Source organism: Emergencia sp. JLR.KK010 (assembly GCF_037018265.1).
GTDB classification, from domain to species: Bacteria; Bacillota; Clostridia; order Peptostreptococcales; family Anaerovoracaceae; genus Senimuribacter; species Senimuribacter intestinalis.
Genome location: NZ_CP143550.1, coordinates 518,380 through 979,752, shown reverse-complemented (window position 1 = coordinate 979,752; position 461,373 = coordinate 518,380). Strand labels below are relative to the sequence as shown.

General features: G+C 44.4%; 411 protein-coding genes, 3 tRNA genes, 2 pseudogenes and 2 riboswitches (2 of these 418 cut by a window edge). Of the genes and pseudogenes, 104 read left to right on the top strand and 312 right to left on the bottom strand.

Annotated elements, in window-relative coordinates; all coding sequences use genetic code 11:
• Together V1225_RS04565 and V1225_RS04560 are read right to left on the bottom strand one after the other, a co-directional pair.
• On the bottom strand, positions 1-323 hold the start of the coding sequence (locus V1225_RS04565; protein WP_338547672.1) for an energy-coupling factor transporter ATPase. The gene continues 535 nt to the left of window position 1, outside the view; the window shows 323 of its 858 coding nt (coding positions 1-323); its start codon is at positions 321-323; its stop codon lies off the left edge, out of view.
• Positions 308-1,147: an energy-coupling factor transporter ATPase gene (locus tag V1225_RS04560; RefSeq protein WP_338547671.1), complete on the bottom strand. Its 840-nt coding sequence runs from the start codon at positions 1,145-1,147 to the stop codon at positions 308-310. Before V1225_RS04560 ends, V1225_RS04565 begins: the two co-directional genes overlap by 16 nt.
• A gap of 87 nt (positions 1,148-1,234) precedes the next feature.
• On the opposite strand from V1225_RS04560, the gene V1225_RS04555 reads away from it, so the two are divergent.
• Entirely contained in the window at positions 1,235-1,363 is a 129-nt protein-coding gene (locus V1225_RS04555; RefSeq protein WP_275557599.1) for a hypothetical protein, read from the top strand.
• 87 nt (positions 1,364-1,450) lie between these two features.
• Here V1225_RS04555 and V1225_RS04550 read toward each other — a convergent pair whose 3' ends face one another.
• The 3 genes from V1225_RS04550 to V1225_RS04540 all read right to left on the bottom strand — a co-directional run bounded on the left by V1225_RS04550 (position 1,451) and on the right by V1225_RS04540 (position 4,555).
• On the bottom strand, positions 1,451-3,136 hold the full coding sequence (locus tag V1225_RS04550) for a serine hydrolase (RefSeq protein ID WP_160201984.1): 1,686 nt from the start codon (positions 3,134-3,136) through the stop codon (positions 1,451-1,453).
• A 229-nt stretch (positions 3,137-3,365) separates the two neighbouring features.
• On the bottom strand, positions 3,366-3,896 hold the full coding sequence (locus V1225_RS04545; protein ID WP_338547670.1) for a DUF2284 domain-containing protein: 531 nt from the start codon (positions 3,894-3,896) through the stop codon (positions 3,366-3,368).
• A gap of 104 nt (positions 3,897-4,000) precedes the next feature.
• A complete protein-coding gene (locus V1225_RS04540; RefSeq protein WP_160201986.1) occupies positions 4,001-4,555 on the bottom strand; it encodes an ECF transporter S component in 555 nt (184 codons plus the stop codon).
• Between the two features lie 118 nt (positions 4,556-4,673).
• On the opposite strand from V1225_RS04540, the gene V1225_RS04535 reads away from it, so the two are divergent.
• Positions 4,674-6,059 (top strand): PLP-dependent aminotransferase family protein, encoded by a 1,386-nt coding sequence (locus V1225_RS04535; protein ID WP_160201987.1) that lies wholly within the window; start codon positions 4,674-4,676, stop codon positions 6,057-6,059.
• Between the two features lie 347 nt (positions 6,060-6,406).
• On the opposite strand, the gene V1225_RS04530 is transcribed toward V1225_RS04535, so the two are convergent.
• Entirely contained in the window at positions 6,407-7,195 is a 789-nt protein-coding gene (locus V1225_RS04530) for a hypothetical protein (RefSeq protein ID WP_338547669.1), read from the bottom strand.
• Between the two features lie 77 nt (positions 7,196-7,272).
• The gene (locus tag V1225_RS04525; protein WP_338547668.1) at positions 7,273-8,292 is read right to left on the bottom strand and encodes an FAD:protein FMN transferase; all 1,020 of its coding nucleotides are present in this window, start codon (positions 8,290-8,292) and stop codon (positions 7,273-7,275) included.
• A gap of 31 nt (positions 8,293-8,323) precedes the next feature.
• Here V1225_RS04525 and V1225_RS04520 point away from each other — a divergent pair, with 31 nt between their 5' ends.
• The 7 genes from V1225_RS04520 to V1225_RS04490 all read left to right on the top strand — a co-directional run bounded on the left by V1225_RS04520 (position 8,324) and on the right by V1225_RS04490 (position 16,832).
• On the top strand, positions 8,324-8,695 hold the full coding sequence (locus V1225_RS04520) for a NusG domain II-containing protein (RefSeq protein WP_160201780.1): 372 nt from the start codon (positions 8,324-8,326) through the stop codon (positions 8,693-8,695).
• Positions 8,679-9,203: a Gx transporter family protein gene (locus V1225_RS04515; RefSeq protein WP_161909039.1), complete on the top strand. Its 525-nt coding sequence runs from the start codon at positions 8,679-8,681 to the stop codon at positions 9,201-9,203. Before V1225_RS04520 ends, V1225_RS04515 begins: the two co-directional genes overlap by 17 nt.
• A 13-nt stretch (positions 9,204-9,216) precedes the next feature.
• Positions 9,217-10,932, top strand: coding sequence for an aminopeptidase P family protein (locus V1225_RS04510; RefSeq protein ID WP_338547667.1), 1,716 nt, complete (start codon positions 9,217-9,219; stop codon positions 10,930-10,932).
• A 198-nt stretch (positions 10,933-11,130) separates the two neighbouring features.
• On the top strand, positions 11,131-12,411 hold the full coding sequence (locus V1225_RS04505; protein WP_160201777.1) for an MFS transporter: 1,281 nt from the start codon (positions 11,131-11,133) through the stop codon (positions 12,409-12,411).
• 18 nt (positions 12,412-12,429) lie between these two features.
• Complete coding sequence (locus V1225_RS04500) at positions 12,430-14,319, top strand: Xaa-Pro dipeptidyl-peptidase (protein ID WP_251613354.1); 1,890 nt, start codon at positions 12,430-12,432, stop codon at positions 14,317-14,319.
• Positions 14,320-14,754: 435 nt separating this feature from the next.
• Complete coding sequence (locus tag V1225_RS04495) at positions 14,755-15,291, top strand: LuxR C-terminal-related transcriptional regulator (protein ID WP_160201774.1); 537 nt, start codon at positions 14,755-14,757, stop codon at positions 15,289-15,291.
• A 32-nt stretch (positions 15,292-15,323) separates the two neighbouring features.
• Positions 15,324-16,832: a carboxypeptidase M32 gene (locus tag V1225_RS04490; RefSeq protein WP_160201773.1), complete on the top strand. Its 1,509-nt coding sequence runs from the start codon at positions 15,324-15,326 to the stop codon at positions 16,830-16,832.
• A 94-nt stretch (positions 16,833-16,926) separates the two neighbouring features.
• Here V1225_RS04490 and V1225_RS04485 read toward each other — a convergent pair whose 3' ends face one another.
• From V1225_RS04485 to V1225_RS04425, 13 genes are all read right to left on the bottom strand, one after another.
• Positions 16,927-18,204, bottom strand: a complete 1,278-nt coding sequence (locus V1225_RS04485; RefSeq protein ID WP_251613352.1) for a DUF4143 domain-containing protein — start codon at positions 18,202-18,204, stop codon at positions 16,927-16,929.
• A 170-nt stretch (positions 18,205-18,374) separates the two neighbouring features.
• The gene (gene pepT, locus V1225_RS04480) at positions 18,375-19,592 is read right to left on the bottom strand and encodes a peptidase T (protein ID WP_338547666.1); all 1,218 of its coding nucleotides are present in this window, start codon (positions 19,590-19,592) and stop codon (positions 18,375-18,377) included.
• 10 nt (positions 19,593-19,602) lie between these two features.
• Positions 19,603-21,783: a transglutaminase domain-containing protein gene (locus tag V1225_RS04475; RefSeq protein ID WP_338547665.1), complete on the bottom strand. Its 2,181-nt coding sequence runs from the start codon at positions 21,781-21,783 to the stop codon at positions 19,603-19,605.
• Positions 21,773-22,864 (bottom strand): DUF58 domain-containing protein, encoded by a 1,092-nt coding sequence (locus V1225_RS04470; protein WP_251631442.1) that lies wholly within the window; start codon positions 22,862-22,864, stop codon positions 21,773-21,775. The genes V1225_RS04475 and V1225_RS04470 overlap by 11 nt, the downstream gene beginning before the upstream one ends.
• A 10-nt stretch (positions 22,865-22,874) precedes the next feature.
• Complete coding sequence (locus tag V1225_RS04465; protein ID WP_338547664.1) at positions 22,875-23,822, bottom strand: MoxR family ATPase; 948 nt, start codon at positions 23,820-23,822, stop codon at positions 22,875-22,877.
• Positions 23,823-24,203: 381 nt separating this feature from the next.
• Positions 24,204-25,088 carry a YitT family protein gene (locus V1225_RS04460; protein ID WP_160201767.1) on the bottom strand — a complete coding sequence of 295 codons (885 nt, stop codon included), beginning with the start codon at positions 25,086-25,088 and terminating at the stop codon, positions 24,204-24,206.
• Positions 25,089-25,183: 95 nt separating this feature from the next.
• Positions 25,184-26,077, bottom strand: coding sequence for a YitT family protein (locus V1225_RS04455; RefSeq protein WP_251613340.1), 894 nt, complete (start codon positions 26,075-26,077; stop codon positions 25,184-25,186).
• A gap of 150 nt (positions 26,078-26,227) precedes the next feature.
• Positions 26,228-27,433: an L-serine ammonia-lyase gene (locus V1225_RS04450; RefSeq protein ID WP_338547663.1), complete on the bottom strand. Its 1,206-nt coding sequence runs from the start codon at positions 27,431-27,433 to the stop codon at positions 26,228-26,230.
• A 102-nt stretch (positions 27,434-27,535) separates the two neighbouring features.
• Positions 27,536-28,417: an EamA family transporter gene (locus V1225_RS04445; protein ID WP_338547662.1), complete on the bottom strand. Its 882-nt coding sequence runs from the start codon at positions 28,415-28,417 to the stop codon at positions 27,536-27,538.
• A gap of 68 nt (positions 28,418-28,485) precedes the next feature.
• Positions 28,486-29,865 (bottom strand): aminopeptidase, encoded by a 1,380-nt coding sequence (locus V1225_RS04440; RefSeq protein ID WP_338547661.1) that lies wholly within the window; start codon positions 29,863-29,865, stop codon positions 28,486-28,488.
• A gap of 287 nt (positions 29,866-30,152) precedes the next feature.
• Positions 30,153-30,446, bottom strand: a complete 294-nt coding sequence (locus tag V1225_RS04435) for a HepT-like ribonuclease domain-containing protein (protein ID WP_161909052.1) — start codon at positions 30,444-30,446, stop codon at positions 30,153-30,155.
• Positions 30,447-30,480: 34 nt separating this feature from the next.
• A complete protein-coding gene (locus V1225_RS04430) occupies positions 30,481-30,780 on the bottom strand; it encodes a nucleotidyltransferase domain-containing protein (protein ID WP_161909053.1) in 300 nt (99 codons plus the stop codon).
• Between the two features lie 59 nt (positions 30,781-30,839).
• Positions 30,840-31,757, bottom strand: a complete 918-nt coding sequence (locus V1225_RS04425; RefSeq protein WP_251631446.1) for a DMT family transporter — start codon at positions 31,755-31,757, stop codon at positions 30,840-30,842.
• 187 nt (positions 31,758-31,944) lie between these two features.
• Here V1225_RS04425 and V1225_RS04420 point away from each other — a divergent pair, with 187 nt between their 5' ends.
• Both V1225_RS04420 and V1225_RS04415 read left to right on the top strand, forming a co-directional pair.
• Positions 31,945-33,264: an ATP-binding protein gene (locus V1225_RS04420; RefSeq protein ID WP_350339726.1), complete on the top strand. Its 1,320-nt coding sequence runs from the start codon at positions 31,945-31,947 to the stop codon at positions 33,262-33,264.
• A gap of 58 nt (positions 33,265-33,322) precedes the next feature.
• Positions 33,323-34,000 carry an amino acid racemase gene (locus V1225_RS04415; protein WP_251631447.1) on the top strand — a complete coding sequence of 226 codons (678 nt, stop codon included), beginning with the start codon at positions 33,323-33,325 and terminating at the stop codon, positions 33,998-34,000.
• 82 nt (positions 34,001-34,082) lie between these two features.
• Here V1225_RS04415 and V1225_RS04410 read toward each other — a convergent pair whose 3' ends face one another.
• From V1225_RS04410 to V1225_RS04375, 8 genes are all read right to left on the bottom strand, one after another.
• Positions 34,083-35,834: a hypothetical protein gene (locus tag V1225_RS04410; protein WP_338547659.1), complete on the bottom strand. Its 1,752-nt coding sequence runs from the start codon at positions 35,832-35,834 to the stop codon at positions 34,083-34,085.
• 36 nt (positions 35,835-35,870) lie between these two features.
• Positions 35,871-36,734, bottom strand: a complete 864-nt coding sequence (locus V1225_RS04405; protein WP_338547658.1) for an SHOCT domain-containing protein — start codon at positions 36,732-36,734, stop codon at positions 35,871-35,873.
• Positions 36,735-36,921: 187 nt separating this feature from the next.
• The gene (locus V1225_RS04400) at positions 36,922-38,085 is read right to left on the bottom strand and encodes a pyridoxal phosphate-dependent aminotransferase (protein WP_338547657.1); all 1,164 of its coding nucleotides are present in this window, start codon (positions 38,083-38,085) and stop codon (positions 36,922-36,924) included.
• Positions 38,075-39,445, bottom strand: a complete 1,371-nt coding sequence (locus tag V1225_RS04395; protein ID WP_251613326.1) for a Na+/H+ antiporter NhaC family protein — start codon at positions 39,443-39,445, stop codon at positions 38,075-38,077. The genes V1225_RS04400 and V1225_RS04395 overlap by 11 nt, the downstream gene beginning before the upstream one ends.
• An 11-nt stretch (positions 39,446-39,456) precedes the next feature.
• Complete coding sequence (locus tag V1225_RS04390) at positions 39,457-40,743, bottom strand: aminotransferase class V-fold PLP-dependent enzyme (protein WP_338547656.1); 1,287 nt, start codon at positions 40,741-40,743, stop codon at positions 39,457-39,459.
• Between the two features lie 18 nt (positions 40,744-40,761).
• Positions 40,762-41,625 (bottom strand): MurR/RpiR family transcriptional regulator, encoded by an 864-nt coding sequence (locus V1225_RS04385; RefSeq protein WP_338547655.1) that lies wholly within the window; start codon positions 41,623-41,625, stop codon positions 40,762-40,764.
• 267 nt (positions 41,626-41,892) lie between these two features.
• Positions 41,893-43,197: a phosphomethylpyrimidine synthase ThiC gene (gene thiC, locus V1225_RS04380; RefSeq protein ID WP_338547654.1), complete on the bottom strand. Its 1,305-nt coding sequence runs from the start codon at positions 43,195-43,197 to the stop codon at positions 41,893-41,895.
• An 84-nt stretch (positions 43,198-43,281) separates the two neighbouring features.
• A riboswitch (TPP riboswitch) is annotated at positions 43,282-43,391 on the bottom strand.
• 115 nt (positions 43,392-43,506) lie between these two features.
• On the bottom strand, positions 43,507-45,807 hold the full coding sequence (locus tag V1225_RS04375) for a vitamin B12-dependent ribonucleotide reductase (protein WP_161909057.1): 2,301 nt from the start codon (positions 45,805-45,807) through the stop codon (positions 43,507-43,509).
• Between the two features lie 241 nt (positions 45,808-46,048).
• On the opposite strand from V1225_RS04375, the gene V1225_RS04370 reads away from it, so the two are divergent.
• Positions 46,049-46,312 carry a helix-turn-helix transcriptional regulator gene (locus tag V1225_RS04370; protein ID WP_160201758.1) on the top strand — a complete coding sequence of 88 codons (264 nt, stop codon included), beginning with the start codon at positions 46,049-46,051 and terminating at the stop codon, positions 46,310-46,312.
• A 60-nt stretch (positions 46,313-46,372) separates the two neighbouring features.
• Here the strand turns inward: V1225_RS04370 and V1225_RS04365 are convergent, their stop codons facing one another.
• The 7 genes from V1225_RS04365 to V1225_RS04335 form a co-directional block, all read right to left on the bottom strand.
• Positions 46,373-48,223 (bottom strand): S8 family serine peptidase, encoded by a 1,851-nt coding sequence (locus V1225_RS04365; protein WP_338547653.1) that lies wholly within the window; start codon positions 48,221-48,223, stop codon positions 46,373-46,375.
• Complete coding sequence (locus V1225_RS04360; RefSeq protein ID WP_338547652.1) at positions 48,220-49,335, bottom strand: MraY family glycosyltransferase; 1,116 nt, start codon at positions 49,333-49,335, stop codon at positions 48,220-48,222. Before V1225_RS04360 ends, V1225_RS04365 begins: the two co-directional genes overlap by 4 nt.
• Positions 49,336-49,365: 30 nt before the next feature.
• On the bottom strand, positions 49,366-49,839 hold the full coding sequence (locus V1225_RS04355; RefSeq protein WP_160201755.1) for a cytidine/deoxycytidylate deaminase family protein: 474 nt from the start codon (positions 49,837-49,839) through the stop codon (positions 49,366-49,368).
• Positions 49,832-50,641, bottom strand: coding sequence for a tRNA pseudouridine(38-40) synthase TruA (truA, locus tag V1225_RS04350; RefSeq protein ID WP_338547651.1), 810 nt, complete (start codon positions 50,639-50,641; stop codon positions 49,832-49,834). Before truA ends, V1225_RS04355 begins: the two co-directional genes overlap by 8 nt.
• Positions 50,642-50,657: 16 nt before the next feature.
• Positions 50,658-50,954: a ribosome assembly RNA-binding protein YhbY gene (gene yhbY, locus V1225_RS04345; protein ID WP_160201753.1), complete on the bottom strand. Its 297-nt coding sequence runs from the start codon at positions 50,952-50,954 to the stop codon at positions 50,658-50,660.
• 147 nt (positions 50,955-51,101) lie between these two features.
• Positions 51,102-60,728 carry a DUF4430 domain-containing protein gene (locus tag V1225_RS04340; protein WP_338547650.1) on the bottom strand — a complete coding sequence of 3,209 codons (9,627 nt, stop codon included), beginning with the start codon at positions 60,726-60,728 and terminating at the stop codon, positions 51,102-51,104.
• Positions 60,729-60,876: 148 nt separating this feature from the next.
• Positions 60,877-61,068, bottom strand: a riboswitch (cobalamin riboswitch).
• A gap of 77 nt (positions 61,069-61,145) precedes the next feature.
• Complete coding sequence (locus V1225_RS04335) at positions 61,146-61,853, bottom strand: A24 family peptidase (protein ID WP_338547649.1); 708 nt, start codon at positions 61,851-61,853, stop codon at positions 61,146-61,148.
• A gap of 138 nt (positions 61,854-61,991) precedes the next feature.
• Here V1225_RS04335 and V1225_RS04330 point away from each other — a divergent pair, with 138 nt between their 5' ends.
• The gene (locus tag V1225_RS04330) at positions 61,992-63,398 is read left to right on the top strand and encodes a basic amino acid/polyamine antiporter (RefSeq protein ID WP_338547648.1); all 1,407 of its coding nucleotides are present in this window, start codon (positions 61,992-61,994) and stop codon (positions 63,396-63,398) included.
• Between the two features lie 344 nt (positions 63,399-63,742).
• On the opposite strand, the gene V1225_RS04325 is transcribed toward V1225_RS04330, so the two are convergent.
• The 3 genes from V1225_RS04325 to V1225_RS04315 all read right to left on the bottom strand — a co-directional run bounded on the left by V1225_RS04325 (position 63,743) and on the right by V1225_RS04315 (position 66,685).
• Positions 63,743-64,540, bottom strand: a complete 798-nt coding sequence (locus tag V1225_RS04325) for a hypothetical protein (RefSeq protein ID WP_251631355.1) — start codon at positions 64,538-64,540, stop codon at positions 63,743-63,745.
• Between the two features lie 149 nt (positions 64,541-64,689).
• Complete coding sequence (locus V1225_RS04320) at positions 64,690-65,022, bottom strand: cupin domain-containing protein (protein WP_160201748.1); 333 nt, start codon at positions 65,020-65,022, stop codon at positions 64,690-64,692.
• 13 nt (positions 65,023-65,035) lie between these two features.
• Positions 65,036-66,685 (bottom strand): glutamine--tRNA ligase/YqeY domain fusion protein, encoded by a 1,650-nt coding sequence (locus V1225_RS04315; RefSeq protein ID WP_338547647.1) that lies wholly within the window; start codon positions 66,683-66,685, stop codon positions 65,036-65,038.
• 145 nt (positions 66,686-66,830) lie between these two features.
• Between V1225_RS04315 and V1225_RS04310 the strand changes: the two genes are divergently transcribed.
• Entirely contained in the window at positions 66,831-67,511 is a 681-nt protein-coding gene (locus tag V1225_RS04310; protein WP_160201746.1) for a TIGR00266 family protein, read from the top strand.
• Positions 67,512-67,572: 61 nt separating this feature from the next.
• Here the strand turns inward: V1225_RS04310 and V1225_RS04305 are convergent, their stop codons facing one another.
• From V1225_RS04305 to V1225_RS04295, 3 genes are read right to left on the bottom strand one after another with little or no spacing between them, the layout of a single operon-like run.
• Positions 67,573-68,697, bottom strand: coding sequence for a DUF917 domain-containing protein (locus tag V1225_RS04305; protein WP_338547646.1), 1,125 nt, complete (start codon positions 68,695-68,697; stop codon positions 67,573-67,575).
• Positions 68,698-68,725: 28 nt separating this feature from the next.
• Positions 68,726-69,667 carry an aminopeptidase gene (locus V1225_RS04300; protein ID WP_338547645.1) on the bottom strand — a complete coding sequence of 314 codons (942 nt, stop codon included), beginning with the start codon at positions 69,665-69,667 and terminating at the stop codon, positions 68,726-68,728.
• A gap of 3 nt (positions 69,668-69,670) precedes the next feature.
• Positions 69,671-70,960 carry a cytosine permease gene (locus V1225_RS04295; protein ID WP_161909064.1) on the bottom strand — a complete coding sequence of 430 codons (1,290 nt, stop codon included), beginning with the start codon at positions 70,958-70,960 and terminating at the stop codon, positions 69,671-69,673.
• A 256-nt stretch (positions 70,961-71,216) separates the two neighbouring features.
• Between V1225_RS04295 and V1225_RS04290 the strand changes: the two genes are divergently transcribed.
• Positions 71,217-72,836, top strand: a complete 1,620-nt coding sequence (locus V1225_RS04290; protein ID WP_338547644.1) for a PucR family transcriptional regulator ligand-binding domain-containing protein — start codon at positions 71,217-71,219, stop codon at positions 72,834-72,836.
• A 242-nt stretch (positions 72,837-73,078) separates the two neighbouring features.
• Here the strand turns inward: V1225_RS04290 and V1225_RS04285 are convergent, their stop codons facing one another.
• The 28 genes from V1225_RS04285 to nhaC (V1225_RS04150) all read right to left on the bottom strand — a co-directional run bounded on the left by V1225_RS04285 (position 73,079) and on the right by nhaC (V1225_RS04150) (position 104,657).
• A complete protein-coding gene (locus V1225_RS04285; protein WP_251631353.1) occupies positions 73,079-73,882 on the bottom strand; it encodes an EFR1 family ferrodoxin in 804 nt (267 codons plus the stop codon).
• Positions 73,879-75,045: a hypothetical protein gene (locus V1225_RS04280; protein ID WP_338547643.1), complete on the bottom strand. Its 1,167-nt coding sequence runs from the start codon at positions 75,043-75,045 to the stop codon at positions 73,879-73,881. The genes V1225_RS04285 and V1225_RS04280 overlap by 4 nt, the downstream gene beginning before the upstream one ends.
• Positions 75,046-75,390: 345 nt before the next feature.
• Positions 75,391-75,939: a 2-oxoacid:acceptor oxidoreductase family protein gene (locus V1225_RS04275; protein WP_160201739.1), complete on the bottom strand. Its 549-nt coding sequence runs from the start codon at positions 75,937-75,939 to the stop codon at positions 75,391-75,393.
• A 3-nt stretch (positions 75,940-75,942) separates the two neighbouring features.
• Positions 75,943-76,692 (bottom strand): thiamine pyrophosphate-dependent enzyme, encoded by a 750-nt coding sequence (locus V1225_RS04270; protein ID WP_160201738.1) that lies wholly within the window; start codon positions 76,690-76,692, stop codon positions 75,943-75,945.
• Positions 76,692-77,774, bottom strand: coding sequence for a 3-methyl-2-oxobutanoate dehydrogenase subunit VorB (vorB, locus tag V1225_RS04265; RefSeq protein ID WP_338547642.1), 1,083 nt, complete (start codon positions 77,772-77,774; stop codon positions 76,692-76,694). Before vorB ends, V1225_RS04270 begins: the two co-directional genes overlap by 1 nt.
• A 5-nt stretch (positions 77,775-77,779) precedes the next feature.
• A complete protein-coding gene (locus V1225_RS04260; protein WP_160201736.1) occupies positions 77,780-77,995 on the bottom strand; it encodes a 4Fe-4S dicluster domain-containing protein in 216 nt (71 codons plus the stop codon).
• 366 nt (positions 77,996-78,361) lie between these two features.
• Positions 78,362-79,054 carry a hypothetical protein gene (locus V1225_RS04255; RefSeq protein WP_338547641.1) on the bottom strand — a complete coding sequence of 231 codons (693 nt, stop codon included), beginning with the start codon at positions 79,052-79,054 and terminating at the stop codon, positions 78,362-78,364.
• A gap of 118 nt (positions 79,055-79,172) precedes the next feature.
• Positions 79,173-79,607: an EamA family transporter gene (locus V1225_RS04250; protein ID WP_161909070.1), complete on the bottom strand. Its 435-nt coding sequence runs from the start codon at positions 79,605-79,607 to the stop codon at positions 79,173-79,175.
• 601 nt (positions 79,608-80,208) lie between these two features.
• The gene (locus tag V1225_RS04245; protein WP_161909071.1) at positions 80,209-81,027 is read right to left on the bottom strand and encodes a polysaccharide deacetylase; all 819 of its coding nucleotides are present in this window, start codon (positions 81,025-81,027) and stop codon (positions 80,209-80,211) included.
• 2 nt (positions 81,028-81,029) lie between these two features.
• Positions 81,030-82,658, bottom strand: coding sequence for an amidohydrolase (locus tag V1225_RS04240; protein ID WP_160201732.1), 1,629 nt, complete (start codon positions 82,656-82,658; stop codon positions 81,030-81,032).
• A gap of 5 nt (positions 82,659-82,663) precedes the next feature.
• Entirely contained in the window at positions 82,664-83,623 is a 960-nt protein-coding gene (locus tag V1225_RS04235) for an arginine deiminase family protein (RefSeq protein ID WP_251613284.1), read from the bottom strand.
• A gap of 31 nt (positions 83,624-83,654) precedes the next feature.
• On the bottom strand, positions 83,655-84,599 hold the full coding sequence (locus V1225_RS04230) for an arginine deiminase family protein (RefSeq protein ID WP_338547639.1): 945 nt from the start codon (positions 84,597-84,599) through the stop codon (positions 83,655-83,657).
• A 159-nt stretch (positions 84,600-84,758) separates the two neighbouring features.
• Complete coding sequence (locus tag V1225_RS04225) at positions 84,759-86,156, bottom strand: sigma 54-interacting transcriptional regulator (protein WP_251631347.1); 1,398 nt, start codon at positions 86,154-86,156, stop codon at positions 84,759-84,761.
• Between the two features lie 4 nt (positions 86,157-86,160).
• Positions 86,161-87,540, bottom strand: a complete 1,380-nt coding sequence (locus V1225_RS04220) for a sigma 54-interacting transcriptional regulator (RefSeq protein ID WP_338547638.1) — start codon at positions 87,538-87,540, stop codon at positions 86,161-86,163.
• Between the two features lie 120 nt (positions 87,541-87,660).
• Positions 87,661-89,052: an amino acid permease gene (locus V1225_RS04215; RefSeq protein WP_338547637.1), complete on the bottom strand. Its 1,392-nt coding sequence runs from the start codon at positions 89,050-89,052 to the stop codon at positions 87,661-87,663.
• Positions 89,053-89,314: 262 nt separating this feature from the next.
• Entirely contained in the window at positions 89,315-90,670 is a 1,356-nt protein-coding gene (locus tag V1225_RS04210; protein WP_251613276.1) for an amidohydrolase family protein, read from the bottom strand.
• Between the two features lie 20 nt (positions 90,671-90,690).
• Entirely contained in the window at positions 90,691-91,671 is a 981-nt protein-coding gene (locus tag V1225_RS04205) for an ABC transporter ATP-binding protein (RefSeq protein WP_338547636.1), read from the bottom strand.
• Positions 91,664-92,644, bottom strand: coding sequence for an ABC transporter ATP-binding protein (locus V1225_RS04200; RefSeq protein WP_338547635.1), 981 nt, complete (start codon positions 92,642-92,644; stop codon positions 91,664-91,666). The genes V1225_RS04205 and V1225_RS04200 overlap by 8 nt, the downstream gene beginning before the upstream one ends.
• 13 nt (positions 92,645-92,657) lie before the next feature.
• On the bottom strand, positions 92,658-93,491 hold the full coding sequence (locus V1225_RS04195; RefSeq protein WP_160201724.1) for an ABC transporter permease: 834 nt from the start codon (positions 93,489-93,491) through the stop codon (positions 92,658-92,660).
• Positions 93,492-93,501: 10 nt separating this feature from the next.
• Positions 93,502-94,431, bottom strand: coding sequence for an ABC transporter permease (locus tag V1225_RS04190; protein WP_251613266.1), 930 nt, complete (start codon positions 94,429-94,431; stop codon positions 93,502-93,504).
• A gap of 61 nt (positions 94,432-94,492) precedes the next feature.
• On the bottom strand, positions 94,493-95,623 hold the full coding sequence (locus V1225_RS04185) for an AraC family transcriptional regulator (RefSeq protein ID WP_338547634.1): 1,131 nt from the start codon (positions 95,621-95,623) through the stop codon (positions 94,493-94,495).
• Positions 95,624-95,916: 293 nt separating this feature from the next.
• Positions 95,917-97,377, bottom strand: coding sequence for an ATP-binding protein (locus V1225_RS04180; protein ID WP_160201719.1), 1,461 nt, complete (start codon positions 97,375-97,377; stop codon positions 95,917-95,919).
• A 148-nt stretch (positions 97,378-97,525) separates the two neighbouring features.
• Positions 97,526-98,419: an NAD(P)-dependent oxidoreductase gene (locus V1225_RS04175; protein WP_251613260.1), complete on the bottom strand. Its 894-nt coding sequence runs from the start codon at positions 98,417-98,419 to the stop codon at positions 97,526-97,528.
• 32 nt (positions 98,420-98,451) lie between these two features.
• On the bottom strand, positions 98,452-98,733 hold the full coding sequence (locus V1225_RS04170; RefSeq protein ID WP_251613259.1) for an antibiotic biosynthesis monooxygenase: 282 nt from the start codon (positions 98,731-98,733) through the stop codon (positions 98,452-98,454).
• A 14-nt stretch (positions 98,734-98,747) separates the two neighbouring features.
• Positions 98,748-99,668, bottom strand: a complete 921-nt coding sequence (locus tag V1225_RS04165) for a glycyl-radical enzyme activating protein (RefSeq protein WP_160201716.1) — start codon at positions 99,666-99,668, stop codon at positions 98,748-98,750.
• Between the two features lie 19 nt (positions 99,669-99,687).
• A complete protein-coding gene (locus V1225_RS04160) occupies positions 99,688-102,063 on the bottom strand; it encodes a pyruvate formate lyase family protein (protein ID WP_338547632.1) in 2,376 nt (791 codons plus the stop codon).
• A gap of 143 nt (positions 102,064-102,206) precedes the next feature.
• The gene (locus V1225_RS04155; RefSeq protein ID WP_160201714.1) at positions 102,207-103,085 is read right to left on the bottom strand and encodes a LysR family transcriptional regulator; all 879 of its coding nucleotides are present in this window, start codon (positions 103,083-103,085) and stop codon (positions 102,207-102,209) included.
• Positions 103,086-103,241: 156 nt separating this feature from the next.
• Positions 103,242-104,657 (bottom strand): Na+/H+ antiporter NhaC, encoded by a 1,416-nt coding sequence (nhaC, locus tag V1225_RS04150; protein WP_251613255.1) that lies wholly within the window; start codon positions 104,655-104,657, stop codon positions 103,242-103,244.
• Positions 104,658-104,944: 287 nt separating this feature from the next.
• Between nhaC (V1225_RS04150) and V1225_RS04145 the strand changes: the two genes are divergently transcribed.
• Entirely contained in the window at positions 104,945-105,682 is a 738-nt protein-coding gene (locus V1225_RS04145) for an FCD domain-containing protein (protein WP_251613253.1), read from the top strand.
• 165 nt (positions 105,683-105,847) lie between these two features.
• Here V1225_RS04145 and V1225_RS04140 read toward each other — a convergent pair whose 3' ends face one another.
• From V1225_RS04140 to V1225_RS04110, 7 genes are all read right to left on the bottom strand, one after another.
• Positions 105,848-106,213: a hypothetical protein gene (locus tag V1225_RS04140; RefSeq protein WP_251631335.1), complete on the bottom strand. Its 366-nt coding sequence runs from the start codon at positions 106,211-106,213 to the stop codon at positions 105,848-105,850.
• Positions 106,198-107,304, bottom strand: a complete 1,107-nt coding sequence (locus tag V1225_RS04135; protein ID WP_338547631.1) for a C47 family peptidase — start codon at positions 107,302-107,304, stop codon at positions 106,198-106,200. The genes V1225_RS04140 and V1225_RS04135 overlap by 16 nt, the downstream gene beginning before the upstream one ends.
• A 267-nt stretch (positions 107,305-107,571) precedes the next feature.
• A complete protein-coding gene (gene proC, locus V1225_RS04130) occupies positions 107,572-108,372 on the bottom strand; it encodes a pyrroline-5-carboxylate reductase (protein ID WP_160201988.1) in 801 nt (266 codons plus the stop codon).
• Positions 108,373-108,394: 22 nt separating this feature from the next.
• Positions 108,395-109,810 carry a 2-amino-4-oxopentanoate thiolase subunit OrtB gene (gene ortB / locus V1225_RS04125; RefSeq protein WP_338547630.1) on the bottom strand — a complete coding sequence of 472 codons (1,416 nt, stop codon included), beginning with the start codon at positions 109,808-109,810 and terminating at the stop codon, positions 108,395-108,397.
• Positions 109,810-110,112 (bottom strand): 2-amino-4-oxopentanoate thiolase subunit OrtA, encoded by a 303-nt coding sequence (ortA, locus tag V1225_RS04120; RefSeq protein ID WP_251613241.1) that lies wholly within the window; start codon positions 110,110-110,112, stop codon positions 109,810-109,812. Before ortA ends, ortB begins: the two co-directional genes overlap by 1 nt.
• A 22-nt stretch (positions 110,113-110,134) precedes the next feature.
• Entirely contained in the window at positions 110,135-112,492 is a 2,358-nt protein-coding gene (locus V1225_RS04115) for a pyruvate formate lyase family protein (RefSeq protein WP_338547629.1), read from the bottom strand.
• The gene (locus V1225_RS04110; protein ID WP_338547628.1) at positions 112,489-113,409 is read right to left on the bottom strand and encodes a glycyl-radical enzyme activating protein; all 921 of its coding nucleotides are present in this window, start codon (positions 113,407-113,409) and stop codon (positions 112,489-112,491) included. The genes V1225_RS04115 and V1225_RS04110 overlap by 4 nt, the downstream gene beginning before the upstream one ends.
• Before the next feature lie 387 nt (positions 113,410-113,796).
• Here V1225_RS04110 and V1225_RS04105 point away from each other — a divergent pair, with 387 nt between their 5' ends.
• Both V1225_RS04105 and V1225_RS04100 read left to right on the top strand, forming a co-directional pair.
• Positions 113,797-114,807 (top strand): proline racemase family protein, encoded by a 1,011-nt coding sequence (locus V1225_RS04105; protein WP_251613235.1) that lies wholly within the window; start codon positions 113,797-113,799, stop codon positions 114,805-114,807.
• Positions 114,800-115,984, top strand: a complete 1,185-nt coding sequence (locus tag V1225_RS04100) for an MFS transporter (RefSeq protein ID WP_338547627.1) — start codon at positions 114,800-114,802, stop codon at positions 115,982-115,984. The genes V1225_RS04105 and V1225_RS04100 overlap by 8 nt, the downstream gene beginning before the upstream one ends.
• 471 nt (positions 115,985-116,455) lie before the next feature.
• On the opposite strand, the gene V1225_RS04095 is transcribed toward V1225_RS04100, so the two are convergent.
• Genes V1225_RS04095 through V1225_RS04085 form a run of 3 tightly spaced genes read right to left on the bottom strand, consistent with a single transcriptional unit; the run spans position 116,456 to position 120,549 of the window.
• The gene (locus V1225_RS04095) at positions 116,456-117,376 is read right to left on the bottom strand and encodes a DMT family transporter (RefSeq protein WP_338547626.1); all 921 of its coding nucleotides are present in this window, start codon (positions 117,374-117,376) and stop codon (positions 116,456-116,458) included.
• Positions 117,377-117,392: 16 nt separating this feature from the next.
• On the bottom strand, positions 117,393-119,144 hold the full coding sequence (locus tag V1225_RS04090; protein ID WP_251613230.1) for a cobalamin-dependent protein: 1,752 nt from the start codon (positions 119,142-119,144) through the stop codon (positions 117,393-117,395).
• 13 nt (positions 119,145-119,157) lie between these two features.
• Positions 119,158-120,549, bottom strand: coding sequence for a glutamate mutase L (locus V1225_RS04085; protein ID WP_338547625.1), 1,392 nt, complete (start codon positions 120,547-120,549; stop codon positions 119,158-119,160).
• A gap of 315 nt (positions 120,550-120,864) precedes the next feature.
• Between V1225_RS04085 and V1225_RS04080 the strand changes: the two genes are divergently transcribed.
• Positions 120,865-122,667, top strand: coding sequence for a sigma 54-interacting transcriptional regulator (locus tag V1225_RS04080; RefSeq protein ID WP_338547624.1), 1,803 nt, complete (start codon positions 120,865-120,867; stop codon positions 122,665-122,667).
• Positions 122,668-122,732: 65 nt separating this feature from the next.
• Here V1225_RS04080 and V1225_RS04075 read toward each other — a convergent pair whose 3' ends face one another.
• Together V1225_RS04075 and V1225_RS04070 are read right to left on the bottom strand one after the other, a co-directional pair.
• Positions 122,733-123,053 (bottom strand): AzlD domain-containing protein, encoded by a 321-nt coding sequence (locus V1225_RS04075; RefSeq protein WP_338547623.1) that lies wholly within the window; start codon positions 123,051-123,053, stop codon positions 122,733-122,735.
• A complete protein-coding gene (locus V1225_RS04070; RefSeq protein ID WP_251613218.1) occupies positions 123,046-123,744 on the bottom strand; it encodes an AzlC family ABC transporter permease in 699 nt (232 codons plus the stop codon). The genes V1225_RS04075 and V1225_RS04070 overlap by 8 nt, the downstream gene beginning before the upstream one ends.
• A gap of 582 nt (positions 123,745-124,326) precedes the next feature.
• Between V1225_RS04070 and V1225_RS04065 the strand changes: the two genes are divergently transcribed.
• The 6 genes from V1225_RS04065 (at position 124,327) to V1225_RS04040 (ending at position 131,191) form a co-directional block, all read left to right on the top strand.
• Positions 124,327-125,193 (top strand): nitroreductase family protein, encoded by an 867-nt coding sequence (locus tag V1225_RS04065; RefSeq protein WP_251613215.1) that lies wholly within the window; start codon positions 124,327-124,329, stop codon positions 125,191-125,193.
• A 71-nt stretch (positions 125,194-125,264) separates the two neighbouring features.
• The gene (gene allB, locus V1225_RS04060; RefSeq protein ID WP_338547622.1) at positions 125,265-126,629 is read left to right on the top strand and encodes an allantoinase AllB; all 1,365 of its coding nucleotides are present in this window, start codon (positions 125,265-125,267) and stop codon (positions 126,627-126,629) included.
• The gene (locus V1225_RS04055; protein ID WP_338547621.1) at positions 126,630-127,286 is read left to right on the top strand and encodes an aspartate/glutamate racemase family protein; all 657 of its coding nucleotides are present in this window, start codon (positions 126,630-126,632) and stop codon (positions 127,284-127,286) included.
• The gene (locus tag V1225_RS04050) at positions 127,283-128,500 is read left to right on the top strand and encodes a M20 family metallo-hydrolase (protein ID WP_338547620.1); all 1,218 of its coding nucleotides are present in this window, start codon (positions 127,283-127,285) and stop codon (positions 128,498-128,500) included. Before V1225_RS04055 ends, V1225_RS04050 begins: the two co-directional genes overlap by 4 nt.
• 1 nt (position 128,501) lies before the next feature.
• On the top strand, positions 128,502-129,911 hold the full coding sequence (locus V1225_RS04045) for a cytosine permease (protein WP_338547619.1): 1,410 nt from the start codon (positions 128,502-128,504) through the stop codon (positions 129,909-129,911).
• A gap of 62 nt (positions 129,912-129,973) precedes the next feature.
• Positions 129,974-131,191, top strand: coding sequence for an AraC family transcriptional regulator (locus V1225_RS04040; RefSeq protein WP_338547618.1), 1,218 nt, complete (start codon positions 129,974-129,976; stop codon positions 131,189-131,191).
• Positions 131,192-131,293: 102 nt separating this feature from the next.
• Here the strand turns inward: V1225_RS04040 and V1225_RS04035 are convergent, their stop codons facing one another.
• Genes V1225_RS04035 through V1225_RS04025 form a run of 3 tightly spaced genes read right to left on the bottom strand, consistent with a single transcriptional unit; the run spans position 131,294 to position 135,010 of the window.
• Entirely contained in the window at positions 131,294-132,793 is a 1,500-nt protein-coding gene (locus tag V1225_RS04035; protein WP_251631308.1) for a carboxypeptidase M32, read from the bottom strand.
• A gap of 14 nt (positions 132,794-132,807) precedes the next feature.
• Complete coding sequence (locus tag V1225_RS04030; RefSeq protein ID WP_251631306.1) at positions 132,808-133,269, bottom strand: RidA family protein; 462 nt, start codon at positions 133,267-133,269, stop codon at positions 132,808-132,810.
• A 7-nt stretch (positions 133,270-133,276) separates the two neighbouring features.
• On the bottom strand, positions 133,277-135,010 hold the full coding sequence (locus V1225_RS04025; protein WP_338547617.1) for an amidohydrolase family protein: 1,734 nt from the start codon (positions 135,008-135,010) through the stop codon (positions 133,277-133,279).
• 410 nt (positions 135,011-135,420) lie between these two features.
• Here V1225_RS04025 and V1225_RS04020 point away from each other — a divergent pair, with 410 nt between their 5' ends.
• Positions 135,421-136,650 carry a M20/M25/M40 family metallo-hydrolase gene (locus V1225_RS04020; protein ID WP_338547616.1) on the top strand — a complete coding sequence of 410 codons (1,230 nt, stop codon included), beginning with the start codon at positions 135,421-135,423 and terminating at the stop codon, positions 136,648-136,650.
• 167 nt (positions 136,651-136,817) lie between these two features.
• On the opposite strand, the gene V1225_RS04015 is transcribed toward V1225_RS04020, so the two are convergent.
• Complete coding sequence (locus V1225_RS04015) at positions 136,818-138,191, bottom strand: aminopeptidase (RefSeq protein WP_161908329.1); 1,374 nt, start codon at positions 138,189-138,191, stop codon at positions 136,818-136,820.
• A 58-nt stretch (positions 138,192-138,249) separates the two neighbouring features.
• Positions 138,250-138,849: a GntR family transcriptional regulator gene (locus V1225_RS04010; RefSeq protein ID WP_338547615.1), complete on the bottom strand. Its 600-nt coding sequence runs from the start codon at positions 138,847-138,849 to the stop codon at positions 138,250-138,252.
• Positions 138,850-139,099: 250 nt separating this feature from the next.
• Here V1225_RS04010 and V1225_RS04005 point away from each other — a divergent pair, with 250 nt between their 5' ends.
• On the top strand, positions 139,100-140,515 hold the full coding sequence (locus tag V1225_RS04005; RefSeq protein ID WP_338547614.1) for a hypothetical protein: 1,416 nt from the start codon (positions 139,100-139,102) through the stop codon (positions 140,513-140,515).
• A gap of 37 nt (positions 140,516-140,552) precedes the next feature.
• A complete protein-coding gene (locus V1225_RS04000; RefSeq protein ID WP_338547613.1) occupies positions 140,553-142,481 on the top strand; it encodes a CocE/NonD family hydrolase in 1,929 nt (642 codons plus the stop codon).
• A gap of 285 nt (positions 142,482-142,766) precedes the next feature.
• Here V1225_RS04000 and V1225_RS03995 read toward each other — a convergent pair whose 3' ends face one another.
• The 22 genes from V1225_RS03995 to V1225_RS03890 all read right to left on the bottom strand — a co-directional run bounded on the left by V1225_RS03995 (position 142,767) and on the right by V1225_RS03890 (position 165,314).
• On the bottom strand, positions 142,767-143,600 hold the full coding sequence (locus tag V1225_RS03995) for a hypothetical protein (protein WP_161908325.1): 834 nt from the start codon (positions 143,598-143,600) through the stop codon (positions 142,767-142,769).
• A gap of 94 nt (positions 143,601-143,694) precedes the next feature.
• On the bottom strand, positions 143,695-145,194 hold the full coding sequence (locus tag V1225_RS03990; RefSeq protein ID WP_251631296.1) for an ABC transporter substrate-binding protein: 1,500 nt from the start codon (positions 145,192-145,194) through the stop codon (positions 143,695-143,697).
• Between the two features lie 67 nt (positions 145,195-145,261).
• Positions 145,262-146,221, bottom strand: a complete 960-nt coding sequence (locus V1225_RS03985; RefSeq protein ID WP_251631293.1) for an oligopeptide/dipeptide ABC transporter ATP-binding protein — start codon at positions 146,219-146,221, stop codon at positions 145,262-145,264.
• Entirely contained in the window at positions 146,214-147,200 is a 987-nt protein-coding gene (locus V1225_RS03980) for an ABC transporter ATP-binding protein (RefSeq protein ID WP_251631292.1), read from the bottom strand. The genes V1225_RS03985 and V1225_RS03980 overlap by 8 nt, the downstream gene beginning before the upstream one ends.
• Before the next feature lie 43 nt (positions 147,201-147,243).
• Positions 147,244-148,128: an ABC transporter permease gene (locus V1225_RS03975; RefSeq protein ID WP_161908321.1), complete on the bottom strand. Its 885-nt coding sequence runs from the start codon at positions 148,126-148,128 to the stop codon at positions 147,244-147,246.
• Between the two features lie 14 nt (positions 148,129-148,142).
• The gene (locus V1225_RS03970; protein ID WP_161908320.1) at positions 148,143-149,075 is read right to left on the bottom strand and encodes an ABC transporter permease; all 933 of its coding nucleotides are present in this window, start codon (positions 149,073-149,075) and stop codon (positions 148,143-148,145) included.
• Between the two features lie 76 nt (positions 149,076-149,151).
• The gene (locus V1225_RS03965) at positions 149,152-150,327 is read right to left on the bottom strand and encodes an aminotransferase class V-fold PLP-dependent enzyme (protein WP_251631290.1); all 1,176 of its coding nucleotides are present in this window, start codon (positions 150,325-150,327) and stop codon (positions 149,152-149,154) included.
• A 262-nt stretch (positions 150,328-150,589) separates the two neighbouring features.
• Complete coding sequence (rhuM, locus tag V1225_RS03960) at positions 150,590-150,754, bottom strand: RhuM family protein (RefSeq protein WP_251631363.1); 165 nt, start codon at positions 150,752-150,754, stop codon at positions 150,590-150,592.
• 67 nt (positions 150,755-150,821) lie between these two features.
• Complete coding sequence (locus tag V1225_RS03955) at positions 150,822-152,003, bottom strand: acetyl-CoA C-acetyltransferase (RefSeq protein ID WP_160202013.1); 1,182 nt, start codon at positions 152,001-152,003, stop codon at positions 150,822-150,824.
• A gap of 117 nt (positions 152,004-152,120) precedes the next feature.
• On the bottom strand, positions 152,121-152,423 hold the full coding sequence (locus V1225_RS03950) for a phosphatidylglycerol lysyltransferase domain-containing protein (protein WP_338547612.1): 303 nt from the start codon (positions 152,421-152,423) through the stop codon (positions 152,121-152,123).
• Positions 152,417-153,076, bottom strand: coding sequence for a phosphatidylglycerol lysyltransferase domain-containing protein (locus tag V1225_RS03945; RefSeq protein WP_338547611.1), 660 nt, complete (start codon positions 153,074-153,076; stop codon positions 152,417-152,419). Before V1225_RS03945 ends, V1225_RS03950 begins: the two co-directional genes overlap by 7 nt.
• Positions 153,073-153,828, bottom strand: a complete 756-nt coding sequence (gene surE, locus V1225_RS03940; RefSeq protein ID WP_161908316.1) for a 5'/3'-nucleotidase SurE — start codon at positions 153,826-153,828, stop codon at positions 153,073-153,075. The genes V1225_RS03945 and surE overlap by 4 nt, the downstream gene beginning before the upstream one ends.
• Positions 153,825-154,550, bottom strand: a complete 726-nt coding sequence (locus tag V1225_RS03935; protein WP_251631285.1) for an NAD-dependent protein deacylase — start codon at positions 154,548-154,550, stop codon at positions 153,825-153,827. The genes surE and V1225_RS03935 overlap by 4 nt, the downstream gene beginning before the upstream one ends.
• Positions 154,551-154,693: 143 nt before the next feature.
• Positions 154,694-155,632 carry a 2-dehydropantoate 2-reductase gene (locus V1225_RS03930; protein ID WP_338547610.1) on the bottom strand — a complete coding sequence of 313 codons (939 nt, stop codon included), beginning with the start codon at positions 155,630-155,632 and terminating at the stop codon, positions 154,694-154,696.
• A 144-nt stretch (positions 155,633-155,776) separates the two neighbouring features.
• Positions 155,777-157,474, bottom strand: coding sequence for a Na+/H+ antiporter NhaC family protein (locus V1225_RS03925; RefSeq protein WP_338547609.1), 1,698 nt, complete (start codon positions 157,472-157,474; stop codon positions 155,777-155,779).
• A gap of 18 nt (positions 157,475-157,492) precedes the next feature.
• Positions 157,493-159,229: a M28 family peptidase gene (locus V1225_RS03920; protein ID WP_338547608.1), complete on the bottom strand. Its 1,737-nt coding sequence runs from the start codon at positions 159,227-159,229 to the stop codon at positions 157,493-157,495.
• A gap of 11 nt (positions 159,230-159,240) precedes the next feature.
• Positions 159,241-160,185 carry an arginine deiminase family protein gene (locus V1225_RS03915; RefSeq protein ID WP_160202020.1) on the bottom strand — a complete coding sequence of 315 codons (945 nt, stop codon included), beginning with the start codon at positions 160,183-160,185 and terminating at the stop codon, positions 159,241-159,243.
• A gap of 15 nt (positions 160,186-160,200) precedes the next feature.
• The gene (locus V1225_RS03910; RefSeq protein WP_160202021.1) at positions 160,201-161,154 is read right to left on the bottom strand and encodes an arginine deiminase family protein; all 954 of its coding nucleotides are present in this window, start codon (positions 161,152-161,154) and stop codon (positions 160,201-160,203) included.
• A gap of 184 nt (positions 161,155-161,338) precedes the next feature.
• Positions 161,339-162,724, bottom strand: a complete 1,386-nt coding sequence (locus V1225_RS03905) for a sigma 54-interacting transcriptional regulator (protein WP_160202022.1) — start codon at positions 162,722-162,724, stop codon at positions 161,339-161,341.
• Positions 162,725-163,166: 442 nt separating this feature from the next.
• Positions 163,167-163,242 (bottom strand) — tRNA-Val (locus V1225_RS03900).
• Positions 163,243-163,331: 89 nt separating this feature from the next.
• Positions 163,332-164,402, bottom strand: coding sequence for a butyrate kinase (gene buk, locus V1225_RS03895; protein WP_338547607.1), 1,071 nt, complete (start codon positions 164,400-164,402; stop codon positions 163,332-163,334).
• Entirely contained in the window at positions 164,403-165,314 is a 912-nt protein-coding gene (locus V1225_RS03890; RefSeq protein WP_161908310.1) for a bifunctional enoyl-CoA hydratase/phosphate acetyltransferase, read from the bottom strand.
• A 192-nt stretch (positions 165,315-165,506) separates the two neighbouring features.
• On the opposite strand from V1225_RS03890, the gene V1225_RS03885 reads away from it, so the two are divergent.
• Together V1225_RS03885 and abc-f are read left to right on the top strand one after the other, a co-directional pair.
• On the top strand, positions 165,507-166,172 hold the full coding sequence (locus tag V1225_RS03885; RefSeq protein WP_160202025.1) for a helix-turn-helix transcriptional regulator: 666 nt from the start codon (positions 165,507-165,509) through the stop codon (positions 166,170-166,172).
• Between the two features lie 368 nt (positions 166,173-166,540).
• The gene (abc-f, locus tag V1225_RS03880; RefSeq protein WP_338547606.1) at positions 166,541-168,097 is read left to right on the top strand and encodes a ribosomal protection-like ABC-F family protein; all 1,557 of its coding nucleotides are present in this window, start codon (positions 166,541-166,543) and stop codon (positions 168,095-168,097) included.
• Positions 168,098-168,163: 66 nt separating this feature from the next.
• On the opposite strand, the gene V1225_RS03875 is transcribed toward abc-f, so the two are convergent.
• A complete protein-coding gene (locus V1225_RS03875; RefSeq protein ID WP_160202027.1) occupies positions 168,164-168,943 on the bottom strand; it encodes a hypothetical protein in 780 nt (259 codons plus the stop codon).
• Positions 168,944-169,093: 150 nt separating this feature from the next.
• Here V1225_RS03875 and V1225_RS03870 point away from each other — a divergent pair, with 150 nt between their 5' ends.
• The 5 genes from V1225_RS03870 (at position 169,094) to V1225_RS03855 (ending at position 172,840) form a co-directional block, all read left to right on the top strand.
• Positions 169,094-169,789, top strand: a complete 696-nt coding sequence (locus tag V1225_RS03870) for a transposase (RefSeq protein WP_338547605.1) — start codon at positions 169,094-169,096, stop codon at positions 169,787-169,789.
• Complete coding sequence (locus tag V1225_RS14735; protein WP_350339732.1) at positions 169,762-170,202, top strand: transposase; 441 nt, start codon at positions 169,762-169,764, stop codon at positions 170,200-170,202. The genes V1225_RS03870 and V1225_RS14735 overlap by 28 nt, the downstream gene beginning before the upstream one ends.
• 438 nt (positions 170,203-170,640) lie before the next feature.
• The gene (locus V1225_RS03865; RefSeq protein WP_160203299.1) at positions 170,641-170,982 is read left to right on the top strand and encodes a hypothetical protein; all 342 of its coding nucleotides are present in this window, start codon (positions 170,641-170,643) and stop codon (positions 170,980-170,982) included.
• A 48-nt stretch (positions 170,983-171,030) separates the two neighbouring features.
• Positions 171,031-171,780, top strand: a complete 750-nt coding sequence (locus V1225_RS03860; protein ID WP_160203300.1) for a hypothetical protein — start codon at positions 171,031-171,033, stop codon at positions 171,778-171,780.
• A 262-nt stretch (positions 171,781-172,042) separates the two neighbouring features.
• Entirely contained in the window at positions 172,043-172,840 is a 798-nt protein-coding gene (locus V1225_RS03855) for a transposase (protein WP_338547604.1), read from the top strand.
• A gap of 192 nt (positions 172,841-173,032) precedes the next feature.
• On the opposite strand, the gene V1225_RS03850 is transcribed toward V1225_RS03855, so the two are convergent.
• The 6 genes from V1225_RS03850 to V1225_RS03825 form a co-directional block, all read right to left on the bottom strand.
• Positions 173,033-174,271: an aminopeptidase gene (locus V1225_RS03850; protein ID WP_251614757.1), complete on the bottom strand. Its 1,239-nt coding sequence runs from the start codon at positions 174,269-174,271 to the stop codon at positions 173,033-173,035.
• Positions 174,272-175,243 (bottom strand): ABC transporter ATP-binding protein, encoded by a 972-nt coding sequence (locus V1225_RS03845; protein ID WP_161908538.1) that lies wholly within the window; start codon positions 175,241-175,243, stop codon positions 174,272-174,274.
• Positions 175,236-176,234, bottom strand: a complete 999-nt coding sequence (locus V1225_RS03840; RefSeq protein WP_338547603.1) for an ABC transporter ATP-binding protein — start codon at positions 176,232-176,234, stop codon at positions 175,236-175,238. Before V1225_RS03840 ends, V1225_RS03845 begins: the two co-directional genes overlap by 8 nt.
• A 3-nt stretch (positions 176,235-176,237) precedes the next feature.
• A complete protein-coding gene (locus V1225_RS03835) occupies positions 176,238-177,113 on the bottom strand; it encodes an ABC transporter permease (protein ID WP_251614763.1) in 876 nt (291 codons plus the stop codon).
• A 5-nt stretch (positions 177,114-177,118) separates the two neighbouring features.
• A complete protein-coding gene (locus tag V1225_RS03830; protein WP_160202559.1) occupies positions 177,119-178,051 on the bottom strand; it encodes an ABC transporter permease in 933 nt (310 codons plus the stop codon).
• Positions 178,052-178,156: 105 nt separating this feature from the next.
• Complete coding sequence (locus V1225_RS03825; protein WP_338547602.1) at positions 178,157-179,686, bottom strand: ABC transporter substrate-binding protein; 1,530 nt, start codon at positions 179,684-179,686, stop codon at positions 178,157-178,159.
• 203 nt (positions 179,687-179,889) lie between these two features.
• On the opposite strand from V1225_RS03825, the gene V1225_RS03820 reads away from it, so the two are divergent.
• Positions 179,890-180,690, top strand: coding sequence for an IclR family transcriptional regulator (locus V1225_RS03820; protein ID WP_160202557.1), 801 nt, complete (start codon positions 179,890-179,892; stop codon positions 180,688-180,690).
• A 297-nt stretch (positions 180,691-180,987) separates the two neighbouring features.
• Here the strand turns inward: V1225_RS03820 and V1225_RS03815 are convergent, their stop codons facing one another.
• From V1225_RS03815 to V1225_RS03765, 11 genes are all read right to left on the bottom strand, one after another.
• Entirely contained in the window at positions 180,988-181,770 is a 783-nt protein-coding gene (locus tag V1225_RS03815) for a hypothetical protein (protein ID WP_160202556.1), read from the bottom strand.
• 205 nt (positions 181,771-181,975) lie between these two features.
• Positions 181,976-182,815 carry an RnfABCDGE type electron transport complex subunit B gene (locus V1225_RS03810; protein ID WP_160202555.1) on the bottom strand — a complete coding sequence of 280 codons (840 nt, stop codon included), beginning with the start codon at positions 182,813-182,815 and terminating at the stop codon, positions 181,976-181,978.
• Positions 182,816-182,832: 17 nt separating this feature from the next.
• Positions 182,833-183,411, bottom strand: coding sequence for an RnfABCDGE type electron transport complex subunit A (locus V1225_RS03805; protein ID WP_160202554.1), 579 nt, complete (start codon positions 183,409-183,411; stop codon positions 182,833-182,835).
• Positions 183,405-184,112 (bottom strand): electron transport complex subunit E, encoded by a 708-nt coding sequence (locus V1225_RS03800; protein WP_160202553.1) that lies wholly within the window; start codon positions 184,110-184,112, stop codon positions 183,405-183,407. Before V1225_RS03800 ends, V1225_RS03805 begins: the two co-directional genes overlap by 7 nt.
• A complete protein-coding gene (locus tag V1225_RS03795) occupies positions 184,112-184,693 on the bottom strand; it encodes an FMN-binding protein (protein ID WP_160202552.1) in 582 nt (193 codons plus the stop codon). The genes V1225_RS03800 and V1225_RS03795 overlap by 1 nt, the downstream gene beginning before the upstream one ends.
• A complete protein-coding gene (locus tag V1225_RS03790) occupies positions 184,683-185,672 on the bottom strand; it encodes an RnfABCDGE type electron transport complex subunit D (protein ID WP_160202551.1) in 990 nt (329 codons plus the stop codon). The genes V1225_RS03795 and V1225_RS03790 overlap by 11 nt, the downstream gene beginning before the upstream one ends.
• Positions 185,672-186,988, bottom strand: coding sequence for an electron transport complex subunit RsxC (rsxC, locus tag V1225_RS03785; protein WP_160202550.1), 1,317 nt, complete (start codon positions 186,986-186,988; stop codon positions 185,672-185,674). Before rsxC ends, V1225_RS03790 begins: the two co-directional genes overlap by 1 nt.
• A 338-nt stretch (positions 186,989-187,326) precedes the next feature.
• Entirely contained in the window at positions 187,327-187,539 is a 213-nt protein-coding gene (locus V1225_RS03780; protein ID WP_160202549.1) for a hypothetical protein, read from the bottom strand.
• A gap of 131 nt (positions 187,540-187,670) precedes the next feature.
• Positions 187,671-187,988, bottom strand: coding sequence for a LytTR family DNA-binding domain-containing protein (locus tag V1225_RS03775; protein ID WP_338547601.1), 318 nt, complete (start codon positions 187,986-187,988; stop codon positions 187,671-187,673).
• Positions 187,989-188,142: 154 nt separating this feature from the next.
• Entirely contained in the window at positions 188,143-188,661 is a 519-nt protein-coding gene (locus V1225_RS03770) for a helix-turn-helix transcriptional regulator (RefSeq protein WP_160202547.1), read from the bottom strand.
• A gap of 76 nt (positions 188,662-188,737) precedes the next feature.
• Positions 188,738-189,439: a DUF3990 domain-containing protein gene (locus V1225_RS03765; RefSeq protein ID WP_201759591.1), complete on the bottom strand. Its 702-nt coding sequence runs from the start codon at positions 189,437-189,439 to the stop codon at positions 188,738-188,740.
• A 227-nt stretch (positions 189,440-189,666) separates the two neighbouring features.
• On the opposite strand from V1225_RS03765, the gene V1225_RS14730 reads away from it, so the two are divergent.
• Entirely contained in the window at positions 189,667-189,963 is a 297-nt protein-coding gene (locus V1225_RS14730; protein ID WP_160202567.1) for an ATP-binding protein, read from the top strand.
• Positions 189,964-190,189: 226 nt separating this feature from the next.
• Here the strand turns inward: V1225_RS14730 and V1225_RS03760 are convergent, their stop codons facing one another.
• The 4 genes from V1225_RS03760 to V1225_RS03745 form a co-directional block, all read right to left on the bottom strand.
• Positions 190,190-190,579, bottom strand: coding sequence for a DUF2500 domain-containing protein (locus V1225_RS03760; RefSeq protein ID WP_160202546.1), 390 nt, complete (start codon positions 190,577-190,579; stop codon positions 190,190-190,192).
• A 628-nt stretch (positions 190,580-191,207) separates the two neighbouring features.
• Positions 191,208-192,140, bottom strand: a complete 933-nt coding sequence (gene speB / locus V1225_RS03755) for an agmatinase (protein ID WP_160202545.1) — start codon at positions 192,138-192,140, stop codon at positions 191,208-191,210.
• A 137-nt stretch (positions 192,141-192,277) separates the two neighbouring features.
• Entirely contained in the window at positions 192,278-193,636 is a 1,359-nt protein-coding gene (locus tag V1225_RS03750) for a sigma 54-interacting transcriptional regulator (RefSeq protein ID WP_161908547.1), read from the bottom strand.
• 79 nt (positions 193,637-193,715) lie between these two features.
• Positions 193,716-195,149 carry a hypothetical protein gene (locus V1225_RS03745; protein ID WP_160202543.1) on the bottom strand — a complete coding sequence of 478 codons (1,434 nt, stop codon included), beginning with the start codon at positions 195,147-195,149 and terminating at the stop codon, positions 193,716-193,718.
• 523 nt (positions 195,150-195,672) lie between these two features.
• Between V1225_RS03745 and V1225_RS03740 the strand changes: the two genes are divergently transcribed.
• Positions 195,673-196,566 (top strand): radical SAM protein, encoded by an 894-nt coding sequence (locus V1225_RS03740; RefSeq protein ID WP_160202541.1) that lies wholly within the window; start codon positions 195,673-195,675, stop codon positions 196,564-196,566.
• 54 nt (positions 196,567-196,620) lie between these two features.
• Here V1225_RS03740 and V1225_RS03735 read toward each other — a convergent pair whose 3' ends face one another.
• The 8 genes from V1225_RS03735 to V1225_RS03700 all read right to left on the bottom strand — a co-directional run bounded on the left by V1225_RS03735 (position 196,621) and on the right by V1225_RS03700 (position 209,064).
• Complete coding sequence (locus tag V1225_RS03735; protein ID WP_338547600.1) at positions 196,621-197,487, bottom strand: methyltransferase domain-containing protein; 867 nt, start codon at positions 197,485-197,487, stop codon at positions 196,621-196,623.
• Positions 197,488-197,784: 297 nt separating this feature from the next.
• Complete coding sequence (gene cls, locus V1225_RS03730) at positions 197,785-199,320, bottom strand: cardiolipin synthase (RefSeq protein WP_160202539.1); 1,536 nt, start codon at positions 199,318-199,320, stop codon at positions 197,785-197,787.
• Positions 199,321-199,416: 96 nt separating this feature from the next.
• Entirely contained in the window at positions 199,417-200,508 is a 1,092-nt protein-coding gene (locus V1225_RS03725) for a hypothetical protein (protein ID WP_160202538.1), read from the bottom strand.
• A gap of 18 nt (positions 200,509-200,526) precedes the next feature.
• Positions 200,527-201,801, bottom strand: coding sequence for a serine--tRNA ligase (gene serS / locus V1225_RS03720; RefSeq protein WP_160202537.1), 1,275 nt, complete (start codon positions 201,799-201,801; stop codon positions 200,527-200,529).
• Between the two features lie 23 nt (positions 201,802-201,824).
• A complete protein-coding gene (locus V1225_RS03715) occupies positions 201,825-203,744 on the bottom strand; it encodes a glutamine synthetase (protein WP_160202536.1) in 1,920 nt (639 codons plus the stop codon).
• 102 nt (positions 203,745-203,846) lie between these two features.
• Positions 203,847-206,732 carry a UPF0182 family protein gene (locus V1225_RS03710; RefSeq protein ID WP_338547599.1) on the bottom strand — a complete coding sequence of 962 codons (2,886 nt, stop codon included), beginning with the start codon at positions 206,730-206,732 and terminating at the stop codon, positions 203,847-203,849.
• 11 nt (positions 206,733-206,743) lie between these two features.
• Entirely contained in the window at positions 206,744-208,582 is a 1,839-nt protein-coding gene (locus V1225_RS03705; RefSeq protein ID WP_160202535.1) for a zinc ribbon domain-containing protein, read from the bottom strand.
• A gap of 26 nt (positions 208,583-208,608) precedes the next feature.
• Complete coding sequence (locus tag V1225_RS03700; RefSeq protein WP_160202534.1) at positions 208,609-209,064, bottom strand: hypothetical protein; 456 nt, start codon at positions 209,062-209,064, stop codon at positions 208,609-208,611.
• A 406-nt stretch (positions 209,065-209,470) separates the two neighbouring features.
• Here V1225_RS03700 and V1225_RS03695 point away from each other — a divergent pair, with 406 nt between their 5' ends.
• Positions 209,471-210,418: an AEC family transporter gene (locus V1225_RS03695; RefSeq protein WP_338547598.1), complete on the top strand. Its 948-nt coding sequence runs from the start codon at positions 209,471-209,473 to the stop codon at positions 210,416-210,418.
• Here the strand turns inward: V1225_RS03695 and V1225_RS03690 are convergent.
• The 5 genes from V1225_RS03690 to V1225_RS03670 form a co-directional block, all read right to left on the bottom strand.
• Positions 210,413-211,297 (bottom strand): ribokinase, encoded by an 885-nt coding sequence (locus tag V1225_RS03690; protein ID WP_338547597.1) that lies wholly within the window; start codon positions 211,295-211,297, stop codon positions 210,413-210,415. The genes V1225_RS03695 and V1225_RS03690 overlap by 6 nt on opposite strands.
• Positions 211,294-212,211, bottom strand: coding sequence for a ribonucleoside hydrolase RihC (gene rihC, locus V1225_RS03685; protein WP_201759590.1), 918 nt, complete (start codon positions 212,209-212,211; stop codon positions 211,294-211,296). Before rihC ends, V1225_RS03690 begins: the two co-directional genes overlap by 4 nt.
• Positions 212,212-212,251: 40 nt before the next feature.
• Positions 212,252-213,235: an aminotransferase class V-fold PLP-dependent enzyme gene (locus V1225_RS03680; protein ID WP_338547596.1), complete on the bottom strand. Its 984-nt coding sequence runs from the start codon at positions 213,233-213,235 to the stop codon at positions 212,252-212,254.
• A gap of 588 nt (positions 213,236-213,823) precedes the next feature.
• The gene (locus V1225_RS03675; protein WP_160202528.1) at positions 213,824-214,972 is read right to left on the bottom strand and encodes a site-specific integrase; all 1,149 of its coding nucleotides are present in this window, start codon (positions 214,970-214,972) and stop codon (positions 213,824-213,826) included.
• 184 nt (positions 214,973-215,156) lie between these two features.
• Positions 215,157-215,354: a helix-turn-helix domain-containing protein gene (locus V1225_RS03670; protein WP_160202527.1), complete on the bottom strand. Its 198-nt coding sequence runs from the start codon at positions 215,352-215,354 to the stop codon at positions 215,157-215,159.
• 135 nt (positions 215,355-215,489) lie between these two features.
• Between V1225_RS03670 and V1225_RS03665 the strand changes: the two genes are divergently transcribed.
• Together V1225_RS03665 and V1225_RS03660 are read left to right on the top strand one after the other, a co-directional pair.
• Entirely contained in the window at positions 215,490-216,227 is a 738-nt protein-coding gene (locus V1225_RS03665; RefSeq protein WP_338547595.1) for a hypothetical protein, read from the top strand.
• A gap of 14 nt (positions 216,228-216,241) precedes the next feature.
• The gene (locus V1225_RS03660) at positions 216,242-216,982 is read left to right on the top strand and encodes a hypothetical protein (protein ID WP_338547594.1); all 741 of its coding nucleotides are present in this window, start codon (positions 216,242-216,244) and stop codon (positions 216,980-216,982) included.
• 41 nt (positions 216,983-217,023) lie between these two features.
• Here the strand turns inward: V1225_RS03660 and V1225_RS03655 are convergent, their stop codons facing one another.
• On the bottom strand, positions 217,024-217,266 hold the full coding sequence (locus V1225_RS03655; RefSeq protein WP_160202524.1) for a helix-turn-helix transcriptional regulator: 243 nt from the start codon (positions 217,264-217,266) through the stop codon (positions 217,024-217,026).
• A gap of 163 nt (positions 217,267-217,429) precedes the next feature.
• On the opposite strand from V1225_RS03655, the gene V1225_RS03650 reads away from it, so the two are divergent.
• Positions 217,430-217,645, top strand: a complete 216-nt coding sequence (locus tag V1225_RS03650; RefSeq protein ID WP_160202523.1) for a helix-turn-helix transcriptional regulator — start codon at positions 217,430-217,432, stop codon at positions 217,643-217,645.
• A gap of 43 nt (positions 217,646-217,688) precedes the next feature.
• Here V1225_RS03650 and V1225_RS03645 read toward each other — a convergent pair whose 3' ends face one another.
• From V1225_RS03645 to V1225_RS03625, 5 genes are all read right to left on the bottom strand, one after another.
• Positions 217,689-219,062, bottom strand: a complete 1,374-nt coding sequence (locus V1225_RS03645) for a type IV secretory system conjugative DNA transfer family protein (protein ID WP_338547593.1) — start codon at positions 219,060-219,062, stop codon at positions 217,689-217,691.
• Positions 219,063-219,064: 2 nt separating this feature from the next.
• Complete coding sequence (locus tag V1225_RS03640) at positions 219,065-219,733, bottom strand: plasmid recombination protein (RefSeq protein ID WP_338547592.1); 669 nt, start codon at positions 219,731-219,733, stop codon at positions 219,065-219,067.
• Between the two features lie 221 nt (positions 219,734-219,954).
• Positions 219,955-220,773 carry a DUF6017 domain-containing protein gene (locus V1225_RS03635; RefSeq protein ID WP_338547591.1) on the bottom strand — a complete coding sequence of 273 codons (819 nt, stop codon included), beginning with the start codon at positions 220,771-220,773 and terminating at the stop codon, positions 219,955-219,957.
• A 153-nt stretch (positions 220,774-220,926) separates the two neighbouring features.
• Positions 220,927-221,002: transfer RNA gene (locus V1225_RS03630), tRNA-Lys, on the bottom strand.
• Positions 221,003-221,403: 401 nt separating this feature from the next.
• Positions 221,404-222,141 carry a hydrolase gene (locus V1225_RS03625; RefSeq protein WP_243151081.1) on the bottom strand — a complete coding sequence of 246 codons (738 nt, stop codon included), beginning with the start codon at positions 222,139-222,141 and terminating at the stop codon, positions 221,404-221,406.
• A 139-nt stretch (positions 222,142-222,280) separates the two neighbouring features.
• On the opposite strand from V1225_RS03625, the gene V1225_RS03620 reads away from it, so the two are divergent.
• Both V1225_RS03620 and V1225_RS03615 read left to right on the top strand, forming a co-directional pair.
• Positions 222,281-222,541 (top strand): TIGR03905 family TSCPD domain-containing protein, encoded by a 261-nt coding sequence (locus V1225_RS03620; RefSeq protein ID WP_161908556.1) that lies wholly within the window; start codon positions 222,281-222,283, stop codon positions 222,539-222,541.
• A gap of 2 nt (positions 222,542-222,543) precedes the next feature.
• Positions 222,544-223,722: a cation diffusion facilitator family transporter gene (locus tag V1225_RS03615; RefSeq protein ID WP_338547590.1), complete on the top strand. Its 1,179-nt coding sequence runs from the start codon at positions 222,544-222,546 to the stop codon at positions 223,720-223,722.
• 134 nt (positions 223,723-223,856) lie between these two features.
• Here V1225_RS03615 and arcC read toward each other — a convergent pair whose 3' ends face one another.
• From arcC to V1225_RS03470, 29 genes are all read right to left on the bottom strand, one after another.
• Positions 223,857-224,801, bottom strand: a complete 945-nt coding sequence (gene arcC / locus V1225_RS03610; RefSeq protein ID WP_338547589.1) for a carbamate kinase — start codon at positions 224,799-224,801, stop codon at positions 223,857-223,859.
• Positions 224,802-225,038: 237 nt separating this feature from the next.
• A complete protein-coding gene (locus V1225_RS03605) occupies positions 225,039-226,262 on the bottom strand; it encodes a M20 family metallopeptidase (RefSeq protein WP_338548152.1) in 1,224 nt (407 codons plus the stop codon).
• A 42-nt stretch (positions 226,263-226,304) separates the two neighbouring features.
• Positions 226,305-227,357, bottom strand: coding sequence for an ornithine carbamoyltransferase (gene argF, locus V1225_RS03600; protein ID WP_338547588.1), 1,053 nt, complete (start codon positions 227,355-227,357; stop codon positions 226,305-226,307).
• Between the two features lie 39 nt (positions 227,358-227,396).
• A complete protein-coding gene (locus tag V1225_RS03595; RefSeq protein ID WP_338547587.1) occupies positions 227,397-228,221 on the bottom strand; it encodes a polysaccharide deacetylase in 825 nt (274 codons plus the stop codon).
• Positions 228,166-229,077, bottom strand: a complete 912-nt coding sequence (locus V1225_RS03590) for a polysaccharide deacetylase (protein WP_338547586.1) — start codon at positions 229,075-229,077, stop codon at positions 228,166-228,168. The genes V1225_RS03595 and V1225_RS03590 overlap by 56 nt, the downstream gene beginning before the upstream one ends.
• 40 nt (positions 229,078-229,117) lie before the next feature.
• Positions 229,118-229,837 carry an aspartate/glutamate racemase family protein gene (locus tag V1225_RS03585; RefSeq protein WP_338547585.1) on the bottom strand — a complete coding sequence of 240 codons (720 nt, stop codon included), beginning with the start codon at positions 229,835-229,837 and terminating at the stop codon, positions 229,118-229,120.
• On the bottom strand, positions 229,834-231,411 hold the full coding sequence (locus V1225_RS03580) for an amino acid carrier protein (protein ID WP_338547584.1): 1,578 nt from the start codon (positions 231,409-231,411) through the stop codon (positions 229,834-229,836). Before V1225_RS03580 ends, V1225_RS03585 begins: the two co-directional genes overlap by 4 nt.
• A 258-nt stretch (positions 231,412-231,669) precedes the next feature.
• Positions 231,670-233,724, bottom strand: coding sequence for a sigma 54-interacting transcriptional regulator (locus V1225_RS03575; RefSeq protein ID WP_338547583.1), 2,055 nt, complete (start codon positions 233,722-233,724; stop codon positions 231,670-231,672).
• Between the two features lie 229 nt (positions 233,725-233,953).
• Positions 233,954-235,417 carry a HAMP domain-containing sensor histidine kinase gene (locus tag V1225_RS03570; RefSeq protein ID WP_338547582.1) on the bottom strand — a complete coding sequence of 488 codons (1,464 nt, stop codon included), beginning with the start codon at positions 235,415-235,417 and terminating at the stop codon, positions 233,954-233,956.
• On the bottom strand, positions 235,410-236,108 hold the full coding sequence (locus V1225_RS03565; RefSeq protein WP_160202516.1) for a response regulator transcription factor: 699 nt from the start codon (positions 236,106-236,108) through the stop codon (positions 235,410-235,412). The genes V1225_RS03570 and V1225_RS03565 overlap by 8 nt, the downstream gene beginning before the upstream one ends.
• 139 nt (positions 236,109-236,247) lie before the next feature.
• Complete coding sequence (locus V1225_RS03560) at positions 236,248-236,856, bottom strand: ABC-2 transporter permease (RefSeq protein WP_338547581.1); 609 nt, start codon at positions 236,854-236,856, stop codon at positions 236,248-236,250.
• Entirely contained in the window at positions 236,850-237,713 is an 864-nt protein-coding gene (locus V1225_RS03555; RefSeq protein ID WP_161908560.1) for an ABC transporter ATP-binding protein, read from the bottom strand. The genes V1225_RS03560 and V1225_RS03555 overlap by 7 nt, the downstream gene beginning before the upstream one ends.
• Before the next feature lie 4 nt (positions 237,714-237,717).
• On the bottom strand, positions 237,718-238,089 hold the full coding sequence (locus V1225_RS03550) for a GntR family transcriptional regulator (RefSeq protein ID WP_251630839.1): 372 nt from the start codon (positions 238,087-238,089) through the stop codon (positions 237,718-237,720).
• A 567-nt stretch (positions 238,090-238,656) separates the two neighbouring features.
• The gene (locus V1225_RS03545) at positions 238,657-239,319 is read right to left on the bottom strand and encodes an RDD family protein (RefSeq protein ID WP_161908562.1); all 663 of its coding nucleotides are present in this window, start codon (positions 239,317-239,319) and stop codon (positions 238,657-238,659) included.
• Complete coding sequence (gene sppA, locus V1225_RS03540) at positions 239,309-240,268, bottom strand: signal peptide peptidase SppA (protein ID WP_160202511.1); 960 nt, start codon at positions 240,266-240,268, stop codon at positions 239,309-239,311. The genes V1225_RS03545 and sppA overlap by 11 nt, the downstream gene beginning before the upstream one ends.
• A 15-nt stretch (positions 240,269-240,283) precedes the next feature.
• Positions 240,284-240,889, bottom strand: a complete 606-nt coding sequence (locus V1225_RS03535; protein ID WP_338547580.1) for a lactate utilization protein — start codon at positions 240,887-240,889, stop codon at positions 240,284-240,286.
• A 13-nt stretch (positions 240,890-240,902) separates the two neighbouring features.
• A complete protein-coding gene (locus V1225_RS03530) occupies positions 240,903-242,120 on the bottom strand; it encodes an MFS transporter (protein ID WP_251630837.1) in 1,218 nt (405 codons plus the stop codon).
• Between the two features lie 16 nt (positions 242,121-242,136).
• On the bottom strand, positions 242,137-242,922 hold the full coding sequence (thiD, locus tag V1225_RS03525; RefSeq protein ID WP_160202508.1) for a bifunctional hydroxymethylpyrimidine kinase/phosphomethylpyrimidine kinase: 786 nt from the start codon (positions 242,920-242,922) through the stop codon (positions 242,137-242,139).
• A 3-nt stretch (positions 242,923-242,925) separates the two neighbouring features.
• Entirely contained in the window at positions 242,926-243,600 is a 675-nt protein-coding gene (locus V1225_RS03520; protein ID WP_338547579.1) for an HAD family phosphatase, read from the bottom strand.
• Positions 243,597-244,241: a thiamine phosphate synthase gene (gene thiE, locus V1225_RS03515; RefSeq protein ID WP_338547578.1), complete on the bottom strand. Its 645-nt coding sequence runs from the start codon at positions 244,239-244,241 to the stop codon at positions 243,597-243,599. Before thiE ends, V1225_RS03520 begins: the two co-directional genes overlap by 4 nt.
• 274 nt (positions 244,242-244,515) lie before the next feature.
• A complete protein-coding gene (locus V1225_RS03510) occupies positions 244,516-245,079 on the bottom strand; it encodes a cysteine hydrolase (protein ID WP_160202505.1) in 564 nt (187 codons plus the stop codon).
• Complete coding sequence (locus V1225_RS03505) at positions 245,063-246,046, bottom strand: DMT family transporter (RefSeq protein ID WP_161908569.1); 984 nt, start codon at positions 246,044-246,046, stop codon at positions 245,063-245,065. The genes V1225_RS03510 and V1225_RS03505 overlap by 17 nt, the downstream gene beginning before the upstream one ends.
• A gap of 125 nt (positions 246,047-246,171) precedes the next feature.
• Positions 246,172-247,578: an alanine/glycine:cation symporter family protein gene (locus V1225_RS03500; protein WP_243151011.1), complete on the bottom strand. Its 1,407-nt coding sequence runs from the start codon at positions 247,576-247,578 to the stop codon at positions 246,172-246,174.
• A 170-nt stretch (positions 247,579-247,748) separates the two neighbouring features.
• Positions 247,749-252,524, bottom strand: coding sequence for a right-handed parallel beta-helix repeat-containing protein (locus V1225_RS03495; RefSeq protein WP_338547577.1), 4,776 nt, complete (start codon positions 252,522-252,524; stop codon positions 247,749-247,751).
• A 447-nt stretch (positions 252,525-252,971) separates the two neighbouring features.
• A complete protein-coding gene (locus tag V1225_RS03490; protein ID WP_251614865.1) occupies positions 252,972-254,345 on the bottom strand; it encodes an MATE family efflux transporter in 1,374 nt (457 codons plus the stop codon).
• A 78-nt stretch (positions 254,346-254,423) separates the two neighbouring features.
• Positions 254,424-255,191 (bottom strand): 4Fe-4S binding protein, encoded by a 768-nt coding sequence (locus V1225_RS03485; RefSeq protein WP_251614869.1) that lies wholly within the window; start codon positions 255,189-255,191, stop codon positions 254,424-254,426.
• Positions 255,188-255,424 carry a hypothetical protein gene (locus V1225_RS03480; RefSeq protein WP_338547576.1) on the bottom strand — a complete coding sequence of 79 codons (237 nt, stop codon included), beginning with the start codon at positions 255,422-255,424 and terminating at the stop codon, positions 255,188-255,190. Before V1225_RS03480 ends, V1225_RS03485 begins: the two co-directional genes overlap by 4 nt.
• A gap of 2 nt (positions 255,425-255,426) precedes the next feature.
• Positions 255,427-256,332, bottom strand: coding sequence for a precorrin-6B methylase (locus V1225_RS03475; protein WP_161908573.1), 906 nt, complete (start codon positions 256,330-256,332; stop codon positions 255,427-255,429).
• A 302-nt stretch (positions 256,333-256,634) separates the two neighbouring features.
• Entirely contained in the window at positions 256,635-256,928 is a 294-nt protein-coding gene (locus V1225_RS03470; RefSeq protein WP_160201162.1) for an antibiotic biosynthesis monooxygenase, read from the bottom strand.
• Between the two features lie 188 nt (positions 256,929-257,116).
• Between V1225_RS03470 and V1225_RS03465 the strand changes: the two genes are divergently transcribed.
• Positions 257,117-257,680 carry a peptidoglycan recognition family protein gene (locus tag V1225_RS03465; RefSeq protein ID WP_160201161.1) on the top strand — a complete coding sequence of 188 codons (564 nt, stop codon included), beginning with the start codon at positions 257,117-257,119 and terminating at the stop codon, positions 257,678-257,680.
• A gap of 73 nt (positions 257,681-257,753) precedes the next feature.
• Here the strand turns inward: V1225_RS03465 and rpsI are convergent, their stop codons facing one another.
• Positions 257,754-258,149, bottom strand: a complete 396-nt coding sequence (rpsI, locus tag V1225_RS03460) for a 30S ribosomal protein S9 (protein ID WP_160201160.1) — start codon at positions 258,147-258,149, stop codon at positions 257,754-257,756.
• Positions 258,150-258,168: 19 nt separating this feature from the next.
• Positions 258,169-258,597, bottom strand: a complete 429-nt coding sequence (rplM, locus tag V1225_RS03455) for a 50S ribosomal protein L13 (RefSeq protein WP_160201169.1) — start codon at positions 258,595-258,597, stop codon at positions 258,169-258,171.
• Positions 258,598-259,289: 692 nt separating this feature from the next.
• On the opposite strand from rplM, the gene V1225_RS03450 reads away from it, so the two are divergent.
• Positions 259,290-260,087, top strand: coding sequence for a hypothetical protein (locus V1225_RS03450; RefSeq protein WP_338547575.1), 798 nt, complete (start codon positions 259,290-259,292; stop codon positions 260,085-260,087).
• Between the two features lie 251 nt (positions 260,088-260,338).
• On the opposite strand, the gene cysK (V1225_RS03445) is transcribed toward V1225_RS03450, so the two are convergent.
• Positions 260,339-261,265, bottom strand: a complete 927-nt coding sequence (gene cysK, locus V1225_RS03445) for a cysteine synthase A (protein ID WP_160201158.1) — start codon at positions 261,263-261,265, stop codon at positions 260,339-260,341.
• A gap of 240 nt (positions 261,266-261,505) precedes the next feature.
• On the opposite strand from cysK (V1225_RS03445), the gene V1225_RS03440 reads away from it, so the two are divergent.
• Together V1225_RS03440 and V1225_RS03435 are read left to right on the top strand one after the other, a co-directional pair.
• Positions 261,506-262,219 (top strand): radical SAM protein, encoded by a 714-nt coding sequence (locus V1225_RS03440; protein WP_338547574.1) that lies wholly within the window; start codon positions 261,506-261,508, stop codon positions 262,217-262,219.
• Entirely contained in the window at positions 262,212-262,922 is a 711-nt protein-coding gene (locus tag V1225_RS03435) for a queuosine precursor transporter (protein WP_161908575.1), read from the top strand. Before V1225_RS03440 ends, V1225_RS03435 begins: the two co-directional genes overlap by 8 nt.
• Before the next feature lie 253 nt (positions 262,923-263,175).
• Here the strand turns inward: V1225_RS03435 and V1225_RS03430 are convergent, their stop codons facing one another.
• Positions 263,176-263,496: an LPS biosynthesis protein gene (locus V1225_RS03430; protein WP_338547573.1), complete on the bottom strand. Its 321-nt coding sequence runs from the start codon at positions 263,494-263,496 to the stop codon at positions 263,176-263,178.
• A 282-nt stretch (positions 263,497-263,778) separates the two neighbouring features.
• On the opposite strand from V1225_RS03430, the gene V1225_RS03425 reads away from it, so the two are divergent.
• The 3 genes from V1225_RS03425 to V1225_RS03415 all read left to right on the top strand — a co-directional run bounded on the left by V1225_RS03425 (position 263,779) and on the right by V1225_RS03415 (position 265,979).
• The gene (locus V1225_RS03425) at positions 263,779-264,264 is read left to right on the top strand and encodes a helix-turn-helix transcriptional regulator (RefSeq protein ID WP_338547572.1); all 486 of its coding nucleotides are present in this window, start codon (positions 263,779-263,781) and stop codon (positions 264,262-264,264) included.
• A gap of 738 nt (positions 264,265-265,002) precedes the next feature.
• A complete protein-coding gene (locus tag V1225_RS03420) occupies positions 265,003-265,383 on the top strand; it encodes a TnpV protein (protein ID WP_160201083.1) in 381 nt (126 codons plus the stop codon).
• Positions 265,384-265,604: 221 nt separating this feature from the next.
• Complete coding sequence (locus V1225_RS03415) at positions 265,605-265,979, top strand: DUF3795 domain-containing protein (protein WP_160201697.1); 375 nt, start codon at positions 265,605-265,607, stop codon at positions 265,977-265,979.
• 260 nt (positions 265,980-266,239) lie between these two features.
• Here V1225_RS03415 and V1225_RS03410 read toward each other — a convergent pair whose 3' ends face one another.
• The 7 genes from V1225_RS03410 to V1225_RS03385 form a co-directional block, all read right to left on the bottom strand.
• On the bottom strand, positions 266,240-266,503 hold the full coding sequence (locus V1225_RS03410) for a TnpV protein (RefSeq protein WP_285813829.1): 264 nt from the start codon (positions 266,501-266,503) through the stop codon (positions 266,240-266,242).
• Between the two features lie 180 nt (positions 266,504-266,683).
• On the bottom strand, positions 266,684-266,890 hold the full coding sequence (locus tag V1225_RS03405) for a PAS domain-containing protein (protein ID WP_251614884.1): 207 nt from the start codon (positions 266,888-266,890) through the stop codon (positions 266,684-266,686).
• A gap of 55 nt (positions 266,891-266,945) precedes the next feature.
• A complete protein-coding gene (locus V1225_RS03400) occupies positions 266,946-269,327 on the bottom strand; it encodes a cation-translocating P-type ATPase (RefSeq protein WP_251630826.1) in 2,382 nt (793 codons plus the stop codon).
• Positions 269,328-270,031: 704 nt separating this feature from the next.
• Positions 270,032-270,898, bottom strand: a complete 867-nt coding sequence (locus V1225_RS03395; protein WP_161908581.1) for an Rpn family recombination-promoting nuclease/putative transposase — start codon at positions 270,896-270,898, stop codon at positions 270,032-270,034.
• Between the two features lie 156 nt (positions 270,899-271,054).
• Positions 271,055-272,230 carry a DUF2130 domain-containing protein gene (locus V1225_RS03390; RefSeq protein ID WP_251630823.1) on the bottom strand — a complete coding sequence of 392 codons (1,176 nt, stop codon included), beginning with the start codon at positions 272,228-272,230 and terminating at the stop codon, positions 271,055-271,057.
• Entirely contained in the window at positions 272,196-272,522 is a 327-nt protein-coding gene (gene cas6, locus V1225_RS14725) for a CRISPR system precrRNA processing endoribonuclease RAMP protein Cas6 (protein ID WP_161908582.1), read from the bottom strand. Before cas6 ends, V1225_RS03390 begins: the two co-directional genes overlap by 35 nt.
• 95 nt (positions 272,523-272,617) lie before the next feature.
• On the bottom strand, positions 272,618-272,869 hold the full coding sequence (locus V1225_RS03385) for a hypothetical protein (protein WP_251630822.1): 252 nt from the start codon (positions 272,867-272,869) through the stop codon (positions 272,618-272,620).
• A 222-nt stretch (positions 272,870-273,091) separates the two neighbouring features.
• On the opposite strand from V1225_RS03385, the gene V1225_RS03380 reads away from it, so the two are divergent.
• The gene (locus V1225_RS03380; protein ID WP_338547571.1) at positions 273,092-273,328 is read left to right on the top strand and encodes a helix-turn-helix transcriptional regulator; all 237 of its coding nucleotides are present in this window, start codon (positions 273,092-273,094) and stop codon (positions 273,326-273,328) included.
• 116 nt (positions 273,329-273,444) lie between these two features.
• On the opposite strand, the gene tyrS is transcribed toward V1225_RS03380, so the two are convergent.
• The 5 genes from tyrS to prfA form a co-directional block, all read right to left on the bottom strand.
• Entirely contained in the window at positions 273,445-274,773 is a 1,329-nt protein-coding gene (gene tyrS / locus V1225_RS03375) for a tyrosine--tRNA ligase (RefSeq protein ID WP_338547570.1), read from the bottom strand.
• A gap of 56 nt (positions 274,774-274,829) precedes the next feature.
• On the bottom strand, positions 274,830-275,459 hold the full coding sequence (gene upp, locus V1225_RS03370; RefSeq protein ID WP_161908585.1) for a uracil phosphoribosyltransferase: 630 nt from the start codon (positions 275,457-275,459) through the stop codon (positions 274,830-274,832).
• Between the two features lie 30 nt (positions 275,460-275,489).
• Positions 275,490-275,921: a ribose 5-phosphate isomerase B gene (rpiB, locus tag V1225_RS03365; RefSeq protein ID WP_161908586.1), complete on the bottom strand. Its 432-nt coding sequence runs from the start codon at positions 275,919-275,921 to the stop codon at positions 275,490-275,492.
• Between the two features lie 5 nt (positions 275,922-275,926).
• Positions 275,927-276,934, bottom strand: a complete 1,008-nt coding sequence (locus V1225_RS03360) for an L-threonylcarbamoyladenylate synthase (RefSeq protein ID WP_338547569.1) — start codon at positions 276,932-276,934, stop codon at positions 275,927-275,929.
• 298 nt (positions 276,935-277,232) lie between these two features.
• On the bottom strand, positions 277,233-278,297 hold the full coding sequence (prfA, locus tag V1225_RS03355) for a peptide chain release factor 1 (RefSeq protein WP_160201680.1): 1,065 nt from the start codon (positions 278,295-278,297) through the stop codon (positions 277,233-277,235).
• Between the two features lie 209 nt (positions 278,298-278,506).
• Here prfA and V1225_RS03350 point away from each other — a divergent pair, with 209 nt between their 5' ends.
• Positions 278,507-279,868, top strand: coding sequence for an amidohydrolase family protein (locus V1225_RS03350; protein WP_338547568.1), 1,362 nt, complete (start codon positions 278,507-278,509; stop codon positions 279,866-279,868).
• Positions 279,869-280,267: 399 nt separating this feature from the next.
• Here V1225_RS03350 and rpmE read toward each other — a convergent pair whose 3' ends face one another.
• From rpmE to V1225_RS03335, 3 genes are all read right to left on the bottom strand, one after another.
• A complete protein-coding gene (gene rpmE / locus V1225_RS03345) occupies positions 280,268-280,465 on the bottom strand; it encodes a 50S ribosomal protein L31 (RefSeq protein ID WP_160201678.1) in 198 nt (65 codons plus the stop codon).
• Between the two features lie 133 nt (positions 280,466-280,598).
• Positions 280,599-282,050: a dipeptidase PepV gene (gene pepV, locus V1225_RS03340; protein WP_338547567.1), complete on the bottom strand. Its 1,452-nt coding sequence runs from the start codon at positions 282,048-282,050 to the stop codon at positions 280,599-280,601.
• A gap of 16 nt (positions 282,051-282,066) precedes the next feature.
• Entirely contained in the window at positions 282,067-283,347 is a 1,281-nt protein-coding gene (locus V1225_RS03335) for a cytosine permease (protein WP_338547566.1), read from the bottom strand.
• A 291-nt stretch (positions 283,348-283,638) separates the two neighbouring features.
• Here V1225_RS03335 and V1225_RS03330 point away from each other — a divergent pair, with 291 nt between their 5' ends.
• Complete coding sequence (locus tag V1225_RS03330) at positions 283,639-284,670, top strand: aminopeptidase (RefSeq protein WP_160201675.1); 1,032 nt, start codon at positions 283,639-283,641, stop codon at positions 284,668-284,670.
• Positions 284,671-284,761: 91 nt separating this feature from the next.
• On the opposite strand, the gene V1225_RS03325 is transcribed toward V1225_RS03330, so the two are convergent.
• The 9 genes from V1225_RS03325 to V1225_RS03285 form a co-directional block, all read right to left on the bottom strand.
• Positions 284,762-285,895 (bottom strand): PucR family transcriptional regulator, encoded by a 1,134-nt coding sequence (locus tag V1225_RS03325; RefSeq protein ID WP_161908590.1) that lies wholly within the window; start codon positions 285,893-285,895, stop codon positions 284,762-284,764.
• Between the two features lie 128 nt (positions 285,896-286,023).
• Positions 286,024-286,800, bottom strand: coding sequence for an enoyl-CoA hydratase/isomerase family protein (locus tag V1225_RS03320; protein ID WP_160201673.1), 777 nt, complete (start codon positions 286,798-286,800; stop codon positions 286,024-286,026).
• On the bottom strand, positions 286,800-287,996 hold the full coding sequence (locus V1225_RS03315) for a CoA transferase (RefSeq protein WP_201759548.1): 1,197 nt from the start codon (positions 287,994-287,996) through the stop codon (positions 286,800-286,802). Before V1225_RS03315 ends, V1225_RS03320 begins: the two co-directional genes overlap by 1 nt.
• 117 nt (positions 287,997-288,113) lie before the next feature.
• Positions 288,114-289,307 carry an amino acid carrier protein gene (locus tag V1225_RS03310; protein ID WP_330588318.1) on the bottom strand — a complete coding sequence of 398 codons (1,194 nt, stop codon included), beginning with the start codon at positions 289,305-289,307 and terminating at the stop codon, positions 288,114-288,116.
• Positions 289,308-289,574: 267 nt separating this feature from the next.
• Positions 289,575-291,179, bottom strand: coding sequence for an amidohydrolase (locus tag V1225_RS03305; RefSeq protein ID WP_338547565.1), 1,605 nt, complete (start codon positions 291,177-291,179; stop codon positions 289,575-289,577).
• 18 nt (positions 291,180-291,197) lie between these two features.
• Positions 291,198-292,463, bottom strand: a complete 1,266-nt coding sequence (locus V1225_RS03300) for a hydroxymethylglutaryl-CoA reductase, degradative (RefSeq protein ID WP_160201671.1) — start codon at positions 292,461-292,463, stop codon at positions 291,198-291,200.
• 4 nt (positions 292,464-292,467) lie between these two features.
• Positions 292,468-293,448 carry a hydroxymethylglutaryl-CoA lyase gene (locus V1225_RS03295; RefSeq protein WP_160201670.1) on the bottom strand — a complete coding sequence of 327 codons (981 nt, stop codon included), beginning with the start codon at positions 293,446-293,448 and terminating at the stop codon, positions 292,468-292,470.
• Positions 293,449-293,640: 192 nt separating this feature from the next.
• Complete coding sequence (locus tag V1225_RS03290) at positions 293,641-294,792, bottom strand: sigma 54-interacting transcriptional regulator (protein WP_160201669.1); 1,152 nt, start codon at positions 294,790-294,792, stop codon at positions 293,641-293,643.
• The gene (locus V1225_RS03285; protein ID WP_160201668.1) at positions 294,780-295,058 is read right to left on the bottom strand and encodes a hypothetical protein; all 279 of its coding nucleotides are present in this window, start codon (positions 295,056-295,058) and stop codon (positions 294,780-294,782) included. Before V1225_RS03285 ends, V1225_RS03290 begins: the two co-directional genes overlap by 13 nt.
• Before the next feature lie 546 nt (positions 295,059-295,604).
• On the opposite strand from V1225_RS03285, the gene V1225_RS03280 reads away from it, so the two are divergent.
• The gene (locus tag V1225_RS03280) at positions 295,605-296,285 is read left to right on the top strand and encodes a hypothetical protein (RefSeq protein ID WP_160201667.1); all 681 of its coding nucleotides are present in this window, start codon (positions 295,605-295,607) and stop codon (positions 296,283-296,285) included.
• Positions 296,286-296,346: 61 nt separating this feature from the next.
• Here V1225_RS03280 and V1225_RS03275 read toward each other — a convergent pair whose 3' ends face one another.
• The 5 genes from V1225_RS03275 to V1225_RS03255 all read right to left on the bottom strand — a co-directional run bounded on the left by V1225_RS03275 (position 296,347) and on the right by V1225_RS03255 (position 300,391).
• Positions 296,347-297,573, bottom strand: coding sequence for a Fic family protein (locus tag V1225_RS03275; RefSeq protein WP_160201666.1), 1,227 nt, complete (start codon positions 297,571-297,573; stop codon positions 296,347-296,349).
• 129 nt (positions 297,574-297,702) lie between these two features.
• Entirely contained in the window at positions 297,703-298,599 is an 897-nt protein-coding gene (locus V1225_RS03270) for an ABC transporter permease (protein WP_160201665.1), read from the bottom strand.
• On the bottom strand, positions 298,596-299,510 hold the full coding sequence (locus tag V1225_RS03265; RefSeq protein ID WP_160201664.1) for an ABC transporter ATP-binding protein: 915 nt from the start codon (positions 299,508-299,510) through the stop codon (positions 298,596-298,598). Before V1225_RS03265 ends, V1225_RS03270 begins: the two co-directional genes overlap by 4 nt.
• Positions 299,494-299,940 carry a hypothetical protein gene (locus V1225_RS03260; protein WP_160201663.1) on the bottom strand — a complete coding sequence of 149 codons (447 nt, stop codon included), beginning with the start codon at positions 299,938-299,940 and terminating at the stop codon, positions 299,494-299,496. The genes V1225_RS03265 and V1225_RS03260 overlap by 17 nt, the downstream gene beginning before the upstream one ends.
• Positions 299,941-299,953: 13 nt before the next feature.
• Entirely contained in the window at positions 299,954-300,391 is a 438-nt protein-coding gene (locus V1225_RS03255) for a LytTR family DNA-binding domain-containing protein (RefSeq protein WP_160201662.1), read from the bottom strand.
• A 231-nt stretch (positions 300,392-300,622) separates the two neighbouring features.
• On the opposite strand from V1225_RS03255, the gene V1225_RS03250 reads away from it, so the two are divergent.
• Complete coding sequence (locus V1225_RS03250; RefSeq protein ID WP_160201661.1) at positions 300,623-301,852, top strand: ATP-binding protein; 1,230 nt, start codon at positions 300,623-300,625, stop codon at positions 301,850-301,852.
• Between the two features lie 315 nt (positions 301,853-302,167).
• Here the strand turns inward: V1225_RS03250 and V1225_RS03245 are convergent, their stop codons facing one another.
• The 5 genes from V1225_RS03245 to hslO form a co-directional block, all read right to left on the bottom strand.
• On the bottom strand, positions 302,168-303,736 hold the full coding sequence (locus V1225_RS03245; RefSeq protein WP_251630808.1) for a ClC family H(+)/Cl(-) exchange transporter: 1,569 nt from the start codon (positions 303,734-303,736) through the stop codon (positions 302,168-302,170).
• Position 303,737: 1 nt separating this feature from the next.
• Positions 303,738-305,252, bottom strand: a complete 1,515-nt coding sequence (locus V1225_RS03240; RefSeq protein WP_338547563.1) for a DUF1846 domain-containing protein — start codon at positions 305,250-305,252, stop codon at positions 303,738-303,740.
• A gap of 171 nt (positions 305,253-305,423) precedes the next feature.
• On the bottom strand, positions 305,424-305,837 hold the full coding sequence (locus tag V1225_RS03235; RefSeq protein WP_160201658.1) for a DUF1934 domain-containing protein: 414 nt from the start codon (positions 305,835-305,837) through the stop codon (positions 305,424-305,426).
• Complete coding sequence (locus tag V1225_RS03230; RefSeq protein ID WP_338547562.1) at positions 305,806-306,849, bottom strand: D-alanine--D-alanine ligase family protein; 1,044 nt, start codon at positions 306,847-306,849, stop codon at positions 305,806-305,808. The genes V1225_RS03235 and V1225_RS03230 overlap by 32 nt, the downstream gene beginning before the upstream one ends.
• A gap of 15 nt (positions 306,850-306,864) precedes the next feature.
• Positions 306,865-307,779 (bottom strand): Hsp33 family molecular chaperone HslO, encoded by a 915-nt coding sequence (gene hslO, locus V1225_RS03225; protein WP_251614955.1) that lies wholly within the window; start codon positions 307,777-307,779, stop codon positions 306,865-306,867.
• A 156-nt stretch (positions 307,780-307,935) separates the two neighbouring features.
• On the opposite strand from hslO, the gene V1225_RS03220 reads away from it, so the two are divergent.
• From V1225_RS03220 to V1225_RS03205, 4 genes are all read left to right on the top strand, one after another.
• Positions 307,936-309,243, top strand: coding sequence for a trypsin-like peptidase domain-containing protein (locus V1225_RS03220; protein WP_161908603.1), 1,308 nt, complete (start codon positions 307,936-307,938; stop codon positions 309,241-309,243).
• 518 nt (positions 309,244-309,761) lie between these two features.
• Positions 309,762-310,421 (top strand): TetR/AcrR family transcriptional regulator, encoded by a 660-nt coding sequence (locus V1225_RS03215; RefSeq protein WP_160201655.1) that lies wholly within the window; start codon positions 309,762-309,764, stop codon positions 310,419-310,421.
• Between the two features lie 6 nt (positions 310,422-310,427).
• Positions 310,428-311,678 carry an MFS transporter gene (locus V1225_RS03210; RefSeq protein WP_160201654.1) on the top strand — a complete coding sequence of 417 codons (1,251 nt, stop codon included), beginning with the start codon at positions 310,428-310,430 and terminating at the stop codon, positions 311,676-311,678.
• A 121-nt stretch (positions 311,679-311,799) separates the two neighbouring features.
• Positions 311,800-312,507 (top strand): GntR family transcriptional regulator, encoded by a 708-nt coding sequence (locus V1225_RS03205; RefSeq protein WP_160201653.1) that lies wholly within the window; start codon positions 311,800-311,802, stop codon positions 312,505-312,507.
• Between the two features lie 581 nt (positions 312,508-313,088).
• Here V1225_RS03205 and hypB read toward each other — a convergent pair.
• The 4 genes from hypB to V1225_RS03185 are packed head-to-tail and all read right to left on the bottom strand — an operon-like array spanning position 313,089 to position 317,969.
• Entirely contained in the window at positions 313,089-313,760 is a 672-nt protein-coding gene (gene hypB, locus V1225_RS03200; RefSeq protein WP_161908606.1) for a hydrogenase nickel incorporation protein HypB, read from the bottom strand.
• A gap of 8 nt (positions 313,761-313,768) precedes the next feature.
• Positions 313,769-314,818: a DUF5692 family protein gene (locus tag V1225_RS03195; RefSeq protein ID WP_160201650.1), complete on the bottom strand. Its 1,050-nt coding sequence runs from the start codon at positions 314,816-314,818 to the stop codon at positions 313,769-313,771.
• A 36-nt stretch (positions 314,819-314,854) separates the two neighbouring features.
• Positions 314,855-315,199 (bottom strand): hydrogenase maturation nickel metallochaperone HypA, encoded by a 345-nt coding sequence (locus tag V1225_RS03190; protein WP_338547561.1) that lies wholly within the window; start codon positions 315,197-315,199, stop codon positions 314,855-314,857.
• A 1-nt stretch (position 315,200) separates the two neighbouring features.
• Positions 315,201-317,969 (bottom strand): FAD-dependent oxidoreductase, encoded by a 2,769-nt coding sequence (locus V1225_RS03185; RefSeq protein WP_338547560.1) that lies wholly within the window; start codon positions 317,967-317,969, stop codon positions 315,201-315,203.
• Positions 317,970-318,536: 567 nt separating this feature from the next.
• Between V1225_RS03185 and vanR the strand changes: the two genes are divergently transcribed.
• From vanR to proC (V1225_RS03155), 6 genes and pseudogenes are all read left to right on the top strand, one after another.
• The gene (vanR, locus tag V1225_RS03180; RefSeq protein ID WP_161908608.1) at positions 318,537-319,235 is read left to right on the top strand and encodes a VanR-ABDEGLN family response regulator transcription factor; all 699 of its coding nucleotides are present in this window, start codon (positions 318,537-318,539) and stop codon (positions 319,233-319,235) included.
• A 307-nt stretch (positions 319,236-319,542) separates the two neighbouring features.
• Positions 319,543-320,319, top strand: a pseudogene (locus tag V1225_RS03175) (HAMP domain-containing sensor histidine kinase); the annotation flags it as partial.
• Positions 320,320-320,456: 137 nt separating this feature from the next.
• Complete coding sequence (vanW, locus tag V1225_RS03170; RefSeq protein WP_251630796.1) at positions 320,457-321,278, top strand: glycopeptide resistance accessory protein VanW; 822 nt, start codon at positions 320,457-320,459, stop codon at positions 321,276-321,278.
• A 3-nt stretch (positions 321,279-321,281) separates the two neighbouring features.
• Positions 321,282-322,331: a D-alanine--D-serine ligase VanG gene (vanG, locus tag V1225_RS03165; protein WP_160201645.1), complete on the top strand. Its 1,050-nt coding sequence runs from the start codon at positions 321,282-321,284 to the stop codon at positions 322,329-322,331.
• 18 nt (positions 322,332-322,349) lie between these two features.
• The gene (locus V1225_RS03160) at positions 322,350-323,075 is read left to right on the top strand and encodes a M15 family metallopeptidase (protein ID WP_160201644.1); all 726 of its coding nucleotides are present in this window, start codon (positions 322,350-322,352) and stop codon (positions 323,073-323,075) included.
• A 493-nt stretch (positions 323,076-323,568) separates the two neighbouring features.
• Positions 323,569-324,363 (top strand): pyrroline-5-carboxylate reductase, encoded by a 795-nt coding sequence (gene proC / locus V1225_RS03155; RefSeq protein ID WP_161908611.1) that lies wholly within the window; start codon positions 323,569-323,571, stop codon positions 324,361-324,363.
• A gap of 56 nt (positions 324,364-324,419) precedes the next feature.
• Here proC (V1225_RS03155) and V1225_RS03150 read toward each other — a convergent pair whose 3' ends face one another.
• The 8 genes from V1225_RS03150 to V1225_RS03115 form a co-directional block, all read right to left on the bottom strand.
• A complete protein-coding gene (locus V1225_RS03150) occupies positions 324,420-325,607 on the bottom strand; it encodes an amidohydrolase family protein (protein WP_251630790.1) in 1,188 nt (395 codons plus the stop codon).
• A 104-nt stretch (positions 325,608-325,711) separates the two neighbouring features.
• Positions 325,712-326,281: a stage II sporulation protein R gene (locus V1225_RS03145; protein ID WP_251630789.1), complete on the bottom strand. Its 570-nt coding sequence runs from the start codon at positions 326,279-326,281 to the stop codon at positions 325,712-325,714.
• A gap of 55 nt (positions 326,282-326,336) precedes the next feature.
• Positions 326,337-327,965: a LysM peptidoglycan-binding domain-containing protein gene (locus V1225_RS03140; RefSeq protein ID WP_161908612.1), complete on the bottom strand. Its 1,629-nt coding sequence runs from the start codon at positions 327,963-327,965 to the stop codon at positions 326,337-326,339.
• A gap of 153 nt (positions 327,966-328,118) precedes the next feature.
• On the bottom strand, positions 328,119-328,787 hold the full coding sequence (locus V1225_RS03135) for a GntR family transcriptional regulator (RefSeq protein ID WP_338547559.1): 669 nt from the start codon (positions 328,785-328,787) through the stop codon (positions 328,119-328,121).
• 14 nt (positions 328,788-328,801) lie between these two features.
• Positions 328,802-329,746: a 4-(cytidine 5'-diphospho)-2-C-methyl-D-erythritol kinase gene (ispE, locus tag V1225_RS03130; protein WP_160201638.1), complete on the bottom strand. Its 945-nt coding sequence runs from the start codon at positions 329,744-329,746 to the stop codon at positions 328,802-328,804.
• 53 nt (positions 329,747-329,799) lie between these two features.
• On the bottom strand, positions 329,800-330,678 hold the full coding sequence (locus V1225_RS03125) for an Ig-like domain-containing protein (protein WP_161908615.1): 879 nt from the start codon (positions 330,676-330,678) through the stop codon (positions 329,800-329,802).
• Entirely contained in the window at positions 330,675-331,151 is a 477-nt protein-coding gene (gene tadA, locus V1225_RS03120) for a tRNA adenosine(34) deaminase TadA (RefSeq protein WP_201759546.1), read from the bottom strand. Before tadA ends, V1225_RS03125 begins: the two co-directional genes overlap by 4 nt.
• 138 nt (positions 331,152-331,289) lie before the next feature.
• Entirely contained in the window at positions 331,290-332,132 is an 843-nt protein-coding gene (locus V1225_RS03115; RefSeq protein WP_251630782.1) for a hypothetical protein, read from the bottom strand.
• Between the two features lie 194 nt (positions 332,133-332,326).
• On the opposite strand from V1225_RS03115, the pseudogene V1225_RS14720 reads away from it, so the two are divergent.
• From V1225_RS14720 to V1225_RS03075, 9 genes and pseudogenes are all read left to right on the top strand, one after another.
• Positions 332,327-332,500, top strand: a pseudogene (locus V1225_RS14720) (helix-turn-helix domain-containing protein); the annotation flags it as partial.
• A gap of 409 nt (positions 332,501-332,909) precedes the next feature.
• Positions 332,910-333,566, top strand: coding sequence for a CvpA family protein (locus V1225_RS03110; RefSeq protein WP_161908617.1), 657 nt, complete (start codon positions 332,910-332,912; stop codon positions 333,564-333,566).
• A gap of 85 nt (positions 333,567-333,651) precedes the next feature.
• Positions 333,652-334,932, top strand: coding sequence for a dihydroorotase (locus tag V1225_RS03105; RefSeq protein ID WP_160201634.1), 1,281 nt, complete (start codon positions 333,652-333,654; stop codon positions 334,930-334,932).
• On the top strand, positions 334,913-335,641 hold the full coding sequence (locus V1225_RS03100; RefSeq protein ID WP_160201633.1) for a dihydroorotate dehydrogenase electron transfer subunit: 729 nt from the start codon (positions 334,913-334,915) through the stop codon (positions 335,639-335,641). The genes V1225_RS03105 and V1225_RS03100 overlap by 20 nt, the downstream gene beginning before the upstream one ends.
• On the top strand, positions 335,635-336,546 hold the full coding sequence (locus tag V1225_RS03095) for a dihydroorotate dehydrogenase (RefSeq protein WP_161908619.1): 912 nt from the start codon (positions 335,635-335,637) through the stop codon (positions 336,544-336,546). The genes V1225_RS03100 and V1225_RS03095 overlap by 7 nt, the downstream gene beginning before the upstream one ends.
• A gap of 191 nt (positions 336,547-336,737) precedes the next feature.
• Positions 336,738-337,436 (top strand): orotidine-5'-phosphate decarboxylase, encoded by a 699-nt coding sequence (pyrF, locus tag V1225_RS03090; RefSeq protein WP_160201631.1) that lies wholly within the window; start codon positions 336,738-336,740, stop codon positions 337,434-337,436.
• Positions 337,437-337,470: 34 nt separating this feature from the next.
• Positions 337,471-338,109, top strand: a complete 639-nt coding sequence (pyrE, locus tag V1225_RS03085) for an orotate phosphoribosyltransferase (protein WP_160201630.1) — start codon at positions 337,471-337,473, stop codon at positions 338,107-338,109.
• The gene (pyrB, locus tag V1225_RS03080) at positions 338,110-339,039 is read left to right on the top strand and encodes an aspartate carbamoyltransferase (RefSeq protein WP_160201629.1); all 930 of its coding nucleotides are present in this window, start codon (positions 338,110-338,112) and stop codon (positions 339,037-339,039) included. It begins immediately after the preceding gene.
• A 31-nt stretch (positions 339,040-339,070) separates the two neighbouring features.
• The gene (locus tag V1225_RS03075) at positions 339,071-339,487 is read left to right on the top strand and encodes an aspartate carbamoyltransferase regulatory subunit (RefSeq protein WP_160201628.1); all 417 of its coding nucleotides are present in this window, start codon (positions 339,071-339,073) and stop codon (positions 339,485-339,487) included.
• A 468-nt stretch (positions 339,488-339,955) separates the two neighbouring features.
• Here V1225_RS03075 and V1225_RS03070 read toward each other — a convergent pair whose 3' ends face one another.
• The 6 genes from V1225_RS03070 to deoD all read right to left on the bottom strand — a co-directional run bounded on the left by V1225_RS03070 (position 339,956) and on the right by deoD (position 345,285).
• Positions 339,956-341,251 (bottom strand): ATP-binding protein, encoded by a 1,296-nt coding sequence (locus V1225_RS03070; protein ID WP_161908620.1) that lies wholly within the window; start codon positions 341,249-341,251, stop codon positions 339,956-339,958.
• A gap of 142 nt (positions 341,252-341,393) precedes the next feature.
• Positions 341,394-342,164 (bottom strand): ABC transporter permease, encoded by a 771-nt coding sequence (locus V1225_RS03065; RefSeq protein WP_251630774.1) that lies wholly within the window; start codon positions 342,162-342,164, stop codon positions 341,394-341,396.
• Positions 342,161-343,063, bottom strand: a complete 903-nt coding sequence (locus V1225_RS03060) for an ABC transporter ATP-binding protein (protein WP_160201625.1) — start codon at positions 343,061-343,063, stop codon at positions 342,161-342,163. The genes V1225_RS03065 and V1225_RS03060 overlap by 4 nt, the downstream gene beginning before the upstream one ends.
• Positions 343,063-343,263, bottom strand: a complete 201-nt coding sequence (locus tag V1225_RS03055; protein ID WP_338547558.1) for a PLDc N-terminal domain-containing protein — start codon at positions 343,261-343,263, stop codon at positions 343,063-343,065. The genes V1225_RS03060 and V1225_RS03055 overlap by 1 nt, the downstream gene beginning before the upstream one ends.
• A complete protein-coding gene (locus V1225_RS03050) occupies positions 343,260-344,387 on the bottom strand; it encodes a helix-turn-helix transcriptional regulator (protein WP_160201623.1) in 1,128 nt (375 codons plus the stop codon). Before V1225_RS03050 ends, V1225_RS03055 begins: the two co-directional genes overlap by 4 nt.
• A gap of 184 nt (positions 344,388-344,571) precedes the next feature.
• Complete coding sequence (gene deoD / locus V1225_RS03045; protein ID WP_160201622.1) at positions 344,572-345,285, bottom strand: purine-nucleoside phosphorylase; 714 nt, start codon at positions 345,283-345,285, stop codon at positions 344,572-344,574.
• A 693-nt stretch (positions 345,286-345,978) separates the two neighbouring features.
• On the opposite strand from deoD, the gene ansA reads away from it, so the two are divergent.
• The gene (gene ansA / locus V1225_RS03040; RefSeq protein WP_338547557.1) at positions 345,979-346,992 is read left to right on the top strand and encodes an asparaginase; all 1,014 of its coding nucleotides are present in this window, start codon (positions 345,979-345,981) and stop codon (positions 346,990-346,992) included.
• 117 nt (positions 346,993-347,109) lie between these two features.
• Here the strand turns inward: ansA and V1225_RS03035 are convergent, their stop codons facing one another.
• The 12 genes from V1225_RS03035 to V1225_RS02980 form a co-directional block, all read right to left on the bottom strand.
• Positions 347,110-348,405 (bottom strand): ATP-binding protein, encoded by a 1,296-nt coding sequence (locus V1225_RS03035; protein WP_338547556.1) that lies wholly within the window; start codon positions 348,403-348,405, stop codon positions 347,110-347,112.
• A gap of 159 nt (positions 348,406-348,564) precedes the next feature.
• The gene (locus V1225_RS03030) at positions 348,565-349,719 is read right to left on the bottom strand and encodes a BTAD domain-containing putative transcriptional regulator (RefSeq protein ID WP_338547555.1); all 1,155 of its coding nucleotides are present in this window, start codon (positions 349,717-349,719) and stop codon (positions 348,565-348,567) included.
• Positions 349,720-349,762: 43 nt separating this feature from the next.
• Complete coding sequence (locus V1225_RS03025) at positions 349,763-351,298, bottom strand: amidohydrolase (RefSeq protein ID WP_160201618.1); 1,536 nt, start codon at positions 351,296-351,298, stop codon at positions 349,763-349,765.
• A 28-nt stretch (positions 351,299-351,326) separates the two neighbouring features.
• Complete coding sequence (locus V1225_RS03020) at positions 351,327-352,964, bottom strand: amidohydrolase (protein WP_160201617.1); 1,638 nt, start codon at positions 352,962-352,964, stop codon at positions 351,327-351,329.
• A gap of 20 nt (positions 352,965-352,984) precedes the next feature.
• Positions 352,985-354,163, bottom strand: a complete 1,179-nt coding sequence (locus V1225_RS03015; RefSeq protein WP_160201616.1) for a M20/M25/M40 family metallo-hydrolase — start codon at positions 354,161-354,163, stop codon at positions 352,985-352,987.
• A 5-nt stretch (positions 354,164-354,168) separates the two neighbouring features.
• Complete coding sequence (nhaC, locus tag V1225_RS03010) at positions 354,169-355,611, bottom strand: Na+/H+ antiporter NhaC (protein WP_160201615.1); 1,443 nt, start codon at positions 355,609-355,611, stop codon at positions 354,169-354,171.
• 729 nt (positions 355,612-356,340) lie between these two features.
• Positions 356,341-356,416, bottom strand: a tRNA-Thr gene (locus V1225_RS03005).
• Positions 356,417-356,467: 51 nt separating this feature from the next.
• Positions 356,468-359,791 carry a PD-(D/E)XK nuclease family protein gene (locus tag V1225_RS03000; RefSeq protein ID WP_338547554.1) on the bottom strand — a complete coding sequence of 1,108 codons (3,324 nt, stop codon included), beginning with the start codon at positions 359,789-359,791 and terminating at the stop codon, positions 356,468-356,470.
• A gap of 16 nt (positions 359,792-359,807) precedes the next feature.
• Positions 359,808-360,449, bottom strand: a complete 642-nt coding sequence (locus tag V1225_RS02995) for an HAD-IIIA family hydrolase (protein ID WP_338547553.1) — start codon at positions 360,447-360,449, stop codon at positions 359,808-359,810.
• 15 nt (positions 360,450-360,464) lie between these two features.
• Positions 360,465-362,636, bottom strand: coding sequence for a Tex family protein (locus V1225_RS02990; RefSeq protein ID WP_338547552.1), 2,172 nt, complete (start codon positions 362,634-362,636; stop codon positions 360,465-360,467).
• 1 nt (position 362,637) lies between these two features.
• A protein-coding gene (prfB, locus tag V1225_RS02985) for a peptide chain release factor 2 (protein WP_161909429.1) occupies positions 362,638-363,745 on the bottom strand; the annotation gives its coding sequence in 2 pieces (ribosomal slippage) (positions 362,638-363,678 and positions 363,680-363,745; 1,107 coding nt in all).
• 472 nt (positions 363,746-364,217) lie between these two features.
• Positions 364,218-364,604 carry a helix-turn-helix domain-containing protein gene (locus V1225_RS02980; protein ID WP_251614179.1) on the bottom strand — a complete coding sequence of 129 codons (387 nt, stop codon included), beginning with the start codon at positions 364,602-364,604 and terminating at the stop codon, positions 364,218-364,220.
• Positions 364,605-364,768: 164 nt separating this feature from the next.
• Between V1225_RS02980 and V1225_RS02975 the strand changes: the two genes are divergently transcribed.
• Positions 364,769-365,158, top strand: a complete 390-nt coding sequence (locus V1225_RS02975; protein WP_160201607.1) for a pyridoxamine 5'-phosphate oxidase family protein — start codon at positions 364,769-364,771, stop codon at positions 365,156-365,158.
• 53 nt (positions 365,159-365,211) lie between these two features.
• Here V1225_RS02975 and V1225_RS02970 read toward each other — a convergent pair whose 3' ends face one another.
• The 3 genes from V1225_RS02970 to V1225_RS02960 all read right to left on the bottom strand — a co-directional run bounded on the left by V1225_RS02970 (position 365,212) and on the right by V1225_RS02960 (position 370,323).
• Positions 365,212-365,772 carry a 5-formyltetrahydrofolate cyclo-ligase gene (locus tag V1225_RS02970; protein WP_338547551.1) on the bottom strand — a complete coding sequence of 187 codons (561 nt, stop codon included), beginning with the start codon at positions 365,770-365,772 and terminating at the stop codon, positions 365,212-365,214.
• A gap of 496 nt (positions 365,773-366,268) precedes the next feature.
• On the bottom strand, positions 366,269-369,028 hold the full coding sequence (gene secA, locus V1225_RS02965) for a preprotein translocase subunit SecA (protein WP_251630751.1): 2,760 nt from the start codon (positions 369,026-369,028) through the stop codon (positions 366,269-366,271).
• 8 nt (positions 369,029-369,036) lie between these two features.
• A complete protein-coding gene (locus tag V1225_RS02960; RefSeq protein ID WP_160201604.1) occupies positions 369,037-370,323 on the bottom strand; it encodes a hemolysin family protein in 1,287 nt (428 codons plus the stop codon).
• Positions 370,324-370,491: 168 nt separating this feature from the next.
• On the opposite strand from V1225_RS02960, the gene V1225_RS02955 reads away from it, so the two are divergent.
• Positions 370,492-371,466: a biotin--[acetyl-CoA-carboxylase] ligase gene (locus tag V1225_RS02955; RefSeq protein ID WP_160201603.1), complete on the top strand. Its 975-nt coding sequence runs from the start codon at positions 370,492-370,494 to the stop codon at positions 371,464-371,466.
• Positions 371,467-371,750: 284 nt separating this feature from the next.
• On the opposite strand, the gene V1225_RS02950 is transcribed toward V1225_RS02955, so the two are convergent.
• The 5 genes from V1225_RS02950 to cobT are packed head-to-tail and all read right to left on the bottom strand — an operon-like array spanning position 371,751 to position 375,223.
• Positions 371,751-372,377 carry a histidine phosphatase family protein gene (locus tag V1225_RS02950; protein WP_160201602.1) on the bottom strand — a complete coding sequence of 209 codons (627 nt, stop codon included), beginning with the start codon at positions 372,375-372,377 and terminating at the stop codon, positions 371,751-371,753.
• Between the two features lie 13 nt (positions 372,378-372,390).
• Positions 372,391-372,771, bottom strand: coding sequence for a bifunctional adenosylcobinamide kinase/adenosylcobinamide-phosphate guanylyltransferase (locus V1225_RS02945; protein WP_207709516.1), 381 nt, complete (start codon positions 372,769-372,771; stop codon positions 372,391-372,393).
• Between the two features lie 18 nt (positions 372,772-372,789).
• A complete protein-coding gene (locus V1225_RS02940; RefSeq protein WP_251614168.1) occupies positions 372,790-373,548 on the bottom strand; it encodes an adenosylcobinamide-GDP ribazoletransferase in 759 nt (252 codons plus the stop codon).
• A complete protein-coding gene (locus V1225_RS02935) occupies positions 373,545-374,090 on the bottom strand; it encodes a bifunctional adenosylcobinamide kinase/adenosylcobinamide-phosphate guanylyltransferase (protein WP_251614166.1) in 546 nt (181 codons plus the stop codon). The genes V1225_RS02940 and V1225_RS02935 overlap by 4 nt, the downstream gene beginning before the upstream one ends.
• The gene (gene cobT, locus V1225_RS02930) at positions 374,090-375,223 is read right to left on the bottom strand and encodes a nicotinate-nucleotide--dimethylbenzimidazole phosphoribosyltransferase (protein ID WP_161909421.1); all 1,134 of its coding nucleotides are present in this window, start codon (positions 375,221-375,223) and stop codon (positions 374,090-374,092) included. The genes V1225_RS02935 and cobT overlap by 1 nt, the downstream gene beginning before the upstream one ends.
• A gap of 342 nt (positions 375,224-375,565) precedes the next feature.
• Between cobT and V1225_RS02925 the strand changes: the two genes are divergently transcribed.
• The 3 genes from V1225_RS02925 (at position 375,566) to V1225_RS02915 (ending at position 377,814) form a co-directional block, all read left to right on the top strand.
• Positions 375,566-376,492, top strand: coding sequence for a DMT family transporter (locus V1225_RS02925; RefSeq protein ID WP_338547550.1), 927 nt, complete (start codon positions 375,566-375,568; stop codon positions 376,490-376,492).
• Between the two features lie 197 nt (positions 376,493-376,689).
• Positions 376,690-377,259, top strand: a complete 570-nt coding sequence (locus tag V1225_RS02920; protein ID WP_201759545.1) for an HDIG domain-containing metalloprotein — start codon at positions 376,690-376,692, stop codon at positions 377,257-377,259.
• Between the two features lie 3 nt (positions 377,260-377,262).
• Positions 377,263-377,814, top strand: a complete 552-nt coding sequence (locus V1225_RS02915) for a phosphoribosyltransferase family protein (protein ID WP_160201595.1) — start codon at positions 377,263-377,265, stop codon at positions 377,812-377,814.
• A 50-nt stretch (positions 377,815-377,864) separates the two neighbouring features.
• Here the strand turns inward: V1225_RS02915 and V1225_RS02910 are convergent, their stop codons facing one another.
• The gene (locus V1225_RS02910) at positions 377,865-378,638 is read right to left on the bottom strand and encodes an arginine deiminase-related protein (protein ID WP_338547549.1); all 774 of its coding nucleotides are present in this window, start codon (positions 378,636-378,638) and stop codon (positions 377,865-377,867) included.
• Positions 378,639-378,767: 129 nt separating this feature from the next.
• Positions 378,768-379,526 carry a class B sortase gene (gene srtB / locus V1225_RS02905; RefSeq protein WP_161909418.1) on the bottom strand — a complete coding sequence of 253 codons (759 nt, stop codon included), beginning with the start codon at positions 379,524-379,526 and terminating at the stop codon, positions 378,768-378,770.
• A 93-nt stretch (positions 379,527-379,619) separates the two neighbouring features.
• Between srtB and V1225_RS02900 the strand changes: the two genes are divergently transcribed.
• Positions 379,620-379,991: a hypothetical protein gene (locus V1225_RS02900; protein ID WP_161909417.1), complete on the top strand. Its 372-nt coding sequence runs from the start codon at positions 379,620-379,622 to the stop codon at positions 379,989-379,991.
• Between the two features lie 22 nt (positions 379,992-380,013).
• Positions 380,014-381,540 (top strand): phosphomannomutase/phosphoglucomutase, encoded by a 1,527-nt coding sequence (locus V1225_RS02895; RefSeq protein ID WP_338547548.1) that lies wholly within the window; start codon positions 380,014-380,016, stop codon positions 381,538-381,540.
• 27 nt (positions 381,541-381,567) lie between these two features.
• On the opposite strand, the gene V1225_RS02890 is transcribed toward V1225_RS02895, so the two are convergent.
• The 10 genes from V1225_RS02890 to hutH form a co-directional block, all read right to left on the bottom strand.
• Entirely contained in the window at positions 381,568-382,419 is an 852-nt protein-coding gene (locus V1225_RS02890) for a hypothetical protein (protein ID WP_338547547.1), read from the bottom strand.
• 539 nt (positions 382,420-382,958) lie between these two features.
• Positions 382,959-384,029: a butyrate kinase gene (gene buk / locus V1225_RS02885; protein WP_160201589.1), complete on the bottom strand. Its 1,071-nt coding sequence runs from the start codon at positions 384,027-384,029 to the stop codon at positions 382,959-382,961.
• Positions 384,030-384,032: 3 nt separating this feature from the next.
• Entirely contained in the window at positions 384,033-384,893 is an 861-nt protein-coding gene (locus V1225_RS02880; protein ID WP_338547546.1) for a deoxyribonuclease IV, read from the bottom strand.
• A gap of 148 nt (positions 384,894-385,041) precedes the next feature.
• Positions 385,042-386,406 (bottom strand): YjiH family protein, encoded by a 1,365-nt coding sequence (locus V1225_RS02875; protein WP_338547545.1) that lies wholly within the window; start codon positions 386,404-386,406, stop codon positions 385,042-385,044.
• 328 nt (positions 386,407-386,734) lie between these two features.
• On the bottom strand, positions 386,735-387,400 hold the full coding sequence (locus V1225_RS02870; RefSeq protein WP_160201070.1) for a GntR family transcriptional regulator: 666 nt from the start codon (positions 387,398-387,400) through the stop codon (positions 386,735-386,737).
• A gap of 47 nt (positions 387,401-387,447) precedes the next feature.
• Positions 387,448-388,356, bottom strand: a complete 909-nt coding sequence (gene ftcD, locus V1225_RS02865; protein WP_161908836.1) for a glutamate formimidoyltransferase — start codon at positions 388,354-388,356, stop codon at positions 387,448-387,450.
• A gap of 31 nt (positions 388,357-388,387) precedes the next feature.
• Positions 388,388-389,014: a cyclodeaminase/cyclohydrolase family protein gene (locus tag V1225_RS02860; RefSeq protein ID WP_251614144.1), complete on the bottom strand. Its 627-nt coding sequence runs from the start codon at positions 389,012-389,014 to the stop codon at positions 388,388-388,390.
• Entirely contained in the window at positions 389,011-390,258 is a 1,248-nt protein-coding gene (gene hutI, locus V1225_RS02855) for an imidazolonepropionase (protein WP_161908834.1), read from the bottom strand. The genes V1225_RS02860 and hutI overlap by 4 nt, the downstream gene beginning before the upstream one ends.
• Positions 390,259-390,543: 285 nt before the next feature.
• Positions 390,544-392,568, bottom strand: coding sequence for a urocanate hydratase (locus V1225_RS02850; RefSeq protein WP_338547543.1), 2,025 nt, complete (start codon positions 392,566-392,568; stop codon positions 390,544-390,546).
• Between the two features lie 15 nt (positions 392,569-392,583).
• On the bottom strand, positions 392,584-394,125 hold the full coding sequence (hutH, locus tag V1225_RS02845; protein ID WP_338547542.1) for a histidine ammonia-lyase: 1,542 nt from the start codon (positions 394,123-394,125) through the stop codon (positions 392,584-392,586).
• A gap of 424 nt (positions 394,126-394,549) precedes the next feature.
• On the opposite strand from hutH, the gene V1225_RS02840 reads away from it, so the two are divergent.
• Positions 394,550-396,073, top strand: a complete 1,524-nt coding sequence (locus tag V1225_RS02840) for a L,D-transpeptidase (RefSeq protein ID WP_338547541.1) — start codon at positions 394,550-394,552, stop codon at positions 396,071-396,073.
• Between the two features lie 91 nt (positions 396,074-396,164).
• Entirely contained in the window at positions 396,165-396,755 is a 591-nt protein-coding gene (locus V1225_RS02835) for a VanZ family protein (protein ID WP_161908830.1), read from the top strand.
• 333 nt (positions 396,756-397,088) lie between these two features.
• Here the strand turns inward: V1225_RS02835 and ppdK are convergent, their stop codons facing one another.
• A complete protein-coding gene (ppdK, locus tag V1225_RS02830; protein ID WP_338547540.1) occupies positions 397,089-399,716 on the bottom strand; it encodes a pyruvate, phosphate dikinase in 2,628 nt (875 codons plus the stop codon).
• A 275-nt stretch (positions 399,717-399,991) separates the two neighbouring features.
• Here ppdK and V1225_RS02825 point away from each other — a divergent pair, with 275 nt between their 5' ends.
• Positions 399,992-401,008: a hypothetical protein gene (locus tag V1225_RS02825; RefSeq protein WP_338547539.1), complete on the top strand. Its 1,017-nt coding sequence runs from the start codon at positions 399,992-399,994 to the stop codon at positions 401,006-401,008.
• A 46-nt stretch (positions 401,009-401,054) separates the two neighbouring features.
• On the opposite strand, the gene hisD is transcribed toward V1225_RS02825, so the two are convergent.
• From hisD to V1225_RS02795, 6 genes are all read right to left on the bottom strand, one after another.
• A complete protein-coding gene (hisD, locus tag V1225_RS02820; RefSeq protein WP_338547538.1) occupies positions 401,055-402,314 on the bottom strand; it encodes a histidinol dehydrogenase in 1,260 nt (419 codons plus the stop codon).
• 270 nt (positions 402,315-402,584) lie between these two features.
• Positions 402,585-402,818, bottom strand: coding sequence for a 30S ribosomal protein S18 (gene rpsR, locus V1225_RS02815; protein WP_160201059.1), 234 nt, complete (start codon positions 402,816-402,818; stop codon positions 402,585-402,587).
• An 18-nt stretch (positions 402,819-402,836) separates the two neighbouring features.
• The gene (locus tag V1225_RS02810; RefSeq protein ID WP_160201058.1) at positions 402,837-403,289 is read right to left on the bottom strand and encodes a single-stranded DNA-binding protein; all 453 of its coding nucleotides are present in this window, start codon (positions 403,287-403,289) and stop codon (positions 402,837-402,839) included.
• A gap of 17 nt (positions 403,290-403,306) precedes the next feature.
• Complete coding sequence (rpsF, locus tag V1225_RS02805) at positions 403,307-403,594, bottom strand: 30S ribosomal protein S6 (RefSeq protein WP_161908826.1); 288 nt, start codon at positions 403,592-403,594, stop codon at positions 403,307-403,309.
• Between the two features lie 118 nt (positions 403,595-403,712).
• Complete coding sequence (locus V1225_RS02800; RefSeq protein WP_338547536.1) at positions 403,713-404,633, bottom strand: sugar phosphate nucleotidyltransferase; 921 nt, start codon at positions 404,631-404,633, stop codon at positions 403,713-403,715.
• A 462-nt stretch (positions 404,634-405,095) separates the two neighbouring features.
• Positions 405,096-406,034, bottom strand: a complete 939-nt coding sequence (locus V1225_RS02795) for a LysR family transcriptional regulator (protein WP_338547535.1) — start codon at positions 406,032-406,034, stop codon at positions 405,096-405,098.
• Between the two features lie 163 nt (positions 406,035-406,197).
• Between V1225_RS02795 and V1225_RS02790 the strand changes: the two genes are divergently transcribed.
• From V1225_RS02790 to V1225_RS02780, 3 genes are all read left to right on the top strand, one after another.
• On the top strand, positions 406,198-407,370 hold the full coding sequence (locus V1225_RS02790) for a M20 family metallopeptidase (protein ID WP_251614123.1): 1,173 nt from the start codon (positions 406,198-406,200) through the stop codon (positions 407,368-407,370).
• Between the two features lie 28 nt (positions 407,371-407,398).
• On the top strand, positions 407,399-408,634 hold the full coding sequence (locus V1225_RS02785; protein WP_338547534.1) for a hypothetical protein: 1,236 nt from the start codon (positions 407,399-407,401) through the stop codon (positions 408,632-408,634).
• Positions 408,635-409,207: 573 nt separating this feature from the next.
• Complete coding sequence (locus V1225_RS02780) at positions 409,208-409,756, top strand: DUF2148 domain-containing protein (RefSeq protein WP_161908823.1); 549 nt, start codon at positions 409,208-409,210, stop codon at positions 409,754-409,756.
• A 26-nt stretch (positions 409,757-409,782) separates the two neighbouring features.
• Here V1225_RS02780 and V1225_RS02775 read toward each other — a convergent pair whose 3' ends face one another.
• The 9 genes from V1225_RS02775 to V1225_RS02735 form a co-directional block, all read right to left on the bottom strand.
• Positions 409,783-410,013, bottom strand: coding sequence for a hypothetical protein (locus V1225_RS02775; protein ID WP_275557416.1), 231 nt, complete (start codon positions 410,011-410,013; stop codon positions 409,783-409,785).
• Between the two features lie 34 nt (positions 410,014-410,047).
• Positions 410,048-411,265 (bottom strand): membrane dipeptidase, encoded by a 1,218-nt coding sequence (locus V1225_RS02770; protein ID WP_251614116.1) that lies wholly within the window; start codon positions 411,263-411,265, stop codon positions 410,048-410,050.
• A gap of 576 nt (positions 411,266-411,841) precedes the next feature.
• Positions 411,842-412,435 (bottom strand): flavin reductase, encoded by a 594-nt coding sequence (locus tag V1225_RS02765; RefSeq protein WP_161908822.1) that lies wholly within the window; start codon positions 412,433-412,435, stop codon positions 411,842-411,844.
• A gap of 26 nt (positions 412,436-412,461) precedes the next feature.
• Entirely contained in the window at positions 412,462-412,626 is a 165-nt protein-coding gene (rd, locus tag V1225_RS02760) for a rubredoxin (RefSeq protein WP_160201050.1), read from the bottom strand.
• A gap of 14 nt (positions 412,627-412,640) precedes the next feature.
• Positions 412,641-413,807, bottom strand: a complete 1,167-nt coding sequence (locus V1225_RS02755) for a PucR family transcriptional regulator (protein WP_338547532.1) — start codon at positions 413,805-413,807, stop codon at positions 412,641-412,643.
• A 27-nt stretch (positions 413,808-413,834) separates the two neighbouring features.
• Complete coding sequence (gene cysK, locus V1225_RS02750; RefSeq protein WP_338547531.1) at positions 413,835-414,761, bottom strand: cysteine synthase A; 927 nt, start codon at positions 414,759-414,761, stop codon at positions 413,835-413,837.
• Complete coding sequence (locus V1225_RS02745; protein WP_161908818.1) at positions 414,751-415,389, bottom strand: phosphatase PAP2 family protein; 639 nt, start codon at positions 415,387-415,389, stop codon at positions 414,751-414,753. Before V1225_RS02745 ends, cysK (V1225_RS02750) begins: the two co-directional genes overlap by 11 nt.
• A 13-nt stretch (positions 415,390-415,402) precedes the next feature.
• Entirely contained in the window at positions 415,403-415,714 is a 312-nt protein-coding gene (locus V1225_RS02740) for a YbjQ family protein (protein ID WP_160201046.1), read from the bottom strand.
• A 96-nt stretch (positions 415,715-415,810) separates the two neighbouring features.
• A complete protein-coding gene (locus tag V1225_RS02735; protein ID WP_338547530.1) occupies positions 415,811-416,668 on the bottom strand; it encodes a YitT family protein in 858 nt (285 codons plus the stop codon).
• A 432-nt stretch (positions 416,669-417,100) separates the two neighbouring features.
• On the opposite strand from V1225_RS02735, the gene V1225_RS02730 reads away from it, so the two are divergent.
• Together V1225_RS02730 and trxA are read left to right on the top strand one after the other, a co-directional pair.
• Positions 417,101-417,868, top strand: a complete 768-nt coding sequence (locus tag V1225_RS02730) for a lysophospholipid acyltransferase family protein (protein ID WP_161908816.1) — start codon at positions 417,101-417,103, stop codon at positions 417,866-417,868.
• 2 nt (positions 417,869-417,870) lie between these two features.
• Complete coding sequence (gene trxA / locus V1225_RS02725; protein ID WP_338547529.1) at positions 417,871-418,179, top strand: thioredoxin; 309 nt, start codon at positions 417,871-417,873, stop codon at positions 418,177-418,179.
• Between the two features lie 178 nt (positions 418,180-418,357).
• On the opposite strand, the gene V1225_RS02720 is transcribed toward trxA, so the two are convergent.
• The 7 genes from V1225_RS02720 to V1225_RS02690 all read right to left on the bottom strand — a co-directional run bounded on the left by V1225_RS02720 (position 418,358) and on the right by V1225_RS02690 (position 427,322).
• Entirely contained in the window at positions 418,358-420,709 is a 2,352-nt protein-coding gene (locus tag V1225_RS02720) for a hypothetical protein (RefSeq protein WP_338547528.1), read from the bottom strand.
• Complete coding sequence (locus V1225_RS02715) at positions 420,687-421,430, bottom strand: ATP-binding cassette domain-containing protein (protein WP_160201041.1); 744 nt, start codon at positions 421,428-421,430, stop codon at positions 420,687-420,689. Before V1225_RS02715 ends, V1225_RS02720 begins: the two co-directional genes overlap by 23 nt.
• Before the next feature lie 12 nt (positions 421,431-421,442).
• The gene (locus V1225_RS02710) at positions 421,443-422,822 is read right to left on the bottom strand and encodes a hypothetical protein (protein WP_160201040.1); all 1,380 of its coding nucleotides are present in this window, start codon (positions 422,820-422,822) and stop codon (positions 421,443-421,445) included.
• Positions 422,823-422,903: 81 nt separating this feature from the next.
• A complete protein-coding gene (locus tag V1225_RS02705) occupies positions 422,904-424,184 on the bottom strand; it encodes a HAMP domain-containing sensor histidine kinase (protein ID WP_160201039.1) in 1,281 nt (426 codons plus the stop codon).
• Positions 424,181-424,864 carry a response regulator transcription factor gene (locus V1225_RS02700; RefSeq protein ID WP_330588324.1) on the bottom strand — a complete coding sequence of 228 codons (684 nt, stop codon included), beginning with the start codon at positions 424,862-424,864 and terminating at the stop codon, positions 424,181-424,183. Before V1225_RS02700 ends, V1225_RS02705 begins: the two co-directional genes overlap by 4 nt.
• A gap of 132 nt (positions 424,865-424,996) precedes the next feature.
• Positions 424,997-426,148 carry a PepSY domain-containing protein gene (locus V1225_RS02695; protein WP_251614093.1) on the bottom strand — a complete coding sequence of 384 codons (1,152 nt, stop codon included), beginning with the start codon at positions 426,146-426,148 and terminating at the stop codon, positions 424,997-424,999.
• Positions 426,149-426,347: 199 nt separating this feature from the next.
• Entirely contained in the window at positions 426,348-427,322 is a 975-nt protein-coding gene (locus V1225_RS02690) for a DUF4143 domain-containing protein (protein ID WP_338547527.1), read from the bottom strand.
• Positions 427,323-427,601: 279 nt separating this feature from the next.
• Here V1225_RS02690 and V1225_RS02685 point away from each other — a divergent pair, with 279 nt between their 5' ends.
• A complete protein-coding gene (locus V1225_RS02685; protein WP_160201036.1) occupies positions 427,602-428,279 on the top strand; it encodes a response regulator transcription factor in 678 nt (225 codons plus the stop codon).
• Positions 428,280-429,671: a HAMP domain-containing sensor histidine kinase gene (locus V1225_RS02680; protein WP_338547526.1), complete on the top strand. Its 1,392-nt coding sequence runs from the start codon at positions 428,280-428,282 to the stop codon at positions 429,669-429,671. It begins immediately after the preceding gene.
• Between the two features lie 100 nt (positions 429,672-429,771).
• Here the strand turns inward: V1225_RS02680 and V1225_RS02675 are convergent, their stop codons facing one another.
• From V1225_RS02675 to V1225_RS02620, 12 genes are all read right to left on the bottom strand, one after another.
• Positions 429,772-430,119, bottom strand: a complete 348-nt coding sequence (locus V1225_RS02675) for a HepT-like ribonuclease domain-containing protein (protein WP_251630695.1) — start codon at positions 430,117-430,119, stop codon at positions 429,772-429,774.
• Positions 430,097-430,399, bottom strand: coding sequence for a nucleotidyltransferase domain-containing protein (locus V1225_RS02670; protein WP_160201033.1), 303 nt, complete (start codon positions 430,397-430,399; stop codon positions 430,097-430,099). The genes V1225_RS02675 and V1225_RS02670 overlap by 23 nt, the downstream gene beginning before the upstream one ends.
• A gap of 91 nt (positions 430,400-430,490) precedes the next feature.
• Positions 430,491-431,165, bottom strand: coding sequence for a hypothetical protein (locus V1225_RS02665; RefSeq protein WP_160201032.1), 675 nt, complete (start codon positions 431,163-431,165; stop codon positions 430,491-430,493).
• Positions 431,166-431,542: 377 nt separating this feature from the next.
• Positions 431,543-431,710 carry a hypothetical protein gene (locus tag V1225_RS02660; protein WP_160201031.1) on the bottom strand — a complete coding sequence of 56 codons (168 nt, stop codon included), beginning with the start codon at positions 431,708-431,710 and terminating at the stop codon, positions 431,543-431,545.
• A 92-nt stretch (positions 431,711-431,802) separates the two neighbouring features.
• Complete coding sequence (locus V1225_RS02655; RefSeq protein WP_251614077.1) at positions 431,803-432,648, bottom strand: hypothetical protein; 846 nt, start codon at positions 432,646-432,648, stop codon at positions 431,803-431,805.
• A 143-nt stretch (positions 432,649-432,791) separates the two neighbouring features.
• Positions 432,792-432,989 (bottom strand): hypothetical protein, encoded by a 198-nt coding sequence (locus V1225_RS02650; RefSeq protein ID WP_251614075.1) that lies wholly within the window; start codon positions 432,987-432,989, stop codon positions 432,792-432,794.
• 109 nt (positions 432,990-433,098) lie between these two features.
• Positions 433,099-433,551, bottom strand: a complete 453-nt coding sequence (locus tag V1225_RS02645; RefSeq protein ID WP_251614073.1) for a hypothetical protein — start codon at positions 433,549-433,551, stop codon at positions 433,099-433,101.
• A 310-nt stretch (positions 433,552-433,861) separates the two neighbouring features.
• Complete coding sequence (locus V1225_RS02640) at positions 433,862-434,074, bottom strand: PF20097 family protein (protein WP_160201027.1); 213 nt, start codon at positions 434,072-434,074, stop codon at positions 433,862-433,864.
• Between the two features lie 349 nt (positions 434,075-434,423).
• Positions 434,424-436,424: a hypothetical protein gene (locus V1225_RS02635; protein WP_338547525.1), complete on the bottom strand. Its 2,001-nt coding sequence runs from the start codon at positions 436,422-436,424 to the stop codon at positions 434,424-434,426.
• A gap of 2 nt (positions 436,425-436,426) precedes the next feature.
• Positions 436,427-437,293, bottom strand: a complete 867-nt coding sequence (locus V1225_RS02630) for an ABC transporter ATP-binding protein (protein ID WP_160201025.1) — start codon at positions 437,291-437,293, stop codon at positions 436,427-436,429.
• Positions 437,294-437,302: 9 nt separating this feature from the next.
• The gene (locus V1225_RS02625) at positions 437,303-438,706 is read right to left on the bottom strand and encodes a hypothetical protein (RefSeq protein WP_160201024.1); all 1,404 of its coding nucleotides are present in this window, start codon (positions 438,704-438,706) and stop codon (positions 437,303-437,305) included.
• A gap of 261 nt (positions 438,707-438,967) precedes the next feature.
• Positions 438,968-439,438 (bottom strand): hypothetical protein, encoded by a 471-nt coding sequence (locus V1225_RS02620; RefSeq protein WP_160201023.1) that lies wholly within the window; start codon positions 439,436-439,438, stop codon positions 438,968-438,970.
• 497 nt (positions 439,439-439,935) lie between these two features.
• Between V1225_RS02620 and V1225_RS02615 the strand changes: the two genes are divergently transcribed.
• Genes V1225_RS02615 through V1225_RS02605 form a run of 3 tightly spaced genes read left to right on the top strand, consistent with a single transcriptional unit; the run spans position 439,936 to position 441,160 of the window.
• On the top strand, positions 439,936-440,298 hold the full coding sequence (locus V1225_RS02615; RefSeq protein WP_160201022.1) for a PadR family transcriptional regulator: 363 nt from the start codon (positions 439,936-439,938) through the stop codon (positions 440,296-440,298).
• Positions 440,285-440,671, top strand: a complete 387-nt coding sequence (locus V1225_RS02610; protein WP_160201021.1) for a DUF6120 family protein — start codon at positions 440,285-440,287, stop codon at positions 440,669-440,671. The genes V1225_RS02615 and V1225_RS02610 overlap by 14 nt, the downstream gene beginning before the upstream one ends.
• 15 nt (positions 440,672-440,686) lie before the next feature.
• A complete protein-coding gene (locus tag V1225_RS02605) occupies positions 440,687-441,160 on the top strand; it encodes a DUF2083 domain-containing protein (protein WP_160201020.1) in 474 nt (157 codons plus the stop codon).
• A gap of 98 nt (positions 441,161-441,258) precedes the next feature.
• Here the strand turns inward: V1225_RS02605 and V1225_RS02600 are convergent, their stop codons facing one another.
• The 3 genes from V1225_RS02600 to V1225_RS02590 are packed head-to-tail and all read right to left on the bottom strand — an operon-like array spanning position 441,259 to position 443,824.
• The gene (locus V1225_RS02600; RefSeq protein ID WP_160201019.1) at positions 441,259-442,203 is read right to left on the bottom strand and encodes an aminopeptidase; all 945 of its coding nucleotides are present in this window, start codon (positions 442,201-442,203) and stop codon (positions 441,259-441,261) included.
• Positions 442,204-442,212: 9 nt separating this feature from the next.
• Positions 442,213-442,884: an AroM family protein gene (locus V1225_RS02595; RefSeq protein ID WP_338547524.1), complete on the bottom strand. Its 672-nt coding sequence runs from the start codon at positions 442,882-442,884 to the stop codon at positions 442,213-442,215.
• A 1-nt stretch (position 442,885) separates the two neighbouring features.
• Positions 442,886-443,824 (bottom strand): DUF1177 domain-containing protein, encoded by a 939-nt coding sequence (locus V1225_RS02590; protein ID WP_338547523.1) that lies wholly within the window; start codon positions 443,822-443,824, stop codon positions 442,886-442,888.
• 266 nt (positions 443,825-444,090) lie between these two features.
• Here V1225_RS02590 and V1225_RS02585 point away from each other — a divergent pair, with 266 nt between their 5' ends.
• Positions 444,091-445,254 (top strand): PucR family transcriptional regulator, encoded by a 1,164-nt coding sequence (locus tag V1225_RS02585; protein ID WP_251614047.1) that lies wholly within the window; start codon positions 444,091-444,093, stop codon positions 445,252-445,254.
• Between the two features lie 14 nt (positions 445,255-445,268).
• Here V1225_RS02585 and V1225_RS02580 read toward each other — a convergent pair whose 3' ends face one another.
• Entirely contained in the window at positions 445,269-446,975 is a 1,707-nt protein-coding gene (locus tag V1225_RS02580) for an OPT/YSL family transporter (protein ID WP_243151005.1), read from the bottom strand.
• A 215-nt stretch (positions 446,976-447,190) separates the two neighbouring features.
• Here V1225_RS02580 and V1225_RS02575 point away from each other — a divergent pair, with 215 nt between their 5' ends.
• Together V1225_RS02575 and V1225_RS02570 are read left to right on the top strand one after the other, a co-directional pair.
• The gene (locus tag V1225_RS02575) at positions 447,191-448,279 is read left to right on the top strand and encodes a DUF917 family protein (RefSeq protein ID WP_338547522.1); all 1,089 of its coding nucleotides are present in this window, start codon (positions 447,191-447,193) and stop codon (positions 448,277-448,279) included.
• 11 nt (positions 448,280-448,290) lie between these two features.
• A complete protein-coding gene (locus V1225_RS02570) occupies positions 448,291-449,019 on the top strand; it encodes an aspartate/glutamate racemase family protein (protein WP_338547521.1) in 729 nt (242 codons plus the stop codon).
• Between the two features lie 41 nt (positions 449,020-449,060).
• On the opposite strand, the gene V1225_RS02565 is transcribed toward V1225_RS02570, so the two are convergent.
• From V1225_RS02565 to dnaA, 7 genes are all read right to left on the bottom strand, one after another.
• Positions 449,061-449,795 carry a sigma-70 family RNA polymerase sigma factor gene (locus V1225_RS02565; protein ID WP_160201013.1) on the bottom strand — a complete coding sequence of 245 codons (735 nt, stop codon included), beginning with the start codon at positions 449,793-449,795 and terminating at the stop codon, positions 449,061-449,063.
• Positions 449,792-450,190, bottom strand: a complete 399-nt coding sequence (locus V1225_RS02560) for an ATP-binding protein (RefSeq protein WP_160201012.1) — start codon at positions 450,188-450,190, stop codon at positions 449,792-449,794. Before V1225_RS02560 ends, V1225_RS02565 begins: the two co-directional genes overlap by 4 nt.
• A gap of 383 nt (positions 450,191-450,573) precedes the next feature.
• On the bottom strand, positions 450,574-453,081 hold the full coding sequence (gene gyrA / locus V1225_RS02555) for a DNA gyrase subunit A (protein ID WP_338547520.1): 2,508 nt from the start codon (positions 453,079-453,081) through the stop codon (positions 450,574-450,576).
• A gap of 17 nt (positions 453,082-453,098) precedes the next feature.
• Positions 453,099-455,030, bottom strand: a complete 1,932-nt coding sequence (gene gyrB / locus V1225_RS02550; RefSeq protein ID WP_338547519.1) for a DNA topoisomerase (ATP-hydrolyzing) subunit B — start codon at positions 455,028-455,030, stop codon at positions 453,099-453,101.
• 205 nt (positions 455,031-455,235) lie between these two features.
• A complete protein-coding gene (recF, locus tag V1225_RS02545; protein ID WP_160201009.1) occupies positions 455,236-456,333 on the bottom strand; it encodes a DNA replication/repair protein RecF in 1,098 nt (365 codons plus the stop codon).
• A 2-nt stretch (positions 456,334-456,335) separates the two neighbouring features.
• On the bottom strand, positions 456,336-457,451 hold the full coding sequence (gene dnaN, locus V1225_RS02540; RefSeq protein ID WP_161908787.1) for a DNA polymerase III subunit beta: 1,116 nt from the start codon (positions 457,449-457,451) through the stop codon (positions 456,336-456,338).
• Between the two features lie 145 nt (positions 457,452-457,596).
• Positions 457,597-458,934, bottom strand: a complete 1,338-nt coding sequence (gene dnaA, locus V1225_RS02535; RefSeq protein WP_160201007.1) for a chromosomal replication initiator protein DnaA — start codon at positions 458,932-458,934, stop codon at positions 457,597-457,599.
• 285 nt (positions 458,935-459,219) lie between these two features.
• Between dnaA and rpmH the strand changes: the two genes are divergently transcribed.
• The 5 genes in view from rpmH to jag are tightly spaced (at most 13 nt apart) and all read left to right on the top strand, a layout consistent with a single transcriptional unit that may run on beyond the window.
• On the top strand, positions 459,220-459,354 hold the full coding sequence (gene rpmH, locus V1225_RS02530) for a 50S ribosomal protein L34 (protein WP_160201006.1): 135 nt from the start codon (positions 459,220-459,222) through the stop codon (positions 459,352-459,354).
• Between the two features lie 7 nt (positions 459,355-459,361).
• Complete coding sequence (rnpA, locus tag V1225_RS02525; protein WP_160201005.1) at positions 459,362-459,703, top strand: ribonuclease P protein component; 342 nt, start codon at positions 459,362-459,364, stop codon at positions 459,701-459,703.
• Positions 459,700-459,930 carry a membrane protein insertion efficiency factor YidD gene (yidD, locus tag V1225_RS02520; RefSeq protein ID WP_160201004.1) on the top strand — a complete coding sequence of 77 codons (231 nt, stop codon included), beginning with the start codon at positions 459,700-459,702 and terminating at the stop codon, positions 459,928-459,930. Before rnpA ends, yidD begins: the two co-directional genes overlap by 4 nt.
• A gap of 13 nt (positions 459,931-459,943) precedes the next feature.
• Positions 459,944-460,648 carry a YidC/Oxa1 family membrane protein insertase gene (locus V1225_RS02515; RefSeq protein WP_160201003.1) on the top strand — a complete coding sequence of 235 codons (705 nt, stop codon included), beginning with the start codon at positions 459,944-459,946 and terminating at the stop codon, positions 460,646-460,648.
• Between the two features lie 8 nt (positions 460,649-460,656).
• Positions 460,657-461,373, top strand: the 5' portion of a protein-coding gene (gene jag, locus V1225_RS02510; RefSeq protein ID WP_338547518.1) for an RNA-binding cell elongation regulator Jag/EloR. The gene runs 105 nt beyond the window's last position; only the first 717 of its 822 coding nucleotides appear in the window; its start codon is at positions 460,657-460,659; its stop codon lies beyond the right edge, outside the window.

Genomic DNA, 461,373 nt, shown 5'->3' with positions numbered 1-461,373 from the left:
CCAAATGCCACATCCAGCGCTACGGTTTCTTCAAAAAGCTGATACTCTGGATACTGGAACACCAGCCCAACCTTTCTTCGGATGTCCCGCATGCTGACGCCGGGCTTTGTAATATCGACGCCGTCAATTTCGATGGAGCCGCTGTCCGCTTTTAAAAGTCCGTTGAGGTGCTGCAAAAGCGTCGATTTTCCAGAGCCGGTGTGTCCGATGACACCGACAATTTCGCCGTCGTATATGTTAAAGTTAATATTGTCCAGCGCCTTCTGCTCGTCCGGCATACCTTTGGAATAAATATGGGATAAATTTCTTACTTGTATTGACATATGAATTCCACCAATCCTTCAGCGGTAATGATTTCCTTTGGAATTTTGATTCCGCGTTTTCTCAGCTTCTGGGCAAGTTCCACCGCAAGAGGCAAATCCAGGCTCGCTTCTCTGATCGTTTCTTCCTGTGCAAAGACTTCCTCCGGCGTGCCGTCAAGCAGCACATGTCCTCTATCCATAATAATGATTCGGTCAGCCTGCACCGCTTCGTCCATAAAGTGGGTAATCAGCACTACAGTAATACCCTCATCGTGGAGCTGTCTGATAATCTCCATGATTTCTTCTCTGCCTTTTGGATCCAGCATAGCAGTCGGCTCATCGAAAATGATGCATTCTGGTTTCATCGCTACTACTCCGGCAATAGCAATTCTCTGTTTTTGTCCTCCGGAAAGCATATGGGGAGATTTTTTCTTATATTTTCCCATATTGACTGCTGTCAACGCATCATCCACCCGTCTTCGGATTTCGACAGGGTCTATGCCCAGATTCTCAGGTCCAAAGGCCACATCATCCTCAACGATGGAGGAAACCAGCTGGTTGTCAGGATTCTGAAAGACCATCCCGGCGCTCTGCCGCACATCCCAGATGTGGTTGTCATCGCTGGTATCCCAACCTCTTACGAAAATCCTGCCGCCGCTTGGAAGAAGAAGTCCGTTCAGGTTCTTTGCCAATGTCGACTTGCCGGAGCCGTTTCTGCCGATAATCGCAGTAAAACTGCCCCGCTCGATAGAAAGCGACACATCGTCAATAGCGCGGACCTTTTCGTCATCCTCTCCCGTCATATATTCAAAGATTAAATTCTCAATGTGAATGATATTTTCCATATACGCCTCTTGGTAATTATTGTTTAACAATTTATTTTACCACAATTACAAAAAATTTGCCATACTATAATTAGGAGGTGATAAAGTATGGAATTCAACAAGTTTGCGGCGATTTCTCCAAGTGAGATGAAAATCATCGATGACGCTGAAAGAAAGCTCTCTGACCAGTGCGGTTGCCAAGTGGCTTTGATTGCTTATGATGTGAAGAGGGACTAATTTCACAAAAAGAAGTCCCTAGAAAAAGACGGTAACCTGCTTCCAGATTACCGTCTTTTTTCAATTGGTGTATTTATTATTGCTAGCTTACCGTTTCTGTGCTACTTTGTCAGACCATGGTGTATATACTGTGTGACCGTCAATTTTCTTGTAGCCTCTTACTTTGTAATAGTAAGTTTTTCCCTTTGTTGTGCTCTTGTTGAGCGCAGAGAGTTTCTTTGTTGTAACGATTTTCTTATAAGTTCCGTTCTTTTTCGTTGCTCTGTATACCTGATAGCCATCTACTGCGCTTCCTGTCTTTTTCCAGGAAATCGTAATTCCGCTGGTTCCAGTCTTTGTAGAAACTTTAACCTTGACTGCTTTCACCGCATCTTTTGCAGCATAGTACTGTTTTGCATATTCAATCAGCATGGTACTCTTTTCGTAACGCTCAGCTGTGCCTTCTGCTCCGAAAATTACAGAAACAATATTCTGAGTTTTACCCTCGATTGTCACAGGCACTGCAGTAACCATGTTTGCACCGGATCTATTGGTTGTTCCGGTTTTCAATCCGATTGCACCCAGATTGTAAATCAGCGTTCCATAAGTTGAAGTTGCAACAACACCTTCTCCAAAGGTTGGAAGTTCAATTTGTGTCTGTCCTGTAAATGCAGTCAGTTCCTTCTGATAGTTCTTCAGCAAATAGGATGCCAGTTTGAACATATCTTTTGCACTCATGGAATTCTGACGCTTTGCAGTTACTGCGCTGCTGTCATAGTTTGGAAGACCATGTACATTGTAAAATACAGCTGAGGAAAGCCCCAGTGCTTTTGCTCTTTTGTTCATCAGTTTTACAAATGCCTCTTCGGATCCGCTGACAGCTTCAGCCAGCGCAGTTCCACACTCATTAGCAGACGGCAACAAGAATCCTGCCAAAAGATCACGAACAGAAACTTCTTTTCCAAGTTCAAAATTATTTCTGCAAATACCGGTGCTGTCTTCGGAGTTTGCTTCCTCCATCACTGCTTCAGAAATTTTTACTTTCGTATCCAGTGAAATTTTACCTTTGTCAATTGCTTCCTGCACCAGCAGATAAGTCATCAATTTTGTAGTGGACGCCAGCTGGGTCTGTACATTTTCGTTACTTGCGTAAAGGATTTCTCCCGTGTCAGCGTTGCCGACAATCGCACCGTGCAGAAAACTGAAATAACCATTTTTGTCAAGCTGATCGATGTCGATGCTGAAGTTCTTCTTCGTATTCACCGACAATGCATTTTTCCCAGTCAGCTTAGTTTCCAGACCAAAGGCAAATCCCAGATCTAAAATTTTCATGTAGATATCGTCTCCAGCTTTATACACGCTGTAGCCATAAGGCTTTCCGTCGATCTCCATGTTGGTCGGCGTTGTCATTCCCGGCGTGCTCAGGCTAATATCGTCCTGCCCTTCTTTTGGATTCTGGCTATATGTTACATCAAATGCTGCATTCTCTCCACCGACAGCTTCATAAGCTTTTCCCGTGGTGAAGATGTACTTGCCACTTTCTTCATCGTATTTAAAATTCATCTGCTTCTCACTTCCACTCAAAGCACTGCATAGATCTTTGACAGAAACATACATGTTATACGCATAGGACGCATTGTACGCTTTTACGGTCACAGGTTCATTTCCATCTACGCTGACTGCCAGATTGACTCTCTGCATCTGATCTCCTGCATAGACGGTTCCCATCGCGCCAAAACACATCGTCATGACGACAGATAAAACCAGGATTACACTGATTAGCTTTTTCTTCATTTGATCATCTCCTTTTCTTTCGTGGTATCTCACACTAGAAAGGACATGCAAATGTTGTGCCAGAAAAAGGTTATTCTGAAAACTCTTTTATTTTAGGAGATTCGGATTTTTTCTGCTGCTTTCCCCTCATCTTTTCGTCCGAAATTCCGTTTAAAGAATCCGAATTTTAGAACATGCGTCCGCTGTGTACTTTAATATTAAAATTCTATGTTTTTCAAAGTCCTGCTTTCTAATCCATCATATAAATGCCAAAGAACCCCACCTTATCCTTCCCATGATCCCAGGAAAGTCCGCAGGTTTTACATAATTCTGCCACATTGATTCCGTAAGCAGAAAGGCAGGAAGCTCTCTTCTCCGGAAATCTACATGGCTCACCGCTCACCTTTGCACAAGCGCTGCATGGTCCTGCCATAATTGCCATACCTTTAATGCCCTTCGCCTCAAGTTCATTGATAAAAATTCTGATTTTTGCGTTATGTCTTTTCTTCAGCGAACCGGTCTCTACGGAATCGGTGATGTCTCCTACCGGCTGAATGGTCTGCAAAACCAAGGCACGGCTGTATTTCATCACCTTGTCCTTCATTTCGGCAGGGGTACCGCAATCCGGCGGACAGCCATAATTTTTCCCAAAATTACCGCATTGGTTCATCTCGCAGTATTTACGAAATTCAAATTCAAAGACCAAATCCTTCGCATTCATAAATGCGCTGTTTTCAATACCTACCTCTTTAGCAATCCGTAAAATTTCCTGTTCTGTCATAATAGTACCTCATTCAAATATGTTTCCACTGCGGTAATTATACCACAATCTCCCCAAAGAAAAAAGGAATCTTCCCCGCTGAAGATTCCTCTGTCCGTCGCAATTTATTTATAAGCAAAGAATTTTTTCGCCGGTGTTTTGCAAAGGGCGCTTGCTAATATGCAAGCAAGGACCATGCCCACTGCAAACTGTCCGATATTCCACGGCACACCCGAAAGCGGCGCAATGAAATTTCCATACATGACAGCTTCGGTCACATAATAGCCTGCTGTCATTTCAAGGCCTGCGATGACCATTCCGATAACTTCCCCCACAGAAATTCTACCCTCTTGCTGGTTTTTCCCTGACTTTTCCATTCTCTCCACAAAACTTCCCAAAATCCATGCCATAACCAGCTTAATCAGCAGCGTCCACGGCGCCCAAAAAGCATAACCGCCGATGATGTCACCCAAAGCCGAGCCGGCGCCTGCTGCCAGTGCACCGCTTTTTTTGCCAAGAATCAAAACGGCCAGAAAAATCATGGAGTCCCCCAAATGAACGTACCCCTGGGTAAACGGAATCGGCACTTTGATAAACATGGTCGCAATCATCACAAGGCACATCATCAAGGCCGTCATTACCATTGTCGCTATTTGATTTCTATTTTCATTTCTAATCATAATTTCACCTGTTTCTATTGACTTTCTCTCTGTCAGTATTATAATAGCACTAAAGTGTTCTTAAAGAAACAGTCAGAATATATTATTTTTATATATACACTTTGGAGGTTTTTGCGAAATGAAGCCAATTACAATAGAGTTCAAAGACAGTTCTAAAACGCCTTTATACATACAGTTGTACAGACACATAAAAAGTGAAATTACCTGCGGCAATATGACCGCCGGAGAGAAACTGCCTTCACTCCGCAGACTTTCTGCAGATTTGTCCATCAGCATTACCACCACCGAGCAGGCGTACAACCAGCTTTTGGTAGAAGGCTACATCATCAGCAAGCCGCAGTCCGGCTACTATGTTGCCAATGTGGCTGGCGGCAGTTCAGACAGAGGACTAACCCCAGAGACTGGTCTTGACCTCTCCTCTTATGCGGTACAGGAATCCCCTTACAAACAAGATTTGTCCTGCTTTGACTTTGGAAAATGGAAAAAATGCATGGCCCGTGTGCTTAACGACTACTCCCGTCTGCTGCTCTTTGAAAGCGACCCGCAGGGAGAAGGCGCCTTGCGCTTTGAGATTTCAAAGTACATCTATAACTCTCGCGGTGTTATCGCAAACCCGGAGCAGATTGTCATAGGCGCGGGTACCCAGCAACTGACCAGTCACCTTTGCCGGATTCTGCGCAAAATCAGCGTAGACCATATCGCAACCGAGGATCCCGGTTATCTTCCAGTGCAAAACATTTTCCGCGACCACGGTTTTAGTATTACGAAAATTCCTGTATCAGACGACGGAATCCATATAGAAAAACTGCCGACCAATATTCCTTCGGCAGTCTACGTCAGCCCCTCTAATCAGTTCCCTACAGGCTCCGTTATGCCGGTGGGCAGACGCTACCGGCTTTTAGAGTGGGCAAAAGAAAATCACAGTTTTATATTAGAGGACGATTACGACAGCGAACTGCGTTACTTCGGAAAACCTGTGCCGGCGCTACAGGGTCTTGACGACAGCGGCAGGGTTGTCTACCTGGGCTCTTTTTCGTCCACTTTATTTCCCGCAGTCAAAATCAGCTACATGGTGCTGCCGGAATCAATGATGGAAATTTTCAACACCATTAAAACCGACTACACCCAGACCTGTTCCAAAACAGAGCAGCTAACCCTCGCCCTCTTTATGGAAGATGGGCTTTACTACACCAATATCAAAAAATTGCGCAAGCTTTACGGTCAAAAACTACAGATCGCACTTACCGCTTTTGCGTGTTTTGGCGTCGGCTTCGTCACACCGACCAATACCAACTCAGGAATCAACATCATCTTAAAAGTCCGCACAAAAAAATCCCCTGCGATCCTTTCTGAAATGGCTCGCTCCATCGGACTCAATGTACAGCCGGCTGCCAGCCTGACTGACCAAGATACCGCCGCCCTCATCTTTTATTATAATCAGATTCCGCTCGGCGAAATGGAATCCAGCATTGCGGCTATGATCACATTGTGGAAAAGCTGCTGATGTATCGCTTCGATTTTGCTAAATAGCTGCGAAACCTGCACCATTTTCTTTAAATTTTAAGGCTATGGTGCAATTTTTCATCTCGACGCTTCTATTCTTGCACCATTTCCTTTCAAAATCGAGTCAATGGTGCGAATTTGACCGTCAACAGCTAGTTCAATAAGCGCTATGTTGAAAGTCATCTTAATTCAGCTTCCATTATTCCCCTTTTATTTCCATTATATCCATTATCATGCATACAATTCTGCCTTGTAGGTTATGCTCGACGCACCATACGCCCGATAAAAAGCAAAAATGGTGCACCTTTAGAAGCAGCCAACTTCAAATCCGCACCATTGGCCATCTATTTAAAGAAAATGGGGCAAAAGTTGTGTTCTGACGACTTCATCAATCCAAGCGCTGTTACAACTGCCCTTGTTATCATCCTGTGTCAAAATTAAATCCTTGCCGATTACAAAACCATTCATCTGATAAGTGTACAGCTTATTTGCAGTGTTTTCGCAATATGTCATTTCACTTAAAAGCCCTAGATGCTCCCAGATTTTATAGCCGCCTAATGGCAATTTGATGCGAAAATCCGGATAGAAATACTGCCCTGTAAATGACAAACGTTCCTCATATCGAAATGGAATGTGGTAATAGAACAATGTATTTGCAATAATGACTTCCGACTTAGAACGCACGAAAATTCCGCTTAAAGTTTCGTGAACCAGGTGCTGCGGTTCATACTCGCACTTTGGATAGTCAGCACTCGCCCAGTCCTGCAGTTTCTTCGCCGTAAATCTGCAGAATGCTCTTTGATAAGCCGGCGATAAGCCATGCAAAATATCCTTTTGTTCTGTGCTTTGATAGCTCTCCTGCAAATCTTCCAGCAGAATAATATTTTTTTCTGCTCGCCGATTTACCTCCTGCTGGATTCTTTTATCCAAAAGGCACCTCACTATCTGCGGATTCTTTGAGATATTTTCCTCAAGATATCCATTTTCAGTCCTATATTTGCGATAAAACACCGCATCGACTTTCCTCTCTCTCATTTTCAAAAATCCGTCCGGCGCTCTATTTAAAAACTGCTTACTTTGATATAGCTGCTGCTTCTGCTGTTTCAACTCATTTTCAATCAAAAAAGAAAAACTCACTCTAATCACCTCCATCTTTATTGTGACATAATCGAGGCGAGATTTCAAGAAAGTTTTTCCTTATTTTACATTTTTTGCTATTTTTCTTCCGCGAACCCTATAAATCCGCTGGTCTTCGTCAGTACGCCGTCCTTGTCCACAAAAAGCGCTTCCACACCGTCAATACCCTCAATAAAGTCGACACCCTCTTCCACGCCCAACATGAGGCATATAGTCGCCATAGCATCACAGTCGGCAGAGGTTCCTTTATCACCCACGAGACTTACACTAACGACATCGTTATTCACCGGCCATCCGGTTTCCACATCCAATATATGATGGTAATAAGTTCCGTCCGCTGCTTCAAATCCGCGCTCGTAAATGCCGGAAGTTACCACCGTTTTATTTGCAGCTTCCACATAGCCGACAATTTCTCCACTATCAGAAAACGGCTTTTCAATACCAATTTTAAAGGCATCGCCGCCCTTATCGCCAATTACGATAATATTGCCGCCAAAGTTGACGACGGCGCTGGTAACGCCCAATTCTTCCAGACACTCCGCCGCACGGTCAGCCACATAGCCCTTTCCTATGCCGCCTAAGGTAATCTCTGCCTTAGGATTTTCCAGCGTCACATCATTTCCGTCAATCTTCACCGCCCGGTAGTCAACACCCTGCATAGCTTCCTCCACTGCCGCCGTAGAAGGCACCTTCGGCTCCGACTCATGAAAATCCCACAAAGCAGCTGCTTTTCCGATGGTGATATCAAACTTTCCGCCTGAAAGATCGCCATAATACAATGCCTTTTTCAGCAAAGAAACAGTTCGCAGGTCGCATGCAGCAGCCTTGCCGCCCGCATGATTTACCTTGTAAATATCACTGCCCTCAATGGTCGCACTGATCAGCGACTCGTACTCCACACATAATGCAAAAGCTGTGTTAATGGCATTCTCCGCATTCTCCTGCCCCATAGCTTCCATATCGTAAATTGTAATCTGACATAGAGTGTCCATGTAGTAACTTGTTTTTGATACCGGCTTTTCTGTACAGCCAGTCTGTGTTATAATAACAGAAGCAGTCATTATCGCAATGACCGCAATAGAAAGAAATTTTTTCATTACATATACCTCAAACTTTATTGGAGTTTTTATGTTCAAAATCATCAACAAGGCTGATATCGTGCTCTTTTTCTGCCTGCTTCTCATAGGTCTTGGCCTTTCTGCGTGGTCCCTCACATCGGGCGGCGCCGGTCAACAGGTCATCGTCACGGTGAACGGACAGCACTATGGCACCTACAGCCTCTTCGAAAATCAGACGATAGAGATTCAGCAAAAGAATCATCTTAATAAGATTACCATAAAAGACGGCACGGTGCAAATGACTTATTCCGACTGCCACAACCAGGTGTGCGTCAAAGACGGCAAGGTTCGCATGGCAAATCAGAGCATTGTCTGCCTGCCAAACAAAGTCATGGTCGAAATCGTCGGCGGAGAGGGGGAGCTTGATGCAATCTCAAATTAGTACTCGTACCAGAAGAACTAAGGCGCTAGCCCTTTCTGCCATGTTTGCCTGTCTTGCGCTGATTTTTTCCTATGTAGAAGCAATAATTCCTTTTAACATCGGAATCCCCGGTGTCAAACTGGGGCTAGCCAATCTAGTCATTGTCATCGCCCTGTACGAGCTGAATTTTCGCTACGCCTTTGTCATCAACATGATCCGAATCCTGCTGGCAGGACTTTTGTTCAGCGGCGTATTCGGTGCGCTTTACTCACTGGCTGGCGGCATTTTGTCCCTACTCGTCATGTGGATTTTGAAAAAGACCGAACTGTTCAGCATGGTCGGCATCAGCATGGCAGGCGGCGTGGCGCACAACATGGGGCAGCTTTTAGTCGCCGCCGCCATCGTATCCAATCTGCGCATGTTCCTGTATTTTCCGATATTGATGTTCAGTGGGCTTGTAACCGGCATTCTCATGGGCATTGTCGCATATGTCATCGACAACAAAATACCAAAAAGTATATTTAGATAGAAAGAGGTTTTTTATGAAACAGCAATTAATTGACCTGCGCACACGCATGCAGCAGGCAGGCGTTGACGCCTACACCATTCCAACCACAGATTTTCACGGCTCCGAATATGTCAATGACTACTTCAAATGCCGCAAATTCCTTTCAGGTTTCACAGGCTCCGCGGGAACCGTGGTTGTCACACAGGAGGAAGCATATCTCTGGACGGACGGCAGATATTTTCTACAAGCGACGGATCAGCTAAAAGACACCGGTATCGGCCTGATGAAAATGGGGCAGCCGGGGGTTCCGACCATCGACGCTTATTTAAAAGAAAAGCTAACACCGGAAAGCACCATCGGCTTTGACGGCAGAGTCTGCGATTACGCCTTTGGCTGCAAACTGGAAAGCATCTGCAAAGTAAACTACGAACTGGATCTGGTCGGTGACATCTGGAAAGACCGCCCCGCTATCAAACCGTCTAAGATTTACGGGCTGCCGTCCTCTGTCACCGGCGAAACAGCTGCTTCCAAGCTGGCGCGAGTTCGCAGCTATATGGAAAAAAAGGGCGCTGACTATCATCTCATCACGAAACTAGAAGAAATCGCATGGCTTTTCAACGTGCGCGGCGACGATGTCGCCAATACCCCAGTATTCTTCAGCTTTGCGCTGATTGCCAGAGATCACGCATACCTTTATGTCATGGACGAAACTTTTAAAGAAGAAGACGTCCGTCCATATTTCCAGATTTTTGAAGACATCAAGACGATTCCGCAAGGTACAATCCTGCTGGATGAAGATGTAGTCAGCTATGCTCTAGTGCGTTCTCTGCCTGAAAAAGTACAAATCATCAACAGCAGCAGTCCTGTTACCATGATGAAAGCCCTAAAGAATGAGGACGAAATCAGAAGCACAAAAAATGCCCATCTAAAAGACGGCGCTGCTATGGTAAACTTTATCTATTGGCTGAAGCAGACCGTCGGCAAAGAGGAAATCACAGAAATTTCTGCTGCTGATTACCTGGAACAATGCCGCAGAGAGCAGGAAGGCTGTTATGACCTCAGTTTTACCACCATTTCCGGCTATATGTCAAACGGCGCTATCGTCCACTACGAAGCGACGCCAGCAACCAACAAGACACTAAAACCGGAAGGGTTTCTTCTGGTGGATTCCGGTGGACAGTACGAGGACGGCACCACCGATATTACTAGAACCATCGCCCTAGGACCTTTGTCGCAGAAAATGAAAGAGCACTACACCACAGTACTTCGCTGTCACATTCGTCTTGCCATGGCAAAATTCCCCGTGGGTACTACCGGCAGTGAGCTTGACACTTTGACCAGACAGCCGCTTCATGCCATCGGTCTTGACTACAACCACGGCACTGGGCACGGCGTCGGTCATCTGCTCAGCGTCCACGAAGGGCCCCAGACCATCAGCGGTAAACCTGGCTGTGATGTGCCGTTTTATCAGAACATGATCACTAGCAATGAGCCGGGCGTTTATCTGGAAGGAGAATACGGAATCAGGCTGGAAAATGAAATTCTCTGTGTTGACGCTGCAAACGGAAAACTGGGCTTTGAAAACCTGACTTTCTGCCCATTTGACAGGGAGGCAATTCTTCCAGAGCTTTTGACAGAAGAGGAACTGGCATGGCTCAACAACTACCACAGAGAAGTCTACGAAAAAATCGCACCGCGGGTATCCGCAGAAACTTCCGCCTGGCTGAAAGAGCAAACAGAGAAGATATAAAAGAATATATAAAATTCAAAGCAGCGGCTGGTTTTCCAGTCGCTGTGTTTAATTTATTCTGGTTTCTCGAAATTCTCTTGACATCCAAAACATATTGTAGTATCGTTTGTTTATAAATAAACGTTTTATAAATTTGTTTATTTATAACAGCACATGTCATTATAAATCTATCATTATTGAAGAAAGGACAAGAGAACTATGCAAAAACTACTTCAAAAAATTGGTTTAGGCGAAAAGATGTCAAGGAATTTCTGGGCAATTCTAATCGTCGCTTTCGGTGGCGCCATCATCTATGGTCTGCCATATTTCAGATTTGACTATTACGATGTTTATCTGGAAACCTATCATCTGACCAATACCCAGATGGGTGTATTCGGCAGTGTACTGGGTATCTTCGGTATGATTTCCTACCTATTCGGAGGAATTGTCGCCGACAGATTCTCCACCAGAATGATTCTGACCGTATCGCTGATCGGAACAGGTCTGGGCGGATTTGCTCATCTGCTCCCGCTAAACTACACTGCTCTTCTATGTCTCTACGCATTCTGGGGAATTTCCTCCCTGTTTGCATTCTGGCCTGCCTGTGTTAAAGCAGTGCGTATACTCTCCGGTTCCGGCGACCAGGGTAAAGCCTTCGGCTTCTTTGAAGGCGGCAGAGGCATCGGCGCCGCTTTAATGGCGATGGGCGCAGTAGTCGCATTCAGAATCGGTATCGGTCAAATTGACAATCAGGCACAGGGAATGAAATACGTTATCATATACTACTCTGTTCTGACTATTCTGATGGGAATTTTAGCATTCCTCACCGTTAAAGACGGCAAGATGGAAGCCAGCGACAGAATCTCCTTCAAAGGCATTGGTCAGGTTCTGAAGCTGCCTGCAGTATGGATTATCGGATTCGTTACCTTCTGCAACTATGTATTCACCCTTTCCCTGTACTACTTCACACCGTATGCTACAGGTATTTTAGGCGCTACCGTTACTTTTGCTGCAACTCTAGCCGCTCTGAAGAGATGGCTTGGTACTGTCAGCAGTGTGGCAGGCGGCTATATGAGTGACAGAATCGGAACAGGCAAAACGATTTTGATATCCTTCTTAATTATGGCTGCAGGTACCGCAGGCATTTTACTGCTGCCAACTAACGCTAAAAGCATCATTGCATTCACTGTCATTTTCATGATCATTTATATCTTCTACAGTGTAAACTATGCGCAGACTTGGGCAATGATGGACGAAGGCGCAATCCCTGAAAAATATTCCGGCACTGCGGCAGGTATCATCTCCACCGTTGGTTATCTCCCTGAAATCTTCGTGTCCGTCATGGCAGGTATCATGATTGACCAAAACCCAGGCGTTGGCGGCTACAGACAGTTCTTCGGATTCATGATTGGCATGCTGCTGCTTGGCGCTGTCATCACCGTAGTATGGATTAAATTCCTGAAGAAAAACAACGCAAACACAACAAATCAAGAAGCATAAGCAATTAGAATGGTAACTATGATGAAAAAAGAAAGTGTAAACAAAGAAATATTATTTGAAAGGGTCTATGTAGAAACGCCTGTCGATACTGACGGCGACGGCAGGTATGACCTGATTGCCGTTTACATCAGACGACCTGTATCAACACTTCACGGCGAAAAAGTTCCTGCTATCTATGTGGCCAATCCGTATATGCTGTCCTGTAATGAGAACTGGTATGCGCCGCACAATGTAAATCAGGAAGTAAAAGTATATCCTGCACAAAACATTGCCGAGGAAGATATTCGCTACGACTTTTCCAAGGAGCCAACCTTTGCAGTCACGGAGCATCGTAAGACCAGCGGCTATGCTAAGACCTCTCCCTGCACGGAAGAGGTTGAACTGGAAGGCATCAATCCCATTTACAATCATTTTAACGCAAGAGGCTATGGCTGCGTATTCTGTGGCGGACTGGGCACTAGAGGCTCCGAAGGCTTTACACTGTCGGGTTCGCGCGAAGAGATTCTTGCTTTCCGTTCCGTCATAGACTGGCTCTGCGGCAGATGTCGTGCTTTTACCAACAAAACCGACAACATTGAGATTAAAGCAGATTGGTGCACAGGTAAAGTCGCTATGTCAGCGAAATCCTACCTCGGAACTATGTGTATCGGCGTAGCGGCTACCGGCGTGGAAGGACTGGAAACCATTATTCCCGAAGCAGGCATCTGCAACTGGTACGACTACTATCGATACAACGGGCTGACTGTACCTGCCCTTGACTGGCAGGGAGACGATCTGGATATCCTTGCAAAGTACTGTTTTAGCAGGGCTAAAGATCCAGATGACTACGAAAAAATCAAAGACGCTTATGCCCAGCAGCTGGAAAATCTGTTCATAAACGAAGATCGGGATTCCGGCAATTACAACCTGTTCTGGGATCAGCGCAACTATCTGAGACAAATTGAAAACTTCAAAGCCTCAGTATTTATCATTCATGGTCTCAACGACTGGAATGTAAAGACAAATCAGTGCATTCCCCTTTTTCAGGCTTTGGAAAAGCAAGGAGTTGAGCGAAAGCTTCTGCTTCATCAGGGTGAGCATGTCTACATATATGCGCTGAAAGACGCAGGGGTGCTCTCTATGCTGGAACGCTGGCTGGATCACTATCTAAAGGGCATCGATAACGGCGCTGAAAAAGAACCAAAAGTTTTGGTAGAAAGCAACACAGATCAATCCCGCTGGTTTGCCTCTGATACATGGCCTCCGGCAGACTGGTCTTATGTGGACTTCCCGATTCGCAGCGCTAGCAATCAAAAGACTTCCGTTATCGTCGATGATCTATCTAAAACAGCCTACGACAAAGCTTCCGACAATCAGAAAGAGTGGCTGGACAACTTGGTTTTAGCCGAAGAAAAAGACGCACCATACCGCTGCAGATTTTTCTGGGATCCGTGGGAAGCAGATACCTCAGCGCAGAAAACAGCTCACTGCAGCGCCGATGAACTGCGCATCTCCGGCACCATCAAAGTATCCTTTGATGCAGCCATCGATAAAAAAACGGCTATTCTCAGCGCTATGCTGGTAGATATAGGCGCAGACTGCCGAATTACCGCTGAGCAAGTGCCTGTCGAAGGGGATAATACTTTCGTCTTTGGCACGGAAGCCTCCCCATCTGCATATAAAGTGATCAGCCGCGGCTGGCTCAATGCGCAGAATCGAACCTGTCTCTGGAGCAAGGAAGATATTATAGCTGGACAGATTTACAGCTACGATTTTGATATGGTTCCGACAGATCACAGCTTGAAAAAAGGTCATAAACTGGCGCTTATTCTATACGGCATCGATGCCCAGCAGACATTGCGACCGGATACAGTCACCAGAATTGAAATTCCTACAGGCAGCATCCGGGTACAAATTCCTCTGCTTTAGGCACATAATTAAAACTATTACAAAGGCTGCCTTCCCGGCGGCCTTTGTTCATACGCCAAAATCTATAGCCCTTGTGGCTGCCGCAGCCGTATATAGCAGCATGGCAAAGGCATGAAAAATATCATTAGCCATCAATACTGACAAAATGATAGCAGAATGCAGGATTTTGTCAGTAAATCGTAAAGAATCCATCTTAATACGCCTGAAATCCTGACAGAACTGACAAAATCAAAAATAATTGTCAGTATTGGCAGGAATTTTGAAAGAAACACTGACAAAACTGACATAAATCTAAAAAGCTGTCAGTTTTGTCAGTTCCAGAAAATCATTAAACGTTTTTCGTGCGTTTGCCGTGTATAGCAGGAAGAACACTTGCCATTCAAAGCAAAATATGATATCGTTTTTGTATAGACTTTTGCATTCAGGAGGATTTTAATGGAATTAAAAGAATTAACAGTCTCCGAACTTTCTAGCGGCTATTACCGTTCAAAGGAAACCGGACAGCTTACCTGCATCTTCTGCGGCGAAGCTTTTGAGGAAGGACTTATCTATAATTCCCGAGGAAGAAATGTCACGGCTCAGCGCGCCATAGCAGAGCATATCTTCGACCGACACGGCGGCGTATTTCACGGGCTGATTCAGCTGGACAAGCAGATTAACGGTCTCTCCGAAGTGCAGAAAGATATTCTCACCGGCATGTATGAAGATATCGATAACAAAACCTTGGGCGAAGAACTTCACATCAGTACCGCTACAGTTCGCACCCACAAATTCAATATACAGAAGACGAAGCGTCAGGCACAGATTCTGCTGGCAATTCTCGCACAAATTGAGGACGAGGAACTGGTAGCAGCCAGAAAACAGCTGTCAGATGAGAGTGCAGAAAAGGCACCGATAGATTTTCCAAAGCCAAATCAGGATTTCTGCCGCAACACCCTGCACCCGTTCTTCACTACATTTGACTTAAAATAGCGACATAAGAGTTTCAGGAGGTAGTTAAAACTATGATCGGATATTACAACAAACTCGCAGAGTTTAAAAAACTGATCAGCCGCATAGAGTATTTATCCTATACGCAAAATTCTCTGATTTACTGGGATAAGCTCACCTATATGCCGCCTGGCGCCATCTCCTATCGTGCCAAAGTCCTCGCTTTTCTGGCAGATGAGCAGTACAGATTTATGTCTTCTGCAGAATTCAACAGCTACATGGCTTACTTTGATCATCACAAGAAAAATGATGCTCTGACCAAGTCCATGATTGCGCAGATAAAGCAGAGCGCCGAATACGTACGGCGGATTCCCGAAGATGAATACCAGGCATATATCCAGCTGATTGCCGTTTCTGAGCAAGTTTGGGAAGAGGCAAAGGCTAAGTGTGATTTTGCCTTATTTCAGCCATATTTAGAAAAAATCTTCAGCACTTTTAAAAGTTTTACGAAGTATTGGGGATATGAAAAAGATCCTTATGACGCTCTTTTGAACTATTATGAGCCTGGACTCACAACAGAAACGATTGATAATTATTTGGTGAAGCTAAAGCCTTTTCTCATAGATCTCTACAGTCAGATTCAGCAGTTAAACCGTTCCTCCCTTTCTTCCTGCGAAATCCTTCCAGTCATGGGCGGCAGCAGCCAGAAAGCCCTTTGGGAGCATCTTCTTAAAAAAATGGGGTTCAGCTTTCATACTGGGCGCGTGGATATCGGTTCACACCCCACAGTTCTTGCTAATTCTCCTGATGACGTGCGCATTGTCAACGCCTACCGCGAAGATAATACAGTTTTCGGTCTGTTCAATGTCATGCACTCTGCAGGCAAAGGCATCTACCAGCAGTCCATCAGCAAGGATCTGCTGGGTACTTTTCTCGCAAAGGTACCTTCTTTCGCCTTGGAAGAAGGAATCGGGCGGTTCTACGAAAACATCATCGGAAGGAGCAAAGGCTTTGCTGAATTTTTTACACGGGAACTTTCGGTTTTCTCTGGCGGCAGTCACTTGCTTTCCGCTCAGCGTTTCTATGAAGATGTCAATGCAGTAACACAGGCCCCAATCCGTCTGCAGGCAGATGAACTGACTTATCTGCTTCACGTTATCATTCGCTATGAAATCGAGCGGGATCTCATCAATGACCGTCTTAAGGTTTCCGATCTGCCTGAGGTTTGGAATCAAAAATACCAGGAAATGCTGGGCTGCACACCTGCCAACGATGGAGAAGGCGTGCTGCAGGATATCCACTGGGCTGCCGGTTATGTCGGATATTTTCCGACCTATCTGGTCGCAAATCTTGCAGCTGCACAGCTGGCAACTGCTATCGATACCAGCTGCGGCCATCTGGACGATCTGATAGCAAAAGGAGATTTCGCTGCAATCAACCAATGGCTGAAAGAAAATATCTTCACCTACGGAGCACAGTATTCCACCAGCCAGCTCCTAAAATCAGCTTCCGGCAGCTCGCTGTCATCCCAGCCCTACATGGATTATCTGCAGAAAAAATATACAGAAGTGTACAAATTATAATTTCCAAGGCGCAGTGAGTATATCATGGCAGCATCCTTTGAGAAATCTATGCTAAACAAAAACCGGCTTCATGCCGGTTTTTATTAAATCGTTATCAATTTTTCAAAGCAGTAATGGGTACAACATATACACCATCTTCCCTTTGATATGCTGCATTTGACATACCGCATATCACGCACAAAATTGCAGGCAGTTTCCCTTTGGGCTCTTTTTCAATATCTTTTTTAAGGCGAAGTAAGGCTTCTGCTGCTGCTTCTATCTGATTGGCACCCAGCTTAATCTCAAAAGCACTCCACTTTCCATCAGGCATTTCAACAACAGCGTCAATTTCGCCGCCTCTATAATCCTGATAATGATAGAGCTTTCCGCCAAAAGACTCCGCATAAATCTTTAAATCCCGCTCGCATAGAGACTCAAAGAGAAATCCCAACGTCTCTAAATCGCCGAGAAGTCTTTCCGGTGTAGCTTTCAGCAAAGCACACGCTAAGGAAGGGTCCGAAAAATGCCTCTTCACCGCCTGTTTTACACGAACAGAGGAGCGAATTTCAGTTGAAAACGGAGGCTGATTATCAGTAATAAACAGTCTTGCAAAAATATCCAGATATTCTTTTACCGTTTCGATATCAATATCCTCATCATCTATTTCTTTCATATCATTTTTTAAGGTTTTATTTGTAACAGTTGTGCTCTCATTTCGGGCAAGGGAGCGCAGCAGTTTCTCCATTTTAACAGTATTTCGCTTTACCCCATCTATGCGATATACGTCATCTTCAATGACCGCGCTTAAATATTCCTCAGGTATGATTGCTGCCTGCTCCTGTGATAATCCCAAACTACCCGGCCATCCTCCACGAATGATATAGAAAATCAATTTTCGCAAATCCACGTTTCCTGTCATTACAGCTTGGAAGTCACCCTTACAGAGTTTCTCCAAGGAAACTTCTCCTGAAGAATCACCCGACTCATACAGCGACATCGGACGCATTCGCAATCTCGCAATTCGCCCTGCCCCACTATGCAGAATCCCTTTGTGATTAGGCGTCGCTGAACCGGTCAAAATAAATTGCCCCTTTTCCCCCGTCTGATCCACCTTATATCTAACTGCGTCCCATATAGGCGGCACTTCTTGCCATTCATCAACAAGTCTAGGTGTTTCCCCCTCTAAAACCAACTCCGGCGATAACTCTGCCAATTTCCTGTTCTGAAAATTACCTTCCGGATTGCCAATTAAAATTTCACTATTGCTATGAAAAGAAGACGTCCAAGTCTTCCCGCACCATTTAGGTCCTTCTACGCATACCGCTCCGAAAACTTGCAGATATTCTTCAATGGTTTTATCAATGATTCTCGGCATATAATATTTCTTGTCCATGCTCTCACCTCTACCATTATTGTACCCCAATCCGATAGATTTTACAACCTTATTCCTATTTATTTTATTTTTTTAACCTGATTGATTTCACATTTTCAACCATACTAATTTTAAAAAAACAACCGGATTCCTGCAAGGTCGCCGGTTGTTTTCTATTTATATTCTACCTCTTATCTCTCCGCATACTTTCCGATAATCGCCAGTATCAATTCCGCGGTTTTCTCCATATGGTCGATATTGGCAACTTCGGTCACGGAGTGGTGATTCCAAGAGCCAGTTCCAAGGTTCGGGCAAGGCACGCCTTTGAAAGAAAGCTCCGCACCGTCTGTACCGCCGCGAATAGCCGGCACACGAGGTGTAATGCCAAGCTCAGCAATCGCTTCTTTAGCGTAGTCAATCAAGTGCATGTGAGGTCTTACCATCTCCGTCATGTTGCGGTAGCCGTCGGTCACTTCTGCAGTCACTGTGCCATCACCGTACTTAAAGTTGAGCAGTTCCGCCACTTTGCGCACTGTATCTTTTCTCTTTGCAAACTTTTCAGCATCGTGTTCTCTGATGATATAGCGCAAGGTCGCGGTACTGCAATCGCCGTCCATGTGCATGAGGTGATAAAATCCCTCGTAGTTTTCCGTGTGCTCCGGTCTTTCAAACGGCGGCAGCATAGCGTTAAACTCCATAGCAATGAGCATGGCGTTCTTCATTTTGTCCTTAGCTTCTCCCGGATGGGTTTCTACACCCTGCACGGTGATTTTGGCAGAAGCGCCGTTGAAATTCTCATATTCGATATCGCCAAGATCTGCCCCGTCCACCGTGTAAGCAAACTCTGCGCCGAATGCTTCCACATTGAAGTTGTCCTGACTTGTGCCGATTTCCTCATCAGGCGTAAAAGAGAATGCAATCTTGCCGTGTTTCGTCTCAGGGTGAGCCGTAAGATATTCCAGTGCCGTCATAATTTCTGCAACGCCGGCTTTATCATCACCGCCCAGCAGGGTTGTTCCATCAGTTACAATCAGGCTGCATCCTTTAGCATTTCGCAGATTTTCATCAGTTTTCGGATCCAGCACAGCCCCTGATTCCAAGGTAATTATACCGCCGTCGTAGTTCTCAATGACGCGAGGCATTTTTACCGGTGACGGATGAGCGTCAGCCGTGTCCATATGCGCAATAAAACCGATGGTCGGCACATTTTTATCCAAATTTGACGGAATACTGCCGTAAATATATCCCATATCATCAAGGCGCACATCGGCAATGCCAAGGTCCTTCAACTCATCTACCAGTGCCTGCGCAAAATCCTTCTGTCCCGGCGTGCTCGGCACCGTACCGGTCCCCTCCAGCGACTGGGTGTTCATCATCACATACTTCAAAAATCTTTCCTGTAGTTTCATACTTTTCCTCCTATAAAATCTTTTTATTTTTCTTTGCCCATGCAGCAATTTTCCTGTAAAGCTGTCTGACCGCTTCTTCCTCTTCTTCGCTTACTGGCGTATTTCCAAAAGCTGCCCTGCTGACGATTTCCGTCGCCCGCTGCGCTTCCTCCTCGCTGACTTCCGCTACCGCTATCGCCAGTTTCTGCGCAAAATCCTCTTCACTGCCGTCATAACCGGAAAGTACTCCCGCACCCTGCAGTTTTTCCAGCATTTTCGCAAATGCCTTTCGGCAGTTCATTTTCTCAAGAGAGCGCAAATATATTTTTCTTCCTAAAACTCCTGACGCAGCAATCATCGCCGCTAACAGTGCAACAAGACTTCTGCCAAGAGGCGTGCTTCCTGCCTCTTGGTCCCCGCTCGGATTTTGATTCTGTTCCTGCCGATTGTCTTTCTCCGAGCCGTCCTGTGAATCAGGTTTATCACTGCTTTCCGGTTCCTTCTGTTCACGGCCTGCGCCCTCAGAATCCTGCTGACCGGCTCCTGTGCCCTCGGCTTCTTCATCAGCAGGCGTTACTTCAACCGGCGTCCAGCCCAGTTCTTTGTCGAAAATCTCCGGCCATGCGTGAGCCTCCTCATCGGTAACGACTGCATAATACATTCCATCTTCTTTTTTCACAAAATCCGATGGTCTCACCGCAAATCCCATGGAATAACGGGCAGGCACACCATACATACGATAAAGCAGCGTCGCCGCCGAAGCAAAATGCTGGCAGTATCCTTGCTGGCTTTCAAAAAGAAAATATTCTATCGGCTCACGCCCCAACGGAATTCTTCCCGGAGACTGCGTATATGTACCGTGAGTCAGCAGATAATTTTTGATAAAGGCTGTAATATCCGCTTCCCCTTTCATAGGATTCTCCTGCTGCAGGCTGCTCAGCTTTGGAAGACTCTTCCTGTTCACCTGTGTGTAGGCACGCTGCGCCGCATCTGCGTATTTCCTATGCAGACTGCGCTCTCTTTCAAAGAGAAGATTTTGCCGCTGGCTATATATATTATCGTCATTTTCATCAAATCCCACAACAAAGCGAGAAGTCACTATCGCATCCCAATCCGGCTCCATATCCTTTTTCTCAAAATATGCATAGCCCTCTTCCCCGGCTTGCAGCACGTGGTTCTCCCAGGATGCATTGTGCCACTGACCATAGTAAATCCCGTAAGACGGCGAGTCCTGATCTGCACGTCTTACGTAGAGAATCCGTTCCTTCTCTGCGCCTGCACGGTTCACGTCGTAATACATATTAATAAAACGATTTACCGTATCGGCTCTGCTATCTATCTCATTCAAAATCTCCCTGTCCGCAGCAGGGAGCCAAGTTCCGTTGCTATATGTACCTCCGCTGAAATCCCGCAGATAGATGGTCTCCGTCGGCTTTTCCTCAGCACGGACTTCCATGACCACCGTGTCTGATGTGTACAGATTTCCTCTGTTAATTCTCCGCACGTTCTGCCGGTTTTTCACAGTAATTGTAATTTCACTCTCAATCTGCTGCAAAGTCGGGTCAATTGCTTCCGCCCAGCGATACAAAAAACCATCGCCGCTCCCTGCGATTCCATAGGAAACCAGCAGCAAAACAGCCAGCATCCCTGCCGTAATACCTCCGGCTTTTCGCATCACCTTTGGACTTCCTTCTGCCTTTTCTCCAAAGTGAACCACTGCAAAAAGCACCTGATACACTCCCAGCAAAATAATACAGAGCCAGCCAGGGTCGATTCCCGTAATAGGCACGCTGAGCAGAAGCGCCATGGACAGCCCCCACATGATAAAATGCCAGCCCAAAACGCACTCTGTCAAAAACAGCAATACAGAAAGTCCGCCAAAGACGCAGACCAAAAATCCGGTCATGTCGTACATGTACCAGTAAAGCCTACCCTCTATACAGCCGAGAAAATATGGGAACATTTGAATTTGTGCTAAAATCCAGTCGTCCCAAATGAGAACACACCCTGCAAAAAGCACAGCGGCTGCAACAGGCAGCGCTTTCGCCTTAATCCCGTAAATGCTCCAAAATAGCAGGCATGGCGCAGCCGCCGCAAAGAGAACCAGCTGCCTTTGGCAAATTAAGTCCTCTATGTCAAACACATAAGTTAATATTCCCAAGATTCCAATCAAGAGAAGAATCAGATGGAAAACGGTATTTCTATTTTTCATCAAATCCCTCCCCGATATAAACGGTCTGCGCCAGCTGTTCGCTGAGCTTTTCCGCCTCAAAAACCGCAACCCTTTTCTTTCCATAGAAAAGATTCAGCTCTAAATCCAGACAAAATCCTTTTGCACAAGCCGCCTCATCGCCGGCTGTCAATCCATTAAACCGGTCTTCTTCACGGTAAAGTCTGCATAAAAGCAGGTCGATTTCCCTCTCAGAATCAATCTTAGCGCTCTGCAGCGTGTTGTTCTCACACCGCCAGCACACTCTTAGAGACCTTCCCACCGCCAAGAGTCCGGCAACTACCCCATACAGCACCTGATAAAAGGCACTGATTTTTTCCGGTTCATACTCGTCACACCCGGCTAAATCCAGAAACAGTTCACTGCATGCGTCACTGATTTCACGATATTCCTTTACGAAGAGATTATCTGAACGAACACTCTGCTTCCATGCGATATCCCTGGCTCTGTCGCCCTGCTGATATTCGCGAATCTGAAAAAGTTCCCGCTCTGTCTCTTCCTCCGCTGCGCTGCTCCCTTCAAGGCAAATACGCAGCACATGTTTTGGCGGAAGTACTGCGATTTCTATAGATGTCTTCTGCGCAAAGCGCCTTCTGAAAAGTCCCAAATAATCCCAAAGATACGCCTTTTTTATGGTTACATCTAAAAGACCGCAAAGTTCCGCACGAGCCGGCAGTTTCAGCAGCAGCGCCTCCTTTGTATCTAAGGAAATACTCCGGCTTTCCTTTCTCCTGCGGCAACTCTTATCTCGCCTCATCTTTTTGGACGCCGTCTGATTTCTGCGATATCCCCACTGCCATTTCAGCTGCGCCTTTGTCACTGGCAGCACGCCGGTATTTTCCACTGTCACAGAGCAAAGGGCATCCTTTTCTGTATGAAGCCGCAGGTTCTGCAGTGACTCCGCGCTCAGTTGCACACGACTTCGCAAATACCAACTGAGAGGATACATGGCAAGAAATAACATCGTTTCCGCTGCTGCCAGCACCATGATGTGCGCTGCATGGAAAAATCCTGCCAAATACCAGCTGACCAAAAAGAGTGAAATTAAAAACACTTTTTTCATAGCTTGGCTCCTATTTTTTACCCATGGCAGGTTTCTTGGTTCTCGTTAGAATTTCCGATAAGATTTCAGCCTTTTCCGCCTGATTCTCTTCGTCGCTGCGGTCTGTCCGAATACGATGCCCCATCACATAAGGGAACACTTCCTGTACATCCTTTGGCATAACAAACTCCCGTCCGTCAAGCCATGCAGCTGCCTTTGCCATCTGACAAAGGGCGATACCCGCTCTGGGACTTGCTCCCTGAAGGAGTCTTTGATGCACTCTGGTTCCTCGCACCAGATTGACAATATATGCAGAAACCTCTTCACCGGCAAAGACTTCGTCGACCTGCTTCTGCACCATCTGCAGAGTCTGAATGTCGAGGTTTTGTTTTACTGTTTCAATCGCAGTTCTTCCGCCTTTTCCCATAATCATAGCAAGCTCGCTGTCAAAATCCGGATAGCCCAAAGACAGACAAATCATAAAGCGCTCCATCTGTGATTCCGGCAAAGGCTGCGTTCCGGCGCTTCCCTCCGGATTTTGCGTAGCAATGACAAAGAAAGGACTCGGCACTTTTCTGGTAACACCCTCCACACTGACCGTACCTTCCTCCATGACCTCCAAAAGGGCTGACTGCGTTTTCGGCGAAGTCCTGTTAATTTCGTCCGCCAAAAGCAGATTGCAGAAAACACTGCCCGGCTGATAAACAAACTGCTCCGTTTCCTTCTGATACATGGAAAATCCCGTCAAATCCGAAGGCAGCACATCGGGCGTAAACTGCACCCGCTTATAGTCCAGTTCCATTTCCCTTGCAATGGTCTCTGCCAAAGTAGTCTTTCCAGTCCCCGGCAAATCCGTAAGCAGGACATGTCCGCCGGAAAGCAGTGCTAAAATTATCTGCTTTACCTGCTCCTCTTTTCCTAAAATTATACTGTTTACATCCTTCATTACCTGCTGCAACGCAGTTCTTGCTTCATTCATGGTAGCACCCCTTTTCTATTCAGACTTGTCTGATAACTATATTCTTATTTTATCATATATTATCTTCTGCTTTCAAGGCACTTCTCTCCTTTTGATTCTATTTTAAAAAAGGGGCGGGTACTCTGAGACGAAAACTTAACCCAAATCAAGAAATGTTCAAAAAAATGTATAAGAACGCTGTTCTGAAAGCGCAGTAGACTTACATCATTTGCAAGATATGCAGCAAATCCGAAATTTTCTTGCATAAAACGCAAAAATGCATATAAGTTTAGCCGCCGCTGCCTACCGACGACAAATACTTTTATACATTTTTATGACATTTTACGATTCTCGGTTAAGATTTGCCCTTTCACTTATACATTTTAAGGAGAAAAATCTGTTTTAAGTTAAATTTGATTTTTCCCGCCTTATCCGTTTCGCTGCGCCCGTCTCAAAGGAAAAGCCCCTGCCCTTCACTTCCTTGACACTGCTTATAGTAAAAAAGGCTTCCGGATCAATGCTTAAAATCGCTCGCTGCACTCGGTTCAATTCCCGAGCAGGGAGCACACAAAGCAAAATATCCTGCTTATTCTCCTGATAGCCGGATTCCCCATAAAACACTGTATTTCCAATGACCATATCGGCAAAAGCCCGTCTCATCTGCTGATGCTTTTCACTAATAATAAAGATCTGCACCGAGCTTCCGCCCATGAGAACCACTTTGTCCGCCACCATAGAATAGAAAAAGGTCAGCAGAATCCCCAGCAGGATTTCCTCCATGTTCCTTGCAAAAATCACCTGCGTCAGAAGAATCGCAAAGTCGATGAAGTACATGGGAAGTCCCACTGAAATGCCCAGCTTACGATTGAAGATAATCGCTAAAATATCCGTGCCTCCAGTGGATGCGCCGCATTTTATTACAATCCCCATGCCAACGCCTGCCAGTACCCCGCCGTAGATAGTCGCCAGCATTACATTGTCCGTAATTCCGTCTGCAAATCTTGTATGCTCAAAGAGATTGATGAACATCGGATACGCAAAAGTGCTGACAATAATCGAGCCGGCAAACTTTTTCCCCAAACAAATCCAGCCTGCCAGAAACAAAATCCCGTTAAATGCCATTACCGTATACGATACCGGAATCCCATAAAAGTGCTCCATTACTCTGCCTACACCCGTGGAACTTCCAATCATAACACCGCTAGGCAGCACAAATGCCACGATTCCAAATGCTGCGATGGCAAGTCCTGCAAAAACTGCAATATAGTTAATGATGATCCGTTTCATGATATTTCCCTTTCTCTTATAAAGTCGTCCGAAAAGGATTATATCACAACTTTTGGTCTATTAAAACAAATTTAATCCGTATTTTGATTGATTTTTTATTCATCTTTTACAGTTTTGCTTTTCTTATATTCTTTCCCCATAGAAAATCCTCTGCCGCTGACTTGACTGACTCTGCTGACTGTCATAAAGCACGCAGGATCGATACCATGAACAATCCGTTCCACCTTGGGCACTTCTCTGTTTGAGACTACAGTAAAGACCATCTCTGTCTGATGTGCAAGATAACCGCCTCTCGCAGAAAGGAGTGTCGTTCCTCTGTCAAGCTGCACGCCGATTGCCTCATTGATTTCTTTTGACTTTTCGCTGATAATTTTAATCTCTGTCTGGGTCGTGCCTATGAGCATCAGCTTATCAATAACCATCGTATAAATCATGACCAGCACAATACCATAAAGGATTTTTTCTGAACCGGTAAAAAATGCCTGTGCCAGCAAAATACAGGTATCAAACACATACAGACTGACTGACACCGGCACCTTGCAGAACTTCTGCAAAATCAGTGGCGGCACGTCCATACCCCCGGTAGAGGCGCCCGCGCGAATCACCACGCCAACTGCAATACCAATACCAAGACCTGAAAACAGCGTGCACAGAATCACATCGTCTGTAATAAATGCGCCCGGAAACAGTCTGTCAAGCCCTTCCAGAGCCAACGGATATGTAAAGGTGCTGATAATGGTGGTCAGCGCAAAGCGGCTCCCCAGCACAAGGAATCCCGCCGCCAGCATAATCACATTAAACACCAGCACAAAACCTGAAATCGAAATTCCACTCAAATGATTAACCGCCAGGGCTATGCCAGTACTGCCACCTGTCACCAATCCGCCCGGAATCAGAAAAAATTTCACCGCCAGCGCATAAATAACATTACCTGCAATCACGCAAAGGACTCTCGCCGCATGATCCCTTAAACTTAATTCTTTTTTCAACACCATGCCTCCTCACATCATAACTGAGACCTATCCTAAAGCAAAGCCTCGCCCTTGTCAATAGACCCCCATTAGCATGGTAAAGAGATAATATAATATAAAACTGCTGCAAGCTTACCTCGCAGCAGTTTCTTCATACTGTTTTAAACTTTATTCAAAATACGTCTTTGCCAGGCCGCCTTCACTGGTCTCCCTGTATTTGCTGAACAAATCACAGCCTGTCTCATACATGGTCTTTATCACCACGTCAAAGGATATTTTTCTGGTGTGAGTCAAAAAGTTCGCCAAGCTTACCGCATTAATCGCACGCATAGCCGCAACAGCATTTCTCTCAATACATGGAATCTGCACCAATCCGCTGATAGGATCGCATGTCAGCCCAAGGTGGTGTTCCATAGCGACCTCAGCCGCATATTCGATCTGGTCAATTTCCATACCGAAAAGCTCTCCAAGTCCTGCAGCAGCCATAGAGCAGGCGCTTCCTACCTCTGCCTGACAGCCGCACTCAGCTCCGCTGATAGAGGCATTGGTCTTAATCAGATTTCCGATAAGCCCCGCCGTTGCCAGCGCATCCACAATCTGCTCATCGGAATACTTTCTGTTTTTCTGCATGTAATAAAGGGTTGCCGGCACCACACCGCAGGAGCCGCAGGTCGGTGCAGTTACCACCATACCACCGTCCGCATTTTCTTCACTGACCGCATAGGCAAAAGCACATACCAGCCTGTTTTCTCTCGTCTGCGGGCTTTCATCAATATGATTCTGGCGATACAGATACCTGGCCTTTCTCTGAACGGAAAGCCCTCCCTGTAAAGTGCCTTCTGCAGAAAGCCCCCGGCGCACAGTTTCTTTCATCTGGTTCCAGATTTCATGCAGATAATCACGAATTTCTTCGCCTTCCGTCTCATAAACATATTCACAAAGGCGAATATCCCTCTCTCTGCAGTAAGCATGTATTTCCTCAAAGGATTCCAGCTTATATACATCCTGCGGCTTTGCAGGCTTTTGCCCTTTGACGGCAATACGTCCGCCGCCCACGCTGTAAATTTCCATCTGACATGTCACACTGCCCGCAGCGTCCAGCGCTTCAAAAAACATGGTGTTAGGGTGCGGCAGCTCTTCGTCCGGTGTATCACTAAAAATCATTTCACACTTGTCAGAGCCAAGTACATCTAAAATCGCTACATCGGTCATATGACCCTTTCCCGTCTTTGAAAGAGAACCATATAACGTGACTCTGTAGCCGGCAGCATCTTTTGTCTCCGCTGCAAAAATTTCCGCCGCTAGGGTCGGCGCAATGGTGTGGGAACTGGACGGTCCTCTGCCGATTCTGTATAGTTCACGAAGTGATTCCATAGTATTTCCTTTCCTTTTTCTAAAACCTAATTCAAATCATTTCCCTAAGCATTATATACGAAAATCCCCTCATTGCACAACCCTCAAATTATCTGCGCAAAATTATCTTCCAATGGCAAATAATACCACACCGCAAACCAGCAGTCCAAACCCGCCCCAGCCTTTTGCTGAAAGTTTTTCCTTCAAGAAAATCCGGGACAGAATGATGGAAATCACCATGCCCATACGGTAAATAGTCATAATGACCGCCGCTTTTCCAAGGAAAAGAGCCTTATACACCAGCACATGACCGGCTCCGGAAGCTGCTGCGCCCAGCAGAATAAACAGCCATGTCTTTGGGGAAATTTCCCCAAACTCTCTGCCCTTTCCTTTCTTCGCCAGCAAAAGCCAGAGCATTACAACCACGATGATGTAACGAAAAGTGGAAGTCACATTGGTGTCGATAGGCTCAGTATCCGACTTTACGATGACATAGGAAATGGACGCACAAACCGCGGAAAGTCCTGCAAAAAGAATCCATCGCTGCTCACTTTTCCAAAGACCTTTGCCCGAGAGTGCCGCAAGCTCCTGCCTGTCCATCATCAGCAGCGTACCTGTGATAATCAGCGCCGTTCCCAAAAGCATAAAAATCGTAATTTTCTCTTTGATAAATACCGCACAAAGAATCATGGAAATGACGATGGTAAGACTTTGAATGGCAAGAAATACGCTGACACTGCCGCCTTTGAGTCCCAGAAAATAAAATGCCCATGAGATGGACAAGACAATGCCGGACGCAAGTACCGAAAGCCATGTGCTCATGGTCATATCACTGACCTGCCCGAAGCTGCCAGAAAAAAGTGCTGTTCCTGCAAAAGCCGCAAGAAGCACCGTATTTGTCACCGCACCGGTCACATAAGCATCGGCGTCCTTAATTCCGATTTTAGAAAGTATGGTTGATACACCGATAAACAGCGTAGAAATCACCGCAAGTAAAAGCCACATAAAAACAGGCTCCTTTCGTTTTGTTTCCAGTAGTTTAAACGAAAAAAGCCCGTTTTATGTCATTTTAATTACATTCTTTTCAGAAATACTTCATAGCCTCTCTTGGTTTCGTAAACGTCAGCTTTGCTGGTTACTTCCCAAGGTGCGTGCATGTTCAGTACCGCTACACCGCAGTCGATAACGTCCATGCCGTAAAGCGCCAGAATGTACGCAATCGTACCGCCGCCGCCGATATCGACTTTACCCAGTTCTGCCAGCTGATAGTGGATTCCTTCATCGTCCATGATATTTCTGATTTCAGCAATATACTCAGCGTTGGCGTCGTTGGAGCCGGATTTGCCGCGAGAACCTGTGAACTTACTGAATACCATACCGCGGCCTGCAAAAGAAGCGTTCTTCTTTTCGTAAACGTCTGCGAAGAGCGGGTCGTAAGCAGCATTTACATCAGAGGAAAGCATTTTGGAGTTAGCCAGCACTCTGCGCAGCGTAAGCTCGCTATACTGCCCCATTCTATCAAGAAGTTCTGCTACTGCATTTTCAAAGAACTTGGATTCCATACCGGTTGCACCTACGCTGCCGATTTCTTCTTTATCTACCAGAATGCAGCATGCCGTTTTTTCTATATCTTCCACGTCTAGCAGGGCTTTCAGGGAAGTAAACGCGCAAACTCTGTCATCCTGACCGTAGGACATAATCATGCTGCGGTCAAGCCCTGTATCTCTTGCCTTTCCTGCCGGAACGACTTCCAGTTCAGCAGAGAGAAAATCCTCTTCTTCCATGTCATATTTTTCTTTTAACAGCTTCAGAACTGTAGCCTTTACTGCGTCTTTTTCTTCACCCTCAAGAGGTTTGCTTGCGATGAGCACATCCAGATTTTCACCCTCGATGACAGAGCCCGCCTTCTTTTCCATCTGTTTTGCTCCAAGGTGCGGCAGCAGGTCTGTAATACTAACGACAGGATCATTTTCATCTTCACCGATTACGACATTGACTACCTGTCCGTCTTTCTTAGCAACTACACCGTGAATGGCAAGAGGCATTGCTACCCACTGGTATTTCTTCACACCGCCGTAGTAGTGCGTATCCAGATATGCAAAATCGGAGTCCTCATAAAGCGGATTCTGCTTCACATCCAGTCTCGGAGAGTCTACGTGAGCGCCCAAAATGTTCATGCCGTCTTCGATATTCTTTTTGCCGATGTGAAACAGGGCAATGGTCTTGCCCATGCAAACCGCATAAACCTTATCGCCAGCCTTCAGACTTTCTCCAGCTTTGATTACGTCCGCCAGGTCTTTATAGCCCGCAGCTTTTGCCATTTCGATGGTATTCTTTACACACTCTCTTTCGGTCTTGCCTTTGTCTAAAAAATCCTTATACTCTTCGCAAAGAGTCTCAAGAGCCTTTAAATCATTTTCCTTATAGCTTTTCCAAGCGTTTGGTCTTTCCATTTGACATTACTCCTTTACTTCTTTCTAGTATAGCATTCGGCAAATAACCGGTTCAATCATGCCGAATACTTTTTCAAGTGTGCCAGGCAAAAAACGCAAGGCGTAGCGAGACTATGCTGAGGCTTTTTGCCCAGTGCAAGCGGGAAAGCAGGCAAGTGATTTGGGCTGGTTATTTGCGAAATGCTATACTCATCTTTATCTTAGCCTAAAGACAGAAATAATGCAAGGAAAGATTTGGTAAAAAATCCACGGCAATTAGAACCGTGGATTTACAAGAAAATCAATTTTTATTTCTGCAATATAGTTTCACAGGCATTTTTCAGCTCCGGAATATCGTAAAGCAGCGTGTTCCATACAGAGGAGACATCAATAGAGCCATAGGAGTGCACATAAAAATTTCTCGTATCTTTGATTATACGCCAAGGAATGGCACTGTTCTGCTCCTTAATTTCTTCTGAAAGCTGAGAAACCAATTCTCCAATTTGAACAACACACATGCAGCAAGCATCTTGAAACAGATACTCTCTTTCAAAAGATTCAAAGTTATATGCATAACGACTAAGATTATTCTCAATACGCAAGCAATATTCTACTATCTTATTAAGGACCAACCTATCACGCGTTTTGATAAAGCAGCACCTCTTCCTTTTTTATCATATCTAAGAATTCAATATCAGAAGACTCACTTGTTATTATATCGACCGACAGGCTTAATGCATCCTCAACTGCCAGCCGGAAGCCACTTAGCTGAAATAACGAGCGAAGTTTTCCTTTTTCAATTTTCAAGTCTACATCACTGCCAGCCGTTGCGGTACCCTTTGAATAAGATCCAAATAGAGACACACTTTTTACACCGTGTTGTTCCGCTATCGGCGATATAATACGTTTTAATTCCTCAATACTATATGGAAGCATAAAATCACCTCATCTATATTCAGTATACCACGCTGTCTGCAAGAATAAAAGCTTTTCCTTTATTCCTCCCCATTTTTTCCAAACCGATTTACCCCATAAACACCTGCAAGTACCAGCACCGTTGCTATAATCTGGGTTTTCGTAAAAGTTTCACCCAGATAAAATACGCCGCCAAGGACTGACGTTACGGAAGCTATGCTTGCGAAGGCGGCACGCTTTGTCGCACCGATGATAGAGATGGAATAATTTGCGCAGAGAAACGCAATCAGATTGCACCCCAGAGACAGATACAAAATGCACACCAAAAAACCGCTGTTATGTAAAGGCAGGGTCAGAAATTCGACAACCGTTCCGTTCATTGCATGTTCCACAAGGGCGCAGCCGGTAAACACTACCGCGCCGCTGACAATCATCGCATAAGTTTTTTCTGCACTGTTAAAGCCTTTGATATTCTGGGAAGTAATAGCGTACGCTGACTCGCTGCACATGGCAACAAGCAGAAACAAATATCCAAGGAAGCTGCTGGAAGTCGTCAGCTCACCACCCATTCCAATCATCACTGCGCCGGCTACAGTTACTACCATGCATGCAATCTGCAGCTTGGTCGGCTTATCCCGCAGAAATACTGCACTAAACAGCATAGTAATAATAGGAATGCAGGCAAGAAGCACTCCGCTTTCCGCCGCCGTAGTTCTCTGCACGCCCAGAGTTTCCATGATGAAATATAAAACCGGCTGAAAAAAGCTGAGAAGCAGAAGCGGCTTCAAATTTTTTCCTTTTAAATCGATTTTAATAATGCCCAGCACTGCGCAAATGGTCATGGCGAAAAACGCTACGATGGTACGCCACGACAGCAGTGTAAATACCGACACATCGTTGACGCACATTCTAATAAAAATAAAGCTTAGTCCAAAGAGAACTTCGCTGAAAACTGCAATAATAATTCCCTTGCTGTAAACGCTCTTTCCCTGATTCATGACAGTTCCTCCTAACACTGGCTTTATTTTATCATGACCCCGGACCTTTTGATATAATGAATTATAGAAAAATTGGTATAACACATTTTTACGTCGTAAAAAATGTAGTTTCAATACGTTTTTACGTTGTAATTTTTGTCAATCCGTGGTATACTACCTGTACAAATACATGAAAGTGAGGCTAAAAATGTACCGTAGCGCAATGGAAACCCTTCATCGATGGAAAGAAAGCAAATATAGAAAACCTCTTATTTTACAAGGTGCACGTCAAGTCGGAAAAACCTGGCTAATGAAAGAATTCGGCAAAACCGTTTATAAAAACACGGTTTATATCAATTTTGACTCCAATTCTCAAATGCAGGAGCTGTTTGCATCCGATTTAAATGTTGAGCGAATTCTTCTTGGGCTGGAACTATACAGCGGCATCAAAATCGACTTTCATAATACGCTTATTATTTTCGATGAAATTCAGGAAGTGCCCGCCGCCTTAAAAAGCCTCAAATATTTTTACGAAAATGCGCCTCAGTATCATATCATTTGCGCTGGTTCCTTACTTGGTATCGCTTTACATCAAGGCACGTCTTTTCCTGTCGGTAAAGTGGATTTTCTCCATTTATATCCCCTTTCCTTTGAGGAGTTTCTTCTTGCTACAGGAAAGGAATCTTTTGTGCAGCTTTTGCACAAGCAGGATTTTGCAATGATATCTACCTTTAAACAAACTTACATTGATGCGCTGAAACACTACTATTATGTTGGCGGCATGCCTGAAGTCGTGCTGCGATTTTCTGAGAATAAAGATTTTAATGAAGTCAGACAAATACAGCAGCGCATACTAACCGCTTACGAACAGGATTTTTCTAAACATGCGCCCCTTGAAATTGTTCCAAAAATCCGCATGCTTTGGAACAGCATTCCTTCGCAGCTGGCAAAAGAAAACAAAAAATTCTTATATGGTCTGGTTCGAGAAGGCGGAAGAGCCAAAGACTTTGAAACAGCTATTATGTGGCTATCAGACTGCGGACTGATTCACAAGATAAGTCGTATCACCTCTCCGAATCTTCCTTTGCGCGCCTATGAAGATTTGAAGGCATTTAAACTGTTCATCCTCGACATAGGTCTTCTTAGCTGTATGACCGGGCTCAGACAACAAACACTCCTGTCCGGCAATGATTTGTTTGTCGAGTTCAAAGGCGCTTTGACCGAGCAATACGTTTTGCAGCAGCTGATTTCTAACTCTGCATTAAAGCTTTACTATTATACCAATGACAGAGGTTCCTGTGAAATCGACTTCTTAATCGATACAGGAAATGCCATCATTCCTCTCGAGGTAAAAGCCGAAATCAACTTAAAGGCAAAAAGTTTAAAGACTTATCGTGAGAAGTATAATCCTATCTTTGCGGTGCGTTCCTCCATGGCAGATTACCATAATGAAAATGGATTGCTGGATCTTCCTCTGTATGCAGTCAGCCAATTAGAACCCTTTTGCACAGACTCTTCCCCGCATTGACTTTTCTCACTTCCTACAGTAAACTAAAGAAAACAAAAATCCCATCGGAGGTGTTATCATGAAAACCATCGGCATGATTGGAGGTCTGTCCTGGCATTCCTCTCTGCAAATGTACGAATACATCAATCACTATGTCGCAAATGCACTGGGCGAATACAACTGCGCCAAAATGGTTCTCGCCAACGTCAACCTGCAAGATGTCTTCATCAACCGCAAAGATGAACAGGAGCAGGTACTTTTGGAAGGCGCGCGCCAAATTGAAGCCGCTGGCTGTGATTTTTATATTATCTGTTCCAACACCATGCACAGGCATGCTCCATTCCTGCAGGCGCACATAAAAACGCCGCTGCTGCATATCGCAGACGCCACTGCTGACGCAATTCTCGCAAAAGGTATTTCCTGTATTGGTCTCATGGGAACCCGTATCACCATGGAAGAAGATTTTTATCGCGGTAGACTGGAGGAAAAAGGTCTGAAAGTCCTCATCCCTGAAGAAGACGACCGGGCGTTTATCGACAAAGTACTCTTTGAGGAAACTGGCTTTGGTATTGTCAAAGAAGAATCCTCAAAGAAATTTTACAGGATTGCCGAAAAGCTGACTGCTTCCGGCGCAGAGGGCGTTATCCTCGGCTGTACCGAAATCGGCATGCTGATGCAGCAGGAACACACCGAAATCCCACTCTTTGATACGACAATCATACACGGAGAAACCGCCGCAAAGATGGCGATAGAATAAGCAGCAAGCGGGTATCACGGAAACAGTGATTTAGCTGTTTATGTGATGCCCTCTGTTTTGTAGTCTTGAAACCTTGATTCTACTATTTACTTGCCGGCGTATTCGCAAATTGCCCCTTAAATGCTGCATTGAAAACAGCTGCCACCTCTTCACTGAGTTCTTCTCGATGCGCTCTAAAAGACTCGACCAGTGCCTCACCACTTTCTGCCGACACGTGAATGTCAATATTACAGTTTTCTATAATCGGGCCACTGCCTCCAAATCCACTTCCACCTGAAATACTGCCTCCTGCAATTCCTCCTGAGGCAAAAGCTTTCGGAGAAAAACCCGGTGCTTCAATGTATTGCCCTACCTGAGAAAAAAGTTCAAGCGCACGTTTTCGTCTGTTTCTTCCAAGTGGAATAATTGCCTCAGGAGTTCCTTCTTCTGCTACTGTAATAAGCTGTGCGCCTCCATAGACATATCCTCCATCAGCAAAACCGGTATGATGAGTATCTCCAACTAGTCCACCTCTATATTGCTTAGGTATCGAACTCCAATTCTCCGGTCTTTTTCCTTTTCTTCCCTTTGTGTTCTTTGTTCCAGTTACAATTTCGTTAGCCAAAAGATATATATTTACATTTCCATAAATTTCATCAGCCACCCCGAAATCGCGGGGTGTTAAATTAGCCATCTTTTCAATTCTTTTTTCTCCCGTTAGCGTAATCATTGTTGAAGAATCCATATCCGCCCCGGAAAAAATATCACTGGTCGCCTTCTGTACAGCAATATCTCCAATCATATTTCCAATTTCAGTCGCCTGCTCAAAACTATTTACGATATATGGATTCTTTCCGTCATTGACATATTGACTGGTTGTTTTATCGTCCCAAGCAAGCCAATCGGCTACTTTATCATCCCAAATCTTTCCGCTTAGTTTTCCAAATCCAGCCCCAAGCGCGCCACCTATTGCCATTCCTCCTGGTCCCGCAGGTGCGCCGGCATATATGCCTAACCCCGTTCCTAAAAGGGTTGCAGTTCCTCCTGCGATATCATGCCATTTGTCGTATTCATTTTCTGCAGTAAGCCCATTTGCCAATTGTTCAGATCCATTTAAAATACCATTTATAGTGCCTGCTGCCCCTAAGCTTGTCAATGCTCCCGCAATGGCACTTCCGCCAAACAGAAAACCACTGGCTTTTCCAAATGCATCCAGTCCAAATCGCTTAGCCATATCGCTTTCAAGTGCAGCTGAACCAGGAATTTCACCAAAATATGAACCAATATCGGAAAATACTTTCTTTCCATATTTACCGACTTCTTTCACTTTTTCATTTTTTAATATAGACTTTCCTAATTTTCCAAATGTATTCATCGCCTCAAGCACTTCCGCAGATTTTAAAAATCCGTCAAAAACCGTTCCCAAAGGATCTTCCTCGAATTGCTCGCCCCAGCTTTTTTCGTCTGCAATTCCTGGCATTTGTCCCGGTATATTTTCATACTTTACAACGATAGCTCCATGGAAAGACAGTTTTCTCTGTATCTCCTGCGTCCGTTTCTCCACTTTATCCAGTTCCCGATAGGCTGCACTAGCATCAAGTTCCAGCGGTATCACATTCTGTTCCCTCATGGGAATTTCTGCTTTTTTCGGCATTTTAAATAAACTTTCTACTGCCTGAGGCGGCGCCAGTAGGGCTTCCATTTGCGCCTCCCTTTTCTTCATTTCCTTTATGAATGGGCCCCCTTCTGCCCACTCTTCAGCAATCTTTGCTACGCGCTCCATATCTTTTCTGATTTTCATGGCACCAGAATCTAGATACCTTTCCTCATCACATTCAATAATAATTCTCTTCATCTTAACTCCTCTCTAACCTCAAACATTTTTTAATACTTACCCCTTAATTACATCTACTACGAAGACCATTCCTGCCACGAACAGAATCCAGAAAACAATAAATCCACCAATATCTAAAACCATCTGCTTCAAGGTTCTTTTGTTTGCTTTATCTAAAAAATAATCATTTCTTAGAACTCTCTCTTCCATCTCCTCATAGTCCATATTCTTACTATGAATTGGTCTTCGCTTTCTCACATGATATACCTTTCCTGGCTGAAATCTGGCTGCTTTTTCATATTCCTGCTCTTTCTCATCAAAGAGAAATCCTTCTTCCGCAGGATACAACAGCAATGCCTTCTGTTGTTGAAATTCTTGTTCCGTCAACAGCCCCCTTTCCCTTAAATTCGATAGCTTTGTTAACTCGTCAGCAATGCTTCCTCCAAAGCTCTTTTGTCTCTCTCGCGCTGCTTTTTGGTGCATGATGATAGGCCAGATAACGTTAAGCTCATCTTGAATACGCTTTGCATCATTGTAACCAACACAACTATTAGGAACTTTTTTGGAAGTATCAATGAGCACTTCATCCTTTACGATTTTAATTTCATTTATGTCATCATACCTGATTGCAGATATCCCAACCTGCATCAATCCCTCTCTAGCGATTAGTAGTCTCTTATTCGTTAGTGCTTCCACATGCGCCTCACCTCCCTGATGAATGCTTTGAACGTGATACGTTGCCGCAAAACAACACATTACATATTCGTCTTTCCCCAAGGCTTCTTCAATCAGACTAAAATGCTCTCTTAGTTTCCATTTAGTCCGCCCGCTCGCAGTCCCTTTCCTCTTGCAATACTCCACCATCTCTTCTGCTGTTCGCATTCTTTCCATAAGTACCCTCCCAGTTTTTTCCTTAATCACATTATACAAAACCTCCAAAACTAATGCAATCCTCTTTGCTCCCTGCTGCTGCACTCATTCTAGCATAAATTTAGGGTGCTTTTGCACACAAATTGAGTAGGGGCTAACAAGTAGTTCCTCAAACTGACGGTATGCCTGTCATAAACAAACAGCAGCGATACGAAAGTGTATCACTGCTGTTTGTTACCTATCTAAAAATCTCCATTTTCTCAATTCTATCAAAGGCTTCTTTTAATTTTTCCAGACTTACCGTACACGCAATTCTTATGTACCCTTCTCCACAGGTTCCAAAAGCATTGCCCGGCAGTACTAGCACATGTGCCTCCCGAAGCATTAAGTCTGCAACCTCTTCGGAGTTTTTTCCTGTTTCCTTTATACTTGGAAACAGATAGAAAGTTCCCTTTGGTGGATATAACACATGCATACCGGAGATTTTATTAATGCGTTCCGCCGCATAGTATACCCGCGTTCGATATTCCTCAATCAGTGTCGGCTGCAGCTCATGTCTATGCTCTAGAGCATAGATTGCTCCCCTTTGCGAAATAGACGGCGTCGTAAAACAGATATTCTCATTTACATCTTTAAAGACATCTATCAAATACTCCGGCGCTATGATTTGCCCTACTCTCCAACCAGTCATGTTAAATCCCTTAGAAAAACTGTTTAAAGTAATTGTTCTCTCCCACATACCTGGCAAACTCGCAAATGGAATAAAAGGATTCTCGTAACTGTAATCTGTATAAATATCATCTGCGATCACAATCAAATCATACTTTTCTGCAAGAGCAGCAATTTTTTTCATAGTGTCAAAATGCAGACAACTTCCTGTAGGGTTGTTTGGTGTATTAATGACAAGGGCTTTTGTTCTCTCGGTAATTAAACTCTCCAGCCTATCTGCATTGATTTGAAATTCATCTTCCTCATAGGTCGGAAGTTCCACGGGAACCCCTCTGGATAGTTTTACCTGTTGTGGGTACGGTGTAAAGTACGGTGTCTGCAAAATAACTTCATCCCCATCGTCCAAAATGCTTTCCAACACTACGTGCATGCCGACCGTGGCTGATGAACATACGAACACCTGCTCAGCGCTGATATTCATGTCGTATTCTTCTTTATAAAATTTGCAAATTGCACCTATAAGTTCAGGATCACCCTGAAACGCCGTATATTTAGTATGACCTTGATATGCCGCTGCTAATGCTGCATCTATGATAGGTTTTGGAGTATTGATATCTGGATCTCCCAAACTGAGATTAATTACATCATCATAGGATTTTGCAATCACATCAGACTGTCCCATGGCATTTTTATGAGATTTCCAGTACCGTTTTGAAATATACTTATGCTTCATTTTCTTCTCTACTTTCGTATTTTCTTCCAACACCGGTTAAGATACTTCCCAGGAATAAAACAACCAAAAGCATCGGGTGAAGCACCCACTTGAGAATACTCACATAACCATAATCATCTGGAATACCCTCAATTTCAGGTCCAATACTCAATGACAACAGGTACGGTGTGCAAATTGGAACAAATCCACATGTTGCGCAAGCTGTTGCATCAAGAATATTTGCAGAACGTGTTCCTGCAATATGATATTGCTTTGAAATTCTATTAGCAATAGGGCCTGCAAATAAAATTCCTGTGGAACTGCCTGCTGTCACAATTGTTCCAAGGGCTGAAGAAATCATAATAATCAGTTCTACCGAACGTGTACTCTTACAGTACTTGATTAGGACGTTCCCGAGACGTTCCAGGGCACCGCTTTCTTTAATCGTCTGCATCACGATGAACAAGAAGAAACAAAATACAATAATATCCAGCATACCGTTCATACCGTTTACCAAAGGTCCTTCTGCGCTAAACATTTCTGCAGAATCAACAAGTCCAAAAGCAAGACACAAAATCAGTGCTCCCAAATCGCAGACAATCAGGGTTCCACCCAAATCCCAGCCAATTCTCATCATAACAATCATAAGTACCGGGATTACTAGAAGTACCAATGCTACCGGATTTGCCTCCAAGGAATCCAACGCCACCGGTGCATCGCTTGTTGTCATTTTCCCGAAAATAACAAACAGTATTGCAGAAATACCTCCCGCAATTAAAGAATATGGTAATCTTGATTTTACAACCTCTCCTACCTGTGATTCCTGCGTCAAAGAGGAGGCAATAGTTGTATCTGAAATTGGTGCTAAATTATCTCCAAAGATAGCTCCACTGATTACCGCTCCAGTTAAAAGTGACGCGTCACATCCTAGCTGAATTCCAATTGGCAGCATAATCGGAAGTACCGCAACAATTGAACCTGATGAAGTTCCGCAGGAAGTTGAAATCAGAGCACACACGATAAATGCCACTACGGGAATAAAACCTGCGTCCAAATTCATTTCACCAGACAGCCATACCAGCGCGTCCACAAGTCCGCTAGCTCTCAAAAGCTTTGATAAAATACTCGCAAGAATAAATGCAATAATCAAAATTGAAAGCATAGAGTCCTGCAAGCCGCGAACTGCAACATCGCCGAACTGTTTTTTCTGTTTTACCAACAGAAAACAAATCACAACCGCCGCAAGCATAAGCAGATTATATACCCAAAAATCCGTATAATCGAATAACACCGCTACCGTCATTCCAATAACCAGCAATATCATAGAAATCCATGGACCAAAACTTCCACCATAAAAATCAAGTTTTTTATTTGCTTCCATCTTCATTCTCCTTATCTTCTCTGTGCAATAATCGCACGGGTTATATCCAAAAATTCATCAATTTCTTCCATCGTGTTACAGTGCAATGGTGACACACGAATAATCCCAGAAAGTCCGAAAGACTCCACCATTCGTTTCGAGTATTCGCTGGACGCAACTCTCTCATAAACGATAACACCTCTTTCCTCATAGGCTCTCGTCGTCTCATAAAAGTCATAATCCGAAAGTTTCATTGCCAAAATCAAGTCTCGATTTGCAAGGTTTGAATAGTCAAAGAAAGTGTCCACGCCATCCATCGCAAGCAGACCAGAGTTTCCATCTTTTCCATAAAGGAGCCTTTCAAGCAGCGCCTCTTCCTGCATGTGAATTCGCTTCATACCTTCTTCAATTAGAGATCTTCTATCACCATTTTCTGTAAAATGTGTTCCTATCCATGCAATATAATCTACCATTTCACTCATCACTGCATAATGCGCCGGCACAATACTTCCCATTTCCCACTGAGAATCACCGTCTGCAAAGATATGCTTATGAGGTAGGTTTTTCACACGGTCAGATACATAGCCAAAGGCAATGCCTCTGTTTCCAAAGAATTTGTAAGGAGCGATATTTAAACCATCAATTCTGATTTTTTCCACATCCAAGAGTCCGTGGGGCGCATGCTGTACTGCATCGGTTACGATAAAGATATCCGGATTAATTTTTCTTGATTCCTCCACAATTCTTTCTAAATCTGTCATTGCACCAGTCATGTTGGATGCAGAAGTCACATTCACCATTAGTGTATTTTCATCTACTAAAGAAAGTACCTCTTCCGCCGCGACACCTCCGGTTTTAGAATCGGACCCTGCAACCCTTACTTCTTTTCCAAATTTTTCTCCGTAAAATTTGCAAGAATCAAAAACTGATGGATGTTCAAGTACGCTGGTTACAATATTCGTTCCTTTTCCATATTCTACAATTGGACCCACAATATCAAACATCAGCATAGTCGCAGTCAGGCTGGTCAGAATTTCTCCATGCTTTGCATTGATTAGCGCACGAAAATCCTCTCTTCCTTTCACTTCATACTGATGAAGTACTTTGGAAGACTTATGGTCTCTTGCAAAACAATCCGGGTAACAATTCAGTTCATCCGAAACTTTCACCGCAGATTTCAGTCTAAGAGAGCCTCCTGCGTTCTCAAAAAACAACCGTCTGCTTCCATCGGCATCGGTATCAATCCTGCAAAATCTATCTCTCACCTCAGCCAGTAAAGCTTCATCAAAGCTCAATCCTTCTCTTGGATTTTTACTCATTTTCCTCATCTCCTACGATTAATACAATCCGTGACGTGATATATACGTTTCCAGCTCTTTCATTTTAGTTCGCTGTTCGTCTCCAATAGAGCGATATACCGTTGCCACTAACATCTCTGCAAGCGCCACTGGCGCAACGTAAGAATTGTTAATTGTCATACCATCTACACTGGACAATAAAGCAACATCTGCATTTTTACAAACAGGTGCTGTAATTTTATCTGTCAGCACAATTACCTTGGCACCCTTCCTTAAAGCGATTTCAAGCACTGTCATTGCCATCTCCGCATATCTTGGAAAACTACTTAAAATAAGACAATCATCCTCTGTAATATCAACTATGGTCTCAAGGGCACTGGACTCAGCCTCATCAATAATTCGCACATCAGAAAAAACATCGCTCAGTGCACGTAAGATATGCACTACTGATACAGACCCACGAAAGCCTGTGATGAATCTACGATTGGCTGAAAGAATCAAATCACTTGCACGTTCAAATGACTGTATACCATTTCTCTCAAAAATACTTTCCAAATTTTCCTGCATGTTATGCAACATTTGTTCATATAAGTTTTCCGATAAAATGATAGAACGCTTTTTGTCAAACCGTTTGTATGGTGGCATGCTGTTCACGCCTCCATTATGCTTGATGTCCTCCTTCATAAAATCAACAATAAAACTCTGCATATCACTGTACCCAGTGAATCCCAGTTTTTTCGCCGTTCTTATGACAGATGCATCACTGGTTCCAATTAACCTTCCTAGTTCTAGCGCCGAGGTCAGACAAACATTATAATAATGCTCGGAAATATACTCGGCAATTTTACTTTCCGTTGCGGTCAGCTTTGCTTTTTTAATTCTGGAATCAATTCCCTTATTCATAGAAGCTCCTGTAGTGTATACAACAAAATATCGATAAATTGTTTTCTTCGTCAGTATAAATTCTGTCGTGTTTGTTGTAAATATAAAAATTCAAAATTTTTAAACTCTATATTTTTATAGTATTTTCCCCATTTAATCTCAAAAACACGCATCCTTTGCTCTTATATTATTTCACTTATTCGGATATTCAATCGTTTTGTAGCGGTTGTAGTGCAACAAAAAACAGCCACTCCACGGTGACTGTTTTTCTAACTTTAATTCTTTTAATTACAATATATCAATATGCTCTCCTGCCAGTGCCTTGTTCATACTGCGCACAGCGCAGAATTTTCCGCACATGGAGCAGGTATCCTCATGCTCTGGTTTTCGTTCTTCACGGATTGCCTTCGCTGTTTCCGGGTCAATGGCACATGCCCACTGTGCCTCCCAATCCAGTTCTCGTCTTGCATCCGCCATGCGGTCGTCCATTTCACGAGCGCCGCGAACGCCCTTTGCGATATCCCCTGCGTGGGCTGCGATTTTGGAAGCGATAATCCCCTGTTTTACGTCTTCCACGTTTGGCAGAGCTAAGTGCTCTGCTGGAGTTACATAGCAGAGAAAAGCTGCGCCGGAAGCTGCTGCGATAGCCCCGCCGATAGCAGAGGTAATATGATCGTAACCCGGGGCAATATCTGTAACAATCGGACCCAGCACATAAAATGGTGCGCCGCTGCAGATGGTCTGTTGCAGCTTCATATTCGCCGCAATCTGATCCATCGGCATATGTCCAGGTCCTTCTACCATTACCTGCACATCTTTTTCCCAGGCACGCTTTGTCAGTTCACCCAGACGCACCAGCTCTTCAATCTGGCAGACATCGGATCCATCGGCAAGACAGCCTGGACGGCAGGCATCTCCCAGAGAAATAGTTACGTCGTACTCTCTACAGATATCCAAAATTTCATCAAAGTACTCGTAAAACGGGTTTTCCTCACCGGTCATAGTCATCCATGCAAAGACCAGAGAGCCGCCGCGGGAAACAATATTCATCTTCCGCTTATGCTTTTTAATCTGATCGATGGTCTTTCGGGTAATGCCGCAGTGCAGCGTTACAAAATCCACGCCGTCTTCTGCGTGCAGTCTCACTACATCGATAAAATCTTTCGCAGTCAGCGTATCCAGATCCCGCTGGTAATGAATCACGCTGTCATAGATCGGCACCGTTCCAATCATGGCAGGGCATTCCGCTGTCAGTTTGCGGCGAAAAGGAATTGTATCTCCGTGAGAAGATAAATCCATGATGGCATGGGCGCCCATATGAACCGCCGCCATGACCTTTTCCAACTCTACGTTCATATCCTTGCAGTCTCTGGAGACACCCAGGTTTACGTTTATTTTCGTCTGCAGCATAGAACCGACTCCCTCCGGATCGATACATTTGTGATTTTTATTGGCGCAAATCGCCACTTTGCCAGACGCCACAAGAGGCAGCAGTTCTTCTGTCGTCATGCGCTCTTTCTTTGCTACAATTTCAAGTTCCGGGGTTACAATCCCTTTGCGTGCAGCTTCCATCTGTGTTGCATATGCTCTCATTTTCGTTTTTCCTCCTTACGTATCTTCGGACATCTGCAGCCGCCGCAAAAAAACAAACTGCCAATGTCCCCGCAGGTCCATTGGCAGTAAATCGTCCATATTTCCCTACGTTGGCATTATCCAAATCAGGTTGCAGGTCGAAGCAGTATCAGCTCCCTCTCAGCCCATTACTATGAGCTCCCTTTTTTATATTTATATATTTATCTTAGCACTGTATCTTACAAATTGCAAGAAATTCTTTACAATCTGATGCGGTGGCACGCGACTGCGGTATGCGTTACGCAGCTCGCCATCCGCAAGACGCATTTATCAGCCGCACTTAGAAAATCCACAGTTTCTGCAGATCACACAGCCGCCTTCATGTTCCACTACACTTCCGCATTCCGGGCAAGCATGAATCTCACTGGCAGATGCTGGTACTTTCTGGCTCTGCTGTGCAGGTACTGCTGCAGCAGTTGGTGCTGCCGACGCTGCGGTTTCACCTGACTGTTCCTCAATAATCTTAGAAACTTTCATAATCACCCTTGCGATAGCGTCTGGACAGGATGTGCAGCCCATACCCTGCTGTCTGATGGTAGACGGACATCTGATTCCCTTCAGCTGATCATAAACTTCCTGAATAGAGATACCGCTGCGCAGCGCTACCGATACCAATCTCGCTGTAGCTTCGCTCTGGCTTGGGCAGCCGCCGGCTTTTCCCGTACTGGTAAACACTTCGCAAATGCCGTTTTCGTCGTAGTTGGTCGTCACATAAAGGCTTCCGCAGCCGATTTTCATCTTTTCTGTAAAGCCGCGGGTTACGTCAGGACGCGGACGCGGTTCGATATGACCGTAGCGTTCCTCCTGGCAGGTCGGGCAAGCTGCCGCAGTCTGCGCAGATGCACCTTCTCTGTTTACCTTGCCGATATTAAGTACCTGCTCTTCTCTGCTGCCGTCACGATAAATAGTCACACCCTTGCAGCCTTCTTTGTATGCCAGAAGATATGCCTCTCGCACTTCGTTTCTGGTGGCTTCCTTAGGGAAGTTTACAGTCTTTGAAACGGCGTTGTCCGTATGGCGCTGGAAAGCTGCCTGCATTTTAATGTGGTCAATCGGCTTGATATCGTGTGAGCAAACGAAAACATCGCGCACTTCCTGCGGGATTTCCTCACAGTGAGCGATAGTTCCCTCTGATGCAATTCTGCGAAGCAGTCTATCACTATAAAGCCCCAGTTCTTTCAATTTCTCTGTTAGAACCGGATTCACCTCAATCATCTCTGTGCCATCCATAATATTGCGGATAAATGCGTAGGCGAAGACCGGTTCTACACCGGAAGAACATCCGCCGATGATAGAAAGCGTACCGGTCGGAGCAATGGTAGTCACCGTCGCATTTCTCATAGCCGCCCCATCCTTTAAAGTGCTGACCGAGAATAACGGGAAAGTTCCGCGCTTTGCTGCCAGCTTACTGCTTGCCGCATGACCTGCTGTATTGATATACCCCATGACTCTTTCAGCAAGCTCCACAGCTTCATCAGAATTATATGGAATACCCAGCATTAAAAGAGCATCTGCCCATCCCATTACGCCCAGTCCGATTTTACGGGACGCACGGGTCGTTTCTGCAATCTTATCCAGAGGATAATTATTGGCGTCAATGACGTTGTCCAGAAAATGCACTGCCTGCTCTACAGTTTCTCCCAAAAGACGGAAGTCAAATTCATAGCCCGTCAGCGTTTTTCTCAGCATCTTCACCAGGTTAATGGAGCCCAAGTTGCAGCTTTCATATGGCAGCAGCGGCTGTTCTCCGCACGGATTGGTACTTTCAATTTCACCCTGCGTCGGGGTCACATTATCGCGGTTAAGCCTGTCCAGGAAAATAATGCCCGGCTCTCCGTTTTTCCACGCATGGTCAACGACAAGGTCGAAGACCTTTTCTGCGCTGAGATGTCCTACCGCTTGCTTTGTCTTCGGGTCGATGAGATCATAATCACTCTGGCTCTCTACCGCTTCCATAAAAGCTTCCGTAATACCAACACTAATGTTAAAATTTGTAATCTCTTTATTGTCTGCTTTGCAGTTGATAAAGTCCAAAATATCCGGGTGATCAATTCTAAGTACACCCATGTTAGCACCTCGTCTAGTGCCACCCTGTTTCACAGCCTCCGTTGCCGCATTGAATACCTTCATAAAGCTGATAGGTCCGCTGGCAACGCCGCCCGTAGATCTAACGGCTGATCCACTCTGACGAAGTCTTGAAAAAGAAAATCCCGTACCCCCACCAGACTTATGAATCAATGCCGCATTCTTTACAGAATCAAAGATTCCTTCCATACTGTCTTCCACCGGCAAAACAAAGCAGGCTGAAAGCTGCCCCAAAACTCTACCCGCATTCATCAGAGTCGGGGAGTTTGGTAAAAAGCGCAAATCCGTCATCAGTTCGAAGAACTGATCGCTGAGCGCCTTCGTATCCGTCGTGTTATCGTATTTTGCATCTGCTGCAGCGATGGTATCTGAAACTCTGCGAAACATACCTTCTACTGTTTCCGTCAGGTTACCTTCTCCATCTTTGCCCAGATATCGTTTTTCCAGTACTGTTAAAGCATTCTTGCTGATTTCTGAAATTGCCATATTTTCCTCCGCTATACACTTTATATATTGTCACAGAGATAATTATATCACTATATGTAGTGTATAGCAACAAGTTCTTCCAACAAATTCACGATAGCTTTATAAGAAGACTGCGCACGCCGCAATTTATCCTATTTCTTAAAAGACTAGCAGCGGAACGAAAGAAATTCTAAAATAGGTCAATTTCCCCTATTTTTTGTAGGTCAATTTGCCATAATAGTTCTAGAAAGGAGGCGTGACAGTGAATAGACTCAAAGAACTTCGAAAGAAAAAAGGTCTTACTCAGGTCAAAGTGCAAATCGAAACCGGTATAGACCAGGCTGACTATTCAAAGATGGAGCATGGCAAACGCTATCCTACAACGGAGCAGGCAAAGGAACTGTCCTTTCTCTTTGAAACCAGTCTCGACTATATCTATGGCATCACTGACGATCCCACGCCTTATCCCAGATCAAAGAACGCCGTACCGAAAAAGAAGCGAAAGGATTCAGAGCCTAAAATATAAAACCTCCAGAAGCTGCACCATACAGGGTGTCATCTGGAGGTTTTTGTTTTGTTTCAGGAATTATTTTACTGTCACTTTGCACGTTTTGGAAAGTCCGTTACTTGTTTTTACAGTTATGGTTGCTGTACCTTTCTTTTTCTTTGCAGTAACCACTCCTTTGCTGTTTACGACAGCAATAGTCCTGTCTGAAGAAGTATAGGTCAACTTTCTGCCGTTGACGCCACTCTTAGAAAGAGTCGCTTTCAAGGTAAAGGCTTTCCCCTTTGCGAGACTCTTCTTCGAATAGTTCAGTTTTAGACTGCTAACCGCATTAACAGTGCAGGTTGCTTTCACCAGTACATCATTTCCTGCTGCGTCCACCGCATATACCGAATAAATGCCCGGAATGGTTAGGGTTTTGCTGACCGTCCCATCTGCACTCAAAGAAAGCTTGGTGCCTGCCCCGCTTCGGAAGTAGGAAAGAGACTGACTGCCCCTAGCATATCGCACAGTTGGCAAAAGACCACTGTCATCGCTTGCTGCGATTTTCAGTTTCTGTTTATAGGAACCGCTGATTTTAGATACCGATGCTTTTAGCTGCGGTGCCTTGACATCAATCTGATAATCATCTTCACTGTAATCTGTCAGCGACTTATATAAATCCAAAAATCTTCCCGACACCACTCTTCCGTTTAGAGAACTCTTTCTCTGGGCGCCGGAAAGAAGCAAATGGCGGATACCTGCTGCGCTGATATCTTTATAGTAGGAATGCAGCACCGCTGCCGCCCCCGTTACAAAAGGAGCCGCCATGGAGGTTCCTGACATATCATCATATTTATTGTTAGGAATTGTACTGTGAATCACGGTTCCCGGCGCCGCAATATCTACAGATTTACTGCTGTAATTGGATTTACTGTTCAGTCTGCCATTGCTCTGTGCATTGCCGACACAGATTACATTGCTCAAGTCATAGCAGCCCGGATAAATCGGCTTATTGTCCAGATTCAGTCCATCATTTCCTGCTGCGCAGACAAACAGCATATCTGATGCCGCAATGGTCCTATACAAAGTCTCATCGTCGACATAGGAACCCATGCTCAAGTTGCAGATATCTGCACCGTTTCTCTCTGCATAGCGAATAGCTCTAACCACATCGTAGCTGTCTCCAAGTCCCTTCGGACCTTCCAGTACCTTTAAATCCATGATGGAAACTTTGCCTGTAGCAGAGGCAATTCCGGCAATCCCATTCCCATTATTAGTAGCTGCGCCGATAATGCCTGCACAGTGAGTTCCATGCGCATAGTAGTTGTTGATTGCGCCATCGCTGAGAGGTCTGTTTTTGGCAAAATCATATCCATGAACATCATCCCGATAGCCGTTTCCGTCATCGTCCCTATCATTTCCTGGGGTTTCTCCAGAATTTACCCAGATATTTGCAGCTAAATCGCTATGCGTATAGTCCATACCGGTGTCGATAACTGCCACTACAGTTTCGCTCATTTCATTCAGATGTTCCATGATAAAATCATAGCTTTCTTCAAAACCGATATCCACGCCGGTTTCTTCATTATGCAAGCCCCACTGCAAGCCATAAAAAGGATCATTAACCCTTGTCGCTTCATATACAAAATTCGGCTGTACAGAAAAGTTCTCTGCCTGCGCCTCCAAATCCTCTCTAATCTGATCTTCTGTAATACCGTTTTTGACCTTAATCAGTGCCAAATCGGTTCCATCAAAGCTGATGTCCTCTACATAAGACGGCAGCTTCAGCTCTGACAAATCTGAAGTGGCTGTTAAGATATATTCCTGCTTTCTGACCTCTGCAGAGGTATCTCCTGCTGTATCCGTACCAAAAGAAATCACCGGCACCATAGTTACACCCAGTGCCATGGCTAAAAATAAAACTATGCCTTTTTTCTTTAACCTTTTCATTCTGTTGCCTCCGATTTTTCGCTTCTTTTCTCCTCCATCCGCTCCTCTTTTGCAATATTGACTGCCTTGATGTGCGGCATTTTATGATTCGGATCGGTGAGGAATACGTACAAATATATAGTCGCAATCCCTACCAAAACAAAAGCGTCTTTATAAAGCTCTCTGCTAATCAGCACAGCCGCCATTCCCATGGTTGCACTAACGCCGTAAAGCATCAACACAGCTCTTCGCTGTCCGTATCCCGATGCCATCAGCCTGTGATGCAGATGACCTTTGTCCGCTTCCATAATCGGACGCTTGTTGACAACTCTGCGCAGAATCGCAAAGAATGTGTCAAAGATTGGAATACCAAGCACTACAACCGGCACCACAACAGCAATGATAGTCGACCGTTTCAGCGGTCCTACCACCGACAGCGCAGCAATCATAAACCCGAGAAACAGCGAGCCTCCGTCTCCCATAAAAATCTTTGCCGGAAAAAAGTTAAAGGGCAAAAATCCCAAACATCCGCCGGCAAGAGTCAGCATAGCAAGGCAAACAATCATCATACCATACTGATCTCCATGAATATAGGCAACATAGGCAATGCAAAGGGCAGAAATCGCTGCGTTTCCAGCCGCAAGTCCGTCCAGTCCGTCAATGAGATTGATGGTATTGGTAATCCCTACAATCCAAAGCACCGTCACGATAAAGCAGACCACTTCCCCGAAAAGGAGCTTTCCTTCTCCAAAATAGTTTGCAATGAACTTAATCCGAAGCCCCATATAATACATCAAAATCGCAACCAAAAGCTGCCCGCCGAACTTCAGTTTCGCGTTCAGATTCTTTAAATCGTCAACCACGCCCAGAATATAGATCATAGTGCCGCCGATCAAAACCGGTATCATCTTTTCATTATCGCCTGCATAAATTGCAAGAGAACCGATAGTTCCCACGAAGATTGCCAGCCCGCCAAAGCGAGGCATCGCCTTAGTGTGCATCCTTCGTCCGTCCTTCGGCACGTCAATCGCACCGATTTTAGGAGCAATCTTAATCGCAACCGGCGTAAACAAAAGTGCAAGCGCAAAAGCTGTTACAAAAGCCGCCAGCAGCGTCAGTCTCGTAATTTCCATAAATCCGTTATCCTTCGTATTTGTATTCTATTAGTCCAGCATGACGATCTTAAGACCCGCTTCATCTAAAATCTCTACAGAAAGCTCATCTGGATAACCCTCTTTTACCACAATGCGTTTAATTCCTGCGTTGATGATCATCTTTGCACAAATTACGCAAGGTTGATTGGTAACATAGATGGTCGCATCTTCGATGCTCTGGCCCAGCGTTGCCGCCTGGATAATCGCATTCTGTTCCGCATGAAGCGCTCTGCAAAGCTCATGGCGCTGTCCCGATGGAACTCCCATCTTCTGACGCAGGCAGCCACCCTTTTCGTCGCAGTGGGCAATGCCTCTGGGCGCGCCGTTATATCCTGTGGCCACAATATGTTTGTCCTTTACAATAACCGCTCCAACCTGTCTGCGCAGGCAGGTAGAGCGCTTTGCTGTCAGCTCTGCCATCTGCATAAAATATTCATCCCATGTAGGTCTGTTATCTTTTGCTAAAATCTTCGTATCAGCCATGATCGTCGTTCCTTTCTTTCATTGGTTTTTCATCGTAATATATTTCCACCAGGTACAAGCCCTGGGGTGGTGCTGTGTGCCCCGCTCTCTGTCTGTCTGCCGACTGCAGAATTGCCGGAATGTCCTCTGCAGACTTCTTCCCTTGTCCAACTTCTACTAAAGTACCCACAATAATCCGCACCATATTGTAGAGAAAGCCATCGCCGGTCACCTCTATGTGCATCTCTCCTGCCACAGGTTCTTTGATCTGAAGGTCATATATCGTGCGCACGGTAGTCTCGCGCACGGTTCCCCCCGCAGCCTGGAAACAAGCAAAGTCATGAGTTCCCTCGATAAAAGCTGCTGCCTTACGCATAGGCTCTGCTGCCAAAGCGGCTTTCAGGTGGTAACAGTAATTTCGCGAAAACGCGCTGGCTGCGCTGCCATGTCTTAAGATATACCGATAAGTCTTCCCCTTGGAGTCAAACCGTGCATGAAAGTCTGCCGGCATTTCTTCTGCCCTGATAATCCGCACATCACCGCAGGCGTATCCGCTCCCCAGACTCCCTGCCAAATAGTTATTGACTGCCAAAGGGATTCTGTCAGTAGGAATCCCAAACTCACCCCGGAAAGACGCCCGCTGGGAAAGCGCATGTACACCGGCATCGGTACGACTGGTACCGTTTATCTGTACTGGCTTTCCGCACACATAGCTCAGCGCCTTCTCCAGTTCGCCCTGCACCGTCCGCACGCCGGGCTGTCTCTGCCAGCCGGAGAAACCTGTTCCGTCATATTCAATCGTCAAAAGAATATTTCTTTCCATGTTTGATTCTAATGCCTTACTTTCTCGGAAGCTCAATCTGCTTGTTGTCCTTAGACTCTCTGTACAGGGTGAATTTTCTTCCAATGGCCTGAACAAACTCTGCTCCCAGTTTCTCGGCAATTTCATTGGCGGTTTCCTTCGGGCTCAAAGTGCAGCCCTCCTGAATCTTCACTTTTACCAACTCTCTGCAGTAAAGTCCGGTGTCAATTTCCTTGACGATATTCTCCGTCAGTCCCTGTTTTCCAATATATACCGTAGGGTCTGTGGTTTGTGCAAGTCCTCTCAAAAAACTCCTCTGCTTGCTTGTAATCATAAATCTATCCTCATTTCATCTTAATTCTGCATTCAGTCCGTTATAGTATACCATAAAACTTGTCACTTTGTGCGAAGAAAACGTAAAGTTTAGAAAAAAAGAGGACAGTTCACATCGGAACTGCCCTCTCTTCTATAAGGAAGCATATTATTTTATTGTTCTCCACGCTTTGGTAGACCACTGTGTATAAATTTTCTGCTCATCAATCTGCTTATATCCTCTAACTTTATAGTAATATCTGCTGCCTTTTTTCAGTTCTTTGTTATTGATATAAGTCTTCCTTGTCGTCTTGAAGTACGGAGTCTTTCCAAAACCGGAATATCTCTTTGTGGATTTGAATACTTCATAGCCGTCAAGACCCAGCGCATCTACGTTCGTCGGAACCTTCCAGGTCAGTTTTACTGCCTTTTTGCCATGCAAAGTCGTCAGCGCAGAAGTGAGCTTAATCTTCGCATCACGAACCGCTGCAATAATCTCATCGGAAGGCAGAGGATCCAGTGGTGTGTCAGGCTCTTCAATATCGGTATCATCTCCGTTACCTCCGCCTATAATACCGCCTGCTGACGGATCCTTCTGATAATCTGCGGTATAGTACCAGAGAATTTCATCTCCCTGCTTGATCTCATAGCTGGTCAGTCCCCTGTCAGGCAAAATGCCATTGACCTTATAGAGCCAGCCGGAATTTGCGCCCATGGTCATTTCTCCCAAGGTCACGCCGTCTTTAGTCATAGACTTTACATAGCCCTTTTCAGCGCCTACCTGCGTAATTCCGCTGCCGTCCAGCGCTTTTACAAAGGCATGGTAAACGGTGCTGCCTTCTTTTACGGTGACGGTTTTCTTTTCCATCCATATGCCGTTATGACTCTCAACGCTTACAGACACGGTGATATCCTTGTGACTGTCATCCGGTGCCGGCGGTACCTCTACAGTGCCCTGACCGGTTGCATGACCTGGACTAACAGCTGCATTCCCAAAGTCATAGAAGTTGTACGCATTCTGTCCGTCATACTTTTCCAGTGCAATCAGTGCACGGAAACCCTGTTCCGTCGCCAGAGCATTGTCACTTCCTCCGTAGGTAAACTTCAGTGTTTCCTCGTTGACATAGCTCAGCATGCCATCCACGACGCTGGCACCAGAGGCTGCTTTCCATGCAAATGGATTTTCACCTGCTGCCAAAAGTCCGATGATCACCATAGCGTCCGCATTGGCATTGCCAAAGGAACCGTTATCCTGCTGCACCGTTTTCAGCGCCGCAAGAATCTGTTCTACGACCGCCTTCGCCTCTGCGTCTGTATCACAGTAAGGTGCCAGAGCCGCCAAAGCTGCTGCTGCCGTGTCTACATCGTGGTAGGTCTCGCCATTCCACTGATAGCTGAACAGTCCGTCCTGCATGTTGTCCTTCAAAATCTGTACCAGAGCGTCCCTCTGACCATCGGTCAACTTTACATTGCCCTGATATTCACTAAGCAGAATCCAAGGCGCACCGTAATAGCCACCCTGCAGAAGATCCATAGCAGTCAGCTTCTTGCCGTTGTCAATCGGAGTCAGACTGTTGACTTCGTAAAGTTTGCTGCTGTCAATACCCATAGCGCGCAGCACGATTTCCAGTCTTGCTCGATCAGAAGCAGTTGCCTCATCGCCGGCAGCCTCTGCAATCAGCAGGTTCAGTGCATTCTGCAGCGTTTCTTCATCGGTCTTTGCCGTCTTTCCTTCTAAAGTCTCATAAACCGCCATATCCATTACGGTCCATCCATCACTGGTCTTTTCATAAGAGGCAGCGATTGCATCCATCAGTGCAGCTCTCTTTTCACCGCTGACAGGAAGCACTACTGTCATCTTCTTAGTATAGGTGCCGTTTACCTCGTCAGTCAGCTTCAGTTCCACCGGAATGATAATCGGTTTTTCCGTATCATTGTTCATCCTCAAAGTCAGGCTCTCACCTCCGGCAAGATACTTATCATAAGCACTATCTACAGTGTAGACCGCTGTAATCCCCTCTTCCGGTGTTTCTCCCTCTTTCAAAAGGGTCAGTACAGTTTCTGCTTCTACAGACTCAGAAACCGATAAATTATCATATTTCTTCGCTTCATCCTCTAAATTCTTTATTGAAAGATTTACGCCGAACATTTCGTACAGCTTTTCACTGACGTCTTTCATAGTTGAAAGCGTCATATCGCTTAGTTTTTCCTTCTCTGCCTCGCCGGTAAACTTGCTCTGATTTCCGCAGATATTCAGCACACCATCTGCGCTTACGCAGTTTCCGTAAGCATCCTTTATGGTTACCTGATTTGCCATACCAGAAAGCTGACCACCTAGTTCGCCTGCAAAGCCTGCATTATAACCCTGTCCCGATGTTCCATTTACAATAACCTTTCCTGCACCGATGACAAAGTCTGCTTTGCTGATTGCGCCGGCAAAGCTTCCTGTATATTCCGTACCAGTAACAGTACCAATACTGTAGCAGTTCTTTACGGTTCCGTCACTGAATCCTGCAAAGCCACCGGTGTGGTTGTCACCTGTTACATCGCCATCTGCATGGCAATTGTAGATATCGCCGGTGTTATCTCCTACAAAACCGCCAGTATATACGCCTTTTTCTGCCGTAACTGTACCGACAGCCGCACTTTCTGTAATGATACCGCCGTTTTCGCCGACCAGACCGCCGACCTTGTAAAGACCTGTCACAGCAACATCAGCACTGCACTTGTCGATAGCACTTGCAATAGTAAAGAGCGTATCTTTGTCATACTCGCTGCAGTTCTGCCCTACAAGACCACCTGCGCCGCCCGGATTCTTTCCAGCTGCGCTGACTTTTCCGCTGACCGTGCAGTTTCCAATCAGATTTGCCTTATTGTTCGCAACATCTTCTTTATCAAGCTGCGCACCTGCAATACCTACAAGACCGCCGACCTGATTCTCTCCAGTTACATCCACATTCACAAGGTGCAGATTCTTAATCGTCGCACCATAGATCACATTGAAGAAACCTGTTCCGTTTCCGCTGCCTACTATTTTCACATTGGAAACAGTATAATTTTGCCCGTCAAAGACGCCGGTAAACGGAGTGTTTCCACTTCCAATGCCGGAGAAGTCTACACCTGCAAAATCCAAATCACAGGTCAAACGATAATTCTTTGACAGCGTATCTGCGTCACTGCTTGCCGCCAGAGCCTGCAGTTCTTCAACAGATGAAATATCAATCCATTCAATCGCTTCGCCCTTTGTCAAGGCATCCCAGGTCGGTCCTTTGAAAAGATTTTCTGTGGTGCCTTCGTACCACAAAAGCTTATCGCCGTCCTTGACATTAGCAAGGGAGGCGCTGACATTGGAAAGCTTGTCGTTAATACTAAACATCCAACCATCCGGAGATTCCACAGCATAATCATTGATGGTGTGAATATACCGTCCGAAGGTTTCTGTCGTTTTATAAGCATAGGTCAGCTTTTCCTGTTCCACTGCAGCATCCATCAAATCGACTACTCGTGTATTTCCGTTGCTGTCCATAGTAACAGAAATTTCATCACCCAGCTGTGAGAAAGTATAGCTGTTCTTGTCGTAAACCGCTAACGCAATCTTTACTGTAATCTCAGTCGTCTTTGCCTTTTCAGGTGCCTTTACAGCAACCAGATATGGCATACCGTCGTTCTTTTCTTTATCCTGTGCAAAAATACCTCTGCCTTGATCCAAAAGGCGCAGGAAAGCGTTTTGACGCAGCTCGTCTGCTGTTTTAGCCTGCGCATAATCATCCGGCAAAGACTCACTGCTATAGTAGCAGTTTTTCACTTCTTCACTGATATCGGTCGAAAATGCCGAATCTGGCTTTCTCGGACTGATAAAACCATGACCTTCGGTGCCGCTTGCAACAGTCACTTTACCCGCAGCGTAGCAATTTTCATAGATATTACCTTCAAATACAGAACTTCCCACAAAACCGCCAGAGTAGCTTCTTGCAGAAACATTGCCCAGCGCAAAGCAGTCACGAATGGTTCCGCCATAGCCCAGACCCAAAAATCCGCCTGCATATTCGCTGCCCGTGGTTACATCCATGGAAGTCCAGCACCGCTCAATGACAGCCCCCTCTTCATTAGCACCAACAAAGCCAGCATGACCGGTTGCAGAACTAGCGTTAGAAGTCAGGCTGCCGCCTTCCACATAAGAGTCTCTGATAACACCATAGTTTCTGCTGACCATACCGCCCAGCACCGCACCAGTATCCGCAGTAATATTACAGTTGATAACACCGCAGGAAGCGATGGTACCAAAGTTGTTCAGCGCCACAACTGCCGCATTGTCAGAGAACAGCACGTTGGCATTTTCGATGGTTAAATCGTATACCAGCCCTGTTGCACCGATATAGGCAAACAGTCCTGCGTCATTGTTGCTCAAAGTCAACCCCTTGATTTTATATCCGTTACCATCCATGGTTCCCATAAACCGGTTGGTCACGTTACCGATGGACTTGGTCTTTGTCTGGTCTGCTGCTGCAAGTTCTGCGAAGTCGATGTCTGCTGTCAGATAATATTTCTTGCCCCAAGCGATTGTCTGCTGACTGGTCTTATCTTCCTGGCTTACCGCTTTGTCTTCCACATTGGCAAGGTCAATCCACTCTTTTGCAGAAGAAATCGCAATCCAGTCAGATCTATCTGTATCCGCACCCGGAATTTCCGGATTTCCAACCACATATTCAGGGCTGTACGCAGACTGCGCACTCATAGCGTAGCCCGCAATCATGCCGTTTTGTCCCGATTCTGCACGAACTGCAAAAGCGTATCGCTTATCAGCTGTAAAATATCTGCCGAAATCGGCGCTGGCAGCATCCGGCGCCAAAAGTTCCTGCGTCAGCACAGTATATGTCGGATTTTCTTTAGTACCTGTGACCTCATACAAAATCAAAGAAAGGAAATCCGCTTTTTCGCTGTCAGAGGACCATTTTGCGACAGCGCCGTCCCATCTCAGATTGTACGGTTGTCTCAAATGGTTATAGCACGCATCTTCGTTTTCTGCATTTAGATCAGCTGCCATCGCTGTATCTAAAAGGATCATCTCAGGTGTTACGTAGTTACTATCCTCTTCTGCCACAGGGTTTACTGTTACATAATAACGCCCTTCACCTGCTTCTATAATATCTTTGCTGAAATCATACGTTTCTTCAGTGACACCTGACACATCCTTGATCTTCTCCACACCTGGAACATAGTAACCCAGAGCGATATCATGCTTGCCATCATTCACAAGTCCCAGCAGAAATTCTGCCCGTTTATTCTCAGCGCTTTCTGTCTTTCCATCAGCTTCCTTTGCCTGCTGTACTGCATCTTCCAGCTGCTCAAAGAAGGCATATTCAGCTTCGGTCATGGCATCAATAATCTTCTGTTCATCAATGCACATGAGTTTCTGTCTTGCATTTAAAGCTTCACTGCGAAATTCTGCCAGTTCCTCTTCCGACAGATTTTTCCATACAAAGCCTTCCCTCCAAAGGGATAAAGTATAGCTTTCTGCATGGGCTACTTTATCCCATCTTACGACCTGCCGATGAAGACGCATCATACCTTCTTCCAGGCTGTCAGGATTAAGGTACCTTTCCTCAAAAGCTTCCCAAGCTACATTCTGTGCCGCTTCCAGGGTGATCGGAGCCTCTGGTTCACTTGCTTTCTGCCAAGCCAGGATTGGATATCCATCGTTAGTGCCCGCTGCAGTTTTCCAAAGTACCGGCTGCCTGTCACCGTTCAATGTATCCGCCAATTCCTGCAGCTGCGCTGCACTTACTGCCTGCGCCTTGCTATCTGCAGAAAGGGTATTCAGATAGTAAATATCCGCTATAGAAGCACTGTAACTGCTCACTGTACCAAAGGCTGCGTTTCCGCCATTTACCTGTCCTATGGTATAGCCTTTTTCAATGTCAGCAGCTGCATAAGCGACCAGACCGCCCACATTGCCGCTGGTACCGGTAACTGTGCCTGTGTTGTAGATGTCGGAAACTTTGCCATTGGCATGACCGATGACGCCGCCTACATTTTGCTTTCCGGAAACTTCGCCTGCATTATAACAAGAAGATACGACTGCATAATAGTTATATCCAGTAATGCCACCGATCTTTTCTGCCTGACTGCCGCTGATGGTTCCATAGTTAGAGCAGTTTTCCACGCTTCCGTCTTCCACTTCACCTACAATACCGCCGACATAATATTTATAGGCAGTTGCTGTTAGCGTAACATTTGCATAGTTATGGCAGTTTACTATATCAACATAATCACCATAACCCAGGATTCCGCCCACAAAGCCGTAGCTGCTGCTGACGTCGCCTTCTATTGTCAGATTTTCAATCACCGCATGTTTACTGCTGGTACCCTTGATATAACCGAAAAGTCCCGCATAATTGCTGTCTTTTTCGACTTTCAGACCAGTAATCTTATGCTCTGCACCATCAAAAGTGCCTGCATAGTTACAGCCTGTCGTGCCAATAGGCTGCCAAAGATTTTCACCCAGATTGATATCATCGGTCAAAACCGCATCATAATTCTTGCCGGTTCCGTTATTGACCTGTGCTGCAAACCACGCCAGTTCTTCTCCGGTAGAAATCTGATATACGCCATCCTTCTGCACCGGTTCATCCATTGACTCCCCGTCCCAGGCAGTGGAAATCACCATAAAGACAGGTACAGCAGTATCGCTGTCTTTGATGGATATGGTTCCTTTGACGGTTGCATAGCCTTTTGCCTTTACGGTATATGTATAGGTTCCTTCCGGCAAAAGGTAGCTTCCATCTTCTGCTGCCATGATATTTTCGCCGTTCATCACCGTGATAACCGCTGTCACACCGTCAGGGATTCCCATAAAGGTTACACGATAGCGCAGTGCATCCTGCAGAATGATATTCTCTGAAATGCCGGTTTCACCAGCTTCCGCCGTCACGTGAATGGTTCCAGTTTCAGTAGTTTTTCCGAAGGCTTCTGCCGTATATTTGTAATCTCCTTCTGTCAGGGAATAAGTGTAAGTTCCGTCCTTTTCATCTGCTGCTGCAACGGTTTCTCCTTCAGCATCTTTTAAAATCAGCTGTGCGTCCTTAGGCTCCACCGATAATACTACCTGGTATCTTGGCGTGGTATCCTGCCAGCTTAAAATCGGATATCCATCGTTGATCTGTGGTTCCATATCTTTTAGGAATCCTGATCCCAAAAGCGCCACAAAATCACCTGATTTTAATTCCGCATCGGTCTTTGCTTCTGCATTGGTGTCACTTCCGACAATATCCAGATAATACAGATTGCTAACCGCTCCAGAATTTTTCTTTCCCACTGCAGGGTGCGTATTGGAGCCTGTTGAAATCACGTTTCCTATAGTATAGCAGTTGGTCACCGATGCGCTGTAGTCGTCGATCAATCCAACTAAACCGCCCGTCTGACCTACTGTATTAATCACATCACCTCTATGGTAACAATCTGTGATCGTTGTTGCATAATAGATTCTGCCAACCAGACCTCCAACATTAAAGCCATTGCCGCTGACAGTTCCTAGATGTGCGCAGCCCGTCATTGTCAGCATGCGTCCGCCGACATAGCTGACTAAACCGCCGACATGCCCTTTACCGCTTACATTAACACTGCTCAGACAATTTTCTATTACAGTATTAGCCCCTGTCTGCGCTGCCAAGCCTGCTGTATAGTCTCCGCCTTTTACACTTCCGCTAATGGTCAAATTTTTTATCTCTGCTTCACTGACATATCCAAATAGCCCCTGATAACTGCTTTCAGAATCAATAAAGAGTCCGGAAATCGTATGTCCGTTGCCGTCAAAGACACCCTTGAACGTTCTGCTGCTGGAGCTTCCAATCGGCGTCCACTGTTCTTCTCCTAAATCGATGTCCTTTGTCAGTATGACCTGCATTCTGCTGTTATAAACGCCGTTAACCTCCTGTGCCAGCCATGCCAGATTTGCTCCGCTTGCAATTTCATAGAAGCCGTCTGCATTTTTATTAGGCTCTTCCACATCATCGCTGCCACCCCAGGCAGTCTTTGCGGTCAGCGGAATGGTGATAGTTTTTGTACCGTCAGCTGTTTCTTCCGCCAGACTGATTTCGCCTGTTACTTTCGCATAATTACTGCTTCTAAAATTATAGCTGTAGTCGTATCCAACAGGCAATTTATAAGTCAAGCCATCGGTTTCCGGCTCTATTGACCTATCACCTGCTGTTACGGTCAATTTGCCATTTTCAATTTCCTGTCCGTAGAGCTCATCGCCATAATTAAAAGTAACTGTGTATATAGGGTTTGCTTTTAACGCAATTTCCGTCTCTTTTGCAGCTCTGTCAATTGTGACTTCGCCTTCCTTCGGAGCATAGCCAAAGGAGCTCACTGCATAGGTATACGTACCGTTTACTACTTCGTAAATGTGCTTCTGTGCATCCTTTGGCGTCAGAGCTTCTCCATCAGCATCCTTTACCAGAAGGTCTGCTTCCCCCGGAACCAGACTGAAGGACATATCATAAACATTTTGTTCCAGCGTAATCTTCTGAGTGATGTCTTTTTTGCCTATGACGATAGTGCCTTCCCTGTCGCCGTAATCTGTAATGTCATCTCTCTGAGACACACAGTAAGAATGAGAACTTCCTGATGGAAGAGATGAGAAGGTGTACACGCCGTCTTCGTTTTCTTGCTGTTCTTCACCGTCAAAGATGAGTTTAGCATTTTCCGGCACTAACTGCAGAGTGATACTGTAAGTAGCATTGGGATCCTGCCATTTCAGAATCGGATAGCTTCCCGTCTGATTCTGAAAGCTGCCGCCCAGTTGTCCTGCAAGACTCTCCATTTCTTCTGTAGATTTTCCCTCAATAGCTGCCAATCTCAGATTTGTCGCTTGATCTCCTGTATACTTCGTACTGTCATAGTAACAGTTTTCAATATCTACAGCACAAGAAGAAGATCCAGCATAGGCAAATCCATAAAGATACGCATCTTTTCCTACCATGTCCGCTGCTGCATAAGAATTTTTTATAGTACGAGTATATGCGCTGTACGAATTACCAATCTGTCCAATAAGTCCCGCGCCTGACCCGTTTTTTGTGTCGATGGAAACATCCGCATAACAATCTGCCACAGTCCAGCTGCAGTAGCCGCTGATATTTCCCACAAGTCCGCCCAGATAGGAAGAACTGTATGCGTAGCTGCCCGCTGTCAGTTCTGCCCTTGCAAAGGAGCTTTCTATGGTGCAATTATCTCCGATATAGCCAACTAAACCGCCCATATTAACCGCCTGACTGGTGGTACACACAATAGTTCCATTTAAAACACCGCAATTACTGATACTCGCAGCGCCGCTTATTTTTCCTGCCAGTGCGCCAACGCCATAGCCGGAGCCGCTGGATACTGCATTGGTAATACTGCAATTCTCCAGCATTACTCCGGTAACCTCTGCGCCGCTTCCCAGTTCTGCAAACAGTCCGGTATTTCCCGAAGACGTAATGCTGAGATTTTTAATCGCAAATCCGCCTCCGTCAAAGGTTCCGCTTCTCAAGCCGTTAATCGGCCGCATATCGATACCCTCCATATCGATATCCGCCGTAAGACGATAACAGCCGGTCAGTGTGGTTCCACCCAGCGATGACAACTGCCGCCCGTCAGAAATTAAATAAGGATCTGCTTCTGTACCCGATCCTGTTATCTCTGATACAGTCTGTGCTTCTGGTATATCTGCAGCAAAAACGCCTGCCGGCGCCATACTGATCAGCATCGTCACGATTAGAAACACTACCAGAAAACGGTTCCCTGTTTTTCTTCTCATGTCCTTTCCTCTCTTTCTTCAATTCATCATTTATCTAAACACCTTACCGGTGATCTATACAAAATAAAAAGACTGTAAAAAAGCATTCTCCACTTTCTCACAGTCCGTATTCCTGTACAAAAAATACTTCTAAATGTTCCTCCGACATCTACAAGTTGTCCTCTCGTGCATGTCTCCTGGCTCAACGCTAAACCGTTCTGTCTTCCTTCCCAAAGGCCATATTGGCTCCAGTGGCATTATAGGCAGAACTCACGTCTCACAGTGGCGGGACCGCGCAGGACTCTCACCTGCTTCCATCTTAGCTTTCTCAAGACGAAGTACAAACACTTAAGTCTTGGAAAGAACACGAAATTATTCTGACATTTTATTCAATTGTAATATATTCTACCCTTATCAGAGAAGATTGTCAAGGCTCTCTTATAGCAGTAGCACCAGCATGTAATCCCACAAAAAAATCAAATGGATTGCCGCGGCCAGTGCAATATACGGCGCCATCGCAACAGTATCAGTGCGTTGGATTTTCTTTCTCACAAGAAGCCAGATTAGATGCCCAGCACTAAAGAGTGTAGTCATCACAAATATCAGCAGTATTCCCCGAAGCCCGGCAATCAAACCCAGCGCCGCAAAAAGCTTGATATCTCCACCGCCAAGAGTATCTCTGCGATACGCCAGCTTGCCAAGTAGTGCAGTGGCACCCATACTACCAAATCCGGCAAGCCCTCCGTACAAACAGTCTTTCCATCCATCATGAAAGGCAATAAATCCCATGGCGGTTACCGCAAGAAGCAGTACCAGCTGATCTGGTACAATCCGATACTTAGCATCAGCCACAGCAATTTCCAAAAGCAGCCAAAGACTGCAAACTGCCGCCACCGCAAACTGCCAATCGTCTATTACCAATTTAATATCAATGACAACAAACAGCATGGTAAGGATAAATTTCCATGGGTAACTTTTGATGCGCTGTGTATATGGATCTTTCAGTGCATCGGATGGCTCCTCGTCATAGTCGCAAAGCCACTGCGCCGGCATTTTGTTAAAGAAATATACTGCGCCGTTTCCTGCGAAAACGCCGACCAAAACCGCCGCAAGACATTTTATAATTATGATTAATGTATCAGTCATATTTCTTCTCTCTTTCTCACTTGGTATCTTACCACAAAATTGTATCTCGCAAAACAAGTTTCTGCGTCTTTCTACGTATAAGCAATTCGCCTTCTGCACATAGTATCAGTAACTTTATTTGATTGCGAGGAATTTATCATGCAGGACAAACAAGGTCTTGGACTTTTTAAACTAACTTTTTTTGCCATCGGTACAACGCTGGCAAGCGGCGTTTTCAACATGTTCAGCGATATGGCAAGAAACGGCGCAGGCACTCTTTCTGTACTTATTGGCTGGGCCATCGCCGGTATCGGCATGTACAGCCTTGCCATGTGCTTCAACAGGCTCAGTATCGTAAGACCCTCTCTGAAAAGCGGCATTTTTGCCTATGCAAAAGAGGGTTTCGGCGCTTACATCGGATTTAACTCCGCCTGGGGCTATTGGATTAGTGCGATTCTATCGCAAGTGTCTTTTGCGACACTGCTCTTCGCTGCGTTGGGTCAGTTCATGCCCTTGTTTGCCGGCGGCAACAATCTGGCTTCCATCGTCTGCGCATCTATTGTGGTTTGGGGCTTTACTTTTCTTGTGATGGGAGGCGTGCAGGAAGCGGTTACCATTAACACGATTATCGTCATCGCCAAAATCATCCCCATTCTTGCATTTATTCTATTTGTTATTTTTCTCGGTGCTTTTGATCTGGATATTTTTCTGGACAATTTTATGGGCGAGGATACCGGCTATTCCCTGGGCAAACAAGTGCTGGAAACCACCTACACTACAGTTTGGATTTTTACGGGAATTGAGGGAGCGGTCGTCATTTCTGCCCGTGCAAAAGCGACTGCTGTCTCTGGGAAAGCCACTACTCTTTCCTTCCTGTCACTGCTGATTCTCTATGTACTAATTTCTATTCTCAGCATGGGTATTATGCCAAGGAGCGAACTTGCCGCTCTGGGCGACCCTGCTATGGCTGGACTTCTTTCCTATGTTGTCGGACCTTTCGGCGCAACCCTTATCAACATCGGTGTAATTATTTCTATCGCCGGCGCCATGTTTTCTTATACGATTGTTACCGCCGACAGCGCCTATGCGCCAGCACTGCATGGCTGTTTTCCTGCTTTTCTCCAGAAAGAAAACCGGCGCCATGCGCCCAGCGCAGCGCTGCTTCTCACCGCAGCCATCATTCAGGTGCTGCTGATTATCATTTATTTCCAGTCCTCTACCTATCAGGCTCTGTACACACTTGCAACCAGCGCCATTATGATTCCGTTTGTGCTGTCTGCCCTGTACTGCCTGAAAACCTGCTTCGAAGACAGCCGCACCGGTCACAGCGCTCCTGGCTTCAAAGACTGGCTCATTTCCGCCCTCGGTGTCATCTACGGCTTCTGGATGCTGTACGCCACAGGCATCAGCAATATCATCATCTCAGCCCTGATGTTTGCACCTGGTGCCTTATTTTACTTCTGGGCTCGCCGCGAATCTCACAAGAAATTCTTTGAAAGCGCGCTGGATGTCGGTGTCTTTGTCATCATCATGGCGGGATTTGTGTATTCCTTGGTGTGGTTTTAGGCGAAATGACACTTTCGTTCAAAACTTAACTTAAAGTGTCATTTTTAAAAATCGTGTAATCGATAAAATGGCACTTTTATTTTAATTCTATTACCATTGTGTCACTTTTCAATTGAATAGAGAGATTTCTCCTATACGAAATGTATTTTCTTCAGTTTATACCACAACCAAAATCTCTCATTTCCGAGTTTTTCCCGGTAACTATGCACTTCAACCTTAAAATTATGACACTATCTCCAGCTAATTCATTGCATTGTGTCACTTCCCCAAAAACCAGATTCTAAAAAATGACACACCCATATCAAAGCTTTACCAAAAGTGTCAAATCTGCAAAAACCAAAACTCTATCTGAAGTAAGGCAGCAGTTGCGTCCTTACAATTTCATCGATATATTTACTGCTGCAGTTTCCCTTTTCATCATCCTGCGTCAAAATCAGGTTTCGCCCGATTAAAAAACCATACTTCTGATACAGCATTAGCTTTTCACCAGTGCGAATGCTATATTCCTCGTCCTTTAAAAGTCCTAAATGTTCCCAAATAATAAATCTTCCATCAGGAAGTTCAATGGTGAAGTCCGGTTCAAAATAATAACCTCTGTTATTTTTGTAAGGAAATCTCCTTTCATAGAAAAAGGGAATTCCATATTTAACAAGAGTATTCACAATAATCACCTCCGATTTTGATCGAACGTATAGCCCACAAGCGGTTTCATGGATATGATATTTTTCATCAAAATTCAACTGAACCGGCTGGTTTTCCTCTGTTGTTACCCTCTTCATTCCTACATACTTAAATGCGTCCCTATAAGTTTGAGGAAATCTCCCCATTAGGTCCGCTAATTGATTTTCTCTATAGGCTTTCTGCAGTGCCTCCAGCGCTGCAATATTTTTCTCTGTAGTACGAAATATTTCTTCATTCAGTTTTTTCTTCGCAAGCCGTTCTATTCGTTTAAAATCATCTGTGATATTTTCTGCACGACTTCTTCCAGTTTCATTCCTGCACGCGTAAAACGCCACGCCATTCTTCCGCGGTCTGCTTTTCAAATAGCCTTCCGGCGCACGTGCACGCGCCCGCTCGCTTTGATAAAGCAGTCTTCGCTGCCCTTTCAGTTCTTCTTCTACCAAATCTAAGAATGCTCCCATAATCACACCTCCTTTTCTACCATGATACCACAATCCCCTTCCAAGCGCAAGTTTTTATTTCCATAAATGTAAATAAAAACCATTTCAACCTCGATAGAAAACCCCCTTGCGGGTTTTAGGCGCAAAGGGGTTTCAGCCTTCTCTAAACTCTAAAATACTACAGTCAGCAGCATTTTAAAGCGTTCCTGCCCATATACTGCATGGGGCGTTTTTGCAGGCATCACGATGGTCTGCCCACATTCCACGACAAAGACTTCTCCATCTATGGTAATCCGTCCGGTTCCGTCAAGCACCGTTACCATGGCGTCGCCCCCGGACTCATGGGTGCTGATTTCCTCGTCCTTCTCAAAGGCGAAGAGCGTCAAGCTCACCGCATCGTTTTGTATCAGTGTCTTACTGACTACCTGTCCCTGCTGATACTCAATTTCTTCAGCCAGCGCCAGGACTTTGGATTTTTCGATATTTTTCATCTTGCCGCTCATTTTCTGTTTCTCCTTATTTTGCAGGCTTCCAGGAACTCTTCAAATCGACAATCCGATTGAAGACTTTTTCAGTATCTGTCGTCAGTTTGCTGTCTGCTACATAATAGCCGTGACGGAAAAATTGGAACCGCTCGCCCGGCGCCGCCTCCGCCAAAGAAGGCTCAGCGTAGCCCCAGGTTTCCTCAATAGAATCAGGATTGAGAACATTCTCGCCATTTTCATCCGGCACCATCAGGTAACTGTAGTTGCGAATCTTTACCTTAACTGCAGTCTTCGCGTCTACAAAGTGAATGGTTCCCTTGACCTTGCGACCTTCAAATCCGCTGCCGCTTCTTGTTTCCGGATCATAGGTACAGCGCAGTTCCTTGATGGAACCGTCTTCGTTCTTGACGACCTCTTCACACTTGATGAAGTATGCGCCCTTAAAGCGAACTTCGTTACCCGGGAACAGTCTGAAATACTTCTTTGCCGGCACCTCCATAAAGTCTGCACCATCCACATAAAGTTCTCTGGAAAACGGAATTTCACGCACACCCATCTCCGGCACTTCTTTGTTATTTTCAAGTTCAATCATCTCAGTCTTATCTTCCGGATAATTGGTGATTATGACTTTAATCGGATTTTCAATCACATTTCTGCTCTGTACTTTGGTCTTTAGGTCCTCACGAATGCAATGTTCCAGCAGGGAAATGTCCACTGTGCTGTTGGATTTTGCAACGCCTACTCTCTCGCAGAAATCGCGAATGGATTCCGGCGTATAGCCTCTTCTGCGCATCCCTGCCAAAGTCGGCATTCTCGGATCATCCCAGCCGTCTACCACGCCATCCTCTACAAAGCTGCGCAGGTAGCGCTTGCTCATCACGGTATTGGTAATGTTCAGTCTTGCAAATTCAATCTGCTGCGGCAGGTTTTCCCACCAGCCGACCTCCTTCAGCACCCACTCGTAAAGTGGCCTATGATCCTCAAATTCCAAAGAACACAGGGAATGCGTAATACCCTCGATGGCATCCTCAATCGGATGCGCAAAATCGTACATTGGATAAATGCACCATTTATCTCCCGTGTTGTGATGCAGCGGGCTGTGGGCGATTCTGTAAATAACAGGGTCTCTCATATTGATATTAGGCGATGCCATATCAATCTTCGCGCGAAGCACGCGCTCGCCGTCTGCAAACTTACCCGCTTTCATCTCCTCAAAGAGACGCAGGTTTTCTTCCACGCTCTGGTTTCTGCACGGACTCTCCTTGCCCGGCTCTTTCAGAGTGCCGCGGTATTCCTTAATCTGCTCAGCATTCAGGCTGCAGACATAAGCCTTGCCCTTCTTGATTAGCTCGACCGCTGCCTCGTACATCTTGTCGAAGTAGTTGGATGCCCAAAGGAGCTTATCCCACTTAAAGCCTAGCCAGTGAATATCCTCTTCGATTGCACTGACATATTCTACATCTTCCTTGACCGGATTGGTATCGTCATAGCGCAGGTTGCACATGCCGCCGTACTTCTCAGCGGTTCCGAAATTGATGCAAATCGCCTTAGCATGCCCGATGTGCAGGTAGCCGTTAGGTTCCGGTGGAAAACGGGTATATACCTTGTCGCCGTTCTTCTGCGATTCCAAATCCTTATCAATAATGCTATGAATAAAATTCGTTGAAACAGGTTCTGTCATAGTTGTTTCCTCCAAATATTGTTATCAATAGACTTAGTATACCATAATTATATCCCAATTCAAAACAAATTTTTCACCTTTACAGCACTTTCCGCCTCTGCTAAAATAAAAGTTACGAACATGTTTGTGAAAGGAGATTGAAGCAATGAAATATAATATTGTCGGTGAACCGCTTCCTGCTGTCATCTGCGACGTGGAAGCAGGCGAAACCTTAATCACAGAAAGCGGCGCCATGAGCTGGATGACCCAGAACATGAAGATGGAAACTACCAGCAACGGCGGTATCGGAAAAGCCCTCGGCAGAATGTTTTCCGGCGAAACCCTTTTCCAGAATCGATACACTGCACAGGGAGGTCCTGGACAGATTGCCTTTGCGTCCAGTTTCCCAGGTTCCATCAAAGCTGTAGAAATCACCCCGGGCAATGACCTGGTTGTACAGAAAAAGGCTTTCCTCGCCAGCGAATCCACTATAGAACTGTCCATATTTTTCCAGAAAAAGGCAGGCGCTGGCTTCTTTGGCGGCGAAGGCTTTATCATGCAGAGGCTCTCAGGTCACGGCACTGCCTTTATTGAAATCGACGGCTATGCCGTAGAATACAATCTGCAGGCGGGACAGTCCATGGTCGTAGACACAGGATATCTGGCTGCCATGGATTCCACCTGTTCCATCGAAGTGGTCTCCGTTCCCGGCGTAAAGAATATGCTCTTCGGCGGCGAAGGCATCTTCAATACGTTGGTAAAAGGTCCGGGGAAAATCATTCTGCAGACCATGCCGATTAACGTAGTTGCAGGTGCAATCAATCCGTTTATTGTAACCAGCAATTAATCAATCACATATTAATTGAAAAAGGACGGAATTCACTTCCGCCCTTTTTATTATACTCTATTTACCAGAACTTCACTTCTGGTTTTGCATTTCTGTAATCGGCGCTGACCATGACTTCGTTCCAGCATTCGTAGCATTCTGGCATGTCATACCAGCGATCGTCTGCTTTCACTGCGGTCAGTGCAATTCTCTGCCCCACGTAGGTTTCACTGTTGGATACAGGAACTGCGTGTTTTTCGTCGCTCAAATCTAAAGTGGAGATGATGCTCGGAATGGTAACCAGCGTCTTTTCGCCAGCTTCCACGTAGAGGTTCTCGTTCTGGAATACAACCTTAAATTCCTCGCCGTTATCTGCGCGAACCGTCGTAACACCTGTATCAAAACCGCCTGCTGAGTCAATCTGAATATCCACAATGGTTCCTGCAGACACAATTGGACTAAACGGAATTTTTTTCTCGCCAAAGTAGCTTTGCAGTTTTTCCACAGCCTCTGCAGCAGGCGTTTTCATCAGAATATCGCCCACTTCAATTGCCAGGGTCATCTGGCCCAGTGCGGAAGCATCCTTGTGCTGGTCTTTGTTCATCATCCATGCAGCAAAGCCGATGCCCTGGTCGAATGCCTGACACATGTATCTTGCGATTTTTTCACAGGCGGCGCCATCCATCGGATCTTCTGTCCTCGCAACGATGGTGTCACCAGCTTCACTGGCTAAAATAACCGGACTGGTTGGCACGCCGTGTACCGGCAGAAGTCCTGTATTCAGCTCCGGAACGGCACGACCGTTTCCATCTGTATCGATAATCGGCAGTCCGCATTTCCAAGCTGCGTAAAGTGGAAGCATGGTGTTTCCGCCGCCCATTTCGCCGGAATACACATATTTCAATTCTTTGCCCAAAAATCTTGCTTCTTCGCTCATCCCCTTTACAGCGTTGACAGATTCGTCCTGGAAAGTTCTGCCCTTGGTTGCTACCGGAGAGCCCAGCGCTGCAATCATCGTGGAAACAACATTTGGATCGTCCTCCATCTCTACAATATCAATCATTTTGATAAATGCATCAGGGTCTTCCGCATACATAGCTTCAATCAGCGCCAATCCCTCTTCAGCACTACCGCCACCGCCACCGCCATAAAAGCTGGAGCCGTAAACAATACTTGTCAGTTCCTCACGTCTTAATTCTCTTGCCATTTTTTTACCTCTCAAATCTATTTTCTCTTTAATAAACGTGTTTTCCCTTTTCCATCACGCATTCGTCATCAATCCAGACAGTCGGTGCGTTGATAATCATGTCGTAGTGCATATCGCAGTCCTGCTGTCCGCCCATGAACAAGTTGTTGCCGCAGGCGATATGAATGGTGCCGAACACTTTTTCGTCGACCAGGCCATTGCCCATAATTTCACAGGTTGGATTGGTGCCGATACCGAATTCGCATACATTCTTTGCAGTGTCTTCAAACTGACCGACAAATTCCTCAAACATCTCTGCGTCAGCGCCTTCTGTCTTCACAATTCTGCCGTCTGCAAAGGTCAGGGTCAACGGTTCTTCCATCACCTTAAAATCTGCGATAACGCCGTCAACCACCAGCACACCGTTGCCTTTTGTTTCAATAGGCGCGACCATGGCTTCGCCTGCCGGAAGATTGCCAAATGCGCCGGACTCTGTCAGTTTTCCGGTATCCGCAATGCCTTCTCTGCCGCCGCAGTAAAGGGTTAAATCAGTGCCAGCCTCTGTTGTAATATGTATCTTTTCAGCCCTTGTCAGCTTTTCTGCCAAGATACTTCCGATGCGCTCTACCTCATCGTAATCAGCGCCCAAAGTCATTTTTACGATGTCTTCGGTGATGCCCGGCATGGAAGCAATTCTGCAGCCTCTTTCTGTAGCTTCGGCTCTGCCTTTTGTATGGGTGTAAGAGCCGGTGGTAATCATCATGCACACCTGCGCCTCGTCGAGGGCCGCTTTACAAAGCTGCGGCATTTCTCCGCCTTGATGGACAGGTCCCACTGCCATAATCGTTTCAATTCCCAAATCATTTCCTGCTTTTACAAATTCCTTCGCAAGATCCAGCTGCTCGATATCGGTAAGAATCAGAAATTTTTCTCCCGCTTTTACGCCCATACAGGATGCAATAGAAATTTTTGCTGCTTCATAAGTATTCATAGTTTACGCCTCCTTAACAAATGGATTGTATTTCGGATTCTTCACTACAGTGCAGAGAATCCAGTAAACTACGATTGTTACTGCAATACCGATCAGCTCTGGAATGAAGAATTTATCGAAGTATGTAGTCAGCGCGCCGCAGATCCATGCGATAATGCCAAGCCAGTTGACACCCGGGAACGGCTCCCAGCCTTCAGCCTTGCCGCGACCCATAACCCAGTAATCTGCAATCAGAACGGCGCAGATTGGAGTAATGAGATAGCTGAGAATGGACAGGAAGTCTACGAAATAGTAAACGATACCGCCCAGAGAAAGCAGAATCCCGATGATACCGCAGATTGCTGTCACGATGGCTCTTCTGTCATCTCTCATTTTAAAAATATCTACGACTGCGATACCTGCTGAATAAGCGTTTCCTACGTTGGTTGTCCATGTTGCCAGAATCAGAACCAGCATGCCTGCCGCCGGAAGACCTACATTGGCAAACATTACTGTAATATCTGAATCGCCGGAACAAATGGAAAGAATTGCACCGCATGCCAGCGCACCAACGCCTGCAGGGATGACGCCAAATAGACAGGACAGCGCAGCGCTTTTTCCGTCTTTGCTGTAACGGTTATAGTCACCGCAGGTTGCCGCACCAGAGATGAATCCACCAACAGAAATGGTAATGCCGACCATCATGCCGCCGCCACCTTCCGGCTGATACGCTGACAGAACAGCAGCTCCGCCATCACCCAGGGCAATGGACACACCATAAATCAAAAATACGAACAAAAGTGGTACGCTAACAACGTTGAGAATCTTTGTCAGACCAATGCCGTAGAAAGCAGTCACCAGCATTAGAGTGCCCCAAAGCACGCATGCCAGCCACTCAGGAAATGCGATACCAAAACTGGACTGCATGAGTGAGCAGAATGAAGACGCACAGACAATAGTCTGATAGCCGTACCATCCAATCATAGAAATGGCGATAATCAGAGACAAGGTATACTGAGATCCTCTGTCTCCCAGCGCTCTTGATACTGCCATTACAGTCGGTCTTCCCGTCTGTGCAGACTGCGCTGCAATTAACATCATCAGCACTACGACGATTCCGTAGCCGATAAACATCGCCAAAATGGAATCTTTAAAATTCAGCCCAGCCGATACCATAGCGCCTACCATCAGCGCAGGTACACAAATGACATTTCCTGCCCAGATAAAGGCAATGGAAGGCCAGCTTTTTTTCTCACTGTCCGGAACCGGTTCCAGCGTGATGGTTTCAACATGACTTTTCTTTGCTTCAGCCATATCGTTTCCTCCTTTCAGGATAAACAAAAGTATTATTGCGTTGTAGTAAGTATAGCAGCAGGGGATATCCCCTGTCATTGGCATAATTGCGGAAAAAGTTTTTATATTTTTATGCACGTAAACAATCATGAAATAATTTCTCAGCGAATATACGGAAAAATTTCACGATTATTTATTTATATTTACAATTATTTCTTGCGTTTCCCTTTCCCTTGGAATAGAATATAGACATTACAATTAATATGGAGGTAATCTAATGAGCCTTACTGTTTCCGACTGTCTGAAACTCCCTTCTCTGCGCAGCGCCAAAGTCATCGCAGGTCATAAAGGGCTTTCCCATATCGTCAACAATGTTTCTGTACTGGAAATTTACGATGCCGAACTCTTTTCGCTGGAAGCCCCGGTCAACGACAGCGACATGACGCTGACCTCTTTCCGCGCTATCGCAGATAACTATGAGCTGCAGTGCAAGCATATTGAGCAAATGCACAGTCTGGGTGACGCCGCCGTAGTGATTTACTACGTAGGAATTTACCTGAAAGAGATTCATCCTTCTCTCATCGAAACTGCTGACCGCCTTGGATTTCCCCTAATTATCATGCCCGAAGGTCGGATAGACTGCTTCTATCGGGAGGTTCTTTATGATGTTTATAAAGCGATTTTCCATGCAAAAAATAAAGAAAAAGACCTGATTAATAACGTGGTAGCCCTATTTTCGAGACTGCCGGAGGACCGCAAAAATCTGACGAATCTGCTGCGTCTTATCAGCGATTCGCTCAAGTGCACAGTGCTTCTTTCTGATACGGTCATGAACAACGTCTGTCTGTCCAAATATCCCGCTTCCAACGACATCACAGCCTCTGACATACACCAGCTTTATGAAAAAACTGGATGTTCAGATTCCCACGGCGCAGAAAGTCTTTGGCAGGGACGGGTGCTGCGCATTTTTCGCCTGCCTTTCACTGTCTTTGAATACCGTAACTTCTCGATTTACGCCATCGACGAATTCGGCTCTCTCACTATGGACGACATGTACGACGTCGTCGAACTACTGGAAATTTTCTCCAAGCTTTGGAACCTGGACGCAGACAACATTCTGGAAAACTCATTGATTTCATCCATTCTGGACGGCGACTCGGAAAAAATGCGCCAGATTTCCACAAAACTTTCTATCGATATTCGCACCATCAATACTTCAGTATTTTTGCGCCCTTCCCTCATCGGTCTGGAGCCCCAGGGCAAACTTCGCCTGCAGAGAGAAATGGTGCAGCAGATTAAATCCTGCTCTGAAGGCTGGGGCAAAACTGTCATCGTAGATACCTATGAATCCCTCATCGTCAGCTTCATTATGTACTCCTCCACCGACAACACGGACAGGGAATATCTCCAGGAGATGACAGAACGGCTGGATACGCTCTGCACAAACTATACTATCTCCTTCTTCCCGTGTGACAACAAAGCAGAGGAAACCCGCAAAACCTATCTGCTGTACAGCGAAACCATTCCTCTCGCCATTTCCATCTTCCTAGACCGGAAATTATTCTCCTACGGTGACATTCTCTTCGCCCACCAATGCGAAACCATCTGCCGCGAAAAGAATGATTCTTTCCGCATCTGCCGCAACATTCTAAAGCCGCTGCTGGAGGACGCTGACAGTGACGCACTGCTAGAAACCCTCAGCGTTTATTATCTGGACGCCAGCTGTGAAGTCAAGGCTACCGCCAGCCAGCTTTTCGTCCACAGAAATACCATTCAATACCGGCTAGCAAAAATTCACGCAATTACCAATTTCAAGACCGACGATTTTCTGTCCAACAACCTCATGTATCAGGCCATCGCCTGCTACAGACTCCATCCGGAGCTGTTTGAGGTGTAGGTTTATTCGTGAAGCTCAATGTATCTTTCTGCCAGTTTTCAGTTTTTTAAGAGATGGTTTTCAAAATCGCAATTTTGTTTGTAAAAAGAAACCCTTTTTACCGACTTTGAAAACGTTGAAAATCGAACAATTGTAATGGTTTTCCGAAACAAGTTCCAGCAATTACAAGGGATTGCACGGTTTTCAAAATGGCGATTTTGTTTGTAAAAAAGCAAACTTTTTCGCAGATTTCAAAAACCACATTATATCCAAATCTGACTTTCCACCCTGTTGTCGGCAAAATCCCGCTCCAGCATGGCTTTGTGACTGAGGAATGCCCCATCGGTAAAGTATTTTGCGCTTTGCGGGCAAACAGCGATACATGCCTGACATTTAATACAAATGCCATCCGTTCCAATGCTCCCCATGGGACAGTGCTCCGCACAAAGACCGCAGCCGGTGCATTTACCCGAATCGGTCACTGGCTTGGCTTTCAGGAAAACTGCCGGCGTGCCCTCGAGTCCCTTCGGCACATAATAAGGTCCTGCCGGATGATTTCCCGGAAATACTTCTGCACTGAGGGTATGACCTGTCTGCAAGTTCTTCATCGCACCTTCTCCCAACTCTGCCGCTTTTTCAAAGTCTGCTCTTCCCGGTCTTCCCTCCGCCACCTTTGCAAAGGCGTGACGGCACACAAATGCCCCGCCGCCCGCCAGTTTAAAGCCTGTTTCTTCCAGCAAATCCGAAAGTTCAGCCAGACTGTCATCAAAACTACGACCACCGAAAGTTACTACAGGTACGCAGGAAGCGCCTGCACTTTTCACCGAATCTCTGATATAGGGCATGATTTTGTTGGGCAATCTGCCCGCATAAGTGGGCATGCCGAATATGACAAAATCTCTCGCTCCGAATTCCGCCCTGCTCTGCCGATTTTCCGGCTTTGTGATATCAAATTCCTGCACCGCAGCAGCGCCCAGTGCTTCTGCTGCGGCTTTTGCTATGCGAACAGTCAGCCCCCTCGTGCTGCCCGTCGGGCTGAAGTATACTGCCCAAACATTTCTTATCATAGAACGACCCTTTCCCTGGCATAATCCAGCAAACTACCGCTGGAATTTTCCAGCTTTCCTTCTATTACCAGTTCCAGCATTTCATCTAGTATGCTGCCGATGGCGGGTCCGGGCACTGCGCCCAGCTTAATTAAATCTCCGCCGCTGACGGCAAGCTGCTGCAAACTCCAGCATGCGCCGTCTGCGATTGCGTCCTTCACCTCTGCTTCCCTTCCAAAGATGCTGTAATACAGAAAACTCGTTTCTTCTCCGTACTGTCGTAAAAGCCGTAGAATTGCACTTCTCTCCCCAGACGGCGCTTTTTTCTCCGCGCAAAGCTTCGCGATATCCGATGCCTGCTCCACCGTGCGATGATCGTATTTCACTTCCCGCAGGGCTTTTTTTGTATCCGCAGGAAACAGTACCGCAAGGCGAACGGAAAGCGCCGGCGGAAGGTTCTTTACAGATGCCGGGACTAGTTTAGGGCAGCAAATCTGCAGCACCTCCGCATATCCGTCAATCACACTGTTAGCCTCTTTTCCCAGCACCAGCTTGGAAAGTTCCGCGTTGATTCGTTCCTTTGAAATCTGCGTTAGAAGCGGCGCACAGACACGAACCGCCTTTGCCGTTTCCATTTCCAGCTTAAAACCAAGCACCGCCCGAAAGCGAAGGGCGCGCAAAATCCGCAACGCATCCTCTTCAAATCGTTTCTGCGGTTCACCCACACAGCGGATCAGCTGACACTGGATATCCTTCATGCTGCCGTAAAGATCTACCAGCTTTCGCTGCGGATGATAAGCGATAGCGTTCATAGTAAAATCCCGCCGTTTTAAATCTTCTGCCAAACTCGGTGTAAATACCACCGCCTCCGGATGACGCCCATCCCGATAGTCTCCGTCAATGCGATAGGTAGTTATTTCTACTGGCTTTTCTTCTGTCAAGACCGTAACCGTCCCATGCTTTACACCGGTCTGTACAGTGTTCGCCGCTCCAAAGCAAACTGTCGTCTCTGAGGGAAGTGCCGATGTACATACATCCCAGTCGGAAGGCTGGCGCCCCATGAGTATATCGCGCACGCAACCACCCACGATAAAAGCTTCGTGACCTGCCTCATTCAATAGACGCAAAACTTCCCGCACATAAATTGGTATATTGCTGTTCAACTGTTCTTCCCTTTTCTCCACCAAATAACCTCCTGCCGCATATAGTGTTTATTTATACACTACCGCTGCAATAGGCTTTTGTCAATGTATATTCTCCTTTTAAAAACGAATTTCCTCTTTGCAATATAAGTGATATTGCACTGAAAAATATCCAAGTCTAATGCGGTAGTTCCTGCTGCAGAGAAGCCGATGCGCCATAATCTAAAGCTTTTTTGTATCTATGGCGTTCACCCTCTGAAAATCGCCATATTTTAAACGTTTTTCTGTATACATGGCGGCAGTCATCCGTCAAACGCCAAGTACTCCACCATACAAAAACCACCTGCAAACGGTTTCCCGTCTGCAGGTGGTTTTGAAATACATATTTTATTTTGCAGCTGCGCCAATCGCAAATCCTTTTTCGAAAGCTTCTAAGTTCATCGGCAGGAACTCTGGTTTTTTCTTACCCAGTTTGTTCTTGATAGTTTCGATGATAACTTCTTTTGGAACAACTTCTGTTGCGCCGATGTAAGCGCCCAGCATGATGATGTTCAAAACTTTCGGATTTCCCATTTCCAGAGCCATTTCAGTTACAGGAACTTTGATGACCTTGATGTCGTCTCTCTCGATTGGAGAGATTACGATGGAGCTATTAATCAGCAGGTTTCCGCCTGGTTTCAGCTTGTCAAGGAATCTATGCAGGGAAGGATCGTTCATGACAATCATATCTTCCATTGCTTCCATAACAGGCGCACCGATTTCGTCATCGGAGATTACAACGTAGCAGTTAGCTGTACCTCCACGCATTTCTGCGCCGTAGGATGGGAAATATGTTACGTGTTTATCAGTTGATTCGCAAGTTGCCTGAGCCAAAAGAGTTCCTAGCATCATGACACCCTGTCCGCCAAATCCGGCAACAAGTAAATTTCTTTCCATGTTCTATTCCTCCTTTGATTTATCTCTGAATACACCCAGCGGGAATTCTTTCAGCATTTTTTCTTCTAAGAAATCCAGTGCTTTTGCTTCGCTCATGCCCCAGTTTGTTGGACATGTAGTGACAATTTCAACCATGGAGAAGCCTTTTCCGTCAATCTGGTTCTGGAATGCTTTCTTGATAGCCGCTTTTGTCTTACGAACGTTAGCAGGTGTGTTGCAGCTGGTTCTTTCCAGATAAGCAGGAGCTGTCAGCTGGCTCAAAACTTCGCACATATGGATTGGATATCCGTGTTCTTCCGGATTCCTGCCCTTCGGTGCAGTAGTAGCCTTCATGCCGATCAGTGTAGTCGGTGCCATCTGACCGCCAGTCATACCGTAGATACCGTTATTTACAAAGATAACGGTAAAGTTTTCACCTCTGTTGGCAGCGGAAACTGTTTCGCCAAGACCGATGGAAGCAAGGTCTCCATCGCCCTGATATGTATAAACCAGAGAATCCGGATTGGATCTCTTCAGACCTGTTGCAACTGCGCAAGCTCTGCCGTGTGCAGAAATGTTCAGGTCGTGGGATACGTATAACTGACCCAGTCCACAGCAGCCAACACCTTCGCAGCGAACTAATTTGTCCAGCATGCCTAATTCTTCAACAACTTCACCAATCAGTTTGTGAATGGTTCCGTGCATGCAGCCCGGACAGAATCCGGATACGGTTTCAGGTTTGATACCAATGGTTCTCTTATATACTTTTTCCATTATAATACCTCCTTTACCAGTTCATGTGCTGCAGCCATAACTCTTTCTTTTGTCATCAGCTCACCGCCGGATCTGAGACATTCTTTGATTGGACATCTGCCATGAACTGCGTGGTCTACGTCCCATCTCATCTGTGCAGGGATAGACATTTCGATATCTAAGATACCCTTAACTCTGTTGAAATCCAGATTTTCAAAGGACTTATATGGGAACGGATGAATTGCAATCGGTCTGATGAGTCCAGCCTTAATTCCTTCTGCTCTCAGTTCCTTTACTGCAATTCTAGCGATACGAGCGGAGATACCATAAGCGGTCAAAATGATTTCTGCGTCATCAACCATGATTTCTTCTACTCTAACGTCTTTTTCTTTCCAGGATTCATAAAGCTTTGCAGCGTCAATGTTTACTGGCTCAAAACCGCCGCCTACGCCGCCAGGAAGGATTCTAACCTGCCCTTCAGGGCTGTGACCAACTGCGGAAATATCTTTACGAGCAGCTTTCAGTGCCGCAACTTCTTCGTCGCTCTTCATCGGAGGGAGTTCAACAGGCTCCATCATAGTACCCATAACACCATCTGTCAGAATCAGAACAGGGTTCATGTCTCTTTCTGCCAAATCAAATGCTTCATAGGTCATGTCTACTGCTTCCTGTACAGTGGAAGGAGACAGTACGATCATTTCAAAACCACCGTTGCCGGAAGCCTTGGTTGCCTGCATGTAGTCCTGCTGTGCCGGCTGAATTGCACCGATACCAGGACCGCCTCTCTGCACGTTTACATATACGATTGGAAGACGCGCAGCAGCGCAATAGGAAATACCTTCACTATATAAACTGATACCAGTACTGGAAGAAGAACTCATGGATCTTGTTCCTGTCTGTACTGCGCCATACAGCATATTGACAGAAGCGACTTCACTTTCACCCTGTACGAATACGCCGTTTTCAACTTCCGGCATTCTTCTTGCAAAGTATTCCGGAATCTCGTTCTGTGGTGTGATTGGGTAGCCGGCAAAGAATCTACAGCCAGCTCTGGTAGCTGCTTCTGCGATTGCTTCACAGCCCTTCATAAATACTCTTGCCATTTTTTCTAAACCTCCCTATAAACTTCGATTGCTGCGTCTGGACAGACAACTCCGCAAGCGGCACAGCCGATGCAGTCGTCCGGATTTGCTGCAACAACATACTGGTAGCCTTTAGAATTTACTTTGTCGCCAATAGCGAGCACTTTCTTAGGGCAGAATTTAACGCAATAACCGCAGCTCTTGCAGCTCTCTGCTCTAATTTCCACTTTTCCTTTTGCCATTTTGATTACCTCCTTAATGGTCCTGCCCTGCGAACTCAGTGAGCAGTCTGGCAGACCTTATGCTGGCATTCTCCGGTCTTTAGCCGGTTTAGAATGCGTCGTATAATGGTCCTGCCCTGCGAACTCAGTGAGCAGTTTGGCAGACCTTATGCTGGCATTCTCCGGTCTTTAGCCGGTTTAGAATGCGTCGTATAATGGTCCTGCCCTGCGAACTCAGTGAGCAGTTTGGCAGACCTTATGCTTTAGAGCCCCAAAACTTGTTTTGGGCTGGCCCTAGTCGTAACATGGTGTACTGAGCCAGCGAAAAGCAAAGGCTCTCAAACCGTTATTCAATAACCCCAGGCAAAGCCAGGGTAGTTGACATTTCTAATCGACCCACTCATAGGTCAGATACAGATTCACCGGAAGAAGCGGGGTATCTGTCTTTCCTGAAATCTCAGGACAAAGGTGCGCAAGAGCGCACATGTAGTCGACATTCAAATATTCTCCAATTAATGCTTTGACTTTCTCATTGCCAGCAAGCGCTTCCTCCGCTGTAGTAGTAATTCCCACATTGGGATTACTCAAAATTGAGACATTTGCTAAATCGATGCGAGCCATGCCCAATACGCGGGCCATGGTACCGTCAATACTGATTAAATCCTTTGACCACGGACGATATGCGTTAATGACGAAGAAGTTCTGCGTATTTTCTCGGTTGAGAAACGGTGAAAATGCACCGATGAGTCTTGCTCCGACATGGTCGCCGCCTACGTCCATAATTACGATACTATCCTCGTCCGCCATATAGTTTCTCACGCCGCCCGGCAGGGTCGGTGCGTCGAAAAACTGTTCCTCATAATGGAAGACGATGCCTGCATCCTCAATCTGATGTCTGATATCTCTGGAACGAAACAGCGGCTTCGTCTGGTCCATATCAAAGAAGTGCACCTTCTTATCAGAAAGCTCTGCAAGCTGGAAGGCAAAGTTAATTGCAATTTCGCTCTTACCGCTGCCCGCTTCGCCTACAAATACGAAGTTCTTCTTAGTCTTAATCATTTCTGCTAAAACGCTTTTCATCGAAAACTCTCCCATTTTGCATTCTCACTTTACACTTATATTTTAACGAATTGTGACGGAAATGTCAAATTAATTTTCAGAGATTATGACTTTTTGTTTGGTGCATTTTTGCGAATTTTCAGCTCCTCGCTATTACGATGACACCGGCAATGCAAAGACCAATTCCCACCATCTGCTGTACCGTCAAAACCTCTCTATAAAAAAGTATTCCAATCACCGCAAGGACTACGGCAAGAGCAATATTTACAATGGTCGTTCCCACGCTGATATTCCAGCCCAGCTTATACATAAAGACCGATGCTACTTCCACCGCCGTAATGGTAAATCCCATGACAACCGGTGCCCAGTTCATCTTCCCAAACTGCACCGCCAGGTTTTTGTCCTGCCCCATGACCATCCACAGGACAAAGGCTGCAGCCGCAGCCACCACATAGTTAAAAAATACCGCTGCGAAAGGATCCATTGCCTCCGGCACAGATTTTGCGCTGACCTGATAAAAGGTGTGCGCCACCAGAAGCAGTGCTATAGGCCACCAAAATGTAAAAATACTCATACGCTTTCCTCCTTCAACGCCGCAAAATACCTCCTGACAAGAAAACAAAAGCGCCCCGCACCATTCCTTCTAAGGCCTAACGGAATGGATTAGGACGCTAAAATCATCTACCCGGCGGTACATCATCTGCGTTTTTCTTTCAGTTTTATAGGTATAGTGTACATGCGCCTGCAGAAAAAGTCAATGGGAATACAGCAATGTGCCAAGGTGAACACACGAAAAAGTTTTAAATTTCTATGTCGCTGACAAAACTGACATTTTTTTAGTTTTTTGTCAAATCTGTCAGCATTTTAGCTAAAAACGCTGACAAAACTGACAAATTCTTTTGATTTTGTCTGCTTTGTCAGGATTTTAAGAATATGAAACCTAATTCTTCACGATTTGCTGACAAAATTCAGCAAAATCCAAAATTTAGTCAGCGTCGATGGGTGAATGCTCTTTTCATGTGTTTACCGCAGGCAGCGCCTAGTCTGATCGAGCAGGCGCTGCCTCGCAGACCCTGCTCAACCCGCTAAAGTGCAGACAAGCAGCGCGCCCGGTGGATTCCCACCGGGCGCGCTGCTGTACCAAAGGAGTGTACATTTACATTGGATTGTCTTGATTATGCTTGTTCCAAACCTTTACGTGCCAATCTGCTGATTTCCAGCGCCGGTCCGATTGCAACGCCCGGCTTTGTCTTCATGTAGCAGATTAAATCTTCCAGCATGTTAATACGGCTGATTCTGCCGATGCACTGCGGATGCAGCACCAGGGTCATCAGACCGCCTTCTTCATAGAGACCGTCAAATTCGCTCTGCCAAATATCTTTTACATACTGCGGAGAGCAGATTCTTCTTCTTTCCGGCTGCTGCAGTGTGAAGAAGAAGTGGGAAGTATCATCATACAGCCAGGAGAACGGCAGCTCGATTAATTTCTGACCATCTTCACTTTCATGGAAATAAGGCCAGTCACATGCCATGGTGTTTGAGGAATATTCAAAGCCGCTTGCCATGACATTCCGAATGGTTTCTTCTGTTAAAATTGCTTCCGGCGCTCTGTAGCCTAGCGGCTCAACACCCAGCAGTTCTTTCATGATTTTTTTTGATTTTGCGACCAGTTCTTTGTCTTGTTCAGGGAAGTAAGTCGTTTCGTGAAGATAGCCGTGATAGCCAATTTCGTGTCCGCGTCTTACAATTTCCTGGCAGGTTTCGGTATGCTGCTCGATGACCCAGCCCGGAATAAAGAAAGTCGCTTTCAGCTGCTGTCTGTCCAGCATATCTAAAATCCTCGGCACGCCAACTTTAGGACCGTATGCGCCCTCTGCCATCAGATTCGGGTTGTTTAAGCTGTCCATGGTACGGGAAAACCAGAAAGTTTCCGCATCCAGGTCAAAAGTCAGGGCTACGCCCATTTTTACGCCTTCCGGCCAATTCTTTCTCATTTTTATTCCTCCTCTTCCATATCGAAGGCAAGCGCGCCGTCAATATAGGTTTTCATCACCTGAATATTTTTAATCGTATCCTCCGGCACGCTGAATACATCGTCTGACAGCACGACAAAGTTTGCCCGCTTGCCGACTTCCAGAGAGCCGAGAGAATCTTCATCTTTAGAAACATAAGCGCCATAAATGGTATGCAGTTTGACTGCATCCAGTCTGCTCATTTTCTCTTCCGGATACCATCCGCCTTCCGGCTGTCCGGACAGATCTTTTCTGGTCACGTTGACCTGAATGCCCTCCAGCGGATTGACCGATTCAATCGGAAGATCGGAGCCAGCCGCCAGACGGATGCCCTGTTTCAGCATGCTGCCGAAGCAGTAGCTGGTCTTCATACGTTCGCCGACACGAGAATCTGCGATGCTCCAGTCGGAATGAATATACATCGGCTGAATCAAGCCGATCGCGTCGACTTCCTTGTACTTCTCGAAAATGCGCTCGTTCATAATCTGACTGTGGATAATAGAAGGACGCAGCTGTTTTTCTTTGATGGTATCTTTTACAGAAATGCATCCGTCCAGGAAGGTCTCTACTGCAGCGTCTCCGATGGCATGAATCGTCAGATCAAAATCGTGATCCACGATTTCTTTTGCGATAGCGGAAAGTTCTTCCTTATCCCAATACAGGCAGCCGCAGCTGTCCGGCTTATCACTGTAAGGCTCGTTCAGTCCTGCAGACCATGCGCCCAGTGAGCCGTCGCCCAGGAACTTAATCGGTCCGATTTTGATTTTTCCAAACCGCTGCCAGGAGTGGAATCCATAATCAAAGAATTCCTGCAGCTGATCCGGTCTGTGAATCCGCAGCTGTAAAACCAGATCAATCGGCATTTTTCCTTCTGCGCAAAGTTCCAGATAAGCTTCCCACAGCGCCCGTTTATCGTCGACAGAATAGAAGTCTTCCGTATGGCAGACGGTCACGCCGTTTTTCACCATTTCGCGGAAAGAAAATTCCAGCAGTTCTTTCATCTGCAGTTTATCTGTCAGTTTTGGCACGTGATCACCGATCAGGCTCATGGCGCTTTCCAGCATGACGCCAGTCGGGGAGCCGTCGGCAAACCGTACCAGTTCACCGCCCTGAGGGTCAGGTGTGTTCTTGTCAATGCCAGCGATTTTCATAGCCATGGAGTTGGCAGCGCAAATGGTTCCGCAGCGTCTGTCCAGCATAATCGGGTGGGTATCAGAGATGCGGTCCAGATCGTTGACTGTTGGAAATTCTCCGCCCGGAAATACTTCCTGATCCCAGCCGAACCCAGTGACCCATTCGCCGTCCGGAATCTGGTTTTCCTCGATATACTGCTTTACGATTTCTACCATTTCGTCCGCACTGCGGGCAGCGCCCAGAGACGCCGTTTTTTTCTCAAAAATGGCATGGCTCAAAAGGTGGATGTGAGCGTCGATAAAGCCAGGTAAAACGTCTTTTCCGCCCAGATCGACGATTTCACAGTCCTGCGCCTTTTTCGTAATTTCCTCGGTCGTTCCCAGCGCAGAGATGATTCCATCTTCACAAATCATCGCCTCCACGAGGGTATTTTCAGTATCAATTGTTCTGATTCTGCCATTTACAAATGCTTTTTTCATGTCGCTTAACCTCTTTTCAAAAATGCAGTGCAGCAGTGAATTGCACCGAACCCTTTCATGATTTCATCAAATTCTACAGGAATGACATTGATGCCGTTCTTTTCAAGCAGCTCCTGTGAGCGCGGATTGCCTGCAGGCATTACGATTGTGCCTGGCTCTATGGCAACAAAGTTGATGGCAAAGCTCTCTTTTGCTTCAATTCTGGAAGGGCATTCCAGCAGCTTGATGCCTTTTTTCTTCAGCGCGTCGCACACGTCATAAGGCACCTGCGATGCGTGAATCATCGCAACGTCATGGCTTGCCATGTTTAACAGTCCGTCAATGTGGGCGTGTCCATATGGAATCTGCATGTGCAGGATTTCGGTAACGCCCATTCTGCGCAATTCCTGCTCTACCATTTCATAGCCTTCCCGGTTGGTACGCACGCCGGATGCCAGTACGACGGTATGACGGTCGATCCACAGTCCCATGGCGCCTTCAAAAGTGCCGCTGCCGCATACCGTTCTGATAATTGGCACACCCAGTTCTGCCAACTTCTTCGCCGCGTACCGTTCTTCACCTCGTCTTGCTTCCATGGCTGGCCTTGTCACGATGGCGCCTTCCGGTGTCATAAACACTAGATCGCGGCAGAACAAAGCATTGGGTCTGTCTTCCCGCTGTTCTTCGATATAGTGCACAGTCGCACCGTGATCTCTGTAAATCTGCGCCAGCGCGTCATGCTGCTGCCGGAACCGCTCAGGATCGATAGGAGCTTTAAATCTGGCTGCTTCCCAGTCAAAGTTTTCAATTTCCTTTCCCGGTCTGCGCATGAGCACGGCGCGCAGGGTATCGACCTCGGAGCAGACGCCCCAGTCTCCCCAAAGCTCCGGCATATCGTCAATGATAGAAGATTCTTTCGCAAACCAGCGCTCTCCTGGAAGCGCATCAATATCTGCAGTGTTGTTCATTCCTTGTTTTTCGTTCATAATTTCCTCCTTGTATATAATCGATATCAAATTAGCCTCTCTTCAAATAAGCAGTAATACAGTGCAGCGCACCTTTGCCTTTCATAATTTCAGAAATATTGACAGTCTGCACTTTGATGCCGCTGTTTTCTAACAGTTCCTGGGTTCTCGGGCTTCCTTCCGGCATGAGAATGTGCCCCGGCTCCAGCGCTACGAAATTGCAGGCAAAGTTTTCTCTCACCTCTGTCTGAGACGGTGCTTCCAAAATGCGATAACCCTTTTTCTTCAGCATATCCAGAATATCGTAAGGCACCTGAGAAGCGTGAACCAGAACATCTTCGTGGCTCAGCGGATTCATCAGTCCGTCGATGTGAATGTTGCTGTAAGGCTGCTGCATGTGATATACAGTGACTCCCATGCGTTCCAGCTCATATTTTACCTGTTCATAACCGCTCCGGTTGCAGCGGCTGCCGGTGGATAAAACGCAGGTATGTCTATCCACCCACATGCCGTTTGCGCCCTCAAACATGCCGTCACCTGCGATCGTGCGCAGAATCGGTACACCGAGCTTTCCCAGTGCTTCTGCAATATAGCGTTCTTCCCCTCTGCGAGCTGCCATCCCTGGTCTTGTCAGGATAGCGCCTTCCGGTGTCATGAACATCAGGTCGCGGCAGAAAATTGCATTGGGTCTGTCTTCTCTCTGATTTTCTACATAATGTACTTTGACGCCAAAGTCTGTGTAGACCTTTACTACATCGTCATGCTGTTTTCTCATCAGCTCCACATCGATGGGTTCATCAGAAAATCTAACTGCCGCAGCATCAAAATCTTCTACTTCTTTGCCGGGTCTTCTCATCAGTACTGCCCGCAGGGTGTCGACTTCGGAACAAACGCCGAAATCACCCCAGTATTCGTTCATATCGTCTTCAAAAGCAGTTTCTTTTGGAAACCATCTTTCACCAGGTATAGCATCAATATCTTGTTTTATTTGGCTCATATTGCCTTCACCTCCATTTTCATTTATCAATTTATATAGCAATTCCCGTGCCAAGAAAAAAGTCAGTCAGCGCCGGAAATCCCAATCGTCTTTTCGTTGAAATTACAAGCACTCTTTCGTGCTGCAGAAAGAGTGCAAGCAATCAAAATCTCCAGTGTGTTAAAATTTTTTCAGACTGTCAAATTTATTTTCAATGCCATACTGCTTCATTTTATGGTTCAAGTTCTGCCTGCTGATGTGCAGCGCCGCCAACAGGTTCTGCATGGTGCTGTGTTCCTCCATGCTCCTTAGAATCAGACTGCGTTCATACCCTTGCAGAATCTCTTTCAAAGGGCGGCACGCTGCAGCTGCAAAAGGCGGAAATGTTTCCTCTTCTTCCGTTTCCAGCTCCGAAATCCATGGGATATCTTCCAGATGAAGCAGCGTATCTTTTGCGAAGTTAAAAGCGCCTTCGATGGTATTGGCAAGCTCTCGGACATTGCCGGGCCAGTCATAACGCAGGAAAAAATCCTTTACGCTGTCATCCACCCCTAAAATATGCCGGTCCATTCTTCGATTATTTTCTCTGATAAAGTGTTCGGTCAGCAGCATGATATCTTCTTTACGCGCCTTCAAATCGGGCATGTCAATCTGCACTACACGAAGCCTGTAATAAAGGTCTTCGCGCAGGATTCCATTTCTGACCAGCTGCAGCGGATCGATATTTGCCGCCGCAATGACCCGCACATTGACGGGACGCGGCTCGTAATCGCCCACTCTTGTGATTTTCTGCTCCTCAATGGCCTTCAGAATCTTTGCCTGCAGATTCAAATCCATATTGTTGATTTCGTCCAGAAAAAGGGTACCGCCGTCAGCCGTTTCAAAGAGCCCTCTGCGGTCTTCCGCACCGGTAAAACTGCCCTTTATCGTGCCGAATAAAATACTCTCCATCAGGGTGGATGGGATGGCGGCGCAGTTTTGCGTGACAAAACGATGTTTGCTGCGCGCGCTGCCCGCGTGAATGGCTTCTGCTGCCATCCCTTTGCCGGAACCCGTTTTTCCATACAGCAAAATGGAAGAATCGGTTTTGGAAACTTTTCGGATTTTGTTCTTGACCGCTTCCATATCGGAACTTTCGGAAATGATATCGTCTACTGTGAAACAAGCGCGCTCAATTTCACTGTTAATCGGCGTAATATAAATATTGCGGTATTCATTTTCACCGATGATATACTGGGAGGCTTCCACCGCGCCAATGATTTCGTTTCCATCAAAAATAGGCAGCGTTGTATTGACCTCTTGCACTTCCTGTCCCTTAAAGTCTTTGATTTTCTGATAAATGTTGGACGTCGGTTTTCCCGTTTGCAGCGCCCGCATAATCGTACTGTTTTCCAAGTCCAATTCGGGATAAATCTGCGGCAGCGTTTTTCCGATCACATCTTTTTCGCACAGCTGATTGATGTCAGGACGATTGTTATAGTAATACACGGCTGTCGCGCTCCGATCAAAGATGATGATGCCGTTGAAATAGTTGTATACATCCAATATTTCCTGCGCATATTCCCGCAATTTTTTCATGCCGTTACTCCTCTCCGCGGCAGATATCCGCAATCTCCAGCGACTTCATTTTCGCACTCAGGGTCTGCCTGCTGATCCCAAGACAGGCTGCGGTATCTGTAATACTGCCGCACTGGGTCAGCGCTTCCTGCAAAATATACCGTTCAAAGCGCTGCATTCTTGCTTTCAGACTATTAATCGGCAGACACTTCTCGTCATACTGCTCTCCGGCAGCAGCAAGTACATTGATGTCGATATCTTCCATGTCGATCACATCGCCTTCACATAGGTTGAAACCGCTTTCAATCATATTTCGCAGTTCCCGCACATTGCCCGGCCAGGTGTATTGGCAGAATGCCGCCATAAGCTCCGAAGACACGCCTTTGATCTGCCTTTGCATCGTCCGGTTAAAAAAGTCGATATAATGTTCGATCAGCGGTACGATGTCTTCCTTTCGTTCCCGCAGCGGCGGCAAATCCAGCTGCACCACGCGCAGGCGGTAATACAAATCCTCCCGCAGTGTTCCGTTTTGCACGCATTCTTTCGGAGATTCATTCATCGCAGCAATAATCCTTACGTCCACAGGAATTTCCTTGGTACTTCCGATACGCGTTACTTTTTTCTCCTCCAACACGCGCAGCAGCTTTGCCTGTACTGCCAGGTCCATAGAATTGACTTCGTCCAGAAAAAGTGTACCGCCGCTGGCAGCTTCAAAGAGTCCCATATGATTTTCCGCATTGGTAAACCCTCCTTTTACAGTGCCGAACAGAATGCTTTCCAGCAAATTCTCCGGGATGGCGGCGCAGTTCTGAGAGAGAAACCGTTTTCCGCCCCGCGAGCTGTTTGCGTGCAGCGCCTGCGCGACCAACTCTTTTCCTGTACCGGTTTCTCCATAGATGAGCACCGTGGATTTCGTACGGGACGCCTGAATGATTCGCTCTTTTAACTGCTCCATTGGCGCAGAAACCGAGACGATATCGCGCAGCAGATAGGGCTCCCGCGTGCCGGTCGTTTTAGAATTCATGATAAAAATGTTCAGATGTTCTTCTCGTTCTTCCAGATACAGAAACACCTCGATACAGCCGGCAATCTGATTCTCTATATAGATAGGAAAGGTGCTGAACAACGCCTCATAAGTCTCATTTCTATAATTAATCAGCTTCTGATACTGATTCAGCAGCGGCTTTCCGGTTCGAACTACCTCAAACATGGAGCTGTTTTCCCGTTCCAGATCAGGATATATCGTAAACAGGCTCTTTCCCCGGGTTTCTTCGTTAGTCAGCGTATTGATGTCTTTGCGGCTGTTGTAATAGTATTCGATGATCCCCTTTCGGTCCATGATGATGGCGCCGTCGTAGTAATTGTAAATATTCAGAATCTGTTTGACATAGTTTGATAATTCCATATGTATTTCTCTCCTGTCCGCGGCTTGCGCCCCGCAAAGTTTAAGAAAAAATCCCCCAGGATAGACCATCGTCTTTCCTAGGGGATTTGGGGGAACCTCCCCTGTATGATAAGGGCTATTTTATGCGTTCTTTGCTTCCTTCTTGTTCAGGCGGTCATAGTAGATGTAGATGACTGCGCCGATTGCAGGAACGACGATTAATCCGAAGATGGACATCATAGGGTCGTCCAGGAAGTTGCTGACAAGCAGTGCTACAAAGCATAAAGTGGCGATAATTACAGTTACTACACCGCCAGGCACCTTGTAAGGTTTTTCTCTGTCAGGGAAGCGATAACGGTTGACCAGTACACCGAATACACCAAGCAGAGAGCCGATGGCGCCCAGGAATACAACCAATGTGGTCAGCTGATCCAGACTGCGGAACAGTACCAGAATGATAGCGATGACACACTGGGTGATCAGCGCGATTGCAGGAACACCTTTATTGGAAAGCTTTCCCTGATTTCTGAAGAAATGTCCCTCGTGAGACATCGCGTAGCCGACTCTGGCATATGCCAGTACCTGCCCGTTCAGAGAACCCAGCATCGCAATCAGCATAGCTGCAACAACCAGGACGCTGCCGAAGCCGCCGAACAGACGTCTTGCGACTTCTGTACCCAGATATACGTTATCCGCTTCAATCATGGTTTTTGCTTCTTCGATTGGAATGACACGATAGATCGCGAAGTTAAACAAAATGTAGAATACGGTTACAAATCCGACACCGATGATCAGCGCTTTCGGAAGATTCTTCTGCGGATTTCTCATTTCTTCGCCCAAGTTGGCTACATTGGACCAGCCTTCAAACGCCCACAGGGAGGACAGGGTAGCGAATGCTACGATTCCGATTCCACTGGTAAAGCTAGCTGTTTCGCCAGTCGCTTCCACCGGAACAGGGCTTAAATCCGGCATCTGATTGCCGATAATAATGGCGCCGATTAAAATAATTGCCATCGGTACAATCTTGGCAACCATGGTGATGTTTGCCATAACAGATGCCTCTTTTACACCTAAAATATTATACAAGGTAAATAAGATAATAAGGACGATAGCGATAGACTTGATGTGCATGTCCCCCATACCAGGAAAAAATTCCACCAGTGCAGTAGGTATTGCGATCGCCACCGCGGAAATGGAACCTGGACTTGCGATAAGCCACTGGCTGAATCCGTACATATAACCTACGACAGGATGATATACCTCGTTGAGATATACAGTTAGTCCGCCGGCCTTTGGCATAGAAGAGCCAAGTTCCGAGAAACAAAGAGCACCCAGCAGACTGATAACGCCGCCAACCAGCCAGCAAAGCAGCGCAACGCCAGTATCATAATTCGCTCGCTGTAATACATAAGAGCCTAAGTAGAAAATACCGGAACCGATCATAATGCCGGCAACGATGCTTACGCCGCCGAAAACAGAAATCTCTTTTTTAAATTCGCCGTTTTCAGCCGCAATATTTTTTTGATTTGACATTCTTTCTCCTCCTTTTCATTTTGATTGTCGAAAAAGATAATTGCAAAGAGTATGCCAAAAGAACATTTGTTAAAATTTCAACATCTTAAGACTCATGTACAATCTCTTCATCTTCACTTTGCAGAAAATTTTCTTAACATGTCAAATATGCGGCGGCCACTTTGATACATTCACCATAGCTCTGCCACTAAAGTGCAAGCAGCCGCACAGGGCTTTAAATCCCGGGCGGCTGCTTACTTTATTGAAAGGTGTCATTATGAATTTAGCTGTTTTGATATGGAATGAACCGTCCCAGTGTTCCGTTGACCATGGTTTTGTCTTTTACCGCAATCTGTCCGCCTAATATGACATAAGAAATCCCATCGGGCGGCAGGGTCGGCTGTTCGTAGGTGGCGCAGTCGGCAATCGCATTCTCATCGAAAATGACGATATCCGCATCGAAACCTTCTCTGATTTCACCTTTTGTCTTCAGATTGAGACGATCAGCAGGCAGCACTGTCATCTTGCGCAGCGCGTCCATCATGGTGAGAACGCCTTTTTCGCGCACCATCCTTCCAAGTACACGAGGGAATGTTCCCGCACCTCTCGGATGACCGCCACCGTCAGTGAATCCGCAGTCGCTGCCTACCATGACGTAAGGAGCCTGATACGCAAGCTCTACTTCCGGCTCGTTCATCACAAAGGCCGCCACATACAGATCTGGGTCTTCCGCGCGCAGTTTTTCAAACAGCGCCTTGTCGCACCGCTGTCCTTTATATGGACCTGCCGTAACCATCAGGTCGCTGTAGTCCCACTTCTCAAAGCTGGCTTCATCAAATACCGCGGTACCGATACCGGTGCAGAACGCCGTGTAAGGATAGCAGTCGCAGGTAATGTCCACCCCAGCGCCTCTGGCTTCCTCGATACACGTCAGCGCCTGTCGCATGTAGCCTACCGCGCTGCAGCTTCCAATATGGGACATCTGCATGCCGTAGCCGCTTCTGCGCTGAATTTCCACCAGTTCCTCAATGGATGCCACACTGTCCGGTCCATCTGCGCGAAAATGCACAGAAGTCAAATATCCCGGCTCCTCCAGGGCAGACAAAAGTTCCACCGTTTCATCAGTTGTCACACCCGGCGCATATTCAAATCCGCAGGACAGTCCCACAGGACCATATTTTCTGCAGGCTGCCAGTTCCCGTTTCATCTGGTCAAGCTGTGCTTGCGTAGACGGTTTATACCTGTCGCCGGCGCCGGCATGCTCACGCAGGCTGTTTTGTCCCACAAACATCATATAGTTGGTAGGACTGCCCTGACTGTTTACTCTGCCGCAAAAGTCTTCCAGCCTGTTATAGCTGTCACCGCAGTTGCCGCCTACTTTCGTCGTAACGCCCATTCTGACCTCACAGGCCGCTGTGAAAAAGTCATGTGCATCGCCGTGCAGCGCGTTTTCATGGGCATGGATGTCGATAAAACCAGGAGAGGCAATTTTGCCCTCCGCATCGATGGTTTCCAGCGTATCCTCATCCACCGTTCCTACTTTCAAAATCGTTCCGTGATCGATTAAAATGTCGGCAACTTCCCAGGTATCTGTTTCAAAATCAGGGATTTTCGCATTCAATATTTTTAACTCTTTCATTGTTTCTCCTCACTGCAACCTTAAAATTCCAGTTCTCCTGCAAAATGGCACGCCGAAAAATGGCCTTCGCCTACTTCTTTCATCTCCGGCGCTTCTGCCTTGCAGATTTCCTTACAATATTTACATCTGCCTGCGAATCGGCAGCCCGGCGTATCTTCGGTCAAACTCGGCATATCGCCGCTGAGCAGATACTTCTTGCGATACCGCTCTTTCGGATGCAGAGGCGGCACAGAAGAAAGCAGCCCGAAGGTGTACGGATGGGTGCAGGATGCGTATATGTCGGCAGTTTTGCCGATTTCCATGATCTTGCCGCCGTACATCACGCAGATCCGATCACTCATATATCTAACCACAGACAGATTGTGGGTAATGAACAGATAGGTCATGGAAAGTTCATCCTGCAGTTTGAGAAGTTCATTCAGCGTCTGCGCCTGCACCGACACATCCAGTGCACTGGTCGGTTCGTCCAGCACCAAAAGTTTCGGTTTCAGCATAATGGCGCGGGCAATACTGACTCTCTGCTGCTGTCCGCCTGACAGTTCATGGGGAAATCTGTCGAGAAGCTCCAGTCCAATATTGATCTTCTCCGCCGTATCGTAAATCAAATCCTTGGCGGTCGCCTTATTATAGCCATTAATCAAAAGCGGTCTTTCCAGGGAACGATAGATAGAAGAACGGGGATTCAGTGAGGATGCAGGGTCCTGAAACACTGCTCCTACACTTTGCCGCAGGGCTTTTTTATTCTTTTTGTCCCATACATCGAGTCCGTCCAGATAAATGGTACTTTCGGTCGGCGGCAAAAGCCCCAGAATCATCTTTGCCAGCGTCGTTTTTCCACTTCCGCTTTCTCCCACAAGTCCCAGGGTTTCCCCACGGAAAATTTCCAGATTCACATCGTCCACTGCCCGGACAAAGGCGTTTTTCTTATCTCTCCGCAGGGGAAAGTATTTTTTCAAATGCTCTATCCGAACCAGCGTCCGGTCTTTTTCTTCACTATACATGTTCCGCACCTCCCTCCTGCAGCAAGCACGCACACAAATGCTGTTCTGCCACTTTCCTGAGCACAGGTTTCCTTTCCCTGCACAAAGGCGTGCAATCAGGGCACCGATCAGCAAAATTGCAGCCTGCTCTTTCTTCCGCAAGATTCGGCACAAAGCCTTTGATGGTCTGCAGCCTGCCTTCCTCTTTGGTAATCGTCGGCAGCGCTTTCATCAGCAGCTTCGTATACGGATGTTTAGGATTGTCAAAGATTTCAAAGACTTCGCCTACTTCGATTAGGTTTCCCGCGTACATAACGCCGACTCTGTCAGCTACGTCCGCTACGATACCGAAATCATGGGTAATCATCAGGATTGCCGAATCATATTTTTTACGCAGTTCGTTCATCAGTTCAATGATGCCCGCCTGTATGGTCACATCCAGCGCCGTAGTCGGCTCGTCGGCAATGAGCAGCTTTGGATTTCTGCACAGCATCATGCCAATCATGACACGCTGTCGCATGCCGCCGCTGATCTCATGAGGATAAGACTTCATTCTCGATTCCACATCGGAGAGTTTCACGTCGCGGAGCATGTCAAAAGCGATTTGATAGGCTTTCTCTTTCTCCATCTTTTCGACCAGCAGTCCCTCCATCATCTGCGTGCCTACGGTATAAACCGGGTTCAGAGAATCCAGCGGATTCTGGAAGATCATGCCGATTTCGCTGCCCCGCACCTTTGTCATTTCCTGACGAGACAATTCCAGCAGATTTCTTCCGTCAAAATTAACCGCGCCGCCGCTGATTTTGCCCGGCGATTTAATCAGCTGCATGACGCCCATAGCAGTCGTCGACTTTCCGCAGCCGGATTCACCGACCAGGGCGAAGACCTCGCCTTTTTTTATATCAAAACTGACATGATCCACAGCCTTGACCGTGCCGCCCTGGGTTTCAAATTGAATACACAGGTCCCTGACCTCTAAAAGATTTTCACTCATTCTTTCGCCCTCCTTATACTTTCAGACGCGGGTCCAGGAGTTCCTTGACGCCTTCGCCGACCAGGTTGAAACCGAGCACTGTCCATACGATTGCAAGACCAGGTACCAGGGAAATCCACGGCGCGTTTCTGATGTACTGGATGCCCTCAGATAAAATCATGCCCCAGTCAGGCAGCGGCTGCTGCGCGCCCAGTCCTAAAAATCCCATGGAAGTGGTCGACAGAATTGCCGACGGCAAAGCCAGGGTTGCCAGGATAATAATGGTCGATACCAAATTCGGCAGAATATACCGCAATATAATAGAAATATCCTTTTCTCCGCAAATCTTCGCCGCTTCAATATAGGACAGCCCTTTCAACGACTGTACCTTCGCGCGGACAATTTTGGTAAACTGCGCCCAGCTGACGACTGCAACGGAAATTGCCACGTTCTGCGCGCTGGACCCCAGCATCAGTACGATGGCCATCGCCAGAATAATCGGCGGAATAGACCAGGTCGTATCTGTTACAAAACATACGATTTTGTCCACGGTCTTTCCATAATAACCGGCGATAATGCCTAAGGTCACGCCAATGAGTGTTTCAATGACAACCGCCACGATTCCTACGCCCAGCGCAATTCTGGAACCGTAGAAGACCCTGCTCAAAATACATCTGCCGTACTGATCTGTTCCCAGCGGATATTCCCCGCAGGGTTTTACCAGACGCATTGACATGTTCTGTTCTGTATATGTATGCGGCGAAAGCAATGGCGCGAAAATGACCACCACAATGACCGCCAGAAACAATACCGCGCCGATGACGAACATCTTGTTCTGCAGCATCAGTTTCCATTTTTCTTTTCTCATATGCTGCCTCCTATTCCAGACGAATGCGCGGATCTAAAATGCCAGATATCATATCGCCTATGATATTGCAAATGACCGTCAAAATAGTAATAACGAACACAATGCCCTGTACGATGACAAAGTCCTGTTTTGCGATGCCTTTCCAGAGCAGCTGTCCCATGCCCGGCCACGCAAAAACATTTTCCACAACCACCGCGCCGCCAATGAGCCACGGCAGTGACAGGAAAAACATAACCGTTACCGGAATCAGCGCATTTCTGAGCACATGACGCACGAGAATTTTTTTGTCCGTGATGCCTTTTGCGTACGCCGTCGTCACGTATTTCTCGTCCATCACGTCCAAAACCTCCGACCTGGTCAGTCTGAAAATCTGCGCCAGTGCAGGCAGGGACAAGGTCAGCGCCGGCAAAATCAATGAGGCAAAGCCGCTGTAGCCTGACAGAGGCAAAATATTCAGGTGAATACTGAACACCAGCATCAAAAGCACGCCCAGCCAGAACGGCGGCATCGACCAAAGCACAACCGTCGTAATCGTCAGCGCCTTGTCGGTTATCTTATTCTTGCGAACCGCCGCCAAAAGTCCCAGGGGAATTGCCAGCAGGTATTCGATGACCAGCGCCGCCCCGGTTAAAAGCAGGGTGTAAGGCAGCCGCTGTAAAATCAGATCGCTTACATTCTGTTTCAGGGAAATGGACATACCAAAATTCCCCTGCAATATGTTTCCAAGCCAATAAAAATACTGCACCACCGGCGGTTTGTCCAGTCCCCATTCCGCTTTAATTGCTTCCACCTTTTCCGCGGACACTCTTGTATCCACCATCAGGTCGACGGGATTGCCCGGCATCGCCTGCATGATACCGAAAATCAAAACGGTTACAAACAGTACGACCAGAATACCGATGAGCAGCCGCTTGATGATATAACGCATAATATCGTTCAAAGTGATTCCTCCAATCAGCGGGCAGAAGAAGTCTGTCCTCTGCCCGCCTTTTCTACTTTATCTATGCAAATACTTCTTTCACGATTTTCTCATACAGCTGATTCTTCGGCAGCCCTTCGTAATTGGTGAGCATGATGCTGGAAATCCGCATGACCTCTACGCCTTCTGGAAGCCGCTGCTTAACAAATTCCGTCAGGGACAAAACCAGTGTGCGGGACACTTTTCGCTTATTGAACTGCAGATGCCGCCGCTCGATCACCGGAAAGGGAATCTCGTGCGCTGCGTTTCCGTCTTTCTGCGTCCGTACCGTTTGAAAATGCAGCAGCCGCTCCTGTATGCACGTGTCCTCCGCGTCAATCTTTCTGAGCTGCACGCTTTGGGAAAGATATTGATTTCGAAATTCCGCCGGTGTACATTTCAGATACATGGCAAAATGCTTATAGAAATACCGCGGCGCCGAAAATCCGCTAAGCTCGGAAATCATGGTAACATTCTTCCGTCCCTGAATCAGATACCGCACAGACTGAATGATGCGGTAATACTCCAGCGTATCCTTAAAATTCATATTTAACCGCTCATTAAACTCCTTGGACAAATACTGCTGACTGACATATTCGCCGTCCGCCAGCTGCTTTAGATTAATTTTCTCATCACAATGATTATACATATAGGTACAGATGCGCAAAAAACGTTCCGCCCGCGGATCCGTTCCCCGCTTGACGTTGAGCATGTTCAAAAGATCATGACAATTATCCACAATAAAATTAACAATATCGCAAACCCACTGTTCTATGACGGCGCGATCTCTCTGTGCCAGGCAGTCACCATACAGCATCTGCAGCTTATCTTTCAGCATCGCCTGTGCCTTGCTGCCTGTAGTCGAATCGTAAAAAAGCGTGGTATTGCAGTTGTACATTCCAGTCTCTATGAGATTACAGTACTCCACCGCTTTTTCCCTTTGGATTTCAAAGAATAAAATCAAATTGTCTTCACTGCACTCTTCAATACAGAAAGGTTCTTCAATATTGACAATTTCAATCTGTCCCGCGGACAGTGTATGTACCCCTGCAACCCATCTGCAGCTGACACTGCCGCAAAGCACATAGAGCAGCCTCAAATTTTCGCTCAAATGGAACGGCATATAAGTGACCTGTCCCGCATCAATTTTCAGCAAATTCTCGTACAGTTTCATGACTTTTTCTCCTTTTATTTATTGTATTTTTTCAAAATTACAATAGCAATACACAAAATTAAACTGTTATTGTACCTTTTTAACCAAAATAAAACAAGTGCGCTAGGTCACGACTCGCATGACCTGCGCACTTGTTTTCTATGTGCTGTACTTATTCTTGTTCTTTTTTATGCCATTCTTGCAAAACCGCTTCTACTTGTACGATTAGCTGTTTTCTGTCGGGGATATCGGAATATTTCACTAACGTGTTTCGTAAAAAGCACGGCATAACGCCCAGCGGGTTTAGAAATTTCCTAAACCGGTAGATTTACGATTGTTTCAAGGGAATAAAGACGCACCGTCTCCGGATTTGCCGCCGCAAGCTCTACAAGTTTCTTATCAAATCCACTTTCAGAAAAAAGCGCGTAGTGAAATCTCGCCTTTTCTTTAAGCGGTGTGAGCTTTGCCGAAACGTCAAGGTAATCCGAATAATCAAATAGACTGTTTTTAAACTTACATTCGCAGACCAAATACTTATCTGCGTCCTGACTGATTCCAAGAATATCAATCTCTGTTTCTGCAGTGCGCAAGCCGCCATGTGCATTTTTATTGCGAACTGTAGTTTTTCCCATCCAGCGTCCAAGCTTTGCATAGCGGAATGGGAGTGCATGCTGCTTCTGCAGTTCTTTTAAATACTCCTTGCAGATATCTTCAAAAGCAAAGGATACAAACCTGTGTAATGCAGGCTTTACGATATATTCATATACGCCATCCACATCGCCGTCTTCAAGCTGAGAAAAGTTAGCAAATCCAAAAGCATACCAAAATCTAAAGAAATGGTCAGTTAAACGATAAATCCCCCTACTGGTATTTGCCTTTTCCTTTAGCCCTGTATCCACTGAAAACTCCCGCTCAACGATTCCAAGCTCTATAAGATTTTTCAGATAAACGCTGGTCTTTGCCGTATCTTCGACAAGAGACTTCTGGCTGATTTCGTTCAGCTTTGTACTCCCCAAAGCAACTGCCTCAATGATAGAATTGTATATCGGCGTTTCACGAAGTTCCTGGTGCAGCAAAAAATCCACTTCACTGTATAGCACGCAGCCTTTGGATAAGATATTCCGCTTAATGTTTTCTTCTATCGTAAGGTTCGGACTCCATTGCTTCAGGTAATGTGGTACTCCGCCAAGTACCGCGTAAGCAGTAACTTTATCTCCCTCGGAGTAATTTGGGAAAAATTTCACAACGTCATAAAAGCCCATTTCTTCCATCTTATAAATTCCCGTTGCCCTTCCATATAACGGATTTTTCTCAGCAAGCAGTTCTTTTTCAATAAAGCTCATAGAACTTCCGCACAGAATTATCATGACATTCCTTTCCTTTAATTCACTGTCCCAAAGGTTCTGTAAAATAGAGGGAATACTGCGGTTGGTCCGGCACATATAAGGAAATTCATCTATAACGACCAGCTTCTTCTCCGGCCCATAAGGCAAATCTAATATTGCACGAAATACATTCTCCCAATCAGAAAACTCCGTTATATACTTCTTCGCAGGGATATCCTCTCTGAGCAGCTGTTTGGAAAACTTTGCAAGCTGCATTGGATCGGTCGTCTGGGTACAGGAAAAAAAGACGTGAGGTTTCCCCTTGCAGAACTCTCTCAGCGTTTCAGTTTTACCTATACGTCGTCTGCCGTACAAAACAATCAGCTGTCCGCCCTCAGTCCCATATTTATCGTTTAAAAACTTCAGTTCCGCTTCTCTTCCTATGAACATATGATCCTCCCTTTAATGACTAAATCCAAATTTACTAAATCTAAATTTAGTATTATTATACCCGATTTTTCTAAAGACAGCAAGGAATTTTGCAAAAGTATTTTCCCACAACAAAACTGCAGCCTTATTAAAAGGTCTGCAGTCTCACTTAAAGTGTATTAAAGTAGTCCCTAATATTCTGCACAGCTTTTTCCCCAAGCCGTTTTCTCGCATTCCACGTGAATCCCGCCACATGGTCAGGAATAGAAATACGTTCCTGGGCTTTATACCACTGTCGTTTCTCCTTATGAATAGAGCCGGAGTCAAGAATCGCATAGTTTCCTTCTGCAAGCCAGCGCTCAAAGGCGTTCTGATCAAAAGACGGTCCCACACCCACGTTGATAAAAATTTTGTGGTTTCCCATCAGCGCAAACTCTTCCTCTCCGACAACAATCTGATTGCGGGGAATGCTGGTCAAAATTATATCGCTTTCTGCAAAGAGATCTTCCTTCTCCCTATATGTATAAGGGCAATCTTCTTTTTCTCTTCGATTATAGTAAGAAACCTCCATACCGAAGAAATCAGCCGCCTCAGCCACCATCGTACCAACAGTTCCAAGTCCAATAATGCCAAGTTTCATGCCACGCAGCTCTCTCTGCTCCTCATAGAAAGAAATTTTTCCAAGCCCCTTTACCATCTGGACCAGTTCACTGATGACAAATTCCACTACACCATAATCACCATAATGGCTGACTCCACTTACCACAATTCCATTCTCTCTGCAGTAAGCAGTGTCCACATTGCAGGAATCATCATTAAAATAGGTGCAGCACAGTCCAACATACTTAAGGTTCGGACACTGCGACAGAATGTCTTTTGAAAGCGCTGTGTTCCAAGACACCAAAACAGCGTCAGCGTCCTTAATTCGCATTAAAATTTCTTCATCATCTGTTGGAAAGTCATCATAGCAAATCAACTGTTCGCAGACCACCTCTAACTGCGGCAGTACAAATTCAGCAATTCCAGTATTGTCGACCATGACAAGTAAATCAAACTTTTTCATTGCAAACTCCGATTTCCCTGCATTTTAAGCGCTTACAGTTCTTCAAATGCAGTCTCTATGCCATATTTTTCTTTTATCTTTCCCAAAGCAATCAGATGAGGCAATTCGTCGTGATAAACTTGCGCAGCTTTGTCCACCCATTTTTCTACAATTAGAACTTCATTGGCTCTTTCACAGGAAAAATAATAATCGTAGCGAAGATTCCCCTCTTCCTTATGAGTCTCACTGATAATGCCGGCAGCTTCGACTTCCTGATAAAAGGCGCGAAGCGTCTGCTCATCCTTTGCAGTATAAGTTACGAGTAAATTATACATCTTTTTCTCCTTCCTTACAAGGATTTCATCACGCTGACTTCCAGCGGACTGCCCTTTGCCCCCGCTTTTGCAACGTCTGCAAGCTGCGCCATACGCTCCTCGCTTGGCGTCTTCACCTCTGACAGTTCGTAGGTCCTTCCAATCTGACCGTACTTTACCTCACCCAAATTGTGATACGGCAAAAGTTCCAGCTGGCTGATGCCTGCCGAAGTAATATATTCCGCAGTTTTTGCAATGTTAATATCATCGTCGTTGATTCCCGGAACGACCGGAATTCTTACAATAATATTGTCATGGCGAGATGCAAGGGCTGCCAAATTTTCTAAAATCAGCTTGTTGGAAACACCTGTAATCTCTTGATGTCTTTCGTCGTTCATGTGTTTCACATCAAAGAATACAAGGTCCAGGTGCTCCGCTGCTGAGAGCAAATCCTCAGCCTTTCCAAATCCAGTGGTTTCAATGGCTGTATGTATGCCGTTCTCTTTGCATGCCTTTAGCATTTCTACCAAAAATTCATGCTGCATCAGAGGCTCGCCTCCGGAAAAGGTTACTCCGCCGTTGGAAGAGTCATAAAAATTCTTATCCTTCAATATTTCGTGGAGCAGTTCCTCCACGGTATAATCTTCTCCAACCACTTTCTTTCCATTGGTGCAGCATTCCTTGACACAAATGCCACACAGGTCGCATTCACTGCGACCTGTGATTTCAAAAGGCGGTTTTCTTTCAATCAGTCCCTTCGGACAGACCTCTGCGCAATAACCGCACTTTACACATCTTGTCTGAAAGCACGCCACTTCTTTTTCGACGCGCTGGCTTTCAGGATTGGAACACCAAAGGCAGTTTAGGGGGCACCCTTTAAAAAACACTGTAGTTCGGATGCCCGGCCCATCGTGAATGGACATTTTCTGTATATTAAAAACGGTTCCTTTGTTCATTCAATCTGCCTCCAAATCATTAGCAGCAGCCGCAGCCTACATTTTTGTGCGCTGTTCTGCCGATGATATTATTCTGTACTTCTCTGTCCAGTTCGATGAAGTATGCGGAATATCCAGCTACACGAACCAGCAGGTTCTTATAGTCCTCAGGACTTTCCTGCGCAGCTTCCAGTGTTCCTGCATCTACTACGTTAATCTGAATGTGTTCGCCGTTCATGTCAAAGTAAGACTGAATCACATTTCTCAAAATCTCTTTGCCTTCTTCTCCCTGCACAATGTTCGGGTCAAATTTAATGTTGAACAGTGCGCCGTTGTTGCAGTCACACTGGTCGATGGACGCAACAGACTTGATAGTTGCAGTCGGGCTGGTTACGTCTCTTCCTACCATTGGGGAAGCGTTGTCGGATACAGGCTCACCTGCCAATCTGCCGTCAGGTGTCGCACCGATGGTCTTACCCTGCAGTACGTTGAAGGATGTAGACAGAATGCAGTTTTCGTAAGTGCCGCCGCGGCTGTCACGATACTTGACCATTTCAGCATTGTAAGCGCGAATCATACGATTTGCATAACCGTCAACTCTCTCTTTATCGTTACCGTATTTATCAACTTTGTTTAAGATGATATTGCGCAGTCTTTCATTGCCTTCATAGTTGTTGTGAAGAATTTCGTTAAATTCGCTGGCTTTCATCATCTTTTCCTGGAAGACTACATAATCGATTGCTTCCAAGCAATCAGCGCCGTTTGCCATAGCAACCAGGAATACGCCGGAACTGTTGTATAATGCGCCGCCTTCTTCCAGAGACTTTCCTCTGCCGATGCAGTCAGTCACCAGTGCAGAAGCATATCCCTTTGGAACATACAGTGCGTGCATTGCGCAAACCTTTGTGTAAGCTTCGCACATTACCTTTACAAAGTGTACAATCTGCTTGTGCAGCGCTTCTTCAAAATCTTTCACACTGGTGAAAGTATCAGGATCGCCGGTTTTCAGACCCATCTCACATTTTGCAACTGGATCATAACCATTGTTTAATACCAGTTCGATACATTTTGCAGCATTGATATATCCCACGTTTGGTCTGCCGTCAGTTTTGCCCTGCACATAAGGCTCTACACAGCCGTGAATCGTCCAATCTCTGGAATCTTCTTCTGTTGCACCTTTGTTTTTCAGTGCATTTGCAATCATGTTGTCATTGTAGAACGCCGGAATCGCATAACCCTTCTGCACCATGCCAAGAGCGACATCCATCAGTTCCTTTGGTGTATTATCGTTTACACGCAATGCCATGGTCGGCTGTACAGTCTTAACAAGATCCCATGCGTTAAATACTGCATAAGTCAACTCGTTGGTTGCATCTTTGCCGTCTCTGGTCAGCCCGCCAATTGCCATCTGCTGCCACATCGGATATGCTGCAAAGCCCAGGGAGTCAAAACTATCACGTAATTTCAGCATTTCTGTGCACTTGATGTATAAAGCTGCCAGCAATTCTTCTGCATCTTCTGCTGCCATATCGCCTTCGATAACAGATTTCTTATAATAAGGATACAGATTCTGATCCAGTCTGCCCACCGCAATGGAATGACCGTTGTCTTCAATCTGAATCGTCAGCTGCAGGAACCAAACAAACTGCAGCGCTTCCCAGAAATCTCTCGGCTCATTTTCAGGAACGTTAGAGCATACATCTGCAATTTTCAAAAGTTCTGCTTTTCTCTTCGGGTCTTTTTCTGCTTCAGCAAGTTCTGCTGCCTGATCAGAGAATTTGTGTGCAAATCTGATAACTGCCTCGCAGGAAATGATGTTTGCATTCCAGAAATCGATTTTTCTGCTGTCTTCCGGAGTCAGCACCTGGGTTTTTTCAATCATTTCTTTGGAACGGGCAATAATACCTTTCAGACCTACCGGCAAAATGCTCGGATAATCAGGGGAAATATGTCCCATACCTGTAGTTCTCGCACCAACTGACAATACACCACAATCCTGCGCTTTCAGCACGTAATCATCAAGTGCTGCAGTTGACTGTATATCAAAGGTATTTTCTCCCCAGCTTTCCAGGATTGGAAGCAGTTCTGCCTTTGTTTCAGCCGGTACTACAATCGGGTCAGTGCCGCGTACTGGGAACATATCAATTTCATCGATAACCCACTTTGCACCAAATTCAGGGAATACAGGAACGCCTCTGACTCTTTTGGTCTGGCTGCCTACAATCAGTTCTCCATCCTGCATGTTGGCTTCCATATTATCCAGAATATATGCAAATGCATGCGCTCTGCGAAGCACTGGTGTGTAGGTTGCAAATTTAGCATAAGCTTCCGTTACCAGCTTAGCCCTTTCGGTATCCAGCTGCGGTTTAGAATTTTTCAGACGCTCATTCATCATCTCAATTCTGTCTCGATTCATAGTCTTTCTCCTTCTCTTCAGTGGTTTATAAATTAAAAAAGTATGATTTAAGTTTTATTACCTAAATCATACTTGATAATTCATTCACAAGGTAGCGGAGAAATCTCATGTTCACCGTGACAATTTGTATCATGAAAAAACGTTTAGCCTTCTTTTATAAGAGCGAGAAACTTTTTCACAGACGGTGAAATATCACTTTTGGATTTTACCGCGAAACCAATGCTTCTATGAAGTTCTCTGTCGATCGGTCTGTATTCTACTGCAAAGCCGGAAACTGCGTATTCAGCAATCAGCTTTGGAACCAGCGTCACAAAACCGTTCTCCTCCACCATACGGATTACTGTAAAATCCGAATTGAAGGTGTATCCGCCTAAATCCTGATTGAGATCTATATATCTCATCAGCTGAATGATGTCCTGATCAAATCCTTTATGAGATTTAAAAAGAATAACCCGTTCTTTAAAGAGGTGCTCTAAAGTCACAATTTCATTTAGAGTCAGCGGATGTCCCTTAGGCAGCAGCGCCACATACTCATCTCTGCGCTCGCCGAACCAGTCAAAATTGTGATAAGGCTGCCTGCTGAAAAGTCCGATATCAATAATGCCACGGTTGAGCCACTGCTCCAGCACATCTACGCTATGTTCCTCTAAAACCTCCACCTGAATTTTAGGATATCGCTTGCAAAATTCCTTTAAAATGCTCGGGAGCAAAACATATGCCGTCGTTGGAAATCCCCCGATTCGAATCGTGCCCTTTTCCAGACCGTTGATTAGTGCAATTTCTGTTTCCAGTTTTTCACTTTCCTTAACAATCCGCCTTATCATCGGCATCAGCCGCTCTCCTTCAGAAGTCAGGCTGATGCCTTTATTGCTTCTTTTTATAATAGGAAAGCCCAGTTCTGTTTCCATACTGTTGAGCATTTTGGAAATCCCCGAATGGGTGTATCCCAAATCATAGCTAACATTATTAATACTCCCTCGATCGACCACCTTGAGCAATACTTCGTATTTCTTTAAATCCATCGGTTCACCCCTTTCAGTCTGCGGTTACGTAGATTATACATGTTCAACCCTGAAAATTCAATTCATATTAAATCATCGCTATAATAAAGTAAAAAAGGGGAGCAGGCACCAGCCCTGCTCCCAATAAGTTTTTGAAAAAATAAACGAGTTATTTAATTAGTTTGCTTTTGCCTTCTTAGCCGGTTTCTTTCCGTTTTTATAGAAGATACCAATGCCGGTCCAAGCCAGAACCAGTGCGACTGCTGGTGTTAGCCAACCTAAGAAACAGTATGGCAGATAGGATAATGTTGCAACACCTAAGGTGCTTGCCATGTACATACCGTTAGAGTTCCAAGGAATCAATGCGGCACACATAGTACCAGTATCTTCCAGGGATCTAGACAGTACCTTTCTGTCAATTTCGAGGTCGTCATATGCAGGTGCGAACAGCTTGGAGTTAATCAGCATGGAGCTTTCCAAAGATCCAGTCAACGCCTGCATCAGGAAAGACGATGCCAGTGTAGCAGTAACCAGCGTGCTTGCTCTCTTTGTAATACCTGCAACCTTTTCAAGAACTGTACGCAGTACACCTGTTACGTCCAAAATGTTGCCCAGCACGCAGGCAAAGAAATACAGTGCTACAGTCCACAGCATGCTGGAGAGGCCGCCTCTGTTGAGCAGTCTGTCGATGTCAGCAACGCCGGATTCGATGGAATAGCCATTGTACATAATGTTGGAAATATCTACAAAGGAAGTTCCCTGCAGAATCATAGCCATAACAGCGCCGAGCAGTGCGGAAACTACCAGTCCCGGAATAGCCGGTGCCTTCTTGATTACAACTACAAGCAGTACAACGATTGGCAACAGGCACACAGGGCTCAGATTGAAGTTGGCATCCAGATTGTCCAGATACATATTTACGGTAGATTCATCTACTGTACCCTTTGCTACAGTTGTAAAGCCTAAAACACCGTACATGATAATCGCAATGATGTAAGCTGGTACTGTTGTCCACAGCATGGAGCCCATGTGGGAGAACAGCGAAACGCCGGACATCGCGGAAGCCAGATTTGTTGTATCTGAGAACGGTGACATTTTATCTCCGAAGTAGGAACCGGAAACGACTGCACCTGCAGTAAATGCCGGATTAATACCAAGACCTGCTCCGATACCCATAAATGCGATACCTACAGTACCCGCAGAAGACCATGAGCTGCCGCAGGCGATGGACATGAATGAGCTTGCGATACAAGCGCAAATCAGGAAAAACTTAGGGTTGATAATTTTTAGTCCGATATAGATAATGTACGGGATTGTACCAGACGCAATCCAAGTTGCGATAACTGCGCCAATTAGCAGCAGAATAAAAGTAGCAATCAGCATACTGTAAACGCCATCCATCATCATCTTCTGGATATCATCCCATTTATAGCCTAGAAACATTGCATAAGCACTTGCGACAATAATCGCAAACATAAGAGCGATACGAATATCAATGTTCAGCCACAGCAGACTGGCCATCAGAATCGCTACGACGATAATCATGATGGAGATTGCCGCCAGGAAAGTTGGAGCTTTAATTTTCTTTTCCATAGTTTTCTCCTCAAACTTTTACATAAATTAATTGATTTTTTTTGGATAAAAGCAATTCTCTTTTCTCTACACCCATATTGATTTTATGAATATGTATACACATTCGACATGTATGTTGTCTGACAACATTATATCTGTTACAGCCGCTCCTTGCATAGCGTCCATTTGTTAATATGACCTTGACAAATCGGGCAATTAAATCTGGCAAAAATCCGTTTTGCGCCTTGACGATAAATTGTTTAACCGATATACTATGTCAAGAATTAAGAACCCTTGCGGAGGCATACATGGAAAAAACAGCACTATTAAGCAAACTTGCATTTACCCAATATAAAACACAATCCGACTATCTGGCAGAAAAGATTAAACAGATGATTACGCATGAGGAATTTGAGGACGGCTTTGTCTTTCCCAACGAAAATGAGTTCTGTAAAATTCTCAATGTCAGCAGAGGAACTCTACGAGATGCTTACAAGAAGCTAGATACACAAGGCTTTATCGAGCGAACCAAACACGGCACCTACGTAAAGTGTCGGGATACCATTGCAAAACAAGGAAATTTCACCGCAACTTTGGAACTTGCTTCCACCAAGGAGATGGTGGAATTTATTTCTGCTTTTGAACCGGAAGCAGCCTGTCTCGCAGCTCAAAAAATCGATGATGCCGGTATCGCACAACTGGAACTTCTCATGGAGGAGTGTGAACAGTGTGTCGGTAACCAGACTGCTCTGAACGAAGCCAATTACAGATTTCATGAGTTTATCCGCATGCAGGCCCAAAACAATCTGGTAACCAGCATTTTGACTGCATATTATGACATTTTCAATCAGTACATCATAAACTCTATTTATTATATTCTAAAAAACAGCGCTGATACATTCCGCGATACCGCACTCGCCCAGCACAGAGAACTTCTCGAAGCATTTAAAGCCCACGACGGCGAAAAAGTTCGGCTAATTACCCGCGAACATCTGCAGGCTGACCTAAAAATGTACGCTGCCCTAAAAGAAAAATCGGAAAGATAAAAATTCGACCACGTAATAATGCGTGGTCTTTTTTGTTTAAGAGTAGTTAAGAGTAGTTAAGAGTTCCCCCTGATAAAATAACACTAGCATAAAAACACCAGTCAGAGTGCACCTCCAACTGGCCAAAATTTTATTTTTACACTTGCCTACTTGATGGATAGCAGTTCAGTCACAAATCAGCGTATATTCTATATATTTCTGATTGTCAAGTTTAACATATATACTTTGTAAATTGTTGCTTGACGAAAAAAGCCTTGTTCCAACATCAAGATTATTTGAAACAAAATTTGTATGCTCCATTGGCATCATATTTGAAATTTTACGCTTAATCCGTCCCACTTCTATAAAATCATTAGGTAGAAATTGTTGCAAATTATTAGTCTCACCATACAACTCATTATTATAGCATATCATTGGACGGTATGAATGATGTTCTTCTAATGTCTTCATGAATACACTCGATAATAATATAACAACACCTAATACAGCACATATATAATATTTCTTTTTATCGGTTAATAATTTCTCCATCCGTAAATAGTACACTCCTGTTTATATTTTGTTCCACTTGGAGTTGTATAAAGATTATTTAATGCGTCCATTTTTTCAAAACTGGTATACCAAGGATTCCAAATTGAATAATAAGATTTACTTCCCGTTGTATCATATCCTCTACATAATATAGCATGTCTATCATCTGAATTAGCTGTATTTTTACATCCAAAATAAATTGGACTGTTGTTATTCATCTCTAATTTAACTGTTAATCCTGATAAAATACCTGTTCGGCTTGGCGATAACCCTTTATATTTGCCATATGCAACAACTTGGTCTCTACTTAAAGATTTTTTCTTTAATGAAGTGAGAGAAGTTCCAGGATAAGCATGTTCCATAACTTTCTGAGCCTTTATCGTAGAGTCATTCTTTATATGTCTACAAATCGTAGCAGTCACATAAGCTGCACACCAAGGCTCAGAACCTTGCGTTTCAACAATTTTAACATTCAAGTATTTAGAATATGCAGTTCTAGCTGCAAGTGGCATTGAAAAGTTTATAGGCTCTTTGGCATTCACTATAGTCGTCATACCTTTGCTCATTGAGACAATGTAATTTTGACCAACATCTGAAGTGCTTCTTCCTTGATAATCAGAAAGAATTGTTGAAACCTTATTTTGGGTTACAGCATAGATATCTTCATACTTTCCGACCATGATTTTAGCAGGGTTATCAGTATTAGTAGTATTTTCTAATTCTTTAAATCCCTCTACTATTTCTATTTCCTCACTAAAAATTCCAGAGTATTCCCCTTCCTCATCGGTAAATACTCTATAAAATCCAACCAAATCTCCATCACTATATACCAAAAAATAATAGAGTTCATCCGTATGAGAATCAATAGCAAATGGCTGTCCTACTGAAAGCGTATTCAATGGGTATAAATCACGTAAAATCCAACCAATATTTTCTTCTGCGTATGTATATACTTCATCTGGTACAGTTTCAGAGGAAATATAAATACCTTCTGAGTTCTTATCCCCTGTATCTAAATCAGCTCCAAAAACGGTTAGTGGACATGCAATAATAAGAATAGCGATTAATATTGTATCAATGCCTTTTTTCATAAATATTTTCCTCCCAATAAATGATTTAATATAATTGAGTTGAATTTCATATATATTCATCGTACCATTTGCGCAGAAATTTGTCAATAGTCTGAATTTGCAATTCGTCACGGGATTTTAAAATTCAGACGCACTTTTTTCATCCATTTTTCCATGGCTCTGCCGTAGTTTCATTAGAATTATTGTTTTCCGCACACAAAAAGGAGCTATCGCCCTAACGGTTATTTTCCATTGATGCGTAGCTCCATTTTCTATATCCAATAGTCCTTAAATTGCATTCGCTTTCTTCACAGCTTTATCCACAGAGGTCATAACCGCAGAGGCAAAGCCTTCATCCACCAGAGATTTGTAACCTTCGATGGTGACGCCGCCCGGTGAACACATTTCGTTGACCCTTTCCTTCGGCTCATCGCCGGTCTCATCGAGAATCATAGCAACGCCCAGCATGTTTTTGATGACCATTTTCTTCGCGTCGCTTCTGCTAAATCCCGCATAGACACCGGCATCAACCAAAGCGTCCGCCATCTGGTACAGCCACATCGGTCCCGAACAACTGAAAGCTGTAAATTCACCAAACATGGACTCCGGCAAAATAATCGTCTGCCCCAGTGCGCCTAAAAATTCCAGTGCATAAGCTTTATCTTCTTCATTAATATTGGCATTAAGGCAAACTGCACTGTGCCCATTGCCGGACTGTCCCAAGGTATTTGGCATCACGCGGATTACCTTTCTATCTGCGCCCAGCACCTCCTCAATAGAGGCAATCTTTACACCAGCTGCAATGGACAGCACCACCGCATCCTCTTTCACGACGCCAACCAGCGACTGCAATACCACCGGCACAATTTTAGGCAGTACCGCTATGACAATCATATCCGCTGTTTTCATCGCTGCGCTGGCATCCACCAGCGCTTCCACGCCGTAAGTTTCTTTTAGATAATCACAGCGCTGCGGGTTTAGTTCGCTCACCGTAATATCACCGGCTTTTGCAATTTCTCTTTGCAAAAGGCTTCTGATAACGCCTTCCGCCATGTTGCCGCCGCCGCAAAATACGATCTTTTTACTCATTTTGTTCCTCCGTATGATAGGTCTACGCAAGTTCCAAAGTTGCCTTTACAAACTGCGCATCCGTCTTTATTTCTTCTGCCAGATATGCAATATCCTCAGCAGTGAGATTTTCAGGGGCTACACCCGCCTCTTTGCAAGCTCTCTTAATCATTGACTGTCTAAATCTGTTGATGTCAGCCACCTGATGTTTAATCAGACCGGGATTTTCCGGCAGCACGATATTCACACCCGGCTTGTCTTCTGCCTGAGGATTTCCAAACTTAATCTCAATTCCATTGTCTCTTGCAAAATCAAGCTGCGGCTGAATATGTTTTCCAGCACCTGTATACTCGGTTTCACTGATAACGATAATCGCATCTTCCGGCATTTCCTGTGCCAGAGAAAAGGCTGCTGCAAGGGCAGTATTTCCTGCTGGTCCTCTTTCGAGACCTTCTAAATTGGCAAGAGCTTCTGTCATGTACATAACTTCTCCCTGCTTTACTGTAACATATTTATCGGCATAACGCAAAATTCTTGCTGCGCTGCGCGGTGTGTCGGAGTGGTCAGGTCCTGTTGCATGAGGCACGCCAAAGCCAGTGTGTCCTGTAGTGCAGGATTTTTTGTTAAACTGGGTGTCTGATGCCATGTGCAGTCCCGTCAAGTCAATGGAAGCTGCGATAATCTCTGTATCCGCAGAACCTGCCTTGATCAATCCTCTTGCGGTTCCTGTAATCATGCCGCCGCCTGCTGTAGTGCAGACAACTGCATCAGGATTTTTCCCTGTCATCTCTCTGCACTGCTCAGCAATTTCGTATCCAAGAGTTTCTACCCCTGCAATACCGAACGGCGAATACAAAGAAGCGTTGAAGTAACCAGTGTCTTCTAAGATAGAAAGGAATGAATAGAAGAGCTCCGGCCCTACGGTCAGCTGTACAACTTCTGCGCCATAGGCTTCACACTTTCTTGCTTTCTCTACAATTTCAGGCTGCCCGATGCCTTTTGAGTCATAGCACTCCTGCACGACAATGCACTTTAATCCCTGCATCGCTGCCTGAGATGCTACAGCAGCACCATAATTTCCTGAAGTTGCAGCCATTACGCCCTTGTAGCCCAGCTTCTTTGCGTGTGCCACTGCGCAGGCTGCTCTCCTTGCCTTAAAGGATCCGGAAGCGTTTGCTGCTTCGTCCTTTGCAAAAATTCTAGCACCATATCCCGGCTTCGCATATTTTCTTGCAAGCTCTGTCAGGTTTCTAAGCTCAATGAGCGGCGTATTTCCTACTGCAGTCTTTGCCTGAATCTTTGCTACTTCTTCTACTGTATATCCGGTCTTTGCCATGAGTCCTTCATAGTCGAAAGCGACAGAGCCCGATTCAAATTCGTTATAGTCGATTCCCAGAGCTTTCAGGTTGATTTCTGCGGATCTTGCCATTACGGAATCGTAATCTTTTGGTAATGCCATTATTTCTCACCTCCGAACATGATTTCTCTCAGCTGTTTATCAATGTCTATAATTTCCGGCACGAATTTGCCGTAGCTGTGGGTATAGTAAGGTCCCTCTTCAATCAAGGTGCCCTTTACCAGTCTTCCCACTGCAGTCTTTACAGTTACTTCATCTCCTACTTCTGCAGCTTCTTCCTGCAAAAATCCCTTTGTCCACTGCTGCAGATCACATCTCTGTGTATCTTCCGGGATTTTAGCAGTTCTTTCTGCGGCTTTCAACACGATTGCGTGAATGCGCACCCAGTCTCCTCTTTTTGCCATGTTACTTTTCTCCTTGTACTATTTATAAACTCTTCTGCAATGTTCTTGCAATAATGTTATCCTGAATATCCTTTTCCAGATCTACGAAGTAAGCGGAATAGCCTGCAACTCTCACCAGAATGTTGCGGTACTTCTGCGGATCCTTCTGTGCCGCCAGCAGGGTTTCATCATCCACAACGTTGAGCTGAATATGCTGTCCGTGCTGGTCGTCAAAGTAAGTCTTTACGACAGTTTCGATGATTTCAAGACCTTTTTCACCCTTTACAATCGCCGGGTCAAACCGCTGATTTACCAGTACGCCGCTCTGTGCAAGCAGCGGATCAATTCTGCCAAGAGATTTTACCACAGCAGTCGGTCCGTTCACATCCATGCCGATCATCGGGGAAGCGTTGTCAGCAAGCGCTGTGTACGCTTTTCTTCCATCAGGCAGGGCGCCGATGAGCTGCCCCAATACTACGTTGTAGGACTGGGTGGAAATTACCATGGTATACTTTGCGTCACGGCCGTCGGTGTGCTTCGTAATCTGGTCGTTGCAAAGCTTTGACAGCCAGTGAGCGTAGCAGTCCACCTCTTCAATATCGTTGCCGTACTTCGGCGCTTTGTTTATGAGCAGCTGACGCAGGTTTTCCTTACCCTCAAAGTCCGTTTCCAGAAGATCCATCAGTTCCCCCATAGACAGATACTGCTTGTTGAATACACATTCCTCAATCGCTGCCAGAGAGTCTGCAATGTTTGCAATACCAGTGATGGCAACAGCGGAATATCTATGCTCTGCGCCTCTTCTCTGCAGCACAGTTCCCTTTTCGATACAGCCGTGTGTGAAGCAGGAGCCTGTAATCGTCGGCGCTGTCCATGCGTGGCAGGATACGATTCTGTCAAAGAGTTCCACAAACTTGTTCATGAAGAAATCCTGCTGAATTTCGTAAGCGTCCATAATCTGCTTCACAGAAGTAAAGGTTCTCACATCTCCTGTCTTTGGTCCAATCTGCTTTCCTGAAATCGGATCCACGCCGTTGTTCAGCATAATCTCAAAAACCTTGCTTGGATTAAAATATCCCGCATTTGACTGGAAATCGGTAATACCCGGTACGCTCGGTTCGATACAGCCGCAGATACCCCAGTTTCTTGCATCTTCCAGAGAATGCCCCAGAGAAAGCAAGTGGGAAATGTTGGTGCTGTCGTTAAAGAATGCCGGATGGCTTCCTCCCTTTCTCGCTACAGCCAGCGCCAAACGGAAAGTTTCTTCGTCAACGCCATCATGGTAACGGAAGGATACGCAAGGCTCTTTGGTCTGCAGATCTTCCATGCAGTGTAGAATCAGTCTGGTCAGATCGTTGCAGCCGTCGCTGCCGTCAGGCAAAACGCCGCCAATCATCATGTGAATCCAGAGCGGGCAGCCCGGATATGCGATAGATTCTCTGGTGGTGCGAACCTCCCAAAGTTCTGCAATTTTCAGCTTAAACTCGTGTACTAAGTCAGCAATGAATGCTTCTTCCACACCGTCAGCTAAATCCTGTTTATAGAACGGATACATGTACTGGTCAAATCTGCCCAAGCAGTTATCGTTGCTGTTATATTCCATCTGCAATGCAAGATGGGTAAACCATACCAGCTGGGCTGCCTGGTGGAAGTTCTTCGGTGCATTTTCCGGCACAACGCGGCAGTTTTCAGCAATAGTCAAAAGCTGCGTTTTCCTTTCTGCGTCGGTGCAGTCTGCCGCCATGACTTCAGCCAGCTTTGCATATCTGTGAGCGAAACGAATGATAGCCTCCATAACAATAATCATCGCTTCCCATGTGTAGCGCTTTTCCATCTGTTCGATGTTCATCTTTTCAATGCCGGCGATATTTGCCTTGCACTGATCGATATAGAAGCGGTAGCCCTTTGTTACCAGTTCATCGTAAAAAGGCGCATGGTTCATGGTGGACTTGTTGGAAACACCCTTTGTAAAGATCCCCAGGTTTACCATTTCGTCCATGTCAGGGTCTGCTAAAGCCGCGGTCAGATCGCCAAAAGCTCTGCCTTCCCACTTCTTCACAATCTTTCTCAGCTCTTCCTTTTCACCTGGCATAAACTTCAGATTATCAGACTCTCTGGTGTCCAGTTCCTCTAAATCATCACGAAGCCAAGCGGTCATATCAGGATACAGCGGCGTACCGTGAAGGCGAGAAGCCAAATGACCTGCAAGTACAGAATCTTCATCGATAAAAATCTTCTTATTATCCAGCACATAGGCAAAAGACTTTGCCCTTCTGATCATAAACGGCTCCATGGATGGCTGACTGTAAAAGTCCGTAATCAGTCTTGCACGGTCCAGACAAATTGTAACCGGTGTATCTCTTACCTTCTCACTCAATCTTACAATTCTTTCAGAAATCATTTTACTACCTCCTTATTATTGTTTTTCATCCAAAAACACTCTTTTCCATATTTATTTAACACTTCGTTCGCGCATTTTACTCGTGCCCGCATTTCCTCATCACTTGGCGTTCCGATATCAGAAAGGGCATAGCTTCGTCCCAGTGCCTTGTACTTCGGCGTTCCGAAATCGTGGTAAGCAAGCAATTCATACTCTTTTGCTGTAGGCAAGTTCCCCACAAATTCTGCAATTGCCCTGATATTTTCCTCGCTGTCTGTACAACCGGGTACCACCGGCGTTCTGATAGTAAGGGGAATACCAAAGGCAGAAATCTTTCTGATGTTGTCAAGAATCAACTCGTTGCTCACGCCTGTCAATTCCTCGTGCACACTGGAGTCCATATGCTTCACATCCATGAACATGCCGTCAATATAAGGCAATGCCTCCTCAAACTCTTCATAGACCCCAAAGCCGCAGCTTTCCACCATGACGTGGATTCCTTTCTCCTTGCAGCGTTTTGCAATATCCCGCAAATAACCGCCCTGCATCAGTGGTTCTCCTCCGGAAAAGGTCACGCCGCCTCCAAACCTGGCATAAAAAGGTTTATCTTTTTCAATTTCCTTATATAATGCCTCCACCGTATATGCTTTTCCGCTGATCTTCTTCGCCTCAGCATAACAAATATCGGTGCACTGCATGCAGTTTGTACAAAGACTGCGATCTATTGTACCGTCATCGCAGATTGCATTTTCCGGGCAGACTTTTCTGCAAAGACCGCACCCCACGCATTTAACGCGGGATTCCATAATCTCCGTCTCAAAGTTTTGAGACTCCGGATTTGCGCACCATTTACATCGAAGTGGACATCCTTTGAAAAACACCAGCGTTCTCAGGCCCGCTCCATCGTGAATGGAACATCTCTGTATGTTAAAAATCATGCAGTGTACTCCTTTTCATTCTTTATGCACTTTATATAAAAGCAAATTCCGTGCCAAATAAAATCATTGAGAAAGACCAGTCTTTCGTGTAAAATGATAAAAAAAACATGGTGTTCAGCCGGATTTTTTTAGTCAAAACGGCGAAAAAATCCGCAGTCTGTACTATTTTCGTTACAGTTTTTGCTGCTATTTTGCTGTATAATTGACTTTCTCATAAAAATACTGTGTTTTGTACTATTTTTGACACAATACTTTCAAGAGCTGCTCAATTACAGAGACACCTTCCCCTTTTTATGGCTTTTTTCCCTATAAAAACCACTGGCATATTTTTTGCTTGTATATATAAATGAAATAAAATCGTCATAAAGATAGAAAGGACCCGTAATAATGAAAGCGAAAAAACTTTTTAGAACAATCGAAACCCACACCTTAGGACAACCTACCCGAAATGTCGTCAGCGGATTTCGTAAAATTCCTGGAAATACCATGCAGGAAAAATTTGAATATATGAGAGATAAAGAAGACTGGTTCCGCAAGGTTTTGATGTTCGAGCCAAGAGGCAGCGAAATCATGTCCGGCACTCTGATTACAGAGCCCTGTACGCCCGGCACCGATGTAGGTGTGCTTTACTTTGAAGCCAGCTGCTGGCTGCCAATGTGCGGTCACGACACCATGGGCGTCACAGTCGCCCTTATCGAAGCAGGTCTTGTTGATGTGCAGGAACCGGTTACTACCATCAAATTGGATACTCCTGCCGGTGTCATCACTGTAAACGCAAAGATAAACGACGGCATCGTAGAAGAGGTTTCATTCCTTAATGCGCCGGCGCTGGTTCTAAAGCAAGATGTAACCGTGCAGACCGAAGCCTTCGGCCCATTGACCTTGGATATTTCCTGGGGCGGCAATGTGTACGCAATTCTGCCTGCTGAAAAGGTTGGTCTTGACATCAATCCGTCAAATTGTGGCAAATTCATCGAAATTGCCCAGTCGCTGGCAGCAGACATCAACGAACAGGTGGAGATTCATCACCCAACCCTGCCGTTTGTAGACAGAGTTACCCATGTTGAATTTGCAGGTCCTGCAAAGAGCGAAGACGCAGATATTCAGAACATCGTTGTAGCTCTGCCTAAGGTTATAGACCGTTCCCCTTGCGGTACAGGTACTTCCGCAAAAGCTGCTCTACTTTACGCTGAGGGCAAGCTGAAAGCCGGCGAAAGTTTCGTTCATGAAAGCGTAATCGGCTCTAAATTCAAATGCGAAGTCGTAGAAGAAACTACCGTAGAAGGCATTCCTGCCATTATTCCAAGAATCACCGGAAATGCATGCATCACCGGTTTTGCAACCTGGATTCTTGATCCAAAGGACCCGTTCCAGGAAGGATTTTTGCTGGATGTATAAGAATAAACGACTGCTTAATCTAAGGTATAAAGGTCTCCATGCTTTTTACTGGATGCTCTACTGCTTGTCTACTGCTTTTATTACAGTGTTTCTGCTGGCGCAAGGGCTTTCTGCTGCAAGTATCGGCGTCATCGTGGCGCTAAGCAATATTCTTGCAGCGGCAGGTCAGCTGGTGGTAGGCAATGTAACAGACAAATACAAAAAAGTCACTTGGCGAAATGCCATTTTAGGAATCGGTGTGCTGCAGCTTGCTTGCCTCTTTCTGCTGATTATTTGCAGCGGCAGCTTTTTGATAAACGTGGGAGTTTACCTACTGTTTACCATTTTGGTATATTTTCAGATGCCCCTTGTCAATTCCGCCGCCTTTGCCTATGAGGCAAGCGGAATCTCTGTAGATTTTGGCAGCGCCAGAGGCATGGGCTCTGTGGCATATGCGCTGATTTCCTATATTGCCGGGCAAATGATTTCTGCAACTAGTGAGCAAGCTATCATTTATTTGAGCATGGCAGTTCTCATCGGTCTTCTTCTGGTGACAGGCTCCATGCCCAGCGGCAATCATACCGCTTCAGAATGTACTGCAGACGCAACAGCGCACCAGGACCACAAAAGCGGCATGGTGCAGTTTGCCCGAAAATATCCGACCTTCATGGTAACGCTCTTTGGCATCGTTTTATTGATGTCATTTCATAACATCGTACATACTTATATGATACAGATGATAGAGCCTCTCGGCGGAGACAGCGCGGCTATGGGTACCGCCTTTTCCATCGAAGCCTTGATGGAGCTTCCAGTTATGTTCGGATTTTACAAGCTAATTCAACGGTTTTCCCCAAGCGCACTGATTGCCTTTGCAGGCGCAGCCTTTATTCTGAAAGCGCTGGCCTATATCATCGCTGGCAGCGTCACCGGTATCTATCTGGCGCAATCCCTGCAAATGCTTAGCTATGCGATTTTTATCTCTGCCTCGGTGTACTACGCCAACGAAAAAATGGAAACAGGCGACCAGGTGACCGGTCAAAGCTATATGACCGCATCTATCTCTATCGGCGCCGTAGTCGGCAACTTAACCGGCGGAATCGTACTCGATGCTGCCGGCGTCAGCGCCCTGCTTTACTTTGCCTTAGGGCTGACCGTTGCAGGTGCAGCGATCACCGGATTTGGCGTTCGGAAGAAGTAAATAAGAAAGTCGGCTACGCCGATTCTACGCAAAGGTAGACTTTCTTGATATTCCGGAAATATCAAAAATCGATATTTCCTACATAATAAAAAAACAACCACGCGTCCAACGCGTGGTTTTCATTTATACAATGAGACAGCATAATTTTCACGATGCTGTCTCCGTTTATAAAACTTCTATTATTCGTTTCACATAAAGTGACTCCGCAAAGCAAAAATATGTTTTGCAGAAAAACGCATAAATATCTTTAAAAAATGTAAAAGAAACACTTCAATAGAAGTCTCATACCAACATTTCTCATTTTCAAACAAAATTCTAACGTAAACCAAGTGTTATCCAACGAATATTCTTCAATTTCAGGTTGAATTACACCTATCCACAGTCAAGTTCTATGTCGGTTACTATAAATTTTCCTTTTTTTGTGTCCACAAAGGGTAAAGTTCTGCAAAAGAAAAATCAGGTTCAAAAACCTCACTTCCGATTCACAACCACAATCCCTGCGCTGACAAGAAGCAGCGCCAGTGCAGTAGCAGGCGTCATCACTTTCTCACCGAGGAAAATTGCCGACAGCATAACGCCAAACACCGGAATGGTGAAGCCATAAATAGTAATTTTACTTACCGGGTTATATTTCAGCAGATTCGCCCAAATGCAAAAGGTCACCATGGAAGTAACCGACAGATAGAGCAGCAGCAGCGCCGATACCAAGGTAAACCCGCTCACCCTGCCGCCCATGCAAAGACCCATTGCAATCAGAAGAATGCTTCCAAAGAGAAGCTGATAGGCCGTAATTGCGCCGGGGCTTTCTCTGTGCGAAATCATCTTCAAAGTCACCGAGCTGACTCCGTAAGCCGCTGAGCAGAGCAGCACCATGCCCTCTCCCATAAAAGTAACGCCGCCGCCAAAGCCGTCGCCACCCAGATTTACGATGACAATTCCCGCAAAACCCACCACACAGCCCAAGGCTTTTCGCCGGTTCATTTTCTCATCTCTTGTCATAAAATGCGCTGCGATAATACTGAAAAATCCGTTTGCTCCGTTAATCACAGAACCCTTTGTTCCGGTCGTATTAGAAAGTCCTATGTAAAAGCAGATGTACTGCACCGTCGTTTGCAAGAACCCCTGCACCATAATATAGGGAATGGAACTCTTCTGAATGGACAAAAGCCTTCGCTCTTTAACACTGAAAAAAGCAAACGTCAGCACGCCTGCCGCAAAAAAGCGATATCCCGCAAAGAGAATTTTGCTGCCAGAATCTTCAATTGCAAGCAATGCAAATCCCTCTTTAATGGCAGGAAAAGCACTGCCCCACAGAGCACAAGTCAGCAAAGCCAGCAGCACGATTGCCGCTGGCTTTGTGAAGATGTTTGTTGAGGTACTTTTATCTTTCATCTTCTATGCGCCTTTCTTACTGAAACGACGCGATGGTTTCTACAATAGTATCAAGGTTGTTATCTGCATTAACACCCATAGCTGTTAGTTTGTCAGTCACATCAATCGGAACATCACTTCCATCCATGGCTTCGTTGAGTCGTCCACCCATGAGCACGTGGGTATCTTCCATGCCTGTACGCTTCAGCTCTTCCATTAAGTCCTTCGCAAAGCTGTATGCCATACCGTTATAGGTACTCATGCAAAGAACCTTACTGCCGGTTTCAACCAGGGTATCTGCAATTTCTCCGATGGAAACGGATACACCCAGGTCGAAGACCTTTGCCCCCGCTTTGCGAAGATAATTTCTGATGACTTCTTTTCCGAACTCGTGCACGTCGGTGGAGCCTACGACAACAGCAACACCAGATAGAGGTCCGTCGCCCTCAAAGTTCTGTTTAGCCAGAGCCTCGTCCTGAATTTTATTGATTGTCTGCACAATGCTGGTTGGCATAACCGGAACTCTTGTGCGCATTGCCTCTTCATCTTTCCTTCCTGCACCGAAAGCGATTTCAAGCTGCTCCGGTCCGATGGCTTTCAGCACCGATACGATTTCTCCACCGTGGTTAATATCAACACCCAAATCATCCAGCGCATTCATGACCCGTTCAAAGAACTGATTTGCACCAACCACTAACTTTTCTGCATCGGCATTGACCTTTTCCCAGTTGATGTAACGTGCATAGTACGGTGCTTTTTCGATGACCATATCCATGGTCAGCTGGGCTTCGATAATTTCCTTCGGTTCCGGAATTCTGATTGCCTCTGTGAAAGGCACCGGCGCAACCGCATAGCCGGACGGATACATCAGCTGGCAAGCCACATCAGGCAGCGCATAAGCGCAAAGAGCCGCATAATTCCTCGGCAGGCAGAATCCGTAGTCGATGGTATTTCCGTTTACAAAAGTGCCCGGCGTGCCATACTTGTTAATCATGCTCAGCGCTCTGTTGAATACGATACGAAGGAATGAGTCACTGAACAGATTTCCGTAGCAGTGAGCCAGTCTGCCGCCCATCAAATCCTCTGCCACGTAGCGTTCCAGCTTTGCCCAGCCTAAAAGATTTGCCACATCGTGGAACTGTGCGCCGTAGCCGTCGTCCAGATTACAGTGCATGCAAACACCCTGGTCTTTAAACTCGCCCATAATCGCCATGGCTTTGATATAATCTTCGGTACGGTAATCTTCCATTTCAAGACCCGGATATTCGTAAGTAAAATACTGGGCAAGGTTGCCGATGGAGGTTACACCCGCATTTAAGGCGTTGGTTACATTTTCAACACCGTTGAGAGAGCCAATCATATGATCGCCAAGGTGCGGGTGCACAGGTACTACCTGTCCCAAACGGCTCCATTCCTCCGGCGTATTTAAAATCAAGCTGCCGCTTGCCTGAAACCTGTCTCTGTACTGCTCAGGCACGCCCATAATCCAGTCGCAGCAAATGCCCAGACGGTCGATTCCGGAGCCGGCTTCTTTCAGCCCGTTATATACTGCGCGAATACCGTCTTCCGTCACGTCCCATGAATTCCAGCCGATGACGGAGTGCTTCATGATTTTGCCGGCTTCCATCATTTTCTGCTTATATTCCACTTCCGATTTTACGCCGTACTCCTTCATAAACAGGGTTTCCCCAATGGTAATTTTCGACGCAATTTTCTTCGCATCGGAACGAATTGTCTTCATATCCGGCAATTCTTTTTCGTTATATCTTCTCTTGATTTCAATGTCCATTCAGCTTCTCCTCTCACTTTCTGCCAATGCTTTCTTTCATAATCGCAAGGGCCGTATCCTCATCGTATGCTCGCAAAAGTCCCGCCGCAAAGAAAATGTAATCCTCATCAACCAGCGCTTCAAGACGCTCCGGCAACAGAACTGTATTTTTTTCCTTCTCGCAAAGCTCCGCGTTTTTCAAAATCTTCTCGGCTACCACTTTCCCATTATTGACGAGAATGCCTCCAGTTCCAATAATCTTTCGGATTTCCGACAGATTCTTTCCCCGCTGCACCAGATTGCAGCCGCCGTAAAACTCTTTCGTGCAGGTGCCGGCGTGACGTCTTGCAGAAATGCCTACGGCATTTGCTGCGATTTCAAGATCAATTTTTCTTTCCGCCTCCGAATCTGCTACGTATTCCCGAACTTTGGTTCTTTTCTCTATGGCCTCTTCCACTTCTAAAACAGACATTCCGCATTTTCTCGCAAAAGTCTCTGCCCCCACTTCCTGTAAAAGACACGAAGAAGACTCTCTCATGCCCATGTCGCCCTCCACCGTTCTCTTGGCAAAAGGCTCCGGCGCGCCGACCTTCTTTGCGCCCGAGTAGCTTTCGTTTTCTGCAAAAGAATAAATATCAGTGGTTGCGCCGCCAATATCCGCCAGCATGTAAGGACCGATTCCCACTTCCCGTTCTGTGCCTCTGCAAAGAAGTTCCCCTGCCGCCAGCACCGCCGCTGGCGTCGGCACGATAGGTCCGTCAACGACTTTCTTCACCACGCCGACACCCTTCATATTGGTAATTCTGCTCATAAACAAATCTCGTATAATGGAAACCGCAGAGTCAATGTTCAACTTACCAATATCAGGTATCATATTCTCCGCAAGGAAACACTCCTTACCACGGCTTTGAAACATTTGCCGCACAGTCTTTGCCGCCTCGGAATTGCCCGCATAAATGACAGGAATGTGCAGCATGCTTTCCCTAATCAGCTTTGCATTTTCCAGCACCAAGGCACTGTTGCCGCCTTCGTAGCCGCCGCACAAAAGCAGAATTTCTGCATCCGCCGCAAGGACCGCAGCAAGGTCAGATTCCGTAAGTCTTCCGGTGCACGTCTGTACCACCTTGCCGCCTGCTCCAAAGCTAGCGTTTCTGCCGGCTTTCATACTGAGAGATTCCGTCAGACCGCAGACTGCAATCCGAAGACCTCCTGCCGCACTGCTTGTAGAAAGCTTCAGCGCATTTTTCAGGTTCTCCTTTCCCAGCACAGACTCCGCCGCACTAAGGCACTTGTTCAGTGCAATCCCTGCGTCCTCATGAACCGTAGACGGGTATTTGTCCGATAAAACCACCCGCCTTGCATTAAGATCCACACAGACTACCTTTGTATATGTGCTTCCAAAATCTAACAAAACTGCAAAGTTCAAGTTTCTCTCCTTTAGTTATCATCCATAGATTTTTCGTCATTATGGCATATAAAGCAATTAAAGCAATGTTCATGCCAATTTCTAATACCGGCTTAAAATCCCCATTTTCAGCCATTCTTTCTGATTTCAACTGCATTCTATATCAAACATTCTACCATGTTTGTGTTCTTTTTGATACACCCTGCCACTACGACAATTTTTCGTACCAAACGTGACACACTTTCCTGTCGATTTTGCCGCTCCTTCTTTTGACACTGTGCAATTTATGTTACAATAAGGCTATATTGCAGGTGTATTCACAGAAAAGGAGTTCCTATGGCTGATTCAATCCATACCATTCAGGTCATTGAAAACTTGGTATCCAAACAAAAACCCCAGAAAATCCTCGGCAAGCATGCCTATGTACAGCAGCTGTTTCAAACCCTGCATGAGCAGATTCAGCTGCCCTGCAGCTTTGCTCTTTTTTGCACTGCGGACGGTCTGATTCTAAACGTCCTACAGGAAAATTCGGCTGATTCGCAGAATTCGGGCATTCATCCGGGACTCAGGCTGCCTCTGGATTTCCTGCCTGCTGCATGTCCTGATACGATTTACTACGACACAGTTTCAGGTTACGTTCTCATCACCTTAACCGCACCAGAGGAAGAGACAGGGGTTAAAGCTTTCCTTTCAAAGATTTGCACCTATATGCAAATCTTTGATGACTATGTAAAGGAAAATCGCCAGCTTTGGGACAGCCTGGACGCTGTGAAAAAATCAATTTCCATTTACGATAAAGACGCTACCCTGCTCTACGCCAATCAGTATTTTTGCAATTATCTTCACATCGCCAATAGAGAACAGGTCATCGGACGCTCCATCGAGGATGTTATCAAAAGCGCTGGCACCAAGGTTCATTCCATCGATACCAACACCAACAGGTTAAAAATGCACGACGTTTTACGCAAGGGCGAGGAGGTCATCGACTGGGAGGTTCGCATCTTATCGTCAAAAGGCGATACACAAATCGCAGGCAACGACATGTACCCGGTTCTCGATGAAAACGGAACTGTTACGGGTATGGTGGAAATCACCCATTCCAGACAGCAGTCCCTCGACAGCGCAAAAAAACTGGTAGGTCTTTCCGCCGAATACACCTTTGAAAATATCATCGGAACAAGCACCCCCATGCGTGAAAGCATTCGCACCGCAAAGGACTACGCCAACAGTCCGCTTAGCCTTTTGATTACCGGCGAAAGCGGCGTCGGCAAGGAGCTCTTTGCCCAAGCTGTTCATAATTACAGTGACCGTAGAAAAGGACCATTTGTTGCCCTAAACTGCGCCAGCTTTCCGGAAAACCTCATCGAGAGCGAACTCTTCGGCTATGTAGGCGGCGCATTTACCGGAGCTTCTAAAAACGGACAAATCGGTAAATTTGAGTTAGCAGACGGCGGCACGCTGTTTTTAGATGAAGTCGGCGAACTTCCTTTTCACTTCCAGTCTAAGCTGCTTCGCGTGCTGGAAACATGGACCATTACCAGAATCGGCAGCACAAAACCATTTCCTGTAAATGTGCGCCTTATCGCAGCTACCAATCGCAATCTGGAAAAAATGGTCGAGGAAGGACTTTTCCGTCAGGATTTGTACTATCGACTGCAGATTCTCAACATCATCATTCCTCCCCTCCGCAGTCGACGAGAGGATATTCTACAGATTTCCGAGGAACTTCTTCGTCAGGGAAGAGCCCCAGGCAGCTTGCAGGAAAAAACCTTGACCGAAGACGCAAAACAGATTCTGCTGAGTTATGACTGGCCCGGCAATGTGCGCGAACTTAGAAATGTGCTTTCGCGTGCAGCCCTTCTTTCCAAATCCAGCTTCATCACCAGAGACGTACTGACCGCCTCCATCTTTGCAAGCGGCTCAAATGCACGACTTTCCTACGATCAAAACCTTCCGGACAGCACTCTGTCCGCCGAAGCAAGACTGGCGCAAAGGCAGCAGGAGGTCGAAGCTGCAGGCGCAAATCTTCTAAAGGAAGCCATCAGCATTGCGGGAGGAAACAAGTCCAAAGCTGCAGCCCTTTTAGATATGTCCCGCAATACTTTTTACCGTATGTTAAAAAAATACAATCTTGAATAGCACGCAAAAGGGAGATGCTTCAAAACAGAATGAAGCATCTCCCTTTTTATCTGTTGTAATATAATTTACATGACCCGAATCAACACCATATAGCAAATCGTACCTGCCAGAATCGACAGAATGGTACTGTGTTTCCATTTATGCAGGATGGCTACTAGCGCCACAGAAATCACCTCTGAGATTCCGTGGGTGCCGTCAAGAAAATCTATTCCCTTTAGACAGTAGACCACCAACATTCCCATGACTGCATAAGGCAGCACGTCTCCCAAATAGAGAATTATTTTCGGCGTTCCTTTTGAAAACAGCACAAAAGGCAGAAAGCGAAGGAGCATGGTGCCAAGGGTCATCACTGCAATAAGCCCCAGGGCATGAGATGTACTAATCATGCTGTGCCCTCCTCTCCAGTGGCTTCTTTGCAAGAAGAAGCGCTGTCGTAATCAAAATCATGGCAGGAATGAGGAAGTAATCCGCTCCAAACACAAGAAGACACACGACGGAAATTCCAAGACCCGATAGAGCCGGAATGTGTTCTCGCTTTCCCTCCCACTGTTCTACAAAGATGACCACAAACAGCGCCGTCATGGAAAAATCAATTCCCGTGCTGTCAAAAGACAAGGCATTTCCAAGAAAAGCACCCAAAAAACTGCCAAATACCCAGTAGCTTTGGTTCATCATGGAGACCAAAAAATAGTACCATTTTTCGTCAACATGCTCCGGCACCTTGGTGCTGCACACCAGCGAATAAGTCTCGTCTGTCAGCGCAAAAATCGCATATAGCTTCTTGATTCCTCCCAGCTTTTCATAGCGTTTCAGCATGGATACCCCATAAAAGAGATGTCTGGCATTTACCATCAACGTCATCAGCCCTGCTGAAATCAGTGACGCACCGCCGCTAAGAAGCCCCACGCCCACATACTGCAAGGAGCCTGCATAAATGAGGACGCTCATCAAAATTGCCCACAAAGAGCTGTATCCCTTGTCCGCAAGAAGCACCCCAAAGCCGATTCCAAGAACGATATATCCCGCCATGACCGGCAGCGACGAAATAAAGCTATATTTTACCGTCTCCCGATTCAAAGTCTGTTTCCTCCAATTTCCTGCAATTACTCAAATCCCGGCGCCCGCACTTGCCGCCTGCAAAGCACGGGTAAATGCGCCGGATAACTTTTTACATTTTATCACATTCTTTGATTTTTGCATAGCGGGCAGAGGGAATAGTCAGATAGACAAGGTGTCACAAGCTAATGCCATGCACGGTTCACTTAAGCAAAAGAGAAAAACTGCAGTGCCTAAACGAAACATTTTCTTGCTTTGCAGATTTTTTCAATATATCCTTTAAAAAAAGGAAAACGCCCACTGCATATGATGAACTCTTGAAAAAGTCCGTTGAAAAGAAAGATTTTATTGGCTCTATTCCCAATAAAATCCTTCTTTATATTCCAAAAATCTAGTGTAATACCTCGCTAAAAGCTTTTTCACTTCGCAGACAGTTTATTTTTTCCTTTTTTTGATGTAACAAAGGGTATAGTTCTGCAAAGACAATTATTGTTTCGGAAAGCTCTCCCTCCTCCAGCAAAATCCGACAGAAAAAGGTTAAAATACACCATTTCTAAAAAAGCTACAAAGTGTATACTAAAAGGTAACGAAAGGAGCAAATTTATGAAAAATCAAACCTTAGAGATTATCTTTAACCGATCATCCTGCCGGAATTTTTCAGAAAGAAAAGTCAGTCAAAATGATTTGGACGAAATGATCGCCGCAGGACTCAGCGCCCCCTCCTCCGGAAATTTCCAGGCATATTCTATCATTCATGTGACAGATGCCGAAAAAAAAGCCAGGCTGGCACAGCTTTCCTATAATCAAAAATTTATTGAAAAAGCGCCTGTTGTTCTTCTTTTCTGCATTGATTTTCGCCGAATGAAACAGCTGGCAAGCAAGTACCCTTTTCCCCTTCGCAATGCAGACTCCTTTACCGAATTATGGTTCATTCTTATGGAAATCGGCATGGTTATGCAGAATATGTGTATTGCAGCGGAATCAAAAGGAATGAAATCAATCTGCGTAGGAAATCCTATCAGTTACATGGAAGAATTATCAAAACTTTGCCAGCTGCCTTCCTATGTATGCCCTGCACTAATTTTATGTATAGGCTACCCTGCTCAAGAAAAGAAACCTATGAATAAGTATGCCGGAAGTTTGCTGGTTCATGAGAATGTATATCGTGACGTTTTGAATCAAGACCTGGAAGCTTCTTTTCAGGAACATTTCAAAAACTGGAAAAAACCATTGAGCGAAGAAAGTCTGCAGGCATTTTCTGAAAGCTGCAAAGCCTGGAGTGGAGAATCCTTTGAAAACTATGCTGTGAATCAGATTCGAAAACAAGGATATTTCAACTACTACCAATATTTTATCAGCATTTTCTACAGAGAAACTCCTGATATGATGACAAATACAGATTATCACAAATATTTTAAAAATCAGGGCTTCAACTGGCTGGAAACAGATTCCCCAAACCGCAAAATCTGACATATACACATTAAAAAGTTGCATTGTGCTAAATTTTCAGATATTTATAATGAGATTAGGAGGTGACAATTATGAATTATGATTTACGAATCAAAAATGGACAAGTTATTACAGAAGATGGTCTGCAGCGAGTAGACTTATCTATCAAAGACGGAAAAATCGCGCAGATTGGCAAAACACTCAAATCTGATACCGCTTCCTGCGAAATTGACGCGCAGGGGCAGTACGTGCTGCCGGGATTTGTCGATCCCCATGTACATCTCAACGATCCCGGTCTGACCAACAGCGAAGATTTCTATACGGGAACCTGCGCTGCTGCGGCAGGAGGAATCACCACAGTTTTAGAGCATCCCCTGACCTTTCCTCTTCCGGATAACTTGAAAGCTTTTGAAGAAAAAAAAGAAATCGGAAAGCAAAAAGCAATTGTAAATTTTGGACTCTTTGGAGCCTGCTCTGCCAGCAACGAGGACGAAATGGAAAAAATGCTTGAAAGTGGTGCTGTTGCTTTTAAAACGTTTCTGACCTATTCCCCGGAAATCCCAAAGCTAGACGACGGACAGCTCTTAGAACGCATGAAATTTCTGGCAGACTACCCTACCGTCCTTGCAATCCACTGCGAAAACAACGATATTGTAGAATACTGTACCGCACGGCTTCAGGCAGAAGGAAAAACAAAGCCGGAAGACTATCCAGACGGCAGACCGGAAATTGCTGAGCTTGAAGCAGTTTCCAGAATGTGCCTGCTGGCAAAGGCGACCGGCTGCAGCGTCAATATCGCTCACTGTACCTTAAAAGAGGCCGTAGACATCGTTTGCCAAACGAAAAAACAAGGCGCTGACCTGTCAGTAGAAACCTGTCCGCACTATTTGGTACTGAACCGTTCCATGCTTCCTGCGCTCGGTGTATTTGGTATCTGCAATCCGCCTCTTCGCCAAGAAGAGCGGGTTGAAGAGCTTTGGAATTGTATCTTTGACGACAAAATTGACTGGATTTGCAGCGACCATGCCACCTACACCATCGAAGAAAAGATGGCAGGTAAAGAGAACGCCTTTCTTGCGCCTGCCGGTGTCACAAGTCTGGAACTGTGCTATCAGCTTTTTTTCAGCGAAGGCGTTATCAAAAGAGGGCTATCTCTGGAAAAATTTGTCGCGCTAACCAGTACTAATGCCGCGAAGCGTTATCATCTATATCCGCGCAAAGGTCGAATCGCCGTAGGCGCAGATGCGGATCTTGCGATTTTGAATCCAAATCTGATGTGGACGGTCAACGATGAAAATTTGAAACAGATGATAAAGTGGAGTCCTTATCACGGTATGCAGGTGAATGGGAAAATTACCCATACTATTGTTGCCGGCACAGAGGTGTATAACGGGACTGACATTCTCGCAGAAAAAGGCAGCGGAACCTTTATCGCGCCAGAGGGAAAGGTGGACTAAATGAGGATTTTACTGGTAAACCCCAATTCTTCTGCTATCGTAACGGAAACCTTAAGAGCTGCCACAGTTCCTTTGCAGACGGAAAAACTGCAAATTGATGTTGTTCACTGCTCTAATGTGCCAAAGGCGATTGTAACTTCTCACGATGAGCTGAAAGCGGGTCTGTCTGTAACAGATTTGCTTATCAGGGAAGAACCAAACTTCGACGCTGCTATCATCGGCTGTTTTGCCGATCCTGGTCTTCGCGCCGCCAGGGAACTTATCAGAAAGCCTGTAGTCGGTCTTTACGAAAGCAGCGCCATTTTCGCCAGGTTATCTGGCCGCAGATATTCCATTATTGCCTCCGGCGATGAGTCGGATATTTCCCCCTGGATTGGAAGTGTTCGGGATTTAGGTGATACAGAAAATCTGGCTTCCATCCGTTATATCAATTCCACAGTGGAAGATTCCGTAACTGCATCCGATGAGCGAATCTATCAGATCATTGACCAATGCCGAAAGCAAGATGGTGCCGACGCTGTAATTCTAGGCTGTGCCGCTTTTGCAGGAAAAGGAAAACGATTATCGGAAGCTGCAGGAATTCCCGTCATCGACGGCATCTGCGAATCAGTTCAAATGGCAGAAATGATGGTATCTTACAGGAGGAAACAGCAATGAATAAAGAGTTAAAATGGATTGAAAATGCTATAAAAAGTCTTGCGAAGACCGCTGTAAAAGATGGATTTTACTGGAGAGCCTCTTATACGCCCGAAGACTGCAGCGGCGTAGCTCTGTTACAGAAGTGGATGGAAGATGCGGGCTTTCAGACTCGCTTTGACCAAGTAGGCAATCTATATGGACGAATTCAGGGAAAAACCGATACCGTTTTTCTGACAGGTTCCCACAGAGATACGGTTGCTGGCGGCGGTCACTATGATGGGGCTCTGGGTATCATCACAGCCATTGCCGCTGGTAGCGCACTATACCGCGCCTACGGAACACCGGAAATGACACTTGAGGTTGTTGCACTCTGTGAAGAAGAAGGCAGCAGATTTTTAAGCGGCTACGTAGGAAGCCGGGCAATTTCAGGTATGCTAAGTGACTCAGATTTGCAGGAGCAGGACGCCGATGGTATTTCCCTGCGCGATGCGCTGAGCGCTTGCGGTTATTACAACGGCGAACTCCCAATGCCCCGCAAAGATGTAAGCCAGTTTCTGGAACTGCATATTGAACAGGGCGGCGTCTTAGAAAAAACGAAGCAGCAAATCGGCATCGTAACAACAATCGTCGGACTTTTAGTAGGAGATATTATATTTCATGGGTTGCAAAATCACGCGGGTACCACGCCAATGAGTCTGCGCTGCGACCCAGTTCCTGCTGCCGCCTCATTCATCGAGATTTTGAACCATTGGGCTCTTTCCAAGGGCAGCGATTTGGTCTGCACCATTGGAAATATCACTGTCGAACCAGGAAAAAGCAATGTAATCGCGGGCAAGGTAACCTTAACCTTTGATATTCGTTCAGGCGATCAGCTTTTGCTGGATGAAGCAAAGGAAATGCTGCAATCGCTCTTAGAAAAGTTTCCTGCGTATAAGCCGGAGCTTGTCTACGCTTGTCAGGAACCACCCGCCCCGATGGATACAGAAGGAATTGACACTCTGGCAACACTCGCCGAAAAACAGAATGCTGCCTGGACGAAAATTGCCAGCGGTGCGGGACATGATTCACAGATTATCGCACCGAAGATAAAAACCAATATGATTTTTGTACCCAGCAAAGACGGAATCAGCCATTCGCCCGATGAATTTACATCCCTTAAGGATATCGCGCCGGGCTATGCACTGATGAAAGCCTATATGAAAGAGGCCGTTTGGCAGAGAAAGGAAAAATAAGATGAAGGCACAAAATAAATATGATATACTGGAAATAAAGGATATCAAGCAGAAAAGCAGCGTATTGACCGGAAAAGATATCCTTCCATGTCCTTATGATAAGAGAACCGTTACACCAAATAAGCTGATTGCGATTTGGTTCGCCATGGCAATCGAAGTAACCATTTTTATGTCAGCGGCACAGCTATACCAAATGATTCCTGCCTGGGAGGTTCTGCTTGCCTGTCTTGTAGGCCATTTACTGCTATTCATTATTTTATTCTTTACGCAGGATATCGGCATAAAATACGGGATTCCATTTGCTGTTTCGTTAAGACCGTCCTTTGGATATGCTGGCGCCATTATCATTCCTTATTTCAGAGCTGTTCCCGCCATGTTCTGGTTCGGTTTTCAGACATGGGTAGCCGCGTCTGCCATGAACGAAATCATTCATGTAGGATTTGGATATGATAACCTGACCCTGTGGATTATCATCGTAGGTCTAATACAGATTCTGCATACAACATTAGGCATCAAAGCAGTAACCAGATTGAGTCAGGTGGCCGTTCCAATGCTGATTGCCGTAGGCATTTACATTGCCTATGTCGCTTTTACCGATTTTGGTCTTTCTTTTGCAAAGATCTGGACCATGTCCGGTTCGACCGAAAAAGAATGCTCTTTCATGTTTGCGGCGCTGAGCTTTACAGGCGGCTGGACAACCATGAGTATTTCGATTATGGATATTACCCGTGACTGCACCATTTCGCCAGAGGAAGTATCTACACTCGGAAAAGTCACGCGAAAGTATCTGCCGTCACAGTTAATCGGCATCATTCCAGCAGTATTATTCTACACCTTCATTGGGATTGTCGGTGTTGTCACAACAGGCTACAGCGATCCGGCTAAAATCCTAGTGGCAATCAACGCTGGAAGAAGTGATCTGGCGCTGATCATCTGTCTGCTATTTATCCTTGTCTCGACTTGGTGTACCAATGATACTGCCAATCTGTTTCCAGCGGCGTACACCATTACCAACACCGCTCCCAAAAAGATTTCTTTCGCAATGGGTGTAGTGATTGCAGGTCTCATCGGTCTGGCAATGCGTCCGTGGTCTGCTGCGGAATCTATGACCAACGTTCTGGTCATCATAGGAAACCTTCTCGCGCCTGTTGCAGGCATCATGATCAGCGACTATTACTTTCTCAGAAAGAGAAAAATCAACGTGGAAGATTTATATGACTTGAACGGTCAATACAAATATTTCAAAAATATAAATCCGGCGGCAATCATCTCGCTTGTTGCAACAACAGTCATCTGTTGGAATTTGGGTGACGCGCAATTCTTTGCCAATCTGTTTCTCTCAGGAATTTTATATATTATTCTGATGAAGACATGGATTATCAAAAAATATCCACAAGCAGAAATAAACTAGAATCTTATGTGCAAAAACACGCTGCTGCAGTGTAATTAGGGAAATTAATAAAGAGGATTCATATGTTAAACTATCCAGGTATATGCAAACTGGGAATCGCCTCCATCAGTCAGATTCCTTTTCATATCTGTAAAAAACTGACCTTAATCTATATTGTGTCAGGACGATTACAATTTTCAACTGTAGCAGGCAAGCAGACCTTGTATGAAGGACAGCTTGAAATTCTCAACGTGAAAGAACCTGTTATGATGGAGGCAGAAAACGATTCCTGCAGAGTTCTATATTTTTGCTTTGATGATAAGCTTCTGCAGTGCACCAATATGAATTTTGAATGGGTTACCTACAACTGCAACATCTGCAATTTCTTTGGCGCTGCCGCGAGAAAAGAGCATATAGACTCACTCGCCGCACTGCTGCTATATTTTGCCTTGGATGCGCACAAAGGTATTTCATCTGCTGATGCCCATGAAAAAGCGTTGAATCTGCTGCATTATATTATGGAGCATTTCGACGATGTAGGACATATCTTTTCTGAAAACCAGCAGGAAAATATCAGCAAAGAACGATTTCAGCGCATCAGCTCCTATATGATTGCCAACGTAACAAACAAAATTTCACTTAAAGATATCGCGCAAAGCGAATATCTGAGTATCCCTTATTTGTCCAGGGAGTTTACCGCAAAGCTGGAGAAAAACTTTCACACAATCGTTAACTATTACAGAACGATTAATGCTGTCATTCAGCTTCTAGATACAGATTATACGCTGACCTATATCGCCGAAACCAGTGGTTTTTCCTCTGTAAGATACTACAATCAGGTGTTTTCCAGTTTCCTTGGCTGCCTGCCGTCAAAGTTCCGGTCTTTGTATAAAGGTAAACCACAGGAAGTGTCAAAGGAAACTCTGAATATCGAAGAGCTGCAAGAAATTGTGTCTTCCCTTGGAAAGCAAACTGCGCAAACGAATATTAAAATCTCTCTTGCCCAAGATGGTCAGCGAATCAGACGATTTACGTATCACGGATTCCACGAAGATACCAAAACCTATACCTTCACCCTCGAAGGCGCATCTGGTTTGGAAAAAGGTGTCATTTTGTACATTGATGACAGTCTGAACCAACATGTAGAAAGTATGGCGGCAGCAGCGCTTTTAAAACAGTCTCCTTATCTGCAGAAACTGATTGGCACCAGACGAGAAGTTTGGCACCTAACCGCCGCAGAATCAGAAGTAAAAGCCGTTGTCTGTGGAAAATGGACCATCGAGCTGTATGTTATCCTGTAAAAACATCAAAAAAGCCTATCACGCGCTCAAGCAGATAGGCTTTTTCTGCATCTCCAGGATTTGCAGCGCTTTTAAGAAACACAGAGCACACGATTACAGCAATCAAATCCCGTACAGTGTCTCGTATTTTTCTTTCAGATAGGAGGCATAGCAGCACGGCTCAAACGGCGTCCCGCACGCCGTTTCAAGAAGTTCCTGTGCAGAATAAAGCATGCCGTATCGGTAGATTTTTTCGGTGAGCCACTGCCGTACCTTGCTGAGGTCACCTGCTTGACAGCACGCCTTGATATCTACCTCTCTTTGCAGCGCCCTATAAATCTGGGCAGCATATGCAGTGCCAATCGCATAGCTTGGAAAATATCCAAAAGCGCCGCTGGCCCAGTGCATATCCTGCAGCACGCCATGGGCATCGTCAGGTACTTCTACTCCCAAATATTCCATATACAGGCGATTCCACTCGACCGGAATCTCACTGACAGAAATTTCATCCGCAAAAATGCGTTTTTCAATTTCATAGCGCACCATGATGTGCAGCGGATAGGTCAATTCATCTGCGTCCATACGGATACAACCTGCGTTTGCTGCGTTCATTGCGCGGTAAAAATCCGCCTCGTCCACCGCTTCAAAGGACTCCGGAAAAACTTCCCGCAAAAGATGCAGCAGCGCCTCGCAAAACGGCAGGCTGCGTCCAATGCAGTTTTCCCAAAGACGCGCCGAAGCTTCATGCATCGCAGTTGAAGCGCCGCCGCCCAGTACCGAGCGAATCAGCGCATCATCGATAGAAAGCTCATACAGTCCGTGTCCGCCTTCGTGAACGATGCTGTAGAGATTGCTCATCACATCCTCCGCTAGATACTTGGTGGTAATGCGCACGTCATTTTTGGAAAAGCGAATCGTAAATGGATGCTCCGTCTCCCCAAGGGTGCAGCGAGTCTTGTCAATCCCCATCAGATCCATGGCTTTTTCAGATAGCTCCCTTTGCTTTTCTATGGAAAACAATCCTTTTAGAAAGGATAGGTCCGGCTGCTCCTTCTGTCCGATTTTCTTAAACAAAGGCACCAGTTCTTCGCGCAGCGCATCAAAAAACGGCTCTAGCTGCGCCTTTGTCATACCGCGCTCATGCTCATCTAGAAGAACCTCATACACATCTTTGCCCGGCGCCACACAGGCTGCATAGCGTTTTTTCATGGCAATGACCTGTTCCAAATGGGGCGCAAAGATCGAAAAATCATTTGCTGTCTTTGCCTGTTCCCAAGCATGCGTCGCCAGATTTTCTGCTTCTTCCATGGCAACAAGTTCTTTTTCCGAAATCTTTTCCATCTTTTCCTGCTCCAAATGCAGTTCCTCCACCTCGCGGCGCGTTTGTAAATCCAGTTCTTCTCTAGCTTCGTACAAATCGTTTAACAGCGATTTCGTAGAAGATGCAGTCTGCAGACTATGCAGCTGCCCGCTGATGACGCCCATGGTTTCCCCCATGAGTTCTACCGCACCGGGCGGCATCGCCACAGAAGCGTCATAAGCCAAAAGATTTGACATATGATAGAATGCTCTGCGCTTTTTCTGGTATTCTTTTAACGCCGCTATCTGTTCCTTCCGCTTCATAAGCGTACTCCTTTTCACTCTTTACATCTTACAATAACTTCGATTTCTACCGGTAAAGACATCGGCAGCGCATTGATACCGATTGCCGCGCGGGCATGCTTTCCGTGTTCGCCAAATACATCCACAAACAGGTCGGACGCACCGTCCAAAACCGACGGCTGTCCCGTAAAGTCTTCGGTACAGTTGATGTAGCCTGTCATCTTCAGAATCTGATCGACCTGATCCAAGTCCCCCAGTTCCTGCTTCAGCATCGTTAAAACATTTATCGCGGAAAGGCGTGCCGCCTGATATCCGTCCTCTATACTGATATCTCTTCCCAGCTTTCCCTTGTAAATCGCTTCTCTACCCACACTTGGACCCGTGCCGGAAAGATACAGGATATTTCCATTTCGGGTCACAGGCACATAATTTGCAATTGCGGTATATGACTCCGGCAATTGAATGCCGAGTGCTTCCATTCTTTTTTCAATCTGCATGATTTTATTACTTCTTTTCCTTTCTCAAAACTTGACCAAAGGCCACGCCAAGATGCTTCTTTTTCTCAATGGTCACGGCGCCATTTACAACAACATAGTCCAGTCCATCCGGATATTTACGTTCATTTTCGTCCAGCTCATAGCTTTGGAGTCTCATGCGATCCATGACTAAAATATCGGCAAAATTTCCTTCCTTCAGTTCTCCACGTTTTGGAATCTGAAATCTTTCTGCGACAAATCCGGTCATCTGCCTGATGGTGTCCTCAAATCGAGGTCTTTTGCTGTGCACAACGCAGCTTATCATCCCGTTATAATAAAACGGTGCCGGATATTCTGGAAGTTCCGGCGACAAGCTGTAGCTGGTATCCTTGTCCGTACTGCTACCGTCAATACAAGGCATGGCAAATCTGTGATTAATCAAGATATCATAGGCTTTTCTGCAAGGCTGAAAACTCATTCCACACCGGATATTTGGATCCTTTGTCAGAAGCTTCATGGCATATTCCAGCGGATTTTCGCGTGCCTCCTTTGCCAGCACGCTGATCAGTTTTCCTTCCAGCTTCTTGTTTTTCGCTTTTGCAATATAAAACCTGCCAAAGATACCGTCAGACTGTCTGGTATCGATAGACGGCAGCATGCCCGATTCAACCACGGCACGCACCATGTCCCGAAAATCAGGTACAGCAAGGCATTCTGCCAATCTTTTCCGTGTTCCCAGCATCCGCACAAAAGGCGCAAACACCGAGGCAAGATATGGACAAAGCACGAAACTGGCATCCGCAATTGGAATTACATCGTAGGAAAAGTCCAGTCCCTGGGCTTCGTTTTCCTCAAAGTATTTGATGATATTCTGCGCTTCCTCTACCGCGCCTTTTCGATCCTCGGCCATCAGCTGCACATGGGAAATATTCGCTCTTACTGCAGCAGCGTTTGCCTGCCTAAAAAACTCTCTGTAGCCTGTCATATTATCAAAGGTGCCATCCAAAAAGTTAGCTGTATGTGAAGAGAAAATTCCATCGTATTCTTTGACAATTTTCAAAAGCCGGATGATTTCCGCATCGTCTCCATAAACAGAAGGCTCATAGGCAGGGTCTCTGCCTGTGGAAAAGCCGAACGCGCCTTGTTCCATCGCGTCTCTAAGCAGCCGCTCCATCTCCTGCAATTCTTTTTCTGTAGCCTCGCGCCTGCAGTCTGCCCCCATTACCGTGTTTCTGATTGCGCTGTGTCCCACAAGAGGCGCGATGTTGCAGTCGATTGGAAGAGACTCGCATTTTCTGTTGAATTCCTCAAAGGTATGCCAGTCCAGGTCAACATCAAAATATTTCTTTAATAAGGGCTTTATCTTTTTCTGATTTATAAAGATTGGTGGCATACTTCCAAAGAATTCAGGCTCCAGCTCTTCAGTCGCCCTTCTATCCGCATCCACCGCGCACCGATAAATTTCATTTCCCATTGGCGCCATTCCATGACCGCAGTTTCCGGAAACCACAGTCGTTACCCCCTGCATCAGATAAGTTTCCATGGAGGGATGAAACAGCAACGTCATATCCACATGAGAATGCGGCTCAATAAAGCCAGGCGTTACAGTTTTTCCTGCTGCATCGATGACAGCATGCGCCTGCACATCCTGCAAATCTCCAATTTTTTCGATTTTCTGATCTCTGATGCCGATATCGCCCCGATAAGCACTGCGCCCAGTACCGTCAACAATCGTTCCATTTTTGATAACTAAATCATACATAGATGATACGACCTTCCCTTTTCAAATTTCTTGCGTCTGCATCTGCGTTTTATGATTTAGCATTCGCACTTCGCTCTTTGCTTTTCGCCGGTGATGCAGCGCTGAATCTATTAATATATTAAAATTATATTTCTATTATATCAGCATTCCCGCAAAAAGTAAACCGTTTGCTGCCGCATTTCTTACGGCAGACGCATAAAAACAAACGTCTATTGTAAAAAGACCGCAGTCAGAAGAATCTGCACCGATGTACAGTATGGATTGCCACAAAATTATAAATGAATCCATTTTGTGCCTTTACGGTGAAAATTTTGTCCAACCTATATTGACAGAAGAATGCTTGAATGATATTATTAATATATTAAAGATATATTTTGTTGTGAATTTTATTGCACATAAGGAGGTTCACCATGAGCGAAAAAATAAAGGTCAGCGACGCTGTCCAGAAAACATACGAAACCGTCAAATCCAATCCAAAGGTAAAACAGGCTTTTGACTTTTTAGTACCGGATCAGGAAAAGCGGTTGGAAGAGCAGATTGCGATTGCCAAGATTCCTGCTTTTTCTTATCACGAGGAAGAGCGCGCTAACGCGATGAAGGACTATTTCCGCCAGTACGGACTGACCGATATCACAACAGACCGCTTCGGCAACGTCTACGGCGTGCGCAGAGGAACCGGCAACGGACCCAAGGTTCTAATCGACGCCCATACCGATACGGTTTTTCCTCTCTATACCAAGCTAGAGCCAAAATTTGAAGGCAACAAAGTATACATGCCTGGTATCACGGACGACGCCAGCGGTCTTGCCGCCATGCTCAGCGTATTGCGGGCTTTGAATCACGAAGGCATCGAAACCACCGGTGACCTATACTTTGCCGGCATCGTAGAAGAAGAACCCGGCATCTTCGGCATGCACAAATTCATCGCCGAAAACACCTTTGACGCGGTAATTTCTCTTGACTGCGCAGGCTCCCACTGGTTTGCCTACGGCGCCAGCAGCGAATGTGATTTTGAAATCCGCTTCAGAAGCATGGAAGAACGCTTCAGCTTGAGGAAATACTCTCCTTGTCTGACCGCAGCGGCAAGAGCAGCCGTTAAATTCTCCGAGTACAAGCAGGAGGAAAGAACCTTCCTACTGGTAGACAACATCACCTCCGACCCGCATAAAGGCCAGGGCTGCACCACCAGCCTGACAAAATTGAACATCCAGGTTCGCGCCTGCACCCACGAAGGGATGGCGCAGGCTTCTTCAGCAATCAGACAAATCGCTGAAGAAGCCTGCGCCGAAGAAAACGCGCGTTTTGAAGAGCCTCCTGTAACCTTTGAAATCATCAAAAATGAAGCGCTTTCCCCTGCGCCACAGAACCCGGATAATCCAATCTGCGGCGCTGCCTACAAGGTCATCTCCGAAATCAGCGGACAGACGCCTCTAGTCACGGAAACCGGAAACTCCAACTCCGGCGCCGCGATTCGCGCCGGCATTCAGGCAGTCACACTGGGCACCGGCGGCATGCACGGCGGTATCCACTCTCTGGACGAATTTTTCGATACCACCGACATGCACAAGGGGCCGCAGTCCATCATGCTGATTGCGCTCATGATGACAGGCATCAAAGATGTTTGCGAACCGCTTGCATAACTCTCATAGCAGCAAGCAGCATTTTTCTCTCTGAGGGCGTTAAGCCCTCTTTTTTTCTCGTATCATAAAATAAATCAGGGCTGCAGACAATTAACGGTTATTTCCGCTAATGTCTGCAGCCCTTTCTGTAAACCAAACAATCAAAGGATGGTATTGATGAAGCTTTTTTATTTAATTCCTTTCAGAAATGCTCTGTAACCGCGATAGGTTTCGTACACATCCACCTTGGATACAATTTCGTAAGGCGCATGCATGGACAGCACGGCGATTCCTGCGTCGATTACGTTCATGCAGTACTTGGCGCACATTTCGGCAATGGTACCGCCGCCGCCCTGATCCACCTTGCCGATTTCAGCAAACTGGAAGGATACCTTGTTTTCATTCATTACAGCCCGCAGCTTGGCAATAAACTCCGGGTTCGCATCCGACGAAAATCCCTTGCCGCCGGATCCTGTATATTTGTTGAAGCACATTCCCTTTCCGAGGAAGGCCGCATTCTTTTTCTCATATACACCTGCGTGGAGCGGATCGAAGCCCGCCGACACATCGCTGGAAAGCATGAAACTGTTCCCCAGTGTGCGTTTTAGCATCAGGTCACTATGCGCGCCAGTTCTCGCCAGCACTTCCGCCACAGTATTTTCAAAGAAACGGCTGTCCATGCCGGTCGCGCCGACGCTGCCGATTTCTTCCTTATCCGTAAGGATGCAGCAAATCGTCCTCTTTGGAACGCCTTCAAAATCCATCACCGCCCGCATAGACGGATATGCGCAAACACGGTCGTCGTGTCCATATCCGAGAATCATGCTGCGATCAAACCCCATATCGCGTGCCTTTCCTGCCGGCACGATTTCAAGTTCAGCAGAGAGGAAATCCTCTTCCTCGATTCCGTAGGCTTCTTTTAACAACGCCAAAATATTCGCCTTGACCGCATCCTTTTCTTCCCCTTTCAACGGCTGGCTTCCGACGATTAAATCCAGATTCTCGCCTTCTACAATCTTGGTAGCAGTTAGGCTCATCTGGTCCTTTGCAAGATGCGGAAGCAAATCGGAAATGGAAAATACCGGATCCTTTTCATCCTCGCCGATGTGCAGTTCTATGGTTTCCCCATTCATTTTGACGATTACGCCGTGGAGCGCAAGGGGAATGGTTACCCACTGATATTTCTTGATTCCGCCGTAATAGTGGGTGTCCAGATACGCAATGTCACTGTCCTCATACAGCGGATTAGACTTCACGTCAATGCGCGGGGAATCGATGTGGGCGCCCAGAATGTTCATGCCGTATTCCAAAGGCTCGCTGCCAATTACAAACATCATAAAAGATTTTCCCATGTGATTGACATACACCTTGTCTCCGGCTTTGAGCGCATCACACTGAAAAAGATTGCGAAATCCTACCGCTTCACATGCCAAAACCGCCTGTGATACGCATTCTCTCTCCGTCTTTCCAGCAGACAAAAATTCCATATAGTCCTGCGCAAAGGTCTCAACGCCCTTGCGGTCTTCTTCACTAAAATTTTCCCAAATGTTTTTCCGTTCCATTTCTGACTCCTTATACTATCAGCTGTATTGCTTTGCTGCCTCAGTACGCACCCGCTCTTTAGATTGTGGTTTCATTCTTGGCGATATAGACAAGATCCTGTTTGATGCAGCGCTGCGCTTCCTTCAAATCTCTTGCCAGCAGTGCTTCGATAATCTTCTCGTGCCAGGACTCACCGCTGCGCTTTATCTTAACGTCCACGTATTGTCCGGGACGTGCCATCACCTCTGTCATGCGGGTAATTTCATTATATAAAATCTGATTCTTGGTCAGCTCGCCCAGCTTGCTGTGGAAATTCAGGTTAACGATGTTGTGGGAAACATCCGCAGGCGCCTGCAGCGTATCGTAAAGCTGCCGAATCTCGTCATCACTGCAAAGCTCGATGATAATCTTTGCTGCTCCTGCTTCCAGAATGTATCGAATTTCACTGATATCCTTATATTCCATCGGTGTCATATCCTTCAGCACATAGCCAAAGCTTGGATACCGTGCGATAAAGCCTTCTGAACATAAAATATTCAGCGCTTCGCGCACCGGCGTCTTACTGACCTGAAATTGTTCCGCAAGATCCATCTCCGAAAAGACCTCTCTCGTAAAGGTCTGATTCAGAATCTGGTTTTTCAGTTCCTTATAGATTCTTTCGACCATTGATTTTTTCATTTTACAACCTCCAAAAGGGCAATAGTTCCGTAGAAATATCACCTCTTGTCTTCCTTTATATTCGCTGTATCCAGTATATCACGTCCTCTTTCTTTTGTCTTATCAACATGAAAACTTTGCCAAATATTTCTATAAAAAATTCACCTCATTGCGTTGACATTTTTAAACACCAGAGATATACTATTAATATATTAATACTTTTTTTGTGTTTTGTCAACCGATTTTTATACAATTATCAGGAGGTAACGCAATGAGAATTTCAGAAAAAGAACCCGGGAAACGCTTTGTTTTTGAGGGAAAAACCACAATCAAAGGAGAAAGCATCCCTTACCAAACAATTTCCGAGGAAACGATGATTGATGGCAAGGACGGCAATCTTGCCGCCTGCATTTTTTCTTATACTTATCTTCGAACCGACGCAAAGAATACGAAAAATCGCCCGGTTCTGTTTGTCTATAACGGAGGACCAGGTTCCTCCTCTCACCTGCTGCACGTAGGCTTTTTCGGCACAGACAGAGCCAAAGTCAGCAAGACCGGCGATTCCCCCGTTGTGCCGCCATATGCGGTCGAGGAAAATCCCCACTGCATCTTGGATCTCTGCGACCTTGTCCTCATCGACCCCGTAGAGACCGGGTTCGGCAAGCTCTTCACCCCGGAGGCTGCGGGTGAATTTTTCGGCGTAGAAGAAGACGCCATGTCGCTGGCCTTGTTCATCGAACACTGGCTCAGCAAATATCAGCGCTGGGACTCTCCTCACTTTTTGTGTGGTGAAAGCTACGGCACCCTCCGTTCCGCGGTTCTTGCCGATCTACTCATGGGCGGTGTAGCTGTAAAGCGGTTCACCGGCATTTCTTTAAACGGAATTATCATGATGGGCTCTACGTTCCATGTGGAGGAATCCCACGGTCCGCTCTATGTCGAGCCGACTGTACTGAAACTCCCGTCCTATGCCGCCGCCAATCACTATCACAACAAAATCACCGAAACGTCTTTGGAGGACTTTGTCGAGGAAGCGTACCAGTTTTCTGTCGGGGAATACGCCCACGCGCTTTTGCTGGGAGATTATATGACGCCTGCGGAAAAAAGCGCCGCCACTTCAAAGCTCAGCTATTTTACCGGGCTCTCTGAAGATTGCCTCCGACAAAACGGTCTGAAACCCGATACGAAAGCATTCCTCTCAAATGTTATACGCGACCGCGGGCTGGAAGCTGGAGGATATGACAGCCGCGTGACCCTGCCTTTGTCCGATCAAATCGGTCCAAGAGACTCTTTTGACGATCCGTCTATGGCAAAATCCACTCCGTCCTATACCGCTCTTTTCCATTCCCATTTCAAGAAAAAACTGCAAATTGGTCTGGATCGAGCTTACATCACCACCAATATCGCTTCTAATTTCAGCTGGAATTACAAATGCGGCCGTACGCCGGCGCAGAGTCTCGCAGCTGCTATGCGCAGAAATCCGAACCTGCACGTGATGTTCGCAACCGGCTACTTTGACTTATGTACCTGCGCGGGATACGCCCGCTATATCATTTCTCAGCTGGGTCTTGATCAGGCGCGAATCTACCGGAGAGAGTACGAGGGCGGTCACATGATTTACACAAACGAAAAGGCCGCAGCAAATCTGGAACGAGATATCCGCACCTTCATCGCGCAGAGCATTTGATTCTTCCCACGCACACGATACAAGAAAGGAACTTACAATGATGACTGTCACACAAACAAATACCATAAATGAAGAAGTATTCTTTGAACGGGTCTATGTAGAGACTCCGGTAGATACAGACAAGGACGGCAAATACGATCTGATTGCCGTCTACATCAAACGTCCGGTCTCTACCCTCTACGGCGAAAAGGTTCCCGTTGTCTACGAAGCCGATCCCTATTTGCTGGACTGCAACAAGGACTGGTACGTGCCCTATCCTGTCAATCAGGATGTAAGGGTTTATCCGACCCAGAACATTTCCGAAGAGGAAATCCGTTTCGATTTTTCTAAAGAGCCGGTCTATTCTGCCGTGCAGCCCCGCAAAACCTGCGGGTTTGCACAGACCTCCCCTTGCGACCCGCAAGAGGAGCCGGAAGATCTCAACCGGATTTACAACCATTTTAACCAGAGGGGATACGCAACCATATTTTGCGGCGGTCTGGGCACAAAAGGCTCTGAGGGACTGCTTTTGACCGGCTCCCGTGAAGAAATTCTGGCGTTTCGTGCTGTCATCGACTGGCTCTGCGGCAGATGCCGCGCCTTTACCAACAGAACCGACAACATCGAAATAAAAGCTGACTGGTGCACGGGAAAAATTGCCATGATCGCAAAATCCTATCTGGGCACCATGGCAATCGGCGTTGCGGCTACCGGGGTCGAAGGGCTGGAAACCATCATCCCGGAAGCCGGCATCTGTAACTGGTATAACTACTACCGCACCAATGGACTTGTCACTTGCGGTATCGGCTGTCAGGGAGAAGACATCGACTCCCTGGCAAAATTCTGCTTCAGCAGAGCGAAGGATTCTGACTACGAACAGGTAAAAGACCTTTATGCCGCCGAGATGGAACATATGGTAGAATGTGAAGACCGCAATTCCGGTAATTACAATCTGTTCTGGGATGAGCGCAATTATCTCAATCAGATTAGCAGCTTCAAAGCCTCCGCATTTATCATCCATGGGATTAACGATTGGAACGTAAAAACCGACCAATGCGTCCAGCTCTTTCAGGCGCTGGAGCGAAATGGCATAGAGAGAAAGCTGCTCCTCCACCAAGGGGAACACTCCCACGTCTATGCTCTAAAGGATGCAGACGTCACGCCGATGCTGGACCGCTGGCTGGATCACTACCTGAAAGGGGTTGACAACGGCGTCGAGAAGGAGCCGAAGGTTCTTGTGGAAAGCAACACAGACCAGTCTTTCTGGTTCACCTCTGACACTTGGCCGCCTGCAAGCTGGTCCTACCAGGATTTTCCGATTAAAGCCGCTGCGCCGCAGGATATCACAGTCATCATTGACGACCTGTCCGCCACGGTCTATGACAAGGAAGCCAATAACCAGAAGGAATGGCTGGATCACTTGATCCTCGACGAAGATGAAAAGGCAGCGTACCGCTGCAGATTTTTCTGGAACCCTTGGAAGGCGGACGCCTCTTCAGAAGTGGCTGACTTTGACGCACCGGAGCTTCGCATTTCCGGAACCGTCAAAGTATCCTTCGATGCGGCGATAGATCAAAAAACTGCCATCCTCAGCGCTATGCTGGTGGATATCGGGCAGGACTGCAGATTCACCACCGAACAGATTCCGGTCAGCGAAATTCCTGTCAAGGAAAATGGCTGCTTCGTCTTCGGCAGAGAAAGCGATCCGTCAGCCTACAAGGTAATCAGCCGCGGCTTCCTCAACGCACAGAATCGAACCTGTCTCTACAGCAAGGAGGAAATCATCCCCGGTCAAACCATGCATTACAGCTTTGATATGATTCCGACAGACCACAGCCTGAAAAAAGGCCATCAGCTGGCTCTAATTCTGTACGGCATCGATACGCAGCACACCCAAAGACCGGATACCGTTACCAGAATTGAAATTCCAACAAACAGTATCCGCGCGCAAATTCCGCTGCTGTCCTTTCCGAATTCAGCAAACTAATAAGAGAGTGACCAAACCTATGCAAAAATAGGCGAAAGAAATTCAAAAACAGACAGAAGTATTCCGGTGAAACCCTGCGTCCTCTGTCTGTTATCTCTTTTTATGAAACCCTCTATCTCGATTATAATTCAGTAATCTCCTCTACGCTTAGTCCTGTTAACTCTGAAATCTGCTCAGGGTCAGTGCCTGCCGCTTTTAATGCGATTGCAATTGCGCTCTGTTTTTCATACAACTGTTTCTCCTGCAATTCCAAGTTCTTTTTCGTCTCCGCCTTGTGGGAACGCTCTAGTACACCAGTCCGCCGATTCTGGCAACTTCAACGCCCTGTTTTTCCAGTTCTTCCGTAATGCGGTTGATGCCGTAAGCGTCGCTTGGAATATGGCCGGTTACGATAACATTGCAACGGCCGTCCTTTTCCAGCTCCGCAATTTCCTCACGCTCAATATGCATGGTCAGGATAGTTCCCACACCGGCGTTCACACAGGCAAGGAATTCCTCTACCGTCGGCGCGCCGCCGCCTGCCATGGTTACCATAATTTTACCGGCGAAGCTGTCTTCATTCCCAATCCAGATTTCCGGCTTGATTGGAGTTTTGGAAAGCTCCGGAATTTCGAGGAGATTTTCGATGATATCACCGCAGGTTACCGCTTCCTTTGCCGCATCTTTTTCCGCTTCCAGCTTTTTCATGCGCTCTTTCAGGGCGTTTTCAAAGATCAAATCGGCCGGTGTATGAATGCTCAGATAGCCCATGCCCAGAAATTCCGCAAACTGTACCTGTCCAACCAAATTAAGCATATGCATGGAGCGATTCATTCTCTGTTTTCTCGGCGCCGCGAGTTTCTGCGCGATATTGGCAGGCACACCGTTGTCCACCATCATTTTCATATGGTCGCGCACTTCCATTTCTCCTACGTTCGCCATCCGATAGCCCCGCGGATGATGGCGCAGAATGCAGTCGTAGCCTTTCATGCTTGCCGCGAGAATTTCCGCGGAATCGATATCTACGCCCGCCAGCACCCGTTTTACATCTTCACACGGTACATTGATATCGCTGTCCTCCGGAATTTCCGTAATCCCTGCCAGCTTCAGGGCAATATTCATTATATCCTTTGTATTCATCTTCTTTTATCTCCTCTCATTTTTCTGTGCGATGATAAGAATGACCCATTTTACAATGAGTCATTCTTCCTGCAATTATAATCTAAATCTGAACTTAATTCCAGCTCATTTCATTGAAGTAGATATTAGGGTCTTCAACTTTTGCGTTCAGGTTCTTATTCATAGCGTAAATACGTCCATAGTGGAAAAGATCTGCCCAAAGTGCCTTTTCGTTGATAATTTTCGCTACTTCTTTGAAGTTCTTCATCTGCGTTTCAGAATCTGTGGAGAATCTGGCTGCATCGATGTACTTATCCAGCGTCGCGTCATTGTATCTGCACAGGTTGTAGCCCAGTTCAATTCCTTCACTGTGGAAATTTTCACAAACGTCTCCAAAGGATATCATTTCGGAATTTGTCATTGCGCCCATTTTGAAGTCGCCTTTCCAAATGCTCTCAAGCCAAACTGTGGTTTCTACAGAGCTTACTTTGATATTGATGCCAACCTCAGCAAGGCTCTGCTGGATTGCTTCCCACATAGATGCCTGATCACCTGTAATCTTGATTTCTCCAAGATCTACCGGTGTTGACAGACCAGCTTCTTTAATCAGTGCCTTTGCTTTTTCCGGATCATAGCCATAGGTAGGAATACCTTCCTTATCAATGCCCCATGTATCTAGATAGAAGCAATTTTCTACTGCATAGTCCCCCTCAACAGCGGACATTTTAGCCAGACCGTCACAGTCGATGGCATACAGGATTGCCTGTCTCAGCTTCTCATCTTTCACCTGGTCAGCTTCTGTGTTGAAGATGATATAGTTGCCCAGCGTCTGTCTGCCGAATTCTACCTTTAGATTGTCATCTCCGCTTGCCTGTTTGCAAGTAGAAGACGGAATATCCGTAAAGTCGACCTCGCCGTTACGCAGCGCAATCAGAGCAGTATTTGAATCCGGAATGTAACGCATGGTTACCTTCTTAATAGACGGCGCTTCGCCCCAGTACTCAGGATTTTCGACTAAAATGGCAAGACCTGTTGCTTCGTCATAGCTTTCCAGCATATAAGCGCCGCTTCCAATCATTTCAGCGAAATACTTTTCATCGCCCAGTTCCTTGAATTTTTCCATATTGATGACCGGAATTGTAGAAATGTAATATGCTGCATTCGGACTCATGGTTGCCAGTTTAATGACAACAGTCTTTTCGTCCTTGGCTTCCGCAGAATAACCCACATAGTTTACTGCGCCGGTCGGTGTGCTCAGCGCATATTCTAAGGATCCAACTACGTCGTCTGCCGTTACCTGCTTGCCGTCGGAGAATTTCGCGTCGCGAAGATGGAAGGTCCACTCAAGCTGATCGTCTGATACCTCGTAGGATTCTGCCAGTATTCCTGTAATGCTGTCTCCGTTGTCACGATCGACTCTAATCAAATTATCCACAATATTTCTTGTCAAATCCGTAGAATAGTCAAATGGATTCAGCGGGGATTTGTATTCGTAGGAAATAGTGATTTCCTCCGGATTCTTTCCGCTTCCCTGCGAGTCGTCCCCGCCGCAGCCTGTCAGCATGGTAACTGCCAGCAAACAACAGAGGAATGAAATTAAAATTCGTTTTTTCATCTTACTTACCTCCTAGTTTTCTTGATGATCGTTCATATTTAATATCAGCTTTGTGCCGTATATCACTTTAGTAATGCATGCAGCAGGCAACCTTGTGTCCCGGCGTCACTTCCGTCATCACAATGTCCTGTGCCAAGCACGCCTCACTGCAGTATTCGCAGCGTCCCGCAAATCTGCAGCCGATTCCCGGATCAATCGGAGAGGATACCTCTCCTTTCAGAATCATAGGCTCTTTGCCAATGCCGGCTACACTCGGATTTGGAATCGCAGCAAGCAGCGCCTTGGTATACGGGTGCAATGGATTCGCGAAAAGCTCATCGCTGCTAGCCTGTTCTACACACACACCGCGATACATCACGATAATATCATCGGAAATGTGGCGCACAACCGATAAGTCGTGGGTGATGAACATATATGTCAGTCCCAATTCATCCTGCAAATCCATCAGCAGATTCAGAATCTGCGCCTGAATACTTACATCCAGCGCGCTAACTGGCTCGTCACATACGACAAATTCCGGGTTTACCGAAAGCGTTCTTGCGATGCCCACACGCTGTCGTCTGCCGCCATCCAACTCATGGGGATAAGACTGTCTGACTCGATCGCTGAGACCTACGATATCCATCAGCTCCTTAACTCTCTTTTCTGCCTCACGCTTATTGGGATAAAGCTTGGTCAGCAGCAACGGCTCCATGATGCTTTCCGCCACGGACATACGTGGGTCGAGAGATGCGTAAGGATCCTGGAAGATGATATTAATCTTTTTACGAATCTCCCGCATTTCCTTTGCCTTCATGGAAAACACGTCTTCCCCCTTGAACAGCATCTTACCGCCGGTCGGCTCAATCAGACGAATCATGGTCTTTCCCAGGGTGCTCTTACCGCATCCGGATTCGCCTACCACGCCCAGAGTCTTTCCCTTCTCAATTTGAAAGCTTAATCCGTCTACGGCGTGAAGCATATGCTTTTTGACCGGGAAATATTTCTTAATATCAATTGCTTCGATTAAAGGCGTCTTATCACTCATTGTCTTCACCTCCGTAAAGGAAACACTTAATCTTATGCGTACCATCCTCAAATACAGGCGGCTCCTGCTGTCTGCAAATGTTCATACACTTTTCACAGCGTGGTGAAAATTTGCAGCCCTTCGGCAAATCAGTCGGATCCGGCATCATCCCTTTGATGGACTTTAACCGGCGCTCCCTGACTGCAATCTTCGGAATACTGCCAAAGAGTCCATCGGTATACGGATGGTGCTTCTCCTTTGCAAAAATGTCCATGACCGTTCCGGCTTCTACAATCTCACCGGCATACATGACAGCGACTTTATCGCAGGTCTGTGCCACAATGCCCAAATCGTGCGTAATCATAATCATGGAGGTCTGCAGCTTTTCTTTCAGCTCTTTCATCAGGCTGAGAACCTGCGCCTGAATGGTTACGTCAAGAGCCGTAGTTGGCTCATCGGCAATCAGAAGCTCAGGTTCACATGCCAAAGCGATAGCAATGACAACGCGCTGTTTCATTCCGCCGGAGAACTGGTGCGGATATTCATTCTTTCTGGATGCCGGAATTCCTACCAACTCCAGCACTTCCTCCACCCGCTTTTCCATTTCCTTTTGGGTTCTGTTCTGATTATTGTGCAGACTCAGCGCTTCTAAAATCTGATCTCCAATCGGCATAATCGGGTTTAAGCTGGTCATCGGATCCTGGAAAATCATGCTGATTTTCTCCCCGCGAATCAGCTGCATCTCTAAATCCGTCTTTTCCAGCAGATTTTCACCCTCTAAAATGACTTCTCCGCTGGAGATATGACCCACTCTATCCGGCAGCAGCCGCAGAATGCTCAGCGCCGTAGTGGTTTTTCCTGCGCCAGTTTCGCCTACCAGACCCAGCGTCTGCTGATAATCCAGTTCAAAATCGATATTGTTCACGGCATACACGGTGTCCAAATCTGTCCGGTACTCAACGCCGAGATTTTTTACTTCTAACAGTTTTCTATTATTCATATGGCAATGTGATCCTTTCCTATAATGACGCAATGCTTTGCAATTAATCCTTGAGTCTTGGATCCAACGCATCACGCAGACCGTCTCCAATCAGCGTAATAGACATGGCGGAAAAGACAATTGCAAAACCCGGAATCAGCATCAGGTTCGGCGCATCCAACATATAGTTCTGCGCATTGGATAAAATTGCGCCCCATTCTGGATCTGGCGGCTGTACACCGAAACCCAGATATCCATAGCCAGCTACGGCAAGAATGGTAGTTGCAACAGTTCCAGCTGCTTCAACAATAATCAGTCCCATGGCATTAGGCAGGACGTGGCGCACGATAAGCCTAAAATTTTTACTGCCGAAGGCTCTTGCTGCCTGTATGTACTCCATGTCGGTAAGACTGATTACCTGCGCCCGCACCGTTCGGGCAATCATTGGAATGGTTCCCAGGCTCATGGCAAGCAGCAGATTGACAAGTCCTGTACCGAAGCTGACTACGATTACCATAATCAGAAGCATCGGCGGTAGACAGTTCAAAACATCGAAGACACGCATCACGATATTGTCAAGAGTGCCCCCAAAATATCCCGTCGCCGCGCCGATAAAAGAACCGATGGTAAAGGAAATCACCACAACGAGGATTCCCATGGACAAGCTGACTCTGCTGCCGTAAATCATACGTGCAAACAAGTCTCTTCCCAGATTATCTGTACCGAAGATGTGCTTTCCGCTTATCCCTTCCAGGGCTTCCTGATGGTTAATCTGCGTAATTAAGGTTTCATCCGCTAAAAGTCCTGCGCAAATCGCGATGACGATAAATATCGTCAGAACGCACAGACCAAACATGCCGGTCTTGCTCTTCTTGAATCGACGCCAAATTTCAGCGATTTGGCTGGGCCGTTTTCTCGGCGCATTCTCTTTTACTATTTTCTCTGACATAGTTCTACTCCTGTTTAACTTGTATACTTTGCTCTGACTCTCGGATCTGCGTAGGCGCTCATAATGTCTACCGCCAATACAGCCAGACACCAAATCGCTGCCAAGAAGATTGTCGTCGCCAAAACCAGAGGCACATCTTTCGCCCGAATTGCGTCAAGTGCTAAAACACCAAGCCCTGGTATGGAGAATGTCGTCTCAATCAGAACAGTTCCTCCAAGCATCGCACCAAAGGTCAGACCTATTAAGTTAATCAGCGGAAGCGAAACATTTGGCAGTGCATGACGCCAGATGATGCGTTTTTCGGAAGCGCCCTTCGCGCGGGCAGTTCTAATGTAGTCCTGTCTGATAGATTCCAGCATGATGGTTCGTGTTGTTCTGAGAAGTCCGCCCGCGCTGCTGATGCCATATACGGCAATCGGCAGGATATAATGCTTCCACGTATCAACACCGTTTGACGGCAGCCATCCAAGTTTCAAAGAAAAAATTAAAAGTGCGACAAGTCCAAGCCAGAAGGACGGCATGGAATTAAAAAGCATGGCTATGATACGCATCGTGTTGTCTGTCAGACTGTACTGCTTGACCGCCGAAAGAACGCCCAGCGGTACGCCCAACAGCATATACACCGCCGTTCCAAAAAGTACAACCCTAAAGGTGTAAGCAAAATATCGCATGATATCCGCTAAAACATCCTGATTAGTCATCCATGATTTTCCAAAATCAAAGTGGAAAACGATATCGCTCAAGTACTTGCCCAGTCTTGTCAGAAGCGGCTGATCATATCCCAGCTCGTGATTCAGCTGATCTACCGCTGCCTGTTCTGCCTGCATACCCAGGATATTTCTACCTGGATCACCCGGCACGATATTCATCATAACAAACACCAGGACGATAACACCCAGCAAAATAGGGATTGTAAGAAGTAATCTTTTTATTACGTATTTATACATCTGTTTTCCCTTCTCCTTTCTTTTGCTTCGCAAAATTCATTTATTTCAATCACCTTTCGGTATTTGAAGTCTCTGTCTACCGCCACGGACAGTCTGCTGCCACCTTCAGGGCGCGGTCTATGTCATCTTCGTTATTATAAGCGCCCAAGGACATTCTGATGTACTGACCGCCGCTACACGAAGAAATTACGTTGTGATCCAGGAAGTATTGGTAAATTTCCTTTGCGTGAGTGGTCTTCATACAAAGGGATGCGCAGCGTTTTTCCGCCGCCTCCGGCGTAATCAGGTTGTATCCCAGCTGCTGCAAACCTTCGTAAAGCTTGCTGAGAAGCGCTGTAATATGCTTCTCGATGTTTGCGGTTCCAACCTCCAAGATTGCCTTTAAGGAATCGTGAAATACGTAGGTTCCAAGATAATCGCTGGAACGGTTATCGAATTTGCTCGCATCCAAAGGATCTAGACAGCAGAGTTCCGGAATATTATTGCTGTATTTCAGGATAAGCTTTTCGTAATTGTTTGCCACAAAGGTCGGCTTTACTTTCTCCAAAAGCGCATCACAGCAGTAAAGATATCCGATGCTGATAAATGCGCCAAGACCCTTGTAGCCACCGCCAGAAACAGCACTTACGCCCCATTCCTGCGCCCGAAAGCTGGAAAGTCCAACGCTCTGTATCGCATCTACAATCAGGAATATACCTTTTTCTCTGCATCTGCCTCCGAGCTCCTTCAGATCTATCTTGCACCCTGTCAGTGACTGCACATGGCTGACAAATACCATTACAGTGCGGTCATCTACTTGCTCCCAAAGGGTCTCGATGGAAGGATTAAATTCCGAATCCATCTCTGCAAACTTGCAATTCACCCCGCGAGATTTAGCCGCATTCACACAAGGTGCAACAATGGCAGAGTGCTCTCTGTCAAAGATGACAATATTATCGCCAGGCTGAAACGCAAATCCCTGCATAATAATATTGAAGCCTTCATTTGTATTCTTGGTAATCGTTACATTCTTCGGGGAAACACCACCCAGTAGTTCCGCGATGTATTCCCTGGTCTCATCTGCGATTTTGAAAAAAGGCTCTCTGCCTGGACCGCCTCGCTTTGCCGTCGCCGCCGCCTGTGCCCAATCTTCAAAATATCGATTGGCTGCCGCTTTTCCAATGAGAGAACCGCCGCAGTCATAGGCAGAATCCAGATATGTACATAGCCCCGTTACCGGAAATTGACTTCGTAATTCATTGTGCCATGCCATAGATTTTCCTCCAATGTATCTTTAATATATTAATAACATATTAAAATTGTACCACTCCGATTTACACTTGTCAATTAAAAATTCGACGAATTTTTCTGCCCGCGATGAAGCCGGTATTTTCTTGTTTTGGGGTAAGGTTATAGTTTTAAAAAAAGTCCTCTATGCCGTAAATTGCTGACGCAAAATCGCACTGACCAGAGAGAACGCAGACACAAAAAGAATTTAAAAATTATTATCGCAAAAGGACGGGAGGGGGGGGGAATCACCTCTCCAAGCTGATTGATACGATTATGACTGACCGCAATCCTTTCATTATGTAGTCTTTCAGTACGCGATTTGCCCATTTTCGAAATTCCACACCGCGCTTTGACTTGACACCGTAGCCCACCGAGATAATGACATCAGGGCTATAAAATGCGGTTGTCATGCAAGAATTTGGAATATGCAAAAAGAGCAGCCATACAGACTGCCCTTTCTTAGTAACTATTTTTCGATTATTTTTCAACAATAACAGTAGTTCCCATACCGCCGCCGATACACAGAGTAGCAAGACCATATTTAGCGTCTTCTCTCTTCTGCATTTCGTAAATCAGGGAAATCAGGATTCTAGCGCCGGAAGCTCCGATTGGGTGACCTAAAGCGATTGCGCCGCCGTTTACGTTGGTCTTTTCAGGATCTAATCCTAAATCTTTTCTAACTGCTAAGGACTGAGTAGCAAAAGCTTCATTTGCTTCTACCAGGTCGATATCTTCAATCTTCAGACCAGCCTTTTCCAGAGCTTTCTTGGACGCAGGAACAGGACCAACACCCATGATGGACGGATCTACACCGCCGGAAGCATAGGATTTGATTGTGCACAGAGGCTTGATTCCTAATTCGTCAGCTTTTTCCTTGGACATAACAACAAGAGCAGCACCAGCATCGTTGATACCAGAAGCGTTAGCAGCTGTTACGATACCGTCCTTCTTAAATGCCGGTTTCAGCTTAGCCATCTTTTCGATGGAAGCGCCGAACTTAGGATATTCGTCAGTATCGAATACGATTGGATCGCCTTTTCTCTGCGGAATTTCAACAGGAACGATTTCGTCCTTGAATTTGCCTTCTTTGATAGCAGCTTCTGCTCTCTGCTGGGAAATCACAGCAAACTCATCCAGTTCTTCTCTGGTGATGCCCCACTGTTCCGCAACGTTTTCGGCAGTGATACCCATGTGATATCCGTTGAAAGCATCCCACAGACCATCGTTAACCATCATGTCAACCATCTGTGTATTGTTCATTCTTGCGCCCCATCTAGCAGCCGGCATAGCATAAGCTGTAGCAGACATATTTTCTGCACCACCAGCAATTACGATATCAGCATCGCCTGCTTTGATAATCTGAGCAGCAAGTTCTACTGCACGCAGACCGGAACCGCAAACTTTATTGATTGTCATTGTAGGAACTTCATTAGGAAGACCTGCATCTAAAGCCATCTGACGGGACACGTTCTGACCTAAGCCGCCCTGTAATACACAGCCCATAATTACTTCATCAACCTGTTCAGGTTTGATTCCAGCTCTTTCTACTGCAGCTTTGATTGCGATTGCACCCAGCTGTCTGGTAGGAACGCCTTTCAGACTGCCGCCAAAACTTCCGATTGGAGTTCTAGCTGCACTAGCAATTACTACTTCTCTCATTGATATGTACCTCCTTAAAATAAACGCCATCTCTGGCTATCGTTAACATTTTAACGTTTGAACGTTAATGTTTTAACATTTGTTAAATTATTCACATTCTAATAGTACCATATCCGCCTACAAAAAGCAAGCTGTATATTTCTCTTCCATGTGGTCAGGCTTAAGCGCTTCCTTGGCATGGCGGAGGTTTTCAAGACCCATATCTTCCTCTCGATTCACATACACGACTTCCTCCGGCAGACTTTTACAAAATTCACTGCAGACAAGTTGATAGAGCCCTCGAAATTTGTCGTTTGCCTTTTCAAAATGTTCTACAGCGGTATTTTGAGAAAGCCTCTCTCCTATCGCGAATGCTTCTATTTTTCCATCGATGAAAACCGCAGTTCCATAAACGCTTTCATCTTCAGCAAACTTCAGCAAACTTCAGCAAACTTCAGCACCTCGCCGATTGCTTCTTCCTCCATATGAAGGCTCTCAAGCTCGTCTGCATCATAATCCCTGCCCGCTTTCACGCTGCGAACCAATTCCATAATCTCGGCGGTCATAGTGCGGTCAATAGGCTTTGCCTCGTAGCTGTAGGTTTTCAAAAAATAATTGAGATGGTTCTTTTTCTTGTGCAGCGCCCGTCCACTGAGAGAAATCAGCTTGTCCTTCAAATAGACATATTCATCGGAATCTCTATCGTGTTCGAAGGATAATTCCTCCGGAAACGCCTCTTCCAGATACTGCCGCATATGCGCAGGTACCAGCACAATCGAGAAAGGAATTTTTCGCTTCTCAAAACGGCTGCGTGCCTCCAGTACAGCCTCACGCAGCTTTTGGGGTTCATACACCCCGTTCTTTGTCATAGGCATGGAAATCACCGCACTAGGCTCGCCAATCATGCAGTCTGCGCCTGCCAGAAACAAGTAGTCTCCGATGACCTCCCAGCAAAGGCAGTGGGTATTTCTCCAAATGTAGTTAGCTAGGAAGGTATACCCTGCTCCACGATAGTCAAATCCATGAAAATACTCTTTTAAAATACGTATATCTTCTCCTGTCATATCTTCAAAACAATGTTTGAAAATGTTCATAAACTAAGGCTCCATTTCTTTATTTGCTCTAAACTCTCGTAGTCTGTAAAGTCCATCTGCAGCGGCGTGATAACCGCATAGTTTTCAGCCACGGCGGAAAGGTCGTTCTCCTCACCCGGCTTTACATAGTCACCCGGCTGTCCTGACAAGGTATATCTGCTGCCCTCCACCAGATGAAATTTATCGTCATAATATCTTGTGTTTCCAAGAGGAACGTATTTTATTCCCCGAATCTGTTCTTTCGGTAAATTTGGCACATTGATGCTCAGTACCACCGACTTATCCAGTTTACCGTATACCAGGTCGATTGCCTCTTTCGCCAGGCAACAAGCTACATCAAAGTAAACCGCGTCATGGTCGTCTACCGAAACCGCCACCGCATGAACACCGCTGAGCGCCGCTTCTGCCGCCGCGCCAATAGTTCCCGAATACAGGGTGTCTCTGCCAAGATTGCTTCCCATGTTGATGCCGGAATAAACCATATCAATTGGTGCTCCCGCCTCTGCAAAAAACTGCAGCCCGATTTTAGTGCAGTCCGCCGGCGTTCCGCTGATCTTATAAGCAGCCTTTGCTCCAGGAAACTCCGTTTTTTCGATGATTACATCCTGCCCTAGGGTGATAGAGTGGCTCCTTGCACTGCGCTGACTTTCCGGTGCGCACACGTACACATCCGCTACTTCAGACAGCGCCTTCACCAGTGCCGCAAAACCTGCAGCCTCAATCCCGTCATCATTTACTACTAAAATATTCATGCCCAATCCATTACCTTTCCAATCGAATCGTAAATCACCAGATTTGCTCTCCCATCATAAGGAGTTTCTGATTTGTTAATCAACACCAAGTTCTTTCCCCGGAAATAGTTGATCAGTCCCGCCGCCGGATATACCACCAGAGACGTACCTCCGATAATCAGGGTATCCGCTTCGGAAATCGCCTCCACTGCACCGTTGATGCAGTCATCATCCAGCATTTCCTCGTAAAGGACGACGTCCGGTTTCATGATACCACCGCAGCTGCACCTGGGAATACCATCCTCACAGTTAACATCGTCCAGCATATAGTCCATATCGTGGAAAGCGCCGCACTTTTCGCAGTAGTTGCGAAGAACGCTGCCGTGAAGTTCGTAAACCTTCTTGCTGCCCGCTTTCTGGTGAAGCCCGTCGATGTTCTGAGTCACCACAGCCTTCAGCTTACCCATCTCCTCCAGCTTCGCCAAAGTCAGATGCGCCTGATTTGGCTGCGCCTTTGGATAAAGAAGATTTTCCCTATAATATGCAAAAAACTCCTTTGTATGATTTCTATAAAATGAATGCGACAGCATCGTTTCCGGAGAATACCCGTATTTCTGCTGCGCATGATAAAGCCCACTTTCGGAGCGAAAATCCGGAATATTACTTTCTGTGGACACCCCTGCTCCTCCAAAAAATACGATGTTCTCACTTTCGTCAATAACTTTCTTTAATCTTTCATCCATTATGGTTACCTCCAAAGCTTTCAAAGGCGAAATGCAGTCAGGTTTCAGCTGTGCTTAAACCACACTATTAAAAACGTGCTGGCATTACCTTAACTATATAATTATACCACAAAACCCGCGGAAAAAACAGGTTAGATTCTGTACTATTTCTCGTATCCCGCTTCGATTTCCTTTACTCTTTGGTATACCATTTCCGTAGTCGGAACCGCAATGCCGTGCTTTCTCGCCTTTGCAATAAGCGCACCGTTAAAAAGTTCTACCTCAGAGTAACGCTTTGCCAGCCCGTCCTGCCGCATAGACGGCATGCCCTGCGGATTAAGTGAATCCAGCAGATTAATATATTCCTGTAAATCTGTCTCATTCAAATCCACGCCTTCTGCATTGGCAACAGGAATTACCTCGCTCATAGCTTCTACCGCCAGCTGATGACCACTGCCGCCGGTCTGCAGCGTGCCAAAAGTGCCTTCCAGAATCATCGCTGTCGGATTGCAGCCTATATTGAGCATCCACTTGCTCCAAATCCTGCGCAAAATATCATCTTCCTTCGTATAAGGAAACTGCACCCCGTCAAACAGCTGACAAATCCGCTGCAAGTGCTGCCGCTGCTTTTGGCATGCAGCGCCTTCCCCTTTCGGTACACCAATCCTAAGCTCACCCATGTGACTGTAAATCAGATGGTTGCCTTCCCTGGTTGCGTCCATACCCTGTGCCACCGTGTACACGATGTGTTCCTCGCCAAAAGCTTCGCTCAAAACCTCTTCACTGGAAATACCATTGAGAAGAGAAATAATCGTTGTATCCTCACCAACAGAGTCCTTTGCAAGTTCTACCGCCTCAGAAAGCGCTGTGCCCTTTACCGCAAAAACCAGCAGATCCGCCACCTCCTGTTTTCCAGCCTCTATCATAGAAAAACTGCAGGGCTTTTCGTTGCAGTACGCACCCTCTTTTTCAAAGCGCTCCGTACGCCTTTTATCTCCCACAAAGGCCACCGCCCCTGCGCTCATCTTCCCTGCCAGAAAATCACCAAACATAATGCCCAGCGCTCCCATGCCGATAAACTGTATCTTTTCAATCCGTTTCATGCTGTCTCGTCCTTTCGAGTTTCTTTTCCATCATATACTATATCGTTTTTTGCCGGGCGTGGCAAGATGGAGACGCGATACATCGAAAAAATCCCCAAGCCTTAGGCCTGGGGATTTTCAATTCTATAAACTCAGCTTTTTCATTTACACTGACTCCGAACCTTCTTTTTCGAGGTCTTCAAGCTTAGTGCTCTTGCCAATCAGTCTTACAATAACTGCCAAAGCTACAATGCCCAGTGGAAGAATAATCAGCGGAGATAATCCTGCTGCCGCAAGGATAAATCCGAGAATTGCCACAACTGCTACTGTCATTGCATACGGGATCTGTGTTTTTACGTGATCCATCAGGTCAGCTGCAGAGCCCATGGAACTCATGATTGTCGTATCAGAGATCGGCGAGCAGTGGTCGCCGAAGACAGCGCCGCAAGTTACTGCTGCGATAGTCACGATAGCAAGGGATCCGACTTCTCCGCCGGACATTCCAACAGCAATCGGAAAAGCAATCGGAATCATGATTCCGCTGGTTCCATAAGAGGTTCCTGTGGAGAATGCCATCACGCAAGCGATTACAAACAGAATTGCCGGAAGCAGAAGTGCCGGAATTGCAGTTCCTACCAGTCCGGAAATGTATGCGCCTGTTCCCAGCTCACTCATGACGCTGCCTGTAGACCAAGCCAGCATGAGAATTGTGATGGTGAACAGTAGCTCTTTGCAGCCGCCAAGCCAAACATCGATGGCTTCTCTTAAAGTCATGATTTTCTGCGCTACTGCCATAATAATGCACAAAATGGATGTAAAGATAACCGAATACAGAATACTGGAAGCTGCATCGGTATTACCAAATGCAGTTGCAATGCCTTCCAAGGTGAAGCCCGCATCCATACCGCCGCCTGTGTACCACAGTGCCGCAACAGTCACAAAGATGAATGCCAAAATTGGAATTGCCGCATTGTAAATGCGAAGCGGTGCGCCTTCTGCTACATTCATAGCATCCAGTTCCTTACTCATCATCGGTTTTGCGTTATCTGCGTAAAGCTTTCCAGTCAGTCTTGCACGCTTTTCTGCCTTGTACATCGGACCGTAGTCTCTCTGCATGAGCACTACAATAATAACCATTGCGATTGCAAAAATATTGTAAAATCTGTACGGAATGGTCTGCAGAAAAATTCCGTATACGTTGGCGGCCTCCATGCTGATGGAGGTAAATGCCAGTGTAATCATACCAATTTCGTGGGCAACCCATGAAGAAATTGGTGCCATATCGGTTACAGGACCTGCCGTAGAGTCGATGACATACGACAGCTTTTCTCTGGAAACCTTTGCCTCGTCAGCAACAGGACGCATGGTCGGACCTACAATCAGGGAGTTTGCAATATCTTCAAAGAAAATAATCAATCCCAAAATCCAAGTCATGATCAACACATTTTTGGTACCCTGTGCTTTTTTCGCCATGGCAACAGCCATAGCCTGCATTCCTCCCATTCTGCTCATAACGGCAATCATCCCGCCTACAGCCAGAATAAACAACATCAAAGACGCATTCCAAGAATCCGCTACAGTACCTACAAAGTATGTGTCACAGGTGCGCAGAAAGCCCTCAAAAATATTTCCTCCATTGATGATAGTTGCACCTGCAAATACTGCTGCTGCCAGCGACAACACAACCTGTTTGGTGATAAACGATAAAACAATTGCAATAAACGGCGTAATAAGAGAAAGCGCGCCAAAATACTGCGTTTCCTCTCCGTCTTCCCCAAAGGCAAACTGGGTCAATACCAGCATGCCGATGAGGAAAGCTGCTGCAAGAAACCATCTCCGATTAGAGATACTTTTTCCTTTCATTGCCTTTCCTCCTTTTTATTATTTTGTCTTCAGTATGCCACGCTGTATCAGCTCTTTGGAGTAATACATTGCATCATAAACCATGTGTTTTACGCGCAGAATCTGCGTTTCCCACAGGTAATATTCGTGAGAACCTTCCTCTGCCCTGTTGTATTTTGCAAGAGCGTGCGCCAAGGCCGGTATTGGATTTTCTGTCTGCAGCGCGCAGCAGGAGTCCTGTCCGTAGCGGCCCGAGTAGCAGCGCAACATTGCAGTCTGTCTCTCGCAAAGCAGCGCCAGACGGTCGTATTCCTCTGCGAATCCCTCCTGATTGCGTAAATCCCAGAGGGCTTCCAGCGCCTTTGCATATTCCTCAACAGTTTCACCCAGTTCAGAGATTAAATCCGCACCACGGCCGCTAAGCACCTTAATCTGGCTCCACTGCTCTCTGGTGTCATCTGCTAACGCCTTTAAATCGTAAAGAACACGGTCTGCATTGACCATGCCTTCGATGATATACGCAAAATATTTTCCGTGTCCCAAAAGCAGGTCTCTGTCCAATTTGTCAATGGTGTCAGAGTCGCTGTGCAGCCATGGACTGTAAAATGCGTAGTTCAGTTCTACCAGCTTTTCTTCTGTGTACTCTGTTGCAAAGGAGCAGTACGGAACGCCTACACCGAAGAAAGAGGAGTCACCGCCGCCTTTGTACGCCCGATGCCACTCTCCTTCCTGACCCCAGATTTCCTTGATTGCACCGGTCAGATAGTCTTTCAGTTCGGGCTGTCCTTCCACGCCTGGAATGGTAGTTCCCTTAATTGCCAGATTGTCGATGTTGATATACGCCAGACAGTTTTCGTTCATATCCTTCCAGTAATTGTCTGCATACCAGGCGGAACCGCCGCCCTCTGCGATTTCGTGGCCGTCCCAGAATACAAATACTACGTCGCGGTTCAGTTCATCTTTATGTTTCTGAAAAAGCCTTGCGAGTTCTAAATTCAGCGCATTGCCGGACGCATTGCAGATTGCCGATTTTCCCCATGCGTCCACATGGCTTCCCACAAGTACGTACTGGCCGCTACTCTTTCCGCCGTAAACTCTGCCAATTGGCTGGTCTGCAGTAATCCACTCTCTGGTCGCTTCCGCCGTCAGATGGACGCTGACTTCGCCCTTTTCACAAAGTCCTGCAAGATATTCACCGTCGGCTCTGGAAATGCTGATTACAGTCAAATCCACAATATCCTTTTCTGTGTCCGGTGTCGGATTTCCCCACTGGGCCTTAACTGCACCCATCTGAATCAGGCCGTCTTCTGCCTTACCCCAGTTCATGATAATCAGAGCTTTTGCACCCATTTCCCAGGCAATCCTTGCCTTTTCAGGTCTGCCCGGACTCCAGTTCATGTCGGTCAGAACGATTTTGCCAGTCACGTCCTTTCCTTCATAGTCCTCGTAGGCACCGCTTCCCAAATAAACAAGTTCCCCGCTGAGCCCTTCTGCTGAAGTGGATTTAATATGACATACAGGTCTTGCCGGAATTTCCTTTTTCTCCGGCGCAAGAAGTGTCAATGTTGCTTCTTTCGGATAGCTCTGGTACATTGGGAAGTGGTCGATGTGCGCTTCCACACCGTACTCCTTTAATTTTCCGCAGATGAATTCCGTCGCTTTACGCATTTGCGGCGAACCGGAAAGTCTCTCTCCGACTTCATCCACCAGATAAGTCATATTTTCATACATTCTGTCCAGTGACAGTTCTTCTGCCAGCTTTTCATAAATACTCATATTACTTCTCCTTACCCTCTCTTTAAGAATGCAGTACAACAGTGAATTGCACCGAATCCTTTCATAACTTCATCAAACTCAACCGGAATAACTTCGATTCCATTTTTCTCAAGAAGCTCTTGGCTTCTAGGATTTCCCGCCGGCATTACAATCTGTCCCGGTTTCAGGGCTACAAAGTTAATTGCAAAGCTTTCCTTTGCTTCAGTCTGGGACGGGCACTCCAGCAGCTTTATGCCTTTTTTCTTCAAAGCATCGCACACATCGTAAGGCACCTGTGACGCATGAATCATTGCAACATCGTGGCTTGCAAAGTTGAGATTTCCATCGATATGGGCGTGACCGTAAGGTACCTGCATGTGCAGAATTTCTGTTACACCCATGCGCTTTAGTTCGTATTCCACCATTTCATAGCCGCTTCTGTTGGTCCTGACGCCGCTTGCCAAAATTGCAGTGTGACGGTCGACCCACATCACCATCGCTCCCTCAAAGGTTGCGTCACCGCAAATGGTTCTGATGATTGGAACTCCAAGGTCTGCAAGAGTCTTTGCAGCATATCTTTCCTCGCCGCGTCTTGCTTCCATAGCAGGTCTTGTTACGATAGCCCCTTCCGGTGTCATCAGTACCAGGTCTCTGCAAAACAGCGCGTTAGGTTTATCCTCTCTCTGCTCTTCGATGTAGTGAACGTTGACGCCGTGAGCTCTGTAAATGTCTGCAAGACCGTCATGCTGGGCACGAAATTTTTCCGGATCGATTGCCGCTTTAAAGCGAGCTTCCTGCCAATCAAAGTTTTCAATTTCCCGCCCCGGACGACGCATCAAAACCGCCTTCAGCTGGTCAACCTCGGAGCATACACCCCAGTCACCCCACAAGTCCTTCATATCATCAATGATAGTAGATTCCTTCGGGAACCATCTTTCCCCTGCAATTGCGTCGATATCACGTTTCTTATCTGTCATGCTAAATACCTCTCCTTATCCTCTCTTCAAAAATGCGGTTATGCAGTGCAGCGCACCTCTGCCCTTCATAATCTCTGAAATATCTACAGTAATTACCTTGATTCCGTTGTCTTCAAGCAGCGACTGACATCTCGGATTTCCCTTCGGCATTACAATCAGTCCCGGCTCCAATGCTACAAAGTTGCATCCAAAGCTTTCGCGCACCTCTGTTGTAGATGGTGCTTCCAAAATCTTGTATCCTTTCTTTTTCAAAACGTCCAGCACGTCATAAGGTACCTGTGACGCATGAACCATCACAACATCGTTGCTGGCAGCGTTCATCAGACCATCGATATGAATATTGCTGTAAGGCTGCTGCATGTGAATGATTTCTGTTACACCCATTCTTCTCAGTTCTGTTTCCACCTGGTCGTATCCGCTTCTGTTGCAGCGGCTTCCCGTGGAGATAACCACAGTTTTTCTGTCCACCCACATTGCATTTGCACCTTCAAACATGCCGTCTCCGTTGATAGTTCTTACAATAGGCACACCGATATCCGAAAGGGCTTTTGCTATATAGCGTTCTTCTCCGCGTCTTGCTGCCATACCAGGTCTTGTGATAATCGCACCTTCCGGTGTCATAAACATCAAATCCCTGCAAAAAATTGCATTCGGTCGGTCCTCTCTCTGTTCCTCTACGTAGTAAACCTTGACACCATGCTCCCGATAAATATCCGCAACTTGGTCATGCTGTTTTCTCATTAATTCGATATCAACCGGTTCATCAGAAAATCTGTACTCTGCTGCATCAAAGTTTTCTACTTCTTTGCCGGGTCTGCGAAGAAGCACCGCACGCAGCTTTTCAACTTCAGACGCAACGCCCCAGTCTCCCCAGTAAAGATTCATATCCTCCTCAAAGGTTGTCTCTTTCGGAAACCATCGTTCCCCCGGAATTGCGTCAATATCAAATTTCTTAAGTTCCTGACTCATGTCAACCTCCTCATTTATTCCTACTTCTTTCTCGTTGCACAACTTGTATTTATAAACCGCAATTATTATGCCAATTTATAAAAAAATAAAAACCGCTGAAATTAGCGGTTTCCATCGTTCTATGGCTTTAGCCTATCGCAAGTAGTAAAAAAAACTTTACTATTCTGTAAAGTTTTTCGTACCATCAGCGATTGATGTCATATTTATTCATTTTATAGTTCAGCGCCTGCTTGGATATTTTCAGCTTTTTTGCGGCATCACTCATAGTACCGGTCTGAGCCAGCGCTTTCTCAATGAGACTGACCTCAAAATCAGCCAAGGCTTTGTCGATGGAAAAATCCGGATTGTTCAGGTCGACAGCAGGTTTGCCCGATGTCATATAGTCCGGCTCTCTTCTCGCCGCAGTAAACATATATTCCGGCAAGTCTTTCAGCTGAATAAATGCAGCGTTGGTCACGTTAAACGCCCCTTCGATGATATTTTTCAGTTCGCGCACGTTGCCCGGCCAAGGATATCTTCTAAAAAGTTGTTCCACTTCTTCATCAATACCCAAAATCTTCCTGTGCATTTTCTCATTATATATAGAGATAAAATGGCTGACCAGAAAAAACAGGTCATTCAGCCGCTCACGCAGCGGCGGCAGTGAAAGCTGCACCACACTGAGTCTGTAAAACAAATCCTCTCTCAGCTTTCCGGTTCTGATGCACTCCATAGGCTGCTGATTGATTGCGGAAATAATCTTTACATCGATGGGAATCGGAGAAAGCCCTCCGACTCTGGTAATCTGCTTTTCTTCGATGGCTTTGAGAAGCTTTGCCTGCACGCTGCACTCCATAGAATTAATTTCATCCAGAAACAAAGTGCCTCCCGCTGCCATTTCAAAGAGTCCGGGTCTGTTCTCAGCGCCAGTATAGCTGCCCTTTACAGTTCCAAACAGGATGCTTTCCAGCAGGTTTTCCGGGATAGACGCGCAGTTTTGTGATACAAACCGGCGGTTTTTTCGCTTGCTGCTAGTATGAATAGACTGCGCCACCAGTTCCTTTCCTGTGCCGGTTTCGCCGTAGATGAGCACAGATGAGTCGGTGTCGGCAATCATGCCGATTCGCTCTTTGATAATCTCCATCTGCATGGACGAAGTGACGATATCGTCGATGGTATACATGGTCTTCACATCGTCGGCTTCTTTTATCTGTAACACGATGTCCTGCCGCTCGATATCAGAATCAATGTATCGTGACACATCCACCACCCCTACGATGGTATCTCCTTCTTTGATAGGCAAGGTAGTATTAACCGCCCGAAGGTTCTGTCCATCATAGGTGCTCAAAACCTGATACTCATTGAAAATCGGTTTACCCGTGCGAAGAACGCGGATAATGCTGCTGTTCTCCTCCGTCAGACTGGGATAAATGTCCAAAAGATAACGCCCGATTAAATTCTGCTCCTTCAGAAGATTGACGTCAGGTCGATATGTAATAAAATATTCAACCTTTGCGTCTGCATTGACAATCATCATTCCGTCAATGAAGTTGTACAGATTCAAAATCTGCTCTGCATATCTTCTCAGCATGTTATCCATCTCCCTCTGCAGTCTTTTTATTTTTGATTATACAGCGGTGTAAAGCAAATCGTCAATATGTAAATCGATGCTATGATAGATACAGGCGGCACCTCCGCTCCGTGTCTGCTCGTCCACGGTCGTCTTCGGTCGCGGTGCATAAATTTCAAAAAACTCCCTAAAATATGCACACTGGCATACGTAAATTTTCAAAAATCAATTAAAATATGCATATCCGCAGCCAATTTACCGTTAAAAATCGTATGGCACACCATAAGATATACGTATTTACGCCAATTTCTTCAAATATATGCACAGATTTTCCTATAAACGTGCATATATTGACAAAAACTTCGAATTATATGCACGGCCCGGTTTTGTCCGCTGCATGCAGCGCATCGGACAAACAAAAAACCAAGAAATGCGTATATGCAAACCTTGGTTCTTAATAATTTGGTGATTTGTGGCAGGCTCGAACTGCCGACCTCTTGGTTGTCACCCAAGTGCTCTCCCAGCTGAGCTAACAAATCACAGCTAAATTGCTTTCTCAGTATAACATACGCCAGTGCAGTTAGGCAACTCTAATCTGCCGCTGCACTGGCTTCCCGTATCCGGTTATTTACAGAACTTGCGCCTGTTCCTCTCCTGCAAGCACCCGATGAATGCCCTTTGCCAGCGCTTCCATCTCGTAGGTTCCTGCGCTGACAGAAACCGGCGCGATAAAACCGACTCTTTTTTCCATTTCCGCAGTCAAATAGGAAGAATATGCCATGCCGCCTGTCAAGATAATTTTATCCACCTTGCCGCACACTACAGGCGCTAAACTTGCAATATCTTTGGAAAGCTGCATAATCATAGCGTCATATACAAGCTTCGCCTCTTCGTTTCCTTCTTCAAAGGCCATGCGCTCTACATCTCTGGCGTCGTTGACTCCAAGGTAAGCGGTAAGCCCTCCCTGACCCTTCAGCTTTTTCTGCACTTCTTTTTCGGAAAGTCCGCTCCTGAAGCAGAACTTTACAAGTTCTCTGCAAGGCACACCGCCAGAACGTTCCGGCGAAAAGCCTCCTTCATCATCTCCGACAAAATCCAACACTTTTCCACCTTTAATTAGATTGCTGGTAACACCTCCGCCCAAATGACAAACGATATAAGTAGTGTCTTCTAATTTCATGCCGTCTTTCTTCGCCTGCTCGATACTAACAGCGCGGCTGTTGAGCACATGAGTAAAAAAGGGTTTCTTGATTTCCGGCACACCGGTATAGGTAAAAATCGGATCCGGCACGCCGCAGCCGCAAACTGCGTCATAAGCATAGCCGCAAATACCAGTTCCCGCCTCCTCTGCGATTTCATAGGCAATAATCGGCGAAAGATTAGCAGGGTGCGGAATCTGGGAAGTTCTGCACGCATTTACAAAGGTCTCGTCGATGAGATACGCCCCGCTTTCCAGCTGTCCGATAGCGCCGGCTCTTGCAGCAATTCCAGCCAGATCAGACGGCTTCAGCGATTGGCTTTCCAAATATTTCATCACGGCAGCTTTTCTGAAAGGCAGCTGCTCATTGATATCCACAAACTTTTTCAACTCTTCCGCCGGATGGTCGATGTTCATGGAGTGTACTTCCTTTTCGCCGTCAAAGACAGCAACCTTCGTAGAAGTAGAACCCGGGTTGATTACCAGAATATATTCAGCCATTTATTTGTCTCCTTTCGCACACGCCGCAGCCAGAAGCAGCGACTGTCTCTTTTCCTTCTCTGTAGCGCCTCTTGAAGTCAGAGCGATGGGCACCTTTGCTCCGACAATCAGCCCCGCCATATCAGCACCCGCCGAGAAGAGAAGTGCCTTTCCGAGAATATTGCCGCACGGCATATCAGGCACGACCAGCACATCAGCGTCGCCTACCAGTTCACTGTCAAACCCCTTCTTGTGTGCCGACTGCCTGCTCATCAAAATATCATAAGAAAGAGGCCCCTCCACAATACATCCTGTGATTTCTCCATTTTTATACATTTCGGTCAAAGCCGCTGCGTCCACAGTCTCCGGCTGCTTGGGATTGACCTTCTCTATCGCTGCCAAAAGTCCGACCTTTGGCATATCATATCCCATATTGCAAAGATTTTCAACAGCATTTTCGATAATTTCCTTCTTCTGTTCCAGGGTCGGATAAAGAACCATGCCGCTGTCGGTCAGTACAATCAACTTGTGGTAATTTGGAATTTTCAAAAATGCCAGATGGCTCATCAGCTTTCCTGTACGCAGACCATTCTCCTCTTTTACAACGGCCTTCAAAAGAATCCCCGTATCAATTTTGCCCTTTAGAATGAAGTCCGCCTTTCCATCTCTGACGCACTGGCAAGTCTTCTGCGCAGCTTCCTCCAAAGTCTTAGCATCGATGATTTCACAATCGTCAAGGTCACCGTCAAAAGCTTTGATTTCTTCACGAATCAGAGCCTCATCACCAATTAAAATGGCATCAACTAAACCTTCCTTTCTGCACTGTCTCACCGCAGTTAAAGCAGATTTGTCCTGCGCTGCCGCCACTGCAACGGTCTTCTTTCCCGCTGCGTGAAAGCTCTTTTCTAATTCCTCAAAATCTTTAAATGCCATAGTCTTTTCCTCCTGCCGTACGGATTGCATATTGCATGTAATTTATCTTATGTTAAGCATATCACATTTACTGTACCTGGTCAAATTATTTTTTTGACCTCCTAACTTTTTGTTTGGCATCTTGCGAAAACGCAAAAAAATTGGTATAATAAAGTATATTTTTGAACAAAGCTTAAAGGAGAGTGTTGCTGTATGGTTAATAATTTCGACCAGCTGAAACAGATTGCAGATTTAGTTGCCGCTCAGTTCGGCTCTGCTGCAGAAGTAGTTATACACGACTTTACCGGAGAGCTGGATCATACCATCGTCTATATAGTCAACGGCCACGTGACCGGCAGAACCATCGGCGATGCACCGACACAGTCTTTCCTAAAATACATGAACGTTAATCATCCCAGAAAATCCATTGAAAAGGTTCGTCACATTTCCCACCTTCCAAACGGGCGGATTATTCGTTCTTCAACCGCCAACTTTTTTGATGAGGACGGCACACTGAACAGTTCTCTGTGTATCAACCAGGATATTACCGATTTGGTTGCACTGGAAAATGCCGTAAAAGGTCTTTCTGAATCAGGCCAGTTCGAAACCAGCGTATTGTCTACCAACGGTAATGAATTCGACCTGCAGCCGTCATCCATTCACGGCATGATGGACAATATCATCACAGAAGCGCTGGCATTTATCGGCACGCCGCCGGACAAAATGAATAAAGACGCAAAGATTAAACTGCTTCAATTCCTCGACGAGCGCGGCGTCTTTATGATTCAAAAATCCGGTCAAAAAGTCTGCGAACTTCTCGGGATTTCAAAATTCACCCTTTACAATTATCTTGAGGAAGCTCGCGGAAAAGAAAAATAAGGCTTTCTTTTCTTTGGCGAATTTGTTATAATAGCCTTTGGGTACAGACAGCAGCAGATTGATTGTCTGTTTACCACCTTTGTGTGAACTAAAATATCTAAAGATTTGAGGTGAAAAGATGCGTAACATTTCTTGCTAGTTTAATCATGCATGAAGAAGTTTATTTTAAGACGGTAGTCACCTGCCGCTTTATTTCTCATGCAGTCTGCGAGAAAGTTACCCATCTTTGAGAATAAATATATGCTACCTTTATAAAGAACTATCGGTGCTGCCTTTGCGCCGTGTTTCTTAGCCCTGCAATATTTATAAGCTGTGAGATACTTTCTTGCAGCTTATTTTATTGTATGAATACCAGGAGGTGCATATTTATGTCTTTAATAAGTATAAACAATTTAACTTTCGCCTACGATGGCAGTTACGATACGATTTTTAAAAATGTCAGCTTTCAAATGGATACGAACTGGAAACTGGGATTTACTGGTCGAAATGGCAGGGGAAAGACCACGTTCCTAAATCTGCTTCTGGGAAAATATTCTTATGAGGGTCAAATTTCTTCCAAAGTAACTTTCAGCTATTTTCCCTTTACGCCTCAGACTGCCGATGACATAAACCGCCTGACGCTGGACATCGTCGATCAGATTGTGCCAAATTATGAATACTGGCAGCTTTCCCGCGAGCTCAACTATCTGGAAACTTCCGACGATATTCTATATCGCCCGTATACTTCTCTGTCCGGCGGCGAAAAAGCCAAAGTGCAGCTAGCTGCTTTGTTTCTAAGGGAGGACGGCTTTCTTCTCATCGACGAACCGACCAACCACCTGGACATGCATGGCAGAGAAATCCTTGCCAAATATCTGCAGAAAAAGCGGGGCTTCATTCTGGTTTCCCATGACCGTCTTTTTTTAGACGCCTGCGTGGACCACATTCTGTCCATCAACAAAACAAATATCGAAATTCAAAAAGGAAATTTCTCCTCATGGCTCTACAATAAGGATTTGCAGGACAGATATGAAATGGCTGAAAATGAAAAGCTAACCAGACAGATAAAATCTATGGAAGCCGCCGCACGCCGCACTGCTGCCTGGTCTGATACTATTGAAAAGCGAAAAACCGGCGGTACCGGCGGTCAGGCAGGTGTCAAACCTGACAAAGGTCACATCGGCGCCCAGTCCGCTAAAATGATGAAACGTTCCAAGGCGGCAGCGATAAGAAAGGAAGCAGCTATCAATTCAAAATCTTCTCTTTTGAAAAATATTGAGCGCGCAGACGACCTGAAAATCCATCCTCTAACCTATCACACGGATGTACTGGTTACCTTAGATCACGTAAGCGGGTTTTACCTGGACTCTGCGGATTCAACAGCGTTCCCAGTTTTTAACAAGAAATCTTTTACTGTCAAACGCGGCGACAGAATTGCACTGCAGGGACCTAACGGCTGTGGCAAGTCCAGCATTTTGAAGCTGATTTTGCAAGCTGCAGAAAGCACCTTTGCTGCTGTAACAGACGAAGCGCCTGTCAGTCTCCCCGAATTCACCGGGAATCTGCACGTCGGCAGCAGACTTGTCATTTCCTATGTACCGCAGACCACAGCAGGTCTTTGCGGTACGCTGGATACTTATGCCTCACGCCGCAGCATTGATATTACTCTGCTGAAAACTATTCTGCGAAAACTCGACTTCAGCAGACTTCAATTTGAGAAAAATATAGAGGACTACAGTGAAGGCCAGAAGAAAAAAGTCCTTCTCGCCGCAAGTCTCTGCGAAAACGCTCATCTGTACATCTGGGACGAACCGCTCAACTACATCGACGTTTTATCCCGCATGCAGATAGAAAATCTGCTTCTGCAATTTCAGCCGACAATGATTTTTGTCGAGCATGATAAAGCGTTCTGCGATAATGTGGCGACGGAAACAGTGCTTCTGTAATTTTCTTTTCCGGCATTACTACTTTGAGAGTTCCGCATTTTAACTAACCCCAGTTAAAATGCGGAACTATTCAAAATAATGATCCAGCATTTTGTTGATGCTGAAGGTGTCAATACTGCCGTCCACATCATCAAAGGTATAGAAAATATCCCGCCACGGTAAATATCCATGTGCCTGGTATTGCTGCATCTTCCAAATAAAGCTTCGAATATAGCGCTCATTCTCTATCATGGTACAGTGTTCTAAAAACTTGAACCGGTTCTCACTGCGCACCAGAACTTTGAAATCCGGTACAACAGTTTTATCGCCCAGCAGCAGCCTTTCTTCATAGTGATATGGGATTCCTCGCTCATATAAAATGTCCGCAATAAGAGCTTCTGACTTTGAACGTACAAATTCTCCTTTTTGCGTTTTATGAGTCAAATGCTCCGGATGAAAATTAGATTTGTTGTAATCAGCAAATTCCCACTGCTTCGGATTCAGTATCCCCTCTGCCCAGTACGTATCATACCTCTGATACGCCTTCGGCAGTGACTGCATGACCTCATGAGGCTCGGTCGGACGATATTGATCCAAATACTGCTCCATCAAGCCCTGATTATACTCTATATTCCGAATTGTAACTTCCAAAAATCGTCTTTCCTGCAATTTCTGCACTTCTTCTTTTGCACCGTTTCCTAAATACTGTTTCTGTCCATCTTTGAGCCGCATGTAATACGGTCTGCCATTAGAGGCGCAGAGTTTCAAATAGCCCTGCGGTAATTGCTCCAGTCTTTCCTGATAACGCCGTTTTGTCGTTAACAATCTCTTTAGTTCATACGCTACATGAGTTTTACTGTTATACAAAAAATCCCCTCCTTTGTTTTACAACATGTCTACATTTTATATCACTTGTGCGCAATATTCAAATATCTCTTTGCATAAATGTATATTTCTTCCTAATCAGATGAGGTCTTGCAAAGTAACTGGTGCCGAAACAAAGCAAAGCACGCAAGTATGTATACACTCCATCGCGTACTAAAAAAGCAAAAAAGTAAAAAGCCCAGGCGCATCTATAACAATGGCATTAAGTTAAGAAAATCTCACATCACAGAAAATGTGGTGTGGGATTTTTTTGAGAATAAGTATTGTGAGAAAATGATTCTTTCGTTATTGACAATGGAGGGAGCATCTTTATCAAATGAACTTTTACGGCAGTTTGGCTATGGCTTAAATACAGCAACATCATCTGCTTTTGTCCAGCAGCGTAAGAACATACTTCCTAAAGCATTTGCGTCGCTTTTTCATGATTTTACAGCAGCAACTTATAGTAATGATAATTATAAAGGATATAAACTCTTGGCTGTTGATGGTTCAGATATTCAAATCGCAACTAATCTAAACGATAAAGACGCTCTTTTTCAAATAGCAGAAGGTGTAAAGCCTTATAATCTGCTGCATTTGAATGCTTTATATAATCTGAAATCTCACACTTATGAGGATGCAGTCGTTTTCAAACGCAAAGAAGCCGGTGAAAACAAAGCGTTTACTGAAATGGTGGACAGATCCGCTCTGCAGGGAAATGTAATTGTGATTGCAGACAGAGGATATGAAGCATATAACAACATGGCTCATATCCAAGAAAAAGGATGGTTTTATCTAATACGGGTGAAAGATTTTAATCAATATTCATCGGTATTCTGCATGGCTTAGAGCTGCCGGATACTGATGAATTCCCTGCGGATACTCTGAAACAACTGTATGGCATGCGGTGGGGAATTGAAACTTCATTTAGAGATTTGAAATATACAGTAGGACTGCTTCATTTTCATTCAAAAAAGGTGGAATACATACTTCAAGAAATCTTTGCACGGTTAATCATGTATAACTTTTCAGAATTGATTACCTCGCACGTAGTCATTGAAAAGAAAGACAGAAAGTATGAATATAAGGTCAATTTTTCTGTCGCAGTACATATATGCCGTGAATTCCTGCTTAGTATAAATATCCCACCTGATATTGAATCACTTATTACAAGATATATAACGCCCATTCGGCCTGGACGTTCAAGGCCTCGTGAAAGGAAAGTCAAACAGGCAATAAGTTTCATGTATAGAATAGCATAGATTTTTGAAATATACATTATTTTTTTGACAAGGGAACGCTCTTGTCTATTTGTTGCATTTTTAAATCTACAAAAAAACAATTAATCAGCTTGAATCAAAGGGAAAGAAAGAGAAGTTAATATCGCGAACAATACTAACTTCTCTTTAAATCCCTTAACTTAATGCCATTGAACATTTGCTAGAGAGTATTATTTTTACAGCATCTTCAAGAAATCTGAGGGAGTCATAGCTATATGCTTTTCAAGCCCTGTCTCCAGAAAGTCTTTGTCGCCGGTAAGAAGAATATCTGTACTAGTAACTATATCTGCACGAAGAGCCGTGCAGGAACCTGTCAGATTTGATGAAATAGACTGAAATTTTCATTTTTTTTGAATAAGCGATTGACAGATTATTATCGATATGATATTCTTATAAAAAAGAAAAGGGGGGGATATAATAATGAAATCTAAAAAGATAGTTATATGTAGTATAACGATTCTTACAGTTTGCATTGCTCTTTGTTTGAATATTGGTTATAAGACGAATGAAAATGGAGAAACTTATGGTCGCATGGCTCATATTGCTGATCCAACAGGAATTTTCTTAAAGGAAGATCCTGATTTGATAGCTGTAATGGCTACAAATGGAAAAAGCGGATATGTAAAAAAGGACGATTTCGTATCAGAGATTCCTAAAAATCCGGAAGAGGCATTAAACATACAAGAGGATTCTTTTGTGAAAAGTATTCCGGTCTATAAAAATGATGGTATTACTGTCATTGGAGAATTTCAATTTAATTAGTATTCGTTTATATTCTATTATAATTGAAGATAGTAAGGAGGTCGTATTATGACTTGTAGAAGCAAAGTTTTTCGGTTAGGTTTAGCGTTAGCATTAGTTGCTACATTTATGCTGGCATTAGTACCGGCTGAGAGTGAGGCTCAAACGCTAAAAACAAATGAAGCTGGGGATACGTATGGTTCCATTGTGACACAGACAGAAGTTCCAGATCTTATTGCTGCAGTAGCAACTAATGGACAAAATGGATTTGTTAAGGAAGCGGATTTTTTCGGTGAGTTACCAAAAAATCCAGAAGAGGCAATCCAGCTTCAAAAAGAACAAAAAGATCGAATAATCCCCGTTTATAAAAATGATGGGATAACGGTTATTGGGGAATTTGTTATTTCTGCACCTGATACAAATGAAAGTGGTATTCAAGCAAGATCTCTGTATTCTGCTACATCTTCAAAGAAATTTTGGACGGTTGGATCAAGAACATATTATGGTGAGGCTACCATTAACCTTTCTAAAGCAGGAACAAAATATGCAAGTTCAAGTGTTAGCCTTGGGGTTGAAAGCGGAACTTCTGTTGCAGCAGGTAATTTAGGAATAAGACCCTATGTTGTGAATGCCGCTGGTACAATTGTTGCATCGAAGGATACGTCTTTTAATAGTAGTGATGGTTGTAAGAAGTATACTACAAGCGCAACATATTCAACATCATCCGGAACATATCGTGCTTATGGTCACATCTTTATTTGGAATGGGACAAGTTACAAAGGAGATACCACGTACAATTCCCCATATTTAAATTTCTAATTTCTCCAATAGTAAGAGAAATATTCTAAATAAAAAAAGAGTCTTTATGCACTTTTGCAGAAAAATAACACTCTCCAGCATTTGCCCAATGGCATTAAGTTAAGAAAATCTCACATCACAGAAAATGTGGTGTGGGATTTTTTTGAGAATAAGTATTGACATATGAACAAAAAAATGCGGTCGCTTTAGCTGCTGAATATTTTAGAGGCAGCTAAAGCGGCCCTTGTAATTAGATAACATCTTTTTACAAGGAGGATACCGCATGAATAGGACTTCACTGGAACTAAAAAATTTGATTATGGACATTATTAATAAGCAGAAACAGGATTTAACAGACCTTGTTTCTAACCCCAAAACAGATTTTTCCAGAAACAGAAAAATACCATATGAGAAAATGATTCTTTCGTTATTGACAATGGAGGGAGCATCTTTATCAAATGAACTTTTACGGCAGTTTGGCTATGGCTTAAATACAGCAACATCATCTGCTTTTGTCCAGCAGCGTAAGAACATACTTCCTAAAGCATTTGCGTCGCTTTTTCATGATTTTACAGCAGCAACTTATAGTAATGATAATTATAAAGGATATAAACTCTTGGCTGTTGATGGTTCAGATATTCAAATCGCAACTAATCTAAACGATAAAGACGCTCTTTTTCAAATAGCAGAAGGTGTAAAGCCTTATAATCTGCTGCATTTGAATGCTTTATATAATCTGAAATCTCACACTTATGAGGATGCAGTCGTTTTCAAACGCAAAGAAGCCGGTGAAAACAAAGCGTTGACTGAAATGGTGGACAGATCCGCTCTGCAGGGAAATGTAATTGTGATTGCAGACAGAGGATATGAGGCATATAACAACATGGCTCATATCCAAGAAAAAGGATGGTTTTATCTAATACGGGTGAAAGATTTTAATCAATATTCATCCGGTATTCTGCATGGCTTAGAGCTGCCGGATACTGATGAATTCCCTGCGGATACTCTGAAACAACTGTATGGCATGCGGCGGGGAATTGAAACTTCATTTAGAGATTTGAAATATACAGTATTTTTTTGACAAGGGAACGCTCTTGTCTATTTGTTGTGTTTTTAAATCTACAAAAAACAATTTATCAGCTTGAATCAAAGGGAAAGAAAAGAGAAGTTAATATCGCGAACAATACTAACTTATCTTTAAATCCCTTAACTTAATGCCATTGGCATCTATAAACCTGGGCTCTTCACTCTTGCCTTATGAACAGATTTCCATTTAGATACAGAATTTCCCATCTCGGAAAATTTCAGCCTGACTGCCGTCCTCACAAGTTGCGGTGCACGCCAGATCCTCTGTGCCGAACATAAAATCCACGTGGAGAGCTGAAATATTCAGACCTTTCCTCTCCAGTGCCTCCATGCTGCGGTCTTCTCCTAAAATCATATCTGAATAACCTGCTCCCAGCGCCAAATGGCAGGAAGCATTTTCATCAAAGAGGGTATTATAGAATAAAATCCCCATCTGGTTAATCGGTGAATCAAATGGAACCAGAGCGATTTCGCCCAGATAACGCGCACTTTCATCTTCTAAAATGCCGGCTAAAACGTCTTCTCCCACCTCTGCACTGTACTCTACAACCTTGCCATCCTTAAATACAAGGCGCATGCCATCAATAATATTGCCCGCATGAACAAATGGCATTGAGCTGTAAACGACGCCGTTTACTTTGTATTTATGCGGTGTGGAAAGAATTTCCTCTGTTGGAATATTCGGCGCAAACAGTTCACCGTCCGGTTCCGGGCAGTGGCAGATACCGCCTACGAACACTGTGTCATCACACAATTCTATCGTAAGATCTGTGCCAAGACCATTGCGCAGGTGAAGCCCGCGAACCCCCAGATTATTGATTTTTTTCACGTTCTCAAGCATTTCATTGATGTGCTTATCCCAACCATCAACACCGCTTTCCTCTGTCACATAACAGCATTTGAGAATCGCTTCCCATAAAGCATCCATTGCATCTTCTTTTGTTTTATCCGGGAAAACTTTCATTGCCCATTCTTCTCCCGGGATTGCGGAAGCACTCCACTTCACACGGTTGTCCTTTTTCAGGAAGCTCAAATCCTTCAAAGTCGCCGATGTAGCATTCTTCCATGTTGCGAGTCTTACATCTTCTACGTCGCGCAGTCCGTCCGGCGCGTCGTTGTTCAGGCGTAAAAAGCATGCGTCCTTTTCAGCATAAGACGTTCTTGCTTCGACCCACCAGTCCGGTACTTCGGACAGGGTCTCCATTTTCGCATGCTCCAGACGAATTTTGGTCAGCTGCTGGTCGGTAAAATGAATTACCACATCTTTTGCGCCCAGCTCGTACGCTTTCTTCGCTAAAATGCGAAGAAATTCAATGGCAGTTACTGATGTTTCTTCTACCACCAGAATCTGCCCCGCACGAAGACCTACTCCCCTCTTCAAAATCAGCTCCGCATAATTTTCTAATAATCGTTCTTTATTTTCCATCTAATCTATGTGCTCCTTTTGGTTCATGATACAAGCACTATAATGGTTATCGGATATTTCCACCAGTTTATAGTTCTCGTTTTTACAAGCCTCACAAGCATATTTGCATCTTGGATAGAATCTGCAGTACTCTGCCGGGTTAATCGGCGATGTAACCTCACCGCGCAAAAGTTCCGGTTCTGTGTCTTTCTTTGTAATGTCAATTTCAGGTATTGCCGAAAGCAGCGCCTGCGTGTACGGATGCTTCGGGTTTCTGAAAAGTTCCCCTGTCTCTGCCAGCTCAACGCACTGCCCCAGATACATAACCGCAATTTCCGTGGAAATATGCTTTACTACACTCATGTCATGGGTGATGAACATATAAGCAAGTTCCCGTTCTTCCTGCAAATCCATCATCAGGTTCAAAATCTGCGCCTGAATAGATACGTCCAGTGCAGATACCGGCTCGTCGCAGACGATAAATTCAGGATCTGTCGCCAGCGCTCTTGCGATACCGATTCTTTGTCTTCTTCCGCCGTCCAGCTCGTGAGGATAAGCGTTAATCAGACGCGGTGCCAGACCTACTACATCCATCAGTTCTTTTACTCTGCGGTGTACTTCCGCTTTCGTTTTGAACATTTTCCCCACTTCCATCGGTTCTCGGATGATTTCCGACACGGAAAGTCTCGGATTCAATGACGCATACGGATCCTGGAAAATCAGCTGCATCTTCTTTCTCAGCTGTTTCATCTTCGCTTTATTAAAGTCCGTAATCTTCTCTCCGTCGAAGTAAATTTCGCCGTCAGTCGGTTCTACGAGACGAAGTACAGTTCTTCCCAAAGTGGTTTTTCCACAGCCGGATTCGCCTACAACGCCAAGGGTATGTCCTTTTTCGATGGAAAAGCTCACATCATCTACTGCGTGAAGCAAGCCGGAAGGCGTTTTGAAATATTTCTTTAAGTGTTTTACCTCAATCTTCGGTGTATTACTCATGGCTTTCCACCTCCTCGAACAAATGACATCTGATGACATGCTCGCCATCCACATTTACTGCCTTTGGCACTTCAGTTCTACACTTTTCCATGCACTTTGGGCATCTCGGATGAAATACACAGCCTGTCGGCAGTTCCATCGGATCAGGCATCAGACCATCAATCGGTGAAAGTCGCTTCGTCTGTTTTTTCATATCAGGGATGGAACCGAAAAGTCCAACGGTGTACGGATGGTGTGACTCGCTCAGGAAAATTTCCTCTGCCGTTCCCGACTCTACGATAGTTCCCGCATACATCACTGCAACCTTGTCGCAGTTTTGAGATACGATACCAAGATCGTGGGTGATGAGAATCATGGAAGTTCCCAGGTTTTTCTTCAGTTGACGCATCATATGCAGCACCTGCGCCTGAATGGTAACATCAAGGGCAGTAGTTGGCTCATCGGCAATAAGCAGCTCCGGTTCCAAAGACAGGGCGATTGCGATTACTACACGCTGCTTCATACCACCGGAAAACTGATGCGGATACTCTCTCTTTCTGCTGGCAGGAATACCAACCATCTCCAGCATTTGATCCACTTTCTTTTCCATTTCTTCATCGGAAAGATCCGGCATGTGAATCTTAAAGGATTCCTTAATCTGGTCACCGATACGAAGTACCGGGTTCAGGCTGGTCATCGGATCCTGAAAAATCATAGAGATGCGGTGTCCTCTGATGGCACGCATTTCTGCCTCTGTGCGCTCCAAAAGGTTGCCACTTCCCTCAAACTGGATTTCTCCGCCGGTGATAAACCCGGTATGTTTTGGCAGAAGCCGCATAATAGCCAGCGCAGTTGTAGTTTTTCCGGCGCCAGTTTCTCCAACCAGCCCCAGAGTTTCCCCTTTGTCCAGGGAAAAGCTAATGTCGTTTAATACGGAGGATACACCGTCGTCTGTGCGATATTCCGCCGAGATATGATCAATACTCAATATTCTTTCGCTCAAAACAGCCACCTCCTAGTTTTTCATTCTCGGATCCAACGCGTCGCGAAGACCGTCGCCAAGTAGATTCAGGGAAATTACCGCAAGGGTGATTGCAGTACCCGGAATCAGTACCAGATACGGAGCCTGACGCAGGAAATCTCTGCCTTCATAGAGCATCGTACCCCATTCTGACGCAGGCGGTTTTACGCCCAGACCCATAAAGCTCAAAGAAGCGATAATCAGAATAGTTGCACCCATTGCAAGGGTTGCCTGCACGATGATCGGACCGATGGCATTTGGAATGATATGCTTTATGATGATGTGCCAGTCGTTACTGCCGCAGCAACGAGACGCTTCGATAAACTCCTGATCCTTGATGGACAGAATCGAAGAACGAATGACTCTGGCAAATACCGGGATGTATGCGATAGACAGGGCTATCAAAAGGTTGGACATGCTCTGCCCCAAAGCCGCAACGATGGAAATAGACATCAGCATTGGCGGAATTGCCAGCAGGATATCCATCAGACGCATGAGAATATTGTCACGGAAGCCGCCGAAATAACCAGCGATTGCACCGATAATAGCGCCGATTGCAACTGCAATGGCCATAGCGATAATACTTAAGGTCAGGGAAATTCTTGCGCCGTGAATAATACGGGCGAAAACGTCTCTGCCGAACTGGTCTGTACCAAACCAATGGTCTGCTGACGGTCCTTCCAGTCTTGCGTCCATATCCTGACCGACTACCTGGGTGTCATAGTCAGCGATAAAGTCAGCACAGAGGGCCAATATTGCCATGGCTAACAGAATCGCAAGCCCCAGCATGGCCAGTTTATTTTTACGCAGTCTCATCATGATTGCCGTAAACTGACTGCGTGCTTTCATTTCATTTTCTTGTTTCTTCACGGTAATCACGCCCTTTCATACTGCGATTTGATACGAGGGTCGATATAAGCGTAGATAATATCGACAAGCAGGTTTACCAAGCTGTATGCGATGGTAACAAACATGATTGCCGCCATAACGACCGGCGTATCTTTCATACGAATACTGGTAATCAGAAGAGATCCGATTCCAGAAATTGCAAATACGGATTCAATTACTACAGTACCTGCCAGCAAGTATCCGAAGTCTACACCGATTACGGTGATAATCGGAAGGAGCGCATTGCGCAGGGAGTGCTTTAAGATAACACTCTTTTCTTCTGCTCCCTTTGCTCTTGCGGTACGGATATAGTCCTGTTTCAAAACTTCCAGCATAGTGGAACGAGTCATTCGCACAAGGGTTGCCATGGTTCCCGTGGAAAGGGTGACCGCCGGCAAGATATAGCCTGTGATATCGTGAAGACCTGTAGCTGGAAGCCAGTGTAAATTCAGTGCGAAAACCAGCATCAAAACCAGTCCAAGTACGAAGGACGGAATAGATGCGAAGATGAGCGCTGCCACAGTGCTGACTGCATCCACAAAGGAATACTGGCGCACTGCGGAAATTACACCTACCGGTACTCCGATTAAAGTTGCAAAAAACATTGCAACAGCTGCCAGTGTCAGCGTGGTCGGAAAGCGGCTCAAAATTTCTTCAAATACCGGAAGCTTTGTCTGATAGGAATTTCCGAATTCTCCCTGAAACATATCAACAATATACTCAAAATAGCGTACAAAGAACGGCTCGTTTAAGCCCAGTTCAGCTTCCAGTTTCGCAACCTGTTCGGGAGATGCGCTCTGCCCCAAAATTAGCTGTGCCGCATTTCCCGGTGTCAAATTCATGATGGTAAATACGATAAAGGAGATTCCTAGCACAACAATCACCATCATGCCCAGACGTTGTAAAATATACTTTACCATAATCTGTCCTCTCTTTGAAAACTTGAGGGTATCCCCATTTTCACTGTGAATACCCTCTTTTTGTCATTATAGCGGTCTTACTAACCGCAAGGTCTATTCGCGCAATTACCAGGACATTCTCTTGATTTTGTAAATGCCCAGTGCGTCTGCTGCAACGCCTTTCAGGTTTGCATTTGTTGTGATTGTGGTTGGCTCAAACACCAGAGACGCAACGTATGCCTGTTCGCTGATGTCTGTTGCAACATCTTCGTAAGCAGCCTGTTTTTCATCACCTGTCAGTCTTGCCGCATTTTCCAGTTTACCGGAAAGTTCATCACTGACAACGTGAGTGATGTTGCCGCTTCCGCCGTAGCAGTCTTTATGGAACTGGCTGTACAGCAGGGAGTATGCGTCAGTAAACATTGCGCACCAAGAGGAAATTGTCATTTCGTAGTCGCCTTCAGAATATACATCTGTGGTATATGCGCCAGCTTCCATGATATCGATTTCAACTTCAATGCCTGCTTCTTTCAGGTCTGCCTGAATTACCTGAGCAACCTTCTGAATCTTCGCATCTTCTTTAATCTTAATTGTTAATTTCAGGTTTTCCTGTCCTGCTTCTTTCAGCAGTGCCTTAGCCTTGTCCAAATCATAGGTGTAGCCTGCTACTTTATCGGAGTAACCATCGCAGGTCGGAGAAATGGAGCTGTTTGCAGCAGTTCCGTTTCCTTCCAGCGCACCCTTAATGATGTTTTCTCTGTTGATTGCGTAGTTGATAGCCTGTCTTACTTTTACATCATCAAGTGGTTTTGCTTCGATATTCATGTTCAGAGACAGTACAGCAGCAATGTCGGTGCTGTAGAATGCCAGGTTTTCATCATCTTGTACTACGGAGATATCGGAGTTGTTTACATTTAAGAATGCGTCAGTTTCGCCTGCCTGCAGTGCAACAAGACCAGTGTTCTTGTCAGTAATTGGTTTGAAAGTTACTGTCTTGATTGCAGGTGCGCCGCCGAAGTATTCTTCATTTGCTTCTACAGTGATGTGGTCGCCGTTTACCCATTCAACGAATTTGTAAGCGCCGGTTCCCATCGGAGCTCTTTCTACAGCATCTTCGCCATTTTCTTCAGCATAAGCTTTGCTCATGATGGAGAAGTAAGGGGAAGCAAGGCTTCCAATCATAGCGCCGAAAGGCTCTTTTAAGCTTAATTTCACTGTGTAGTCGTCTACTTTTTCAACCTTATCGATGGCTGCAGTCATATCAGCTGCCCAGCCTTTTTCGATGGTTCTGTTGATGGAGTATACTACGTCGTCAGCAGTCATTTCTGTTCCGTTATGGAACTTTACACCCTGACGAAGTTTAAAGGTATATTCCATCTCGTCGTCGGAAATCTCATAGCTTTCTGCCAGTGATTCTACATATTCACCGTTTTCATTTGCCTCTACCAGATTATCGTAGATTGCATATGTAACGGTAAATGTGCTCATCATAGCGATTGCCATAGGATCCAGAGAGTTTGGTTCTGCTGATAATGCCCAGTTAAGGTCTGTTCTTGCTTCAGTATCATCTCCGCCACCGCCGCAGCCAGTCAGAGAAGCCAAAGCTAACATACAAATCAGCAAAAGAGCAATTCCTTTTTTTGTTCTTGCTTTCATAGTTGTTCCTCCTATTTTGGAACTCAGTTCCATTTTTCTTTTTTATAATAGTAAACCATTTTCAGAAATTTGTCAATATCTTTTTGTGAATTTTTATTTATATTTTCGTATATTTATTTTGTTCGTGACAGATTTGACATCTCTCGGTTTCCTTGTTACAATGAACACTGTATAACCATTAGAAATTAATTGAGGTGAAGGACTTGAAACAACCACTTATTACGTCTGACACAAAGAACAAGGAATTCTCTAACTCCATTGATAAAACGCTCAGTGTCATCGATTGTATTTTTGAGGAAGAAGGTACTTTTATCGATATCCAAAAGAAACTCAATCTTCCGAAAGCAACTTTACATAGAATCCTACAATCTTTGGAGAAGTATGGACTGATTGAAAAGGTAGTTCCGACAGACCACTACCGTCTTGGACTGAAGTTTATTTATTACAGTGAAGCAGTAAAGACCCGGCTTTCTATCCCCTCTATCGCACAGCCCTTTTTACAGTCACTCTCTGCCTCTATCGGCGAGAGTGCAGGTCTAACTGTGCTCTTTCAGGAGCATTGCCTGTCGCTGGCTTCCTGCCGGGGAGAAGAATCAGCACTGACTTCCAATCTTCTTCCATTTCCTACGCTAAACTGTTGTTCTGCCGGAAAACTGTTTCTGTCATCCTGGAGCGATGAACAGCTAACAGAGTACTTTTCAAATGCACATTTGAAAAAACTGACACATAACACCATTATCACTTACGACGACTTTAAAAAAGAGCAGGCTAAAATCTTAAAAAACGGCTTTTCTTGTGATGACGAGGAAAACGAATACGGTCTATTCTGTCTCAGCGTGCCTCTCTTCAATCATACTGGACAAATCAATGCCAATATTGGCATTACTGCACCAAAATCTCGTCTTTTCACAAAGGATGTCGATGCGATTATCCTTCAGCTAAAAGATACCGCCCGTGAAATTAGCGATGTTCTGATAAAAACTAAGTGCGTGTGTCCGTATTAAGGTGCAGGCAGCTCAGCGCCGACCCTTACATGGAGGCTGTTGCCGCAACAAAATACATATTTTTAAAGAAAATCCCGAAAATATGCACACCAGTCTGCATATTTTCGGGATTATTGTATTATTTATGCACGTTTCGCACTGCAACCCATCAGTTATCACGCCATTTCACGCTTTTTTATCGTTGAAAATGCATATGAGAAGAAAAATCATTAAAAATATGCACAGTCTCTAGAAGATTTGTGCATATTTTATGTTGTTTTTCTGGAGATATGCACAAGCCCACTGTTTCCCCGCCATCTAAACGAAAAAGAAATCAATGATTCTGTTAATTGTCATGGTGTCTATACTGCCGTCCATGTTATCAAAGGTAAATATCACGTCTTTCCATGGCACATATCCATAGCGCATATACTGCTGCATTTTCCAGACCAAACTATTACAATAACCCGGATCACCCAACATGCCGCAATGCTCCAAATATTTAAAACGATTCTCGCTTCGTACTGCAATTTTAAAATCAGGAACGATTTCCTTACCTCCAAGGAGCATCGGCTCCTCGTAGTGGTATGGAATTCTTCTTTGATATAGAATATCCGCCACAATCAGTTCAGATTTCGAGCGAACCATATCGCCTTTCATCGTTTTATGAATCAAGTGTTCCGGATATTTCATACTTCTATCATAATGCTGATTGCCCCAGTTTTCCCCATCTGCAAAAGCTACTATTTTAGGAAGTCCTTCTAAAGTGGAAAACTTATATGCTCCTGGAAGGCTGTCCATCACAGCTTCCGGCATGTAATCCTTAAAATTTTTCAGATATTTATCGGCGGCTTTGATGTTATTCTCCATAATCGAAATAGATTTCTCCAGAAAATAACGCTGCTGCTTGCCAGCTACTTCTTTATTGTCAACTCTACCGATATAGTCATGGCTCTCGGCATCATAATAGTACTGTTTATCACCACGATTTGACATAAACATTCTGCCCTCAGGCAGACCTTTTAATGCCTTTCGGTATTCACTACACAATTTCTTCTGATTTTCTAATTCCCACTGGACATAGTCTTTACTGCTTTTCATCGGTCCCCTTTCGATCCTATTAGTTACATTTAATTCCATATTTGTAAACAAATTATACACAATTGTTTCAAAAAGTCAACCATTATTTCATCGCTGACGCTTGATGAAAACGCACCTGAAATCCTGAATGCTGATGTCCCTAAGCATCTCATCTCCTTTGAAAAACGACCTCGCCACAGGGCGAGGTCGCAAATTAAAATCTTTTTTAAGCCTCCGGCTTTTCTGCTTTCGGTTCAGCTGATTTTGCCGGCGCTTTCTTTACGCGCATATTGTTGATTGCGCCTGTCGGACATTCTTTTGCGCAAAGTCCGCAGTTCTTGCACTTGTCAGGGTCGATTCTTGCCACGTTGTTTTCCACTGTGATTGCCTCGAACTTACAAGTCTTTTCGCACTTCTTGCAGCCGATACATCCGTTAGTGCAGGCCTTTCTGGTATCTGCGCCTTTTGCTTCAGATTTGCACTGAACCACAACCAGGTTCTTAGCGCTCTGAATTTTGATAACGGAGTTCGGGCAAACCTTTGCACATGCGCCGCAAGCTACGCAGTTATCTCTGTTGACAACCGCTACGCCGTCGCACACGTGAATCGCGTCAAAGTCGCATGCTGCAGCACAGTCCCCAAGACCGATACAGCCATAAGGGCAAGCGGAAAGTCCGCCGAAAAACTGCTTTGCAGCAGAACAGGTCTGTACACCTGTATATTCCATGATGGTCTTTGCTGCATCCTTAGTACCGTTGCACATCACAACTGCCACCTGTTTGTCAGCAGAACCTGCTTCAACGCCCAACACTTCCGCAAGCTTTGCGGCAACATCTGCGCCGCCTACAGGGCACATGGAACAGCTGAGTGAATGATCCTCAGCCAGAGCATTGGCATAATCGTCGCAACCGTTATATCCGCAGGCACCGCAGTTGGCGCCCGGAAGTTCCGCACGAAGCAGTGCAAACGTTTCATCAACAGGTACGAAGAACACTTTGGAAGCGATGGTCAGAATGACTGCGCAGACAAGACCAATCGCAACTACAATTAAAACTGGTGTTAACATTTCATTCGCCTCCTATCTTACTGGAACAGTCCGCTGAAGCCCATGAAGCCCAGGGACAGCATAGCAGCAGTAATTAATGTAAGAGGAACACCTCTGAATGCCATCGGCACGCCATCTTCGTTTTCCAGCTTGCTTCTGACACCGGCAAAGAGAATCATTGCCAATAAGAAACCTACGCCGGCGCCGAATGCGTTGCAGATGGACAGTAAGTATCCGTAACCGGAATCGATATTGTTGATGCAGACACCCAGTACCGCGCAGTTGGTGGTAATTAACGGAAGGAATACGCCCAGCGCCTTGTGCAGGGATGGGATGAATTTCTTCAGCATCATTTCAACCAGCTGTACCAGCGCAGCGATAACCAGGATGAAGACTACAGTCTGCAAATATCCAATATCAAATTTGTTTAAAACCTGCTGAATTGGCCAGGTCGCGATTGTCGCAAGCACCATTACAAAGATAACGGCGATACCCATACCTACCGCGGAATCCAGTTTTTTGGATACGCCCAGGAATGGACAAATACCAAGGAACTGCGCCAATACATAGTTGTTTACAAGAATCATACTCATGATGATAGTAATTGCTTCTAACATACTTCTTCAGCTCCTTTCTGACAATCTTTTTCTTTTCTTGCGCCGCCGCACATTGCAGCCATAGCGCAACCTTCACAGCCAAATTCTTTCTTCTTCAGCGCCTTGCCCTTTGTAAAGTAGTTTACAGCGGCAATGAGCACACCGAATACGAAGAATCCGCCCGGAGCCAGATTGAAAATTCCCATGCCTGGAACGATATTCGTCAGAACTTCCTGTCCGAACAGTGTACCTGAACCGAAGAATTCTCTAATCAGACCCATAACGCCCAGCGCCAGGGTAAATCCAATACCCATACCGATACCGTCCAGTGCGGAATCAAACGGATTATTTTTGCTTGCAAACATTTCTGCTCTTCCCAAAATGATACAGTTTACTACAATCAATGGAATAAACAGACCCAGTGAAGCGTACAGGGAAGGTACAAATGCCTGCAGCAATAATTGAACAACCGTTACAAATCCTGCAATTACTACAATGTAGCACGGGATACGAACTTTGTCAGGAATGATATTTCGAAGAATAGAGATTACGATATTGGAACAAATCAGTACCGCCATAGCAGATACGCCCATTCCGATACCGTTAATTGCAGAAGAAGTAGTTGCCAGTGTCGGACAAGTACCCAGCAGCAATACAAGTACAGGGTTTTCCTTAATGATACCTTTGGTAAGGATGCTTAACTTGCTTGGTTTCTTTTCCATTATTTAGCACCTCCTACAATCTTATACTGTTCTAATGCACAGTATACGCCATAGTGTACCGCATTAGAAGAAATAGTCGCGCCGGAAATGTGATTGATGGCAGCTTCATCTTTTGCAGATGTGGAAGTAATCTCATCAGAAGATTTTCCTTCATACTGATACAGATGTCCATCGTGATCGTGGGCTTTGGTTCCAAGACCCGGTGTATCCGCGTGGGCAGTTACCTTAACGCCGGTAATCTTGCCGTCCGCATCAATGCCAATCATCTCAGTCAGCACGCCGCCGAAGGACTTAGTATTTACAGTAATCACCATACCACTTCCATTGTCTGCGATGTAGCACTCCGTTGCATATACCTTGTCAGGATCCGCAACAGCCAACTCGCCGTCATAGGCAGTGAAAGAATCTGCTGCCGGCAGAAGCTCTGCTCTCGCCTCGTTTGCAGATTCAATTGCATTCTTATCGATGATTGGCTTCGCAACACCGTAAGTTGCAGCAAGAGCTGCAGTGATTACTAAACAAATCGCTACTAAAACAACGATAGGTGCAACATATTCTTTGAAAGTATTGTTATTTTTCATTTTTCTTTGCACCTCCATATGTTAATTTGATGCACAGCTGATCAATCAGCGGCGTCATAATATTCATCAGTAAGATGGAGAAGGATACGCCTTCCGGATATGCACCCCAAAGTCTTACAACCATGGTGATGATACCGCAGCCAACGCCCATGATGACTTTACCCAGAGACATAATCGGGGAAGTCACATAATCAGTTGCCATGAAGAACGCACCCAGCATTACGCCGCCTGCGCAAACATGGAAAATTGCCATGTCCAGGGCACTTGCATCCACATCCCCTGAAAAGCTGTAGTACAGGAATGCGATAACAAATACAGTACCGATAAAGCATGCCGGAATAATTGGACTGATGACTTTTTTCCAAATCAGGAACAGCCCGCCAGCCAGCAGCGCCAATGCGGAAACTTCGCCCATAGAACCACCGATGAATCCGAGGAACATTTCAGCGTTGGACGGAAGATCGGCAGCACTGCCTTCCGCAAGCACGCCAAGCGGCGTTGCACTAGTTACTGCATCTGCTTCCGCCATTCTTGGAGTCGGCCATGTGGTCATTTCTGTTGCAAAGGAAATGAACAGCACAATTCTTGCTGTGATAGCAGGGTTTACGATGTTTCTGCCAATACCGCCGTAAAGCTGTTTTACGATGATAATTGCAACAAAGCATCCAATGATTGCCATCCAGTACGGGAAGTTTGAAGGCACGTTGAATGCAATCAGAACGCCCGTCAGAGCGGCAGATAAGTCTCCCGCAGTCTGTCTCTTTTTCATGGCTTTGTTGTAGAGCCATTCAAAGCCTACGCTGGCAACTACGCAAACCAGAGTTAACAGGATTACACGCATGCCAAATACGTAGATACTTACCAAAAACGAAGGCACTAAAGCAAGGATTACCATCAGCATGGTTTTGCTTGTATCCATCTTGCTCACTAAATGCGGTGCGGAGGATACTGCCAGATTATTATAGTATGTCTTATCCATTATTTAATTCCAGCCTCCTTTACAACGCCTTTTCCAAGCTTATTCATGAAGCCCAGAGGTCTTCTCGCAGGACATACATAGGAACAACTTCCGCATTCCATGCACTGCATTACCTGAAGATCTGAAAGTCTCTGTGCATCTCTGCGCTCGTAAGCTTCTGCTAAAGCAGTTGGCAGAAGATTGAACGGACATGCCTTATGGCATCTGCCGCAATTGATACAAGCGGTTTCCTCCGGAATATATGACTTTTCTTTGGAGAATGCCAAGATTGCATTGTTATTCTTCACGATTGGCATTTCGTCGGAGAAAATAGCTCTTCCCATCATCGGTCCGCCCATGATAATCTTCTTCGGCTCAGATTTATATCCGCCACAAAATTCGATTACATCGTGAATCTGTGTGCCGATTGGCGCGATGATATTTTTCGGCTGCGCTACTGCATCGCCGTCAATAGTCATTCTCTTGTTGATGAGAGGCACGCCAGTTCTGAAATACTGTCCGACAAAGGCAACAGATGTAACATTGGAAAGAATAATTCCAAGGTCAGCCGGCAGAACGCCCGCTTTCATTTCTTTGCCTGTAATTTCGTATACCAGTACACGTTCTGCACCCTTTGGATATCTGTCCTGAAGAGTGAAGGTGTGCATGTTGGAAAGCCCCTGCTCTGCAAACATCTGGTCGAGTTTTGCAATTGCATCAGGCTTGTTGGACTCAATACCTACATAAGCTTCGTCCAGATTCAGGTACTTCATGATCAGCTTCATACCGTCGATGATATCTTGCGTATCTTCTAACATACCTCTGTGGTCAGAAGTGATAAACGGTTCGCACTCTGCCGCATTCAGAATTAAAGTATGTACATCGTCAATATTCTTTGGATTGTACTTGATGTGAGTCGGGAAAGAGGCGCCGCCAAGACCTACAAGGCCGCTTGCTCTGACTGCTTTTACAAATCCTGCCAAATCATCTACTTCAGGAACTTTAATGTCCTCACTCATTTCTTGTTTTTTGTCAGTCTCAATTACAACTAACGTGTCATTACCGCCAACGGCCGAACGCTGGGTCTCGATACCCACTACGGTTCCGGACACGCTGGAATGGATAGGTGCACTTACGAAGGCATCCGTATCACCGATAAGTTGTCCCACCTTGACTGCATCTCCCTTGGCTACCAAGGGTTTACAAGGTGCGCCGATGTGCTGAGACATTGAAATCTTCACAATGTCAGGAATCGGCATAACTTCGGTTTCACAGCCGGCAGTGTTCTTATAGTGACCGGCGTCAATGCTGTGTAAATGCTTTGCATTTGCGCTCATAATTTGAAACCTTCCTTTCTAAAAATAGCTTCCTTATAATCATACATGGTACATTATACTACAACGTTTCGCAAAAATCATTACATTTTTACAAGAAAACCGCATTTCACAGAATTTTCCTACATGTTCTGGATAAATTATGTACGTAACAACATATGCGGCAAGGGATTGGTTCATTCCGCCAGATGGGGGGAGGCGTGATGCGGCGACCATTCTCATGGACCGACTTTATCAGCCGTCTTTATGAGTCGTCTATGGAGGAGGCTATACACACCATAAAAACACCCGCCTGCAAATGCACAAGGCGGGTTAAATGTACGTTAATAAATATATGATCGTTAAATTCCAATCTGCGACCAATCGATATCTGTTTCATCAATAAAGCCGCTCTGCTCCGCTTCCTTTAACGCTTCCGCTTCAGATGCAGTGAGCTTTGTATAGTCCGGATCCCACGCTAGAACCAGTTTCTTGATGAACTCAAGTACAAAGTTTTGTTCGCTTTCAGGTAAGCTCTCCATTAAACGAGCTGCCTCTATTGTTATATTAGACATAAATTACCTCCATCCAACTAATCCCCCTATTTTAAGTTCATTATACAATACTCTATTAAGAAAATCACTATAAATTTATGAATTTATTTTGTAATAAATAAATTCTTGAGACTCAAAACGAGATATTTACTTCACCGCACATCCGGCATGCAATATCTGGTAAAACCCAGTCTGCTTTCCTGCAAATATGTACGACTGATTGATACAAAACTTCCATCTATTAATAGGAAGTTACTTTTTTCTATGGCGCTGACTCTGCCCATGTTGACAATCATGCTGTTATGACAGCGGAGAAAATTTTGCGGTAGCGCTTCCATTTCTTCAAACTTTCCGTAAAAGCTGCAAAGCACCTGTCCGCCGGTTCCACGTACCAGCACCTGCCTTTTCTGTTTTTCAAAGTAATAAATTCTGCTGTAGGGAATCACAAAGCGACCGCTTTTATTTTCCAAATATAACAATCCGTAATGTTAATCATCTAAATTTTTCTTGTACTCCCTTCGCCAAACACTCACCTTTGCTATTTTCCAAAAAAAATAGAACTACAATAGTTTTCTGTAGTTCTTTACTCTATATTTCTTTAATAGTAAAAACAATCAGCTCCGCCTACCCCAAAATATCCATCATCTCGCATTTCAGTGCCCCGGACAGGCGAACGACAATTTCCGCCTGAGCCTTATTGATGTCCTTGCTTTTCCGCTCATAGGCACGAATGGTATTGATTGAAACACCGGACAACCCAGAAAGTTCTTCTTGCGTAAGGCCGCAATCTTTACGAACAATCTTCAGTTTACTGCCTGTCTGTGCAAAATGAGCATCCAGTACTTCATAAAATTTCCGTACATCGGTCTCGTGAAGTGTGCCGTAAAGCCCCCGCAGGGCATCGAAGGATACCGTCTCTAAAATATCCTTGAAGCTACGTCCCGAATACCACTGATAATGAGTCAGTGCCCAGCCAATCCAATACACATCAGATTTTTCATAGGTTTCAATAACGTCTGCGTCAATCTGCTTTCCCACAGTCCGTTCCATAACTTCTGAAAAAAGTTCTATGCCGCTTTTGCCCGCAATATATTTCGGATTTCCGCTTTCAATCTCTTCCGCAATTCCTGACTGAATAAACATATGGAGAAATTCGTCTCCTTTGTAACCAAACTCTATTACAGCGTCATGAAGCATATTTCCGACTGATTTCGCAGCCTTACTCAGATATGTGGCATTGTAAACGGGGGTCATCATTTTTCATATCCTCTCTAATAATATCAAGTATAAACAAATCTTCTCGAAGCATCGCAGGATTTTTCTTTCTCTGTTGATAATTCTGTCTCGCCAAGCTGTCTCTTTGAGCGCGCTTGTAATAGTATTTCCGATAGTCGGCAATTTCATATTGCACAAACTCAATTTTGCTAAATGCTGCAGGAGAAAGCAGCACAACCTGCTCGCCAAGAGTTCCCAGTTCCATAGCAACACCCAAATCTCGTACCGAAATGGTATTGTTAATAAAATCTTCCGCAAAAGAAAAATAAGAATCGTCTGCTCGATACCCCACCATGATATCAACACCCTTGGTATCGGGCAAAAAATACTCCAGCAGATACTCCCTCGCACTTCTTGCTATATTACTGTTGATATCAAACTTGCGGTTCTTCAAAAGAATTGCCAGCCAATTCAATATGTTAAAGTTCCCCTTTGTCAAATGCATCACTTGCATCTCATCAGTATGAAGGATGTACTGATTAGAATAACCGTCCCTTTTTATAGGGCATGCCCACTCCTTTGCCAGTTCCATATTCTCAGTGCAATAAAATCCCTGCCCATAATCATTGTATGACTTTCCAATGCCATACGTAGGAATTTCAACAATCTGCTGTGATCCATGATAAATCGTAATATCCTTACTCATAAACCTCTCCAATCTATAATACCACAGTATCAGTTTTCTTCATTGTAATACTGTGGCATCAGTTTGTCAAGCCCTCAGCCCCGCTAATTCCACTCCCACAAGAAAAAACCGCCGCCTAAAAACTTGCGTAGCTTCTTTCCAACCCTCTATTGACTTTCATCTTCCAGCCGTTTAGAACAAACTTATAAGTTTAAAACTTTAGAGTTTAATAGCAAAGAGAACTTCACATATTTTACTGCAGAGATTATGAACTTCAGAATTTAAATAAACAATATAGTAAAAACAATTTTGAATGTATCATAATTTATGGGCGTCGCCGTGTTGGCAAGACCGCATTGATTAACCAATTTTGCAAAGATAAACCGGCCATCTTTTTCTCCGCTCTCAATGCTTCTTCCCAGGAAAATTTAGAAGCTTTATCGAAAGCAATATATGAGAAACTTCTTTCGTTTTTGGTATTGTTGTACTGCAAAACATATCAGCCATCAGTGCGGGTCATATTGACCGTATTTACGATTCTGTAATCAGTAAATATTTTCTGATTACATGGGTCTTATTTTTAAGCCGGTGTGCCGTGAATATCTTTTTCTTTACGCGAAAGTCTTTGCCAAGGGTCTAAATATCATTACCCTATTTTCTCGAAGAGCGGATTCACCCAAGGGCTGCAAGACTTTGCAAAACAAGGTGAAGTTATGCTTGTCACACTACAGGACATGTATAAATAAAAAACAGTTCTATAATATCATGTTCTTATCTTTCTTCCCTCCATCGTTCAAAGGACAGATATCTGGTTCCCTGAAAAGTCAGTTCCCCTACGTCTCCCTCAGCCAACATGCCGTATTCTGGTCCATTTACGGATAACTCCATACGGTCTCCGCTTTCGACCTGAAATGTCACATAATACCTCGTAGATGAAGTAGTTACAGTCCCACAGGCTTCACCGCCTGTTGCATGATTATGACGAGAAATCGCCGTCCTCCTCGAAACCACTTTCGCAGGCACCGTCAACCTCGGCGACTGATTGTTCTTATTCCATGTACTGACACCCTTTACTGCCGTGACAATAAAGGTTCCAATTACGATTACAAACACGACTATAAACATAACTCCAAATGCACTAAATCCATCACCATAATACATTTTATATATCGCTCCTCTCTACTCCACAATCTTCACACCAGACGAACAATTTCTATCATTTTTATTATATCATAATCATCATATAAAACTCAATAGATGCTTTCGCATCAATAGTCAAGCATGGGAATTAGCCCGAAGTCTGCCAATCTCTTGTTGCTTATCGCTTTGTTCCCCTTCGTTATAGCCTGCCACCCTCCCTCCACGCACTATCTGCAACGTCTGCGCCGCCAACTTCGCACAAATTTTTTCAAATTCTTGCGACCGCTCCTTGTAATACGCCAACTCAAGGAAGTTATTTTAAGAAAGCGGCGGCGAACGCCAAATCAAGGGATTTTTTAATGAATGCACGCGCAAAACCCTGTTGATTTTGAAGGGTTGAGCCGTTCTCACTTCACTTCGCCGCAAGAATTCCATAATTTTTCCTTGAAATTGGCGGATTTGCCAGTGCTAACGCAAAAATTTCAAAAAAATCATGCCTAATTGGCGTTCAGTACTTAATCCCCCGTAGCACCCCACGGCACAGTACAGTACAGACACAAAAATCTCAGAAACGTTGACAAATTCAACACTAGCATATCCTCCTCAAAAAAACTGCTGCGCAAATTTCCTCACGCAGCAGTTTCTCTTTCTATTTCCTTTCCAGCTTTCCAAGCCCTTCCGCCCAGTAGCCCCAGCCTTCCGTAATCAGCTTCCGCCCTGCGAACATTGCGGCAAGAGACGGGTCCAGCGCCGGTGCGATCTCCACAACATCAAAAGCCATAATGTTCAGTCCACGGAACAGCTTTTCCAGCAGAGTCAGAGCCATACGGGAAGTCAGCCCACCAAACTGCGGCGTTCCTGTACCCGCAGCATAAGCCGGATCCAGTGCATCAATATCGAAAGTCAAATAAACCTGATTGAACTTTTTCATCTTTTCAATGCAGTCAGCAGCCACCGCTTCAATGCCCTCATGGTAGCAATCATAAGCGGTTTTCACCTGTATATTACCTTCCTTGTAAAGCTCAAACTCATCCGGCTCGATAGAACGGATTCCAATAAAGTACAAATTTTCCAGCGATTTTACGTGAGAAAGTTCCAGCGCTCTGCGCTCAGTGCTGCCATGAGAGAGCAAGTCGCCTTCCAGCGCCTCGCACAAATCCATATGTGCATCTATGTGAATAATACCAAATTCTTCATCGACTGCATCGTTAATGCCTCTCTCCACCGGAATGGTCACAGAATGGTCACCGCCAACCATGGTAAAGCGAACGCCTTTACGTACCAAATCCGCTACGTATTTCTGTACCTCTGCAAAGACTTCCTCTCTGTCGCTGCCCTCAAAGTCTCCACCGTCTACTACATTCAGAGTATCAAACCACGCAAGGCGCTCTGTGCATGGAGTAGAATGAAGGGTATTTGCGCGCAGCATCTGCGGTGCCTCGGCTGCACCGCCACGATAGCTAACGCCTCCGTCATACGGAATACCGAAAATTACCACATCGGCATTTTCCTCTTTCATTTCTGGCCGGTTCAGACCGCACCATGAACTTTTATTCTTTGCAAATTCATTTTTTACTTGCATTATATTCACTCCTTTTCATTTACTGCCATACAATTTTAGCAATAACCGTGCCAGAACAGAAACCTTTTCATTTCAACTATTTTTCAACTACTCCGGCGGTCTATGAAAAAAAATTTACAACAGAAAGGTAAAATTTTTTACCACACCCTGTTCAGCAGCGTCTGATAATCAATCTGTAGCTTTTCAATTTTATACTTCAGTGCCTGTCTGGTAATCTGCAGGCTTGTAGCCGCCTGATTCAAAGAGGAAGCATTCCTTAAAGTTTTTTCCAGAATTTCTTTTTCATAACGGTTCATCATTTCTGCCAGACTGCCGGAAGGCTCCGCACTGCCGCTTTCGCCCAGCATGCCGCTTCCCGAAATCAAATAATCCGGCAAATCGGTCAGTCCGATGACATCGCCTTCGACCAGATTAAATGCGGACTCCATCACATTCCTAAGTTCCCGCACATTGCCCGGCCAACTGTAATCCTGCAGCACCTTTTCTGCAAAAGGACTAACTTCCTTCACAGACTTTCCCATCTGCTTATTATACTGCCCAATAAAATGAGAACTCAGCAGCGAGATATCTTCCCTTCGTTTGCGAAGCGGCGGCACCAAAAGCTGCACCACACTGAGACGATAAAATAAATCCTGCCGCATTTTTCCACTGCCGATTGCCTCCTTCGGACTAACGTTCATGGCAGAAATCAGTCGCGTGTCTACCTCCGTGTAAGATTCCGCACCCACTTTCATATATCGCTGCTCTTCTACCGCCTTCAAAAGTTTCGCCTGCAGTTCAAGACTCATGGAATTAACCTCATCCAGAAACAAGGTACCGCCATCGGCAAGCTCGAAGAGCCCCTTCTTGTTTTCCGCACCGGTAAAGCTACCCTTTACCGTTCCAAAAAGCGTACTTTCGATGAGTGCATCGGGAATAGCCGCGCAGTTAAGGGAAATGAACGGTCTCTTTTTCCGCCTTCCATGACTGTGAATTGCCTCGACAATGAGTTCCTTTCCCGTTCCTGACTCTCCAATCACCATGACCGGCGAATCGTTTTTCGCGATTTTCAAAAGCTTTTCCTTCATATATTCCATATCCGGATTCTGCGTCACGATATCATCCGCCGTATAGAGTTTCCTTTTCTTTGAAATATCGTCCGTATCGTCAGGCAACTCTACAGAAAGGTCAATGCTGCCGATCAGTTCACCGTTATTTTCTATGGGGAATGTGCTGGTCATCGTAGTGTGACGTCTGCCGGACGGCTCCGTCAGGGTCTGTTTCTGATTCAGTACCGGAAGTCCCGTCGCCATGACCTTTGCATGGGTGCTGTTGCCCTCATTCAGTTCAGGATATACCGCAAAAAGATTTTTACCTAAAATATCATCGGTGCGCAGATACTCTTTGTCCTCAGTCACCATCGCAGAGTATTCGATGATATTTTCTTTATTTACAATCAAAATCGCATCAATTCTGCCGTAAAGATTGGCAAATTTTTCCAAACTGTTAATCTGCATAGCTGCTCCACTCCTACTGAATTTTCAAAAATTCAAAGTTTCCCATTCTGTTTCCGATCAGTGTAACCTTTGTCATCCGTTACTCCTTTCCTACTGTGACTCTGCCCAAATCATCTATACCGATTACCTTTTCGCCTGCCTCTCGCAGCGCTTTTACATAGTCTATTACCGATTTGTCCATCACTTCCCCCGGACAAAGAATCGGAATCCCCGGCGGATATGGAATCACTGACGATGCACACACCCTACCCGCCGCCATTTCCAGCGCAATTCGCTCCTTCTCCTTGGGTACTGGACGCTGCGCAAGGTTCTGAAAATCCCACGCTCCGTTTACATCACGCGCCGCCTGTTCACATGCCCTTTCCGGCACCAAAGAATGCGCTGTAGCAATTTTCCGAAGAGCATCAAGCAGTCGCTCATAGTCACATCGCCTATTTCCGATTCCAGTCATGCACATCACAATATTACCAGTAACCAGTTCTGCAAAAATCCCCTGCTCCATGAGCAGTTCCTCAAGTTCCAATCCGGAAATTCCGTAGGCACGCATGTCCAGATTTATCTTTGTATCGTCAAGCAGCGGATGCCGCATGATCCGCAGCCCATTAATGTCGGCAGCCCTTCCATAAAAATACTGTAAATCCTCTTTCCACTGACGAATCAATGTTTCACCTCTCCTTTCGAGAAGGTCAGCATTAATATCCAGCGACGCCATTAAAAGATAGGACGGGCTGGTGCTTTCAATAAGCTGCAGCTTATCCTCAAAATCATACTTGTCAATTCGGTCTGAGCAAAGGTTTGCCACAGCACTCTGGGTAAAAGACGTCAGCGTCTTATGGGTACTGTTAATCACGATGTCTGCCCCCAGATTTTCTGCCGCTTTTTTCGTACCGGCAAAAGCATCGAAGAACTTCAAATGCGCACCATGTGCCTGATCGACAATCAGAATCTTTCCCGCACGATGTACAACTTCGGCGATGGCAGCTATATCACTGCAGATCCCATAATAATTAGGACTCGGCAAAAGCACTGCGCTGCTGTCAGGATGCTGTACCAAACACCTTTCGATCTCCTCCGGGGTAATCTCTCCGGAAATCTCATATTCTTCTATCAATTCAGGATGCGCATAGACCGGCTGCCCACCTGCCATCATCAAACCGTTAAATACCGATTTATGACAGTTTCTTGCCATGATCAGCTTGCCATCCCTTGGTACCACAGTCATAATAGCCGCAATCAGCCCTGCGCTGCTGCCGTTGATAAGCAGATAACTTTCTTTAGAAGCATACATCGTCTTATACCGATTCATCGTTTCCGCTATAATACTCTCCGCCTGAAACAGATTGTCTGCCCCTGGTATTTCTGTAATATCCCAGTCCATAAAATGGTCAAGAAATTCCCCATACCCATTTTCCCTATAAATTGCCGCACCTTTGTGCCCCGGCATGTGAAAAGACACTGGCTCCGTCTGCCCATGTGCCTGCAAAAAATCTGCGATGCTCTGTTTCCTGTCCATGTTCATCTCCGTATGTTTGGTTTATTTTCATTTTGGTTTATTTTCACTATTTGATTTCATTTTATCATTGCCCGCACCGCTTGGCAAGAACCAACCCCTGCGAAGACACAGCAAAGGCATGAAACATCCCCATTAAAGCGACGCGGTCTTCTAAGAAACATTTTTCTACGACAAGCACAAACAATATCCGTGCCGATGCAAGCAGATATTTCAATCCGCCAACTTGAGAGGATTTTTTTGCAAGTATTGCGCCCTTCCCTCAAAAAACGCCAACGCAAGAAAAGAAAAATAAAGACGTAAAGTTGGCGTATGCAACTTATAACCTGTTCTTTCATGGGTTTGTCGCGTCTGCAATGGTATCAAGTCATTTTCAATTCCCAGCTGCTCCAAGGCTCTTCCCGCAAGGTCATCATACCAACTTTTGTTGCTGCTATAATTTTTGTCTTCTCCATGTTCAACCCATCTCTTTTGTGCTATACTTATTTTATCTGCAACACGCCCACCAAGACAGAAAGGAAATCCCATGGCATACTACAAACCCATTACCTGTAAATCTGCAATGAACCGGATTAACAGCAGATATCTGCCCTTTCATTGGGACCTGAATATTTACCGCGGATGTGCGCACCGCTGCCGATACTGTTATGCCCTATACACCCATGACTATATGGAGGACAATCGTTTTTTTGACACCATTTATATCAAACAAAATGTAGCAGACCGCCTTGCTGCAGAGCTTGCAAAGCCCCAGTGGAAGCGCGAAGTAGTCAACATCGGCGGAATTACTGACAGCTATCAGCCGATTGAAGCTGATATGCAGCTTATGCCCGAAATCCTGAAACTCTTAATCCAGCACAAAACTCCCTGCATCATCTCCACTAAATCAGATTTGATCTTGCGTGACTTTGATCTGCTGGAGCAGCTTTCCCGTATCACCTATGTCAACGTAGCAGCAACCATCACCACGACTGATGAACAGCTTCGTAAAAAACTGGAACCGGGCGGTGTGTCCTCTGTCCGCCGTTTTGCAATGCTCAAAGCTTTTGCACCCACAAAGGTTCATACCGGTCTTCATACCATGCCCATCATTCCGCTCCTTAGCGACAGTGATGAAAATCTGGAAAGTCTTTTTGCAGGCGGCGCAGACGCAAAGGTGGACTACGTCCTGCCTGGTCTTTTGAATCTCAAAGGAAAAACCAGAGACCATTTCCTCGAATTTTTTCACACGGAGTTTCCCGAAAAAATGGACGCATTTTTGACCTTTTACGGCAGAGGCGGCTTAGATAAGGCATACAAAAAGAGCTTTTATCAAAAGCTCTCAAAAATCAATGCAAAGTATGGTCTGACCATGGGACACCGTCTGCCCCAAAGCCTCCTGCAGCCTGTCGATGACGGCCAGCAGCTGTCACTGTTTTAGGTACGTCAAACCCTTCAACTTATCAATCATTTGCTTTACAACGTCTTTACAATTTTAACGCGATTCTCCCACCAGTACTTCTGCCTCCACGGTAATCTCCCTAATGCCGCTTACGTCCAGTCTACTCTTGTCCACATCGAAGAGTAGCGGTGTCATTCGCACAAGGTCTGCAAGATGCTCTTTTCCAATTTCCATAGTTTTGCTGACAGGTGTTCTGCTTACCATCTCAAAATTTTTTTCAAAATAATCCAGTACTTCTTCATTGGAATAGGATTTGTTTCGAAGAAGCGGTGCTGCCGCCTTGCGCAGCTGCGACATATGAGAAGCACCTGGCACGACCTTCACCAGCACACCGCCCGGTTTCAAAATCCGCACAAACTCTTTGTAGTTAGCCGGTGTAAAAACATCCAAAATACAGTCCACACTCTGGTCCTTCATCGGGATATTGGTGATATCAGCTACCATCCATTTGACAGGCTGCGGACTTCTTGCCGCCTGCTTGATTGCCTCTGTTGATATATCAAATGCCAGAATCTGCCCACTGCTCCCTAGCCTTTCAGAAAGCTGCGCGGCATAATATCCTTCTCCGCAGCCAGCATCCAGCACGACAAAATTTTCATCCTCCGTCTGCTTCTGCGCCGCCCTTTCCTGCACCAGGCGTTCCACTGTTCCCACAACTTCTTCCATAATATGGCTGTAATATCCTGCTTGTAAAAACCGATAGCGACTGGCAAAAAACTCCTTATCATAGCCTTTTAACACTTTATTTTCCTGCAAAAGGTTCACATAGCCCTTTGCCGAAATATCAAAACGGTGCTCTTTCTTGCATACCAAACCGCCCCCATGAAAGCGGATTTTCTTTCCGCATCTGGGACACTGGAATAGGCTTTTCACTTCGTAAAACTTATCAATCTTTTCCATTCTGACTCTCCCTTTATCATGCAGACGAATTACATATTTTCGAACTTTTCATCGAAAATATGCACATTTTCTATAAGTGCCGTGCATATTTTCGTTAAAATCAACGAATTTATGCATAAATGACGCCAAAACATCTTCATAAATCCTTTACAATTCAGATAAACATGCATATTTTCAAAGCTTTTCCTCAAAATATGCACGCCTTTCGCTTTAAACGTGCATATTTCAGAAAAAAATCTAGAAATTATGCACATCGACCAATATCACCGCTCTCATCGCCGGTGACCTGCCAGGTCATTACATCAGCGGGCTCAGCATTCGCAGTACCGCGTCGTAGAGAAGTCCCCAAAAGCTGCGCTTGCAATCCTCATGATGAATCTCGCGTGACACCCTAAAGGTCTCCAAACAGTCCTTCTTCACGTCCAGCACAGCCTGACAGCCTGCCAGAAGCGTGCCGCACTCAAAATGAAGAAACAGGCTTCGGTAATCCATATTAATCGTTCCCACCACAGCGACTTTATCATCACTGACAAAGCTCTTCGCATGGATAAAGCCCGGCGTGTACTGATAAATTTTGACACCTGCTTTGATGAGCGGCTCATAGTAAGATCGAGTCAGCCGGAATACAATTTTCTTGTCAGGAATAGCTGGCGTTACAATCCTCACATCGATACCCCGCTTTGCCGCAAGCACCAGCGCTGTCTTCATTTCATTGTCGATAATCAAATATGGCGTGAAAATATACACATAATCTTCCGCTTGATTGAGAATTTCCAGGTAGACATTTTCCCCTACTGGTTCGTCATCCAGCGGCGAGTCGCCGTAAGGCTGCACGATACCCTCCCCGCCAAAAGGTGCCGGATGCCCAGCGTGAGGTCTGAACCTGCTATAATCCTCTTCCGTAGGCAAAAATGCATTCCACATGTTGAGGAACATCACTGTAAAATTCCATACAGCATGTCCCGCAAGCCGAATTCCGGAATCTTTCCAGTGTCCAAAACGCTCAATTTTATTGATATATTCATCAGCAATATTGTAGCCGCCGGAATAAGCCACCTGCCCGTCAATGACGGTAATCTTTCGGTGGTCTCGGTTGTTGTATACCAGCGACAGGAACGGTCTCATTGTATTGAAACTAAGTACCTTAATTCCTGCCAGGCGCAATTTTTTCTCAAAACCCTTCGGGAGCAAATTCATGCTGCCTACATCATCGTAAATCAGGCGCACGTCTATCCCGGCAGCAGCTTTTTCTTTAAGGATTTCAAAAATGCCATCCCACATTTCGCCTCGTGAAATGATAAAATATTCCATAAAGATAAACTTCTGTGCACTGCGCAGGTCGAAAAGCATATCCTCGTAAACGTCATCACCTAAGGCATAATATTTGCTCTGCGTTCCTTTCCATGCCGGAAAGCCGCCTTTTGCAGCTATGTAATCCACTGTATCCAAAAGTCTGCCGGGTGCCAGATCCGTCAAATCGTCCTCTGGCTGCAAATCCTTTCTGTGCAGCTCCTCCTGCGGATTAATTCTCCATTTTAGCCATCTGGCAGGTCGCTTATTTCCAAAAAACGCATACATCGCCGCACCCAGCACAGGCAGCAGACATATTAGGAGAATCCATGCCGTCTTATATGCTGGATTATCATCTCTCCAGGTAATGAACAGTGCCATCAAAATCGAAGCAACACTAAATCCCAAAGAAACCCAGGTGCTGTACTCCGTCAGCGCCATCAGCGCTATGCCAAACCAGACTAGCTGTATCAGAATCAAAAATCCGGTAATCGTCATTCGATTCACTATTTTGCCAAAAATCTTTCCGGCAGTCGTTTTCATTGCTAAATTCCCTTTCCCAATTACTACATCATTTCCTAGAAAAAGCGGGCGATAACCGCCCGCCAAAATCGCTTTATCTCTAAGCTCGTTTCACTTTTACAGGTTCAGACCCTGACAAACATTGTTCAGAAAATCCTGCACGTTGGTTACAATGCCCTTTGCTGCAAGACTTCCTCGATCTCCCAGCTTATTTGCTGCAAATTCAGAAGTATCTACCATATAAAAATATACTGGTCTGATCGTTCCATCTGCAAGCACTCTGTAGGTAGGCGTCATGTTACCTGTAGCAATGGTGTGCAGAACTGTCGCCATGCCGATTACTGTAGTCGCTTTTCTGACATGGGATCGAATCGTATCCTGCCCTACATAAGTATGTTCATATACTTCCGGCAGCGGTCCGTCATCACGGATAGAACCGTTCAAAACAAACGGAACATCGTTCTTTACACAGGAATAAATAATTCCGTTTTTAATGCCTTCTTTTTCAATAAAAGCCGGGATAGAACCGTGGGTGTTGATACAGTTGATTGTATCCAGGTGATTATAATGTCCATTGACATACGGCGCCTGGGTTTTAATATCAGTACCCAGAGCAGTTCCAAGGTAAGCACCTTCAAGGTCGTGAGTTGCCAGTGCATTTCCTGCCAGAATCGCCTGCACATAGCCAGACTCGATGAGTTTTTCATAGCACTCTCTGGCTTTCGCATCAAAGGAGCAGGCAGGACCCAGCACCCAAACGATATAGCCATTATGTGCTTTTTCATATTTTAAAAGTTCCACAAGCTGTTCATAGTCATAGCTGAAACCCGTCTCCCTGCTTCTGCTCTGGCGGAATGCAAAGGTCTGGGCTCTGCCCGCTTCTTCTCTTTCAAAACAGTCAGCGTGAACATAAATGCCCTCTTCACAGTCCTCACTGCGCCCTACAACAACCTGGTCTCCCTGCTTCAGGTTTCTAAATTCTCTTACAAAAATTTGACCATTTTCAAAGACCGGCACGCTGTCCATACGGCTGTCCTCTGCCAAATACCAGTTACCACCGACCTTAAAATATTCCGGGTAAATAGATGTAGCATGAAATCCCGCCGGTGCGGCTTTATCCACAGGCGCTGCCACCAGTTTGGCATTAGGTGCGTTTACGAACTTTTCTTGGGAAAAATCCGGTTCAATATATTTGGGTAGTTTAAACATCTTTATCTCTTTTCTTCCTTATTTTGTGATTTTCTCTGCACCGCCCATATACTTTCTGAGCGCTTCCGGAATCACTACGCTGCCGTCAGCCTGCTGATAGTTTTCCAAAATTGCAGCTACAGTTCTACCTACTGCAAGACCGGAGCCGTTGAGAGTGTGCACAAATTCAGGCTTTCCTTTTTCTCTTCTGAAACGAATCCCTGCTCTTCTAGCCTGGAAATCCTCAAAGTTACTACAGGAAGAAATCTCTACATATCTACCGTAGCTTGGCATCCAGACTTCAATATCGTAAGTCATGGCGCTGGAGAAGCCCAAATCACCGGAGCTGAGTCTCACCACTCTATATGGAATGTTAAGGATTTTCAGCACCTCCTCTGCATCAGCAGTGAGTTTTTCCAGTTCATCATAGGAAGTTTCCGGGTCTACGAATTTTACCAGCTCCACCTTGTTAAACTGGTGCTGTCTGATAAGACCTCTGGTATCTCTTCCCGCAGAGCCTGCTTCTGCTCTAAAACAAGGAGTATACGCAGTATAGTAGACCGGCAGTTCCTTTTCGTCCATGATTTCGCCGCCCCGGAGATTGGTTACAGGAACCTCAGCAGTTGGAATCAAGAAAAAGTCTTTCTGCGGAATGTAGAACATATCTTCTTCAAATTTCGGCAGCTGACCTGTTCCAGTCATTGCAGCTCTGTTCACCATAAACGGCGGCAGAATTTCGGTGTAATCTTGGTCGATGGTGTGCAGATCCAGCATAAAATTGATCACTGCTCGCTCCAGTCTTGCCCCAAGTCCCTTATATACTGTAAATCTAGCGCCGGAAATTTTTGCAGCTCTCTCAAAGTCCAGAATGTCCAGATCTTCACCTACATCCCAGTGGGCTTTTGGTTCAAAATCGAAGGTTGTCGGCTCGCCAAACTTTCTAACCTCTACATTATCACTGTCGTCTTCGCCAAACTGTACGTCTTTGTACGGTGTATTCGGAATGCTGAGCAGCGCATTTTTCAGTTCTTCTTCCAAGACAGAAAGCTGTCCGTCCAGTTCCTTGATCTTACCGGACAGTTCCTTCATCTCTGCCATGATCGCAGTAGTATCTTCTCCTGCTTTTTTCAGCTTTGGAATTTCTCTGGAAACGGTATTCTGCTTATTTTTCATCGCTTCCACTTCTGCTAAAAGCTCTCTTCTCTGCTCATCGAGTTTCTTTACGTTATCAATACCGAAGTCTCCTTTGCCTCTAAACTCTACTCTGGCTTTTACGCCTTCAAAATCTTCTCTGATTCGTTTAATATCTAACATGGTTACACTCCTTTTACCATTTACTATAGCAAATTTTTCTTATATCTAATATACAGGCTGCTCAGCAGGTTTACTTTCTGCTGAATTTCCAGCTGTAAATCTGATGCCAGATCGTAGTCACCCTCGTCCAGCGCATTCTTTGCTCTTGTCAGCAGACACTTTTCTGTGATAGTGTCCTTGGCGATCTCATGTCTGATCCGATCAATTTCAATCCAGTTTTTGATATCATAATCGGAAAAATCGTCAAGATTATGTACCTGCTTGCAGCTCCTGATAAAATTCATCGTATCCGGAATAATTCGGTCATGCAGCTCTGTTTTCCACTGTGACAAGGTCTGCTCACGGTAAGACTCCAGAACAATGTCCGGCATGACATTTCCTTCCTTAAACACTGCCAGTCTTTCCGGGTGTTCATCAAATGCACGAAGGTTTTCCCAAACCGTTGCAGGCGCATGACCAAAGAGGTGGTCACGTTCTTCCTCTGTAAAATCTTCAAACACGTTATACTCACTGCGATATTCCCGCTCTGTTTCCAGATAAAAATCATCCTGCCCGTGTTTTTTGGAGATGGAAGCCTCCAGCTCTTTTGGCGTTTTTCCTGCAGCAAGAACCGCATGCACACCATCTAAGATTGCCATATAGGAAGCTGCAATCACCAGATAGGTGTTGCTCTTCGGATTTGGCGCACGAAGCTCAAATCGAGTTGCCATCGGATTTTTCGGGTCTCTGATTAAACCCACCAAAACGGTTCTGTTTCTGGATGGCTCTGTCACAGCTCTGCCCAGGGAGGTAACGATACAAACCGGCGCTTCGTAGCCTGGCTTCAGACGGTTAAGGGAGTCATTTGATGAACTTACGAAAGGATTGATTACCTCATAGTTCTTCAAAATTCCCATCAGCGCGCCGTAACCCAGTGGATTCATAAAATCCTTACTGAAATCTGCCGGCGCAAACATGCTGACCATCTTACCATTTTTCAGCTTGGCTGCAAGACCCAGATGGGTATGCTCACCACTTCCCGCAACGCCCTCAAAAGGCTTCGCCATAAAGGTTACATCAAGACCGTGTTTAGTAAAGATGTCTCTCACCACGTACTTCACCTGATTCTCATTGTCTGCAGCCTGCATTGCATCTGCATACTTCCAGTCGATTTCAAGCTGCTCCATGACGTGGTCGTAATGCCCGCTGTGACCCATTTTTGCCTTGACGCCGCCGACTTCCTTGTGTCCCATCTCTACTTCAAAGCCATATTTATCTAATAGCATCAGCGTCTCTTCCAGGGCGGTTCTCACCTCTCCGTAAGTACGCTTCCAATACTGTTCTTTCAAAACCTGCGCTGTAAACAGCTGCTCTCTATCCCCTTTGTCATCTGGGGTTTTTACCCAAAATTCCAGTTCAGTGGCACTGGTCAGCACCAAATCTTCAATGTCATCTACACTGTCAATGCCATTGATATACTCAAATACGTAAGGATATGCCGCAAGTTCTTCCATCAGCTTTTTCTTAAAGTGATTGAGCGCATCGCGAAGCACAACTCTGGATCCAACCTCAAAATTGTCGTTGTGTACCAAAAAGGATGGAATTCTAAGAGTTCCGATAGGGAGTCCTGTGCGGTATCCTAAGTGACTAAAATTATAATCCACATACCAGTTCACAGAAAGATCCGGAATGATATCAATCTTTGCATTATTGAGCACTGCAATACCCGGAAGTGCTACACTGGATCCATCAGTCTGCACACCGCCTGCCAGCATCTTATCTATGTCTTCAAGGAACAAATTTACGGGAATCTTTTCGTCGGTATCGTGGCCGCCGATATCAATTCCCACCAGGGAAACGAATTGGACTTCTGGATGTTCCTTTAATATCTTTGTAATCTCCTGCGCTGAATGGTTTGCTGCAGGAATCGTAAACAACATTTTATCTAAATCGTAGTCCAGCATATCGTCCTCCTTTATAAGCCAGATTATCTAAAAAATTATATAGAATAACGGGTTATGGGACATCCGCGCGCGAATGCCCCAATCTCCCAAATTCACTCTTAATTATGCTAACTTGTTCAAAGCTTCTTCCAGAGACTTCATATACTCCCCATACTTTGCCCAGTCTCCATTTTTCAGCGCATCCTGCGCTTTATCATAGCTTTCAGATGCCTGTTTAATCCAGTCAGCTGTAGTTTTTTCGGAGCTGCTCTGACCTCCATTCTGGTTGTCATCGCCATTGTTATCCACAGGTGCCTTTGTACCGGTTCCCTCTCCAAACAATGCTTCCAAAGCTTCCGCTAAGGTTTCCTCGTAAGCAATCTTGTCATCATAAGCAACAATAACACGTTTTACTTCCGGAATTGCGGAGTTTTCAGCCTCCAGATAAACCGGCTCCAGATAAAGCAGTGAAGACTCAATCGGAATGACGAAGAGGTTTCCTCTCTTATATGTCGTGCCTCTGGAACTCCACAGCGTAAAGTCACTGGAAATTTCAGGATTCTGGTTAATCTGCGCTTCAATCTGCATCGGACCGTATACAGTCTTGCTCTTCGGGAAGCTGTACAGCACCAGTTCACCGTAATGTTCGCCATCGTTTCTTGCCACCATCAAAGCAGTCATGTTCTGCTTTGACTTCGGTGTGAATGGCAGAGAGTTAAAGAACTCAGCGCTGTTCTCGCCCGGCAGTTTTGCGATATAGTAATTCGGCGACATCTTCTGCTGATCCTGTCCATAGATTTCATCAGCGATATCCCAAACGTCTTCGTTCTGGTAGAATACCTTTACGTCTTCCATGTGGTAACGGCTGTATACGCCTGCCTGAATTGCAAAGAGGGTGTTCGGATATCTGATATGAGCTACCAGGCTTTCCGGCATTTCATTCAAATCCTTAAACAGCGCCGGATAAATCTTCTGGAACGTCTTTGCAATCGGATCGGTGTCATCTACAATGTAGAAGTTTACATCGCCGTTATATGCGTCGATGACTACTTTTACAGAATTTCTGATATAGTTGATATCTCCATTCTTACCAGAATATGGCTCAGAATACGGATAGTAGGAGCTGGTAGTGTAAGCATCCAGCATCCAGTAAACCTTGCCGCCCGCAATCACTGCATACGGATCTTCCTCGTAACTCAGATACGGCATGATTTTCCGTACGCGATCCATCACGTTTCTGTTGATGATGATTCTGGAATCACTCTTAATATTGGAAGAAACCAAAAGTTTCATGCTCTGCTCTTTGATGGCAAACATAACACGGTTGAGCATATTCAGCTTGATGCCGGCTTCTCCCTCGTACTTGTTGTACTGGTTGGCGCTTCCGTCAGGATAGTCAAATTCTTCTTCGCTGGTGTTGACCAAAATGTAGTCGTTGGTCATTTCGCCGAAGTAAATTTCAGGGCGCTCCACAGAGATTTCCTCGATGGAGGACTGCGGCGGAATGTTCTTAATCAGAACGTCGGGCTGACCGCTCTGGGTTACTGCGTCTACTCTGGACAGAGCGATACCATAACCGTGGGTATATTTCAGGTGCCTGTTGAGCCAAGTGTCCTGAATCTTTTCTTTGTCAATTTCTCTGGTGGACAGATAAGTCTGGGTGTATTCCCCGTTTACCATATATCTGTCTACGTCAACATCGTTGAATTTGTAGTACTGTCTGATACTCTGCGTCTGATTATAGAAAGTGTTTACAGGTTCATAGTCGTTAATACGAATATTTTCAATAGTTTCAGAGTTTCCTGCAATATCCTCGCTGGTCAGAGAATTGTCTGCATCGAATGATTTTACGGAAACATTGTCAAGCTGGTAAGCATACTGAGTATACTCAATATTTCTTTCCAGATATTTGGATTCCTTGTTAATCTCGTCCGGCGACACAATGAAGTTCTGCACCAGATAGCTTGCTCCGGTTCCCAGCGCACCAATCAGAATCATAATCACTGGAATCGTGAAAATTTTTCTGAACTGCTTCTTTTTGATGTGAATGATTACAGTAATTGCACCCAGCACCGCTAGTACGCAAAGAGCTCTGTAGACCCAAAGGGTAATATTTACATCGGTAAATCCAGCGCCGTATACTGCACCTGTATGGGTGTGGAGCAAGTCAAACTGCTTCAGGAAGAAGTTGATTCCAACCATCAGGAAGAATACTACGCCCAAGAAGGTCAGCTGACCGGAGGCAATGTGCAGAAGCTGCTTAAAATTGTTGTCGTCAAACTGTTTCTTTGGTTTTGCCGCTCTCGGCTGTGCCTTCTTTCCGGTAAAAGCTTCAAAAACTTTGTCAAACGGACTGTTACCGCCCATGCCGGAGAATGGGTTGTCTCCGCCGTCATAGCGTTCTTCACTGTCAAATTCAGGCTCCTGTTGCGGAATCTCCTCTTCCTTAAACATATCCGGCGTATGCACGGACAGCAGGATAGAGTAGTAAATCACGGTAACTACAATAATCAGAAGCACCATGCCGATAAACATTTCGTTGAGCTGTTTTAAGAAATTCAGCTGGAAAATATAGAACGAAATGTCAATATGGAATAACGGGTCTTTGATATCGAACCCCGTTGCGTTAGCAAACTGCAAAATCTCAAACCACAAACTGCTTACTGCATAGAATGCGGAGAACAGCCCGAACGCCGCCGAGATCAGTGTCGTATAACGTCCCAGCTTCTTCATATCAGTTGCTTCGTGAGATGCAATCTTATTAAAATAGCCTTTTTTCAGCATTCTCAGATAGAAATTCATGATTAGTGTTAAAATCACAAAAATCGGAATACCCACTTCGAGTTCGGTCGTCAGTTGTTTCAGGAATACACTCACATATCCCATTTCTTTAAACCACAGCCAGTCCGTAATAAAGTTTATCAGTAATAAGAATAAGGCTAAAATAATTACGATAAACATGATGATTACGCTAAGCCGTCGCTGCCCTTTTGCGCTTTTCTTGTTCAAAATTAGTCCTCCTAAATTGTTTTGATTTCTACAATCTGCATAGTCTTATTGACCGGCTCCATGTAGACAATCTGCTTTTCTGTAAATTCTTCGCTTGTACTGCTGTCAACTTTGACTACAGAAACATAAACGTAAAATCCCGCTCCACCGGCACGGATATCTCCAATAGCCAGCTTATTGATTCCGTATGAAACATCTTCGCTTTCGTTCAGCTCCTGTATCTCAGAATAAAGTGCAGAAGTCTCATCTACAAAATCCAAAACGTCTTCGTTCTTTCCATTTATTTTGTCTACCCAAGCGGAGTAGAACTGGACTACTGTGCCTATGATTTCACCTCCATAGGTTACAGAATTTCCTTCATCATCTGTGTACCATGGCTTATCGGCAAAGGTATACGCATTGCTGAAGCCCTCAAAACCATAGTCGTTCCCATCTTCAAACAACAAATTCTGGTCCTCTTCGCAAACTGCAATATTAGTCCCCAGCCCTTTCTTCGCTTCGATAAGCTGTGCAATTTCACTAGCCGTTGGTACCGGTTCTTGCGGCGGCTCCTCTTCCTGGGTTTCTCCCGCAAAAATACCAAGAATCTGGTGATAGCCGTTGTCAATCATCTTGCCAGCTGCCGAGTCCGGTGCAAAATGCAGAACTCCTATCGCTATCAAATCCAGTACGATAAAAATGCAAAGGAAAATTCCAATTACTTTTAGGACCTTTCCTTTCTTTTTTGGCGCTTCCGCAGCAGCATCATCGTCGTCATCAGCGCCAAAGACATCGTAAAAAGTAAGCCTTGATCGGTCTTCTTCTGCTTTCTTTTCCGCAGTCCTGCTGGGGGGAAGCTGCGATGCAGCGTCACCTTCTTCCTGCGCAAGTTCTTCCAGGGTCGGCACTTCATCGGTGTGAAATGTCTCTGCCTCTGCAAAGCCCGTCTCAACCTCCGGCTGCGGTACTACCTGCGGCTGATCAAGTTCAAGATATCCTTCCGGCGTGCTCGCCAGCTCAACTCCAATGTAGGAATCCTCCTGAGACTGATCCTCTATAGGGAAGACTTCCGTTCCCTCCTGCTCAGTCTCGGCTTCCGGTTCCACAGAATCGCTCTCCCACCACAATTCCTCTTTTGATTCTTCTATTTTTTCGGTAACTGCTTCGGTAAACGCTTTGTCGCCAGGCAGTGTCCAGTCAAATTCCTCATGTCTGCTTTCTTGGGTAGTTTTCGACTGCTCTTCACGTGCCGTCTCTGCCTCCTGCTCTGCGATAAAGCTGGGAACAAAATCCTGCCCACTCTGAATCCGCTCATATTCCTGATCTAAAAGCGCCTGAAAAGCTGCATTCTTTTGATTGAAAGTATAGAACTTATCTATTCCGTCTGCCTTGCCCGCGCCTCTGTCCATTACACGGGTCGGCTCCTGTGCTTCAAAGGTGCCCATCTCCGCAAACAGCCGCTCCGGTTCAACGGCTTCATCACCTGTGGTTTTGACAGATTCCGGCTCTGCTGTTTCTTCAGACTCTTTTTCCGGCGCTTCTGCCGCTTCCTCTGCTGCTTCCGCCCGCTGCTGACTCTGCGCAAGTTCTCTAGCAAAAAGATTGCGCTGTTTTTCTTCTAATACTGAATCCCAGTTGAAGTCGATATCCTCGGTCTTTTTATTGTCTGTCGGGTACCCATCCAGATCCCAGTCAAAGCGTTCTGGTGCAACACTTCTCCTGATCATCACTTCTTCTGTTTTCGCTGCCTGTGCATCGGTCTGCTTAAAGGCAGGCACGAACGCATCTTCGCCTTCTTCGACTCTGGTGCCGCACTTGCTGCAGAACTTGTCGTCAGTGCCCAGCAGTTTTCCACATTCTTTACAATACATCGCTGCCTCCTACCAAACTCTATTCTTTATTCTTTGATTTGTTCTTCTAATTCTTCTATGGTGTACGTTTTTCCTTTTTTTGAAACACAGCAATCTCTACTAAAATACTTCTTAGGTGCCTGTTGCTCGTCCAAAGTTGCAGCCGTCTCAGCCATCTCTGCTGCTTCCGCTGCCCTGGTCAAAATCTGCTCTGTCGAAGGTGCTTTCTCTGTCAGAGAAATTGCCTCGCAGGTGCCTTTGTCTGCTGTTCTGTTATCTATGTATATGACTTCGGATTTCTTTTCTTTCAGACTGCTGACCGCCGCGCTGATCTCGCTGACCGTATCATTGAGTTCGGAAAGCAGCTGTCGTTTCTTCTTTGCATGCAGCGTCGCCCGCATCAGCAGCACTGCGGCAAGCACGGCCAAACCCAGCACCATCAAAATCTCGATTGTCACTTGATGATTCATCATAAAATTCCCGAATTTTCCGATTGCATTCATCGCTTCTCCTCCTGATAGACTTCATAATATTATACACTAAAATTCCAGCGATAGCAAACGATATAGGCGATTTTTTCAACTTTTTCCCCACAAAACCATACAAAAAGAGCCGGATTCACAGGCTCTTTCATTTGAGAGATGATCAATCCGACTCTTTCCGCTTGCACAGAATTAATATTCGTTCTTTTCTGCGTTGTTTCTCTGATCAGAATTCTTCTGGTTCTTCTGGTTATTCTTGTTGTTCTGCTTGTTGTTTTTCTGGTTATTCTTTTCCATGGTTTTCACCCTCCTTTTATTTGTCAGGCTTAGTGTGTGCACCCATAAAAAAATTATAATTGGAAAATCTTGCACTTTGCTGATAAGTGGCGTAAAATGAGGAGTAATCTTTTTAGAAAGGGCAACTGCTATGCTGGCGAATTTACTTTTTTGTCTCAACGCGACTATTCCTCTGTTTCTACTGCTGGTGCTGGGCATGGTTTTTACAAAATTTAAGATATTCGATGAAGTATTTGTTGCAAAGCTGAACAGCTTCGTCTTTCAAATTGCTTTGCCGGTGCTGGTCTTCTATGATTTATGCAGGGAAGATTTTTACAGCCTGTGGGACGGCAGGTTTGTGCTTTTTTGCTTTATCGCAACAGCTCTCTCCATCGCGTTGACCGCCGCAATTGCCTTTCTTCTGCCAGACAAATCCACGCGCGGCGAATTCATTCAAGCCGCCTATCGCAGCAGTGCGGCGATTCTCGGCATCGCACTCATTCAAAATCTGTACGGAAGCAGCGGCATGGCTCCGCTGATGATCATCGGCTCAGTTCCCCTTTACAATATCATGGCAGTGGTGGTTTTGTCTTTCTTCCAACCAGCTCACGGTACACTAGACAAAAAACGGCTGGCATCCGCCGGAATCGGCATTCTGAAAAATCCCATCCTTTGGGGCGTGCTGCTAGGTTTATTCTGGGCACTTTTAAATCTACCGATGCCACAAATTTTAGACAGAACACTGGAAAATATTGGTCGTCTTGCTACGCCACTGGGATTACTTTCCATGGGCGCCACCTTTGACATAAAAAAAGCGCTGAAAAGCGCTAAATCTGCGGGTCTCGCCGCATTTATCAAATTAATCGGACTAGGTCTTATCTTCGTGCCCATTGCCGTCTTCATGGGATTTACGGGGAATAAACTGGTTTCCATCCTCATCATGTGCTGCTCGTCCACCACTGTCAGCAGCTACATCATGGCAAAAAACATGGGTCACGAAGGTACCTTAACCAGCAGCACCATTATGCTGACTACTTTTTTCCTTGCATTTACCCTGACAGGCTGGCTTTTCGTTCTGAAAACTTTAGGTCTGTTATAAAAGCTGCGCTGACACCTCATCTCTTAGGGGAATCGACGGCGCTGCGCCCTCTCTGCCCACGGCAATAGAAGCCGCCTTTGATGCAAGGTCGAGGCTTTCTGAAACCCCTTTGCCCTCCATCATTGCCGCAATAAAATATCCCGTAAAAGTATCTCCTGCTGCAGTCGTATCCACCACTTCCACCGGATAAACAGACTGTCTGCACTCTGTGCTTTCATCGCGATAGCATGCTCCATCTCCGCCCAAGGTCAAAACCACCTCCGCCTGTGGATACAGCCGCGCCAGTTCCTGCAAAATTGCCGCAGGCTCTTTTTTTCCTGTAATCTGTTCTCCCTCCACTTCGTTGAGCAAAAACATGGAAATTTTGCTGAAATCACAAAACTTTAAGTTATCATCGAAAGGCGACGGATTGAGTATGATTTTCATGCCCCGCTCATAGGCTTTGTCAATGATAACATGTAGGAGATTGACTTCGTTTTGTAGCAATAAAACGTCTCCCTCTCCAAAAGATTCCAAAACCTGGTTTATGTAATGCTCGGTCAATAACTGGTTTGCTCCGCCATAGAGTAGAATACAGTTCTGACCGCTTTTGTCCACCTGAATGATGGCATGACCAGTTTTGCCCGGCAGGGTTTTGATATATGAAGTCTCCACACCGGCTTCCTCCAACGCCTGCAAGAGCATAGCCCCATCCTCTCCAATGCACCCTGCATGATAAACCTCTGCCCCTGCTTTTGCAAGAGCGATGGACTGATTTAGACCCTTGCCACCGCAAAAGGTTTCAAGTCTTGTAGACGCCAGAGTTTCACCAGGAGTCACCATGTGTTCTACATGATAAACATAGTCCAGATTTAAAGAGCCAAAATTCAATATTTTCATCTACAAAACTCCTCTACAAACCAGTTTTCAAATTTTTCTGCGTCCACCTCAGTGCAGACGTTGATATTTGCTGCTTTTTCTCCATTGCGCACGGCACGAAAATCAGAAACCGTCGTACCTGCCGCCACCCCTTCTGTGGCAACTTCAATAGACATCATTTCTGTTTTGAAAAACTCCGGGTGCAAAAGATATGCAATGGTGCAGGCGTCGTGAACAATCAGTCCCGTATCAAGGCTACCACCTCTATAATGTTCAAAGAGGGAAAACAACATGTGCCCCGCAGGACCGCTTTTATCAATGCGCTCTGCCGCCGGTCTATGAAGCAGGGCAAGTCTTGTCACATTAAGCCCCAGCATGGTAATAGGCACACCAGATTCAAAAACAATAGCTGCCGCATGGGGATCATTATAAATATTAAATTCAGCCGTAGAATTGGTATTTCCTCCGCTAAGACCTCCGCCCATGGTGACAATTTCGGCAATCTTTGTTTTTACCTCCGGATACAGTCTGAATAAAATGGCGATATTGGTGTGGGTGCCGATTACCACCAGCGTAACCTTTTCCTCGCTTGCCATAATCATCTCGCGCATAGCTTCTACTGCGTGCTTTTCCAACGGTTTTCTCTGTAACGGTGGAAAATCAAAACCGTCCATTCCGGTGAGCCCATGAATTTCCGGACACGGTTCCAGCGTCCGCATTAAAGGCTGCCCGCAGCCCTTGGCAACAGGAATATCCACATCTAAAAACTCGGTCAGTTTCAGGGCGTTGGCAGTAGTTTTCTCGACTTCCACATTAGCGCCTACAGTGCTCAAAAGTCGTACATCTAAACTTGGATTTCTGATGGCAATGACAATTGCTGCTGCATCATCAATGCCCGGATCAGTATCAAAAATAATCGGTCTTGGGTTCATCATAAGGTTCTCCTTTCTGGATTTTAGTTGTATTCCACGTAATTTACGGCAGCAGGTATGGATCGTCAATCTCCAGCATTTCCAAAAGCCGCAGCACAGTTTCTTTGACCTGCGTCCGCGTGTTGAAATAGCCGAAAGAAAACTGCGCCACGCCGTTTTCCACGCCGATTAAAATATCTTTTTCTTTCATATAGTCACGAATTTCCTCCGCCGTGAATCCCTCTGCCGTAATGCAAATAGTCGGCAGTCTATCTCCCGGACCGTAGTCACCGTGGACTTTGACAGAGTTCATAGCTTTAGCAGATTCAAAAAATCTCTTCGCCAGTCTATGCGGCAGCATTGCGATGCCGTAAATGCCCGTTTCCAAAATAAATTCTATTGATTCAGCAAAGGTTTTCAGCGCTCTTTGCTGTGGACCTTCTATTTGGCTCGCCAGCGCCTGCAACGCTGTTTCATCCACTCCGTCTCTAAGACAGATTCCACCGACACCGGAAGCCCCCATAAGCATTTTCTCACTGGTAATGCAGTAAACATCTACGCCTAGATTTTCAAGGTTTACATCGATAGCGCCTGCCGTCAGTCTGCCATCTGAAATGACAAGGACTTTGTGCCCTCTTGCAATAGAAGAAATCTTTTCCAGGTCAGCCACATTCCCCGTCAGGCTGCATCCATGGGCACAAACCACCGCACAGGTATCCTCTTCAATCAAATCTCCTAGAGTGCTATACTGCAGTCTGCCGCAATGGTCTGCCTCCAGTCTGCTGATTCTGCACTCCAAATCGGAAAGCACCTGCAATGTATCCGCCTTCTCAAAAGCGCCGACAATCACATGTCCACCTCTTGGAACAAAGGCGCGCAAAACCGTTTCCATGGCAGCACTTCCGTCGTTTGTCAAATATATATTTTCTGGTCTTTTGCAGTGAAGCAGCTTTGCCGTCAGCTCCTTCGCCCGCTGGTCGCTGACTGGGTCCAAATCCCTCGCCGCCGGTTTGTGAATCGTCTTTTCGATGTTGTTCAAATAAATCATATAGCCTTCCTCTCTGTTCGCGCAGTTTCTATTAGCACTATTATATATGATTTTGCCGCTGTTGTCACGTCCACCGTCGCCTCTGCATCATTTGCTTATTTTTTTCGTAAAATGGTGCAAGAATCATTAAATTATTATTCCCATATAAGCCCTGCGTCTTTTTGATTTTTCCCATCATAGGCGACCCATGTGCGCTCGGAAAGAAGTATTCATATCTGAGATTGCCCGCTTCCCTGCGGATATCATCGACAAATTTCTCCTGTTATTTTACTTTAACTAATAACATCAAATAAAGTCAATATTTATCCACTTCGGGTTCGAGCCCCTGCGATTTGATTGCAGGCAAAGAAAAAACAGACACCAAATGGTATCTGTTTTGTTATTGGTACACCCACAGGGGCTCGAACCCTGGACACCCTGATTCTTCTCTAGCGTCAAACTTTTTCCGCTATTTTTCAACGATGCCAAGGCTTTTATCCTCAAAACTCCAGGAATTGAAAACGATATGTCTTTTTATCCTTTTTCTCTTTCTCTATTAATTTGAAATAACTTTTCTTTTTTTTGCATAACTTAATAGTTAACTATTAGTTACCCTTTTAAGCTATACGACACAATTTTTTCAACCGCCTTTTTACGGCGTAGCGCATCAACATAAATATAGTACTTGCTTGAAATTTCTGTACTACTGTGCCCCATTAACTTTGAGATTTCTTCCAGTGGAACACCCTGCCTACTTAAATTGGTGCCGAAAGTATGTCGAAATGCATGGAATTTGTGGAAAGGTATGCCTTCTTTTTTGCAATGACGCTGCAAAGACCTCCTCACATTTCTCTTGTATAGCATTGTACCATTTTTCGTACTAAATAACAAACCGTTATTCTCGTACTTGAAAATTTTTTTGTGGGCTTCCTGTAACTTTTTATGTTTTTCGATTTCGGAAACCACCTCATCAGCCAGCGGTATCAGTCTATTGCTAGTCTCTGTTTTTACTGGTTCTATATGCAACACTGCCGGGTCTTCTGAATCTACTGCCGAAAATTCATATAACTGTTTATTAATAGACAACATATCCCCCATTATGTCATCATATGTAAGGGCTAATAATTCCGAGAACCTTGCCCCCGTATTTACTGCAAGAACCACTAGAAGCCGAAGCAGATTTCCTTCAAGACTACCAATTAGCGCTTTCAATTCATCATCACTCCAAACCTCAATATCAAAGTCTTCCTTCTTAGTCGCATCTCTTTGGACAACTAAACTTCTGGTTATATCTGTTGCGAAGCTATTAACTTCTGCATATTTATAAAACCGCGAAAGAAAATTATGTAATGCTCTTCGTGAACTATAGCACTCGGTTATAGAATTATACAACTTTTGCACGTCAAGAGCAGATACCTCACTAATCCGTTGTCCCGCAAGATAAGAGTTCTTCAATAGCCGCTCATATGCACTTAAATACTTCTTCTTCGTCGAGTTTGCCAAGTCACTTTTTTTGAAGACAGTTTCTGTCCAGGCATCTATTGCTTGTCCCAGACATGTATACTGAGAATTCATTTTGTTTTCTTCTTTTCTTGCCACGAATGCAACATACTTTTCCTCAGCCTCCCGCTTGCAACTTCCGTAAAAACTACGAACATCATTCACCCACTCATTGTTTGAATTTAACTTCATGCCTACTTTCCGCTGCAACCGATATCTCTTATTCCCATGCCTATCGATAAAATTAGTTTTTTTCATTTTACGCCTCCGCACAGTTAAAATTATTGTCAAAGGCGGTAAAATCTGCTACAATGGAATTGCATTTATGAGTTGTCGCAGACAGCTCGCCTTTGAAGCATCTTGTGCCCTCCTAGCATAAGATGCTTTATTTTTTTCCAATCATATAATCAATCTTCTTTCATTGAAATTCTATTTCATATCCTTACTTTTCATATATAGCAGGATTCGCAAAATAGTCTATTAAAATATCTAAATTAACCTGTATTCTATTACCTACTTTAACGACTGGAATCTTTCCGCTCTTCATTAGCTCTCGAATTTGCCGTTCAGTAATACAAGATTTTGGGTCAACCTGTTTTAATTCTTGATAAGCTTGTGCAGCGGTTCGCATTCGTACCAACTTAATCCCTCCTCTTTTACTTGCTTCTCCACATCAACTGTGATATAATAATATTGAAATTTCGTATTACAACTTCGTATTACGATTAGATATTATAATATTTTTAAAAAAATGTCAATACTTTGGAGGTATATTATGGCAACCGATGAGAAAAAGCGCCGAAAGATATCCATTGATTTCGATAATGACACAGAAATACTGCTAGATTCACATAAGCGTGGACTTAATGGTGCAAGCTATTCCACAATGATTAATGACCTTGTCAGGTCAATGTATGGCTTAAGACCACAAGTCAAAAAGGCTCTCAGCGATGCAGTAGAAAGTCTATTTGAAAAAACACTTCAAGAACGCCCTGATTTTGGTTCTATGTATGAGGGTGAACGAAATGCGGTATTACTTCAATGCGATAATATATATCAGCTCCTAAATGATGGAATATCATTAAATAATGCCGATACGCCAAATATCCACATGATAAAAGTAGACTTGCAAAACGCTTATGCTTTATTGCCCAGTGATTGGATACGAATAGAATGGGATAATGAAAAGAATTCAAATTTCGTGGGAGTAATTGAGACGAAAAACAGTGCAAAATTTGGCGGAATTCCTCACTTTTACTTCACTTCAAAAAAAGAGATTTATCATTTGTCAGAGACAGAAGAAAATGCAATACTGGAGAGGTGTATAACAGAATATCCACTCTTCCGAGAAATTCTCGCCAAGCGTGTACCATTAATTAAGGAAAATGGTAAAATCAAAAATTTCAAAGAATACGATGCAGCTCCACTTCCGGGTTTTTTCTCAATTCCCGAAGACGGTACACAATCAACATTCCCTTTTGGAGCTAAAATCGTAAGACAGTATGATGAATAATCAGGAGGTTATCTATGTTCGATAGGTTTTTCACATTGCAAATAAAAGGCGAACCAAAACCATATTTTTCAGCTACAAAGAAAAAGGCTCGGATTGAAGTGCCTAATTCTACATATCAAGTAATCACCCAGCTTTTGATTGACGAGAAAGAGTTAAATCCGAAAAAAATTCCTGCCGATACTCTCCTCGAAGCGTTCCAGGCAAAATTCTTCTCCCCATACCCACAGAACAACATTTTTGTTGAAACTCTATACTGCGACGGTCTTAGTGAGGCTCTAACTACAATATTCAAGTACGTTTCAAGCACATTTCACATGTCAATCCAAGAGAATTCTTTCAGAGCTGGTAAACCATTTGTGAAGTTTGCGGAGGACTTTTCGAAAAAAAGTAACAAAAATCTTTCCGAGAGTCCTCAAAAGTACAAAATCTTGAAGAATTTAGATTCACTAATTTCTGCCATTGAAAATAGGGCAGAAATATATTCGCACACATATGGCGAAGATTCAGACGAATTGTTAAAATTAAAAACTGAGCTATTAACACTTCTTGAAAACGCCGTATCTTGTCCTGATAAACTGAAAATCTCTTCAATTTACAAGCCCATTCTTGATAACTGGGAAACTTGGATTGAATCTAAAATCAACTATTACAGTTTGCTTTTATTCTGTGCTGCTTCCGAGAAAGAAAAGGGGAATGCTGCAGAACGGGCAAAGCTGCGCAACCTCATTAACACTACAAAAATCCCTCAATTATAACAAAAAAGAACCTTGGTTTTCAGTCAGCAAAATCAGGGTTCTTATTTTATCTCCTGCTCCAATTCATCAAATTCAGTACTCTGAAAAAACTCTCCCAGAGAAATATCAAGTCCGTCACACAATTTCTTTATGGTTATAATTGATACATCTCTACGGCTGCTATCCATCAAACTATATACCGTCGATGGCGTAACCCCTGAACGATTAGCCAATTCATTTAGCTTAATATTCTGTTCTTTACATAAGTTCAAGAATCTTTCAACAACTGCATCTTTTACGCCCATAGCTTTCACCTCAACATTATTGTATAGTCGGTATCGCTACTGCGTGTACGCACTTGCGTAATTACAAAAAATATTATATAATCTCTATGATTAGTTTAACACTAGTCCATGATTCTATACAGCAAACACATATCACAGAGTAAAAAGCAGAGGTATCCATCACATGTTCGGACAACAATTACGAACAATACGGCAACAGAAAGAACTGACTCAAGTGCAGCTTTCTGCACTAGCGCATATAGACCAATCTGATCTGTCAAAAATCGAGAGAGATCAAAGAGGCATATCACTAAAAGCAGCAATCGCCATAGCCGAAGCTTTAGAAATAAGCTTAGATTACATTGCCGGTCGCACAAAAAACCCTGAAATAAACAAATAAAAAGCAAGCGGCATCTTCGTCAACTACCGCTTGCTTTCTACACTTACTTAAAATAATAATTTTTTCTTAACATCATGTACCCACCCGGATAAAGTAGAATCAATTTATTTCGTAATCGTCCCAGCTCCTCCGGTTCATAAGCAAATTCTTTAATCTCTGTATGTATTACCTTTCCACCTTTATCACCCTCTTGGAAACTTCTGCGTGTACTTTTTTTGTGACCTATGGATTTTGCCCAAAACTCTGCCGTTTCATAATCATTTGCACCAAGGATAACTTTATAGGCATAATTGCCAAGCATTGCTTTCGTTTCAGCCTCACCATATATCATTATCCAATCATTCAACGATTGGGTTGCCGTTATAATTCTAATTCTGCGCTTTCGTAATTTCCGCAGCGCAGCCGTTAATTCCAGTTTTCCGAAGCTTGCAGCTTCATCAATACAAAGTAAAATGCTTTGCTTCATTTCATCAGAACGCACCGAAAAGTATTCCAGCACCTGCGCAACAACTAAATGCACTAAAGGCGCATACACATCTAATTTTGCATCACTCACAACAAAGAACACATTGTAAATCTCAATTTTCCCAGGATCAAAACTTGCTTCGCCACGCTTTGGTCTGCGAATTGAGTTCATAACATATTCATTCGTTGCAAAAAGCTTTATAGCCAAATCTGCAGCCTGTTTACACCCACTGGTATTTTCCGATAAAGCTCCCGAAAAACTATTGATATACTGAATCGCCAGTTCATTTCCGGACTGGTCAATCTCATGGAATAATTGCTGATAACTGGACGTCATCACCCATTTGCATATTTCAATGAAATCTTTCCCTTGTCCATATCCTGCAAGTAATGCTGCCGTTAGAATTTTTCGCCCCTCTTGATTGTAAAACTTTGCACTGGCACTGCTTTCCCTGGGCGGCAGCTCCGGCATCAATAAATATGCAAGCTTTTCTATTGCCTCATACTTGTCAGCGTCCTGCTCCATTATATCAATCGCATAAAACACATTATATGGCGTTGAATTTAAGTTTTCCGGCTGATAAATAAGCTTTTTAGCCTGGTGGACATTTTTCTCAATATCGCCTGCGATATCAATCGAAAAGCTGGTTCCCCGCCAATTCCGCAAGGTAGGAATAAGCAAGCCACTTGTTTTACCACTACCACTAGGTCCAAGTATGCAAATATGTCCCTCCCTCGCTTCTAGCGAGGATATGTACATCTGTCCAAATTTCTTTCCAAAGATAATACCGCTAGAATGTTCTTTTGAAAATGCCCAATCTATTCCATCTTTATGAAGCCTATATATCTTAGAAAATAGTGTTATGGCTAATATCCATGAAAAAATCAGTGTTCCAGCCGCAACCAATTTCCAAACAAAGCTTTCTAAAGTGTCTACAACCGAAAAATACACATCTACCACCTCCCATAATTCTTCTGCATGTTCTTTGCCCCGTGCTTATGCTCATGCCATCGGTCATGGTTCTTGTATTCTTCCCGTTTCAACTCTTTTACAGATAATGCCCTGCCGTTCGAATCAAATTTAGTGTTTCCATTTTGCACTCTTGCTGGGATTCCTTTTTCATCAAACCACTTCTGCATATCGCCATGTAAGGTTTTCAAATCTCTCCTGCATATTTTCTCTTTAGCACAAAATCGTAGCTCCCCGTTAGCGTTTTCTGTAACAGGCAGAAACGCAAAATGCATATGCGGAGTTGATTCGTCCATATGCACATACGCACTAATTACAGACTCTTCCCCCAATATTCCGCCATATCGAGCCACACAGAAATAATATGCTTCTTGAAAAAAGGGTTCCCGATATTCCTCCGGCAAGTCTACCGGCTGCGAAATAATTAAGTCAGCCATAACTATCAGGTCTTTTCTTTTCGCATGAGCGATTTCCGATAACTTTCCCTGTATATAGTCCGTTTGGCTTTCTCGTTCGGGAGCTAAATTATAATTCTCGCAGCTTTTCGACATATCCACATCGCTGTTCCCATAGCTTTGAATATTCGAATTGCGCTCATAATGTTTGCAAAGATGCACAGCTTCTGCCATAGAACATTTACGCATATGTGCCATTTGCTCCGCCTCCCTCCCGAGAAAGTGTAGCATGATATACTTTGTTCCAAAGTACCAGTCGCTGCGCGCCTTTATCATGCCAACGGGGGTTCTCAGGCTTCTGACAAAGCCTTTCACACCCCTTTGGAATCCCCCTTGATTTTCCTAACGGAAAATCCCGAGGGGTCTGCCTCGACCCCTCCGTTTTTGCTGTCTTCGCCAAACGGCGAAACAGCTGCAAACTACCCCCGCCCATAGAAGTCATGTTGCACCTCCGCCGTATAATATGCGTCAATTGTGTCAGGGGCGTTTAACAAGGACTGCTGCAAGTATGACTTAATGTTTTTTATTTTATCTGTATGCTGCTTAAAGCAATCCACCACATACTCGATATGCATCCACCTCACTTTTTCCAGTTTTCTAGAAATCAAATCCGATGGATACTCCACTTTCCCAATCCGAATCATTTCCTGGCAGGCACTTAAACATTTCAACTCGGTCATAATATCGACGAGGTTGTCAATTAAAGCCATATCATATACTTCAACAGCCTTAGTATAGTCTATCTGCTCTTTAATCAGATCCGTTGCGACCTCTACGGATAGATTATGTTTTTGATAATTATTCTTTTTAGTAATTCTTGATGATTTAGTATTTCTTTGTGAAGGATCCTCCGCTTTCGATTTTACCGTTGACGGGTTTTCCGTACACGGTGACAATTCTGGTTTTTCAATGCCTTCACGCTTTTCCTCTTGCTCAGCTATATCTCTCGGATGCTCATATACAACATAGTCGATTTTGTCAAAATTGCCTTTTTCCGTTCTCTGCTGAACTCTCATCAAGTACCCCAGGGTTTGAAGTTCTTCCAGCGCAGCACGAATACAGTCTCGCCCCTCTTTCAGAACTACTTCTAAACCTCGAACGGTAAAATTCCACTCATCGCTGCATGATAGCATATAAGACAGCAAGCCTTTTGCCTTGAGTGACATTCTTTTATCCCTCAAATGATAATTGGACATCACAGTATAATTACGATTTTTTTCAACACGAATAACACCCATATTCTCCTCCTACGAACTGGATGAAAGAGAAAAATTGTAGCAGATTGCCGCCCTCGTTAAACCTAAATAGTTAACCAATAGTTAACCGTCTCAGATTCTTACTTTTTTAAGATAAAAGAAAAACCTTGAAACTTTGAAGTTTCAAGGTTTGATTGGTACACCCACAGGGGCTCGAACCCTGGACACCCTGATTAAGAGTCAGGTGCTCTACCAGCTGAGCTATGGATGCACATTATTCAGTTCAGTGCTCATTGGCACATTTGATATAATAACACTTTTACAATAGCTTGTCAATGACTTTTTTCTTTTTTCTCAGGCTGCCGTAGTTTTCCCCTAGTGCATATATTCACCAAAAGCTCCAAATATATGCACATGCACGTGCATATATTTGTAAAAACCATTTAAAATATGCAGATTCATAGTCAATATACGGTCAACTTTCCGGCGGTCCACCTATAAATCTGCATATATTTCTTACTTTCTTCAAAAATATGCACAACCTGTCGGAAAAAACTGCATATTTTCGAGAAAAACACAGATTCTATGCACAGCAAGCCCCGGCACGTCCAGCCAACGCCCGTCCGGACAGCCCACGAGTTCGCCCCCCAAAAGCTGCAGCAGTTGCAGCAGCTACAGCAGTTCCAGCAGCTCAGAAAATTCTAAATCTCCTTCCGGGCACTTATGCTCTTCGGGATGTTCCTCTGCCATTTTGCGATATTTCACCATCATTTCAGCAAAAATCTCCGCTGAAGTCGGCGGCGTATAGCTGATTGTATTTGCCCCTGCCTGAATGGTTTCCAGAATCGTTTCATCCGTCGGTCCGCCTGTTGCGATAATCGGCACCTTCGGAAAATCCTTGCGAATGTGGCGCACCAGCTGCGGCGTCTTCGCTGCAGCAGATACGTTGAGAATATCCACTCCTGCTCTTAGTCTAGCATCAATATCGGTTGAATCACTGACTACCGTTGCTACAATTGGAATATCAATTACTTTTTTTATCATTGCTACATTATCATTAGTCATAGGTGCATTGACAACTACGCCATATGCCCCCTGCGCTTCAGCGTCCTTTGCCATAATAGCAGCACGAAAGCCCTGGGTTGTGCCCCCGCCGATTCCTGCAAGAACCGGCACCGATGATGCATTGATAATTGCATCAGAAATAATCTGCTGCGGCGTAAAAGGATAAACGGCAAGAATCGCGTCCGCATTACAGTTTCTGATAATAGCTATGTCTGTAGAAAACAGAACCGATTTGAGTCTTCTCCCCATGATTACAATGCCCTTGGCCTGCCAGATGACTTCCGGTATCTGTAAATATTTTGCTCTAAGCGTTCCACTAATTCTAGGTATTTCTTTTTCTCCCATGCTGAACCTCCTCCTTGAATGATACGTCAATTATACACCAGCAGGACGTCAATGTTCAATTATTTTTTCTTCATATTTTTTCCTAACTGTGTTATACTGGTGATACTTGCGATAAAATATAGAAAGGAGATTTTTTACTATGGTTTACAGATACAAAACCCAAGGCACCTGCGCCGGTTATATCGATGTGGAGGTCGAAAACGGAGTTCTGAAACAGGCTGTTTTTCACGGCGGCTGTAACGGTAATCTACAGGGAATCAGCAAGCTGGTTTCCGGCATGTCCGTCGACCAACTGAAAGAAACACTTTCTGGCATTCGCTGTGGATTTAAAGCAACGTCCTGTCCTGACCAGCTGGTAAAAGCAGTGGAAGCCGCTATTGCCCAGGAGGAAGCCAACTAAATATGACCGATTTTATGTGCAAACGTTTCGTGAAAAATCACGAAAATACGAAAGAGCCGCAAGTTCGAGAAGGGTATGGCAAGCTTGCCAGCGTAGTCGGCATTATTTCCAATGCCATCCTCTGCATTGCAAAAATTCTGGTAGGGCTGATTTCCGGAAGTATCGCCATCATCGCAGACGGTATCAACAATCTGGCAGATGCCTCTTCCTCCGTCATCACTTTGGCGGGGTTCAAACTCTCTGCTTTGCCCGAGGATGATGAACATCCTTACGGGCACGCCCGAATCGAATACATCACCGGCATGATTGTGTCGGTTCTCATCGTTGTAGTCGGTGTGGAACTGATTAAATCCTCCATAGACAAAATTCTGCACCCGGAGCCGCTGGAGTTCAGCTGGTCTATGGTCATCGTGCTGCTCCTTGCAATTCTTTTGAAGGTCTGGCAGGCAATGTTCAACATCAAAATCGGTAAGAAAATCAATTCTGTCGCTTTAACTGCTACCGGAACAGACAGCCGCAACGATGTAATTTCGACCACTGCAGTGCTTTTCAGCATCATCATCGGCAAGATGGCAAATATCCAAATTGATGGATACATGGGCGTCCTTGTGGCGTTGTTCATCATCTGGTCCGGTATTGGACTCATAAAAGAAACATCCAGCCCACTCTTAGGGGAAGCCCCTGACCCGGATTTGGTTGCCGCTATCAGCGAAATGGCTTCAGACTTTGACGGCGTGCTGGGCATTCACGATTTGGTCGTTCACAATTACGGTCCCGGTAAAGTTTTTGCTTCCATCCATATTGAGGTGGACGCAAACGGCGATTTGATGGAAAGCCATGACATGGTGGACAATATCGAGCGGCAGCTATCTAAAAAGCTTCACATCGTACTTACTGCTCACATGGATCCAATCAAAGTCGATGATCCGATAGTAGCCTTAATGAACGAAGTAACAACAAAAGTAACAGACAGCCTGGACGGCATATCCAACGTCCACGACCTGCGTGTAGTTCCTGGACCGACTCACACCAACATCATCTTTGATATCGTTGTAAATCCAAGCTGCAAGCTTTCCAACAAAGAAATACACCAGGCATTTACAGATGCGATCAAAGCCATCGACGAAAACTATTTTGTCGTCATCAACTTTGATAAGAACTATGTAAATCAACCAAATTAATATTCAAAAGTATCTAAATGTGCCATTTCTCAATCTCACGACTGTAAAATGGCACATTTCTTCCATATCTTCTAGCAACTTGAACGCTATCTATAACCTTCCATGACTAAAATCAAATTGACTCAGCAACTAGCCTATGCAAACGTAATTGTTGTACCGGTTTTTCCTTCCAGTGCTTCGATGGCTTTATCAAGAGAAGTGATGATAGTTTTCTTGTTCGGATATGCTCTGACAAACTTCATCGCAGCTTCTACCTTCGGCAGCATGCTTCCAGGTGCAAACTGTCCTTCTTCGATGTATTTAACTGCGTCTTCCAGATTCAGGTTATCCAAATTCTTCTGATCCGGTTTATTAAAGTTGATTGCAACTTTTTCTACCTCGGTCAGAATCATCAGTACATCAGCCTCAACCTGTTCAGCCAGAAGTTCTGCTGCAAAATCCTTATCGATTACAGCTGCCACACCTTCCATAGAACCGTCAGCATTTTCTACTACAGGGATTCCTCCTCCGCCGCAGGAAATTACAATGGAAGTATCCCATAGTTTCTTAACTGCGTCGATTTCAACGATTTTTCTAGGAAGCGGGGAAGCTACAACTCTTCTGAAGCCTCTGCCTGCATCTTCCTTCATGGTATATCCCTTTTCAGTTTCCAAAGCCTTTGCCTCTGCTTCTGAATAGAATGGTCCGATTGGTTTTGTTGGATTCTGGAATGCTTTGTCGCTCTTTTCCACAACCATCTGTGTTGCAACAGTCAGAACAGGAAGATTTCTGCCTTTTTTGCTCAGTGCATATTTCAGCGCCTGCTGCAGATGATATCCGATGTAACCCTGGGACATAGCGCCGCAAACATCAAACGGCATTGCTGGGGTAACATCTTTTGCTGTCTCAGAAGCCAGCAAAATTCTGCCGACCTGCGGTCCGTTTCCGTGAACCAGACCGATTTCATAACCTTTGCAGCTGATATCTGCAATATATTCACAAGTTTTCTTAACAACTTCAAGCTGTGCTTCAGCTGTCGCTTCGCTCTTTCCGGACTGCAAAGCATTTCCGCCTAAGGCGATCACAATTTTCTCTGCCATTAATGTATTCTCTCCTTCTTTGATATATCGTTTTCTCTTCAACATCTATTTATTCTTAAAAAATGCATTCCAACATCTCAAACTCCGATTGATTTAATTATATCAAGTCGTAGTTTCACGTATAAAGGTGATTCTTCATATAAGTAGATCATACTGTATTTAGAAATACATGCCGCACCTCGACTCTATGACGAAAGTGCGGCATGCGTAAGGCATCTACATTATATTCTCCAATAATTATTCGGCTTCCTGAATTCCCATCATATAATATACGCTCAATACATATATTTTAATCGCATCAATGAAGTCGTCCAAGTTTACATGTTCATATATTGTGCCTAACAGCAAATGGTCTCCCGGTCCAAAGACAGGCATAGGAATTCCCGTCTGTGCAACTACATGGGAAGCGTCAGTGCCACCTTCGCTGCCAGTCAATGCCAATTCTGTACCGTTTACCCTCTTAAGTGCACGGCGAACAGCATCCACTACAGGCGCATTTTCATCCACCTCAACCGGCGGACGGAATCCCTCCCATGGGTGAATTTCTGCCTGGAATTCTGGATCTTCCTCATGCAGTCTATCAATAATATCTTGATAATCCTTCATGCACTCTTCTGTTGTTTCACCAGGATGCAATCTGCGTGTTACAGTTAACTTGCAACGGTCAGGCACAACATTTGATGCCTCTCCTCCATCAATCATTGCAACCTGTACACTTCTAGGCGCAATCAAAGGATGAACATGATTTGGGTCTGTACTGATTTTTTCATGCAGTTCTTGAATAGCTTCAATCAGCTTCGCCGCCTTATCAATTGCACTAATACCCAGATACGGTCTAGCATTAAAAGCACCCTTTCCAATAATAACAATATCAACTCTGAACACGCCTTTAGTTGCAACATTCATTTCGCAGAGATTCGTTGGTTCACAATTGATACCAAAATCATCAGGATGCGTTTTCTTGATATATCCTTCCTTAAGAAGATATAAAATACCATCCTTTCCGCAAATCAGTTCATCGCAAACACCTGTAAACATTACATTACCTCGGATAGGAATTTTGAGATCATTCAACACGATTCCTGCAAAAAAGGAGCTAAAAGTTCCACTCTTCATGTCCACAGTGCCACGTCCATACAGCTTACCATCTTCAATATCCCCGTCAAACGGCTGGTGCTCCCATTCCGACTCATCTTGTGCAGGAATAACATCCAAATGGCCATTAAAGGTGCACGTTGGGCCATCTTCAACACCCCGATAATACGCAACAACATTAGGGCGACCAGGAGCTCTTTCAATGACTCCCACATCATCAAAACCTCTTGCCTTCAACCCATCAATGAGTTTTTTTGCAACTTCCTGTTCATGCTTTGTATAGCTTTTACACTGTACTAATTCACGAAAGAATCTTATAAAATCCTCTCTTCTGGCCTCAACCGCCGCAATAATTCTTTCTTCCATCTTTGTCAACTGTATTCACCTTCCTCATATCATTTAAATTTTTTATTTCCCGAGAACTAACGCATCAATTTCATTGATGTAGTAGTCTACATCCTTCTGTTTACGCTGTTTCTGTCTTTCTTCCAAAATCGGATACATGAAGTATACCAGCAAGCCTTTTTCAGTATGTAATCTGTTTTCTGCCTGTGGAATCAAAACGGACTGATCGCTATCCCATACTTCGTCAGAAATCTCATAGCCTCTGTTTCCAGGCAGATTGTGCATTACCTTAATGGAAGGTTTTGCCTTGGACAGTAGTTCCTTATTTACAGAATACTTAGGGAAGAAGGTCGCAATCTTCTTTTCCTTCAGATGGTCTGATCCATGATACCACCATGCATCTGTTGCAATAAAATCAACCTGATCAATATATTCATACGGATCATCTGTCTGAATGAATTTACCGCCGGATTTTTCCATTTCTGCCTTGCAGTACGCCACGTCCTCCGGTGCCATTTCTGCCTCCTTCGGCGCGCAGGAGATAAAGGTTACACCCATTTTGGAAAGCAGTCTTGCTTCAGTTCTGCATACGCCGCCGATGTTATCGCCCAGTACGGAATTATCGCCGATGAACATATAAACCAGATCTTCGATTTTCTTGCCTTCCGGCATATATTCTGTCATCGTGAACAGGTCGCACAGCGCCTGAGTTGGATGCATGCATTTGGAGCTCATACCGCTGAATACAGGTACGTCAGAGTACTTTGCAAGCTCAATGATGGTATCCTGAGATTCGGTACGAATTTCGATGGCATCACACATACCGGACAGTACCTGCGCGGTATCCTTGATGGTTTCTCTGTCTTCACCGCAGTGCAACGTCTTGGTTTCCAGATACAGTGCATGGCCGCCCAGCTGTGTCATAGCTGCCTCAAAAGAAACTCTGGTTCTGGTTGACGGCTGGTCAAACATCATTGCCAAAGATTGATCTTTCAAGAGCGGGAGTCTGATTCCTTTTCTCTCTGCATCTTTTAACGTTTTGATTACCTTGAGCATCTCAAGATATTCTTCTTTGGTGAAATCATCAGTTTCAATAAAGTGTTTTAGTTCTGCCATAATTTTTACCTTCCTTTTATTAGTTTTAAGTGATATATTTTATCTCATATAATTTAAAATTTCTTCGCCCGTCGCAAACCATACATCATCGTAAGAGCGCATATAGTCCAGCATTTCCTCGAGCAATCCTATCCTGCCTGGAGCAGCGATAGTAGCCGGATCCAGCTGTAATACATAACAGAGTCCGTATTCCCTACAACCGTCAAACTCATCTTTCCAGTTGGATAATACACCTGTATAATTTGCTATCCTACCCTGACCTGCCGGAAATGCCGGTTTATAATTGAATGCAAAGTAGGGCAAATCATAATTGACCCAATGTATTGGAATTTCGAGAATTGTCTCTCCGTTTCCCAAATCTTTCGTATACGGTCTGTCATCATCACCAAGGTTGCTGGAATACGTCATGCCATATTTTCTGGCAATACGCAAAGTATCCAAAGTCAATTCTCCTTCAGGACTTCTAAACCCCTTCGGTCTGATGCCGCAAACCTTTTCGATTGCTGCAACGCATTTGGCCATAGCATCTTCCTGTTCATCTTCTGACAGCAAGGCCATATGTTCATGATGATAGCCTAGTCCTGCAATCTCATGCCCTGCATCTTTAATGGCACAGACTTTTTCCGGATATTGTTCCGCTACCCAGCCAGGTACAAAGAAAGTCGCCTTCAAATCACGCTCCTCCAGTACACTCATTAATCGATCCACACCTCTAGTCATGCCATACTGTCCTAGAGACAAAGTTTTCGGCATATTGATACAGGCTGGATCCAGCTGTAGCCAAAATAATTCAGCGTTCAGGTTGATGCTAATCATTGCCGCACATTCTTTTTTCTTCGGCCAAATTGGTTTCTCTGTGTACATCCACTTCACCTCCCTTCAGATGGTTCGCCCGATACCAATCAGCAATCTCGCTTCCTGTGGCGACCCATACATCGTCATGTTTTGTGACTTCTGCTAATAGGTGATCCAGAATTTTTATCCTGCCTGGAGAGCCGATAACCTGTGGGTGACTCATAAAGGAAATACACAATCCGTATTTGTGATGTCCTTTAAATTCTCTTAGAAAGTTATCTTCTACACAACGATAACAAGATATCCGATCCTGTCCGGCCGGTTCTGCTGGATACATATTATAAGCCATCGCTACATAGTCATCTACTTCCCATTTGGTTGGAATCTCGATAAAATCCGTCTCCTCTCCATCAATGATAGTTCTGTAAGGTCGATCGTCCCCTCGCATGGAACTGGAATAGCGAAACCCTCTCTCACAGAGCAGCTTCGGCGTTTCGATAGACCAATCTCCTGACGGCGTGCGAAAACCAGTGACTTCATGACCAATCAGTTCCTTGAATATTTTTTGGGTTTTTTCAATAATTTCAATCTGTTCTTCTACAGTACATCCTGCAAAACGTTCATGTGCATAACCGTGATGACCAATCTCGTGCCCCGCCGCTGCAATTCTTTTAATCACTTCCGGGTAACGTTCTGCACTCAGCCCCGGCACATAAAATGTTGCCTTGACATTATACTCGTCCAGTTTATCCAAAATTCTATCCACGCACCGCTTTGGTCCATACTGCCCGATGGATCTGGATTTGATATATTTCTCTCCGTTAGGCAGTCCTCGATTGCCGTTCTCCCAAGTTGTATCTCCGTCTACATCAAAAGTGAACATAACTGCCGACTTCTTTCCTTCCGGCCATTTTATCCCGTTCATAACTACTCCTTCAATCTTAAACTTCTCTTAATGCCTTCTCTTAAAGTTTTATATTGCTTTTATTTGTAAATGGCGTATACATATCCGAAATATGTCTTACACCTGTTCTTACACAAAATTCAGCAAACGCTACAGAAAGAAATGCCGGATCAAAAACCTTGACAGGCAAATTGGCTTCAATATAATCTCCATATTCCGCCATTCCGAGACAGCCTAAAATGATTCCATCTGCATTTTCCTCTGTAACTGCCTTTCTACATACATCAAGAAGATACTTTTGTGTCACATTTTTATCTGCTCTTAATTCATGAATCGGAATATCCAAAGCTTTTACAGATGTCATCTTTGTCTGCGCAATACAGTTTTTCATTAACCGACGATATGTTCTGGGAATATTACTGCTTTCTGTAGTAATTACACAGAATCTATTGCACATTAAACTTGCAATTGCCAACGTCAGCTCTCCCGGTCCAATTACCGGTATACGCACATTCTCTCTGATTGCATCCACCGCCACATCACTAAAGCAGTACATTACAAACGCCTCATAACCTTCCTCTTCAGCTTTTATTGCTTCCCTGATTAATTCAGGTGCGGCAAAAGCTTCATCTGTATGACAATCAAGTTCGTCAGGTCCTTCCTTTATACACCCCACAGATAGTTCTACATCATCAGATAAGACCTCCGACAACATTTTTCCTCTTAGCTCAAGGGTTTCGCTATCCATTGCTTTATCTGGCATAACGGCTTTTATCTTCATATTTCCTCCTTTTCTTCCGCCCTTTCATATTCCAATTTCATTTCTTCTGACCATGCCTCTGTCTCTATCCCAACATTAGTTGAAACAAATCGTGCTCCATTACTATTTTTATAGTCGACATATACTTTTTTAACTAGCTTACTTGCCACAAGCAGTGTCGGCAGGTTAATAAAGACAATCAATGCGTTAATCAGATCAGATACATACCATAAATTGTCCAGACCCATTCCGGAAAGAACTGTAATGGTTCCAATCGGAACAAAGATCAGCGCACACAATACTCGTACCAGTGTAATAAACTCTTTCTTGCTTGAAATCTTATTTGCGGCAATTTCTGAATAAGTCATATCGCAAAGCAAAGTTGTGAACGCGAATATTGTAAATGCCAGAAGGAAGAGTATTACGATTACTGTATCAAAGGCTCCATCTCCTGGAACAAGTTCCTTAACAGAAGCAACATATGTTCCAATTTTGTCTAATTTAAGGTTTCCCCAATCATAGGCAGGATTTTCCCAAATGGTTCCTGCTGTGATAATGAAACCTGTAAGCGTACAAATAATAACTGTGTCAATAAATACACCTATTGCCTGCATAAAACCCTGTTCACAAGGATGATTTGCATCAGCAATGGATGCTGCTTGTGTGGCAGTACCCATACCTGCTTCATTTGATATCAGCCCTCGTTTTAATCCATTGGATAATGCTGCTCCAAATGCACCGCCAAAAATCGCAGCAGGTTTAAATGCACCTACAAATACTGCTGAAAGAAAAGCAGGGAATTTTGTAATATTAATAATGATTAATAGCAGCACGATTGCCACAAATGAAATTGCCATAAAGGGAACTATTTTATTTGAGAATTTAATCGCTCTTTTAATACCACCAAAGGTCAAAACTGCAACGATAATTATAATTACTGCTGCAACAACATAATATATCGGTTCATTAATCTCAGTTGTATGACCGGAAAATTCATTAACAATAGAACTAATCCCAGTGAATACATGGAATGTATGTGCCGGAATACTTAATAGATTATATATCAAGTACAATATGCACAAAATAAATCCCACCCATTTTTTATTTCTCCATACCTTTTGAACGTAAAATGTGAAACCTCCTACGTATTCATTGCCTCTTCTTTCTTTAAATAATTGCGCTAGAGTTGATTCACTAAACGCTGTAGCCATACCAAGACATGCAGAAAACCACATCCAGAAAATGGCACCAGGTCCTCCCAGTGTAACCGCCCCTGTTACGCCTACAATATTGCCTGCGCCAACTCTACACGCCATACTGATTAAAAATGCTCCTACTGGACTTTCACCAATTGTTGCTTCCTTTTTAGACATTAACAATTTAAAGCCCGTTTTAAAATCCCTAATCTGGACAAACCCCAGTTTGAGTGTGAAGTACAAGCCACCGCCAAGCAATAAGAGGATCAGCAAAGAAAACCTCCCTAAAATAGGGATACTAGCATACCACTCATAATTTGTTGGGAAATCCCACAAAAAATCAGCTACAGGAACAACGCTTGCAAATGCATCGTTTATAAATGAAAATATACCTTCCATAATATTTCTCCTTCCTATTTGTTCATCCCATTTGCTAGCACACGGTTACTAAATGTAATTACACTATTTTAAAGTCGCAAAATCCATGCCAAACTCAAAATCAGACAAAAAGGGATTCTTCCCCTAAATTACCCAAATCCGTACTTTATACTCCCAAAGTATTCTTAGGTCCAATAAAAAATTAGGCTTTATAGGTTGTTTTTAAACCTATAAAGCCTAAATATAAAAGAATTCCGGGATTAGTATCTTGTCATCATTTCACTTTCTTATAAAGCCAATCTTATCATATTCCAAATGTTTCAAAATCGCTTTCCCCTCCTTAGAAATCACAGTACCTGACCTTCCTCGTCCTGCTATAGCGAATCCATACTCAGAAAGCACTTTCAAAGAATACCTGATATCTCCTTCTGTGATGTGCGGATTATCCTCTCCAATACGTTCTAACATTCTAACACGCCCAAGTTTTTCACCTTTTTCGCAACTCTCCTTCAGCACGTTTAAGACCAATCTATGTAGCGAAATATTTCTTCCTTCCAACAAAATAAATTTTTCCATTAAAGAATCTGACATTGTTTCCTCGTATCCCTCCGCATCTTCTTCTATCACTGTATCTTCTTCCCAGCTTGGAGGAAATGCATCTACATCAATAATTCTTTTATTATAGCATGTCAAGTATTCAACCATATTCCTTAATTCACGCACATTTCCATGCCATGTGTGTGATAGAATTTTTTTCTCCGCCTCTTTTGTAAGGACAATCTTCTTATTTGCATTCCTTGCATAATAATAAAAAAGAGGCAAAATATCTTCTGGCCTTTCCTTAAGACTTTGTAGCTCCAACGGCAGCACATTAATTCGATAATATAAATCTTCTCTAAACAATTTGCGTTTTACCATATCATACAAATTCTTGTTTGTAGCTGCTATAATTCTTACATCAACAGAAATCGTCTTATTCGCTCCCACTGGCATAATTCTATGTTCTTCAAGCACCCTTAAGAGTTTAGCTTGTAATAAAAGCGGCATTTCACCTATTTCATCAAGAAAAAGAGTACCCTTATGCGCTAACTCAAACAAACCAACTTTTCCTTCTTTATTTGCTCCCGTAAATGCACCTCTTGCATATCCAAACAGTTCACTTTCCAATAGATTTTCTGGAATAGCCGCGCAATTTATCGCAACAAAATTAAATCCACATCGTTCTGATTCATTATGTATACTTTGTGCAAAAACCTCTTTTCCAGTGCCACTTTCGCCCGTAATTAATACCGGATAATTGTTCTTTGCAATTCCCTTTGCATATGCAATTTTTTCTTTAATGATTTGACTTTCCCCAATAATCTCCTCAAAAGTGAATCGAGCGCCATGTGGCGCATCACTCAACTCAGAATTTATTTTTTGCTTTAACGGTTCCTCCCATCTTGAAAGAAAAATAATATTCCCTAGAATTTCTTCGCCTTGTTTCAATTCAAAAGTCGATATGCATAGCCTTTCTTGCTCAAGCTTTATAAATTGAATATCCTTTTTATTCTTTAATTCCGGAAATATATCATACACATAACTTCCGTCTAGTCGCTTTGTCCTTGGCAACATCATTTCTGACGCAGTTTTATTACATAAGTAAATTCTTTCATTTTCATCAATAAGAATAATACCTTCTTCTAGAAACTGGATAAATATTTTAATGCTCTCTCTTAAAGTCTTTCGTTCATCGAGCAATTTATCCATATTCGAAAAAAACTCTTTTCGAATTTCATACGCTTCATTCTCCACGAATTCATTATACACTCCGATTTTTTCAGCAATCAAGTACAGCACATCCATGTTTATAACAGATTCGCCCAAATTTATCACAGTTTCTATACTCTCTGGAATCAGTTGCAATTCATTGGGTGTAATTGCAAACTTTATGTCCCTATCATATTCACCAATTCCAAAATACGGAAACAATTCCACATCAGAGAATCCGCCATTATATAACAATTCCATCAACCTCATGCAATGGCTATAATCAATATTAACAAGTAGTGCTCTTGCTCCCTTGGGCAAAGCTTCTAACATTTTCATTTGCATTTTGCTAAGAGAAAGTGATATCAATATCACTTCCATATCCACCCCAGCCTTTTTACGCACACGATGCATAACATCCGAGCTAGCAACTATTCCATATTCCTCTTCTATAGTCATAAGTGATTCAAACTCCTCTAAAGAATACTCGTTTGATTGTGCATACTTTCCGATATACTTCTCAAGAGTTTCTTTCAGATATTTAGCATATTCCTTTTCCGTTGCTATTATTGCAATCTTTTTCATTTTACATTCTCCCTTTCTAACAAAATGCGCAAAAAACCTTTAGCAACATTCATTTAATATCTCTAGCTAAATTTATAATCGATATTGACATTACTTTAACACATTTAATACTTTAGTCAAGAAATTCTTTCTCCAATATAAAAATAGCGCAGCAACCAAACAGCCACTGCGCTTAAATTCCTAACTTTTAAAGCTTATTCATTATATTCTGCTCAATCTTAATTACAAATTACTCGCCGATTAAAATTTCCTCAGCCGTTTTCTGCACTTCCTCTGCCTGCGTATTTTCTTCCTGCTCCAGCTCTTCTGCCGGCAAAGTCGGAATCAGAATTCTCACCGTAAAGATACGTTCCTGTTCATCGTAAGAAAAATCGCCGCCAAGGTCGCTGCAGATTTTTTCGCAGGTCTTCAGCCCGATTCGCGTGCTTTCCACTTTCTTCGCTTCCTCAGGCATGCCGTTAATCGCCAAAATCTTGACATTCTCAGCTTCCGTCTCTGCATAAATGCAGACTACTTCATTCTTGTCTGCATACTTCATAATGTTAGAAAAAATATTATCAAATAGTCTGCGTAAACCAGAAATATCCGCTCTAATCTGCACTTCTGGTATATTAAAGTAGAATTCTACCTGATATCCATAGCTGATAATCTCCGCACTGTGCTCAGATAAAAGCTGCTGAAACAAAATACTCGCATCGAATACTTCCAATTCCCTGTCAGTTCCCTTATTTCCGAAGACCAGAAAATACTGAAACAGCTTGTCAGATAAATCCTTTAATTGGAAAGCCTTATCCCTGCAAGAAGCAATATATCGTTCCAAGTCCTCCTGGCTTTCGTATTTTCTTCCTTCAATGATATCCAGATATCCTATCATGGATGTCAGCGGCGTTCTGATATCGTGAGACATGGAAGTAATCAGCTGATTATTAGCCTCCCACGCATCTTTTTCACTCTGATGTTTTTGTAAAATGGAGTCCCTCATGACATTCACACCGTCAGCCAGCATGCCGATTTCATCATTACGCGTGCCTTTGATTTCATGATCCAGTTTTCCATCACTTACAATATTTACCTCCGTTGCCAGAGTCATAATACGCTTTGCTATATACCCGTGGTATAAAAGCAGCACCAGAAATAAAGTCAAAAAACTCAAAACCAGACTGACAGTCTCGGTAATTTGTCTCCAGCCTTCTTCTTTGTATATATCGATATAGGTATAATACTTTTTATCTGCGTACTGAATAATTCGATTTCTTACATCTTCCTGAAAAGACTCCGGCTCAATTCGCGCCACCTTCTGCTGCGGCAGATAATTCTCAAGCTGTGTATCGCTGTCCTCTGTAATTCCTTCATCTACCGTATTCTCGTTAGACGTCACCGCCCATCCTGCATCTAGCATTACGTTTTCATTGTCCCATATGTAAAGATAGGTGTAATCCTGATCAGATACCCACTCCCGGAGCACATCCGTATCCGTCGCCTTCACGTGATGCTCCTCAATATACTGCTCTAAGTCCTCAAAAGCAGCATTGACATTACGCTCAATTGCCGGTTCGCTGGTAAAGTTGACACTAATCATATAGTTTGAAAACCAGGTGCTGACCAAATACATACATATTGCCAGAAAAATCCCCATCAGAGTGACGATTGCCATTTTCAGGTTAAGGGAAACAAATTTTTTCTGTTTACTCAACCTTGTACCCCTTTCCCCACACTGTCTTGATGATTTTCGGTTTATTTACGTCTTCTTCCAGTTTTTTACGCAGATTCAAAACATGCACCATAATAGTATTGCCCGCAGACGGCAGATACTTTTCTCCCCATACACCTTCGTAAAGGTCTTTGTTCTCTACGATTTCGCCACGGTGCTCTATGAAATAGCGCAAAATATCATATTCTTTATCTGTTAGCGGAATCTTTTTGTCGCCTCGAACCGCCGCTCTCGATTTGCTGTCAATGGAAATTCCACCGACAAGGGTCTCTTCCGTTGTAAGAGGAAACCTGCTGTAATACTCCTTATATCTGCGAAGCAGGGATTTTACTTTCATCAAAAGCTCCGTCTGTGAGAACGGTTTCACCAGATAGTCGTCACCACCCTCAGAATAAGCCTCCACCTTGTCCTGCTCCTGAGACTTTGCCGTCAAGAATAGAACCGGCACCGATGAGGTTTCTCTGATTTTGGCACATACTTCCACACCGGACATACCCGGCATCATGATGTCTAATATTACCAGGTCTACCTGCTTATGTTCTTTTATCTTTTCCAGTGCAATTTCTCCATTTTCGGCCTGGTCGACAACGTATCCTTCACTGCCAAGCAGCACGGTTAAAACCTCTCTGATATTCGGGTCATCGTCCACAACTAAAATCTTATATTGCATCATAAACTGTCCTTTCTCTTCCCCTTCTGCACTTCCTATTTTATACCGATATTACAAAAAAATATAGTAAAACCCATAGAATTTAAGAATTTTTAAGAAAAGGAAAAGAGACTCGCAAGCGCAAGTCCCTGTAAGTAACCACCTATTGATATTTCCTTTTGTACACCTTCATGGAAATCCCCATGGAAACAATCACTGCTAAAGCTGAGATGCACACACCAGCAACAAGATAGATTCTCGGGTTAAAATTCCAGAATTCCAGGTCAATGCTGTGCACAGTTAAAAATGCCAGCCCCACCGTGATTAAAATATAGACAATTCTGCCCCTTTCAGCACCCATCTTAAAAATAATCGGCAGGTTGATTGACATTAGAACCAAACTGCAGCAGAATACCAGCAGCAAAACTAAAAGTTTTTCCGTGAGGAGTTCCAGATTGCCTTCCCTTACCAGCATGAATACAGCCGAGGAAACGATTTCGATGACAGCAACTAATGCTGCGCCGATTATGCCGATTAGATACTTGGAAATTACGATATCCCTAATCTTATAAGGCATCATCTGCGCATAAGTGCCCCATCTCGACTGTTCATCAAAAGCCAGTGCCGTAATCGGTAGCATAGTCATATACATCAGCGCAAACCCATTGGTTGCCTCATTTTGAATTATTGCAAATCCAATCATTAAAATGAAAAACAGCTTTAACTGTCTAAAAAGCACCATACTGTCCTTAATTAAAAGTCCCCTTAACATTTCCCCCGCACTCCTTTCGTCATATACAGCATAATATCCTCGATGGTAGCCTTCTCCAGCATAAAAACATCGCTGACCAGTTCTCTTTTCACCAGACACGTAATCCCATACTGACCAGTGCGCATGCCTGCCACGGCTTCAGCCGGCACATCAGCAAACTGTTCTTTGCTGCACTTCAAAATCCCGTATTCCTCCAAAAGCAAATCCTTTTCCTTACAGAACAAAAGCTTTCCCTGATGGATAAACCCAATATAGTCGCAAAGTTTCTCAAGGTCGCTTAATATATGCGAAGAAATCAGAATAGAGTGATCCGGCTCTCTGGTAAAATCATAGAAAATCTCCAGAATTTCATCTCGCACGATTGGGTCTAATCCGCTGGTTGCCTCATCCAAAACCAAAAGCTTCGGGTCGTGAGAAAGCGCAGCCGCAATAGAAAGCTTCATCTTCATGCCTCTGGAAAAATCCTTGAAGGCTTTCTCTTTTGGCAGACCCAGTCTGGTAAGATATCCAAAATAAGTTTCCTCATCCCACTTCCGATAAGTAGCTTTCATAATCCTATTTACATCACTGGCATTGAGCACACCCGGAAAGGTCGCCTCATCCAGAACTACGCCAATCTCTTCCTTCAGCCTGTCAAAGCCGGCATCCTCGTTACTCATCCCCAGCACCTGCACCATTCCGCTGTCTCTCTTCAAAGTATTCATAATCAGCCTGATGGTAGTAGTTTTTCCTGCGCCATTTTCCCCAATCAGACCCAGAATACAGCCCTTTGGCAAATTAAAAGTGATATCCTCCAGGGCAAATCCGTCCAGCTTTCTGCTCACAGATTTCAGTTCAATGGCATTCTCATAGCTCATCTCTTTACTCCTCCTCCAGCAACATCAACATTTCAGCAAGCTGCCCACAAGTCAGACCGCAAACCTTTCCCAGTTCTAAAATCTCCATCATCTTAGCTTCAATCTGCTTTAGATGATTTTCTCGAATCAGCTGGGTGTTCTGCTCTGCTACAAAACAGCCCTTACCCGCTACGGTATAGATAAACCCCTCCTGCTCCAGCTCATCATAAGCTCTTTTTGTAGTAATCACGCTGATTCTAAGATCCTTCGCCAGAGAGCGAATGGACGGCAGTGCGTCTCCCTCTGCGAGCATACCGGCAATAATCTGATTCTTAATCTGCAGATAGATTTGTTCATAAATCGGCTGCTGACTTGCATTGCTAATAATAATATCCAAGGTGGCCTCCTTTGATTCGGTGTATGATTTACCGTATATATACAGTATATACAGTTATAACAGTTTGTCAAGGCTTTTTTATAATTTTAATGAGAGGACAGCAGATTCGTCCGACTGCGTGCCATCTTTGGCGGATTTTTTTGTATACATGGCGTACACCTGAAGAAATCCGCCATCTTCCTTGCTTTTTAGAGGGCGAAATGGCGCGCACTCTAAAGATTTGAACGATAGCTAAGGGCAGCTACTGCTAAATCCGCCAGTTCTTTTTAAATTTAGGTCAAAGATGGCGTTTTATTGAGGTAGCGCGCCATCACCACTCTAAATAACCATAAAACATGGCGTGCCGCAAAGGGGGGCACGCCATGTATACAGGAAAATATTCCAAAGATGGCGTTTTACTGAGGTAATGCGCCATATACACAGAAAAAACAAGGATTGTCGGCGCACAGCCCTAGTTATTGGGTAGTGGACATTGGCCGCGGGTCCTCACACCAATCCTTCCACAACAAAAAAGGGCGCTGCATGAACGGTGATTACCCGTCAATACAGCTGCCCTCTTTAAATTTCTTATTTTTCGTCTTCTTTACGCTCCTTCGGCCCCTGATTCGAATCTACGTGCATGTAGCGCTCGTAGATATCGCCTGTCGGAGGCGTTGGCGGCACGCGCGGCGGTATCGAAGATGCCGGAGGCACAGACGGCGTTGGCACATCCACTGAGTCAACCTGCCGATACCGCTTATTGATATCTCCGTTAATATAGGTCGGTATCTTCTTCTCATAGACCACTCTGGTGTCGCAGAGAATATCGTGGAGTCCCTTTTTCTCGTTAGTAATTCCCACCAGAATATATCCGATACCGAGAATAAAGGAGGACAGAAATCTGCCGATAGTTTCTCTGTAAAGTACATCTACAAAACTCAGCTTTTCCGCATCTGCACTTACCACCTTTAAGTTCAGCGCTTTTTTCCCAAGGGTTGCTCCTGCATAGTAGGTGCACAGTACAAAATAGACAGCGCCTGCTGCGTACAAAATACCATCTCTAAAGGAGTACTGGAACAGGAAGCTGCTGTCCAGCGGATTGTTTTCCAAAAGCATGCCGAAGCTGAGAAACAGTACCAGACGCACCACCAGCTGACCCAGCCATACCAGCACCATATCAATGAGGTAGGCTGCAAGGCGCGCCCAGAATCCTGCGTACACCTGCACCTGACAGTTGGTATTACTGCACATAATACATAAACACCCCGCTTTCAAATTCTTCAGCGGTTTCTTTCAGTACCTGACTGTCCGATTTCGGCAGCAGGTTTTCAACCTTTGCAAAGAGTGCAGTCCAGAAATCTGTTGCTGAATCCAGACGGTAGTACTGATCTACACCCAGCGTATTGGAAACCATTTCCTTTGCCTCTTCATAGCTGGCGATTTTATCAATCAAACCATTTTGGGCCGCCTGTTTTGCAGTATAGGTTCTGCCGTCAGCCAGCTTGCGCACTTCTTTTTCTGTCATATTTCTTCCATCAGCTACGATTTTTACAAATTCGCTGAAATATTCGTCCACCTGGGACTGATAAATCTTCATCTGCTCATCGTTAAAGGTTGCCGCCTTATTAGCACCGCTTGTGATGGCGATGTTTTTGATACCCAGCTTTTTGTAAAGACCGCTCAAATCATAGCCACTCATAATGACACCGATAGAGCCAGTCACTGTATTCTGGTTGGCATAAATAGTGTCCGCTGCCATGGAAATCATATAGGCACCGGAGGCCCCGGTATGCGCCATGTAGGCATAGACTGGTCTTCCCGTTTCTTTCTTATACTCCATCAGCTTGTCATACATTTCCTGAGATTCATAGACAGTACCTCCTGGGGAATCCACATAGAGCAGAATCCCTTCGTTATTGGAATCGTCGATTAAACTGTCAATGTAATTAAGGTTGGTAGAGTGGCGATAGGCCTCCGTGCCGTACAAATCATCGCTTTGCGCCTGAATAGTTCCCACAATATCTACAATAGCGATATACTCTCCTGCCGGCGGCACAAATTCCACATCACCGTTTAAAATTTTTTCTGTTGCACGGTCAAAAATCCTATCTGAAACCGTATTCGTCATAACACTGGCAACACCGGTTACAATGAACAAAATCACTGCAACTACCAGTCCAATCGTCTGTTTGGTTTTCATACTTTCTCCCTTCAATTAATATCCCAATTCTTCATTTATTAGAATGATCTCCATCTCGCAGGAGAACATTTTTCCAAAATAAATTACCATGCCGTTGCAGATTCGCTCCGGACTGCTGCAATCATAGCACTTGTCACTCTTTAATGCACATGGCGTATTACAAGAAAGACGTTTGGCATTTTTCGGCGCAGCGATATTTCTGGCTCTGTCTATGGCCTGCTGCAGGTCTGGCATAATCTTGTTGGCGCCGACAATAAAGTATACTTTTTTATGTCCATAAAGACTTTCTGAAAGGCGATTGCCCTTGCCGTCAATATTTACCATTTCTCCCGTTTCACTGACGCCATTGGCGGAAGTCAGATAGATTTTTGCACCTGCCGCATGGATGGTCAATTCCTCTACTGACATCCCTCCTGCCGGCCGCCAATGCCAATAGACATCGTTATGGGAGGATAAAATTTCGTAAAGCCCCATCTCTTCGATCGTCATAGAACCGCCAATTCCTACGGAAGTCCCGTCAATTTCCCTGTTCAGATAATCTGCTGCGTCTTCCTTTGTAGAAAATATGACCGCCTTATAGCCTTTCTCTTTAAATGAAGCCGCTGTTTTTTCGAGGTTCATCTCTATAACTCCTTTATTTTTTAATTCGATCAACTGTCGCTAAAATAATGACCGCACCTGCTGCTGTAATAATCAAAGACACCAGCGTCAGCATTTTCGCACCACTGATATCCAAAATCGCACCGCCGGCAAGGCTGGAAAGCATGGTAGTAATGGTCACCATCATGGTAAAAACCGACTGTCCTTTGACTGCCTCTCCCTTGCTCATAATTTCATCGATAAAGTGCACCATGGCAGGCAGGAATAATCCAAAGGCAATAAGCTGGAAAACCTGCGCCGCTAATATCATGGATACCGATGCAGCGATGTGGCACATCAGTATCTTTATTGTAAATCCAATTGCCGCAACTTTCAACATGAATTGACAAGTAAATTTTGCCCGAAGCTTATCAAAGAATACCAGAGTCGGGATTTCCAAAAACGCCATCAACGACAAAATTCTTCCCATATCCGCACTGTTTCCCCCAACTTCCGTCACAATCTGCATGAGATAATTGTTCATAACCGAGTTGCTGAAATACAGCCCGATGACACCGATATTGGCAATAAAAAAAAGCTTATTTCTTCTAATAAATTCCAGTAGATTGATGTCTTCTGCAATTTCTACCATTTCTGTTAGGTTCTCTGCCGCTGTCTCTTCAGCCGCCTCCCGCTTGCCGCAGTTCTTTGTTTTGTCGTACTGCCTCTTGGTCATAAGAAGACTGATTGCCATCATTGCCATGACAATTTCCGCACTGATAGGCAGCACCTCAATACCAAAGCGCGCAACCAGCACCCCCAGCACTGCACACAATAGCGAATAAGACAGCGAACCTACGCTTCTTGCAATTCCGAAATTGATGTGGATACCGCTTTCTGAAAGCTTAAAGCTAAGCGAATTAATCAAAGGCTGCACCGCCGTATGCCAGGCGATGAGCAAGACGAAGACCACAGAAAGCGCCACGGATTTTCCCTGCAGCACAAAGAGGCCTACCGTCATCACCATCATCATAATGGTCATAATCTGGCTGATTCCGATGGTTGAAATTTTCTTTGATCGATCCGCCAAATCAGCAACCAGTGGCTGAATCACCACCGCCACCACATTGGCGACCGCTAAAATAATGCCGATTTCTGTGTTCAGATAGCCTCTTCCCAGCAAAAACACAGACGCAAAGCTACTGACGATTCCGTAAATCATCCAGTAAGTGCCGTGTATGCACCCGTAACTAAAATTCAATCTAAATTTCATTTTCTAATGCTCCTTGTCAAACCCAATAGGCGTGATCCATCGGTCCGCTTCCTGCCCCTAAATCCAGCATAGCGGAAAGCGCTTCGGAAATGTATTTTTTTGCCTGTTCAACTGCGACTTCAAGTTCCAGCCCTTTTGCCAGCCCCGCCGCAATGGCGCTGGACAGAGTGCAGCCTGTACCATGGGTGTTGGGGTTGTCTATCCGCTCCCCGTAAAACCACCTGCTGCCATCTTTATCTAAAAGAAAATCATTGGGTTCGCCCGTCTGATGTCCACCCTTTAATAAAACGTTGCATCCAAACTTTTCCTTTATTGTCTGAGCTGCTGCTTCCATATCTTTCTGCGTCTTGATCTTTCTTCCGCACAAAAACTCTGCTTCCGGAATATTGGGTGTAACCAGTTCCGCCAAGGGCATCAGCTGTTCGCAAAGAGCTTTAATCCCCTCGTCTGACAATAGTTTTGCACCACTGGACGCAACCATCACCGGATCCAAAACAATATGCTTTGCCTTGTATAAGGTTAGCTTCTCAGCGATAACATCCACCAGCGCGGCTGATGAAACCATGCCGATTTTTATTCCATCGGGATAAATATCGGTGAAAATGGCGTCAAGCTGCGCTGCCAAAAACGCCGGCGTTATGTCCATGACATCCCTCACACCGGTGGTATTTTGTGCTGTCAGCGCGGTAACAGCGCTCATGGCATAAACCCCGTTCATGGTCATGGTTTTAATGTCCGCCTGAATGCCTGCACCGCCGCTGCAGTCGCTTCCTGCAATCGTTAATGCTGTAAATTTCTTCATCTGCTACCTCTCTAGGGAAGGCACTCCCAAAAGTCTATCAAAGTCAAGTTCTTCCAAAGTTCTTACATAAATATCCACCTTCTGCGACAGCTCCGCCTGCTCTTTTTCGCTTACCGGGTCATAAACACCGACGGTTTTCAACCCTGCCGTTTTAGCGGTTTTTACGGAGTACAGCCCATCTTCGAAAAGCCATGTTTCAGATGGCTTTGTGCCCATAATTTTCATGGCTTCAAAGAAAATCTTCGGCTCCGCTTTGCTGGTTTTCCACTGGACGCAGCTGAGAATTTCTGCAAAGTAACCCGTATAGCCCAGTCTGTCAAATGCCGTGCGGATATACTCTTCTGTAGTAGAGCTGGCAATCGTCATAGGTATTCTTTCTGTCTTCAGCCTCTCCAAAAGCTGCCTCGCGCCCGGCTTAAATGCCGCTTCATCTGCATAATATCCCGCTACTACGCCGTTAATGCCTCTCGTAATTTCCTCCGCAGACTGCGCCAGCGCATACCGCTCCTTTACGTAGACTGCACCCATATCCACGGTCATCGTAAACAGTTTGTCACCAAGACCTGCTTCCGCTTTCACGCCCAAAGACTGCAAATACCTTGCCCCTGCGTCGGTCCACACGTGCATAGTATCAAGAAGTACGCCGTCCACATCAAAAATGACACCTTTTAGACTCATCTTCCTTCCACCATCACTTTCACTTCTTCTTTCAAGTCCCTAGCTGCTTCCTCGATATTTTTCTGCCCAAAAATGGCGCTGATGACTGCCACCCCGCAAAGACCCCTGCCGGAAAGCTTTCCTACATTTTCCCGGGTAATGCCGCCGATTCCAATGACCGGAATATTCACCGCCTTGCAGATTTCTGCCACCGTTTCGTGGCTGATTTCCGCAGCGTCTTCTTTTGATCCAGTCTGAAAGACCGCCCCGACACCCAAATAATCTGCGCCCATCGCCTCTGCCGCTTTCGCCTGTTCCACTGTCTTTGCAGAAACGCCGAGGATTTTGTCAGGTCCGATGATTTCTCTCACATTCTGCCCTTCCAAATCCTTCTGACCTACGTGAACACCGTCAGCGTCAATCTCAGCCGCAATGTCCGCATAATCGTTGATGACAAAGGGCACGCCGTAAATTCTGCAAAGGGTCTGTATTTCTTTCGCCTCACTGACGAGAACATCTCTCTCCAAATTCTTCTCTCGCAGCTGAATAAAAGTGGCACCGCCCTTCAACGCTTTCTCTACCTGCTCATACAGGGTTTCTTCCCCTAGCCAGTGTCTGTCTGTCACTGCATACAGCAGCAAGTTCTCACGGGTCAGTTTCATAATCTGTTCCTTTCTTTGCTAGTATAGTGTTTCGAAAATAACTAAGTTAATCCACGGCGGACATTGACAAATCCATATATTTTTTTGGATTTTGTCAATGTTCGCCCATTATTTTTGCGTAAATCGCAGGTTTTTCTCCGATTTTTTGACAAAATTGACAAAAAATCGGTTTTCTGTCAATTTTGTCAATAAAATCTGCCTAAAACATTGTCAGAATTGACAAATTCTCAGGATTTTGTCAATTTTAGCAAACCGGTCAATGTGATTATCCATACTACCAAATAATCTTTGCGCCAATGTGCTCCATATCTTCCATATTTGCTCTCTGAATTTCTTCCGTCTGGGAAGAACAGCATTGTTCTATAATGATAGTTTCGTAGTCTAGCGCGATAGCGTCGTAGCAGGTGGTTCTGACGCAGTTTGGCGTGGTGGTTCCAATGAGCACCACTGTTTCTATCTGCAGACGACGCAGAATTAAATCCAGCTCTGTCTGAAAAAATCCGCTCCATCGTGGTTTAATAATCTGATAATCCGAAGGCTCTGCCATAAGCCCTTCCGCCAATTCTTCACTATTTATGCCCGTTGAGCCTGGTGCCATGGTACCGCCGCCGGCTTTCCACGCTGCTTTTCTGGTAAATTCCACATCGCTTCCGTCAGGGCGATACTGCCGTCTCACCCAAAATACCGGCGAGCCCGCCGCTCTTGCTTCTGCGATAACTTTTGCGCACGCTGGCACTGTTGCTTTTGCGCCGGCAATACAATGCGCCGCACCCGGCTCTACAAATGCCTTCTGCATGTCGATGACAATCAGCGCCGCTTTTTTATGAAATATACTCATGACCTTCGTCCTCCAATTTTTCACGTTCCTGTCTCTGCTGCATTTTGTGATCCCCGTACATGGAAACCAGTGAACTTGCCAGAATTAGTCCAATACCAGCCATCATAGTAGGAGGGATTTCATCTCCCAGCACTACAGCCGCAGCAGCAGCCGCCAGCACCGGTTTAAAGAAAAATACCATAGATGCTTCCTGAGCAGACACGTATTCCATTGCCATGAAATAGGAGGCGTACCCCATGCCGGTAACAAAGAGCGCCACGTACAGAAAATACGGCAGGTTTCCCATGTTATATCCTTCCAGAAACGGAATATTGACAAAGCTGCCAAGTCCGTGACCTTCCAAAAATGCGCCGACACCTCCAATATGACTGAGCGCCGCAAATGTCATCATCTCAATGCTTCCAAAGAAAAAACTGCCGCAGGTCAGAGCGATACCGCCCAGCTTTCTGCTTTCACTCTTTCCCAGCACACCGTAAAGTGCAAAGGTCATCCCAGAAAGCAGAACAAATATTACTCCTGCCACATTGAGTCCCGGGTGCCACGGCTGCACGATACAGATGACGCCCAGCAAGTCCCCGATGACTGAAATCAGCTTATGCCCTGGCAATGCTTCTTTTAAAATAATCACTGCAAAAATAGTAACAAAAAGTGGATTGCTGCTAAACAGCACCGCTACCTTTGAGGCTTCAATATGTAAAATCGACAACTGATAGCATGTCATACTGATTAGCACACCGATGAGTCCCAGCACTGCAAACCATTTGATATCAGCTCCCGTAATGCGCTGATTTCTCTTGCGAAGTCCTGATATGGCAAAAGGCAGCAGCACAATGCCGCCGACAAAAAATCTTCCCATCGTAATCTGAATGGGATGAAACTCTCCCGCTGACATTTTCAGCACAATTTCCATAGAGCTGAATAGAATCGTCGCTATAAAAATGCAAATATATCCTTTTTTCTTATCCATGGGTTCCTCCCTCACCTGCAAAAATGTTCTTCTCGAACCATTATAGTCCTGCGAAGCGTGAAAATCAATAGAATGCAGATGCAAAAATAAGGAGCTGTCTCAGCAGCTCCTTAGATTCTTTCTGTTTATTTCCAAAGGTCTGTATTGTCCAGTCCGATATCTTTCGCCTTAAATACAGGGTTTATCCCTTCTTCTCTCTGTTTAACATAATTATTCAGCGCACGGATTGCGATACCGCCTAAGCAGAACATGGCAATAATGTTCACAATAGCCATACCGCCCATGATGATATCCGCCAGATTCCACGCCAGCTGCAGATTGGAGTTGGCACCGATAAATACCATGACTACTGCCAGCAGCCGGAAGATGGTCATAAAAGCCTTGCTTTCGCTGATAAACTTAATATTAGCTTCTGCATAGAAGTAATTGCCGATGAGAGAGGTAAAAGCAAAGAGTGCAACAGACACAGTGATAATCCCTACACCAATCTCGCCGAACATGGATTTCACAGACTCCTGCACCAGTGGAATACCGTTGAGCTCACCGCCTACAGTGTACTTTCCCGTGCAAAGTACGATAAATACTGTGGTCGTACAGATAATCAGTGTATCAATAAATACGGAAATAACCTGTACCAGACCCTGTTTTACCGGGTGACTGACATCAGCTGCAGCAGCCGCATTCGGCGCAGACCCCATACCTGCCTCATTACTGAACAGACCTCTCTTTACGCCCCATACCATGCAAGAACCCGCAAAACCGCCAAAGATTGCCTCAAAGTCAAAAGCCTCCTCAAATATCATGCTGAAAATTGCCGGCAAGTCTTTTACGTGAGAGAGGGTAATGATAATGCCGATTAAAATATAGACTGAAGCCATAATCGGTACCAGTACAGAAGATACCGTACTGATTTTTTGTGCGCCGCCAAAAAACAGAATTGCAGAAACTCCCGCCAGAATTACGCCAACAATCAGCGCTGCTGCAGCATAGTTGTCCCCGGCATAATGCTCCAAAGAAGAAGCGATATTATATGCTTGCAGTCCGTTAAAGCCAAAAGCAAAAGTCAAAATCAAAAGAATCGCAAAGATTACACCCAGCCATCTTGCTTTCATTGCTCTTTCTATATAGTAAGCCGGACCGCCTTTAAAAATCTCTCCGTCCTTCTGCTTATAAATCTGCGCCAGGGTAGATTCGATAAAAGCTGATGCTGCTCCGACTATCGCCATAATCCACATCCAGAATACTGCTCCAGGACCGCCCGCTACGATTGCCGTTGCAATCCCCGCAATATTACCAGTTCCTACACGAGAGGCGGTTGCAATCATCAACGCCTGAAAGGAGGAGATTCCTCCATCATGACTTTTTTCCATTAAAACCCTGATGCCCTCCGGAAACAGTCTGATTTGAACAAACTTGGTTCTGATTGTAAAGAAAAGGCCTGCTACAATCAGTGCCCAAAATAACAAGTTACTGTACATCCAGCCGTCAATAGCGTCTGAAATCGTAACCAGTGATCCCATGATTTTTTGCATTGTTCGTTCTCTCCTTTAGTAAATAATAGTAATTATATTTATTATCCTATATGCTATAATACATGATAGTATTTTATCACAAAAAAAGAACACTTTCAATAAAATGTTCTTTTTTTGTATTTTGTTTTCCTAATTAATTCGCTAAATTACTCCCCTCTGCCGGTAATCCTTTATTGCATCCGTTTTTTCCTGCTGTATACTGCCGTACCCAGTGCCAGAACTGAAACACCGAGGATGCCTAAAAGCAGCATAAGCGACGTATCGTCTCCTGTTTCCGGCGAGAATTTACTGGATGTATCGTCACCAGGTCCAGGTCCCGGCCCCAACGGTACATCCGGATCATCGATATCTATTGGTGGCTCAGGATCATCAGATCCAGGTCCCGGTCCCAACGGCACATCCGGATCCTCAATATCGATTGGTGGGTTCGGATCGTCAGGATCCGGAGTCGAATCATCAGGCGTAGTCGGTATCACCGGTATATTTGGCTTAAAGGTGTTGGTAATTACCAGCACTTCCTCGACTTCCTCCACGCTGCTGACATAGCGGTAATCCAGTCCGACTCTGTCCTCGACAACTGTATATGCATATGGAGTTCCATTTTCGTCAGCAATCGGCTGATCTTTAAAAGTTACTTCTTGCCATACGTCATTCTCGTCAGGTCTGCAGATTTCATATGCGACTTTCTCTCCGTTTCTTACCAGCCAGATTTTGATATATTCGGGCCTTAACTTGTGCTGGTCGTCATTATCGTCCCAAACCTTAGTAGCCTTGATGTCCCTCAAATCTTGCTCGTCATCAGGATGACCAATAATCACATCACCATTGCTTCCAATACCGCCGCCGCGAGTACCGGAAGTATTACCAGCAATAAACACACCAGCAAGACCCATAGCTTTCTCAATTTCCGGCGCCTCTGCCGTTAAATCCGTATGCATTGCGTGAATACCGCTTTTGTGCACGCCGCTGAGCGTAATTTCTTCACCACTCACACTTTTCCAGTGGTAAGCGCCGCCGCCCAGCATATATTCGGAAATATGGCTGCCCGGAGTCACATGCACAGAAGATACGCCGGTTCCATGATCTACATTGGAGCAAAGAATATCCTCTGCAATTCCTTCTGTGCTGTGATTCTGATAGAACACGCCTCCATCGGTCACGTAAATCGTTGTATTGGAAGTACCACAGCCCGCAAGACCTGCACCGTACTCACCCAGCATGCCTTTTGCGGCGTTGTTGTATACTGCCACATTGTAAACATATAATACGCCATTTTTATAACCGAGATCCTGCAGACCACCGTTGACATAGATACCGCCGCCACCAAACCAGCCGCGTTCACCGTCACAGCGATTGTTGAGAATACCAACGACTTCTCCGGTCTTCATCTCTTCATTGACAATCGCCTTACCGTTACATTCTACATAGATACCGCCGCCACAGCTCTTCGCATAGTTTTCTGCAATATAGCCGCCATTGATTTTTAAAAGTGGATAAGCATTTGTTTCTGCCAAGCCGCCGACAGAGATTGCACCGCCGTTGCTGCTTTCTGAACGATTTCCACGCAGCACACCGCCATTCATAATCATTTGTGAATCATGTGTAATCATCACAGCGCCGCCCTGACCTGCTCTGCTCTTTCCAGTGGCAATATTAGATTCCATTACGCCGTCATTCATGGTAAATACGCCGTCTCCATAAAGGAACACTCCACCGCCGAATTCTGCACTGCAGTTGCAAATTACGCCGCCGTTCATAGTAAGTTTTCCGCTGCACATAATTGCGCCGCCCCGTGACTCCACGCCAGAAGCTGCTGAAACGTTGTTGCTTCGCAAAATCGCATCTTCGCCAATTTCCATAGTACCGCCGAGACTGATTAACGATTTCGTATTAGTCAGACCGTAGGACGCCGCACCGTCGATGGTGATATGGGAAAGTGCAAGATTGCTTCCGCTCGGTACGGAAATTAAATTTCCGTTATATTCCGGATAGCGCATAATCTGTCCTTTTTCCAAAGTCCAAGACGCGCTGCCGCTTATCCTAACCGTTCCCATGATATAGATAGTATCTAATTCTTCGTGAGCAGTCAGGATTTCTTTTGCCTTTTCAAAAGTCTTTACAGGCGCCGTCTTGGAAAGACCATCGGCGCTGTCCCTGCCTTTGCTTCCATCCAGATACACACCCTGAAGCATTTTCTTCTCAAGTTCAATTTTATCATCCTTCTGCACAAGTCTTACTAAAGGATTTTTCAGACCTTTTACATTAATTTTATCCGAAAGATTTTTATCGAGGGCACCGGTCATCAGCGTAATATTCTGTTCTAAAAATCCGTCTCCGTTAAGCTGTGCCAGTACTGTACTATCAAATTCTATGGAAATATTTTCCACCTCGAAGTTTTGACCTAGTGTCACAGATTTGCCTGCGCCGAGAGTCAGGTTTAAAGTATCCTGCCTCATATCGAGATACGCTTTCTGACCATTCATCACCAGATTTTCTGCAACAACACCTTCTGCTACGGAAAGCTGTCCCTCTTCAACGGCTCTCAATGTGCCGTGAATAGTTCCCGTTCCTTCCAGCTTCAGTTTTCCCGCTGCTGTTGAAATCCCGCTGCTGCCTCTAATCCACACAGTATGACCGTTTAGGTCAATAGTTAAATCCTTCTCAACGCGAATGGATTTTGTCGTTAAAGCAGCGCTTCCGTCAGATTCCCCTGCGATTAAAACGATCTTATCTCCTGTCTTTGCAGCGTCTACAGCCGCCTGCAGACTTCTAAAAGTTTCATCACCAATGCGGGCAACAATTCTATCATCGTATTTACCCGCGGTAAAATATCTGTCACTGGTGCTGTCTGTGCTCAGCCCTTCTTTTTCATTGATATAGTTCGTCTCATCATGCCAAGTGTAGCCCTCAAAAGACGTTTCGCCGTCTTCCATAGCTTCAGCCTTAATAACGTCTACCGAACTGTTTGCACTGAGGAACAAATCATTGGCGCCGCTGTCCGCACCGCTGGTGTTTTCATAAATCGCACCGGAAATCATGCGCAGATAGCCTTTACCGTCCGCAGCAACACCTCCAGTCGCATTTGTTTCGGTTCCGGTTGCCTCGTTATACCTGATTACGGTGTTCTTCAATTCTATACCATCCCTTGGCTTACTACAGTTGCTATACACCGTCGCGTACTTTGAAGTGTTCTTTTCTAAAAGACAATCTTCTAAGAACAGTTCCGAACTGTTCCCATAAACATTTACAATACATCCTTGCGGACTGTTGTTTTCAGAGAAAATACAGTTCTTTAAGATATTCTTTAAACCTCCGACGAAAATACTTTCAGTATTTTCACCGGCATTCTTAGTAAAAGTGCAGGCTTTCAATACGATCGGCTTATCCCCACTGCCACTGATGCCTCTGGAAGAAACCGCCGCCGCTTCTCTGGCGATGTTTCCGGTAAACACAACATTTTCAATGATAGTATTTTCATCTGTGCTGATATGCATACCACCACCAGAAGCCGCCTGATTTCCTGATACTTCCAGATTTCTTATCTCCGCGCCATCGCCAGTCAGATAAAGACCTCCTCCCCGGAGAGCCGTCTCGTTGCCTGCAAGTTTGCCCCCAGTCATGGTCACATTGCCGCCGCCGTAACTGCTGCTGGATAAAATACCACCACCATTGCTGTCAGCAGTATTTTCTGTCAGGCTGCAGTTTTCCAGCACAATTGTTCCATAGCTACCAATCCCGCCGCCACTGCTGCCTGCACTGTTTTGTGAAAAGGTACTATCAGCAATTTCCGCGCTGCTACTTCCGCCGCTGAGCATTATGCCGCCACCATTGCCGTTCGCATAGTTGCCGCTGAACGTAGTGCTTTTCAGGCTGAGCTTAATACCGTTTGCAAAGATACCGCCGCCGTGACTATCTGATTTGTTTTCTGTTACTGTGCACTCTTTCAAAGTGACTGACGCGTTGGCGTAAATGCCGCCACCCTGATAGCTTGTTTCATTACCTATTATAGAACAATTTTCCAATGTGACAGCGCCTTTTGCATAAATCGCGCCGCCCTGACAGGCTTTATTTTCGTTCAGATTGCAGTTCTTCAGGTTCAGGGTACTGTCTTCATCATGAAGATAGATTCCGCCTCCAACCTGGGTGCTATAGACTTTTTCCCGAATCTCATTATTCTCAATCGTTGTCTTATCCGCATTCAGACTGCTTCCAACCAGCGCAATGCCACCGCCGTAATAAGTATTGACATTATCACAAACTTCACAGTTGTTCATAGTAACACTGCTGTAAGCGGCATAAATACCGCCGCCCCATCCTCCGGTCGCTGTATTTCCTATCACATTTATATTTTCCAGCAAGACATCTGCTTTACTGATATAAATGCCTGCGCCATTGGTTGCAGTCGTATCCTTAATCGTTCCGTTTATAATCTTTGCGTCCACACCATTGATATAGACCGCGCAGGAACCATTTCCTGAAATACTACGTCCCTGCAAATCCAATGTAATCGCCTTGCGTATTACGACAGATTTGTTTATATCTTTGTGCAGACAGACTGTATCCCCTTCTTTGGCCGCATTCAAAGCTTCCTGCAGCGTATCATACGCATTTTCGCCGATAGAAGCCTCTGCCGTTTCTGCTGCTTCTGATGTTTCCGTAGCCTCGCTCCTGTCCTGTACTGCAGTGTCCATCCCCGTTTCACTGTCTTCTTCTGCAAGCACTACGTTTTTTTCCTCTTCTGCGGAATTTTCTCCTTCAGAATTTTCTTCTGTCAAAGTTCCACTGCCGTCAAACGTTTCTTCTGCTAGTAGAGCTGCATGTTCTGAATCCTCCGATTCAAAAGCAGCCGCCTGCATCGTAGGTACCGAAAGAAGCATTGCCACTGAGAGTCCAATTGCAATGATTCGTTTTCTATTCTGTGATTGTGGTTTTTGCCTTTTTCTCACAGGTTCCCCTCCTTCATTACTCTTTCTTCTCATTATTTCCAATATTATTATATTCGCTTTTTCTATCGCTGTCAATCGTTGATTTTTCAACACTTTCGTTAGATTTTGGTTAGATTTTCCCCTTACAAAAACAGGAAAGCTGCCATACGGCTGAATCCTATTAGATTTAACCGTATGGCAGCTTTTCAGACTACCCAGGCTTCGATGTGCATATTTTGAGTAATTATGTCGATTATATGCACATCGGTATGCATATTTTTTAAAAAAACACCTTTAATATGCACATTGGTACTGTTCCCATTGAAAAAGCTGCCGAAAGGACAGTAAAATTCTCCGTAAGCAGCTTTGTTTGTGCATATTTTAAGAATTTCCCAAGAAAATATGCACAACGTCGTGCATATTTTAGGACTTTTTCTTGAATATATGTAATTCGCAGCACCCGCCTCATTACAGCCGTCTCGCAACAGCCTTTTCGCGAAGCTTTTTACGCAGTACCAAGAAAGTAATCAAATGTGCTGTCGCTGTAACACCCCAAGTCACCGGATAAGTGATGTAAAGCATCTCCAGCGTATGGAACTGCGGCATTTGAAACAGTGTCGTAATCCACAAAATTCTAAGACCGCAAACACCAACCAGCGAAACCAGCATTGGCATAACAGAATAGCCCATGCCGCGCAGTGCGCCTACCATAACATCCATAGCGCCACAAAGCGCATAGGTCGGCGCTATAATTCGCATCCTGCGCATACCTGCTGCAACCACCGCGCCGCTGGAAGAGTATATCCCCAGAAGAAACGGTGCAAATGCCAGTTCCAAAAGGCCTGTAATCAAACCTATTCCGATGGCGCACATCTCGCCTCTTGTCAAAATCTTGTCGATTCTGCTGATTCTCCTTGCTCCCACATTCTGACTGGTAAAAGAAATCGTCGCCTGATAAAAAGCATTCATAGGGAAATAAATAAAATTCTCCACGTTGCTGGACGCCGAGTTTCCTGCCACGATAGTCGCGCCAAAAGAATTTATGGAGGACTGAATCATCACGTTGGTCAGGGAGAAAATCATCCCCTGTACGCCCGCAGGAAGTCCAATTTTTACAATAGCAATCAGCTTGTCTCCATGAATGCGCAGCTCCCGCAGAACTAATTTCATGGCGCCTTCTTCTTTTCTCATGCACTGGATAATCAAAATCGCCGAAACCCACTGAGAAATTGCGGTTGCAGCACCAACACCCGCCACATCCATCCGCAGCGGAATTACAAAAATCAAATTAAGCACCACATTGATAACACCGGAAAACCCCAGATAGTACATCGGTCTTTTGGTATCACCGACCGCTCTGAGAATAGATGCGCCAAAGTTATAGACCATAACTCCAGTCATGCCAAGAAAATATACGCGCAAATAAAGCGCTGCAAGATCCACAACCTCCTCCGGCGTTTTCATCCAGATTAGAATTTGTCTCGAACCCAAAATCCCTATAATCGTCAGCAGTACTCCACTGACAAAGCTAAGCGCAATGGCCGTATGCACGGTCTCCTTTAAAGCCTCACTGCGCCGCGCACCGTAGTATTTAGCCGCCATTACATTAGCGCCGATGGAAAGCCCGATAAAAAGATTTACTAAAAGATTAATCAGCGCCGTGGTAGAACCCACCGCCGCCAGCGAATGGTCCCCTGCAAAACGTCCCACCACAATAATATCTGCAGCATTAAACAGAATCTGCAAAATACTAGAAAACATTAAAGGAAGAGAGAACCTGAGCATCTTTTTTAGCACTGGTCCTCTCACCATATCCATTTCAAAATTTTTCTTCTCTGTCATACTTCTTCTCCTATCGCTAATATTAAATTATATGCCTTTCTGTATAAAAAGCAATAGAGAAGTTGCATTAAATTTGTTTTATTTTGTATTCAGAAAATACTGATTCTCCTTATGTACACCGCCAAATGCCGGTTCCAATTTTTGTCTTATCGCTGCAAGTCCCGGGTCGTCTACAATCCGCGCGCTGCGCATGCAGCGCTTTACACAGGCAAGACAGCCGATACATTTGGACTGGTCCGCTTCAAAGCCTGCTCCATCATGAATAGCACCTACCGGACATATACGCGCACAAAGACCACACTCACTGCACCGCTCTGCAGCAACAGTGTTCATCGGATGCCGGCTGCCTTCTCTATACGGGCGGTTTCCCGGTACATCCAAAGGCTCAAACAAACTTGCCTGGGTAATCATTTCGGCAAAGTCTTCCACTTCCGCCAGATCCTCCTGACTCGGACGCCCTCCCGCCAGTTTCGCAGAATAGGTGTGTTCCGCAAGCCATGCGGCCGCTGCAATTCCTACAAATCCGTTCGCCTCGCACATGTCCTTGGTTTCCAAAAGCGCATCATCAAACTCTCTGTTTCCGTAGGTCACCGTAAAAATCGCCGGCGTTCCATCACCTGTAATGTTCCCATACAGTTTTTCCGGATAAAGGGGAAGCCTTCCGGCATACACCGGCGCCCCAAAGATGACCAAATCATCAGCGCCAAAGTGGTATTTGCCAGCGCGCGCCTTCGCACTAGTCAGGTCAATCACGGTAAAATCCGGATCCAGTGCCTTTGCCACCGCTTCCACATATTTCTTCGTGCCCCGGGTCGGGCTGAAATAAATCGCTGTTACCTTTTTCATCTTAAAAAATCTTCCTCTCGCAAAACTCTGCCTTTTTCGGCTATGATAAACTGATGGTCCCATCTGCCGCCCACCAGTTTTTCCAGCGTCTCAAAGAGCCTTGCACGCATATCCCTCGGCTCTGCGTGAAGTTTGCTGTCCAGTTCAATGACCGGATAGTCCGTTCCCTCTTTCTCCTGCGCTGCCCTCACATGATCGCTCATATTGCTGCAGGTGATTAATATAGTGCTCATGATTACGCTTCCGCTTTTCCCGTGATAATCCATGGAGCGGGCTGCACTTCAAAAGCGTTCTTTGCGTTCAGTCTGGACACCGCCACCTGAATCACCTCTGCTTCCTTGATGCCGTTAGCCTCCAAAATGCCTCTCATAGCCCCTGCCACACTCAAATCCAAAGTATAGATTACCAGATTCATCTGTGGATTCATGGAGAGAAGAAACTTGATTTCCTGCTCCATGCTGGCAGAAGCGACCATAAATGCCACCGAAGGAGTCGGGTAATTCTCAAAGGTTTCTTCATCCACATGATCTGTGATTTTCATATTGCGCAAATCAAAATATGCCATATTATCCATCATGGCATCTCTATTGCGATGATTGTATTCCACTGCAATAACAGTACCTTCATTTGCCATAAAAGCAGCCTCAATGGCAAGGCTTTCGCCTCCAATCACACAGACCGTATCTTCTCTTCCGATTTCCATCTTGTTCAAAATAATGGAACGAACTTCGCTTCCCACGCCTCTTCCGGAATCTTTGCGGAAATTCAAATTGTCCATGCCCATCTTATAGGTATTGCGAGAGCTCGGATTTACCACCAGCATACCCGCAGAAGCGTTAATGCCGCGGTTAATCATATCGCTGACTTTATCGTGCTTAATCGGACCTTCCGGCGCGGAACCCTCGTTGTACCAGACCTCGCAGTCACCAAGCCCTGCATTCCACATATGATAAAAAATTTCAGCGTCTCCTGCTTCCATAAAAGCAAGCACTGCCTTATGCGCCTCTACTGTCGGAATCAGATTCTTATTTCTCTTGGTGATATCCATCATCTTAATCTGTTCCAGGTCAATCGGTGTATTGTCTGCAAAATACTGCAGCCACGATAAAATAATTTCGTTGGTGAAAAGTTGTTTTTCCATAGCTTTCCGTCCTTTCTGTCTGTCAGGCTTCTTTTTCTTATTTTATCACGAATCCAGTGGGGTTTCAAGAAATCCCAGCTTACTTTCCGCCGCTGAAAACAATTTCTTCCCCACATGTCAAAAGACTCCATCATCCGATGGAGTCTTCTGACTGCGATATCTAATTAAGAAAGAACGTTCAAAAAGAAATTATCTCGTGTAACCCTATCTCCTTTTGACAAGTTTAGTATAGCAAGGAAATGTGATGATTTTGTCAAGGAATCGTATCGCTTCCATGTCTTTTGCGTTACGAAATAGTAAAGTTAAACCTGAACATCTTCGATAAGAATTTCCGTTTCCATTGGATACTTTGCCTTAATCTCTCCCAGCTTCTTAAAATGCGGCTGCTTTGTATGATTTTTCTGTGCCTGCCTGCTCTCCCACTGTTCCCACAGCAAAATCTGGTTCTCCGAATCTGCCGGATAATAATAGGCATACCTGATGCACCCATCCTCCGCCAACGATTTTTCTATCACGCCGCAGGTTTTCACTTCCCCGTAAAAAGCGTCTCGCGCCGCTTTATCCTTTAGTGTGTATGTTACATAGAAATTCGTCATTTTTACATCGTTCCTTTCATGAACTTTTATAACAGTATAGCATAATTTATATTTTCCTCGCAACCACATGATATTTAGGTATGACCATAACATGGTAATGGCAAAAATACAACCATAGAAATATCATTTTGTAAAATTTCTTGCCATAGGATATAATGAAACTACATTAATCCCCGGAGGAATTTATCATGGAAATTATAGAATCTTATCTAACAAAGAGTGCCTGCTTTTTAGAAGGCGATACCATTGAGGTGAAAGGACTCATGCTGCACTCAGTAGGCTGCGCCTATCAGCAGCCTTTTTACTTTATGGAAAAGTGGAACAATCCCGACTGTCAGGAAGCCTGCGTTCACGCATTTATCGACGGCACAGACGGAAAAATTTATCAGACACTGCCGTGGAATCACCGTGCCTGGCACTGCGGCGGCACTTACAACAGCACCCACATCGGCGTAGAAATGTGTGAACCCGCCTCCCTTTCCTATACCAGTCAATTTGGGTTTACCTGTGATAACAGGGAAGAAGCGCTCGCCTGTGCAAAGCTGACTTACGATACTGCGGTGGAACTTTTCGCATGGCTTTGCCATAAATACGGGTTAGATCCGCTGGCAGACGGCGTCATCGTTTCACACTACGAAGGTTATCTTCGTGGCACTGCCTCTGACCACGAAGATCCAGAGCATTTCTGGCAAGGACTTGGTACAGACTACACGATGGACGGATTCCGCCGAGATGTAAAGTCTGCAATGTAAAATCGGCAACACAAAACCCCATCCGAAGATGGGGTTTGTTTTTGATTGCTGAAAGTATAAATACCTTTTCTGATTAACGCTTGGAGAACTGAGAAGCTCTTCTTGCCTTTTTCAGACCGTACTTCTTTCTTTCCTTCATTCTTGGGTCTCTTGTTAAGAATCCAGCAGCTTTTAAAGGCGCTCTGTAGCTTTCCTTGTCAGCTTGGCAAAGTGCTCTTGAGATACCGTGTCTCAGCGCACCAGCCTGACCTGTAAATCCGCCGCCTGCTACTGTAGCAATTACATCGAATTTGCCTTCGCAGCCTGCAACTTCAAAAGGTCTTCTTACTTCTCTCTTAACGATTTCCATTCCGAAGTAATCTTCTAAGTCTTTCTTGTTTACAGTGATTTTTCCAGTTCCAGGGATTAATCTAACTCTAGCAACTGAATGTTTTCTTCTACCAGTTCCCTGATATTGTAATTTTGCCATTGTCTATTCCTCCCTTTCCTTAGATTTCCAAAGTTTCCGGCTTCTGTGCAGCATGTGCATGCTCAGGACCTGCGTAAACTTTTAACTTCTTAAACATCTGTCTGCCCAGTTTTCCATCAGGAAGCATGCCTTTCACTGCGTGCTTAATGATTTCTTCTGGTTTCTTTGCCTGTAACTTTTCGAAAGTGATTTCTCTCAGACCACCTGGGTATCCAGTATGTCTCTTGTAAATCTTTTCTTTTCTCTTCTTGCCGGTTACTTCTACTTTCTCAGCGTTGATTACGATTACATAATCGCCGCAGTCAACGTGCGGAGTGTAGATTGGCTTGTTCTTTCCTCTCAGAACAGAAGCAACTTCAGATGCCAGTCTGCCGAGAGTCTTACCTTCTGCATCAACAACGTACCATTTACGTTCTACTTCTGCAGGTTTTGCAATGTAAGATTTCATTGTCTCTTCCTTTCTACCTACTAAGATACCTTCGCCGGTATCGTTTTCGGTTCTGCCTACTGAAATTCCACAAGGAATTTGTTTCGGCATGACTAAAACTAACTTTTAGCTTGCAGCGCTGCCGAACCCTGGCGGTTCTACGCATGCAAATCGCCTGTGAAAGCACAGTGCACGACTATTATATAGCAAAACCCTTGAGATTGCAACATCTTTTTGCATGAAATCCTCAACAAATGCGGGAAATTTTATAACTGCAATCAAATCAGAGCGGTGTTCCTTATCTTTAACACGAACCTTAACCTAAATTTTGATTTTCTCCAAAAAGTGTATAAGAGTCATCCTCTGTATCGGCAATCTGTTTGGATTTTATGCCAGCTGATAGATAAATTAACAAAAATATTGCATGAAGTCTGAGAAAACTGTATATGAATAGAAATTCAAGCGTCGCTACCTAAATAACGTCAACAGTTTTATACATTTTTTAAGCGGTTTCTTATTTTGGGTTAAGATTTGCCCTCTTCTCTTATACACTTTTTTAAAAATTTCTCGTTTTAGGTTAAATCCCTTCCCCGTTAAACTGTCATAATAACTATTTGCCCCTGCCCGCCCTGGTAATTCGATTTTTTAGTTGCATTTTATTTACATTTATTGTAAAATATTCCTATAAAATACATTCACCAAGGGAGGTTATCATGGGATACATCGAATTAACACAGCAAGATATCGCACTGCAAAAGAAACTTCTACATCAATATCACACAGCGCTTCAAAAATTGCCGCAGGGTAAACTCACTTATAAAACAATCAACGGCAGACTTTATTATTATTGGATTGACTCTGCCAAAAAGCAACATTACATTCATAGTAAAAATTCCGACCTGATTTATGACTTAAAGTATCGAAGATTTTTAGAGGAGGCCACCTGCCAGATTGAACAAAATCTTCATATACAGGAAAAAGTTCTAACGCGTTATGGTCCCTACGATCCGTTCTCTATTCAAAAGCGTCTGCCGAAGGCCTATTCTGACCTCATTCTCCCCTCTAACCTCAAGAGCAAATCTCCACATTATGACGGTGCAGAGCCGAGTTACCGTCCGGAAGGCTTAACCTACTCGACTTCTTTTGGTTTATATTTGCGTTCGAAATCCGAAGTCATTATTGCAGAGCTAATGCACGCTGCGAATATTGATTTTAGATATGAGCCAAAGGTTCGTCTGCAAACACCTGACGGGCACTGGATTACCTACAGACCAGATTTTGAGATCACACCACCTTTATATGAAGACATTTTCTGGGAGCATGCAGGACTTTTGCACAACGAAAGATACAGGGAAAGCTTTTTCAATAAAATTACTACATATCATCACAACAATATTGTAATGCCGAAGAATCTGATTGTCACAATGGACAACCCCGATGGCACACTGGATGTTGCTGCTATTGATCGAATCATCAAAGGACAACTTCTCCCTCTCTTTAGAAAAGCTTAACCTAAATCTAAAATTTTTGCAAAAAATGTATAAATATCATCGTCTAGGTTTAGACTGAATCGGAATTTACACGATAAAATAACCGAAATCCCTGGATTTCTGCAATTTTGAAAGCGAGGCAGTTGACATTCATCATAAAACTTATACATTTCTTGATGTTTCTCTGGATTTCGGTTAAGTTTTTGTAATTTCGTTATACACAAAATTCATTTTTTTGGATTTTAGGTTAAGAATACTGCTCTACTATCTCCCTACTCAAACAGCGGCGTAGAAAAATACCTCTCTGCAGTGTCAGGCAATATCGTTACGACGGTCTTGCCTTTTCCCAGTTTTTCTGCCAGCCTAAGCGCCGCTGCCACATTGGTACCGCTGGAGATACCGCACATGAGCCCTTCCTTGCGTGCCAAGTCCTTGGCCGTCTGCAGCGCCTCTTCATCGCTGACGATATAGATATCATCGTAAATCTGCTGATTCAAAACCTTTGGGATAATACCATCTCCAATTCCCATCTGTATATGTGTTCCCACCGTACCTCCTGCTAAAATCGCAGCATTCTGCGGCTCCACTGCCCAGATTTCAATCTGCGGATTCAAAGCTTTCAGCGTTTCTCCGATACCTGTAATGGTTCCGCCGGTGCCAATACCAGAACAAAATCCGTCAATAGGTCCTGCCACCTGTTCCAAAATCTCAAGCCCGGTATGGTGACGATGCACCATTGGATTTGCTTCATTTTCAAACTGCTGCGGTACAAAAACTTTCGGATTCTCGGCAGCCATGCGGTTCGCCATCTGTACACACTCTTCGATACAGTCGCCAATATTGCCCTCGTCATGTACCAGCAGCACCTTTGCGCCGTAATGCTCCACAAGGAAACGACGTTCCTGACTGACAGAATCCGGCATGATAATAACAGTCTCATAGCCTTTTACTGCGCCTACAAGGGCAAGCCCAATTCCCTGATTCCCGCTGGTCGGTTCAACAATCACAGAATCCGGCCGCAAAATTCCGTCTTCCTCCGCCTTTGTAATCATATTGTAAGCAGTTCTCGTCTTTACAGAACCGCCTACGTTAAGCCCCTCAAATTTTACAAGCACCCTCGCACTTTCAGGACTAACCATTTTATTCAGCTGAATCATCGGTGTTTCACCCATGGCGTCTAACACATTTTTATATATCATCGTTTAACTCCTACTTAAAAACTATTTACTCAGTATATCATAAAGATTTTAATTTGTCACTTTTCTTTGACAACGCCGCTAATTTGTGCTATAGTACTTACGAAAATAAAATAAGACAGTTCGTGACCATCCTGTCTATAAACAAAACTACGGAACTAAAGTCAACATTATTTTTGATTATTATTTTAATGTGCCTGCAGATTCTGTAGGCGCATTTTTTGTTCCGGGAAAGGACAAAAAATGGAACGTTATTCCATCATTTCTGACAAGAATCCGCGGGAGATCGTCCTCCTGCGCGGCAGCGGATGTAAATGGCGCAGATGCAGATTCTGCGATTATCATCTGGATTTTTCCAAAGACGAAACCGCAAACTTCAATCTAAACCGGGAAGTGCTTGGCAAAATTACAGGGCTTTACCACAAGCTGGAGGTAATCAATTCCGGCAGCATCTGTGATTTGGACAAGGCTACCATGGCACAGATTAAAACAGTCTGCAAGACGAAAAACATCAAGCAGGTTCACTTTGAATGTCACTGGACAGACAGAAGTTGTATCAGCCACCTCCGGGAAGAATTTGCTGCTGCCGGCATTCTTCTAAAATTTAAAATCGGAGTGGAAACCTTTGATTCTCTCTTTAGAGAATCCTATCTATTAAAGGGCATCGACGAAACAGACCCTGAGAAAATCGCTGAGGACTTCAACGAATGCTGTCTGCTCTTCGGTATTCCAGGACAAACGGCGGATTCTATGAGATCCGACATCGAAACAGGGCTGGCATACTTTGAGCGGGTTTGTGTCAATATTATGGTAGAAAACTCTACCCCGGTGCGGCCTGATCCCCGCGTTATCGGGCTTTTTAAAAACACCATCATGCCAAAATACCTGCATAATGAGCGGGTAGATATTTTAATGAATAATACAGATTTCGGAGTAGGAGGTAAATCTAATGAGTAATGAATTAGTTTTAATCGTGAGTCTAGTCTGCATTTATGCAGCAGTTGTTCTTTTTTATAAATTTTTCGGTAAGACCGGTCTTTATATGTGGACTGTGGTCGCCACTATCGCAGCTAATATTGAAGCGCTGATTCTGGTAGATGCTTTCGGCATGGAACAGACTTTGGGCAATATCCTGTTTGCCTCTACTTTCCTGGTCACTGACATTTTAAGTGAAACAGAAGGCAGAAAATACGCAAACACTGCTGTAAAAATCGGCATTTGTGTCAGCATAGCTTTCATTCTGATTTCCCAGTCCTGGTTCTTATACACGCCAAATGCAAACGACTGGGCAATGCCTTCCATTCAGTCGGTATTTTCCAACACACCGCGGCTTATGCTGGTCAGCATCGCAGTCTATGGTATCGTACAGATGTTTGATGTCTGCGCTTACCATCTGATTTGGAAACGCACGGAAAAAGTACTCGGTGACAGCCAGAAAGGACTTTGGATCCGCAATAACGGCTCCACCTTGCTGTCTCAGCTTATGAATACCGTACTATTTACCTTCGGTGCTTTTGTAGGAGTCCACAGTTTTTCTACACTGATCCACATCTGCATGTCCAGCTACGTCATCTTCATTTTCACCAGCGTTCTGGACACCCCTGCAGTGTATCTGGCTCGCAAACTAAAAAATAAAAATCAAATTTCAGAGCTGTCATAAACGCAGCCCTGACTCATGTGCATAGATTACATGTAATATATTATTATAAATCGTGCATTTGCATTATGGACAAAAAAATATTCCCAAACCCCTTGACAAATCCGCAAAAAACGGTATGATATTTACATCGTAAGCCACAAATTTGATGTGGATTATATATTTTATATCATTCGCAAATACCTATAATAAATTATAATAAAGTCCTAATCCAAAGAGAAAATGGCGGGAATTACCTCGCCGTTTTTTCTTTGATTCACACACCTTGAGATTCTGCCTCTATTTTTTCTGCAATAGTCTGCTCTGTCAATTCCGAAAGACCATATAATCTTTCATTCATCATATCGCGGAAACAAACCGGAAGGTGGTCTCTGTTCGCTCGATGCGCTGCTACACATTCAACACAGTTTCCATGCATTCTGCACGGTCTGGCGCAAGAACAATGATCTTCCCCACGGGCGATAGCCTCCCGCAGCTGTTTTGAAAATTCAATCCCCAGCCGAACGGATTTCTTTTCATCTCCGCGTTTATATGCTTCCATCGCTGCCATCTCGATTTCATTATAATCGATCTGCATCTTTCGTCCTCCTCTCTCAAGCCAGCGTTATTCTTCAATGAGACTTTTAAACATTTCCACAGCATTTTCCATGATACTGTCAGTGAAGTCATATCCCGATGTGTGAAACGAAGGAACATAAAGTCCACCGCCAATATAAAAGTAAAGTTGCAAGTAGCTATTAATAGCCGGCATTCATTATTCGATGTACTAGTAGTCAACTGATGGCTGAATTAGAGAATCAACCAATAGTTCCTTCCAAAAAAAATGCTTATTATGTATGATAAAACTAGGAGGTAAGAAATGAATCAAGAAAAAATTGGAAAATTTATTGCTGAATGTCGTAAAGAAAAAAATCTTACTCTGCTACAGCTGGCAGAAAAGCTTAACATTAGTAATAGGGCGGTTTCAAAATGGGAAACAGGAAAAAGCTGTCCAGATGTAGCGATAATGATGGATCTATGTGACATTCTTGGCATAAATGTAAATGAATTGTTATCAGGAGAAAGGATTATAGTGGAAAATTATCAAAAAAAGGCAGAACAAAATTTGGTGGAATTACAGAAACAAAAAGCGCAAGCAAACAAGATGAAAAGAAAATTGGAAATATTATGGGGAGTGATTACAATTATTCTATGTCCAGTTCATTTAGCTATAAATTATTTTTATCCTGAAAATCAAGGAACATATATTGGTTGGTTGGTTTTGACAATAGGGGCTCTTTTGTTTGTACCATATTTTTTAAAATATTACAAAGTAGAAATTAAATTGAAAGAAGTAACTAATTGATATATTTATCGCTTCTGTTTCATTTCATAAGATTTTAAAGCAAACGCCCACCAAATAAAAAACGGTGTATGGTGGGGGGGAGAGTTGCTACGCCCGAAAGACTTAACAGATACTCTTCAAGCTTGTTTTAAAGTTTAGCAGTATTCTATCTGCTCCTACAAAACAAGGTCAATTCATACATAGCATGTCATGAAGCGTTTTGTCAAATGCTTTTTTGCGTTATTGACGCAGGCCCTTGCTAGTGCGGCGTGAAACGGGGCAAGATTGTTAAATCCTGTTCCCCGTTTTCAGCGGCGCAATGGCAACGGCAAAATTCCAGACGGTCAGGGGTTTAAGGGTGGAGATTTTTTCGCGCACTTTGTGGAAAAATACTACTCGCTCCTTGACGGTCTGGATAGTCGGAACGGACATAGCGCGAGGATTGTTTCTCGTAATCGGGTATGGTATAATTCTCCCTAGTACAAACTGATAAATCGTAATTAGAAACTCATAATTTTACAGGTGTTTATCACACCTCATAGGGTTTTAATAAAATCCTCCGAAAGCCTTGAAAACAAAGGATTTATCGCAATCATCACACCTTATTTCTTTATATGATTTCACACCATGTTACCCTTGTTCTGCACAATCATAAGGGCAAAATCAAGGGCAAGAAAATCTCATAACAAGTTATAACAGAGTGTGGTAATCGGAGAACTGTGATATATGTGCGAATATATTATAACGGAGGACTTTTTAATGGATAAGTATATTTATGATGAAAGCAACGGTCTTTGGTATGAACTGCAAGGAGATTATTATATTCCTTGCCTTACTTTACCAGCCGAAAAAGGACACAAGCCTATCGGCTTATGGGGGCAACGACACAAACACTATTTGCAGGAACATAAACGGGCAGTTTACACCACGCTTCTCACAAGCGGAAAATTGAACTGTTATCTTGCTGATATTGACGAACAAGCAACGAAGATGATGTTTCGATTGGTCGAACAAATGGCTGACAAGGAGGGCGTGACTGAACAACTAAAAGCAGAAAGCATGATATTGTGGATTGGAAGAATGAATGAAATACAAGCGAGGGCGAGAGAAATTGTATATAGCGAACTGATTTATAACTAATGAGCGTAACGCTTATTGCCTTAAAATACAGTGGGTGGAGGATAATACTTCCCCTACTGTATTTTGGGCTTGCAGATAGTAACAAAACAAGGCTTCTCATTAGGCAATAGCGTTACATTGACACGCTACTGCTTATGCAAATGAACAACAGTATAGAAATCTTCACGCCTTCGTGATATACTTTTTATACAGGAACAAATTAGAAGTTGCGGAGGTGTCTTATGAAACGAGAATTAGGAATTGCCAGATGTGGTCTTGCGTGTTGCTTATGCACAGAAAATGCTGATTGTAATGGATGTGGCTCAAACGGTTGTCCAGATAATGATGTTTGTGAGAATAAAAAATGTTCGATTGCAAAAGGACTGACACATTGTTATAAGTGCGAAGAAAATTGCAAGAAAGGATTATTAGGCAAAATCAAACCCTACACATTTACTTTATTTGCTAAAAAATATGGAGAAGAAAAACTTTTGGACTGTTTAGAGAGAAATGAGAAAAATGGAGTTGTGTATCATCGAAATGGCATAAACGGAGATTATGATGATTTTGATGATGTAGAGCAGTTAATGAATTTTATCTTGACGGGAGTGAGATAACTCCCAGTTTATATATCAAATCCTCTGACATCTGATTTTCAGTGAAAGGACACTGCTACCCGAAATCAAGATTGCCGCACGAAGTGTATTTTTTGACGAGACAGGCAAACGAGTACGCACCAAAAATGAAATCATGGGCGAGGACGGTAAAATCCGTAATGGTTGTACCGTTATCAAATTGTAACGACCCTGTTTAAGCTTTTGCCTATAAAAAACTAAGAGGGACAAGGTAGGGTTGCTACTTTGTCCCTTATTTTGCATTACCGCCAACTCAATGCGTAAATCAATTCCGCATTGATAACTTCCTCCACTGTATTTCGGATATTGTTCATTTTCTGCACCCACTCAAGTGGCTTATCCGCCTTTAGCTGTTCCGTAATACCCTGTGCCTGCTTCATGCCCTCTATGAGCCGTTCAAAGCATTCCTGCGCCTGCCTTCTAATATCCTCTTTCAACTTCTTTGACAACGGATCCTGCGCCATGATATTGTCCAGCGTATATTTAGTCCGATGGATAGACCGCATCCGATTCTCCAGTCGCCGAATTTTGTTTCGTATTTATTTATCGTATTAGACAACGTCCTCACGTCTTCAATATTGCTGACGATAGAAATACCGCCTACAATTTTTTGATTTTCTATGAGCGGTGACATATTTACCGTGTAGTCTATTCCCTGTTCGCTTCTAAGCGCTCCAACGATGGGTTTACCTGAATTGACTACTTCCAAAAGACGTGCGCCGGGGGCAGATATCTTTCAGCGGCTTTCCGACAATGTCTTCCGCCGTAATCCCTGTAATCCGGGTGTAAGCGGGATTGATGTACTGAACCGCATACTCTGCATCGACCATCAGTACGCCATCATATAGATTCTCAAAAAAAGTCTTTCCTACATTCCTTATTTCAGCTTTCACTTTTCATTTGCTCCTATACTACATGTGATCCACATCCTGCCGTGTCCGGTAATGGTTACTGCCAGCTGATTTTTATCTTTTTTCTGTGCTTCTTTTCCTTTGTCTTGCGGCTTTTTCCGCCGCGATCGAGAATCCGTCCGCACAGGCTGGTAAACTTGTACACATAGCGGAACAGCCCTTCCGTAGCAATGAGGAATACCACCAGAAGCATCATAGCCTGCGTGGAAATCTGATTGATGCCAAAGAAGCTCTTCTGGAAAAAGAAGCAATACGCCATGCCCAATAGCATGACTGCAATCAGCCCTACATGGAAGCTATTAGTCGGTTTTGCCACTTTTCCCAGAATCATAAAGCCAACCAGTCCAACTAAAATCGTGCAGGCTGTAGAAATACAATCTGGATCAACGTCAAAGACTTTTCCAAATATGACCAGAGAGCTGACGCTGACAAAAGTAGTAAGCCCTGCAGGGGTTGCCATTTTAAAGACCTTTCCGAAGAAGGTTCCCGTAATTTTATCGTGATTCGGCTCCAGCGACAGCACAAAGGACGGCGCGCCGATGGTAAACATGGTAATCAGGGTAAGCTGTGACGGCGTCAGCGGGTATGACAGCACGTTGACGATGGAAAAGAGCGCCAGCAGCAACGAAAAAATATTCTTTGTCAAAAACAGGCTCGCTGTCTTCTCGATGTTGTTTACGACTCTGCGGCCTTCCGCCACCACCGACGGCATCTTTGAAAAATCGGAGTCCATCAGCACCAGCTGCGCCGCATTGGACGCTGCCTCGCTTCCTGACGCCATGGCGATGGAGCAGTCCGCATCCCGAAGAGCCAGAATATCATTGACCCCGTCTCCTGTCATGCCCACAATCTTGCCCTGCTTTTTCAGCGCCTTCACAAACATGCGCTTCTGTTCCGGCGTCACTCTGCCAAACACAGTATACCGCTCTACCGCTTCATAAACGGCTCGCTCTGTCACAAGCTGTCTTGCATCAATGTATCTGTCAGCATTTTCTATGCCAGCTTCAAGGGCAACGTTGGAAACTGTCACCGGATTATCCCCGGAGATAACCTTTACACCTACACCATTTTCAGCAAAATACCGAAAAGTTTCTTTCGCTGATTTGCGAATCGGATTAGTCAGATAGACAAGCCCCAGAAGCCGGACCTTCCCGCTTAGAGGCTGTCCGTCAGGCACGTCTTCTGTCCGGGCAAAGGCCAGCACGCGGTATCCCTGTTCACTGACTTTTGTAATTTCTTCTTCATACTGAGAAAAGGCTTCCCGCAGCACAAACTCCGGCGCGCCCAGCACAAAATTACCATCCTCGTAGCTTGCGCCGCAATATTTATATTTCGAAGAAAAACCGCACACGCTGAGGGTGGCTCTTCCCGACCTTTCTGTAAAGTACGCCTGCATCGCCGCCATGGTGATATTGTCCGGATTCTGGGCAAATGCCAAATCACCGATTAAGCGGGACAGTTCATCGTCTGTCAGCCCATCATAAATCCGCTGCATCTGCGCGACTTTCATCTCGTTTTCTGTAATCGTGCCGGTTTTGTCCACGCAAAGCACGTTGACCCTCGCCAAGGTCTCGATGCATCGCATATTCTGAACCAGCACCTCCTGCTTTGCAAGACGCATTGCACTGACCACCATGGCAATGCTCGCCGTCATGTAAAGCCCTTCCGGAATCATACCCAAAATCGCTGCAACCATAGAGGTCACGCTATGTCTAAATCCATCTTCTAAAATGAAGTACTGCTGTGTCAGAAGAATCAGTCCTACCGGAATGATAATAATACCGACCACCTTGACCAATTTATCCAGCGATTTAATCATCTCCGACTGCTCGCCATGCTTGTCCTTGGTCGCTTCAATGGTCAACTTAGAAATGTAAGAATTCCTGCCTACCGCCGTCAGTTTCGCTGCACAAGTGCCGGATACCACAAAGCTGCCGGACAAAAGCTGAGAATCCACCGTCTTAGTAATCTCATCAGACTCACCGGTAATCAGCGCCTCGTTGACCTGTACGCTGCCGTCAACCACTATGGCATCCGCCGGTATCTGGCTTCCCGCCCGAAGAACAATCACATCGTCCAGCACCAGTTCCTCCACCGGTCGCTCGACTTCCTTTCCATCTCGAAAAACATGAGCCTTTGGCATTTTCAAGAGTTTCAGGTTGTCCAAAGTTTTCTTCGATTTGATTTCCTGGGCAATACCGATTGCTGTATTAGCAAATACCACAAGCATAAAAGTCAAGTCCTTAAAAGAACCTACTACAATCAAAAGCACCGCAAGTACCGTAAAAATCAAGTTAAAATAAGTGAATACGTTGCTCTTTATAATTTCTTCTACTGTTCGCGTCGAGGAGTCCACCTGCTCGTTGGAAAGCCCCTGCGCCGCTCTCTCTTCTGCTTCTCTTGCTGTTAATCCCAACATGTCTTCTTGCTCTCCTTTTTTACATACATTTTATTGTAACACAAAAAGGCGCAGGAGAAAATAACCTTCACAAAAACTTCAAACGCCAGCTGAAAATCCAAGACAATCGCGAAACCGCAACGCCAAACAGATCCTCACAGCTACTCTTGACGGCTCACGCTGTCTGCTGCCGCCGCGCAATCCTTTCGATTTATAAGCTCCACAAAACCATCAGTGCAGAAATTCTAAAAAAATCCCCAAAATATGCACACCTCCGTACGTAAGTTCGCAAAAAATCATTAAAATATGCACAAAAACATCGAACTTAGTCTAGAAAATCGTTCTACGTGATATAAATTTTACGTATTTTCGCCGATTTCTTTAAAAATATGCACAGCTTTCCATGAAAACGTACATATTTTGAAGAAAAATTTAAATTATATGCACATCACCCAGTCTGTGCTCTGAGACACAGTAGTCATGCCCTCGCCGCGCGCGAAATTCAATGTATGATTTTCATTATATCTATATATAATGTAATGATTATTTCAAAACATAAAATTCACATTTCGGTTCCTCGGTCTGAAATCGATGCTGAAGTTGCCGTCCATACTGTCACTCAAGCTATTGAATTACCTGGTAAAATTTTATACGACTCCTAAAAGCAAAAAGAGCCGCACTGCGAAAATCTCCGCCGCACGGTTCTCTATAGTTTAATTTTCCATTTATAGTTTTTCAATTTCTTCCACGGACAAATCCGTCATTTCGACAATCTGCTGAATCTCCATGCCGCTTTCTTTCAATTTTAAGGCAATGGATTTCTGCATTTCTTCCTTTTCCCGGCGTCCTTCCTGCAGTCCAATCTCAATACCCTCTTCCAGGCTTCTCTGCTTCTCCATGCGATATTCTTCTTCCAAAGTCATGACTTGCTTCAGCTCCTCTCTCTGATTTAGCTCCGCAACTTCTCCATGTATTTTCTGGATGAAAGTGTCTTTCTCGTCTGCCTCACCGCTTTTCAAATACGCGTATAGTGTTTTCAGCTGCTTTGGCACTTTCTCTTCTTCATACATGATGTTTAATATCAGTGTATACGATTCATCTCCTAATGGCAAGCTGGTTTTCACATTATACATCTCGAATTCATACACGGGTTCTCCCAGTCCGAAAAAGTCAAAGAAACAGATAAAAATGACATAGACCGACTTTAACCTTTCGTAATTCTCCCCTGCCGGTAAAATATGTAAATCCGTGCTGGCATGGTAATACCTGCTTCTCTTCGGCAGATGTTTTTCTCTCTGCACCTGCAGTTCTATGTCCGCCCATCCGATTTCATGGCTGAAAAGCACATCCAGCCGAATGCTCTTGGCAGAAATCCCGTTGAGAATCGTCTTCTCCACCTGCACGCCATTATCGCTGGTTTCCGCTTCCGTCTCCTCCTGAAATTTGATTTGTAAGATTTCTTTGTTCGAGAAAATGCGCCGAAGCAGTTCTTTGCACAGGGTCTCCTGCTGCATGATGATGGCGAATACCAGTCTGTTACTGAAGGGATACTGAATCCGTTTTGTTTGATTTGTCCTGATTTCCGATTGCACGATACCTTCCTTTCATTTTCGTGATTTTTGTAATTTATTCCCAGTAAATACAGATTCAGTATATATCATGCACCCACAAAAACAAGTCCCTATTAAGGGCAACTTCTAGAAAATTATCCGCACACGATTTTTTTCACAGTCTCCTTCAAAACACTGTTATTCGCTATCCTTTCCTATCTGATCAAACATAGCTTTCACCGCCGGTGCGTTTTTCGTCAGTTTCTTAATCGTCAAATCCTCCGCTTTATCGTTTGCCAGGCGGAGATTTCTTTCTGATGAGGTTAATGCTTTCTTTATTTTTTCCAGATGGTCGATTGACTTGTCAATCTCCTCAATTGCCGTCTGGAATTTGTCGCTGGCAAGTCTGTAATTTCTGGAAAAGCCTTCTTTAAAAGCGTTCATATTTTCTTCAAAATTCATGATATCGACTTGCTGATTCCGAACGATTGCCAGTTCTTTCTGATATTGCAAAGAGTTCCTTGCTGCATTTCGAAGCAAAGTAATCATCGGAATAAAATACTGCGGTCTGATGACATACATTTTGGGATAGCGATAAGAAACGTCCACAATGCCCTGATTATAAAGATCGCTATCACTTTCCAGCATTGACACAAGCACTGCATATTCACAATGTTTCTCCCTGCGGTCCTTGTCCAATTCTTTGAAAAAATCTTCATTCTTGTGCTTCGTTGCAGTTTCATCAGCCTCATTTTTCATCTCAAACATAATCGAAATATATTCGATGCTGTCCTCATCAGCTTCCCTAAAGATAAAGTCTCCCTTGCTTCCGGATTTCGCATCGTTATCCTTTTCAAAGTAAGCATTTGGAAACGCTGTCATTCTGATGGAATTAAACTGCGTTAAGCAGTGCTGTTCCAGGCTTTCTCCAATCATTTTGGTTGATTGGCGCGCTTTGAAATCTTTATAGTACTCAATCTGTTCTTCTTTTTCCTTCAGTTTAAACTCGTACTGTTCCTTTAAATTCTTTTCTTTCAGCTCGCTTTCGTTTTCTACATTGGAAAGCTTTCCTTCCAGCACGGTAATCTGATTTACCTTTTCAGACAGTTCCTTTTCTTTCTCCTGCAAGGCCTCAGCCACTGCAAGTTTCTTTTCCGTCTCTGCGCCAGAAATCTGCGCCTTCAATGCAGAAATCAGCTGTTCCTTTTCTGCTAATCGGTTATTCATCTCATTTAAAGCCTGATCGCTTTCTTTTTCTTTTTTCTGAATAGCCTCACTGATGGCAAGACTCTTCTCCGTCTCGCTCTTCTCCGACAATTCTCTTTCCCTGCGATGCAGTTCAGCATTGAATTCTGAATCCCTCACCTGCTGCACAATTTGCGCATATCCCCATAGCGGCCTTAATCCCTATTCCAGAATACTCACCAAAAGAAACCAGCATATGTAACAAATTTCTAAAAAGCAGCGGTCCATAACTATGCATGGATAACGTTCCAAAAAAAGAAGGTATTTTTGCTCCTTCTAAATGAACTCGTGTACTCCTCAAGTCATAACGACTAATCTCTACATATTTTGATATATCCTCCATTATTTTTTCAGAAAAAATTGGAGGTTCTCCTGATACTGCATCATATTTCTGAATCAAGCTGTAGAAAATATTCTGCACTGTCGGAAAGAATTGGTATCTTCCATTTCTTTAAATGCTGTTGGAGTACGAAATGCAAGGTTAATATATGGCTTACATACAGAAAAATAGGTTTCCTACATCAGCTGGTTATAGGACTTCGACGAATATCTCTTCTCGATAATCTTTAAATTCAAGTCTTTATAGCGCAGATATATTTCATCTTTATTATCACTCAAAAGTGGCTGCAAAATTTCTCGGTCTGCTTCTTCACTAATCGCTGCAACTGTCCATTTGAAAGAATCTCTTTCCGCAATGCAGTGCTGCGCATAAGGTTTAATTCCTTGACAGTGCAGCTTCTCTGCATAGTCAGGCTTTACTTGTTCCATTAAGATGCTCTGAAAAATGGATCCCATATTAAAGTTCAAGTCGTTCGTTCTTTTAAACGAAATTTCAAGTTTTGACAGCATGTAAACGAGTCTCCTATATTTGTCCTTTTTTACAATTCTTCATACTTAAAATATACCACGTTTGTCCCCGAACAACAACATATGTATTCATATCCATCGCCCAAATTATGTAAACTCTTTGGTAAAGGAGGAATCATACATATGCTAGATCCAATTATTGTCGGGAAAACCATCCAAAGAGTTCGTGAAGAAAAGCAATTATCACAGGAAGTCGTCAGTGGTTTTACCGATATCGGTCGCACGCACCTTTCTGCTATTGAACGCGGTGTCAGAAAACCTACATTAGAAACATTCTTTCGCATAGCGGAAGCGTTAAAAGTTTCGCCCAGCGCGTTGGTAGCAGAAATCGAAGAAGCTGTCAAAAAGGCCGCAAACTAAGCCATCCATACTTTTCCATCCATCTTAAGCAGCAGCACCTATGAAGCACAAAGAGCCGGCTGCTTTAACGATAAACACCCGTTAATTGCAGCCGGCTCCCGCACATCATCCTCTATTTATTTAATTACAACCTTATGGAATTTCTTCTTACCCTTCTGAATCAGCAGTTCGCCGTCCTTAAACAGATCAGCCGTTACGTTCATCTTCGGATTGGTTACTTTTTCACCGTTTACGGAAAGTCCGCCCTGTTCGATGGTTCTGAAGCCTTCACCATTGCTCGGCACAAGTCCCAGTTCTTTAATCAGGGATACCAGACCCTTTCCGTCACCATCAAACTCAGATGCCGCCATTTCTGTGGTCGGGATGTTAGCAGCATCACCGCCGCCTCCAAAGGCAGCTCTAGCGCCTTCCTGGGCTTTTCTGGCTTCCTCTTCACCGTGTACCAGCTTCGTTACTTCGTATGCCAGCACTTCCTTCGCCTTATTGATTTCAGCGCCCTCCAGGGAGGATAGTCTATTGACCTCTTCCATCGGCAGGAAGGTCAGGAAACGCAGACACTTGTTCACATCAGCATCGCCGACATTTCTCCAGTACTGATAGAACTCATATGGGGAAGTTCTCTCCGGTGACAGCCACAGCGCACCTTTCTGGGTTTTGCCCATTTTCTTACCCTCACTGTTAGTCAGCAGTGCAAATACCATACCTTCTACATCAACACCGCACCATTTTCTGGACAAGTCCTTACCTGCCAGAATGTTTGACCACTGGTCGTTGCCGCCGAACTGCATTTTCAGCCCGAAGTCTCTTGCCATAACGGTAAAGTCATAAGCCTGCATGAGCATGTAGTTCAGTTCAAAGAAAGTCAAACCGTCGCCGATTCTCTGCTTATAACAGTCTGCTCGCAGCATATTATTCACATTAAAGTGTGTTCCTACTTCTCTTACGAACTCAACATAGTTGAGCGGTCTCAGCCAGTCTGCATTGTTAATGCTGATTGCTTTGCCCGGGAGCGGTTCTCTGTTCTGATGACCCGGCGCATATACACCGTTGTTGCCCTCGTATTTCCATTCATCGTCAAAATCAAGGAACTGATCAAACAGCTTTTTAAAAGCTGCGCAGTTATCATCAATAGTATTTACAGTCATCATCTGACGCATGTCCTGTCTGCCCGACGGGTCGCCTACCATACCAGTCCCGCCGCCCAGCAGTACAACCGGTGTATGTCCATATTTCTGCATGTACATCAAAATGATAACCTGCATAAAGTGTCCGATATGCAGACAGTCTGCAGTCGGGTCAAAACCGATATAGAATTTGATCTTTTCTTTGCCCAGTAACTCTCTAACTGCCTCTTCATCGGTTACCTGCTCAATGAAGCCTCTTTCTTTCAGTACATCGTAAACATTATCAAACTTGCTTACGGAATCAGGAATAAAATTTTTCATGGTAAATATCCTCTCTTCTTAGAATTTTGCCCTGGAATTTCATTAATAATCGCCCTTTACTTTGTGCCGAACAGTCTGTCGCCTGCATCTCCCAGCCCCGGAATAATGTAAGCGTGTTCGTTCAATCTCTCGTCTTTCGCTGCGATGTAGATATCCACATCCGGATGTGCCTTTTGCAGTACCTCAATGCCCTCCGGTGCTGCGATCAAACACATGAATGTGATATTCTTCCCGCCTCTCTGCTTGATAAAATCAATGGCTGCTGACGCACTTCCACCAGTTGCCAGCATAGGGTCTACGACAAAAATCTGCCTTTTATCGATGTCTGTCGGCAACTTGCAATAGTATTCCACCGGCTCATGGGTATCAGGATCACGATAAAGACCCACATGTCCAACTTTCGCATTTGGAACAAGTGCCAGCATACCGTCTACAAAGCCAAGACCTGCGCGAAGGATCGGTACGATAGCAATATCTTCCCCTTCCAGCATATTTACCTTAGTGCTGCAAAGCGGTGTTTCTATTTCTACTTCTTTTAGCGGCAAATTTCTGGTCGCCTCAAAACCCATCAGCATGGCGATTTCCTTTGCCAATTCTCTGAAATCTTTGGTGCTGGTATCTGTCTTTCTCATCAGCGCAACCTTGTGCTGAATCAATGGGTGATCAAAAATGTATACTTTGCTCATTCTCTTACCTCTCTTTCTGCTGCTTTGCGGCTACATCTCGTCCAGCATCGCTGTTCTTCTCTCGTGACGACCGCCTTCAAATTCAGTATCCATCCATGCGTCAACAATCTCAACAGCAAGCTCCGGTGCAGTGGTTCTTCCGCCCAGCGCAAGGATGTTGGCATTGTTGTGCTGTCTGGTCAGCTTTGCCATCTCTACAGAAGTGCAAAGCCCGCAGCGAATGCCCTTCACTTTATTGGCAGCGATGGAAATGCCTATGCCTGTCCCGCAAACAACAATTCCAAGGTCCGCCTTTCCGGAAGCCACCGCTTCCCCACATGCCTTTCCATACACAGGATAATCCACGGACGCTTCGGAATCAGTTCCGAGGTCCACTACTTTATATCCCCTTTCTAATAAATGTTTCTTTACAATATCTTTCAACGCGAACCCGCCATGGTCGCTGGCAACTGCAATAATCATATGTATTAAACCTTTCTGATATTATATCCTGCGGACTTCAGCATTCTATTCATGACAGAAAAGCCAATGCCCTCTTCCGGCAGCGCCGATGCCAAAATCATATCAGCGCCTTCTCTGTCCGCTTCTCTTAGCCGTGCAAAAAACTGGTGCGCCGCAGCTTTCTGGTCTTTTTCGTCAAAGGAAATGACGCAGACCTTCTTGCCCTCCGCTCTGTATTTTGCAGCCTCCCTGCAAATGACCTCCTGCACAGCCTGCGGGCTTCCTTCAAAGACCGTCATCTGTGCTTTCGGAGCATAGTGCTTATATTTCATGCCCGGTGCTCTGGGCTTAAAATCTTCATTATTAAATACATCCGGTCGCTGATTCAAAGTTGGATCAAGTGCTACCGGCTTTTTCAGCGCCTCTTCAAAATCCTCTCTGGTAATAATGCCAGGTCTTAGAATCATAGGCTGTTCACCCATCATATCGATGACAGTGGATTCAATTCCCACCTGGCAGTCGGTGCTTTCTATAATCGCATCCACTCTTCCATAGAGATCCTCTTTGACATCTTTTGCCGTCGTTGGACTGGGCTTTCCGGAGAGATTTGCGCTGGGCGCTGCAACAGGACACTGCGCTGCGCTAATCAAAGAAAGCGCCACGGGATGATCCGGCATACGAATCCCTACCGTATCAAGCCCGCCTGTAGTCGTATCAGGTATCAGGGAAAGCCTTGGCACAATCATGGTCATGGGACCCGGCCAGAAATGCTCCATCAAAATCTGCATATCAGCGGTGACTTCAGGGGTCAGTGCAAGCAAATCATCCTTTGACGATATGTGGACAATCATAGGATTGTCAGAAGGTCTACCCTTTGCCGCATACACCTTACCCACAGCTTCTGCATCGAGGGCATTGGCACCCAGTCCATAGACCGTTTCTGTAGGAAATGCAACCAGCCCTCCCGCTGCCAAAATATCCGCTGCCGCTGCAATATCTTCAGTTGTATCTTTTAGTAATTTTGTATTCATCATAGTTTCATGCCCGCATAGCTGACAACGCTGCGGGCGAATTTAGCAAGCCTGCAGACGCAGTGAAATTCGTTCGCAGCTAGGCGCCGGATTTGGTGAGGCTCGGAGCGTACAAATGGTACGTGAGAAATGAATCAAATTCGAGCAACAATGCTGCGGGTGGATTTAGTAAGTCTGCAGACGCAGTGAAATTCGTTCGCAGCTAGGCGCCGGATTTGATGAGGCTCGGAGCGTACAAATGGTACGTGAGAAATGAATCAAATTCGAGCAACAACGCTGCGGGCGGATTTAGCAAGTCTGATTAGAAGTTCTTCATTTTCTCTGCCTGATCACTAGTAATCAAGCCATCGATGATTTCATCTAAATCACCATCTAAAATTGCATCCAGTCTGTACAGAGTCAAACCAATTCTATGCTCGGATACTCTGCCCTGCTGGAAGTTAAAGGTTCTGATTCGCTCACTTCTGTCGCCGGAACCAACCTGGCTCTTTCTGGCCTCAGAAATCTCTTTGTTCTGTTCCTGTAGTTTCAGGTCATAGAGTCTTGCTTTCAAAACCTTGAAGGCTTTTTCTTTGTTCTTAATCTGGGACTTTTCATCCTGACAGGTTACTACAAGTCCAGTCGGCTCATGGGTCAGTCTGACTGCAGAATCTGTGGTATTTACGCACTGACCGCCGTTACCGGAAGCGCGGTACACATCCACTCTGACATCGTTTGGATTCAGATCCACTTCCACATCGTCGACTTCAGGCAGAACAGCTACCGTTGCTGCAGAAGTATGAACACGACCTGCAGACTCCGTTTCTGGCACGCGCTGCACTCTGTGTACGCCGCTCTCGTATTTCAGTCTGGAATATGCACCCTTACCCTTAATCAGAACTACGGCTTCCTTAATACCTCCGATTCCAGTGTCGTTGACATCCATCAGTTCTGTCTTCCATCTGTGGCGTTCTGCATATCGCATATACATTCTAAGAAGATCCTGTGCAAATAATGCAGCTTCGTCACCGCCAGTGCCTGCCCTGACTTCCAGAATTACGTTCTTTTCGTCGTTAGGGTCTTTTGGCAGCAACAGAACTTTCAGTTCTTCTTCGTTCTTTTCAATCTGTTCCTCTAAATCGTTGATTTCCATCTTTGCCAAATCACGCATCTCTTCATCTGTCTCGTTTTCAACGAGATCCTTGGCATCGCGGAGACCTTCTTTTGCTTTCTTGTACTCTTCGTACTTCTTAACAATCGGCTCCATCTCGCCCATTTCCTTGATGTATTTCTGCCAGACCGGCTGATCATTTATGACCTCCGGATCAGAAACCTTCAGGGACAATTCCTGATATTTCTCAACAATAAAGTCTAACTTATCAAACATATCTATCTCCTCAAAATAAAAATTTCCATATCTATCTAAACATATATTGTACCACAAACTGCAATTTCCTACAATTGAAAAATACCCAAAGCTGTCAATTATTTCTGTGCAGCCTTTGTCGATGTCTTTGCCATGATGCAAGCTATTTCCCCATTGACTTTCTCATATTACAAGAGTACAATGTTTGCAAACTGAAAGAGAGAGGCTTCATGATGATAAAAAGTACACTAATCAAAAGCGGAACGGTGGTCGACCCTGCGCAAGCAATCGAAAAAATCACCAATATATATATAGAAGATGGAAAAATCGTCGAACTTACAGATGAATCGCCAAATGCCGATTTAGTCATCGACGCTGCCGGCAAAATCGTCTGCCCCGGTTTTATCGACATTCACATGCACGAAGATGACTACGATCCAAAGACAGACACCACTGCCGTAAGCATGGCAGAATCAGCACTTCATATGGGAGTAACACTGGATATCGGCGGCAACTGCGGCAACAACGCCTGCGATCCGGATCACTATCTGGATATTACCGATCGAGACGGTGCGCCGGTAAATCTCGGTCTTTTAGCCGGTCATACCTATCTAAGGGGACGCAGCGGAAAGCAGGATAAGTATCGCTCCATTGACGAAAACATCTTAAAGGAAATGACTGCTGTATGCGAGGATTTTCTGGATAAAGGCTGCCTCGGGATTTCTTTCGGGGTAAAATACGTGCCAGGTACAACACCAGAAGAAATCGCTGCTCTTGCTAAACTCTGCCGCAAAGGTGATAAAATCGCAGCTTCCCATGTTCGTCAAGACGTCAACGAAGTATTTGCTGCAGCAGACGAGCTGGCTGCCATAGGCGAAAGCTGCGGGATTCGCGTACAATTTTCTCATATAGGCAGTATGGGCGGCTATGGACAAATGTCGCAGCTTCTTGAAAATATCAGAAATTACCGTGCAAAGGGAATTGACATGCTTTGCGACTGTTACCCTTACAGTGCTTTCAGTACTGGAATCGGCGAAACCACCTATGATGACGGATTCCTGGAACGTTACCACGCTGACTACGACAGTATTCTCATTGCCAGCGGAAAATATGCAGGCAAGCGCTGTACCAAAGAAATCTTTGATGAGCTGAGGGCAACTGCACCGGACACAGCTACAGTCGGCTATTTTATGCGAGAAGAAGATATCGAAATGGCGCTGACTTCACCGCTGATTATGCTGGGCAGCGACGGAATCAGAACCGATGGCATGGGACATCCCCGCGCTTCCGGCTCCTTCGCACGTTTCATTGCAAATTACATCCGTCCGGGAAAAATCAGTCTTTCTGAGGGAATCAGCAAAATGACAACCATGGCAGCAAATCGTCTACATCTGCCGAATAAGGGAAATTTCTTGCCGGGCAGCGACGCTGATATTACCATTTTTGATCTGGAAAAAGTGCAAGACTGCGCCACTTACGAAAACGGACAAATTCCATCCAAAGGATTTAGCTATGTCCTCATCGGTGGCGAAATTGCTCTGCAGAATGATAAAATCGTAAATAACCGATTAGGAAAAGCTGTAAGAAAATAAAGTCGGAACGAGGTCCTGCTGAATGTGCTGTTCTATATAGGAACCAAACGAAACCCAAATCCGCTTTGCAGAAAAAAGCAAAAAATCTCCCAAAAAAAGCACTCCAAGCGTTTTGACGAACGCCTGTAGTGCAGTACCTTTTGTTTTTGGAGCAAAAATACGACTTAAAACGGATAATATGCAAAGAGAAGTTTAAGATTTAGGTGAAATGTTCCTCTTGTTGGCTTGTCACATGCCTTGCCGCCTGAAAGTTTTCCTTTTTTTGAAAGAAGAAAGGGTATAGTTCTGCAATGAAGAAATTCTTTTTATGTGTTCTATTTGATGCTAACACAGACATTCTAATGCATAAAACTAAAAAGCCGGAGACAAATCTCCGGCTTCTGGTTTTTCTGATTATATTTACAGGTTGTACTTGTTCTTGAACTTTTCAACACGTCCACCACGGTTGATGAACTTCTGCTGTCCTGTAAAGAACGGATGACATGCTGAGCAAACGTCAAGTCTCATTTCTTCTTTTACGGATTTCGTAACAAAAGAATTACCACATGCGCAAGTTACTTTACATTCCTTATAATCAGGATGGATTCCTTCCTTCATGCTTCTTACCTCTTTCCTGCTCAGGCAATGCCCGTGCATAATTTATCTGTATCTACTACAGCTTTTATACTATATCACACTTGTTTGCAGGATACAAGTAATTTTTGCAGAAAATTTCTCAGGAAATCGCAGATTATTTTATTGTCTTACAAAGCTCAAGCAAAGCATTTGCATAGATTTCCGTAATTCTCTCGTAATCAGCAACACTGTAGTGCTCATTGGCTTCGTGAGCAAGCTCCTCCTGATCCGGAAACACCGGTCCAAACGCAATGGCGTTAGGAATTGCCCGCGCATAGGTTGCTCCGCCCAGAGAAATCGGCTGAGACTGCATATCTCCGGTCGCGTCCTGATATACCTTCATGAGCGTTTTTACAATCTCGCTGTCCTTTTCAAAATAGATTGGATCCATGCAGACGCCATATTCCAATTTTCCGTTCAACGCTCTGGTAAGCGGCTTCAGTTTCGCATCAACATCTTCAAAGGTTTTGGTTACCGGATAACGGATGTTCATCGTCAACGTCAACGCATCTTTTTCCATTTTCATCAAACCTACATTGACAGTCATCAAGCCGGAAGCCTCATCTTCCCACCCAATTCCCATCTTTTCTCCGTTATAGTCAAGACCTATATAAGTATGATACTTCTCAATCAAATTCTGCTGCACAAAAGTGTAACGCTCTCCCTCACTCAGAAGATACAAAATTTCCATCAAAGCAGAAATCGCATTGACACCCTTTTCCGGTGTCATCGCATGGGCAGCTCTGCCCTTTACTTCAACAAAAACTTCGCCCTCTTTCGTCAAACAAACACCGGTTTCCGCCCCAAGCTTTTCTGCATGTGCGCTGATTTCTTCTATCAATTTTTCTGCCCGGATGCTCTCATCTGTCCATGAGATTTTACATCTTGCGCCAGTAGGCACTACGTTTGCACGTTCACCGCCGCAGAGCTCCTGCAGAGAAAGCGAAGCTTTAGCCGCACCGCCTTCATTTATAACCGGGTAAGATAAATCCGCATTGATCAGCCCTTTCTCACAGAAAATCACAGGAAAGTTAGCATCCGGAACAATGGATATTTCCGGCAGCTCCGGTTCCCCTTCCAGATATCTGGCGATGCTGTTCCACTCTACTTCCTCATCTGTACCAATTACCATTTTCAGTCTGAAATCAGGCGGAAGCAAATTGTTCTCCTTGATATACTTCATTGCGTACATACAGCAAACCATTGGTCCTTTATCGTCAATGGAGCCTCGTCCGTACATTTCTCCATCCTTGATGATTCCCTTAAAAGGCTCAGTTTCCCAGCCTTCACCGGCGTCCACTACATCGGCATGACAGAGAATTCCAATCAAATGATTCCCCTCTCCCAGCGTAATCTCCCCGATATAGTTGCCGATATTTTCAGTGTGAAGTCCCATTTCTTCACCACGCTGCAAAATCTTTGCAAGGCAATCTGCAACATCTTTTCCAAAAGGTGCACTGCAATCATCACTTTGGGTTGCAATGCTGGGAATCTCTATAAGTGCAGAAATATCTCCAAGCAAAGCCCCTCTATTTTCTTCGTAAAATTTTTCAAATTCTCGTTTCATCACAGCCTCCTGTTTCTTAGCTCAGCAGAGAAGCGTCTTTTTTAAGGGCTTTACAAAGAACATAGTACAGTAATCCGGATAAAGCGATGCTCTGTACCAGAACCAGTCCGTCTGTTACGAAAATGTTCATCACAAATCCTGCTAACCAGGAAATAATTCCATACCATGCAAAGCCTTCGACCGGCTCCCATTTTGAAGCAGTACCTTTTCTCAGCAGCCAGTAGTCTGACAACATTACGCCGCCCATCGGAGCAAACGCAGCACCCAGCCATGTAATGAATCCCTCAAACTGGTTCATAATTCCAAGAACTGCTAAAATAGTTCCGATTGCACCGGCAATCAGCGTAACCATAGCTCTCTTTTCATCTTTCAGTTTCAAAATATTTACAAGGTTGATACCTGCAAGGTAAGCATTGCTTGTATTTGTAGTCCATGCCGCTAAAATCAGTACAACCATACCTAAAATCGGAAGACCTACATCGCATAAAACCTGACTGACATCATACTGACCCACAGCCTTAGCCATCAGAATTCCGATTACCAGCATGAGAATTCCCGCAGGAAGTACGCCAAATACGGTTGATTTCAGTGTATCTCCACGGTTTTTCTGATAACGGGAGAAGTCTGCAACTGTCATGGTCTGCATACTCATAAATCCTGTCGTCAATGTAATTCCTTGTACTAAAGTCATCGTCGTTTCTGTCTGCGCATTGAGATTTGCAGTACCGTTATTGCGCAGCGCCAAATAACAGCCTACTACACAAACAATCAACAGTGCCGGTACAGCCAGTGTGTTGATTTTTCCAATGGCGTTAATGCCGTATACTGCTGTAACCAGCATAATTGTTCCCCAGATTAAAATGGATACAACCTCCGGAACGTGAATTCCAAAAGAGTTTGCCATCAGATTTGTAAATGCACTGCCGCAAACTGCGGTATTAACGCCAAACCATCCGAGCATTGAAATGGTAAAGAAGAGGCTGTTTAAATATCTTGAGCCCGCTTTACCATAGCTGGACTGTAGTATCACACATGCCGGTACGCTGAGGTCGCTTCCCTCCATACCTCCCAAGCAAGTAAAAACAATAACTAAAGCATATCCGATGCAGCCTGCCAAAAGAGCCTGTGTCAGCGGCATTGCAGAAGCAAGTAATCCTCCAATCAGCATGCTCGGAACGCTAATCATAACGCCGGCATGTAAAAAAGCCATTTCAATCCAGCCCTTTTTCTCTTCCGGTGCAACTTGAGTTAGTGTGGTGGTTTCAACGCCACTACGTTTCTTTTCGTTTTCGTTCATAACTCATCCTCTTTTCTCGATAACAAATATACTTTAATGAATACCTTCCGCAATTCCGCCCCGCCCCTTGGCGACTGATTAGATTTCAAAGAATGCACCTTTTAGCAGCGAAATGCGTGCACCTGTTACGGTGCTTTCATTTTATATAATATCTGTCTTTTCCGCATTAAAATATTTTGAATGAAAACTTAAAAATATTCAAATATTCTCAATGACAATTTTTCCTCTGTCCACTATACTTTTCCTCGAAGAATGCACTAAAACACTCACTGTAAACAAGGAGGTTATAAAATGTACGATTACGAATTACAAAAAGCTGCGGACACTTTAATTGGCGATCTTTTTAAGGTAAAGCCGGGCGAAACTGTTGTTATCACTTGCGATTCCCTTTCATGTATGAATGTGGTAAACGCTGTTATGTCCAGCGCTCACGCTGCAGGAGCTCTTCCTATGATGATTAAGTTTCCTGCACCGGACGGCATTGGACAGGCCGCAGACCCAAAACTGCCAATTGAGCCGTTAACTGCCGCCGTATCCAACTGCGACGTATGGATTGAATTCAACCAGAAATGGCTGCTCTATTCTACCCCATACCTGCGTGCAATTGAAGCAAACAAAAAAATGCGCTACATGTGCTTGGTAGAATATACCGAAGATGTTTTGATCCGTACTTTAAAAGATCTTAACAGCGAAAAGCTGGCAGCATTTATGAATAAGGTTGCTGATTTAAACAGAGCTGCAAAGGTGACTCGCATGACGACCCCTGCAGGGACTGACGTTACCTTTGAAACCAATCCGGAACACACAATTTTAGTAGATGCAGGTCTTGCTTCAAAGAGCGGTATCTACATGATGGCAGGTCAGCTCAACGTAGTACCTAAGTTTGGTTCTGTAAACGGAACCATCGTCTTCGACGGCACCGTTACTCCTCCTTTTGGAAGAAATCCTGATGTTCCTATCAGATTAACTGTAAAGAACAGCGAAATCGTAAAAGTTGAAGGCGGCGCAGACGCAAAAGCATACGAAAAATGGTTAAAGAGCTTTGACGATCCGGGCATGCTGAAGATGGCTCATGTCGCATACGGCTTCAATCCTGGCGCGCAGCTTTCAGGTAACGTTGTTGAAGACGAAAGAGTTTGGGGCGTTACGGAGTGGGGAATCGGTTATGTAAGCCCGATTATTGCTCCACCTGATGGTCAGCAGGCGATTTCTCATACTGACGGTATTTGTATCGATACTTCCGTATGGATTGACGGCGTTCAGATTATGGATAAGGGTAAAATGGTTGACCCTGAGCTGGAAGCAATGTATCCACACAACTAAGAAACCCATACCTTGCATAGTATCCTTTTGTATGATACTTCTGCCAAAAGGGCTTCGGATAATCCTCCGAAGCCCTTTTGGGATAAAGCTATTATAACATTCGATCTATCATCGTAAGCATGGTAATACAGGTATGAAACTGGACAATATCATCTTCAAATCCTAAAATCTGGCGCAATTTGTTAATACGATACCGAATTGTTGCTTCACTCTGCCCCATAAGATTCGCCGTCTCACGGTAAGAGCCTTTGCATTGTACAAACATTTTGCATGTATTAAACAAGGTCGAGTCATTTTCACTTCGATAGATAGAAATCAAAGATTTCAGGCTGTCATAGTAACTGTATAATTCACTGCTATCCTTCAACTTCATAATCAACGTCAAAATGGATTTGTTGTCATAGACAATTCTTTTTTCCTGGAGATAATAGGCGGTATCCAGGGCAAGAAGTCCTTCATCGAGACAAAGATTCACTTCTTTCTTGGGGTGTACTGCACTGACCCCTGCCGTATAATTGGAAAAATACTGTTCCAAATAGTTACAAAAAATTGTTTGGATTTGATTAAGCTCCTCTTCACTGTCATGACTGATTAAAAAATAATGCAGATTATCGTGGAAAATATAGACGTCCTTCTGCCTTTTTAAAAAATACGCCATCAAATCATTCTCCATCATAGGTGAATGTAGATTTCCGCGAACAATAACTATTTGCAACAGTTTTTTAAATTTAGGATTAATACTCTCTAACACCCGTTTTTTCTCTGCATCGTTAAGCTTTCCTGTATGAATTTCATTTAATTTATTCCCATTAAAAATATGGTAATACTTCTGAATGATTATATTATTAATTGTCTCCATAATAGACGCATAAGAAACTGTCCAGCTCACCATAATCAATGGCAGCTTTCCTCTATTACACTGCTCTTTTATTTCTTCGGTAATCAGGTGCGCATTCTCATCTGTGATAATCAGCGCACTGCATTGAAAATTAACCAAGACCTGAATAAATTTCGTAAACTCCTGCGGCTGTGTTGCAAATTGATCGAGGCCGGAGATATACAAATCTCCCTTTTTCACAATACTTTTGTCAAAGATGCCGGATTTCACCGAACAGTCATAGACAGAGGTTCGATTGACTACATTATCAAGATACTTTTTTCCTGCAAGAACCTTCGCATTTTCAAATAACGGCTGCTTTAAAATCAGTTCTATTGTGCACAACATAACCTTCCTGCCTACCTTTCTTTCCATTTTTCACAGTATACCACAGAAATCTCTGCGGTAGAAGTATCAAAAATTAACATAAGGGCTCCGCTCAATTCCTCAAATCATTGTAGCAGAACCCCCCTCTTTTACCATTTCCGAGAAGGAAACTCCGGTTTTCTCTTGTCATAAAATGAAGCAAGGCCTTCTTTTGCGTCTTCACTGGTGAAAGCTTTGTATCCAAGCAGTGCTTCCGTCTCAAAAGCCTGCTCCAGCGGGATTTCCCGCAGCTTCAGTACTGATTCTTTCGCAGTCTGCACTGCCGTCGTACTTAGAGTGCAAAATTTCTTTGCAATTTCCATTGCCTTATCCATCACGTCCTTCGGTGCAACAACATGGTTCAGCACCCCGTAGTCAAGAGCTGTTTTGGCGCTGATTTTCTCACCCATCAAAATCAGTTCCATCGCTCTGATGTAAGGAATCTGTCTTGCCAATCTCGCCAGAGTTCCTCCTGCCGGTACAATGCCTAAAGAAACCTCCGGAAGAGCAAATGTGGCTTCGCTGGACGCTACTCGGATGTCTGACGCCAGCATAATTTCAAAGCCTCCGCCCATACAGTGTCCATTGACTGCACAAATTACAGGTTTATACATATCCACATGCTTGAGATGGGCTGGATCCCATTCGTCAATATAATGACCCTGTCCTAAATAAGGAAGGGATTCTGTCAAATCCGCACCAACACAAAAGGCTTTCTCTCCTGCGCCGGTTAAAATACACGCCGCAACTTGATTATCTGCCTGCGCCTTTTTAAAGGCTTCTCCTAAATCCTCATACATCTGCAGGGTGAGAGAGTTCAATTTCTCCGGTCTGTTAAATTTTATAACGGCAATCCCGTCTTTCACTTCATAAGAGATATTTTTCATTACAGAACTCCTTTCTCACGCAATCTCTCAATCTCCGATCCAGAAAGCCCAAGGAATTCTTTATAAACCTCCTGATTGTGCTGTCCGATTTCCGGTGCTTTTCCCGATGTATCGCACGGCGTTTTGCTCAGTTTAATCGGCGTTCCGAATAATTTCCCCTGCGCACTGCCGTATGTATAATCGATAAACATCTCTCTGGCATTGAGCTGCGGATCCTCCAGCACCTGATCAATTGCATGAATTGCTGTAAGTGGTAACTTGTCGGCAAGGGCGTCCTGCAGCTCCTGACATGTATAATTAGAAAACCATTCATTTATTTTAGGCAAAACTCTTCTCTCGTACACCTCTTCGTCAAAACGTTTCGGCATGGTGTCAATTTCAGGGTCGGATAAAAGCTCCGGCTCGCCGAAGAATTCGCAGGTAGTTTTCCAAAATCTGTCTGTATAGCCACCGAAGAAAACTTCCCCGTCCTTGGCTTTAAATTTTCCGTAAGGTCTGCAAAGGGGATGATCATTGCCGAGAGGCGTCTGCACCTTGCCTCCAACAGTATAATTGGACACTGCATTTTCCGTCAGCGCCAAAGAGGAGTCCAGCTGGGCTACATCGACAAGCTGCCCCTCTCCGGTTTTTTGGGCATGAATATACGCTGACAGTGTTCCAATGGCGCCGAAAAAGGTGGCTGCCAAATCGCCGATGATCGTTCCAATTCTAGTCGGTTCCCCTGGCATACCGTTCATAGACCAAAGACCGCTGAGAGCCTGACCGCTGTTATCATAAGCAGGCCATGAGGAGTACGGTCCCGTCTGTCCAAATCCTGAAATCGCAGTATATACAATTTTAGGGTTATATTTCTTTAAATCTTCATAGCCGACGCCCAGTTTATCCATCACGCCTGCTCGATAATTTTCAATGACAATATCTGCCTTTTCAACCAGCTCTCTAAAAAGCTCCTTCCCCTTCTCCTCTTTGAGATTTAAGGTAATGGCCTGCTTATTTCGATTATACTGTGCAAAAAAGGCGCTCTGTTTTTTCTCGCCGTCTACAAGATACGGCTCAAAGTCGCGGGTATAATCCGGGTCCTTCGGATTCTCGATTTTAATGACCCGTGCGCCTAAATCTGATAAAATCATAGTCGCATAAGGGCCTGCTACTACTCTTGTTAAATCCAGTACTGTTACACCTTCTAATGGTTTCATACCTATTTCCTCCATGAATTCGTACCGAAAAACCGTAATTTCTTCGATTTTCCGGTACCTACCCAAAATAAGATTCATTACTTTACAGAATATATTTTTTGTTTAACAACATACTTTCTATTTCTTCGCTCTCTTTTCTTCCATGTCGGCAAGATAGTATTTGCCCGGTGTATGGAAGAATTCATCCTGCAGCTTAACAACCTGCGGCACCAGCCAGATAACAGCAACCATATTCGGTATGATAAACAACGCATTAAAGAAGTCATTGAGCTGATATACCACGGTCAATTCCATACCGAAGGTTACAATAATCATCGTTGCAATTGCAATAAATCTCCATGCAACACCGGCTTTTGGTGTTTTAAACAGGAACTCTGCCTGTCTTTCATCGTAGAAAATAACCACAGTAATCGTCGTAATTACAAACAGTAACACGCAAATCGCTACAAAGTAATCTCCAGCCACACCAAAGACAGTGTGAAATGCCGCCTGTCCTAAAGCGCCGGCATCAATACCGGGCATCTTCCAAACGCCTGTAGTCAGCACTGCAAGCGCTGTAGCCGTACAAACTAAAATCGTATCTACGCCTACTTCAAAAACACCCCACATTGCCTGTCTAATCGGGTGATCAACATCTGCAGCCGCATGAGCTGACGGAGCTGAACCAAATCCCGCTTCATTGGAGTACACACCCCTTGCAGAACCCCAACGCAGCGCCAGCGCTACAGTGGATCCTGCAAAGCCGCCAACGGCCGCATGCGGTGCAAAAGCATACACAAAGATGCTTCCCAGTGATGGAAGAATTTCACCAGCATTAAGTACCAGAATGATAATTACACCTAACAGGTACAACGCTGCCATAATCGGCACTGCTTTTTCCATAACCTTGGCAATTCTTTTAATTCCGCCGAAAACAATAACTGCAACAATTACTGCAACGATAATACCGAATACTGTTCCGTTAATACCAAAAACAGAAACCTGCGCACTGGCAGACAAAGTCTGAGACGCTACAGACGGAATACCTGCAATCATGGTGAAAAATGCACAGAAAATAGCGATTGCATGTCCTGCCTTTTTCCCTCCGCATAACTCCTTTACATAGCTGAAAGCGCCGCCGACCCATTCACCTTTTTCGTTTTTAGTCCTGTACTTCATACAAAGCGCAATTTCAACATACTTTGTACAGCCGCCTACAATCGCAATAATCCACATCCAGAAAATCGCTCCGGGACCGCCTAAAGCGATGGCTACCGGCACACCTACAATGTTGGAGGCTCCGATGGAGGAAGCCAAAGCAAAGCAGAGCATGCTGCTGCAAAAGAAGAAATTTTATCATCTTCCCCTTTGGCAAACATCTTTCCAAAAGTCTGTGAACAGATGTAACGGAGTTTTGTAATCTGAGGAAAACCTAAGCGAAAACTCATATACAGTCCACCGCCAACGATTAAAATCAAAATGGGGAGCCCCCAAAACCAGTTCGCACATGCGACACAAAAATTTATAATACCTTGCATAGTAAATCCTTTCTATGTATCAAAAAATATATCCTGTAAATTTAAATCTCGATCCTTATATCTATTGTTTTTTCATTTTATCATATACACAATCACCGTCTAAATAGGTTTTTTCTACAACGATTTCATCGATGCGTTGTGGATCTATTGTAAAAATATCCTCAGATATAACTGCAAAGCTGGCACGATAGCCGGCGGTCAGCTGTCCCAGATTTCTAAAACCTGCAATCTCCGCACCCTCTTTGGTATACATGCGAAGAGCAGTTTCTACATCTATGCAGTTTTCTCTGCCGCAGTCCGTTCCGTCATAGGCAGTTCTTGTTACTGCACATTTTATGTTTGGAAACGGATTTGACGGTTCTGCCCAGGATGTGGCCGGTGCGTCTGTGGACAAGGCTACTTTAACCCCACGGGCAAGCAAATGCTTAATCGGATAAGTTTCCTTTATCCACTCCATTCCCAGATTGTTCCGATAGCTTTCAATCTCCGCATACATGAAAATACTTTGGGTGGAAAATGCGATGTTTTCCCTCGCCGCCCTGTCGATGGCCTGCTCTGACGGATCAGTGATATGTTCCAGCCTTATAGACGGCTTATCTGAAAGCCACTGACCCTCTCTGCATGCAATTTCAGTCATACGGTCGATGGCACGTTTTCCCATCGTGTGTACCGAAAGCTGGCAATGATTCTTCTTACAAAAGGCTATCGCACTTTCTACTTCCTCATCGCTGCAGACTGAAATGCCGTACTCCGTATCGCTGCCCAAATAAGGTCCATCCATCCAGGCAGTCCTGCCGCCTACGCTTCCATCACCGATCAATTTGATTCCGGCTTTGCGGATTTGCCGCTTTGGCTCTGCAATTTCCTCGCTCCATTTAAACTCAGGATTTTTACGAATTAAATCCCAAATATAATACATGGCTACATCTTGCTTAAAGCCTCTCTTTGCGGCTTCCTCATAGTACTCAAAATAGTCCACAGAGTCCAGATTTCCCATATCCGTCACAGCTACAATGCCCTGTGAAAGCAGTAGTTCTCCCAAAGAAACAAGACTTTCGATGACCTGCTCTTTGGATTTTTCCGGCAAAATCTCCCCAACCAGATGTCTTGCATTTTCTTTTAAAATGCCTGTAGGCTCGCCGTTTTCATCTCTGTCGATTTCCCCGCCCGGCGGGTCAGGTGTATCCTTTGTAATTCCGGCAAGTTCCAGCGCTTTACTGTTCACACTGCGAATATGGGAGCAGGAACGAAGCAGCTCCACAGGATATTCTGTCGTCGCTTTGTCCAAATCCCATCTGTTTGGGCTGCGGTGCTCTGCAAATTTTTCTTCGTCATAGCCCCAGCCCTGAATCCATTGATTTGGTTTGCTATCGCTGCTTTTCTCTCTGATAACCTCCGTAAGCTCTTCTATAGAATGTACCTTTGGAGGCAGACAGGAAATTTTAGCGGCACAGTCCGCCAAAATGACGGGGTGCATATGGCTGTCCACTAGGCCCGGTATCACCCGCTTCCCGCCTAAATCCGTAACGGGATATCCTGTTTCCGGCAAGTCCTCCTGTTTTCCAATCCATGAAATAACGCCGTCCTCTACCACAAAGCATTCTTCAAAAGGCTCCTTTGTATCTGCGGTAAATACCTTACCGTTTATGAAAACTTGATTACTCACTTTGTTCGCTCCTTTTTATTATGCCTTTTGATAGCGGTCAAATAATTCCTGTGCGTACTCTAATCTGACGTTTTTCTCCGTCACCATTTTCGCTACGATCTTCTCTAAGATCTCGCCCTTTGCGCCTACTGTATTTGCCAGATTTCTAGCGTGCAGAGACATATGGCCTCTCTGAATACCTTCTGTTGCCAGAGCCTTCATCGCAGCCAGATTATTTGCAAGACCTGCTGAGGCGATAATCTGTCCCAGCTCTGCCGCTGTCTTAACGCCCAAGATTTTTACAGCTGTCTGTGCCGCAGGGTGAATCTTTGTCGCTCCGCCTACAAGACCTACTGCCATTGGCATTTCAATACAACCAACCAAATCACCGTTTTCATTTTTCTCCCATGTGGTCAAAGAAGTGTATTTTCCATTTCTTGCTGCATAGGAATGGGCACCTGATTCGATGGCTCTAGTATCGTTTCCTGTTGCCATTACTACCGGAATAATGCCGTTCATGATGCCTTTGTTGTGGGTAGCCGCTCTATATGGGTCTGCCGCGGCAAAGGCATATGCGTTGATAATCTTATCTGCAACTTCCTCACCGCCGATAGCTTCTTTCTTCCATACTGCTCTGGATCTGACGATTCTGTGGTCAGCCAGGTTGGATAAAATTCGCAGTTCTGCAACGCCGCCTGTTAATTTTTCAATATATGGAGATACCGCTTCAGCCATGGTATTTACGGCATTTGCACCCATTGCATCTAAAGTGTCAACTAAAAGGTGTACAATGACCATCGGTCCTACGATTGAGTCGATGACTCTAACCTCTACATCCTTTGCGCCGCCGCCGAACTTAACTAAAACCGGATCCTTTTCATTACAGATTTTGATAATCTCTTCCTTGTTTTCCAAAATAGCGCTCTTTGCAGCAAAAGGCGTCGCCACGTCAAGGATTTGAATCTGCGCAATCATAATATTTCCAGAAGTGCTTGCAACAAAGCCGCCTGCGCCTCTTGCCATTTTTGCGGCATTACTGCAGGCTGCAATAACAGAGGGCTCTTCTGTAACCATAGGAATCACCACATCCTTACCGTTGATGACAAAGTTGATTCCAACGCCCATAGGCAAAGCAAATTTTCCGATTACATTTTCCACCATATGATCTGCTTTATCCATATCTAAAGCGTCTGCATTCTTAAGAATCTCCTGCTCCTTGGCGGAAAGCGCTGCGAACTCCGCAACTTCTTTCATTCTTTCTTCTACGGATAATTTGAAAAATCCTGAATAACTGCTTGTTTTCATTTCTTTACTCTCCTAACTCTTTCATTGAGGCGGTAAAGGAGTCCAGGGTTCTTCCCAGAATTCTTTCCACCATCTGCTCAATTTGGTAACACTTCTTTTCATCAATCCCTGTTTCAATACCCATTGTATTTAACATAGATACGAAGTCGCATGTTTCCACAAGGCCTGTACGCTTTGTATCAAAGTAATATGAGCCAATCCCTTTCACCGGCACACGGTCTACAATATTTGCTACCTGACCGCCGATTCCGCCCAGGGTGCAGTCAAAGGTTTCAACGCCTGCTTCCATCGCCGCATAGTAGGACGCCATTCCCATTCCTCTCACATCGTGCACATGGAAAGAATGCATGGACGTATCCGGATAGGCTTTCATCACATGTGAAAAGTAGTTATAAACCCTCTCCGGATCTGCAATGCCGTCAGGATCGGAGTGTTCAATCTCGTCAAATCCGATATCAAAGGCTCTGTCTACAAATTCATATGCCCTTTCTATAGGGACTTCTCCCTGAATCGGACAGCCGAAAATGGTTCCGATATTCGCAAAGACTTTTTTAATTCCCAGGGAATGGAGAAATTTTACGTTCTTCTCCGCCTCAAGGAAAAGCTCTTCATGGGTTCTGTTCATATTCTTTCTGGCATAAGCCTCGCTGGTCGCCAGCTGTCCGCAGAGAACTCTATCTATCTGAACACCTTCTTCAAGAGCCTGCGCAACTCGCTCGCAAGCCTTTGTATTCAGCGCAAGAACCGTGTACTCCACATCCTCACGGTGAGGAAGACATTTCAGAACTTCTAAAATGTCTTTGAATTGGGGCACGTACTTGATATGACTGAACGTGCCGATTTCAATCCGCTTAAAGCCGGCATTCATCAGTCTTTCCGCAATCCAAAGCTTCGCCTCAGTTGGCACAAACAGCTCTTCATGCTGAAATCCGTCTCGAAGAGTTACATCAATTACATCAATCTGTTTTGGTAAATTCTTCTTCACACTTTCATCTCCTTCAATTCCTTTTTACGATTACCTATCGCAAAGGGTATGCCAACCGAGAATTCTAAAAAAAGCACAACAAAAAACGCTTGAATTTCAAGCGTTTCATTGATTTTACATATTTATTGCAGCTTGGTTCCATCCTGGAATATCTGTAAAAAAATATTTATTTATAAAAATATTTTTATAAATTCAAAATTTTTTATGGGATATGCCCAGCTTTTTTAAGCGATACTGCAGCTTTTGCGGCGAGATATCAAGGCGTGCTGCCACATCACTCAGTTTTTCTTCCTGCTCCATTATCATCTCTATAATTTCTTTCTCATAGGCTTTAAGCATATCCTCTAAGCTGTGCTGACTGCCCGGCTCTATTTTTTGAATTCCCAGCGGTGCAGGTTTATGCTCCGGTATTTTTACCTTCTGTTCATCACTGATTGTTTTTACAAGCTGCATTCTTCGAAACAAAGGATTTACACTTTCCAAACTAATTTGCGCCTTCTTCTCAAGATTAAATGCGCTTTCGATGATGTTTTTCAGTTCCCGCACATTACCCGGCCAATCCCATTGAACAAAAACCTGCTCAGTTAAAGAACTGATACCCTTAATGCTCCGATTCATCTTTTCATTATAATAAGCGATAAAATGCTCCGCCAAAAGAAGAATATCCTCTGGTCGCTGTCGCAAAGGCGGAATTTCAATCTGGAGAACGCAAATGCGATAATACAAGTCCTCACGAATCCGCTTTTCTCTCAAAAGTTTTTCCAAAGGCTCGTTGGTAGCACAAATCAGCCTCACATTAAACGGAATATCTTTGCTGCCCCCGATTCGTCTCACTTTTTGTTCTTCAATTGCTTTCAAAAGTTTTGCCTGCATCCCTAAGTCGAGGGAATTGATTTCATCAAGAAACAGTGTGCCGCCGCTTGCCATTTCAAAAAGCCCTTCTCTGGACTCTGCCCCGGTAAAGCCGCCCTTTTCCGTTCCGAAAAACATACTTTCCAAAAGATGTGGGGGAATCGCTGCACAGTTTTGTGCAATGAAATTCTTGGCTCTTCTCTTTCCCTCTGAATGGATTGATTCAGCAATCATCTCTTTCCCGGTGCCTGTTTCCCCGTAAATCATCACCGGAGAATCGCTGTTGCTGACTTCTAAAATCAACGCCTTGATTTCTTCCATTTTTTTATTCTGCGTAATAATATCGTCTGTTACATACAGCTTCTGCTTAATATACTCCGAAGTCTTTAAATTCTGCAAATAGAGAAGCTGCGCCACATTAGCAGCGCCTACAATCAAGCCATTTTCCACAATCGGATAGGTACTGCCTCGAAGTACCATCAATGCTTCCACGTTAAGACCTGAGGCTCGTCTATGGACATTTTTCCCGTCTTAAGAGTCTGCAATACAGTGCTTGTCTCTTCAGATAATTCTTCATAAAAATCCGTCAGGTGTTCGCCTATAATCGACCTCTCCCACTCCGGAATGACAGAATTAGACATTCTTCCAAACCATGTGCTGTATTCCACAATCCCATTCTTATTGACAATTAGAATACCATCATATTTGGTGTTATCAATCTGCATAATTTGATTCAGTTTGTTAATAAGTCCGCCCATGAAGAAATCTTCTTTTTCAGCGATTTACGTACCTAACGTTGATATTAGTATACCATGAGTAGAAGCCTATTTCCAATAAGGAATTTTGCTGGATACTTATTCTTCCATCTCTAAATTCAGGCGCTGTAAAATATCTCTAATAATGCCTTCGTCCTGAATAAAATTGATATCAAAACATTTTGCTGTAGCTCCACGTTGCTAATTTCCTCAAATAAATAAGCATTGCTTGTAATAAATCGCCGCATTTCTACAAAGCACGTATAATACCAATGCTTGCCAGCATCGCCTCACAACGATTTTGCCTTTTAAATTACAATCATACGATTAGCACATCTTGACGAAGTTTCCAGTAGTTTTGGTTATATTTTCTCAAAAAAATTTTACATTTTTTTATAAAAACCAATTTGACCCATTATTTTTCAACGATAACTATTTCATATTTCCATAAAATTTCTAACCGTTTTTATCTTCTCCTACTGGACAAACCGCCCTGTCTATGGTAAAATTTAGAAAATCATGTAAAATTAAAGAAAGGACAAGATTGCAATGAAAAAGAAAGTATTTCGTTTAATTGGACTGCTTTTAATCGTTATGATGGCAACCACATCACTGTCCTTTGCCGCCACGTCCAAGCAGACTCCAATCACCAAGCCTACCGTCACCGTAAAGAACATAGACGACAATTACCTGAAAGTTTCATGGAGCAAACGCACCAAGGCAGTCAAATACAATGTTTACCGCGCCACGTCCAAGAGCGGCACTTATAAAAAAATCGCTACTACTACCAGAACCTACTACAACGACAAAACCGTTGATAATAACAAGACCTACTACTATAAGGTTAAAGCACTCGGTAAGTCTTCCAAATATAACAGCAAAATGAGCATCCCTAAGTCCGGCAAAATCAGTTTCGCTGGAGAAATCCGGGTATCGAAAGAATACTTTAACCTGACGCCGGAAAATCCGTCCTTTAAGATTTATGTCAAAGGAATTAATACTGAGGACGATTTAACCTTAGCTTATGACGATTACTATATCGAACTAGAAATTGAGGATGCCAATGACACAGGCTGGTATCCGATCACCGTAACCTGTCTGCTTGCGCCAGAGGATTATTATTCCGGAGAGGAAACAGAAATCGAACTCTACTTTGAAAAGCACGAACGTCTTTATAAGAAAATCGTTACTGTTTACTTCTTCGAAAATGAAGGCGAACTCGCCGCATAAACATATGAATGACAACATTAAAAGGGACCGGCTCAAGATGAGTCAGTCCCTTTCTATTACTTTAGCTGCGCAGAAATTCTAAAAGTGACGCAGGTTCTAATTTATAAACCAGCTTGCGTCCCTCTTTTTCGATAGCGATAGGTACACCAGAGTTGATCAAATCCATAACATATGAGTGCGCAGCAGATACCCCAACCCGCAAAAGTCCGGCAAGCTGGCTTTTACCTAAAGGCTCGTTGGAAAAGATTGCATTCTGTATCAAAAACCATAAAACATCAATGGTTCTTCTGCGCTCGTTTTCATTACATCCGTCATATTTTATTTTCAGCGCTTTCCTATATGCATTCAGCATATCTCTTCCCTCTTCCAGCTTCTCTATGAGCGAATCAATTGACCTTTCTACAACTTCAGAAAAATAGATGAGAAAATAGGTCAGTTCTCCTCTGTTCAGCCCATTGTTACAAATATCAAAAGCTTTATAATACTCGCTTTTGTTCTCCTTAATAGTGTAGGCAAGGCGAAGAGCAGTCAGCGTGTTGAACTCTTTTTTCAAAAGATAACTGCTCAGGAATCTGCTCAATCTTCCGTTTCCGTCATAAAATGGATGCACGTAGCCAATCATGTAATGCAAAATAGCAACCTTATGAAGGTTCAGAATGTCCTGCCGCTTAAAAAGCGCCAGCGTCTGATCTATATATTCGATGATTTTCTGTTCTGGATAGACGCCTTTGTGTTTTACCTGCTGCGTACCAGAGATAACTTCCGCCAAATCTTTTCTGAAAATCTCTCCGTCCGGCCAGTTTGGCTTCTCAATCTCAGCAAGAACAATTTCGTCATACAGATTCCGAACATCCTGACTCGTCTCCAGGGCAATTTCATAAGGTGCACTCCCATTCTCCAGGAACATGTATTTTTCAACGAGTCCGGCGAACCGTCCTTTCTTGGGTGCATGCTCATCTGTCTCCATGACGCTGATAATTTCTTTGCGCGTACTTCTTATTCCTTCGATATCGTTAGTAATGATAATTTCATCGATCAGGCAGTTTCTCTCGTAAAACTTATATGCGACCCCAGGAAGCACAGCGCAGAGCTTTTCAAGCTGCGCAAATTTTTTATAAAGGCGTGCCATCTGCAACGCAAATTCCGGGTGATTCACATAAAAGGCCTCATAGTCACCAATCTGAAAACCCAGAGAAATCGTATCCGCTCGATTTTTTCGTGCAGCAAATTCAGTCTCAAAAATATCTTTATTTTTATAATAAACCTTACTCAGAAGTTTATAACTCATAAAAATACGTCCTTTCAGATAGTTTTCACTATATTTTATCATCTAACTCTCAAAAAATCAATATTTTCGAGAGTTAATTTTATTATATGCGATTTTCCTGGAACATATTCTTCTTTTTAGACTTTTCGCTTACGCTTTCTGCACTCTCCCCAGCACCACATATACGCCAATGAGAATCACCACAGCGCCGCCAAGCACCAGATACATCGCAGGCTCTGTGACCTCGTGTCCGCAAAATTCAAGATTACTGTCAAAAGCGCCGCGCAAACCGTCCACCGCCTGAGAAGGCAGCACCTCCTCCATGGCTTCATAAGTGCCGCGCATCAGGTGGCTGTGCAAAAGCGCAGTGCCATAAGTGCCGGGCAGAAATGAAATAAATTTTTGAATGCCTTCTGAAAACTGAGAAACCGGCATATAGGCGCCACAAATAAATCCGTATCCTGCACTGACGATTGTGCCGACCGCAGACATCTGACCCTGCGTTGAAAGAAAGTGGTTAATCACTGACGAAAGCGCCGTGCCAAACATGGTCAACAGCACCACATCCAGACAAGTCAAAAGCACATCTTCCCCTGACAAATACCATCCCAAACTCCTCAGATAAACAAGGCACGCGCCCAGCGCCACAACGCATATGATCAGCGTAGAGATTGCCGTGGAAATATAATATCCCATAGCAAGAGTGCCGTGACCAACCGGCGCCATGGTCAAATCGATCCTTGCACCCGTCACCTTATCCTGTACCATCAGCATGTTAGCACAAAAAGCCACAGTCACACAGCAAACCGCTAGAAGGGAGGAAAAAAGCCAGCCGCCAACAAATCCCTCGACCAAACTGCTATCCAGCTCTGTAACTCCAGGAATATCAGCAACAGTCGCATCCAGACTATCCCGGTACACATTGCCCAAAAACGTTACAAATAGCACCAGCAAAATCAGCGGTGTAATCAGCGATGTGAAGAACATTCCCTTATCCTTAAAAAACAACTTTGTGTTTCGCCACACTAGCGCATTTAATCCCTTCATTTTTCTTCCCCTCCTTGTAGAGCCTTGCCCGTTACCGCAAGAAATACATCATCCATTTTTCCCTTCGTAATCTCATAATCCGTAAAAAGCTTCGGCTTCGCTACAATAAAACTCGTTGCCGCCGCTGTATCCGCAACCGTCAGCCGGCAGCCACCAGGTACTTTTTCATACGGCACACCAAAACCTGCTGCTTGCTCCTCTGAGATACCATACATGATAATAAAGTCACCTGTATAAGCGTTCTTCAGTGCAAGTGGCGTTCCCTCCGCAGCAATTTTTCCGCTGTCCAAAATCACCACATAATCCGCTTCTGCCGCCTCCTCCATGTAGTGGGTTGTCAGAAATACCGTCATGTTCTCTTTGCGGCGAAGTTCGCGCACCACATCCCAAAGAAGTCTTCTCGTCTGCGGATCAAGTCCTGTCGTCGGCTCATCCAGCACTAGGATGCCAGGCTTATGTAAAAGCGCCCTGGCGATATCAATGCGCCGTCTCTGACCGCCTGAAAGCTTTCCCACGGTTCTCTTCAGCAGATCTCCGAAATCCAGCAGCTCTGCAAGCTCTGCGAGTCTTTCCTCAAAGGCTTTTCCGCAAATACCGTAAAGCGCCGCCCGGCTTTTCAGATTGTCGCGCACAGAAAGCGCTTTATCCAGCACCGAATTCTGAAACACTACGCCCAGCTCCTGCTTTACATCATTCATACTTTCATCGGTATTTTTGCCATCGACAAGTACCGTTCCGGCATCTTTCGAAAGCTGACCGCAAATAATGGAAATAGTCGTGCTCTTGCCTGCACCGTTGACACCCAGAAAAGCGAACAACTCCCCCTCTTTCACGTGAAAGCTCAAATCCTGTACCGCCTTCACATCACCAAAGCTTTTGCTCAGATGTTTGATCTCAATGATATGCTTCATCTCTTTCCCTCGTTTCCTTTAATTCTTTATTGATTGCGTCCGCAATTTTTTGATCGCCCAAATAGGTCAGCCACCGTACCAAACCATCAATGACTAACACTGTGATAAAAAAGAGAACACCTCCAATCAAATTCTCATACATGTTAATGATTCTGCCCGCCGTCATCAAAACCGCTAAAAGCAAAATCGTATGTGCAATGGTGCGATTCTTCCATTGTTTCGTGCTCAGTTCTTCTCCGCTGTAGTAAACAGCGCCCGGCAGAATTGCAAAAATAGAAAAAATTCCGCAATGCCAAAGATAATCAACTTCCAGCATCATAACCGGCGGCGTATTAACAAATCTACAGAAAAACAAGGTCGCCGCCATGGTGCATGTATAACATATGAAAAACTGCAGCAGCATCATTCGCACTAATTCTCGCATATTCATATCTATCGTCCTCCTATAGTCCCATTTTCTTTTTCAAAGCATTGACATACTGCCTTGAAACGATAACCTTTTCGCCGTTCAGCAGTGTCACTTCAAACCGTCCCGAAAGGGACGGCTTAATAAAGTCAATTTTATCCCCATTGAGTACCATGGATTTGGATGTTCTCAAAAATTTAGTTTCAGCGCTCAGCTTTTCAAACTCATAAAGCCTTAATTTACTTTCAAAGACGCAGTCTTTACAATATAGAAAGGACTTTCCGTCCACAACTTCAAAATAGTACACCTCATCAAAAGAAAGGCGATGAATTTCCCCATTGCGATAAGCTGTAAGACCGGACTGTAAATTTTCTATCTGATGCACCAGTCTCTGCAAATCATCGCTGACCTCATAACATCGGAGGATAATTTCTTCTTCCTGCCCTTTTGCTATTTGTTCTACCCTGATTCTCACATTCCACCTCCTGCACCAATCCTATCACATCCCTAAAAAGAAGTAAACAACGCAGCAATAAGCTGTAGAAAATCCGCCGTAAGTGGTAATACGCTCATAAAATCGTACAGCTTTTCGACTTCTTTGTCGAAAACTATATTTTTTGGTAAAGTTTCAGATTTGCAAGTCGTAAATTCTTGACCTTTCTGAGTTTTCAAGTATAATAAAGAAAAGAAAATTAGGAGGTATATCATGACCGAACTTATCAATCGTCCCGAGTATTTAAATCAGCTCGTTGAGCATAGAGATGTAGATTTAGTCAAAATCATTACCGGTATCCGCAGATGTGGGAAGTCATCTTTGTTAGATCTGTTCCATCAATATTTATCTGATAACGGAGTTTCGGAAAGAAACATTATTCATATGAACTTAGAGTCTCTTCGCTATCGTAATCTTACTAACTATCTGGCATTCTACGACTATGTCAGTGAGCAGCTTCCAAAAGACGGAAAAACTTATCTGATATTCGATGAACTACAAGTCGTGGAGCATTGGGAAAAGGCTATCGAATCTTTTCGTCTCGACTTTGATGTGGATATCTATATCACCGGTTCCAATGCTTACCTGCTTTCCACAGAATTTTCAACACTGCTTTCCGGTAGATATGTAGAGATCCGTATGCTGCCTCTGTCATTTAAGGAGTTTCTGAATTTTTACGAGTTTGCTCCATCGGTCACTGTAGAAGAAAAGTTTCAAAGATACCTACAGTTCGGCGGCATGCCAATTCTACGGGAATATCAATTTAACGAAGCAAGAATCAATCAGGCGCTGGAAGGCATTTATTCCACTGTAGCACTACGAGATATTCTACAGCGTAATAATCAGGCAGATCATGGCATGCTTCAAAAGATTATGCTATTCCTTTGTTCCAATATCGGCAGCATCACTTCCCCCAATAATATCGGAAATATCCTATCCAACGAGGGCGATATTCAAAACAGTAAAAAGAAAAATATTGCAGGTAAAACAGTAGATAAATATATTTCCATGCTGCGTAACGCTTTCATCTTTTACTCCGTCGGAAGATATGATGTAAAAGGCAAACAACTGCTGAAAACATTGGAAAAGAATTACATTATTGATATGGGATTCCGCAATATGCTACTCGGCTACCGAGATGTGGATCGAGGTCACATTATCGAAAATATCGTATTTTTGGAACTGATTCGCCGCGACTACCGTGTATATATCGGCAAAGTCGGAGAAACAGAGGTCGATTTTGTCGCCGAAAAGCCGAATGACAAATTATATATCCAGGTGACGGAAAGTATGCAATCGCAGGTAACGCGTGAACGGGAACTCCGGCCGCTGCGCATGATTCCCGACAACTACGAGAAAATCGTATTATCAATGGATAGAAGTTATATCAACTCTTACGACGGCATCAAGTCCTTATATTTAATCGATTGGCTGCTATCCTAATTCCGGTGACGTAAAAGCCCCTATGAGCAGCAAACACTGCCACTCATAGGGGGCTTTTGTAATTTCACTAAGATTCTTCTGCAAATCTTTTCACAAGGCGCAAAATCAATTCTACACACATCTCCATTTCCTGTACATTGGCAAACTCTGTGACTGCTCAGTATTACAGCAAATACATAAGCCAGCACGTAGTTACCCTCACCCCAGCAATTGCAAGCCATTACCCCATGATAGGGAATCAAAAACAGAATAAGGCTGCTTCTCAGGTTGTCGATATAGCGTATTCTCTCCATAAAACCTCACCGGTACGCAAAACTACATCTTAATCTTCCTGCAAATATTATCCAGCTTCTCCTCTACTTTCTGCACATCTCCCTGGGAACACAGCAAAATCAGTTTATCGCCGCCTCGCAGCACGGTGCTGCCGCTGGGCACAATTTCCTTATTCTCACGCTCCACAGAAACCACGAGACAGCCCGGCGGCAGCAGCATTTTTTCGATTTTTTCGCCGTCCATACGGCTGCCGATATAAACCTGCGCTTCCATCAGCACCTTGTGTCCGCGGGTTTCCTCTGTCGTACCATAGGATGCGCGCTTTGCCAGCATACGGGAAAGTAGCTGATCATAAATAGGTTTTCCGTGGAGCAAATCCGCAGCAATATAAGCAGCCAGCGCCACTGTCGCAACAGAAAGGAAATTTTTAAAGTCACCTGACATCTCCGTAATCAGAATGATACCGGTAACCGGCGCACGCACAATTGCAGAAAACAGTCCCGCCATGCCCAGGATTACAAAATTGGCAAGGTGAATATCCTCGAATCCGAAAATATTTCCGGCTCCCACTGCAAAGAGCCCGCCACTGATTGCGCCCAGTACCAAAAGAGGCAGAAATATACCGCCCGGCACGCCGGAGCCGAAGCTCATCATGGAAAAACAGAATTTCAGTATCAAAAGCACCGCCAGCATAGACAGTCCGAAACTGCCGTCTGCAACTTCCGTTACCAGCCCATGACCGCTGCCAAGGGCGTAAGGAAAAAATACCGCCAGTCCTATAACGCAGACGAAAGGCACTGCAATGCGCATAGAGCGCCGCGGCAATCTGTCATAAGCATCCTGCACCTTTGCAGTCACCCAGTTATAAAATACGCCGAAGACGCCCAGCGCAATCCCCAGAAGAATAATCATCCAGTACCGGGACAGCGGCAGTATTCCCTCTACAGACAAGCCGAATACCGGGCTAAGCCCAAAGATATAGGAAGAAACAAAATCGCTGGCAATGGACGCCGCCATGGTGGACAGAAGTATTTCCGTGGAAAAATTTTTATGCAGTTCTTCCAGAGAAAAGACCACGCCGGCAAGAGGTGCACCGAAAGCGCCGGCAAGACCTGCACCAGCGCCGCAGGTCATGAGCATTTTCTCCTCGGTGCGAAGTCTGCCCGACAGACGTGAAAAGCCCTTTCCAACCATAGCCCCCAGCTGAATGCTGGGGCCTTCACGACCGAGAGAAAGTCCTGCACCGATGGCACAAACACCGCCGATAAACTTGGCACAGATGACTTGCCACCAGTTTTGTTCCATCTGTCCCAGCAGCTCCCCTTTGACCTGGGGAATGCCGGAACCTGTGCACAGAGGCACCTTGCGGCTTGCGTACCAAACCACTATATAAGCGCAGATCAGCGCTGCCAATGCGCAAATAAGGCTGCTCACCCCACCAGTTTTCACTGCAAGAAGAACAGAGCCTCTGAGAGACTCTGCCTGTTCAAGACCCATGCGGAAAGAAGATACCAATAGCCCGGTCAAAAGACCGACCCCAATCCCCTCTACAATGAGCCTGTATTTTGAAGTTTCAAATCGTTCTAACGTAATTTTCGTCTTGTTCTTCATCTTAATTCGTATATAAGTTAGTGGTAACGTATTCCGGGTCGCAGGTTACATCAATGCCCAGAGCGCGCAGTGTCTGCTCGTCACGGTCACTCAAAATCGCAGTGCAGTGGGCACGGCAGCCTTTCAAAAGCGGCAGCTTGCTGACTGCAACGGATGCAAATGGATTCTGTGTGCCGGATACGGTCAATGCCATGAGAACCTCTTCGCAGTTCAGGCTTGTCCTGTCGTAATCCAGAATATCTGTCTTCAGCTTCTGGGTGGTTTCCAGCACCTGCGGTGTGATAATCAGCATGTCATCGGCAAGACCGGATAATTTCTTGATAGCGTTGAGGATTGCCGCCGCTGCTGCGACCATACGGCGGGAGCTTCTTCCTGTTACAATAGAACCGTCCGGCATCTCGATTGCCATAACGACCACATTTTCGTAGCGCTTGTCGCAGTTTCTCTTTTTCTCAGCGTAATCTCTGGCAGGCTGCACCACCTTACGGTCGGACACATCTTTGCCCACTTCTTTCATCAAAAGCTTCGCCCGTTCCAGACAGCCCTCAGAAATAATCCCTTTCTTGTAATCAACCTCTGCCAAAAGATATCTTCTGATGATCTCCTGACAAGCGGCTTCACGACAGACTTCATCATCATTGATGACAAAACCGATTCTATTTACACCCATATCGGTCGGAGATTTATACTCGGCTTCCTCGCCTGTAATCTTTTCGATGATTCGCTTTACAACCGGAAAGACCTCTAGATCGCGGTTATAGTTGACTGCCGTTTCCCCATAGGCTTCCAAATGGAAAGAGTCGATCATGTTAACGTCCTTTAAATCCACTGTTGCTGCCTCGTAAGCAATATTTAGAGGATGCTTCAGCGGCAGATTCCAAATCGGAAAGGTTTCAAACTTAGCATATCTCGCCTTAGTTCCTCTGATAAAATCGTGATAAAGCTGGGAAAGACTGGTCGCCAGCTTACCGCTGCCACCGCCAGGTCCTGTAATCACAACCAGCGGTTTAGACACCTCAATATATGGATTTGCACCGTAGCCCTCCGGACTTACGATGGTGTCCACATCGGTCGGATATCCTTTTGTGAATCTGTGTTTGTAGGTTTTGATATTGCGGCGTTCCAGTTTGTTAATGAACGTATTGACAGCCGGCGCATCTTCGTATCTGGTTACAACGACACTGTTGATGGTAAGATCGTACTTTCTGAAGGTGTCGATGAGACGCAGAACCTCCAGGTCATATGTAATACCGAAATCCTGACGAGTCTTGCTGGTCATAATATCGCCTGCATAAATGCAGATAATAATCTCCGCCTGATCTTTCATATGCTGCAGAAGCTTAATCTTCGCATTTTCATCAAATCCCGGCAGCACGCGCATCGCATGCTTATCGTGAACCAGCTTGCCGCCGAACTCCAAATAAAGCCTTTCTGCATTACCGTGATTAATTCGCTCTAAAATATACTTCGACTGCTCTTCAATGTACTTTTCTGGATCAAAACCTTTTTTTAACATGAATTCCTCCGTTCTTTATCTATTTGTGTTACTTTATGAAAATTTTATATTGACAACTGCACTGCCCAAAGCACGGTTGTAACTATCATCGCAGCGATGATGAGCACCACCAGCACCTGTGCGATTCGTCTTCTTTTCTTATCCATCTTGTAAATCCCCTTTCCTGCTGTTTCACTGAGTTACTTCGATTTTCAGTTTGTTGCGCCCTTCCGCAATACCTCCAAGATTCACCTGATAGTCAATGCAGATATCTCCGAATCCATCTTCCGACAGGTTATTTTCAACCTCATTGGTCAAAAGCTCCATCTCCAAATTTCCATAGGGCGTGTGATAGCTGCTGCTAAAACGCTTTCCTTTTTCAAATACCAGTTCCGTGCCAGCCCCTGCGCCGCTGCCAATTCTGCGCATGCGAATGCAGTCATCGGTCAGCTTCAGGGTCGTCTTGCAGCCCGGAAAGCCGGAAAATTCGCTCTCGTCATACATCAAATATCTTGCGCCGTCGCGCTCGTACAGTTTCCCCTCAGTAATGAACTCCATGCGGTCTTCGTCATTCTCAGAGAACTGTCTGCCTGTTATTTTTAGCATAATATCTCTCATAACCAAACTCCACAATCCTTTCAATCAATTCTGTAAATCCGACGCCCATTTCTTCCCACATCTTCGGAAACATGCTGTATTTGGTAAAGCCGGGTATCGTGTTAATCTCGTTTATGTAAACTTCTCCAGTTTTTTTATCTACAAAGAAATCAATTCTGGAAAATCCGCTGCAGTCACAAGCCCTATAAGCTTCCTTCGCCAGAGTACGGATTTTCTCGTAGGTCAGTTTAGGAAGCTGCGCCGGAATGGAAATCTCCGTACCCGAATCATCGGTGTACTTTGCGGTATAGTCATAAAAATCAAGCTTTGCAACGATTTCTCCCACTGCGGCAACCTGCGGCTTGTGATTTCCGATAACACCGGTTTCTACCTCTCTGCAGTCGATCCCCTCTTCAATAATAATACGCCTGTCATATTTTGCAGCAAGGAGAAGCGCCTGCCTCAGCTCATCTGCATTTCTTACCTTGGAAATGCCCACGCTGGAACCCATATTGGAAGGCTTGACAAACATGACATACGGCAATTCTGCTTCAATGTCCGCTATGATTTCCTCCATGTGTTCTGCAAGGTCTTCGCTGTACACCAGCTTGTATCCGCTGGTCGGAAGCCCTGCCTCTTCAAAAATTTTCTTAGCGGAAACCTTATCCATGCACAGCGCCGATGCCAGTACACCGCAGCCGGCATAAGGCATATCCAGCATTTCAAAGAGTCCCTGAATCGTGCCGTCCTCGCCGTAAGGTCCATGAAGCACCGGAAAGATAAAGTCTGCAAGGTCCTTTAGCTGAGATACTGTAATGTCCTCAGCTGTTTCCTCCCATGCTCCGGAAGGAATCTCCGAAAGCTCGCCCAGGTACAGCTTCCACTGACCTTCTCTCGTAATTCCAATCATGACCACCTGATACTTATTTCTGTCGATGGCTTCGATGACTGAAGCTGCGGACAGCAGTGATACCTCGTGCTCGCCTGAACGACCGCCAAAGATGACACCTATTCTTTTCATAATAATCCCCCTACCTTACATTTGCTCATAAATACGCTCAAGATGCGCTTTGTCAAAGAAATATTTCTTCTCGCAGAACTGGCACACAAGCTCAGCCTGCCCGTCTTCATCGATAATCTCCCGCAGATCCTTTCTGCCGATGGTCATAAGGATCTGTTCCAGCCTTTCTTCACTGCAGTCACACTCCCACCTGATTTCTCTGGTTTCTGTCTTGTCCGGCATAAGTTCTTCCGGCATATCTTTAAAAATCTCCTCCAGCAAGTCAAGTACAATACCTTCTTCGGTTTTTCCGGCGGAGCGAACCATGACTTTCTCAATGCTGGTTGTCATCGGCGGCATTTTACCAATCATGTCTTCCAGCGCTGTCACCGATTCCTCCAAAGCACCCGGCAGCATCTTGATAATCATACCGCCAGCGCAGAGCACCTTTCGCTCTCTGGAAATTTTAACCCCCAGCGCTACGGAAGCGTTCTGCTGTTCGGAAATATAGTGGTAGGCAGTCAGGTCATCTGCGATTTCACCGGAAACCAAAGCGATCGTTCCTACATATGGCTCCTTCATGCCCAAGTCTTTAATCACTGTCAGATCTCCAACACCAAGGCTTGCGCCTACATCCAGATGTCCGTCTGCGCGAAGAGGCAGCTCTACATCGGGATTAGAGATATACCCCTTAACTCTGCCGTCTCCATAGGCAGTTGCCAAAATCTGTCTGGCAGGTCCGTCTCCTTTAAACTGTACAGTCAGCTTATTTTCTTCGCTCTTAAGATCCAGGCTCATCAGTCCCGCACCGGTAAGAACTCTACCCAGCGCCGCTGTAGCAAGGGGCGTGGTATTATGGATTTTTCGGGCTTCTTCTACCATGTCGGTGGTGATAGTCAGGCTGACACTGTAAGAGCCGCTTTTGTCGATTGCTGTAATTACTTTGCTCATATTCTATGTTTAACCTCTCGTTTATTAATTCACACATTCAATCATATATTTTATCATACTCTTGACAATTTTAACACAAAAAAACCACATTTTTCAGCTATAATTTGGGTATATTAAGAGAAAAAGATTTTTTACATCAGAAAGGCAGGAATTCAAATGGATAACTGGGATAACAATAATGAACATAGAGAACCAAATTTCGTCATGGTAGGCGACTGTTCACCTAAGACTGAAACTGAATATTCGCCTGATCCAGAACCTGTACAGAAGCCCCTGTACGATCAGCCGCAGAGCGAGTATGCGGGACAGACGGGGTATACTTACTATCAACAAACACCGCCTGCCCCTCCGAAAAAGAAAAAAAAGGATCCAAAATACATTACCCGCAGGGCTTTTGTCATCACGCTAATCTGCTGCATGCTAGCAACCTCAGGTCTGACCATTGGCGGCTATACACTTCTGGCTGACTCCGGACTGGTAAGCGGCGGCGGAAAAACCGTATCTGCAACCAACTACACGCTGGCAAAAGCTACTGGAAGTGAGAAGTCCGTACAGGAAATCATTGCCCAGAACGAAAACGCAGTAGTTGAAATCAGAACAGAATCCGTCGCTATGGATAACTGGCTGCAAAACTACGTAACCCAAGGTGCAGGCAGTGGCGTCATCGTAGATACCAAAGGCTACATCCTAACCTGCAACCACGTTATCGACGGCGCTTCCAAAATTACGGTCACATTGAAAGACGGTACAGAACTGGATGCAAAAGTAGTCGGTAGCGATGCACAGAACGATATCGCAGTGTTGAAAGTCAATGCAAAGAATCTGACCGCTGCTTCTTACGGAGACAGTTCCCAGCTGTCGGTAGGTGATATGGTTGTGGCTATCGGAAATCCTCTGGGTCAGCTGGGAGGAAGCGCTTCCAGCGGTATCATCAGTGCACTGGACAGAACGATCACCGTAGAGGGCAGAGAAATGACCCTGCTGCAGACCGATACTTCCATCAATCCGGGCAACTCCGGCGGCGGACTCTTCGACCAGTATGGCAACTTAATCGGTATTGTCGTAGCTAAATCTTCCGGCTCCGATGTAGAAGGTCTGGGCTTTGCCATCCCAATCGCAAAAGCTGCTGAAATCGCCAAAGACCTCATCGAAAACGGTCACGTTACCAATCGTGCAGCCATCGGCATCTCCGTTCTGGATGCTTCCAGTGCAGAAGTTGCAATGCAGTATGGTCTGCGCATGACAGGTGTTTACATTCAGGAAGTCACCGGCAGCGAAGCACAGAAGGCCGGATTTAAAGCAGGCGACATGATTTACTACGTAGAGGACACCAAGATTGAAAATCAGGCAAGTTTGGTCAGCGCACTGAACAAACACAAGCCTGGCGATAAAATCAAGGTCACCGTCATTCGTGACAACCAGACCGTTGAAATCACTACTACCCTGATAGAAGCAACTGAATAAACGTTTCATCTATATTGATGCACCGCTGTCAAAATTGTCAGCGGTGCTTTTCTTGCTGCAGTCATGGTTGCGGCTGCAGCTTAACCCAAATAAGGTTTTTTTCAAAAAAATGTATAAGCAACTCTCTAAATCTTAACCGAAAATCAAAAAATCGACAAAAAATGTATACGAACATCGGACTGCGATCAGGCTGCAGCCGACTGGCAGACCAATTTAAGTATAAAACTTGCATTTTACGTATTTTTTTAGAGTTTTTGCTGACATCTTGCACAATATGCAAGCCAAAACAGATTGCTGACCAGACCTTAGGCAGACCTAGACCAAATAGGTTATACATTTTTTTGAAAAAATCCCCATTTAGGTTAAGTTCCACTCCGTTTTCAACATTCCTTTTTCGCCGCATATACGCTCGCTGTATGCCCTTGACAAACATACCGTTGGTATGTTATCTTTATATACATACCAACGGTATGTTTCATTTTCATACACGTACACCATACAAAAAGGAGGCTGCTATCATGAGCAGAAATAAACACCCTGAGGAAACAGTTCAAAAAATCCTGGACGCATCCACTCGGCTATTTATGGAAAGAGGATACGAAAACACCTCGATTCAGGATATCATCAATGAACTGAAAGGGCTCAGCAAGGGCGCTATCTATCACCACTTTGCATCAAAGGAGGATATTCTGGTTGCAGTGATCGACCGCCTAACATGTGACTCCAACAAAATGCTGGATGAAATCCGTGACCGCACAGATCTCAGCGGCAAAGATAAACTGAAAACTATTTTTAAATCGTCCATCTGCCGTCCGGTGCAAAACGATATTTTTAGAATTGCGCCGGATTTTAAGAAAAATCATAAACTCCTGTTTCTGCTAATCGATGATACGATTAACACGGTTGCACCCGATTACATTCTCCCCATTATCCAGCAGGGGATTTCTGACGGCACCATCAAGACAAGCTATCCTGCCCAGCTTGCTGAGTTGATTATTCTTGCTGCCAACGTTTGGACGAATCCAATGATATTTAACAACACCCCAGAGGAAACATGCAACAAATTTATGATTCTCAATCAAATGCTGCAGGGCTTCGGACTGGATATTCTGGACGATGACATGCTGCAGCGTCTCCATGAACTAGCTACAATTTATAGCGATAGCAAGAAAGGATAAATTCACATGAGCAATACACTATTTACCAGGGATTTCACGCTGGTTATAACTGGACAGATTATTTCACTATTCGGTAACGCTATTATTAGATTTGCGCTACCTTTATACCTTCTGAATCAGACCGGATCTTCTGCGCTGTTTGGAACAGTAACAGCTCTTGCTTTTATTCCGTCCATTCTGCTTTCTCCTGTTGGAGGTATCATTGCTGACAGAATCAATAAGCGTACCATTATGGTAGTGCTGGACTTTTTCACGGCATTGATTATCGCAGCATTTGCGCTGCTTCTTAGTTCTGTGGATTTTGTCACACTGATTACAGTCACTTTAATGCTGCTGTACGGCATTGCCAGTGCATATCAGCCATCGGTATCCGCAAGCATTCCTGCGCTGGTAAAGCCGGATTACTATGTGCAGGCTAACTCTGTCATCAACACGATCAATTCCTTTTCTTCCCTAATCGGACCGATACTTGGCGGCATTCTCTACAGCTTTTACGGACTAATGCCGCTGCTTTGGATTTCCACTGCGTGTTTCTTCCTGTCAGCAGTAATGGAAATCTTTATTCACATGCCTCATACCAAACAGTCTGCTGGCGGCAGCATATGGCATATCGTAAAATGTGACTTTGGTGAAAGCTTTCACTTCATTCGCAGGGATAAGCCGATTATTATAAAAGTTCTGCTGGTAATCTGCGGAATCAACCTATTTTTGTCCGCTATGATTGTAGTTGCCACGCCATATCTGATTACGGAGGTGCTGGACTTTGAACCGGCGCTGGGAAACAGACTCTTCGGTTTTTCAGAAGGCGCTTTTGCGCTGGGCGGACTTGCAGGAGGTATCAGCGCAGGACTTTTTGCCAAAAAGCTTACACTGTCCAAAGCAGGCAATTTCCTGATTGCTTCTTCCCTTATGATTTATCCTATGGCATTTGGACTTATGCTAATCTCCTCACCATGGATTAATTACTTCATCATCACTGGCTGCTTCTTCTGCCTCATGATTTTTTCGACCCTGTTTTCCGTGCAGATGCTCGCCTTTGTGCAAGGGGAAACTCCACAACATTTAATCGGCAAAGTGCTTTCTGTCATTATGACCCTCTGCACCTGCGCACAGCCTTTGGGCACTTCCCTTTATGGACTGTTCTTTGACTTCTGCAGCGGTCGGGAGTACATTGTCATATTCTTTGCCGCCACGGTGTCTCTGCTGATTGCAATTTCTACAAGAAAAATCTTCAAAGGGCTCAGCAAAGACGCCTGAACTGTTGCCTGCAAGCCAGTTTTGATTTACTTACCGGCAAAGGCGTGTTATAATTACTTTGGTTATACCAATACCAAATCAAATTGAAATGACACACGCAATTTCCAATCAGGAGACCTTTATGGAATTTAAAAAAATCGCATCACCTTCGTTAAAGGAACTTTTCATAGAACAGCTGGAGCACATGATTCTTTCCGGTAGTCTTTCCATTGGAGAGAAACTTCCTTCCGAGCGTCAGCTTGCAGAAACCATGCAGGTGAGCCGCGGCGTAGTCAACAGCGGTCTTGCCGAACTGGAAAAGAAGGGTTTTCTGGAAGTTCACCCTCGAAGCGGCACTTATGTCTCTGACTATCGCAACAAAGGTACGCTGGAAACTCTAATCTCCATCATGAACTATAACGGCGGAAAACTGCGTCGTGATGAAGTCCGCTCTATTCTGGAAGTCCGCATCGCGCTGGATACGTTGGCTGTTAACCTGTGCATCGACCGAATCACCGAGGAAGAAATTCTGCAGCTTCACAATCACGTAGAAAAAATTCGTACCGCCTCCTCCATAGAAGAAGCAGTGAATGGCGCTTATGCCTTTCAGAATGCCCTTGCGTTTTTCTCAGGGAACACCTTGATTCCGTTGATATTTCATTCCTTTCGGGCACCGGTTTCCACCATGTGGGAGCGTTTTTGCATGCTCTACGGTATCCATGCCCTTTATGAAAACAACTTCGGTCTTTGGGAACACATCAAGAATCGCGACAAAGAAGGCGCTGTCGCCTGGATTAATACTTCCATCGGCGAAAGCATCCACGGAAGCAGAGAAATTTACTTTGAATAACTGCAATAGAGCTGTCTCAAAATGAAATGAGACAGCTTTTTTTCGACTTTCGACCAACGCGCCCGCTTGAAACAGTTAGTCTGGCAGGTTCGTGTACGGGAGTAAGATTAACAGCAAGAGAATGAAGACATGCCGTACCCGTGATTTGCCCCGTGCCACGTTTAGGATTGATTTCTGTATACATGGCGGAGACCTGTGAAAAAGTGCCACATATAAAAGTGTTTTAAGAAAAAATGGCGGCTGCAGAAAGAAATACCGACAGAAAGTCGGAGAAACTTTAGCATCCTACAGTAAAATATCAAAAAAGTGGGTATCAGGCAGCAGGCGCGCGCCAGCTTTTTAGAAAATGAATCCAAATATGGCGTTTGGCGGATGGCGGACGCCATGTATACAAAAAAACGCTTTGAATATGGCGTTTTCCAGGAGGTGAGCGCCAGATATCCAAAAAAATCTTGAGATTATGGCGCGCCGTTTTCTCAGCAGCATAAGCTGCTGCATACCTATCATAAAATCAAATAGAATGTCAAAAAAACTGCTATGCAATCAGATGAACTTTTTGCATAGCAGTTTTCCTTATGAGCTTACGCCTGTTTCCACGTCGCTACTTCATCTCGCAGCCACTGACACCATGTTTCCACGCCTTCCCCTGTCTTTGCAGAAACCGGGAAGATTTTCAAATCAGGGTTTCTCATGTGCGCATACTCCTCCACCTTCTCCATGTCGAAGTCAAAGTACGGCAGCACATCTGTTTTATTGATGATGAGCACGTCACAGACCCGAAAAATCAGCGGATACTTCAGCGGCTTATCGTGACCCTCAGGAACAGAGAGAATCATAGCGTTCTTTACCGCTCCGGTGTCAAATTCTGCAGGGCATACCAGATTTCCTACATTTTCCAGAATCACCAGATCAAGTTCGCCCGTTTCCAGCTCACGCAGTCCCTGCCGAGTCATATCTGCGTCCAAATGGCACATGCCTCCTGTGTGCAGCTGAATAGACTTTACACCGGTCTCTGCAATGGCAGCAGCATCCACATCAGAATCAATGTCGGCTTCCATGACGCCTATCGCCATCCCACTTTGCAGTGCTTTGACAGTCTGCTTCAGCAGGGTAGTCTTTCCTGCTCCCGGCGAAGACATCAGGTTCAGCAGAAAAGTCCCCTGCGCCTTCAGTTCCTCTCGCAGCGTCTTAGCATCAGCATCATTACTGGCAAAAACACTTTCCTTTACTTCTATCACCTTATACTTATCCATATTTTCACCTATTTGATCACAGCTCTTGCAGCCGCATCCTTGTAATATTTAAAGTCAGTGAAGACTTCGCCCTTATACGGATTGGTCTTTGTCCTCATGGATTTTCTCACGATGTAAAGCAGTGCAATAATATTGGTAATCAATGCCAGCGCACTGACAACGGTCATTGCTGTCGGGTCTGCATTGACTGCATTTCCTGCCATGATACCGTTCATCGTTCCGTCAGCATACTGGGTTGAGATGGTCGCCCACGCAAATCTGCTGCTTCCGTCTGCAAAAGTCTCCTGGAACAATGGGAATACCTGTGCAAACATGCACCAAATACAGAGAGTATTTGCACGGTTCATAATCCAGCCGCCTTTGTTCCACAGAAGCGCTGCGATGGTCGGTGCCAGCAGCAGTGCCACGCCGCAGAACCAGGAATGGGTCGGCAAACAGTTGTAGGTATAAGCAAAATTCCAGATATCGTATACGATGATATACACCCAAATCATATCAGGCCAAATCATATCCTTTCCATCTTTGGAAGAATAAACTGCCCACCAGCCGGTCATACAGAAGATGTTCAGAATACCTGCAATACCGTTCATCACATTGTGCCAGCCTCCATAAAGCCATACGCCCTCAGAAGACAACCACCAAGAGCCCCATCCGTTGATAGCGGACTCAAAATCGCTGGCCACGGCGATCAGAATATTGATGGCTACGATGGCAAATGGAAAAGCCTTGAACCAGTGCTTTTTACCAATTCCCCATTCATATTTAATCATCATAAATCCGATACAGCCTGCCAAAGATGCGTATAACTTCGCGTAGTGGAACCAGCCGTTCATATACAGATAAGTCTGGTTATTCAGCGCCCACTCAGCGCCTGAACCCGCTGCTACAGCGATAACTACAAAGTATACCGTCAGCGCTGCCGGTAATACGCCGAACATCAAAAGACCTCCGGTCTTGGTTCTTCTGGCAAATTCATTGAGCAAAATCAGTCCAACAAGAACCGCAAGCATTGCAATCCATTTCGCTGCCGCGCCTGCTCCATAAACATGAAATAACATAAACAATCAACTCCTTTTCTTCTTTCTTAAATTAGCCTAACAGCCTTCTATCTCTTTAATCATGACTTGATTTCCCTGCAGCAGCCAGGTTTTCTCGCTGCTGCAATGGGGACAAATTTTCCCGTACTCCACTGTGCCATAGGTTTTCTCACAGTTTTCGCAGTAGGTCACCGCAGGAATCTCCTCAATCAAAAGCTCCGCTTCCCGAGTCAGGTCATTTTTATCTGCCGCCCATCTCCAGCAGTCGGTCAGATAGTGAGGTATCACCGAAGATACCTCCCCCAGCTCCACCGTAACAGAAGCAACCTTCGTCAGTCCGTTTTCTTCTGCTGTTTTCTCCACGCCTTTGATGATGTGAAATACAATCCCAAGCTCGTGCATTTTACTTCTTCCCCTTTTTTGAGAACTTCACTTTAATCGCCTGCTTTGCACCGTATGGCAAAATGTATTTCAACTTGTCTTCGCTTGGCACCATTTTGCTGGCCTCTGGGAAGTCACGGTACAGATGGATTGCATCAAATTCGCATTTGGTTGTACAAACGCCGCAGCCAATACACTTATTCCCATCCACGACAGATGCGCCACAGCCTAAACATCTCGCCGTCTCGACTTTCACCTGTTCTTCTGTCAGCGGCAGAGAAGGGTCGCGGAAAGACCTCTTGTGATTCACTACAGAATCTCTGCCGGGAACCTGACGACTGGAATTGTCGTAGCTTTCTATGTAAATATTTTCCTTATCCAGCTCTATGAACTGGCGGCGATTTCTGCCAATGGTCATGCTGGAATGAGGCTGTACGAAACGATGAATAGAGATAGCGCCTTCCTTTCCGGCTGCGATAGCGTCAATGGCAAATTTCGGTCCGGTATAAACGTCTCCTCCTACAAAGATATCCGGCTCTGCAGTCTGATAGGTCAGGCTGTCTGCCACAGCCGCCTGCCCTCTTCCCAGTTCCACTTTGCTGTCTTTCAGCAGGTCGCCCCACTGAATACTCTGACCGATACTCATGAAAATCCGGCTGCACGGCACTGTGATGGTTTCATTTTCATCGTAAACCGGCGCAAAACGTTTTTCCTCATCAAAGACAGACAGGCACTTTTTCAGGACAATGCCGGTGACCTTTCCATTTTCTGTGAGAATCTCCTTCGGACCCCATCCGCAGCTAATCGTTACATCTTCTTCCTCTGCTTCTGCGATTTCCTCTTCTGACGCCGGCATGATATCCCGACTTTCCAGACAGTACATGGAAACTTCTGATGCGCCGCATCTGCCGGCGGTTCTTGCTGCGTCGATGGCAACATTGCCGCCGCCGATGACTACCGCTTTGCCGTCAACGTTATAGGACGAATCCTCACTGACGATTCGCAGCAAATCTACCGCAGTCATAACGCCCTCTGCATCCTCTCCGGGCACACCTGCCAGCCTGCCGCCCTGACAGCCTATTGCAATATAGAATGCCTTATAGCCTTCTTTTCTCAAATCTTCTATGGTGATATCTCTTCCTACCTCCACACCGGTACGAATTTCAACGCCCATAGCCTCGATAATATCAATTTCCGCCTGAACCACGTCTTTCTCCAGCTTAAACGAAGGAATTCCGTATACCAGCATGCCGCCGGTCTTTGGATTCTTTTCAAAGATGGTCGGTGCATAACCTTTTTCTGCCAGATAAAACGCACAGGAAAGACCTGCCGGACCTCCGCCGATGATGGCGATTTTTTCCGGGAAAAAGCCTTTCAGGGCAGGCACTACTTTCTTCGGAATAAACCTGGTCTCTGCTCTCAGGTCTTGCTCTGCGATGAATCTCTTTACTTCATCGATAGCAATCGCCTCATCAATGCTGCCTCTGGTACAGGCATCTTCACACCGCCTGTTGCAAATACGACCGCAAATAGCTGGAAGAGGATTTTCTTTCTTAATCAGCGCTAATGCTTCGGTGTATCTGCCCTGCGCCGCCATTTTCAAATATCCCTGCACTGCGATATGTGCAGGACAAGCCGTCTTGCAAGGTGCTGTTCCCGTATCGTAGCAGTTGATTCTGTTGTTGTCCCTGTAATCTTCGTCCCACATGTGCGGTCCCCAAGGCTGCTGGCTTGGAAGCGGAATCTTTGGATATTCCACTTTGCTTCCGTCTTTCTGACAAAGCTTCTGCCCCAGCTTTACAGCACCCGCCGGGCAATACTCCACACATCTGCCACAGGCCACGCAGTTGTCTGTTTTGACACGAGCGCGGTATGCAGAAGCCGACATATTCGGTGTATTGAACAGCTGCGACGTCCTAAGGGCATAGCAAACGTTAACATTGCAGTTACAGATTGCAAAAATTTTGTCTTCACCATCAATATTAGTAATCTGATGGACAAAGCCGTTTTCTTCAGCCTGTCTGAAGATATCCAGCGCCTCTTCTTTGGTTACATATCTGCCGCCTTTGTTGGTTTCTACTACATAATCAGCCATATCTCCCATGGCCACGCACCAACCTTCCGGATCATCAGCACAGCCTTCGTCATAGGTCTGTCTGGAATATCTGCAGGAACAAGGGCTTGCCGCATATTTACCTTCATACTTATCCAGCCAATAGGAAATATGCTCTAAAGATATAGATTCATTCTCCATCTCGATGGCTTTTTCTACAGGAATGACATGCATGCCGATGCCTGCTCCTCCCGGCGGCACCATAGGTGTAATCTTCTCCAAAGGCAGCCTGCTCATTCTCTCAAAAAATCTTCCGACCTCTGGATGTGCCTGCAGCATCTGAAGGTTCATATTGCTGAACTCTGCATTGCCCGGCACGAACATCGGCAGCACATACTGCTTCACATGCTCCGGATTTTCCCAGTTATATTCCAGCACTCCGTTTACAGCCATCTGCTCCAGCAATTCTTCCAAATGGTCTCTATCCATTTTGGTAAGCTCCACCATCTGATCCAGCGTTTTCGGCTTTCGCACGCCCATTTTCAGCGCTACCTCTGCCATTTCGTCGGTGCACATCGCCGCCAGTCCCCAATATTCCGGGTCGTATTTTGTAATCTTCTTGATGCCCAATTTCTGAGGAACACGATCTGTAATCATTTTCGCCAGCTTGACAATTGGCTCCCGCTCAACTTCGTTCTCTATGTACTCCGGTACATATCCCGCCAAATGATCTGCCATAGGAAATCTCCTTTCTGTTCTTTCTCCCTGCGCAAACTTGTTTTTCGTTCAACCTCATCTGGTCATACCAGATTTCGTTATTTGTTTAACATTATAAATTTATATGTCGAATTTGTCAAGAAATTACGCTATTCTAGTCGATTTTTTCAGATTGACATCTGGTCGAACCACTACCTGCGAGCACACGACAAACCCATGAAAAGTTGCGAACATTAAAGTTTAGTACCTAATCCGTATTTTTACAAAAAAGGTATCAAAAATTAGGAGTTACTTTATACTAACTAAAAGGTTTTACGAAATAGAAATGAAATTCTTCGTTCTTTTTTGTTTTCTAAGGATCTATTTTCATACAAGTCTTCCATTATACAAAAGTTTATTCCTTGTTTTCCATATAATGGATAAAACGTTTTGGATATTTTAGTACCTTTTTTGCCAAATACTCTTAAAAGTACTAATGATGTGTTTCATGGGTTTGCCGTGCCTGCAAGCAGTCTGTGTCTTGCCAATTTTCCCCCAATATGGTAAAGTGAAAACAAGACTTACAAAATGGGAAAAGGAGAGATTGCTATGAACGAACACATTCTCGTTGTAGACGACGAAAAGGAGATTGCCGACTTAATCGAACTCTATCTGAAAAGCGACGGCTACAATGTACATAAATTTTACAATGGACAGGACGCTCTTTCCTGTATCGCCTCACAGCCCCTTGATATGGCTGTTCTGGACGTTATGCTGCCGGATATTGACGGCTTTAAAATCCTGCAGACAATTCGTGAAAACCACTTTTTTCCAGTTATCATGCTGACTGCAAAGGTAGAGGATATGGACAAAATCATGGGACTAACTCTAGGCGCTGACGATTACATTACCAAACCTTTTAATCCGCTGGAGGTGGCAGCGCGTGTTAAGACGCAGCTGCGCAGATACACAAGCTATAATCAGGCTGTCAGCCAACCTGCTGCCAACATGCACGACATTAGAGGGCTTGTCATCAGCAAAGATACTCACACCTGTACCCTTTACGGCAAGGAGGTCAGTCTGACACCGCTGGAGTTCTCCATTTTATGGTATCTCTGTGAGCAGAAAGGCAAAGTGGTCTCCTCCGAGGAACTTTTTGAAAAGGTCTGGGGAGAAAAATATCTGGACAACAGCAATAACACTGTGATGGCACACATCGGACGCTTGCGGGAAAAACTAAAGGAACCTGCAAAGCATCCGAAATTCATCAAGACAGTGTGGGGAGTGGGGTACAAAATTGAAAACTAATTCACTGAGCCGCAAACTGGCATGGACCTTGTTTGCAAAAATGATTGCTGCCGCAATCCTTCTGCTTTTCAGCGGAATCGGCATTTACATTCTGTCCACCTTTGCCTTTGCTATGTTTACATGGCAGGGAGATGAGCCTCTTTACAGACTGGCTATGAGCCTGCAGCAGCATCTGCTTCTCGTTGCGTTTGCCTACTATGGCATTGGGCTTGTCGTGATATTCTTCCACTACTGGTTTAAGCCTTTCCGATTTTTTCAGGAACTGGTCGATGCAGCTGAGACGGTCAACCGGCAGGACGATAGTCTGGTGGAGCTTTCACCCCAGCTTTCCGAACTTGAAGGTCAGCTGAACCAACTGAAACTCTCTTCCATGAACAATCAGCGAGCCGCCAGAGAGGCCGAACAGAGAAAGAACGATCTGGTCACCTATCTGGCTCACGATTTGAAGACACCCATTACATCTGTCATCGGCTACCTAACCCTGCTTCGAGATGAGCCGCAGATTTCCGAGGAAATGAGAGAGCGCTACATGGATATCGCACTGAATAAAGCGGAACGACTGGACGACTTAATTAACGAATTTTTTGATATTACCAGATTTAATCTGTCTCATATCTCTTTAGAAAAAAGACAGATTAACCTGTCCCTCATGCTGAATCAGTTGATTTATGAGTTTCAGCCTATGCTGGACGCCAAACATCTGACAACGCAGCTGCAGTCAGAAGACAGTATCATGCTTCGCTGCGACCCTGACAAGCTGCAGCGGGTTTTCGATAATCTGCTAAGAAACGCAGTCAACTACAGCTTTGAGAACAGCCCAATCCGCATTACTGCAAAGGTAGAAAAACTACCATCTCCCCATGTGCTTCTCACCTTTGAGAATTATGGCGACACGATTTCCGAAGAAAAGCTGACGCGACTTTTCGAGCAGTTCTACCGGCTGGATACCTCCCGTTCAACAAGAAGCGGCGGCGCCGGTCTGGGGCTTGCTATCGCAAAAGAAATCGTAGAGCTCCACGGCGGCACCATCACCGCATTCAGCGAAAACGATATCATTCGCTTTGAGGTAGCCCTGCCTCTGTGAGAAATTTGTAAGAAAATCGTTTAAAAATGGTTAGTCACTCATCAGAAGGTCTATAAGATTCAAAACCACAATCCTGTTATGATTGAATCGTAACAAAGGATTGTGGTTTTTTCATGAGTTTTTATGAGGAGGTTACCATGGCAAGAAAACGACTGACAGAAGCCTTTCCGTGGCTGCTGCCCTTGCGTCAGTATCAGCGAAAGCTGTTTTTTTACACGGGAATGCGTCTATCAAGAAATATCTATACAAGAACGCAGCAGAAAAAGCTGCTGCCCTATGAAATTTTCAAAAGCCGTGCAATGATGATCAACACGCACAGCGGCTACGACATTCAGTACCAATACAATAAGGTGCACAACCTGAAGTTAGCTGCAGCCAAGGTAGACGGTATTGTCATTAAGCCGGGAGAATGCTTTTCTCTCTGCTACGCTATCAAAGATGCCGACAAAGACGAGCCTTATCTGGAGGGTCTCAGCCTGTCCAACGGAAAAACCACCGGTGAGTACGGCGGCGGTCTTTGTCAGCTGAGCAACCTGCTCTATTGGGTCTTTCTTCACACGCCTCTGACCGTAACGGAGCGGCACGGCCACGGCACCGAGTCCATTCCACCGGCTGATCCAAATGAACTTGCCGGAATCGACGCTACCATCGCCGAAGGCTGGCTGGACTTAAAGGTAAAAAATGATACCTGCCATGCTTTTCAAATCTCCGTTACCTTTGAAGGTGACGACATCATAGGCGCAGTGCGAAGCGAAAGTGAAAAGTGCTACGACTACAAGGTCTACAACACTTCCTGCGACTATATCCGAAAAGGCGGTGTTCTCTATCAGGAAGCGGATGTAGCGAGAAAAAAACGCAGCTGCTTTACGGGGTGCGAGTCAGAGGAAATTCTTTACCATAATCACTGCGTCATCGGCTATCCGCTGCCGCAGCACATCGAAATCAAGGAAGGGGTTTAATATATGAAAAAGAATATTGCAGTTTTATTCGGAGGCTGTTCTCCGGAGTATCCAGTATCGCTGAAATCCGCTTATGCTGTTTTGAATCACATCAATACCAATCAGTATCAGGTCATCGCCGTGGGAATCACAAAGGACGGCAAATGGCTTCGCTATCTTGGGGAATACGAAGCCATTTTGAACGATACCTGGTATGAACACGAAAGCCAGTGCCGAAGCGCTTTTATTTCACCGGACCGGAAAGTCCACGGTCTTTGCGAAGTGGACAAAGATGGCATTTCTACGATTTATCTTGACGCAGTGTTTCCTGTACTTCATGGTCGTAACGGAGAAGACGGCAGCGTGCAGGGTCTAGCGCAGCTCGCCGGGATCCCTGTAGTTGGCTGCGATATCATGTCCTCTGCGCTCTGCATGGATAAACACCGTGCCCATCTGCTTGCTGAGGCTGCCGGCGTAAAAGTTCCAAAGGCCGCCTATTTCTACGAAAAACCATCTACAGCAGAACTTGCCGCAGCCGTTTCGACTCTAACCTATCCCCTCTTCGTAAAACCGCTGCGTGCCGGTTCTTCCTTCGGTATCACCAAGGTCGAATCGCCGTCCGCTCTGGCTGACGCTGCGGAACTGGCATTTTCCTATGACAGTGAAATCATCATCGAAGAAAATATCGATGGTTTTGAAGTAGGCTGCGCGGTGCTGGGCGATTCCCACCTGACCTTAGGGCGGGTCGATGAAATTGAACTTTCCGGCGGATTCTTTGATTACACCGAAAAATACACCCAGCAAACTTCCACTATCTATATGCCTGCTCGCATTGATTCTGCTACAGAACTGCGAATTCAGGAGGCTGCCGCTGCCGTCTACAGAGCTTTAGGCTGCAGCGGCTTTGCCAGAGTGGATATGTTCCTCACACCGGAGGGTGAAATTGTATTCAATGAAGTTAACACCATTCCCGGCTTCACCGCAATGAGTCGCTATCCAAATATGCTAAAAGGCGTGGGGCTTTCCTATACCGATATCGTGCAGCAGCTGATTTCACTGGCGCTGCAGGTGTAAAAGCAGGAGGTGTTTATTATGACAGAAAGAATGCAAGCCTTTGGCGGCAACCTGATTTTAGTCAATCACGACCACCCGCTGCAGCAAAGCGCGCAGCCCTGCTGCGTTCCAATTCTGGAAAATTATCCTGCCGTTACCATGGAGCGCCGCGCTGCTGCCTGCCTTTTACAGCTGCTTCGGGCAATCGGCGCAGGTGATGAAATCGTCCCGGTCAGCGGCTACAGACCCTATTCTGAGCAAATGCAGATTTACCAAGATTCCCTTGCAGAAAACGGCGCTGCCTTCACCGCAAAGTACGTAGCAAAGCCGGGCTGCAGTGAGCACCAGAGCGGTCTTGCCATCGACCTCGCAAAAAAAGCGCCGAAAATTGATTTTATTTGTCCGGATTTTCCTGACATCGGAATCTGCGCTGAATTCCGCAAGGCTGCCAGCCGATACGGCTTTATCCAGCGGTACACCGCCGAAAAAGAGCATATCACCGGTATTGCCTGCGAGCCTTGGCATTTCCGCTACGTGGGATATCCTCACTCAGAAATCATGGAGGAAATGAATTTCTGTCTGGAAGAATATATCGATTATCTGCACCGATTCACTTATTGTCATCCTATGCTTCTGCGACGCGGAGACAAAGAAATATCAGTTTTCTTTAGTGAGACAAACGAGGCTAGCCATGAGACCGCCGGCATCATTACCGAAATTTCTGGAAACAATGTGGATGGTTGTATCATGACTGTATGGGAGTAGGCGCCCTTTCGATTGGCGGCTTCGGTGCGATGTGCATATTTTTCATGAGAATGCCACAAATATGCACAATGTCGTGCATATTTTCCAGAAAATCTCTAATTATATGCAGAAAAGGCAGTTATAATCGACTTTTCTCTTCGATTTAGCTGCCTTTTTCAGACTAAATCTACATATTTTGCGAAAAAGCTCTAAAAATATGCACATTTTTTCAAGATGCTGTGCATATTTTCAGGGTTTTTTCTAAATTTATGCACTACACACATGAGCTTCCATTCTGCCGCAAAGCTTGTTTTTTCTCTGATTCTATGATAAAGTATTATCTAACACAAGGGAAGTATAATGATTCTGTAGCCCGTTATCCAAAGATGGTAGAGTTTATGAAAGATAATGACCTGAAATAATCGACAATACAAATAAGCAAACCCTGATTGACTGGCTCAACACTGCAGATGGTTCCTATCATGGCTTGATTTGACAAAGGAGACAATAGAGTATGCTAACACAGAACAAAATCAACTTAGGTTTTATCGGTTTTGGGAATATGGCGCAAGCCATCACCGACGGATTTTTATATAAAGGAGCGCTGCGGCCAGACCAGATTTGTGCCTGCGGCGGCAGCTACGAAAAGCTGTGCTGCAACGCTAGAAAAAGAGGCATTTCCCCTTGCCACAGTGCAGAGGAAGTAGCTGAAAAAAGTGATATCATTTTTATTGCAGTAAAGCCAAATATGGTTGAACCAGTCACTGCTCCCATTTGCAAAAAGCTGCAGGGCAAAATTCTGATTTCAGTTGCCGCAGGTATGCTCAGTGAAGATTATGAAAAATTTCTGCCGGGTACTCATCATCTGAGTACCATTCCAAATACACCGGTTTCCACCGGCGAAGGCATTTTTATCGCAGAAAATGCCCACACTTTAACCGAAGATGAATTTGCTTTTGTCAAGACACTTTTAGAAACCATCAGTCTGGTAAAATCCGTTGCGCCATCTCAGTTCAGTATTGCAGGTACCATTGCGGGCTGTGGCCCTGCGCTAACCGCCTTGTTTGTTGAGGCTCTTGGGGACGCAGGTGTGCTTCATGGACTGTCCCGCGATCTTGCTTATCAGCTGGCAAGTCAGATGATTGTCGGAACCGGAAAAATGCTGGTTTCCTCCAGCATGCACCCTGGCGTACTGAAAGACGGCGTTTGCTCTCCGGGTGGCACCACCATCGTCGGCGTTACTGCTTTGGAGCGCAGGGGACTTCGCAGCGCAGTTATTGACGCGGTAGACGCAATCGAAACTTTATAACGCTTCAAAAAAAGCAGGCGGTTTCGTTTTACTTTGAAACCGCCTTTTTCTTTGCTTTATAAATTTACAATTTCTCCTGCCTTGATTACCATTGACACTTTATCGAGGACTTCGATATCCTCATCAGGATTTCCATCGAAGACAACCAGATTTGCACGCTTTCCGCACTTAATTGTGCCGACTTTATCGTCAATCATCAAAATCTCAGCGTTATTCTTAGTCGCCTGAATCAAGGTCTCAAGCGGTGTAAAACCTGCCATATTGACTCTGACGCGGAACTCATAAAGACCATTGCCGTGGCTGCCTGTATAAACACCTGCATCAGTCGCCCAGCCAATCTTAATGTTATTCTTCTTATATGCGTTAGCGCCATGCAACAAAGTTTCGAGCAATCTTTCAGCTTTCTCGACGTAGTGCTTTGGCTTTCCTTCCGGAAACTCCAGGAAGTTTACCATCGGTGACAAGGTCGGCATCGGGAAGGAACGATTAGTATTTGCGTACATTTCGATACATTCATCGTCCATGATAGAGGAATGTTCTACAGTTCTTACGCCACAGCGAATGCACATCTTGATGGCTTCAGTTCCGTGACAGTGTACTGCAACAGGAAGACCCACATAGTCAGCTGCTCTGCAGGCTGCTGCAAGTTCTTCCTCGTAAATAATCGGCATGCCAGGTTCCCCTCCCGGATTCATTACTGCCCCGGTACCCATAATCTTAATCCAGTCAGCGCCAAGCTGATACTGGCGGCGAACTGCCTTTGTAAATTCCGCAGGAGAATCACATTCGGCATACATGGTGCCGAAAAATTCATTGCCTCTTTCTGTTGGGGAAATTATCACACCGCTGGTCAAAATATCCGGACCTACCACCATGCCTTCGTTTACAGCTCTTGCAAGACCGATTGTAATATTATTTCTATCGCCTACATCGCGCACTGTGGTGTACCCTTTTCTTAAGTTGTCCTGTGCCAGCTGCAAACAGCGCATAACGCGGTAAGAATCCGGTTCTACGTTTTCTTCAAAAGTATTCTTCCCGCAAAGGTCAAGGTGCAGATGTCCTTCAATGAGACCAGGCATCAGAGTCTTTCCTTTCAGGTCAATGACTTTGTCCTCTGCTGCACTGACGCTGCCTGCCGGCTTGATGTCTAAAATTTCAGTGCCGTCAATGACAACGTCTGCACATTTGTCGTCATACCCCTCTGTCAGTTCAGGAATCAGACGCGCATTTTTTAATACTAACATAAGTTCGTACCTCCGATATCTCCTATACTGATTTTATTTTAGCACAAAAACGGAAACAAGTCTATCAGCATTCTATCCTCTTCTCCGTTAAAGCAAAAGCTACCTCACCTTTCGGTTTCAGTAGCTTTCATAATCTCTTTTACTTTTGATTTCAGAACTAGCTTTTCAGTCCCATTTTCCTCGCCAACCAGGCACAGCTGCGGAAAGATCACGCACCACCAGTTCTGACCGTCGCCTCTGCCAAGAGTTACCTTCAGTGCTTCATAATTTCCTGCCGGCAAAGTCAAATCCTCATAGCTTTTTTCTGGAATAAAAGTTACTTTTAAGTTTGCGCGTGCAGGGTAATCAAACCCATTTGCTGCAATAACCTCCTCAGCAATCTCTTCAATGGTATCCAGATTTGCATTCAGATACGCTCTGGCGCCATCAAGAGTCTCCTGACCGTCCATAAACTTCAGGATCTCATTTCTTACTTTTAGCTTCAGCGCCTGATCCGCTTTTGAATCGCTATTGGCTACCACGTGAAGGCGAATCATCCCCGGGTGTTCATTGGGCGTATGATTTATGTAGTAAATCCCCACCCCAGTACAGATTAAAAGCAGCGCCAGCAAAAGCAAAATCTCCTGCTGCAGTCGTGTCAACCTTAAATTCAGTATTGATTTCATTCTTTCCATCCTATTTACCTCCGTTCTATCTTCGAGTATGGACAGAAATCTGAAATCTAAACATTTATTTGATAATTAACAGCCTTTTTCCTTCTGTCGGCTCTTCTTCCAGCTGATTTGCGTCTCTGATATGAGCCTGCGTAGTTTTGTAACGTTTTGCTAAATCCCACAGAGTTTCATCTTTTTTTAATGTTACAATGACCATCGGATATTGCTTTTCTGTTGACTTCTCCATAAAACATGGCTGATTGAGAAGTGCCATTTCATCATCGTCATAGAGGGCTGCGCAAAGAGAAACAGTACAATTGATTTCAATCTGCTTTTCATTAATCAGTTCCACCCATGCGCTTTTTACCACCGGTCTGCAGCTGGCTTTTTGCGTAACCTGCGCTTTTTCCATATCCATTGTACCGCGAAAGTCTGCGATAACTTTCGTACTGCGGTAATCTCCGTCCTGATCTTTCCATAGCGCACAGCAGGCGATACTTCCTGTCGCTATAATTCTGCCCCGTTCCAGACTGCAGCTGCACTCCTGCACAGTGCCGGTGCAGTATACTGTCTCCGCAGCTTTTATTCCTTCTGGCAGGCTGATAATCTCCCGGACTTCTGTTTCCGCCATCGCTTCTCCGGCAAGATTAGACACCTGCTCCTTAGCCTTTTGAAACTGGAAATTTTTATCCAAATGATAGGCATCTACAATGATATCCTTTTGCCGCATTTCATAAAGTTCTACTCGTGTCTGTACATCTCCCTTGATTCTAAACTGTGCCTCATCTTCTCCCTCTTCTCCACGGTCAATGGAAACAGTCAGGTTCTTACCTGAAAAAGAAGTCTTTACCGCAGTCCAGTTCTTTCCTCTTTGCTCTTTATCAATTGCCACAAACTGTGTGAATTCAATTCGCTGATTATGCTGACAAATCACAGAACCGCTGCCCTCTTCTTCGCTTTGCGCGCAGTACAACAGACTGCAGAAAATAAATCCATTGATAACAACTTTCTCTGTCGTTACCTGGCGGTAGTTTTCCGTAATAGCAAAGTCCTGCTTTAAGATATATTCTGGACGCAGTGAACTGTCTTTTCCCTTAAAGGTTTCATCAATGGTGACTTCATCTTTCTTTGTCAGTTCCAGACAGGTCATGGAAACCTGAGTCCGTTTTGTTTCCAGCGATTCATCCTTCAGCCCGTCAAAAAACTGAAACTCTCTCTGACAAAACAGCTGCCCAGTAAATTCCAGCGTAATTTTTACACGAAACTTTCTCTCGTTGACAATCATGTAATCCAGATTTTTTACCTGACATCCAAACACACCTTCTGCCTGCGCCATCGGGTTCAGGCTCCACTGGTATTTGTACGGTACTTTTGAGGTAATAGAAATGGGTTCTTTTTCCTCTGACTCTGCAGCATATATGGTCTGAATTGTAAGCGTTCCTGTAATATTCAGAAGGTCATCGGTCTTGGGAGATACTTTTTTCTCAGTAGGCATAATGTCACATCCTGCGTCCATCAAAAGTATTTCCCGCATATCCGGTTTCGTATCCGGCACTAAAATGTCCTCTTCAAACTCATAAGTAACCGTTTGCTCCTCCGCCGGATAGGTAATTTTCTGTGTATGATAGATGGCTTCTGCCGGAACGGTTTTCGGCGCTTTTGCCGGCTGCAGGGCGTATTCCGGTATATCCTTTTCGTAAGTCATAGTTCTTCTCCCTTCAAAATGATTCCTGCTAAAACTCTATGCTGACCGGAAGAAAAAAAGAACTGCCCGATTAGAAGAATTACTCCAGCGAAAAAGAGCCGGATTACTCCGACTCTTCTGGTCTCTCAAGTATAAAGGGTCTGAGAGCCGTCATTATTTGAATTCCTCTTCGCCCTCGCGAATAACGAATTCTTTCAGTTTCTTTACGTGAACATCGGCAACGTTTCTGGCTTCTTCTACATTATGGCTGGAAATTGCGTCGATAATGCGCTGGTGTTCTACCGGCATAAATTCATATCTGGAAAAATCATCATAGTAAAGATATCTGAAACGCAGCGCCAATTCCTGCACCGTTCCGCTAATCTGCAGCAGAGTTTTGTTTCCGCTACAGGCTACAATGTATCTATGAAACTGTTCATCATAGCTAATCATCTTTTCGGTTTCGCTGTTCTTAACCGCTTCTCTGTATTTCTTAGAAATCTCTGTCAGCTCCTGAATCTGTTCGTCAGTCATCCGCTCTGCCGCCAGCGCCGCAGCTAATCCTTCCAAATCCTCACGAACTTCCAGTGTGTCTACCATATCCCTTAGGGAAATATCCGAGGCATAGGCTCCCTTTCTGGGTTCAATCGTTACCAGCCCTTCCTTTTCCAGTTTCCGGATGGCTTCTCTTACCGGCGTTCTGCTGACACCCATTTCGTCAGCCAGCTCAACCTCCATCATCCGGGTTCCCGGTACAATTTTACCGCGCAAAATCTGCATTTTCAGCTGCTCATAAACGATTTCTCTTAATGGTCTATGGTTCTGTAAATCAAAATTTAACATATCTTTCTCCTACTTCACTTGATTGTCTTTGTCCAGTAAGCCTCATAACCCTCTTGCCGCAAATTCTCACACACCACCTTGGCATCCGCAATGGTTCTGCACATAGCAAACACGGTCGGCCCGCTGCCGCTCATCAGCGCCAATTCAACACGGGAATCTGCCTGCAATATATCCTTTAACTCCTGCACCTTGGGATAAGCCCGCAGTGTGTAGTTTTCCAAAACGTTGATACAGTTGGCATAAATCTGTCCGCAGTCTTTCTGCTTAAGAGCTGTCGTCAGTGCATCGTTATCGGGTCTTTTCTCAATCCTGCAGCCGTCAATGCCGCCATACACTTCCTTTGTTGAAACACCGATAGGTGGTTTTGCAATAACCAGGGCTTTCCGAATTCCTGGCAGCGGTACAATCTCTGTTCCGGTTCCCGTTGCCCTGCCGCAGGTTGCCGCCAAAGGACTTCTCCTAACTTTCTTCGGTATATCGAAGTTCATTGCCGCCTGCCCCATGACACAAAATGGCACATCCGAGCCCAGCGTTGCTCCAAGTTCACAAAGCCTTTCCAAAGAAAGCCCCAGCTTCCAAAGCTGGTTCAGACCATGTAAAACAGCAGCTCCATTTCCGCTGCCTCCTGCAAGCCCTGCAGCTACCGGAATTCGCTTAAAAATATGGACTTCCACTCTCCCGCCAGGCACCCGCCTGCCATAGACCTCCATCATCACCTGTACCGCTTTATATGCCAGATTTCTTTCGTCGGTGGGGATATAGTAGCGGTTAGTCGAAACACGAATGTCAAACTCTCCACGCCGCTTTTTCTTCATCGGCGCATACTTAACTACTACATCGTCGTGAAAAGAAAGCTGGTGCATAATCATGTCCACCTGATGCATACCGCTTTCCAAAACACCAGTAATATCAATGGACAGATTGATTTTTGCAAAAGAACGTATCTTTATTTCTCTCATATCTATTTCCAATGCGCAAAATGAGCGGAATTCCGCTCATTTCGTATTCGCAGTTATTTCTTTTTCTTCTTTTTGCTGTTGGCAGCTCTTCTCTTTGCAAGTCTCTCTTCTTCTGCAAGTCTTTCCTCTGCCAAAGCTTTCCTTCCGGTAACATAGCTACTGCCGCCTGCGGAAATCGGTCTAGGCCCTTTTACCTTATAGTTGCCGCTCTCTTCTTCGTAGTAGTCATCTTCGTCTTCGTCACTTGCGGCTCTCTTCGCTTTCTTTGCTGCCTTAGCTTCTCTCTTTGCTACCTCTTTCTCGTGAGCAGCGATAACTTCCTGTACGGATTTACCGGTCTTCTTTGCTTCCTTGTATGGGTTAAACGGTTCTTCTCTTCCGACCTCTTCTTCCTGTTTTGCCATCTGTCTCTTCGCCTGTCTGGACGTAAAGAAGAACATGCCCCCGAACATGATAACCATCATTATCATGTAAACTTTCGTGTTCTGACCCTGATTCAGTGTGGTGAAAGACACCGTCTGATCTGTTCCGAGCGCATTTCCATCGTTATCTGTTACATCTCCTGAAATATGCAAAGTGTATTTGGTATTGTCCTTCAGTCTCTGTCCGTTATCGTTCAGTTTTACTGTATCTGCCAATACCATAACTTCTTTGGAATCTTTTGGGTTATAAAAGATTCTGATTGGAATCTGTTTTCCCTCATCATCTGTAATGCTGAAAGCTTTTGCGTTAGCCTTTGCAGAGGCTTCATTACCCATCTCGTTATTAAAGTGCAGCTTCACACTCATATTCTCAATACTGGTGTTCTTCTGCCCGTCTTCCGGATACATGTCCACAATCTCCAGCTTCTGGGACTGTGCTCCGAAGCATACGGAAGCAGTCATCATTATCGTCAATGCTGCAAGGCATACAATTGCGCCTATTCTTTTCATGTTTGTTCCTCCGATTTGTTCTTTTTCTTTCTATGTCTAAGCTGGCTGAAAAACTGTCGCAAAAGCTGTGCGCACTGGTCTTCCATAATGCCTGTTTCTACATGAATTCTGTGATTCAGCCGCGTTTCTGCCGGTACATTGAAAACCGAACCGCAAGCTCCCGCCTTTGGATCCATGGTACCGATGTACAGATTCTCTATACGCGCCCAAATCATGGCGCCCGCACACATAGTACAAGGCTCAGCTGTAACGTAAAGGCTGCAGCCAAGAAGCCTCCAGCCGCCCAGCGCCTCTGCCGCCCGGCGAATTGCAATCATCTCCGCATGGGCTGTAGGATCCTTGCTGGTTTCCGTTAAATTGTGACCTCTTGCAATAACCTGCTCATCTTTTACAATGACCGCCCCGATGGGCACTTCCCCCAGCTCAAAGGCTTTCTGCGCCTCCTTTAGGGCCTCTCTCATAAACTTATTCATATACCTTTCAATGTTACCACAATTCCATACAGTATTCAACAGTTTTTTGTATTGATTTGCGTGCATGTATGAATGTATATTAAAAAGCGCCTCTGCCAAACAGGTTATATCGGCAAAAAGCGCATTCCTTTTTCAAAATCACAGCGGCAAAACCTCGCCGCTCTCTTTATCAATACCTCCAATCCAGTATCCGAAGATTTCCTCCTGCAGCTTTCCTGTCAGTTCTGATAAGTCGCTAAAGTACTTTTCGCCGCCGCGAATAGGCTGCCACAACAGAAAACATCCCTGCTCTCTGCAAGGCTGCTCTTTTTGCAAGAATCTGCCCGGCACGCCAACAAACCAGCGGTCTTCATATTTTCCAATTGTATAGTGTCCATAGCGCTCAATGCAGTCGCTGCAGGCAGCAAGCGACTGAGGCAGCTGGTCAATTTTACTGATTCTGCACCACCTTGCGCCTGTTTCATCTCTCTGTCTGTCGAAGATTTCCACAGCATCCTCTTCACAAAAACAAGAAAAAATACTTTCCCAGCCTTGTTCGCTCCCATCACAATCCTCTATAGGTGCTTCTGTGCTCACATCTGCTGCCGGCTGATAAAATGGCATAGTTCCGCTGAAAATCGTCTCTGTGGAGCCGTCCTCTTTAGATAGGGTTACAAGAAGGCAATGGGTGTAGCACTCAATGGAGGGTCCCGTAAACTTCTTAAAAAGGCTTCCCTCTCCCGCAGAATTTACATGAAATACCCCAAAGTCTTTATGGATCAGCTCGCCCTCATCTACACCGATCAGAAGCAAATGATATTCCTTATTGTACTCTCGCATGAGCACATCCGACGGAAGCAGGTTAGAAACCGCAAAATAAACAGACCGCTTGTTTTTGTAAGTTTCTACGATGCAGTTAGCAGCATCCATCCCTCTTTTCCATAATCTAAAACCCCTATGTGCCCGTCTTACTTCTATGATAAATTTTCTGTAATCTGACATAGCATTACTCCCCTGCTTCTACTTTCTTACCACTAAATATATGCGGAAGGTTTCTCTTCATACCTAACCCAACGCAAAATATACGAAAACGGAAAAGGGCCGCATAAATATGCAAGCCCAGTTCAAGTTTCCTATTTTCTTTTTACACTATTTCCACATGAAATATCCAATACTGATTAGAAGCAGCGACCAAGGAACTGGCAGAAATACTTTCTCTGTCTCCAACTACGGTTTCACTTCATCTGAAACAGCTGAAAGAAGGTGGTTTTGTCACAACACAAAAGGTTAGGAAATACGTTTACTACCAACTGCGAAAAGACAAATTCTATGGGATAGAGCAACGGCTTTTACGATATCTTAATTACTGAGTTTCCACGGTAACCAAAAAAACAAAGAACCTTGTCCGTAGGGACAAGGCATGGTATAATCAAATAGTCAAGAGGACGAACTAAGAAAGCGGTTGACCTTCCGTTGCTGCTACATATACGGTGAAAAATCCGAATTGTACAAATGGGAGGTGATACTATTTCATCCTATGAAATTCTAGTAATCATCTTAATGGTAATTACATTGATAGAAATGATTCGAGGAAATAAAAAATAACCGCCGATAGTTTCGCAGACTCAAGCGGTTATCTTTTAACCCCGGTCAACCGTTTTCAACGGTTTCCTCTTGACATCAATATACCACGAAACAAGAGATTATGCAATAGGCAAATTTACGCTCCCACGGTGAGCACAAAAAACAAGATAAAATTTTCACGGGGAAAAGGATATTATGTCAACAGGTTCAGGACTTATTATAGATATTATCGCACTGGGAATTATCGTACTCTCAACAGCGCTTGGCGCCCGCAAGGGTTTTGCACTGACCGTGGTCAGCTTTATGCAGTGGTTTGTATGCGTGATTCTCGGATTTATTCTGTGCGGCACAGCAAAAAACTTTCTCATGGATTACACAGAGCTGGATGATATCATTCACAACGGTATTCTTTCCCATATCCAAACTACGGTCAATGAAAGCAGCGCTTACCTGGCGCTGCCGGATTTATTCCATGACTGGATTGATGACGGTACTGCGGCTCTTGCAGAGGATACCGCCGCATCTATCACTTCATCGCTGATGACGGTCATCGGCTTCCTCTCTGTGGTATTCCTCATCAAGCTAATCTGCTTTGGGCTGGTACGGCTTTTGTCCCGCAGATACAACGAAGGAATCACTGGATTTCTTGATGGATTTCTCGGCTTTCTCTTCGGTATCGCAAGAGGACTGATTCTGCTGCTTCTAGGTTTTGCAGTACTAGTGCCGGTGCTGAGTCTGATAGTCCCCGACCTTTCAGAGACCATCACAAAAGCCATGGAAAATTCCTATGCAGCGAGCATACTCTACGACGATAATATGCTGCTGATTTTAGTGCGAGATTTTTTCTCTTAGCCCATTGACAGTATTCTGATTCTATGCTAATATATTGAAGATTTGAGCAAAAATAAGGATTAATATTGAGAAAAGGAGCAAATACATGACGACTTTGTTAAAAAATGGTATGGTTTTGACACCCCTCGGGTTTGAGAAAAAAGACGTTTTTGTTTCCAATGGAAAAGTTTTTGTCAGCTCCACAGATACTTTCGATACAGACCACGCAAGTAGTATCATTGACTGCACAGACCGTATTATCATTCCGGGTTTCACCGATGTACATGTACATTTACGCGAACCCGGATTTTTTTATAAGGAAACGATCGCAAGCGGTACGGCGGCGGCAGCAAAAGGCGGCTATACCTGTGTCTGCCCAATGCCGAACCTAAAGCCGGTTCCCTCTGATATGGAGTCTCTGCAGACGCAGCTTTCTATTATCGAAAAAGACGCAAAAGTGAAAACCATTCCTTACGGAACCATTACCCAGAATCAGGACGGGCGCAGCGCTCTTTCTGATATGGAAGCCATGGCGCCTTATGTCTGCGCTTTTTCCGATGACGGCAAAGGCGTGCAGACCAGTGATTTGATGGAAGAAGCCATGGAAAAAGCCAAAGAGCTGGGCAAGCTGATTGTCGCCCACTGCGAAGACGAAAGCCTGCTCCACGGCGGCTACATTCACGACGGCGAATATGCCAAGGCTCACAATCACAAGGGGATCTGCTCCGAAAGCGAATGGGGTCAAGTGAAACGCGACGTGCAGCTGGCAGAAAAGACCGGCGCATCTTATCACGTCTGCCATATTTCCACAAAGGAAACCGTTGACATCATCAGGCAGGCAAAGGCCCGCGGCGTGGATGTGACCTGTGAAACAGGTCCCCACTATCTGGTCCTTTGTGACGCAGACTTACAGGAGGATGGACGCTTCAAGATGAATCCGCCTCTGCGCGCTGCGGCCGATCGGGACGCTCTGATTGAAGGCCTTTGCGACGGTACGATTGACATGATTGCCACCGACCATGCACCCCACAGCGAAGAAGAAAAATCTAAGGGACTGGCAGGCAGCGCCTTCGGTATCGTAGGTCTTGAAACCAGCTTTCCGATTTTATATACACATCTGGTAAAGAAAGGCATCATTTCCCTGGAAAAACTCATCGAAGTGATGAGCATAAATCCAAGAAGACGCTTCGGCTTTGAAGGCGGAGTAATCGAAGACGGCGCACCTGCCGACCTTACCGTAATAGATTTAAACAGACACTTTTCCATCGATCCGAGCGACTTCGTCAGCATGGGCAAAGCAACCCCGTTTACGGACTGGAAGGTCTATGGAAAAGTAGTGATGACCCTGGTGGAAGGAGAAATCGTATATGATGAGACAAACGCTTAAAGTAAGCAGTATCAGCCAAATTCAAAACGACATTTATGTTATGACCTTAACCGGTGACTGCAGTAAAATCACTATGCCGGGGCAATTTCTCAATATCAAGCTGGACGGCTTTTATCTTCGGAGACCAATTTCTATCTGCTGCTGGGATAAAACTTCTGTCACCATCATTTTCAAGGTGGTCGGTCAGGGAACCAAAGCTTTGGCCCAGTCTGCAGCAGGTGACGAATTTGACGTGCTGCTGCCTCTTGGCAACGGATTTGACACTTCCTACTGCAAACAACAACCCCTTCTGGTGGGCGGTGGTATCGGCGTGCCGCCTCTTTACGGACTTGCCGCAAGCCTGGCAAAACAAGGTGTTACCCCAAAGGTTGTGATTGGTTTCAACACAGAGAGCGATATCATCCTGACAGAAGAGTTCCGCAAACTGGGAATCGAGCCTATCATCACCACAGCAGACGGCTCTTTCGGCATCAAAGGCTTTGTCACAGATGCCATGAAAAATCTGGAGTTTGATTATGTATATACCTGCGGTCCTGAGCCGATGTTAAAGGCGGTTTACGACCAGGCGCCAGACGGACAATTCAGCTTTGAAGCGAGAATGGCTTGCGGATTCGGTGCCTGCATGGGCTGTACCTGCGAAACAAAGTACGGCTACAAGCGCATTTGCAAAGACGGACCGATTTTATATAAGGAGGAAATCAAATGGTAGACTTAAAAGTAACCTTAAGCGGTATCACCCTTGATAATCCTGTCATTCCTGCCAGCGGTACCTTCGGCTACGGCAAGGAGTTTGCGGAGCTTTACGACCTTGATATCCTTGGCTCTATTTCCTTTAAAGGCACCACCAAAGACGCCCGCCTCGGCAATCCCCTGCCCCGCATTGCGGAGTGTCCTTCCGGTCTGATCAACTCAGTTGGTCTGCAAAATCCGGGACTTGATGCGGTGTGCGAAAAGGAATTGCCGGAGCTTGCCAAACTCTATCACAAACCCCTAATCGCCAACATCAGCGGATTTTCTCTGGACGAATATGTAGCATGTGCTAAAGCCATGGACAAACAGCCGCAGGTTGGCATCATCGAAGTCAACGTCAGCTGCCCTAATGTCCACAACGGCGGCATGGCATACGGAGTTTTGCCTGAAAGCGCTGCGGAAGTAACCCGAGCTGTGAAAGCTGTCACAACCAAACCGGTCTACATTAAATTGAGTCCAAATGTAACCGACATCGTATCCATCGCAAAGGCGTGCGAAGACGCAGGAGCAGACGGCATCAGCCTGATCAACACGCTGCTTGGCATGCGTATCGATATCAATAGAAGAAAACCTGTTATCGCCAACAAAATGGGCGGTTTTTCCGGTCCGGCAATCTTTCCGGTTGCAGTTCGCATGGTTTATCAGGTTGCAAATGCAGTCAATATTCCGGTCATCGGCATGGGCGGCGTAAGCTCTGCCCGTGATGTCATCGAAATGATGATGGCTGGAGCGACGGCAGTTCAGGTCGGCGCGGCAAACCTTGTCAATCCGTTTGCCTGCAAAGAAATCATCGAAGAGCTGCCTTCTGTCTGCGAAGAACTGGGCATTGAAAAGCTGGCAGATATTATAGGCTGTGTCAAATAAGACGAATATAGAATTTTAACTTATATCGCAAATAACTTGAATTTAAGTATAACAAAAACGCGAAAAGTTAACCGAAATCAAGATTTTCTCAAAAAAATGTATAAAATTCAGCTGAAACGGGACTAAAACAGACGAGAATTTATACATAAAATCAACTTTTTTCAGATTTCGGTTAAGATAGGAGGAATATTATGGGTAAAGATGTAATCATCGCTTGCGATTTTCCGTCAAAGGAAGATACGCTGTCATTTTTAGACAAGTTCACAGGCAGAAAGCCTTATGTAAAGATCGGCATGGAACTTTTCTACAGCGAAGGGCCTGCCATCGTAAAGGAAATCAAGGATAGAGGGCATCAGATTTTTCTGGATCTGAAGCTGCACGACATTCCAAATACTGTGGAGAAAGCTATGGCAGCTTTATCCAAGCTGGATGTAGACATGTGTAACCTGCACGCTGCCGGTACCAAAGACATGATGGAAGCTGCGCTCCGTGGCTTAACCAGAGAAGACGGCAGTCGCCCGCTGCTCATCGCAGTGACGCAGCTGACTTCCACCAGTCAGGAAAGAATGCAAAAGGAGCTGCTCATCGATGCGCCCCTTGACGAAGTGGTAACCAAATATGCACAAAACGCAAAAGAAGCTGGTCTTGACGGCGTTGTCTGCTCCCCTTTGGAATCCGGCAAAATTCATCAGGCTTGCAGGGAATCTTTTCTCACCGTAACCCCGGGCGTGCGCTTTGCCGATGGTGATAAAGGCGATCAGGTCAGAGTCACCACACCGGAAAAGGCAAAGGAACTGGGAAGCGACTATATCGTCGTAGGAAGACCCATTACCAAGGCAGATGATCCAGTAGCGGCTTACGAACGCGTATGCAGAGAATTTATAGGCTAATACATTTTTTATATATAGATTGGAGGAACTTTTTATGAAAACAGATATCGCAAAAGGGCTTCTGTCCATCGAGGCAGTTTTCCTAAGACCAGAAGAACCTTTCACCTGGGCAAGCGGCATTAAGAGTCCGATTTACTGTGACAACAGACTGACCCTGACCGCACCAGAGGTAAGAATTAAGGTAGAAGAAGGACTGGTTGCCACCATCAAAGAGCACTTTTCCGAGTGCGAAGTTGTCATGGGCACCAGCACCGCAGGCATTGCCCACGCTGCAATCGTCGGTCACCTGATGAACATTCCTATGGGCTATGTCAGAGGTTCCGCCAAGGACCACGGAAGAACCAACCAGATTGAAGGAAAACTCCTTCCGGGTCAGAAAGTTGTTGTCGTGGAAGATCTGGTCTCCACAGGCGGCTCTGCAATAGATACTGTAGAAGTCCTTCGTGCTGCAGGCGCTGATGTTCTGGGTATTGCCAGCATTTTCACCTACGGCATGAAAAAGGGTCTGGACAGATTTGCGGAGCACAACGTAAAAAACGTAAGCTTATGTGACCTTGACGCTTTGGTAGAAGTCGCTGCTGACACAGGCTATATCAAGGCTTCTGATAAAGAGAGAATCTTAAAGTTTAGAGACAATCCTTCTGATGAAGGTTGGATGAAGGGAGACAAATAAATGAACAAAATTAAAAATCTTATCAACATTACCGACTTCACCATCGAAGAAATCGATGAGCTAATTCGTGTGGCTGATGACATTGTGGAAAACCATGCTGCATACGAAGACATCTGCGCACACAAGAAACTGGCGACCTTGTTCTTTGAACCGAGCACCAGAACCAGGCTCAGCTTTGAAGCTGCAATGCTTGAACTGGGCGGCAGCGTGCTAGGATTCTCTGAAGCAAGCTCCAGCTCCGCAGCAAAGGGCGAAAGCGTAAGCGACACTATCAGAACTGTCGGCTGCTATGCAGACATCATCGCAATGCGCCATCCAAAAGAAGGTGCGCCGATTGTAGCTGCACAGAGAACTACCGTACCTATCATCAACGGCGGCGACGGTGGTCACTTCCATCCGACCCAGACCCTGACCGACCTTTTGACCATCAAGAGAAAAAAAGGCAGACTGGGCAACATGACGGTAGGTCTTTGCGGCGACTTAAAATTCGGAAGAACCGTACACTCCCTCATCGAAGCAATGCTGAGATACGAAAACGTCAGCTTCGTTCTCATCTCCCCGCAGGAACTGCAGGTACCTGACTACGTGAAGGAATCCATGGACAAAGCCGGCGCAAAATGGAAAGAAGTTGAAAGACTGGAAGACGCTATGGAAGAGCTAGACATTCTGTACATGACCCGTGTACAGAGAGAACGTTTCTTCAACGAAGAAGACTATATCAGATTGAAGGACAGCTACATTCTGGATTTAGAAAAACTGCAGGCTGCAAAAGAAGATTTGACCATCATGCACCCACTGCCAAGGGTCAATGAAATCTCTGTAGAAGTGGATGACGACCCGAGAGCCGCTTACTTCTTCCAGGCACTGTGCGGCAAGCACATTAGAATGGCTCTGATTCTTTACTTACTGGGAATTAAGAGAGAAGCATAATTAAAGCAATAAAGAAAGAGAGGAATTACTTATGAATATAGATGGCGTAAGCACTGGTATCGTACTGGACCATATCAAAGCAGGAAAGAGCATGCAGATTTACGAGCTGCTCAGACTGGACAAAATTAATAACTGTGTTGCAATCATTCAGAATGCAGACAGCTCCAAATACGGCAAAAAGGACATCATCAAAATCGACCAGCTAATCGATCTGGATTTTGATGTTCTGGGTTATGTTGACGACAACATCACCGTCAACATCGTAAAAGACGGTAAACTGTTCGAGAAGAAACATCTGGAACTGCCGGAAACTCTGACCGATGTAATCAAGTGTAAAAACCCTAGATGTATCACTTCCATTGAGCAGGAAATCGTACATAAATTTAAACTGGTCGACAAAGAAAAGCAGGTTTACAGATGCGTATACTGCGATGCAGAAAGTAAATAACCAAAAATTATAGATTGAGTAGGAGAAAATTTCTCTAATTGAGAAATTTCCGGCCTTTCACACCACCGTGCGTACCATTCGGTACACGTCGGTTCAACCAACTTAACGTGTAACACACCTTGCGGTGTAATAGTCCAGCATAGAGATTAGCCCATATTCGGCTAATCTCTTGTTGCTTATTGCCTTTTGTATCTAGCTGTTATGGCACCCTCAGGTTTTGGTATCTCCACCCTGCGGACTGGCGGCGGTTTATATTTTCTTGTCCGTCGGACCAAGGGTTTGCCTACAGCTTCCTTCAGATTCCATCTCACGATGGACACCCTTGCTGTTCAGCTATACACTTCCTCGTTGCCTAGGCGTGTTCGGGTCTTTCACCCGTTAGAGCGCGCCCATGGCGCGCAAACCAAAACAGCAGCCAAAAGAATTTCCCTGGCTGCTGTTTTTTCACCTAGCACATCCTATTTTAAATCAAATGCAAAATGCTGCATAAAGCGGCACCGTCTTTTTTCCATCCTCAAAGCCAAAATTCTTCGCAGAAAGCTTGATTGCATAAGCCGGCTTATAAGTCTCCATGTAGACCTTTAAACTTTTCGCTTTCGTATTATCAGCAGACTTGACCTCAACAGGAATCAGCTTGCCATCACGCTGAATGACAAAGTCAATTTCTGCGCCTCTTTCGGACATCCAATAATACGTATTATATCCATTTATTGCAAGCTGTACATTGACATAATTTTCGGTCATGCCGCCTTTAAAGTCATTAATTTCTGATGTCATGTAGAGAATATCATCCGCGGTTAAATCTTTTTTCGCACAAAGCAGTCCCAAGTCCGACACATATATTTTGAACGAGTCAATGTCGCGATAATTCTCAAGGGGCTTTTTAATCTGCTCTACCTTGTAAATCCGTGACACGATACCTGACAGACAAAGCCACTCAATAGCATTTTCAAACTCTGAAGCGCGCCCGCCTTTTTTTACGAGCTTATACTGAAAACGAGTATTTTTCTTTGAAAGCTGCACAGTAATATTGTCATAGGCAAGCCTCGTTTTTTTTATTTCATTTAGATTGTTATATTTGCTCATGTCATTCAGATAACTTGCAAGAATTGTATCCTGTATATGACGAACAAGGACATAGTCCCTTGTGTTTGCAAACTGCATCACACATTCTGGCATACCACCTACAACCAGATACTGGCGATAGAGTTTCATCGCCGTATCATGAAATGCTGACGGCAGTGGCGTATCAGAAGCAAAGGACTTCTTAATTTGCTCTACAAGTGAATCCTCGCCCATAGCAAGCATAAATTCCTCCATATCCATCGGATACAAGGTTTTCATATCCACCTTGCCAACAGGAAAAGAAAAGCTGGCTCTATTGACCGCTACGCCCAGCAGACTACCTGCCACAATGATATGATAATCTGGTGCATCCTCGCAAAAGTACTTCAGTGAAGTCAACGCCCTTTCGCAAAGCTGCACCTCATCAAAAACAATCAGCGTTTTCTCTCTGATAATCGTCTGACCTGCAATATGAGATAATATCGGTATAAGATAATCAGGACTGATATTCTCTTCAAAAGTCTTATTCAACGCAGGATTCGTTTCAAAGTTAAAATACACCACATTCTCATAGTAAGTACGACCAAACTCTAAAATCGAATAGGTCTTACCAACCTGCCTTGCCCCCTGTAAAATAAGAGGTTTGCGGTGTTGGCTTTCCTTCCACTCCTCCAAAAATTTCGTAATCTTTCTATCCATAGAATAACCCTCCCTTAGAGTGTTACCTATAGCATATCAGATATTCATGTTCATTTCAACAATTTTTATCGAATGATTCGCGTTAAATTACACGAATATTTCATTGATTCCAACTCTATTTGATACGAACCTTCCATATTTTCTAAACCGTCCGCCGTGCAAACAGGATAAAAGCACTTACCAAACTTGCAACACTTATGGCAATGGTTATCAAAATCACAGGCACAAAATCCGCCGGCTCTGCTGCGGAAGCAAGTAACGTCTGGGCATTGAACAAAAAGCCCGGCAGATATTCTTTAATTGCGGGGAGAAATCCTAGCAAATATACCGCAGCAAAACTGCAAACTACAGCGGCAAGGGCGGCTCCGCCGGTTTTGAAAATTGCCGACATAAGTAAAACCAATGTAATCAGCCATAATCCCAGCAAATAGTAGCACCCACCAGCAGCAAAAACGTACGCTGCACTATCGTCATTCCAGAAAAAGCGGTTATAACCCCATGTAATGGCAAAACTCATCCAATAGCCTGCGGTCCAAAGGATTCCCGTAACCAGCCCCTTTGCCGCAAGGATTTTCCAGCGCGCCAAACCTTTTGCCAGCATCATAGTTAGTGTTCCCTTTTCGTATTCGCTGGTCAATATACCAGAAAAAAGTAAGAGAAACACAATCATAGCCAGAGGGATATTTTTGCAAAACTGATTCCACGAAGTCAGTCCATTAACAGTAGTCGCCACTATATGAAAACCGCTGTCTGCCAAATCTCCCGCTAATGTCTCCATCAGCCACGGTGTCATTTTAGCGATTGCAGGATTCATGACGCCAAAGAGGACAAAGAGAATCATCAAAAACATCAGCTTTCCCGTCCGCGCTGCCCACAAAAATTCTTTCCATGTAAATGCTCGCAGTTCCATCATTTTCCCATCACCTCCATAAATAAATCTTCCAGCGCTGGCTCCTTCTGTTCTACTCGCTGAACTGCAAGACCGCTGTGCGATAAATCCTCTAAAATAGCGGGCATATCGTCCACTCCTTTATCATCAAAATGCAGTCTGCAGCTTCCTGTCCTTCTGACCTGCGGATATCGCTCCGCAAATAACGCAGCGTCTGCCGCAGTGTCAAATTCGACTTCTATCCCATTACTGCCACGCAGCTTTCTCATCTGCTCCATAGTTCCCCAGGCAGCAAGCTTTCCACCGTGAAGAAACGCAAATTCATCACAGATTCGCTCTACATCAGACAGGATGTGCGTCGAGAACAGAACCGTCGTCTGAGATTTCACCTCCGATAAAATGTCCAGAATTTCACGTCTGCCCGCCGGATCAAGGGCTGAAGTAGGCTCATCACAAATCAAAAGCTTCGGCTGTGTAAGCAGTGCCTGTGCAATACCAAGTCGTTGTTTCATTCCCCTAGAAAAGCCATGAATACGTTTATTCTTTCCCGCCAGCCCTACCATCACCAGCAGGTCTTTAACTCTATGTTCACATTCCGCCTTCGGTATTTTGGATATTTTTCCGCATAAGTTCAGATATTCCATTGGTGTTAAAAAATCATAAAACTCTGGTACATCAGGCAGATACCCTATGTTTCGATTGGTCCGGCTGCTGCCAAACAGGACTTTTTCCCCCTGCACACGAATTTCCCCACTATCAGGCTGCATCAGACCTAAAATAAGCTTCATGGTAGTGGTCTTCCCCGCACCGTTCTCTCCAATAAATCCGAAAATACTATTCTCTGGAACAGAAAAATTCAAATCATTCAACACACTGTTTGCGCCAAAGCGCTTTGAAACATTGCGAAGTTCCAGTACATTCATCAGTTATCCTCCTTCCCCAGTAAAAAATATAGCACCGGGCCAATAAACTGCATACCAGCAATGGCTACAATGATCCAAATCGCCCGGTTTCCCCTTTTATACCTGTCATGGGTCAATATATGCCACATGGTAAACGCCAGCAGCGCAATCTCCGCAATTGCCAGTGGAATGAGAAACGGTATTAATTCTCGCAAACTCATCTTTCCTGCCCTCCTATGGTCTCTAATAAACGCTTTATTGCTAAAAAACGCGGTTCTTTCTGTATAGGCGCAAACGCCGGATGCTGAAAAATCTGCGCAGCACTTTCCAAAATCACTTTCTTACTGCGCGGCGCTCCTCCGCCCTGCACCAGCGTCTCAAACCAATCCCCCATTTTATCAAAATAGCTGTCGCCGCAAAGCCGAAATCCGTTTTCTTCACAGCTTCCGATACATTTTACGTAGCGTTCCAAACGGTTCAAAGCCTCTTCATGCATGGAATAACACATATAAACAACGGCTGCCTGCATATGATATATGGCCTCGTTGGGATGCGTCATCTCCTTATTCCAGTCTTCCAAAAGGCTATCCACGCGCCTGATGGTTTCCATGCAAAAATTCCGGTCATCCTTCCTTAACGACATGCGCCAAACTGCATCAGACATCAATATGATTAGATGTATATACATGCTTACCTGCGCAAAGCTATCCGCCTGCTCATTTTCTCCTAGCATCTGATATGCCTGAATCAAAAGCCCGTCGCTCTGTACCGCTAAACGATATGGACTCAATGTTTCTTCCAAACACTCTACAACGTCCGCAGCTTTTCCCAACTGTAACAGTGCTGTAGCACGCATCATCTGCGCATCACCGCAAAGACCTACATCCCCACTCTGAGAACTGATATGATCAAAGAGGGCTATCGCATCTTCCAAAATCGTTTCCTGCTGCTTCCTGCTCTCCGCCAGCATAAAATGATTGATCCACAGCGAACCTATATAGAACAAAAAACGATAACAGCTGTAGTATTGCTTCACTAGCTTCCTGCTCCGACTCATGGTCTGTTCAAACCGTTCCCGTATCGCAAATTCCTCCGACAATTCCTCATAAATCCCCTGTATCTGTTCTTTACTCAACTGCGGCTCATATCCCACCAGTTGATCGATTGTTACATCAAAGAAAGCAGCAAGTTTAGGCAGCATCAATATATCCGGCAGCGACTGTTTCGTCTCCCACTTAGATATAGACGCCTTAGTTACGCCAAGAAAATCCGCCAGCTGTTCCTGGGTCATTCCCCGTTCCCTGCGCAAACAAGTGATGTTCTCTGAAAAACTCAAAATATTCATCCTTACACCTCCTACAGTTATTATATCCAGCCCGCTCACTCTGCTCAATAGAGATGCACGATATTTCGCGAAGATAAATCAACCGGCAGGAAACTTTTTCTCTGGAAAAGATACCATAACAGACAAAAAACAGGGCTGACCATCATCGGTTCACCCTGTTTTCTCTGTTCTATTAAATTTGATCTTATCTAATTGCTGTTTCCAGCGCAATTTCCATCATCGTAGTAAATGCGGTCTGCCTTTCGTCTGAGCTGCAGGATTCCCCTGTAACCATGTGATCGGATACGGTGCAGATGCACAGCGCATTTTTTCCGGCTTTTGCAGCCTGCATGTACAGCGCTGCCGCTTCCATCTCTACGCCCAACACGCCCATGCTTCTCCACTTGTCGTAATCTCTGGTGCTGTCATAGAATACATCTGATGAAAAAATCGTGCCAATATGCGGTTTAACGCCTAAATCAGCAGCCGCTTGCTCAGCCTTTTTCAAAAGATCATAGGAGCACACAGCAGGAAGCACCGCATTGATTTCATACTGAGCAGCCCAGTTGGAGTTGGTCATGCAAGCCATACCCATGATGATATCTTTGACTTTAACTTCCTCGCGAAGTCCGCCGGCAGTGCCGACTCTGATGATATTCTTTACATCATAAAAGTTGAACAGCTCATAAGAATAAATCCCGATAGCAGGCATTCCCATACCGGAAGCCATGACGGATACTTTCCTGCCCTTATATGTACCAGTGTATCCTTGTACACCTCTTACATTGTTGACAAGTTCAGCGCCTTCCAGAAAATTCTCCGCAATAAACTTAGAGCGCAGCGGATCGCCCGGCATAAGTACGGTTTCTGCAAAATCGCCCAGCTTCGCTGAAATATGTGGGGTAGGTATATTAGACATATCAATCATCTCCTTTTCATTTCTATTTCGTTTATTTTATTATATCAATATAGTTTCTCTTGCACCAGTATAATTTATAAAATATTTACAAGCCGCACGAAAGACTCTCCGTCTCATTATCATCTTCAATACCGAAGATTTTGCTTAGCGGTAATCACTTTTTTGACACTTTATATAAAAAATAAAGGTAAAGTGTCATTTTTAAAATTCGTGTTTTTGAAGAAATGACACTATTATTGGATTTTGACTAGCACAGTGTCAGAATTCAGCTAGAAATATTATGTAATAGAACAAATTACAAGTTCCCCTTTCTTGCATTTTTATAAATGAAAGGAAATTTTTCAGTTTTTTACATCATCTGAACCGGAGGTTTCACAGCGCCTAAGCGTATGATGCTGTCTGGCATTGGAGAAAATGACACTTTTATTTAAATTTAGGCGCCACTGTGTCAAATATCCAAAAACCAAAAACTGAGGACTGACACTTTCCACCCCAAAAACACTGATTGTGTCAAAACTTCCGTAACACGATAAAATTGAACTCTTCATGGCGCCAAAGCAACATATCTAAGCAAGTGGCTTTATATTTGGCTACATTACTTTCATTTCTAAAGATTTCCCTGGGAAATTTTTTATTTATTTTATTGGGCTTTGTGCTAAAATAAAATTAACTAACAGAATCGGAGGTTTTAATATGAAGAAAAAAATCTGCATTTTATATACAGGCGGCACTATCGGCATGGTTCCCACAGACAAAGGCTATGCGCCAAAGAGGGGTTATTTTCACGATGCAATATCGTCTATCGACGATTTAAAAGGAGAGGGCATGCCGGAGTGGGACATGATCGAATTTGAACCGCTGCTGGACTCTTCTAATATCGCAGTAGAGCAGTGGAATCAGATCGGCAGGGCAATTCGTGACAACTACGACGCCTATGATGGATTTGTCGTGCTTCACGGCACCGACACTATGGCATACACCGCTTCAGCCCTGTCCTTTATGCTGGAAGGGTTGAACAAACCTGTAGTTGTCACCGGCTCACAGATTCCACTCTGTCAGCTCAGAAGTGACGCTAGAGACAATCTGATTACCTCCGTTTTCATCGCCGGTCAAGGTATCGTACGTGAGGTCAGTCTTTATTTCGGCGGCAGACTTCTGCGCGGAAATCGCTCAACCAAAGCCTCCGCCGACGGGCTCATTGCCTTTGATTCACCAAATTACCACCCGCTGGCAGAGGCTGGAATTGATATCAGATACAACACTGCCGAACTCTTTGAGCCTGCATCAGATGCAGTTTTCTCGCTAACCGAATTTAGCCAGACCTCCATCGGTGTATTAAAAGTATTTCCAGGCATTCAGTTCAGTCTCTTTGAATCCATTATGACGGAGAGTCTGAAAGGCATCGTGCTGGAAACATTCGGCGCAGGCAACATCCCTAGTTACGACAATGCGCTTTTGCCAATTATTAAAAAGGCCTTTGAGCATGGTACGATCATCACCGTCTGCTCCCAGTGCCAACAGGGCACCGTCAAGCTGGGCGCTTATGAAACCAGTTCTGCACTGACCCGTGCAGGCGCCGTCAGCGGCTATAACATGACTACAGAAGCTGCTGTTGCAAAACTTTACTATCTCTTCAGCCTCGGTCTTCCAAAAGAGGAAATCAAAACAAAGATGGAAGAAGATTTGCGTGGGGAACTGACGAAATAAGAACCCCACCCTTCCTCGAAGCACAGCTTCGGGCGGGTCCCGGGAGCCTGCTTGTCATCAGACAATAACTGTAGATGCAAGACGAAGAAAAGGTATACTTACTTCGTCTTTTTTCGTCTATTTTTCAATACAAGTAGGATCCATCAGAAAATCATAGATATTTACGGTCAGAATACCGAATTCATCATAATGAGCAGGTACGATGTCCCCAGTAATGACAATTTTCTTGAAAGAATCATCAATCCTGCGGAATGGTCTGATCTCTTGATTTCGTTTTTCTTCATCAGGCAGAGAATATGCCGACTGAATATAGTACCGGGCGGAACCAAGATTGCAGACAAAATCCACCTCCAGCTGCTTTCGGACTACCTTTCCGTCCTTGTTCTTTTCTGCAGTCGAAATCATTCCCACATCTACACTGTAACCTCGCATGCGAAGTTCATTATAAATCACATTTTCCATGGAATGCGTTTGTTCAAACTGCCGGAAGTTGATTCTCGCATTACGCAGTCCCAAATCTGAAAAATAGTATTTCTTTGGCGTTTCGATATATGATTTGCCTTTAATGTCATACCGCTGCGCGGATTCAATTAGAAAAGAATCCTCAAAACACGCAAGATATTTTTTAATCGTCGCGGAAGTGATTCGGGATTTTTTTACAGTTTTGAAAGTATTCCTAAGCTTCTCCGGATTGGTCAGAGAGCCGATAGCGGAGGAAAGAATATTCAGCAGATCCTCCAGTTCCCCGTGATTACGAATACGGTTGCGTTTATAAATATCCTGCATATAGATTTCGTTAAACAAATTCTGCAAGACTGCCGCTTTATCTCCAGCTCCGTCCCGAAGAACCACCAATGGAATACCGCCATAAAGCATATATTCAGACAGTCCCTGATACTTGTCTCCCTGATAAACAGTCATAAACTCCGCAAAGCTCAAAGGATACATATGGATTTCATCACCTCTGCCTGCAAACTCAGTGATAATATCTTTAGAGAGAAATTTTGCATTGCTTCCGGTTACAAACACATCTATATTTTCTTTTCTTAGATAGCTGTTCAGTACAGCCTCAAAGCAATCCATCAGCTGCACTTCATCCAGAAGCAGATAATACATTTCATCGTCTACAATCTGCGTTCTAATATATGCCATGAATTTTTCAGGATTCACGCCTCTTTTTTCTTTTTCAATTTGAATTAGGCTTTCGCCAATCAGGAACAAATCATCTGCAGAGTCAAAGGCAAAACGGATAATATGACTCTTGTCCACACCGCTCTCCAAAAGATGATGATAAAAGATAGTATTCAGCAAATAAGACTTTCCGCATCTGCGAATACCTGTGATGACTTTAATCAGTCCATTATTTTTTCTTTTTATCAATTTATCCAGATAAAAATCTCTTCGGATTTCCATAGCAAATCCTCCTTTGGAATAGATTTTTGCAACTTTTAACACTTTTCTATTCTATTGTAGCAATTAAACCTACGGAAATCAATATATTAACCGCATTTAGAATAGATTTTTGCAATTTTTAACACTTTTCTATTCTATTATGCCCATCATTTCCTGTCATTATTTCTCAAAAAATACAATTTTCAGTCCCTGCTCTTCAGCGGTTGCTTTCATATATCGCACAAAAGCTCTGGAAGCTTGGTCCATATATTCACCCTGCCTGGTTTCTATAATCAAACTGCGGCGGCTTGCTACCGCACTCAGTGCTTTCACACAAGCATTCATAATATTTACATCTTTCAGTGTGCTGCTGTCACGACCAGCCAGTTCACTCTTCCAAAACTCCTGCTGGATGCTGCCAAGGCAGAATACATCACGCTCGTTCAAAGCTTTATAGAGCAAATCTCCGTGCAGTTCTTTAAGATCTTTCAAAAGTGCAGACAGCCAAAAGTATGGAATACCCTCCATGCAGGTAATACAAACTCTCTCCTCTGTAGAAACCGCTGCAGAATCTTTTACTTTCCGCTCTCTTCGAACAAATGCCTCATACTGAGCACCATCCTGTATCTGCCTGTATTTCTCAGTCAATACTTCTCCGGGTGCAATATTAATACTGAATGCCAGCGTATTACTAAAGGTTCTGTAAAAATTGACTGCTTCCGCTCTTTTTCCAATTTTACAGTAAGCGTCCATCACCAGACCAGCAATTTCTTCATTATAAGGGTCAATCTTGAGAATCTCCTGCAACACTTCAATCTCACCCTCATAGTTTTCTTCCTGCGCAAGCAGTTCAGCCATCGACTCCATGACCTGTACTTTCAGCTTTTCAAACTCAATTCTGCGATATAGAATCAGATTGTTGAGTTCCTCACACCCCTTGAAGAAAGCACCCTCATAGAGTTCCCCGGAAAACAGACTGCGAAAGTGCAAAAGCTCTGCCATAGTGTACTCTTTCTTCCGGTCAAAGCAAGCCGCCTCTATAAAATCGCATCCATATGCATAGTTCTCATTGATTTTGCAGGCATTGTTATCCGACAGCAAAAACAAATTCCCATCTGCATCTTCTTTGATGATTTTCTTGATTTCCCACAAGTTATAGCGAAGATTATATCTGGCTGCCTCCTCCTTGCTGTCCGGCCACAAATAAGCGATGATTTTTTCCCGGGAAAGACCTTTCCCCTTACTTTCCATGAGCAGAAAAATTAGTGCGCATGCCTTGCTTCCCAGCTGCGTCGTAATATCCTTTCCACGATATAAAATTTTTAAATTTCCCAAAAAGAACAATTCCAACATTTCTTTACTCCCCGATGTGCCGCAGTTAAAAACGTTCGTAAATAATATCCCCCGACTTCATCGTCATCGTCACTTTGATATCTTTCAGTCTCTCTTTTTCTACCTCAAAGATATCGCAGTCCAGCACGATGATATCCGCCAGTTTTCCTTTTTTCAATGTTCCTTTATTCTCTTCCTCAAAAATAGCGTAGGCTCCTTCGCAGGTAAACATCCTGAGGGCATCGTACACGTCAATACGATGCTCTTCCACCGGATGATTCACAGCCGCGCTAATACCCAGCAAAGGATTTGCTTCCGTAACGTCACTATCTGAACCACCGCAAATCCTGACTCCTTTTTCCATGATTTCACGAAATGCGTTTGTCAGTCTGTATCTGCTTCCCAGTCTTCTCTCATAAATCCCGCCCTTTCCGCCGCAATCCAGCTCGTAAGACGGCTGCATGGAGAAGATGAGATTCAGCCTTTTCGCCCGCTCAACCTGCTCCTCCGTTGCCAGTTCCACATGTTCAAGACGATGACGCAGTGCAGTTGTCCCCACCTGATACATCGCCTGCACATGCGCAGTAAGCGCCGCTTCGATGGCTCTGTCACCGATGGTATAAAGCGCCAGCTGAATTTCATTTTCGTAGCATTCCAGCACAAAATCGTTGAGCTGTTGCTGGCTTAGACACAGCGTTCCCATAGTACCTGGGCAGTCCTCATATTCAAAAGAAAGTGCTGCCGTTCTGTTTTCAATGGTTCCATCGATATAAAGGCTCCCGCCGATTCGTTTCAGCCCCTTCTTTTTTACCTTCTCGATATCCATAGTTTGATAAAACAGCACCATATCAATGGGAAAATCCTTCCCATGGTGGTAAATAAACTCGGCATCCTTATCACTGTAACAAGTCCCGCCCTCCATGGCATTAATCGTAGTAATTCCTTTTTCCAGCAGTGTCGGCATCAGCTGATTGACTGTATCAAATCTAAATTCATCGGAAAAACTGTCCAAAATATTAGTTCTAAGCAGCGAATTGGCATTTCTTCTAAAAACACCGGTAGGCATTGACCTTTCATCCAGTTCAATGCCTACAGTTGTAAATGGAATTTTAAAGTAAAGAAGCGCATAGGTGTTTAAAATGCTTACCTGGTATTCTTTAGAATTAATCCAGACAGGAACGTCATCACAGCATTGATCCAGCATATTGCGAGTCAGCTGTTTATCTTCCCTAAGGCCATCAAGCGACAATCCATAGCCTCGAATCATCTCGCCGGGATGGGCAATCGCTGCTTCTTTTATCCGGGTACTGATTTCTGCAAGACTTTTCACATCGCTCAAATTCAAACTCACTGCATTAAAGGCAGTTTGAATGACGTGGAAATGACTGTCGATGAAGCCCGGCAAAACGGTGTGTCCTTCTGCGTCTACAATGACAGTATCTTCCGACAAATAGCTTTCAAAATCTTCTCCATATCCTAAATCTAGAATACGCTGATTCCTAACAGCAACCCAGTCGAAGCACTGACCTGCCTCCTCCATAGTCACACATTTTCCGTTTTTAATGATAACGTCCGCTAGCATAATATCCTCCATGCTGATTTGATTTTTCTTATTTCAAATCCCCATAGACGAGGTTGCCTGCAACAAAAGTATGGGTTACCTTTGTCGTCAGAATTTCCTCTTCCGGGATTTCAAAAATATCTTTATCAAGTACCGCAAGGTCAGCAAAATATCCTTCCTGTAAAAGTCCCAGAACATCTTCCTGTCCAGTTGCATAATGCGGGTTTCTTGTATATAATGCTACAGCATCAAAACGGCTCAGTTTCTGCTCTGGGTGGTATCCGCCCTTAGGCGCCCCGTCCAGTCCGCAGCGTGAAACCGCAGCATAAATACCCGGCATCGGGCTGTAGCTTTCTACTGGGCAATCCGAACTTCCTGTCAGACGCAGCCCTGCCTGCTGTAGTGTATTCCATGCATAAGCGCCATCCATTCTGTCAGGACCCAATCTATCCTCAATCCAGTTCCAGTCAGTAGCAAGGAAAATCGGCTGAATGTCCAGCACCACTGGCAGTGCCTTCATCCGTGTAAGAAGTTCTTCGTTGATTATCTGCACATGAATAATTCTGAAAGGCAAACGTTTTGCCAGTTCTTCTTCGGTTGCACCGCATTCCTTTTCCTTTGCCATGGCAGTTTCTATTGCTGTCAAAGTTGCATCAAGCGCTACATCACCAATTGCGTGAATGGCAGGCTGCAAACCTTTGTGATATGCTGTAAAAATCTTTTCGTTCAGGTCTTCCTGACTGCAGGTCATAAACCCGCTGTTTCCCGGATCATCTGCATAAGGCTCTTTCAATGCTGCAGAGCGAGAACCCAGTGATCCATCGGTAAACAGCTTGTATCCTCCCTGCTGAACTAAACGATACGGATTGTTGTATTCTTCTTCAGTCACAGGCTCTTTGTCAAACAACTCATCCAGATAAACTGTAATTCTGACGCCAAGCCCTTCTTTTTCAGCTAATTCTTTGTAGTAGTCTATGTCCTCTGCATAGTTCCAAATCTGTGCAGCATAGGTATGTATATTGGTAATTCCTTTTGCATGCATATCCTGCAGTACAGTCTGATATACCTCATCCTTTACACTTTTATCAGACAGCGGATCTGGAATGATAAAGTCAAAGATCTTTGTAGCCTGTTCACGGAAAACGCCATTTGGCATCCCGCTTCCATCCTTTTCCACAATACCGCCTGTTGGCTGCGGATAGTTCTCATCCACCCCTGCAAGTTCCAGCGCCTTGCTGTTGACAACTGCAGCATGCAGACAAACCCTGCGGATTAAAATCGGATGTTTGGTGCTGATCTTATCGAGATCCTCTCTGGTCGGCATTCTATTTTCTGCCAGCTTATTCTGGTCAAAAGCTACGCCCTTAATCCAGGTTCCTTCCGGCGTTTTTTCTGCTTTCTCTCTCATGAGGCTGCATAGTTCATCCATGGTTTTCGCATGTTCCAGATTTACAAAGGTCTGATTCTGACAATAAGCATACATATGCATATGCGCATCAGATAGTCCTGGAATCACGGTTGCACCTTTCAGGTCATATTTTATGCGGCTGTCGTATGCTTTTGCATCTTCGCTGCTTCCTGCAAATACGATCTTGCCGTCTTGTATTCCAATTGCTTCTACTGTATCTCCGACAGCCTCCATGGTGTAAATTCTGCCGTTATATAACAGTGTATCTAAGTTTTCCATACGCAAAGCGATTCCTCCCTTTAGTTTACCATAGTTTTTTCAAGAAAACGATATAAAATCTCTGCAGTTTGCACCACAGTATCCATCTGTACATATTCATCAGCGCTGTGGTAATTTTCTCCATCTGGTCCAAAGATCAGCGCCGGTGCGCCCAGTCTGGTTCCCAGATAGTTAAAATCTCCAATGCTCTGAAAATAGGATATATTTGCCTCCTTTCCCGTCACATCGCGTACTGCCTGTGCAAAATCACGGGTATACAGGTTATTTTCTTCTGTCACATATGGCATGAATCCTTTTGAGCCCTCTGATGGCGCTTCCCGAAAACAAATTTCGTATCTGCACTTAACCGCTGCTCTATCAAGGGCTTTCTTAATTTCTGCTTCGATGGTTTGCGGAGATTCTCCTCTGACAATATGCCAAAACAGTTTCACTACAGCTTTATCAGGCACACTGCAGGCACCACCGTCGCAATCTATTGCAACAACACAAGCTGCCCCTTTCCCAAGCTTATCATCTTCCACATAGTTAATGTTTTCCAGTTCTGCAACAAACTTTGAAGCATCTAAAGCCGCACTAATTCCTTTCTGCGGATCTGCCGCATGGGCAGACTTTCCGTAAAACTCGACTGTAAGACCGTAGCCGCCTCGCGCACCCAGGCACATGGTTGGGAAAGCGTTTCCTGTAAATCCTGCACTAGGTTCTGTAATAATGGAATAGTCAATATCCGCAAGCAGTCCGTCTTCTATCATAGCATTTGTCCCCATGCCATAAGGACCTTCTTCCACAGATACTAAGGATAGCAGCAATCTTCCTTTAAATGCTTTATAGGTTTTCAAAAATTTTTGCACTGCCGCTATTGCGGCGGCGCATCCGGACTTCATGTCCAGTGCGCCTACGCCATAAAAGCGGTCTTCAATCATCTCACCGCAGGGGTTTTTACTCCATCCGTCGCAGAGCTTAACGGTATCCAGATGTCCATTGATATGAATGGTCGGACCTTCCTTTCCGCAGCTTGCTTCAATGAGTAAATTCTTCCCATGAAATCCGGTGATTTTTTCTTCGTAATAAGCATGCACCTTAACAGGTATATTTTGTTCTTCGAATATCTGGCAGACATATTCCATGACATCCTCTTCTTCAAAGTAAGGACTGTCAATTGCAACCAGATTTTCCAGAAGCTTGATTACTTCATTACACATTTTTCTTACGCATTAGCCTCGTTTTCTTTTGCAACTGCTGCAGCTTCTTCAGGTGTCTTTTCCCACAAGAACATTTTGAAGCAGGTGCAAAGGATTGCAATAATCGGTGTCAGGTAGCACAGGAATGTGTATGGTGCATAATCCCATGCAGATACGCCCAGTGCGCCTAAGTAAAATACACCGCAAAGTCCCCAAGGTACTAACTGAGAAGTTACTGTACCAGAGTCTTCACAAGTTCTGGATGCCAGTCTTCTCTGCAGGTTCAGCTTGTCGTATGCAGGCAGGTACATTCTTCCTGGAATGATGATTGCTACATACTGAGAACCGGATAAGAAGTTAACGACAACGGAAGTAATATTGTGAGTGATAACCAGACCTCTCGGTGTACGGGTCAGTCTTTCCATCTTGTCCAGGATTGCTTCCATTACCAGACATTTTTCTAAGATACCGCCATAGGACAGACCCAAGTAACCAAGGGACAGCGTCCACATCATGGACTGAATACCACCGCGGTTTACCAAAGAGTCTACGATATCAGAACCAGTTTCCATGGAGAAGCCATTATTCATGTATACCATCAAGTCATACAGGTTATAACCCTGTGTAATTACTGCAATCAACATTGCAAACAGCGATCCTACAACCATAATTGCCAGTGCACTGACCTGCTTAGCAGCAAGTACAACGATCAGAACCAGCGGCAGCAGACTGATGATGACATGCAGTGCATCAATATCGAAGTTTGCCTCAATTGCGCCTAAAATTTCATTTACACTCTCCATATCCATGTTGGATGCAGAGTATTTGCTTCCGATAATAGCATATAATACTAAGCTGATTACGTATGCAGGAACAGTAGTGTAAACCATTGCTCTAACATGGTCAAACAGGTTTGCTTCACAAACACCTGCAGCCAGGTTGGTGGAGTCGGACATCGGAGACAGTTTGTCACCAAGTACTGCACCGGAAATTACTGCACCGGCAGTAATAGGAGCTGGAATACCAAGACCTACGCTGATACCCATGAACGCAACACCAAAGGTAGCCGCTGTAGTCCAGCTGGAACCGATACAGATTGCGGATACGGAACATACCACACAAGCGGTTACCAGGAAAACAGACGGGCTGATAATTTTAAGTCCATAATAAATGAGGGACGGAATGGTTCCACAAGCAATCAGCATCGGAATCAACAGACCGATGAACATCAGAATGAGCATCGGTACGGTAGCGATTTTGCAGCCGTGAAGAATACCCTCCTCAATCTGTGCCCACTTTGTGCCAGTGGCCATCAACAGGATTACTGCAAAGGCAATGGAAAATACCAGAGTCAGATGAATCTCCGGAGAATATCCCAGTACCAGCTGTGCAATAATCACCACAAACAAAAATGCAATAATAACGACGGAAATACCGAACGACGGTTTTTTTAATGTTTTTTCGTTCATTTTCCTTTTGGGTTGTTATACTTTACAACCGCTCTCCTTTCTTTCTTTTTTTGCATTATATACGGGCTCAGTTTTACTTTGTGTTTTATATTTTGTTTTATACCATGTTTATCGGCGGAGAAAACAAACATTTTTCTTAATTCGTCTTCCTGACTGTTTGTGCTATCATACCTTGCTCCTTTTTGAATTAAATTTAGTTTCTTCTGCACAATTTATCGCATATTTGACTTAAATGGTGCATATACAAAAAGACCGCCAAAATAAAAAGCCCTGCGGAGTGCAGGGTAAATTGACTATTGCAAAATCTTTTTAATCGTGGTATATTGGAGTCAAGAAGGAAGCCTTGGCGAACCTTCTGATAAGCTTTAAAATGTATTCAAAACCGTCTCAGGTGGCAGCCCGAGGCGGTTTTACTTTCGGTGGTTATCCCATCTGACAATCCCAATAATCATCAATACGATGACTAGGATTTCATAGTCAGACATTCAGGCTCCTTTCCGAAGATTCGCCGCCATAAGACTTCCATATTTTCTTGACTATACGTATTATACCACGCCTTGTTTCTGCGGACAAGGTTCCTTATTTTTCATCAACTTCCGGCAGTCATATTTGACTTGTATGCGCGTCAGTATCGCATAAAACGCCCCATCAAAACCCACCTTTGCTACCGGGTTAAATTCCATAGAAACAGAAAATGCAGGCTATAACAACCTGCATTTTTCAATATTCTGGAGCTCCCGGCCGGGATCGAACCGGCGACCTGCGCGTTACGAATGCGCTGCTCTGCCAACTGAGCCACGGAAGCAAATCCAGCGGGCGGCGGCTTTTATCATACGCCGCCCGGCATCTATCATATTTATTTAATGACCTCGTAATTACAACCCGGAAAACTCAGGTCAAACCTGCAGATACCCTTATAGTCACAGTAAGTACAAGGGGACTGTTTCTCCGTCTTCTTCGGGTGGATGGCGATTCTGCCATCAGAAAGCTGTCTGCACAGCTTCTCAATCTGTACATCTACATCTGCCTGTAGCTGCTCAAATTGTTCATCACTGAGAAGAAACCCCTCAGAAGTTGCGGAAACCTCACCAGCAGTGTTTCTTCGCAGAGGCAGAATATCCGAAAATCCGCTGAACTCGCCAGCGATATCTTCGATAACCGCACCACTATCTACCATTATACCACTTAATCGGAAAAATTTCCTCATTTCTTTTGAAATTTTTTCAAAAAATTTTTCCCGCTCTGTTCCCGTCAAGTCCACTCGCTGGTCTGCAATATGAAAATAGAATACTCCGGCAGGCCTTCGCACCTTTTCCTGCGCCGCTTTGAGATACAGCATAAGCTGCAAACGGTATCCGGCTCTGGCTTCCTTTTCGTTGAAGGTTTCCTTACCGGTCTTGTAATCTACAATTTTAACCCGGTCGCCTTCTAAAATATCCAATCTGTCAATTTTGCCTTCGATATAAACCGTACTGCTCCCTAGATTCACTTCAATAGGCGCTATACTGCGTTCTCTTCCAAAAGGCACCTCGTAAAGACTTTTCTTGATATTTCCTGCCCGCACCTGCTCCACAAGCGCCCAGCAGACATGAAAGCATGTATCCTCAATACGCCTGGTCTTGTAACGTTCTTCATTGCCGAAATCAAAAATTCCTTCCCGGTAATTTGCAGCTTCCAGCTTTGCAATATCGCTGACAAAACTGCGGCATTCATCCTCCGAAATACTGTCCCATCGATCCTCTACCGTCAGCTTTCGTGAAACTTCCATTAAACACCGATGGTAAATATCCCCGATTTCTCTACTCGATGCCTCATAAATCCGCCGCTCCTGCGGTCTCAGCCCATATGCAATAAAATGGGAAAAGGGACAACGACTGAACTTCTCCAGTCTGGACGGGCTCAGAGTCATCGGCAAATTCATTTCCTTTTTATACAGCAGCGACGCCAGTTCTGGCGAAATATCCTTCTGCGCATTGGTAAAGGACAGCCCCTCGGAAACCCGCTGCAGGCTTTCCGGTTCATGACACTGGTACCAATGTATGACAGCCTTCCACCTGCTGTCGATCTTTTCCCCCCGCCTTACAGAAAGCAGCGCTTCCGTCAAATGGCGCAAGGTATTGACCCTGCCACCTACTACTGCATCGAGATCGCCGCTGCTGACTACATCTGTCTGCACGGTGAGATTTGGAAACAGCCTGCGCAGTGTATCGATGATTTCAGACGGGCGACTTTCCTTGCCGTCTCCGTCGCTGGCAGAATAGCTAATCCACAGGTAATCCGACGCCTTTGACAGGTTCCTGTAAATCGCCAGCTGTTCTTCCATGACACGAATTTTTTCTACTTTACAGATTTCTTTTCCTTCCTCTGCGAAAAATTCCAGTTCTTCCATACTGAAAAGCCCCTCAGAAGAAGCATTTGCAGGAAGCAGACCTTCGTTAGCGCCGATGATAACCACCGCTTTCACCTGACCGCTTCTGGTTCTCTGCATGGTTCCCATGAGAATATCGTCCGCAGTCGGCGGCAACACGCCAATTTCAAGCTGAGACAGTCCGGCAATCAAGAGCTCTACGAAATCCTTCCGTCTAAACTGCTCTTCCCCGGCAAGCTCTGCAATCTGATCCAAAAGTCCAACCATCTGCCCCCAAATCTGTGCAGTCTCCTCCGCCAGATCAAAAAGACCCTGCTCCTCCTGTACGCGAAGCAACTCCGCAATCCGCACGCCTAGCCCGCAGTCCTCTATCAAAAAATCATAGTATCGGCAGACAAAATCGCCCATAGATACCGTCTCATCGCAAATCATTTTAAGCCCGGCAAACAGCTCCATCGCCTTTTCTCTTATGGCGTTAAGTTCCTCAAGACCGTCATCTCCGTACTCCATCTGCCCCTTAACAAAAGGCGCCAGCCACATGTTCCCCTTGATCCTGTACTGAATGGAGTAGTTCTCAAGGCGCTCAATTTCTTCATCAGAAAGACTGGAAAACCCAGTTTTCAGCACTTTGAAAATATCGCTGCTCCGATAGTTATACACTACCGTTTCCAACAGTCCCACCGCAAAAATTGCAATAGGCGAACTCAAGACAGACCGCTTTTTGTCATCAAAAACAGGTAAATCCCATTCTTCAAAAACTCTTCCTATAATAGAGCCACGCACGGTCTGATCATTGCAAATCACTACGATATCCCGATAGCGAAATCCCTTGTCCCTGATTAAATGCAAAATATAAGACGCTGCTGACTCTGCCTCGCTATACATATTGGCAGCCTGCACCAAAACGATCGGCGCATCTTGCTCCTTCAGTAAAGGAAAATCGCCGGTTCGCTGCCCCACCGCATAAAACTCTTTTTCAATATGGGAGATGGCTGGATTTCTCACCGCATCAAAGCCAGTCCCTTCAGCAATCTGCTGCATCCTGCATTCCATATCATAGGCTTCCGCTTGTTTCCGTAAATTCCTCATGACAATTTCCGGCAGCAGAAACAGTTCTTCATCTCTGCAGCCCTTGTCGCAGGTCAAAAATACGCTGACTTCCTTTGCAGTTGCTATGAGATTTCCCAGCACATCCAAGGCTTTCGGCGCAAAACTGTCAAAGCCGTATACCCAAATCCTGCTCTCGGAAATCCACGCAGATGAACGAATCTTACTCATATACAGGTCGATATAATCCTCAGAGTCAGTATATCTATCCTTAATTTTCTTCTGATATTCACTGAAAATCAGCACAAGATCAGCAAGTTTCGCCCGCAGAACGCTTTCTTCAGAAAGCGCCTGGCTTAGTTCCGTCAAGTCCTGCGGATTCACGTTATACTGCTTCATCTCCGAAATAAAGTTATTCGTCATCTCGATAAATGCCGGTTTTCTGAGACTGCCTTTAAACACTTGCAGCTTGTCCTCGCATTTTCCGGCAATCTGGGTCAGCAGCATATGTCTGCCGTATTTATCGATAAAGGTTTTGCTGCCGCCCCCCTGCTGCGAAAGCAATCTGCTTCCAAGGCGCGACATGCCGATAATCTCCACGTCCATCATGCTTTCTGCATGCAAAAACAAGAAAGCCTGCTTCTCTGCTTCCAGCGTGTACTGATCCGGCACGATGACAATCGTCCTGCCTGGATTTTTCTGAATATCCTCGTAGATGAACTTTTCCTTTTCGATACTTTCTCTTCCGTAAAAGATTTGCAGCATAGTGATTCCCCAAATTCTAAAGAATGTCGTACAGATCTTCAGCTTTTGTGATACAGTACTCCGGTCTGTCAGGACCAGTCAAATCAGCTTCCGTAATAGCTTCTGCCCACCCCACCATAACCGCCTTCATGCCGGCATTGTGGGCACATTTAATATCGAACATGCTGTCGCCTACCATCAGCGTTTCCTCTGCCTTTGCACAAAGCCGCTCAAGGGCAATCAGCGCAGGCTCAGGATCCGGCTTATGTTTGTCCGTATCTTCACAAGTTACGATGCAGTCGATCACTTCCATGATACCAAACTTTCTAAGCCCGATCATCGTGGAGTTGCGCAGTCTGGAAGTTACAATGCCTACTTGATAACCTTTTTCCTTAAGGCCCTGCAAAAGCTCTATCATGCCGGGGAAGGGCTCTATCATGTCCTCATAAATATCCTTCTGATGGCTCCTGTACATGTCGATGGCTTCCTCCGGACTCATATCCGGAAAGTTCTTCACCATACTAATGCCCAAAGGCTCTCCGAAGGTCGCCTTAATATCTGCTTCATCGGCTTCTTTTCCATGAACCGTCCGAAAAACATGCTGCCAGGAATCAATAATCAGTCTATTGGTATTTGCAACCGTTCCGTCAAAATCAAATAAAATCGTCTTTATTGCCATGACAGGCTCCTTTTTCTAGAATTTCATCGTCAGCGCAATCTTTTTCTTCTCCGGATCTACGCTGAGAATTTTTACTTTCACAGTATCTCCCACGGACACCACGTCCATCGGGTGCTTGATAAACTTGTTAGAAAGCTGAGACACGTGCACCAGTCCGTCCTGCTTGACGCCGATATCCACAAAAGCTCCGAAGTCCACCACGTTGCGGACGGTTCCAGTTAGCTCCATGTCCACCTTCAAATCCTCAAAACTCCTAACATCGTTTCTGAAAATCACCGGTGGCGCGTCCTCACGAGGGTCTCTTGCCGGTTTTTTCATTTCTGCGATGATATCACTTAGAGTCATTTCACCGATACCCAGATCCTCTGCCATTTTCTTTACACTTTCCGAAGGTTTTTTCGCAGGGTACGCCTCCCAAATTTTCTCATCGATATTCTTAGCGCCGCCGCATAAGATTTCCTCCTTGGTAATGCCGATTTTGTTCATCATTTCCTCGGCGGCCTTGTAGGACTCAGGATGTACAGAGGTACTGTCAAGAGGCTCGCTGCCGTCTGCAATTCGCATAAAACCTGCACACTGCTTAAACGCCTTTTCTCCCAGCTTGGAAACTTTCATCAGTTCTTTTCTGTTTTTGAATCTGCCGTTTTCTTCTCTATATGCCACGATGTTCTTGGCGATACCCATGTTGACGCCTGCGATATAAGAAAGAAGAGATGGAGAAGCAGTGTTCAAATCTACACCAACTCTGTTTACACAGTCCTCAACCACGTTAGTCAACGCTGTATCCAGCTGCTTCTGGTTGATATCGTGCTGATACTGTCCTACGCCGATGTGCTTTGGATCGATTTTTACCAGCTCAGCCAACGGATCCTGCAGACGTCTGCCCAGCGACATAGCGCCTCTGGTGGTAACATCAAGGTCAGGATATTCTTCTGTCGCCAGCTTAGAAGCCGAATAAACGGAAGCGCCCGCTTCGTTGACGATGGTGTACTGAATATCGTAATCGTGCTTTTTCAGGAAGTTTGCAACTACTTCTTCGGTTTCTCTGGAAGCAGTGCCGTTTCCGATTACGATGATATCCGTACCGAATTTATTGATAATCTTTTCCAAAGTTCTCTCCGTTCCAGCTACATCATTTTTTGGCTCGGTCGGATAGATGGTGGTGTAGGCTTTTAGCTTTCCAGTCTCGTCCAGCACCGCAACTTTACAACCAGTTCTGTAGCCTGGGTCAATGGAAATTATTTTCTTTCCCTTTACAGGCGGCACCATCAAAAGCTTTTCTGTATTCTTTGCAAAGACCTTTACCGCCTCAGTCTCCGCCCGTTCAGTCAAAATATTGCGCATTTCACGCTCGATGGACGGCGCAATGAGACGCTTGTAAGAATCGGCGATGGTCTCCTCCAAAATCTCGGTGAAGATGGATTTTCCGCGAATGACCTGCTTCGCGATAAGTCCTGTAATTTCTTCGCTGTCGATAGCGACTTTTACTTTCAATTTCTTTTCTTTTTCACCGCGATTGACCGCAAGAACTCTGTGGTTCGGCATTTTAGCAATCGCTTCGCTGCTGCCGTAATACATTTCGTAGACAGTCTTCTCCTCCGGATCCGTTGCTTCTGTAGCAATCTGTCCTTTGGCAAAGGTCTTTTCTCTGATTGCCTTGGTCAAATCTGCGTCATCGGCAATCATCTCTGCGATGATGTCCATAGCGCCCTGCACAGCGTCTTCTGCTGTTTCCACTTCTTTATCCGGATTGATAAAATCTGCTGCAAAGTCCAGAGGATTTCCTTCTTTCTTCTGCTGGGCATAAAAAATCATTGCCAGAGGTTCCAGTCCTCTTTCTTTTGCTTTGGAAGCTCTAGTTGCCTTTTTCTGTTTATATGGCTTATACAGGTCTTCTACACGCTGCAAAACCTCCGCTTTTTGGATTTCGGCTTTCAGCTCTTCGGTCAGCTTGCCCTGTTCTTCAATAAGACGGAGCACCTCTTCCTTTCGGCTTTCCAGGTTGCGCAAGTACTGCAGTCTCTCGTCCATATCGCGAAGAGTCACGTCAGTCAGACCGCCGGTCACTTCCTTTCTGTAACGAGCGATAAAGGGAATCGTATTTCCCTCATCGATGAGCGCAACTGTGCTTTCCACCTGCGCTGTTTTGACTTTAAATTCACTTGCTAGTTTTTCAATAATGTTCATATTAATCTTCGTCCCTCTGTTTCAGTTTTTCATTAATAAAGTAGTCGATGTCTCCGTCCATCACTGCGCCTACATTGCCGACTTCTGCACCGGTACGGTGATCTTTTACCATGGTGTATGGCTGGAAAACGTAGGAGCGAATCTGGGAACCCCAGGTAATCAGGGAAAAGTCACCTTTCAGTTCCTTTAAGTTTTCCTTGTGCTCCTGCTCTTTCAGTTCCATCAGCTTGGATGCCAGAATCTTCATCGCCATCTCCTTGTTCTGGTGCTGACTTCTCTCGTTCTGGCAAGTTACTACAATGTGGGTCGGCAGATGTGTGATTCGGATCGCCGAATCGGTCTTGTTGACATGCTGACCCCCTGCCCCACTGCTCCTGTAGGTGTCAATGCGCAGATCCTCTGGGTCAATTTCTACAGACATATCGTCTTCGATTTCCGGCATAACTTCCAGCGCCGCAAAAGAAGTCTGTCTCTTTCCTGCTGAGTTAAACGGAGAAATTCTGACTAGACGGTGCACACCTTTTTCGTTCTTCAAATAACCGTAAGCATTTTCACCCTCTACAATTAAAGTTGCGCTCTTAATGCCCGCCTCGGTATCATCCTGCATGTCGACCAAAGTCACTTTATATCCTTTCTTCTCCGACCACCGGACGTACATTCTGTAAAGCATCTGCGCCCAGTCCATAGCATCTACGCCGCCTGTTCCCGCATGTACGGAAATAATAGCGTTGTTATGGTCGTATTTTCCAGATAACAAAGTGTCCAGTTTCAGTGTCTCCAGCTGCTGCTGCAGATTTCCGAAGGCTTCTACGATGGAGTCAGCTTCTTCCTCGTCTTCCATTTCTTCTGCCAGTTCCATCAGTTCTTCCATATCGTCAAAGCCTTTTTCCAGAGATTCATATTTTTCAAGTCTGGTTTCCAGGCTCTTCTTTTTCTTTAAAATGTTCTGTGCCGTGTCGGGATTGTTCCAGAATTCCGGATCCTCCGTCTGCACGCTGAGTTCTTCTAATTGCTTCCTAAGACCCGCAAGGTCAAAGGGACTCACCTACCTCTTTGAGATTCGCCTTTGCAATCGGCAGGTCAGATTTCATCTGATCGAATTGAATCATTTTCTCACATCCTTTACTGTTAAATTCATATTTTATTATTTTATCATAAAAATTCCGGCTTTACATCTGTTTTACACCGGTTTTCTAAAAAAACTGTGCCAGTGCGCCATGGCTTCGATGACTTTCACTGCGAGTCTGTTATTCGCAAAATCTCCTCACCGAAAAATCTTAACTCACTTCCCGACTTTCTTCAAAAAATGTATAAAAAGAATCTCCCCACACCTCGCAGAACTTACATTTCACGCAAGATGTTATCTGTAAGGCATTGAATTCTACATAAAATGTAAGTTTTCTCGCGGAAATCCCCGAATTATATATGCAGAACACTATACACGGCTGAAACATTCTCTTGGGCTTATACATTTTTTGAAGATTCCATAGTTTTCGGTTAAGATTCGAGACTTCTCTTATACACTTTTATTGAAAAAACCGGATATAAGTTAAGATATCAAGCTGCGAACGCCGCACTTTGCTAAAATTTCTTCTGCACACCGCAATGCTGGCAGGTCCTTTCTTCTGCAGCCTTCGCATGATTCTCAAAATAGGGCTCTGCCCACTTTGCGATATCGATCAACACCGGCAATACAGTCCTGCCCTTTTCTGTCAAACTATATTCCACCCGCGGCGGAATTTCATCGTAGGATCTTCGCAGTACAATTCCCTCTTTAATTAAATCCTTCAAATTCGCCGCCAGAACTGCGTCGGTTATATTGCGCATTTCCTTGCGAATTTCGCTATAACGCACCGGTTCTTTCCCCGCTAGTACACAAATAATACGGGATTTCCATTTTCCACCAAAGACTTCCAGTCCATATTCCAAAGGGCAACGAATATCCTTTTCTAATTTTGCCTGATACATTGCTTATCCTCCTTTTCCGTCAGTTTGCATTATATCAATTCTACTATTTTTTTACAAGTCACTATTCTTTTTAATAGTTACTAATAAATATAATCATATCTTATTTTTTAGTAGCGAATTTGTTATAATATGGTCAAACATACATTATTAGGAGGAATATTTCGATGTTAAGTGAAGCTGTAAAAAATTTACTCAATGAACAGTTGTGGTACATTGCCACCTTTTCCGACGAACCCAACGCTGTACCGGTAGGATTTAAGATGGTATCAGACGATGAAAAGCTGATTGTCGGAGATGTTTTCATGGAAACCACTGCAAAAAATATTCAGGCAACCGGCAAAGCTGCAGTTTCTGTATGCAACCCGGCTACTTCCGAGGGCTATCAAATCAAGGGTTCCGCCGAATACCTGAGCGAAGGTCCGGTAGTAGACATGCTTAAAAAGGTTGCCGCCGAAAAATTTGGCGGTGCGCTGGCCGCAAAAGGTGCAGTTGTTATCACCCCCGAAAAAGTGATTGTAACCACACCGGGACCGGATAACAAAAAAGAGCTGTAAGCTTGGACGCGAAAGAAATCCGCACATCTTCAAAAATGAACCGTGCGGATTTTTTAATATGTTCTCTCTTCCGTGAAAACCCGTTCCATCGGATAGTCCCACTCATCTACAGGCAGTCTTTCTACCTTCTGCACTTCAAAAGCAGCAGCGATGACAACCGCATTTGCACACTGCGGCAGAAATCTATCATAGTAGCCAGCTCCCATACCCATGCGGTTCCCCTTTTCATCAAAGGCAGTACATGGACAAATCACCAGATCAATATCCTCCGGCGACACAACAATGGAATGCTCTCGCACTGGCTCCATAATGCCGTAGGCACCTTTTTCCCATGCACCCTCTTTTTTCTTTGGTTCCAGCGCAATCATCTCCCCCGGACCTGTACATAGCGGATAAACAATCCGCTTACCGGCATGTTCTGCAATCTGCTCCAGCTTTTCAAGGCGCACTTCACCCCGCACGCCCTTATATAACATGATGATTTCAGCCTCTTGAAACTCCGCTGAGGCTGCGATGTGCTCCGATATTTTTGCGGACAACTCCTGCCGCTGTACACCGCCCAGGCAATCTCTTGCAGAAATTGTACTTTTGCGAATTTGCTCTCTATCGTTCAATTTTTCTCTCCTTACATGACAACCAGCACAAGTTGTGCAAATTTACTTGTTTACATCTTCCATGCACAACTCCAATCATCGTAAGTTGTGCAAGCGCTAGCAAAACCAAGATCCCTACACAACTCTAATAGCAAAATGCTTATATGTCCTCGATATTCGGCTTCGCCTCCGATTCAGGTTATGTGTCAGCGATAAAACAGCTCAAATTTACACAACCTTTCCCACCAAATCTTAAAGAAAATCAAAAAGTTGTGCAGAGGCATGATAAAAAAGCCAATCTGCACAACTGATAACTCTATGGGGTTTGCATCAAGCCTAAAAACGCTCAATTTTGCACAACTTTACTCCTCTTTCGCCTCCGCCGTCTTTGGCGGCATCAGCTCAGACAATTGGGCAACGTTTCGCTATCGCTTCACTCCTCCGGTCTCCAGTCTACAATCGACTGGCTCCCTTCGCTGCCCGATTTTCCATTCCCACTGAAGTGTGGGAAAATCAGCTAGGATCTCCCGCAGCAGTTCTTATATTTCTTACCACTGCCGCATGGGCATGGATCATTTCTGCCGACTTTCGGCTGATCGCGTCTGTAGGTTTCCGGCTTGTTTTCCCGCTCCGGCACCTGCGCACCTTCTGGAAGCTGCCCTTCGCCCTGCATTGCTCGAACGGTATCGTCCTCAACAAAGTCTGATTTCGTTGCTTTCTCAGCTTCCATGATGGCTTTTCTTTCTGTTCTTGTTTCAACAGTTACGTTATAGCAGTACTTCACCGTGTCTTCCTGAATTGCGCTGATCATCTGCTCAAACATGTCAAAGCCTTCTTTTGCGTAAGCTGCAGCAGGATCCTGCTGCCCCAAAGCACGCAGACCGATACCGGATTTCAGCTGATCCATAGCGTCGATGTGATCCATCCAAAGATTATCTACGACACGAAGAAGAATCATGCGCTCAACTTCTCGCATCTGCTCCGCACCGATTTCAGCTTCCTTCAGCTCATACAGTTTTTCAAACTCAGCGATAACCGACTCACGCAGAGACTCTTCTGTCATATCGCGAAGTTCTTCCGCTGTATGGGAACTCTTTCCGCGGTAATTTGCAGTAATCTTGCGCAAATTCTTGTTCATCGTCTCAAAATCCCATTCCTCAGGGAATTTGGAATCTACTACAATCGGATCGATGATTGCATTTACAATCGTCTTCATCATATTGATGATATACTCTCGCAAATCTTCACCAAAGAGCACCTTGCGGCGTTCTTCGTAGATGATTTCTCTCTGCTTGTTCATGACATTGTCATACTGCAATACATATTTTCTGATGCCGAAGTTCTTGCCTTCCACCTTTTTCTGTGCACCTTCGATGGCACGGGAAAGCATACCTGCTTCAATCGCTTCATCCTCTTCAAGCCCCATTCTGTCAACCAGCTTCTGCATTCTCTCGCCGCCAAAGAGGCGAAGCAGTTCATCTTCCAATGAGATAAAGAACTGAGTCTGACCAGGGTCGCCCTGACGACCGGAACGACCTCGCAACTGGTTATCAATACGTCTGGATTCGTGGCGTTCAGTACCGATGATGCAAAGCCCGCCAAGTTCCACAACTTTCTGCTGTTCTTCTTTTCTCTCTTCCTTAAACTGCTGATGCAGCTGATTAAACTTTTCTCTGGCTTCATTGAGCGCCGGATCATCAGATTTGATAAAGCTGGATGCGAAGGAAATCGCTTCGTCAGAATAGCCCTGCTTCTTCATTTCCCGTTTCGCTTCAAATTCCGGATTGCCACCCAGGATAATATCGGTACCACGACCTGCCATATTAGTCGCAATGGTTACCATGCCAAGGCGACCTGCTTCTGCAACGATTTCGGCTTCCTTATCATGCTGCTTCGCATTGAGCACGTTGTGTTTTACACCGCGCTTTTTTAGCATATCGCTGATCATCTCGGATTTTTCAATAGAAATGGTACCTACCAACACTGGCTGTCCAGTTTCGTGCACCTGGGCAACTCTATTTGCGATAGCTTTGACTTTACCCCGCTCTGTCTGGTAAACGGAATCGTCCAAATCTTTTCTGGCGATTTCGCGGTTGGTTGGAATCACCACGACATCCATATTGTAGATGTCGCGGAATTCCTCTTCCTCAGTCTTCGCCGTACCGGTCATGCCTGCCAGCTTGTTGTACATTCTGAAATAATTCTGCAAAGTGATGGTTGCCAGCGTCTTAGATTCTGAGCGAACCGCTACTCTTTCCTTTGCTTCGATTGCCTGATGCAGACCGTTGGAGAATCTTCTTCCGAACATAAGACGACCGGTGAACTCGTCAACGATGATGATTTCTCCGTCTTTTACGATATAGTCTACATCTCGCTCCATCAGATTACGCGCCTTCAGAGCCTGCAGCACGTGATGGTTGATCTCCATATTCTCAGGGTCGCCATAGTTATCCACCTTAAAGAAGGCTTCCGCCTTGGCAACGCCTTCATCCGTCAGCGCTACCTGCTGGTCTTTTTCTTCTACCGTAAAGTCCGTTTCCTTAGTCAGCGTCGTAACAAAGCGGTCCGCAGTTTTATATAAATCCGTAGATTTTGCACCTTTGCCGGAAATAATCAGCGGCGTTCTAGCTTCATCTACTAAAATGGAGTCGACTTCGTCAATGATGGCAAAGTTCAGGTCGCGCTGCATGAGTTCTTCCTGATAAATTACCATATTGTCTCTCAAATAATCGAAGCCGAATTCGTTATTGGTTCCGTAAGTGATATCCGCCATATAAGCAGCTTTTCTCTCTTCGCCGGAGATTCCGTGAATAACACAGCCCACGGAGAGCCCCAGGAAGGAATAGAGTTTACCCATCCATTCTGCGTCACGCTTTGCCAGATAGTCGTTGACTGTAATCACATGCACCCCCTTGCCTTCTAAGGCATTGAGGTATGCTGCCAGCGTTGCCACCAAGGTCTTACCTTCACCAGTTTTCATTTCGGAAATTCTTCCCTGATGTAAAACCACCCCGCCTATCAGCTGTACGCGGAAATGTTTCATGCCCAGGCTTCGCACCGCCCCTTCACGGCAGACCGCAAAAGCCTCTGGTAAAATGTCATCCAGTGTTTCACCATTTGCAAGCCTCTCCTTCAGTTTTGGCGTCATTGCCTGCAGTTCCTCATCGGATAACTTCTGCATATCCTCGTCTAGTGCTTCAACCTGATCTACTATTTTAGATATTTTCTTAATTTCTTTTTCATTTAGATCACCAAAGATCTTTTCCATCAGTCCCATAGTCTGTATTAATTCCCCTTTCTGTTCGTCTGCTCTTCTTCAGGTTTTTCCGTAACTCTTAAATTAATTTCAATTGCTTTGCGTTCGTCAGCCTTGATAACCCGACCTTCAAATAATTTATTTCCTACTTCATATTCAAAAGTATCTCCCGCCTTCGGCAGTTTATCAAGCTGCAGTACAACCCAGCCGTTGACGGTAGTTGCATCTAGCTCTACCTCTTCATCAAAGTAATCAAACATTTTCTCTACGTTAGTACTGCACAGGACTCTATAGCTTCCATCCTGCAGCTGCGTAATCTCCTGAGATTCCACTTCGTCATGCTCGTCGTAAATATCACCGACCAGCTCTTCAATAATATCCTCCATCGTGACAAGCCCCGCCGTCCCGCCGTATTCATCGACGATAATAGCGATATGGGTTTTGTTCACCTGCAGCTTTTTTAAAAGATCTGCCGCTTTCATAGAACCTGCTACGTAAACTACAGGTTTTACATAGTCAGAGATTGTCTTCTTAGAACCAGAAATGTAATTGTGAAAATCCTTCTGATTGAGAACTCCCAATATCTTATCCAAATCATCCTCATAAACCGGCAATCTCGAATAGCCGGTTTCCATAAACATCTTCGCTACATCTTTCTTCGTAGAATCAATTTCGATTGCCTTAATATCTACACGGGGTGTCAGCACATCCCACGCTTCAAGTTCATTAAATTCGATAGCATTCTGAATCAGCTCGCTTTGCTCTGCCGCCAGATTCCCTTCCGTTTCAGCTTCCTCCACAATAGTCAAAAGCTCGTCTTCCGTAATTCCCCTGTTATCTACCACCTTAAAAATCTTCGCAAGAAGTTTCTTCCATTGGCTAAAAACGAAGTTGATTGGCGTTAAAATCACCATCAGCACATTGATAAAACCTGATGAAAACATAGCAAAACTTTCTGGACTCTCCTTCGCCAGGCTCTTTGGAGAAATCTCACCAAAAATCAATACGACGACGGTGACAACTACAGTTGAAAGTGTTGCCCCATATTGCGGCGTTAATTCCAGAAATAAAGCTGTCGCAACTGCGGTCATCCCTATATTTACAATATTGTTTCCGATTAAAATCGTCGAAAGTAAATTATCGTATTTGCTTTCTAACTCCAATACTCGTTTTGCTCGTTTATCCCCATCTCCTGCCAGATTCTTCAGTCTGATCCGGTTAAGCGATGTGAACGCCGTTTCTGTTGCCGAAAAATACGCCGACAAAACCACAAAAATAACAATAATCCCGATAGAATACCCTATATGACTATCCATATATTTCCTGTTTTCCTCCTCATATTTTGAATTAAAAAAAGGTACTTGTAACATAGTATTTTACCACATATATCAAAAAAAATAAAGGATTTCACACAAACTCCAACTTTTTTCTGATAGGAATTCGTGCTATACTAAGCATATAAACAAAATACGGAGGAATACGACATGTCCACAAAAACCGAACTTTTAAAACTGCTCAGTGAAAATACAGGAATCTTTCTTTCCGGTCAGAAAATCGGAGAAGAATTACAGGTTTCCAGAAACGCCATCTGGAAAGCTATGAAGCAGCTTAAAGATGAAGGTTATCATATAGAAAGCAAGCCCAGCGTCGGCTATCGTCTAAAAACAAAGAGCAACATTCTCACCGATGCCTCTGTCGTCGGCGATCTTCGCTACCCCTGTGATCTGCGCGTCTTTGACACCGTGGATTCCACCAACAATGTAGCGAAGGAAATCACCGTTGGAAATAAACCCGTTATGGTGATTGCCAACAAGCAGGAAGCCGGCAGGGGTCGTCTGGGCAGAATGTTTGCTTCACCCTCAGGAACTGGACTGTACATGACCATTGCCCTGCGACCAACCTTTGATTTGAATAAATCCCTCTACGTTACTATGGCCGTAGCTGTGGCAGTCTGCCGCGCCTTGGAAAAAGTAGCCGGCGTCAAAGTAAAAATCAAATGGGTCAATGACCTTTTTTATAAGAACAAAAAAATCTGCGGCATCCTCACAGAGGCGCAGACCAATTTTGAATCAGGAAAAATTGACAGCCTGATCATTGGGATCGGTGTCAACTGTTTCCCCGGCAGCTTTCCAGAAGATCTGAAAGATATCGTCGGCTGTGTATCCGACAAGAAGAACGCCTTCTCCCGCGGAAAGCTGGCAGCTGAAATCTATAATCAGACTCTAGAAATACTGGAAAATCTAGAAAGCAAGTCTTTCCTCATCGAATACCGCACAAAGTGTTTTCTCTTAGGCAAAAATATCCGTATTCATGCCAATCTTAATGAAACATCCATTAAAGCCAGAGCCATCGATATCGACGACAATGGCGGACTGGTAGTGGAATACATGGAAGGTCCTAAAATGCGTCAGATTGAAACCCTCACCACGGGGGAGGTATCCGTGCGACTAGAAGAATAGCTGCTTCTGTCCTGTGGAAAAATACATATTTTCAAAGAAAATCCCGAAAATATGCACATTAGTCTGCATATTTTCGGGATTTTTGCGTTATATATGCACATTCGCCGCACCGAACCGACAATCCGGCTGCTATTTCAGAGGTTTTTATTGAAAAAAATGCATATCAGGAGAAGAAACATCAAAAATATGCAGATTTCCTCAAGAGTTTATGCATATTTTAGGCTCTTTTCCCGGATATATGTACAAGTAGTAAAAAACCTTTTGATTTTTATATATTTATTGGATTATTTAATTTCCTCAAAGGAAGCCGGCTCGCCATCTTTAAATTCCACTGCATAGCCGAATCCTGGCTCCGGCATCCAGTCCCACATGCTGCCCTTTGCTGCCGGAAAAAGTTCCTGCATAACGGCAGAAATTACACCGCCGTGACAGATTACGACTGTGATTGCGTCCTTGCCGTCGTGGCGATGAGAAAGTTCTTTCAAACGGTGATAACCGACAAGTTCCCTAAGGCCGGCAGAAATTCTGGCTGCAAAGGCATTTTTCGTCTCGCCGCCAGTCAAAACCGCCTCACCGGTCTCGTCCCAGCACCAAGCAGAAAATTCCTCATTATCCTTTAGCTCCTCGTAGGATTTGCACTCGTGATCTCCAAACTCCATCTCCCGCAAATTGCGAATCACACCATGATTACGCTCTCCAAAAATCAGCTCAAAGGTTTGCTCCGTGCGCAAAAGTCCTGTCGTATAGCAGTCTGCGTCCTCCGGAATTTGCGGATATATGCCGCCAGAAGCAGCTTTCTCCAGTGCCGCGATACCTTCATCCGCCAACGGTAAGTCCGCCGCACCGTAAAACCATTTCTTCTGATTTCCCTCCGTAATTCCATGTCTGATCAGGTAAATTTTTGATACCATTGTCTCACCTTAATTATTTAATCTTGCTGCCGATTCCGCAGAAAATACGAATCACTTCGTCTGCCTCCTGCCCCAAATAGGTCATACACCTGCTGGTAGCCTCTCTCCATGCCCGTTCGGTCTTGTCCATAGGCACCACTCCCTGAGAAATATCATCGCAGATAATAATTTTGTCCCGCAGCTTATCAATATTGTCTTCCAGACACTCCTTCGCATTGACATCTTCCTTAATGCATGCCAGCACAAAACGGTCCAGATTATCAATAACCTTTCTATCAAAGTTCAGCACCATGGACTCCATATCGCAATGGTGTACATCTTTTTCCGTCAAGTCGTAGTTCTTTAGCGCATAATCCAATTTTCCCTGATACGCACCACCGAAAATAAAAATCATTTCTTTTCCCATCCTTTCCTAAAGCACCGCCAGCGCAAAAATGCCTGCCAGTTCACCGATACAAATGGTATACCCCGCAATATCGCCGCTCATACCACCTAATTGTTTCCTCGCATAAAGACATGCGATAAAGCCGACAACAGCAATCACTGCGCTGCAAATCAGCATCTTAATCCATCCTGCGCCTAGAAGCACAGAAAGCCCCATTACAAGCCCTGTTTGCAGCAGCACGGAAAGCCGATACTTCCATCTGCCCGGAGCTTTGTAGTCTTCCACATACTGGCTGTGCCCAATAGGCTGATACACAAGCACCGCAAGTCCGCTAATCGCCCGGCTTACCACAGGTAAAGTCAAAAGATCTGCATAGCTAATTCTATAAATCGCCGTCGACATAGCTGCAAACCATGCAAGAAGCAGAAACGCTACCGTCACCACCGCAAAAGCACCGACTGTGGAATCCTTTAGAATCCTCTGCCGATCTTCTAACGGACGTCTGGACATAATTGCATCGTTGCAGTCCATAAAGCCGTCCATATGCATAAACCCGCATATGGCAAAAATATAAAACATCATAAGGAAGCTGATCAAAAGCGGTGATAATTCTATCCGCAGCATGATCCAAAACAGTCCCATCCAAAGTAAACCGATCACCATCCCGATGGATGGCAGAAATGCCAGCATCATGTTTTTTAACTGGCTGTCCCACCGTTTATATGGACAAGGAAGCGTAATAAAATTTCCCCATGCCATAAAAAAACCAATTATAAATTTCTTCATCTATCTTCCTCACAGTATTCGTATATATGCCCAAAAGCCACTTCGATGACTTTATCGCAGGTCTTTGCAAGGGTCCTGTCGATGAGCGCAAGGGCTTTTCTGTAGCTTTCGGTGTAGTGGTCGAACACTCTGCTGTCAGAGTAAATATAGTCTGATACGAACACTGTATTTCCCGTCTTTTCTGCAAAGCGCACCAGTTCTTTGCAAACCCGCTCGCCTGCACCAAGGTCAATAGTTCCATCCTGCCTGAACATCTCGTTGGAAAGCAGCGCCGTCACACTATCAAGAAGAAAGGCTCCACCTGCGTCCACTTCTCCATCTAAAGCTTTTTCAATCTGGATTCCCTGTTCAATGGTCTCAAAGCCCCATCCCTCCCGGTCACCGATGTGTCGGGTAATTCGCTCTCTATCTTCATCGTCGGTAGGAATCATGGTTGCCAGATAATACAAAGGAACTCCTTCCTCCTGAGACATTCTCTTTGCAATCCGCTGGGCATACATGGACTTCCCATTCTTGCAGCCGCCGCTGATAAATACATTCATTAGAATAAATTTTCCCTTCTAATTTCTTCTAAGTAATCGCCGTCAATAGACGCTTCTTCCAAGGTCTTCATGATATTCATGGACGCAATGGCAGTTTCGATAATTTTAAATGCAATCGGGCAGCCGCTTCCTTCTCCAAGACGCATGCCAAGATCAAACATCGGCGCAAGACCCAGTCGATCCATTGCAATCACATAACCGATTTCGTAGGATTTGTGGGAAGCAAACATATAATCCACCACCCTCGGATTCAGTTCCTTGGCAACACAAGCTGCAACAACAGAAATAAAACCGTCAATTACAACCGGAATCCTGTAAATACCTGCACCCAAAAATGCACCTACCATAGCACAGATATCGTAGCCTCCAACTTTTGCCAGCTTCTCTATAGGATCGCTCATGCACCAGCTGTTGACTGCATCGTCTACGATTTTCAGCTTCTTAGCAAGTCCCTCATCGTTAAGTCCGCCGCCTCTGCCGACTACGTCCTTTGCAGGTGCGCCGGTCAATGCGCTCAAAACTGCAGAACTGGTAGTCGTATTTCCGATACCCATTTCACCGACGCCCATAAGCTGTACGCCAGCTTTTTTTGCCGCCTCCGCTGCTTCAATCCCGATGAGAATAGCTCTTACCGCCTCCTCTCTGGTCATAGCGGCTTCCTTTGCCAGATTCCGCGTACCGTTTGCAATTCGTCTATTTACGATTTTGACAGGAATCTTTCCCTCTTCTGTCAGCATAGCATCCGTATAAAGTTCCTGCGGAATTTCCATGGCAACGCCCACATCTGTTACTAAAAGATCAATGCCATAATACTTTGCCATGGAGCTGACTCCGGTATATCTTCTGGTAAAATTGATAGTCTGGGACAAAGTAACAGACTGCGGTGCAGACGCGACGCCCTCTGCAACGACACCATTATCTGAAGACATGATGACAACACACTGCTTCGACACATCATTTCCTACAGCTTTTCCGGAAATCCCTGCAATTTTTATGGAGATATCCTCAAGCTTACCTAAACTTCCCGGCGGTTTTGCCAGGTAATCCTGCCGCTGTTTTGCTGCTGCCATTGCCCCTTCATCCAAGGTTTCTATTTTTCCAATTAGCTCAAATAATTTCTTTTCGTTGCTCATCTTTTGTAACCTTTCTTCTACATCTCTCTTTCATTCACAATAAATCTATTTTACCACAATTCCAAACGAGGGAAAAGCACGGATTTTTCATTGAAGCCTATAAACACATCAGCATATAGGACGGCAGATAAACTGTTTGGCCTTCTTTTCTGTAATTTCTATGTCGCTTCAGTCAGTTTTTGCGCCACTGTATTTTCAAAAAACATGCCTTCATTTGTACAAAATACAACTACCCCTTTGCTTTTTTGTATGAAAAAAAATGTTCTCCGCTTGTAATGTTTTCCTTTTTTTAATATAATTGAGATACGAAATAATTCTGATTAATAAAGAGGATTTAATTTTATGAGTAAAAAAATGCGCAGTAACATCTTACTGCTGATTACAGCAGTCATCTGGGGTTCCGCCTTTGTTGCCCAAAAAGCGGGCGCTTCATTGGAGCCTTTCACATACAACGGAATTCGTATGTTTATCGGCGGGCTTGTGCTGATTCCCGTCATTTACGTGTTTAAAGCACTGAGCAAGGACAAAGAAGAAGCACCTAAAACAGAAGCGGAACTTGCCGCTGAGAGAAAAACCCTCATCGTCGGAGGTATCTCCTGCGGTGTCGTCCTATGTATCGCTTCTACCCTGCAGCAGTTCGGACTATATTTTGAAACTAGTGCCGGAAAGGCTGGATTCATCACATCCCTTTACATCGTCATCGTACCGGTACTGGGTTTATTCCTGCGACAAAAGGTAAAACCTATTGTCTGGGGCTGCATTGTCATGGGCGCATTCGGATTCTATCTGCTGACCATGGCAGGAAAAGGAGAAGGCTTTACCATTCATACCGGTGAACTGTTTGTTCTGATTTGTGCAGTCGCTTTTTCTTGTCACATTCTGGTAGTTGATCACTTTTCTCCAAAATGCGACGGTATCAAGCTTTCCTGCATCCAGTTCCTGACCGCCGGTATAATCGGAATCATATGTATGTTCATCTTTGAAACACCAATACTTGCAGATATTTTAGACTGTTGGCTGCCGATTCTGTACTGCGGCGTCATCTCCTCAGGTGTTGCCTATACTTGTCAGGTTTTAGGTCAAAAAGACGCAGAGCCTGCTGCGGCCTCTTTGATTCTAAGTCTGGAATCTGTATTCTCTGTGCTCTTCGGCGCACTGATTCTAGGCGAACGGCTCACACTGCTGGAGGGGCTGGGCTGCATTGTCATCTTCATTGCAGTTATAATACCACAGCTTCCATCCAAAGAAGAGCGCTTACAGGCAAAATAACAATAATAAGCACACACTTCCAAAAGTATAATAAGAAACGCGAAATTGGGTCAGTTCCACTGTGCCCCTTTTCGCGTTTTCTGAAGAAATCACCAACCAAAGCAAACGCGCAGGCCTTGCAAGACTGCGCGTTTTGTCGTATACTGAAAGTATCAAATTAGAAATACCAAAACTTAACAGAACAGGAAGTGATACCAATGATTAATCGAAAGGAAGCTTTGGAACTTTTGAAAAAATATAACAAGGAGGAGTTTCACATCCATCACGGCATTACACTGGAATGTGTCATGCGCTACATGGCGAAAAAACAGGGATTTGACGAGGATGCGGAATTCTGGGCAATTTGCGGATTGCTGCACGACATCGATTTTGAGATGTGGCCGGAAGAGCACTGCAAAAAAGCGCCGGAACTCCTGCGTGAAGCCGGTGTGGACGAAGCGATTATCCATGCGGTTTGTTCCCACGGCTACGGTCTATGTTCTGACGTAGAACCGACCCACCTGATGGAAAAAATCCTATTTGCGGCAGACGAACTGACCGGACTCATCGGCGCTGCTGTTATTTTGCGCCCTTCCAAAAGCTGCAAGGATATGGATTTAAAATCTTTAAAGAAAAAATTTAAGGACAAGCGCTTTGCTGCAGGCTGTGACAGAGATGTCATCAGAACCGGCGCTGAACAGCTGGGCTGGGAACTGGAAACACTCATGGCTGAGGTCCTCGAAGCCATGCAGGCTTGCGAAGACGAAATCGCAGAATTGGAGAAATAAATCATGTTTTACGAAATGACCATTGCAGGCTGCAAGCGCCAGCTGCCTCTTTGCAAAATCAACGATGAACTTTATATCGGCGCATTCATCATGTTCAGCGATGTAGAAATTACTCGTGCCAGCGCCGCAGCGCTTCTGGAAAAAGCGCCGGAATTTGACGTGATCATTACTGCGGAATCTAAGGGTATTCCTCTTGCTTATGAAATGGCAAGACAAGCTGGCATCAACGATTATATCGTTGCCAGAAAGGGACCGAAACTCTATATGCAGAATGTCATCACCACAGAGGTGGACTCTATCACTACCGACCACATTCAGACACTGTGCCTGGGTCAGACGGAAATTGATAAAATGAAAGGCAAAAAAGTGCTTATCATCGACGACGTCATCAGTACCGGCGAATCTCTGCTTTCTATAGAAACCCTGCTGAAACAGGTCGGCTGCGAAATCGCAGGCAGAATGGCAGTCCTTGCAGAAGGCGAGGCTGCAGACCGAGACGATATTATTTTCCTGGAAAAACTTCCTCTTTTCAACGCAGATGGAACAGTAAAATAGCATACAAAAAGCTGCCAAGGGGAAACCCACAGGCAGCTTTTTTCACAATTTTAGAATCTCAACGACAGGCAAGTCAGACTTCCGTCAATCTTTCTAAATTCTCCGGTGTCCACCAGTACAATCGGGTATCCTAAATCCTCGATGATTTTCTGTGTCTTAGGATAGCCTTCCGGTACAAGTACTGTGCCATTGATGTTCATACTGTTGATTGCATAAAGCTCGTCTGTATCGACGACAAACCGGTTAAAATCCTTGAACGCAGGCATCTCATTCATAACAGGCGTAACCAGCATGTTGTTATTTTCAAGATAGATGACAAAGTCCTTCAAATGCAGCCCCTCTGTTACAGGAACAGTTGAAGAAGTGTAACCGAATTTCGTCACGATATCATTAAACTGCTTTGCGCCCTCTTCATTAGTACGGTCAGACAGACCAACATAGAAGTGATCCCCAACTCTCATGACATCGCCGCCTTCCATGGTTCCCGGTGCTTCGATGTAGAAAATCTGAGAATCGTCGTAAAACTTTTTGATTGCGTCGATAATCTCGTGCTTCTCACCATTTCTTGAATCCGTAGCCGGGTTGGTGATAACTGCACAGCGCTCCATTACTACAGCAGGGTCTTCCACAAAACAGGAATCTGGATATCTTTCGTCTGCTTCCAATTCTGTGACATCCAGTCCCAAACTCCGAAGGACTTCAACATATTTATCATGTTGCTTTATCGCTCTCTCATAATCCGGTGTGCCATCACAAAACTGTGCAGTGGAAATGCCGTCAATCAGCGCTTTACAGGGTTTTCTTGTAATTGCTCTCGTAAACATACTATTTCCTCCTTATTCTTGCGAGTTCCTCACTATAGATATAATATATCTCAAACCACCCGATTTTAAAAGCGCATATTTATCATATTTTTCATGATTTTTATACATAGAAACTGCCTGCATTCTATTCTATTTATCTCCGTCTTCCTCTTTCTCCACCAGCTTACCATACACGACCATTCTGGCGTCTTCAAACTCATAAGTGCAGGTACTGAGCATCACAATCCGATCTTCTGCGCTTACCTCCACCTCATCAATATTGATCAGGCTGTTCTTCTTGATCTGTGCCAGATAGTTGGCTTTTTCCTCGTAGCTGTCAAACTGACATTTGTACATCGGGCTGTCCGCCGGTATACGAATCACACCGAAAATCTCAACATCATACTCGTGTTTCGGTGTAATCAGCTGCATCACCGGATGCTTGTCATAATATCGCTTGCTCTCATATTCTGTCAAAGAGTGGAACATGCTACCGTCTTTCATGCGGTGTCCATAAATTATCGTATTAAAGTCTCTGAAAGGCTTTTCCACGCGGTAATCGATAAACAGTGAGCCTTTTCCATTCCACTCTCCGTTTACCATGCGGTACAAATAGTAGCTGTTATCGTCGCCCTGCACTACCGGATAATTGATAACCGTACCTTCTGAATAAAGCCATGCTTTCACATCCTTGTTCTGCTTCCGCAATGCTTTGAAATTGATGTTCTCTATATCCTCCATATCTTCTATGCCAGCAAGAAGCTGCAGCTGTTCATAAGCTTTGGTTCCCTCGTGATACTCGCTTAAAATTCCCACGATTTTATAGATACAGACACCGATAATAATCAAAAGCACAAGGATGATAATTTTATATATAATTTTACCTTTCTTTTTCTCCTGCTTCTCCATAAATCTCATCTCCTTTGTCCTTATTGTATCATAAAATAATTTCCATTTCATTGTTTTGCGCATAATTTTTTCTCAGGATCAAATATTAAATCCATGGAATTGATAGTATTTATTTTAGGCGGCGTTTTTTATGGTCTTACGGAAATTCTTTATCGTGGATACACGCATTGGTCCATGGTACTGACTGGCGGTGCCGTCGCCTTTACTTTTTACTTGCTGACACCGTTTCTCCTTCATACGAACATTTTCTTTGCCGCAGCGGTCGGTGCTCTCATCGTAACATTTTACGAATTTTCTATGGGCGTTGTCGTAAACCTGTGGCTGCAATGGGATGTCTGGGATTACTCTGCACTGCCCGGCAATATTTTAGGACAGGTCTGTCCAAAATATACAGCCTACTGGTTTGTATTATGCCTTGCCTTCTTCGCATTGATAAAATATAATAAAGGTATATTTCTATACTGAAAATGCGACAGGAGATTTCATTATGCCAAGATATGATTACGGTAAGCTGCAAAACGGCAGTGATATAAGAGGAATTGCTTTAGAAGGCGTAGAAGGTGAACATGTGAACCTGGACACTGAAGCCGCAGGAAGAATCGCCAGAGGATTTTTATTCTGGCTGCACCATACCACTGGTAAAGAAGCAGCACAGCTGACGGTTTCTATCGGCAGAGATCCGAGACTTTCCGGCGAAGCTATAGTAAAAGCATTCTGCGATGCCCTCGCGCCATACGGCTGCAAAATTTTAAACGCAGGACTGGCTTCCACGCCTGCCATGTTTATGTCCACTATCTTTGAAGAGTATCAGTGTGACGGTGCAGTCATGGTAACCGCCAGCCATCTTCCCTGGAACCGAAACGGCATGAAGTTTTTCAGCAAAGAGGGAGGTCTCAACAAAGGCGATATCGCCGACATCATTACCTTTGCAGAGTCCGACTCAGTACTTAATTCAATCAGACCCGGCGCGCCATCGGAAATAAAAGAAATTCCGCTGCTGGATACTTATGCTGCCCATCTGCGCAAACTGATTACAGACGGCGCTGCCGCCGGCGACACGCCGCTTTCCGGCATGAAGATTACCGTAGACGCAGGTAATGGCTCCGGCGGATTTTACGCGGAAAAGGTACTAGCGCCACTGGGTGCGGACGTTTCTTCCAGTCAGTTCCTTGAACCGGACGGACATTTTCCAAACCATGCACCGAATCCGGAGGACAAAAAAGCCATGGCGGCGATATGTCAGCAGGTTCGTACCTGCGGTGCCGATTTGGGGCTGATTTTTGATACGGATGTGGACCGTTCCTCTGCGGTCGATGAACACGGCAACGAAATCAACCGAAACGGCATTGTTGCAATGGCTGCGGCTCTGATTGCAGATCAGTACCCGGGTACAACCGTTGTTACAGACAGCATTACCAGCAAGCAGCTGACTGCTTTCCTTAAAGATACGCTCGGTCTTTCTCATCTGCGGTTTAAGCGCGGCTACAAAAATGTGATTAACAAATCCATAGAACTCTGCGAATCCGGCGTAGACAGTCAGCTCGCCATCGAAACCAGCGGTCACGCAGCATACAAAGAAAATTATTTTCTCGACGACGGCGCTTACCTCGCCACAAAAATTGTCATCAAAGCAGCGCTGCTGTTTCGTGAGGGGCGCGGCATCTCCAGTCTAATTTCCGAGATGAAAATGCCAGCAGAATCCATCGAAGTTCGTTTTCCGATTCTGGCAGAGGACTTTGCCTCCTACGGTGACCAAATTCTAAAAGATTTGGAAATACTGGCAGACTCCGGTCAAATCAAAGGCGCTTCGCTGGTAACACCAAACTACGAAGGGGTTCGCATCGACTTTGCCCAGCCGTCTTGCACTGGCTGGCTCCTTCTTCGCAAATCTCTGCACGATCCAATCATGCCACTGAATATCGAATCCGATGTGGAAGGTGGTACCGATGAAATCCGCAGAATGCTGAAGCCTCTGCTGGCAGGCTACGATAAACTGGATATCAGTAAGTTATAAAATTAGTCAATGCACGCTGTCGCAGTCTCATATTGCGGCAGCGGTTCTTTTCTCCGCAATTCCGCCCTTTGCGAAGTGCGGCAAAATCTGCGTTTCAATAATATGATTAATAAGAACACTGCTGACATTCTGATTGCTGTCGTCCATAGTTAGAATCAGATTTTTACCAATTGTATATCCGTTTTGCTGATAGATATTTAGTTTTTCTGCAGTCCTCTGACAGTACCCTAAATCCGAGAGCAATCCCAAATGCTCCCAAATTATTACATTCCCATCTGGAAGCAGAATTGTGAAATCCGGATAAATCACACTGCCTACGCCTTTCCGATAAACGAAAATCTCCTCATAATGAAACGGAATCCCATAGGCATAAAGGGCATTGGCGATCAGCTGCTCTGATTTAGAGCGTACCAACTCTCCATAATCCGTTTCGTGTTTGTGGCTCAGCGCATTGAAAGGCGCTTTTTTATAGGGCTGATTTAGCCGGGCTTCAAGAGTCTTCTTCTCTCGTAACTTGATGATTTCACAATAAGTTTCCGGGAGTTGCCGTAAAATATCATTAATATCTACTGCTTTATAATATCTTCGCAATTTGCGTAAAAACCGTAAGTTCGATTCACATCTCTGAGAAATTTTCTTTGCTAGCTGTTTTTCAACTAACTGCAAAACAAAACCCTTATTGTCTGTAATGTTCTTTTGTACCTGCTTTTTATTCTCCCCTCGACCATCTTCTCGATTCCAATAATAGCTGGTAATAAACTTGCGTTTTCTCGCGGAGATATACCCCTTGGGTGCAGACTCTAATTTACTATTCCATTGTTTCAAAAGCTGCTCTTCTCTTCGAATTTCTTGCTCTATTAATTGAAAAAAATTTCCCATCCTTCTCCCCTTATTATTCTCAGTTTTTTCCATTTTTATTATAAAATAACATATTCCCTTGCGTTCTGTCAATATATTTTCCGTTTTTTGATATTATTAACAATAATTTCCTTAGCTCTCCAGATGGTGAATTGTTACGCACGCCACTTTTAAGTCGTTTCTTCTGTATTATAGCGTTGGTCTCTAATAAACTGCCACATTCCTGCATATTTTCTTTTAAACTTGCACGAAACACGAACTTAGACTACTTTAGGTCTCTTCTCTCCTGTGATTCTCCGCCATAACAACAATATCTTCTTTAAAAACATGGCAGGAGACTCCGATTTTCTGCCATCATCTCCATAAATGCCTATAAAACATGGCGTTTCTTTGGCGATAAACGCCATGCATTCGAAATCGAATTAAGAATATGGCACTTTCCAGGTAGTTAATGCCATATTCTCAAAATTCTATCAAGAATATGGCACGGCAGCGAAGGTGCAAAACCTTTGCAAAACAAAACCCCATGGTTTCCCATAGGGCAGTTCACGTTACTACTATTAATATTCTTTCGCTTCCTCTTCACCCTGCAGCATGCGCAGCGCACCGGCAGCGAGGGCTTCCATTTCACTTTCACCAGCCATGACGACAATTTCTCCGATATGTCCGCAGTAGTCCGCAATCATGCCAGTCAACTTAGAAGAGTGAGCAATTCCACCAGTTAAAATGATGAAGTCCACCTTTCCTTTCAACGTGCAGGACAGCCCTGCAATAGCTTTTCCGACTTGCAGCGCCATCGCTTCATAAACAAGTGCAGCGTAATCGTCACCGGCAGCAATTCTTCGCTCAACTTCCCTGCAATCCTTTGTTCCAAGGTAGGAATAAAGGCCTCCGCGGCCACTGATGAGCGCCTCTATATCTGCCTCCGTATGCTGCCCGTCAAAGCAAAGCTTTTTCATCAGCAGAAGCGGCACGCCTCCGGAACGCTCCGGCGCCATAGGTCCGTCATCATAGGAGGCGACATCGATTACCTTTCCGTCTTTCCAGGCATTCACTGTAATACCGCCTCCCATGTGGCAGACGATGAACTGCATTTTATGGTAATCACCGCCCAGTGATGTCGCATGTTTAATCGCCTGAGCCCTAGAGTTAAGCAGATGAGTGGCACCATACTTCTCCACCTCAGCGATACCTGTAATTTTCACAGTTTCCAAAAGATCGCATCCCATAGTCGAATCGTAAATATACGATGGGGTCTCCAGTGGCTCTGCAATAGCAAATGCAAGGAGTGCACCTAGACTAGAAGCGTGCTGTGGAATATCCGCACTTGCCATTCGCGCACAGAGTTTTTCGTTGACCTGATAGCCGCCGCCTGAAAGCTCATACACCATACCACCGCGACCAACTACTGCAGACAAATTCTTTAAATCATACCCTTCTCCCTGCAAAAACTCCAAAATCATATCCTTCCGATAATCCTTCTGCGCTGCCACGCAGGAAAAAGCATTAATTGCCTCATCATCATGGACAATGTTTTTTTCCAGCAATCTCTGCTGCTCTTCTCCCCTGTAAACAGCAATTTTCGTAGAAGTCGAGCCGGGATTAATTACCAAAATATCCTTTACTTCCATCCTTTATTCTCCTTCCTCCCGCAGCATTGCAATTTCTCTGCCATAGCCCGCAAGGTCAGACTGCGGCGTTTCCAAAATACACGGCAGTCCCAGCAGTTTCGGGTGGTTAATCACACGCAAAATAGCGGCTTTGCCGATTTTTCCTTCCCCAATACAAGCATGTCGGTCCTTGCGTGCTCCTACTTCATTCTGACTGTCATTAATATGCAATGCCTTTAGCTTACCCAGTCCTATGATCCGATCAAATTCCGCCAGCACTCCTTCCAAATCCGTAATAATATCATAGCCGCCGTCGCTAATATGACACGTATCCAAGCATACGCCTATTTTCTCTTCACATTTTACACGGTCAATAATCGCTGCCAACTCTTCAAAACGACCGCCGATTTCACTGCCCTTACCTGCCATAGTTTCCAGTAAAATTGTAGTAGACTGCTGCGGTGTAATAATATCGTTGAGCAGGTCAGCAATCATTTCGATTCCTTTTTCTGCGCCCTGACCAACGTGGCTGCCTGGATGAAAATTATAATAATTTCCCGGTAAATACTCCATTCTTTTCATATCCTCAGACATTACCATATGCGCAAACTCCCTGGTTTTCGCAGTCGCAGAACACGGATTCAGCGTATAAGGTGCATGTGCCACCAGCTTGCCGAAATTATATTCCTCCATGATAGCAAGCAGATTTTCTGCATCTTTCGGATCGATCTCCTTCGCTTTTCCACCTCTGGGATTTCTCGTAAAGAATGCAAATGTATTGGCGCCTATGCTGCAAGCGTCTTTTCCCATGGCTGCAAAACCCTTCGAACTAGAAAGGTGACAGCCGATATATTTTTCCTGATTCATCTTATTCATAAAGTCCATTATACTCGCCCCGGTTCTTCTTGTCAAAAGAATCGCCACAGTATAAAGTTATAAACTTTACAGGCTTCTCCCCACTTAAAAATCCCGGCAAGACGCTTTCGCACGTGCCGGGATTTTGTTTTGCCTATTTGCAGGGATAGTACATCTCCTAAAAAATCAAATGTGCCAGCGGGCAGATAATCAGTAAGCTGATAATTGTTCTCTCTAAGAACAGAATGAACAGCTCAACAATGTTCACAGGCAGCTTAGAGCCCAGAATCAGACCACCCACTTCAGATAAGTAAATCAGCTGTGTTACAGATACAGACGCTACGATAAACCTGGTCATCTCACTTGCAATACCTTCCGCAGCAATAATGGAAGGCGTAAACATATCTGTAAATCCGACAATCATTGTCTTGGACGCCTCTGCAGCTTCCGGAACCTGTAACAGTTCGAGAAGCGGCATAAACGGTTTTCCGCAAATCTCAAAGATCGGGGTATTGTTTGCAAGAACCAGCGCCAGCGTGCCGATTGCCATAACTGTAGGCAGTACGCCGAACCACATACCTACGGCGTTCTTCATGCCGTTTTCAAAGAACTGACCGATTCCCCTGAATTCACCAACCTTCTTCATAGCTAAAGCCATACCGTATTCGTGAGAAGTTTTGTACGGTGCTGGAAGTGTATCCGGCATAGCCTTTCCTTCTACAACGTATCTGTCCTTCTTCAGAGAAAGCGGCGGGATTCTCGGTACGATAATCGCACAAGCGATACCGACCAGACAAATCATCAGATAATAAAGACCGAAGTACTGCATCAAGCCTACCTGCTCAAGTACTACGATACTGAAAGTAATGGATACTGCAGAAAATGTCGTTGCTATAACAGACGCTTCTCTTTCCGAGTAATATCCACCTTCGTACTGGTTGCAGGTCAGCATAACGCCCAATGTTCCGTCTCCAATCCAAGAGGTAATGCAGTCTACAGCTGCACGACCCGGAATCTTAAACAGCGGGCGCATAATCTTTGTCAGCAGCGCGCCGACGTATTCTAAAAGTCCAAAATCCAAGAGCAACGGAAGAAGAAGAGCTGCGATTAAGAAAATGATTACCAGTACAGTCAAAAGATCTCCTAATACAAATCCTCCTGCACCGCCGTCAGTAATCATACTGACGATATCCCTACCGCCTTCTGTTCCCATGCCCAGATAAGTCATCCAGATGAATACGGCTCCAATTACTCTCACCAGCACCCAAACCGGACTTGTACAAAAAGTATCTGCTAAAATTGCGCGTTCTGTCATGAACTTTGGCTTCGCCAGTCCAATTAAAGAACCAATTGCCGAAACCGTAACGATGGCAACGCAGAGAATCGGAAGAACTGAACCAAGCGCTCCGCCGATTAAGTCTGCGATAATCTTTACTGTAACCGTCCAGTTTCCATCGTACTTCACCGGAATCATAAATAAGATGATACCGACGACCGATGGGACAATAAAACCGGTCACATTTCTACCATTTTTCTTTTCCATAATAAAGTCTCCTATTTCTATTCCCTGTTAAGGCACCATTATTATAGCATATCATTTTAAATAATTCAATGTATTATGTATACACATTTTTGTGTATAAAAATTACTTCTGCTTTGCTTGCCTTTTCTCAGTTGGAAAAACGGTACAGAGCAGCATTTCCTATACAGCCACATTTCTTAATTAAACTGACATATTTGTCTCACTAATAAAGAAATTTATATTTTAAAGGTCATAAATTTGTTCATGAAAAAATCAAAACGATAATATAGCTCCCACCATATAAAAAGGCAGAAACGTCTAACTTTCGTTCCTGCCTGCTGTTCTTTATCTATTTCACATTATAGATAAACTCTGCCCGGCGCTTGGAGCCGTCCAAGTGTCTTGACATGGCCGCCTTGCCTTCTTCTACGTCTCTGTTCTTGATTGCAGTAAGAATCGACCGATGTTCTTCCAGAATCTCGTCCAAATAGTCAGGCTCATAGTAAAGCGCCTTTCTCGTCTGGTCGATGTACTCTTTATAAGAGCGCAGCACCTGCGCCATAAAACGGCTGCCGGTGGCATTATAGATGATGTCGTGAAACCCAGTGTTGATTTCCAGCACCTTCTTTTCATCCTGGCGCACCGTATAAAACTCCATCAGGTCACATTGATCCTGCAGATTCTGAATCTGTTCTTCTGTGATTCTGCTTACTGCCCATTCCACGCACAGAATTTCCAGTGCCTTACGCACCGCGTAAATATCCTCGATATCCTGCTTGGTAAAACCCTTCGCAAAACATCCTCTATTTGGAATGTAATCAATGAGCCCTTCATTTTCTAACTGCTTGAACGCTTCTCTGATTGGCGTTCTGCTGACCTTCAGCTCTGACGCAATCTGTGTTTCCTTGATCTTTTCTCCGATTTTATACTCCCCTTTGAGGATTCTATCCCGGATGATATCTGCGATTTCATCAGTCAGTGAAAATACGTTAGAATAGTTATTGCCGCCGGTCATTTGGTTCTCCTTGTTCTCGAAAAATACTCTGCCCTTTAGTTATAACACTACAGAATATGATTTTCAAGTACTTGTGTGTGGAAATCGAAATCTTTTATCTGCAGATAATATTCGGCAGAATCCACCAATGCTTTCATCGGGCAAAGTCCGATGATTTCTGTGCCGGTGACGACTACGCCATATCTGGCTGCTTCGGATTTTACCATTTCGGTAACTCTATAAAGCGGCGTCTGCTCATAATTGGTCATGTTGATGGAAACCTGGGCATATTTCTTGCCTGTCACCTCATCTTCGATTTCAAAGCCCATGGCTTTGACGCATTTCAGTCCGCCGTCCTTTTCTCTGATAACGTTTGCAATGTTCTTCGCAACCTGCACATCGTCTGTGTTCAGATTCAAATTGTATGCAACCAGCGGCGGTCTTGCTCCTACTGCCATAACCCCTGCTGTCGGGTGAACTTTTCTGCCGCCGAAATCAGGTTCCCAATCAGGCTCCTGCACTTTTTCTGCCATGCCTTCAAACTGACCCTTTCTGATTTTTACGAGATTCTGTCTTTCAGGTCTTTGTGCGGAGTACTCATAGAGGAAAACTGGCACGCCTGCTTCATCAGCGATTCTTTTGCCGACTACCTTGGAAAGTTCTACGCAATCCTCTGTGGTGCAGTCCTTGATGGCAAGGAAAGGCATGACATCTACTGCGCCCATTCTAGGGTGCTCCCCTTCGTGTTTTGTCAGGTCGATGAGTTCAGCCGCTTTCTTAACCAACTTCACACTGGCTTCTTCCACGCCTTTTGCATCACCGATATAGGTGATAACGGTTCTGTTGTGGCTCTCGTCGGAGCTGTAGTTAAGCAGGGTACAGCCCGGTGTGGTTCTAATCTGATCCACACATGCCTCTATTACATCAGTTCTTCTTCCTTCACTGATATTTGGAATACTTTCAATAATCTGTGCCATTGTTCCTCTTTCTCCTTCTATCATCTAAAAATTACAGTGCTGCAGCCACTTCGTTATACAGACCGCTAGCAATTTTATCCGCCTCATCGAACATTTTCTGTCCTTCCTGTGCGTAATACGCTGCCTTTGCCTCGTCCTTTACGCCCGGCAGATTGATTTTTACATTGAGCCATGCGCCCTTGATGCAAGCCGTCAGGTTCAAAATGGCTACGCCCAGGTCGCTTGCTGCGTTAGGATTGGACTTTCCAATCATGGTCCTTGCTGTCATCAAACCCTCATAGCCCAACTGCATGGTGCGGAAAGGCACCTCCGTTGCCACCAGAGTTCCGTCCGCAATTGCCTGTTTTCTTGCCGCCTTTTCCTCATCAGTTTCCTTCGGCATTTTAAAGGCTGCGGAAACAAGATTGAACGCCTCGGTGTCCTTATCTACCGCCGCAGTCAATTCTTCGTAAAGGGCTGCGCCCTTTTCCTTTGCTGCTTTGCACACCTCCTGCCAGTCTGCGTACTTTTCCTTACCGATAGTAAGATCCGCCACCATCATGAACAAAGCCGCGCCCTGCGCACCTGCCAATGCACTGACAGAACCGCCGCCCGGCGCCGGTGCATCTGATTTCAAAACGTCCAAATATTCTTTTACCTGCATATCGATTAATTTCATGCTACTACCATTCCTTTCTTGATTACCTGCAATGCCAGATTAGAGCCAAATCTATAGCAAAGCATATCCATGTCAGGGGCGTCCCAGATTACCAGATCGCCCTGTTTGCCACACTCCAGCGTCCCCACTAGCTCACCTTTTCCAATAGCGCAAGCCGGATTGATGGTCACTGCAGTCAGCACTTCTTCCGGCAGCATGCGGTATTTGATACATGCCAGATTCATGACAAACTGCAGATTCAGCGATGGGCAGGATCCCGGATTAAAATCAGAGGCTGTCGCCACAGGTATGCCCATCTCAATCATTTTCCGCGCCGGCGCAAAATTTGCACCTAAATAGAAGGAAGTCGCCGGCAGACACATAGCGGTCACACCGCCTTTTGCCAGAGACGCAAGACCCGCTTCATCGATGGCAATTAAATGCTCGCAGCTGGCTGCTCCCATTTCGCCTGCCAATACGCTGCCGCCAATTGCCTCAATTTCATCAGCATGGATTTTCAGCCCAAAACCCAGCTTCCTTGCCTTTTCCAGGTAGGTTTTGCTCTGCTCATAGTTAAATACCGAATCCTCGGTGAAGATATCCGCATAGTCAGCCAGCTGGTTTTCTTTTACATAAGGCAGCAGGTCCGTACAGAGCATATCAATAAATTGATCTGCGCCATTCTCCCGGTCCTTGTATTCTTCAGGAATGGCATGGGCTCCCATGAAAGTGCTCACAATATCCATCGGGTGATCCTCATTGAGCTTTTTCAGCACTTCCAGCATTTTCACTTCAGTGTCAAAGTCCAGACCATAGCCGCTCTTTGCTTCGCAGGTGGTAACACCCAGCCCCATCATTTCATCGAGAAAACCTTCGGTTTTGTCGTAAAGTTCCTCAAAGCTTGCAGCCCTGGTCTTTCTCACGGTATCCAGAATGCCACCGCCTGCTCTCAGAATATCCAGATATCCCGCGCCCTTCAGCTTCATAGGTATTTCATGCTGCCTGTAGCCGCCGAATACCATATGGGTATGCCCTTCCACCAGCCCTGGCGTCACCAGCCTGCCCTCTGCGTCGATGACTGTATCAGCTGTTTCTGCTCCTTTTGGCAGCACGCCGCCCTCGGTAATCTCACTGATAATTCCGTCCTCGATGAGAATAGCGGCGTCCTTCAGCTTTAGGTTCTCACCTTGCACTTTGCCGCCGTGACTGAAACTGCCAACAGGGGTCTGCAGCAATCCGATATTTTTTACAAGTACTGTTGCCATTTGGTGATTCTCCTCGTCTCTCTTTGTGTTTACTGACAAAATCTATGAATGGATCAATGTTTTGTCAGCATTTTCAGCTCAAACACTCCCATACTCATAGATTTTGCTGACAGTACTGACAAATTTCTATAATTTTGTCAGGTTTGTCAGGGTTTTCTTTCAAAATGCTGACGAAACTGACAATATTTTTGCTTTTTGTCAGGTTTGTCAGCATACGAAGACATTTCACATGATAAACCAGATTAGCCCACCCAAGGCTGCTCCGATTCTCACGATTATCCCGATTTATTTCACAAACTTATCAACTGTCGCTTCCACCAGCGCATCGTCAGCAAGGAACGGAATGGTGATATGTCCTTTTCCGGCGTAGTTCTTGTTGTATTCGATGGAAGTAGTCAGTGCGTTTTCGTTTCTCGCCCAGTTTCTTCTGGCAACACCGCCCATGACGTCCCACATCATAGCAGATTTGATAATTTCGTCCACTCTTTCAGAGCCGTCAAGAAGCAGTCCGAAACCGCCGTTGATGGCTTTTCCGATGCCTACACCGCCGCCATTGTGCAGTGCACAAAGAGACATACCTCTAGCTGCATTTCCTGCAAAGCATTGCACTGCCATGTCTGCCATGACATTGGAGCCATCCTTGATATTGGAAGTCTCTCTGAATGGGGAATCGGTACCGGATACGTCATGGTGATCTCTTCCTATCATAATAGGACCGCACTTGCCTTCGCGCACCAGCTTATTAAATGCTAGCGCAATATCCCTTCTGCCTTCTGCATCCTGATAAAGGATTCTCGCCTGGGTTCCAACGACCAGTTTGTTCTTCTTTGCATCGCGAATCCAAACCCAGTTGTCTCTGTCCTGGGCTCTTCTTTCCGGATTGATGCAGTCCATCGCCGCCTTGTCGGTTGCGTCGAGATCCTCCGGTTTTCCAGACAGGCAAACCCATCTGAACGGACCATAGCCGTAGTCAAAGAGTACCGGTCCCATGATATCCTCTACATAGGAAGGCCAGATAAAGCCGTCTTTGTCATCGTAACCATTCTTGGAAATTTCCTTGATACCTGCGTCGTACATAGCTTTCATAAAGGAATTGCCGTAGTCAAAGAAATAGGTTCCTTTTTCGGTCAGCGCCTTGATTGCCTTGTAATGTCTGTGGAGTGTCTTGTCAACTTCTTTGCAGAACCTGTCTCGATCCTCATGGAGCAGCTTTGTTCTTTCTTCAAAGGTCATGCCCACCGGGCAGTAGCCGCCGTTATATACGTTGTGACAGCTGGTCTGATCTGACAGCAAATCAATGTGAAAATCCTTTGCGGCAGCAGCTTCCAGGAGGTCTACGATATTACCGTGATAAGCGATGGAAATGCTTTCTTTTGCCGCAATTTTCTCGTTGGCCAGCTTGAAAATCTCGTCAATGTCGTCCATGATAACGTCAACCCATCCCTGGTCGTGCCGAGTGACAATTCTAGAATAGTCCACTTCCGCAAAAATGCCTACGGCATTTGCAATATTAGCAGCCTTCGGCTGTGCGCCGCTCATGCCGCCAAGCCCTGAGGACACGAAGGTATGCCCCTGTAAGTCCCCCTGCTCTGCCACACCCAGATATTTTCTGCCTGCATTTAAAATGGTGTTAAATGTACCGTGAACGATACCCTGCGGTCCGATATACATCCAGCCGCCTGCAGTCATCTGCCCGTAGTTGGCAACGCCCATTTCCTCGGCAATTTCCCAATCGTCCAGATTGTCATACATACCAATCATCATGGAGTTGGTGATAATAACCCTCGGCGCTTCCGGTTTGGACGGGAACAGTCCCAGTGGATGCCCCGATTCTACAACCAGGGTCTGGTCTTCGGTCAACTCTTCCAGGTATTTCTTAATCAGTCTGTACTGCAGCCAATTCTGGCAAACCTGACCAGTTTCGCCGTAAGTAACCAGTTCATATGGGTAAAGAGCAACCTCAAAGTCCAAATTGTTTTCAATCATGACCTGAAACGCTTTTCCTGCCAGGCACTTGCCCTTGTATTCGTGAATCGGCTTTCCGTAAAGTCTGCCCTCCGGTCTGTATCTATACGCATAGATTCTACCGCGGGTTGTCAGCTCCTCCATAAATTCCGGCGCCAACTTTTCGTGCAGTTCCTCCGGCACATAGCGCAGCGCATTTTTCAGCGCAATCTTAGTCTGCTCCTTGGTCAATCTGAATCCTCTGTCCGGTGCTCTTCTGATTCCTTCCGCAAAAGCCGGATAATCTGGATATTCATTTCCCAGTCTGATAGTCATAGCCCCTTCAATGGTCTTGTTATCTAACATGCTTTTCCCCTCCATCTATTTCAAAGTTACTACTTTTTCCACTACTTCAAGCAGGCTGTTATCCTTCACCATCTGCTCAAATTTTGCAAGTTCATCATGCATGATGACGTCTTCCTCAATCGGCTCGGAAATGGTTCTAATGTAATCGTAAGCCTCTCTGGTTGCCGGCGCCAGGTTGTCGATACTGCTTTCGCCGATTTCCTGTCTCAGCCAGATGCCCTGTGCCGCCGCTGCGATTTCAATACTGAGCACTTTCTGTGCATTGTCGAGCACCATCGCTGCGGTTCTTGCAGAGGTCGTTCCCATAGACACATGATCTTCCTGATTACCGGAGGACGGAATGGAATCCACACAGGCCGGATGGTCGTAAACTTTGTTCTCGGAAACCATGGAAGCCGCTGCATACTGGGCAATCATAAAGCCGGAACAAACGCCGCCATGCTTAGTGAGGAAGCCCGGAAGTCCCTCCGAAAGCGCTGGGTTAATCAATCTTTCCGCTCTTCTTTCAGAAACATCGGCAAGCTCGGAAATCGCCATCTTCATAAAGTCAAATGCCAGTGCCATTGGCTGACCGTGGAAGTTTCCACCAGAAATGACTTCGTCTTCATCAGGAAATACGATCGGATTATCCGTCACCGCATTAATCTCTCTGGAAACCGCATCATACACGTACTGTAGCGCGTCTCTGGAAGCCCCGTGAATCTGCGGAATGCAGCGAAGAGAATATGGATCCTGCACCTTAGTCGGCTGTACCTCCATAGCATTCTTGCTGCCATCGAGCAGGGTAAGCAAATTCTCCGCTGTAATTTTCTGCCCCTGATGTCCCCGCACATCCTGCACTTTATGGTCATACGCCTTAGTAATTCCGTGTAGCGCCTCTGCTGTCATGGCAGTGGCAAGATCTGCCACTTTCAAAAGATTCATTGCGTCCCAAAGCACGTTAACACCAACTGCTGTCATCATCTGGGTTCCGTTGTTCAGGGCAAGCCCCTCTTTGGCTGCCAGTTCCACAGGCGTAATGCCTTCTGCCACCATGGCATCCTTTGCGTCAACGATTTCCCCCTTATATTCCACTTTTCCAAGTCCAATCAGACCCAGCGCAATGTGAGAAAGCGGTGCAAGATCGCCCGAAGCGCCCAAAGAGCCTTTCCTTGGAATCACCGGATGAATGCCTGCATTCAGCATATCCAGCATAGTTTGAATGGTGGACAGTCTGATGCCGGAATTTCCCCTCGATAATGCGTTACAGCGCAGCAGCATAGCTGCTCTTACATACTCCCTCGGATAGGGCTCTCCAAAAGTGCAAGTGTGGCTGATAATCAGATTGCGTTGTAAGTCTGTCGTCTCCTCTTTAGAAATCAGCACGTTGGAAAATTTACCAAACCCGGTAGTCAAACCATAAATCACTGCGCCCTCATCCAGCTTTCGCTCGATGAAAGCCCGTGCCTTGTTGACTGCCTCCTTCGCCTGTGGTTCGATTTCAACTTTTTCATTTCCGCGGCATACGCGAATAACCTCTTCTACCGTAAGGTCACGTCCGTTAATCAAAACTGCCATCTTCTCACTCCTATCTTTCATTATAATTATTCTAATTTTAGTATTAATATGCTTTTCTTGACTCCTATTTTTTGTATCCCTATTATACAGTTTTTTTGCTCTGCGCGCTACTCTTTTTTGTCAAAAAGCATTGATTTTTTCAGCTTTTTCTTCATTTTTTATGTAATTATTTTCCATAAAACGTATATATTTTTTCACGTTATTCCTTTAAAGTTGTATCCCTTTACTATGTATATTTATTAAATTCAGAATCTTGATTCTTTATTTCCGTTGAAAAATCAGGCATAAGAAAAGGTACTACTGTCCTTTTCCCTTCCGTTCAGAAAAAAAAGAAGAATTCTTGGGAAATTCTTTAGAAAATTTCATATTTATACAGAAAAAAACGTGCTATACTATAGTCACTGATTAAATTGGGAGGCAAAATATGATTAGAGAAAAAAAGGGAATTGGTATTTTGCTCGCTGTGCTTTTTACCATGGCAGTGCTATGCTTTACAGTCTCAGATGCTCACGCTAGCACCTATACAGGCAAATACTGGCTCAAAGTCAACGAACAGCAAAACGTTATAACGGCTTACAAAAAAATTGACGGCAAATGGAAGCCGATTCGCGCCATGCTCTGTTCTACCGGTCTTGGCGGCACTACGCCCAAAGGGACTTTTTACACGCAGGGGAGATGGAACTGGGGTGAACTGATGAACGATGTGTATGGACAGTACTGCACCCACATCACCGATGACATTCTATTCCACTCCGTTTACTATACAGAACGCTTTGACAAGGCTTCGCAGGTCACCAGCCAGTTCAACATGCTGGGGCAGTCCGCATCCCACGGCTGCGTACGCCTTTCCGTCGTCGATGCCAAGTGGATTTATTACACCTGCAAAATCGGCACCAAGGTGACCATTTATCGCAGTGATAACCCGGGTCCGCTGGGAAAGCCTGCACCGATTAAGGTTTACACCGGTCGCTATAAATACTGGGATCCTACAGACCCGGACCCCGCCAATCCGTACTATATTATAGACGCGCCAACCATCAGAGTTTCTTCAAAAAAAACTCTGACGGTGCAATACGGCAAGAAAAATTATGACCCGAAAAGCTACGTCTATGCGGAGGATCCGAATACCTTTATGAACTTAAAGGGTTTCATCAAGGTTTCCAAGGTGGAGCGTTACTCTTCCAAGAAAGGAAAATATGTCAGCGATACTTTTTCCACAAACAAATTGGGAACTTATAAGATCACCTACACCGTCACTGCTCCTTACGGAAAAAGCGCCAGCACCACCGTGAAAATCAAAGTCGTGGACAATTTAAAAGCGCCCGTCATTTCCGGCGCAAAGAGCAGGACCGTCACTTGGGGCGATAAAAACGCTGTAAAAGGTGTCACCGCAAAGCAGGCTTCCGCCATCCGCACCAGTGCCATGAAGGTCTACATCAAAGCGCCCGGCGCAAAGAAATACAAGATCTATTCCTACCGGGACGCAAAGAATTACCGGTTTGCAAAGACCGGCAAATACTCGGTAAAATACATCGTCAAAAATAAATACGCCCCTTATAAAGCGGCGAAAAAGGTCATTACAATCACTTCTAAAAAAGGGGCAGTCAACAATGACCCACAGTTGACGCTGCCGCCGGCGTTTAACGCTGCTCTTGTCGGTACAGACGGCAGTTGCAATACACCTTTAGCCGTACAGCCCCGCATATCGACCGATCTTATCACCGGAATCAGCGCTGTTCATAACGGTAAAGATGTGACATCAAAGCTGAAAATTGCAATTAAAGGTCCTTCTGATGCTGATTTCCAACCAGTGACTGCCGAAGAAGCCGCAGCATGGATTTTCGACTGCGAAGGTGAATATCAAATTAAATACTCGGTGAAAAATGCTTATACCCCTTACCAAACAGTAAGTAAGATTGTGCTGGTGAAAGTTGGAGGCTGCTCTTGAAGCTACCTCCTTTTTGACTTTTTTCTGTACGTTCCATCCAATATATATTAAAATATTGATATCATATTTTTTAGGAAAGAAAGGCTTTTTTATGAACCTTAAAAAACTTCCAACCATTGCCATAGTCAGTATCGTTCCCGGTTATCTTATGCACTACTACCTATTCTGTGAACTTCTTACTCGATTTGTATCAACCGGCAATCCACTGTATTTTCCTGCCATGTGGTTTTCACTTTTCTTCTGTATCGCATGTTTTTCAGCATTAGGTTACATCGTGCTTTATCACAAAATACCGAGATATTTATATTTTTCGTTAATAGCCCTTTACGCTGTACTTCTTTTTATCACCCTTTTCGGTCGCTCCGCACTCCATGCCGAATATATTTGGAATCCAGCAGACTCTTTTGCGGCATTGGGCGAGCCGGAAATGAAACTGCAAAGTCTATTAAATTTTCTTTGCTTTGTTCCTATGGGCTATTTCTTTAGGAAAATAAAATTCCCACTCATGATTTGCAGCGCCATCTTCCTGTCTTTTGCGTTGGAGCTTTTACAAGCACTTACTGCGCGAGGATTCTTTGACACCTTTGATATTATTCTGTATGTCGCAGGAATCACTGCCGGCTATGGAGTAACAAAACTGCTAAAGCTAGAGTTGTTGGTTGAATCAAAAATGAAATCTTAACCCAAACAGCAAATTCTTTCTAAAAATGTATAAGTCCATCATCTCTCACACTCAAATTTCCTATGAACCGCGCCATATACGCCAAAAATTTGGGGAAATTTTGCATATAACGCAAGTTTTTCGCCCGCAATTTCGAGATAATCCGTTTCACTGACAACACTCTTATACATTTTTATAGCGTTTTCTATAATCTCGGTTAAGAATCGGGGAAGCTCTTATACATATTTTAAGGAAAAATTGTCTATAGGTTAAACACCAAGCCAGTGCACAATGATAAAACAAGAGCCCTAAAGATTCTGTTCTTCAGGACTCTTGCCTATTACCAATTCATATTTATTTTTCAACATCTTTAATTGCTGCCTGCGCTGCCGCAATTCTTGCAATCGGCACGCGGTAAGGGGAGCAGGAAACGTAGTCAAGTCCTGTTCTGTGGCAGAACTCAATACTTCTCGGATCCCCGCCGTGTTCACCGCAAATACCCAGTTTAATATTCGGGCGGGTCTGCCTTCCTTTTTCCACTGCCATCTGCACCAGCAAACCTACACCGTCCTGGTCAATAGTCTGGAACGGGTCGTCAGGCAGAATCCCTTTATCCACGTATTCTTTAATCAGCTTTCCTGTATCGTCACGGGAGAAACCAAAAGTCATTTGGGTCAGATCGTTGGTTCCAAAAGAGAAAAATTCTGCTTCTTCCGCAATCTCATCTGCTGTCAAAGCAGCTCTTGGCACTTCAATCATGGTACCGATGTGGTATTTCATCTGACTGCCTGCTTCTTCTCTACAAGCGTCAGCGGTCTTTACGACAGTCGCTTTTACATCAGCGATTTCTGCCTTGCTTCCTACCAGCGGAATCATGATTTCAGGTACGATATCTACGCCTTTCTCCGCAGAAACTTCAATGGCTGCTTCCATAATAGCACGAGTCTGCATTTCTGCGATTTCCGGATAGGTCACTGCAAGTCTGCAGCCGCGATGTCCCAGCATCGGGTTGAACTCGTGAAGCTCACTGGCTGCCTGCGCCAGCTTTTCATACGGAATGCCGGTATGAGCTGCCAGTTCTCTGGTGTCTTCCTCGGTCTGCGGCAGGAACTCGTGAAGCGGCGGATCTAAAAGACGAATGGTCACCGGCTTATCCTCCATCACTTCATACATGCCCATAAAATCAGACTTCTGGAACGGCAGAAGTTTTGCCAGTGCAGTTCTTCTTTCTTCCTCAGTTTCCGCCAAAATCATCTGGCGAATTGCCGGAATTCTTTCTTCTTCAAAGAACATATGCTCCGTTCTACAAAGACCAATTCCCTCTGCGCCAAACGCCAATGCTTGCGCTGCATCTTTCGGATTGTCCGCATTGGTGCGAACCTTTAACTTGCGGATTTCATCTGCCCAACTCATAATCATTCCAAAATCTCCGGAAAGTTCTGGCTGAACAGTTGCAATCTGCCCTCTATATACAGTACCAGTAGATCCGTTTAGAGAAATATAGTCGCCTTCCTCCAAACGATCATCTCCGATTGTCAAAGTTTTACCTGATTCATCTACGATGATTTCAGAGCAGCCTGCAACACAGCATTTACCCATGCCTCTGGCTACAACTGCCGCATGGCTGGTCATACCGCCTCTGGCAGTCAAAATTCCCTCTGCCGCAACCATACCAGCAAGATCTTCCGGAGAAGTTTCCTGTCTAACAAGAATGGCTTTTTCACCGGACTCTACAGCTGCCTCTGCGTCAGAGGCTGTGAAATAAATTTTTCCCGTCGCTGCGCCAGGTGAAGCAGGAAGACCCTTTGCCAGTACTTCTGCCGTTTTTTCAGCCTTTGTGTCAAAGGTCGGATGCAGCAATTGATCAATCTGCGCGGGGTCAATGCGCTCTACGGCTGTCTCTTTGGCAATCAGCCCTTCATCCACCATATCAACCGCCACTTTGATTGCAGAAACCGCCGTTCTCTTTGCCGCTCTGGTCTGCAGCATAAATAGCTTACCTCTTTCTACAGTAAACTCCATATCCTGCATGTCTTTATAGTGTTTTTCCAGTATCTCTGCGATACGTTCAAAATCTTTGTATACTTCAGGGAATGCCTCAGCCATTTCTGCAATCGGTTTCGGGGTACGGATTCCTGCAACCACATCTTCGCCCTGAGCATTCACAAGAAATTCTCCGTAAAGCTGATTGTTTCCGGTTGCCGGATCTCTGGTGAAGGCTACACCTGTACCGGAGGTGTCTCCCATGTTACCAAATACCATGGACTGCACGTTGACTGCAGTGCCCAGCTTATCGGAAATTCTGTTGAGCTTTCTGTAAAGAATCGCTCTATCGTTGTTCCAGGAACGGAATACCGCCTTGATTGCCTCCATCAGCTGATCTTTTGGCTCCTGCGGAAAATCTCTGCCTACAGCTTTTTTTACCAGCGCTTTATAGCCAACGATGATTTCTTTCAAATCGTCAGTGGTTAAATCTACGTCAAAGGCCGCGCCTACCTTTTCTTTCTGTCCATCAAAGATGACATCGAACTCACTCTTTGGAATTTCCAGCACAACGTCGCCAAACATCTGAATAAAACGGCGATAGCTATCATAAGCAAAACGATCGTTTTCTGTCAGTTTTGCCAGACTTTCCACAGTTTCGTCGTTGAGACCCAGATTCAGGATCGTATCCATCATGCCGGGCATGGAGAAAACAGAGCCAGAGCGAACAGAAACCAGCAGCGGATTCTCTTTGTCACCAAACTTTTTCTCAGTGACTGCTTCCAGTTCCGCCAGTTTCTCATAAATTTCCCCGATGATATCTTCGCCAATCATCTGATTTTCTTCGTAGTACCGGGTGCAGGCTTCAGTCGTTACCGTAAACCCGTAGGGAACTGGCAGTCCAATTCTGGTCATTTCCGCCAGATTCGCGCCTTTACCACCCAAAAGACTTCTCATGTCCTTGGACCCTTCACTGAATGAATAAACAAATTTTCCCATATGTTTTCCTTTCCCGCGTACTATCTCTTAATCTCCTCGACGCATTATAAATATTTACCTACATTCTAATCTTTGTATAAAGCAAAGACAATAGATTTCCCAAAAGTTTTTAGAAAAGAAAGAAATTTTAATTTTAACTTTAAAAAGGAAATACTTATTATCCATATATTAACATTTTATCCTTATAAAGGAATTTCTTCTTGCCACTGATTGATTTTTGGAATATAATAGAAATACAGTAATAATATCCCATTAATATAGAACGGAGGAAGTAAATGACAGAAAATAAGCTGCTGACAGCAGCTGAACCTAAGAGAACTTATCAAGACAGTATCTTTCGCATGCTGTTTTCAGAAAAAGAAAATGCCATCGAACTTTTTAATGCACTGGAAGGGACTGACTATGGACCCGATACTGAAGTGAGATTTTTGACCTTAGATGACGTCATCTATCATGGCATTAAAAATGACCTTAGCTATGAGATTGCAGTTGCATATCTGGTATTTGGAGAACAGCAGAGTACTATATCTGCTAATATTCCACTCCGTATGCTCCGCTATTTGGCGAATAACATCGCAATACTACTAGACAATAGAACGTTTTTCAGACAGGGGCAGGTAAAAATCCCGACACCACAGTTTTTCGTTATCTACACGGGAAGCGAGCCATGGGACGTGGACGAACTGAGATTATCATCCAGCTTCATGGGGGAGCCAAAGGAAAATTCCGTAGAATTAGTAGTAAAAGTCATCAAAGTGGTGTACAATGAAGGAGAAGAAGAGGAAGCGGAGAAAAATCCTGTATTGCAGAAAAGTACCAAGCTGAGAGAATATGGAATGTTCGTTAGGTATGTGAAAGAAGGGCTTTCTGCAGGAAAGGACAGAAAAGAAGCAGTAGGCGCTGCCGTAGAACGCTGCCTCAAGGAAAACATCTTAGTGAATTTTTTAAGAGCTCATAGCGCGGAGGTGGAGAAGATGGCATGGCGGAGCATAACCATGGAAGAATTCATAGAGATTAGAGCAGAAGAAGCTGCGGAGATTGCTGCAGAGAAAGCCACAAAAGAAACCACGGAGAGGGTGACCAGGGAAGTGACCGAAGAAGTCACTAAAGAAGTCACTAAAGAGGTCACTAAAGAGGTCACTAAAAAAACCTTGGAACAGACCACACTCTCCAATATCCAATCTCTAATTAAAAATCTTCACTTAGACCTTGAACAGGTCATGGACTGCTTGGATATCCCCCAAACGGAGAAGCCAAAATATCGTAATTTAATTAACACGATAAATAACTAAAGCAAAACGCTGAGACGAGCCGTACTCTCTCAGCGTTTTATATTTTCTATGCTCTAGCCTCTGCTGCCTTTGCATGACCTTCCAACCCTTCTCCATATGCCATTCTAGCAACTAGCGGTGCAATTTTCTTCGACGCTTCGAGACTCATACTCTGGTGCGTACAGGTTTTTAGGAAAGTACCTACCCAGACGCCGCCAGTATAACGTGCTGCTTTTACTGTCGGCAGCGTATGATTGGTACCTGATGCATAGTCACCAAAGACCTCCGCTGTATTGCCACCGATAAATAAGGAGCCATAATTATACAAATCCTCTATAATCTCATCTGGATTTTCAATATTGACCTCTAAGTGTTCCGGCGCATAATCATTGGATATCGCCACAGCTTCCGCCAATGTATCTACAATTACAACTTCACCGTAGTCATCCCAGGATTTTTTTGCAATGCCTGAAGTAGAAAGGATTTTCAGTTCTGCCTCTACATCTTCGATGACCTGTTTGCCAAAGGCTTCATCGGTGGTTACCAGAATACCCTTAGCATTGGGATCATGCTCCGCCTGTGCCAAAAGATCGGCAGCGATAGTCTTGCTATCTGCTTTCGCATCTGCAATGACAAGAACTTCACTAGGTCCTGCTACAAAGTCAATTCCAATCTGTCCGTAACACTGGCGCTTTGCTTCTGTTACATAGCGATTGCCTGGTCCTACAATCATGTCCACCGGTTTGATTTCTTCTGTACCGTATGAGAACGCAGCAACAGCCTGCGCCCCGCCTACTGCATAAATTTCATCTGCGCCTGCAAGATCCATAGCAACCAGCGTTTTGTAGTGAATCCTCGAAGTACCTTTTACTGTCGGTGAACATGCTGCAACCCGCTTCACGCCTGCCACTTTTGCAGGGGTAATCAACATCAGCGCAGTGGAGTAAAGAGGATAGCCACCGCCTGGCACATAACAGCAGCAGGATGTAACGGGAATAATTCTGTGCCCCAGATAAATCCCCGGCTGTGGACTGAAATTCTCTAATTCTGTCACAGTTCCTCTCTGTGCCGCTGCAAATTTTTCTATATTAGACTTTGCCATGCGAAGATCTGAGAGTTCCTGCTCTGTTATCTGTTCATAAGCCTCTTCAATTTCCTCTCTGCTGATTCGCAGCATCTGTCTATGGCAGTCATCAAATTTCTCGTTATATTCATGAAGCGCCGTATCACCGCGCTGGCATACATCGTCTATAATCGCAGTTACACCATCTCGTAAAGTCCGGTTATCTTCTGCGGTTCTCTCTTTGGATTTCTTCAAAATTTTCATCTTAAATACACCTCTTGTCATTTATTACATTAACATATTAAAGCACCCACCTGTCTGTTGTCAAGAGGATTCACAATAAAACTGTAGTAGCTCCTTCGATTCTACCAACGCCAACTTCGCCGCTTTTTTTCTTTATTTTTGCGTTGCCCCTATGCAAAACTCTCAAAAAAAATCTTTCAAATTGGCGTCATGCAATCTTACTTGTCTTTAACAGGCTTTCTGATATAAAGAAACAGGAGCCTGGTCGGCTCCTGTATGGCTCTTTTTAAATTAGTCTGCAACGTAAGGCAGTAATGCAACGATTCTTGCTCTTTTGATTGCAGTGGTAACTTCTCTCTGATGTACAGCGCAAGTTCCAGTGATTCTCTTAGGCAGGATTTTGCCTCTCTCAGTGATATACTTCTTGAGTTTTTCTGTATCCTTGAAATCGATTACTTCTGTCTTATCAGCGCAGAACTGGCATACTTTCTTTCTTCTCATGCCACCACGTCTTCTATCCATCATGGTTCTTATCTCCTTTCCTTAGAATGGAACGTCTTCATCAATTGCCTGGAATGAATCCGGCATCTCTTCCGGCATGCTGCTGGCAGCCGGCTGATTGTTATAGCCTGAAGAAGCGTTCTGTCTCGGTGCGAAATTACCGCTGCTCTGCGGTCTGTCGCCCCACTCTAAAAATTCTACTCTGTCTGCCACAACATCGGTTGTGTAAACAGTGACGCCGTCCTTGTTCTGATAGCTTCCGGTCTGGATTCTACCCTGAACGCCGACTAATCTGCCCTTTGCCAGATACTTCTCACAGTTCTCTGCCTGTTTGCCAAAAACGGTCACGCGAGGAAAATCTGTCTGCTTCTCTCCGCCTGCTCTTACAGGTCTGTCAATAGCAACGGTAAAGGTTGCAACTGCCATCTGTGTGCTTGCAGTATATCTGACTTCCGGGTCACGGGTAAGTCTTCCGATTAGAACTACACTATTCATTAACTACACCCCATTCCTTATTTTGCGTCTTTGTTGATGATGATGTGTCTCATTACATCGTCGGAAATTCTCAGTCTTCTGTCAAGTTCCTTAGGTAATTCTGTGCTTGCTGCGAATTCGATTACAACGTAGTAGCCTTCGTTCTTCTTCTGAATCGGATAAGCAAGCTTTCTCATGCCCCAAGTGTCTACTTTCTGAACTTCTCCGTCAGCTGCAATGATACCCTGTACCTTCTCAACTGTAGCTTCCTTCTTAGCATCTTCTAAAGTAGGATCGATAATGAACATAACTTCATAATTTGTCATTGGTTTCACCTCCCTATGGACTAAATGGCGTAAGCCCCATGCCTACGCAGAGATTTTGCACAAAATCGTGCCTTATTATTATACCCGCAAAGCAGCGGCCTTGCAAGTCTTTTTTGCATTATTTCCAAAGCTTTTCCGGGTACAGCCCCTTATCCTTCATGGACTGCAGCGCATCAACTACGCTCTGCTTATCTTCTTTGTATGTGACGCCATACCACTTGTCATGGGAGTGAAGCACCTTTACGGTCGCCTTATCCTCTTTAATTAGCTGATCCACAACCACCGGCAGGAAATATTCTCCTTTAAGAGGATTCTCGACCAGCGCTTTATCCAAAAATGCCGGAAAACGTTCCTCCATTTCACGGACAAAGGACTCTGTAAAACCCCAGAAATTCATAGAAACGGTGGTTCCTTCTTCCAAAGCCTGCCAGGTTATCCCATCGTCCTCTGTAAATGCAATCCCGCCGTCGTGATACATGATTTTCGTGCGCTCTACAATGTCCAGAAGCTGTCCGTTTTCACCCACTTCGCAGACACCACGCGCTACATGACCGTTTTCGGTCAAAGTTTTCTCCAGATTGTAGCCAACCATGCAGTAACGATATTTTTCGTCATCCTTCGCCTGGTCCAGATAGTCGTAGATGATCTGAAATGCACCTGGTCCGTAGTAATCGTCTGCGTTGATAACCGCAAAAGGTCCGTCAATGAGTTTGCGTGCACTGAGCACCGCATGACAGGTTCCCCACGGTTTCACACGCTCTGCAGGAACCTGATACCCCTGCGGAATATCTGTAAGCTCCTGAAAAGCATACTCCACCTTCATATATTTTCCCGCGCGCTGATCGATCAGTCTGCGGAAATCTTCTTCATTTTCTTTTTTAATGATAAAAATTATCTTCTCAAAGCCAGCCATCATGGCATCGTAAAGTGAAAAATCTAAAATGATTTCTCCTCTGTCGCTGATCGGATCTATCTGCTTAAGTCCTCCGTACCTGCTGCCCATACCTGCAGCCATGATGACTAGTACTGGTTTGTTCATACTGTGCCTCCTTTGTTTTTTGTGATACATCAAGTTTCTTGATAGAAGAAACTTCTTCCATGTCAAAATTTTTTAATCAAATCTATCTTAATTAAACGATTCAATGCAACCGAAGCCTCTGCTGTTATTCATTCTGCTTCACTAACCTAAAAATATTATACCAAATCTCCCATAATTCACAAGTGCAAAGAATGACGACTTTACTGCTGTTCGTCTCTGTGCATATTTCCATCAAAACAACCAAAAATATGCACAAATCCTCGTATAAGCGTGCATATTTTTGATAAGTTTTCTCCTGATATGCATTTTTTCCTATAAAAAACTATCAAACAGCAGTTTTACTATCGCCTTACAGCTCAGAATGTGCATATATAACGTAAAAAACCCCGAAAATATGCAGACCGATGTGCATATTTTCGGGGTTTTCTTTAAAAATATGTATTTTTTCAGTGCTCTCCCCGTCTAATACAAAATATCGTTATTTTTAATCTTAATTTTCTTCGTTTCGTTCAAACTATGAGTTTCATTTACCACGTAATCTACAAAAGCTCTGTAAATTCCCCTCGGTTCTTTGTCCTGCAAATATACCAGATAAGTATTATATTTAACTGGAACTTCAAGAGGAATGGCTGTGATTTTGTCATTAACAATCTGTGCAGCTGTGGATTCTGTAGCAAAGGTAATACCCTCGCCGCTGGAAAGCATATTGATAAGCAAATCTCTATCAAATGTGTTTTCGAGGACGACCTGAAATTCAGCATTTCTATCCGCATATATCTTGTGAAAATCATCGTAAAGATTTGTCGTTTTCTCCCCTACAAGTACCGGTAAGTTTGACAGATCTTCCGCCGAAATGGCATGATGCGCCGCAATTGGATTATTCCGATTGATAATCACCAGTAAATCCTCTTCAATTAGCGGAATGTAGGTCAAGTAGTCAACCTTATCCTCCGGTCTCAGCTTGACAAGGGCGAAGTCCAAAGCCCCTTTTTTGAGGTCAGTATAGGCACAGTAATTATCAGAAATTCTTATGGTGCCGACAACATTGGTGCTTGATTTATAAAAATCTTTTACGATTGTAGATACCCCAATGGTCCATGAAAACGGAAAAACAGCGACATTAATTACCGCTTTTTCTGACTCCTCATTGCCATTGAATTCCTTCATAAGCACATCGATAGCATCCACAACCCCTCTTGCATATTTGCAAAATCGCTCTCCATCTACAGTTAAATAAATATTGTGATGATCCCTTACAAAAAGGGCCGTGTTCAGTTCAGACTCAAGTGCACTGATTTGCTGTGAAATATTGGACTGTGTGACATACAGAGCCTGCGCGGCTTTTGTGAAGTTTTTCTGCTTTGCAACCTCTAACACGTAATAAATCTGTCTAATTTCCATAGTCGTATCTCCCCTTAGTTCAAGTCACAAATATAGCTGTCATTACTTTCACTAATGATGTCCATTATAACCTTTAATTTCCTTTTCATCAATAAAAATATTACAATTTATTATGAAAAATCTCTAAATTAAAATTCAAAACTGAAGAAGGAGGGATATCGCCTTGATTATACCAGAAAAAATCAGCGAAATTCTGGAAGATGTTATCACAATAAGACGGGAAATTCATAGAAACCCAGAGATTGGATTTGAACTGCCCAAAACCTCAGCTCTGGTAAAAAAGGAACTTTCAGCCTACGGTGTCGATGAAATTATCTGCGCCGGCAAGTCTTCCGTCGTAGGCACGATAAGAGGTAAAAAAGGACCCGGAAAATGTATCGGTCTGCGATGTGATATGGACGCACTTCCGGTTTTAGAAGAAACAGGTCTTTCATTTTGCAGCCTGACCCCCGGCGCTATGCATGCCTGCGGCCATGATTTACATACTGCAATGATGCTAGGAATTGCAAGAACCCTGTGCGATATGAGAGATAAGTTTTCTGGCACGGTAAAGGTTATCTTTGAAGCAGGTGAAGAAACGCAGCCCGGCGGCGCTATTGGAATCATCGAGTCAGGTGCAGTAGACGATGTTGACGCTTTTTTCGCAACCCATGTCATTCCAAGCGATGACAACGTTGGACTGATAGGAATTAGAAAAGGCGCCGTGACAACCTCCGCCGACGAAGTAAAAATCAAAATTCACGGAAAAAGCAGTCACGGTTCACAACCGCAAAATGCAAACGACGCAATTTTAGCCGCAACGCAGATTAACCTTTTGTTGCAGCAGATTCAAGCGAGAAATATCAGCCCATTGGACACCTGCATATTGTCCATGAACCTGATTCAAGGGGGCGCGGCAATCAATATCATTGCCGACTATTGTTACATGGAAGGTGCACTTCGCGCTTATACCCAAGAAGCCCGCACCATCGCAACAGAAAAAATTCGCGAAATCTGCAAAGGTATAGAAACCCTTTCCGGCTGCAAAATAGACGCCAACATCAGCTTGGGCTATGACGCCTGCTACAACGATGAAGACCTCGTCGACCTAATCACAGGCACTCTAGGTGAGGAAAATTACTACATCCTCAAAGAGCCTATGTCCTTTAGCGAAGACTACAGCTTTTTCGGAACAAAGACCGGAAAGCCATCTGTACTTATGTTTCTAAATGCAGGGCATGCACCGGGAATGAAAGTCTCCGTACTCCATCGCTCAGACTGCACCTTTGATGAAGATGCAATGAAATATGGAATGGTGGCAATCGTTAACAGCGCACTTGCATTTCTGAAAGAATAAATTTAAATTGTAAAGGAAAGGAGTTATTATGGTACTTTATAATGCTTTCTTGGCGGTAGTAATCGTTGGTATCGCCTACGTTATCGGTGAATGGGTATCCACAATCACACGTGCATGGGTCCCTTCCGTACTGGTAACCGCAATCATCTTTTTAATCGGTTTTTGGACTGTAATTCCTAAGACAGTATCCGAAGATTCGGGACTTTCTTCCTTCGCTGGCACAATTGGCGTACTCATGTTCATCACCCACATCGGTACGGTCATCAGTCTAAAACAGCTGGTCGAACAGTGGAAAACCGTAGTCGTCTGTCTGGTCGGTCTTGTCGGTATGGTCGCACTATGCTGGTTCATCTGTCCAATCATCATGGACAAAAACCTTGTTATTGCAGGACTTCCGCCTCTAACCGGAGGTATCGTTGCTGCACTGACCATGCAGGGCGCTGCCGAAGCTGCAGGATTAAAAGAAGCCGCAGTATTTGCAATCGCAATGTACAGTGTGCAGGGACTCGCAGGATATCCTATCACCGCTTTATGCCTGCACTCAGAAGGCAGAAAGCTTCTGAAAGAGTGGCGTTCCGGTGATTTGAACCTTTCACAGAAAGAAATTGACAAAATGAAAACTGTCGGTCTTACTACCATCGCAGATGACAGCGGGACTAAGAAATTAATCCCACCACTTCCAGACAAATTTAACACTCCAGTTTTCATCATCGTAAAACTGGCTCTCAGCGTGTGGCTTTCCAGTATTGTCGGACAGCTGATTCCACAGATTCCTACAATTGTGTGGTGTCTGATTATTTCAGTCATTTTGACAAGAATTGGCTTCCTTGATACCAGTTCAATGACAAGAGCAAATACATACACAATCTTCATGTTTGCAGCTATGTTAAGCGTATTCTCCGGTCTTGCTGACTGCACGCCAAGCATGCTGAAGGCCCTGATTGTTCCAATGCTGATTATGATTGTAATCGGTGTTGCCGGTATGGCGCTGGCTGCTTTCATCATTGCAAAGCTGTTCCACATGGACTTCCAGCTTGCCTTTGCAAATGGTCTTACCGCTTTATACGGCTTCCCTTGCGATGCAATTATCACAGAAAACACTTGCAACTCACTGACTGATGACCCGGACGAACGCGGATATCTGATGAGTAAAATGTTCCCATCCATGGTCGTCGGCGGATTTGTAACAGTTACAATTACATCTGTTATCTTTGCAGGCTACTTTGCAACCTTGCTGGGCGGCGGTGGAATTACAATTTCATAGGTAAAAGGGGAGCTGCCTGCTGATGCATGCAGCTCCTTTGTTATACATGCAGCATTGCCACGCACACACCGCAGACTGCAGAAGGCGCAGCACCCTGCCCGCGCCATGGTCAGTGCGGACGTGACCGAGCCTGTTTGCTGAAATCAAGAAAATGTTTGTCGATTCGCAAACAAGCCGGCAAGAAGAAAAAGTTGCGAGTATTAGATTTTAGTATCTATTCCGTTTTTTTGCAAAAAAGGTATCAAAACTTAGAAGTTACTTTATACTAACTAAAAGGTTTTGAGCAAATTAAACGAAATAGAAATGGAATTCTTCGTTCTTTTTCGTTTTCTAAGCAGATATTTTCATAAAAACTTGCCATATTATTAAAGTAATTTCCTCAATTTCCATATAATAGATATCATAATTTAAAGAGTTTGATACCTTTTTTACAAAAAACACTTAAAAGTACTAATGACATGCTTCATGCGCCTTTCATGCGTTTTCCGTACCAATTTCCTTGTTGCCCTTGTTAAAAGATGTCCGGTCAGCTATAATATTATCATAAATGGGAAAACAAGGGAGGAACTCACTATGATAAAAGCCATGGAAGCAGCGGAAAGAGATGCTGCGCTAAAAGTTGCCGATTTGATGGCTGCAGCTGCAAGGACCGCACCTAAAGCCAGTGGAAAAGATAAAATCATCACATTCATTCTTACAGGTGATGAAAAGCAAACCCTTGCTGAAGAAATGCGCAAAGTCGCCGCCCAGCGAGGCGAAGAATTTATCGAAAGAGACTCCTATAACGTGGAAGATAGCCACTGTGTAGTTCTAATCGGCGCTGTGTCTAATCCCTTTGGACTAAGTGACTGCAAGATGTGCGGTTTTGAAAACTGTGCAGAGATGAAAAAGGCAGGCGCCAACTGCGCATTCAACATCACTGACCTGGGCATTGCCGTAGGTTCTGCAGTCTCCGTGGCGGCGGACCACAGAATCGACAATAGAGTCATGTACTCAGCAGGCGCTGGCGCTCTTAGGATGGGAATTTTCCCAAAAGACGTGCGGGTCTGCTATGGCATTCCGCTGTACACCGGCGCTAAAAGTATTTTCTTCGACCGGGGAGCTGGCGCTGTGCTGCTGTAATCTCACATGCAGAAGCGCCAGAAGTATTAATCTGTCTGCTCAAATAATTTCAGCATAATATCACAATAATTCTGGGCGCTTTCTGTCATGATATAATCCGCTCGTTTCAGCGCCAGCGCCTGTTCTGTTGCACCGCTTCCAAGAATGATCCTTGCCGGATCCCCCGGTGCAAAGTCCATAATAGCAAAGACAAGGAAAGTCGCCCCAATCAATACTGGAATTGCAAGCAGCAGGCGTTTTATCACATACTTATACATACCTATTTCCTTTCTGCTTTCTGAGGTTCCCTGCTTACACCCATACCTCTTCTAAAACTCTCAGCGTATTTCCGCCAATTACTTTGGCAATCTCTTCTTCACTGTAACCTCTGCGGATTAACTCACGTAAAATATTCCAGGAAGCCTCTGTCGGATTTTCAAGATATGCCACATACGGCACCTCATCATACGGTACACCTGGATCTGAGTCATACTTAGTAGAAAACAGCTCGTCAAAGGCATGATGCATACCAACATGGTTCCCGTAAAGTGTATCCGGTCCGAAGCTGATATGATCAATACCTACTAAATCTTTAATATACTCAAAATGCTCCATCACCGTTTCCAGAGAATGGGTCATGCTCTGATAGGACATGGTCGTGTGCGGAGATGCCTCCACCCCGATTACACCGCCGTGCTTTGCAATCTCGATGATGGTTTCATCTGGAAACATTCGCTTGATGTTCCAAACTTTCTGCGCACCAAGATGGCTTGCAATCAATGGTTTTTTTGAGTATGCCGCCACGTCGTAGGCGATTTTCGGTCCGCAGTGAGAAACGTCGATGAGCATACCGATTTTGTTCATCCGTTCCACACAGGCTTTTCCAAAGACAGTAAGACCGCCGTCTACTTCCTCTTTTAAACCGCATCCCAGTGCATTAGCCTCAGAATAGGTAACCCCCAGCTGACGGACACCCAAACCGTAAAGTACGTCAATTCTGTCGATTTCATTTTCAATCGGTGCCGCGCCCTCTACCACAGGCACCCAGGCAATCTTGCCTTCCTTCTTGGCATCGTAAATATCCTGCACTCTTTTGCACTGTACCAGAAAGTCCTGATGCGCAATGTCTGCAAGATGCATCGCCAAATCATGAATTACATCGTTCCACTTCCAACCTGCCATAGAAGACATCAGACAAGTTCCATCTGCCAGATTGTCAAAGACGCAGTCCAGATTAGAATACGCAAGCGCCTCATACGCAATCATTTGCCGTCCACAGCGATATGCATCCATAAATTTACTCGGATGTGACATATCCTCCGGATGATAACACGGATGCTCATGCAGAGAAATCATAACATGCCGATCTAAAATTTCGCGATACATTGCCTCCTGCTCGTCGTCCAATTCTACAACGTTCCTTCCTGCCCAGTCCCATTTCGGCCAAGCCAGTTTCGGATAATCAACACCTTCCTCTAAAAAAGAAAAGGCACGGTATCCTTTGTAGCCTCTTTTCATTTTTAATTCCATTGATGCACCTCCTCAGAATTTTTTCTTCATACTGCATGATTTTAATACTTTACTACATTTTACCATTGCTTTTTTGTATGCTGGTAGTTCAAAAAATAATAGGGGGTATTGCGTCTTTAGCAATACCCCACTGTATTTCTTTACGGTCTATGTAATCCTCTATGCGCCTGATTCCGTTGATAAGATAGGAACTCTGTTTCAAACTGCAGGCAATCATCATCATAGAAAAAACGCAGCTATCTTTATATGTACAAAAGATAGCTGCGCTCGCCATATCTATTCTATTTTATAAAACTCATATCTCGCTACAAAAAAGACGTTTGGGAATCGTCTCTGAAATTTTGATTTTATAGGATTAATTAAGTATAGGATTTTATTTTTAGGACTTTTTATGGGTAGAAACTTTTCCCAAACAGTTCTTTTCCTCTATGTTACTATTCTAGCAGAAAATAGTCCCCTTGTCTTTGTAATATTTTATAATTTTTTATAAATTTATTTGTCTTATAGATAAAAAAGAGACTCTTATCAAATACTTTTTTGTAAGAATCTCCCATTTTAATCAAAATATTTTCCTAATCAGCCGATGGGTTCAAAATCCTCTGCGCCGTGCTTGCACAGCGGACAAATATAATCTGGAGGTAATTCTTCCCCTTCATATACATACCCGCATATCTTGCAGACATAGCCTTTTACTTTCGGCTTGCTGTCCGGCGCTGGTTTGATGTGATCGAAATAATACTGATAGGTTGCTGAAGGTACATCGGAAAGTACTTTCTCTTCGGTCACTTCACCGATAAACATCAGATGAGTGCCCAAATCTACAGTCTTGTTTACTTTAACGGAAATCACAGCATTCGTCCCTCCGGTAATATACAAAAGACCGTTTTCGCTTCTTTCTGCGTCAGCATAACCGCTGCACTTATCCGTATCCTTTCCGCTGCTAAATCCAAAATGCTTAAACACTTCAAATTTCGCCGCCTCGCTGAGAATAGATATATTAAATACGCCAGTTCTTTCAATCATACCACAGGTATAATTTGCTTTATTGACGCAGATAGACAGCTGTTTCGGTGAATCAGTCACCTGCATTGCCGTATTGATGATACAGCCATTGTCTTTGTCTCCTTCTTTTGCAGTTAGGACGAAGAGTCCATAACTGAGTTTAAACATTGCACTCACTGCGTTCACCTTTTCCCTTATTCCGCTTTTTCCTCAAACACATCTTTGCCAAGTCCGCACAAAGGACACACCCAATCTTCTGGAATATCTTCAAATGCAGTACCCGGCTCGATTCCATTGTCCGGATCACCTACTGCAGGATCATACTCATATCCACATGCTCCACATACATACTTTTTCATAACATCGTCCTCCTTTAATCTTGATTGATTAATAAATAAATTTTGATGGCTGCTGCCAGATTCTGATAGAACTCCTTTTCATTACTTTCAGAATCCAGTTTTTCCTGAAGTTTTCCGATTCTGTACCGGATGGTATTCTTGTGACAATACAGCCTTTCTGCTGTCTCTATTGTGTCACCTTTTGCTAGAATATATTCGACTGCCGTACGAAACAATTCTCCATCCTTATCTTCTTCTTCAAAAAGCGGCGCCAGATAATCTTCCATATATGCTGCCATTGATTTGGTATGCATGCCAGGAATAATTAATCTGTATATACCCGTTTTTTCATAATACTTAACAGGAACTTTTTCAATTTCTGCAATTTTTTCTGTCCAGAAAGCCTGTCGCACTGCTTTATCAATATTTTCGCCTGTTGCCACAACCGCACTGACTCCCACAGTCATTTCCCTGCCAATCAGACCATATGCGATTAGCACATCATCAAACTGGGCTTTAAATCTGGACGGATTCTCCTCATCCTGAGAAAGTATTACAAAGAATCGATTCCCCAATTTCCCAATAAAGGTCTTGCTGCGCAATTTCTGATCAGGCTTTGCTCGTTTGATCATATCTGAAATCTGCGTCCCTGCGATTTCCTTTATCTTCACGCAAAGAACCAGCCTGACAGGTCTCAGCTGTGAGCTCATTTTCTCCTGGGCACACTCTGCTTCTTCCGCAGAAAATTCCCGCAGCAGCATATCAGAAAAAAGGGCTTCCGCCTGCAAAACGATATCATCTCGTTCCACCAGATTTTTTACGCTAAAAATAATATCTTCAAAATATTCGTCATGCGAAAATTCTAAAATGGGAAAATTACGCTCATCAGCATAGGCCAGTGCTTCTGCAGGAAGCTCTTTGAAAAATACCGGTTTATAGGCAAGTACCTGCACATTCTGCGAAATCAGTTTTTTTATAGTCACAAGCACCAGCGCCGGATCATCTTTGGCAAAAAGCAGACTGGAAAGCACCAAACTGTTGCCTTCAAAACTGTTGGCTCTGTACTCTTCTCCCTCCTGCATAAATTCAAAATCCAAAATTTCCGTCGCCGTAACGGCTCTATTTAAACCCTTTTCGCCTGCCACGATTTTAAAATTCTGCATGATTTCTAAATTCAGCAAGTCTTTGATTGTAACAGCCATAGGAACTCCTTTATCCTCTGTCGGACTTTACGCATCAAAAAGAACAGTTGATAAATATCTTTCTCCGGAATCCGGCAGAATCACGACAATGTTCTTCCCACAATTTTCCGCTCTTTTAGAAAGCTGCACCGCCGCCCAAAGCGCTGCGCCGGAAGTGATTCCTGCCAGATATCCCTCTTCTTTTGCAAGGCGTCTTGCAAGGTCATAAGCGTCATCTTCCAGAACAGGAATAATTTCATCAATGATGCTCCTATCCAGCACATCAGGCACAAAATTTGCGCCAATCCCCTGCAGATTATGACTGCCGGTTTTGCCTTCCGAAAGCAGCGGCGAATGCTTCGGCTCCACCGCGACTATCTTTACCTCCGGATTTTTTTCCTTCAAAAATGTTCCGCAGCCGGTAATGGTGCCGCCCGTGCCCACGCCAGCTACGAAAATATCCACCTTACCGTCCAGCTCTTCCCAAATTTCCGGACCTGTGGTATCAACATGGGCTTTAGCATTTGCCGGATTGACAAACTGCCCTGCTATGATACTTCCCTGAATTTCCTGATGCAGTTTCTCCGCTTTATCGACAGCGCCCTGCATGCCCTTTGCGCCTTCTGTCAGCACAACCTCTGCACCGTAGGCGGCAAGGAGTTTTCTCCGCTCCAGACTCATCGTCTCAGGCAGAACGAAAATTGCTCGGTAGCCCTTCGCCGCCGCAATAGCAGCAAGACCAATTCCTGTATTTCCACTGGTCGGCTCAATGATAGTGCCGCCCGGTGCCAGCAGTCCCTTCTCCTCAGCATCGGCAATCATACTCATCGCTGCCCGATCTTTGATACTGCCTGCTGGATTAAAGGCTTCTAATTTTCCATAGATTGCCGCATTTATCTGCTGGCTGTTTTCTATCTTGTGAAGCCGCATAAGCGGTGTTTTTCCGATGGTTTCGGTAATCGTGTTATAAATCATCCTTTTGTCCCCGCACTTTTTCTAAAATAATAATAGCGATACATAAATAAGCTGCGCCCAGAGACCATCCTCCGATAATATCTGTGGGATAGTGCACGCCTACATAAACTCTGCTGCAGCCGATTGCAATAATCAGAAAACCGAGCAGCCCCGTCAAAACGTTTGCAAGCTTTCTATTTTTGCAGTACCTTCGAATGAGATAAATTAAAATCCCATAGCATACCAATCCATTCATGGAATGCCCGCTGGGGAAGGAATAGCCTCCCTCTTCAATGAGACGCACCGCAAAATCCGGTCTCGGTCTTTGGAAAATCTCCTTTGCCGCTTTATAGACGACAGTAGAAGAAAGAGAAATTACCGCAAAGGGAATTCCCATATTCATTCGTGTAGATTTTACCATAAGCAAGAAAATTCCCATAAGACTGACCATCTGCCAGTTTCCCAGATAGGTTATAGTAATAAGAACTCGGTTTAGCCCTGGATTTCTGCGAGCATACACCCATTCTCTGATAGCCGTATCAAAGGATAGCACCTCGGCAGCAGAAATTTGATATGCAACATAGGCGAAGCATAACAATGCTCCGCCTATGATAACTGCTCGAATCTGTTTCTTAGATTCCGAATTCATCTAACAATCCTCTTTATTTGAACTTTACTGCTGTTCCATAAGCGATGACCTCAGCAGCGCCCTGCATAATTGCAGAAGACGCAAATCTCATACCGATTACTGCGTCTGCACCCAGGCTTTCGGCTTCGTCTACCATTCTCTTGGTAGCAATCTGTCTGGCTTCCTGCAGCATTTCTGTGTAGCCCTTCAGCTCACCGCCAACCAGTGTCTTAAAACCTGCCCCGATATCCTTTCCCAGATTCTTGGACTGTACTACATTACCTTTTACCAAGCCCAGCACATCAAACTCCTGTCCCGGAATATAGTCAATATTTATCAGTTTCATATAAAATACCTCCTACCATATCTTTTGCGATTTGTTTATATTATACTCCTTTTTCGTAGATATTTCCACTGGTTTTATTGTTTCTTCCGCTCTTTATCAGCTTTCCTTAAACCCTGCGCCAACCACTTCATTAGATTCCATAATGATAATAAACGCTTCAGGGTCTATCTCCTTTGCCATCTTCCTAATTCCGACCATTTGTTTCGTGCTACATGCACACATCACCACATTTTTTTCCTCCTCAGAAAAACTCCCTTCTGCCTTTATCAGCGTTGCACCTCTGCCGGCAACTTCATCAATGCGTTGCGCTATTTCTCTCGCACAGTCGGTAACGATGAGCGTCATTTTTCCGGCAGAAATACCATACATTACCCTGTCTATTACTGCAGCCATAATATAACTGATCAGCATACCGTAAATCAGCCCGTCTACGCTGCCTGATACGGTTACGGCGCCCAGAATTATGATAACAGCCTCCATCATGAAAGAAATACTTCCAAAGGAAAGATGCGGCTTTAATACCTTAGCTGCCATTAAAATAAAATCCGTTCCTCCCGTAGATGACTCACGCAGATAAATCATTGCATAGCCAAAACCAGCAAGTACTGCTGTGCAAATAACGGCAAGAATCGGTTCCCCATGGTAAACAGGAAACATCGGCGCTACTACGTCCATGATAAACGAAGTAATAATAATCGTCCTTAAAGAACGCAGCAGAAAAGCCTTTCCGAGAAGCTTATAACATAGCAGTGTGATAGGTATATTCAGCACTAAAGATACGGCTCCAATAGGCAGCCCAAAGAGGTGGTAAAAAATCAGACCAATTCCGTTCAGTCCCACCATAGGAAATGCTGCCGCCGAAGCGAAGTTGTATGCACTGAGTGCAATTAAAATTCCTCCAATAATATCTACAGCAATATCAATACAAAGTTCCTTTATATTTATCTTTTTCATTTTTAAGTCCTCCTATTACATAAAAGTTTCAGCATACTCCTCTATACAGTGCTTGCACCTAGTTGCAGCCTTCGGACTCAGGGCTGCCTTCTCTCGCTCCATACGGTATTTCTATCAAATTTTTACTGTAAGTATAAATTTCCTTGCGATTCACAGGCATCCCCCTTTCTTTTGCTCATGCGAAGATGAAAGAAAAAACGCACTGCCTATTGCAGTCCGCTTTTCAATATTTGTTAACTATATATTATCACATATTGTCACTATTTGCAATGGTCTAATATGACCAAATGACATCAGAAATTCCTGTATGGGGATTGCAGTTTTTCTTTGCTTCCTTTCTCAAAGAAAACCTTACCTTTTCTATAGATATTCTACCCCTTTATGTGGTATGATGAAAGTAACAAAAAATTTGCATCGGAGGAGGGTCAGGAATTGAAATTACTTAGAAATATACCGAAAGGATACAAGTTATTCCGTTCTGTCAGCGTGTTCAACAATTATTTAGGGAAAATCGAAGCGGCAAAGAATGCCGGCGATGTAGAAAAAGAAAAAGCTATTATCGGGGAAGGCGTTGCCCTTTGGATTCAGCGTCTTGAGGAACTCTTCGACATTACATTTCACATAGAAGGGCAAGAAAATATTCCAAAAACTGGTGCCTGTGTGTTTATTTCTAATCATCAGGGGTATGCAGATATTATAGCGATTTTAAAGATGATGGACGGTAAACAGGTCGGCTTTATTGCAAAGGACAGCCTTGAAAAAATGCCATACTTCGGAAAATGGATCAAAGCCATTCGCGGCGTTTTTATCAAACGGGGTGATGCCAGAGAAGCCTTGAAATCCATACAGGCTGGTGTGCAGACCTTGAAAGAAGGCTTTTCGCTGGTGATTTTTCCGGAGGGCACCCGAAGCCAGTCAGCAGAAATGGGCAGCTTCAAACCCGGCAGTTTTAAGCTGGCAACTAAGGCTAAAGTCCCTGTCGTACCAGTTGCCTTAAATGGCACCCGCCACCTCTTTGAAGACCGCGGCATAATCACAAATGGTGCTGTCATCGACATAAAAATCATGCCGGCAATTGATACTGCCTCCATGGACAGACACGCCCTTGCGAATATTAGCCACCAAGTAGAAGATACTATTAGAGAAGCCCTTGCCGAACTGATCGAAAGGGAAAATAACAGAAAAGAAGAGGAGAGATGAATATGATTAACTTAACAAAAGATAATTTTCAAAGGGAAGTTTTAGAATCCGATATTCCTGTTGTCGTAGATTTTTGGGCACCTTGGTGCGGTCATTGCATTAACTTGATGCCTATTATTGAGGAACTGGATGAAGAAGCAGCAGGCAAATACAAGGTCTGCAAGCTTAACATCGATGAAGAGCAGCCTCTGGCAATCCAGTACGGCGTCATGACCATCCCAACCTGCGCAAAATTCGAAAATGGCGAGGTTACAGCCAAAACCGTCGGCGCGTTGCCGAAGGCGGCATTGCTTTCACAGCTGGGACTGTAATGAATAAAAGGCAAAGCTCTGTCCTGATGGGAATAACCATTAAGACAGAGCCTCTTTTTTTCTTTGATTTATCCACATGCTTGTCCATATATGTGCATAACTTTTATCACAATTTTCCCCTTATAATTGTCCCATTTTGACAAACTTATCCACATATTCCACATAGTTATCCTTTGCTTTACGCTACCAGCGTTCCGAATTGATATACAGGCAGCAGACTCCATGATTTGGCAAAATCCAATCCCATCGCGTATAGCAGCGGTGGAATAACCAGAAGCAGTCCTGCAAGGCACATGGTTATCAGCTGATTTTTCAATTTCGCTGAAATCAGTAAAACCAACATAATAAGTGCCATCACCACCAAAATCCGCATCAGCAGAACGATACCAATCCACATAATCAGCGGCATATCAAGTTCCGCACTGCGATAAGGCATTAAATTCATCGTTGAAGCACCAAGATGCTCCATCGGACAATGCATTGCCACCTGCAGAATATTGCATCCAAAAATCACTACTGTTATCAGAAGTCCTGTCAGCATCGTCACTTTTATTTTTTCGCCCTGGATTCGCCTTTTCCCGCAAGCTGTAGCAGACAACACATTCCAGGCACCGACCTGATCCTCCATGGCGAAAGTGCAGCTGAACGCCAAAATCATACACAGTGCCAAAAGAATGTAATCAGTCAGCGCGTCCGCCGCTCCTCCTTCCGAAAATCCAAGTAAAAGCAAATAGCCCGTATCATAGACGAACTGTCCGTCTCCTGTCTGGCGAATCCACTCACACTGCGCCAGGATTTTCTGAAACGCCGGATAAAACGCCGTTTCCCTGTGATAGGGTTCCAGCATAGCACTGCCCGCCTGCTGATCAATTTCCCCTTCCGCGATCAAGCCCTCAATCCGCTCAATTTCCGCGAAAGCTTTCTCATAACGCGCCTGTTCCCTTTCAATCATCGCCTCTTTTTCATCTGTCAAATCCCCAGAAAGCTCCATCATCATATCCTGATAGTAGCTTTCCGCGCCGCTGATTTCATAAGGCCTGGAAATATGCTGATAGCCGATAAACACGGTAAACAGCAGCAAAATCACGATGCTTCGATGCATGATAAAAATTTTCCAGCTCTCATGGCGAAACAATCCGCCATACGCATCCAATCCTTTTTCTTCCTGCAAGCTGCGCATCTTTTTCCCAAACTGCCGTCTGATTTCCCCATACAATTTTGCTGCCCGACTTTTCCTCTGTGCCGCGGAAAGATTTTTTCCCCTTAGAAACAAGACTATACTGCTAAAGACGCCGCCCGCGCATACCACGCACAGAAATAAAAGCGTTGCCGCAAGCCGCGATACGGGAGTCCCAAAGAAATTCAGATTCAGATATCCGCCGAGGAGTCTGTCTGTTTTCATCGTTCCATAGAAATTTAGGAATTTAAGCCAGTTGTTCCAACTGTTTGCGGGAATTACACTGTACAAAAATCCACTGATTCCAAGACACAGTCCTCCGGAAAGCAGCGACATAAAATTCTGTCTGAACGCAATCGCCGCAGCCAAAAGCAATGTGCCAAAGGTAAAAAGCACCAATGCCTTCAGCAATAAATTAAAAACTAAAAATCCCCCTATGGATAACTTTAAGGTACTTTCCATATACGGCGCCAGTGACTGGAGGGGTGCGGACAGGTCAACAAAACCTGCTGAGGCAAAACTCCAGGCAAAATCACTTCCGTATAAGCAAAAAGTAACCATTAAACAGTGTAGCGCCAGCGCGCCCGTCTTTGCTCCAATTGTGGAAAACCTTCCTCGTGCCGAGGAAAAAGTAACAAGAAACAGCTTTTTCTCCCGCTCTTCGTAAATCAGCGCGCCGCCAAAGAAAAGGACCGCCAGATATAACAGCAAATCCGATACGGGAAATTCCAAGGCAAAGGAAACCGGCGTCGCCAGCTGCGCTACAGGCGTAATTTTTTTCATCGTCTCATAGTCTTCCGACTCCTTTTCCATATTTCTCGCCGCAAAAGAGGTCGTATCCGCCGCAAAAATTGAAATTCCAGACAAATTTTCCTTCTTCTTCGCGATTTCTTTCAGGAAATCCCCATAGTTCTCTACTTTCTGAAAATCCCCATATACACCTTTAAGCATTGCCGATTCTTTTTCCAAAGAATTCGTATAACGCAGATACGTTCCGGAAAGATACTTCTCGTGGTACTTTTCAAAAACTCCCGGATGCTCCTCCGTCAGCGCTGTTTCCATCCGTTTCGCGAAATCATCGCTGCGGGAACGCAAGTTGAGCATTTCCGCCACCACGCTATAGTTCTCAATTTCTTCATGGCGCTGAGCCAGCCACTCGCACCGCTGCCCAGCATTGACCCCCGACAAATCCTGATTCAGCTTTTTATAGTCGGAAAGCCCCGGCGAAAAATCCCCCGGCTGACTTAAAAACCACAGAAAAAATAGATTGACAAAGAAAATCAACAGCATGACCAAGCAGAAATTTTTCTTTCCCCAGAATTTGCGGATCTCAAAGGGTATCAGCTTCACCATGATCTGCTGCCTCCTCTCCGAAAATCTCCATATATATATCCTCCAAGTTCTCTGCGCCATAGCGGGCTTTTAGAGCGTCCACACTGTCCGCGTCGGCAATTTCGCCGGACTTTAGGAAAACAATTTCCCTGGCAATAGACTGCACGTCGGACACTACATGGGTCGCAATGAGGATAATTTTCCCCTTGGAAAGTTCCTGAATTTTTTCCCTAATCCGCACCCTCTCTTTGGGATCAAGCCCCGCTGTCGGTTCATCAAGAATCAGCATCGCAGGATTTCCCATCATCGCCTGAGCAATCAGCAGTCGCTGTTTCATACCGCCGGAATAGGTCCCGATAGGATAATCCAGCTTATTTGTCAAATTTACAGAAGCCGCCGCGCTTTCAATTTCCGCGGAAAGCCCCTTCTTCGGAATCTCTTTCAGCACGCCCAGATAGCTGAGAAATCTGCGGCCTGTGAAGCCCTCATAAAGCCCCTGCTGCTGGGGTGCATACCCCAAAATCCGCCGGTAATCCACGCCCAAAGCTTTCAGCGTTTTTCCGTTCCACAGCACCTGCCCCGTATCAGGTGTCAGGTTTCCTGTAATGATATTCATCAGCGTGGATTTTCCCGCTCCGTTGGGGCCAAGCAGTCCGTAAACTCCTTCGGAAAGCTGCAGGCTTACACCCTGCAGCGCATATTTTTTCCCATATTTTTTAGTTACCTCGCATATCTCTAACATATTCCCCTCCTATTACATGCCATTACTGGTCATCTTGATTTTCTCATATTTTTCTTTACCGCTGTAAAGGTCTTCCTTATCAATTAAAGCGAATTTATTGGCGTGAATGTTATCCTGATCCGGATAGATTGGATCGATTTCCGCGTCGTAATCATAGACGACCAGGAATTGAGTCGGCGTTTCAGCCCTGATTTCCAATCCGTAATTTCCATAGTGATTTTTTAGCCCGGACTTTTCTAAAGACCCGTCGTCCAAATGGATAAAATAGTTAATTGGATCGGTCAGGACTCCATTGTCATCGCTTCCCCACGGCCAGCAAATCAGCACGTCATCATAAATATCGTTGAGATTGTTGTAAGGCGTCTTGCAAAACTCCTCTTTCTTCCCAGTTTCGATATCCATTTTCCAGATGATATCCTCCCCTTCATTGGCTATATAGAGGTACTGCCCTTTGCTGAACAAATTTCCCAGTTTATCGTTCTTGTGCCTATAAATCTCTTTTTTCTCACCGCTCTCAACATCAAAGAGCATATACACCGATTCTGATGCCAAAAGGGCCTCTCGCATCTTATCGTCATCATCCTTTTCTTCTTCCGTCAATTCGTGATCATACTGCATGTAACTGAGTAGCAGCTGATTTTCGTAACAGCCAACGATTCCTCTATCTTGCTCCATATCGCAAATCTTCTCTTCTTTCCAGCTATCTATATCCACTCTGAGCAGTCGTCTACCCTCTGAGGATACGGAAGTAGTGTTTGCGTCCTTCTTCTCGCTTTTTAATTCCTTTGCGATAAAATACAGTCCGTTGTCATCATTGAGAATCGTCTTCTCTATCGTCAACCCCTCCTCAAAGGTATAAACTTTTTCCCGCTGCGTGCCATCAGGTTTCATTCTGTAAAGGACTGCCGGTTCGCACGCCAGTGAATTGTCAATTGGAGATCCGTCAGCAATAGCGCTGTCATCATAGCTGATTGTAGTCGACGTCACTCCATCATTATCATAAGGATGGGTAAATAAATACAAATAATCCTTATAATAAAACAGCGAGTTTTCCATTCCCACATTGTCTCCGCCGATATAGGAAGTACATTCCTGCGTATCGTGCTTGCAGCCGGGACTGTTGCAAAGGTATACCTCCTGCTTGCTCTCATAGTCGATGTACATCAGGTTGGTGCCTTCTCCATTGATGTAGTAATAGCCGTGGTCTGCCTCGCAGTCATTGTAAATAGATTCTGACGTTAAAAGAGATAATTCTCCCCTGATTTCGCTGTCGGCATTTCCCTTTTCTCCTACGCCTCCAGTTCCTCCGCCGCTTTTACAGCCTGTCAGCGTTCCCACCGCACCTGCTGCAAGTACTGCGCAAAGCAATGTCAAAAACAGTTTTTTCCTCATAAAAAAACCTCCTCATATTTTCATCTTCTGAGGAGATTTTAATAAGAAAAAGTCAAAATTCCGTCAAGGTTTTCCTTCTTTTTATTCTTTTTTCGCGAGAATTGTTATTTCAACCTGTCCCCCGCCTTCCGGACGATTAGAAATCTTCAGCGCGCCGCCGTGCTTTTCGCAGAGAATTCGGCAAATAATCAGTCCCATTCCCATGTGAGCGCCCTCCTGATTTACCGCCAGATTATATCGATTTTTCACTTTCAACACCTCCGGTGAGAACCCAGGCCCATCGTCAGAGACAGAAATCCGCAGCATTTCATCGTAAAACGCCGCATGAATCCAGATTTTTTCTTTCGCGAATCGCAATGCGTTGGTAACAATGTTTTCTAAAATACGGTAAAGAATCTGGCTATCCACCATGATAGAGCATGGTTCTATGGAAATCTCAGTTTCTACAGAAAGCCATTTTTGCTCCACCATATTGGCAAAATCCTCCGTCATGTCAGAAAGTAAATCCGGAAGTCTACAGGGTCTTTTTTGTATTTCCAAATCCTCAAGACGCTGAATATCACAGATTGATTCGGTATAGCGGCTGAGCCTCTTTGCGGCGGCGGAAAGATTCGCAAGCGTATGTCCAAGCTTCTCAGAAGATAGACTGCCGGTCTGGGCTTTCTCCTGCAAATATTCCGTATACCCTTCGATAATTGCAATCGGGTTTCGCAAATCGTGGGCAAGAGACGCCTGCAGCACTCTCCGTTCCTCCAGCATGTGCCACAAAACCCTGTTGTTTTCATACATAGCTTTCCGCATGGCTTCAAAGGAATCACAGAGCCTGCCCATCTCATCTCGGCTTTCATAGTACACCTCAAAATCCAAATTCTCCTCTGCGATATTTTCTGTCGCTTCTGTCAAAATCTTAATAGGCGGATCTAGCTTCTTCCGATAAAACCAAAGGGCGGAAATCAGCGTTCCGGCAATAGAATACAGCGCGGGCAACAATACCTTGCAGGTGGAGAGCCCAGAATACGCTACTTTCCTTTTCGGTGACAAAGAGTCATAACTTCGTTCAATTTTCTCGATGGAATAAGTAGTCACTTCTCTTCCGATTTGAACCAAAATCGCGTCAAGCTGTTCCTCTAAGGTTGGCGCTTTCACTTTTTCACCAAATTCCAACCGTAGTTTCTGTTCTTTCTGATTCCCGCTTTCATCGACAGTCAATATATGAAGATAGGCTGCGTTAGCGTCCGGCAAAATGGCCTTCTGCAGCCTACCACAACCCCATATTGTTACAACGGACAGACTGGCAATAACTGCAACTGCTATCAGCATGGTACTGATAAAGGTATGCTTCAAAGATTTTTCTTTCCTCATTTATTCCACCTGTAACCCATTCCCCAAATGGTTTCTATATACTCTTTCCCTGTCGCTTTCACAAGCTTAGCCCTGATTTTGCGAATGTGTTCCTTTACCACTGCGCTGTCACCCTCTGCTGCAAATCCCCATACTTCCTCATAAATTCTTTCCCTGTCAAAAATTTGTCCAGCATTTTCAAGCAAAAATCCTATAATTAAGAATTCCCTTTTAGAAAGAGGAATTTCTTTCCCCATATAGGTTGCTTTCTGCCCTGTCAAGTCTACCATCAGGTTTTGTGACGTCAAAAGAGAAATTTTCTTTGTTCCTCTGGCATCCCTGCGCAAATGTGCCTCCACCCGTGCCGTTAGTTCTGCCAAACTAAATGGCTTTGTAATATAATCATCCCCACCAATAGAAAGCCCATTGACCTTGTCCTGCTCTGTAATTCGTGCGGTCAGAAACAAAATCGGACAACATACCAGACCTCTGACCTGTTTACAGAACTCCAGTCCGTCGATGCCTGGCATGTTAATATCAAGTAGAATTAAATCCGGTTTTACAGAAAGCTGTGCAAGCGCCTCGTCCCCGTTTAGCGCCGTGTAAACCAGATATCCCTTTTCCCGAAAATGATTCGCAAGAAGCTCTGTCAGGCTTCTTTCATCATCTACCACTAAAAGCTTTCGTGTCATGGCTGTCATTGCTCTCTTCCTTTCCTACTCTTTTCTTTAATTTTACCAAAGAAAAGTCAAGATTTTGTCAAGAAAAAGAAAAAAATACGGTCTGCCATATAATTTCTTTGGCAGACCACACTTACTCATCTTTATTCTGTTTTAGTCATCCCAGTCATCATCGTCCCAGTCATCATCGTCATCCCAATCATCATCCCAATCGTCATCATCATCAATGCGTTCCTTATCCCAGTCAATAATCACCCCTGAGGAAGCGTTAATTTCAAATTCATACTCATAATTACCCAAAACTGCTTCGCCTTCATAGATATAGATTCCATCGTCCCTTTCCAGCTTCAGTTCTGTGATGGTTGCACCCGGAATCTTTGCAAGAACGATAGCTTTCGCTTTTTCGAAAGAAATTTTTCCACTTTCATTTCCGCCGGAAGTACTGCTTCCCTGAGAATTTCCATTGCTGGAGTTTTGATTATTGTTTCCACCATTTCCGTTATTGGTGCTTCCGTTATTCGTATCATCACTCCAATCATCTTTGTCATCGTAGTTAAGGTAAGCGTCATGCTCATTCTCTAAGGTAACTTTTCCGGTCTTAGCGTCCACGATATAGTCGTATTCGATACCGTCCTTTACCAGCTCAACCTCGTAATAATAGGTTCCGTTCTTTTTGTCTAGGTCAATATCCTTGATAAAACCACCGCCAGCAGCTTGCAACACAGCCTTTTCAACTTCGCCGTAGGAAAGGAACTCTCCGCTCTGACTATCGTCTTTGTCATCAGTAGGAATGGTCACTGCTGTGCCGTATTTTACAGTACTTTCCAAAATAACGCCCGTCACCGGATGCACTTCAGCATCACCATAAAAGTCATTAGACTTAAAATCCGCCTGATATTCATACAGTCCATTGTCTTTCTTTAAGGTTACACTGACGCTGGTAACGCCGGCAAATTTTTCTTTAATAATCTTTTCCACATCGGCTTCCTTCAGCTCTACCTTCTCGCTACCCATGTCGTCATCCAGCTGACTTTCCACCTTTTTCACTTTTTTCGTGTTCTTGCTGACTTCTACCTCAAAGCTTTCGCTGTTGCTGTCATCGCGGAACATAACCTCGTATTTGTTCTGTTCCTCCTCGCTGGTCACAAAAGTTGCTGTTTCCGGCACGTAGCCTTTGGCAATTTCCTTCGCTTCATCTAAGGTCAGCGCCTGTGTAAAAGATGTCGATACAACGATAGCGGCAATCACGACTACAGCAACAATTGCTGCTGCAATGCCGGTTTTTTTGTTCACAAATTTATCCATACTATACCTCCATAAGAATTTTTCCCTTAGGTTTATTCTCCCGATTATGTGGATAGAATACACCCGAAAAATGAAAGGAAAATGAAATTTTTTCGAGTTTGGGAAAAATTTATAAAAGCGGTGTCATATACAGCGGTAAGAATAAAATCCCATTTTCTTCCTTTAAATCTCCTCCATGTAATACATAAGCCACATGCAGCTATTCTTTATATTTATTCTTGAATTTCTGTAAAGAAACCAAAGTATAATTTTTACCTGATTTCACCTCTATTGGTGAAATATTATGTCTTGTGCTAATTTTGCTTTTTGCAATCAGAAAATCAATTTTCATACGAGATGCCGCATCTTCTCTGGAAGAATTTGTGTAAAAATAAAGCTTATGCCCGCTTGCCGCAAGCATCTGCGCTACGATGTTTTCTACAATCATGCCTTTGTTTACTTCCAGTTTATCAAATAAAAGTTTCTTATAAATTTCCTCACTTACTATGCCGTTTTCATCAAAAGCATGGCTGATTAGAAGCCCTGTATCTGCCATATAACATTTCAGACGCAGGCGATCCATATTCAGACGCAGACCAATATTGGGTTCCGTGGAATTATAGCATATGTTTACAATCATTGCGTCATTTAGCCAGAACAAAGCATCCTCATACTCCCGATAGCGAGCTTCTTTTTTTAAGGAGGATAATTTAAATTTCTTATCATGTTTTTGCAGCTGTGCAGGAATATCATCAAAAATTTGTGCAACTTTCATTTCATAGCCCGCCGCATGCTTCATAATGTCGGCACGATATAGCTCCAATATATCGCGCTTTATTCGATCAACTCTGTCGAAATCGCGTCCTTCCACATAAGCTGCTACCGCCTGAGGCATTCCACCAACAATAAGATACTGCCTGAAGTAATCCATTGCCTTCCGATGAAATGCCTGACCCACAGGTTTCTTCTCATTAAAACGATTTCTTATATAATCCATTATCGTTTCATTCCCCAACGCCCATAAAAATTCTTCAAAATCAAAAGGAAACATTTTCATATGGCGTTCTTCAGAAGGTATTAAAATATCCTGCACATTTTTCTTAATTGTCATCAAGGAGCCTGTTTCAATATAATCATAACGACTGTCTGCGACAAGATATTTAATCTCTTTGCTGGCGCGGTTAAAGTCAATCAAAATATAGCTTTTGTATTCTGCCTTAGCAAATGCCTCTGCAATGTAACTTTTGCCAACGCGGCGTGCGCCATCAATTAGCAAAGCAGTCTGTCCTTTATCAGTTTCTTTCCACTCTAAAATCTTGTTATATAGCTTCCTTTTCATGTCCTCATCTCCTTTATTTCACGAATTCAAGATTTCTTGGTTCTTTTATGGATTCTTGAAAAAAACTTGTATTTTTTCACAGATAAAATATAATAAAAGTGTAATTCTAGTGTAACTGATTTGGAGAAAACTATTATGAAATTACTTATTGTAGAAGATGAGAAAAGACTTTGCCAGACGGTCGCCAAACACCTGAAGGCAGAGGGTTATGCGGTGGATTTTTGCCATGACGGAAAAGACGCTTTCGACTATATGGCAGGAACCGAATACGACGCAGTCATTTTGGACATCATGCTGCCCGGACTTGATGGCATTTCAGTACTAAAAACCATGCGAAGCCAAAAGGTAAAAACGCCGGTGCTTTTGCTCACTGCAAAAAATACCATTGAAGATAAAGTAAAAGGTCTTGACAGTGGCGCAGACGATTACCTGACTAAACCTTTTTCGCTGGAAGAGCTTTCCGCAAGAATTCGTGTCATGATACGCAGAAGCGGAATCGAAAGGGTAGACAGTCAGATTTCCGCAGGTCCTCTGACCCTGGATACAGACAGAAAGGTTGCGCTGCGTGAAGGAAAAGAAATTCCCCTCACTGCAAAAGAATACGCCATTTTAGAATATCTCATGCACAACAAAGGCATTGTCCTTTCCAGAGACAAAATGATGAACCACATCTGGAACTACGACTACGAGGGCAGCAGCAACATCATCGATGTGTACATTCGCACTTTGCGAAACAAGATTGACGCTGACTTTGAGGTGAAGTTGATTCAGACCGTTCGCGGTCTTGGCTATGTAATAAAGGACGAAACATAAATGATAAGGATGAAAAACAGTTCCATCAAAAAACGGGTTACGCTGTACTACTCTCTCGTCCTGATTCTCATTACGTTGCTCCTGACAGGTGTATTTCTTCTCACCGCCAGCAGGCAGGTGACACTGGTTTCCAAGGACACCCTTATGGGCGCTGTACAAAACTCCTTTGATGACATCGAATGCAAAGACAATATTATTCAGGTCGACAACGATTTTGACGCTTACACCAAAGGCGTTACTCTGCTCATTTACAGTGAAGGCGGCACTCTAATAAAGGGTTCCACGCCGCGGGATTTTCCTTCCTATATGCCACTGCAAAACGGTGATTATCAGGAATTTGATTCCGGCGAGGATATCTGGCTGATTTATGATTTATATAATACTTTCGAAAATGGACAGGGCATTTGGGTCAGAGGCATTTATGCCATGGACGGCACCCTGCAAACTTTGCGTACAATTATTTATGTCACTTTGGTTGCACTTCCGCTGCTGCTTCTTGCAGCTATTTTAGCAGGGCGCAGAATTACCAATCGCGCCTTTGTTCCTGTTGCGAAAATTACCGCCGCCGCAAACACCATCGGCACTGGACAGGATCTGTCCAAACGGCTTCCGCAGGGCGAGGTAAAAGACGAGCTTTACGATTTATCACAGACTTTAAACGACATGATGGAGCGGCTGGAAAACGCCTTTCTGGCTGAGAAAGAATTTTCTTCCGACGTTTCTCATGAACTGAAAACACCGATTTCCGTTATTTTGACGGAGTGTGAATACACCTTGCAGCAAAATCGCAGTGCAGCGGAATACCAAGAATCCCTCGAAACGATTCAGAAGCAGTGTAAGCGCACCATGTCGCTGATTCAGCAGCTTTTGCAGATTTCCCGCACGATTAATCGCGCAGACGCTATCGAACAGGAAACCTTTGACCTGTCTATTCTTTGCGAAAGCATTGTCAGCGAGCTTTCTCTGATGGCAGAAGAAAAAGGAACTACCCTGCAGTGTGACATTGCTCCGGAAATTTCTATTTATGCCGATGAGACGCTACTCATGCGCATGATTATGAACCTGATTACCAACAGCATCAAATATCGCAGAGAACAAGTGGATTCCTATGTAAAGCTGACCTTGCGCCGCAGCGACAACATCGTAATTACAGTGGAAGACAATGGAATCGGAATCAAAAAAGAAGACCTGCCAAATATTTTCAACAGGTTTTATAAAGTCGATAAAGCCAGAACTGCAGACGACGGCAGTTTTGGACTGGGTCTTTCTATGGTAAAATGGATTGCTGAAACCCACGGCGGCAGCGTCAGTGCCGAAAGCGATTTCGGGCGAGGCAGTAAGTTTACAGTTGCGCTGCCCCTCGGAAGTTCTGTTACTGAGCGGCTCCACTAAGACCGGCAAAGTTTGTTGATTCGCCAAAATGTTTGCTATTTTACAAACAAATTGCTGATTTTAACAAACTCCAAACGCTATCGCTCTTGTGCAAATCTTTTTAAATAATGATTTTTTGTAAAGCGTCTCCAAGTTCAGGGATATCTTTTATTAATGTTTCCCAAACAATTTCAAAGTTAATATTGTCATAGTCATGTGCGTGAAGATTACGCATTGCCTTGATTGCATACCAAGGAATCTCTGCATGATGCTCTAAAAAATCTTCACTTAAGCGTGAAACAAGTTCTCCAATTTGGATAATGCACATATTACAAGAATATTGATATGAAATGTCAGTTTGATATAACTCAAAATTTCTCTCATATTTATCCATTAATGCTTCAATATCCTTACAATAACTAAGCATTTTACGAATAGTTATGACATCATCTATTGGATCTCTTTTCATATAGCAAAATCTCCTCTCCCATAATTCTATTTAAAAAATCCTTATCCTTAATACCTGTCGTAACTACATCAACATGACAATTCAAGGTGTCTTCCAACTCATGCACAAATGAAAAATATTGGATTAATCCTTGTAAATCCCCTTTATCTATAAGCAAATCTACATCGCTATCATCGTCCGCTTCCCCTCTTGCGTAGGAGCCAAATAAACTCATGCTCTTAATGCCGTAAGACTCGGCAACAGGTATAGTTTTTTCTTTTATGAATTCTACCGTATACATAAAATCACTCCTTTTTATTTACTATAGCATATTTTCAGCACTTAATGCAACTACCGAAAACTTTTTTCAGAGGACTCCAAAGCCACAGTTATTATAACTTTTTCTGCTTCTTTAGCACAACTGCAACGATTGCAATATACGCTGCACCCAGCAGGAGACTAGTCAATCTTTCCGCACCGACGAACTTAAAAACAGACCAAATGCCCATTTCCAGCAGCGGGGTGAGGAGAAACGGCTCAATAAAAATATTCAGCAGCCAGAAAATAGACCACGCTACCCTGCAAGCAGTTTCTGCGTTCTTCATTTTCTTACAGCAAATCGCCATCAACGGAAAAAAGCTCAAACACATAACAGTCCCGCCAATTATTTTAGAAAGAACTGCCCAAAACAGAGAACCCCCGACCTGCAGATTGCCGTCAAAATCCACATAAAGCGGTAAATTGAAGCTAAGGGTCAGGTAGTCCTTTTTCAGATACTGGCATACGAAAAATACCAATATGAACACCGTGTTATAGCAAAGCAACAGCGCCGTCTTACTGCAAATCAGCTGCGTCAGCGATACATGCAGCTCCAGCACGCTGCCGTCTTCACAAAAAACAGATTTATTCAGCATCGTATTCAAATACCGCACTGAAAAAATAAGCGCTAGAAGAGAACCTGCTGCTGCCCCTACGTTAAATACGTCCAACAAGGTTATAAGCAGCGTAATCCCCAAAAGAACAAGTAGAAAATCCCTGCAAGTGTTCCTCAAATCTCTAAAAAACATGGCTCTCTCCTTTCGCTAAAATACTATAATGAGTTAATTACTTATTTTAAGAGAAATCATATTCCATTGCAACAGAAAAGAAATAAGTGGTCAAAATTTGGGAGTTATTTACAGTTTTTATGTGTAATGGATAACAACATTGAACTACATAAAATTTATACAAAATATTTTTACCCTTAATTAAACCCGTTATCATAAAGCATTCCCAAGCAGAAAATTGATGGAAACAAAAAACACATAAAAGCAAATGTAATGCTTCCACTTATCCACAACGCAAAAAAACTTAGGAAAATAGAACTAGGAATAATCACATATTTCGTATAAGTCTCCTGACTTTAAATTTACATAATCTGTATGCTTAATTGATATATAACATCTTAATCTTTGTTAAAAGTTTCATCATAAAGCATTCCCAAACAAAAAACCGAAGGTAATAAAAAGCAAACAATTCCAAAGAAATTTGCTTCTCCTCTGAATAATGCCACATCTATCCACATTCCGAAAAAGCCTAACAAAAATGAAACCGGAATAATTACATATTTCATACTAACACCTCCATATTTTTATTTCTCCTTTATCCGTAATACCTCGTCAACTCTATATCTCTATATTTCTTTGTAATATATTGTTTTATATCTTAATAAATTTCCCCTTTTATACCCCTCTCAAATACAAAGGAAGTCTCTAAATAATATCCATCCTGCTTCTTTACCAAATAAAGAGGTTTCTGGTTTAATGTCATATCCTGGCTCCCAAAGTCTGTCTGCAGCATGGGAGACATGTAACCCAAGCCTTCGATATAACCTAAATACGACCCGCTAATACCCTCTTCGATTTTCCAGCAAACCTTGACATCGCTTCGCCCTTCCGGCACTTTAATTTGTTCCAGATTTGACGCTGAACTGGATGCCGCTGCTAAAAGAAACGTTGCTTTTTCCCTTTCGTAATTTGAGAATTCTACCATCAACTTCCCTAATAAGTTCTGCGCAATATCTGGAATCTGCATCTTCTCGTCTTCCGCTTCTTTTATGGAAATAAAAGGAACTAGGCTGCTTGCATCAATGGAAGTAATCCAGCCTTTGCCTTTCTTTTCCGCATCGCTTTCAATTTTGACCGGCGTAATACTTTCGATACTCCAATCTCCTTCTGCGCTTTGTTTCAGCGTATAATCAGCCTCCACTTCCATCTCTAAAACTGACTTTTCCTTCGACCAGCCATAGCTGCATTGAAAGCCTCCGCGAATCATATACATGTCATCCTTCATCTCAATAAGACGGAATTCCTCCGCCGAATTAATCTCATATGCCATTATCGCAAAATTATCCGGAGATGTTTTAAACTTTTCTTCTATCAGGCGATGGGCCACGTTCAGTTCCTCACTGGCAGCCTGTTCATCGGTTGTGGAAGAGCTTTTACAGCCAAAGGTAAAAAACAAACTGACTGTCAATAGTGTGCATAACGCCAATTTAACTTTCTTCTTCATCCTATCTGCCTTTCTGATACTTTTTATTGATTTTATCTCCGCGAATCTGTCATTTTTTAAATTGCTTTACTTCCCATGGCAATTCAGTTTCTTTTCTCTTTTACAAGTTATTTCCTCAATTATATAACCTGACACAAACATGTTTATCCTTCCAGTCTCATGGCTAAATCCCCGATTATGCCCCATTCATTTAAATAATAAATCAAAAATACCAGCAATACGGTTATGATGAACTGTCTGACATAAACTTTGCTCTTATCCTCATCGGCAATTTTACCCCCACAATTGAACCATATGATTATCAGTCCCATCAAAGTCGTGATTTCACATATCAAACCCATAAACAAGATTTCATCTTTGAGCGGTTATTTAAAGACCTATTCAATCCACCAATTTCAGTTTCGATAAATATTTTCCATTATACCTGACCTGTTAGATATCATCACAGGATTATATCCACAAACTATTACCCCATATCATCAGAAAGCAATTGCGCAAGCATAAGAAAAAAATGCGGCTGATGCGAGACTGCTGTACTTTATCTGCATTAGAACATGCTTCAGAGTCTGTAGAAAGCTGCTCCATTTCTTCTTGCTGTCCCCCATAACCGATATTATCAATATTGATTGCACTACCATCTTCAAGATGATTTCCTTCGATAATTTCTTTTACCATTTTTCCATCGACATCGTTTAATACGTCAGGATTTATATTTATATGGACAGTTTCCCCATTTTCTCTTTGCACCTTAAAACTTTCCGGCAGTGTTTGACAGTATGTAAGATCAACCTCTGCAATTATCTTTTCTTCTGATACTTTCTCCATATCCGTCTCTCCGAACGCAGCTATGTTCATTCCACAAATTACTGTCAATGCGAAGAATATACTAATAAGTTTCTTCATTTTGGTTCTCCTTTCCTGCCTTAAGTGGACGAAACAAAATAATCTGGAATTATTTTGAGTTTATTACTTCCAACTAATAAATATAGATTATTCAGATAATTGTCACTATAAGTATACGTACACATCATAGAAATGTCAAGTTATATTTTATATATTTACCCGTCATTTTATATAACTTTAGAATAAAACCAATCTCTTGAAATAACCAAAAGGTTCATTTGCTTCTATGTTATATAAATATAGAGAGCGTAGATCAAACTTAGCCCGCCCTCTATTACCTTTTTATCTTGTTTTATTAAGAATAACTTTGTCATCTTTCAGAATCTACATCAATGATGACTTTTCTGCACTGTTTACATCTAAATGCTTCTATTTTGGCAACATCTATTCCCGTGGCAAGGGTTACTTCCCCTTCTTTTTCGTACAATGCCCATCGTCTTTTCCCCTGCTCACTCCATGCAAGCCTGCGGAGTCCCATAAGCTTTCCTGATGTCATTGTATTTTTACAAAATGGACATTGCATTTTAAATTCCTCCTTATCTGGAATATATTACATCATTCAAACGAAGTTTTCTCTCTATAGCTCCAACACTTGTTGCAATTCCAAGAATCCTAAGCTCTCTAGCAAAAGCTCCTCTCCCGGTGTAATATGAATTGTTTTAGCTTCTCCTCCACTTACTTTTTTGAATTCAACTTCTATATCAGCTTTATCATATAGGTCGCCATGCACCACATACTCCAGCTTTCTTGCGCCCCGAATTCAAAAGTTCATAGAACTCAATATAACTTGGTTTTTATCATCTGGGTTTTCAATCTATGCAGATTCTACTGATTTAATCTTCCAATTATCTCTCTCTTTAAATAAGTCAACGTCATAATCCCAAATAAAACCACACTGCTACAACAGGCACTACAAGAAGCAGACTGCTTAAAAACAATACGGTACTGTCATGTGTGCATTTCCTAGATAAGTAAAACAGGAACTGCCCGACCAAAATAGCTATCACACCTTTTAACAAATAGATGAAAGTTACATAAACTCCCAACGACATCTGCCATTTTATTTGAGAGAAAAGAAGCAAACTTTGCACACTGTACTGGCTTCCAGACATTTCATAGTAATTTAAAATCTGCATCGGTCTCCATACAAAAGTAATTGCTGCAGCAACAAGAGAATACATTGTACACAAAATGGTTTTTATGCGATTGCTGCCTTTAATTCCCTTTGCAGACGGTAAAATCAAGAGTTCTACAGAAGACGTTTTTTCTATAGTTCCAAGAGATGACAATGCCAAAATCATTATCAAAAAAAGCTTTGCAAAGTCGAGGAGTTCTTCTCGCCTTCCTTCCGAACCTAACAATTTATTCCATCCGGTATCATACAGATAGGCCACATTTAATCCATTTTTCCTCTGTTCTTCCACATATTGGTACTGAGTTTTCGCTCTATCAAACCCAATTTGTTCCGCCTGTCTGGGTGTCAACTTCTTAATGTAATAGTCCAATACAGTAGCACTAATTAGACCTTGCTGATATCGCTGATATTGCTTTTCAAGTTCTTCATCTAAACTCCTGAAATATTCTTCCTCCCGTTCTATCCAATCAGCTTTCTCCTTTGATAATTCTCCTGCTAGAACCTGCGAATATCTTTGGTAGTAGGCTTCTTCTTGGTCAGAGAAAAAATGATTTTCATAATAAAATAATGCCTGTATAACGAGTAGCGCTAAGAGAAGAAACAACCCCTTCTGCATAAATAACATTTTTTTACATTCCATGCTAAACAAATTTACAGAAACTCTAGTTCCACATGCTTTCATTTGAAATTTTTTCAACCATCTACTCTTTTTTGCTTCTGAAGAAGCTTCTGATATAAACAGTTTTATTGACCAAGTCAAAGAAATTATAATTGACAAAATACTTGTAACCAGTCCCGCCATTACAGCAGAAACCGGTATTCCTAAAAAGTTAAAATTCGTATAATCATTAAAAAAATGTGAAGTATCTAAAATGGCCGCTAAATTAAAATGCTTAACAGGACTGAGCCATGCATAGTCTTTTACGGTTAGCCAAAGCAACAGTTCTACACTAAGGGTTAAAATACTGCACAATATAGCATAAACATGATTACGGCAATAAATACAAAAAAGGAAAAATACACTGTTGGTTGCAGTAACAGCAAGCCATTTACACAAAAGGAACAACCAAAAATATGTCCGGATATTGATTGCAAAAGGACTTGCAAAATATCCCTCTAAAGATTGAATTGCCGCATCTCCATTCCCTAGTGAATTTATTACCGCAGCTAGAAAATAATTTGTACCGTAAAACAAAATAGTAAGAATCAGTGCTCCTAAAACAAATGTCACATACTTAGCAAAAATCAGTCTGCCCTTTCCATTTAGAGTAGGCTTAAGCAAATGCAATAGCCCTTCTGCTCTTTCCTGTAGCATAAGCTGAATCAACAGTGCTAAAACAGAAAAGAGAAGAAGACAATCTGTCATACGATAATCCGTCACATAACGTAATCCTGTCGGATAATCAGGTTCCAACTCAATTCCGTGAAGCCGACTATATGCGTTTTTAGTTTTTTCCAAGTTTTTTCTATTGAAGTAACTTGTATTAAAAATAGCAGTATTCTGCATATCTTCTGCTTGCAATTCAATGCTTAAGAGAAATGCTTCATAAGACTCATTTTTATTTTCACTTCTATTTTCTGTCCAACTATCTTCCTGGAAAGTTTCTTTTTTTTCAAAGTCACCTGTAATCTGTTCTAAAACTAATATTCCATTTAAAATAAAAATCAGTGGTAGAAAAATAAAAAGAAATCTCCATTGGAAGAGTTTTTTCCATTCAAATTTTATCAGATTCCCCACTCTCAAAATCCTCCAAAATAATAGAGATACACATCTTCCAGCGATGGTCTTACTTCTCTACAGTTCCATACCGAATCAGGCTTTTTTGTAACCACTCTAGCAATAATCTTTTGATCCATCTGTGAAACACCCGCAATACACCATGTAGCCGGTAAATCCTTATACTGTGTTTCCGTCAGCTCAGTTTCATACACCAGACCATACAATTGGCTTAAAATTTTTTCCTTACAATCTTTCTTAAGAATTTCACCTTCCCCCATAAGAATCAACTCTTTTGCGATAAATTCTACATCTGAAACTACATGGGTAGCGATAAGAACGATTTTATTAACAGCAATGCGAGAAATCAGATTACGTACCCCAATTCTTTGTTTCGGATCCAGTCCTGCAGTCGGCTCATCTAGGATGAGGATATCCGGATTGCTTAAAATTGCCTGTGCAATTAAAAGTCGCTGCTTCATACCTCCAGAAAGAGTTTTTATTCTACTTCCCATATGTTCCGAGAGATCAACTAATTTCAAAATTTCCGGTATCTGTCGTTTGGCTTCTTTTTTTTCCATACCCTTTAAAGCTGCCATATAACTCAAAAACTCTCCCACACGAAATGCCGGATATAATGCTTGCTGTTGTGGCATATAACCAAGCTTTCTTCTATAATCTTGATCTATTTCATTCACATTTTCTCCATTGAAATATATGGTTCCCCTATCGGCTTTTAAATTTCCTGTCAATATACCAATCAATGTTGATTTACCTGCTCCATTGGGTCCTAAAAGACCGTAAATTCCTGGAGTCATGGAAAAAGAAACATTTTTCAACGCCTCTTTCTTCCCATAGCACTTATATAAATCCTTTATCTCAAGTTGCATAAATCCTCCCTAGAAATACTCATCCATTGTTTCAATGCGGATAGATTTTTCAAAATTCCCTTTATAATAATAATCTTTATCAAGCATATACATAGACTTCTTTGTTTCATCTGCCGTGTAATAGATGAAACAATTTTTCATTTCCCCTACAATTCGATATGGTACATTCCGAACCGTCTCATACATCTGTACTTCCTGTTCTGTTTCAAAACAATAATAGTAATAGACGGCCTTTCCGTTTGGCTTTCTTCTTAGAAATAGAATTTTATTATGGTCAACAATACTGCTACAATCTAATCCTCCGGCATCAAAAACATAGCCATCATCTATATGAAGAATTTTTTCTTTTGTATTCTTCTGCAAATCCCACCTATAGACTTGTTCTTTAATAATACCGGGATACTCTTCATCCTCAATAACCCCTTCTTCAAGCTTTTCAATCACCAAATCATTCTTATATACACCTATGATATAAAACGGTGGCTTTATGGCTGTTGTTTTTCCATTTTCATCCTTGACTTTTTTTAAATCTCCCATCTGCAATATATCTGTTTCTTTTTTATCTATATCAAAAATCAGATACTTATACCAACATGTTACTTCATCAAAATACCAATCACAATATGCCTCATAAGGATTCTCTGCCTTCATAATTTGAACATAATCTGCAAATTCTCCCTGCTCATACCGAGTGAAGAATTCATCTTCTGTAAAACGCTGCTCAGCATACCCTGTCACCTTGATTATACTGTAATCCTTTGAAACCGCCTCAATAGTGCATTGCACAGGTTCTTCTGTTCTTTCCATAATTTCAATAATTTCACCTGACAGCAAATCCACGGAAATGCATTGCTGGGTCTGAATGATTTCTTCAGAGTTTTCTTTTGGATTATATAACCAGTTCAAAACTGTAATCACCTTATAGTTTGTATAATATGTATATGATAAGTCTAGATTTGCCTCCCAGTTTCCAGGCAAACTGTCTCCACAATCAATTTTTGCAATTACCTTTCGATTATTTCCATCCAAATCCATCTGAATAAATTCATATAAATTTTTTTCCTGCCGCTTGACAAAACAATACAGTTTGCCTCCATATTCAGCAAGTCCTAAAGCCCCATGATACCCATCATACCAACCACTGCAACTACTATCATTGTGCCTGCAGTTTGCCCTGCTACAAACCACATAATCCTTCTTTGATTCGTAATCAAAAAATAGAAAATGGTTATCTTCGATGTGTAATATTCCTGATTCGCCTGCAGAAAACGTTCCAAAATCATTTGCACCCTGTACAACTATATCTGACGGCGTTTCGGAAATTTTTACGGACAAATTGTCGGGTTCACTGCAGGAATAAAGGAAGAAAGTTATTGTATATAAAAATATAATGATTATCTTTTGCTTTCTCATAAATACCTCCCATCTAGTAATCCTTATAAGCCGCCCTTCTCACATACGTGCTATTCAGCATACGATAATTGAATTGAAATAACAATCTGAATAACCTAGAAGTCCTCATTTCTAAGGACTTCTAGGTCACTTTAGTACAAACCTATAACCTTTCCTACCATATAGCAGTAGTCGCCAAATCTTGATTACTTCACCATCCATACTGGCACTTCAAATTTATGAGGCTCCTAGAAATATTTTTGGCTTATCTTCCACTACTCTTTACATTTCGGTATAAAAACTTACAGATCCTCCTTCGCATGAGAATTTATGTGTACTATTTAAACTTTTCACCAAAAAATCATAAGTATCTGTTGCGATAAGGGAACCACTTGCTCCTGTTTTATTCGCAGACTTAGTGAATTGATTATCTGATGCTGAACCATAAAACCACACCCGGCCAACTCCGGTTAATTTCTTCGTATATGCATCTACAGGAGCTTTTTTCCCTCCAAAGTAATAGGATACTTTGAATTCGGTATGAGTTTCTGCTTTTTTTCCAACTATAGAAGATAATCCTGAAACTGTATATTTGTTTCCATGTGAATCAGTGACAGTTTTGGATGTTGCCTGAGGTAATGACGCACTTACCGCATTTTCAATTGTTTGATCTTCAGCCGCAAATGAAAAACTTGTAGCTAAAAGAGTAAATGCGCATACACATGCAAAAAATTTTTTTAATTTCCTTCTCATGATTTTATCCTTTCGTTTTTCCTCTAGTTCTTGATAATTCGATGTCCAATATATAAATTATAAGATTATCCCATATATTATAAAATATGATTGAAACAATATCATACTAATCATCTATATATGATTTATTATTAACTGGATCACATCACTTTTTTGAATCATATTCATCAAAAAAAACTTTTCATATTTTCTTGTCGGAATGGCTCTCCAAATATTAATATTGAAACTGTCGAACAAGTATATGCCTCTGAAATCGTTTGTTTGCTTTAGTTCACATTTTCAGTCTCTTCCCTCATACGCATCACCCCTTTTTAAATCTAATCCCAATACCGACAGAAGCAAACGAATCAAATGATTTATTTTTCTGACTTTTCTATATCATAGCAGATTCCTAAAACTATGTCAACCATTATTTTGTTTTTCATAATATATTTTTTTAATAACGTTGACACTACAAAACTTCTGTTGTACAATTTCAGTTATAAGGAGACTACTATATGGCCAGAGGTAGAAGCAATTTTAAGATGGGAACGGTGGAGCTTATTGTCCTCTTCCTGTTAGACAAAAGTGATTTATACGGTTATCAGTTAACTACGCTGATTGAGACTCTTTCCGAAGGGAAGGTTATCGTCACCGAAAGTTCTCTGTATCCAACCCTTTATAAACTAAAGAATAATGGGTGCATTTCCGATATTGAAAAACCTATCGGCAAGAGACGTATTCGAGTATACTATCACTTAGAAGATTCCGGGAAAGCTCGTCTTGCCGACCTGTTAGAGGATTACGAGAACAACAGGATAGGCACTGACCGAATTCTCGCTTGTAAAGAACTGCCGGAGGAGTATTATGCAGCAGATTAGGGCTAAAGCACTCAAACAGTATTTCAAAGAAATAAAATTACTGCTTCCTATTTATTCTAAAGAGGAGAAAATATTTATTAACGACCTTAGAAAATCAGTCGACGAGTATATCGAATCCAATCCAAACTGCACCTATGAAGAAATTTTGGAGCGATTCGAGGAACCTGCTGATGTTGTTTTTAACTATATTTCCTGTTTAGACCAGCATGAGCTTTGCAAAAAGATTTCTCTGAGAAAAACGATTAAAAGAGCGATTATTATTGCTGTTACTGTAGTAATCGTTACATGTACCATCAGAGTTATTTTTCTTTATGATTCATACTTAAAAAGTGTAAACTCTATCATTACTCATGAAAGAGTTGTCATCGAATAGAAAGGGGACTTAGATATGAAAAAATTCACCACTTTTTTCACTATTATCAGCATGATTTTAGTGTTCACATTGCAGCCTGCGTTTGCACAGAGCAACGTAATTTCTGTAGATATCGAAGAACTGCCTGACGGCAGCCGCTTCATAACTGTGATAGAAGATGTACCTACACCGGGCATTCAGCCTTTTGACAGAACCACTGAAACAAAATCTAAAACCGTATATTACGAAAATTCAGCAGGCAAATCCGTATGGTACGTCAGAGTTACCGGTACATTTACCTATGGAGATGGTACTGCCAGATGTACTTCTGCAACTCCATCTGCCGCTTCTCTAGACTCAAACTGGAAAGTTTCCGATATTACAGGTGGCAAGTCCGGAAATAAAGCGACAGCCACAGCAACCGGAAAACGCTATAATGGTAATATTGTTGTAGAGACTGTAACAAAAACCGTCACTTTAACCTGTGGTCCGACCGGTATGTTCTACTAATTATTTAGCGAATTACAAAATGTCATACTAAAAAACCTCCCGTTTAAACACCTTTCCTACGGGAGGTTTTCCTTTGAACAGATTTCTCAGCTGAAAGTTTAATAGACAAACTCTCCGTCTGCAATGATTTTTTTGCCATCCAAATACAGCGTAGGCTTCAAGATGATGCCATCCATATGGCAGTCTGCCTTATTTTTTCCGCCAAAAGAGGTATTGGTTCCAAAGGCGATATGTACCGTTCCATAGACTTTTTCATCTTCCAGTGTATTTCCACAGAGCAGCGCTTTTTCATTTGTGCCGATGCCAAGCTCAGCCACAATGCCGTTCTCCGGTTTAGTAAATAAGATTTCCAGTTTTTCAGAACCTGTGCCTGTGATTTTCTGAAGCTGACCGTCCTTCACTGTGACGTGAAGGGGCTCGACAAGCGTTCCAACGCCTACCATTGAACCGTCAATCAGAGTTTCACCATCACACCCGTCTTCCTTCGGTGCAATATACGCTTCTCCTGAAGGCAGGTTTCCGCTACTTCCACGATGTCTATATACGCCAGTACTTGGGACGCCCTCTCTATTCTGCAAATTTAGCCTCATCACCAACCCATCCTTTTCAATTACAGCTTCGTTCGCCTCGGTGAGCATTTGCGTCAATTCCAACGTACGTTTTTCAACTTCTTTAAAATCAGCGGTAATTGCACCCTGTGTAAACATTTCCTCTGTAATACCCGGCATAGTACCTACACGGGCGCCTTTTTTGACGGCCTCTACTTTTGCACTCGTATGGGTTAGAGACTCTTCTGTGGGACAGATGATAACATCTGCACCCAGCATTGCATTTGCTACAGCCTCAGGAGGTTCCTCTCCGGAAACAGAGCGAGCTTCCATGGACATGAGAAGAGATTCGCACCCGAGTTCAAGACCCGCCTGATATAGGGCTTTTCCGATTTCGAATTTTAACGTATCGGTGATAACAAGCAGCGTCTCTTCCTTTTTTAAATCCATGCAACCTGTTAAAATGTCCTTTGATATTTCTATAAGTGATTTCATATTTGCTCCTTAAATCAGTTCTTTCAGCACAGCGGCAGAAAAAGTACGTGGAAGCAATACATTTTTACCGCTGCGGCTACAAAGGATATACTTCATCTCTGCGGAGTATCCCATGCAGTCCATCAGAATGCAGTCGCAGTCAACTTCCTTTAACGTAAGAGCCAGCGCCGCAAAATCCTCTTCGGCAGCAGTATACGGCGAGATAGGAAAAACGCTGGTCTCCATGCCGATACCTCCCCATTGCGCCATAGCCTCAGATTTCTGTTCCTCTTCGGGAACGAGAACTACAAGCCTTTTTCTATCACATATGGCGGGGATAATCGCCCTCAAAAGACGGTTTGGATATATCAGAGGAACATGTGCAGTGAGAAGATCTTTGAAATCTCCCGTACATAGGAACATAATCCCACTCACACCGCAAACTTCCAATTCATCGATACACCGCTGAAGATGCACGATAATTTTTTCTTCCGCCATGGAAACAGACCGCCCATCTCTAAGGGATGAAACAAGAACTGTGTCGCCAGACTGCGGTGCGATTTCCTCCAATTCTTCCTCTGAAAGGTTGTCCAAAGCCCCTTTCTGTAAAATTTCTATATCATCTCCGATTATTGGAAGAATGTCTTTCATGATATCATCTCTAGGGGACTGACCGATCGTGATAAAACCAATTTTCTTCATCTTACTTCATACCCATTGTCTGCAGCTGCGTCATGGAGCCGTAGAGTTCTACTAAATGATTAAATTCGGCTTCGTCATAAAAACTGCACTGTTTTCTTCCATAGGTCTTGGCGACTTCTAAGACAAATCTTATAGTCATCTCTACGTCTGCTGCGTGAGTTGCGCCGGTTCCGCATCCCGGAACAGGAACTTCCGTTGTAATTGCAACTCCAACAACAGGAGCGTTTGTGGAAACAGCAGGCTGCAGTACACTGTTCAAATGATATAGGTCATTTCCATAAGGGGTGATATCCTGTGTCGTAACAGGGAAAACCTTTGGCAGACGACCTGTCGTCATTTCCATTAAATCCAAAAGATCTTCACTGGTTCGCAGAATATATCCCTCCTTTACCGTTGGAGAAATCGCAAAACCCATTGTATTGATGACTCTGTTTCCCTTTGTGGTATCGACAGTCAAAATTGCTTCCATTTCTTCACAAACCTCTTCATCATTGCACTGCTTCATGCTGATAGGAGAATCCATAAAGTCTACAGGTTCATGGGGTTCGGTAGGCGCATCGCTGCAGATGTGGGTAACCGCAATGACATCTCCTTCCAGTGTATCTCCTTTTTTCTGCATATCGAGAAGTTTTGCCGCTGCAGTCAACACCGTAAGCGCACCATCTCCATCAGATACAAAACCGATTCTCTCAGGTCTAGCACCTAGTCCCCCCAGACGGCCTATTAAGCCGAGGGTAGGGGCGTCGCCCCCTTTTATCCGTCCATTCGTTCCCGGAATCGTAACCTTTACCAAGTCGGTCTTTCCTTTATCTCCGTAAATTGTCTTCACTTCAACATCTGCATCCGATTTAATGGATCTAAAATAATTCGCCATTCTCTCACCATTTGCATGGATATCATCGAGAATATCATATACCTCAATCATTTGCTTGAATACCATTATGTACCTCCTGAAATTCGTTTTTAGTTAGTCGTTAAAATGTCAATACTCGGTATTGTTCTAATTTGCAGCACACGATCTGCGTTCTTCCTGTTTGTGTAATTCCGGTATTAATGTTCATTTTAGCAAACAGAAAAATCGAAAAGAATTGTATGTTCATATAAAATTCTTTATTAATTATTGTATGGACATATAATTCTATTTGCGATTTTTTGAGATTCTGTTATAATTATGACAGAATCAAGACGAAAAGGAAGGTTGCATATATGAAGGATATTACCGTATTAGATGTTCTGCACCTGCCAATCATGGCAAATGCAGAGCTGAAAGCTGGCCAGAACGGGCTATCTAACATCGTATCGTACGTTAATGTGCTGGATAACTATTATGATGAAACAGATTCAGAGTCTACACCAGTAAATTACGGGCAGAATCTATATTTGACGTCAATGGCTTACGGAGTGGACAATGAGAAATACATCAATATGGTGATTCGGCATTTTATTGACATGAAGGTTTCCGCCCTTTTTATCATTGACGAATACTTGGACGAGCTTCCAGAAAGTGCATATGAATTAGCAAACACACACAAGCTTCCCATTATTTTTATCGACTCAAGTACCCCATATGCACTGATTATTTCTTCCATCATGGAGCTTAAACTATCCTATCATGAATCTGAACTTCATGAAAATCTAATCCATGAACTAGTTTCCTCCCAATGTAAAGAAGAGAGAAAACTAGAGATTATTCCTCTGCTCAATAAGAATTTTCATTCCTATATTAGAGCCTTTTACTGCGTCAATACCGACCTCTCCTCCAACAAAATCACAGCAATCAGCAACGAAGTATATTTGCTGAATAAAATTAGAGAAAACAAGTTTGCCTTAGGATGCCACTATAAAAAGGGCATGTTGATTATCTGGTCCTACCGCACGGCGACCAATCTTTCATCCTGTGAGGATGAAATCCAGTTTATTCGCAGAATGCTGCCTAATGCAGTCATAGGAATCAGCGAAATGCTTCCGCTGAAGAAAGTAGATGAAGTGATTGTACAAGCATCTATGGCAAGTTTATCCGGCGCACACGATATCAACGGCACAGTGTATTTCAGAGATATCGGATTATCAAAACTGCTCGTCAAACTCCTTTCAAATCCACTTCTTGAGGACTACTTTAATGAGTTATATTCGCCCATTGCTGAACATGACAAGAAATACCATTCCAACTTGATTGAAACAATGACAGCCTTTATTGAATGTGACCTTGATCATGTAAAAACGGGAAAACTGCTGCATATTCATGTTAATACGGTACGCTACCGCCTAAATAAAATTAGAGAGCTGATTCCGTATGGAAGGAGCTCTCTTGACTTTACGCAAACGCTGTATTTTCTGTACAAAATTATGAAAATGAAAGCGTTGACATAGCTCCTTGCGGCAACCTATTTCTTAAATAATCCAAGCATGGAAGTGGAGAAATCCCGAAGCGCGGATCCCACAAGAGCACCTGCGCCAAGGATTGCAAAAATGCTGTCTCTTTCAGGATTTTTATGGATAACAATCGCTCTGATTGAAATTGCAATCAGAATGACAACACCAGCCTCAGTCCATCCAACCAAAAAACCAGTTGCAAACAGAATTCCTGCCTGATGATTTCCGCCCAAAAGCTGAATCAGTGCACCTGGAATTGCCCAAATCGCAAGCCACTTCATTACTTCAACGGTAGATCCCGCTTCAATAGTCGACTGATAAACAAAGTTAATCGGCGCAAACATACCCTGATTGAAATAACCCTTCGCAAAAATTGCTACCATGACAAAGGCAACGCCAAACCCGAGCAATTCTGCATAGTACTGCTGTTTTCTTCCTACTTTTTCTAGCTCCATATCTGCGCCTTTACCACGCAATATCCATCCTGCCTTTAAATCGTTTCCCATATCAGAGAAAGCCGGACCTGTAGCAGCTGTAAATCCTGCAAGAATTGCCAGCGGCAGTGTAGGGAAGCCAATCATCATACCAATAATCAAAAATAGCAGTGCAGTAGCAAATCCCGGAAACCAGCCTGAATGCATCGCGGAAACACCTACGATAAGCTCAGATACCAACGCTGCGACTGCAGCAAAGATGACCCATGCGATTAGCTTCACTATACCCATTTCATAGTACAGACCTGTCGCAATTGCAAGACCGATTGCAATAACAATATATGCAATAAAGCCTTTGCTCAAAGCGTTTTTCATATCACTGAGACTTGTTCCGAATCTGGATGCGGCAGAAGTTCCATTTTCTTCTTTTTTAAATAAAATTCGTGCACACTGCAATAAAGAAATAATTCCGGCACCAATCATCGCGCCATGACCAAGATAGGAAAGAGAAACGCTGTCGGCAAATGAGAAATCCGATCCGAAAATATCTGTTGCAAAAGTTCCGGTGTGACCTGCAAAGGTGAGAGAAAATTCGTTCGTAGATAAAATACCTTTCAACAAAGCACCTACACCAAAAGCACCCATCGCTACTAAACTTCCAACCCATACTACTCCAACTAAATCCATTGGAATTCCAATCATTGCACCAATCCATCCGGCAGCAGAACCTACAAGCAGCAAAAGCGCTCGTTTTCCTTTGTCAGCCATAGCATAAATAGATTCGGCTACAGCAATTCCCGGAGGCCACGCACCTTCAGCCGGAAACATTGGAGATCCAAAGGACTTGTATAAAATCGTTGCATCCACAATAGTGGCAAGAGTTGCACCAATTAACATAGGAACCATCAACTGCGGCCATCCCATGATAACAGGGATACCCATAGTTAAGAACATACAATTTGCAGAAGCAAACGTCGCACCGGAAATCGTCGTCTGTACCAGATTCTGCCGGTGAATGTTTTTAAAAGGTTTTAGCCATCTGAGAGGAATTTGCGCAATAAGAATAGCAAAAATAGCGCCGACAATAGATGTATCTGGTGTAGTACCTGTATGAATCTGTACCTGAAGTCCTACAATACACCCGAGAATCGCAACAATAATAGCAACAACAAAAACTGCAGGCTCTTTTACTTTTGGCATCTGATCTGCAGTAATCTTATGTCTGTCAATTTCTTTTTGTTCCTCAAGCAGAATATTGTTCTGCTTACTTTCTGTGTTATTCATAACTTTCTCCTTTTGTTTTGATTCACAAATCAAACTGCTAACGAGAACATTATGAATATTGACATTTTAACTAAATTTAATGTATCATGGCTTCGATTTGGTGTCAAGGACTTTTTGAAATTTCAAAAAATATAGGTTGACTTTCGCCTCTGAACCCAGTATACTGGCAGTGTGTAATTCCGGTACTTGCATTATTACATGGAGGTACCACTAATATGTTAGTAAATCTTGAAGATGTTAAGAAAATTGCAATCGGAAGTCTCTTTCTCGGCGGAGGCGGAGGCGGAGATATTCGTGAAGGTCTTTCAACCGCAAGGCGCGCTTTGGAATTGGGAGAAGTGCAGATTATTCCCCTTTCCGAAGTCAGCGAAAAGGAAGGCGTCATTCTTACCATATCCGGCGTTGGCTCTCCCGCATCGGATACCGCTTACTATTCAGAGGACGTTTACGAAAAAATTCTTTATCTAATTCAATCTCAGGAAAAGAAAAAAATTATAGGTTTTATTCCCTGCGAAATGGGTGCTTCATCTTCTTTTGAGCCCTTTATTCCAGCTGCTCGCTTAAATATTCCCGTCATTAATTCTGCCTGTGACGGCAGAGCACATCCCTTTGGGATTATGGGATCTCTGGGTCTTGAGAAAGGTGATAAAAATATCACGGTGCAAGCTGGGGCTGGTGGCAGAGAATCTACCAATACATATGTTGAAGTACTTTTAACCGGCTCCATAGAAACTACCTCTGACCTGATCAGAAACGCCGCAGCAAAGGCAGGCGGCGCTATAGCTGTCGCAAGAAACCCTGTCGCTCCGTCATGGCTTGAAACTTCCGGTGCAACGGGAGCATATGATTTAGCATACAGACTGGGCGAAGTATATTTAACTGGAAAAACAGTGGAAGAAAAGATTGCAGCAGCATGTTCCGTAGTAGAAGGAAATATAATTTGCCAGGGCAGGGTAGAGAATCACACTCTCTGCACTGAAAACGCGTTGGATCATGGTTCTTTTACAGTTTGCAGCGAAAACGACAAATATCAGCTATACTTTTTTAATGAATATATGGCCGTTGATAAAAATGGGGAAAGGCTGCAAACGTTCCCTGATTTGATTACAACGATAGATACACAAACGGGAGAAATTCTGACTACTGCACAAATTGAAAATGGCTGCAATATTACAGTAGTTGCCGCATCAAAAGAGCATATGCTGCTTGGAAAAGGTCTTTTATACCGAGACGTATATCAGAGAATCGAAAACATTCTAAATATCGAAATGCAAAAATATATTGATGAAATTTATATTGATTGAGAGGAGCGCTGATGAAACTTTTATTTTTAATCCCTGTGACTGCGGAATATGAGAACAAAAAAACTGATATTCTTTCATATCTTCAGCCCTATCTTCATCCAGATACGGTCATCGAATTTGCACAAATTCCGCAAGGATACACTTCTATTGAATCGGATTTACAGGATATTTATAACGGCTGGCAAACTGTAAATCTGGTAAAAACGCTGAGTAAATCCTACGATGGCATATATGTGAATTGCTTTGATGATCCGGGCGTATCTGCTTGCAGAGAACTTGCCATTACTCCCGTTATCGGTCCATATCAGGCGGCAATACATTCTGCGCTGATTCTCGCAGATAAAATTGGTATTATTACCACCGACACAGCGGGAATTATTCACGAAGAAAGAAAGGCAAAGCAAATAGGTATGCTGGACCATATCGCCTCTATTATCCCTGTTGATTTAGAAGTAAACGATATTCGTGAACAGGCGGATTTCCTGATAGACAGACTGCTTTCTATCTGCAAAAAAATGTCTGACGATTACGGCATCAAGGCAGTTTGCCTGGGATGTACTGGAATGTTTTATATTGCAAATACCCTCAATGCAAGGCTGAAAGAGGAGCACATAAATATAACCGTTATCGAACCCATGGCAAATGCTATAAAATTCCTGGAAACTATGGTTATGCTGGGATATGACAATTCCGTTTCTATCAGTCCACAGATTGCTTCAGCTAAAATTTTAAGGCTGTAAATACAAAACCTTAAAGAGCCGCAAATTTATGCGGCTCTTTTCTAGTGTTTCAGTTCCTCCTGAAACCGGCTGATAATATTTTTCTCAGCCCGCGACACGGTCATCTGGGAAACGCCGAGAGCCTTTGCAATTTCTGCTTGAGAGCGGTTATGGATAAACCGCTGCTTGCATATGTAAAGCTGCTGCTCACTGAAAGTAGCCATGACCTTTTTGATAATCTCAGAGATTTCAATCCGTTCATAGCCTTTTTCCACAAAACCGGCATACTTTTCGAGAAGCGGACTTTCCCCATCTTCTCCCATGTCATCAAAGGTTTTATCAAGAGAATAAGTACCGTAAGCCTGGGAACTTTCCTGTGCCTCGATAATCTGCTCCTTTGAAAAGCCTGTAGCCTTGCTGATTTCTTCCACCGTCGGTTTACGATGATACTCCGTGTAAAGTGTTTCCTTAGTTTCCTGGACCTTCGCGGCAATCTCTTTCAGGCGGCGGGGAACCTTTAAACTCCATTGCTTGTCCCGGAAATATTTTTTGATTTCTCCCAAAATAGTTGGTGTTGCAAAAGAGCTGAACTCATATCCTTTTTCCGGATCAAAGCGCTCCACAGCAGAAACAAGAGCAAGAGCACCAACCTGATAAAGATCGTCATATTCTACGCCTTTTCCTAGATATTTCCGAATCAGAATGTCTACCATGTAAAGATGTTTTTCTACAATTTCGTTACGAAGTTCTCTGGTGGGATTGTCTTTGTATTTGATAAACAATTCTTGTTCCATCATAAATATTTCACCATTTTTATTGACTTTTGTCCGTTCTCTAAAACATTAATTTCTACTTCATTCATCAGTGTTTGAATAACATAAACACCGATATTTCCTTCAGTTGGGCAGTTTTTGCAAGGTTTATGCAGCTTTTCAAGGGTATGATTTTCACATCTGTCTTCTATGATGATTTCAATCCTCCCTTCCTCTACGCTGCATTGCAGTTCGTACTTGTCGGAAAATCCGTCAAAACCATGGCAGGATACCAGTTTGCAAGCCTCAGATACAGCTGTTTTTATATCTTCAGCTCCATCAAGATCAAAACCTGCGGTTACTGCTACCGAGCTGATTGCAAGACGCAGCATTGTCAGATATTCCGGTTTTCCCGGTATTGTAAATTTTAACTGATCCATTTAAATAACTCCTCTATCAGCATAATTTTTATAAATCCAATAACTGGCTGTGAATGTACATATATTCGCAAAAAATCCTAAAAATATGCATAACGCTCTGCATATTTTTTTAAAAACTTTCAAAAATATGTACAGTCAAAGCTGTTGAAAGGCAATTTCATTGTTCATTCGGCAGCTTTTTTAGTTCTTAGCTGCGCAAATGTGCATATTAAAGGCATTTTTTCTTAAAATATGCACACAGGAGTGCATATTATCGACAAAATCCTCCAAAATATGTACAGAAAAATATAAGTGAAAAGAAACGATGTGCAGTGCCAAAAAGAAGAAAGCTGTCGCTCCATCTAAACGAATCTTTAAACTGTGCGACAGCCTTTTATTTTTAATTACAGAGTAAGCTGTTCGTCACCGTCTTCTTTCGGTGCTTCTTCCTTTGCAGGTTTTTCTTTTACTTCCTCTTCCTCATCTTCTTTGATTACTTTTGCCATAGCGACAATTTTTACTTCGTCTTCGACCTTCATAATCTTTACACCCTGGGTTGCTCTGCCCAGTTTGGATACTTCTCCAGCTCTGATTCTGATGATGATTCCATCTGAATTAATCATCAGAGCTTCATCATCTTCATCGACAACCATTGCACCGATAAGAGCACCGGTCTTTTTGAACTTGGATTTATCATAAGTCAAAAGACCTTTACCGCCGCGCACCTGAATCTTATAGTCTTCTACAGGAGTTCTTTTACCGTAACCATTTTCTGTTACTACCAGCAGCTCCTGACCCGGTTCAACAAGTTCCATTGCTACAACTTCATCATCTTTTTCAAGCTTAATTGCACGAACACCACCGGCAATTCTACCCATGCTTCTTACATCTTCTTCAGAGAAGCAGATACATTTACCATTTTTGGTTACTATGATTACATTGTTGCTTCCAGTAGTTTCTTTGATACCGATTAACTGGTCGTCATCCTTTAAGTTGATAGCAATAAGACCAGTCTTTCTCTGCGTATCAAACTGAGAAAGCGGTGTCTTCTTAATCGTACCGTTCTTAGTTACAGCAATGAGGAATTTATCATCTGCAAATTCCTGTACCGGAATAATTGCTGTAATTCTTTCTCTCTGCATTAAATTCAGGAAATTTACAGCAGGTGTACCTTTGGCTGTTCTTGTCGCTTCTGGAATTTCAAATGCTTTAATCTTATGAGCTTTTCCTGTATTGGTAAAGAACATGAGATAGTCGTGAGTAGAGGTCATAATCAGGTCTTTTACAAAGTCGTTTTCTCTGGTCGTAATGCCTGTAATGCCCTTACCGCCACGTCTCTGTGCTTTATAGGTGTCAGCCGGAACTCTCTTGATATATCCAAGATGCGTCAAAGTAATCGCTACTTTTTCTTCTGCAACTAAGTCTTCATCGTCAAATTCATCTACATCTGCAACCATCTTGGTTCTTCTGTCATCACCGTATTTTTCTTTGATTTCCAGAAGTTCATCTTTTACAACACCCATGAGCAGTTTTTCATCAGCAAGCAGCGAATTAAAGTAAGCGATTCTTTCCATCAGCTCAGCATACTCTTTGTCGATTTTTTCTCTTTCCAGTCCTTGCAGTCTGGCAAGTCTCATATCCAAAATTGCCTGAGCCTGAATTTCTGAAAGTCCGAAACGTTCCATCAACTTTTCTCTTGCGTCATTATATGCGCTTCTGATGATTTTAATAATTTCATCAATATTATCAAGAGCGATACGCAGACCTTCTAAGATGTGGGCTCTGGCTTCGGCTTTTTTCAGGTCAAATTGAGTTCTTCTGGTTACAACTTCCTTCTGGAATTTCAAGTACTCTGAAAGAATGTCATAGAGATTAAGAACCTTTGGACGACCGTCTACCAAAGCAATCATAATCATGCTGTAGCTTTCCTGCAGCTGTGTATGCTTATATAATCTGTTCAGCGTAATCTGAGGATTTGCATCTCTCTTCAGTTCGATGACGATACGCATACCGTTACGATTGGATTCATCTCGGATTGCAGAAATGCCTTCGATTCTCTTATCCTTTACAAGTTCTGCCATCTTTTCGATGAGTCTAGCTTTGTTTACCTGATAAGGAATTTCCGTTACAATAATTTGTGAACGCCCTCTATCAGTTTCTTCAATTTCGCAACAGGAACGAACCTTTACCTTACCGATACCGGTTTTGTAGGCTTCTCTTACGCCGTTCTTTCCAAGGATAGTCGCACCCGTTGGAAAATCTGGTCCTTTGACATATTTCATCAAATCTTCTACAGTTGCTTCTTCGTTATCAATCAACTCTACTGTAGCATCGATGACTTCACTGAGATTATGCGGCGGAATGGAAGTTGCCATACCTACGGCGATACCGTTGGAACCATTTACTAAAAGGTTAGGAAATCTACTTGGCAGCACTACTGGTTCTTTTTCTTCACCGTCAAAATTATCTACAAAGTTTACCGTTTCTTTTTCAATATCCCTGATCATCTGCAGAGAAAACGGCGTCATTCTTGCTTCTGTATAACGCATTGCAGCGGCGCCGTCACCATCGACGGAACCGAAGTTTCCGTGACCATCTACCAACATATATCTGGTAGAAAAATCTTGTGCCAGTCTTACCATAGCATCGTAAATAGAGCTATCGCCGTGTGGGTGATATTTACCCATTACTTCACCGACAATACGGGCGGATTTTTTATGCGGTTTATCCGGTGTAACGCCCAGCTGGCTCATACCGTAAAGAATTCTTCTGTGAACCGGCTTCAGTCCGTCTCTGACATCAGGAAGGGCACGTCCTACAATAACACTCATGGAGTAGTCGATGTAGGATTTTTTCATTTCTTTAGATATCTCATGCTGTTCTAATTTTGTATCTTCTAATAATGTATTCATACTTTTGCCCTCCTTTCTTAAATGTCAAGTTCTGCTAAGTGTGCATTATCTTCGATAAATTTCTTTCTAGGCGGAACCTTATCTCCCATCAACACTGTAAATACTTCGTCTGCAGCTGCAGCATCGTCGATGGTAATCTGAATTAAGGTTCTGTTATTGTAGTCCATCGTGGTTTCCCAAAGCTGATGGAAGTCCATTTCACCAAGACCCTTGTATCTCTGAATGTCTATTTTACCTGCTTTTCCGTCTTCCTTCAGCTTCGCCATCAGTCTGTCCTGCTCAGGTTCACTGTACGTATAGTAAACCTCTTTGCCTCTTTTTGTCAGGAAAAGCGGCGGTTTTGCAGCATAAACATAACCACCTTCGATCAATGGCGTCATATATCTGAAGAAGAAAGTCAGCAACAGCGTTCTGATGTGCGCACCGTCGACGTCGGCATCGGTCATGATGATAATTTTGTGATATCTCAGCTTGTTTTCATCAAATTCGTTGCCGATACCACAGCCAAACGCAGTAATCATATTCTTGATTTCATCAGAATTTAAAATCTTGTCCAGTCTTGCTTTTTCTACATTTAAGATTTTACCACGAAGCGGAAGAACAGCCTGTCTCAATCTGTCACGACCTTGCTTTGCGCTGCCACCTGCGGAGTCACCCTCGACTAAGAAAATCTCAGACTTTGCCGGATCCTTTTCAGAACAATCGGCTAGTTTTCCTGGCAAAGCAATACTGTCAAGAGCACTTTTTCGTCTTGTCAATTCTCTTGCTTTTCTTGCAGCTTCTCTGGCTCTTGATGCACGGAGACATTTTTCTAATATAACTTTCGCCTGAGTTGGATTTTCTTCAAGGAAAGCTGTTAAATTTTCACTGGTAGAAGTTTCTACGAAACCTCTCATCTCAGTATTTCCCAGCTTTGTCTTAGTCTGTCCTTCAAACTGAGGTTCTGTCAGTTTTACAGATACGATGGCTGTAATACCTTCTCTTACGTCTTCGCCGGCAAGGGAATCGTCATTGTCTTTCAAAATCTTATTTTTTCTTGCATAGTCGTTGAATACTCTTGTAAGCGCTGTACGGAAGCCTGCCATATGGGTACCGCCTTCTGTAGTACTAATATTATTGGCATAAGAAAGAACCATTTCGTTATACCGATCAGTATACTGCATGGCAACTTCCAGTTCCATATCCTTTTTGCTTACTTCAAAATAGATGATTTCCTCATGGAGGGCATCTTTATTATTATTCAGATGCTTTACAAATTCCTTCAGACCGCCTTCATAATGGAAAACTTCTTTCTTTTTCTTTCCTTCTCTTTCATCAGAAAGAACAATCTTAATTCCCTTGTTAAGGAACGCCATTTCTCTAAGTCTGTGCTGCAGAGTATCATAATCGTACTCTGTAGTTTCCTGAAAAATTTCAGGATCCGGCCAGAAAATTGTCTTAGAACCTGTCTTCTTGGATTCCCCTACGATTGCGAGAGGTGCAACAGTTTTACCTCTTTCATATTCCTGTCTGTAAATGTTTCCGTTTCTCTTAACTTCTACTTCCATTCTAGTAGAAAGGGCATTAACAACGGAAGCACCTACACCGTGCAGACCGCCGGAAACCTTATATCCTCCTCCGCCGAATTTACCGCCGGCATGAAGGACTGTATGAATAACTTCAACAGCTGGAATGCCAAGTTTCGGGTGATTATCAACCGGCATACCTCGACCGTCATCTTCTACCATAATAGAATTATCTTTCTGAATGGTTACATTGATAGATTTACAGTAACCAGCAAGTGCTTCATCCACACTGTTGTCAACAATTTCGTATACCAGATGATGGAGCCCTCTAGGTCCGGTACTGCCTATGTACATACCAGGTCTTTTACGAACTGCTTCAAGACCCTCCAGTACCTGAATTTGGGCGGCGTCATACTGATTTTGATTTTTCACTTCTTTGCTCATCTTACACCCACCTTATATCAATTTTTATTTTCTCTGTTAATTTTAAGCGCTTTTTCCATTATACACTAAAACAAGCGATTTTACAAGAAAATAAGTGTATTTTATCATTTTTACCTTAACTCTATTAAAAAAGCCGCAGAAACGTTAATTTAGTACGAAAAAACCTATTAAAAACTGTCGATATATATCGTAATTCTTAATAGGTTTAATTTTCTCTCATTTCCCCTTTCTCGATGTAAATCACTTTTGCTTCGGGAAAGGATTTTAAAATTTCACCGGAAATATCAGTCGTAGTAATAAAAAGCTGATTATTTTTCAAGGTTTTTATCAGATATTCCTGTCTTTCAATATCCAGTTCACTCATCACATCGTCAAGGAGCAGAATCGCATCTTCTTCGGTTTCTTCTTTAATCAGATTCAGCTCAGCCAGCTTCAGTGAAAGAGCACAGGTACGCTGCTGACCCTGAGAACCAAAACTTCTCATATCAATCCCATTGACATAAAATGAAATATCATCTTTATGAGGTCCTTTTGTAGTAGTGCGCTGGCGAAAATCATTTTTAAAGGCTTTTTTGATTTCATCATAAAAAAAACCTTCCAAATCTTCTAGCGATTCCATATATGCAACATTAGGATTATACTCCAGAAAAAGACTCTCTTTTCCATTAGTAATGCTGCTGTGGATCTTTCCACTGAAATTACTGATTTTTTTGATGAACTTTTCTCTAATATGAATGATTCGTGCGCCGTAATGAGCAAGCTGGGTATCCCACAAATCCAAAATGCTGTTATCTATATTTTCTTCTTTCAGATAAGTGTTTCGCTGAACCAATGTTTTCTTATAGTTAGTCAAGCTGTCATAATAGAGAGGTTGTATCTGACAAAGCTCTCTATCTATGAACTTTCTTCTCTTTTCCGGCTCATCTTTGACGATTTTCAAATCCTCCGGCGAAAAAATTACAATCAGGATATTTTCAAGAAGTTCAGACGTTCGTTTGATATTGATGCCGTCTTTTTTTATGGATTTCTTGGCGTCTTTTTTAATGGTAATTTCTACAGAAGTGTCAAAGACTTCTTTTTCAGCTTCTACCTTAACTTTTGCTATGGATTGATCAAATTTTACAAGATCGCTGTCCTTATTGGTTCTAAAAGATCTACCAATAGAAGTAATGTATATACTTTCCAGTAAATTAGTCTTTCCCTGGGCGTTATTACCCAGGAAAAGATTTACATTTTTATTAAAATCCACTTTTAAATGGTTATAATTTCTAAAATTAGTTAACTCTATATTTTTAATGTACATAATTAATTGTTGGTGATTCTAACAGGAAGAATCAAGTATTCAAATGCTTCCCCTTCAATTGGCTCTACAAGGCAAGGGGTAATTGGTGTGTTGAAGTACATATATACTTCTTCATCATCGATAGATTTCATCACGTCGAGGACATATTTTGCATTGAATCCGATATCCAAATCTTCTCCTTCTTTAGAAATGATAACTTCTTCTTTTACATTTCCCTCTTCAGACTTAGAAGTGATGGTAACGATGGTATCTTTGATGGACATTTTAATGAGATTGTTCTTTCCTTCTTTAGAAAGCAAGGAAGCTCTTTCTATACTTTCCATCAAATCTCCTTTGTTGACTTTCACTTTTATTTTATTGTCTTTTGGAAGCACATCCTTGTATTTGATGAATTCACCGTCAAGAAGTCTGAGGACAACCTTTACGCTGCCAATCATAAAGATAGCTTTTTTATCACTCATGAAAAGTTTTACATTTTCATCTTCTTCTGATGCATCACTTAAAATCTTACTGATTTCGTTCATAATTTTTGCAGAAATAATGACGTTCTTTTCTTCTTTATTAATCATAGCTTCTCTGGTGATTGCCATTCTGTAGCCATCGATTGCAACCATGTTTATACCATCTGCTAAAAGCTCAATAAGAATACCTGTAATAACACCTTTTGATTCATCAATGCTGGCAGCAAAAGATGTTTTTCTAATCATCTCTTTTAAAATTGTTTTATTGAATACGATATTGTCTTGATTTTCTTCTATATCTTTTATATTTGGAAATTCATCAGGAGAAAGACCTATGATACTGAACTGAGAATTCATGCATTTGATGATTACATTTCCTTCTTCCTGTTCCACACTGACATCGGCATTAGGAAGCTTTCTGATAATATCGCCAAAAAGTTTTGACTGTACTACAATGGAACCGCTTTCGGTGTTTTCAACTTCAATTGTTTCTTCTATCGTAATATCTAAATCTGAGGCTGACATTTTTAATGTGCCGTTATCAGATACTTCTAAAAGGATACCTTTTAAAATTGGAATAGTGGTTCTCGATGTGACCGCTTTGGACACGATATTTAATGCTTTGGTGAGAACTGATTGGTTGCATGTGAATTTCATACTTAAAACCTCCGAAATGCCATCTTTTTCTTATATTAATTTAGTAGTAATAGTAGTAGGGGCTGTGGATTCTGTGGATAACTTTTCTGCCCCTTGCAATATCTTAAAAATTTAAAGTTAAAAATTTGTGGATAAGCTGTAAAAGTTATTCAGAAATATCCTTTTTTAGGTTTTCTATAATTTCTTTGACTGATTCATTGCTTTTTATTTCATCCTGAATTTTGTCACAGGCATGCATAACTGTAGTGTAGTGTCTGCCGCCAAAGAGATTTCCAATCTTAGGAAGGGAATAATCGGTTAATTCTCTGCAGAGATACATGGCAATCTGTCTTGGAAATGCAATATTGCTGGTTCTCTTAGAGCTCTCCATATCAGAAACCTTGATTTTAAAGTATCTGCTGACAATGGTTTTGATTTTCTCAGGAGTAGGACTGGTTCCGTTGTTTTGAATGATGTCCTTGAGAATTCTTTTTGCAAAGGTTTTATCGATTTTTTCTTCCATAAGGGTGGAAAAACTAACGATTCTATTAAAGGCACCTTCCAGTTCTCTGATGTTATCTTTGATTTTTTCAGCGATGAGACAAATGACTTCGTATAATTCGTCGTCCATTTCAATGTTGGCATTTTCTGCTTTTTTCATTAAAATTGCAACTCTTGTTTCATAGTCAGCCGGCTGTAAATCAGCAATCAGGTTCCACATAAATCTGGATCTCAGTCGTTCTTCCAGTTTGTCCAGTTTATTCGGCGCCCGGTCACTGGAAATGACAATCTGCTTATTTAGATCATACAGAGAATTAAAGGTATGGAAGAATTCTTCCTGCATGGTATCTTTTCCCTCCAGGAACTGGATATCATCGATGAGAAGTACATCGACTTTTCTGTATTTGTTTTTAAATTCTCTGGTTTTGTTTTCTCCCAGCGCCTTGATAAACTCATTGGTAAACATCTCGGAAGATACGTAGAGAACGTTGAGATTCTCGTTGTTTTCCAGAAGATAAATACCAATAGCATTCATCAGATGCGTTTTTCCAAGTCCGGAACCGCCATAGATGAACAGCGGGTTATATGCTTCCGATGGAGATTCGGCAACGGCAAGGGCTGCTGCATGGGCATACTTATTGCTGCCGCCTACAACAAAATTATCAAAGGTGTATCTTGGATTAAAAATTTTCTGCTTGCGCAGCTTTGGATCCATTAAAACTGGCTGCTGCGGAGCCTCCTCCTTACTGGATTCGTAGTCGCTGCTATTTTTGATTACAACGCGGTATTCTTCTCCGGTTACAGTTTTGAAACTGGACTCAATCAGCTGTAAATAACGGTCTTTTAAAACTTTGATAATAAAATCTTCATCGGTTTCTAAATAGACGATTTTTACATTTTTGTCAATGTTGTTGATTTTAAGTGGTTTAAACCAGGTATTATAGCTGATTGATGTTGTATTTTCTTCAATGATATTTAAAACTTGATTCCATATACTTTTCATTTTCTGCCCTCAATTTCATGGTGTAGTTTTATTGTACCTAATAAGTTATCCATATACAAGTACAAATTTAAAAGGTTGAAAAATAAAATTTCCATATAGTTATCCATATCTTGTGGATAATTTTACGCACATACCTGTTTTTATATAGCAGCATGGCTATTTAAGAACAAAAAAAGACAAAATCATTGACAAGCCAAGCCTTTGTAAGTATAATAGTAAGGCATATGTGCGCATATTGGAATTTAGATTGCGTATGAGTTTACAATTTATAAGGAGGTAAAACCAATGAAACAGACTTATCAGCCTAAAAAAAGACAGAGAATGAAAGAGCACGGCTTCAGAAAAAGAATGAGCACCAAGAATGGCAGAAACGTTCTTAAGAGAAGAAGAGCAAAAGGCAGAAAAAAATTAACTGCTTAATTTTGAAATGCTTAAAAAAAATGTTTTAAGAAGAAAAAGTGACTTTACGTCTATTTATAATAGAGGTAAATCTGTAGGGGACAGATATGTGGTCGTTTTTTACAGAAAAAATAACCTTCCCTACACCAGAAAAGCTTTTTTAGCTAGCAAGAAAGTTGGCAATAGTGTCAAAAGAAATAGAGCCAGACGTTTAATGAAAGAAAGTTTTAGACTGACAGATTTTAAAATTCCGGAAGGCTATGATTTGATTTTTATTGCTAGAAATACTATTGTCAACGCTAAGTGCCAAGATGTGAAGAAGTCTTTAGAATCAGCACTGAAAAGAACCGGGGTAACGAAAAAAGCATGAAATATATCAGCAGATTTTTTAAAGGAATCATGATTTTCCTGATTCGGGTATATCAGAAATGTATTTCGCCCTTGTTTCCGCCTACCTGTAGGTTTTATCCTACTTGCTCCACCTATTTTATACAGGCTCTGCAAAAATACGGGGCAATCAAAGGTAGTTACTTAGGAATAAAACGAATTTTAAAGTGTCATCCGGGAAATCCCGGCGGCTATGACCCTTTAAAATAACGGAGGAAATTTAATGTTTATCTTTAACATATTAGCTACTCCTTTGGGATGGCTTCTGACGCAGCTGTATAATATCATTGGAAATTACGGCATTTGTTTGATTATTGTTACCTTAATCGTGAAAATTGCCCTTTATCCAGTGTATAAGAAACAGATTTTTTCGACTGCGGGTATGGCTGAAATGCAGCCAAAGATTCAGGAGCTTCAGAGGAGATATGCAAACCAAAAAGAAGTTCTGAATGAAAAGATGGCAGAGCTTTACAAAGAGGAAGGTTTTAATCCTATGAGCGGTTGTCTGCCTATGATTGTGCAGATGATTATCATTATGGGACTCTTTGCACTGCTCAGAAACCCTATGATTTTCATTTCGGATGAAAGTATGTATTTTGCAATACATGAACCATTTTTGTGGATTAAAGATCTAAGCCAGCCTGATTTGTGGATTTTGCCAATAGCGGCTGGTATTGCTACTTTCTTCTCTTTCTGGATGAATCAGCAGACCAATCCTAATCAGATGGCTGGAGGTAACTTCATGACTAACATGATGAAGTACTTCTTCCCGATTATGATTGTATGGTTAGCAAGATCTTATCCTTCTGGACTTGCAATTTACTGGTTTATGAGTCAGTTTATTCAGATTTTCTTTAATTTGCGTTTTAACATGCTTAGAAAGGCTCTGAAAGAAAATAAAAAAAATAACAAAAAGAAAAAGAAGTAGTAAGAGCTATGGAGGAAAAAATTAATATGGAGTTTTCGGAAAAATGGGGAACCGATGTGGAAACAGCTGTAAAGCTGGCATTGGATGAACTCAAATTGACCATAGACGAAGTTGATGTAAAGGTTTTAGAAGAACCTTCCAGAGGTTTTTTTGGAATTGGTTCTAAACTGGCATTAGTCAGAGTTGAGAAGAAGAAACCGGTAGAAGAACCAAAAGAAAAGCCTGCTGTAAAAGAAGTAGTTTCTGAAGTAAAGAAACCGGCTTCTGAAGAAATCAAAAAACCAAAGACTGAGGCGAGAAAAGCGCCAAAAACTGAGAAGACTGAAAAAAAGGCAAGACCTGAGAGAAAATCTTCTGTAGAAAAAGAAGCAGGAGAACTTTTTCCTGTAGAAAATCATATCGCCCTAGAATTTCTTTATGAAGTAACAGAGCAGATGGGTTTAGAAATTGAAATATCTGCAAGAGCAAATGAAGAAAATGTATTTATTGATATTCAGGGTAAAGACTCTGGTACCATCATCGGTAAAAGAGGACAAACCCTTGATGCAATTCAGTATTTAACAAGTCTGGTTGTAAATAAAGATACAGAAAACTACATTAGAGTCGTTGTCGATGCAGAGAATTACAGAGCTAAAAGAGAAAAGACTCTCGAAAAATTAGCAAATAGACTTGCCGACAAAGTAGTAAAAACTAAGAGAAGTGTAAGACTTGAACCGATGAATCCT

What these genes read in the sequence shown, in the direction of transcription:
- V1225_RS03575 (WP_338547583.1), bottom strand. Translation starts at nt 233,724, where the DNA reads ATGAAAAAGATTGCAATAATAGCAACGGAAAAGGAATATGCTAAATAT.
- V1225_RS04005 (WP_338547614.1), top strand. Translation starts at nt 139,100, where the DNA reads ATGAGAATTTCAGAAAAAGAACCCGGGAAACGCTTTGTTTTTGAGGGA.
- V1225_RS04395 (WP_251613326.1), bottom strand. Translation starts at nt 39,445, where the DNA reads ATGGAAGCAAATAAAAAACTTGATTTTTATGGTGGAAGTTTTGGTCCA.
- V1225_RS03020 (WP_160201617.1), bottom strand. Translation starts at nt 352,964, where the DNA reads ATGGAAAACTTAGATACACTGTTATATAACGGCAGAATTTACACCATG.
- V1225_RS04320 (WP_160201748.1), bottom strand. Translation starts at nt 65,022, where the DNA reads ATGAGCGGCAAGATGAAAAATATCGAAAAATCCAAAGTCCTGGCGCTG.
- V1225_RS04045 (WP_338547619.1), top strand. Translation starts at nt 128,502, where the DNA reads ATGAAGGCACAAAATAAATATGATATACTGGAAATAAAGGATATCAAG.
- rhuM (WP_251631363.1), bottom strand. Translation starts at nt 150,754, where the DNA reads ATGACAACCGCATTTTATAGCCCTGATGTCATTATCTCGGTGGGCTAC.
- V1225_RS04110 (WP_338547628.1), bottom strand. Translation starts at nt 113,409, where the DNA reads ATGATTTTTAACATACAGAGATGTTCCATTCACGATGGAGCGGGCCTG.
- V1225_RS04305 (WP_338547646.1), bottom strand. Translation starts at nt 68,697, where the DNA reads ATGGCAAGAGAATTAAGACGTGAGGAACTGACAAGTATTGTTTACGGC.
- V1225_RS04485 (WP_251613352.1), bottom strand. Translation starts at nt 18,204, where the DNA reads ATGGACAAGAAATATTATATGCCGAGAATCATTGATAAAACCATTGAA.
- V1225_RS04165 (WP_160201716.1), bottom strand. Translation starts at nt 99,668, where the DNA reads ATGAACAAAGGAACCGTTTTTAATATACAGAAAATGTCCATTCACGAT.
- V1225_RS04245 (WP_161909071.1), bottom strand. Translation starts at nt 81,027, where the DNA reads ATGAGAAAGAATTGGCCGGAAGGCGTAAAAATGGGCGTAGCCCTGACT.
- V1225_RS03270 (WP_160201665.1), bottom strand. Translation starts at nt 298,599, where the DNA reads ATGAAGGGATTAAATGCGCTAGTGTGGCGAAACACAAAGTTGTTTTTT.
- V1225_RS03650 (WP_160202523.1), top strand. Translation starts at nt 217,430, where the DNA reads ATGTTCGGACAACAATTACGAACAATACGGCAACAGAAAGAACTGACT.
- V1225_RS03815 (WP_160202556.1), bottom strand. Translation starts at nt 181,770, where the DNA reads ATGAAAAGCAGTAAAGACTATGTCCAGTGGGAATTAGAAAATCAGAAG.
- V1225_RS02900 (WP_161909417.1), top strand. Translation starts at nt 379,620, where the DNA reads ATGGAATTGATAGTATTTATTTTAGGCGGCGTTTTTTATGGTCTTACG.
- V1225_RS02615 (WP_160201022.1), top strand. Translation starts at nt 439,936, where the DNA reads ATGGCCAGAGGTAGAAGCAATTTTAAGATGGGAACGGTGGAGCTTATT.
- V1225_RS02660 (WP_160201031.1), bottom strand. Translation starts at nt 431,710, where the DNA reads ATGAAATATGTAATTATTCCGGTTTCATTTTTGTTAGGCTTTTTCGGA.
- V1225_RS02870 (WP_160201070.1), bottom strand. Translation starts at nt 387,400, where the DNA reads ATGACCGGCGGCAATAACTATTCTAACGTATTTTCACTGACTGATGAA.
- V1225_RS02580 (WP_243151005.1), bottom strand. Translation starts at nt 446,975, where the DNA reads ATGAATAACACAGAAAGTAAGCAGAACAATATTCTGCTTGAGGAACAA.
- V1225_RS04065 (WP_251613215.1), top strand. Translation starts at nt 124,327, where the DNA reads ATGAAAAATCAAACCTTAGAGATTATCTTTAACCGATCATCCTGCCGG.
- V1225_RS03905 (WP_160202022.1), bottom strand. Translation starts at nt 162,724, where the DNA reads ATGCTGAGAAGATATGCAGAGCAGATTTTGAATCTGTACAACTTCATT.
- sppA (WP_160202511.1), bottom strand. Translation starts at nt 240,268, where the DNA reads ATGAAAACCAAACAGACGATTGGACTGGTAGTTGCAGTGATTTTGTTC.
- secA (WP_251630751.1), bottom strand. Translation starts at nt 369,028, where the DNA reads ATGGGACTGATGGAAAAGATCTTTGGTGATCTAAATGAAAAAGAAATT.
- rpmH (WP_160201006.1), top strand. Translation starts at nt 459,220, where the DNA reads ATGAAACAGACTTATCAGCCTAAAAAAAGACAGAGAATGAAAGAGCAC.
- rpsF (WP_161908826.1), bottom strand. Translation starts at nt 403,594, where the DNA reads ATGACAAATTATGAAGTTATGTTCATTATCGATCCTACTTTAGAAGAT.
- V1225_RS04135 (WP_338547631.1), bottom strand. Translation starts at nt 107,304, where the DNA reads ATGAAAAAAGGCATTGATACAATATTAATCGCTATTCTTATTATTGCA.
- vanW (WP_251630796.1), top strand. Translation starts at nt 320,457, where the DNA reads ATGGCAAGAAAACGACTGACAGAAGCCTTTCCGTGGCTGCTGCCCTTG.
- V1225_RS03260 (WP_160201663.1), bottom strand. Translation starts at nt 299,940, where the DNA reads ATGAATATGCGAGAATTAGTGCGAATGATGCTGCTGCAGTTTTTCATA.
- V1225_RS03230 (WP_338547562.1), bottom strand. Translation starts at nt 306,849, where the DNA reads ATGAAAAGAATAGGTGTCATCTTTGGCGGTCGTTCAGGCGAGCACGAG.
- V1225_RS02610 (WP_160201021.1), top strand. Translation starts at nt 440,285, where the DNA reads ATGCAGCAGATTAGGGCTAAAGCACTCAAACAGTATTTCAAAGAAATA.
- V1225_RS03725 (WP_160202538.1), bottom strand. Translation starts at nt 200,508, where the DNA reads ATGTTTAAACTACCCAAATATATTGAACCGGATTTTTCCCAAGAAAAG.
- V1225_RS02515 (WP_160201003.1), top strand. Translation starts at nt 459,944, where the DNA reads ATGTTTATCTTTAACATATTAGCTACTCCTTTGGGATGGCTTCTGACG.
- pyrE (WP_160201630.1), top strand. Translation starts at nt 337,471, where the DNA reads ATGAAAACAGATATCGCAAAAGGGCTTCTGTCCATCGAGGCAGTTTTC.
- thiE (WP_338547578.1), bottom strand. Translation starts at nt 244,241, where the DNA reads ATGAAACTGACCCGTGAGAACTTGCTGCTGTATGCAGTGACAGACAGA.
- V1225_RS03190 (WP_338547561.1), bottom strand. Translation starts at nt 315,199, where the DNA reads ATGCACGAGCTTGGGATTGTATTTCACATCATCAAAGGCGTGGAGAAA.
- V1225_RS04215 (WP_338547637.1), bottom strand. Translation starts at nt 89,052, where the DNA reads ATGTCAAATCAAAAAAATATTGCGGCTGAAAACGGCGAATTTAAAAAA.
- V1225_RS03675 (WP_160202528.1), bottom strand. Translation starts at nt 214,972, where the DNA reads ATGAAAAAAACTAATTTTATCGATAGGCATGGGAATAAGAGATATCGG.
- V1225_RS03935 (WP_251631285.1), bottom strand. Translation starts at nt 154,550, where the DNA reads ATGGATGAAAGATTAAAGAAAGTTATTGACGAAAGTGAGAACATCGTA.
- V1225_RS03465 (WP_160201161.1), top strand. Translation starts at nt 257,117, where the DNA reads ATGGAAATTATAGAATCTTATCTAACAAAGAGTGCCTGCTTTTTAGAA.
- V1225_RS02700 (WP_330588324.1), bottom strand. Translation starts at nt 424,864, where the DNA reads ATGACAGCCATGACACGAAAGCTTTTAGTGGTAGATGATGAAAGAAGC.
- V1225_RS03535 (WP_338547580.1), bottom strand. Translation starts at nt 240,889, where the DNA reads ATGAACCTCGAAAAAACAGCGGCTTCATTTAAAGAGAAAGGCTATAAG.
- V1225_RS03505 (WP_161908569.1), bottom strand. Translation starts at nt 246,046, where the DNA reads ATGGATAAGAAAAAAGGATATATTTGCATTTTTATAGCGACGATTCTA.
- V1225_RS04385 (WP_338547655.1), bottom strand. Translation starts at nt 41,625, where the DNA reads ATGAATAAGGGAATTGATTCCAGAATTAAAAAAGCAAAGCTGACCGCA.
- V1225_RS03510 (WP_160202505.1), bottom strand. Translation starts at nt 245,079, where the DNA reads ATGAGTATATTTCATAAAAAAGCGGCGCTGATTGTCATCGACATGCAG.
- V1225_RS03745 (WP_160202543.1), bottom strand. Translation starts at nt 195,149, where the DNA reads ATGGACAGGAAACAGAGCATCGCAGATTTTTTGCAGGCACATGGGCAG.
- V1225_RS03715 (WP_160202536.1), bottom strand. Translation starts at nt 203,744, where the DNA reads ATGCTGGACTACGATTTAGATAAAATGTTGTTTACGATTCCTGCAGCA.
- argF (WP_338547588.1), bottom strand. Translation starts at nt 227,357, where the DNA reads ATGGCAGAACTAAAACACTTTATTGAAACTGATGATTTCACCAAAGAA.
- V1225_RS02640 (WP_160201027.1), bottom strand. Translation starts at nt 434,074, where the DNA reads ATGCAATGTCCATTTTGTAAAAATACAATGACATCAGGAAAGCTTATG.
- rpsR (WP_160201059.1), bottom strand. Translation starts at nt 402,818, where the DNA reads ATGATGGATAGAAGACGTGGTGGCATGAGAAGAAAGAAAGTATGCCAG.
- V1225_RS04105 (WP_251613235.1), top strand. Translation starts at nt 113,797, where the DNA reads ATGAAAGCGAAAAAACTTTTTAGAACAATCGAAACCCACACCTTAGGA.
- V1225_RS03240 (WP_338547563.1), bottom strand. Translation starts at nt 305,252, where the DNA reads ATGTTAAAAAAAGGTTTTGATCCAGAAAAGTACATTGAAGAGCAGTCG.
- V1225_RS04145 (WP_251613253.1), top strand. Translation starts at nt 104,945, where the DNA reads ATGGAAAAAACAGCACTATTAAGCAAACTTGCATTTACCCAATATAAA.
- V1225_RS04500 (WP_251613354.1), top strand. Translation starts at nt 12,430, where the DNA reads ATGATGAAAAAAGAAAGTGTAAACAAAGAAATATTATTTGAAAGGGTC.
- hisD (WP_338547538.1), bottom strand. Translation starts at nt 402,314, where the DNA reads ATGAAAATTTTGAAGAAATCCAAAGAGAGAACCGCAGAAGATAACCGG.
- V1225_RS03145 (WP_251630789.1), bottom strand. Translation starts at nt 326,281, where the DNA reads ATGGAAAGAATGAAATCAATACTGAATTTAAGGTTGACACGACTGCAG.
- V1225_RS04260 (WP_160201736.1), bottom strand. Translation starts at nt 77,995, where the DNA reads ATGGCAAAAGGAAAAGTGGAAATTAGAGCAGAGAGCTGCAAGAGCTGC.
- V1225_RS03380 (WP_338547571.1), top strand. Translation starts at nt 273,092, where the DNA reads ATGCTAGATCCAATTATTGTCGGGAAAACCATCCAAAGAGTTCGTGAA.
- V1225_RS04450 (WP_338547663.1), bottom strand. Translation starts at nt 27,433, where the DNA reads ATGGAATCACTTCGTGAACTATACAGAATCGGCAGAGGACCGTCCAGT.
- ispE (WP_160201638.1), bottom strand. Translation starts at nt 329,746, where the DNA reads ATGAGAGAAATAAAGATACGTTCTTTTGCAAAAATCAATCTGTCCATT.
- prfA (WP_160201680.1), bottom strand. Translation starts at nt 278,297, where the DNA reads ATGTTTGATAAGTTAGACTTTATTGTTGAGAAATATCAGGAATTGTCC.
- V1225_RS03890 (WP_161908310.1), bottom strand. Translation starts at nt 165,314, where the DNA reads ATGGCATTTAAAGATTTTGAGGAATTAGAAAAGAGCTTTCACGCAGCG.
- V1225_RS04275 (WP_160201739.1), bottom strand. Translation starts at nt 75,939, where the DNA reads ATGGAAAGAAATTTACTTGTTGCCGGATTTGGCGGACAGGGTGTCATG.
- nhaC (WP_160201615.1), bottom strand. Translation starts at nt 355,611, where the DNA reads ATGAACGAAAAAACATTAAAAAAACCGTCGTTCGGTATTTCCGTCGTT.
- V1225_RS02935 (WP_251614166.1), bottom strand. Translation starts at nt 374,090, where the DNA reads ATGAATGTATTTATCAGCGGCGGCTGCAAGAATGGGAAGTCCATGTAT.
- V1225_RS04080 (WP_338547624.1), top strand. Translation starts at nt 120,865, where the DNA reads ATGGCTGATTCAATCCATACCATTCAGGTCATTGAAAACTTGGTATCC.
- V1225_RS03870 (WP_338547605.1), top strand. Translation starts at nt 169,094, where the DNA reads ATGTATACACTCCATCGCGTACTAAAAAAGCAAAAAAGTAAAAAGCCC.
- trxA (WP_338547529.1), top strand. Translation starts at nt 417,871, where the DNA reads ATGATTAACTTAACAAAAGATAATTTTCAAAGGGAAGTTTTAGAATCC.
- V1225_RS04550 (WP_160201984.1), bottom strand. Translation starts at nt 3,136, where the DNA reads ATGAAGAAAAAGCTAATCAGTGTAATCCTGGTTTTATCTGTCGTCATG.
- rihC (WP_201759590.1), bottom strand. Translation starts at nt 212,211, where the DNA reads ATGATGAACCCAAGACCGATTATTTTTGATACTGATCCGGGCATTGAT.
- cysK (WP_338547531.1), bottom strand. Translation starts at nt 414,761, where the DNA reads ATGATTTATAACACGATTACCGAAACCATCGGAAAAACACCGCTTATG.
- V1225_RS04355 (WP_160201755.1), bottom strand. Translation starts at nt 49,839, where the DNA reads ATGGCTGATACGAAGATTTTAGCAAAAGATAACAGACCTACATGGGAT.
- V1225_RS03480 (WP_338547576.1), bottom strand. Translation starts at nt 255,424, where the DNA reads ATGAGCACTATATTAATCACCTGCAGCAATATGAGCGATCATGTGAGG.
- V1225_RS03970 (WP_161908320.1), bottom strand. Translation starts at nt 149,075, where the DNA reads ATGTATAAATACGTAATAAAAAGATTACTTCTTACAATCCCTATTTTG.
- V1225_RS03300 (WP_160201671.1), bottom strand. Translation starts at nt 292,463, where the DNA reads ATGAAAACAAGCAGTTATTCAGGATTTTTCAAATTATCCGTAGAAGAA.
- V1225_RS03330 (WP_160201675.1), top strand. Translation starts at nt 283,639, where the DNA reads ATGTACGATTACGAATTACAAAAAGCTGCGGACACTTTAATTGGCGAT.
- V1225_RS03470 (WP_160201162.1), bottom strand. Translation starts at nt 256,928, where the DNA reads ATGACGAATTTCTATGTAACATACACACTAAAGGATAAAGCGGCGCGA.
- V1225_RS04290 (WP_338547644.1), top strand. Translation starts at nt 71,217, where the DNA reads ATGAGCCTTACTGTTTCCGACTGTCTGAAACTCCCTTCTCTGCGCAGC.
- V1225_RS03980 (WP_251631292.1), bottom strand. Translation starts at nt 147,200, where the DNA reads ATGAATAATAGAAAACTGTTAGAAGTAAAAAATCTCGGCGTTGAGTAC.
- V1225_RS03845 (WP_161908538.1), bottom strand. Translation starts at nt 175,243, where the DNA reads ATGAGTAATACACCGAAGATTGAGGTAAAACACTTAAAGAAATATTTC.
- V1225_RS03825 (WP_338547602.1), bottom strand. Translation starts at nt 179,686, where the DNA reads ATGAAAGCAAGAACAAAAAAAGGAATTGCTCTTTTGCTGATTTGTATG.
- V1225_RS04475 (WP_338547665.1), bottom strand. Translation starts at nt 21,783, where the DNA reads ATGAAAAATAGAAATACCGTTTTCCATCTGATTCTTCTCTTGATTGGA.
- V1225_RS03150 (WP_251630790.1), bottom strand. Translation starts at nt 325,607, where the DNA reads ATGTTAGTATTAAAAAATGCGCGTCTGATTCCTGAACTGACAGAGGGG.
- V1225_RS03660 (WP_338547594.1), top strand. Translation starts at nt 216,242, where the DNA reads ATGTTCGATAGGTTTTTCACATTGCAAATAAAAGGCGAACCAAAACCA.
- V1225_RS03435 (WP_161908575.1), top strand. Translation starts at nt 262,212, where the DNA reads ATGAGTAATGAATTAGTTTTAATCGTGAGTCTAGTCTGCATTTATGCA.
- V1225_RS04220 (WP_338547638.1), bottom strand. Translation starts at nt 87,540, where the DNA reads ATGGAATTATCAAACTATGTCAAACAGATTCTGAATATTTACAATTAC.
- cysK (WP_160201158.1), bottom strand. Translation starts at nt 261,265, where the DNA reads ATGATATATAAAAATGTGTTAGACGCCATGGGTGAAACACCGATGATT.
- V1225_RS02575 (WP_338547522.1), top strand. Translation starts at nt 447,191, where the DNA reads ATGTTAGTAAATCTTGAAGATGTTAAGAAAATTGCAATCGGAAGTCTC.
- rnpA (WP_160201005.1), top strand. Translation starts at nt 459,362, where the DNA reads ATGCTTAAAAAAAATGTTTTAAGAAGAAAAAGTGACTTTACGTCTATT.
- V1225_RS02890 (WP_338547547.1), bottom strand. Translation starts at nt 382,419, where the DNA reads ATGGGAAATTTTTTTCAATTAATAGAGCAAGAAATTCGAAGAGAAGAG.
- V1225_RS03965 (WP_251631290.1), bottom strand. Translation starts at nt 150,327, where the DNA reads ATGGCATGGCACAATGAATTACGAAGTCAATTTCCGGTAACGGGGCTA.
- V1225_RS02825 (WP_338547539.1), top strand. Translation starts at nt 399,992, where the DNA reads ATGACAGAAAATAAGCTGCTGACAGCAGCTGAACCTAAGAGAACTTAT.
- V1225_RS02960 (WP_160201604.1), bottom strand. Translation starts at nt 370,323, where the DNA reads ATGGATAGTCATATAGGGTATTCTATCGGGATTATTGTTATTTTTGTG.
- yhbY (WP_160201753.1), bottom strand. Translation starts at nt 50,954, where the DNA reads ATGATTACAAGCAAGCAGAGGAGTTTTTTGAGAGGACTTGCACAAACC.
- V1225_RS03780 (WP_160202549.1), bottom strand. Translation starts at nt 187,539, where the DNA reads ATGTCTAATATAACAATAGAGGCAGCTCGTTTAATGGAGAGCTTACCT.
- V1225_RS03105 (WP_160201634.1), top strand. Translation starts at nt 333,652, where the DNA reads ATGACGACTTTGTTAAAAAATGGTATGGTTTTGACACCCCTCGGGTTT.
- buk (WP_338547607.1), bottom strand. Translation starts at nt 164,402, where the DNA reads ATGGCTGAATATATTCTGGTAATCAACCCGGGTTCTACTTCTACGAAG.
- V1225_RS04055 (WP_338547621.1), top strand. Translation starts at nt 126,630, where the DNA reads ATGAGGATTTTACTGGTAAACCCCAATTCTTCTGCTATCGTAACGGAA.
- V1225_RS04420 (WP_350339726.1), top strand. Translation starts at nt 31,945, where the DNA reads ATGTACCGTAGCGCAATGGAAACCCTTCATCGATGGAAAGAAAGCAAA.
- V1225_RS03885 (WP_160202025.1), top strand. Translation starts at nt 165,507, where the DNA reads ATGGTTAATAATTTCGACCAGCTGAAACAGATTGCAGATTTAGTTGCC.
- V1225_RS04555 (WP_275557599.1), top strand. Translation starts at nt 1,235, where the DNA reads ATGGAATTCAACAAGTTTGCGGCGATTTCTCCAAGTGAGATGAAAATC.
- pyrB (WP_160201629.1), top strand. Translation starts at nt 338,110, where the DNA reads ATGAACAAAATTAAAAATCTTATCAACATTACCGACTTCACCATCGAA.
- V1225_RS03360 (WP_338547569.1), bottom strand. Translation starts at nt 276,934, where the DNA reads ATGATGAATACAAAATTACTAAAAGATACAACTGAAGATATTGCAGCG.
- V1225_RS02710 (WP_160201040.1), bottom strand. Translation starts at nt 422,822, where the DNA reads ATGAGGAAAAAACTGTTTTTGACATTGCTTTGCGCAGTACTTGCAGCA.
- hutI (WP_161908834.1), bottom strand. Translation starts at nt 390,258, where the DNA reads ATGGCAACAGTACTTGTAAAAAATATCGGATTGCTGCAGACCCCTGTT.
- ortB (WP_338547630.1), bottom strand. Translation starts at nt 109,810, where the DNA reads ATGGCATTACCAAAAGATTACGATTCCGTAATGGCAAGATCCGCAGAA.
- V1225_RS03055 (WP_338547558.1), bottom strand. Translation starts at nt 343,263, where the DNA reads ATGAGTTTGCGAGAATTAATACCGTTTCTCATTCCACTGGCAATTGCG.
- V1225_RS03265 (WP_160201664.1), bottom strand. Translation starts at nt 299,510, where the DNA reads ATGAAGCATATCATTGAGATCAAACATCTGAGCAAAAGCTTTGGTGAT.
- V1225_RS03475 (WP_161908573.1), bottom strand. Translation starts at nt 256,332, where the DNA reads ATGGAAAAACAACTTTTCACCAACGAAATTATTTTATCGTGGCTGCAG.
- V1225_RS03740 (WP_160202541.1), top strand. Translation starts at nt 195,673, where the DNA reads ATGGCATACTACAAACCCATTACCTGTAAATCTGCAATGAACCGGATT.
- V1225_RS02645 (WP_251614073.1), bottom strand. Translation starts at nt 433,551, where the DNA reads ATGAAGAAACTTATTAGTATATTCTTCGCATTGACAGTAATTTGTGGA.
- V1225_RS03235 (WP_160201658.1), bottom strand. Translation starts at nt 305,837, where the DNA reads ATGCTAAAAATAACAGGCAGACAGTTCTCTGAGAATGACGAAGACCGC.
- V1225_RS03245 (WP_251630808.1), bottom strand. Translation starts at nt 303,736, where the DNA reads ATGAAGAACAAGACGAAAATTACGTTAGAACGATTTGAAACTTCAAAA.
- V1225_RS03195 (WP_160201650.1), bottom strand. Translation starts at nt 314,818, where the DNA reads ATGTTATTTCATGTTTATGGAGCAGGCGCGGCAGCGAAATGGATTGCA.
- gyrA (WP_338547520.1), bottom strand. Translation starts at nt 453,081, where the DNA reads ATGAATACATTATTAGAAGATACAAAATTAGAACAGCATGAGATATCT.
- V1225_RS04315 (WP_338547647.1), bottom strand. Translation starts at nt 66,685, where the DNA reads ATGACAGAACCTGTTTCAACGAATTTTATTCATAGCATTATTGATAAG.
- ansA (WP_338547557.1), top strand. Translation starts at nt 345,979, where the DNA reads ATGAAGAAAAAAATCTGCATTTTATATACAGGCGGCACTATCGGCATG.
- V1225_RS03215 (WP_160201655.1), top strand. Translation starts at nt 309,762, where the DNA reads ATGAGCAGAAATAAACACCCTGAGGAAACAGTTCAAAAAATCCTGGAC.
- V1225_RS03945 (WP_338547611.1), bottom strand. Translation starts at nt 153,076, where the DNA reads ATGAACATTTTCAAACATTGTTTTGAAGATATGACAGGAGAAGATATA.
- V1225_RS04295 (WP_161909064.1), bottom strand. Translation starts at nt 70,960, where the DNA reads ATGGCTGAAGCAAAGAAAAGTCATGTTGAAACCATCACGCTGGAACCG.
- V1225_RS02795 (WP_338547535.1), bottom strand. Translation starts at nt 406,034, where the DNA reads ATGGAAATTAGACAGATTTATTACGTGTTAGAGGTTGCAAAGCAGAAA.
- V1225_RS03760 (WP_160202546.1), bottom strand. Translation starts at nt 190,579, where the DNA reads ATGTATTATGGTGATGGATTTAGTGCATTTGGAGTTATGTTTATAGTC.
- allB (WP_338547622.1), top strand. Translation starts at nt 125,265, where the DNA reads ATGAATTATGATTTACGAATCAAAAATGGACAAGTTATTACAGAAGAT.
- V1225_RS03135 (WP_338547559.1), bottom strand. Translation starts at nt 328,787, where the DNA reads ATGTTAAATTTTGATTTACAGAACCATAGACCATTAAGAGAAATCGTT.
- V1225_RS02565 (WP_160201013.1), bottom strand. Translation starts at nt 449,795, where the DNA reads ATGATGGAACAAGAATTGTTTATCAAATACAAAGACAATCCCACCAGA.
- V1225_RS03035 (WP_338547556.1), bottom strand. Translation starts at nt 348,405, where the DNA reads ATGGAAATCCGAAGAGATTTTTATCTGGATAAATTGATAAAAAGAAAA.
- V1225_RS03800 (WP_160202553.1), bottom strand. Translation starts at nt 184,112, where the DNA reads ATGGAAAAGAAACCAAGCAAGTTAAGCATCCTTACCAAAGGTATCATT.
- nhaC (WP_251613255.1), bottom strand. Translation starts at nt 104,657, where the DNA reads ATGGAAAAGAAAATTAAAGCTCCAACTTTCCTGGCGGCAATCTCCATC.
- V1225_RS04155 (WP_160201714.1), bottom strand. Translation starts at nt 103,085, where the DNA reads ATGGATTTAAAGAAATACGAAGTATTGCTCAAGGTGGTCGATCGAGGG.
- V1225_RS02835 (WP_161908830.1), top strand. Translation starts at nt 396,165, where the DNA reads ATGAACCTTAAAAAACTTCCAACCATTGCCATAGTCAGTATCGTTCCC.
- V1225_RS02685 (WP_160201036.1), top strand. Translation starts at nt 427,602, where the DNA reads ATGAAATTACTTATTGTAGAAGATGAGAAAAGACTTTGCCAGACGGTC.
- V1225_RS03335 (WP_338547566.1), bottom strand. Translation starts at nt 283,347, where the DNA reads ATGAACGAAAACGAAAAGAAACGTAGTGGCGTTGAAACCACCACACTA.
- abc-f (WP_338547606.1), top strand. Translation starts at nt 166,541, where the DNA reads ATGTCTTTAATAAGTATAAACAATTTAACTTTCGCCTACGATGGCAGT.
- V1225_RS03115 (WP_251630782.1), bottom strand. Translation starts at nt 332,132, where the DNA reads ATGTCAGATTACAGAAAATTTATCATAGAAGTAAGACGGGCACATAGG.
- V1225_RS03320 (WP_160201673.1), bottom strand. Translation starts at nt 286,800, where the DNA reads ATGAAAAATATCTCTTATGAAGTGAAAGACGGGATTGCCGTTATAAAA.
- V1225_RS04340 (WP_338547650.1), bottom strand. Translation starts at nt 60,728, where the DNA reads ATGAGAAGAAAAACAGGGAACCGTTTTCTGGTAGTGTTTCTAATCGTG.
- V1225_RS02840 (WP_338547541.1), top strand. Translation starts at nt 394,550, where the DNA reads ATGATTAGAGAAAAAAAGGGAATTGGTATTTTGCTCGCTGTGCTTTTT.
- V1225_RS03350 (WP_338547568.1), top strand. Translation starts at nt 278,507, where the DNA reads ATGATGATAAAAAGTACACTAATCAAAAGCGGAACGGTGGTCGACCCT.
- V1225_RS03735 (WP_338547600.1), bottom strand. Translation starts at nt 197,487, where the DNA reads ATGGAAAAGATTGATAAGTTTTACGAAGTGAAAAGCCTATTCCAGTGT.
- tyrS (WP_338547570.1), bottom strand. Translation starts at nt 274,773, where the DNA reads ATGAAAAATTTTATTCCTGATTCCGTAAGCAAGTTTGATAATGTTTAC.
- V1225_RS03500 (WP_243151011.1), bottom strand. Translation starts at nt 247,578, where the DNA reads ATGCAAAAAATCATGGGATCACTGGTTACGATTTCAGACGCTATTGAC.
- V1225_RS03700 (WP_160202534.1), bottom strand. Translation starts at nt 209,064, where the DNA reads ATGAATGCAATCGGAAAATTCGGGAATTTTATGATGAATCATCAAGTG.
- yidD (WP_160201004.1), top strand. Translation starts at nt 459,700, where the DNA reads ATGAAATATATCAGCAGATTTTTTAAAGGAATCATGATTTTCCTGATT.
- V1225_RS03765 (WP_201759591.1), bottom strand. Translation starts at nt 189,439, where the DNA reads ATGAGTAAGGATATTACGATTTATCATGGATCACAGCAGATTGTTGAA.
- deoD (WP_160201622.1), bottom strand. Translation starts at nt 345,285, where the DNA reads ATGTCTAATATACCTACCCCACATATTTCAGCGAAGCTGGGCGATTTT.
- V1225_RS04030 (WP_251631306.1), bottom strand. Translation starts at nt 133,269, where the DNA reads ATGCAGATTGAAAAAAGAATGGAAGCACTCGGCATTCAATTGCCGGAG.
- V1225_RS03665 (WP_338547595.1), top strand. Translation starts at nt 215,490, where the DNA reads ATGGCAACCGATGAGAAAAAGCGCCGAAAGATATCCATTGATTTCGAT.
- V1225_RS03065 (WP_251630774.1), bottom strand. Translation starts at nt 342,164, where the DNA reads ATGATGGAACTGCGAGCATTTACATGGAAAGAATTTTTGTGGGCAGCG.
- V1225_RS02915 (WP_160201595.1), top strand. Translation starts at nt 377,263, where the DNA reads ATGTTTTACGAAATGACCATTGCAGGCTGCAAGCGCCAGCTGCCTCTT.
- V1225_RS03605 (WP_338548152.1), bottom strand. Translation starts at nt 226,262, where the DNA reads ATGGAAGAAAGAATTATTGCGGCGGTTGAGGCCAGAAGAGAGGATTTT.
- truA (WP_338547651.1), bottom strand. Translation starts at nt 50,641, where the DNA reads ATGGAAAGAAATATTCTTTTGACGATTGAATATGACGGAACAGGTTTC.
- V1225_RS04390 (WP_338547656.1), bottom strand. Translation starts at nt 40,743, where the DNA reads ATGAGTAAAAATCCAAGAGAAGGATTGAGCTTTGATGAAGCTTTACTG.
- V1225_RS04210 (WP_251613276.1), bottom strand. Translation starts at nt 90,670, where the DNA reads ATGAAAGAGTTAAAAATATTGAATGCGAAAATCCCTGATTTTGAAACA.
- V1225_RS04050 (WP_338547620.1), top strand. Translation starts at nt 127,283, where the DNA reads ATGAATAAAGAGTTAAAATGGATTGAAAATGCTATAAAAAGTCTTGCG.
- V1225_RS03420 (WP_160201083.1), top strand. Translation starts at nt 265,003, where the DNA reads ATGGATAAGTATATTTATGATGAAAGCAACGGTCTTTGGTATGAACTG.
- V1225_RS02590 (WP_338547523.1), bottom strand. Translation starts at nt 443,824, where the DNA reads ATGGTATTCAAGCAAATGATTGAGGTATATGATATTCTCGATGATATC.
- pepT (WP_338547666.1), bottom strand. Translation starts at nt 19,592, where the DNA reads ATGAAACTACAGGAAAGATTTTTGAAGTATGTGATGATGAACACCCAG.
- V1225_RS03410 (WP_285813829.1), bottom strand. Translation starts at nt 266,503, where the DNA reads ATGCGGTCTATCCATCGGACTAAATATACGCTGGACAATATCATGGCG.
- V1225_RS03790 (WP_160202551.1), bottom strand. Translation starts at nt 185,672, where the DNA reads ATGGATAAGACATACTATAATAATCTGGCAGTATCCTCCGCACCGCAT.
- V1225_RS04545 (WP_338547670.1), bottom strand. Translation starts at nt 3,896, where the DNA reads ATGACAGAACAGGAAATTTTACGGATTGCTAAAGAGGTAGGTATTGAA.
- V1225_RS03070 (WP_161908620.1), bottom strand. Translation starts at nt 341,251, where the DNA reads ATGGATAGAAAGATTACGAAATTTTTGGAGGAGTGGAAGGAAAGCCAA.
- V1225_RS04360 (WP_338547652.1), bottom strand. Translation starts at nt 49,335, where the DNA reads ATGGAAATTACGAGACTGACGCTGCTGGCGGCTTTTGTAACAGCTTTT.
- V1225_RS04035 (WP_251631308.1), bottom strand. Translation starts at nt 132,793, where the DNA reads ATGAAGCGGAAGGAACAGATAGCGGCGTTAAAAGAATACCAGAAAAAG.
- V1225_RS03985 (WP_251631293.1), bottom strand. Translation starts at nt 146,221, where the DNA reads ATGAGTGATAAGACGCCTTTAATCGAAGCAATTGATATTAAGAAATAT.
- V1225_RS02860 (WP_251614144.1), bottom strand. Translation starts at nt 389,014, where the DNA reads ATGAAATTAATCGATATGCAGGTAAAAGAATATTTGGACGTTTTGAAA.
- arcC (WP_338547589.1), bottom strand. Translation starts at nt 224,801, where the DNA reads ATGGCAGAGAAAATTGTGATCGCCTTAGGCGGAAATGCTTTGCAGTCC.
- hypB (WP_161908606.1), bottom strand. Translation starts at nt 313,760, where the DNA reads ATGGATAAGTATAAGGTGATAGAAGTAAAGGAAAGTGTTTTTGCCAGT.
- V1225_RS04525 (WP_338547668.1), bottom strand. Translation starts at nt 8,292, where the DNA reads ATGAAAAAATTTCTTTCTATTGCGGTCATTGCGATAATGACTGCTTCT.
- V1225_RS02755 (WP_338547532.1), bottom strand. Translation starts at nt 413,807, where the DNA reads ATGGCTGTTACAATCAAAGACTTGCTGAATTTAGAAATCATGCAGAAT.
- V1225_RS04240 (WP_160201732.1), bottom strand. Translation starts at nt 82,658, where the DNA reads ATGAAAAAAGCATTTGTAAATGGCAGAATCAGAACAATTGATACTGAA.
- V1225_RS04010 (WP_338547615.1), bottom strand. Translation starts at nt 138,849, where the DNA reads ATGAAAAAATCAATGGTCGAAAGAATCTATAAGGAACTGAAAAACCAG.
- V1225_RS02560 (WP_160201012.1), bottom strand. Translation starts at nt 450,190, where the DNA reads ATGGATCAGTTAAAATTTACAATACCGGGAAAACCGGAATATCTGACA.
- ftcD (WP_161908836.1), bottom strand. Translation starts at nt 388,356, where the DNA reads ATGGCACAGATTATTGAAAGTATTCCAAATATCAGTGAAGGAAGAAGA.
- V1225_RS03060 (WP_160201625.1), bottom strand. Translation starts at nt 343,063, where the DNA reads ATGAATGTACTGGAACTTCGCAATGTTTCAAAGCGCTTTGGCGCAAAC.
- V1225_RS04335 (WP_338547649.1), bottom strand. Translation starts at nt 61,853, where the DNA reads ATGACTGATACATTAATCATAATTATAAAATGTCTTGCGGCGGTTTTG.
- V1225_RS02775 (WP_275557416.1), bottom strand. Translation starts at nt 410,013, where the DNA reads ATGTATAAGTATGTGATAAAACGCCTGCTGCTTGCAATTCCAGTATTG.
- recF (WP_160201009.1), bottom strand. Translation starts at nt 456,333, where the DNA reads ATGTACATTAAAAATATAGAGTTAACTAATTTTAGAAATTATAACCAT.
- V1225_RS04270 (WP_160201738.1), bottom strand. Translation starts at nt 76,692, where the DNA reads ATGGAAAAAGTATATAAGAGAACCATTGGTATCAAACCTGAAACCGTA.
- V1225_RS03690 (WP_338547597.1), bottom strand. Translation starts at nt 211,297, where the DNA reads ATGAAAATATTGAATTTTGGCTCTTTAAATCTGGACTATGTTTATCAT.
- V1225_RS02945 (WP_207709516.1), bottom strand. Translation starts at nt 372,771, where the DNA reads ATGATTTTTATTTTCGGTGGTGCGTATCAGGGAAAATTGGATTATGCG.
- V1225_RS04235 (WP_251613284.1), bottom strand. Translation starts at nt 83,623, where the DNA reads ATGAACGAAAAACAAGGAATGAACAACACTGCAGATATTGATGCGCTT.
- V1225_RS04300 (WP_338547645.1), bottom strand. Translation starts at nt 69,667, where the DNA reads ATGAATACTTATGAAGCAGCAAAAATTTCTATTGCATCCTGTATGGGC.
- V1225_RS02595 (WP_338547524.1), bottom strand. Translation starts at nt 442,884, where the DNA reads ATGAAGAAAATTGGTTTTATCACGATCGGTCAGTCCCCTAGAGATGAT.
- V1225_RS03580 (WP_338547584.1), bottom strand. Translation starts at nt 231,411, where the DNA reads ATGGAAGGTATATTTTCATTTATAAACGATGCATTTGCAAGCGTTGTT.
- V1225_RS03450 (WP_338547575.1), top strand. Translation starts at nt 259,290, where the DNA reads ATGGGATACATCGAATTAACACAGCAAGATATCGCACTGCAAAAGAAA.
- V1225_RS03930 (WP_338547610.1), bottom strand. Translation starts at nt 155,632, where the DNA reads ATGAAACGGATTGAAAAGATACAGTTTATCGGCATGGGAGCGCTGGGC.
- V1225_RS03250 (WP_160201661.1), top strand. Translation starts at nt 300,623, where the DNA reads ATGACCGAACTTATCAATCGTCCCGAGTATTTAAATCAGCTCGTTGAG.
- V1225_RS03625 (WP_243151081.1), bottom strand. Translation starts at nt 222,141, where the DNA reads ATGGGAGAAAAAGAAATACCTAGAATTAGTGGAACGCTTAGAGCAAAA.
- V1225_RS04430 (WP_161909053.1), bottom strand. Translation starts at nt 30,780, where the DNA reads ATGCTTCCATATAGTATTGAGGAATTAAAACGTATTATATCGCCGATA.
- vorB (WP_338547642.1), bottom strand. Translation starts at nt 77,774, where the DNA reads ATGGCAAGAGTATTTATGAAGGGCTGTGAAGCAATCGCAGAAGCAGCT.
- V1225_RS04425 (WP_251631446.1), bottom strand. Translation starts at nt 31,757, where the DNA reads ATGAATCAGGGAAAGAGCGTTTACAGCAAGGGAATTATTATTGCAGTT.
- V1225_RS02625 (WP_160201024.1), bottom strand. Translation starts at nt 438,706, where the DNA reads ATGAGAAAGCAAAAGATAATCATTATATTTTTATATACAATAACTTTC.
- V1225_RS04075 (WP_338547623.1), bottom strand. Translation starts at nt 123,053, where the DNA reads ATGATTAGTACATCTCATGCCCTGGGGCTTATTGCAGTGATGACCCTT.
- hutH (WP_338547542.1), bottom strand. Translation starts at nt 394,125, where the DNA reads ATGGCAGTTTTGATTAACGGACGTGACCTTACGGTAGAAGAGGTTATT.
- surE (WP_161908316.1), bottom strand. Translation starts at nt 153,828, where the DNA reads ATGAATATTTTAGTAGTAAATGATGACGGGATTGAGGCTGCAGGTTTT.
- V1225_RS04195 (WP_160201724.1), bottom strand. Translation starts at nt 93,491, where the DNA reads ATGAGAAAAGAAAAATGGAAACTGATGCTGCAGAACAAGATGTTCGTC.
- ppdK (WP_338547540.1), bottom strand. Translation starts at nt 399,716, where the DNA reads ATGGGAAAATTTGTTTATTCATTCAGTGAAGGGTCCAAGGACATGAGA.
- V1225_RS04495 (WP_160201774.1), top strand. Translation starts at nt 14,755, where the DNA reads ATGGAATTAAAAGAATTAACAGTCTCCGAACTTTCTAGCGGCTATTAC.
- V1225_RS03585 (WP_338547585.1), bottom strand. Translation starts at nt 229,837, where the DNA reads ATGAAGATAAAAGCCGTTATGCCAGATAAAGCAATGGATAGCGAAACC.
- V1225_RS02990 (WP_338547552.1), bottom strand. Translation starts at nt 362,636, where the DNA reads ATGAACATTATTGAAAAACTAGCAAGTGAATTTAAAGTCAAAACAGCG.
- V1225_RS02955 (WP_160201603.1), top strand. Translation starts at nt 370,492, where the DNA reads ATGTCCACAAAAACCGAACTTTTAAAACTGCTCAGTGAAAATACAGGA.
- V1225_RS04415 (WP_251631447.1), top strand. Translation starts at nt 33,323, where the DNA reads ATGAAAACCATCGGCATGATTGGAGGTCTGTCCTGGCATTCCTCTCTG.
- V1225_RS04200 (WP_338547635.1), bottom strand. Translation starts at nt 92,644, where the DNA reads ATGAGTGAAAATCTTTTAGAGGTCAGGGACCTGTGTATTCAATTTGAA.
- V1225_RS03050 (WP_160201623.1), bottom strand. Translation starts at nt 344,387, where the DNA reads ATGAATATTTTGAGTTTTTCAGAGAACATCACTTGTTTGCGCAGGGAA.
- V1225_RS03680 (WP_338547596.1), bottom strand. Translation starts at nt 213,235, where the DNA reads ATGATTTATTTGAACAACATCGAAAAGACGATTCACAAACCGGCGGCG.
- V1225_RS03545 (WP_161908562.1), bottom strand. Translation starts at nt 239,319, where the DNA reads ATGTGCAGTAATACCAACTGTCAGGTGCAGGTGTACGCAGGATTCTGG.
- V1225_RS02800 (WP_338547536.1), bottom strand. Translation starts at nt 404,633, where the DNA reads ATGAACAAACCAGTACTAGTCATCATGGCTGCAGGTATGGGCAGCAGG.
- V1225_RS03705 (WP_160202535.1), bottom strand. Translation starts at nt 208,582, where the DNA reads ATGTATTGTAAAGAATGTGGAAAACTGCTGGGCACTGACGACAAGTTC.
- V1225_RS04160 (WP_338547632.1), bottom strand. Translation starts at nt 102,063, where the DNA reads ATGAATCGAGACAGAATTGAGATGATGAATGAGCGTCTGAAAAATTCT.
- rpsI (WP_160201160.1), bottom strand. Translation starts at nt 258,149, where the DNA reads ATGGCAAAATTACAATATCAGGGAACTGGTAGAAGAAAACATTCAGTT.
- V1225_RS04465 (WP_338547664.1), bottom strand. Translation starts at nt 23,822, where the DNA reads ATGAATGAAGCAAGAACTGCGTTGCAGCAGGTAATGAAGGATGTAAAC.
- V1225_RS04250 (WP_161909070.1), bottom strand. Translation starts at nt 79,607, where the DNA reads ATGAGTATTTTTACATTTTGGTGGCCTATAGCACTGCTTCTGGTGGCG.
- V1225_RS04230 (WP_338547639.1), bottom strand. Translation starts at nt 84,599, where the DNA reads ATGAGCCAAATAAAACAAGATATTGATGCTATACCTGGTGAAAGATGG.
- rd (WP_160201050.1), bottom strand. Translation starts at nt 412,626, where the DNA reads ATGAAAAAGTATGTATGTGGAGCATGTGGATATGAGTATGATCCTGCA.
- V1225_RS02995 (WP_338547553.1), bottom strand. Translation starts at nt 360,449, where the DNA reads ATGGCAATAAAGACGATTTTATTTGATTTTGACGGAACGGTTGCAAAT.
- V1225_RS03425 (WP_338547572.1), top strand. Translation starts at nt 263,779, where the DNA reads ATGAATCAAGAAAAAATTGGAAAATTTATTGCTGAATGTCGTAAAGAA.
- V1225_RS03655 (WP_160202524.1), bottom strand. Translation starts at nt 217,266, where the DNA reads ATGGGCGTAAAAGATGCAGTTGTTGAAAGATTCTTGAACTTATGTAAA.
- V1225_RS04510 (WP_338547667.1), top strand. Translation starts at nt 9,217, where the DNA reads ATGAAACAGCAATTAATTGACCTGCGCACACGCATGCAGCAGGCAGGC.
- V1225_RS04310 (WP_160201746.1), top strand. Translation starts at nt 66,831, where the DNA reads ATGAAATATAATATTGTCGGTGAACCGCTTCCTGCTGTCATCTGCGAC.
- V1225_RS03595 (WP_338547587.1), bottom strand. Translation starts at nt 228,221, where the DNA reads ATGTACACAGAGAAACCAATTTGGCCGAAGAAAAAAGAATGTGCGGCA.
- V1225_RS03220 (WP_161908603.1), top strand. Translation starts at nt 307,936, where the DNA reads ATGGATAACTGGGATAACAATAATGAACATAGAGAACCAAATTTCGTC.
- V1225_RS04520 (WP_160201780.1), top strand. Translation starts at nt 8,324, where the DNA reads ATGTTCAAAATCATCAACAAGGCTGATATCGTGCTCTTTTTCTGCCTG.
- V1225_RS03925 (WP_338547609.1), bottom strand. Translation starts at nt 157,474, where the DNA reads ATGAAAGGAAAAAGTATCTCTAATCGGAGATGGTTTCTTGCAGCAGCT.
- V1225_RS03915 (WP_160202020.1), bottom strand. Translation starts at nt 160,185, where the DNA reads ATGACAGATAAGAAACGTGATATCGACGCAATTGCAGGGGAAAGATGG.
- V1225_RS02715 (WP_160201041.1), bottom strand. Translation starts at nt 421,430, where the DNA reads ATGTTAGAGATATGCGAGGTAACTAAAAAATATGGGAAAAAATATGCG.
- V1225_RS04285 (WP_251631353.1), bottom strand. Translation starts at nt 73,882, where the DNA reads ATGATAAGAAATGTTTGGGCAGTATACTTCAGCCCGACGGGCAGCACG.
- V1225_RS02895 (WP_338547548.1), top strand. Translation starts at nt 380,014, where the DNA reads ATGCCAAGATATGATTACGGTAAGCTGCAAAACGGCAGTGATATAAGA.
- V1225_RS04115 (WP_338547629.1), bottom strand. Translation starts at nt 112,492, where the DNA reads ATGATTTCTGAAAGAATTGTAAGATTGAGTGAGAAGGTAAGAGATACA.
- V1225_RS04325 (WP_251631355.1), bottom strand. Translation starts at nt 64,540, where the DNA reads ATGGGAGCATTCTTAGATTTGGTAGAAGAAGAACTGAAAGGGCAGCGA.
- V1225_RS04000 (WP_338547613.1), top strand. Translation starts at nt 140,553, where the DNA reads ATGATGACTGTCACACAAACAAATACCATAAATGAAGAAGTATTCTTT.
- V1225_RS03860 (WP_160203300.1), top strand. Translation starts at nt 171,031, where the DNA reads ATGACTTGTAGAAGCAAAGTTTTTCGGTTAGGTTTAGCGTTAGCATTA.
- V1225_RS03385 (WP_251630822.1), bottom strand. Translation starts at nt 272,869, where the DNA reads ATGGAACAAGTAAAGCCTGACTATGCAGAGAAGCTGCACTGTCAAGGA.
- V1225_RS04015 (WP_161908329.1), bottom strand. Translation starts at nt 138,191, where the DNA reads ATGGAACGGAAAAACATTTGGGAAAATTTTAGTGAAGAAGACCGCAAG.
- V1225_RS02780 (WP_161908823.1), top strand. Translation starts at nt 409,208, where the DNA reads ATGATAAAAGCCATGGAAGCAGCGGAAAGAGATGCTGCGCTAAAAGTT.
- V1225_RS02950 (WP_160201602.1), bottom strand. Translation starts at nt 372,377, where the DNA reads ATGGTATCAAAAATTTACCTGATCAGACATGGAATTACGGAGGGAAAT.
- V1225_RS03025 (WP_160201618.1), bottom strand. Translation starts at nt 351,298, where the DNA reads ATGCTAGCGGACGTTATCATTAAAAACGGAAAATGTGTGACTATGGAG.
- V1225_RS03315 (WP_201759548.1), bottom strand. Translation starts at nt 287,996, where the DNA reads ATGAAACCATTAGAAGGTGTAACAGTACTGGATTTAACAAGAGTAGTA.
- srtB (WP_161909418.1), bottom strand. Translation starts at nt 379,526, where the DNA reads ATGGAGAAGCAGGAGAAAAAGAAAGGTAAAATTATATATAAAATTATC.
- V1225_RS03285 (WP_160201668.1), bottom strand. Translation starts at nt 295,058, where the DNA reads ATGGGCGGACTTATTAACAAACTGAATCAAATTATGCAGATTGATAAC.
- V1225_RS02605 (WP_160201020.1), top strand. Translation starts at nt 440,687, where the DNA reads ATGAAAAAATTCACCACTTTTTTCACTATTATCAGCATGATTTTAGTG.
- V1225_RS02650 (WP_251614075.1), bottom strand. Translation starts at nt 432,989, where the DNA reads ATGGGTTTGATATGTGAAATCACGACTTTGATGGGACTGATAATCATA.
- V1225_RS02585 (WP_251614047.1), top strand. Translation starts at nt 444,091, where the DNA reads ATGAAGGATATTACCGTATTAGATGTTCTGCACCTGCCAATCATGGCA.
- V1225_RS03100 (WP_160201633.1), top strand. Translation starts at nt 334,913, where the DNA reads ATGATGAGACAAACGCTTAAAGTAAGCAGTATCAGCCAAATTCAAAAC.
- serS (WP_160202537.1), bottom strand. Translation starts at nt 201,801, where the DNA reads ATGTTAGATATTAAACGAATCAGAGAAGATTTTGAAGGCGTAAAAGCC.
- V1225_RS04100 (WP_338547627.1), top strand. Translation starts at nt 114,800, where the DNA reads ATGTATAAGAATAAACGACTGCTTAATCTAAGGTATAAAGGTCTCCAT.
- pepV (WP_338547567.1), bottom strand. Translation starts at nt 282,050, where the DNA reads ATGAAACGAGAATTTGAAAAATTTTACGAAGAAAATAGAGGGGCTTTG.
- V1225_RS02570 (WP_338547521.1), top strand. Translation starts at nt 448,291, where the DNA reads ATGAAACTTTTATTTTTAATCCCTGTGACTGCGGAATATGAGAACAAA.
- V1225_RS02975 (WP_160201607.1), top strand. Translation starts at nt 364,769, where the DNA reads ATGTTAAGTGAAGCTGTAAAAAATTTACTCAATGAACAGTTGTGGTAC.
- ortA (WP_251613241.1), bottom strand. Translation starts at nt 110,112, where the DNA reads ATGGCAAAAAGAGGAGACTGGGTGCGCATTCACGCAATCGTGTTGAAA.
- V1225_RS04560 (WP_338547671.1), bottom strand. Translation starts at nt 1,147, where the DNA reads ATGGAAAATATCATTCACATTGAGAATTTAATCTTTGAATATATGACG.
- V1225_RS04505 (WP_160201777.1), top strand. Translation starts at nt 11,131, where the DNA reads ATGCAAAAACTACTTCAAAAAATTGGTTTAGGCGAAAAGATGTCAAGG.
- V1225_RS03095 (WP_161908619.1), top strand. Translation starts at nt 335,635, where the DNA reads ATGGTAGACTTAAAAGTAACCTTAAGCGGTATCACCCTTGATAATCCT.
- V1225_RS02670 (WP_160201033.1), bottom strand. Translation starts at nt 430,399, where the DNA reads ATGTATACGGTAGAATTCATAAAAGAAAAAACTATACCTGTTGCCGAG.
- V1225_RS04090 (WP_251613230.1), bottom strand. Translation starts at nt 119,144, where the DNA reads ATGGACATTGAAATCAAGAGAAGATATAACGAAAAAGAATTGCCGGAT.
- V1225_RS04375 (WP_161909057.1), bottom strand. Translation starts at nt 45,807, where the DNA reads ATGGCAATTTCAGAAATCAGCAAGAATGCTTTAACAGTACTGGAAAAA.
- V1225_RS02655 (WP_251614077.1), bottom strand. Translation starts at nt 432,648, where the DNA reads ATGAAGAAGAAAGTTAAATTGGCGTTATGCACACTATTGACAGTCAGT.
- V1225_RS02770 (WP_251614116.1), bottom strand. Translation starts at nt 411,265, where the DNA reads ATGGAATTAAAAATGAAAAGAGGCTACAAAGGATACCGTGCCTTTTCT.
- rpmE (WP_160201678.1), bottom strand. Translation starts at nt 280,465, where the DNA reads ATGAAGGAAGGAATCCATCCTGATTATAAGGAATGTAAAGTAACTTGC.
- V1225_RS04255 (WP_338547641.1), bottom strand. Translation starts at nt 79,054, where the DNA reads ATGAAAAGCGTTTTAGCAGAAATGATTAAGACTAAGAAGAACTTCGTA.
- upp (WP_161908585.1), bottom strand. Translation starts at nt 275,459, where the DNA reads ATGAGCAAAGTATACATTTTTGATCACCCATTGATTCAGCACAAGGTT.
- V1225_RS03865 (WP_160203299.1), top strand. Translation starts at nt 170,641, where the DNA reads ATGAAATCTAAAAAGATAGTTATATGTAGTATAACGATTCTTACAGTT.
- V1225_RS03810 (WP_160202555.1), bottom strand. Translation starts at nt 182,815, where the DNA reads ATGTTAACACCAGTTTTAATTGTAGTTGCGATTGGTCTTGTCTGCGCA.
- V1225_RS04140 (WP_251631335.1), bottom strand. Translation starts at nt 106,213, where the DNA reads ATGGAGAAATTATTAACCGATAAAAAGAAATATTATATATGTGCTGTA.
- V1225_RS02695 (WP_251614093.1), bottom strand. Translation starts at nt 426,148, where the DNA reads ATGGATAAATTTGTGAACAAAAAAACCGGCATTGCAGCAGCAATTGTT.
- V1225_RS02910 (WP_338547549.1), bottom strand. Translation starts at nt 378,638, where the DNA reads ATGTTTACGAGAGCAATTACAAGAAAACCCTGTAAAGCGCTGATTGAC.
- V1225_RS03490 (WP_251614865.1), bottom strand. Translation starts at nt 254,345, where the DNA reads ATGACAGAGAAGAAAAATTTTGAAATGGATATGGTGAGAGGACCAGTG.
- V1225_RS04440 (WP_338547661.1), bottom strand. Translation starts at nt 29,865, where the DNA reads ATGGAAAGACCAAACGCTTGGAAAAGCTATAAGGAAAATGATTTAAAG.
- V1225_RS04175 (WP_251613260.1), bottom strand. Translation starts at nt 98,419, where the DNA reads ATGAAAAAGTTTGATTTACTTGTCATGGTCGACAATACTGGAATTGCT.
- rsxC (WP_160202550.1), bottom strand. Translation starts at nt 186,988, where the DNA reads ATGAGCGCAAATGCAAAGCATTTACACAGCATTGACGCCGGTCACTAT.
- V1225_RS04410 (WP_338547659.1), bottom strand. Translation starts at nt 35,834, where the DNA reads ATGAAGAGAATTATTATTGAATGTGATGAGGAAAGGTATCTAGATTCT.
- V1225_RS03990 (WP_251631296.1), bottom strand. Translation starts at nt 145,194, where the DNA reads ATGAAAAAACGAATTTTAATTTCATTCCTCTGTTGTTTGCTGGCAGTT.
- V1225_RS03110 (WP_161908617.1), top strand. Translation starts at nt 332,910, where the DNA reads ATGTCAACAGGTTCAGGACTTATTATAGATATTATCGCACTGGGAATT.
- V1225_RS03400 (WP_251630826.1), bottom strand. Translation starts at nt 269,327, where the DNA reads ATGTTGGGATTAACAGCAAGAGAAGCAGAAGAGAGAGCGGCGCAGGGG.
- dnaN (WP_161908787.1), bottom strand. Translation starts at nt 457,451, where the DNA reads ATGAAATTCACATGCAACCAATCAGTTCTCACCAAAGCATTAAATATC.
- V1225_RS03920 (WP_338547608.1), bottom strand. Translation starts at nt 159,229, where the DNA reads ATGAGTATTTATGAAAAGCTGGCAGAAGAACTGTCACTGGACAGAATG.
- V1225_RS02665 (WP_160201032.1), bottom strand. Translation starts at nt 431,165, where the DNA reads ATGTTTTTTAGAGATTTGAGGAACACTTGCAGGGATTTTCTACTTGTT.
- V1225_RS04470 (WP_251631442.1), bottom strand. Translation starts at nt 22,864, where the DNA reads ATGAAAAAAGTGTTTTTAATTTCACTCTTTTTGGTCAGCTGGTATTTG.
- V1225_RS03000 (WP_338547554.1), bottom strand. Translation starts at nt 359,791, where the DNA reads ATGCTGCAAATCTTTTACGGAAGAGAAAGTATCGAAAAGGAAAAGTTC.
- V1225_RS03695 (WP_338547598.1), top strand. Translation starts at nt 209,471, where the DNA reads ATGCTGGCGAATTTACTTTTTTGTCTCAACGCGACTATTCCTCTGTTT.
- V1225_RS04400 (WP_338547657.1), bottom strand. Translation starts at nt 38,085, where the DNA reads ATGAAGCATAAGTATATTTCAAAACGGTACTGGAAATCTCATAAAAAT.
- V1225_RS02940 (WP_251614168.1), bottom strand. Translation starts at nt 373,548, where the DNA reads ATGAAGAAATTTATAATTGGTTTTTTTATGGCATGGGGAAATTTTATT.
- V1225_RS04445 (WP_338547662.1), bottom strand. Translation starts at nt 28,417, where the DNA reads ATGTGGCTTTTACTTGCGGTGATTTCTACGCTGTTTATCGGTGTATCA.
- thiC (WP_338547654.1), bottom strand. Translation starts at nt 43,197, where the DNA reads ATGAGAGCATATGCAACACAGATGGAAGCTGCACGCAAAGGGATTGTA.
- V1225_RS03615 (WP_338547590.1), top strand. Translation starts at nt 222,544, where the DNA reads ATGACCGATTTTATGTGCAAACGTTTCGTGAAAAATCACGAAAATACG.
- V1225_RS03140 (WP_161908612.1), bottom strand. Translation starts at nt 327,965, where the DNA reads ATGACTTACGAAAAGGATATACCGGAATACGCCCTGCAGCCGGCAAAA.
- V1225_RS02740 (WP_160201046.1), bottom strand. Translation starts at nt 415,714, where the DNA reads ATGAAACTGATAAATATTGACTATATTCCGGGACAGGAGTTTGATGTG.
- dnaA (WP_160201007.1), bottom strand. Translation starts at nt 458,934, where the DNA reads ATGAAAAGTATATGGAATCAAGTTTTAAATATCATTGAAGAAAATACA.
- V1225_RS04020 (WP_338547616.1), top strand. Translation starts at nt 135,421, where the DNA reads ATGAGCGAAAAAATAAAGGTCAGCGACGCTGTCCAGAAAACATACGAA.
- V1225_RS02735 (WP_338547530.1), bottom strand. Translation starts at nt 416,668, where the DNA reads ATGAAAAAGATAAATATAAAGGAACTTTGTATTGATATTGCTGTAGAT.
- V1225_RS03560 (WP_338547581.1), bottom strand. Translation starts at nt 236,856, where the DNA reads ATGTTAAGGGGACTTTTAATTAAGGACAGTATGGTGCTTTTTAGACAG.
- V1225_RS02850 (WP_338547543.1), bottom strand. Translation starts at nt 392,568, where the DNA reads ATGTTAGATAACAAGACCATTGAAGGGGCTATGACTATCAGACTGGGA.
- V1225_RS03995 (WP_161908325.1), bottom strand. Translation starts at nt 143,600, where the DNA reads ATGAATACAAAGGATATAATGAATATTGCCCTGAAGCTGGCAGGGATT.
- speB (WP_160202545.1), bottom strand. Translation starts at nt 192,140, where the DNA reads ATGCAAGTAAAAAATGAATTTGCAAAGAATAAAAGTTCATGGTGCGGT.
- V1225_RS04095 (WP_338547626.1), bottom strand. Translation starts at nt 117,376, where the DNA reads ATGAAAGATAAAAGTACCTCAACAAACATCTTCACAAAGCCAGCGGCA.
- V1225_RS02620 (WP_160201023.1), bottom strand. Translation starts at nt 439,438, where the DNA reads ATGAGAAGGAAATTAAAAAAATTTTTTGCATGTGTATGCGCATTTACT.
- V1225_RS03125 (WP_161908615.1), bottom strand. Translation starts at nt 330,678, where the DNA reads ATGAAAAGAATAGGCGCAATTGTATGCCTTGCAGCATTGACGATAATG.
- vanR (WP_161908608.1), top strand. Translation starts at nt 318,537, where the DNA reads ATGAACGAACACATTCTCGTTGTAGACGACGAAAAGGAGATTGCCGAC.
- V1225_RS03620 (WP_161908556.1), top strand. Translation starts at nt 222,281, where the DNA reads ATGGTTTACAGATACAAAACCCAAGGCACCTGCGCCGGTTATATCGAT.
- V1225_RS04205 (WP_338547636.1), bottom strand. Translation starts at nt 91,671, where the DNA reads ATGTATAGTGAAGAAAAAGACCGGACGCTGGTTCGGATAGAGCATTTG.
- V1225_RS03975 (WP_161908321.1), bottom strand. Translation starts at nt 148,128, where the DNA reads ATGTCAGAGAAAATAGTAAAAGAGAATGCGCCGAGAAAACGGCCCAGC.
- V1225_RS03530 (WP_251630837.1), bottom strand. Translation starts at nt 242,120, where the DNA reads ATGAAATTTAGATTGAATTTTAGTTACGGGTGCATACACGGCACTTAC.
- V1225_RS03635 (WP_338547591.1), bottom strand. Translation starts at nt 220,773, where the DNA reads ATGGGTGTTATTCGTGTTGAAAAAAATCGTAATTATACTGTGATGTCC.
- V1225_RS02600 (WP_160201019.1), bottom strand. Translation starts at nt 442,203, where the DNA reads ATGAAATCACTTATAGAAATATCAAAGGACATTTTAACAGGTTGCATG.
- V1225_RS03325 (WP_161908590.1), bottom strand. Translation starts at nt 285,895, where the DNA reads ATGTTGTGCACAATAGAACTGATTTTAAAGCAGCCGTTATTTGAAAAT.
- V1225_RS03795 (WP_160202552.1), bottom strand. Translation starts at nt 184,693, where the DNA reads ATGAAAAATAACAATACTTTCAAAGAATATGTTGCACCTATCGTTGTT.
- V1225_RS02880 (WP_338547546.1), bottom strand. Translation starts at nt 384,893, where the DNA reads ATGGACTTTATGAATAAGATGAATCAGGAAAAATATATCGGCTGTCAC.
- V1225_RS02980 (WP_251614179.1), bottom strand. Translation starts at nt 364,604, where the DNA reads ATGTATCAGGCAAAATTAGAAAAGGATATTCGTTGCCCTTTGGAATAT.
- V1225_RS03855 (WP_338547604.1), top strand. Translation starts at nt 172,043, where the DNA reads ATGAATAGGACTTCACTGGAACTAAAAAATTTGATTATGGACATTATT.
- V1225_RS04330 (WP_338547648.1), top strand. Translation starts at nt 61,992, where the DNA reads ATGCAGGACAAACAAGGTCTTGGACTTTTTAAACTAACTTTTTTTGCC.
- V1225_RS03590 (WP_338547586.1), bottom strand. Translation starts at nt 229,077, where the DNA reads ATGAACGGGATAAAATGGCCGGAAGGAAAGAAGTCGGCAGTTATGTTC.
- tadA (WP_201759546.1), bottom strand. Translation starts at nt 331,151, where the DNA reads ATGAATAAGTTTATGAGAGAGGCCCTAAAGGAGGCGCAGAAAGCCTTT.
- hslO (WP_251614955.1), bottom strand. Translation starts at nt 307,779, where the DNA reads ATGAGCAAAGTAATTACAGCAATCGACAAAAGCGGCTCTTACAGTGTC.
- V1225_RS04365 (WP_338547653.1), bottom strand. Translation starts at nt 48,223, where the DNA reads ATGAAAAGGTTAAAGAAAAAAGGCATAGTTTTATTTTTAGCCATGGCA.
- V1225_RS03210 (WP_160201654.1), top strand. Translation starts at nt 310,428, where the DNA reads ATGAGCAATACACTATTTACCAGGGATTTCACGCTGGTTATAACTGGA.
- V1225_RS02705 (WP_160201039.1), bottom strand. Translation starts at nt 424,184, where the DNA reads ATGAGGAAAGAAAAATCTTTGAAGCATACCTTTATCAGTACCATGCTG.
- cls (WP_160202539.1), bottom strand. Translation starts at nt 199,320, where the DNA reads ATGAAAACGACTGCCGGAAAGATTTTTGGCAAAATAGTGAATCGAATG.
- V1225_RS02925 (WP_338547550.1), top strand. Translation starts at nt 375,566, where the DNA reads ATGAGTAAAAAAATGCGCAGTAACATCTTACTGCTGATTACAGCAGTC.
- V1225_RS03910 (WP_160202021.1), bottom strand. Translation starts at nt 161,154, where the DNA reads ATGAGTCAGGAACTTAAGAAATTTGATATTGACGCAATTCCGGGGGAA.
- V1225_RS02745 (WP_161908818.1), bottom strand. Translation starts at nt 415,389, where the DNA reads ATGAATTCGGAATCTAAGAAACAGATTCGAGCAGTTATCATAGGCGGA.
- V1225_RS04460 (WP_160201767.1), bottom strand. Translation starts at nt 25,088, where the DNA reads ATGAAACGGATCATCATTAACTATATTGCAGTTTTTGCAGGACTTGCC.
- V1225_RS03160 (WP_160201644.1), top strand. Translation starts at nt 322,350, where the DNA reads ATGACAGAAAGAATGCAAGCCTTTGGCGGCAACCTGATTTTAGTCAAT.
- V1225_RS02675 (WP_251630695.1), bottom strand. Translation starts at nt 430,119, where the DNA reads ATGAAAAGAGATCCAATAGATGATGTCATAACTATTCGTAAAATGCTT.
- V1225_RS03185 (WP_338547560.1), bottom strand. Translation starts at nt 317,969, where the DNA reads ATGGCAGATCATTTGGCGGGATATGTACCGGAGTACATAGAGAACGAA.
- rpiB (WP_161908586.1), bottom strand. Translation starts at nt 275,921, where the DNA reads ATGATTATTGCAGTTGCCAGCGACCATGGCGGGTTCGCGTTGAAAGAT.
- proC (WP_161908611.1), top strand. Translation starts at nt 323,569, where the DNA reads ATGCTAACACAGAACAAAATCAACTTAGGTTTTATCGGTTTTGGGAAT.
- V1225_RS02630 (WP_160201025.1), bottom strand. Translation starts at nt 437,293, where the DNA reads ATGCAACTTGAGATAAAGGATTTATATAAGTGCTATGGGAAGAAAGAG.
- buk (WP_160201589.1), bottom strand. Translation starts at nt 384,029, where the DNA reads ATGGAAGTAAAGGATATTTTGGTAATTAATCCCGGCTCGACTTCTACG.
- V1225_RS03015 (WP_160201616.1), bottom strand. Translation starts at nt 354,163, where the DNA reads ATGTGTAATGAAGTAATCAAGCTTCTGGAAAATCTGGTTGCAATTGAC.
- V1225_RS04490 (WP_160201773.1), top strand. Translation starts at nt 15,324, where the DNA reads ATGATCGGATATTACAACAAACTCGCAGAGTTTAAAAAACTGATCAGC.
- V1225_RS02810 (WP_160201058.1), bottom strand. Translation starts at nt 403,289, where the DNA reads ATGAATAGTGTAGTTCTAATCGGAAGACTTACCCGTGACCCGGAAGTC.
- V1225_RS03565 (WP_160202516.1), bottom strand. Translation starts at nt 236,108, where the DNA reads ATGATGCAATATAAGATTTTAGTTGTGGACGATGACCCGAATATCAGA.
- V1225_RS03555 (WP_161908560.1), bottom strand. Translation starts at nt 237,713, where the DNA reads ATGAGCTATGAGAATGCCATTGAACTGAAATCTGTGAGCAGAAAGCTG.
- pyrF (WP_160201631.1), top strand. Translation starts at nt 336,738, where the DNA reads ATGGGTAAAGATGTAATCATCGCTTGCGATTTTCCGTCAAAGGAAGAT.
- V1225_RS03520 (WP_338547579.1), bottom strand. Translation starts at nt 243,600, where the DNA reads ATGAGTCTAAAAGGTGTCATTTTTGATGTGGACGGCGTACTTCTTGAT.
- V1225_RS04040 (WP_338547618.1), top strand. Translation starts at nt 129,974, where the DNA reads ATGTTAAACTATCCAGGTATATGCAAACTGGGAATCGCCTCCATCAGT.
- V1225_RS03275 (WP_160201666.1), bottom strand. Translation starts at nt 297,573, where the DNA reads ATGAGTTATAAACTTCTGAGTAAGGTTTATTATAAAAATAAAGATATT.
- V1225_RS03440 (WP_338547574.1), top strand. Translation starts at nt 261,506, where the DNA reads ATGGAACGTTATTCCATCATTTCTGACAAGAATCCGCGGGAGATCGTC.
- V1225_RS03955 (WP_160202013.1), bottom strand. Translation starts at nt 152,003, where the DNA reads ATGAGAGAAGTAGTAATTGCTAGTGCAGCTAGAACTCCAATCGGAAGT.
- vanG (WP_160201645.1), top strand. Translation starts at nt 321,282, where the DNA reads ATGAAAAAGAATATTGCAGTTTTATTCGGAGGCTGTTCTCCGGAGTAT.
- V1225_RS03770 (WP_160202547.1), bottom strand. Translation starts at nt 188,661, where the DNA reads ATGTTTATTCAGTCAGGAATTGCGGAAGAGATTGAAAGCGGAAATCCG.
- V1225_RS03750 (WP_161908547.1), bottom strand. Translation starts at nt 193,636, where the DNA reads ATGCAGATTAACAGTTTGGAAAAATTTGCCAATCTTTACGGCAGAATT.
- V1225_RS03310 (WP_330588318.1), bottom strand. Translation starts at nt 289,307, where the DNA reads ATGCTCTGCTTTGCTTTGGCTTCCTCCATCGGAGCCTCCAACATTGTA.
- V1225_RS04180 (WP_160201719.1), bottom strand. Translation starts at nt 97,377, where the DNA reads ATGTTCATAGGAAGAGAAGCGGAACTGAAGTTTTTAAACGATAAATAT.
- cobT (WP_161909421.1), bottom strand. Translation starts at nt 375,223, where the DNA reads ATGAGCAACGAAAAGAAATTATTTGAGCTAATTGGAAAAATAGAAACC.
- V1225_RS04170 (WP_251613259.1), bottom strand. Translation starts at nt 98,733, where the DNA reads ATGTATAATTTACTCGTAACTTATACTGCAAAGGATGAGCAGACGCTT.
- V1225_RS04185 (WP_338547634.1), bottom strand. Translation starts at nt 95,623, where the DNA reads ATGAAACTGTACGAGAATTTGCTGAAAATTGATGCGGGACAGGTCACT.
- V1225_RS03415 (WP_160201697.1), top strand. Translation starts at nt 265,605, where the DNA reads ATGAAACGAGAATTAGGAATTGCCAGATGTGGTCTTGCGTGTTGCTTA.
- V1225_RS03850 (WP_251614757.1), bottom strand. Translation starts at nt 174,271, where the DNA reads ATGGAAAATAAAGAACGATTATTAGAAAATTATGCGGAGCTGATTTTG.
- V1225_RS04540 (WP_160201986.1), bottom strand. Translation starts at nt 4,555, where the DNA reads ATGATTAGAAATGAAAATAGAAATCAAATAGCGACAATGGTAATGACG.
- V1225_RS04025 (WP_338547617.1), bottom strand. Translation starts at nt 135,010, where the DNA reads ATGTATGATTTAGTTATCAAAAATGGAACGATTGTTGACGGTACTGGG.
- V1225_RS03830 (WP_160202559.1), bottom strand. Translation starts at nt 178,051, where the DNA reads ATGGTAAAGTATATTTTACAACGTCTGGGCATGATGGTGATTGTTGTG.
- V1225_RS02680 (WP_338547526.1), top strand. Translation starts at nt 428,280, where the DNA reads ATGATAAGGATGAAAAACAGTTCCATCAAAAAACGGGTTACGCTGTAC.
- V1225_RS03075 (WP_160201628.1), top strand. Translation starts at nt 339,071, where the DNA reads ATGAATATAGATGGCGTAAGCACTGGTATCGTACTGGACCATATCAAA.
- V1225_RS02720 (WP_338547528.1), bottom strand. Translation starts at nt 420,709, where the DNA reads ATGGTGAAGCTGATACCCTTTGAGATCCGCAAATTCTGGGGAAAGAAA.
- V1225_RS04225 (WP_251631347.1), bottom strand. Translation starts at nt 86,156, where the DNA reads ATGAAAAAATTGCGGGAATATGCGCAGGAAATATTGGATGTATACAAC.
- V1225_RS03280 (WP_160201667.1), top strand. Translation starts at nt 295,605, where the DNA reads ATGAAAAAGAAAGTATTTCGTTTAATTGGACTGCTTTTAATCGTTATG.
- proC (WP_160201988.1), bottom strand. Translation starts at nt 108,372, where the DNA reads ATGAGTAAAAAGATCGTATTTTGCGGCGGCGGCAACATGGCGGAAGGC.
- thiD (WP_160202508.1), bottom strand. Translation starts at nt 242,922, where the DNA reads ATGAAGAAATTTACAGCATTAACGATTGCAGGAAGCGACTGCAGCGGC.
- V1225_RS02785 (WP_338547534.1), top strand. Translation starts at nt 407,399, where the DNA reads ATGGTACTTTATAATGCTTTCTTGGCGGTAGTAATCGTTGGTATCGCC.
- V1225_RS02875 (WP_338547545.1), bottom strand. Translation starts at nt 386,406, where the DNA reads ATGGAAAAGAAAAATGGTAGAAATGTGACCGGTTTTATTGTCCCATCG.
- gyrB (WP_338547519.1), bottom strand. Translation starts at nt 455,030, where the DNA reads ATGAGCAAAGAAGTGAAAAATCAAAATCAGTATGACGCCGCCCAAATT.
- V1225_RS03640 (WP_338547592.1), bottom strand. Translation starts at nt 219,733, where the DNA reads ATGGCACATATGCGTAAATGTTCTATGGCAGAAGCTGTGCATCTTTGC.
- V1225_RS02765 (WP_161908822.1), bottom strand. Translation starts at nt 412,435, where the DNA reads ATGTTTAAACTCAGTTATGGACTCTTCGTCCTAACTGCAAAAGAAGGA.
- V1225_RS03430 (WP_338547573.1), bottom strand. Translation starts at nt 263,496, where the DNA reads ATGCAGATCGATTATAATGAAATCGAGATGGCAGCGATGGAAGCATAT.
- V1225_RS03205 (WP_160201653.1), top strand. Translation starts at nt 311,800, where the DNA reads ATGGAATTTAAAAAAATCGCATCACCTTCGTTAAAGGAACTTTTCATA.
- V1225_RS03485 (WP_251614869.1), bottom strand. Translation starts at nt 255,191, where the DNA reads ATGAAAAAGGTAACAGCGATTTATTTCAGCCCGACCCGGGGCACGAAG.
- V1225_RS04515 (WP_161909039.1), top strand. Translation starts at nt 8,679, where the DNA reads ATGCAATCTCAAATTAGTACTCGTACCAGAAGAACTAAGGCGCTAGCC.
- V1225_RS03805 (WP_160202554.1), bottom strand. Translation starts at nt 183,411, where the DNA reads ATGTTAGAAGCAATTACTATCATCATGAGTATGATTCTTGTAAACAAC.
- V1225_RS04535 (WP_160201987.1), top strand. Translation starts at nt 4,674, where the DNA reads ATGAAGCCAATTACAATAGAGTTCAAAGACAGTTCTAAAACGCCTTTA.
- V1225_RS02920 (WP_201759545.1), top strand. Translation starts at nt 376,690, where the DNA reads ATGATTAATCGAAAGGAAGCTTTGGAACTTTTGAAAAAATATAACAAG.
- rplM (WP_160201169.1), bottom strand. Translation starts at nt 258,597, where the DNA reads ATGAAATCTTACATTGCAAAACCTGCAGAAGTAGAACGTAAATGGTAC.